Source organism: Sphingobium salicis subsp. salicis, assembly GCF_049472635.1.
Lineage (GTDB): Bacteria > Pseudomonadota > Alphaproteobacteria > Sphingomonadales > Sphingomonadaceae > Sphingobium > Sphingobium yanoikuyae_A.
Genome location: NZ_JAYRCS010000001.1, coordinates 4,624,368 through 5,061,924 on the forward strand (window position 1 = coordinate 4,624,368; position 437,557 = coordinate 5,061,924).

The 437,557-nt window shown below is 65.2% G+C and carries 428 protein-coding genes, 6 tRNA genes, 2 pseudogenes and 3 riboswitches (1 of these 439 running past the window's edge); of the genes and pseudogenes, 213 read left to right on the forward strand and 223 right to left on the reverse strand.

Annotated features, from left to right (window positions below; genetic code table 11):
• The 4 genes from VHN57_RS22275 to VHN57_RS22290 all read left to right on the forward strand — a co-directional run.
• A protein-coding gene (locus VHN57_RS22275) for a GMC oxidoreductase (protein ID WP_423285552.1) crosses the window boundary here: on the forward strand, positions 1-884 show its 3' portion. 799 nt of this gene lie to the left of the window's left edge; 884 of the gene's 1,683 nt are visible here — the last part of the coding sequence; its start codon lies off the left edge, out of view; it ends in the stop codon at positions 882-884.
• A gap of 73 nt (positions 885-957) precedes the next feature.
• On the forward strand, positions 958-1,992 hold the full coding sequence (locus VHN57_RS22280) for a LacI family DNA-binding transcriptional regulator (RefSeq protein WP_097385118.1): 1,035 nt from the start codon (positions 958-960) through the stop codon (positions 1,990-1,992).
• A gap of 55 nt (positions 1,993-2,047) precedes the next feature.
• A complete protein-coding gene (locus VHN57_RS22285; protein ID WP_423285554.1) occupies positions 2,048-2,470 on the forward strand; it encodes a Dabb family protein in 423 nt (140 codons plus the stop codon).
• Between the two features lie 209 nt (positions 2,471-2,679).
• On the forward strand, positions 2,680-3,246 hold the full coding sequence (locus tag VHN57_RS22290) for a DUF1993 domain-containing protein (RefSeq protein ID WP_423285556.1): 567 nt from the start codon (positions 2,680-2,682) through the stop codon (positions 3,244-3,246).
• A 100-nt stretch (positions 3,247-3,346) separates the two neighbouring features.
• On the opposite strand, the gene VHN57_RS22295 is transcribed toward VHN57_RS22290, so the two are convergent.
• Positions 3,347-4,459 carry an ROK family transcriptional regulator gene (locus VHN57_RS22295; protein WP_004209531.1) on the reverse strand — a complete coding sequence of 371 codons (1,113 nt, stop codon included), beginning with the start codon at positions 4,457-4,459 and terminating at the stop codon, positions 3,347-3,349.
• 125 nt (positions 4,460-4,584) lie between these two features.
• Between VHN57_RS22295 and VHN57_RS22300 the strand changes: the two genes are divergently transcribed.
• The 3 genes from VHN57_RS22300 to VHN57_RS22310 are packed head-to-tail and all read left to right on the forward strand — an operon-like array spanning position 4,585 to position 9,259.
• Positions 4,585-7,080, forward strand: coding sequence for a TonB-dependent receptor (locus tag VHN57_RS22300; RefSeq protein ID WP_423285558.1), 2,496 nt, complete (start codon positions 4,585-4,587; stop codon positions 7,078-7,080).
• On the forward strand, positions 7,080-8,258 hold the full coding sequence (locus VHN57_RS22305) for a YdcF family protein (protein WP_313393918.1): 1,179 nt from the start codon (positions 7,080-7,082) through the stop codon (positions 8,256-8,258). Before VHN57_RS22300 ends, VHN57_RS22305 begins: the two co-directional genes overlap by 1 nt.
• Positions 8,259-8,266: 8 nt before the next feature.
• The gene (locus tag VHN57_RS22310; protein WP_343546418.1) at positions 8,267-9,259 is read left to right on the forward strand and encodes a phospholipase C/P1 nuclease family protein; all 993 of its coding nucleotides are present in this window, start codon (positions 8,267-8,269) and stop codon (positions 9,257-9,259) included.
• 68 nt (positions 9,260-9,327) lie between these two features.
• On the opposite strand, the pseudogene VHN57_RS22315 reads toward VHN57_RS22310, so the two are convergent.
• Positions 9,328-10,575: pseudogene (locus VHN57_RS22315) on the reverse strand (MFS transporter); the annotation flags it as partial.
• 279 nt (positions 10,576-10,854) lie between these two features.
• Positions 10,855-10,929, reverse strand: a tRNA-Gly gene (locus VHN57_RS22320).
• Between the two features lie 351 nt (positions 10,930-11,280).
• On the opposite strand from VHN57_RS22320, the gene VHN57_RS22325 reads away from it, so the two are divergent.
• Together VHN57_RS22325 and VHN57_RS22330 are read left to right on the forward strand one after the other, a co-directional pair.
• Positions 11,281-13,299 (forward strand): TonB-dependent receptor, encoded by a 2,019-nt coding sequence (locus VHN57_RS22325; RefSeq protein ID WP_423285561.1) that lies wholly within the window; start codon positions 11,281-11,283, stop codon positions 13,297-13,299.
• A 55-nt stretch (positions 13,300-13,354) separates the two neighbouring features.
• Positions 13,355-13,579 carry a DUF1294 domain-containing protein gene (locus VHN57_RS22330; protein WP_169862570.1) on the forward strand — a complete coding sequence of 75 codons (225 nt, stop codon included), beginning with the start codon at positions 13,355-13,357 and terminating at the stop codon, positions 13,577-13,579.
• A 23-nt stretch (positions 13,580-13,602) separates the two neighbouring features.
• On the opposite strand, the gene VHN57_RS22335 is transcribed toward VHN57_RS22330, so the two are convergent.
• Positions 13,603-13,677: transfer RNA gene (locus tag VHN57_RS22335), tRNA-Thr, on the reverse strand.
• Positions 13,678-13,792: 115 nt separating this feature from the next.
• Here VHN57_RS22335 and VHN57_RS22340 point away from each other — a divergent pair.
• The gene (locus VHN57_RS22340) at positions 13,793-13,933 is read left to right on the forward strand and encodes a hypothetical protein (RefSeq protein ID WP_164522487.1); all 141 of its coding nucleotides are present in this window, start codon (positions 13,793-13,795) and stop codon (positions 13,931-13,933) included.
• Between the two features lie 6 nt (positions 13,934-13,939).
• Here the strand turns inward: VHN57_RS22340 and VHN57_RS22345 are convergent, their stop codons facing one another.
• Entirely contained in the window at positions 13,940-15,721 is a 1,782-nt protein-coding gene (locus tag VHN57_RS22345) for an aminopeptidase P family protein (RefSeq protein WP_423285564.1), read from the reverse strand.
• 110 nt (positions 15,722-15,831) lie between these two features.
• On the opposite strand from VHN57_RS22345, the gene VHN57_RS22350 reads away from it, so the two are divergent.
• Together VHN57_RS22350 and VHN57_RS22355 are read left to right on the forward strand one after the other, a co-directional pair.
• Entirely contained in the window at positions 15,832-17,904 is a 2,073-nt protein-coding gene (locus VHN57_RS22350) for a S9 family peptidase (protein ID WP_314715635.1), read from the forward strand.
• Positions 17,904-18,302: an acyl-CoA thioesterase gene (locus VHN57_RS22355; protein ID WP_069336575.1), complete on the forward strand. Its 399-nt coding sequence runs from the start codon at positions 17,904-17,906 to the stop codon at positions 18,300-18,302. The genes VHN57_RS22350 and VHN57_RS22355 overlap by 1 nt, the downstream gene beginning before the upstream one ends.
• A gap of 12 nt (positions 18,303-18,314) precedes the next feature.
• On the opposite strand, the gene VHN57_RS22360 is transcribed toward VHN57_RS22355, so the two are convergent.
• Positions 18,315-19,175 carry an ABC transporter substrate-binding protein gene (locus tag VHN57_RS22360; RefSeq protein ID WP_423285566.1) on the reverse strand — a complete coding sequence of 287 codons (861 nt, stop codon included), beginning with the start codon at positions 19,173-19,175 and terminating at the stop codon, positions 18,315-18,317.
• Between the two features lie 66 nt (positions 19,176-19,241).
• A riboswitch (cobalamin riboswitch) is annotated at positions 19,242-19,434 on the forward strand.
• Between the two features lie 137 nt (positions 19,435-19,571).
• Here VHN57_RS22360 and VHN57_RS22365 point away from each other — a divergent pair.
• The 8 genes from VHN57_RS22365 to cobU are packed head-to-tail and all read left to right on the forward strand — an operon-like array spanning position 19,572 to position 26,655.
• Complete coding sequence (locus VHN57_RS22365) at positions 19,572-21,527, forward strand: TonB-dependent receptor plug domain-containing protein (protein ID WP_423285568.1); 1,956 nt, start codon at positions 19,572-19,574, stop codon at positions 21,525-21,527.
• On the forward strand, positions 21,527-21,934 hold the full coding sequence (locus VHN57_RS22370; RefSeq protein WP_037507181.1) for a DUF1636 domain-containing protein: 408 nt from the start codon (positions 21,527-21,529) through the stop codon (positions 21,932-21,934). The genes VHN57_RS22365 and VHN57_RS22370 overlap by 1 nt, the downstream gene beginning before the upstream one ends.
• Positions 21,931-22,944 (forward strand): nicotinate-nucleotide--dimethylbenzimidazole phosphoribosyltransferase, encoded by a 1,014-nt coding sequence (gene cobT / locus VHN57_RS22375; protein WP_423285571.1) that lies wholly within the window; start codon positions 21,931-21,933, stop codon positions 22,942-22,944. Before VHN57_RS22370 ends, cobT begins: the two co-directional genes overlap by 4 nt.
• The gene (locus VHN57_RS22380; protein ID WP_004209730.1) at positions 22,941-23,510 is read left to right on the forward strand and encodes a histidine phosphatase family protein; all 570 of its coding nucleotides are present in this window, start codon (positions 22,941-22,943) and stop codon (positions 23,508-23,510) included. Before cobT ends, VHN57_RS22380 begins: the two co-directional genes overlap by 4 nt.
• Positions 23,507-24,226, forward strand: a complete 720-nt coding sequence (locus VHN57_RS22385; RefSeq protein ID WP_423285573.1) for an adenosylcobinamide-GDP ribazoletransferase — start codon at positions 23,507-23,509, stop codon at positions 24,224-24,226. Before VHN57_RS22380 ends, VHN57_RS22385 begins: the two co-directional genes overlap by 4 nt.
• Complete coding sequence (locus VHN57_RS22390; RefSeq protein WP_423285575.1) at positions 24,223-25,206, forward strand: aminotransferase class I/II-fold pyridoxal phosphate-dependent enzyme; 984 nt, start codon at positions 24,223-24,225, stop codon at positions 25,204-25,206. The genes VHN57_RS22385 and VHN57_RS22390 overlap by 4 nt, the downstream gene beginning before the upstream one ends.
• Positions 25,199-26,152: an adenosylcobinamide-phosphate synthase CbiB gene (cbiB, locus tag VHN57_RS22395; protein WP_423285577.1), complete on the forward strand. Its 954-nt coding sequence runs from the start codon at positions 25,199-25,201 to the stop codon at positions 26,150-26,152. The genes VHN57_RS22390 and cbiB overlap by 8 nt, the downstream gene beginning before the upstream one ends.
• Positions 26,149-26,655, forward strand: coding sequence for a bifunctional adenosylcobinamide kinase/adenosylcobinamide-phosphate guanylyltransferase (cobU, locus tag VHN57_RS22400; RefSeq protein WP_010335568.1), 507 nt, complete (start codon positions 26,149-26,151; stop codon positions 26,653-26,655). Before cbiB ends, cobU begins: the two co-directional genes overlap by 4 nt.
• Before the next feature lie 28 nt (positions 26,656-26,683).
• Here the strand turns inward: cobU and dapD are convergent, their stop codons facing one another.
• The 4 genes from dapD to VHN57_RS22420 form a co-directional block, all read right to left on the reverse strand.
• Positions 26,684-27,523 (reverse strand): 2,3,4,5-tetrahydropyridine-2,6-dicarboxylate N-succinyltransferase, encoded by an 840-nt coding sequence (dapD, locus tag VHN57_RS22405; RefSeq protein WP_048936178.1) that lies wholly within the window; start codon positions 27,521-27,523, stop codon positions 26,684-26,686.
• Complete coding sequence (locus VHN57_RS22410; RefSeq protein ID WP_423285580.1) at positions 27,520-28,191, reverse strand: pyrimidine 5'-nucleotidase; 672 nt, start codon at positions 28,189-28,191, stop codon at positions 27,520-27,522. Before VHN57_RS22410 ends, dapD begins: the two co-directional genes overlap by 4 nt.
• Before the next feature lie 64 nt (positions 28,192-28,255).
• The gene (locus tag VHN57_RS22415; RefSeq protein WP_004209740.1) at positions 28,256-29,134 is read right to left on the reverse strand and encodes an LOG family protein; all 879 of its coding nucleotides are present in this window, start codon (positions 29,132-29,134) and stop codon (positions 28,256-28,258) included.
• Between the two features lie 76 nt (positions 29,135-29,210).
• Positions 29,211-29,909 (reverse strand): extensin-like domain-containing protein, encoded by a 699-nt coding sequence (locus VHN57_RS22420; protein WP_423285582.1) that lies wholly within the window; start codon positions 29,907-29,909, stop codon positions 29,211-29,213.
• On the opposite strand from VHN57_RS22420, the gene VHN57_RS22425 reads away from it, so the two are divergent.
• The 4 genes from VHN57_RS22425 (at position 29,842) to VHN57_RS22440 (ending at position 34,244) form a co-directional block, all read left to right on the forward strand.
• Positions 29,842-30,072 (forward strand): hypothetical protein, encoded by a 231-nt coding sequence (locus tag VHN57_RS22425; protein ID WP_284114325.1) that lies wholly within the window; start codon positions 29,842-29,844, stop codon positions 30,070-30,072. The two genes, VHN57_RS22420 and VHN57_RS22425, sit on opposite strands and share 68 nt — an antisense overlap.
• Positions 30,069-31,229, forward strand: a complete 1,161-nt coding sequence (locus VHN57_RS22430; protein WP_423285584.1) for a phosphoserine transaminase — start codon at positions 30,069-30,071, stop codon at positions 31,227-31,229. The genes VHN57_RS22425 and VHN57_RS22430 overlap by 4 nt, the downstream gene beginning before the upstream one ends.
• A gap of 126 nt (positions 31,230-31,355) precedes the next feature.
• Positions 31,356-32,936, forward strand: a complete 1,581-nt coding sequence (gene serA / locus VHN57_RS22435; protein ID WP_037521949.1) for a phosphoglycerate dehydrogenase — start codon at positions 31,356-31,358, stop codon at positions 32,934-32,936.
• A gap of 177 nt (positions 32,937-33,113) precedes the next feature.
• The gene (locus tag VHN57_RS22440; protein WP_423285586.1) at positions 33,114-34,244 is read left to right on the forward strand and encodes an ATP phosphoribosyltransferase regulatory subunit; all 1,131 of its coding nucleotides are present in this window, start codon (positions 33,114-33,116) and stop codon (positions 34,242-34,244) included.
• Here the strand turns inward: VHN57_RS22440 and VHN57_RS22445 are convergent.
• Positions 34,238-35,098, reverse strand: a complete 861-nt coding sequence (locus VHN57_RS22445) for an alpha/beta hydrolase (protein WP_423285588.1) — start codon at positions 35,096-35,098, stop codon at positions 34,238-34,240. The two genes, VHN57_RS22440 and VHN57_RS22445, sit on opposite strands and share 7 nt — an antisense overlap.
• A 228-nt stretch (positions 35,099-35,326) precedes the next feature.
• On the opposite strand from VHN57_RS22445, the gene VHN57_RS22450 reads away from it, so the two are divergent.
• Together VHN57_RS22450 and VHN57_RS22455 are read left to right on the forward strand one after the other, a co-directional pair.
• Positions 35,327-36,616, forward strand: coding sequence for an adenylosuccinate synthase (locus VHN57_RS22450; RefSeq protein WP_423285590.1), 1,290 nt, complete (start codon positions 35,327-35,329; stop codon positions 36,614-36,616).
• A 5-nt stretch (positions 36,617-36,621) separates the two neighbouring features.
• Positions 36,622-36,804 carry a hypothetical protein gene (locus VHN57_RS22455; RefSeq protein ID WP_007706693.1) on the forward strand — a complete coding sequence of 61 codons (183 nt, stop codon included), beginning with the start codon at positions 36,622-36,624 and terminating at the stop codon, positions 36,802-36,804.
• A 37-nt stretch (positions 36,805-36,841) separates the two neighbouring features.
• On the opposite strand, the gene VHN57_RS22460 is transcribed toward VHN57_RS22455, so the two are convergent.
• Positions 36,842-37,771 carry a family 43 glycosylhydrolase gene (locus tag VHN57_RS22460; protein ID WP_423285593.1) on the reverse strand — a complete coding sequence of 310 codons (930 nt, stop codon included), beginning with the start codon at positions 37,769-37,771 and terminating at the stop codon, positions 36,842-36,844.
• Between the two features lie 155 nt (positions 37,772-37,926).
• On the opposite strand from VHN57_RS22460, the gene VHN57_RS22465 reads away from it, so the two are divergent.
• A complete protein-coding gene (locus VHN57_RS22465; protein WP_423285595.1) occupies positions 37,927-38,496 on the forward strand; it encodes an NADPH-dependent FMN reductase in 570 nt (189 codons plus the stop codon).
• On the opposite strand, the gene VHN57_RS22470 is transcribed toward VHN57_RS22465, so the two are convergent.
• Positions 38,459-39,787, reverse strand: coding sequence for a dicarboxylate/amino acid:cation symporter (locus VHN57_RS22470; protein WP_423285597.1), 1,329 nt, complete (start codon positions 39,785-39,787; stop codon positions 38,459-38,461). The genes VHN57_RS22465 and VHN57_RS22470 overlap by 38 nt on opposite strands.
• A gap of 137 nt (positions 39,788-39,924) precedes the next feature.
• Between VHN57_RS22470 and VHN57_RS22475 the strand changes: the two genes are divergently transcribed.
• Positions 39,925-40,809: a bestrophin family protein gene (locus VHN57_RS22475; RefSeq protein WP_099232821.1), complete on the forward strand. Its 885-nt coding sequence runs from the start codon at positions 39,925-39,927 to the stop codon at positions 40,807-40,809.
• A gap of 65 nt (positions 40,810-40,874) precedes the next feature.
• Here VHN57_RS22475 and VHN57_RS22480 read toward each other — a convergent pair whose 3' ends face one another.
• On the reverse strand, positions 40,875-42,206 hold the full coding sequence (locus VHN57_RS22480; protein ID WP_423285599.1) for a dicarboxylate/amino acid:cation symporter: 1,332 nt from the start codon (positions 42,204-42,206) through the stop codon (positions 40,875-40,877).
• Between the two features lie 179 nt (positions 42,207-42,385).
• Positions 42,386-42,961: a pyridoxamine 5'-phosphate oxidase gene (pdxH, locus tag VHN57_RS22485; RefSeq protein WP_423285601.1), complete on the reverse strand. Its 576-nt coding sequence runs from the start codon at positions 42,959-42,961 to the stop codon at positions 42,386-42,388.
• Between the two features lie 135 nt (positions 42,962-43,096).
• Here pdxH and VHN57_RS22490 point away from each other — a divergent pair, with 135 nt between their 5' ends.
• From VHN57_RS22490 to VHN57_RS22515, 6 genes are all read left to right on the forward strand, one after another.
• Positions 43,097-44,017 (forward strand): DnaJ C-terminal domain-containing protein, encoded by a 921-nt coding sequence (locus tag VHN57_RS22490; protein ID WP_010335582.1) that lies wholly within the window; start codon positions 43,097-43,099, stop codon positions 44,015-44,017.
• A gap of 56 nt (positions 44,018-44,073) precedes the next feature.
• Positions 44,074-44,997, forward strand: coding sequence for a YihY/virulence factor BrkB family protein (locus tag VHN57_RS22495; protein ID WP_004209756.1), 924 nt, complete (start codon positions 44,074-44,076; stop codon positions 44,995-44,997).
• Positions 44,994-45,800: an enoyl-ACP reductase FabI gene (gene fabI / locus VHN57_RS22500; protein ID WP_004209757.1), complete on the forward strand. Its 807-nt coding sequence runs from the start codon at positions 44,994-44,996 to the stop codon at positions 45,798-45,800. Before VHN57_RS22495 ends, fabI begins: the two co-directional genes overlap by 4 nt.
• A 27-nt stretch (positions 45,801-45,827) precedes the next feature.
• On the forward strand, positions 45,828-46,901 hold the full coding sequence (gene aroC / locus VHN57_RS22505; RefSeq protein ID WP_097385215.1) for a chorismate synthase: 1,074 nt from the start codon (positions 45,828-45,830) through the stop codon (positions 46,899-46,901).
• A gap of 262 nt (positions 46,902-47,163) precedes the next feature.
• Positions 47,164-48,945 carry an SLC13 family permease gene (locus VHN57_RS22510; protein ID WP_423285604.1) on the forward strand — a complete coding sequence of 594 codons (1,782 nt, stop codon included), beginning with the start codon at positions 47,164-47,166 and terminating at the stop codon, positions 48,943-48,945.
• A gap of 79 nt (positions 48,946-49,024) precedes the next feature.
• A complete protein-coding gene (locus VHN57_RS22515) occupies positions 49,025-49,810 on the forward strand; it encodes a PhzF family phenazine biosynthesis protein (protein WP_423285606.1) in 786 nt (261 codons plus the stop codon).
• On the opposite strand, the gene VHN57_RS22520 is transcribed toward VHN57_RS22515, so the two are convergent.
• Positions 49,807-50,931: a serine hydrolase domain-containing protein gene (locus tag VHN57_RS22520; RefSeq protein WP_423285608.1), complete on the reverse strand. Its 1,125-nt coding sequence runs from the start codon at positions 50,929-50,931 to the stop codon at positions 49,807-49,809. The two genes, VHN57_RS22515 and VHN57_RS22520, sit on opposite strands and share 4 nt — an antisense overlap.
• 38 nt (positions 50,932-50,969) lie before the next feature.
• On the opposite strand from VHN57_RS22520, the gene VHN57_RS22525 reads away from it, so the two are divergent.
• The 3 genes from VHN57_RS22525 to VHN57_RS22535 all read left to right on the forward strand — a co-directional run bounded on the left by VHN57_RS22525 (position 50,970) and on the right by VHN57_RS22535 (position 53,822).
• Entirely contained in the window at positions 50,970-51,290 is a 321-nt protein-coding gene (locus tag VHN57_RS22525; RefSeq protein ID WP_004209764.1) for a hypothetical protein, read from the forward strand.
• Positions 51,291-51,487: 197 nt separating this feature from the next.
• The gene (recQ, locus tag VHN57_RS22530; protein ID WP_423285610.1) at positions 51,488-53,260 is read left to right on the forward strand and encodes a DNA helicase RecQ; all 1,773 of its coding nucleotides are present in this window, start codon (positions 51,488-51,490) and stop codon (positions 53,258-53,260) included.
• A 133-nt stretch (positions 53,261-53,393) separates the two neighbouring features.
• Positions 53,394-53,822 (forward strand): protein tyrosine phosphatase family protein, encoded by a 429-nt coding sequence (locus VHN57_RS22535; protein WP_010335591.1) that lies wholly within the window; start codon positions 53,394-53,396, stop codon positions 53,820-53,822.
• A 194-nt stretch (positions 53,823-54,016) separates the two neighbouring features.
• On the opposite strand, the gene dmeF is transcribed toward VHN57_RS22535, so the two are convergent.
• Both dmeF and VHN57_RS22545 read right to left on the reverse strand, forming a co-directional pair.
• Positions 54,017-55,045, reverse strand: coding sequence for a CDF family Co(II)/Ni(II) efflux transporter DmeF (dmeF, locus tag VHN57_RS22540; RefSeq protein ID WP_423285613.1), 1,029 nt, complete (start codon positions 55,043-55,045; stop codon positions 54,017-54,019).
• The gene (locus VHN57_RS22545; RefSeq protein WP_010335593.1) at positions 55,042-55,314 is read right to left on the reverse strand and encodes a metal/formaldehyde-sensitive transcriptional repressor; all 273 of its coding nucleotides are present in this window, start codon (positions 55,312-55,314) and stop codon (positions 55,042-55,044) included. The genes dmeF and VHN57_RS22545 overlap by 4 nt, the downstream gene beginning before the upstream one ends.
• 622 nt (positions 55,315-55,936) lie before the next feature.
• On the opposite strand from VHN57_RS22545, the gene crtY reads away from it, so the two are divergent.
• Genes crtY through VHN57_RS22565 form a run of 4 tightly spaced genes read left to right on the forward strand, consistent with a single transcriptional unit; the run spans position 55,937 to position 60,223 of the window.
• On the forward strand, positions 55,937-57,085 hold the full coding sequence (gene crtY, locus VHN57_RS22550) for a lycopene beta-cyclase CrtY (protein ID WP_423285615.1): 1,149 nt from the start codon (positions 55,937-55,939) through the stop codon (positions 57,083-57,085).
• The gene (locus VHN57_RS22555; protein ID WP_375187045.1) at positions 57,085-58,566 is read left to right on the forward strand and encodes a phytoene desaturase; all 1,482 of its coding nucleotides are present in this window, start codon (positions 57,085-57,087) and stop codon (positions 58,564-58,566) included. Before crtY ends, VHN57_RS22555 begins: the two co-directional genes overlap by 1 nt.
• Before the next feature lie 31 nt (positions 58,567-58,597).
• Positions 58,598-59,179: an LOG family protein gene (locus tag VHN57_RS22560; RefSeq protein WP_037507379.1), complete on the forward strand. Its 582-nt coding sequence runs from the start codon at positions 58,598-58,600 to the stop codon at positions 59,177-59,179.
• 54 nt (positions 59,180-59,233) lie between these two features.
• Positions 59,234-60,223 carry a phytoene/squalene synthase family protein gene (locus VHN57_RS22565; protein ID WP_423285618.1) on the forward strand — a complete coding sequence of 330 codons (990 nt, stop codon included), beginning with the start codon at positions 59,234-59,236 and terminating at the stop codon, positions 60,221-60,223.
• Between the two features lie 303 nt (positions 60,224-60,526).
• Here VHN57_RS22565 and VHN57_RS22570 read toward each other — a convergent pair whose 3' ends face one another.
• The 19 genes from VHN57_RS22570 to VHN57_RS22660 all read right to left on the reverse strand — a co-directional run bounded on the left by VHN57_RS22570 (position 60,527) and on the right by VHN57_RS22660 (position 80,437).
• Positions 60,527-61,873 (reverse strand): ammonium transporter, encoded by a 1,347-nt coding sequence (locus tag VHN57_RS22570; RefSeq protein ID WP_017501519.1) that lies wholly within the window; start codon positions 61,871-61,873, stop codon positions 60,527-60,529.
• Between the two features lie 13 nt (positions 61,874-61,886).
• On the reverse strand, positions 61,887-62,225 hold the full coding sequence (locus tag VHN57_RS22575; protein ID WP_004209785.1) for a P-II family nitrogen regulator: 339 nt from the start codon (positions 62,223-62,225) through the stop codon (positions 61,887-61,889).
• A 156-nt stretch (positions 62,226-62,381) separates the two neighbouring features.
• Positions 62,382-62,957 (reverse strand): DUF924 family protein, encoded by a 576-nt coding sequence (locus VHN57_RS22580; protein ID WP_270093740.1) that lies wholly within the window; start codon positions 62,955-62,957, stop codon positions 62,382-62,384.
• An 87-nt stretch (positions 62,958-63,044) separates the two neighbouring features.
• Complete coding sequence (tldD, locus tag VHN57_RS22585) at positions 63,045-64,487, reverse strand: metalloprotease TldD (protein WP_125988739.1); 1,443 nt, start codon at positions 64,485-64,487, stop codon at positions 63,045-63,047.
• 56 nt (positions 64,488-64,543) lie between these two features.
• On the reverse strand, positions 64,544-64,771 hold the full coding sequence (locus VHN57_RS22590) for a zinc-finger domain-containing protein (protein WP_010336946.1): 228 nt from the start codon (positions 64,769-64,771) through the stop codon (positions 64,544-64,546).
• 54 nt (positions 64,772-64,825) lie between these two features.
• Positions 64,826-65,005: a hypothetical protein gene (locus VHN57_RS22595; RefSeq protein ID WP_069337532.1), complete on the reverse strand. Its 180-nt coding sequence runs from the start codon at positions 65,003-65,005 to the stop codon at positions 64,826-64,828.
• Between the two features lie 149 nt (positions 65,006-65,154).
• Positions 65,155-65,230 (reverse strand) — tRNA-Val (locus VHN57_RS22600).
• A gap of 68 nt (positions 65,231-65,298) precedes the next feature.
• Positions 65,299-66,288: a MarR family transcriptional regulator gene (locus VHN57_RS22605; protein ID WP_423286104.1), complete on the reverse strand. Its 990-nt coding sequence runs from the start codon at positions 66,286-66,288 to the stop codon at positions 65,299-65,301.
• Between the two features lie 220 nt (positions 66,289-66,508).
• The gene (locus tag VHN57_RS22610) at positions 66,509-67,360 is read right to left on the reverse strand and encodes a D-amino-acid transaminase (protein ID WP_423285622.1); all 852 of its coding nucleotides are present in this window, start codon (positions 67,358-67,360) and stop codon (positions 66,509-66,511) included.
• Positions 67,361-67,567: 207 nt separating this feature from the next.
• Positions 67,568-69,085, reverse strand: coding sequence for an RNA polymerase factor sigma-54 (gene rpoN, locus VHN57_RS22615; protein WP_423285624.1), 1,518 nt, complete (start codon positions 69,083-69,085; stop codon positions 67,568-67,570).
• A 45-nt stretch (positions 69,086-69,130) separates the two neighbouring features.
• Positions 69,131-69,916 carry an LPS export ABC transporter ATP-binding protein gene (gene lptB / locus VHN57_RS22620; RefSeq protein WP_010336951.1) on the reverse strand — a complete coding sequence of 262 codons (786 nt, stop codon included), beginning with the start codon at positions 69,914-69,916 and terminating at the stop codon, positions 69,131-69,133.
• Between the two features lie 151 nt (positions 69,917-70,067).
• The gene (locus VHN57_RS22625) at positions 70,068-71,702 is read right to left on the reverse strand and encodes an arylsulfatase (RefSeq protein WP_423285626.1); all 1,635 of its coding nucleotides are present in this window, start codon (positions 71,700-71,702) and stop codon (positions 70,068-70,070) included.
• A gap of 104 nt (positions 71,703-71,806) precedes the next feature.
• Positions 71,807-72,745 carry a TauD/TfdA dioxygenase family protein gene (locus VHN57_RS22630; protein ID WP_010336953.1) on the reverse strand — a complete coding sequence of 313 codons (939 nt, stop codon included), beginning with the start codon at positions 72,743-72,745 and terminating at the stop codon, positions 71,807-71,809.
• Between the two features lie 31 nt (positions 72,746-72,776).
• Entirely contained in the window at positions 72,777-74,186 is a 1,410-nt protein-coding gene (locus VHN57_RS22635) for an MFS transporter (protein ID WP_423285628.1), read from the reverse strand.
• A 22-nt stretch (positions 74,187-74,208) separates the two neighbouring features.
• Positions 74,209-76,644 (reverse strand): TonB-dependent receptor, encoded by a 2,436-nt coding sequence (locus VHN57_RS22640; protein WP_423285630.1) that lies wholly within the window; start codon positions 76,642-76,644, stop codon positions 74,209-74,211.
• 8 nt (positions 76,645-76,652) lie between these two features.
• Positions 76,653-76,811: a hypothetical protein gene (locus VHN57_RS22645; protein ID WP_004209804.1), complete on the reverse strand. Its 159-nt coding sequence runs from the start codon at positions 76,809-76,811 to the stop codon at positions 76,653-76,655.
• A 287-nt stretch (positions 76,812-77,098) separates the two neighbouring features.
• Complete coding sequence (gene fdhD / locus VHN57_RS22650; protein WP_423285632.1) at positions 77,099-77,950, reverse strand: formate dehydrogenase accessory sulfurtransferase FdhD; 852 nt, start codon at positions 77,948-77,950, stop codon at positions 77,099-77,101.
• Positions 77,947-80,214 (reverse strand): FdhF/YdeP family oxidoreductase, encoded by a 2,268-nt coding sequence (locus tag VHN57_RS22655; protein ID WP_423285634.1) that lies wholly within the window; start codon positions 80,212-80,214, stop codon positions 77,947-77,949. Before VHN57_RS22655 ends, fdhD begins: the two co-directional genes overlap by 4 nt.
• A gap of 136 nt (positions 80,215-80,350) precedes the next feature.
• Positions 80,351-80,437: transfer RNA gene (locus VHN57_RS22660), tRNA-Leu, on the reverse strand.
• Positions 80,438-80,577: 140 nt separating this feature from the next.
• On the opposite strand from VHN57_RS22660, the gene VHN57_RS22665 reads away from it, so the two are divergent.
• On the forward strand, positions 80,578-81,093 hold the full coding sequence (locus tag VHN57_RS22665) for a hypothetical protein (protein WP_423285636.1): 516 nt from the start codon (positions 80,578-80,580) through the stop codon (positions 81,091-81,093).
• Here VHN57_RS22665 and gltB read toward each other — a convergent pair whose 3' ends face one another.
• The 6 genes from gltB to VHN57_RS22695 form a co-directional block, all read right to left on the reverse strand.
• Positions 81,094-85,629, reverse strand: a complete 4,536-nt coding sequence (gltB, locus tag VHN57_RS22670; protein WP_004209810.1) for a glutamate synthase large subunit — start codon at positions 85,627-85,629, stop codon at positions 81,094-81,096. It lies immediately after the preceding gene.
• Positions 85,630-85,714: 85 nt separating this feature from the next.
• Positions 85,715-86,434, reverse strand: a complete 720-nt coding sequence (locus VHN57_RS22675; protein ID WP_423286106.1) for a DUF2059 domain-containing protein — start codon at positions 86,432-86,434, stop codon at positions 85,715-85,717.
• Positions 86,434-87,885: an NAD(P)-dependent oxidoreductase gene (locus VHN57_RS22680; protein WP_004209812.1), complete on the reverse strand. Its 1,452-nt coding sequence runs from the start codon at positions 87,883-87,885 to the stop codon at positions 86,434-86,436. Before VHN57_RS22680 ends, VHN57_RS22675 begins: the two co-directional genes overlap by 1 nt.
• 165 nt (positions 87,886-88,050) lie before the next feature.
• Positions 88,051-88,860, reverse strand: a complete 810-nt coding sequence (locus VHN57_RS22685) for an undecaprenyl-diphosphate phosphatase (protein WP_423285639.1) — start codon at positions 88,858-88,860, stop codon at positions 88,051-88,053.
• A 183-nt stretch (positions 88,861-89,043) separates the two neighbouring features.
• Entirely contained in the window at positions 89,044-89,973 is a 930-nt protein-coding gene (locus VHN57_RS22690; RefSeq protein WP_423285641.1) for a complex I NDUFA9 subunit family protein, read from the reverse strand.
• A gap of 102 nt (positions 89,974-90,075) precedes the next feature.
• Positions 90,076-90,654, reverse strand: a complete 579-nt coding sequence (locus tag VHN57_RS22695; protein WP_010336962.1) for a TMEM165/GDT1 family protein — start codon at positions 90,652-90,654, stop codon at positions 90,076-90,078.
• A 93-nt stretch (positions 90,655-90,747) separates the two neighbouring features.
• Positions 90,748-90,855: riboswitch (yybP-ykoY riboswitch) on the reverse strand.
• A gap of 34 nt (positions 90,856-90,889) precedes the next feature.
• Between VHN57_RS22695 and VHN57_RS22700 the strand changes: the two genes are divergently transcribed.
• Entirely contained in the window at positions 90,890-91,306 is a 417-nt protein-coding gene (locus tag VHN57_RS22700; protein ID WP_423285644.1) for a DUF1801 domain-containing protein, read from the forward strand.
• A 10-nt stretch (positions 91,307-91,316) separates the two neighbouring features.
• Here the strand turns inward: VHN57_RS22700 and VHN57_RS22705 are convergent, their stop codons facing one another.
• The 11 genes from VHN57_RS22705 to VHN57_RS22755 all read right to left on the reverse strand — a co-directional run bounded on the left by VHN57_RS22705 (position 91,317) and on the right by VHN57_RS22755 (position 98,409).
• Positions 91,317-91,715 carry a hypothetical protein gene (locus VHN57_RS22705; RefSeq protein WP_029547618.1) on the reverse strand — a complete coding sequence of 133 codons (399 nt, stop codon included), beginning with the start codon at positions 91,713-91,715 and terminating at the stop codon, positions 91,317-91,319.
• 97 nt (positions 91,716-91,812) lie between these two features.
• Complete coding sequence (locus VHN57_RS22710; protein WP_010336965.1) at positions 91,813-92,373, reverse strand: hypothetical protein; 561 nt, start codon at positions 92,371-92,373, stop codon at positions 91,813-91,815.
• A 15-nt stretch (positions 92,374-92,388) separates the two neighbouring features.
• A complete protein-coding gene (locus VHN57_RS22715) occupies positions 92,389-92,943 on the reverse strand; it encodes a demethoxyubiquinone hydroxylase family protein (protein ID WP_423285646.1) in 555 nt (184 codons plus the stop codon).
• Positions 92,940-93,434, reverse strand: a complete 495-nt coding sequence (locus tag VHN57_RS22720; protein ID WP_010336967.1) for a disulfide bond formation protein B — start codon at positions 93,432-93,434, stop codon at positions 92,940-92,942. The genes VHN57_RS22715 and VHN57_RS22720 overlap by 4 nt, the downstream gene beginning before the upstream one ends.
• 73 nt (positions 93,435-93,507) lie before the next feature.
• A complete protein-coding gene (locus VHN57_RS22725) occupies positions 93,508-94,863 on the reverse strand; it encodes a S41 family peptidase (protein WP_004209836.1) in 1,356 nt (451 codons plus the stop codon).
• A 103-nt stretch (positions 94,864-94,966) separates the two neighbouring features.
• A complete protein-coding gene (locus VHN57_RS22730; protein WP_423285649.1) occupies positions 94,967-95,344 on the reverse strand; it encodes a type II toxin-antitoxin system VapC family toxin in 378 nt (125 codons plus the stop codon).
• Entirely contained in the window at positions 95,341-95,538 is a 198-nt protein-coding gene (locus tag VHN57_RS22735; RefSeq protein WP_017501494.1) for a type II toxin-antitoxin system VapB family antitoxin, read from the reverse strand. Before VHN57_RS22735 ends, VHN57_RS22730 begins: the two co-directional genes overlap by 4 nt.
• Positions 95,539-95,593: 55 nt before the next feature.
• Positions 95,594-96,844 carry a murein hydrolase activator EnvC family protein gene (locus VHN57_RS22740; RefSeq protein WP_423285652.1) on the reverse strand — a complete coding sequence of 417 codons (1,251 nt, stop codon included), beginning with the start codon at positions 96,842-96,844 and terminating at the stop codon, positions 95,594-95,596.
• Positions 96,845-96,901: 57 nt separating this feature from the next.
• A complete protein-coding gene (locus tag VHN57_RS22745) occupies positions 96,902-97,324 on the reverse strand; it encodes a 23S rRNA (pseudouridine(1915)-N(3))-methyltransferase RlmH (protein ID WP_287430788.1) in 423 nt (140 codons plus the stop codon).
• A gap of 53 nt (positions 97,325-97,377) precedes the next feature.
• Complete coding sequence (gene rsfS, locus VHN57_RS22750) at positions 97,378-97,767, reverse strand: ribosome silencing factor (RefSeq protein ID WP_004209841.1); 390 nt, start codon at positions 97,765-97,767, stop codon at positions 97,378-97,380.
• 12 nt (positions 97,768-97,779) lie between these two features.
• A complete protein-coding gene (locus VHN57_RS22755; RefSeq protein WP_423285655.1) occupies positions 97,780-98,409 on the reverse strand; it encodes a nicotinate-nucleotide adenylyltransferase in 630 nt (209 codons plus the stop codon).
• A 35-nt stretch (positions 98,410-98,444) separates the two neighbouring features.
• Here VHN57_RS22755 and VHN57_RS22760 point away from each other — a divergent pair, with 35 nt between their 5' ends.
• Positions 98,445-99,461: an acyltransferase family protein gene (locus VHN57_RS22760; RefSeq protein WP_423285657.1), complete on the forward strand. Its 1,017-nt coding sequence runs from the start codon at positions 98,445-98,447 to the stop codon at positions 99,459-99,461.
• A 12-nt stretch (positions 99,462-99,473) separates the two neighbouring features.
• Here VHN57_RS22760 and VHN57_RS22765 read toward each other — a convergent pair whose 3' ends face one another.
• A complete protein-coding gene (locus VHN57_RS22765; protein ID WP_423285659.1) occupies positions 99,474-100,955 on the reverse strand; it encodes a DNA recombination protein RmuC in 1,482 nt (493 codons plus the stop codon).
• A 169-nt stretch (positions 100,956-101,124) separates the two neighbouring features.
• On the reverse strand, positions 101,125-102,108 hold the full coding sequence (locus tag VHN57_RS22770) for a GlxA family transcriptional regulator (protein ID WP_423285661.1): 984 nt from the start codon (positions 102,106-102,108) through the stop codon (positions 101,125-101,127).
• 131 nt (positions 102,109-102,239) lie between these two features.
• On the opposite strand from VHN57_RS22770, the gene VHN57_RS22775 reads away from it, so the two are divergent.
• The 3 genes from VHN57_RS22775 to VHN57_RS22785 all read left to right on the forward strand — a co-directional run bounded on the left by VHN57_RS22775 (position 102,240) and on the right by VHN57_RS22785 (position 104,622).
• Positions 102,240-103,070, forward strand: coding sequence for an alpha/beta fold hydrolase (locus VHN57_RS22775; protein ID WP_423285663.1), 831 nt, complete (start codon positions 102,240-102,242; stop codon positions 103,068-103,070).
• A gap of 133 nt (positions 103,071-103,203) precedes the next feature.
• Positions 103,204-103,989 carry an SDR family NAD(P)-dependent oxidoreductase gene (locus VHN57_RS22780; protein ID WP_423285665.1) on the forward strand — a complete coding sequence of 262 codons (786 nt, stop codon included), beginning with the start codon at positions 103,204-103,206 and terminating at the stop codon, positions 103,987-103,989.
• Between the two features lie 120 nt (positions 103,990-104,109).
• A complete protein-coding gene (locus VHN57_RS22785; RefSeq protein WP_423285667.1) occupies positions 104,110-104,622 on the forward strand; it encodes a hypothetical protein in 513 nt (170 codons plus the stop codon).
• Here VHN57_RS22785 and VHN57_RS22790 read toward each other — a convergent pair.
• On the reverse strand, positions 104,577-105,761 hold the full coding sequence (locus tag VHN57_RS22790) for an aminotransferase (protein WP_423285669.1): 1,185 nt from the start codon (positions 105,759-105,761) through the stop codon (positions 104,577-104,579). The genes VHN57_RS22785 and VHN57_RS22790 overlap by 46 nt on opposite strands.
• Positions 105,762-105,857: 96 nt before the next feature.
• On the opposite strand from VHN57_RS22790, the gene VHN57_RS22795 reads away from it, so the two are divergent.
• On the forward strand, positions 105,858-106,634 hold the full coding sequence (locus VHN57_RS22795; RefSeq protein ID WP_004209850.1) for a carbonic anhydrase: 777 nt from the start codon (positions 105,858-105,860) through the stop codon (positions 106,632-106,634).
• Between the two features lie 4 nt (positions 106,635-106,638).
• Here the strand turns inward: VHN57_RS22795 and VHN57_RS22800 are convergent, their stop codons facing one another.
• Positions 106,639-108,099: an amidohydrolase family protein gene (locus VHN57_RS22800; protein WP_423285671.1), complete on the reverse strand. Its 1,461-nt coding sequence runs from the start codon at positions 108,097-108,099 to the stop codon at positions 106,639-106,641.
• Positions 108,100-108,200: 101 nt separating this feature from the next.
• Between VHN57_RS22800 and VHN57_RS22805 the strand changes: the two genes are divergently transcribed.
• The 3 genes and pseudogenes from VHN57_RS22805 to VHN57_RS22815 form a co-directional block, all read left to right on the forward strand.
• The gene (locus VHN57_RS22805; RefSeq protein WP_423285673.1) at positions 108,201-109,037 is read left to right on the forward strand and encodes a LysR family transcriptional regulator; all 837 of its coding nucleotides are present in this window, start codon (positions 108,201-108,203) and stop codon (positions 109,035-109,037) included.
• Positions 109,038-109,521: 484 nt separating this feature from the next.
• On the forward strand, positions 109,522-110,337 hold the full coding sequence (gene sul2 / locus VHN57_RS22810) for a sulfonamide-resistant dihydropteroate synthase Sul2 (RefSeq protein ID WP_001043260.1): 816 nt from the start codon (positions 109,522-109,524) through the stop codon (positions 110,335-110,337).
• A gap of 86 nt (positions 110,338-110,423) precedes the next feature.
• Positions 110,424-110,666: pseudogene (locus VHN57_RS22815) on the forward strand (phosphoglucosamine mutase); the annotation flags it as partial.
• 235 nt (positions 110,667-110,901) lie between these two features.
• On the opposite strand, the gene VHN57_RS22820 reads toward VHN57_RS22815, so the two are convergent.
• The 3 genes from VHN57_RS22820 to VHN57_RS22830 all read right to left on the reverse strand — a co-directional run bounded on the left by VHN57_RS22820 (position 110,902) and on the right by VHN57_RS22830 (position 113,564).
• The gene (locus tag VHN57_RS22820) at positions 110,902-112,395 is read right to left on the reverse strand and encodes an IS91-like element ISCR2 family transposase (protein WP_423285675.1); all 1,494 of its coding nucleotides are present in this window, start codon (positions 112,393-112,395) and stop codon (positions 110,902-110,904) included.
• Between the two features lie 210 nt (positions 112,396-112,605).
• Positions 112,606-112,830, reverse strand: a complete 225-nt coding sequence (locus VHN57_RS22825) for a hypothetical protein (RefSeq protein WP_000743213.1) — start codon at positions 112,828-112,830, stop codon at positions 112,606-112,608.
• Complete coding sequence (locus VHN57_RS22830) at positions 112,827-113,564, reverse strand: recombinase family protein (RefSeq protein ID WP_001366550.1); 738 nt, start codon at positions 113,562-113,564, stop codon at positions 112,827-112,829. The genes VHN57_RS22825 and VHN57_RS22830 overlap by 4 nt, the downstream gene beginning before the upstream one ends.
• A 147-nt stretch (positions 113,565-113,711) precedes the next feature.
• Between VHN57_RS22830 and VHN57_RS22835 the strand changes: the two genes are divergently transcribed.
• The 5 genes from VHN57_RS22835 (at position 113,712) to VHN57_RS22855 (ending at position 116,693) form a co-directional block, all read left to right on the forward strand.
• Entirely contained in the window at positions 113,712-114,044 is a 333-nt protein-coding gene (locus VHN57_RS22835; protein WP_000447876.1) for an ArsR/SmtB family transcription factor, read from the forward strand.
• Positions 114,041-114,808, forward strand: coding sequence for an arsenical resistance protein ArsH (gene arsH / locus VHN57_RS22840; protein ID WP_001239389.1), 768 nt, complete (start codon positions 114,041-114,043; stop codon positions 114,806-114,808). Before VHN57_RS22835 ends, arsH begins: the two co-directional genes overlap by 4 nt.
• On the forward strand, positions 114,805-115,311 hold the full coding sequence (locus tag VHN57_RS22845; RefSeq protein WP_000140066.1) for an arsenate reductase ArsC: 507 nt from the start codon (positions 114,805-114,807) through the stop codon (positions 115,309-115,311). Before arsH ends, VHN57_RS22845 begins: the two co-directional genes overlap by 4 nt.
• Positions 115,308-116,375 (forward strand): ACR3 family arsenite efflux transporter, encoded by a 1,068-nt coding sequence (arsB, locus tag VHN57_RS22850; RefSeq protein WP_001272375.1) that lies wholly within the window; start codon positions 115,308-115,310, stop codon positions 116,373-116,375. The genes VHN57_RS22845 and arsB overlap by 4 nt, the downstream gene beginning before the upstream one ends.
• Positions 116,376-116,489: 114 nt before the next feature.
• Positions 116,490-116,693 (forward strand): hypothetical protein, encoded by a 204-nt coding sequence (locus VHN57_RS22855; RefSeq protein ID WP_000131871.1) that lies wholly within the window; start codon positions 116,490-116,492, stop codon positions 116,691-116,693.
• Positions 116,694-116,729: 36 nt separating this feature from the next.
• On the opposite strand, the gene VHN57_RS22860 is transcribed toward VHN57_RS22855, so the two are convergent.
• From VHN57_RS22860 to VHN57_RS22915, 12 genes are all read right to left on the reverse strand, one after another.
• Positions 116,730-116,954, reverse strand: a complete 225-nt coding sequence (locus tag VHN57_RS22860; protein WP_000211355.1) for a type I toxin-antitoxin system ptaRNA1 family toxin — start codon at positions 116,952-116,954, stop codon at positions 116,730-116,732.
• Positions 116,955-117,017: 63 nt separating this feature from the next.
• Complete coding sequence (locus VHN57_RS22865; RefSeq protein WP_000213809.1) at positions 117,018-117,266, reverse strand: hypothetical protein; 249 nt, start codon at positions 117,264-117,266, stop codon at positions 117,018-117,020.
• Between the two features lie 4 nt (positions 117,267-117,270).
• Positions 117,271-118,698 carry a P-type conjugative transfer protein TrbL gene (gene trbL / locus VHN57_RS22870; RefSeq protein WP_423285680.1) on the reverse strand — a complete coding sequence of 476 codons (1,428 nt, stop codon included), beginning with the start codon at positions 118,696-118,698 and terminating at the stop codon, positions 117,271-117,273.
• Between the two features lie 10 nt (positions 118,699-118,708).
• Entirely contained in the window at positions 118,709-118,945 is a 237-nt protein-coding gene (gene trbK / locus VHN57_RS22875; RefSeq protein ID WP_000718002.1) for an entry exclusion lipoprotein TrbK, read from the reverse strand.
• A gap of 12 nt (positions 118,946-118,957) precedes the next feature.
• Complete coding sequence (gene trbJ / locus VHN57_RS22880; protein WP_000836966.1) at positions 118,958-119,737, reverse strand: P-type conjugative transfer protein TrbJ; 780 nt, start codon at positions 119,735-119,737, stop codon at positions 118,958-118,960.
• A 140-nt stretch (positions 119,738-119,877) separates the two neighbouring features.
• Positions 119,878-120,066: a FitA-like ribbon-helix-helix domain-containing protein gene (locus VHN57_RS22885; RefSeq protein ID WP_000024442.1), complete on the reverse strand. Its 189-nt coding sequence runs from the start codon at positions 120,064-120,066 to the stop codon at positions 119,878-119,880.
• Between the two features lie 1,032 nt (positions 120,067-121,098).
• A complete protein-coding gene (gene repC, locus VHN57_RS22890; protein ID WP_000743064.1) occupies positions 121,099-121,980 on the reverse strand; it encodes a replication protein C, IncQ-type in 882 nt (293 codons plus the stop codon).
• Positions 121,967-122,794, reverse strand: a complete 828-nt coding sequence (locus VHN57_RS22895; RefSeq protein WP_001162384.1) for a helicase RepA family protein — start codon at positions 122,792-122,794, stop codon at positions 121,967-121,969. Before VHN57_RS22895 ends, repC begins: the two co-directional genes overlap by 14 nt.
• A 4-nt stretch (positions 122,795-122,798) precedes the next feature.
• Entirely contained in the window at positions 122,799-123,020 is a 222-nt protein-coding gene (locus tag VHN57_RS22900) for a helix-turn-helix transcriptional regulator (RefSeq protein WP_001179606.1), read from the reverse strand.
• Positions 123,021-123,167: 147 nt separating this feature from the next.
• The gene (locus VHN57_RS22905; protein WP_000954590.1) at positions 123,168-124,370 is read right to left on the reverse strand and encodes a tyrosine-type recombinase/integrase; all 1,203 of its coding nucleotides are present in this window, start codon (positions 124,368-124,370) and stop codon (positions 123,168-123,170) included.
• Between the two features lie 303 nt (positions 124,371-124,673).
• Positions 124,674-126,245, reverse strand: coding sequence for a glutamine-hydrolyzing GMP synthase (gene guaA, locus VHN57_RS22910; protein WP_017499169.1), 1,572 nt, complete (start codon positions 126,243-126,245; stop codon positions 124,674-124,676).
• A gap of 182 nt (positions 126,246-126,427) precedes the next feature.
• Positions 126,428-127,663: a TCR/Tet family MFS transporter gene (locus VHN57_RS22915; RefSeq protein WP_423285686.1), complete on the reverse strand. Its 1,236-nt coding sequence runs from the start codon at positions 127,661-127,663 to the stop codon at positions 126,428-126,430.
• 142 nt (positions 127,664-127,805) lie between these two features.
• Here VHN57_RS22915 and VHN57_RS22920 point away from each other — a divergent pair, with 142 nt between their 5' ends.
• Together VHN57_RS22920 and VHN57_RS22925 are read left to right on the forward strand one after the other, a co-directional pair.
• The gene (locus tag VHN57_RS22920) at positions 127,806-127,973 is read left to right on the forward strand and encodes a hypothetical protein (RefSeq protein ID WP_010336493.1); all 168 of its coding nucleotides are present in this window, start codon (positions 127,806-127,808) and stop codon (positions 127,971-127,973) included.
• A gap of 239 nt (positions 127,974-128,212) precedes the next feature.
• A complete protein-coding gene (locus tag VHN57_RS22925; protein WP_423285688.1) occupies positions 128,213-129,124 on the forward strand; it encodes a dienelactone hydrolase family protein in 912 nt (303 codons plus the stop codon).
• Between the two features lie 24 nt (positions 129,125-129,148).
• On the opposite strand, the gene VHN57_RS22930 is transcribed toward VHN57_RS22925, so the two are convergent.
• Together VHN57_RS22930 and VHN57_RS22935 are read right to left on the reverse strand one after the other, a co-directional pair.
• Positions 129,149-129,682, reverse strand: coding sequence for a peroxiredoxin (locus VHN57_RS22930; protein WP_423285690.1), 534 nt, complete (start codon positions 129,680-129,682; stop codon positions 129,149-129,151).
• A 21-nt stretch (positions 129,683-129,703) separates the two neighbouring features.
• Positions 129,704-130,096 carry a VOC family protein gene (locus tag VHN57_RS22935; protein ID WP_037507261.1) on the reverse strand — a complete coding sequence of 131 codons (393 nt, stop codon included), beginning with the start codon at positions 130,094-130,096 and terminating at the stop codon, positions 129,704-129,706.
• Between the two features lie 101 nt (positions 130,097-130,197).
• On the opposite strand from VHN57_RS22935, the gene VHN57_RS22940 reads away from it, so the two are divergent.
• The 4 genes from VHN57_RS22940 to VHN57_RS22955 all read left to right on the forward strand — a co-directional run bounded on the left by VHN57_RS22940 (position 130,198) and on the right by VHN57_RS22955 (position 133,295).
• Positions 130,198-130,704 carry a hypothetical protein gene (locus VHN57_RS22940; RefSeq protein ID WP_423285692.1) on the forward strand — a complete coding sequence of 169 codons (507 nt, stop codon included), beginning with the start codon at positions 130,198-130,200 and terminating at the stop codon, positions 130,702-130,704.
• 40 nt (positions 130,705-130,744) lie between these two features.
• Positions 130,745-131,818 carry a DNA replication/repair protein RecF gene (recF, locus tag VHN57_RS22945; protein ID WP_278983517.1) on the forward strand — a complete coding sequence of 358 codons (1,074 nt, stop codon included), beginning with the start codon at positions 130,745-130,747 and terminating at the stop codon, positions 131,816-131,818.
• Positions 131,819-131,925: 107 nt separating this feature from the next.
• Positions 131,926-132,459 (forward strand): CHAP domain-containing protein, encoded by a 534-nt coding sequence (locus VHN57_RS22950; protein WP_287430770.1) that lies wholly within the window; start codon positions 131,926-131,928, stop codon positions 132,457-132,459.
• A gap of 80 nt (positions 132,460-132,539) precedes the next feature.
• The gene (locus VHN57_RS22955; RefSeq protein WP_423285695.1) at positions 132,540-133,295 is read left to right on the forward strand and encodes a CHAP domain-containing protein; all 756 of its coding nucleotides are present in this window, start codon (positions 132,540-132,542) and stop codon (positions 133,293-133,295) included.
• Between the two features lie 38 nt (positions 133,296-133,333).
• On the opposite strand, the gene VHN57_RS22960 is transcribed toward VHN57_RS22955, so the two are convergent.
• From VHN57_RS22960 to VHN57_RS22990, 7 genes are all read right to left on the reverse strand, one after another.
• Positions 133,334-133,612 (reverse strand): DUF3297 family protein, encoded by a 279-nt coding sequence (locus VHN57_RS22960; protein WP_017499161.1) that lies wholly within the window; start codon positions 133,610-133,612, stop codon positions 133,334-133,336.
• Positions 133,613-133,668: 56 nt separating this feature from the next.
• Complete coding sequence (locus tag VHN57_RS22965) at positions 133,669-134,499, reverse strand: S1 family peptidase (protein ID WP_423285698.1); 831 nt, start codon at positions 134,497-134,499, stop codon at positions 133,669-133,671.
• 4 nt (positions 134,500-134,503) lie between these two features.
• Positions 134,504-134,926, reverse strand: coding sequence for a DUF350 domain-containing protein (locus VHN57_RS22970; protein ID WP_004209870.1), 423 nt, complete (start codon positions 134,924-134,926; stop codon positions 134,504-134,506).
• A 73-nt stretch (positions 134,927-134,999) separates the two neighbouring features.
• Positions 135,000-135,308, reverse strand: coding sequence for a hypothetical protein (locus tag VHN57_RS22975; protein WP_037518720.1), 309 nt, complete (start codon positions 135,306-135,308; stop codon positions 135,000-135,002).
• A gap of 163 nt (positions 135,309-135,471) precedes the next feature.
• Positions 135,472-136,713 carry an SAM-dependent methyltransferase gene (locus tag VHN57_RS22980; protein ID WP_004209872.1) on the reverse strand — a complete coding sequence of 414 codons (1,242 nt, stop codon included), beginning with the start codon at positions 136,711-136,713 and terminating at the stop codon, positions 135,472-135,474.
• Positions 136,714-136,745: 32 nt separating this feature from the next.
• On the reverse strand, positions 136,746-137,492 hold the full coding sequence (locus tag VHN57_RS22985; RefSeq protein WP_423285701.1) for a molybdopterin-dependent oxidoreductase: 747 nt from the start codon (positions 137,490-137,492) through the stop codon (positions 136,746-136,748).
• Complete coding sequence (locus tag VHN57_RS22990; protein ID WP_423285703.1) at positions 137,489-138,178, reverse strand: cytochrome b/b6 domain-containing protein; 690 nt, start codon at positions 138,176-138,178, stop codon at positions 137,489-137,491. Before VHN57_RS22990 ends, VHN57_RS22985 begins: the two co-directional genes overlap by 4 nt.
• Positions 138,179-138,468: 290 nt before the next feature.
• Between VHN57_RS22990 and VHN57_RS22995 the strand changes: the two genes are divergently transcribed.
• Together VHN57_RS22995 and VHN57_RS23000 are read left to right on the forward strand one after the other, a co-directional pair.
• Positions 138,469-139,029: an outer membrane protein gene (locus tag VHN57_RS22995; protein ID WP_423285705.1), complete on the forward strand. Its 561-nt coding sequence runs from the start codon at positions 138,469-138,471 to the stop codon at positions 139,027-139,029.
• 326 nt (positions 139,030-139,355) lie between these two features.
• Positions 139,356-139,865, forward strand: a complete 510-nt coding sequence (locus tag VHN57_RS23000; RefSeq protein WP_004209879.1) for an outer membrane protein — start codon at positions 139,356-139,358, stop codon at positions 139,863-139,865.
• A 51-nt stretch (positions 139,866-139,916) separates the two neighbouring features.
• On the opposite strand, the gene VHN57_RS23005 is transcribed toward VHN57_RS23000, so the two are convergent.
• From VHN57_RS23005 to VHN57_RS23015, 3 genes are all read right to left on the reverse strand, one after another.
• Positions 139,917-140,339: a hypothetical protein gene (locus VHN57_RS23005; RefSeq protein WP_423285708.1), complete on the reverse strand. Its 423-nt coding sequence runs from the start codon at positions 140,337-140,339 to the stop codon at positions 139,917-139,919.
• Between the two features lie 82 nt (positions 140,340-140,421).
• Positions 140,422-141,681 (reverse strand): dual-specificity RNA methyltransferase RlmN, encoded by a 1,260-nt coding sequence (gene rlmN / locus VHN57_RS23010; RefSeq protein WP_004209881.1) that lies wholly within the window; start codon positions 141,679-141,681, stop codon positions 140,422-140,424.
• A 48-nt stretch (positions 141,682-141,729) separates the two neighbouring features.
• Positions 141,730-142,233, reverse strand: a complete 504-nt coding sequence (locus tag VHN57_RS23015) for a hypothetical protein (RefSeq protein ID WP_423286108.1) — start codon at positions 142,231-142,233, stop codon at positions 141,730-141,732.
• Between the two features lie 171 nt (positions 142,234-142,404).
• Here VHN57_RS23015 and dnaN point away from each other — a divergent pair, with 171 nt between their 5' ends.
• A complete protein-coding gene (dnaN, locus tag VHN57_RS23020) occupies positions 142,405-143,517 on the forward strand; it encodes a DNA polymerase III subunit beta (RefSeq protein WP_004209883.1) in 1,113 nt (370 codons plus the stop codon).
• Positions 143,518-143,607: 90 nt separating this feature from the next.
• Positions 143,608-146,205: an EAL domain-containing protein gene (locus VHN57_RS23025; protein WP_004209884.1), complete on the forward strand. Its 2,598-nt coding sequence runs from the start codon at positions 143,608-143,610 to the stop codon at positions 146,203-146,205.
• A 43-nt stretch (positions 146,206-146,248) separates the two neighbouring features.
• On the opposite strand, the gene VHN57_RS23030 is transcribed toward VHN57_RS23025, so the two are convergent.
• The gene (locus VHN57_RS23030; RefSeq protein WP_423285711.1) at positions 146,249-149,116 is read right to left on the reverse strand and encodes a TonB-dependent receptor; all 2,868 of its coding nucleotides are present in this window, start codon (positions 149,114-149,116) and stop codon (positions 146,249-146,251) included.
• 224 nt (positions 149,117-149,340) lie between these two features.
• Between VHN57_RS23030 and VHN57_RS23035 the strand changes: the two genes are divergently transcribed.
• Entirely contained in the window at positions 149,341-150,945 is a 1,605-nt protein-coding gene (locus VHN57_RS23035) for a M20/M25/M40 family metallo-hydrolase (protein WP_423285713.1), read from the forward strand.
• A gap of 39 nt (positions 150,946-150,984) precedes the next feature.
• Here VHN57_RS23035 and VHN57_RS23040 read toward each other — a convergent pair whose 3' ends face one another.
• On the reverse strand, positions 150,985-151,692 hold the full coding sequence (locus VHN57_RS23040) for a 2OG-Fe(II) oxygenase (RefSeq protein ID WP_423285715.1): 708 nt from the start codon (positions 151,690-151,692) through the stop codon (positions 150,985-150,987).
• 28 nt (positions 151,693-151,720) lie between these two features.
• Positions 151,721-152,476: a class I SAM-dependent methyltransferase gene (locus VHN57_RS23045; protein WP_423285717.1), complete on the reverse strand. Its 756-nt coding sequence runs from the start codon at positions 152,474-152,476 to the stop codon at positions 151,721-151,723.
• A 222-nt stretch (positions 152,477-152,698) separates the two neighbouring features.
• On the opposite strand from VHN57_RS23045, the gene VHN57_RS23050 reads away from it, so the two are divergent.
• The 3 genes from VHN57_RS23050 (at position 152,699) to VHN57_RS23060 (ending at position 154,216) form a co-directional block, all read left to right on the forward strand.
• On the forward strand, positions 152,699-152,998 hold the full coding sequence (locus VHN57_RS23050) for a hypothetical protein (protein WP_004209889.1): 300 nt from the start codon (positions 152,699-152,701) through the stop codon (positions 152,996-152,998).
• Between the two features lie 116 nt (positions 152,999-153,114).
• Positions 153,115-153,789: a hypothetical protein gene (locus tag VHN57_RS23055; RefSeq protein WP_423285719.1), complete on the forward strand. Its 675-nt coding sequence runs from the start codon at positions 153,115-153,117 to the stop codon at positions 153,787-153,789.
• A 10-nt stretch (positions 153,790-153,799) separates the two neighbouring features.
• Positions 153,800-154,216, forward strand: a complete 417-nt coding sequence (locus VHN57_RS23060; protein ID WP_423285721.1) for a Rap1a/Tai family immunity protein — start codon at positions 153,800-153,802, stop codon at positions 154,214-154,216.
• A gap of 3 nt (positions 154,217-154,219) precedes the next feature.
• Here the strand turns inward: VHN57_RS23060 and VHN57_RS23065 are convergent, their stop codons facing one another.
• Complete coding sequence (locus VHN57_RS23065) at positions 154,220-155,356, reverse strand: nucleoside hydrolase (RefSeq protein WP_423285723.1); 1,137 nt, start codon at positions 155,354-155,356, stop codon at positions 154,220-154,222.
• Between the two features lie 50 nt (positions 155,357-155,406).
• Here VHN57_RS23065 and pip point away from each other — a divergent pair, with 50 nt between their 5' ends.
• On the forward strand, positions 155,407-156,348 hold the full coding sequence (gene pip, locus VHN57_RS23070) for a prolyl aminopeptidase (protein WP_423285725.1): 942 nt from the start codon (positions 155,407-155,409) through the stop codon (positions 156,346-156,348).
• 23 nt (positions 156,349-156,371) lie between these two features.
• The gene (locus tag VHN57_RS23075; RefSeq protein WP_037490849.1) at positions 156,372-156,686 is read left to right on the forward strand and encodes a hypothetical protein; all 315 of its coding nucleotides are present in this window, start codon (positions 156,372-156,374) and stop codon (positions 156,684-156,686) included.
• 12 nt (positions 156,687-156,698) lie between these two features.
• Here VHN57_RS23075 and VHN57_RS23080 read toward each other — a convergent pair whose 3' ends face one another.
• From VHN57_RS23080 to VHN57_RS23095, 4 genes are all read right to left on the reverse strand, one after another.
• The gene (locus tag VHN57_RS23080; protein ID WP_423285727.1) at positions 156,699-157,019 is read right to left on the reverse strand and encodes a HigA family addiction module antitoxin; all 321 of its coding nucleotides are present in this window, start codon (positions 157,017-157,019) and stop codon (positions 156,699-156,701) included.
• A complete protein-coding gene (locus VHN57_RS23085; protein ID WP_214863737.1) occupies positions 156,991-157,275 on the reverse strand; it encodes a type II toxin-antitoxin system RelE/ParE family toxin in 285 nt (94 codons plus the stop codon). The genes VHN57_RS23080 and VHN57_RS23085 overlap by 29 nt, the downstream gene beginning before the upstream one ends.
• 205 nt (positions 157,276-157,480) lie before the next feature.
• Positions 157,481-159,658, reverse strand: a complete 2,178-nt coding sequence (uvrB, locus tag VHN57_RS23090) for an excinuclease ABC subunit UvrB (protein WP_423285729.1) — start codon at positions 159,656-159,658, stop codon at positions 157,481-157,483.
• Between the two features lie 50 nt (positions 159,659-159,708).
• Positions 159,709-160,134, reverse strand: a complete 426-nt coding sequence (locus VHN57_RS23095; protein ID WP_423285731.1) for a hypothetical protein — start codon at positions 160,132-160,134, stop codon at positions 159,709-159,711.
• 213 nt (positions 160,135-160,347) lie between these two features.
• On the opposite strand from VHN57_RS23095, the gene VHN57_RS23100 reads away from it, so the two are divergent.
• The 4 genes from VHN57_RS23100 to VHN57_RS23115 all read left to right on the forward strand — a co-directional run bounded on the left by VHN57_RS23100 (position 160,348) and on the right by VHN57_RS23115 (position 162,738).
• Positions 160,348-160,914, forward strand: a complete 567-nt coding sequence (locus tag VHN57_RS23100) for a DUF3617 domain-containing protein (protein ID WP_423285733.1) — start codon at positions 160,348-160,350, stop codon at positions 160,912-160,914.
• The gene (locus VHN57_RS23105; RefSeq protein WP_423285735.1) at positions 160,911-161,861 is read left to right on the forward strand and encodes a hypothetical protein; all 951 of its coding nucleotides are present in this window, start codon (positions 160,911-160,913) and stop codon (positions 161,859-161,861) included. The genes VHN57_RS23100 and VHN57_RS23105 overlap by 4 nt, the downstream gene beginning before the upstream one ends.
• Positions 161,861-162,151 (forward strand): HNH endonuclease, encoded by a 291-nt coding sequence (locus tag VHN57_RS23110; RefSeq protein ID WP_423286111.1) that lies wholly within the window; start codon positions 161,861-161,863, stop codon positions 162,149-162,151. The genes VHN57_RS23105 and VHN57_RS23110 overlap by 1 nt, the downstream gene beginning before the upstream one ends.
• An 80-nt stretch (positions 162,152-162,231) precedes the next feature.
• Entirely contained in the window at positions 162,232-162,738 is a 507-nt protein-coding gene (locus tag VHN57_RS23115) for a DUF3617 domain-containing protein (protein ID WP_004209910.1), read from the forward strand.
• Between the two features lie 25 nt (positions 162,739-162,763).
• Here VHN57_RS23115 and VHN57_RS23120 read toward each other — a convergent pair whose 3' ends face one another.
• Positions 162,764-163,444 (reverse strand): HPP family protein, encoded by a 681-nt coding sequence (locus VHN57_RS23120; RefSeq protein ID WP_423285737.1) that lies wholly within the window; start codon positions 163,442-163,444, stop codon positions 162,764-162,766.
• Between the two features lie 101 nt (positions 163,445-163,545).
• Complete coding sequence (locus VHN57_RS23125) at positions 163,546-164,763, reverse strand: MBL fold metallo-hydrolase (protein WP_423286113.1); 1,218 nt, start codon at positions 164,761-164,763, stop codon at positions 163,546-163,548.
• A gap of 198 nt (positions 164,764-164,961) precedes the next feature.
• Here VHN57_RS23125 and VHN57_RS23130 point away from each other — a divergent pair, with 198 nt between their 5' ends.
• Both VHN57_RS23130 and VHN57_RS23135 read left to right on the forward strand, forming a co-directional pair.
• On the forward strand, positions 164,962-166,422 hold the full coding sequence (locus VHN57_RS23130; protein ID WP_037507297.1) for an arylsulfatase: 1,461 nt from the start codon (positions 164,962-164,964) through the stop codon (positions 166,420-166,422).
• A 78-nt stretch (positions 166,423-166,500) separates the two neighbouring features.
• Positions 166,501-167,133, forward strand: a complete 633-nt coding sequence (locus VHN57_RS23135; RefSeq protein ID WP_004209916.1) for a MarC family protein — start codon at positions 166,501-166,503, stop codon at positions 167,131-167,133.
• A gap of 56 nt (positions 167,134-167,189) precedes the next feature.
• Here VHN57_RS23135 and VHN57_RS23140 read toward each other — a convergent pair whose 3' ends face one another.
• The 4 genes from VHN57_RS23140 to VHN57_RS23155 all read right to left on the reverse strand — a co-directional run bounded on the left by VHN57_RS23140 (position 167,190) and on the right by VHN57_RS23155 (position 171,934).
• Entirely contained in the window at positions 167,190-168,278 is a 1,089-nt protein-coding gene (locus VHN57_RS23140; RefSeq protein WP_333702704.1) for a DUF2235 domain-containing protein, read from the reverse strand.
• A gap of 114 nt (positions 168,279-168,392) precedes the next feature.
• Positions 168,393-169,754 (reverse strand): methyl-accepting chemotaxis protein, encoded by a 1,362-nt coding sequence (locus VHN57_RS23145; RefSeq protein ID WP_423285740.1) that lies wholly within the window; start codon positions 169,752-169,754, stop codon positions 168,393-168,395.
• A 137-nt stretch (positions 169,755-169,891) separates the two neighbouring features.
• Positions 169,892-170,809, reverse strand: a complete 918-nt coding sequence (locus VHN57_RS23150; protein WP_423285742.1) for a DMT family transporter — start codon at positions 170,807-170,809, stop codon at positions 169,892-169,894.
• A 30-nt stretch (positions 170,810-170,839) separates the two neighbouring features.
• Positions 170,840-171,934, reverse strand: a complete 1,095-nt coding sequence (locus VHN57_RS23155) for a DUF3667 domain-containing protein (RefSeq protein WP_423285744.1) — start codon at positions 171,932-171,934, stop codon at positions 170,840-170,842.
• A gap of 230 nt (positions 171,935-172,164) precedes the next feature.
• Between VHN57_RS23155 and VHN57_RS23160 the strand changes: the two genes are divergently transcribed.
• Entirely contained in the window at positions 172,165-174,456 is a 2,292-nt protein-coding gene (locus tag VHN57_RS23160; RefSeq protein ID WP_423285746.1) for a TonB-dependent receptor, read from the forward strand.
• Between the two features lie 87 nt (positions 174,457-174,543).
• On the opposite strand, the gene VHN57_RS23165 is transcribed toward VHN57_RS23160, so the two are convergent.
• The 3 genes from VHN57_RS23165 to VHN57_RS23175 form a co-directional block, all read right to left on the reverse strand.
• Complete coding sequence (locus VHN57_RS23165; RefSeq protein ID WP_017499126.1) at positions 174,544-174,795, reverse strand: hypothetical protein; 252 nt, start codon at positions 174,793-174,795, stop codon at positions 174,544-174,546.
• A 109-nt stretch (positions 174,796-174,904) separates the two neighbouring features.
• Positions 174,905-176,425 carry a fumarate hydratase gene (locus VHN57_RS23170; protein WP_278983456.1) on the reverse strand — a complete coding sequence of 507 codons (1,521 nt, stop codon included), beginning with the start codon at positions 176,423-176,425 and terminating at the stop codon, positions 174,905-174,907.
• 101 nt (positions 176,426-176,526) lie between these two features.
• Positions 176,527-177,183: a glutathione S-transferase family protein gene (locus tag VHN57_RS23175; protein WP_423285749.1), complete on the reverse strand. Its 657-nt coding sequence runs from the start codon at positions 177,181-177,183 to the stop codon at positions 176,527-176,529.
• A gap of 614 nt (positions 177,184-177,797) precedes the next feature.
• Here VHN57_RS23175 and VHN57_RS23180 point away from each other — a divergent pair.
• The 6 genes from VHN57_RS23180 (at position 177,798) to VHN57_RS23205 (ending at position 182,937) form a co-directional block, all read left to right on the forward strand.
• A complete protein-coding gene (locus tag VHN57_RS23180) occupies positions 177,798-179,684 on the forward strand; it encodes a ribonucleoside-diphosphate reductase subunit alpha (protein WP_010336832.1) in 1,887 nt (628 codons plus the stop codon).
• A 64-nt stretch (positions 179,685-179,748) separates the two neighbouring features.
• Positions 179,749-180,165, forward strand: a complete 417-nt coding sequence (locus VHN57_RS23185; RefSeq protein WP_423285751.1) for an endonuclease domain-containing protein — start codon at positions 179,749-179,751, stop codon at positions 180,163-180,165.
• A 5-nt stretch (positions 180,166-180,170) separates the two neighbouring features.
• Positions 180,171-181,223, forward strand: a complete 1,053-nt coding sequence (locus VHN57_RS23190) for a ribonucleotide-diphosphate reductase subunit beta (RefSeq protein WP_004209931.1) — start codon at positions 180,171-180,173, stop codon at positions 181,221-181,223.
• Between the two features lie 241 nt (positions 181,224-181,464).
• Entirely contained in the window at positions 181,465-181,737 is a 273-nt protein-coding gene (locus VHN57_RS23195) for a hypothetical protein (RefSeq protein ID WP_423285754.1), read from the forward strand.
• Between the two features lie 54 nt (positions 181,738-181,791).
• Complete coding sequence (locus tag VHN57_RS23200; RefSeq protein ID WP_125988069.1) at positions 181,792-181,986, forward strand: hypothetical protein; 195 nt, start codon at positions 181,792-181,794, stop codon at positions 181,984-181,986.
• 288 nt (positions 181,987-182,274) lie between these two features.
• A complete protein-coding gene (locus VHN57_RS23205) occupies positions 182,275-182,937 on the forward strand; it encodes a glycine zipper 2TM domain-containing protein (protein WP_423285756.1) in 663 nt (220 codons plus the stop codon).
• A 31-nt stretch (positions 182,938-182,968) separates the two neighbouring features.
• Here VHN57_RS23205 and VHN57_RS23210 read toward each other — a convergent pair whose 3' ends face one another.
• Positions 182,969-183,577 carry a thermonuclease family protein gene (locus VHN57_RS23210; protein ID WP_423285758.1) on the reverse strand — a complete coding sequence of 203 codons (609 nt, stop codon included), beginning with the start codon at positions 183,575-183,577 and terminating at the stop codon, positions 182,969-182,971.
• 151 nt (positions 183,578-183,728) lie between these two features.
• Between VHN57_RS23210 and VHN57_RS23215 the strand changes: the two genes are divergently transcribed.
• Positions 183,729-184,145 (forward strand): globin domain-containing protein, encoded by a 417-nt coding sequence (locus tag VHN57_RS23215; RefSeq protein WP_423285760.1) that lies wholly within the window; start codon positions 183,729-183,731, stop codon positions 184,143-184,145.
• A 3-nt stretch (positions 184,146-184,148) separates the two neighbouring features.
• On the opposite strand, the gene VHN57_RS23220 is transcribed toward VHN57_RS23215, so the two are convergent.
• Positions 184,149-184,463 carry a hypothetical protein gene (locus VHN57_RS23220; protein WP_017499116.1) on the reverse strand — a complete coding sequence of 105 codons (315 nt, stop codon included), beginning with the start codon at positions 184,461-184,463 and terminating at the stop codon, positions 184,149-184,151.
• A 165-nt stretch (positions 184,464-184,628) separates the two neighbouring features.
• On the opposite strand from VHN57_RS23220, the gene VHN57_RS23225 reads away from it, so the two are divergent.
• The 5 genes from VHN57_RS23225 (at position 184,629) to VHN57_RS23245 (ending at position 187,666) form a co-directional block, all read left to right on the forward strand.
• On the forward strand, positions 184,629-185,009 hold the full coding sequence (locus tag VHN57_RS23225) for a RidA family protein (RefSeq protein ID WP_004209940.1): 381 nt from the start codon (positions 184,629-184,631) through the stop codon (positions 185,007-185,009).
• A 15-nt stretch (positions 185,010-185,024) separates the two neighbouring features.
• Positions 185,025-185,381, forward strand: a complete 357-nt coding sequence (locus VHN57_RS23230; protein ID WP_004209945.1) for an ArsC family reductase — start codon at positions 185,025-185,027, stop codon at positions 185,379-185,381.
• Complete coding sequence (locus VHN57_RS23235; protein ID WP_423285763.1) at positions 185,378-186,424, forward strand: glycerophosphodiester phosphodiesterase; 1,047 nt, start codon at positions 185,378-185,380, stop codon at positions 186,422-186,424. The genes VHN57_RS23230 and VHN57_RS23235 overlap by 4 nt, the downstream gene beginning before the upstream one ends.
• 94 nt (positions 186,425-186,518) lie before the next feature.
• Positions 186,519-186,944 (forward strand): RrF2 family transcriptional regulator, encoded by a 426-nt coding sequence (locus VHN57_RS23240; protein WP_004209947.1) that lies wholly within the window; start codon positions 186,519-186,521, stop codon positions 186,942-186,944.
• 65 nt (positions 186,945-187,009) lie between these two features.
• Positions 187,010-187,666 (forward strand): MBL fold metallo-hydrolase, encoded by a 657-nt coding sequence (locus tag VHN57_RS23245; RefSeq protein ID WP_287430697.1) that lies wholly within the window; start codon positions 187,010-187,012, stop codon positions 187,664-187,666.
• Here VHN57_RS23245 and VHN57_RS23250 read toward each other — a convergent pair.
• Positions 187,663-188,091, reverse strand: a complete 429-nt coding sequence (locus VHN57_RS23250) for an MAPEG family protein (RefSeq protein WP_026108754.1) — start codon at positions 188,089-188,091, stop codon at positions 187,663-187,665. The two genes, VHN57_RS23245 and VHN57_RS23250, sit on opposite strands and share 4 nt — an antisense overlap.
• 206 nt (positions 188,092-188,297) lie before the next feature.
• On the opposite strand from VHN57_RS23250, the gene rpmF reads away from it, so the two are divergent.
• The 5 genes from rpmF to VHN57_RS23275 all read left to right on the forward strand — a co-directional run bounded on the left by rpmF (position 188,298) and on the right by VHN57_RS23275 (position 191,383).
• Positions 188,298-188,477, forward strand: a complete 180-nt coding sequence (gene rpmF, locus VHN57_RS23255; RefSeq protein WP_004209950.1) for a 50S ribosomal protein L32 — start codon at positions 188,298-188,300, stop codon at positions 188,475-188,477.
• Between the two features lie 66 nt (positions 188,478-188,543).
• Entirely contained in the window at positions 188,544-189,569 is a 1,026-nt protein-coding gene (plsX, locus tag VHN57_RS23260; protein WP_010336845.1) for a phosphate acyltransferase PlsX, read from the forward strand.
• Positions 189,566-190,534 carry a beta-ketoacyl-ACP synthase III gene (locus VHN57_RS23265; protein WP_026108753.1) on the forward strand — a complete coding sequence of 323 codons (969 nt, stop codon included), beginning with the start codon at positions 189,566-189,568 and terminating at the stop codon, positions 190,532-190,534. Before plsX ends, VHN57_RS23265 begins: the two co-directional genes overlap by 4 nt.
• Before the next feature lie 125 nt (positions 190,535-190,659).
• Positions 190,660-190,956, forward strand: coding sequence for an integration host factor subunit alpha (gene ihfA, locus VHN57_RS23270; protein WP_004209953.1), 297 nt, complete (start codon positions 190,660-190,662; stop codon positions 190,954-190,956).
• 82 nt (positions 190,957-191,038) lie between these two features.
• Entirely contained in the window at positions 191,039-191,383 is a 345-nt protein-coding gene (locus tag VHN57_RS23275; protein ID WP_423285768.1) for a MerR family transcriptional regulator, read from the forward strand.
• Between the two features lie 6 nt (positions 191,384-191,389).
• Here the strand turns inward: VHN57_RS23275 and VHN57_RS23280 are convergent, their stop codons facing one another.
• The 4 genes from VHN57_RS23280 to VHN57_RS23295 all read right to left on the reverse strand — a co-directional run bounded on the left by VHN57_RS23280 (position 191,390) and on the right by VHN57_RS23295 (position 195,725).
• Positions 191,390-191,914, reverse strand: a complete 525-nt coding sequence (locus VHN57_RS23280) for a GNAT family N-acetyltransferase (protein ID WP_125998394.1) — start codon at positions 191,912-191,914, stop codon at positions 191,390-191,392.
• Positions 191,915-191,916: 2 nt separating this feature from the next.
• Complete coding sequence (locus VHN57_RS23285) at positions 191,917-192,459, reverse strand: SixA phosphatase family protein (protein ID WP_010336850.1); 543 nt, start codon at positions 192,457-192,459, stop codon at positions 191,917-191,919.
• Between the two features lie 91 nt (positions 192,460-192,550).
• Entirely contained in the window at positions 192,551-195,304 is a 2,754-nt protein-coding gene (locus VHN57_RS23290) for an ATP-dependent DNA helicase (protein WP_423285771.1), read from the reverse strand.
• A 49-nt stretch (positions 195,305-195,353) separates the two neighbouring features.
• Entirely contained in the window at positions 195,354-195,725 is a 372-nt protein-coding gene (locus tag VHN57_RS23295) for a PilZ domain-containing protein (RefSeq protein ID WP_333884488.1), read from the reverse strand.
• A 131-nt stretch (positions 195,726-195,856) separates the two neighbouring features.
• Between VHN57_RS23295 and VHN57_RS23300 the strand changes: the two genes are divergently transcribed.
• The gene (locus VHN57_RS23300; RefSeq protein ID WP_423285773.1) at positions 195,857-197,437 is read left to right on the forward strand and encodes a lysine--tRNA ligase; all 1,581 of its coding nucleotides are present in this window, start codon (positions 195,857-195,859) and stop codon (positions 197,435-197,437) included.
• Between the two features lie 187 nt (positions 197,438-197,624).
• Here the strand turns inward: VHN57_RS23300 and VHN57_RS23305 are convergent, their stop codons facing one another.
• On the reverse strand, positions 197,625-198,026 hold the full coding sequence (locus VHN57_RS23305; protein ID WP_423286115.1) for an RcnB family protein: 402 nt from the start codon (positions 198,024-198,026) through the stop codon (positions 197,625-197,627).
• A gap of 46 nt (positions 198,027-198,072) precedes the next feature.
• On the opposite strand from VHN57_RS23305, the gene VHN57_RS23310 reads away from it, so the two are divergent.
• Positions 198,073-199,205 (forward strand): IS3 family transposase gene (locus tag VHN57_RS23310; protein ID WP_148564904.1). Its coding sequence is split into 2 segments (ribosomal slippage): positions 198,073-198,334 and positions 198,334-199,205, totalling 1,134 coding nucleotides; the frame shifts between segments, so codons are not numbered across the junction.
• A 22-nt stretch (positions 199,206-199,227) separates the two neighbouring features.
• Here the strand turns inward: VHN57_RS23310 and VHN57_RS23315 are convergent.
• From VHN57_RS23315 to VHN57_RS23325, 3 genes are all read right to left on the reverse strand, one after another.
• A complete protein-coding gene (locus tag VHN57_RS23315) occupies positions 199,228-199,461 on the reverse strand; it encodes a hypothetical protein (protein ID WP_423285775.1) in 234 nt (77 codons plus the stop codon).
• Between the two features lie 173 nt (positions 199,462-199,634).
• Complete coding sequence (locus VHN57_RS23320; protein WP_423285777.1) at positions 199,635-200,312, reverse strand: 2OG-Fe(II) oxygenase; 678 nt, start codon at positions 200,310-200,312, stop codon at positions 199,635-199,637.
• Positions 200,313-200,412: 100 nt separating this feature from the next.
• On the reverse strand, positions 200,413-201,363 hold the full coding sequence (locus VHN57_RS23325; RefSeq protein ID WP_423285779.1) for an RcnB family protein: 951 nt from the start codon (positions 201,361-201,363) through the stop codon (positions 200,413-200,415).
• A gap of 298 nt (positions 201,364-201,661) precedes the next feature.
• On the opposite strand from VHN57_RS23325, the gene VHN57_RS23330 reads away from it, so the two are divergent.
• From VHN57_RS23330 to VHN57_RS23340, 3 genes are all read left to right on the forward strand, one after another.
• Positions 201,662-202,147 carry a biliverdin-producing heme oxygenase gene (locus VHN57_RS23330; protein ID WP_010336858.1) on the forward strand — a complete coding sequence of 162 codons (486 nt, stop codon included), beginning with the start codon at positions 201,662-201,664 and terminating at the stop codon, positions 202,145-202,147.
• Entirely contained in the window at positions 202,140-204,704 is a 2,565-nt protein-coding gene (locus tag VHN57_RS23335) for an HWE histidine kinase domain-containing protein (protein WP_423285781.1), read from the forward strand. Before VHN57_RS23330 ends, VHN57_RS23335 begins: the two co-directional genes overlap by 8 nt.
• A 65-nt stretch (positions 204,705-204,769) precedes the next feature.
• Positions 204,770-205,579, forward strand: a complete 810-nt coding sequence (locus tag VHN57_RS23340) for a DODA-type extradiol aromatic ring-opening family dioxygenase (RefSeq protein ID WP_423285783.1) — start codon at positions 204,770-204,772, stop codon at positions 205,577-205,579.
• Positions 205,580-205,588: 9 nt separating this feature from the next.
• Here VHN57_RS23340 and VHN57_RS23345 read toward each other — a convergent pair whose 3' ends face one another.
• The 3 genes from VHN57_RS23345 to VHN57_RS23355 form a co-directional block, all read right to left on the reverse strand.
• Entirely contained in the window at positions 205,589-206,140 is a 552-nt protein-coding gene (locus tag VHN57_RS23345; protein WP_017499095.1) for a (2Fe-2S)-binding protein, read from the reverse strand.
• Positions 206,137-206,613, reverse strand: coding sequence for a DUF2721 domain-containing protein (locus VHN57_RS23350; protein WP_037507334.1), 477 nt, complete (start codon positions 206,611-206,613; stop codon positions 206,137-206,139). The genes VHN57_RS23345 and VHN57_RS23350 overlap by 4 nt, the downstream gene beginning before the upstream one ends.
• Before the next feature lie 138 nt (positions 206,614-206,751).
• Positions 206,752-207,963 carry an LL-diaminopimelate aminotransferase gene (locus VHN57_RS23355; protein ID WP_423285786.1) on the reverse strand — a complete coding sequence of 404 codons (1,212 nt, stop codon included), beginning with the start codon at positions 207,961-207,963 and terminating at the stop codon, positions 206,752-206,754.
• Between the two features lie 143 nt (positions 207,964-208,106).
• On the opposite strand from VHN57_RS23355, the gene VHN57_RS23360 reads away from it, so the two are divergent.
• From VHN57_RS23360 to VHN57_RS23400, 9 genes are all read left to right on the forward strand, one after another.
• The gene (locus tag VHN57_RS23360) at positions 208,107-209,846 is read left to right on the forward strand and encodes a PHA/PHB synthase family protein (RefSeq protein WP_423285788.1); all 1,740 of its coding nucleotides are present in this window, start codon (positions 208,107-208,109) and stop codon (positions 209,844-209,846) included.
• 141 nt (positions 209,847-209,987) lie between these two features.
• Positions 209,988-210,854, forward strand: coding sequence for a phasin family protein (locus VHN57_RS23365; protein WP_423285790.1), 867 nt, complete (start codon positions 209,988-209,990; stop codon positions 210,852-210,854).
• A gap of 177 nt (positions 210,855-211,031) precedes the next feature.
• Positions 211,032-211,403, forward strand: a complete 372-nt coding sequence (gene clpS / locus VHN57_RS23370; protein WP_423286117.1) for an ATP-dependent Clp protease adapter ClpS — start codon at positions 211,032-211,034, stop codon at positions 211,401-211,403.
• A 143-nt stretch (positions 211,404-211,546) separates the two neighbouring features.
• Positions 211,547-212,152 (forward strand): hypothetical protein, encoded by a 606-nt coding sequence (locus VHN57_RS23375; RefSeq protein WP_423285792.1) that lies wholly within the window; start codon positions 211,547-211,549, stop codon positions 212,150-212,152.
• A 143-nt stretch (positions 212,153-212,295) separates the two neighbouring features.
• Positions 212,296-213,804 (forward strand): glycerol-3-phosphate dehydrogenase, encoded by a 1,509-nt coding sequence (locus VHN57_RS23380; RefSeq protein ID WP_423285794.1) that lies wholly within the window; start codon positions 212,296-212,298, stop codon positions 213,802-213,804.
• A complete protein-coding gene (locus VHN57_RS23385; RefSeq protein ID WP_423285796.1) occupies positions 213,801-215,273 on the forward strand; it encodes an FGGY family carbohydrate kinase in 1,473 nt (490 codons plus the stop codon). The genes VHN57_RS23380 and VHN57_RS23385 overlap by 4 nt, the downstream gene beginning before the upstream one ends.
• Before the next feature lie 114 nt (positions 215,274-215,387).
• The gene (locus tag VHN57_RS23390; protein ID WP_423285798.1) at positions 215,388-216,887 is read left to right on the forward strand and encodes a catalase; all 1,500 of its coding nucleotides are present in this window, start codon (positions 215,388-215,390) and stop codon (positions 216,885-216,887) included.
• Between the two features lie 129 nt (positions 216,888-217,016).
• Positions 217,017-218,798: a sensor domain-containing diguanylate cyclase gene (locus tag VHN57_RS23395; RefSeq protein ID WP_423285800.1), complete on the forward strand. Its 1,782-nt coding sequence runs from the start codon at positions 217,017-217,019 to the stop codon at positions 218,796-218,798.
• A gap of 91 nt (positions 218,799-218,889) precedes the next feature.
• Entirely contained in the window at positions 218,890-219,267 is a 378-nt protein-coding gene (locus VHN57_RS23400) for a MerC domain-containing protein (protein ID WP_004209982.1), read from the forward strand.
• A 95-nt stretch (positions 219,268-219,362) separates the two neighbouring features.
• Here VHN57_RS23400 and glpX read toward each other — a convergent pair whose 3' ends face one another.
• Positions 219,363-220,346, reverse strand: a complete 984-nt coding sequence (gene glpX / locus VHN57_RS23405) for a class II fructose-bisphosphatase (RefSeq protein ID WP_004209983.1) — start codon at positions 220,344-220,346, stop codon at positions 219,363-219,365.
• Positions 220,347-220,515: 169 nt separating this feature from the next.
• Here glpX and VHN57_RS23410 point away from each other — a divergent pair, with 169 nt between their 5' ends.
• Positions 220,516-221,004, forward strand: a complete 489-nt coding sequence (locus VHN57_RS23410) for a hypothetical protein (protein WP_423285803.1) — start codon at positions 220,516-220,518, stop codon at positions 221,002-221,004.
• A 20-nt stretch (positions 221,005-221,024) separates the two neighbouring features.
• Here the strand turns inward: VHN57_RS23410 and VHN57_RS23415 are convergent, their stop codons facing one another.
• Both VHN57_RS23415 and VHN57_RS23420 read right to left on the reverse strand, forming a co-directional pair.
• A complete protein-coding gene (locus tag VHN57_RS23415; protein WP_010336871.1) occupies positions 221,025-222,329 on the reverse strand; it encodes a homoserine dehydrogenase in 1,305 nt (434 codons plus the stop codon).
• A gap of 109 nt (positions 222,330-222,438) precedes the next feature.
• Entirely contained in the window at positions 222,439-223,317 is an 879-nt protein-coding gene (locus VHN57_RS23420; RefSeq protein WP_279729425.1) for a hypothetical protein, read from the reverse strand.
• 249 nt (positions 223,318-223,566) lie between these two features.
• Here VHN57_RS23420 and VHN57_RS23425 point away from each other — a divergent pair, with 249 nt between their 5' ends.
• The 5 genes from VHN57_RS23425 to VHN57_RS23445 all read left to right on the forward strand — a co-directional run bounded on the left by VHN57_RS23425 (position 223,567) and on the right by VHN57_RS23445 (position 226,608).
• Positions 223,567-224,229, forward strand: coding sequence for an energy transducer TonB (locus tag VHN57_RS23425; RefSeq protein ID WP_004209989.1), 663 nt, complete (start codon positions 223,567-223,569; stop codon positions 224,227-224,229).
• 71 nt (positions 224,230-224,300) lie between these two features.
• Positions 224,301-225,056, forward strand: a complete 756-nt coding sequence (locus VHN57_RS23430; protein ID WP_004209990.1) for a MotA/TolQ/ExbB proton channel family protein — start codon at positions 224,301-224,303, stop codon at positions 225,054-225,056.
• Positions 225,057-225,169: 113 nt separating this feature from the next.
• Positions 225,170-225,658 (forward strand): ExbD/TolR family protein, encoded by a 489-nt coding sequence (locus tag VHN57_RS23435; RefSeq protein ID WP_004209992.1) that lies wholly within the window; start codon positions 225,170-225,172, stop codon positions 225,656-225,658.
• A 24-nt stretch (positions 225,659-225,682) separates the two neighbouring features.
• Positions 225,683-226,105, forward strand: coding sequence for an ExbD/TolR family protein (locus tag VHN57_RS23440; RefSeq protein ID WP_004209993.1), 423 nt, complete (start codon positions 225,683-225,685; stop codon positions 226,103-226,105).
• Between the two features lie 179 nt (positions 226,106-226,284).
• Positions 226,285-226,608: a PilZ domain-containing protein gene (locus VHN57_RS23445; protein ID WP_026108744.1), complete on the forward strand. Its 324-nt coding sequence runs from the start codon at positions 226,285-226,287 to the stop codon at positions 226,606-226,608.
• A gap of 24 nt (positions 226,609-226,632) precedes the next feature.
• Here VHN57_RS23445 and VHN57_RS23450 read toward each other — a convergent pair whose 3' ends face one another.
• Together VHN57_RS23450 and VHN57_RS23455 are read right to left on the reverse strand one after the other, a co-directional pair.
• On the reverse strand, positions 226,633-228,420 hold the full coding sequence (locus VHN57_RS23450) for an ABC transporter transmembrane domain-containing protein (RefSeq protein ID WP_423285807.1): 1,788 nt from the start codon (positions 228,418-228,420) through the stop codon (positions 226,633-226,635).
• A gap of 57 nt (positions 228,421-228,477) precedes the next feature.
• Positions 228,478-229,770 carry a class I SAM-dependent methyltransferase gene (locus tag VHN57_RS23455; protein WP_423285809.1) on the reverse strand — a complete coding sequence of 431 codons (1,293 nt, stop codon included), beginning with the start codon at positions 229,768-229,770 and terminating at the stop codon, positions 228,478-228,480.
• 103 nt (positions 229,771-229,873) lie between these two features.
• On the opposite strand from VHN57_RS23455, the gene dgcA reads away from it, so the two are divergent.
• Entirely contained in the window at positions 229,874-230,848 is a 975-nt protein-coding gene (dgcA, locus tag VHN57_RS23460) for an N-acetyl-D-Glu racemase DgcA (protein ID WP_423285811.1), read from the forward strand.
• Between the two features lie 399 nt (positions 230,849-231,247).
• Here dgcA and VHN57_RS23465 read toward each other — a convergent pair whose 3' ends face one another.
• The 6 genes from VHN57_RS23465 to VHN57_RS23490 all read right to left on the reverse strand — a co-directional run bounded on the left by VHN57_RS23465 (position 231,248) and on the right by VHN57_RS23490 (position 236,241).
• The gene (locus VHN57_RS23465) at positions 231,248-231,646 is read right to left on the reverse strand and encodes a hypothetical protein (RefSeq protein ID WP_010336879.1); all 399 of its coding nucleotides are present in this window, start codon (positions 231,644-231,646) and stop codon (positions 231,248-231,250) included.
• 114 nt (positions 231,647-231,760) lie between these two features.
• The gene (locus VHN57_RS23470; RefSeq protein ID WP_333702728.1) at positions 231,761-232,918 is read right to left on the reverse strand and encodes a mechanosensitive ion channel family protein; all 1,158 of its coding nucleotides are present in this window, start codon (positions 232,916-232,918) and stop codon (positions 231,761-231,763) included.
• Positions 232,919-232,950: 32 nt separating this feature from the next.
• On the reverse strand, positions 232,951-233,958 hold the full coding sequence (locus tag VHN57_RS23475; RefSeq protein WP_423285813.1) for a DNA topoisomerase IB: 1,008 nt from the start codon (positions 233,956-233,958) through the stop codon (positions 232,951-232,953).
• Between the two features lie 78 nt (positions 233,959-234,036).
• Positions 234,037-234,750: a hypothetical protein gene (locus tag VHN57_RS23480; RefSeq protein WP_423285815.1), complete on the reverse strand. Its 714-nt coding sequence runs from the start codon at positions 234,748-234,750 to the stop codon at positions 234,037-234,039.
• Positions 234,747-236,111, reverse strand: coding sequence for a putative O-glycosylation ligase, exosortase A system-associated (locus tag VHN57_RS23485; protein WP_423285817.1), 1,365 nt, complete (start codon positions 236,109-236,111; stop codon positions 234,747-234,749). The genes VHN57_RS23480 and VHN57_RS23485 overlap by 4 nt, the downstream gene beginning before the upstream one ends.
• Complete coding sequence (locus VHN57_RS23490; RefSeq protein ID WP_423285819.1) at positions 236,104-236,241, reverse strand: hypothetical protein; 138 nt, start codon at positions 236,239-236,241, stop codon at positions 236,104-236,106. The genes VHN57_RS23485 and VHN57_RS23490 overlap by 8 nt, the downstream gene beginning before the upstream one ends.
• Positions 236,242-236,342: 101 nt before the next feature.
• Between VHN57_RS23490 and VHN57_RS23495 the strand changes: the two genes are divergently transcribed.
• Positions 236,343-237,566 (forward strand): TIGR04063 family PEP-CTERM/XrtA system glycosyltransferase, encoded by a 1,224-nt coding sequence (locus VHN57_RS23495; protein WP_423285821.1) that lies wholly within the window; start codon positions 236,343-236,345, stop codon positions 237,564-237,566.
• A gap of 12 nt (positions 237,567-237,578) precedes the next feature.
• Positions 237,579-238,721 carry a hypothetical protein gene (locus VHN57_RS23500; RefSeq protein WP_423285823.1) on the forward strand — a complete coding sequence of 381 codons (1,143 nt, stop codon included), beginning with the start codon at positions 237,579-237,581 and terminating at the stop codon, positions 238,719-238,721.
• A gap of 9 nt (positions 238,722-238,730) precedes the next feature.
• Here VHN57_RS23500 and VHN57_RS23505 read toward each other — a convergent pair whose 3' ends face one another.
• Both VHN57_RS23505 and VHN57_RS23510 read right to left on the reverse strand, forming a co-directional pair.
• Positions 238,731-239,102 carry a hypothetical protein gene (locus tag VHN57_RS23505; RefSeq protein WP_303758833.1) on the reverse strand — a complete coding sequence of 124 codons (372 nt, stop codon included), beginning with the start codon at positions 239,100-239,102 and terminating at the stop codon, positions 238,731-238,733.
• A complete protein-coding gene (locus VHN57_RS23510) occupies positions 239,099-239,284 on the reverse strand; it encodes a hypothetical protein (protein WP_423285825.1) in 186 nt (61 codons plus the stop codon). Before VHN57_RS23510 ends, VHN57_RS23505 begins: the two co-directional genes overlap by 4 nt.
• Positions 239,285-239,399: 115 nt before the next feature.
• On the opposite strand from VHN57_RS23510, the gene VHN57_RS23515 reads away from it, so the two are divergent.
• Both VHN57_RS23515 and VHN57_RS23520 read left to right on the forward strand, forming a co-directional pair.
• Complete coding sequence (locus VHN57_RS23515; RefSeq protein WP_423285827.1) at positions 239,400-240,068, forward strand: S24 family peptidase; 669 nt, start codon at positions 239,400-239,402, stop codon at positions 240,066-240,068.
• A 69-nt stretch (positions 240,069-240,137) separates the two neighbouring features.
• Complete coding sequence (locus tag VHN57_RS23520) at positions 240,138-241,055, forward strand: XdhC family protein (RefSeq protein WP_423285829.1); 918 nt, start codon at positions 240,138-240,140, stop codon at positions 241,053-241,055.
• Positions 241,056-241,069: 14 nt separating this feature from the next.
• Here VHN57_RS23520 and VHN57_RS23525 read toward each other — a convergent pair whose 3' ends face one another.
• Positions 241,070-241,255: a YbdD/YjiX family protein gene (locus VHN57_RS23525; protein ID WP_010336890.1), complete on the reverse strand. Its 186-nt coding sequence runs from the start codon at positions 241,253-241,255 to the stop codon at positions 241,070-241,072.
• Positions 241,252-243,300 (reverse strand): carbon starvation CstA family protein, encoded by a 2,049-nt coding sequence (locus VHN57_RS23530; RefSeq protein WP_423285832.1) that lies wholly within the window; start codon positions 243,298-243,300, stop codon positions 241,252-241,254. Before VHN57_RS23530 ends, VHN57_RS23525 begins: the two co-directional genes overlap by 4 nt.
• A 135-nt stretch (positions 243,301-243,435) precedes the next feature.
• Here VHN57_RS23530 and VHN57_RS23535 point away from each other — a divergent pair, with 135 nt between their 5' ends.
• A complete protein-coding gene (locus VHN57_RS23535; protein WP_423285834.1) occupies positions 243,436-244,674 on the forward strand; it encodes an aminotransferase class V-fold PLP-dependent enzyme in 1,239 nt (412 codons plus the stop codon).
• A 3-nt stretch (positions 244,675-244,677) separates the two neighbouring features.
• Here the strand turns inward: VHN57_RS23535 and VHN57_RS23540 are convergent, their stop codons facing one another.
• Entirely contained in the window at positions 244,678-245,055 is a 378-nt protein-coding gene (locus VHN57_RS23540; RefSeq protein ID WP_080726968.1) for a DoxX family protein, read from the reverse strand.
• Between the two features lie 17 nt (positions 245,056-245,072).
• Positions 245,073-245,507, reverse strand: coding sequence for a pyridoxamine 5'-phosphate oxidase family protein (locus tag VHN57_RS23545; protein ID WP_423285836.1), 435 nt, complete (start codon positions 245,505-245,507; stop codon positions 245,073-245,075).
• Between the two features lie 119 nt (positions 245,508-245,626).
• On the opposite strand from VHN57_RS23545, the gene VHN57_RS23550 reads away from it, so the two are divergent.
• Positions 245,627-246,178 carry a 2'-5' RNA ligase family protein gene (locus VHN57_RS23550; RefSeq protein ID WP_026108738.1) on the forward strand — a complete coding sequence of 184 codons (552 nt, stop codon included), beginning with the start codon at positions 245,627-245,629 and terminating at the stop codon, positions 246,176-246,178.
• Between the two features lie 6 nt (positions 246,179-246,184).
• Here the strand turns inward: VHN57_RS23550 and VHN57_RS23555 are convergent, their stop codons facing one another.
• The 9 genes from VHN57_RS23555 to VHN57_RS23595 all read right to left on the reverse strand — a co-directional run bounded on the left by VHN57_RS23555 (position 246,185) and on the right by VHN57_RS23595 (position 254,857).
• Entirely contained in the window at positions 246,185-246,487 is a 303-nt protein-coding gene (locus VHN57_RS23555; protein ID WP_037507361.1) for an alkylphosphonate utilization protein, read from the reverse strand.
• 4 nt (positions 246,488-246,491) lie between these two features.
• Positions 246,492-247,139 carry a ribosome biogenesis GTP-binding protein YihA/YsxC gene (gene yihA, locus VHN57_RS23560; RefSeq protein ID WP_010336896.1) on the reverse strand — a complete coding sequence of 216 codons (648 nt, stop codon included), beginning with the start codon at positions 247,137-247,139 and terminating at the stop codon, positions 246,492-246,494.
• 41 nt (positions 247,140-247,180) lie between these two features.
• Complete coding sequence (yidC, locus tag VHN57_RS23565) at positions 247,181-248,887, reverse strand: membrane protein insertase YidC (RefSeq protein ID WP_423285839.1); 1,707 nt, start codon at positions 248,885-248,887, stop codon at positions 247,181-247,183.
• A gap of 35 nt (positions 248,888-248,922) precedes the next feature.
• A complete protein-coding gene (gene yidD / locus VHN57_RS23570) occupies positions 248,923-249,135 on the reverse strand; it encodes a membrane protein insertion efficiency factor YidD (protein WP_423285841.1) in 213 nt (70 codons plus the stop codon).
• Positions 249,132-249,533 carry a ribonuclease P protein component gene (rnpA, locus tag VHN57_RS23575; RefSeq protein ID WP_026108737.1) on the reverse strand — a complete coding sequence of 134 codons (402 nt, stop codon included), beginning with the start codon at positions 249,531-249,533 and terminating at the stop codon, positions 249,132-249,134. The genes yidD and rnpA overlap by 4 nt, the downstream gene beginning before the upstream one ends.
• A gap of 32 nt (positions 249,534-249,565) precedes the next feature.
• Positions 249,566-249,700: a 50S ribosomal protein L34 gene (gene rpmH / locus VHN57_RS23580; protein ID WP_004210039.1), complete on the reverse strand. Its 135-nt coding sequence runs from the start codon at positions 249,698-249,700 to the stop codon at positions 249,566-249,568.
• Positions 249,701-249,870: 170 nt separating this feature from the next.
• A complete protein-coding gene (locus VHN57_RS23585; protein WP_423285844.1) occupies positions 249,871-250,638 on the reverse strand; it encodes a DsbA family protein in 768 nt (255 codons plus the stop codon).
• Entirely contained in the window at positions 250,635-251,981 is a 1,347-nt protein-coding gene (locus VHN57_RS23590; protein WP_423286120.1) for a M48 family metalloprotease, read from the reverse strand. Before VHN57_RS23590 ends, VHN57_RS23585 begins: the two co-directional genes overlap by 4 nt.
• 149 nt (positions 251,982-252,130) lie before the next feature.
• Complete coding sequence (locus VHN57_RS23595; RefSeq protein WP_423285846.1) at positions 252,131-254,857, reverse strand: Rne/Rng family ribonuclease; 2,727 nt, start codon at positions 254,855-254,857, stop codon at positions 252,131-252,133.
• A gap of 519 nt (positions 254,858-255,376) precedes the next feature.
• Between VHN57_RS23595 and VHN57_RS23600 the strand changes: the two genes are divergently transcribed.
• Positions 255,377-256,657: an N-acetylmuramoyl-L-alanine amidase gene (locus VHN57_RS23600; RefSeq protein WP_169862884.1), complete on the forward strand. Its 1,281-nt coding sequence runs from the start codon at positions 255,377-255,379 to the stop codon at positions 256,655-256,657.
• 136 nt (positions 256,658-256,793) lie between these two features.
• Positions 256,794-259,328 carry a penicillin-binding protein 1A gene (locus VHN57_RS23605; RefSeq protein WP_374549699.1) on the forward strand — a complete coding sequence of 845 codons (2,535 nt, stop codon included), beginning with the start codon at positions 256,794-256,796 and terminating at the stop codon, positions 259,326-259,328.
• A 33-nt stretch (positions 259,329-259,361) separates the two neighbouring features.
• Here the strand turns inward: VHN57_RS23605 and VHN57_RS23610 are convergent, their stop codons facing one another.
• Positions 259,362-259,796 (reverse strand): hypothetical protein, encoded by a 435-nt coding sequence (locus VHN57_RS23610; RefSeq protein WP_423285849.1) that lies wholly within the window; start codon positions 259,794-259,796, stop codon positions 259,362-259,364.
• 228 nt (positions 259,797-260,024) lie between these two features.
• Here VHN57_RS23610 and prfB point away from each other — a divergent pair, with 228 nt between their 5' ends.
• Complete coding sequence (gene prfB, locus VHN57_RS23615; protein ID WP_004210053.1) at positions 260,025-261,152, forward strand: peptide chain release factor 2; 1,128 nt, start codon at positions 260,025-260,027, stop codon at positions 261,150-261,152.
• Positions 261,152-261,871: a class I SAM-dependent methyltransferase gene (locus VHN57_RS23620; protein ID WP_010336906.1), complete on the forward strand. Its 720-nt coding sequence runs from the start codon at positions 261,152-261,154 to the stop codon at positions 261,869-261,871. The genes prfB and VHN57_RS23620 overlap by 1 nt, the downstream gene beginning before the upstream one ends.
• Before the next feature lie 601 nt (positions 261,872-262,472).
• Here VHN57_RS23620 and VHN57_RS23625 read toward each other — a convergent pair.
• The 6 genes from VHN57_RS23625 to VHN57_RS23650 all read right to left on the reverse strand — a co-directional run bounded on the left by VHN57_RS23625 (position 262,473) and on the right by VHN57_RS23650 (position 268,832).
• Positions 262,473-262,991 carry a sterol desaturase family protein gene (locus tag VHN57_RS23625; RefSeq protein WP_037491955.1) on the reverse strand — a complete coding sequence of 173 codons (519 nt, stop codon included), beginning with the start codon at positions 262,989-262,991 and terminating at the stop codon, positions 262,473-262,475.
• A gap of 115 nt (positions 262,992-263,106) precedes the next feature.
• A complete protein-coding gene (locus tag VHN57_RS23630; RefSeq protein ID WP_004210057.1) occupies positions 263,107-263,847 on the reverse strand; it encodes a TorF family putative porin in 741 nt (246 codons plus the stop codon).
• 271 nt (positions 263,848-264,118) lie between these two features.
• The gene (locus VHN57_RS23635) at positions 264,119-265,414 is read right to left on the reverse strand and encodes a mechanosensitive ion channel family protein (RefSeq protein WP_278985552.1); all 1,296 of its coding nucleotides are present in this window, start codon (positions 265,412-265,414) and stop codon (positions 264,119-264,121) included.
• The gene (metC, locus tag VHN57_RS23640) at positions 265,411-266,619 is read right to left on the reverse strand and encodes a cystathionine beta-lyase (protein ID WP_278985551.1); all 1,209 of its coding nucleotides are present in this window, start codon (positions 266,617-266,619) and stop codon (positions 265,411-265,413) included. Before metC ends, VHN57_RS23635 begins: the two co-directional genes overlap by 4 nt.
• Entirely contained in the window at positions 266,616-267,464 is an 849-nt protein-coding gene (gene sseA / locus VHN57_RS23645; protein WP_278985550.1) for a 3-mercaptopyruvate sulfurtransferase, read from the reverse strand. Before sseA ends, metC begins: the two co-directional genes overlap by 4 nt.
• 66 nt (positions 267,465-267,530) lie before the next feature.
• A complete protein-coding gene (locus VHN57_RS23650) occupies positions 267,531-268,832 on the reverse strand; it encodes a hypothetical protein (RefSeq protein ID WP_278985556.1) in 1,302 nt (433 codons plus the stop codon).
• A 109-nt stretch (positions 268,833-268,941) separates the two neighbouring features.
• Here VHN57_RS23650 and queF point away from each other — a divergent pair, with 109 nt between their 5' ends.
• The 3 genes from queF (at position 268,942) to VHN57_RS23665 (ending at position 272,828) form a co-directional block, all read left to right on the forward strand.
• On the forward strand, positions 268,942-269,394 hold the full coding sequence (gene queF / locus VHN57_RS23655; RefSeq protein ID WP_004210067.1) for a preQ(1) synthase: 453 nt from the start codon (positions 268,942-268,944) through the stop codon (positions 269,392-269,394).
• Positions 269,395-269,725: 331 nt separating this feature from the next.
• The gene (locus tag VHN57_RS23660; RefSeq protein ID WP_278985549.1) at positions 269,726-272,374 is read left to right on the forward strand and encodes a M1 family metallopeptidase; all 2,649 of its coding nucleotides are present in this window, start codon (positions 269,726-269,728) and stop codon (positions 272,372-272,374) included.
• A gap of 49 nt (positions 272,375-272,423) precedes the next feature.
• Positions 272,424-272,828, forward strand: a complete 405-nt coding sequence (locus tag VHN57_RS23665; protein WP_278985548.1) for an NUDIX hydrolase — start codon at positions 272,424-272,426, stop codon at positions 272,826-272,828.
• A 42-nt stretch (positions 272,829-272,870) separates the two neighbouring features.
• On the opposite strand, the gene VHN57_RS23670 is transcribed toward VHN57_RS23665, so the two are convergent.
• The 7 genes from VHN57_RS23670 to hspQ form a co-directional block, all read right to left on the reverse strand.
• On the reverse strand, positions 272,871-273,944 hold the full coding sequence (locus VHN57_RS23670) for a phytase (protein WP_423285854.1): 1,074 nt from the start codon (positions 273,942-273,944) through the stop codon (positions 272,871-272,873).
• 8 nt (positions 273,945-273,952) lie between these two features.
• Positions 273,953-275,353, reverse strand: a complete 1,401-nt coding sequence (locus VHN57_RS23675) for a purple acid phosphatase family protein (RefSeq protein ID WP_278985547.1) — start codon at positions 275,351-275,353, stop codon at positions 273,953-273,955.
• 76 nt (positions 275,354-275,429) lie between these two features.
• Entirely contained in the window at positions 275,430-278,231 is a 2,802-nt protein-coding gene (locus VHN57_RS23680; RefSeq protein WP_278985546.1) for a TonB-dependent receptor, read from the reverse strand.
• A 132-nt stretch (positions 278,232-278,363) separates the two neighbouring features.
• Complete coding sequence (locus VHN57_RS23685; RefSeq protein ID WP_017499045.1) at positions 278,364-278,504, reverse strand: hypothetical protein; 141 nt, start codon at positions 278,502-278,504, stop codon at positions 278,364-278,366.
• A 146-nt stretch (positions 278,505-278,650) separates the two neighbouring features.
• The gene (locus tag VHN57_RS23690; RefSeq protein WP_278985545.1) at positions 278,651-280,615 is read right to left on the reverse strand and encodes an OPT family oligopeptide transporter; all 1,965 of its coding nucleotides are present in this window, start codon (positions 280,613-280,615) and stop codon (positions 278,651-278,653) included.
• A gap of 90 nt (positions 280,616-280,705) precedes the next feature.
• A complete protein-coding gene (locus VHN57_RS23695) occupies positions 280,706-281,494 on the reverse strand; it encodes a GDSL-type esterase/lipase family protein (protein WP_423285857.1) in 789 nt (262 codons plus the stop codon).
• Positions 281,451-281,822: a heat shock protein HspQ gene (hspQ, locus tag VHN57_RS23700; RefSeq protein WP_004210078.1), complete on the reverse strand. Its 372-nt coding sequence runs from the start codon at positions 281,820-281,822 to the stop codon at positions 281,451-281,453. The genes VHN57_RS23695 and hspQ overlap by 44 nt, the downstream gene beginning before the upstream one ends.
• 146 nt (positions 281,823-281,968) lie before the next feature.
• Between hspQ and VHN57_RS23705 the strand changes: the two genes are divergently transcribed.
• Positions 281,969-282,058 (forward strand) — tRNA-Ser (locus tag VHN57_RS23705).
• Positions 282,059-282,153: 95 nt separating this feature from the next.
• The gene (locus tag VHN57_RS23710) at positions 282,154-283,371 is read left to right on the forward strand and encodes a site-specific integrase (protein ID WP_278985543.1); all 1,218 of its coding nucleotides are present in this window, start codon (positions 282,154-282,156) and stop codon (positions 283,369-283,371) included.
• A gap of 62 nt (positions 283,372-283,433) precedes the next feature.
• On the opposite strand, the gene VHN57_RS23715 is transcribed toward VHN57_RS23710, so the two are convergent.
• The 3 genes from VHN57_RS23715 to VHN57_RS23725 are packed head-to-tail and all read right to left on the reverse strand — an operon-like array spanning position 283,434 to position 286,786.
• Positions 283,434-284,327, reverse strand: a complete 894-nt coding sequence (locus VHN57_RS23715) for a plasmid partitioning protein RepB C-terminal domain-containing protein (RefSeq protein WP_423285860.1) — start codon at positions 284,325-284,327, stop codon at positions 283,434-283,436.
• Complete coding sequence (locus tag VHN57_RS23720) at positions 284,324-285,211, reverse strand: plasmid partitioning protein RepB C-terminal domain-containing protein (RefSeq protein WP_278988075.1); 888 nt, start codon at positions 285,209-285,211, stop codon at positions 284,324-284,326. Before VHN57_RS23720 ends, VHN57_RS23715 begins: the two co-directional genes overlap by 4 nt.
• A gap of 3 nt (positions 285,212-285,214) precedes the next feature.
• Complete coding sequence (locus tag VHN57_RS23725; protein ID WP_278988078.1) at positions 285,215-286,786, reverse strand: recombinase family protein; 1,572 nt, start codon at positions 286,784-286,786, stop codon at positions 285,215-285,217.
• 58 nt (positions 286,787-286,844) lie between these two features.
• On the opposite strand from VHN57_RS23725, the gene VHN57_RS23730 reads away from it, so the two are divergent.
• The 5 genes from VHN57_RS23730 to cobJ all read left to right on the forward strand — a co-directional run bounded on the left by VHN57_RS23730 (position 286,845) and on the right by cobJ (position 291,959).
• Positions 286,845-287,939: a DUF6538 domain-containing protein gene (locus VHN57_RS23730; RefSeq protein WP_278988076.1), complete on the forward strand. Its 1,095-nt coding sequence runs from the start codon at positions 286,845-286,847 to the stop codon at positions 287,937-287,939.
• A gap of 348 nt (positions 287,940-288,287) precedes the next feature.
• A riboswitch (cobalamin riboswitch) is annotated at positions 288,288-288,499 on the forward strand.
• Between the two features lie 280 nt (positions 288,500-288,779).
• Entirely contained in the window at positions 288,780-289,832 is a 1,053-nt protein-coding gene (locus VHN57_RS23735; protein WP_423286122.1) for a cobalamin biosynthesis protein CobG, read from the forward strand.
• Positions 289,832-290,461 (forward strand): precorrin-8X methylmutase, encoded by a 630-nt coding sequence (locus tag VHN57_RS23740; RefSeq protein WP_278987498.1) that lies wholly within the window; start codon positions 289,832-289,834, stop codon positions 290,459-290,461. Before VHN57_RS23735 ends, VHN57_RS23740 begins: the two co-directional genes overlap by 1 nt.
• The gene (cobI, locus tag VHN57_RS23745; RefSeq protein ID WP_125987629.1) at positions 290,458-291,180 is read left to right on the forward strand and encodes a precorrin-2 C(20)-methyltransferase; all 723 of its coding nucleotides are present in this window, start codon (positions 290,458-290,460) and stop codon (positions 291,178-291,180) included. Before VHN57_RS23740 ends, cobI begins: the two co-directional genes overlap by 4 nt.
• Positions 291,177-291,959: a precorrin-3B C(17)-methyltransferase gene (gene cobJ, locus VHN57_RS23750; RefSeq protein ID WP_278987500.1), complete on the forward strand. Its 783-nt coding sequence runs from the start codon at positions 291,177-291,179 to the stop codon at positions 291,957-291,959. Before cobI ends, cobJ begins: the two co-directional genes overlap by 4 nt.
• Here cobJ and VHN57_RS23755 read toward each other — a convergent pair.
• Positions 291,920-292,684, reverse strand: coding sequence for a cobalt-precorrin-6A reductase (locus tag VHN57_RS23755; protein ID WP_125987676.1), 765 nt, complete (start codon positions 292,682-292,684; stop codon positions 291,920-291,922). The genes cobJ and VHN57_RS23755 overlap by 40 nt on opposite strands.
• On the opposite strand from VHN57_RS23755, the gene cbiE reads away from it, so the two are divergent.
• Genes cbiE through cobF form a run of 5 tightly spaced genes read left to right on the forward strand, consistent with a single transcriptional unit; the run spans position 292,683 to position 297,085 of the window.
• Entirely contained in the window at positions 292,683-293,891 is a 1,209-nt protein-coding gene (cbiE, locus tag VHN57_RS23760; protein ID WP_278987501.1) for a precorrin-6y C5,15-methyltransferase (decarboxylating) subunit CbiE, read from the forward strand. The two genes, VHN57_RS23755 and cbiE, sit on opposite strands and share 2 nt — an antisense overlap.
• Positions 293,888-294,250 (forward strand): cobalamin biosynthesis protein, encoded by a 363-nt coding sequence (locus tag VHN57_RS23765; protein WP_278987503.1) that lies wholly within the window; start codon positions 293,888-293,890, stop codon positions 294,248-294,250. Before cbiE ends, VHN57_RS23765 begins: the two co-directional genes overlap by 4 nt.
• The gene (gene cobM, locus VHN57_RS23770; protein WP_278987505.1) at positions 294,247-295,032 is read left to right on the forward strand and encodes a precorrin-4 C(11)-methyltransferase; all 786 of its coding nucleotides are present in this window, start codon (positions 294,247-294,249) and stop codon (positions 295,030-295,032) included. The genes VHN57_RS23765 and cobM overlap by 4 nt, the downstream gene beginning before the upstream one ends.
• A complete protein-coding gene (locus VHN57_RS23775) occupies positions 295,029-296,333 on the forward strand; it encodes a cobyrinate a,c-diamide synthase (RefSeq protein WP_278987507.1) in 1,305 nt (434 codons plus the stop codon). The genes cobM and VHN57_RS23775 overlap by 4 nt, the downstream gene beginning before the upstream one ends.
• On the forward strand, positions 296,333-297,085 hold the full coding sequence (cobF, locus tag VHN57_RS23780) for a precorrin-6A synthase (deacetylating) (RefSeq protein ID WP_423286124.1): 753 nt from the start codon (positions 296,333-296,335) through the stop codon (positions 297,083-297,085). Before VHN57_RS23775 ends, cobF begins: the two co-directional genes overlap by 1 nt.
• A 181-nt stretch (positions 297,086-297,266) precedes the next feature.
• Here the strand turns inward: cobF and VHN57_RS23785 are convergent, their stop codons facing one another.
• Genes VHN57_RS23785 through VHN57_RS23795 form a run of 3 tightly spaced genes read right to left on the reverse strand, consistent with a single transcriptional unit; the run spans position 297,267 to position 299,403 of the window.
• A complete protein-coding gene (locus tag VHN57_RS23785; protein WP_004210133.1) occupies positions 297,267-297,422 on the reverse strand; it encodes a hypothetical protein in 156 nt (51 codons plus the stop codon).
• 18 nt (positions 297,423-297,440) lie between these two features.
• Complete coding sequence (locus tag VHN57_RS23790; protein ID WP_037506305.1) at positions 297,441-298,151, reverse strand: hypothetical protein; 711 nt, start codon at positions 298,149-298,151, stop codon at positions 297,441-297,443.
• Between the two features lie 40 nt (positions 298,152-298,191).
• Positions 298,192-299,403, reverse strand: coding sequence for a toxic anion resistance protein (locus VHN57_RS23795; RefSeq protein ID WP_278988754.1), 1,212 nt, complete (start codon positions 299,401-299,403; stop codon positions 298,192-298,194).
• Positions 299,404-299,556: 153 nt separating this feature from the next.
• Here VHN57_RS23795 and VHN57_RS23800 point away from each other — a divergent pair, with 153 nt between their 5' ends.
• From VHN57_RS23800 to VHN57_RS23810, 3 genes are read left to right on the forward strand one after another with little or no spacing between them, the layout of a single operon-like run.
• Positions 299,557-299,898, forward strand: coding sequence for a DUF485 domain-containing protein (locus VHN57_RS23800; RefSeq protein WP_423285866.1), 342 nt, complete (start codon positions 299,557-299,559; stop codon positions 299,896-299,898).
• Entirely contained in the window at positions 299,895-301,595 is a 1,701-nt protein-coding gene (locus tag VHN57_RS23805; RefSeq protein WP_423285868.1) for a cation acetate symporter, read from the forward strand. Before VHN57_RS23800 ends, VHN57_RS23805 begins: the two co-directional genes overlap by 4 nt.
• Before the next feature lie 44 nt (positions 301,596-301,639).
• Positions 301,640-302,338 carry a DUF899 family protein gene (locus VHN57_RS23810; protein WP_270092143.1) on the forward strand — a complete coding sequence of 233 codons (699 nt, stop codon included), beginning with the start codon at positions 301,640-301,642 and terminating at the stop codon, positions 302,336-302,338.
• 110 nt (positions 302,339-302,448) lie between these two features.
• Here the strand turns inward: VHN57_RS23810 and VHN57_RS23815 are convergent, their stop codons facing one another.
• On the reverse strand, positions 302,449-304,008 hold the full coding sequence (locus tag VHN57_RS23815; RefSeq protein WP_278987186.1) for a S10 family peptidase: 1,560 nt from the start codon (positions 304,006-304,008) through the stop codon (positions 302,449-302,451).
• 221 nt (positions 304,009-304,229) lie between these two features.
• On the opposite strand from VHN57_RS23815, the gene typA reads away from it, so the two are divergent.
• The 3 genes from typA to VHN57_RS23830 all read left to right on the forward strand — a co-directional run bounded on the left by typA (position 304,230) and on the right by VHN57_RS23830 (position 307,608).
• Positions 304,230-306,047, forward strand: a complete 1,818-nt coding sequence (gene typA / locus VHN57_RS23820) for a translational GTPase TypA (protein ID WP_069336852.1) — start codon at positions 304,230-304,232, stop codon at positions 306,045-306,047.
• 107 nt (positions 306,048-306,154) lie between these two features.
• A complete protein-coding gene (locus tag VHN57_RS23825) occupies positions 306,155-306,325 on the forward strand; it encodes a hypothetical protein (protein ID WP_278987182.1) in 171 nt (56 codons plus the stop codon).
• Positions 306,326-306,432: 107 nt separating this feature from the next.
• On the forward strand, positions 306,433-307,608 hold the full coding sequence (locus tag VHN57_RS23830; protein WP_423285871.1) for a hypothetical protein: 1,176 nt from the start codon (positions 306,433-306,435) through the stop codon (positions 307,606-307,608).
• On the opposite strand, the gene VHN57_RS23835 is transcribed toward VHN57_RS23830, so the two are convergent.
• From VHN57_RS23835 to VHN57_RS23850, 4 genes are all read right to left on the reverse strand, one after another.
• Entirely contained in the window at positions 307,605-308,957 is a 1,353-nt protein-coding gene (locus VHN57_RS23835; protein ID WP_423285873.1) for a sensor histidine kinase, read from the reverse strand. The genes VHN57_RS23830 and VHN57_RS23835 overlap by 4 nt on opposite strands.
• Positions 308,958-308,965: 8 nt before the next feature.
• A complete protein-coding gene (locus VHN57_RS23840) occupies positions 308,966-309,727 on the reverse strand; it encodes a response regulator (protein ID WP_423285875.1) in 762 nt (253 codons plus the stop codon).
• A gap of 14 nt (positions 309,728-309,741) precedes the next feature.
• Complete coding sequence (locus tag VHN57_RS23845; RefSeq protein WP_278984836.1) at positions 309,742-310,644, reverse strand: dioxygenase family protein; 903 nt, start codon at positions 310,642-310,644, stop codon at positions 309,742-309,744.
• 114 nt (positions 310,645-310,758) lie between these two features.
• Positions 310,759-312,006 (reverse strand): MFS transporter, encoded by a 1,248-nt coding sequence (locus VHN57_RS23850; RefSeq protein WP_423285877.1) that lies wholly within the window; start codon positions 312,004-312,006, stop codon positions 310,759-310,761.
• Between the two features lie 161 nt (positions 312,007-312,167).
• Between VHN57_RS23850 and VHN57_RS23855 the strand changes: the two genes are divergently transcribed.
• The 3 genes from VHN57_RS23855 (at position 312,168) to VHN57_RS23865 (ending at position 315,397) form a co-directional block, all read left to right on the forward strand.
• Positions 312,168-313,481 carry a NupC/NupG family nucleoside CNT transporter gene (locus tag VHN57_RS23855; RefSeq protein ID WP_004210148.1) on the forward strand — a complete coding sequence of 438 codons (1,314 nt, stop codon included), beginning with the start codon at positions 312,168-312,170 and terminating at the stop codon, positions 313,479-313,481.
• Between the two features lie 66 nt (positions 313,482-313,547).
• The gene (locus VHN57_RS23860; protein ID WP_423285879.1) at positions 313,548-314,603 is read left to right on the forward strand and encodes a DUF1176 domain-containing protein; all 1,056 of its coding nucleotides are present in this window, start codon (positions 313,548-313,550) and stop codon (positions 314,601-314,603) included.
• A gap of 32 nt (positions 314,604-314,635) precedes the next feature.
• The gene (locus VHN57_RS23865; RefSeq protein WP_278984842.1) at positions 314,636-315,397 is read left to right on the forward strand and encodes an HAD family hydrolase; all 762 of its coding nucleotides are present in this window, start codon (positions 314,636-314,638) and stop codon (positions 315,395-315,397) included.
• A 17-nt stretch (positions 315,398-315,414) separates the two neighbouring features.
• Here VHN57_RS23865 and VHN57_RS23870 read toward each other — a convergent pair whose 3' ends face one another.
• From VHN57_RS23870 to gluQRS, 8 genes are all read right to left on the reverse strand, one after another.
• Positions 315,415-315,720 (reverse strand): type II toxin-antitoxin system RelE/ParE family toxin, encoded by a 306-nt coding sequence (locus VHN57_RS23870; protein ID WP_278984843.1) that lies wholly within the window; start codon positions 315,718-315,720, stop codon positions 315,415-315,417.
• Complete coding sequence (locus VHN57_RS23875) at positions 315,717-315,965, reverse strand: ribbon-helix-helix domain-containing protein (protein ID WP_278984846.1); 249 nt, start codon at positions 315,963-315,965, stop codon at positions 315,717-315,719. The genes VHN57_RS23870 and VHN57_RS23875 overlap by 4 nt, the downstream gene beginning before the upstream one ends.
• Positions 315,966-316,323: 358 nt before the next feature.
• Complete coding sequence (egtD, locus tag VHN57_RS23880; RefSeq protein WP_278984848.1) at positions 316,324-317,280, reverse strand: L-histidine N(alpha)-methyltransferase; 957 nt, start codon at positions 317,278-317,280, stop codon at positions 316,324-316,326.
• A gap of 5 nt (positions 317,281-317,285) precedes the next feature.
• Entirely contained in the window at positions 317,286-318,554 is a 1,269-nt protein-coding gene (egtB, locus tag VHN57_RS23885; protein WP_423285883.1) for an ergothioneine biosynthesis protein EgtB, read from the reverse strand.
• Between the two features lie 93 nt (positions 318,555-318,647).
• On the reverse strand, positions 318,648-319,502 hold the full coding sequence (locus VHN57_RS23890; protein ID WP_278984850.1) for a GGDEF domain-containing protein: 855 nt from the start codon (positions 319,500-319,502) through the stop codon (positions 318,648-318,650).
• A gap of 126 nt (positions 319,503-319,628) precedes the next feature.
• Entirely contained in the window at positions 319,629-320,204 is a 576-nt protein-coding gene (locus VHN57_RS23895; RefSeq protein WP_278984852.1) for a cob(I)yrinic acid a,c-diamide adenosyltransferase, read from the reverse strand.
• A 6-nt stretch (positions 320,205-320,210) separates the two neighbouring features.
• A complete protein-coding gene (locus VHN57_RS23900) occupies positions 320,211-320,444 on the reverse strand; it encodes a twin transmembrane helix small protein (protein ID WP_004210155.1) in 234 nt (77 codons plus the stop codon).
• A 9-nt stretch (positions 320,445-320,453) separates the two neighbouring features.
• Positions 320,454-321,359 (reverse strand): tRNA glutamyl-Q(34) synthetase GluQRS, encoded by a 906-nt coding sequence (gluQRS, locus tag VHN57_RS23905; protein ID WP_278984854.1) that lies wholly within the window; start codon positions 321,357-321,359, stop codon positions 320,454-320,456.
• A 93-nt stretch (positions 321,360-321,452) separates the two neighbouring features.
• Between gluQRS and VHN57_RS23910 the strand changes: the two genes are divergently transcribed.
• Entirely contained in the window at positions 321,453-322,019 is a 567-nt protein-coding gene (locus VHN57_RS23910; RefSeq protein WP_037506283.1) for an HNH endonuclease, read from the forward strand.
• An 11-nt stretch (positions 322,020-322,030) separates the two neighbouring features.
• Here the strand turns inward: VHN57_RS23910 and VHN57_RS23915 are convergent, their stop codons facing one another.
• On the reverse strand, positions 322,031-322,768 hold the full coding sequence (locus tag VHN57_RS23915; RefSeq protein ID WP_278984856.1) for a Crp/Fnr family transcriptional regulator: 738 nt from the start codon (positions 322,766-322,768) through the stop codon (positions 322,031-322,033).
• 208 nt (positions 322,769-322,976) lie between these two features.
• Between VHN57_RS23915 and murA the strand changes: the two genes are divergently transcribed.
• Positions 322,977-324,260 carry a UDP-N-acetylglucosamine 1-carboxyvinyltransferase gene (gene murA / locus VHN57_RS23920; protein WP_278984857.1) on the forward strand — a complete coding sequence of 428 codons (1,284 nt, stop codon included), beginning with the start codon at positions 322,977-322,979 and terminating at the stop codon, positions 324,258-324,260.
• Positions 324,253-325,770 (forward strand): PAS domain-containing protein, encoded by a 1,518-nt coding sequence (locus VHN57_RS23925; protein ID WP_017499321.1) that lies wholly within the window; start codon positions 324,253-324,255, stop codon positions 325,768-325,770. The genes murA and VHN57_RS23925 overlap by 8 nt, the downstream gene beginning before the upstream one ends.
• On the opposite strand, the gene VHN57_RS23930 is transcribed toward VHN57_RS23925, so the two are convergent.
• The 7 genes from VHN57_RS23930 to VHN57_RS23960 all read right to left on the reverse strand — a co-directional run bounded on the left by VHN57_RS23930 (position 325,715) and on the right by VHN57_RS23960 (position 329,063).
• A complete protein-coding gene (locus VHN57_RS23930; protein WP_037515798.1) occupies positions 325,715-326,152 on the reverse strand; it encodes a response regulator in 438 nt (145 codons plus the stop codon). The two genes, VHN57_RS23925 and VHN57_RS23930, sit on opposite strands and share 56 nt — an antisense overlap.
• Before the next feature lie 69 nt (positions 326,153-326,221).
• Positions 326,222-326,452: a DUF2188 domain-containing protein gene (locus VHN57_RS23935; protein ID WP_097385819.1), complete on the reverse strand. Its 231-nt coding sequence runs from the start codon at positions 326,450-326,452 to the stop codon at positions 326,222-326,224.
• 25 nt (positions 326,453-326,477) lie between these two features.
• Positions 326,478-326,969, reverse strand: a complete 492-nt coding sequence (gene ruvC, locus VHN57_RS23940; RefSeq protein WP_004210168.1) for a crossover junction endodeoxyribonuclease RuvC — start codon at positions 326,967-326,969, stop codon at positions 326,478-326,480.
• 84 nt (positions 326,970-327,053) lie between these two features.
• Positions 327,054-327,797, reverse strand: coding sequence for a YebC/PmpR family DNA-binding transcriptional regulator (locus tag VHN57_RS23945; protein ID WP_004210169.1), 744 nt, complete (start codon positions 327,795-327,797; stop codon positions 327,054-327,056).
• A 94-nt stretch (positions 327,798-327,891) separates the two neighbouring features.
• Positions 327,892-328,218 carry a heavy metal-binding domain-containing protein gene (locus VHN57_RS23950; protein ID WP_004210170.1) on the reverse strand — a complete coding sequence of 109 codons (327 nt, stop codon included), beginning with the start codon at positions 328,216-328,218 and terminating at the stop codon, positions 327,892-327,894.
• Positions 328,219-328,342: 124 nt separating this feature from the next.
• Positions 328,343-328,585, reverse strand: a complete 243-nt coding sequence (locus tag VHN57_RS23955; protein ID WP_004210171.1) for a DUF2312 domain-containing protein — start codon at positions 328,583-328,585, stop codon at positions 328,343-328,345.
• 178 nt (positions 328,586-328,763) lie between these two features.
• The gene (locus VHN57_RS23960) at positions 328,764-329,063 is read right to left on the reverse strand and encodes a DUF1244 domain-containing protein (protein WP_278984861.1); all 300 of its coding nucleotides are present in this window, start codon (positions 329,061-329,063) and stop codon (positions 328,764-328,766) included.
• Between the two features lie 104 nt (positions 329,064-329,167).
• Here VHN57_RS23960 and pyk point away from each other — a divergent pair, with 104 nt between their 5' ends.
• The gene (gene pyk, locus VHN57_RS23965) at positions 329,168-330,640 is read left to right on the forward strand and encodes a pyruvate kinase (protein ID WP_010339297.1); all 1,473 of its coding nucleotides are present in this window, start codon (positions 329,168-329,170) and stop codon (positions 330,638-330,640) included.
• 184 nt (positions 330,641-330,824) lie between these two features.
• Here pyk and ykgO read toward each other — a convergent pair whose 3' ends face one another.
• A complete protein-coding gene (gene ykgO, locus VHN57_RS23970) occupies positions 330,825-330,950 on the reverse strand; it encodes a type B 50S ribosomal protein L36 (protein ID WP_004210176.1) in 126 nt (41 codons plus the stop codon).
• A 196-nt stretch (positions 330,951-331,146) separates the two neighbouring features.
• Here ykgO and VHN57_RS23975 point away from each other — a divergent pair, with 196 nt between their 5' ends.
• Genes VHN57_RS23975 through VHN57_RS23985 form a run of 3 tightly spaced genes read left to right on the forward strand, consistent with a single transcriptional unit; the run spans position 331,147 to position 334,268 of the window.
• The gene (locus VHN57_RS23975; protein WP_004210178.1) at positions 331,147-331,737 is read left to right on the forward strand and encodes a DUF4136 domain-containing protein; all 591 of its coding nucleotides are present in this window, start codon (positions 331,147-331,149) and stop codon (positions 331,735-331,737) included.
• Complete coding sequence (locus tag VHN57_RS23980; protein WP_278984864.1) at positions 331,734-332,864, forward strand: M14 family metallopeptidase; 1,131 nt, start codon at positions 331,734-331,736, stop codon at positions 332,862-332,864. The genes VHN57_RS23975 and VHN57_RS23980 overlap by 4 nt, the downstream gene beginning before the upstream one ends.
• A gap of 39 nt (positions 332,865-332,903) precedes the next feature.
• Positions 332,904-334,268 (forward strand): amidase, encoded by a 1,365-nt coding sequence (locus VHN57_RS23985; protein ID WP_278984866.1) that lies wholly within the window; start codon positions 332,904-332,906, stop codon positions 334,266-334,268.
• On the opposite strand, the gene VHN57_RS23990 is transcribed toward VHN57_RS23985, so the two are convergent.
• Genes VHN57_RS23990 through VHN57_RS24000 form a run of 3 tightly spaced genes read right to left on the reverse strand, consistent with a single transcriptional unit; the run spans position 334,265 to position 337,345 of the window.
• Positions 334,265-334,984, reverse strand: a complete 720-nt coding sequence (locus VHN57_RS23990; protein ID WP_278984867.1) for a dienelactone hydrolase family protein — start codon at positions 334,982-334,984, stop codon at positions 334,265-334,267. The genes VHN57_RS23985 and VHN57_RS23990 overlap by 4 nt on opposite strands.
• A gap of 30 nt (positions 334,985-335,014) precedes the next feature.
• Positions 335,015-336,013 carry a 50S ribosomal protein L11 methyltransferase gene (locus VHN57_RS23995; protein WP_278984869.1) on the reverse strand — a complete coding sequence of 333 codons (999 nt, stop codon included), beginning with the start codon at positions 336,011-336,013 and terminating at the stop codon, positions 335,015-335,017.
• Between the two features lie 39 nt (positions 336,014-336,052).
• Complete coding sequence (locus tag VHN57_RS24000; protein ID WP_004210187.1) at positions 336,053-337,345, reverse strand: methyl-accepting chemotaxis protein; 1,293 nt, start codon at positions 337,343-337,345, stop codon at positions 336,053-336,055.
• 274 nt (positions 337,346-337,619) lie between these two features.
• Between VHN57_RS24000 and sdhC the strand changes: the two genes are divergently transcribed.
• The 4 genes from sdhC (at position 337,620) to VHN57_RS24020 (ending at position 340,906) form a co-directional block, all read left to right on the forward strand.
• Complete coding sequence (sdhC, locus tag VHN57_RS24005) at positions 337,620-337,952, forward strand: succinate dehydrogenase, cytochrome b556 subunit (protein WP_004210189.1); 333 nt, start codon at positions 337,620-337,622, stop codon at positions 337,950-337,952.
• Positions 337,952-338,341, forward strand: coding sequence for a succinate dehydrogenase, hydrophobic membrane anchor protein (gene sdhD, locus VHN57_RS24010; RefSeq protein WP_004210192.1), 390 nt, complete (start codon positions 337,952-337,954; stop codon positions 338,339-338,341). Before sdhC ends, sdhD begins: the two co-directional genes overlap by 1 nt.
• Positions 338,341-340,155 carry a succinate dehydrogenase flavoprotein subunit gene (sdhA, locus tag VHN57_RS24015; protein ID WP_010339302.1) on the forward strand — a complete coding sequence of 605 codons (1,815 nt, stop codon included), beginning with the start codon at positions 338,341-338,343 and terminating at the stop codon, positions 340,153-340,155. Before sdhD ends, sdhA begins: the two co-directional genes overlap by 1 nt.
• Positions 340,156-340,279: 124 nt before the next feature.
• Positions 340,280-340,906 (forward strand): hypothetical protein, encoded by a 627-nt coding sequence (locus VHN57_RS24020; RefSeq protein WP_423285896.1) that lies wholly within the window; start codon positions 340,280-340,282, stop codon positions 340,904-340,906.
• 9 nt (positions 340,907-340,915) lie between these two features.
• On the opposite strand, the gene VHN57_RS24025 is transcribed toward VHN57_RS24020, so the two are convergent.
• Together VHN57_RS24025 and VHN57_RS24030 are read right to left on the reverse strand one after the other, a co-directional pair.
• On the reverse strand, positions 340,916-341,380 hold the full coding sequence (locus VHN57_RS24025; RefSeq protein WP_278988497.1) for a vgr related protein: 465 nt from the start codon (positions 341,378-341,380) through the stop codon (positions 340,916-340,918).
• Positions 341,377-341,862: a copper chaperone PCu(A)C gene (locus tag VHN57_RS24030; protein WP_278988495.1), complete on the reverse strand. Its 486-nt coding sequence runs from the start codon at positions 341,860-341,862 to the stop codon at positions 341,377-341,379. Before VHN57_RS24030 ends, VHN57_RS24025 begins: the two co-directional genes overlap by 4 nt.
• A 177-nt stretch (positions 341,863-342,039) precedes the next feature.
• Between VHN57_RS24030 and dnaK the strand changes: the two genes are divergently transcribed.
• Both dnaK and dnaJ read left to right on the forward strand, forming a co-directional pair.
• Positions 342,040-343,938, forward strand: coding sequence for a molecular chaperone DnaK (gene dnaK / locus VHN57_RS24035; protein ID WP_004210200.1), 1,899 nt, complete (start codon positions 342,040-342,042; stop codon positions 343,936-343,938).
• Positions 343,939-344,041: 103 nt separating this feature from the next.
• Positions 344,042-345,181 carry a molecular chaperone DnaJ gene (gene dnaJ / locus VHN57_RS24040; protein ID WP_169863027.1) on the forward strand — a complete coding sequence of 380 codons (1,140 nt, stop codon included), beginning with the start codon at positions 344,042-344,044 and terminating at the stop codon, positions 345,179-345,181.
• An 18-nt stretch (positions 345,182-345,199) separates the two neighbouring features.
• Here dnaJ and VHN57_RS24045 read toward each other — a convergent pair whose 3' ends face one another.
• Complete coding sequence (locus VHN57_RS24045) at positions 345,200-346,498, reverse strand: amino acid permease (protein WP_278985389.1); 1,299 nt, start codon at positions 346,496-346,498, stop codon at positions 345,200-345,202.
• A 122-nt stretch (positions 346,499-346,620) separates the two neighbouring features.
• Between VHN57_RS24045 and VHN57_RS24050 the strand changes: the two genes are divergently transcribed.
• Positions 346,621-347,511 carry a DUF3617 domain-containing protein gene (locus VHN57_RS24050; protein WP_278985388.1) on the forward strand — a complete coding sequence of 297 codons (891 nt, stop codon included), beginning with the start codon at positions 346,621-346,623 and terminating at the stop codon, positions 347,509-347,511.
• 6 nt (positions 347,512-347,517) lie between these two features.
• On the opposite strand, the gene VHN57_RS24055 is transcribed toward VHN57_RS24050, so the two are convergent.
• Both VHN57_RS24055 and VHN57_RS24060 read right to left on the reverse strand, forming a co-directional pair.
• A complete protein-coding gene (locus tag VHN57_RS24055) occupies positions 347,518-349,320 on the reverse strand; it encodes an acyl-CoA dehydrogenase C-terminal domain-containing protein (RefSeq protein ID WP_278985386.1) in 1,803 nt (600 codons plus the stop codon).
• 57 nt (positions 349,321-349,377) lie between these two features.
• Positions 349,378-349,785, reverse strand: coding sequence for a MerR family transcriptional regulator (locus VHN57_RS24060; protein WP_004210206.1), 408 nt, complete (start codon positions 349,783-349,785; stop codon positions 349,378-349,380).
• Positions 349,786-349,903: 118 nt separating this feature from the next.
• Here VHN57_RS24060 and VHN57_RS24065 point away from each other — a divergent pair, with 118 nt between their 5' ends.
• From VHN57_RS24065 to VHN57_RS24090, 6 genes are all read left to right on the forward strand, one after another.
• On the forward strand, positions 349,904-351,526 hold the full coding sequence (locus VHN57_RS24065) for an NAD(P)/FAD-dependent oxidoreductase (protein WP_278985384.1): 1,623 nt from the start codon (positions 349,904-349,906) through the stop codon (positions 351,524-351,526).
• Positions 351,523-352,095: an NUDIX domain-containing protein gene (locus VHN57_RS24070; protein ID WP_278985382.1), complete on the forward strand. Its 573-nt coding sequence runs from the start codon at positions 351,523-351,525 to the stop codon at positions 352,093-352,095. Before VHN57_RS24065 ends, VHN57_RS24070 begins: the two co-directional genes overlap by 4 nt.
• A 91-nt stretch (positions 352,096-352,186) precedes the next feature.
• Positions 352,187-353,218 carry a D-alanine--D-alanine ligase family protein gene (locus VHN57_RS24075; protein WP_278985356.1) on the forward strand — a complete coding sequence of 344 codons (1,032 nt, stop codon included), beginning with the start codon at positions 352,187-352,189 and terminating at the stop codon, positions 353,216-353,218.
• The gene (locus tag VHN57_RS24080) at positions 353,218-354,024 is read left to right on the forward strand and encodes an NTP transferase domain-containing protein (RefSeq protein WP_278985354.1); all 807 of its coding nucleotides are present in this window, start codon (positions 353,218-353,220) and stop codon (positions 354,022-354,024) included. The genes VHN57_RS24075 and VHN57_RS24080 overlap by 1 nt, the downstream gene beginning before the upstream one ends.
• Positions 354,025-354,027: 3 nt before the next feature.
• Positions 354,028-355,119: a sugar-transfer associated ATP-grasp domain-containing protein gene (locus tag VHN57_RS24085; RefSeq protein ID WP_278985352.1), complete on the forward strand. Its 1,092-nt coding sequence runs from the start codon at positions 354,028-354,030 to the stop codon at positions 355,117-355,119.
• Positions 355,116-356,213 (forward strand): glycosyltransferase, encoded by a 1,098-nt coding sequence (locus tag VHN57_RS24090; RefSeq protein ID WP_278985350.1) that lies wholly within the window; start codon positions 355,116-355,118, stop codon positions 356,211-356,213. The genes VHN57_RS24085 and VHN57_RS24090 overlap by 4 nt, the downstream gene beginning before the upstream one ends.
• On the opposite strand, the gene VHN57_RS24095 is transcribed toward VHN57_RS24090, so the two are convergent.
• Positions 356,210-357,259, reverse strand: a complete 1,050-nt coding sequence (locus VHN57_RS24095) for an AraC family transcriptional regulator (protein ID WP_278985348.1) — start codon at positions 357,257-357,259, stop codon at positions 356,210-356,212. The two genes, VHN57_RS24090 and VHN57_RS24095, sit on opposite strands and share 4 nt — an antisense overlap.
• 125 nt (positions 357,260-357,384) lie before the next feature.
• Between VHN57_RS24095 and VHN57_RS24100 the strand changes: the two genes are divergently transcribed.
• From VHN57_RS24100 to VHN57_RS24125, 6 genes are all read left to right on the forward strand, one after another.
• Entirely contained in the window at positions 357,385-358,362 is a 978-nt protein-coding gene (locus tag VHN57_RS24100; protein ID WP_037515860.1) for an enoyl-CoA hydratase/isomerase family protein, read from the forward strand.
• A gap of 14 nt (positions 358,363-358,376) precedes the next feature.
• Complete coding sequence (locus VHN57_RS24105; protein WP_423285901.1) at positions 358,377-359,363, forward strand: AraC family transcriptional regulator; 987 nt, start codon at positions 358,377-358,379, stop codon at positions 359,361-359,363.
• Between the two features lie 13 nt (positions 359,364-359,376).
• The gene (locus VHN57_RS24110; protein WP_278985342.1) at positions 359,377-360,702 is read left to right on the forward strand and encodes an aromatic ring-hydroxylating oxygenase subunit alpha; all 1,326 of its coding nucleotides are present in this window, start codon (positions 359,377-359,379) and stop codon (positions 360,700-360,702) included.
• A 9-nt stretch (positions 360,703-360,711) separates the two neighbouring features.
• Entirely contained in the window at positions 360,712-361,905 is a 1,194-nt protein-coding gene (locus VHN57_RS24115; RefSeq protein ID WP_278985340.1) for an FAS1-like dehydratase domain-containing protein, read from the forward strand.
• Entirely contained in the window at positions 361,902-363,548 is a 1,647-nt protein-coding gene (locus tag VHN57_RS24120) for a class I adenylate-forming enzyme family protein (RefSeq protein ID WP_278985338.1), read from the forward strand. The genes VHN57_RS24115 and VHN57_RS24120 overlap by 4 nt, the downstream gene beginning before the upstream one ends.
• Positions 363,549-363,631: 83 nt before the next feature.
• Positions 363,632-364,600 (forward strand): nucleoside hydrolase, encoded by a 969-nt coding sequence (locus VHN57_RS24125; protein ID WP_278985336.1) that lies wholly within the window; start codon positions 363,632-363,634, stop codon positions 364,598-364,600.
• Here the strand turns inward: VHN57_RS24125 and VHN57_RS24130 are convergent.
• Positions 364,597-364,911, reverse strand: coding sequence for a Rieske (2Fe-2S) protein (locus VHN57_RS24130; RefSeq protein WP_234831794.1), 315 nt, complete (start codon positions 364,909-364,911; stop codon positions 364,597-364,599). The genes VHN57_RS24125 and VHN57_RS24130 overlap by 4 nt on opposite strands.
• Positions 364,912-365,062: 151 nt before the next feature.
• On the opposite strand from VHN57_RS24130, the gene VHN57_RS24135 reads away from it, so the two are divergent.
• Genes VHN57_RS24135 through VHN57_RS24145 form a run of 3 tightly spaced genes read left to right on the forward strand, consistent with a single transcriptional unit; the run spans position 365,063 to position 368,006 of the window.
• A complete protein-coding gene (locus VHN57_RS24135) occupies positions 365,063-365,527 on the forward strand; it encodes a hypothetical protein (protein WP_278985333.1) in 465 nt (154 codons plus the stop codon).
• Positions 365,527-367,245 (forward strand): FAD-dependent oxidoreductase, encoded by a 1,719-nt coding sequence (locus VHN57_RS24140; RefSeq protein WP_278985331.1) that lies wholly within the window; start codon positions 365,527-365,529, stop codon positions 367,243-367,245. The genes VHN57_RS24135 and VHN57_RS24140 overlap by 1 nt, the downstream gene beginning before the upstream one ends.
• Positions 367,242-368,006: an SDR family NAD(P)-dependent oxidoreductase gene (locus tag VHN57_RS24145; RefSeq protein WP_278985329.1), complete on the forward strand. Its 765-nt coding sequence runs from the start codon at positions 367,242-367,244 to the stop codon at positions 368,004-368,006. The genes VHN57_RS24140 and VHN57_RS24145 overlap by 4 nt, the downstream gene beginning before the upstream one ends.
• An 82-nt stretch (positions 368,007-368,088) precedes the next feature.
• Here the strand turns inward: VHN57_RS24145 and VHN57_RS24150 are convergent, their stop codons facing one another.
• The 8 genes from VHN57_RS24150 to VHN57_RS24185 all read right to left on the reverse strand — a co-directional run bounded on the left by VHN57_RS24150 (position 368,089) and on the right by VHN57_RS24185 (position 378,816).
• On the reverse strand, positions 368,089-368,952 hold the full coding sequence (locus VHN57_RS24150; protein ID WP_278985327.1) for a Rossmann-like and DUF2520 domain-containing protein: 864 nt from the start codon (positions 368,950-368,952) through the stop codon (positions 368,089-368,091).
• A 32-nt stretch (positions 368,953-368,984) separates the two neighbouring features.
• A complete protein-coding gene (locus VHN57_RS24155) occupies positions 368,985-369,845 on the reverse strand; it encodes a class I SAM-dependent methyltransferase (protein ID WP_423285906.1) in 861 nt (286 codons plus the stop codon).
• Positions 369,846-369,913: 68 nt separating this feature from the next.
• Positions 369,914-371,113 (reverse strand): CaiB/BaiF CoA transferase family protein, encoded by a 1,200-nt coding sequence (locus tag VHN57_RS24160; protein WP_278988391.1) that lies wholly within the window; start codon positions 371,111-371,113, stop codon positions 369,914-369,916.
• On the reverse strand, positions 371,110-372,222 hold the full coding sequence (locus VHN57_RS24165) for a CaiB/BaiF CoA transferase family protein (RefSeq protein WP_278988390.1): 1,113 nt from the start codon (positions 372,220-372,222) through the stop codon (positions 371,110-371,112). The genes VHN57_RS24160 and VHN57_RS24165 overlap by 4 nt, the downstream gene beginning before the upstream one ends.
• The gene (locus tag VHN57_RS24170; protein WP_423285909.1) at positions 372,219-374,306 is read right to left on the reverse strand and encodes a hydantoinase/oxoprolinase family protein; all 2,088 of its coding nucleotides are present in this window, start codon (positions 374,304-374,306) and stop codon (positions 372,219-372,221) included. The genes VHN57_RS24165 and VHN57_RS24170 overlap by 4 nt, the downstream gene beginning before the upstream one ends.
• The gene (locus VHN57_RS24175; RefSeq protein ID WP_423285911.1) at positions 374,303-376,108 is read right to left on the reverse strand and encodes a hydantoinase B/oxoprolinase family protein; all 1,806 of its coding nucleotides are present in this window, start codon (positions 376,106-376,108) and stop codon (positions 374,303-374,305) included. Before VHN57_RS24175 ends, VHN57_RS24170 begins: the two co-directional genes overlap by 4 nt.
• A gap of 9 nt (positions 376,109-376,117) precedes the next feature.
• The gene (locus tag VHN57_RS24180) at positions 376,118-377,527 is read right to left on the reverse strand and encodes an aromatic ring-hydroxylating oxygenase subunit alpha (RefSeq protein ID WP_278988286.1); all 1,410 of its coding nucleotides are present in this window, start codon (positions 377,525-377,527) and stop codon (positions 376,118-376,120) included.
• Positions 377,524-378,816 carry an amidohydrolase family protein gene (locus VHN57_RS24185; protein WP_278988288.1) on the reverse strand — a complete coding sequence of 431 codons (1,293 nt, stop codon included), beginning with the start codon at positions 378,814-378,816 and terminating at the stop codon, positions 377,524-377,526. Before VHN57_RS24185 ends, VHN57_RS24180 begins: the two co-directional genes overlap by 4 nt.
• A gap of 179 nt (positions 378,817-378,995) precedes the next feature.
• On the opposite strand from VHN57_RS24185, the gene VHN57_RS24190 reads away from it, so the two are divergent.
• Genes VHN57_RS24190 through VHN57_RS24200 form a run of 3 tightly spaced genes read left to right on the forward strand, consistent with a single transcriptional unit; the run spans position 378,996 to position 381,435 of the window.
• Positions 378,996-379,313 (forward strand): 2Fe-2S iron-sulfur cluster-binding protein, encoded by a 318-nt coding sequence (locus tag VHN57_RS24190; protein WP_278988290.1) that lies wholly within the window; start codon positions 378,996-378,998, stop codon positions 379,311-379,313.
• Positions 379,310-380,590, forward strand: a complete 1,281-nt coding sequence (locus VHN57_RS24195; RefSeq protein ID WP_423285914.1) for a cytochrome P450 — start codon at positions 379,310-379,312, stop codon at positions 380,588-380,590. The genes VHN57_RS24190 and VHN57_RS24195 overlap by 4 nt, the downstream gene beginning before the upstream one ends.
• A gap of 5 nt (positions 380,591-380,595) precedes the next feature.
• Positions 380,596-381,435 (forward strand): SDR family NAD(P)-dependent oxidoreductase, encoded by an 840-nt coding sequence (locus VHN57_RS24200; protein WP_278988600.1) that lies wholly within the window; start codon positions 380,596-380,598, stop codon positions 381,433-381,435.
• Here the strand turns inward: VHN57_RS24200 and VHN57_RS24205 are convergent.
• Complete coding sequence (locus tag VHN57_RS24205; RefSeq protein WP_423285917.1) at positions 381,417-382,622, reverse strand: TetR/AcrR family transcriptional regulator; 1,206 nt, start codon at positions 382,620-382,622, stop codon at positions 381,417-381,419. The genes VHN57_RS24200 and VHN57_RS24205 overlap by 19 nt on opposite strands.
• 226 nt (positions 382,623-382,848) lie before the next feature.
• Here VHN57_RS24205 and VHN57_RS24210 point away from each other — a divergent pair, with 226 nt between their 5' ends.
• The 8 genes from VHN57_RS24210 (at position 382,849) to VHN57_RS24245 (ending at position 396,590) form a co-directional block, all read left to right on the forward strand.
• Complete coding sequence (locus VHN57_RS24210) at positions 382,849-385,128, forward strand: TonB-dependent receptor (RefSeq protein WP_423285919.1); 2,280 nt, start codon at positions 382,849-382,851, stop codon at positions 385,126-385,128.
• 23 nt (positions 385,129-385,151) lie between these two features.
• Complete coding sequence (locus VHN57_RS24215) at positions 385,152-386,243, forward strand: tyrosine-protein phosphatase (RefSeq protein ID WP_278987108.1); 1,092 nt, start codon at positions 385,152-385,154, stop codon at positions 386,241-386,243.
• Positions 386,244-386,363: 120 nt separating this feature from the next.
• Positions 386,364-387,776 carry a succinylglutamate-semialdehyde dehydrogenase gene (gene astD / locus VHN57_RS24220; protein WP_278987107.1) on the forward strand — a complete coding sequence of 471 codons (1,413 nt, stop codon included), beginning with the start codon at positions 386,364-386,366 and terminating at the stop codon, positions 387,774-387,776.
• A 100-nt stretch (positions 387,777-387,876) separates the two neighbouring features.
• Entirely contained in the window at positions 387,877-388,689 is an 813-nt protein-coding gene (locus VHN57_RS24225) for a class I mannose-6-phosphate isomerase (RefSeq protein WP_278987105.1), read from the forward strand.
• A 320-nt stretch (positions 388,690-389,009) separates the two neighbouring features.
• A complete protein-coding gene (locus VHN57_RS24230; RefSeq protein ID WP_161732287.1) occupies positions 389,010-391,724 on the forward strand; it encodes a TonB-dependent receptor in 2,715 nt (904 codons plus the stop codon).
• Between the two features lie 105 nt (positions 391,725-391,829).
• On the forward strand, positions 391,830-392,522 hold the full coding sequence (locus VHN57_RS24235) for a DUF6250 domain-containing protein (protein ID WP_423285922.1): 693 nt from the start codon (positions 391,830-391,832) through the stop codon (positions 392,520-392,522).
• Between the two features lie 22 nt (positions 392,523-392,544).
• Positions 392,545-395,253 carry an exo-rhamnogalacturonan lyase family protein gene (locus VHN57_RS24240; RefSeq protein ID WP_423285924.1) on the forward strand — a complete coding sequence of 903 codons (2,709 nt, stop codon included), beginning with the start codon at positions 392,545-392,547 and terminating at the stop codon, positions 395,251-395,253.
• A 14-nt stretch (positions 395,254-395,267) separates the two neighbouring features.
• Positions 395,268-396,590: an oligogalacturonate lyase family protein gene (locus VHN57_RS24245; RefSeq protein ID WP_423285926.1), complete on the forward strand. Its 1,323-nt coding sequence runs from the start codon at positions 395,268-395,270 to the stop codon at positions 396,588-396,590.
• A 20-nt stretch (positions 396,591-396,610) separates the two neighbouring features.
• Here VHN57_RS24245 and VHN57_RS24250 read toward each other — a convergent pair whose 3' ends face one another.
• Positions 396,611-397,180, reverse strand: a complete 570-nt coding sequence (locus tag VHN57_RS24250; RefSeq protein ID WP_004210258.1) for a helix-turn-helix domain-containing protein — start codon at positions 397,178-397,180, stop codon at positions 396,611-396,613.
• A gap of 133 nt (positions 397,181-397,313) precedes the next feature.
• On the opposite strand from VHN57_RS24250, the gene VHN57_RS24255 reads away from it, so the two are divergent.
• The 3 genes from VHN57_RS24255 to VHN57_RS24265 all read left to right on the forward strand — a co-directional run bounded on the left by VHN57_RS24255 (position 397,314) and on the right by VHN57_RS24265 (position 399,646).
• Positions 397,314-397,985, forward strand: coding sequence for a murein L,D-transpeptidase catalytic domain family protein (locus tag VHN57_RS24255; RefSeq protein WP_278988181.1), 672 nt, complete (start codon positions 397,314-397,316; stop codon positions 397,983-397,985).
• 239 nt (positions 397,986-398,224) lie between these two features.
• Positions 398,225-398,956, forward strand: coding sequence for a hypothetical protein (locus VHN57_RS24260; RefSeq protein ID WP_278988184.1), 732 nt, complete (start codon positions 398,225-398,227; stop codon positions 398,954-398,956).
• A gap of 15 nt (positions 398,957-398,971) precedes the next feature.
• Positions 398,972-399,646 carry a hypothetical protein gene (locus VHN57_RS24265; protein WP_423285929.1) on the forward strand — a complete coding sequence of 225 codons (675 nt, stop codon included), beginning with the start codon at positions 398,972-398,974 and terminating at the stop codon, positions 399,644-399,646.
• 5 nt (positions 399,647-399,651) lie between these two features.
• On the opposite strand, the gene VHN57_RS24270 is transcribed toward VHN57_RS24265, so the two are convergent.
• The gene (locus VHN57_RS24270; protein ID WP_099234052.1) at positions 399,652-400,326 is read right to left on the reverse strand and encodes a hypothetical protein; all 675 of its coding nucleotides are present in this window, start codon (positions 400,324-400,326) and stop codon (positions 399,652-399,654) included.
• A 192-nt stretch (positions 400,327-400,518) separates the two neighbouring features.
• Positions 400,519-400,716: a hypothetical protein gene (locus VHN57_RS24275; protein ID WP_037506240.1), complete on the reverse strand. Its 198-nt coding sequence runs from the start codon at positions 400,714-400,716 to the stop codon at positions 400,519-400,521.
• A 293-nt stretch (positions 400,717-401,009) separates the two neighbouring features.
• Here VHN57_RS24275 and VHN57_RS24280 point away from each other — a divergent pair, with 293 nt between their 5' ends.
• Both VHN57_RS24280 and VHN57_RS24285 read left to right on the forward strand, forming a co-directional pair.
• On the forward strand, positions 401,010-401,546 hold the full coding sequence (locus VHN57_RS24280) for a DUF4136 domain-containing protein (protein WP_037515925.1): 537 nt from the start codon (positions 401,010-401,012) through the stop codon (positions 401,544-401,546).
• 13 nt (positions 401,547-401,559) lie between these two features.
• On the forward strand, positions 401,560-402,192 hold the full coding sequence (locus VHN57_RS24285) for a YidH family protein (protein WP_278987662.1): 633 nt from the start codon (positions 401,560-401,562) through the stop codon (positions 402,190-402,192).
• A gap of 39 nt (positions 402,193-402,231) precedes the next feature.
• On the opposite strand, the gene VHN57_RS24290 is transcribed toward VHN57_RS24285, so the two are convergent.
• Complete coding sequence (locus tag VHN57_RS24290; protein WP_278987661.1) at positions 402,232-402,861, reverse strand: DNA-3-methyladenine glycosylase family protein; 630 nt, start codon at positions 402,859-402,861, stop codon at positions 402,232-402,234.
• 76 nt (positions 402,862-402,937) lie between these two features.
• Here VHN57_RS24290 and VHN57_RS24295 point away from each other — a divergent pair, with 76 nt between their 5' ends.
• Positions 402,938-403,255 (forward strand): 2Fe-2S iron-sulfur cluster-binding protein, encoded by a 318-nt coding sequence (locus VHN57_RS24295; RefSeq protein WP_004210272.1) that lies wholly within the window; start codon positions 402,938-402,940, stop codon positions 403,253-403,255.
• 9 nt (positions 403,256-403,264) lie between these two features.
• Here the strand turns inward: VHN57_RS24295 and VHN57_RS24300 are convergent, their stop codons facing one another.
• Positions 403,265-404,032, reverse strand: a complete 768-nt coding sequence (locus VHN57_RS24300; RefSeq protein WP_125985657.1) for a hypothetical protein — start codon at positions 404,030-404,032, stop codon at positions 403,265-403,267.
• Positions 404,033-404,112: 80 nt separating this feature from the next.
• On the reverse strand, positions 404,113-404,853 hold the full coding sequence (rlmB, locus tag VHN57_RS24305; protein ID WP_004210274.1) for a 23S rRNA (guanosine(2251)-2'-O)-methyltransferase RlmB: 741 nt from the start codon (positions 404,851-404,853) through the stop codon (positions 404,113-404,115).
• Between the two features lie 103 nt (positions 404,854-404,956).
• On the opposite strand from rlmB, the gene VHN57_RS24310 reads away from it, so the two are divergent.
• The 4 genes from VHN57_RS24310 to katG all read left to right on the forward strand — a co-directional run bounded on the left by VHN57_RS24310 (position 404,957) and on the right by katG (position 410,291).
• Positions 404,957-405,042: transfer RNA gene (locus tag VHN57_RS24310), tRNA-Tyr, on the forward strand.
• A gap of 85 nt (positions 405,043-405,127) precedes the next feature.
• The gene (locus VHN57_RS24315) at positions 405,128-405,448 is read left to right on the forward strand and encodes a DMT family transporter (RefSeq protein WP_017499387.1); all 321 of its coding nucleotides are present in this window, start codon (positions 405,128-405,130) and stop codon (positions 405,446-405,448) included.
• 161 nt (positions 405,449-405,609) lie between these two features.
• Positions 405,610-407,895, forward strand: coding sequence for a glycoside hydrolase family 3 N-terminal domain-containing protein (locus tag VHN57_RS24320; protein WP_423285933.1), 2,286 nt, complete (start codon positions 405,610-405,612; stop codon positions 407,893-407,895).
• Positions 407,896-408,026: 131 nt separating this feature from the next.
• Positions 408,027-410,291 (forward strand): catalase/peroxidase HPI, encoded by a 2,265-nt coding sequence (gene katG / locus VHN57_RS24325; protein WP_423285935.1) that lies wholly within the window; start codon positions 408,027-408,029, stop codon positions 410,289-410,291.
• Between the two features lie 316 nt (positions 410,292-410,607).
• Here katG and VHN57_RS24330 read toward each other — a convergent pair whose 3' ends face one another.
• Positions 410,608-412,758, reverse strand: a complete 2,151-nt coding sequence (locus VHN57_RS24330) for a TonB-dependent siderophore receptor (protein ID WP_313227931.1) — start codon at positions 412,756-412,758, stop codon at positions 410,608-410,610.
• A 656-nt stretch (positions 412,759-413,414) separates the two neighbouring features.
• Here VHN57_RS24330 and VHN57_RS24335 point away from each other — a divergent pair.
• Positions 413,415-414,290, forward strand: a complete 876-nt coding sequence (locus VHN57_RS24335; RefSeq protein ID WP_037515939.1) for an OmpA family protein — start codon at positions 413,415-413,417, stop codon at positions 414,288-414,290.
• A 199-nt stretch (positions 414,291-414,489) separates the two neighbouring features.
• Positions 414,490-416,358 (forward strand): ABC-F family ATP-binding cassette domain-containing protein, encoded by a 1,869-nt coding sequence (locus VHN57_RS24340; protein ID WP_313227930.1) that lies wholly within the window; start codon positions 414,490-414,492, stop codon positions 416,356-416,358.
• A 72-nt stretch (positions 416,359-416,430) separates the two neighbouring features.
• Here the strand turns inward: VHN57_RS24340 and VHN57_RS24345 are convergent, their stop codons facing one another.
• The 4 genes from VHN57_RS24345 to VHN57_RS24360 form a co-directional block, all read right to left on the reverse strand.
• Positions 416,431-417,525: an AI-2E family transporter gene (locus VHN57_RS24345; protein WP_125985652.1), complete on the reverse strand. Its 1,095-nt coding sequence runs from the start codon at positions 417,523-417,525 to the stop codon at positions 416,431-416,433.
• 49 nt (positions 417,526-417,574) lie between these two features.
• Complete coding sequence (locus VHN57_RS24350) at positions 417,575-418,819, reverse strand: YceI family protein (protein ID WP_278986177.1); 1,245 nt, start codon at positions 418,817-418,819, stop codon at positions 417,575-417,577.
• A gap of 103 nt (positions 418,820-418,922) precedes the next feature.
• The gene (locus VHN57_RS24355) at positions 418,923-420,263 is read right to left on the reverse strand and encodes an alkaline phosphatase family protein (protein WP_278986175.1); all 1,341 of its coding nucleotides are present in this window, start codon (positions 420,261-420,263) and stop codon (positions 418,923-418,925) included.
• Between the two features lies 1 nt (position 420,264).
• Positions 420,265-422,535 (reverse strand): TonB-dependent receptor, encoded by a 2,271-nt coding sequence (locus VHN57_RS24360; protein WP_278986174.1) that lies wholly within the window; start codon positions 422,533-422,535, stop codon positions 420,265-420,267.
• 219 nt (positions 422,536-422,754) lie between these two features.
• On the opposite strand from VHN57_RS24360, the gene VHN57_RS24365 reads away from it, so the two are divergent.
• A complete protein-coding gene (locus tag VHN57_RS24365) occupies positions 422,755-423,195 on the forward strand; it encodes an acyl-CoA thioesterase (protein ID WP_004210293.1) in 441 nt (146 codons plus the stop codon).
• A gap of 22 nt (positions 423,196-423,217) precedes the next feature.
• Here the strand turns inward: VHN57_RS24365 and VHN57_RS24370 are convergent, their stop codons facing one another.
• Entirely contained in the window at positions 423,218-423,604 is a 387-nt protein-coding gene (locus VHN57_RS24370) for a DUF983 domain-containing protein (RefSeq protein ID WP_037515965.1), read from the reverse strand.
• A gap of 93 nt (positions 423,605-423,697) precedes the next feature.
• Between VHN57_RS24370 and pabB the strand changes: the two genes are divergently transcribed.
• The 7 genes from pabB (at position 423,698) to VHN57_RS24405 (ending at position 429,822) form a co-directional block, all read left to right on the forward strand.
• A complete protein-coding gene (pabB, locus tag VHN57_RS24375) occupies positions 423,698-424,876 on the forward strand; it encodes an aminodeoxychorismate synthase component I (RefSeq protein ID WP_278986172.1) in 1,179 nt (392 codons plus the stop codon).
• 32 nt (positions 424,877-424,908) lie between these two features.
• Positions 424,909-425,532, forward strand: coding sequence for an aminotransferase class IV (locus tag VHN57_RS24380; RefSeq protein ID WP_278986171.1), 624 nt, complete (start codon positions 424,909-424,911; stop codon positions 425,530-425,532).
• 185 nt (positions 425,533-425,717) lie between these two features.
• Complete coding sequence (locus VHN57_RS24385; protein ID WP_037515969.1) at positions 425,718-426,920, forward strand: pyridoxal phosphate-dependent aminotransferase; 1,203 nt, start codon at positions 425,718-425,720, stop codon at positions 426,918-426,920.
• A gap of 310 nt (positions 426,921-427,230) precedes the next feature.
• The gene (locus tag VHN57_RS24390; RefSeq protein WP_170319005.1) at positions 427,231-427,392 is read left to right on the forward strand and encodes a hypothetical protein; all 162 of its coding nucleotides are present in this window, start codon (positions 427,231-427,233) and stop codon (positions 427,390-427,392) included.
• On the forward strand, positions 427,379-428,053 hold the full coding sequence (gene msrA, locus VHN57_RS24395; RefSeq protein ID WP_423285942.1) for a peptide-methionine (S)-S-oxide reductase MsrA: 675 nt from the start codon (positions 427,379-427,381) through the stop codon (positions 428,051-428,053). Before VHN57_RS24390 ends, msrA begins: the two co-directional genes overlap by 14 nt.
• Before the next feature lie 85 nt (positions 428,054-428,138).
• Positions 428,139-429,257, forward strand: coding sequence for a zinc-binding dehydrogenase (locus VHN57_RS24400; RefSeq protein ID WP_423285944.1), 1,119 nt, complete (start codon positions 428,139-428,141; stop codon positions 429,255-429,257).
• A 37-nt stretch (positions 429,258-429,294) separates the two neighbouring features.
• A complete protein-coding gene (locus tag VHN57_RS24405; RefSeq protein WP_278988757.1) occupies positions 429,295-429,822 on the forward strand; it encodes a GNAT family N-acetyltransferase in 528 nt (175 codons plus the stop codon).
• A 399-nt stretch (positions 429,823-430,221) separates the two neighbouring features.
• On the opposite strand, the gene VHN57_RS24410 is transcribed toward VHN57_RS24405, so the two are convergent.
• Genes VHN57_RS24410 through VHN57_RS24440 form a run of 7 tightly spaced genes read right to left on the reverse strand, consistent with a single transcriptional unit; the run spans position 430,222 to position 435,752 of the window.
• Complete coding sequence (locus VHN57_RS24410; protein WP_423285946.1) at positions 430,222-430,563, reverse strand: DsrE family protein; 342 nt, start codon at positions 430,561-430,563, stop codon at positions 430,222-430,224.
• An 11-nt stretch (positions 430,564-430,574) separates the two neighbouring features.
• Positions 430,575-431,342, reverse strand: coding sequence for a HesA/MoeB/ThiF family protein (locus VHN57_RS24415; RefSeq protein ID WP_278987053.1), 768 nt, complete (start codon positions 431,340-431,342; stop codon positions 430,575-430,577).
• Positions 431,339-431,743 (reverse strand): hypothetical protein, encoded by a 405-nt coding sequence (locus tag VHN57_RS24420; protein ID WP_037515996.1) that lies wholly within the window; start codon positions 431,741-431,743, stop codon positions 431,339-431,341. The genes VHN57_RS24415 and VHN57_RS24420 overlap by 4 nt, the downstream gene beginning before the upstream one ends.
• Positions 431,744-431,747: 4 nt before the next feature.
• The gene (dut, locus tag VHN57_RS24425; RefSeq protein WP_278987050.1) at positions 431,748-432,203 is read right to left on the reverse strand and encodes a dUTP diphosphatase; all 456 of its coding nucleotides are present in this window, start codon (positions 432,201-432,203) and stop codon (positions 431,748-431,750) included.
• The gene (gene coaBC, locus VHN57_RS24430) at positions 432,178-433,422 is read right to left on the reverse strand and encodes a bifunctional phosphopantothenoylcysteine decarboxylase/phosphopantothenate--cysteine ligase CoaBC (RefSeq protein ID WP_278987049.1); all 1,245 of its coding nucleotides are present in this window, start codon (positions 433,420-433,422) and stop codon (positions 432,178-432,180) included. Before coaBC ends, dut begins: the two co-directional genes overlap by 26 nt.
• Before the next feature lie 49 nt (positions 433,423-433,471).
• A complete protein-coding gene (ubiB, locus tag VHN57_RS24435) occupies positions 433,472-435,013 on the reverse strand; it encodes a 2-polyprenylphenol 6-hydroxylase (RefSeq protein WP_278987047.1) in 1,542 nt (513 codons plus the stop codon).
• 7 nt (positions 435,014-435,020) lie between these two features.
• Positions 435,021-435,752 (reverse strand): class I SAM-dependent methyltransferase, encoded by a 732-nt coding sequence (locus VHN57_RS24440; RefSeq protein WP_010335632.1) that lies wholly within the window; start codon positions 435,750-435,752, stop codon positions 435,021-435,023.
• A 180-nt stretch (positions 435,753-435,932) separates the two neighbouring features.
• Here VHN57_RS24440 and mutM point away from each other — a divergent pair, with 180 nt between their 5' ends.
• Both mutM and rpsT read left to right on the forward strand, forming a co-directional pair.
• The gene (gene mutM, locus VHN57_RS24445; RefSeq protein WP_278987045.1) at positions 435,933-436,745 is read left to right on the forward strand and encodes a bifunctional DNA-formamidopyrimidine glycosylase/DNA-(apurinic or apyrimidinic site) lyase; all 813 of its coding nucleotides are present in this window, start codon (positions 435,933-435,935) and stop codon (positions 436,743-436,745) included.
• A gap of 117 nt (positions 436,746-436,862) precedes the next feature.
• Complete coding sequence (gene rpsT, locus VHN57_RS24450; RefSeq protein WP_010335635.1) at positions 436,863-437,126, forward strand: 30S ribosomal protein S20; 264 nt, start codon at positions 436,863-436,865, stop codon at positions 437,124-437,126.
• The last annotated feature ends 431 nt before the right edge of the window (positions 437,127-437,557 follow it).

Here is a 437,557-nt window from a genome sequence, read left to right on the forward strand (position 1 = left end):
TCGATTATGATCCGGCGACCAAGAAGGTCAGCGGCGTGCGCTTCGTCGATGCCAAGACCGGGCAGGCCGAAACCGTGTCCGCGCGGCTGGTGTTCCTGTGCGCATCGGCGCTGGCCTCGACCCAGATCCTGATGAACTCGCGCCCGGCGGGCAGCGGCAAGAGCCATTTCGACAGCAGCGGGACGCTGGGCCGCTATGTCATGGACCATATCTTCCGCGTCGGCGTGAAGGGCGACATTCCCGGCATGGAGGAGTTCATCGAATATGGCCGCCGTCCCGGCGCCATCTATGTCCCGCGCTTCCGCAACAATGGCGACAGCGAAGATGTCGGCTTCAAGCGTGGCTATGGCTATCAGGGCGGCGCCTATCGCGAACCGTCCAAGCCGGTCGGCTTCGGCGCTTCGATGAAGCAGGGCATGCGCAAATATGGCGGCTGGAAATTCCAGATGGGCGCCTTTGGCGAATGCCTGCCCTATGAGGATAATTATGTCGCGCTGAGCCCCGACAAGACCGACCGGTTCGGCATGCCGCTGATGCAGTTCAACGTCACCTTCCGCGACAATGAGATGCGGATGATGGCGGACGCGCGCGAACAGGGCGAAAAGATGCTGCGTGCGGCAGGCCTGACCAACGTCACCAGTTCGGTCCGCGAACATGTGCCGGGCGACGCCATCCACGAAATGGGCGGCGCACGCATGGGTGCCGATCCGCGCGCATCGGTGCTCAACCAGTGGAGCCAGGCGCATGATGCCAGCAATCTGTTCGTGACCGACGGCGCGCAGATGGCGTCCATCTCCTGCGTCAATCCGTCGCTGACCTTCATGGCGCTGACCGCCCGCGCGGTCGACCATGCGGTCAAGGAAATGAAGGCAGGCCGGGTCTGACAGGGGCGGCCCACTCCCGACGCTGTGCTGCGCCGCAAAACCGGCTATCAGGGGCCATGAGGATGAGCTTCTGATGGCCCGACGGCGGGAAAATGGCGTGACGATCCGCGCCGTGGCGGAACGGGCCGGCGTGTCGGCGATGACGGTATCCAACGTCATCAACGGCGCCGGCCGCGCCAGCGCGACCACGGTCGCGACGGTGCAGGCGGCGATCGCGGAACTGGGCTATGTGCCCAATCTGGCCGCCCGTCGCCTGGCCAAGGCGCGGGCGACGACGGTGGGCCTCATCTACAGCAACCGGCGCACGCCCTTTCTCGACGCGGTACTGGTCGGATCGCTGCGGGCGACCAACGCCAATGGGCTGCAACTGATCCTGCGCGACGGCGATGGCGTGACGCTGGACGAGGCCGAACGCATCGCCCAGGAACTGGTGCGCAGTGGCGCCGACGCACTGCTGCTGATCCCGCCCTTTGCCGAGCAGTTGAGCGGATCGGCGATATTGCCGGCGCTCGGCGTGCCTTTCGCCGCGATCGCCACCGGCACGCCGCTGTCGGGCATATCGACGGTGCGGATCGACAATCAGGCGGCAATGGAGGCGCTGACCCGGCGCGTCATCGCCGATGGCCATCGCCGCATCGCCTATGTCGCCGGCCCCGATCATTACAGCGTGGTCGCGGCCCGGCTCGACGGCTTCTACGGCGCCCTCCAGGACGCTGGCTTGCGCGTGGACGACAGTTTGATCGTCGAGCACAGCGCGTTCGACCATGCGTCCGGCATGGCGGCGGCGCAGGCGCTGCTCGCCCGGCCCGACCGGCCGACCGCGATCCTGTGCAGCAGCGACGATCTGGCGGCGGGCGTCATCGCCCAGGCCGGACAGATGGGGCTGACCCTGCCCCATGATCTGAGCGTCACCGGGTTCGACGACACCATCCTCGCCTCGCGCGTCTGGCCGCCGCTGACCGTGATCCGCCAGCCGGTCGAGGACATGGCGTTTCGCGCCACCCAATGCCTGATCGGCGCGCTCGGCAAGGGCGGGATGCGCGTCAGCGACGAGATATTCGACCATCAACTGGTGCAGCGCGCGTCGATCGCGCCGGCCAGCACTTAGAGCTTCACCGGGTGGCGCGGATCGCCACCCTTTCAGCGACAGGGGACAGAGCATCATGGAAACGAGCAGAAGGGAATTGGCGGCGATGATGGCATTGGGCGGCGCAGGCATGGCCCTGACCTCGACACAGTCCTCCGCACAGGCCGCGACCCCGGTTCAGGCGAAGCTGGTCCATCATGTCTTCTTCTGGCTGAAGCGGCCGGGCAACCAGGCCGATCGCGACCAGTTGATCGCCGGCCTGCGCACGTTGCGCGCGATCCCCGTGATCCGCGACCTGCAGATCGGCGTGCCCGCCAGCACCGAAAAGCGCGACGTGGTCGATTCCTCCTTCGACGTGTCGGAACTGATGCTCTTCGACAATGCGGTCGACCAGAAAGTCTATCAGGACCACGAAATCCATCAGGCCTTCGTCAAATCCTGCGAGCATCTGTGGCAGAAGGTCGTGGTCTACGACATGCAGGTCGTGCCGGATCGCTGAGCCAGGCATCGCAAGGCGGCCCGACCCGCGCTAGGGTCAATCGACATTCAGCCCTGACGGCCTGCAAATGGCGGCCTTCCGCGCTTCCGGTGCTCACGTACTTTAAGTACGCTGCGCTCCGGATCGCGGAAAACCACCATTTTCGTCACGTCATCATCTGAATGTCGATCGCCCCTAGGGTCGCTCATCAGCCTGAACGAGAGAAGATCATGATTCTGCCGGATATTCTTGCCCCCACCTATATCCAGATGCTGGGCGCCCTGTCGGCCTGGCTGGCCAAGGCCGAGGCCGGGAAACAGGATGGCATGGCGCAAACATTGCCGGGCGCGCGGCTGGCGCCGGACATGTTCCCGCTGTCGACCCAGATCCGCTTCGCCTGCGTCCAGGCGCAGGAGGGCATGTACCGGTTGCGCGGCGAAGCCTTCCCGCCGCTGGTCGGGCAATTGCTCGATGAAGGTCGCAACGCAGGCGAGCATCCCGGATCGATCGCCGACGCGCAGGCAAGAATAGCCGAGACGATTGCGATCGTGGAAAGCCTTGCCGCGGATGCGCCGCCCATCGATCCGGCTGCGCCGATCGCCCATGCACTGCCGCAGGGCATGATCTTCGACCTCACCGCCGGTCAATTTGTCCGCGACTGGGCGTTGCCGCAATTCTACTTCCACATCATGACCGCCTACGCGATCCTGCGGGCGCAGGGCGTGGACCTGGGCAAGGTCGATTATGTGGCCCACATGTTCCCCTATTTGCGGCCCGGCACCCTGCCTGCGCAATGAGGTGAAATAGCGGCGGCGGCGCACGCTGTGGTTCATGGCCATGGAGCCGCGTCGTGGCCCGTTTTCGGCATTGCCGTTCATCACCGGCGCGACGCCGATCCTATGTCTCGGCAGACAGGGCATGGATCGGCAGCAGGGCCGCGCCGAAGGTGATCGGCGATCCATGCAGGTTCGATATTCTGACCGGCGGGCGGCGATGATGGACCGTGGTGACGAGGTCCGCCTGATGCAGGCGATCGGCCAGCCCCTGCAGGATGGTCGATGGCAAGGTGCCGGCCAGCACGATCGCCCCTGGATCGAGCCAGGCGAAGGCGGTGTTGCTGACCATCTGCAATTGCTCGGCCGCCCGGTCCAGCCAGATGTCGATCGTCGGTGCCTGGTCGGCAGCATGGAAATCAATGTCCGCGACCGAGGATAGGTCGCAACCATTGCTGCGTAGCATCGCCAGCAGATCCAGCGGGCTGGGACGCGGCAGATGGCCGGGAAACAGGCAGCCAATCTCGCCCGCGACGCCATATTGACCGCGCATCAGGCGCCCGTCGACAATGACGCCGGCGCCAATGCCGAAGCCCAGCAGCAGCACGACGATCGTGCCGAAATCGCGCAGCAGGCCACCCAGATAATATTCGGCGATCGCTGCGGCATTGGCGTCATTCTCGATCCACAGCGGCCAGCCCATTTCGGCGGACAATATGTCGCGCAGGGGCGCGTCCCTCCAGTTGGGCAGGACGTCGACGACGCTCCACCGATCGCCGGCCGGCGACAGGGATGGTCCCGGCACCGCGACGCCCAAGCCCAGCATGCGGCGTCCCAGCAGGCCGTGCCGGTCCACCAGTTCATGCGTCATGCGCCGCACCTTGCGTGCAAAACCCTGGGGATCGATCGGCGCAACGGCCTCATGATGGGTGGCGATGGTGGCGCCGGTGAAATCGACCAGGGCGATGTCGATGAAGCCCTTGTGCGCCGTCGCGCCGACCGCATAGCCGCCATGGCCGGCCAGCCGCAGGGGAATGGCCGGGCGCCCGCGGCCCTGTGCTTCCGCGCCCGGCACTTCTTCCACCAGATTGAGCCCGATCAGGTCGCGCGACAGGCGGGTGAGGGCGGTCCCGCTGATTTCCAGCGCGGATGCCAGCGCGGAACGGGACAGTGGCCCGGACTTGCGCAGCATCTGCAGGATGCGCCGCTGGTCCTTGTCCAGGGTGGGAAATAGCATGATCGATCCCGCTATCGGTGAAAAGCGACGACCGGTTATGGCGATTTATTTATTTTCACAACAATAATTAAAAATGTCATATCGCACGGCCAGAGGCGCCCCGACCAATTCAGAGGGGACGCATCATGCTCAAGACTTTCCTTGCCTCCGGCACGGCGCTTGCCGCGCTTTGCACCATCACCACGCCCGCCCTGGCGCAGGCCGCCACCGACGCTGCGCCCGCCGCCGAAGCGGCTGCCGATGCCGGCAACGGCCCCAACGACATCATCGTCACCGGCTCCACCCGCGCCCAGCGCCGCTTCGACGTATCCTATGCGATCAACACCATCTCGGCCGAGGATGTGGAGAAGATCGCGCCTGTCAATTTCGCCGACCTGATCGGCCAGCTGCCCGGTTTCCAGACCGAAATCACCGGCGGCGAAGTGCAGAATATCTACCGCATCCGCGGCCTGCCCAATGATGGCGGCTTCGTCAGCTTCCAGCAGGACGGCCTGCCGCTGTTCCATGAAAATGACGGCGTCTTCTTCCGCGGCGACGCGATCCTGAAGCAGGATCTGATGACCGACCATGTGGAGGTCGTGCGCGGCGGCCCGGCTCCGGTCTATGCCAGCTATTCCGGCGCGATCATCAATGCCATCACCGTCACCGGCAGCGACGAAGCGCGCGGCAAGGCCCAGGTCACGCTGGGCGACACCGGCCTCTATCGCCTCGACGCCTATCAGGCCGGCCCGCTCGGCAACGACACCTATTATGCGATCGGCGGCTTCATCCGCTATCATGACGGCTATCGCGACAATGGCTTCGCCAATGACAAGGGCGGCCAGGTGCGCGCCAATATCAAGCATGATTTCGACAATGGCTCGATCAAGCTGAACCTCAACTATGTGAACGACCACAACGTCTTCTATCTGCCGATCCCGATCTCCGACCCGCGCGATCCCAGCATCTCGCTCGACAAATATATCGACTATTTCGACGGCACGATGAATTCGCCGGCGCTGCGCCACGTGAACCTCAAATATCGCGACGGCACCGGCCAGATCCAGAGCCGCACCGGCGACCTGTCGGATGGCCGCCATATGCAGATGGTCAATTTCGGCGCCCAATATGATGGCGATTTCGACGGCTGGCTGGTCTCGGCCAAGGCCGGCTATACCCAGGGCAAGCTCGATTTCAGCGCCTTCTACTCGACCACCAACCCGGCCGATGGCAACGCCTTTGCCGCAGGCTATCTCGCCCGTGCCACGACGGCTTTCGGTGCGGTCGACCATTTCGGCTATACGCTGGCCGGCACCAACACCGTCTATGATCCCTATGCGGCGTCGGGCCTGGTGATGCAGGGCCAGTATCGCGACATCCACTCGAAATTCTATTCGGCCCAGGCCAATCTGTCGGTCGCCAAGAAGTTCGAGACCGGCTTTGGCACCCATGACCTCAAGCTCGGCCTCTATGGCAGCTTCTATGGCGAGGACAGCCGCACCCTCTATCAGAATTACCTGATCGAAGTGGCCGGCAAGCCGCGCACGCTGGACCTGGTCGCCTATAATGCCGCCGGCGCGGAAATCGGCCGCGTCACCGACAATGGCGTGCTCAACTATGCCGCCACCCTCAATCAGGGCGACAGCGACGCCAAGATGTTCGCCGTCTTCGCCAACGACACCTGGGAAATCGTGCCGGGCCTGCGCATCGACGCCGGCATCCGTCACGAACGCTACAGCTACAAGGGCTGGGCCGCGCTGACCGAGGCGGCCAATCTGGGCGACACCAGCACCCTGGCGGACGACAGCACCCGCGCCTTCACCGGCGTGATCCTCAACCAGAAACTGAAGCCCAACGTCACCAACTGGACGGTCGGCGCCAATTACGACTTCTCCAGCCATGTCGGCATCTATGGCCGCGCCTCGCACCTCGAAACGCCGCCCAACGTCCAGACGGTGATGAGCATCAACCCGACCATCATCACCACCAAGGCCGATCAGTTCGAGGCCGGGCTGAAGCTCGCCTTCGGCCGCTCCTATCTCTACGTCACCGGCTTCTACACCAATTTCGATCCGTTGAACGCCAGCTTCCTGGCCTATGATCCGACCACGGGCCGCAACGATGTCAACGTGCCCTTCATCGGCGAGGCCCAGGTGAAGGGCGTCGAATTCGACGGCAAGCTGGCGCTGACCAACTGGTTCTCGCTCAATGGTGCGCTCACCATCAGCGATCCCAAATACAAGAATTTCGAAAGCTCGACCGGCGCCGATCCGGAACAGGCCGAAGGCAACCAGATCGTCCGCCAGCCCAAGGTCTACGGCAATATCCGCCCCAGCTTCGACTTCCAGACGGGCGACACCGACGTGTCGGTCTATGGGCGCTACACCTATATGGGCAAGCGCTATGTCGACCTCTACAACAACACTGCGCTGCCGGCCTATGGCACTATCGGCGCCGGCATCACGGCGCGCCATGGCAGCTGGCAGGCTCAGATCGTGGGCGACAATCTGTTCAACGCCCATGGCCTGACCGAAGGCAATACCCGCACCGACTCGCTGAGCGGGCAGGGCAGTGCCGAGGCGATCTATGGTCGCCCGATCTTCGGCCGCAACTTCCGCCTCGTCATCAGCAAGTCCTGGTGATGGCCCGTCGCCTCGGCCGCGTTGCGGCGTCGTTGATGACGATGGCGGCGGTGGCGATCACGCCCGTCCCGGCTCTGGCCGGGGCGGCGCGCGACGCCGTGACGGAGGCGCTGTCGCGGCGCCTCTTTCCTGTGCTTGATGCCCTTGGACACGATCCGGCCGCCCTTGCCGCCTTCCGCGCCCGGCCGGACATGGATGCGCTGCTCCATGCCCGCGAAGATCGCCGCACGGCATGTGCCGGCGATGTCGATTGCGTGGCACAGGCCCATATCTGGACCCCGACCGAAATCGCCCTGATGGTGCAGGCTGCGCTGTCGCTGCGTGACGTGCCGGTCGCGGACGATGGTGCCGGTGCGCAGATCCGCCGCGAGGTGGAAGGGATCAACGCCATCCTGCGCAGCTATGCGCTGGGGCAGGTGCCGGCCTATCCCGATATCGACGGCGCTGGCACGATCGACCCACGCGAGCGCCAGGCCCGGCTGCGCGCTGCTGCCTGGATGGCGCAGACGCCGCGCAAGGGATCGGCCCAGGCGCTGGATTCCAGTATCGACTATGCCCTTGCGCTGCTCGACGTCAGCGACCGCACCGACGCGATCGGCTTCGAACCGCTGACCGGCGGCCTCAACGCCCCCGCTATGGCGCGGGCCAAAAATATCGACTGGAAACGCTATCGCTACAGCGCGCTGATCGTCACCGGCGTCGGCCCGGAAGTCGACGGCATGGCGCTGAGCCCATTCGGCAAATATCATCTGCGTCTTGCCGCCAACCGCTTTGCCGATGGCGACGCGCCCTTCCTCATCCTGACCGGCGGCCGCGCCCATCCGCGCGCGACCCGCTTTGCCGAGGCGCAGGAGATGCGCCAGGCGCTGATCGAGCGCTATGGCGTGCCCGCCGATGCCATCATCATCGAACCCTATGCCCGGCACACCACCACCAATTTGCGCAACGCCACCCGCCTGCTGATGGCGATGGCGGCGCCGTTGGACAAGGATACGCTGATCGTCTGCAATCCGGGGCAGAGCGCAATGATCGAAAATCCGCTGTTCGTGCAGCGCAATGACAAGGAACTGGGCTATCAGCCCGGTGCCATCGGCGCGCGCCTGACCCCCACCGAATTGCTGTTTCGCCCGTCGCGGCTGTCCGCGCGGGTCGATCCGCGCGATCCGCTCGACCCCTGAAGGGAGGCATGATGACACGTAAACTGACCTTGGCCCTGGCGCTCGGTGCGCTGGCGTTCAGCCCCGGCGCCGCCATGGCCTGGGGCGGCACCGCCCATGAAGTGATCGATCGCGCCGCGCTCGATGCCATCCCGCAGGACGGTCCCGTGTTCCTCAAGGCCTATACCGACTATATCGCCGCCTCCGCCTCGCTGCCCGACAGCTGGCGCGGGGATTCGGAGAATTTCTCCAAGATGGAGGAAGACCCCAATCATGGCTGGTTCCGCGAGCAGTTCCGCTTCGTGAAGCCGATCCCGCGCTCGCGCTACGAATTCATCCTGGCGCTCTACAAGCGCTATGAGACGATCAAGGACAGCGATCCGGCAACCGCCGCGCGCACCAATGTCCGCTGGACCGGCACTTTGCCCTATGCCGCGATCGAGGCCTATGACCGGCTCGTCGTCTGCATGCGCCATGTCCGCAAGGCGCAGGCCGAAGGGGGCGACATATCCGTCCCGGCCCAGCATTGCGCCTTCCAGACGATCCGCCTTGGCCATTATATCGGCGACGGCGCCCAGCCGCTGCATGACTCGATCCATTCGGATGGCTGGCGCGGCGACAATCCCAGCGGCTACACCCGCGATCGCAGTATCCATGGCCGCTTCGAAAGCCAGTTCGTCGATGGCATGAAGCTGACCGTGGCGGATATCGCGCCGCGCATCGGCGCGCCCGGTCATCGCGACGGCGACATGTTCGACGCGATCCTCGCCTTCCTGGATCAGGCCGGCGATCGGATGGAATATGTCTATCAGCTGGAAAAGCGGGACGGCTTTGCCGATTTCGCCGACAAGGATGTGCGCGCCCTCGTCTATGAACGGACCGCTGCCGGCGCTGCCATGCTGCGCGACATGCTCTGCCGCGCCTGGGCGGAAAGCGCCAGCCCGCCGGCCAGGGTCGTGCCCGCGCCGCTCGATTTCTCCAACCCGCGCTTCAATCCGGAAACCGGATCGGCGCCCGACTGATCGCGTGCCTCCCGCCGTGCCAGCGCTGCGAGCAGCCGGGCATGGCGGGCATGGCCAAGGTCGAAGCGCCGCATCAGCAGGATCGCGCAAAGGCTGCCAAGGACAGGAACGCCCAGTCCCAGGCCGAGCATGCCGGCCTGGACTGCCGCAGTCTGTGCCTGCCCCGGCACATAGCCCAGCAGGCCAAGTGTCCAGCCGGTCAGACTTGAGAAGGCGGCACCGCTTGCCTTGACTACGACGAGGTAGAAGGCGAACAGGCCTGTCTCGAAGCGCCTGCCATGGCGCCATTCCACCACATCGACGGCATCGGCCAGCAGCCCCCATGGCAGCATGAACATGCTGGCGAGGCCGACGCCGATCACCGCCCCACAGATGGCCAGGGCAGGTGGCCAGGACAGGCAGGCGGCGAAACCCGCCAGCCCGATGATGCTGACTCCATGACCCATGGCGAGCAGGGCGCTCTTGCTGAAACGTCTGGTCATCGCGGTCCACAGGATCACGCCGGCGAATTGGCCGATCGTCACGGCCAGCAGCAAGGTCGCGACAAGATCGGGGCGGCGGACGACATAGCTGCCGATATAGAGCAGGGAGCGTCCGAATGCCGGTGCGGCAAATCCGGTGAGCAGGGCCAGAAGAGCCAGTGCCACGACCATCGGGTCGCGAAACGGGATGTCGATGCCGTCCTGCCTTGCGCTTTGCCGGGCGGTGCGGGCGGCACCACCGCTTGTATCGCCGCCGCAGGTCCATGCACACAGGATCATCGTCAGGGCAAAGACGGCGCCCGTCGCCGCGCCGGTGAGCGCCAGCCGATCGAAGGACCGGGTATTGCCCGCATCTTGCACCAGCGGCGTCAACAAGGTCGCGACAATCAGCGCGCTCGCCGTACTGAACAGCAGTCGATAGCCCGAAACACGGCCCCGCGCGCTGCTGTCGCTGGTCACCTGCGCCATCAGCGCATTGTGCGGCACGTCGATGATGGCATAGGCGCCCCGGAATATCAGCAAGGCCATGGCCAGCATCCATAGCTGTCGGGCGCCAAGCAAGGGCATGGCATAGAGCAGGGCGAAGGCGATCGCGCAGGGCGTCGCTGCCACCGCCACCATCCAGCGATAGCCCTTGCCGACATGCCGCAGGCGGATCGTCAGCCGCGCCGCCAGCAGATCGAAGATCAGGTCGCCGCACAGCGCGGCGAGCATCAGCCATCCCGCCGTCGTCGCGCCAAGGTTCAGCACGTCGCTCAGCAGGAACAATATCGTCAGATCCGCGCCGCTGAAAACCAGTGCCTTGCCGAAATTGCCGGAGGCATAGGCCAGCATGCGGCCATCGTCCCGTGTCCAGATCACCTCGATCGCCCCTGATGGTCGTGACCGCACGGGGAATTGCGGAATGCGTCGCGCCTAGAAGCGCATTCTTTCATTTGTGCGACAAGGGCGGTGGGAATGGGGCCGGTGACTTATCGCCATTGGCAGCCCTGGACCACGCGACAGGGCGGGCCACAGGCGGATCAGGGCCGCGTGGCCGCAGAAGGAAGCGCATGTGACAACGCGGCCTTGCTGCCCCCGAAGGGTGATTATCGCATCGATTTCTAGGAAAACTGGAGCGGGCGAAGGGATTCGAACCCTCGACCCCAACCTTGGCAAGGTTGTGCTCTACCCCTGAGCTACGCCCGCTCTTGGCGGCCGGGAGAGTGTGTCCCTCTCGGCGGGTGGCGGCGAACTAGCAGTGGTTTCCAAAGTCGGCAAGGGCTGAATTGCAGAAAAATGAAAAACTTTTTGAAAAAGGAAAAAATCCCCCGTTTTCCGGGGGTTTTGGCAGTGCGATTAAATTGGCGGGTGGCACCGGGGCGAACGCGGCTGTGGATCGGCCCATGGCGAATCGTCGAATCATGCCGCCTTTGGCCATGGCGTGCATGTATCTGCGTGATATTGGTCATGGCAGGGCATGCCGGTGGTCGCGGCTTGACAGTGGCGGGCACGACTTCCTAGTCCCCGATGCAAAATCGGACCAAGGGGACGCGCTTCATGAAAATCCTGCCGCTGCCGTTGATGCTGTGCGCGCTGCCCGGCGTAGCCGTTGCCCAGGCGCCCGATGTGACGGCGGATGAGGCCGCGTCAATCGTGGTGACGGGCACGGGCCTAAGCCTGCCGCCGGGGACACCGGCCTACGGCTCCGTGACGATCGACCGGGATCGGCTGGAGGATGCGGCGTCGGGTCGGATCGAGAGCGTGCTGGCCGATGTCGCGGGTTTCCAGCAGTTCCGCCGATCTGACAGTCGCGCGTCCAATCCGTCGAACCAGGGCGCCACGCTGCGCGCGCTGGGCGGCAATGCGTCGAGCCGGACCTTGGTGCTGCTCGACGGCGTGCCGGTGGCCGATCCCTTTTTCGGCTATATCCCCTTTTCGGCTTTGGTGCCCGACCGGCTGGCACTGGTCCGGGTGACGCGCGGCGGGGGCAGTGGCGCGTTCGGCGCGGGCGCGGTCGCCGGCACGATCGAACTGGCCAGCGCCACCCGCGACCAGATGCCGGTCTTCGGCGCCAGCGCCTATTATGGCAGCAGGGACGCGACCGAGCTGTCGGCCAGCATCGCGCCGGATCTCGGCAGCGGTTACGTGTCGCTGTCCGGTCGCTGGGACCGGGGCGACGGTTTCCAGACCACGCCCCGCGACCAGCGCGTCGCCGCCACCGTGCCGGCCGCCTATGACAGCTGGTCGACCAATTTGCGCGCGGTCGCGCCGATCGACGCGACCTCGGAAATCCAGTTTCGCGGCACCCTGTTCCAGGACAATCGCACGCTGCGCTTTGCCGGCGCCGACAGTGTGAGCCAGGGCCAGGATGCCAGCATCCGCTATATCAGTCGCGGCCGTTGGCAGGTTGATGCGCTCGCCTATCTCCAGGCGCGCAATTTCTCGAACATCGTCATCTCCTCCACCAGCTTCCGCAAGTCGCTCGACCAGCGCAACACCCCCTCGACCGGGATCGGCGGCAAGATCGAGCTGCGCCCGCCGGTGGGCGCGGATCATGTGCTGCGCATCGGCGTGGATACCCGCTTTGCCACCGGCGACATGTTTGAAGATGCCTATAATGCCGGCATCGCCAGCAACCCGCTGACAGCGCGCCGCCATGCCGGTGGCGACCAGATCAGCAGCGGCATCTTTGCCGAGGATGACTGGACGATCGGCAAGCTGGTGCTGACCGGGGGTATTCGGGCCGATCGCTGGTCGATCCGCAACGGCTTCTATAAGGCGGAGAGTGCGGCGGGCGTGGTGACGCAGGACAGCAGCTATGCCAATCGCTCCGACTGGGCATTTTCCGGCCGGGCCGGCGCGCTCTACCATATCAGCGATGCGGTGGCGCTGCGCGGCGCGGCCTATAGCGGCTTCCGGCTGCCGACGCTTAACGAGCTGTATCGACCCTTCGTCGTCTTCCCGATCACCACCCAGGCCAATGCGGCACTCAAGCCCGAGAAGCTCAAGGGCGTGGAGGGGGGCATCGACCTGACCCCGGCGTCGGGCGTGCAGCTCTCCGCCACGCTCTTCTACAACCGGCTCGACGATGCGATCGCCAATGTCACCATCGACAGTGTCACCCGCAAGCGGCAGAATGTGAACGCGATCGTGGCCAAGGGCGTGGAACTGACCGCCAGCGCGCAACTGCCGGCCGATTTCTCGCTGCTCGCTTCCTATGCCTATAGCCACAGCAAGGTCGATGCGCCGGGCATGGCGTTCGATGGCTTCGCGCCGGCGCAGGTGCCGCGTCACTCGGCCAGCGCGACGCTGGCCTGGGCGCCCAAGGCCGGGCCTGAACTGTCGGCCACGCTGCGCTACACGGCCAAGCAATATGAGGATGACCTGCAGGGCGACGTGCTGCCCGATGCGCTGACGCTCGACGCCATCGCCCGGCTGCCGATCGGCCATGGCATCAGCCTAGTTGCGCGCGGCGAGAACCTGTTCGACGAGGATGTCGTCACCCGCAATGCCGGTGGATCGATCGACCTGGGTACGCCCAGGACGCTCTGGATCGGCGTCACCGTGCGCGGTTGAGCCGATTCCCGTCGCGCAGTTTCTTGCCCTCGCCTGGCTGCTGCTGGCGAACCTGATGGCCTTCATGCTGTTCGGGTTCGACAAGCGCCGGGCCGTGCGGGGGATGGCGCGAATCCGCGAGCGGACCTTGCTGCTCTGGGCGCTCGCAGGGGGGACGCCGGGTGCATTTGCCGCCCGCCACCTTTTTCGTCACAAGACGCGCAAACAGCCTTTCACCCGGTGGCTATGGCTGATCGCCGCGGCGCAGGGGCTGGTTCTCGCCGGATGGGCGATGATCTGATTTTTCATCTGTCGGGGGAGAAATGGTGCTGCCGGCGAGGATTGAACTCGCGACCTCAGCCTTACCAAGGATGCGCTCTACCACTGAGCTACGGCAGCACTCTATTTCGTCTCCGTCGCGCCGTGCGCTTCGGAGGTCGCGCCTATGGCCGCCCCATTGCCTCCTGTCAAGGCGGGTTGCGGCAGATAATGCATTTTGCTTATGCGCTTTGTCATGAGCGAGACCCAGGACGAAAAGAAAGCAAGGCTGGCGCAGGCGCTGCGCGACAATCTGCGGCGGCGCAAGGCCCAGAGCCGCGATGTGGCGCGGGAAGGGGCTGAGCCCACCCCCGCGCCGGAATCGTCCAAGGACTGATTCGGATTAGAGCGGCGCGCAGGCCGACTGGAGCCAGGCCAGCGCCTCGCCTTCGAGCTGCGGGCCGACCACGGCCAGCACCTGCGCATGATAGGCGTCGACCCAGGCGCGCTCACCGGCATCCAGCAGGTCGGTGGCGATGGCGTTGCGGTCGATCGGCGCGAAGGTCAGGGTCTCGAAACTCAGCATCGGCTTTTCGCCGCCGGCGATCGCCCGCTCTTCGACCAGCACCAGATTCTCGATGCGGATCCCATATTCGCCGGTCTTGTAATAGCCCGGCTCGTTCGAGAGGATCATGCCCGCCACCAGCGGCTCGTCGCCGCCGCCGAAGGTCGCGATCCGCTGCGGCCCTTCATGCACCGACAGGAAGCTGCCGACGCCATGCCCGGTGCCATGGGCATAATCCAGCCCCTGAGCCCAGAGATATTGGCGCGCCAGCACGTCGAGCTGGCCGCCGCGCGTGCCGACCGGGAAGACCGCGCGGGCCAGCGCGATATGGCCCTTCAGCACCAGGGTGAAGCGCTGCTTCATCTCTTCGCTAGGGCTGCCGATGGCGATGGTGCGGGTGACGTCGGTGGTGCCGTCACGATATTGGCCGCCCGAATCGACCAGATAGAAGCTGCCGGTCTCGATCGGGCGGTTGGTCTTTTCCTCGACGCGATAATGGACGACCGCGCCATTGGGGCCGGCGCCGCTGATCGTGTCGAAGGACAGATCCTCCAGCAGGCCGGTATCCTTGCGGAACGCTTCCAGCCGGTCCGAGGCGGAAAGTTCGGTCAGGCCGCCCTTGGGCGCTTCCACCGCGATCCAGTGGAGGAAGCGGCTCAGGGCCGCGCCATCGCGCGCCTGCGCCGCCTTGTGGCCGGCAATTTCGGTGTCGTTCTTGATTGCCTTGGGCAGCACGGCGGGGTCGCGCAGGCTGAGTATCTGGGCGCCGCCGGCGTCGAGCGCCTCGAAGATGGCGGCAACGGCGCGCTCGGGGTCGGCGACGACGGTCTTGCCCTTGAGGTCGGCGAGCGCATCGGCAAAGGCGGCGCGGTCATGGATGCGCACCGCATTGCCCAGATGCTTGGCAACCGCCTCGTCCATCTTCTCCGGCGCGACATAGAGGTCGGCGGTCGCATCTGCATGGACGATGGCATAGGCGAGCGCGACCGGGGTACGTTCGACATCCTTGCCGCGGATGTTGAAGGCCCAGGCGATCGAATCGAGCGCGGAGAGGACGGCAGCATCCGCCTTCTTCGACACCAGCCAGTCGGCGATGTCGGCGCGCTTCTCGGCCGCATTCTTGCCGGCATAGCGATCCTCATGGACCACCAGCTTGGCGTCGCTGGGCGCCGGGCGATCGGGCCAGACGGCATCGACGGGGTTGGTGTCGACCGCGACCAGCTCGGCACCCTTCTGGGCCAGCGCTTCGGTGGCCTGCTTCACCCAGGCGCGGGTGTGCAGCCAGGAATCATAGCCGATGTGCGCGCCCTCGATCGCATGGTCCTTCAACCAGGCGGCGATCGAGGTCTGCGGCACGCTTTCATATTGCCAATGGGCGCCATCCACCTGCTCGCGCACCTGCAGCGTGTAGCGGCCGTCGACGAAGATCGCGGCCTCCTCCGGCAGGACCACGGCGCTGCCGGCCGAACCCTGAAAACCGGTCAGCCAGGCGAGCCGCTGGGCATAGGCGCCGACATATTCGCTCATATGCTCGTCGGTCAGGGGGACCACGAAACCATCGAGCTTCTGGCGTACCAGCTGGGCGCGCAGGGCCTTCAGGCGATCTTCATAACTGGACATCGAACTTCCCTTGGATCATTCCGGCCTCTTGCGTTGGCCATAATGCCGACAACATAGAGGGGCCGGCGCGCTTATTCCAGCGCAGCCCCCGTCTGGACCATGGATAGTTAATGACCGATCAAATGCAGCCGCCCCTGTCCCCGCCGATCGCCGAACGCCGCCCGCACAGTTTCGCGCATCATGGCATCACGGTGGACGATCCTTACGCATGGCTGCGCGACCCCGGCTATCCCGACGTCAAGGACAAGGATGTGCTGGCCTATCTGGAGGCCGAAAACGCCTGGTTCGAGGGCGCGATGGCGCCGCACAAGCCCCTGCTCGACACGCTGTTCCACGAGATGAAGGGGCGCATCAAGGAAGATGACCAGTCGGTTCCGCAGAAGGATGGCGACTATATCTACTGGCGCGCCTTCGAGACCGGGGCGCAATATCGCAAATGGTATCGCAAGCCCGCAGCAGGCGGTGACGACCAGCTGATCCTGGACGAACCGGCGCTGGCGCAGGGCCATGACTATTTTCGTCTCGGCGCCATGTCGGTCAGCCCGGACGGCCGCTATCTGGCCTATGCCATCGACACCAATGGCTCCGAACGGTTCGAGGCGCGGATCAAGGATCTGTTTTCGGGTGAAATCCTGCCCGAAGTCATTCCCGACACATTGTCGTCGCTGGTGTGGACCAGCGATTCAAAGGGGCTGCTCTATGGCCTGGCCAATGAAAATTGGCGGACCGACAATGCGCGGCTGCACTGGCTGGGCCAGGATGTGGCGAGCGACGTCGAGCTGTTCCATGAGGATGATGAGGGCTTCCGCGTCTCGATCGGCCTCACCTCATCGGAAAAATGGATCGTCATCGCGACCGGCGACCATGTCACCAGCGAAGCCTGGCTGATCCCGGCCGACAATCCGACCGCGACGCCGCTGCTCGTCTCCGCGCGCAAGGCCGGCCGCGAATATGATGTCGATGAGCATGAGGGCACGCTCTACATCAAGACCAACGACACCCATCCCAATTTCCGGCTGGTGAAGGCATCGCTCGACGCGCCCGACCAGTGGGACGAAGTGATCGGCGCCGACGCCCATTTCTACCTGACCGACTTCACCCTGTTCAAGACCTTCTACGTCACTGAAGGACGGCAGGACGGGCTCGACCAGATCGAGCTGCGCGATTATGCGACCCATGCGGCAAAGCGCATTCCGTTCCCGGAAGCCAGCTATTCGGCGAGTCTCGACGACAATCCCGAATATGAGGTGACGAAGCTGCGCATCGGCTATGAATCGATGGTCACGCCCGACACCATCTATGATTATCATCTGGCAACGGGTGAGTTGGAGATACTCAAGGTCCAGGAAATTCCCTCGGGCTATGACGCCAGCCGCTACGCCACCGAGAGGCTGATGATCCCGGCGCGCGACGGCACGCAGATTCCGGTGTCGATCGTCTATCCCGCCGACTTCCCCCGCGATGGCAGCGCGCCGCTGCACCTTTATGGCTATGGCGCCTACGGTCTGGCGATGGAGCCGGGCTTTTCGACCAGCCGCCTGTCGCTGCTGGATCGCGGCTTTGCCTTTGCCATCGCCCATATTCGCGGCGGCGACGATATGGGCCAGCAATGGTATCTGGACGGCAAGCTCGACAAGCGCACCAACACCTTCACCGATTTCGTCGATGTCGCGAAGGGGCTGATCGATCTTGGCTATTCGGCCAAGGGCAGGATCAGCATTTCGGGCGGATCGGCCGGCGGCGAGCTGATGGGCGCGGTCATCAACTCCGATCCCGACCTGTGGGGCGCGGTGGTGGCGCATGTGCCGTTCGTCGATGTGCTCAACACCATGCTGGATGAGACGCTGCCACTGACGCCGGGCGAATGGCCCGAATGGGGCAATCCGATCGAGGATGAGGCCGCATTCCGCACCATCCAGTCCTATGATCCCTACACCCATGTCCGCGCGCAACATTATCCGCCGCTGATGGTGACCGCTGGCCTCAACGACCCGCGCGTCACCTATTGGGAGCCGGCGAAGTGGGTGGCGAAGCTGCGCGCCACCAAGACCGACAGCAATATCCTGCTGCTCAAGACCAATATGGGCGCGGGACATGGTGGCAAGTCCGGGCGGTTCGAGAGCCTGCACGAGACCGCCGAGGAATTTGCGTTCATCCTGTGGCAGCTGGGAGTGGAAGGCTGATGGCGTCGAGCTTCACCAAGCAATTCACCGCGCGGCCCGAGGATATCGATGTGCTGGGCCATGTGAACAATGCGGTGTGGGTGCAGTGGATGGAGCAATTGTCGGTCGAACATTGGATGACCGATGCCGACCCGGCCCATGTCGATGCCTATATCTGGGTCGTGACCCGGCATGAGGTCGATTATCGCGGCAACGTGACCGAGGGCGATGTCGTGTCGGGCCGCACCTGGATTCCGGAAGGACCGCGCGGCGCGCGGTTCGACCGGCTGATCGAGTTCACCGGACCGGACGGCAAGGTGAAGGTGTCTGCCAAATCCACCTGGGCGATGATCGACAAGGAAAGCGGCCGGCTGATGCGGGTGCCGGCCGAGGTAGCCGCCAACTTCATCGAGGGCTGAGCCGGCCCAGCTTCAGCGGGCGCTGACGGCCTGGGAGAGGGCGCGTGCCGCCTGTACATAGGCCGGTCCGCCGCACACGGTCCAGGCCTGGGGCAGGCTGATGCGCGCTATGTCGCGTAGCACGGGATGATGGAGCATTTCGGTGCCCTGGTCGGTGACGCGGTCGGTGGCGCTCTCGACGATCAGATAGTCTGGCCGTGCCGCGACCATCTCCTCCAGGCTGACCTGCGCGATCGCCGGCTTGCCCAAGTCGGCGGCCAGGTTGCGCAGGCCCGCCCGCGTCATCAGGCCGTCGACCAGCGTGCCGGTGCCGGTCATGTAGCCGCGCCGCTGATAATAGGCCGCGACTTTGGGCTTCGGCGCGCGGGGCAGGGCGGCAAGCTCCCGGTCCATCCGCGCGATCATCGCTTCGCCGCGGTCGGCATGGCCAGTCGCCTGCGCCACGGTGCGGATCGACGCGATGATATCGGCATAGCTGTCCGCGCTCTTGAGATCGACGGCGGGATAATGCTGGGCCTTGAGGATCGCGATCGCCGGATTGCGCCGTGCCGGCATGCCGATCACCAAGTCTGGATTGGTCGCCAAAATCTGCTCGGCCGATCCGTCGAGGATGGGCAGGCCCTTCGTTACGGCCGCCACCGCCGACATCTGCCGATCGCCGGCATTATGGGTCAGGCCGGCAATCTGGTCGCGATCGGCCAGCGCGACCAGCAATTGGTCGGCGCACAGGTTGAGCGACACGATCCGTTGCGGACGTTTGCTGGCACTGGCAGGCTGGCGCGCGGTAGCCGCCCATAATGTGGCGCCACCGACCAGGGCGATCATCAGGGCGATCATCCCCTTGCCGGGGCCGATGGGCGCAAAAATCCGCATGGCCATCTCCCTTAGCCCGCGCGCTCCGCCAGGCAAGGAAGATTGACGCTCCAGTCGGGCTCGCCTATCGCCCGGACTGCGACAGGTTCCCCGGCAGCGGGGATGAAAAGGGAATGGGGTTCAAGACCCCGGCTGCCCCTGCAACTGTGAGCGGCGAGCTTTTGTGCCACATGCCATTGGGACCGCAAGGTTCTGAGAAGGCGGCATGAATCAGCGATGACCCGCGAGCCAGGAGACCTGCCCATCGCGGTCGTCCTTCGCGCGGACAGGGTGTGCCGAGCGGACGGGGGTGAACCCGCGTGGCGACAGGTGGACCGCATAGGTGCGGGGACCATGTCGCGCCCGGCCGGGCACCGATATCGTCCCTGGGATGCGGTCCCTCGTCCGGGGGCTTATGTGTTCAAGTATCTGACTTTCTGTACTTTCCTTCTCTCCACCACCGCTTTCGCCGAAGAGGCGCAGCAGGCGCCGCCGCCCGATGCCGCGGCCGATGCCGGGGCATCCTCTATCCTCGTCACCGCGACCCGCCTCGCCACGCCGGTGGATCAGGTGCCGGCCTCCGTCACCGTGCTCGACAAGGCAGCGATCGACCGGGCCCAGGATCTGGGCGTCACCGAATTGCTGCTGCGCACGCCCGGCGTCAGCATCTCGCGCAATGGCGGCTATGGCACGGCGACGTCGCTGCGCATCCGCGGCGCGGAATCCGACCAGACCGTGGTGGTGATCGACGGGGTGAAGCTCAATGATCCCTCGTCGGCCGGCGGCGGCTATAATTTCGCCAATCTGCTGGTCGGCGATGCCTCGCGGATCGAAGTGCTGCGCGGCCCCCAGTCGACCCTGTGGGGCAGCCAGGCGATCGGCGGCGTCGTCAATGTCGTCACCGCCATGCCCGAAAAGGCGCTGGAGGGGAGTTTCGATGTCGAGGCGGGATCGCGCGACACCGTCAGTGCCCGCGCGGCGCTGGGCGGCAAGACCGGCCCGGTCAGCTGGCGGATCGGCGGCCAGAGTTTCACCACCGAGGGTATTTCCGCGATCAGCCCGGCCTTTGGCGGCAAGGAGAAGGACGGCTATACCAACCGCAGCGTCACCGGCCGGGTCGAGGTTGCGCTGGCGGACGGGATCAGCGCGGACCTGCGCGGCTATTATTCCGATGGCCATGTCGATTTCGACGCGACCAGCGCGGAAAGCCCCGCCTATGGCACCAATCGCGAATTTGTCGGCTATGCCGGCCTTAACGTCGCACTGCTCGACGGCCGCTTCCGCAACCGTTTCGGCTATGGCTATACCGACACCGATCGCGACAATTATGATCCGCGCAACCAGCGCAAGCAGACGTTCGACGCGGCGGGGCGCAACCAGCGGCTGGAATATCAGGGCAGCTTCGCGATCGCCGATGGCTGGACCGCGCTGTTCGGGGTGGAGAATGAGAATAGCCGCTTCCGCAGCGTGTCACCTTCGGCGTCGCTTTCGGTGCCGATTCCCGATCCGGCCCGCGGCAAGGCGGAGATCACCAGCGTCTATGGCCAGCTCAATGCCCAGCCGATTACGGGCCTGACCCTGACCGGCGGGCTGCGCTATGACGATCATAACCGCTATGGCGGTCGGACCCTTTTTTCCGCTGGTGGCGTCTGGGCGCTGCCGACCGGGACGGTGCTGCGCGCCAGCTATGGCGAGGGGTTCAAGGCGCCGACCCTCTATCAGCTCTTTTCCGAATATGGGAATCAGGCGCTCGATCCCGAACGCGCCCATGGCTGGGAAGCGGGCGCGGAGCAGCGTTTCTTTGGCGAGAAACTGCGACTGGGTGCGACCTGGTTTGATCGGACCACGACCGACCAGATCATCTATAATAGCTGTTCCTCCAGTTCGACCGATCCGCTCTGCTTCACGCCCGGCACCACCACCCGCCGTTATGGCTATTATCTCAATGTCGCGCGCGCCAAGGCGCATGGCATAGAGGCGCAGGCAGCGGTCGAGCCGGTCAAGGGGCTGACGATCGACGGCAATTATAGCTGGACCGTGGCGGAGGATCGTTCGGACGGCACCGCGAACGAAGGCAATTGGCTGCCGCGTCGGCCGCGGAACAGCGCCAATGGTTCGATCAGCTATGCCTGGCCCTTCGGCCTCACCACCGGCGCGGCGGTGCGCTGGTCCGGCCACAGCTATGACAATGCGGCCAACACCACCCGGCTGGACGATTATACACTGGTCGACCTGCGCGCCGAATATGCGTTCACCCCGGCGTTGCGCCTGTTCGCCCGCGTCGAGAATCTCTTCGACGAGAACTACATGACGGCCTATCGCTATGGCACGCTCGGCCGCAGCATCTATGCCGGCTTCCGGGGGCGCTTCTGATGCTGCGTCCCGTCGAACCCGGCCCCGCCATCGTCGCCTGCAATACCTGCCGTCATTCGGCCGAAGCGCGGGAGGATGAGGAGGGCGTGCGTGGCGGGGCACGGCTGGCGGAGGCGCTGCGCAGCGTGCAGGCCTCCGACCCGCGCTATGCCACCGTCGCGGTGCAGGACATGCCCTGCCTGTTCGCCTGCCAGGATCATTGCACCGTCCATCTGCGCGCGCCGGGCAAGGTCGGCTATGTCATGGGGCGGTTCACCCCGGATGCCGATGCGGCACGCGCGATCCTCGATTACGCCATTGCCTATGCCGCCAGCGAGCATGGCCGCGTCGCCTTTCGCGAATGGCCCGAAGGCGTGAAGGGCCATTTCATCACCCGTACCCCGCCGGAAGGATTTGTCGTCGAATGAGCTTCGCCTCGATCACCGATTTCGAAAATGCCCTGGCCAACCTGCCGCCGGCCGAGGAACTGGCGAGCGCGGCAGCACGCGCGCGGCAGGCCGAACTGACCAAGCCATTGGGGGCGCTCGGCCGGCTGGAGGATGTCGCGATCTTCATGGCAAGCTGGCAGGGGCGCGCGGTGCCGCGCCTGAAGCGGGCGCGTGCCGCGATCTTTGCCGGCAATCATGGCTTCACCGTCCACGGCGTCAGCGCCTATCCCGCCGCCGTGACCGCGCAGATGGTCGCCAATTTCGCCGCCGGCGGCGCGGCGATCAATGCCCTGGCCGGTGTCGCCGGGCTGGAACTGGCGGTGCGATCGATCGATCTGGACCGGCCAACGGCGGACTTCACCGTCGCGCCCGCCATGACCGACGAGGAGTGCCTGACCGCGCTGTCGATCGGCGCGGCGGCGGCCGAAGAGGATCTGGACCTGCTGGTCGTGGGCGAGATGGGGATCGGTAATTCGACCGCCGCCGCAGCCCTGAGCGCCCGCAGCTTCGGCGGAAAGGTCAGTGACTGGGTTGGTCCCGGTACGGGCGTCGATGGCGAGGGGATTGCGCGCAAGATCGCGACGATCGATCGCGCGCTCGCCTTCCATGCCGATGCGCCGGACAGCGCTTTTGAAACACTGCGCCGGCTGGGCGGGCGCGAACTGGCGGCGATTGCCGGCGCGGTGCTGCGCGCCCGCCAGCTGGGCGTGCCGGTGCTGCTCGACGGTTTCATCAGTTGCGCCGCGATCGCGCCGCTGGTGGCGCAGGTGCCGGCCTTTGCCGACCATTGCCTGGCCGGTCATTGCTCGGCCGAGCCGGGCCACGGCCTGCTGCTGGAGCGGATGGGCCTTGAACCGCTGCTGCGCCTCGACATGCGATTGGGCGAAGGCAGCGGCGCGGCGGTGGCGGCCAATATCGTCCGTGCGGCCGTAGCCGCGCATAGCGGCATGGCGACCTTTGCCGAGGCGGCGGTGTCGACCGCGACATGATGGGCATGCCGCTCCATCTGCTGCGGCATGGCGCGCCCGAGACGCCGGGCCTGTTGCTGGGGCGGACCGACAGCGTGCCGACGCGCGCGGGCATCGACGCCTGCCTGGCGCAGGCGGAGGGGCTGGAGATCGAGATGATCGTAACGTCCGACCTGCAGCGCGCCCGGCAGGCGGCGACGGCGATCGGCGAGCGCGCCGGCTTGCCGGTATGGGTCGATCCGCGCTGGCGGGAACTGGATTTCGGCATCTGGGATGGTCTGGCCCCGGCCGATGTCGATCCCGAGGCGCTCGCCCGTTTCTGGCAGGATCCGGATGGCTTCGCGCCGCCGGGCAGCGAGGGATGGACGGCATTGCTGGGGCGGATCGCCGATGCGGTCGAGGATCTGCCGCGCGTGCCCACATTGGTGCTGACCCATGGCGGGGCGATGCGCGCGGCGCTGGCCCATCTGTGCGGGTTCAGCGTGCAGCAGAGCTGGAGCTTCGGCCTGCCCTATGCCGCCTTGCTGTCGCTGGAACGCTGGACCGGGGAGCCGCCGCTCGCCCGCATCACGGGCCTGCGCCCATGAAGGGGCTGGTCCTTGCCATCCAGTTTCTGACCCGCCTGCCGATGCCGAAGGTGACAGCGAACGAGACAGACTTCGCACGGTCCATTCGATGGTTTCCGGCGGTCGGCGCGATTGTCGGTCTATCTGTCATGTTCGCTGTCAATCTTGCTGTTCGCGTCGATCCCTGGATCGGGGCGCTGGCCGGGCTGCTCTGCTGGGTCGGCGTGACCGGGGCGCTGCATCTCGACGGGCTCGGCGACATCGCTGATGCCTGCGGCGCGGTGCATAAAGGGCGCGACCGGTTGCTGGCGGTGCTGGCCGACCCGCATGTCGGCAGTTTCGGCGTGGTGGCGATCGGCCTGCAACTGATCGCCAAGCTGCTGTTGCTCCATGCGCTGGTCGAGCGGGGCATGATGTTGCCGCTGCTGCTCATTCCCTTTGCCGCGCGGATCGGGCCGCTGCTGTGGGCGCGCATGCTGTTGCCCCTGCATGCCGGGCTGGGCGCGCGCTTTGCCGATGCCGTCAAAACGATCCACATCGCCCTGTGGATAAGTCTATTGATAATCGCTGCCTGGTGGCTGCCGGCCCTGCTCGCAGCGCCGCTGCTGATGCTGGTCTGGGGCCTGTGGCTGAAGCGCCGGCTGGGCGGCATTTCCGGCGATGGCCATGGCGCGGGCATTGAACTGGTTGAAAGCGGGCTGCTTTTCGTCGTCCTGATCGCGGGCGGCACGACATGACGACACGCTGGACATGGCATGGCGGCGGCGTCGCGGCGGCGAGCGCGCATTTCGGCGGCGCGCCCGAAAGCTGGCTCGACTTATCCACAGGCATTAATCCCCATGCCTGGCCCGGCGCTGCCGAGCAGGCGATCGACTGGCGCGCCTTGCCCGACGAGCAGGGACTGCGCGCGCTTGAACAGGCGGCGGCCGATCATTTCGGCGCCGCTGCCGATCATGTCTGCGCGCTGCCGGGGACAGAGGTGGGCCTGCGCCTCGTTGGCACATTGCTCGACGGTTCGGTCCGCCATGCCAGCCCGGCCTATCGCACCCATGGCGCGATGGTGCCCGGCGCCGCGCCGGTCGATCTCGACCGTCTGGACGAGGCCGACGGGCAGACGCTGATCCTCGCCAATCCCAATAATCCCGACGGGCGTATCCATGGCGTGGCCGACCTGCTGACCCTGCTCGACCGGCGCGGGCCGGACGGCTGGCTGGTGGTGGATGAGGCCTTTGCCGATGGCCATCCCGGCATCAGCCTGGCGCCCTTTGTGGCGGACGATCGCCGCCTCATGCTGTTGCGCTCCTTCGGCAAGTTTTTCGGGCTTGCCGGCCTGCGCCTCGGCTTTCTGGTGGCGCCGCGCGCGATCGTTGCGCGGGTGCGGGAGCGGCTGGGTGCCTGGCCGGTGTCGGCCGCCGCCATTGCCATCGGCACGGCGGCCTATCGCGATAGAGCTTGGATAGAAGCGATGCGCGACCAGCTCCAGCGGGAGGCGCAGGCGCTCGACACGCTGCTGTTGCGCTGCGGCTATCAGCCGATCGGCCAAAGCCCGCTCTTTCGCCTGATCGAAACGCCCCATGCCACGGCCCTGTTCGAGCGGCTGGCAGGGCAGGCGATTTTGACCCGGCCCTTCGATAGTCAGCCGCATTGGCTGCGCATCGGCCTGCCGGCAGACGCGATGGGTCTGGCCCGACTGAAACGGGCGCTGCGCCATGGCTGATCCGGTTGCGTTGCTGGCGCTCGCGCTCGACGCAGCGGTCGGCTGGCCGGCGGCACTCTATCGCCGGATTGGCCATCCGGTCGGTGGATTTGCGCGGCTTATCGACCATTGTGCTGCGCGCTGGAATGATCCGAGGCGTAGCCATCGTGCCCGGCAAATGGGCGGGATTGCAACGTTGTTGCTTTTGCTGTCGGTGGCGGGCGGTGGCGGATGGCTGGTCCAATATCTGCTCCGCCTCTGGTTGCCGCAGCCGTGGAGCTGGATGCTGATCGGCCTGCTGGCCTATCCGGCGCTGGCGCTGCGCAGCCTCTATAGCCATGTCCGCGCGGTCCATCGCGCGCTGGCGGCCGATGATCTGCCGGCGGCGCGGGAGGCGGTCGGCATGATCGTCGGTCGCGATACGCAATCGCTCGATGAAAGCGGCGTCACCCGCGCCGCGATCGAGAGTCTGGCGGAAAGCTTCTGCGACGGCGTGGTCGCGCCCTTCTTCTGGCTGCTGTTGCTGGGCCTGCCGGGTGTGTGGGCCTATAAGGCGGTGAATACCGCCGACAGCATGATCGGCCATCGCGAAGCGCCCTGGGGGCCGTTCGGCTGGGCGGCGGCACGCACCGATGACCTGATGAACCTGATCCCGGCGCGGCTGGCCGGTTGCCTGCTCTGCCTGGCGGGCGGGGGCGGCTGGCGGGTGATGTGGCGCGACGCGCGCAACCATGCCTCGCCCAATGCCGGCTGGCCGGAGGCCGCGATGGCCGGCGCGCTCGACCTGCGGCTGGCTGGGCCGATCCGCTATGATGGCGTGCGCCATGACAAGTCCTGGATTGGCAGCGGGCGGATCGAGGCTGATCCGCTCGACCTGCGCTGGGCGCTGGCCATCTATGTTCAGGCCTGCCTGCTGCTCTGGCTGGTGGCCGGGCTGCAGGCACTGTTTGCGGGAGACATGATATGACAAGCAGCCTGCTGGTGCTGGGCGGTGCGCGATCGGGCAAGAGCCGCCATGCCCAGGCAGCGGCCGAAGCGCTGCCCGGCGCGCACGTCTTCATCGCCACGGCTGAGATTTGGGACGCGGAAATGGCCGACCGGATCGCCCGGCACCGGGCCGATCGCGGGCCGGAATGGGAAACAGTGGAGGCGCCGATCGAGCTGCCGGGCGCGATCGCTGCGGCGCGGGGCAAGATCGTGCTGGTCGACTGCCTGACCTTGTGGGCCAGCAATCTGCTGCTGGCGGATCGGGATGGCGAGGCGGCGGCCGACGCGCTCTGTGCCGCGATCCTGGCCCATGACGGGGCGATCATCCTGGTCGCCAATGAAGTGGGATTGGGCATCGTGCCCGACAATGCGCTGGCGCGGCGCTTTCGCGATCTGGCCGGCACCTTGAACCAGCGGGTCGCGGCGGTAGCGGATCGGGTGGTGTTCGTCGCGGCGGGCCTGCCGCTCGCGCTCAAGGGGTGAAGGGGCGGCGGACCGCCCCTTCGCTCGATTAGTCGCGCAGCAGTTCGTTGATGCCGGTCTTCGACCGGGTCTGCGCGTCGACGCGCTTGACGATCACGGCGCAATAGAGGCTGGGGCCGGGCGTGCCGTCGGGCAGCGGCTTGCCGGGCAGCGAGCCGGGGACGACGACCGAATAAGGCGGCACTTCGCCGATGAAGACTTCGCCGGTGGCGCGGTCGACGATCTTGGTCGACATGCCGATGAAGACGCCCATCGACAGCACAGACCCCTTGCCGATGCGCACGCCCTCGACCACTTCCGAACGGGCGCCGATGAAGCAGTCATCCTCGATGATGACCGGATCGGCCTGCAGCGGTTCCAGCACGCCGCCAATGCCGACGCCGCCCGACAGATGGACATTCTTGCCGATCTGGGCGCAGCTGCCGACCGTCACCCAGGTGTCGACCATCGTGCCTTCATCGACGAAGGCGCCGATGTTCACGAAGCTGGGCATCAGGATGACATTCTTGGCGATGTGCGATCCGGCGCGGGCGAAGCTGCCCGGCACGGCGCGGAACCCGGCGGCGCGGAAGGCGGCCTCGTCCCAGCCGGCGAACTTGCTCGGCACCTTGTCCCACCAGTGGCCGGCGCCCGGACCATTGTCGATCATGACATTGTCGTTGAGGCGGAAGGAGAGCAGCACGGCCTTCTTCGCCCACTGGTTGACCTGCCAGCCGGCTTCGGTCGGCTCGGCGACGCGCAGTTCGCCCTTGTCGAGCAGGGCCAGTGCCTTGTCGACCGCCTGGCGGACGTCGCCCTGGGTCGACAGGTTGATGTTGGCCCGGTCCTCCCAGGCGGCGTCGATGATCGCGATCAGGTCTTGGCTCATGGTCTTTCCCCAAAAATATCCGCCAGGAACGGCGTCAGATGGTCGGTTTCATAATCGATGAAATCGGGATGATGGTCGTGATTGCCCGCTTCCGACCCATTATTGACCCAGATGGTGGTCATGCCGATCGCCTTGGCGGGTTTGAGGTTGCGGGCCATGTCCTCGAAAAAGGCGGCGCGGGTCGGGTCGACGGCGTGGACGCTGCACAGTTCCGCATAGCCCGACGGATCGGGCTTGGGCACATAGCGGCAGGCGTGGATGTCGTGGATCAGCTCGAACGCGCCGACGAGGCCCAGCCGGTCGAGCACGCGGCCGGCATAGGTGGCATCACCATTGGTGAAGATCAGCCGGCGGCCGGGCAGGGCGGCGATATGGGCGTTGAGGGCGGCATCGACCGCCAGCCGCTCCATCGAGATGTCATGGACATAGTCGAGAAATTCGCGCGGCTCGATGCCATGATGGTGCATCAGCCCCGACAGGGTCGTGCCATGTTCCATGAAATAGCGTTTCTGGACGATCCGCGCCTCGGCCGGGTCGCAGCCCAGCAGGCCCTGGATATATTCGCCCATCTTCACGTCGATCAGGGCGAACAGGTCCGCCTTCGCCGGATAGAGCGTATTGTCCAGATCGAAGATCCAGGTGTCGACATGGGCCAGGTCCGCGCGCATGGCCGGGCCCTAATCCCCGGCGGGGATTAGGGCAAGGGCGCAAAGGCCCCATGGATCGGACGCATCAGCCGCAGCCGGGCGCTTCGCTGTCGTGATAGAAGTCCTGCACCGCGGCCCAGGCATCCTCGGCCGTCTCGACCCAGGTCAGCAGGTTGAGGTCATTGTGCGAAATCACGCCCTCATCGGCCAGCGCCTCGAAATCGACGACCTTGTTCCAGAAATCCTTGCCGAACAGCAGGATCGGGATCGGCTTCATCTTGCCGGTCTGGATCAGGGTCAGCAGCTCGAACATCTCGTCGAACGTGCCGAAGCCGCCGGGGAAGACCGCGAGCGCGCGGGCGCGCAGCAGGAAATGCATCTTGCGCAGCGCGAAATAGTGGAACTGGAAGCTCAGTTCCGGCGTGACGAACAGGTTGGGCGCCTGTTCATGCGGCAGCACGATGTTCATGCCGATCGTGGTCTGGCCGACATCGACCGCGCCGCGATTGGCCGCTTCCATGATCGAGGGACCGCCGCCCGAGCAGACGACGAAATGACGGCAGCCGGCGGCATTCACCGGATATTGCGCCGCGATCCGCGCCAGCTTGCGCGCTTCCTCATAATAGCGGGCCTTCTTGCCCAGATTTTCGGCAATCTTCTTCTGTTCGGGCGTGGTGGCCGCGTCGATCCGCGCCTGGACCTGATCGGGTTCGGGAATGCGGGCGGAGCCGTAGAAGACGAAGGTGGATTCGATCCGCGCCTCGTCCATCAGCAACTGGGGCTTGAGCAATTCGAGCTGGAAGCGCACCGGCCGCAGATCCTCGCGCAGCAGGAACTCATTGTCCTGGAAGGCGAGCTTGTAGGCGGCGCTGCTGGTCTGGGGGGTTTCGATCGCCTTCCTGGCGTCGTCCGCTTCCTGGCGTGCGGGGCGGAATTTGCGTTCTTCAATTTCTTTCTTGGTCATTCCCAACAAGCTAGGCGCGGCAGGTGACAATGCCAAGACCGTTAGCGGGAAAATCCGCCAAGTTGGCTATTTCCGCTTAGCGGCAAAAGCCGCCGCGGCCGCCCATGTCGAAGTGGAAATGGTCATGATGGGCGGCGTTATAGTCGGGCGACAGCACCGTGTTGAACCGTTTGCAGGCGCTGGCATGGACCACTTCCAGGAACTGGCGGGTGCGCTTGTCACCATTCCAGTCCTTCTCGACGCTGATCCGGCGTCCATCGCTCAGGACGAAGGCGGATACGTCGATCGCATTGCTATGGGCATGTTCGCTGAGCTTGCCGCTGCCCGCGATCGGCCGGCAATTATAGGTGCCGAATGTCTCGATCTTCTCGATCTCCGCGCCCAGGATCAGCCGGGCGGCGGGCTGCACGGCATAGCGCGACCAGGCCGCGAAATTGGCGGCAAGGTTGCAGGTCATGGCCCCCAGGCCCGAGGTCGGCACACCGATGTCGAGCAGTTTGACGCTGCCGATCGCGCTGCATCCACCCCCGAAATTCTGATCGGGCAGGGGGGTGAAAGCGACCGACTGGGACTGCAGCTTGGCGAAACATTGCCGGGTTTCGAGCGGCGGCGGCGCGGGCGGTGTGGCCGAGCGCGCGCTCTTCACCGGTTTGGATGCACGGGCGACTCGACCCTTGGGCACCAGGTCGCCGCTGCAGGCGGCCAGCATGCTCGCCATCGTCGCGGCCAGGGCCGCGCTGCGCCATACCGAATTTTTCGTCGCCCGCTCTACCATCAATCCCGCATTTACCACGGCTTTCCGGGCTGATGGGTTAACGGCGCTGTCATTTCGTCGCATTTTGCTGCGGCTTGACTCTTTTTCGGAAATCTTTAGGGCGGCCGACGGGCCACGCGGTCCCAACGCCGCGCGTGCTCTCTGTAAGGAGACGCATACATGACTGATCTGACTGCCGTTGACGCCACCATTGCGCCTGCCGCAAAGCCCGCAACCCGTCCGGCTCGCCCCTTTTTCTCTTCCGGTCCCTGCGCCAAGCCTCCGGGCTGGGATGCCGCCAAGCTGGCCACCGAGTCGCTCGGCCGTTCGCACCGCGCCAAGATCGGCAAGACCCGCCTCGCCTACAGCATCGACCTGATGCGCGAGCTGCTGAACCTGCCCGACACCCACCGCATCGGCATCGTGCCGGGTAGCGACACCGGCGCCTTCGAAATGGCGATGTGGACGATGCTGGGCGCCCGCCCGGTGACGACGCTGGCCTGGGAAAGCTTCGGCGAAGGCTGGGTGACGGACGCCGCCAAGCAGCTGAAGCTCGATCCGACCGTCATCCGTGCCGACTATGGTCAGCTGCCTGACCTTGGCACCGTCGACTTCTCGAACGATGTGCTCTTCACCTGGAACGGCACCACATCGGGCGTGCGCGTGCCGAACGCCGACTGGATTCCGGCCGACCGCGAGGGCCTGACCTTCGCCGACGCCACCAGCGCGGTCTTCGCCTATGAGATCGACTGGACCAAGATCGACGTCGCCACCTTCTCCTGGCAGAAGGTGCTGGGCGGCGAGGGCGGCCATGGCGTGCTGATCCTCGGCCCCCGCGCCGTCGAGCGTCTGGAAAATCACACCCCCGCCTGGCCGCTGCCCAAGGTGTTCCGCCTGATGGCCAAGGGCAAGCTGGCTGAAGGCGTGTTCAAGGGCGAAACCATCAACACCCCGTCGATGCTGGCCGTGGAAGACGCGATCTTCGCGCTGGAATGGGGCAAGTCGCTGGGCGGCCTCAATGGCCTGATCGCGCGCAGCAACGCCAATGCGGCGGCGCTGGGCAAGATCGTCGCCGAACGCGACTGGCTCGGCCATCTCGCCGTCGACGAAGCCTCGCGCTCGACCACCAGCGTTTGCCTGACCGTCGAGGGCGCCGACGAAGCCTTCATCAAGGCCTTCGCTGGCCTGCTCGAGAAGGAAGGCGCCGCCTATGACGTGGCGGGCTATCGCGACGCCCCGGCAGGCCTGCGCATCTGGTGCGGCGCGACCGTCGAGACCGCCGATATCGAGGCGCTCGGCCCGTGGCTCGACTGGGCCTATGCGACCGTGAAGGCTGCTTAACTAACCTCTCCCTTTATATTCCCGTCATCCCAGCGAAGGCTGGGATCTCAGGCCTCTAGGTACGAGTTCGCCGCCTGAGATCCTGACCTTCGTCAGGATGACGAATTGCAAGAAAGGCAATTCGCCATGCCCAAGGTTCTCATTTCCGACAAGATGGACCCCCGCGCCGCCGCGATCTTCCGCGAGCGTGGTGTCGAGGTTGACGTCATCACCGGGCAGACCCCGGAAGAACTGGCCGCGATGATCGGCGCCTATGACGGCCTCGCCATCCGCAGCTCGACCAAGGTCACCAAGGCGATTCTCGACGCCGCGACCAACCTCAAGGTCATCGGCCGCGCCGGCATCGGCGTCGACAATGTCGACATCCCGGCCGCTTCGGCCCAGGGCGTGATCGTGATGAACACGCCGTTCGGCAACTCGATCACCACCGCCGAACATGCCATCGCGCTGATGTTCGCGCTGGCCCGCCAGATCCCCGAAGCCAATGCCCAGACGCAGCAGGGCCTGTGGCCCAAGAACGGCTTCATGGGCGTGGAAGTGACCGGCAAGACGCTGGGCCTGATCGGCGCCGGCAATATCGGCTCGATCGTCGCCAGCCGTGCGCTCGGCCTCAAGATGAAGGTCGTTGCCTTCGATCCCTTCCTGACGCCCGAGCGCGCCGTGGAAATGGGTGTGGAAAAGGCGGACCTCGACACGCTGCTGGCCAAGGCCGACTTCATCACGCTGCACACGCCGCTGACCGACCAGACCCGCAACATCCTGTCGAAGGACAATCTGGCCAAGACCAAGAAGGGCGTGCGTATCGTCAACTGTGCCCGTGGTGGCCTGATCGACGAAGCGGCGCTGAAGGAGGCGCTGGATTCGGGCCATGTCGCGGGTGCCGCGCTCGACGTGTTCCAGACCGAACCGGCCAAGGAATCGCCGCTGTTCGGCACGCCGAACTTCATCTGCACCCCGCATCTGGGCGCATCGACCGACGAAGCGCAGGTCAATGTCGCGCTGCAGGTGGCCGAACAGCTCAGCGACTATCTGCTCGACGGCGGCATCACCAATGCGCTGAACGTGCCCAGCCTGTCGGCCGAGGAAGCGCCCAAGCTCAAGCCCTATATGGCGCTGGCTGAAAAGCTGGGCAGCCTGATCGGCCAGCTGGAAGGCGATGCCATCACCGGCGTTGCTGTCGAGGTCGAGGGCCATGCCGCCGAGCTGAACCAGAAGCCGATCACCGCCGCGGTGCTGGCCGGCCTGATGCGCGTCTATTCGGACACGGTGAACATGGTCAACGCGCCCTTCCTGGCGAAGGAACGCGGCCTGGACGTGCGTGAGGTCCGTCATGACCGCGAGGGCGACTATCAGACGCTGGTGCGCGTCACCGTTTCGACCGAAGCGGGCGACAAGTCGGTGGCCGGCACGCTGTTCGGCCATGCCCAGCCCCGCCTGGTCGAGCTGTTCGGCATCAAGGTCGAAGCCGATCTCGACGGCCACATGCTCTACATCGTCAACCAGGACGCGCCGGGCTTCATCGGTCGCCTCGGTTCGAAGCTGGGCGAGTCGGACGTCAATATCGGCACCTTCCACCTGGGCCGTCGCAACCAGGGCGGCGAAGCCGTGCTGCTGCTGTCGGTGGACGGTACCGTCACCGAACCGCTGCGCTGGGCGATCTGCAACCTCGCCGGCGTGAAGCAGGTGAAGCTGCTGCGCTTCGCGTAAGCTGACCTAAATATCTGCCGTTCGGTTCGAGCAGCCCTTCGACTGCCTGCAAGGCAGGCGCTCAGGACAGGCTTCGAGCTTGTCGAGAAGCGTTGTCGAGAACAGTTCTCGACAAGCTCGAACCGAACGGGGGTAGGGGATGGCCTAACCCCAAAATTCCGCTAAAGGGCCTGTCCCATGACCATGATCCCGCCAAGCCTGCTCCCGGAGGGGCTATCCGATCGCCTGCCGCCGCAGGCCGAAGCTTCCGCGCGCCTGGCGCGCCGCGTGCTCGATACGGTTGCGACCCATGGCTATGAGCGGGTCATGCCGCCGCTGGCGGAGTTCGAGGATACGCTGACTCAGCGGCTCAAGTCGATGCGCGCGCAGGATCTGGTTCGCGCTGTCGATCCGGTGTCGCAGCGTACCCTGGCCTTCCGTCCCGACATGACCGCACAGGTCGGTCGCATCGCCGCCACCCGCCTGCGCAGCGCGCCGCGTCCGCTGCGCCTGTCCTATGCCGGGCCGGTGATCCGCCAGAAGGCGAGCCAACTGCGCCCCGAGCGCGAGAAGATGCAGCTGGGCGCCGAGCTGATTGGCAGCGACAGCGCCGCCGCCGCGGTCGAGATCGTCAACATCGCGATCGAGGCGCTGAGCGCCGCCGGCGTCACCGGCATCACCATCGATTTCACCTTGCCCGACCTGATCGACGCGCTGGCCGCCGGTCCGTTGCCGCTGGGCGCCGAAGAATTGGAAGCCGTGCGCGCCGAACTGGACGCCAAGGATGCCGGCGCGCTGGTGGCGATCAGCCCGGCCGCCGCCGCCTATCTGCCGCTGATCGAGGCGACCGGCCCCTTCCATGCCGCGATGGAACGGCTGGAGGCGTTCAGTGCGCAGCTGAGCGGCGCCATCGACAGCCGCATCGCGGGCCTGCGCGCCATTGCCAAGCCGATCGGCTGGGACATCACCCTGACCCTCGACCCGACCGAACGGCACGGTTTCGAATTCCAGAACTGGTTCGGCTTCTCCATCTTTGCCGAGGGCTTCATCGGCGAGATCGGCCGTGGCGGCAGCTATGCCATCGCCCGCGCCGGCGAGGCGGACGAACCGGCCATGGGCTTTTCGCTCTATCCCGACCCGCTGATCGACGCGGGCTTTGGCGACGAACGGCCCAAGCGCCTGTTCCTGCCGGTCGGCCATGATGCCGTGCGCGCGGCCGCGCTGCGGGCCGAGGGCTGGCACACGGTTGCCGCGCTGGCGGACGGCGAAGATGGCGCTGCCCAGCGCTGTTCGCACTGGCTGGATGGCAGCGAGCCCCGCGCCTACTGACCGAACAGTCGACGCAGCCAGGCGTCCACGATGCCGGTGCCGGCATAGTCGGCATCGCCCATCTCGCGGTTGATCTGCATATGGCCGCGCAGCCCGCGTCCGGGCAGCGCATGGATCTCTACCGGGGTTCCCGCTTTGCGCAGCGCGGCGGCGAGCGCATTGGACTGGGCGGTGCCGTCGACCCGATCAACATGGAGCAGCAGGAAATCGGGGGCGTTGGGCTTTGCCGCCTGCAAGGTGGGCGATAGCGCCTTCTGCCGCGCCGGATCGGTGCCGAACGCCTGTTCATAGGTTTTCGCCATGAAGCGGCCGCCCTGCGCCATCTGCGTTGGCACGTCATAAGCCGCGCCATCCAGTGCGATGATGCCGCGCACGGCATCGGGCTTCAGCCCGGCCTTGGCGAAATAGCGCATGTCGGTGCCGACCAGCGCGACGAGGTGCGCGCCGGCGCTGTGGCCCATCAGGATGATGCGGTTGGGGTCGACCCCCAGCGTTGCCGCCCGGCTGCGCAGACGGGCGACGGCATCGGCGACATCCTGCGCTTGGCTCTCGACCGTCGCATCGGGCACCAGCCGGTAATCGATCGATGCGAAGGCATAGCCAAGGCCGGTATAATGGGGCGCCTTGGCCGCGCCGGTGGCATTGTCCTTGCTGCCGCGTTTCCAGCCGCCGCCATGGACGAAGATAACCAGCGGTGCCTTCGTGCCCTTGCCCGGCCAGAAGTCGATCGCCTGCAATGGATCATGGCCATAGGTCATGGCCTGCGGCGCGGGGGCGGCCGTCTGGGCCTGGGCGGCCATCGGCGTGCCCGCGAGCAGGGAGAGAATCAGGATCGGAATCAGCCGTCTGCGCATATGGATCGTCCTTCGCTGCCCCTGTGCCGGCATGATCGCGAGGGCGCATCGCGCCGTAAAGCGGGCACCTGGTATCAAAGTGTAATCGCGCTCCAACCTTGACGCATCGGCCATGCCCGGCTAACGCGCGCCCCGCACAGGGCGTACCCCGCCCATCCTATTCCACCGGCATGCCGAGTCCCGTCGAAGGGCATGGCCGGTCCGCGCGGCGGGCGGAGGAGTGTATCCATGGCAAATGTTACCGTGATCGGCGCCCAATGGGGTGACGAAGGCAAGGGCAAGATCGTCGACTGGCTGTCGGAGCGCGCGGATGTCGTCGCCCGTTTCCAGGGCGGCCATAACGCCGGCCACACGCTGGTCGTCGGCGAGAAGGTCTACAAGCTCTCTCTGCTCCCCTCGGGCATCGTCCGCGGCACGCTGTCGGTGATCGGCAATGGCGTGGTGCTGGACCCGTGGCACTTCCGTGACGAAGTGGCGAAGCTGAAGGGCCAGGGCGTCGAGATCACGCCGGAAAACCTGCAGATCGCCGAAACCTGCCCGCTGATCCTGCCCTTCCACCGCGACCTCGATGGCCTGCGCGAGGACGCATCGGGCGCCGGCAAGATCGGCACCACCCGTCGCGGCATCGGCCCGGCCTATGAGGACAAGGTCGGCCGCCGCGCCATCCGCGTCTGTGACCTCGCCCATCTCGACGATCTCGACCTGCAGATCGATCGCCTGACCGCGCATCATGATGCGCTGCGTGCTGGCTTTGGTGAAGCGCCGATCGACCGCGCCCAGCTGATGGCCGACCTGACCGAGATCGCCGCCTTCATCCTGCCTTTCGTGAAGCCGGTCTGGCTGACGCTCAACAAGGCGAAGTCGGAAGGCAAGCGCATCCTGTTCGAGGGCGCGCAGGGCACTTTGCTCGACATCGACCATGGCACCTATCCCTTCGTAACCTCGTCCAACACGGTGGCGGGCACGGCGGCGAGCGGCACCGGCCTTGGCCCCAATGGCGCCGGGTTCGTGCTGGGCATCGTCAAGGCCTATACCACTCGCGTCGGTTCCGGCCCGTTCCCGACCGAGCAGGAAAATGACGTCGGCCAGCGCCTGGGCGAGCGCGGCCATGAATTCGGCACCGTCACTGGCCGCAAGCGCCGCTGTGGCTGGTTCGACGCGGTGCTGGTGCGCCAGTCGGTCGCCGTTTCGGGCGTGACCGGCATTGCGCTGACCAAGCTGGACGTGCTCGACGGTTTCGAGGAGCTGAAGATCTGCGTAGGCTACAAGATCAGCGACCAGAGCTTCGACTATCTGCCCGCCCATGCGCAGGACCAGGCCAAGGCCGAGCCGATCTATGAAAGCATCGCCGGCTGGAGCGAAACCACCGCCGGCGCGCGCAGCTGGGCGGAGCTTCCGGCACAGGCGATCAAATATATCCGCCGCATCGAGGAACTGATCGGCTGCCCGGTCACGCTCGTGTCGACCAGCCCGGAACGCGACGACACCATCCTCGTCCGCGATCCCTTCGCGGATTAAGGGGCATGGGAGAGCAGCGCTTCGAGCGGCACAAGCAGCCCTGGACCCAGGATGAGGTCCAGAAACTGCACACGCTCGCCAAGAAGGGTATGGCGCTCAAGGCGATCGCCAAGGCGCTGACCCGCAGCGAGGAATCGGTGAAGACCCGCGCCAAGCAGGACGGGCTGTCGATCGCCAAGCTGCGCTGAGAGATGAGAAGGCCGGGCGGAAACGTCCGGCCTTTCCTTATTCCGGGGCGTGGCGCTCGACCGGCTGGATGCTGCCGTCCTTGGCATAGGTCAGCGGCGCGATGGTGATCGAGCGCCGATGATCGCCGCCACCGGGCAAGAGCCTGTCATGATAGAAGAGCCAGCTCTTGCCGCCCCGCTCGACGATCGCCTGATGATTGGTCGAGATCGGCAGATAGTCGAGGATCACTCCGCCATAGGCGAAGGGGCCGAGCGGCGAGGCGGCGGTGCCATAGATGATCTGGCCGGGCCAGCCGGTCGAGAAGCTAAAATAATAGCGGCCCTTGTGGGCGTGGAGATAGGGTGCCTCGCCATATTTCTTCTTCGGATCGCTGGCCGGCAGTCCGGTGACGGCGACGTCCATGATCGGACCGTCGACATGGATCATGTCGGGCTTCAGCCGCACCACCTTGGGCACGCGGGTACCGAAATAGAGATAGGCCTGTCCGTCCGTGTCGATGAAGACGGCGGGGTCGATCGGCTCGGCGCCGGCATTGGCGTCGCGCGCCTTGTCGATCAACGCGTCGCCGCGCGCGTCGCGATAAGGCCCCTGGGGGCGGTCGGCCACCGCAACGCCGATCCGGTCGCCGCCGATCGGCGCATAGAAATAATAGCGTCCGTTGCGCCGGGCGACTTCAGGGGCCCAGGCTTTGGCATCGGGGCGTGCCCATTGGAAGGTGGTGACGTCGAGGAAGGCGCCGTCATCCTGCCAGCTTTTCATGTCGGTCGAACTGTAGAGGCGCCAGCTTGTGCTGTCCCAGTAGCGGCCGGAATTGGATGCGTCGTCGGTGGCATAGAGATACCAGCGATCGTCGAACCAGTGCGGCGACGGATCACCGGCAAAGCGCGGGCTGATCGGCTTGCCCGGCGCGACATCGCCATTGGCCATCAGCAGGCCCATGCAGGCCAGCAGCGCCATCCTCTTCATCCGCATCCTCCCATGTCGATCATTGATGCGATGATGGCGTTCCGCCATGTGAAATGCAATTTCGCATCATGAAATATTGAAAGATTAGAAGGCCGGCTGGACCCGATCGGGGCAGGATGCGACAAGTCTGTCGACATCCAGACAGGAGGCTCCGCATGGCACTCGACATCCTCGTCCTCTACGGTTCCTATCGGCGCAGCCGGCTCGGTATCCGGCTGGCCGACTATTTAATCCGCAGCTTTGAGGGGCTGGGGCACAAGGCGGAACTGGTCGATGCCAAGGCGGTCGACCTGCCGATGCTCGACCTGCGCTATAGCGACTATCCCGCCGGCGAGGCGCCCGCCGCCATGGCGCATCTTGCCGAGCGTCTGTCCGCTGCCGATGCCTTCGTCTTCGTCGCGGGCGAATATAATCGCGGCATGCAGCCGGGTCTCAAGAATCTGGTCGACCATTATCTCAAGGAGTTCGACCGCCGGCCGGCCGCGATCGCCAGTTACTCGATGGGGCGTTTTGCCGGGGTGAACAGCCATGCCGACTGGACGGTGACACTGTCCGCCATGGGCATGGCGGTGATGCCGGAGCGGCTGAGCGTCGGCCAGATCGGGCAGACGCTGGATGAAAATGCCCAGCCTAACGGTGACGGCGGTGCTGCACTGGACCGCGGCTTTGCCGGTTTCGCCGACACGCTCATCTGGTGGGCGCAGGCGGCGAAGGCGCAGCGCTGATCTCCTCGCGCGCCGATATCACCGTCGCGGCCACAAGGTCGCCGATGACGTTGAGCGCGGTGCGGCACATGTCGAGCAGCCGGTCGACGCCCAGCACCAGCCCGATTCCCTCGGGGGGAATGCCGACCATCGCCAGGATCATCGCGACCACCGGCAGCGACCCGGCGGGCACGCCTGCCGTGCCGACTCCGCCCAATATGCAGACCAGCATCACCATCAGCTGCTGGCCAAGGCTGAGGTCGACATGGAAGAATTGGGCGAGGAACAGGACGGTGATCCCCTCGAACATCGCCGTGCCATTCTGATTGGCGGTGGCGCCGATGGTGAGGACGAAGCGGGCGATGCGGCGCGGCAGGTGCAGATTTTCCTCCGCAACGCGGATGGCGGTCGGCAGGGTGGCGTTGGAGGAGGCGGTGGCGAAGGCCATGACGCTTGCTTCCTGCACGGCGGCGAAGAAGCGTAGCGGCGACCGGTGCGCCAGCAAGGCGATCAGCAGCGAATAGATGCCGAACATCTGAATCGCGAGCGCCAGCAGCACGACCCCGACATAGGCGGACAGGCGCAGCAGCAAGTCCCAGCCGAACTGGGCGGCGAGGTTGAACATGAAGCAGGCGATGGCGATCGGCGCCAGGCGGATGACGATCGAGATGAGGCGCATCGTCACCGCGAACAGACCCTCCATCGCGTCGAGCAGCAGCTTCGTTTCCTTCGTCTGCACCAGCACCAGCCCGATGCCGAAGAAGAGGGCGAAGACCATCACCGCCAATATGTCATTGTCGGCCATCGCCGCGATCACATTGTCGGGGACGATCGCGATCACCGCCTGCATGCCGGTGGGCGTGTCGGCGCCGCGATCAAGGATCGCCTTGGCCCCCTGGCCCGCATCGGCCAGCAGTGCGCGCGCCTGCGCCGGATCGACGCCGCTGCCCGGTTGCAGCAGGTTGACCAGCGCCAGGCTGATGACGACGGCAATGCCCGACACGATCAGCGTGTAGATGAGGGTGCGCAGCCCCACCCGGCGCAGCGAGCGCATCTCGCCCATTTCGGCGATGCCGACGATCAGCGCGGAGACCAGCAGCGGGATCACCAGCATGAACAGCAGGCGGAGGAAGACCTGACCGATCGGGCCGGTCAGATAGCGGGTGACCGCATCGATCCAGGGCGCGCCGGGGGTTACGGCATAGGCGACCAGCCCGGCGGCGAGGCCGATCAGGAAGCCGGCCAGCATCTGCCATTGCAGCGAGAAGGCCGCGCGTCGCCCCGCCTGTTCCTCTGTGCCCGAACCACTCATGGCTTCTCCTCTTCCTCCCGACCAACGAGCCATGCGGAAGCGGGTTGCGCGGCCGGCAATATTTCGTTTCGTTAGGGCATCGACGGAGCATAGCCGCATGCTCGGGCGTTGGGCCGGTTCACCAGAAGGAGTCTTGCATGATCGTTGATGCCGTCCCCAGCATGCGCCGGATCGCATCGGAAGTGTGGAAACCGCTGACCGCGCTGTTCGTGTGGGACTGTGCGGTCACGGCCGCTTATTATCTGTTGCCGTTCAAGGCCCCTTCGCTGCCGCTCACCATCTTTGGTTCGGCCCTCGCCCTGTTCCTGGGCTTTCGGTCGAACAGCAGTTACCAGCGCTGGTGGGAAGGGCGCACATTGTGGGGGGCGATGATCAACGCCTCGCGCAGCCTGGCGCGTTCGGCGCGCAATTTCCTGCCCGACCCGGAGGCCCGCGACCTCAAGCGCGAGATCGTCAAGCGCCAGATCGCCTATGTGAATGCGCTGCGCTGCCAGTTGCGGCGCCAGACGATCGGGGAGGATGTGACCAAATTCCTGCGCGAGGAGGATCAGGGCAAGGCGCTGGCGCGGGCCAATCCGGCCAATGGCCTGCTCGACAGCACCGGCCGGCGGATCGACATGGCGCGGCGGGAAGGCTGGATCGACACCATCCAGCAGACCCAGATGGAGAAGGTGCTGGTCGACATCGCCAATGCCCAGGGCGGGATGGAGCGGCTGAAGAACACGCCGCTTCCCTTCCAGTATCGACTGCTGCCGGTCGTGTTCACCCATCTCTTCTGCATCCTGCTGCCGATCGGGCTGGTCGAGACGCTGGGTTTCGCCACGCCACTGGGATCGACGGTGGCGGGGCTGATGTTCATGGCGGTGCTGCGGATCGGCGATGATCTGACCGATCCCTTCGCCGACAGCGTGCATGACGTGCCGTTGACGGCGATGTGCCGGACGATCGAGATCGACCTGCTCCAGTCGATCGGCGATCCGGCGCCAGATCCTGTCACGCCGGTGCGTGGTGTCCTGTGGTAAGGTAATAAAAAGCCCCGCCGGCATGATGCAGGCGGGGCTTTTTCTTTGGCATTGAAGTGCGGGCTTTAGCCCTTGCGGTCTTCGTCGACCATGTCGGAGGCCAGTTCCAGCCCGGCCCGGCCATGGGACGGGGTATGGGCCGGCGCCTTGGGATGGGGCACGTCGACCAGCTCCTCCACCTCCAGCATGCCTTCCCACTTGGTGATGACCGAGGTGGCAATGGCATTGCCCAGCACGTTGGTCGCGGTGCGGCCCATGTCCATGAAATGGTCGACCGCCAGGATGAAGGCGACGCCCTCGACCGGCAGGTCGAACTGGCCGAGCGTGGCGGCGACCACGACCAGCGAGGCGCGCGGCACGGCAGCGATGCCCTTGCTGGTGACCATCAGGACGAGCAGGATCGTGATCTGGGTCGCGATCGGCAGGTCGATGCCATAGGCCTGGGCGATGAAGATGGTCGCGAAGGTCGCATACATCATCGAGCCGTCGAGGTTGAAGCTGTAGCCCAGCGGCAGCACGAAGCTGTAGATGCGGCGCGGCACGCCGAACCGGTCGAGCTGTTCCAGCATCTTGGGATAGGCGGCTTCCGACGAGGCGGTCGAGAAGGCGATCAGGATCGGTTCGCGGACATAGCGGATCAGCTTGAACATCCGCTTGCCGAGGAAAATCGCACCCGCGCCGAACAGCAGCACCCACAGGCAGATGAGGGCGATGTAGAATTCGCCGACCAGCGCGCCGTAGGTTTTGAGCACGCCCAGGCCCTGCACCGTCACCGACGAGGCGAGGGCGCCGAACACGGCGAGCGGCGCGACGCGCATGACATAGCCGGTGACCTGCAGCATCAGCTCGACCAGCGCCTCGATCACGGTGATGATCGGCTTGCCCTTTTCGCCGATGGCGGTCAGCGCCACGCCGACGAATAGCGAGAAGACGACGATCTGCAGGATCTGGTTGTCCGCCATCGCGCCGATCATCGACGTCGGGAAGACGTGCAGGATGAAGTCGCGGAAATTGAGCGCTTCGGTGTTGACGCCCGCATCCGCGCCCGACCGGACGAGGTTGAGGCCGGCGCCGGGTTCGAAGAAATTGACGAAGATCAGGCCCAAGGTCAGCGAGATCAGGCTGGCGATGATGAACCAGGCGAGCGCGCGCCCGCCGATCCGCCCCAGCGCCGCGCTGTCGCCCATATGGGCGATGCCCGCGACCAGCGTGGAAAAGACCAGCGGTGCGATGATCATCTTGATCAGATGAAGGAAGATGTCGGCCAGAAGGTGAAAATAGCCCGCCACATCCTTGGCCAGCGCTTCATCCCCGCCGACCCAGAGATTGGCCACGAAGCCCACGATCACGCCCAGGACCATGCCTGTCAGGATGTAGGCCGTCAGTCGATTTCGCATTATATTCCTCTAGCCAGCGAGCGGTCCGCCCGCGCATTCATTCTGTTCTGCTGGGTGGTGACACCTAACAGGCGCCCGGCCAGCCCGCAATCGGGCAGGCTTGGACTGTGCGGGGATAGACGAATGAGCCACCATATTCCGCGCCCTGTTTTACGGCAGGACAATGGCATGATGCTCGGTTAGGGGTAGAGAAGCCCTTCGTTCCAGCCATTTTCCTGGCGGGTGAAGACGCGTCGTTCATGCAGGCGATGCTCGCGGTCCTGCCAGAACTCGATCCGTTCCGGGGTCAGGCGGAAGCCCGACCAGTGGGGTGGGCGCGGCACCGGGCCACCTTCGAACCGGGCGCGCACCTCTTCATAGCGATCCATGAAGACGGCGCGCGACGGCAGTGGGCGGGACTGGTCGGAAGCCCAGGCGCCCAGCTGGCTGTCGCGGCTGCGGGTGGCGAAATAGGCGTTGGCGGTCGCGTCGTCGACCGGGCCGACGCTGCCCTCGATCCGGATCTGGCGGCGCACCGACTTCCAGTGGAACAGCAGGGCGGCATGCGGATTGGCGAGCAGGTCGCCGGCCTTGCGCCCCTCGAAATTGGTGTAGAAGATGAAGCCGTCGGGGCCATGGCCCTTGAGCAGCACCATGCGGACCGACGGGCGGCCCTGTGCATCGGCCGTGGCCAGCGCCATGGCGTTGCTGTCATTGAGTTCGGTCTCGCGCGCCTGCGCATACCACTCGTCGAAAAGGGCGAAGGGATCGGTCATGCCCCTGCCTTAGATTCCCGGCACCGCACTGTCGATACGGATGCGCCGCAGCTTGAACGATGCCCGGCCTTCGGCCACATAGGGGCGATATGGCCGTGATGCGGCAAATACCGGTTCAGCATAACAGGATGATAGATGGCGGATCCCTATTCCACTCTGGGTGTGGCGCGCAGCGCGAGTGAAGCGGAGATCAAGTCCGCCTATCGCAAGCTGGCCAAGCAATATCACCCCGACAAGAATCAGGACAATCCAAAGGCGGCGGAGAAATTCTCGGCCGTGACCAACGCCTATGACCTGCTGTCGGACAAGGACAAGCGGGCCCGTTTCGACCGGGGCGAGATCGATGCCGACGGCAATCCGACCGCGCCCTTCGGCTTTGGCGGTGGTGGCGGCGGGCGTGGCCGTCCCGGCGGGTTCGAGTTCAACGAGGGCGGCGCCGATTTCGGTGATATTTTCGAAGGCCTGTTCGGCGGTGCGGGCCGTCGCGCCGGTGGTGGCGGCGGTTTTGGCGGCTTTGGTCGCGGCGCGCCGCCGGCCAAGGGGGCCAATGTCGCCTATCGACTGGCGGTGCAGTTCGTCGACGCTGCTACGCTGGCGCCGCAGCGCATCACCCTGCAGGATGGCAAGACGATCGACCTGAAGCTGCCCGCCGGGGTCGAAACCGGCACGCAGATGCGCCTGACCGGCAAGGGGCAGCCGGGCGCCGGCGGCGCGGGCGACGCAATCGTCACCATCGAGGTGAAGTCGCACCCCTTCTTCAAGCGCGACGGCGACAATGTGCTGCTCGATTTGCCGATCACCATCAACGAGGCGGTGAAGGGCGGCAAGGTGAAGGTGCCGACCGTCGATGGCCCGGTGATGCTGGGCGTGCCGGCCGGCACCACATCGGGCAAGACGCTGCGCCTGCGCGGCAAGGGCTTTACCGGCAAGGATGGCCAGCGCGGCGACCAGCTTGTGACCTTGCTGATCGACGTGCCTGCCGATGATCCGGTGATCCTCCAGCTGGTCGAGGATTGGCAGGATGGTCGCGCGGTGCGGACCCATCTGGGCGTCTAGGACGTTCGGCAAGGGTGCCGCTGCCTTCCCCCTATAGTCCGGAGTCGCGCCGCCACATGGCGGCGCAGGCGCAGGAAAAATTCCATCGCCAGATCGATCGGGTCCGGCCGGGATCGCGCAGCTTCGAGATCGCCAAGCGGGTAATGGTGGGCGTCTATAGCGACGGGTTCATCCATGCGGGGAACCTGGCCTATCTCTCGCTGATGACGCTGTTTCCCTTCTTCATCGTTGCCGCCGCCGTCGCCAGCGTCTTTGGCCGCACGTCGGACGGGCTGTCGGCGGTGAACGCCTTTCTCTACACCGTGCCGCGCGGCGTCGCCGATGTCGTGCGCCAGCCGATCAGCGATGTGTTGCAGGCGCGTTCCGGCAATCTGCTCTGGTTCGGCGGTCTGGTGGGGCTCTGGACCGTGGGCAGCCTGATCGAGACGATCCGCGACATATTGCGCCGCGCCTATGGGACGAAGAGCACCAAGCCCTTCTGGCGTTATCGGCTGGCGTCGGTCGGGATCACGCTGGTCAGCGTGCTGGCAGTGATGTTCGCCTTTTCGATGCAGGTGATGATAACGGCGGTGGACCAGCTGCTCCACCGGCTGCTGCCCTTCGCGGATGAGGCGATCGCCTGGGTTTCCTCGGCCAAGCTGGTGCCGATGGCGATATTATGCGTGGCGCTCCACTCGCTCTATGTCTCGCTGACCCCGTCACTCTACCGTGACAAGCGCTTTCCCAAATGGCCCGGCGCCGTCGCCACCGCGCTGTGGTGGTATGCCGTCACTCTGCTATTGCCGGTCACATTGTCGATGCTGGGCGGCTATGACCGGACCTATGGCAGTCTGGCCGGTGTCATGATCACCCTCATTTTTTTCTTTCTCGTGGGGCTCGGCGTGGTAATTGGCGCCGAATTGAATGCGGCACTGGCGGAATTTCCGGAAGACGAAGCAGCCGGCACCGTGCAGGACAAAGGGAACGGAACGACGATATGACAGGCTTGATGGCGGGAAAGCGCGGGCTCATCATGGGGCTGGCGAACGACAAGTCGCTGGCTTGGGGTATTTCGCAGCAACTGCATGCGCAGGGCGCGGAACTGGCCTTCTCCTACCAGGGCGAGGCGCTGGCCAAGCGCGTGAAGCCGCTGGCGGAACAGCTGGGCTCGGACTTCCTGATCGACTGCGACGTATCCGACATGGCGAAGCTGGACGAGGCCTTTGCCGAGATCGAGGCGCGCTGGGGCAAGCTGGACTTCGTCGTCCATGCGATCGGCTTTTCCGACAAGAATGAGCTGCGCGGCCTCTATGCCGACACCAGCCTCGACAATTTCCTGATGACCATGAACATCTCGGTCTACAGCTTCGTCGCCGTCGCGGCCCGCGCGCGCAAGCTGATGAAGGAAGGCGGCAGCCTGCTGACGCTGAGCTATTATGGCGCGGAAAAGGTCATCCCCCATTATAACGTCATGGGCGTGGCCAAGGCGGCGCTGGAAACCAGCGTCAAATATCTGGCGATGGACCTGGGCCCGGAAAATATCCGCGTCAACGCGATCTCGGCCGGCCCGATCAAGACGCTGGCGGCCAGCGGCATCGGCGATTTCCGCTACATCATGAAGTGGAACGAGCTGAACTCGCCGCTGCGTCGCAACGTGACGATCGACGATGTCGGCGGTGCCGGCCTTTACCTGCTGTCGGACCTCGCTTCGGGCGTGACGGGTGAGATCCACCATGTCGACGCGGGCTATAATGTCATCGGCATGAAGGCCGAAGACGCGCCCGACATCGCGCTGGACAAGTAAGAACGACGCGACCGGATTGGAACGGATATGAGCTTCAACACATTCGGTCGCGTCTTCCGCTTCTCGACCTGGGGCGAGAGCCATGGTCCGGCGATTGGCGCGATGGTCGATGGCTGCCCTCCGGGCCTGGCATTGAGCGAGGCGGACATCCAGCCCTGGCTCGACCTGCGCAAGCCGGGCACGTCCAAGTTCACGACCCAGCGGCGCGAACCCGATGAGGTGCGCATCCTGTCGGGCGTGTTCGAGGGCAAGACAACCGGCACGCCGATCAGCCTGATGATCGAGAATACCGACCAGCGATCGAAGGATTATTCGGAGGTCGCCAAGGCCTATCGCCCCGGCCATGCCGACTATGCCTATGACGCCAAATATGGCTTTCGCGACTATCGTGGCGGCGGGCGGTCCTCGGCGCGCGAAACCGCCAGCCGGGTTGCGGCCGGTGCGGTGGCGCGGCTCGTCATCCCCGAAGTCGATATCTTCGCCTATGTGAGCGAGATCGGCGGCGACGCGATCGACTATGGCAATTTCGACGCGGCGCAGATCGGCCAGAATCCCTTCTTCTGTCCTGACGCCGAAGCCGCGGTGCGCTGGGAAGCGCTGGTCGATGGCGCGCGCAAGGATGGTTCCTCGCTCGGCGCAGTGGTCGAATGCGTGGCCAGTGGCGTGCCGGCCGGCTGGGGCGCGCCGCTCTATGCCAAGCTCGACAGCGAACTGGCGAGTGCGATGATGAGCATCAACGCGGTCAAGGGCGTTGAGATTGGCGACGGCTTCGCAGCCGCCCGGCTGCGCGGCGAGCAGAATGCCGATCCGATGCGGCCCGGCGCCGATGGTCCGGTCTTCCTCGCCAATCATGCCGGCGGCATTGCGGGCGGCATTTCGACCGGCCAGCCGGTCAAGGTGCGGATCGCCTTCAAGCCGACCAGTTCGATCCTGATTCCGGTCGAGACGGTGACGCGCGAAGGCGATGCGTCGGACATCATCACCAAGGGCCGTCACGACCCATGCGTCGGCATTCGCGGCGTGCCGGTGGTCGAAGCCATGATGGCGCTGGTGCTGGCCGACCAGAAGCTGCTGCACCGCGCCCAATGCGGGGCCGACTGACGCGCCGAACTGCGCCAATCGCGCGTCGAATGTGCAAAAGATGCGAGACGACTCACCCATGTTACGCTAGGATGACATGGTCACCCGCGGGAGGGTGAGCGGCAGAGCGTAAGCCTGGGGAGCGTCAGCACGCTATGCGTGGATTGACGGTCAAAACGTCCCCTGACGCCGCGACACGGGCCAGCCATGCAACCATGGCTGGCCCATTTCGTTTCACCTCCGTTAGAGACGCGATCACGCGATCAAACGGGGGCAAGACGAGATGCATTTCATCACCGCGCTATTGGGCATTTACCGCGCGGAAATCGGCCTGATCATTCTCGCCTGCATGTTCGTCGCCTTCGTGCGCGAACGCTATTCCCCGACCGTCGTCTCGGTGCTGGGTGCCTGTGCCTTCGCGCTGCTCGGCCTGCTCGACGAGAAATCGCTCTTCTCCGTCTTTTCGAACAGCGCGCCGCTGACCGTGGGCGCGATGTTCGTGCTGTCGGGGGCGCTCATCCGCACCGGCACGATCAACCGCATCGCCGATCTGGTCATGGTCCGGGCGCAGAAGCATCCGCGGCTGGCGCTGGTCGAAGTTGCGGTGGGCACGGTGCTGCTGTCGGCCTTCCTCAACAACACGCCGGTCGTGGTGCTGCTGATCCCGATCATGTTCCGTCTGGCGCAGGCGACCGCCTATCCGGTCAAGAAGCTGCTGATCCCGATGAATGCGGTGGCGGTGATGGGCGGCTGCGTTACCCTTATCGGCACGTCGACCAACCTGATCGTCGCGGGCATCGCGGCCGAACAGGGCATGCAGCCCTTCGGCATTTTCGATATCACTCCCTATGGCCTGGCCGGCACCATTGCCGGCGTCATCGGCCTGGCCTGCCTCAGCTTCCTACTGCCCAGCGACCCACCCTCGATCGCGGGCGAGAATGGCGGCAATGTGCAGGAATATCTGACCGAACTGGTCGTGACGCCGGACAGCGAGGTGGTCGGGCGGGAGATTGGCGAGTTGTCCGTGCTCGGCCGCTCGGTCACCTTGATCGGGCTCAAGCGGGCCGGCGAGATACGACGCCACGACCTGGAGCAGGAGGAACTGCATGTCGGCGACCGGCTGATCGTCCGCGCCGATGGCACGGCGATCATGACGCTGCGCGAATCGGGCGATTTCGAACTGGGCATTGCCGCCGATTCCGAAACCTCCGCGCGCGAGGGCACGGTGATCGAGGCGATGGTCGCGCCCAGCCATCCCTCGATCGGCGAGCGGCTGATCGACATTCCCTTCCTTCATGCCCTGCGCGTCCGGTTGATCGGCATTCATCGCGCCCGCCATCTGCCGGGGCCGGACTTGGCCGATACGCGGGTGCGCGGCGCCGACCGGCTGCTGGTGGCGGGCAGCGACGACGCGATGCGGTCGCTGAAAGACAATCCCAACCTGATCGGCGTCGACATCAGCCGGACGCGCGCCTTCCGCCCGCGCAAGGCATGGATCGCGATCCTGGCGATGGCGGCGGTGGTGATCTTGTCGGCGCTCGACGTGATCGGCATCGGCCTGGCCGCCTTCATCGCGGTGGGCGTGATCCTGGTCACCCGTTGCATCGATGCGGAGGAAGCCTGGGCGGCGATCGACGGCGATGTGCTGATCCTGATCTTTGCCATGTTGGCGGTCGGCCTGGCGCTGGAACAGGCGGGCAGCGTCGCGCTGATGGTGGGCTGGATCACGCCGCTGATGCAGGTCGCGCCGCAATGGAGCCTGGTCTTCATCGTCTATTTCGCGGCGCTGATCCTGTCCGAACTGCTCAGCAACAATGCGGTCGCGGCGCTGTTGACGCCGCTCACCATCGCGCTGGCGCATCAGCTAGGCACCGATCCGCGTCCGCTGGTGATAGCGTTGATGATCGGCGCATCGGCCTGTTTCGCGACGCCGATCGGCTATCAGACCAACGCGCTGGTCTATGCCGCGGGCGATTATCGCTTCGCCGATTTCGTGCGCATCGGCGTGCCGCTCAACCTGATCGTCGGCACCGCGGTGTGCGCGGCACTCGTGATTCTGGGCTAGGGACCAATTGCCCGCATCCGGCCCTGTCGGCACGGATGCGGGGCCGGCATGAAGGCGGCGATCCATCAGGAGTATCGCCATGACCCGCCTTCGCTTCACCCAGGTCGACGCCTTTGCCGATGCGCCCTTCACCGGCAATCCGGCGGCGGTGATGCCGCTCGACGCCTGGCTCGATGATGCGGTGCTGCAGGCGATCGCCGCGGAAAACAACCTGTCGGAAACCGCCTTCACCGTGCCGACGCCGGACGATGCGGAGGCCGATTATGCGCTGCGCTGGTTCACCCCGGCGGTCGAGGTGAAGCTGTGCGGCCATGCCACGCTGGCGAGCGGTCATGTGCTGATTGAGGGCGAGACCATCCGCTTTCGCACCCGCCATGCCGGGGTGCTGACCGTGACCCGTGCGGGCGAGGGCTATGAACTGTCGCTGCCGGCCTGGACCAGCGCGCCCAGGCCGTTGCCGGAGCTGGCGGCAGGGATGGGCGGCGACATCGTCGAAACGCGCTGGCGCGAGGGCGGCTATGCGATCTTCGTCTATCGCGACGCCGATGCGATCCGCGCGCTGGAGCCTGATTTCGCGACCCTGCGCAAGCTGGGCGACAATCTGCTGATGGCGACCGCGCCGGGCGACGACAGCGATATCATCAGCCGCGTCTTCGTGCCCGGCGGCGGGATTGACGAGGATCCGGTGACCGGATCGGCCCATGGCCTGCTGACGCCCTATTGGGCGGAGCGGCTCGGCAAGACTGCGATCAGCGCCTATCAGGCGTCGGCGCGGGGCGGGCGGCTCGGTTGCCGGCTGGAGGGCGACCGGGTGGTGATGACCGGCGCCTGCCGCACGGTGATCGAGGGCATATTCACCCTTTAACCGGGGAAGAGGCCGATCAGCCGGGCCAGCTGCGCCTTCACGGCTGCGCGCTGCTCCTTCTTGGGCGACATGCCGATCCGCACGATCGTCAGCCGCTGGCCGGGCGCGACCAATATATATTGGCCATTATGGCCGACGCAGCCGAACAGGCTGGCCGAGGCGAGGCCGGGCATCAGCGCGCTTTCGCTGCTGTCCCGGTTGAGCCAGAGATGGGCGCCATAGGCCGCATTCCGGGGCGAGGGCGCGCGCATATAGTCGACCCATTTTTCCGGCACGATCTGATGGCCGTTGGGGGAGCGGCCATGGTTGCGCAGCAATTCGCCGAAGCGGCCATAGTCGCGCGCGGTCATGTGCATGATCGACCCGCCGATCAGCGTGCCGTTGGCGTCATATTCCGGGGTCAGGCTGGACAGCTTGCCCGGCGCCTTCAGCCGGCCGTCGATGAACATCTGCATCGCCCGGCGACGCACGTCGGGATGGGGGCTGTTGGTCAGCATCCGGGTCATCAGGTCCGACAGGATCATGGTGCTGCCGGTGGAGTAGGAGAAGACCTCGCCGGGATTGTGCGCGAGCGGCTTGGATCCGGCATAGGCCGCCATGTCCTGCGCGCCGTCCATGAACAGCATGCGCACGGTGTCGCCGTCGGTGATCGGCTCGCCATCCTCGGCATGGTCGAGGCCCGAGGTCATCGACAGCAACTGGCGCAGGGTGATGCGGCCGCGCGGATCGCCCGGCTGACTCCAGGCCGCGACCGGCACCGGCGAATCGAGCGCCAGCCGCCCGTCCGACACCATCAGGCCGACCAGCACGGCGGTGACGCTCTTGGCCATCGACCAGGACAGCAATTTCGTGTCGGGGGTGATGCCGGGGGCATAGCGTTCGGCAATCACCTTGCCGTCGCGCATGACCAGCAGGGCGCGGGTATCGCCCATCGCCTTGTCGTCGAACAGCGGATCGATCGCGCCGCGCAGCGCGCTCGCGCTGACCACGGCGTCGGTGTCGACGCTATAGACGGGCTCGGGCGAATGGGCCGCGCGCCCCGCCAGCGTGCCGGCCAGGACGAGCGCCACCAGTCCGGCACCCATGGCAAGGCGCTTTACGATTCGCTTCTCGATCTGCATAAGCCGGCGCCCTTAGCATGGAGGCGGGAAGAAGGACCATGGCGGTTCGTGGTAAATGGTGGATCGTCGCCGGACTGATCCTCTTCGCGCTGCTGGCGGCGCTGGCGTGGAACTGGTCGACCCTGCGTGCCCGCGCGCAGCTCGGCTCGGCCTATGGCGCGCGGCTGACCTGTTCCTGCCGCTATGTCGAGGGTCGTGCCATGGGCAGCTGCCAGGGCGACAAGGAGCCGGGCATGGCGATGGTGCGGCTGACCGACAAGCCGGAGGAGCGGGCGGTCGAGGCGCATGTCCCGCTGCTGGCGTCGCGCACCGCGCGCTTCAAGCCGGGCTGGGGCTGTCTGCTCGACCCAGCAGGCTAAGCGAGAGTTTGAGAAATCGCGAAAGAGCGATTTCTGATACGGCACCAGCCCGCTCCCCCACCCGGCCACCCATAGAATACTGCCGTTGGGTGGCCGGGTGGGGGAGCGGGCTGGTGCCGGAATGTGCCGGAGGGCACATCTCAAACAGACACTCCGCGCTACTGGCACCTGTGGCCCTGACTCGCTAAGGCCGGTCCATGCCCCGCGACATTCCCACGCTGCTCCACGATATTTTCGGCTTCACGACGTTCCGCGGGGTGCAGGAGCAGGTGGTCGGGCGGGTCATGGCGGGGCAGCCGACCCTGGCGATCATGCCGACCGGCGCGGGCAAGTCGCTCTGCTACCAGTTGCCGGCCGTGGCGCTCGATGGCTGTTGCGTGGTGGTATCGCCGCTGATCGCGTTGATGCACGACCAGCTGCGCGCGGCGACCGCGGTGGGCATCCGGGCCGCCAGCCTGACCAGCGTCGATGCCGACTGGCGCGAGACGCAGGACCGGCTGCGCAATGGCGAACTGGACCTGCTCTATGTCGCGCCGGAACGGGCGAGCGGCGAGGGGTTCCGCAATCTGCTGCGGTCGGCGAAGGTTGCGCTGTTCGCGATCGACGAAGCGCATTGCGTGTCCGAATGGGGGCATGATTTCCGCCCCGACTATCGGTTGCTGCGGCCGCTGCTCGATGAGTTTCCCGATGTCCCGCGGCTGGCGCTGACGGCGACGGCGGACGCGCATACGCGCAAGGACATATTGGTCCAGCTCGGCATTCCTGAGGATGGCCTCATCATCTCGGGCTTCGATCGGCCCAATATCCGCTATGCCGTCCATCCGCGCGATGGACTGACCCGGCAGCTGGCCGATCTGCTCGCCGCCAATCCGGGGCCGGGCGTGGTCTATGCGCCGACCCGCGCCGCGACCGAGAAGCTGGCCGAGACGCTGGGGCGCGGCGGCCGGGCGGTGCGCGCCTATCATGCCGGCATGGACCCGCAGCAGCGCGCCGCCAACCAGGCTGCCTTCATCGCCAGCGAGGATATGGTGATGGTCGCCACCGTCGCCTTCGGCATGGGGATCGACAAGCCCGATGTGCGCTTCGTCGCCCATGCCGGCCTGCCCAAGTCGATTGAGGGCTATTATCAGGAATCGGGCCGCGCCGGCCGTGACGGCGAACCGGCGGTCGCGCATCTCTTCTGGGGGGCGGAGGATTTCGCCCGTGCTCGCCAGCGCATCATGGAGCTGGAGCCCGCGCGCCAGCAGGGCGAGCGGGCGCGGATCGCGGCGCTGGGGGCGCTGGTGGAAACGGCGACCTGCCGCCGGGCGATCCTGCTGCGGCACTTTGGCGAGAATCCGCCGGCGACCTGCGGCAATTGCGACAATTGCCTGACCCCGCCGGCCAGTGTCGACGCGACCGAGACCGCGCGCAAATATCTGTCGGCGGTCTATCGCACCGGCCAGAGCTTTGGCGCGGGCCATATCGAGGCGGTATTGAGTGGCGCCGTCACCGACAAGATTCGCGAGCGCGGCCATGACAAGATTTCCGTCTATGCGATCGTCGATGGCGATGAGACGACGCTGCTGCGGCCGGTGTCGCGGGCGCTGCTGGTGCGGGACGCGCTGGAGACGACCGAGCATGGCGGGCTGATGCTCGGCCCCAATGCCCGGCCGATCCTGCGCGGCGAGGAGGAAGTGCGCATCCTGGTGCCGCCGCGGCGCGAGCGGAAGAAGCGCAACGCCCGCAATGGCAGCGACGCCAATCCGGTTGGCGATCCGCTGTTCGACGCGCTGCGCACCTGTCGCCGCGAACTGGCGCAGGATGCCGGGGTCCCGCCCTATGTCATCTTCCATGATTCGACGCTGCGCGAGATGGCGGAGCAACGGCCGGCGACCATCCATGAGCTGGGCATGGTGAGCGGCGTCGGGCAGAAGAAGCTGGACGCCTATGGCGATGCCTTCCTGGCGGCGATCCGGCCCTATCTGTAGCGGATGAGCGTGTGGCCCCGTTTCTCGACAGGCTCGAAACGAACGGATGGCGGGGCATCGATGCCGGTTGGGCGTGCAGACGCTTGAATCCTGTGGCGGGCGGGCGCATGGCGGGGGCGAAGGAGATTTGCCCATGTTCCGCCAGCTGACCGACCGCCTCTATGTCTCGCCCCAGATCAGCGTCGATCAGGTGGAGACCGCCAAGGCGCTGGGCGTGACTATGATCATCAACAACCGTCCCGATGACGAGGAACCGGGCCAGACCAACGGTGCCGCGGTCGAGGCAGCGGCGATCGACGCCGGCGTCGCCTATGCCGCCGTGCCGGTCGCCCATGGCGGCTTCGCCCCCTGGCAGCTCGACGGCATGGCTGCCGCGATGGAGCAGGCGGGCGAGGGCAAGATCCTGGCCTATTGCCGGTCGGGCACGCGCAGCACCCTGCTGTGGGCGCTGACCCGCGCGCGGGCCGGCGACGATGCCGATGCGCTGTCGGCACAGGCGACGGCTGCGGGCTATGATCTTGGCCCGGTGCGCCAGATCATGGATGCGCTGAAGCCCGCCTGAAAATAGGATTTCGTCCGCTTAACTTCGCATATTTCCCGCACATTTCGACATTTCCTTGCTCAAGTAGGAAATCATGTTGCGAGAAGGATGGGGACGCCGGACGATGGGAAAGAGCCGGGCGCAGCCTAACATGGGCCCGGCTCTGTAGGACAGGGCGGGGGAGCGGGTCGGGACCGGCTTTCTCAAGCGGACGCTCAGCTGCACTCTACCGTGACATGCTCCATGCGCGGCAGGCTGCGCACCCGTTCACGGACACGGGCGCCGTCGGCGCCGGGCGCCAGGCTGATGATCGCGGCATGGGCGTGCGGGCCGATGCGCCAGACATGGAGGTCGCGGATGGTGGCGCCTTCGGCTTCGACCAGGCCGCGCACCCTGGCCATCAGCGCGGGTTCGGCGGTGTCGAGCAGGATGGCGGCGGTGTCCTTCATCAGGCCCCAGGCCCAGCGGGCGATGACCACCGCGCCGAGCAGGCCGACCGCCGGATCGAGCCACCACCAGCCGAGATAGCGGCCAGCCAGCAGCGCGGCGATCGCCAGCACCGACGTCAGCGCGTCGGTCAGCACATGGACATAGGCGGCGCGCAGGTTGTTGTCGGCATGGCCGCTCTTGTGGTCGTGATCATGGTCATGATCGTCATGCGCGTGGCCGTGCCCATGATCATGGCTATGGTCGTGGCCGAGCAGCAGGGCGCTGACCAGATTGATGACCAGGCCGACGATCGCAACCAGGGTCGCCTCGCCAAAGGCGACCTTCACTGGCTCGAACAGGCGCATGCCGGATTCGATCGCGATGAACAGCGCGGTCAGCAGCAGCAGCAGCGCCGAGGCAAAGCCGGACAGGTCGCCGACCTTGCCGGTGCCGAAGGTGTAGCGCGGGTTGCGGGCATGGCGTTTGGCATAGCTGTAGGCGGCGGCCGCCACGGCCAGCGCGCCGGCATGGGTGGCCATGTGGAAACCGTCGGCCAGCAGCGCCATCGACCCGGTGATCCAGCCAAAGGCGATTTCCACCACCATCGTCGCGGCGGTCAGCCAGACGACCCACAGAGTGCGCCTGGCATTCTTGTCATGCCCGGCGCTCAGATAGATATGGTCGAAATAATGGCGTTCCGCGCCATCCTTGTCGGTCGGCGGCGGGACGGCCGGGGCGGGATGATGTGCATGGTCATGGTCGCATCCGGCGCCATGATGATGGTGCCCATGGGCGTGATCGTCGTGCATCGTCATTTCCCGTAGCGGCGGATCAGCGCCAGCATTTCTTCGGTGGCGGCCGTACGCGCTTCGTCGGTCAGGCCGGGGCGGGCGACATGTTCGCGCATATGCTGTTCGATCAGCTCCTCCATCAGGCTGCCGACCGCGCCGCGCACCGAGGCGACCAGCTGCAGCGTTTCCGAGCAGCCCGCATCGCCCGCCAGCTGGCGCTCGACGGCATTGACCTGCCCCGCGATGCGGCGCACCCGCGCCAGCAATTTGTCCCGATCCGCGATGATATGCATAGGATACCCCCCTATACTATGTGGATAAGTTGAGCAAGGCGTGGGGGATGGAGCGGGGGCGCCAGTTGGAGCCGAGAATCGACGCGACAGTCGAAGTTCACAGTGTCGTGCGGGTAAATTCGGGCCAATGCGCCGGCCAAGCGCCTGCCGCGCGCCGGTGAAGCGACAGGCGCGCGACAACCGGGTCAGGATGACGCGCCTTCGACGCGACAGGGAGAGGACAACGAGACGACAGGAAAACGACACTTGCGCGCCGGTCGGGCGACAGCGGCTTGGCGGCGAGGGCTGGAAAGTGGAGCGGGTGTCCATCGCCCAGGGTAGATCAGAGAAAGGCCGGGTAGGAAAGCGGGATGCCGGGTCGAGCGCGGCATGACGGACGGGAGGATGGCAACTGATGACCAGAAGCTGTCATGATCCCCCTCCCGCAAGCAGGAGGGGGTTAGGGGGTGGGGGCGCCGCGTAGCGGCGGTCTACGGTCGATAGGGCAGAAGCTCGCTACGCTCGCAACCCACCCCAGCCCCTCCCTGGAAGGGAGGGGCTATGTCTTGTCCCCACCCATCCCGGACACCCCAGCCTGCCCGTCCCGCTTTGCCTTTGGCGTCGGCGTCGCTAACAGGGGAGGGTGGCTGATCTGGAATGCGATCTTGCGATTATCGGCGGGGGCCTTGCCGGGGGGCTGATCGCGCTTGCCTTTGCCGAGCGGCGGCCGGGCACGCGCATCCTGTTGATCGAGCAGGCCGATCATGTCGGCGGCAACCATATCTGGTCCTTCTTCGGCGGTGATGTCGATGCGCGCGACCGCTGGCTGGTCGATCCGCTGGTCAGCAGCCGCTGGTCACAGGGGCATGAAGTGCGCTTTCCCGGCTATCGGCGGCAGCTCGACACCCCCTATAACAGCATCGCCTCCCCCCGTTTCGACGCGCATGTGCGGGCGGCGCTGGGCAATCGCCTGCTGACCGGTGCTCGGGTGGCGACGATCGGCCGGCAATTTCTGGTGCTGGAGGATGGGCGGCGGATCAGCGCGCCTGCGATGATCGATGCGCGCGGCGCGGGCGACCTGTCGGCGCTGCGCTGTGGCTGGCAGAAATTCGTCGGGCAGACGCTGCGACTGGCGCAGCCGCACGGGATTGCGCGGCCGGTGATCATGGACGCGACCGTGGCGCAGATCGACGGCTATCGCTTCGTCTATCTGCTGCCGCGCGACGCCCGGACGATCTTTGTCGAGGATACCTATTATAGCGACGGACCGGCGCTGGACGAGGCAGGGCTCGCGGAGCGGATCGCCGCCTATGCGCAGGCGCAGGGGTGGCAGGTGGAGGAAGTTATCCACAGCGAGAGCGGCGTTCTGCCGGTGGTGCATGGCGGCGATTTCGACCGCTACTGGCCAGCCGATGACCCGGTCGCGCGGGCCGGGGTGAAGGCCGGCCTGTTCCAGCCGATGACCGGCTATTCGCTGCCCGATGCGGTGCGATTCGCGACCTGGCTGGTGGAGCAGCCGCTGAAGGGCCTGCCGGCGGCAACGCGGACCTATGCTGCGGCGCACTGGAAGAAGGGACTTTATTATCGGTTGCTTGGCCGGATGCTCTTCGGCGCTGCGGTGCCGGACCAGCGCTGGCGCATCTTTGCCCGCTTCTATCGGCTGCGGCCGGGGCTGATCCAGCGCTTCTATGCCGGGCGATCGACCATCGCCGATCGCATCCGCATCTTGTGCGGGCGTCCCCCGGTGCGCATAAGGGATGCCATGCACGCATTGCTGAACCCACCCGCCTGATGGAGCGGAAAGCGATTGTCATTGGCGCGGGCTTTGGCGGCCTGGCGCTGGCCATCCGTCTGCAGTCGGCCGGGGTGGCAACCACCCTGATCGAGGCGCGCGACCGCCCCGGTGGCCGCGCCTATATGTGGGAGAAGGACGGCTTCACCTTCGACGCTGGTCCCACGGTCATCACCGATCCGGCCTGCCTCGCCGAATTGTGGCGCCTGTCGGGGAACGACATGGCGCAGGATGTCAGCCTGGTGCCGGTGTCGCCCTTCTACCGGCTCAACTGGCGCGACGGCACGAATTTCGACTATTCCAACGACGAGGTGGCGCTGCGCGCGCAGATCGCCAAGCTCAATCCCGAGGATGTCGCGGGCTATGAGCGGTTCCTGGATTATGCCGCTGGCGTCTATGAGGAAGGCTATCGCAAGCTCGGCTCGGTCGCCTTTCTCGACTTCGCCTCGATGGTGCGGGCGGGGCCGAGCCTTGCCAAATATCAGGCCTGGCGATCGGTCTATTCGATCGTGTCGAGCCATGTGAAGGACGAGAAGCTGCGCCAGGCGCTGTCCTTCCACAGCCTTCTGGTCGGCGGCAATCCGATGACGACCAGCGGCATCTATGCCCTGATCCACAAGCTGGAGAAGGATGGCGGCGTGTGGTTCGCCAAGGGCGGGACCAACCGGCTGGTGCAGGGCATGGCAACCCATTTCGAACGGCTGGGCGGCGTGCTGCGGCTGGGCGACGCGGTGGTCGAGATCGAGACCCATGGCGACCGGGCGGTGGCGGTGCGCACGGCGTCGGGCTGGCGCGGGGAGGCGGACGCGATCGCCAGCAATGGCGATTTGATGCACAGCTATCGCGACCTGCTGGGCCATCATCCGCGCGGCCAGAAGCAGGCGGAAAAGCTGCAGCACAAGAAATGGTCGCCCAGCCTGTTCGTGCTGCATTTCGGCATCAAGGGCAGCTGGCCGGGCATTCCCCACCATATGATCCTGTTCGGCCCCCGCTATGAGGGGCTGCTGACCGATATCTACAGCCATGGCGTGCTGCCGGCGGATTTCTCGCTCTATCTGCATCACCCGACCGTCACCGATCCGTCGATGGCGCCGGAAGGCTATTCGACCTTCTATGCGCTCGCCCCGGTGCCACACATGGGCAAGCTGCCGATCGACTGGGATCGCTTCGCGCCGGCCTATGCCGAGCGCATCCTGGACGAGATCCAGCATCGGCTGATCCCCGACATCCGGTCGCGCATCGTGACCCAGTTCCATTATGCGCCGAGCGATTTCGGCCGCGACCTCAATGCCCATCTGGGCAGCGGTTTCAGCCTGGAGCCGCTGTTGACCCAGAGCGCCTGGTTCCGCGCGCATAATCGCGACGATGTCATTCCCAACCTTTATCTGGTAGGGGCCGGCACCCATCCCGGCGCGGGCATCCCCGGCGTGGTGGGCAGCGCCAAGGCGACCGCGGCGCTGATGCTGCAGGACATGGCTTGAGGAGCGCGCGGCGCTTCGGGACTGGAAGATGATGAAAAGACTGGCTGTTTATTGTGGTTCGGCGACGCCGGCCGACCTCACCTATATCGACGCGGCGCGCCATGTCGGCCGCACCTTGGCACAGCGCGGAATCGGCGTCGTCTATGGCGGCGGGCGGCTGGGCCTGATGGGCGCGGTGGCGGATGCGGCGCTGGAGGCGGGCGGCGAGGTGATCGGCGTGATCCCCGAGGCGCTGGTCGGCGCCGAAGTCGCGCATCGCGGCTGCACCGAACTGCACGTGGTGGAGACCATGCACCAGCGCAAGCAGCTCTTCACCGACCTGTCGGACGGCTTCGTCACGATTCCGGGCGGCGTCGGCACGATGGACGAGCTGTGGGAAGCGATCAGCTGGGCGCAGCTGGGCTATCACAACAAGCCGGTCGGCCTGCTCAATGTCGCGGGCTTCTATGACCAGTTGATCGGCTTCAACCGGCAGATGGTGGAAGCCGGCTTCATCCGGCCGCAGCATGCCGGCATCATGATCCATGACGACAGCATCGAGGGGCTGCTGGACCAGATGGCCGCCTATCAGCCGCATGAGACGATCTTTGCGATGAAGGCCGCACGGCTCTGAAATAATATTCCCCTCCCGCTTGCGGGAGGGGTTAGGGGAGGGCATGTCCGCTTCATGGACTTAACAGGCCCTCCCCCGGCCCCTCCCGCAGGCGGGAGGGGAGAATGGAATCGCCCCGCCCTGGTCGCCCATGCCCGCGACAGCATTGCGCGGGGCTCCAGGAGCTTTGCCATGGCGTCGAAGCTGTTCGACCGGGTGACGCGCGAGCGGGCCTGGCTGCTCTATGCCTGGTGCCGCAAATGCGACGATATTGCCGATGGACAGGACCATGGCGGGACGATGCGCGGCGTTGCCGACGGGCAGGCGCGGCTGTCGACGCTGCGGGTGCTGACCGATGCGGCGCTGCGCGGCGAGCCGACCGGAGACCCGGCCTTTGACGGCTTTGGCGTCGTCATGCACGAATGCGCGATCCCGCACCGCTATGCCCATGACCTGCTGGAGGGGTTTGCACTCGATGCGCGCGACTGGCGGCCGCGCAGCGAGGCCGACATGCTGCGCTATTGCTATCATGTCGCGGGCGCCGTGGGCTGCATGATGGCGGTGCTGATGGGGGTCGACCCGGAGGATGAGGCGACGCTGGACCGCGCCTGCGACCTGGGCATCGCGTTCCAGCTCGCCAATATCGCCCGCGACATCAGCGAGGATGAACTGGCCGACCGCTGCTACCTGCCGGTCGAATGGCTGGTGGAAATGGACATGCCACCCGGCGAGCATATGAAGCCCTGGCTGCGGCCGCAGCTGGCGATATTGGGCCGGCGGCTGGCCGACATGGCGGCCGCCTATGAGGATAGTGCGCGCCATGGCACCGGCGCGCTGCCGGCGCGGGCGGCCTGGGCAGTGCTGGCGGCGGCGGGCATCTATGGCGACATCGCGCGCGAAGTGGCGCGGCGGGGCGAGCATGCCTGGGACCATCGCGTGGTGACGCCGGGGCGCGAGAAGCTGGGCTGGGTGATCCGCGCGGGACGGCAGGTGCCGGGACGGGCACGGCGCTGGCCGGCAAGGGCGGCGCGGGCTGTGGGGTTGTGGACACGACCGGCTGTCTGAATTTGGGTGGGTTTCCTGCCATTCCCCTCCCGCACGCGGGAGGGGTAGCGAGACTTGCGCGCGCAGCGCGTTAGTCGCAGCGGGGTGGGCTTTCGCGATGCCCAGCCCACCCCCTAACCCCCTCCCGCCTGCGGGAGGGGGAACATGTCCGCTTCTGGTCGCTGCCAGCCCCCCCAATTCCGATTGCCTGCCCTGTGGATAAAAATAGGGCCGGTACTTTCGTACCGACCCCAAGGCATGTTCGCAGGAGGAACAAGGTGAGGCGGGCGGCCCTGGCCCGTGGGATGGGCCGCCCTGCCAATCTCAGTAATTGTAGGCGCGCTCGCCATGCTCGCCGAGGTCGAGGCCTTCATATTCGACCTCCTGGCTGACCCGCAGGCCGGTGATGGCCTTGGCGATGAAGATGGCGATGGCGGTGCCGATCGAGGCCCAGATGATGGTCACGACGACCGCTTCGATCTGGACGAGCAGCTTGGCGCCGATTTCATAGTCCGCCGCTCCGGGGCCGCCGAGGGCCGGCGAGTAGACGATGGCGGTGCCGATGGCGCCGATCATGCCGCCGATGCCGTGGATACCGAAGGCGTCGAGGCTGTCGTCATAGCCAAGCTTGGGCTTGAGCACGGTGACGGCATAGAAGCAGATGATCGAGGCAACGGCGCCCAGCACGATCGCACCGAACGGGCCCGAGTTGCCGGCCGCCGGGGTGACCGCGACGAGGCCGGCGATGACGCCCGAGCAGAAACCCAGGGCCGACGCCTTGTGGCCGTTGACGCGTTCAGCCAGCATCCAGAACAGGGCGCCCGATGCGGTGGCGACGAAGGTGTTGATCATCGCGAGGGCCGCCGAACCATTGGCTTCGAGCGCCGAGCCGGCGTTGAAGCCGAACCAGCCGACCCACAGCAGGCCGGTGCCGACGGCGGTCAGCGTCAGGCTGTGCGGCGCCATCGGTTCCTTGGGGAAGCCGATGCGCTTGCCCAGGATGAGGCAGGCCACCAGTGCCGAGACGCCGGCGTTGATGTGAACGACGGTGCCGCCCGCGAAATCGAGCGCGCCGGCCTTGAAGAAATAGCCCGAAGCAGCCCAGACCATGTGCGCGATCGGGAAATAGACGATCGTCAGCCAGATGGCGGCGAACACCATCACGGCCGAGAATTTGATGCGTTCGACCACCGAACCCAGCACCAGCGCGACGGTGATCGCGGCGAAGGTCATCTGGAAGCAGACGAAGACATATTCCGGAATCTCGACGCCGGCGGTGAAGGTCGCGGCCTGCGAAGCGGGCGTGATGCCCTTCAGGAACGCCTTGTCGAAGGTCGAGACGAAGTTGGAGAGGCCGCTGGTATAATCGGGACCGAAGGCCATCGAATAGCCGTACATGACCCAGATCAGCATGGCGAGGCAGGCGGCGGCGCCGATCTGCGTCATCACCGACAGCATGTTCTTGCTGCGGGCAAGACCGCCGTAGAACAGGGCGAGGCCGGGCAGGATCATCAGGAAGACGAGGATGGTGGAGGTCATCATCCAGGCGGTATCGCCCTTGTCCACGGTCGCGGCCGGCGCGGCCGCGTCCTGTGCCCAGGCGGGCAGCGCGGCGAACAGCGAAAGGCCGGTGGCCCCCAGCGCGCCGCAGAGTTTCTTCGAAAAGGTCATTATTCCCCCCTTCTTACAGCGCGGTTTCGCCGGTTTCGCCGGTGCGGATGCGCACGGCCTGGCCGACATCGAGGACGAAGATCTTGCCATCGCCGATCGCGCCCGAATTGGCGGCGGCCTGCGTCGCTTCCACCACGCGCGGCGCGAGGTCGTCGTCGCAGACCACCTCGATCTTGATCTTGGGAACCATGTTGGTGGAATATTCGGCGCCGCGATAGATTTCGGTCTGGCCCTTCTGGCGACCAAAGCCCTTCACTTCGCTGACCGTCATACCGGCGATGCCAAGCGAGGAAAGAGCCTCGCGGACATCGTCAAGCTTGAACGGCTTGATGATAGCCATGACAAGTTTCATGTCGCCCCCTTATTTGGTGTGCGGCGACATACCAGCAAGAGGCGTGCCAATTTGCTAATGACGCATTAACGCGGGATTTCCACTAGGGGAGATTGTTGCGCCGCCGAAAAAATGTGCAGATGCACAGCCATGCCTAAAAAATAGGCATGTTCCCGCCTACCATTGCGATCCTTCGGCGACCGCTGCCGCTTCGGCGGGCAGGGTGGTGCGACCAAGGGCAGCGTTGCGATGGGGGAAACGGCCGAAGCGCGCGATGGTTGCATGATGCTGGCGGGCGAAATCGAGCGACCGGGCGTCGCCGGTCCCTTCGAACAGGGAGAGCGACAGCTCCTGATCGGCCAGATCCTCGCTGTGCTGGAAGGGCATGTAGAAGAAGAGCCGGCCCGCCCCGCCAATCTGGATGTCATAGCCCAGCGCGATGGCGCCGCGCGCTACCTCACGGGCGATCGGGTCGGTGGCAAAGGCCTGGGCCTGGCCGCGGAACATGTTGCGGGGCAGCTGGTCGAACAGCAGCACCGCGGCCAGCGCATCGTCGGCGCGGTCGAGGAAACTTTCGGCCGGAAGCGTCCGCTTCTCGCTCCACAGGACGGCGAAGCGGTCGATGCAATGCTGATCGAGCGCCGGATCATGGCTGTACCAGCCTTTCTCGCCCACCTGGTTGAACCAGAAGTCGAGCAGAGCCGCCGCCCAGTCGGCGGTCACGGCGTCATGGCTGTCGGTCAGCATGTTCATACGCAAAATACGTATCGATCGTCGCCCGGTTCCTCGGCCCATGGCGGCGGCGGGTCGGGTGACCGCGCCGCCATGGCAGGAAGGGGGTCAGGCGGCGGTGCCGCCGACGGTCAGCCCGTCCATCAGCAGCGTCGGCTGGCCGACGCCGGCCGGCACGCTCTGTCCACCCTTGCCGCACATGCCGATGCCTTCGTCGAGCGCCCAATCGTTGCCGATGCCGATCACCTTGGTCAGCGCGGTCGGGCCGTCGCCGATCAGGGTCGCGCCCTTGATCGGATCGCCGATCTTGCCATTTTCGACCTTGTAGGCTTCGGTGCAGGAGAAGACGAACTTGCCCGAGACGATGTCGACCTGGCCGCCGCCGAAGCTCTTGGCGAAGATTCCCGACTTGACGCGCGACAGCAGCTCTTCCGGATTGTCCTGGCCACCCTTGATGAAGGTGTTGGTCATGCGCGGCATCGGCGCATGGGCATAGGATTCGCGGCGGCCATTGCCGGTCGGCGCGACGCCCATCAGCCGGGCGTTGAGGCGGTCCTGCATATAGCCCTTGAGGATGCCGTCCTCGATCAGGATATTTTCCTGCGTCGGCGTGCCTTCATCATCGATCGAGAGCGAACCGCGGCGGTCGAGGATGCTGCCATCGTCGACCACGGTGACGCCGGGCGCGGCGACGCGCTGGCCGATGCGGCCGGAAAAGGCGCTGGTGCCCTTGCGGTTGAAATCGCCTTCCAGGCCATGGCCGATCGCTTCATGAACCAATACGCCCGGCCAGCCGGGGCCGAGCAGCACGGTCATTTCGCCGGCGGGGGCGGCGACCGAGCGGAGATTGACCTGGGCCTGGGCCAGCGCCTCGTCAATCGCGCGGTTCCAGATCTTGGGGTCCATCACCTGATCGTAGAGATAGCGGCCGCCAATGCCGAACACGCCGGTTTCGCGCCGGCCATTTTCCTCCAGGATGACCGAGACGTTGAGCCGGACGAGCGGGCGGATGTCGCTGGCGGTGAAGCCGTCGGCGCGAACAATCTCGATCACCGACCAGCTGCCGGCGAGGCTGACCGAAACCTGGGCGACGCGCGGGTCGCGGGCACGGGCGGCGGCGTCGATCGCGGCGCACAGGGTCACCTTCTCGGCGAAGGGCACCAGCTCCAGCGGATTGGCATCGGTATAGAGGTGGCGATTGGTGCGCTGGGGCGGCGGGGCGGGCTGGCCCTTGGCCGGATCGAGCAGGGTCAGCGTCTGCGCCGCCTTGGCGATGGCCGCTTCGCTGAGGTCGTTGGCATGGGCAAAGCCGGTCATCTCGCCCGAGACGCCGCGCAGGCCGAAGCCCGCATCGGTTGAATAATCGGCGGTCTTGAGGCGGCCGTCGTCAAAGCCGAAGCTCTCGCTGGCGCGATATTGGAGGTAGAGCTCGCCATCGTCGCAGGCCGAAAGCGCCTGCGCGGTCAGGCGGCGCGCGCCATCGGGATCGAGCAGGCCCGGACGATAGAGCAGGCCGCGGGCATCAGTGAATTGCGAAGCGAGATCGGTCATGCCGCCCGATATAGGCGCGGCATGACGGATGCCCAATGGAAATTTTAGAGGGTGCCTTAGAGACTGGCGCCCGAGGCGATGTCCGGCTTGCTGCCGATCTCGGCATTGTCGGCGACGCCGCCGGCCAGCACGAAGCGGCGATCACAATAGCCGCAATCGACATAGCCATGCTCGTCGATTTCCAGGAAGACGCGCGGATGGCCAAGGGCGGCGGGAATGTCACCCGAACCGTCGCAGGAGACGCGGGACTTGGTGACTCGGATGATTTCGGGCGGCTGGATCATGGGAGGCTGAATTAGCAGCGGTAACGCGCCGCCGCAATATCTGGCAGCGCGCGATTACATCAGCGGATAGCGGGGCTGGGTGCAGCCGGCGTCGGCGGGGGGCTTTGCCGCGATCCTTGCGCTTGGGGTCTTGGGTTGCCAGTCGGCGCAATTGCCGACCGCCATCACCGCGAAGGGCGACAGCATCAGCAATATCGGCGCGACGGAGCCGCCAAGGAAGAAGCTGATCGGCATGGGCGGCAAGATGCCGGAACCATGCTTGCTGCAGGATGAATGTTACGGGTGCGGATTGGGGCGGGTTTTGCCTGGATGGCTAAGCCCTCGCTGTCGCTCGGGAGTTTCGCCGGAAGCCGTCCCCCGGACGGCTTCTCATTCGGCGAAACTGGTGGGCGATGACGGGCTCGAACCGCCGACATTCTCGGTGTAAACGAGACGCTCTACCAACTGAGCTAATCGCCCCCATGGGGTGCGGGCGCTTCTAGATTTTTTTGGGCGCGGGTCAAGCGGCCTTTATCCGATGGGGCAGATCAGTGCGCGCGATAGCGATGGCTGGCGCCGAACCAGCGGATCAACTGGTCAGCCGCGTCGTCGGCGAGCGCGATGAAGATGCGGCGGCCGTCATGCGGATCGGCGCGGCGTTCGACCAGGGCCTTGTCCGTCAATGTGCGAATCCAGCGCAGCGCCGTGGTCGGCGGCACGGCGGACGCGATGCACGGGCTGGAGACAGAGACATGGGCCTGTTCCAGCCGGGCGGCGAGCAGGTCGAGCATCATGTCCCAGGCCGGATCGGCAAACAGGTCGCCGGGCAGGAAATCGGCACGCAGCCGGCGGGCGCGCAGCAGGTCGCGGGCCTGGGCGGCGGTGACGGAGGCGGTTTCCGCCATGGTGGCCGCACCGATCGTGGCCATGGCCGGCATGGCGGTATAGCCGCCCTGGCGGTCGGCGATGCGCGCGGGCATGTCGAACGCGGGGAGCGTAGGGCGCGGCCGATCGGTCAGGGCCTCGATCGTGCGAGCAAGACGGCTGACTTCCTCGCTCAGCCGCTGCAGCCGGTTGCCGTCGCTTTCATGGGTGGCGTCATGCAGATTATGGGGGATAGCATCGCCGTGCGCGGCGGCGAGCAGGGCGGCGGCGATGTCGCCATTGTCGGGACTGCACAGCAACTGGGTCTGCGGGCTGCGCATGCAGGCATAGGCCATGTCGAGCGTCTCGATCCCGGCGAGCAGGACCACCGCCATGCGATTCTGAATCGCGATCGTCTCGACCTGGACGATCAGCCGTTCGAGCAATGGATCGGGCTGGTGGCAGAGCAGCAGCACGACGTCGCAGCCCACCTGCATGTCGAGCCGGGCGGCGGCCTGATCGAGCGGCACGGTGCCGAGTAGGCGCAGGCCGGCGGCATGGGCCAGCATGGCGGCATCGTCGAACCATTCGTCATCGGCAACGATCAGCAGCCCACGCCGGTCATCCGGCGCGGCATAGGGGCTATCATGATCGGTCGAGAAGGGATCGGCCATCACCACGCAATCTCCCGTGCCTGTTATGTTCCGCAGCTTAGCCGCTTGCCCACCGGGCGCAGCCGGCGCTGACTCCATAATGGCGCAAATGCACGGGGCTGTCGTGATGGCCGTCACGCGCCCGCGATATCGGTGGGGATGCGGAAACGAAAAGGGCGCCGGCTGATGCGGGCGCCCTGTTCTGCCTATTCGATCCGAAATGGACTCATTTCGTCGCAGGTCAGACCGCGGTGCGGCGGGCGAAGTCGATATAGAGTTCGCGCAGCCGGGTCGCGATCGGGCCGGGGGTGCCGTCACCGATCAGCTGGCCGTCGATTTTGACGATCGAGAGGCAGAAGGTCGAGGCACTGGTCATGAAGGCTTCCCTGGCGGCGAGCGCTTCGGCGAGAGTGAAGGGGCGGCGGATGACGGCGATGCCGCTTTCTTCCGCAAGGGCGGTGAGCGCCGCGCCGGTGCAGCCGGCCAGCACCGACTGGCTGTAGGGGCGGGTGACGATGCCTTCGTCGGTGACGATGAAGGCGGTGGAGGAGGCGCCTTCGGTGATGAAACCATCCTCGATCATCCAGGCTTCCTGCGCGCCGGCTTCCTTGGCCGCCATCTTGGCCATGGCCTGTGCGAGCAGGCCGACGCTCTTGATGTCGCGCCGCGCCCAGCGCAGGTCGGCCATGGTGGCGACCGCGACGCCGGTCTTGGCGGCGGGCACATCGAGGAAAGTCTTGTTCTGGACGAACATGAACAGGGTCGGCTGCAGCCCGGCCGGCGGGATGAAGTCGCGGGTGACATCGGCGCCGCGGGTGATCTGGAGATAGACCAGTCCTTCGCCAAGGCCGTTATGGGTGACCAGCGCCTTCTGCGCTGCCTCGATCTCGTCCAGGGTCAGCGGCAGGGCGATGCCGATTTCGGTGCAGGAACGTTCCAGCCGGGCGAGATGGCTGGCGCTGTCGACCAGCCGGCCATCGATTACGGCCGCCACTTCATAAATGCCGTCGGCGAACAGGAAGCCGCGATCGAGCGGGGAGATGCGGACGTCTTCGAGCGGCAGAAACTGGCCGTTGAGATAGGCGACGGACATGGCGGCGGGCGATCCTTGGTCTGGTGATTTACGCCGCCGCTTTTGCCGCCGCGGCGGCCGGGGTCAAGGCAGCGAAATAGGATTTGCGGCGCTTAACTTCGCATATTTCCCGCACATTGTGACATTATCTTGCGCTGGCCTGATCCTATCGGAAAGTCAGGGGATGGCAGTGCCGATGATAGGGGAAAAGGCCGCTGTAGGACAGGCTCAGGCGGCCTTGCCCTTGAGCGCCTTTTGCCGGCGGCGCTGGACCGAGGAGCCGATGCCCATGGATTCGCGATATTTGGCGACGGTGCGGCGGGCGATGTCCATGCCCTTGGCGCGCAGCAGGTCGACCAATGTGTCGTCGGAGAGGATGGCATGGGCCTCCTCCGCGCCGATCAGCGCCTTGATATGGCTCTTCACCGCCTCGGCCGAGACGGCGCCGTCGCCATCCGCCGCCGCGACGCCGCTGGTGAAGAAATATTTGAGTTCGTAGAGGCCGCGCGGGCAGGAGAGATACTTGTTCGAGGTGACCCGGCTGACGGTCGATTCATGCATCTCGATCGCGTCGGCGACCGCGCGCAGGGTCAGGGGCTTCAAATAGGCGACGCCGTTGCGGAAGAAATCCTCCTGCTGGCGGACGATCTCGCTCGCGACCTTGATGATCGTCTTCTGCCGCTGGTCGAGCGCCTTCACCAGCCAGTTGGCGCTGGCGAGGCAGTCGGCCAGCCAGGCCTTGCTCGCCTTGTCCTGCGGGCCGCCGGCCAGTTCGACATAATAGCTGCGGTTGACCAGCACGCGCGGCAGGGTGGCGCTGTTGACCTCTATGCCCCAGCCTTCGCGGGTGCGGCTGACGAACAGGTCGGGCGTGACCGGCGTGGCGCTGTCGCTGGCGAAGCGCAGGCCGGGCTTGGGATCATAGCCGCGCAGTTCGCGGATCATGTCGGCGAGATCCTCCTCATCCACGCCGCAGATGCGGCGCAGCTGGGGCAGGGCGCCCTTGGCCAGCAGGTCGAGATTGGCGAGCAGCCGCTGGATGCAGGGATCGTAGCGGTTCGCCTCCTTTGCCTGAAGGGCGAGGCATTCGGCGAGCGAGCGGGCGCCCACGCCGGTGGGATCGAAGCTGTGGATAACTTCGAGCACGGCCTCGACCGTGAAGAGCGGCACGCCCAGGCCATGGGCGGTCTGGAGCAGATTGGCCTCCAGATAGCCCGCTTCGCTGATCTGGCCGATCAGCTGGGTGGCGATCAGCAGGTCCATGCCCGACAGCGTGCTGCGGGCCTGGTCCATCAGATGTTCCTGCAGGCTGGGCGCGGCATTGGCGAAACTGTCGAAATCGACCGCTTCGCCCGAACCGCCGCCGCCGCCGAGCATGTCGAGCGAGCCTGAGCCGCTGCCCGCGGCCATGCGGTCGGCCGGGCCATCGTCGATGAAGGTTTCCGCGCCATGATCGACGTCGAGCGGACTGTCGGCGCCGCCCAGGCCCTGGGCGATCAGATCGTCGCTGGCGCCGGTTTCGGCGGCCAGGGTCGGCGCCTCCACCTCGCGGTCGACGCCGCTGCCTTCCCGGCCGCCGTCATCGGCGGCACCCTGTTCGAGCAGCGGGTTCTTTTCCAGTTCGCCCGCGACGAACGCCTCGATCTCCAGATTGGACAGCGCCAGCAGCTTGATCGCCTGCTGGAGCTGCGGCGTCATCACCAGAGACTGGCTCTGGCGGATGTCGAGGCGTGGCCCGAGCGCCATCAGCCGGGCCGTCCTGCATCAGCGAGGGGGCGCCGGCCGATCATGTCAGAGCTGGAAATTCTCGCCCAGATAGAGGCGGCGAACATCGGGATGGGCGACCAGTTCGGTCGGGCTGCCGGCGAACAGCACCTGGCCGCTGTAGATGATGCAGGCGCGGTCGACGATTTCCAGCGTCTCGCGCACATTATGGTCGGTGATGAGGACGCCGATGCCGCGCGTCTTGAGCTGCTTCACCAGATCGCGAATGTCCGCGATCGACAGCGGATCGATGCCGGCAAAAGGTTCGTCGAGCAACACGATCGAGGGATCGGCGGCCAGCGCGCGGGCGATTTCGCAGCGACGCCGTTCACCACCCGACAGCGCCATGGCGGCGGAATCGCGCAAACGGGTCAGGCCGAATTCGTCGAGCAGCTGTTCCAGCTTCTCGGCACGGGCGGCCTTGTTGGGTTCGGCCATTTCCAGCACGGCGCCGATATTCTGTTCGACCGTCAGGCCGCGGAAGATCGAGGTTTCCTGCGGCAGATAGCCCAGGCCCAGGATCGCGCGGCGATACATGGGCAGGCCGGTAATATCCTGGCCGTCGAGGATGATCCGGCCCTGATCGGGACGGACGAGGCCCATGACCGAATAGAAGCAGGTCGTCTTGCCCGCGCCATTGGGGCCGAGCAGGCCGACGACCTCGCCCTTGCCCACGGTCAGCGACACGTCGGACAGGACGACGCGCTTGTCATAGCTTTTCGCGATCGAGATGACGGACAGGCCCTCGCCCACTTCCTGCGGGGCGAGCGGTCGCGCCGAAGCGGCCCTGTCCTGGATCGTCACATCGTCCATCACTTCAATCCTTGTGCCGCCAAATCGGGGTGCGGCGGACATGGGTCCGCCTGCGGCAATTGGCAAGCTTTGTGCATGGGATCGCCGCCGGGGCAAGGGGAAAATGCGATGGAGAAGAGGGGGATGGCGCGCCATCCCCCTGATGCGCGGGTCATTCCACCATGATGCGCGGGTTGGGCAGGACGACGCCGACATCGCTGGCATAGGCGTCCCACGCCTTTTCCAGCGCTGCCCGGCGCGCCGGTTCGCGGGCGGACAGGTCCGTGGTTTCGCCCGGATCGGCGGCGATGTTGAACAGATGCCATTGGCCATCGCCGGCATCGGTGATCTTCCAGTCGCCCTGACGCAATGCGCGCGAGCCGAACAATTCGGTGCCGATCGCCTCGCTGGCGGGATGGACCGTCGGCGCCGTGCCGGCGAGCCAGGGCGCCCAGCTGGTGCCGCGGATCGGCTGGACGGTGCGGCCCTGGAACGTCCCCTTGGGCGGGGCGATGCCGGCAAGGTCGATCAGCGTGGGGGCGACATCCATGACATTGAGATAGTCATGGGCGATGCTGCCGGGCTTCTTGACCGCTGGTCCGGAGAGGAAGGCGGTGGTGCGGGTGCCACCCTCGGTCGCGAACGCCTTGTAGAGCCAGGAGGGGGTGGTCGCCGCCTGCGCCCAGCCGGGGCCATAGCTGATATAGCTGCTGTCCTTGCCGAGATTGTCATAGCTGTTGTCGGCGGCCTCGGCACGGGCGCGGAAGCGGGGATTCTTGGCATGGACCAGATCCATCCCCTCGGCGCCATTGTCGGCGAGGAAGAGGATGACGGTATTGTCATACTCGCCGCTGGCCTTGAGCGCATCGATCACCCGGCCGACATTCTGGTCGAGCCGGTCGACCATCGCGGCATAGATTTCCATCGTCCGCGACGCGGTCTTCTTCTCGTCCGGGGTCAGCTCTGCCCAGGGCTTGCTGTTTTCAAGGGGGTGCTGCGCGGCACTGGCGGGGACCAGGCCGAGGGCGATTTGCTTCTTGAGCCGTTCGGCGCGCAGCGCTTCATAGCCCGCCTCATAGCGGCCCTTATATTTGGCGATGGTTTCGGCCGGGGCCTGCAGCGGCCAGTGCGGCGCGGTGAAGGCGAGATAGGCAAAGAAGGGCTTGTCGTCCTTGGTCGCCTTGATCTGGTCGATCAGCTTGGTGGCGAAGGCGTCGGAGGAATAATAGTCGCTGGGCAGGCTTTCGAGCGTGCGGCCATCCTCGCGATAGGTGGTGAAGCCGGGCTTGGGCGTGGCCGAAATGTCGGTGCCATAATGATTGCCCGCCCCCTGCAGCAGCGCGAAGCTGTGCTGGAACCCGCGGGCATGGGGATCCTGCTCGGGGGTGAGGCCCAGATGCCATTTGCCCGAAAAGAGGGTGCGATAGCCGCCGGCGGTCAGGACTTCGGGCAGGGCGGCGATGTCGGTGCGCAGATAGCCTTCATGGCCGGGCTTGCCGACCTGATTGGGGGCCTGCATTTCCGCCATGGTGCCAAGGCCGGCGCGATGATTGTCGGTGCCCGACAGCAGCATCGACCGGGTTGGCGAGCAGGTGGGCGCGGTGTGGAAGCCGGTCAGGCGCACGCCCGACAGAGCGAGCCGGTCGAGATTGGGTGTGGATATCTCGCTGCCAAAGGCGCCGAGATCGGAATAGCCCAGGTCGTCGGCGACGATCACCAGGAAATTGGGACGCTTTTCCTGCGCCGCCGCGGGCGTGGTGAGGGCGGTGGCCAGCGCCAGGCTGGCAAGGACAGTGCGGAGCTTCATGGGGTCTTCCGTGAAAAGGGGCCGCGTCCGGAAGGAACGCGGCCCAGTGTGCCGAAGGGATTTACCTGAGTTCGGGGACAGGTTGGGGGGTGAGCAAGCCCTGCTCAGGCGGCTTCGGCAATCTTGCCATCTTCCTTCTTGATGATGCGGCTGTTGCGGCCGTCGATCGAGACGGGGACGGTGCCGGCGATGGTGGCGCGGCGCAGCTGGCGATGCTGGGTGCCGAAATCGGCGATGGCGCGATGCTGGGTGGCGCGATTGTCCCAGATGGCGACGTCGCCCGGCTGCCAGCGCCAGCGCACGGTGTTTTCTGGCCGGGTTACGGCATCCTGGAAGGTGGCGAACAGGCGCTGGCTGTCGGCCTGGCTGAGGCCGACGAACTGCTTGAAGAAATGGCCCAGGATCAGCGAGCGCTCGCCGCTTTCGGGATGGACATGAACCAGCGGATGTTCGGTTTCATAGACGGTCGAGGCGAAGACTTCGCGATAGCGCTTCACCGCTTCCTCGTTCGCATTGGTGACGACCGAGGCATAGTCATAGAGGTTGGAATGGACCGCCCACAGGCTGTTGGCGAGTTGGCGCAGCGGTTCGGGCAGTTCCTCATAGGCGGCTGCCGTATTGGCCCAGAGCGTGTCACCGCCGGCCTGCGGGATGACGATGGCACGCAGGATCGAGGATTCGGGATAGGCGGGGACGAAGGTGACGTCGGTGTGCCAGCTCGACGCGGCGCGGCCCTCCTTCGAATCCAGTTCCAGCAGATATTTGGAGCCGGGCACGACCGGGACGGTCGGGTGGGCGACGGGCTTGCCGAACCGTTCGGCAAAGGCTTCCTGGCCGGCATCGTCGAGATGATGCTGGGCGCGGAAGAAGATCACCTTGTGGCGGACGAGGGCGGCGCGGATCGCGGCGATGGTGGCGTCGTCAAGGTCGCCGCCCAGCGCGACGCCGCGAATCTCCGCGCCGATGCGGCCGGCGACGGGAACGACATCGAGCGGACCGTCGGCATCGGCGGCGTTGAGGAAGCTCTGGGTCAGGATGGTCATGGCAGGTCTCCTTGAAATTATGCGTGGACGGTCAGGCGGGGATCGCGTCGCGCTGGTCGAGGGCGCGGCGGATTTCGGCATGGGCGGCTTCGTCGAGCGGGAAGCGCCAGATGATGAGGGTGGCGATGATGTGGGCCAGGGCCGGGCCGAGGGCGAAGACGGTCTTCAATCCTTCGAGCGCGGTGGGATCGTTGTGCGGGCCGGCGGCAAAGCCGAGCCAGGCGATGAGCGGCAGGGCGATGCCGATGCCGATCGCCGGGCCGAGCTTGGCCGAGAGGGCAAAGACCGAGAAGAAGAGGCCGGTGCGGTCATGGCCGGTGCGCAGCCGGTGGGCGTCGGCCACATCGGCGACCATGGCGCGCAGCATCAGGTTGCCCGAGCCCTGGGTCAGCCCCTGGGCGATGGTGAGGGCGAGCAGCAGCGGCAGGCCGCCGGGGAAGACGAAGAGCAGGCCGATATTGATCGCCGCCTGGGCGATTTCGCCGCTGATCGCTGCCTGGCGCTTGCCGATGCGGGTGCCGATGCGCAGCCAGATCGGCGCGGCGGCGACGCCGAAGATGAACTGGAGCAGATAGAGGCCGCTCGCCCAGGCGGGCAGGCCCATATACCAGACGGCGAAGAAGACGATCAGGCTGGCGCGGATCGACTGGCCGGCGGTGACCACCGCGTCGGAGGCGAGGACGCGCAGCAGCAGCCGATCGGAGAAGATGACGCTGGTGGCGCGCCAGAAGCTTTGGCGGACCGGCGGGGTGGCGGGCACCGGCGGTTCGGGCACGGAAAAGAGGGTGAGGGCGAGGCTGGGGATGAGGGTGGCGATGATGAAGCCGCCGACCAGTTGCAGCTTCAGCGTGCCATTGCCCGGTTCGACCTGGTCGAGGATGGTCGGCAGCACCAGCACGGCGAGCAGGCCGATGGCGCGCAGCAGCGTCTGATAGCTGACGACGCGGGTGCGGCCATGATAATGGCGCGACAGCTCGCCGGCCCAGGCCGAGGCCGGGATCTCGATCATCGACCAGCCGAGATAGAAGAAGAAGAGGGCGGCGCCGAGATAGGCGGGTGTCACCAGCGCGGCGGGCGGGAAGAAGAGCAGGGCGGAGGACAGGCCGAACAACAGGCCGCCGGCCGCGATCCAAGGGCGGCGCCGGCCAAAGCGGCTGCGGGTGCGGTCGCTGAGCGCGCCGACCAGCGGATCGGCGCTGACATCCCAGATGCGGCCCAAGAGGAAGATGAAGCCGATGGTGGCGAGCGAAAGGCCGAACTGGGTGGCGTAAAGCTGCGGCACGAACAAGGCGAGCGGCAGGCCGGCACCGGCGATCGGCACCGCGATCGAGGCGAAGCCGGTGAGGCGCAGGCGCGAGGGTTCCCCCTCCCCGACGCGGGCGGGTTCCGGCCGGGTGATGCTCCGGTCATCCAGATAGTCTGCGTAGGGAAGGGTAGCCATGATCTTGCCTCCGTATTGGGGGTCAGAATTTGCTGCGCAGGGTGACGCCGATGGTGCGGGGATCGCCGACGGTGGCGGTGACGAGGCCGGTGTTCGCGACCGAGAGCGTGTCGACATAATCCTTGTCGAACAGGTTCTTGGCCCAGAGCGACAGGTCGATCAGGCCATCGTCCAGCCGCACGCCGATGCGCGCATTGGCGACGCCGTAGCTGGGCACCAGCGAGTAGCGGCTGTCCGACACGGCGGTGTAGTAGGAGGAGCGCCAGCTATAGTCGGCGCGGCCGTAAAATTGGGCGTCGCCCCATTTGGTGGTGCCGAGCGGAATGGCGAAGTCGCCGCCCGCGCTCCACGACCATTCGGGCACGCCCGACAGCGGCTTGCCGCTCAGGTCGGTCACGGCCGAGCCGCCGGTGGTCGGGTTCAGTGCCTCGACCGGGGTAGGGCCGTTCTTGAAGTCGACATAATAGGCGTCGGTATAAGCGAGCGAGGCGTTGAGGTTGACATAGCGGCTGAGCGCCAGCGCACCGTCCAGTTCGAAGCCGCGCGCGCGCGCCTCGGGAATGTTGGTGATATAATTGCGGGTGCTGTTGGTGCCGACAATCTGTTCGGTGATCGCGGTCTGATAGTCGAAGATATTGGTCCAGAAGGCGGCGGCGTTGAGCGTCGCCTTGCCGCCCCAGAACTGGCTCTTCACGCCCGCTTCGTAATTGTCGACCTTCTCGCCGCCGACATCGGGGCTGACCCCGGCCGGGATGTTGGTGAGGTTGAGGCCGCCCGACTTGTTGCCGCGCGAATAGGTGGCATAGACCAACACGTCCGGCGCCACCTTGTAGGACAGGGTGGCCAGACCCGAGAGGCTGTTGTCGGTGAAGCCGGTCGAGTAACTGGTGATGGGGTTGAGGCTGTTGCGCAGTGCGATCGCGGCGGTGCGCTGGGCCGCGGTCAGGCTGGAAAGATCATTCCCCTCCGCCCACCACTGGCTGTAGCTGCCCTGCTTCTTCTCGTGCGTGTAGCGCAGGCCGAGCGTCAGCGAGAGGCTGTCGGGGATGATGGCGTAGCTGGCCTGGCCGAACAGCGCGGCGCTCTTGGTTTCCGGATTGGAGCTGGAGCGGGCGACGAAGCCGTTGACAGCCGCATTGCTGACCACCGGATCGGCATTGGGGAAGAGCCAGAGCGGCGCGTCCACGCCATAGCCGGCGGCGCCCGACCCGTTGATGATCTGCCAGAAATAATAGGCGCCCAGCACATAGGAGAGGCGGGTGTCGCCATTGGAGGCGACGCGAAATTCCTGGCTGAACTGGCGCTGGTTATTTTCCTGGTGGTTGAGCGTGTTGACCGAGAGCGAGGTGGCGTCGCTGTCGTTGCGCGGATACCAGTTCCAGGCGCGATAGGCGGTGATCGAGCTGAGCGTGACCGGGCCGACATCCCAGTCGGCCTTGCCCGAAATGCCCCACTGATTCATGTTCGCCTGAAACCGGCCGTCGACATCGACCTTGCGGGCGAAGGGATCGGTGGCGAGCGGCGTGTAACCGGCGCGGGCGGCGCGGATCGCGAAATTGTTCGCGATCGTGTTGCCGTCATCATAGGTGGTGAAGACGGTGCTGGGCAGGCGGACGCAGCAATTGAGCGTCTGCTTGGCATAGTCACCGATCAGGCGCAGGCTGAAGCCCTCACCCTGGGTCAGCAGCAGCTGGCCGCGCGCGGTGAAATTGTCGTAATCGTGAATTTTCTTGCCGTTATGGACATTGGTCAGGAAGCCATCGCGATGGGTGTCGGCAATGCTGACGCGCACCGCCGCCCAGTCGGTCAGGCCACCGGTGACCGAGCCGCGCATCTGATGGAAACCATAGTCGCCCAGCGTCGCTTCCACCTGGCCGCCGAAATCGAAGCTCGGCTGGCGGGTGGTGATGTTGATCGCGCCGGCGGTGGTGTTCTTGCCGAACAGCGTGCCTTGTGGCCCGCGCAGCACCTCGATCCGTTCAAGGTCGACCAGGTCGAACTGGCTGGCGCCGACCCGGCCATAATAGACATCGTCGATATAGACGCCGACGCCATTTTCGAGGCCGTCATTGGTCAGCGCGACGTTGGAGCCGAGGCCGCGAATGTTGATGTTGGTGTTACGGGGGTTGAAGCTGAACAGCTGGAGGCTGGGCGCGACCTGCTGCACGGCGGCGAGCGTATAGTCGCCGCGCTGTTCGACCAGATCGCCGCCGACGACGGAGAGGGCGACCGGCACGTCCTGCGCCTTTTCGGCGCGGCGGCGGGCGGTGACCAGGATGGGGGCGCCATAATCGCCTTCATCGACGGCGGCTTCGGGGGCCGGGGCAGGCGCCGCGGCGGCGGGGTCGTCGGCAGCATAAGCGGCACTCGGCAACAGGCCGAGGACGACGCCGGCGAGCAGCAGGCGACGGAGGGACTGGCCGTGCCGGGGTCGGCTGGGCGCGAGGACTTGGGACATGAAGAGGCTTACTCCCTGAATTTCTTGTCTGTTCTGCTTGTGGGCTGCGGACGCAGGGCATCGTCGCGCACGGCATTCAGGCCGTAGAGCGCGGCGGCCGCCTGGAGCAGCGACACGGAATAGGCTGGGTGCGGCGACGCGCGTCGGCCGCGAGCTTCCACGGGCATGCGATCCCCCTTTCCCGCACGACGCATCGGCGGAGGACGGGCGGATGGAGGCGCGCTGACAGGCAGCGCGCTGCGTGGCGGGCGTCAGGCCCTAGATTTCAGATGGATGGCACATCGTTTCATTCCCCGTTCTGTTGGGGGGAACACGAAGCTGGCGTCGTCGCCCGAGCATCGTGCGCTTTAGCTGTTGGTGACGCGGAGCAAGCTGCATCCCGATCAAAAGCCGCGGGTCCGATGCCGATGTCGTCATCCGGGCGGGGACCAGTCCGCTCCGTTTCAGGCAATCTCTACTTATAAGATAGAGTGTCTGGCTCAACCAAGTTTTGCTTGGCCGTGCCCAAATTGCGCTGTGCCGGTCCATCCGCCCGTTCGAGCATGGCGTCACGCCGGGCGAGGGTGATGAGGCGCAGGTCCGATTCGGCGGCGCGATCGAGGGCGAGGCTGGTCGGGGCGGAAAGGGTGACGAGCAGCGGGCAGGCGGCGAGCGCGGCCTTTTCCACCAGTTCATAGGAACAGCGCGAGGAGAGGAGGGCGAAGCCGCCATCCCAGCCAAGGCCGGCGCGGGCCATGGCGCCGATCAGCTTGTCGAGGGCGTTGTGGCGGCCGACATCCTCGCGGGCGAGACGGAGCGTGCCGTCGGGCGCGGCGAGGGCGGCGGCGTGGAGCGCGCCGGTGCGCTGATTGCCCGGCTGGCGCGCGTCGAGCGCATCGAGGGCGCGGAACAGGGCATCGTCGCTGGCCTGGGTGACGGCGGTGACGCGTGGCAGCGGGCGCAGCGCCTGCTCCAGATTCTCTATGCCGCACAGGCCACAGGAGGATTCGGCGACGCGGTGGCGGACGCGGGCGAGGATGCGGTCATGGCGGTCGGCGATCAGGCGAATGCGCAGCAACAGGCCCTGGGGCGCTTCATGGACGTCGATGTCGATGATGTCGGCGGCTGTATCGATCAGCCGTTCGGACAAAGCGAAGCCGGTGGCGAGATCGTCGAGATCGGCCGGGGTCGCCATCAACACGGCATAGCCGATGCCATTATATTCGAGTGCGACCGGGCATTCGACCGCGACCGCGCGGGTGACGGGTGCGCGGCCGCCGTCCGGGGTGATCCGGGTGAAGCGGACGGGCCGGTCGGCGTCGCTCATCGGGCGGCGCGCACCATGACGGGAATCGACTTGTAGGCGGGGGTGCCGCTGGCCGGATCATAATCGTCGAGCGGGACGAGATTGTTCGCCTCGGGATAATAAGCCGCGAGCGATCCGCGCGCGATGGCGTGCATGACGATGGTGAAGCCGCGCAGTTCGCGCCCGGCCGGCGTCGTCACATCGACCTTGTCGCCATGGGCCAGGCCCATCTCCGCCAGATCGATCTCGTTCGCGAAGATGATGTCGCGCCGGCCATGGATGCCGCGATAGCGATCATCATAGCTATAGATGGTGGTATTATACTGGTCATGGCTGCGGATGGTGGTGAGCAGCAGCGGCAGCGCGCCCTCGTCCGGCGCGGCCGGGTGGGTGATGAACTGCGCCTTGCCGCTGGGCGTGTTCCAGATCCGGTCGCTGGGGCCGACGGTCAGGCGGAAGCCGCCGGGTTCGCGCACCCGGATGTTGAAGTCGCGGAAGTCGGGATAGACCGCCTCGATCCCGTCGCGGATGCGGTCATAATCGGCGACCATGCCGTCCCAGTCGGTGCGGCTGGCGGGCATGGCGGCTTTGGCCAGGCCGGCAACGATCGCCGGTTCGGAGCGGACATGGGGCGAGGGGGGCTTCAATTTGCCGCGCGAGGCGTGGACCATCGACATGCTGTCTTCCACCGTCACCCATTGCGGGCCGGCGGCCTGCATATCCAGTTCGGTGCGGCCAAGGCAGGGCAGGATCAGTGTCTCGCGCGCGGTCAGCAGGCAGGTGCGGTTGAACTTGGTGAGGATGTTGACCGACAGGTCGAGCCGGCGCACGGCGGCGAAGCAGGCGTCGGGATCGGGCATGGCGACGGCGAGATTGCCGCCAAGCGAAATCAGCGCTTTCGAGTCCCCGGCGTGCATGGCGGCCAGTGCCTCGACCGCATTATGGCCATGCTTGCGCGGCGACTGGATGGAAAAGGCGGTGTCGAGCCGTTGCAGCATCGCTTCGGTCGGCAGTTCGGTGATGCCGACGGTGCGATCGCCCTGCACATTGCTATGGCCGCGCAACGGGCAGATGCCGGCACCCGGCTTGCCGAAATTGCCGCGCAGCAGCAGCAGGTTGGCCAACGCCTGCACATTCTGCGTGCCGTGGCGATGCTGGGTGATGCCCATGCCATAGCAGATGATGACCCGGGCGGCCCTGGCATAGACATGGGTCATGCTCTCGATCGCTTCGCGGGTGAGGCCGGACAGGCGCTCGATCCACGGCCATTGGGTGGCCTCGATATCGGCGCGCAGGGCGTCGAAGCCCTCGGTATGCTGGGCGATGAACTCGTGGTCGAGCGTGCCGGGCTGCTGCGCCTCGATCGCCAGCAGCGCCTTCATCATCCCCTTGAGCATCGCCATGTCGCCGCCGATCTGCACCTGATGATAGGCGGACGCGAGCGGGGTGGCGCCAGGCGAGAGCATTTCGGTGGGATGCTGGGGCGACTTGAAGCGTTCCAGCCCGCGTTCGCGCATCGGGTTGGCGACGATGATCGGCACGCCGCGCTTGGAGGCGGCGGCGAGCGTGCTCAGCATGCGGGGATGGTTGGTGCCCGGATTATGGCCGATGCAGAAGATCGCGTCGGCATGGTCGAAATCCTCCAGTGTCACCGTGCCCTTGCCGATGCCGATCGACTTGGGGAGGCCGGTGCTGGTCGCCTCGTGACACATGTTCGAGCAGTCGGGGAAATTGTTGGTGCCGAACTCGCGGGCGAACAACTGATAGAGGAAGGCGGATTCGTTCGACGCGCGGCCCGAGCAGTAGAATTCGGCCTGGTCGGCATGGTCGAGCGCCTGGAGCGCGGCGCCGGCGCGGGCAAAGGCTTCGTCCCAGCTGATCGGCACGAAATGGTCGGTCGCGGCATCATAGCGCAGCGGCTCGGTCAGGCGGCCGGCATCCTCCAGCTTGTGGTCGGTCCAGTTCCACAATTCGCTGACGCTGTGGCGGGCGAAGAAATCGGGATCGACGCGCTTGACCGTCGCTTCCCAGGTGACGGCCTTGGCGCCATTCTCGCAGAATTCGAACGAAGAGGTGTGCTTGGGGTCGGGCCAGGCGCAGCCGGGGCAGTCGAAGCCGTCGGGCTGGTTCATCTGGAGCAGGGCGCGGGTGTCGGGGCTGGCGCGCATCTGTTCGGCGACCGTCTTGGCCACTGCACGCAGGGCGCCCCAGCCGCCGGCCGGGCCGTCATAGCTGGAGACGCCTTCCACCGTGTCGGGGATCAGGTCTTCGGCGGATTTGTCCATGGTCGTCTGTCCCACATCATCGCGGTGCCCCGCGTGGGATATAGGAAAATTCGGCTGGAGAACCAAGGCCGGGCAGGCAGGATGGGGCGTGCCCGCAGGGGGCTGTCATCATCATCTGCAGCTATCGGGAAAGTGATGGTGCGGTCGAGAAGACTCGAACTTCCACGGCCTTTCGGCCACAACGACCTCAACGTTGCGCGTCTACCAATTCCGCCACGACCGCACATCAACAGGGAAACCGGCGGGGCCGGTGCCTTGGTAGGAGGCGGCCCTTAGCAAAGGCTTTTGGGTCATGCAACCAGTGATCGGCATCAACGTTATCTTTGTTTGGCAGAAAGTCGGTTGCGAAAGGGGGCTGGCCCCATGTCGTTGCATTTCTGGGTGGGATCGGGCGGCGCGCTGGTGGCCGCCGCCGTGATGGGGCTGGGCCTGGGCGCCTATGTCACCAGCCCGCAAAAGCCGGTGCGGCCTGCGCTGGAGGCGGAACTGGATAGCGGCGACATGGCGACGGCGCAGACTCTGCCGGAGGCCGAGCGCGGACCGGCGTTCGTGACCTGCACCGGATGCGGACCGCCCCTGGAGGAACGGCGGATGCAGGCCGACATGGCGGGGCTGGATGCCGATGGCATGATCGGCGAATCGCGCGATCCGGCGGTGCGCGACTATCTGGCGGAAGAGGAACAGCCGGTCGAATCGGCGGCGCTGGGGTATCCGCCGCTGCCGCAGCCGACGGTGCGGGTCGATCGCCTGCCGCCGCGGATCGAGCGATTCGCGGCGGGCGAGGCGGAACCGGGACCGGCGCTGAGGCCGGTCGCGGCGACGACGGCGCCGTCCCCGCCGGTCCCCGCAGAACCGGCAGAGGCGGGCTTGCCGCAGTAATTATTCGGCAGCGACCGGGGTCGATGCGTCGCTCAGCGGATGGGCCAGGCGATTGACCATTTCCTTCGGGCAGACCTGCCAGATGTAGCGGCGCCAGCGATCCCAGTCCTCCAGGATGGTGTTCGACCATTTGCTGTCGGTCGCGACCGCATGTTCAGCGATCAGCGCCTTCAACTCGCCTTCCCAATGGGCACTGTCCAGACGCTGCCAGACGATGCTTTCCGGGTTGGCGCGGCTCGGGAAGCTGCCATCCTCGTCGAGGATGAAGGCCATGCCGCCGGTCATGCCCGCGCCGAAATTGGCGCCGGTCTTGCCCAGGATCACGGCGGTGCCGCCGGTCATATATTCGCAGCCATTGGCGCCGCAGCCTTCGACCACCACCTTCGCGCCCGAATTGCGGACCGCGAAGCGCTCGCCGGCCTGGCCCGCCGCGAACAGCTTGCCGCTGGTCGCGCCGTAGAGGACGGTGTTGCCAAGGATGGTGTTGTCCTTCGACGAGAGCGGCGAGGAGACGGTGGTGCGCACCTTGATGATGCCGCCCGAAAGCCCCTTGCCGACATAGTCGTTGGCGTCGCCGAACACTTCGAGGGTGATGCCCTTGCAGAGGAAGGCGCCGAGCGACTGGCCGGCCGAACCGCGCAGCCGCACGGTCAGATGGCCGTCCGCCAAGGTCGACATGCCGAACTTTTCGGTCACGGCCGAGGAGAGGCGGGTGCCGACGGCGCGGTGCGTGTTGCGCACCGTGTAGGTCAGCTGCATCTTCTCGCCGCGCTCGAATACGGCGCGGGCATCCTTCATCATCTGCGCGTCGAGGCTGTCGGGCACTTCATTGCGCCACTGGGGCAGGCTGAAGCGGCGATGCTCGTCGGGGGCGTCGACCTTGGCCAGGATCGGGTTGAGATCGAGATCGTCGAGATGCTCGGCGCCGCGATTGACCTGCTTCAGCAGTTCGGTGCGGCCGATCACTTCGTCGAGGCTGCGGAAGCCAAGGCGGGCCAGGATCTCGCGCACTTCCTCGGCGATGAAGGTCATCAGGTTGATGACCTTTTCCGGGGTGCCGGTGAACTTCTGGCGCAGCTTCTCATCCTGCACGCAGACGCCCACGGGGCAGGTGTTGCTGTGGCACTGGCGCACCATGATGCAGCCCATGGCGACCAGCGACAGCGTGCCGATGCCGAATTCCTCGGCGCCCAGGATCGCGGCAATGACGATGTCGCGCCCGGTCTTGAGGCCGCCATCGGTGCGCAGCTTCACGCGGTGGCGCAGGCCGTTGAGGGTCAGTACCTGATTGGCTTCCGACAGGCCCATTTCCCAGGGGGTGCCGGCATATTTGATCGAGGTCTGCGGGCTGGCGCCGGTGCCGCCGACATGGCCGGCGACCAGGATGACGTCGGCATGCGCCTTGGCAACGCCGGCCGCGACCGTGCCGATGCCGGCCTGGCTGACCAGCTTGACGCAGACGCGGGCGCGCGGGTTGATCATCTTGCAGTCATAGATGAGCTGCGCGAGATCCTCGATCGAGTAGATGTCATGGTGCGGCGGCGGCGAGATCAGCGTCACGCCGGGCGTCGAGTGACGCAGGCGGGCGATGAATTCGGTCACCTTGAAGCCGGGCAGCTGGCCGCCCTCGCCGGGCTTGGCGCCCTGTGCGACCTTGATTTCGATTTCCTCGGCGGAGCCCAGATATTCGGCATGGACGCCGAAGCGGCCCGACGCGATCTGCTTGATCACCGAATTGGCATTGTCGCCATTCTCATAGGGCTTGAAGCGCGCGGCATCCTCGCCACCCTCGCCCGACACCGCCTTGGCGCCGATGCGGTTCATCGCGATCGCCAGCGTCTCATGCGCTTCGGGGCTGAGCGCACCCAGCGACATGCCCGGCGTCACGAAGCGCTTGCGGATCTCGGTGGTGGCTTCGACCTCGTCGATCGGCACCGCCTCGCGGGCGAAGTTGAACTCCATCAGGTCGCGCAGATAGACCGGCGGCAGGTCGCGCACGCCGCGCGAGAATTGCAGATAGGTCGAATAGCTGTCGGTGCCGACGGCGGTCTGCAGCAGGTGCATCAGCTGGGCGGAATAGGCATGGGCCTCGCCGCCGTTGCGCTGGCGATAGAAGCCGCCGATCGGCAGGCGGACGACCGCACTGTCATAGGCCTTGTCGTGGCGCAGCATCGCCGAATAGTGGAGCGAGGCATAGCCTTCGCCCGAAATTTTCGCCGGCATGCCGGGGAAGAGATCGTTGACCAGGGCGCGCGACAGGCCGACCGCTTCGAAATTATAGCCGCCGCGATAGGAGCTGACGACCGCGATGCCCATCTTGGACATGATCTTGAGCAGACCCTCGTTGATCGCGGTGCGCTGACGCTCGAAACACTGGTCGAGGGTCAGGTCGCCGAACAGGCCACGGGCGTGGCGATCGGCGATGCTGGCTTCGGCCAGATAGGCGTTCACCGTGGTCGCGCCGACGCCGATCAGCACCGCGAAATAATGGGTGTCGAGCGCTTCGGCCGACCGCACGTTGATCGACGCATAGCTGCGCAGGCCCTTGCGGACGAGATGGGTGTGGACGGCCGCGGCGGCCAGCACGCCCTGGATCGCGACCCGGTCCTGCCCGGCGCGCTCGTCGGTCAGGAACAGTTCGCTGCGCCCTTCGCGCACCGCCTGCTCGGCCTCCTCACGGATGCGGGCGATCGCCGCGCGCAGCTGTTCCTGGCCGCCGGTCGAGGGGAAGGTGCAGTCGATTTCGGCCACGGCCGGGCCGAAATAGGCCTTGAGCCGCGCCCATTCGGCGCTGTTGAGCACCGGCGATTCCAGCACCAGCACATGGCTGTTCTGCGCATCTTCCTCCAGGATGTTGTGGAGGTTGGAGAAGCGCGTCTTGAGGCTCATCACATGCCGTTCGCGCAACGGGTCGATCGGCGGGTTGGTGACCTGGCTGAAATTCTGGCGGAAGAAATGGCTGATGGTGCGCGGCTTGTCGGAGATGACCGCCAGCGGCGTGTCGTCGCCCATCGAGCCGATCGCTTCCTTGGCATCCTCCACCATCGGCGCGAGGATCAGTTCCATATCCTCCAGCGTCATGTTGGCCGCGACCTGACGACGGGTCAATTCCGCCTTGTCCCATGCCGGCAGGGCGCTGGGGACGTCGGGCAGGTCGGTGATGTCGAGGAAGTCCTTGATCAGGTCGCCATAGGGGCGCTCGCCCGCGATGCGATCCTTGATCGCGCGGTCGTCATAGACTTCGCCTTCCTGCAGATCGATCGCGATCATCTGGCCCGGACCCATGCGGCCCTTCTGGACGATGGTGGTTTCGGGCACGACGACCATGCCGGTTTCCGAACCCACGATCAGCAGATTGTCGCCGGTCAGCGTGTAGCGCAGCGGGCGCAGCGCGTTGCGGTCGACGCCGGCCACGACCCAGCGGCCGTCGGTCATCGCGAGTGCGGCCGGGCCATCCCACGGCTCCATCACGGAGGCGAGATATTCATACATGTCGGCATGCGCCTTGGGCAGCTCGGCGCTTTCCGCCTGCCATGCCTCGGGCACCAGCATCAGCTTGGCCGTGGGCGCATCGCGGCCGGAGCGGCAGATCGCCTCGAACACGGCGTCCAGTGCGGCGGTATCCGACGCGCCGGCCGGGATCACCGGCTTGATGTCTTCCGACTGCTCGCCGAAGGCTAGTGAGGCCATCTTGATCTCGTGGCTCTTCATCCAGTTCTTGTTGCCGCGGATCGTGTTGATCTCGCCATTATGGGCGAGGGTGCGGAACGGCTGGGCCAGCCACCATTGCGGGAAGGTGTTGGTCGAATAGCGCTGGTGGAAGATGGCGACGCGGCTCTCGAACCGTTCGTCCTGCAGGTCCGGATAGAAGACCGACAGCGATTCGGCGAGGAACAGGCCCTTGTAGATGATCGAGCGGCACGACAGCGAGCAGACGTAGAAGTCGCTGATCTGCGCTTCGATCACCTTCTTCTCGATGCGGCGGCGGATCAGGTAGAGATCCTTCTCGAACTCGCCGACGTCGCGTTCCTCCGGCATCGGGCCGGCGATCATGATCTGCTCGATCTCGGGACGGGTGCGCTGCGCCTTCTCGCCGATGACGGAGACGTCGACCGGCACCTGGCGCCAGCCATAGATGGTGTAGCCCGCGTCGATGATCTCGGCTTCGACGATGGTGCGGCAGGTTTCCTGCGCGCTGAGGTCGGTGCGGGGCAGGAAGATCATGCCGACGGCCAGGCGGTTGGGCAGCGGCTTGTGGCCCGAATCGGCGATCGCATCGTCGAAGAAGCGGACCGGCAGGTCGACATGGATGCCGGCGCCATCGCCGGTCTTGCCATCGGCGTCGACCGCGCCGCGGTGCCACACGGCCTTGAGCGCATCGATCGCGGAGGAGACGACGCGGCGGCTGGGCCGGCCATCGGTGGCGGCGACCAGGCCGACGCCGCAGGCATCGCCCTCCATCTCGGGATGATACATGCCCTCGGCAGCGATGCGTGCGCGCTCTTCGGGGCTGGCCATGAAATTGGTGTCGGTCATGATGACTTACCCTTGCATCTGGCCGTCCCCTTCTTGGGGCACGGCCGCCTTCATTCTGTTGGTGCCGGCGTGCCGGCGTCGATCGTCAGTTTGCCTTTTGCGTGTCCGCCCCGAGCAATGCGGTGAGGCGGTCGCGTTCGGCCTTTGTCAGGTCTTTATAGGTGCGCGGCTTGGGCAGCTTGGCGAGTTCGGCCTGGGAGGATTGCATGATCTCCGGCATGGCCTTCATCATGTCGGGCATGATCTTCTGCATGCGGCCGATATAATGGGGGTCGGTTGCCAGCTGCATGAAGCCCTCGCCGAACTTGGCGCCGGTCGGCGTCTTCAGGAAGGCGGCGATCTGATCCAGCTCGGTGGCATTGTAGCGATAGGCAAATGCCTCCGCCATGCCGGCGCGCATGTCCGGTTCGTAACGGCCCATGAAGCGGCCCATGGCCGGCATCATGGTGTTGACGATCACGTCCATCCGCTTGCGGAAATTGGGATCGAGGATCGCCATCATTTCCTCCATCGTGCCTTCGCCCAGACCTTCGGCCCGTTCGGGGTCGATGCCGCCGACCTTCAGGAACTCGCGGATGGGCATCTTGGTCATGCTGTCCATCATCGGGCCCATCATCTTCTGCATCATCGGACCCATCATCTTTTCCATCGTGCCGTCGGGCAGGATGAGGGCCGCGATCGGCTGCGCCTTGGCGAGCAGCGCCGGATCGACCGGCTGCTCGGCGGCTACAGGCGCCACCGGCGTCTGCGCCTGCACGGCGACCGGGGCCGCCAGCAGCAACAGGGACAGGAAGGCGAGGCGTATCAGGCGGCAACCTTCTCGCTGGCGGCGGCGACGGCCTTGGCCTTGAGATATTTGTGCATATGGTCGGTCACGTCGCGGCCATCGCGAATGGCCCAGACCACCAGCGATGCGCCGCGCACGATGTCGCCGGCGGCGAAGACGCCGTCCATGCTGGTCATCATCGTCTTGTGATCGACGCGCAGCGTGCCCCAGCGGGTGACCGACAGGTCGTCGGCGCCGAACAGGCGGGGCAGGTCTTCGGGATCATAGCCCAGCGCCTTGATGACCAGATCGGCTTCCAGCGTATGTTCGCTGCCCGGATCGGGCTCGGGCGCGCGGCGACCCGATGCGTCGGGCGAACCCAGGCGCATCTTGGTGACCTTTACGCCGGTGACATGCTCCGTGCCCTCGAAGGCGATCGGCGCGGTCAGCCAGACGAACTCGACGCCTTCCTCCTCGGCATTGGCGACTTCGCGCTGCGAGCCGGGCATATTGTCGCGGTCGCGGCGATAGAGGCACTTCACCGACTTGGCGCCCTGGCGGATGGCGGTGCGGACGCAGTCCATCGCGGTGTCGCCGCCGCCGATCACGACGACATTTTTGCCGGTGGCGAGCAGGGTGCCATCCTCGTGGCCGGGCACGGCATCGCCAAAGCCCGCCTTGTTGGAGGCGGTGAGATAGTCGAGCGCCTTGACCACGCCCGGCGCGCCGACGCCCGGCGCCTTGATGTCGCGGGCCTTGTAGACGCCGGTGGCGATCAGGATCGCGTCATGCTTCGCACGCAGCTGTTCCATGCTGGCGTCGCGGCCGACCTCGAACCCTTCGTGGAAGATGATGCCGCCGTCCTTGAGGCGCTGGACGCGGCGCATGACGACATCCTTTTCCAGCTTGAAGCCGGGGATGCCATAGGTCAGCAGGCCGCCGGCGCGGTCATGCCGGTCATAGACATGGACTTCATAGCCCGCGACGCGCAGATATTCGGCGGTGGTGAGGCCGGCGGGGCCGGCACCGATGACGCCGACCGACTGGCCGCGCGCGGCGCCGGGGACCAGCGGTTCGACCCAGCCTTCCTTCCAGGCGGTGTCGGTGATGAACTTTTCCACCGAGCCGATGGTGACCGATCCGTGGCCGGAAAATTCGATCACGCAATTGCCCTCGCACAGACGGTCCTGCGGGCAGATGCGGCCGCAGATTTCCGGCATGGTGCTGGTCAGGTTCGACAGCTCATAGGCTTCGCGCAACCGGCCCTCGGCGGTCAGGCGCAGCCAGTCGGGGATATGATTGTGCAGCGGGCAGTGGGTCGAGCAATAGGGCACGCCGCATTGCGAGCAGCGCGACGCCTGTTCCTCGGCCTTGTCCAGGATGAAGGACTTGCTGATTTCCAGAAAGTCCTCGGCGCGCGCATCAGCGCCGCGCTTTTCCGGATAGGCCTGTTCCTTGCCCACGAACTTCAGCATCGGATTTTCAGCCATGGCATTTCCCTGCAACGATTGTTTGCAGTGCGCATAGCAGGAAAACCCGCGGAGTCACGCGGATTCTGGCATTTAAGACAGCTAGGCTGACCTATTATCTGGCGGTTTGGGAAAAGACTGTCGCGGCGCTGTAATTATCTTTCAAATATTAGGTCCGTATCGGCCTTATCTCAGGCTGAGCCAGACCAGCGCGCCGATGCCGGCAATGATTCGATACCAGGCAAAGGGTGCGAAGCCATGGCGCGACACCAGGCCGACAAACCATTTGATGACCAGCAGCGCGACGATGAAGGAGACGATGAAGCCGAGCGCGATGCTGTCCCAGCCGACCTGGGCGCTGGTCAGCTGGTCGCCCTTCTTGAGCAGTTCCAGCGTCGAGGCGCCGAGCATGGTCGGGATGGCGAGGAAGAAGCTGAACTCCGCGGCGGTGCGGCGCTCCACACCCAGGGTCAGCGCGCCCATGATGGTCGCGCCCGAACGGCTGACGCCCGGCACCATGGCGAGGCACTGGATGAAGCCGATGCCGATGACGCGGACCAGCGGAATGTCGGCGATGCCGTGGAAACGCTGTTCCCTGATCAGGCGCTCGATCACCAGGATGGCGATGCCGCCGACCACCAGCGCGACGGCGACGACGCGGGGCGAGCCGAGCAGCGTGTCGATATAATCGTGCAGGGCAAGGCCGATGACGACGGCGGGGATGAAGGCGACCAGCAGGTTGCGCACGAAGCGGATGCTGACCGGATCGAGGCGGAGCAGGCCCATGGCCACCGCCCAGAAGGTGCGCCAGTAGAGGACGACGACGGCGAGGATCGCGCCGAGCTGGATCATGACGTTGAACATCGCCCAGACCGACGCATCATAGCCGAGCAGCTCGCTCGCCAGGATGAGGTGGCCGGTCGAGGACACGGGGAGAAATTCGGTCAATCCCTCCACGATGCCGAGCAGGATGACCGTCAGATAATGCATGTCCATGGGGATGTCGGATCCTCAAGCAGGGGGCGCATAAGCCAAGCCCTCCCCCTGCGAAGGGAGAGGGCCGGGCAATGCCTATATGTCAGGGATGCACCATGCCGCAGTGCAGCGAAAAGGCAAAGCGGCATGGCCACGGCCGGTCGTGGCCGATCATCGGCCCGTCGAGCCGATGGCGGGAATGGATCAGGCCTTCACGCGGCCGGCGAAGCGGCCATGCTTGCGATAGGGGACCATCCAGCGTTCGGCGACGGCGGCCATCGGCGTGGGCGCGACGCCCAGCGCCTCAAGGCCCGGCGCGCCGGGCGCGGCGACATTGTCGTGGCCCAGCATGGCAAGCTGGTCGCGGGTGATCGGGCCGCCGGGCAGCATCGCCAGCAGCGAGGCGAAGGCGCCGGGCACTTCGACCAGCGGCTTGTCGCCCCGGCCGATCGCCTTGGCGACCCAGGCGTTGATTTCCTTCATGCTCATGACCTGCGGGCCGGCGAGTTCGAAGGTCTTGCCGCCAAAGACGCCGGGCTGCTGCGCCGCATTGGCGATCGCCTCGGCGACGTCGCCGACATAGACAGGCTGGAACTTGGTGGCGGCGCCGATCACCGGTACGACCGGGCCGCTGCTGGCGACGCCGGCGAAGCGGTTGAGGAACTGGTCCTCCTGGCCGAAGATGATCGACGGGCGCACGATGGTCGCGGTCGGGAAGGCAGCCAGCACGGCGCCTTCGCCCTCAGCCTTGGACCGGCCATAGGCCGAAGGGCTGTTGGTGTCGGCGCCGATCGCCGAGACATGGACCAGCGCGGTGACGCCGGCGGCGGCGGCCGCCTTGGCGACATTGGCGGCGCCGTCATGCTGAACCGCGTCGAAATCGCCGCTCAATATGCCGACCAGGTTGATGACGATGTCGCTGCCGTGCAGGGCGCGGGCGACGGTGTCGGGCTTGCGGATATTGGCCGCGACGAACTGGGTCTGGCCCAGATTGCCGAGCGCCTTCACCTTGACCGAATTGGCGAGGTCGCGCTGGGCGATGCGCACGCGCGCGCCGCGTGCCATCAGCGCCTGGGCGACCTGGCGCCCGAGAAAGCCGCCGCCGCCGAAGATGGTTACCAGATTGTCCTTCATCACGCGCGTCCCATGCTGTTCGAAAAGGGGAAAGTTCGTGCCGTTTCCCTTGCAACTTCCGCCGCCCGCTGACAACCGCCCGCCGGCGGCGGCGTTCCGATTTTACCCGATCCAGCCCTGCAGTCCGGCGATCATCCACAGGCCCAGCAGCAGGAAGAGCAGCGCCGCGCCGACCTGCAACGCGCGCATCGGCACGCGCTTCGCCAGCGCTTCGCCGAACAGCACGGCCGGGACATTGGCCAGCATCATGCCGCAGGTTGTGCCGGCGGTGACGGCGAGCAGATTGTCGAACTGGGCGCCCAGCGCCACGGTCGCGACCTGCGTTTTGTCGCCCATCTCGACCAGGAAGAAGGCGACCAGGGTGGTCACGAACACGCCGGCCTTGGACGGGGCCTTGAGCGGCGCATCCTCATCGATCTTGTCAGGCACCAGCGTCCAGAGCGCCATGGCGATGAAGCTGCCCGCCACGGCATAGCGGAACCAGGGCTGGGTCAGCACCCCGGCGATCGAATGGCCGACCAGCGCGGCGAGGAAATGATTGGCGATGGTCGCGACGAAGATGCCCAGGATGATCGGCACCGGCTTGCGAAAGCGGGTGGCGAGCAGCATGGCCAGCAACTGCGTCTTGTCGCCCATTTCGGCGAGCGCGACGAGGGCGGTGGAGGTGAGGAAGGCTTCCATGAAGAACGTCCGGGCCGGGCTCTGACAAAAGACACAATGCCACCGTCTTCCCCGCCCGGCCGGACTGGGAAGCCGATGCCATTGGTCTCGCCCGATGCGGCTGATACCGCATCCCATATGCCATGGCCTCTCGGCCAAATATGTTGACATATGGCCCGTCCCGTCAGCGGAACGGCTGGCTACTCCCCAGATGACGCGCTAGCCTGTAGTCGGACAGGCCGCGAAAGGCAAGCCGATGGCGACGGGCGAGAACAAGACCACGGAGACGATGGCGGATGTCGCCGCCTATCTCGACACGGTCGAACCGGCCGAGCGACAGGCGGATGGTCGGATGGTCGCGGCGTTGATGGCGCGGGTGTCGGGCGAGCCGCCACGGCTGTGGGGACCGAGCATCATCGGCTTTGGCCGCTATCATTATCGCTATGACAGCGGGCGCGAGGGCGACATGTGCCGGATCGGCTTTGCGCCGCGCAAGGCGGAGCTGGTCTTCTATCTCGCCGGTCTCGACGACGCCGATTTCAAGGCATTAGGCAGGCATCGGCGCGGCAAGGGCTGCCTCTATGTCAAGCGGCTGGCCGATATCGACATGGAGGTGCTGGAGGCGCTGATCGTGCAGAGCCTGGCGCATATGGACGGGCTGTATCCGCGCTAGGAAAAGCGGCTCAGGGCGTGCTGCTGCTCTGCTGCATCCGCCGTTCGGCGAACCATTGCTGCAGCATCTGGGCGGTGCAGCCGGTGAAGCCGTTGCTGCCGATGGCCGAGCAGCTGTTGGGCAGGATCTGGCGCTGGGTCTGTTCCATCGTCGCGACCTGGCTGCCCCAGCCGGGGCCACCCACTTCTTCGGGCTTTTCGCGCAGCTTCTTGGGGATGCGATAGCGTTCGGATTCGGGCTTGCGGGCGCAGACCACGATTTCCTCGCCCTCGCCCGTCGGGCAGGGATCATCGCCATAGACGATGAGGTTGAAGATCTTCTGCGGCGGATCATCCTGGGCGACGGCCGGCGCAGCGGGCAGGGCCAGCGCGGCCAGGCCGGCGATCAGCAGGGGGCGGGGGAGACGCATCATCAATTCCTTCATTCGCCCCGGTTGCACCCCGTTCGTCCCGCGCTGCACTGGCGCGGGATCGATATGAACAGACGCCGCAGGACGCCCCATGCCGTCACGGCCGGGGCGGGACTTCCTGTTCCTGCGCCTTCTTGGCATCGGCGTCGGCCTTTTCCTCGGCCAGAACGCGCTTTTCGATCGCTTCGCTGTCGGCGTCGATGGTCGACAGGCGCCTGGCGCGCTCGGCTTCGACCAGATCCTTCCAGCTGGCATTGTCGGCCTGCTGCCGTTCCGCCTTGGCCAGGCGCGACAGTTTGGCGAAGCAGCCGGTGGCGCCGCCGCCGCCGACCGGCGAGCAGCTTTCGGTGCCGTCGCGACCGACATATTCCATCGACTTCACCCGCTCGCCCCAGGCCTGGTTGCTGGGCTTGTTGGGGTCGCCGCGCAGCGGCTCGGGAATGCGATAGCGTTCCTCCTCGCCCTTGCGCGCGCACACGACGATGCCGTCGCCCTGGCTCTGGGGACAGGCATCATCGCCATAGACGATGACCAGATTGACCTTTTCGGAGCCGGTGCTGGTGGCGGCCGTGGGGGCGCTGTCCTGCTGCGCGAGCGCGGGGGCGGCGGTGCCCAGCATCAGGCCGGCGGCCAGAGCGATCAACGGGGTCTTCATCATCGGTCCGTCCCTTGTTCAGATGCGCTTCGACAGCGCGATGGCGGCGCGGCAACCCAGGCGGATCGCGCCGGACAGCAGCGGATAGGCCGGGGCCTGTTCCGCGCCATGGGCGATGGCGGCGTCGCGATGCTCGACCTCCTCCGCCTGGAAATCCTTGATCAGGGCAGAGAGTTCCGGATCATCCTCGCCCAGTTGCTGCAACTGTTCTTCATAATGAAGGTCGATCTCGGTCTCGATCGCGGCGGTGCAGGCCATGGCAGCCTTTGGCCCCATCGCGGCGGTCACGGCGCCCAGGGCGAACCCGGCGACATTCCAGATCGGATGGATCGCGGTCGGGCGCACGCCGCGTTCGGCGATCAGCGCGTCGAAGGCGGCGCGGTGGCGCTCCTCCTGCGCGGCCATGCCGGCGATCAGCCGGCCATAGGGATGACGATCGCCCATCACCGCAAGCTGCCCGGCATAGATGCGCACCGCGCCGAATTCGCCGGCCTGGTCGACGCGCACCATGGAGGCGCGATCGACCTTGTTCGTGCGACGGCCCGGCCGGGGGAAATTCTTGGTGGCGCTCATGCCTTCCTCGCTTTCAGCAGCAGGGCCAAGATGGCGAGCGCGGCCGCGCCCGACAAGAGGCCGTTATAGCCTGCCAGCGAAATGCCGAAGAGGCTCCAGGGCGCAACATCGCAGCGGGTGATCGGCGTTGCCATGATCTGGCTCAAAATATCGGCGCTGCTGCCGCCGGTCGGCGTGGTCGAGCAGGCGGTCAGCCCTTCCCACCAGCCATATTCGACCCCGGCATGGAACAGGCCGATGGCGCCGCTGATGCCGATGGCGATGCCGGCGAAACCGGCGAACAGGCCGCTCATGCAGGCGCGGCCGCGCAGCGCATAGGCGACCAGCGCCAGCGGGATCGCCGCCATATGGGGATAACGCTGCCACCAGCACATTTCGCACGGATGCAGCCCGCCCAGATATTGGGAGGCATAGGCCGTGCCCAGCGCGATCACGGGCACGAGCAGGGCAAGCAGGCGGGCGCGGCCCAGGGCGGGGGACAAGCTGTTCATATCGCCCGCTTAAACCCTTGTCCGCCTTTCGTCATGCTGAACTTGCCCGTCCGGTCATCCGAACGGGCACGACTCATTTTGCGCCGGGCTTGCGCGCAGCGGCCTGCTGCGCCTGGGCGATGGTGGCGCCCGGCGTGCCGGCGAGGCGGGAAATGGTCTTGAGCGCATAATCGAGCTGGAAGTCCTCGATCCCCTTCTTCTTCAGCTCCTCGGCGGTCTGGGCGAAGCGCGGATCTTCCTTGCTGTCCTCTTCCAGCGCGGCGTCGTCGGTCTTGATCTCGTTGATCAGGTGGCGGCGCAGGTCGCTTTCGCGGAACTTGGGGCGATCCTTGTAATCCGGGTCGCTGAGCTGCGGCACCTTGATGTCCGGCTGGATGCCGCCTTCCTGCACGCTGCGGCCCGAAGGCGTGAAGTAGCGCGCGGTGGTGAGCTTGAGCGCGGTGGTGTTCGACAGCGGCAACATGGTCTGGACCGAGCCCTTGCCGAAGCTGCGTTCGCCCATGATGAGCGCGCGATGCTGGTCCTGAAGCGCGCCGGCGACGATTTCGGAGGCCGAAGCGGAGCCCGCATCGACCAGCACGATCACCGGCAGGCCCTTCGCGTCATCGCCGGGCTTGGCATAATAGCGTTCGACATCGCCCTTGTTGCGGCCGCGCTGCGATACGATCTCGCCGCGCTCCAGGAAGACGTCGCTGGTCGACACCGCTTCGTCCAGCAGGCCGCCGGGGTTGGAACGCAGGTCGAGGATATAGCCGGTCGGCTTGTGGCCCAAGCTCTTGTCGATGCTGCGGATCGCCGAGCGGACATCGGCGCCGGTATTGGCCGAGAAGCTGACGATGTTGATGACGCCGATATTGTTCTTCACTTCCCACTTCACCGGCTTGATCTCGATGATCTCGCGGGTGAGGGTCAGGTCGATCGGCTTGTCGCGGCCGGTGCGCACGATGGTCAGCTTGATGCTGGTGCCCGGTGCGCCGCGCATCTTGTCCACCGCCTCGTCCAGCGTGCCGCCATAGATGAGCTGGCCGTCAATATGGGTGATATAGTCGCCAGCCTTGATCCCGGCGCGCCAGGCCGGCGTGTCCTGGGTCGGGGCGATCACCTTGACCGCGCCATCCTCCTGCGTGACCGACAGGCCAAGGCCGCCATAGCTGCCCTCGGTCTGGGTGCGCAGATTCTGGAAATCGCGCGCATCGAGGAAGCTGCTGTGCGGATCGAGGCTGGCGAGCATGCCGTCGATCGCGCCCTTGATCAGCTTTTCGTCGTCGACCTTCTCGACATAGTCGCTGCGGACCTTCTGGAAGACGTCCATGAATTCGTCGAGCGCCTTGTAGCTCGATGCCTCGCCATCGGCGAGCGCCGCGGTGGTGGCGGGGATGAGCGCAAGCGCGCCGAGCGCGACCGCGCCCTGCAGGAAGGTGGATTTCATGGCTGTCCTTGGAGTCCGCATCAAGGGATCGATATACGTCGATTCGCTATCCAACGCAAAAGCGCGCTTCGACCAATGTTGCCTGGCGTCGATGAGCGTGGGGTTAATGGGGCCGGTCGGATTGCCAGGCGATGCCCAATCGCATGGCATTTTCGTGCAGCCGCCGGTCGCGTGCCCATAGCCGCGAGCCGGCAGTCAGGCGTGCCGATGCAAGCAGATGGGCATCGACATAGCCGATGCCGCGCCCAAATAGATATTCAGCCTCGATCAGCAGTTGCACTTCATCATTGCTGGCTTCCGTCGCTTTAGGCAGGTCACGCAATAACGCGAGAAAGTCGTGCCGATCGGGCAGACTTCCCAAGGCCAATTCGCCAATCACAAAGGGGTGGCAAAGGACAGCCTCGGCATTGAGAAGATCGGTCAGCATCGGATTGCCGCTGCGCAGATGATCGATCCAGACGGAGCTGTCGACAAGGATCATTCAGGATCCGATCGGCGGCGTGGTGCCGGTTCCATATCGGGCGCGCTGCCACCCAACAATGCGAGGCGTCGCGCTGCTTCGCGCTGGACCAGAGCGGTCAGCGCTTCCCGCACCAGGGCGGATTTTTCCTTGATGCCGGTATATTCTTCCGCCTTGGAGACAAGCTCATCATCAAGGGCCAGTGTCGTGCGCATATATCATGCTCCTTAGGCACGATATTTATCATCATATGATGATGATTTCAATGCTTCAGCCGATTCCCACCAGCGGCACGATGTCCACCGGGCGGCCGTTGCGGCGCAGTTCGATCGTCACTGTCGGGCGGCCCTGGGCGGCGGTGAGGCCGACCGGGTCGCCCTGGCGCACACTCTCGCCCACCTGAGCGGTGACGCGGTGCAGGCCGGTGATGAGGGTGGTCCAGCCCTGGCCATGGTCGATGATGAGGATCTGGCCATAGCCGCGATAGGGGCCGGCAAAGGCGATGCGGCCGGCGGTCGGCGCGACTGCCTGGGCGCCGGCCTGGGTCACCAGCGTCAGGCCGCGCGAGCGTACGCCGCCGTCATTCACCTCACCCATGCCGGTGACGAGCTGGCCGACGACCGGCAGGCGATAGGGCGGCGGGCCGCTGTCCAGCGCCTCGCGGTCGGGGGCGGGGGCGCCGGCCCGGTCGGGGCGGGCGGGGCGCAGCACCGGGCCGGCCAGTTGCGCCAGGCGATCGCGCAGGTCGCTCGCCACCTCCAGCTGGTCCATCAGGTCGACAATGTCGCGCGCCTTCTCGCCCAGCGCCAGCGCGCGTTCGCTCTCCAGCCCGGCATTGGCGCGATAGTCGCGGGCGGCGACGCGCTTTTGCGTTTCGAGCTGGCGCAGGGCGGCCTGACGATCGGTGAGGTCGCGGCGGCTCTTGGTCAGGGCGTCGGCGGCCTGCTGGGCGGTGGCGCGGATCGCGCGGCTGCGGTCCAGCTCGGCGCGCAGGCCCGCGGTGCGCTGCTCGATCACCGGTAGCACCTGTCCCAGCACCGCGCGCATATGGACGGCGTCGCTGATCGATCCGGGCTGGACGAGGGCAAGGGCGAGCGGGCGGCGGCTCATCATCTGCAGCGCGGCGGTCAGGCGCACCACCGGTTCCTGCCTGGCGGCGAGGCGCGCGGCCTGGGCGCGCTGCATTCGGGCGATGATGGCGATGCGGGCCTGGGCGGCCTGCACATCGGCCTCGGCCTGCTGGATGCGGGCGGCCATGGCGGCGGCGCGGCGGCCGGCCTGTTCGGCCTCGTCACGGGCCATGCCGGCCTGGCGCTCCAGCCGGACAGATCGGTCGGCGGCCTCCACCGACTGGCGGCGGGCGTCGCGCAGCGCCTTCTGTTCCTGTGCCAGCGTGGTGCCGGCGGTGCCAGGCAGGATGATCGCGGCATCGTCCGCGGCGGGCAGGCGCGTGGCGATAAGGGCCAAGATGCCGGCCAGTGCGATGCCCGTGATGCTGTTGCTGATGATGCTGCGCTTCAACCGCTTGTCCCGCCCGATAGGGCTTTGACTAGGCGCAAGCCGTGGGCATGTCGAGCCTCAGCCTTCGCGGTGATAGGGGTGGTTGGCGAGGATCGAGCAGGCGCGCCACAGCTGTTCGGCGAGCATGGCGCGGGCGATCATGTGCGGCCAGGTCATGGCGCCAAAGGCGATCAGCAGGTCGGCATTGGTCCGTTCGGCATCGTCGAAGCCATCGGCCGCGCCGATCAGGAAGCGGATCTCGCGCGTGCCGGTGTCGCGCCAGCCCTCGATCCGCCGCGCAAAGTCCATCGAGGAAAGCTGCTTGCCCTTTTCGTCGAGCATGACCGTCACCGTGCCGGGACCGACGGGCGGCAGCTTGCCGCCCCGGTCGGGCATTTCGGTGATCTTGTACGGCATGGTCAGCCGCTTGACATAGCGGTCGACCAGATCGGCCTCGGGCGAGCGCCCGATCTTGCCGCGCGCGATGATATGGAGGAGCATGGCTCCTCCCTAGCCTGTCATCGCGCCCATGTCGAAGGGCGCGACGGCAAGGATCAGGCGTTGCCCGCGACCGGTGCGTCGACGAAGCCCCACATCCGTTCCAGATTGTAGAAGCTGCGCACTTCCGGCTTGAACAGATGGACGATCACGTCGCCGGCATCGATCAGCACCCAGTCGGCGACCGGCAGGCCTTCGACCCGTGCGGAGCGGCCGGTGGCCTTCTTGATCCGTTCGGCCAGATGCTGGGCGATCGCCGCGACCTGACGCGACGAACGGCCGCTCGCGATCACCATATGATCGGCGATGCTGCTCTTGCCTTCGAGGGGGATGGAGATGGTTTCCTGTGCCTGGTCGTCGTCGAGCGACTGCATGACAAGGGCGTGCAGGGCGGCCACGCTATCGGCGGCAGGCGCCGTATCGTTGGCAGGGGCGAGGTTAGTCAATTAAACTCCAATCTAGACGATCATCCGGCGCGTGAGCGGATCGCGCACACACGTTGCTTCATATTCGCGATGCCAGAGGGGGTCCGCCTGCCGTAGCAGGGTTGCCGATCTTGGATCAGGGCGAAAGCGCAATAGCACGAGCGCCGGTGGTCTCCAATTCGTCCAGTCTGCACTCTGGCGCGCGGACCGGACGAAGCGCCGCAGCCAGCTCATGGCCGTAGAGCCACGGGCAGCGTCATCATAGCCCGGACGGGCGATGACGGCAATGGTCATCTGTCGCGCTATGCCGCGCCAGTCGCGCCATTGGCTGAATTGCGCCAGATTGTCGGCGCCCATCAGCCAGACGAAGCGGTTGCGGGGGTAGCGCTGGCGAAGCGCGCGCAGCGTGTCGACGGTGTAGCGGGTGCCCAATTGGCGCTCGATCGCCGTGGCGCGAATCGGCGCGCGGCGGGCGATTTTCTGCGCATGGGCAAGGCGGACGGGCAGCGGCGCCATGCCCCTGGCGGGCTTCAACGGATTGCCGGGCGACACCAGCCACCAGACTTCGTCGAGGCCCAAGGCGTCCCTTGCGAACAGCGAAATGGCGCGATGCCCGCCATGCGCCGGATTGAAGGAGCCGCCAAGCAGGCCGATCTTTTTCATGGGGGCAGCCATGCCAGCGCCGGGGCGGGGCGGCAATGGGCAGATTCTTAAGGCTTGCCCGCTATAGCAGCGCCATGCAGGGGCGGTTGATCGGATTCGATGGATTGCGCGGGATCGCCGCGATCAGCGTCCTGCTGTTCCATGCGCTGACCTGGGCCACCGGGGCGGCGCGCGGCAACGGCTATCTCGCGGTCGACTTCTTCTTCATGCTAAGCGGCTATGTGATGGCGCGCACCTATGAGGCGCGGTTGGGGCAGGGGCTGTCCACCAGCGCGTTCGTCCGCGCGCGATATCGGCGTTTCCTGCCGGTCATGGCTATGGCGGGGCTGATCGCGCTGCCAGGGTTTATGGCCACCAGCGACATGAGGGCCTGGCCGGCGGCGCTGGCCAGTGTGCTGCTTGTTCCCAGTTTCTTCACCTGGCGTCTCTATCCGCTCAACGGGCCGGCCTGGTCGATCCTGGCGGAGCTGATCGCCAATATTGCCCATGGTCTGGTGCTGCGCCGTTTATCGACCAGGACATTAGGCCATGTCGTGCTGTTCAGCGCCGTGCTGTTTGCCGTCATCGCCAGCCGGGTCGGGGTGGATGTCGGCGCGCAGCCGGCCAGCTTCCTCTTCGGCCTGCCGCGGGTCATGCTGTCCTATGGCATGGGGATCATCCTGTGGCGCTGGTGGCGCGACCGGCCGACCATCATGGTTTCGCCGCTGGCGGCCTTTGCCATGATGCCGCTCTATTTCGGTATTGGCACGATGGTCGATGCGCATGGCTGGATAGACGGGATGGTCTTCATCCTGCTGGTCTGTCCGCTGATGCTGGCCGGCGCCTTGCGCTGGCGGGGCGGGTCGCGACTGCTGGTCGGGAGTGGAGCGCTCTCCTTCCCGCTCTATGCGGTGCATGCGCCTGTCTGCATGACGGGGCTGATGCTGGGCGTGCCCGTGGCCGGCGGGGTTGCCGCCAGCCTGGCGATTGCGGGGTTGATTGCCTGGGTGCAGGCCCGGCCGCGTCGTCCGGGGGCCACGACGCTTTCGTCCGCGCCGGTGGCGGCAAGCTAGGCCGAGACGATCCTATTTCGCTGCCGGCAGCGCGCGCGCTTCGTCGGCCTGGGCGTCGCGGGCAAGGACGTCGAGCGGTTCCATCGCCTCGATCTCCTTGCCGCCGGTCTCGATGTCGAGATCGCGGAACTTGCGACCGGTGGAGAGGACGCGCGTCTCGAAGCTGCCGATGAAGCTGTTATAGTTGGAGACCGCGCTGTTGAGGCCGGAGCCCAGCTTGCGCAAATGGGTCGCGGCGACGGACAGGCGCTCATAAAGTTCCTTGCCGAGCTGGCCGACCTGCTGCGCCTGTTCCTGCATCTTGGCCTGGCGCCAATGGCCCGCCAGCGTGCGGGCGAGCGGCAGGAAGGTGGCGGGACCGCAGATGATGACGCGATTCTTTGCCGCGCGTTCCCAAAGCTCCATGTCCGCTTCCAGCGCGGCGGTGACGAAATTGTCGCCGGGCACATACATGATGACGAAGTCGGGTGCCTTGTCGAACTGTTCCCAATAGGCCTTGCGCCCCAGGGCATCGGCATGGGTGCGCATCGCGCGGGCATGGTCGAGCATATGGGCGTCGCGCTGCGCCGGATCGACCTGATCGACCGCGTTCAGATAGGCGACCAGCGAGCATTTGACGTCGACCACCATCTGCTGGTCGCCGGGCAGGTTGATGACGAAATCGGGGCGCAGGCGGCCGTCCTCGACTGCGACCGACACTTCCTCCTTGAAGTCCACGAAGGGGGAAAGGCCGGCGGTTTCGATGAGATTCTTGAACTGCTGCTCGCCCCAGCGGCCGCGCGTCTTGGGCGCAGCGCGCAGGGCATTGACCAGCTTGGCCGTTTCCTCGCGCACCTGGCCCTGGCCGAGATGAACCTGCTGAACCGCCTCGCGCAGTTCGGCATAGCTGCCGACCCGATCCTTCTCGACGCGGGCGAGGCCTTCCTCATAGCGCTTGAGCGTGGTTTCGACCGGGTTGAGCAGCGTCTTCAACTGCGCCTCGCTCTTTTCGCTCGCTTGGGCGAAGCGTTGGTCGGCGCGAGTCAGGAACTGAGTCTGGGCGGATTCGAGCAATTTGCCGCCGATTTCGCTGAACTGGGCGGAAAGCTGTTCCTTCGCGTCCTTGAGCGCGGCGATCTGCTGCTCGAACGCCTGGGTGCGGGCATGGATGTCGGACTGGAGCGCGGCGAGGTCACGCAGCGCGGCCTCGCGCTCGGTCTGGATCGCTTCGATACGCTGGCTGGCGGCGGCCTGCAGTGCCTCGATCCGCTGCTCGGACGCGGCCTGCGCGGATTCGAGCCGGGCCACTTGGCTCATGCCCTGCGCGACCCGTTCCTTCTCCACCGCCAGTTCGGCGATCGCGCCATTGCGCTGGGCGGTCGCGATGTCGAGCTTGCCGGCCAGATCGGCCTTTTCGGAGGTCAGCGGCGCCAGCGCCTTGCCCTTGAGCAGCCAGCCGACGGCGAGGCCGATCAGCAGCGCGACGGGAATGAGAAGGGCGGCGAGGCTGTCCATAACTATCCTTTTTGGGAACGAAACGGGAACTTAGCGGGCGAAGGAGGCGGCCGCAAGCCGGAAGCGCCATCCTCCGTTCGTTTCGAGCCTGTCGAGAAACGGAGGCGGAACTGGGGGGGGGGCGTGCCCGGCTTCTCGACTTCGCTCGAAGCGAACGGAAGGGGATGGGCTACGCCGCCTGTGCGCTGGGCGCGGCGAAGCGGGCGCGATAGTCGCCTGGCGACAGGCCGACCAGGCGGTGAAACAGCTTGCGGAAGGCGGCGGCATCCTCATAGCCGACGCTCCAGGCGATCTGGTCGATCGTGCGCCGGGTAAATTCCAGATGCTCGCGCGCCCGCGCCACGCGCAGATGCTGGACATACTCGATCGGGGTCATGGCGGTCGCCGCCTTGAACCGGCGCTGGAAGGTGCGTTCCTCCAGCGCGGCCTGCGCCGCCATCTCGGTGACGCTGACAGCCTTCGCTTCCCGCGCGGCGAGCCAGTGCTGCACCTTCAGGATCGGCTCGTCGCCATGGGTCAGGCGCGGCAGGAAGCGGGCGAAATGCTTCTGCTCGCGCCCGGCCGTGTCGATCAGCAGGAATTTGGCGGTGTCTAGCATGACCGTCGGGCCGAGCAGCCGGTCGACCAGCCGCATGCCAAGGTCAGTCCAGGCCATCAGCCCGCCAGCGGTGATGATGTCGCCATCGTCGATGACGATCCGGTCGCAATCGAGCTTCACGGCCGGGAAGCGGGCGCGGAAGGCGTCGGCGAACCACCAATGGGTCGTGGCCGGGCGGCCGTCGAGCAGGCCGGTCGCCGCCAGCAGGAAGGCGCCGCCGCAATTGGAGGCAAGGGTGGCGCCGGCGGCATGGCGATCGAGCAGCCAGCGGGCATAGGGCGCGGCTTCCTCCGCCTCGGGCACGCCGGTCAGGCGGCCGGGGACCAGCCAGATGTCGGGCGTGCCGCTCAATGCTTCATGCGTGTCATGGCTGCGGGCAAAGCAGCCGTCATCGCCCATCTGCCAATGGCTGACGCGCACCACCGGGCCGCCATGCTGGACCGAAAACTGCCCGGCAATATCGATCAGGTCGGTCATGCCATGGACCATCGCCTGCTGGCAGCCCGGATAGAGCAATATGCCCACTTCGGCGCGCGGAAGGCGGGTGTCGGCCATGTCCTAATCCTTTGTCGGAATCGGCCCGCTTAATGTCGGAACCGCCAATCCCGATCCTCCGCCATCGCCCCTAATAGTGCAAGCACAGGGCGTGAAGGACGCCCTTCTGGAACAGAAGAAGGGAATTTCACATGAGCAACTATGTCACCACCAAGGACGGCACCCGCATCTTCTACAAGGATTGGGGACCGCGCGACGGCCAGCCGATTATCTTCTCCCATGGCTGGCCGCTCAGCGCCGACGCCTGGGACGCGCAGATGGTCTATTTCGCCAATCAGGGCTTCCGCACCATCGCCCATGACCGCCGCAGCCATGGCCGGTCGGACCAGGTGTGGGACAATAATAATATGGACCAATATGCCGACGATCTGGCTGACCTGATTGCGGCGCTGGATCTGTCCGACGTCATCCTAGTCGGCCATTCGACCGGCGGCGGCGAAGTCACCCGCTATATCGGCCGCCATGGCACCAGCCGGGTCGCCAAGCTGGCGCTGATCGGCGCGGTGCCGCCGCTGATGCTCAAGACCGAAGCCAATCCGGGCGGCCTGCCGATCGACGTGTTCGACGGCATCCGCAAGGGCACGTTCGACAATCGCAGCCAGTTCTTCAGGGATCTGACCATCCCCTTCTACGGCTATAACCGGGACGGCGCGGTCATCTCCGAGGGCATTCGCGAGGAGTTCTGGCGGCAGGGGATGATGGGTGGCCTCAAGGGGCAACTCGACTCGATCCGCGCCTTTTCCGAAAGCGATTTCCATGCCGACCTGGCGAAGGTCGATGTGCCTACCCTCGTCCTCCATGGCGATGACGACCAGATCGTGCCGATCGGCGCGGCTGCCCTGTCGACGGTGAAGATCGTTACGGATGCGGTGCTGATCGTGTATGAAGGCGCCGACCATGGGCTGACGCAGACTCACCAGGACCGGTTCAATTCCGACCTGCTCGCTTTCATCAACGGCTGACACAAATACCGTTCGCCCTGAGCGAAGTCGAAGGGTTCCACCGAGCGGAGCGAGGTGCCTTCGCTTCGCTCAGGCAAGGGCTTCGACTTCGCTCAGCCCGAACGGGAAAATAGTCTTTCAAAGGAGACATCCCATGACCAAAGACACCATCCTCATTACCGGCGCGTCGGACGGTATCGGCGCGGTTTATGCCGATCGCTTCGCCAAGCGCGGAGCCAATCTGATCCTGGTCGCCCGGCGCGCCGACAAGCTGGAGGCGCTGGCCGCTCGCCTGCGCGCCGACAGCGGCGTCAGCGTCGAAGTGATCGCCGCCGACTTGTCACAAGCTGACGATCTGGCGCGGGTCGAGGCGCGGCTGCGCGACGATGACGCGATCACCGGCCTCGTCAACAATGCCGGCATCGCCGGGGAACAGGCCTTTGTCGAGACCGACCCGGCCTATCTCACCGGCCTGATCGACCTCAACATCCTGGCGGTGACGCGGCTGTCCCGCGCCATTGCGCCGCGGCTGGCGGCGAAGGGCGGGGGCACGCTGATCAACATCACGTCGGTCACGGCGCTGATGCCGGACGGCTTCACCGCCGTCTATCCCGCGACCAAGGCCTATGTGCTGGCCTTTACCGAGGCGCTGCAGGTCGAACTTGGCGGCAAGGGCGTGAAGGTGCAGGCGGTGCTGCCCGGCATCACCCGCACCGCCATCTGGACGGCGGAGCAGATTGCCGGCCTGCCGCCGCACATGGTGATGGATGTCGAGGTGATGGTCGACGCGGCACTGGCTGGGCTCGACATGGGCGAGGCGATCACCATTCCGGCGCTGCCGGACAATGCCGATCTCGACGCCTATCTCGCCGCGCGGGCCGCGCTTCGGCCCAACCTGTCGCTCAAGGATGCGGCGCCCCGGTATCGGGTGACCGCCTGACCTCTTTCGTCATTCCCGCGAAGGCGGGAATCCATCTCCTGGCCTTGCGTCTGGATGCATCGTTGGGAGATGGACCCCCGCTTTCGCGGGGGTGACGGGAATTTCCCAGGGAGAAAAATCATGATCCTCGGTCTTTCCATTCCCGCCTTCATCGCCCTGCATGTCGCGATCAGTCTGGTCGGCATCGTCAGCGGCCTTGTCGCCCTGCCGGCCATGGCAAAGGGGCATGTCCTGCCAAAAGTGCAGGGCCTGTTCCTGGTGACGACCCTGCTCACCAGCCTGACCGGCTTCCTCTTTCCCTTTCGCGGCTTCACCCCGGCGATCGGCGTCGGCATCCTCTCGACGCTGGTACTGATTATCGCCTTCGCCGCCTTTTACGGCCTTGGCCTGCGGGGCCGGGCGCGGGGCGTCTATGCGGTGACCGCAATCATCGCCCTGTGGCTCAACCTGTTCGTGGCTGTCGTACAGAGCTTCCTCAAGGTGCCGGCGCTCAACCGGCTGGCACCGACCGGCACGGAGCCGCCCTTCCTGGCCGCACAAGGCCTTCTATTGGTCCTCATGCTGATCCTGGGCGCGGCGATCCTGCGTCAGCCAAGGCTCGCGCGGAAGGCGGCGAGCCGCTCGATCGCCTGATCCAGCGTCGCGTCCGACTTGGAGAAGCAGAGGCGGACCAGATGGGTGACCGGATCGTCGGGATAGAAGGCGGAGATCGGGATCGCCGCAACCCCCGCTTCGTCGATGATCCGGTTGCAGAAGGTCACATCGTCTATCGTAATGCCGGACGCGGGCAGGTCGATCGACAGGAACCAGGTGGCGCCGCTGGGCTGCACGACATAGCCCGCCTTGATGAGACCCGCCGCCAGCCGATCGCGCGACGCCTGATAGGCGGCGCGCTGGTCGCGGAGCCAATCATCGGGCCAGCCCAGCCCCTGCGCCACCGCCCATTGCAGGTTGGGCGGGGTGGTGAAGGTCAGGAACTGGTGCGCGCGGGCGAGCAGGGTGGCGATCGGCGGCGCGGCGCACATCCAGCCGACCTTCCAGCCGGTGACGGAAAAGATCTTGCCCGCCGACCCGATCTTGACCGTACGCTCGCGCATGCCGGGAAAGCCGATCAGCGGGCGATGCGGCAGCCCGTCATAGACGGTTTCCTCCCAGACTTCGTCGCACAGCGCGATCAGGTCATGGCTGACGCACAGATCCGCCAGCAGCGCCAGTTCCGCCTCGCGCAGCACGATGCCGGTCGGATTGACCGGATTGTTCATCAGCAGGATGCGGGTCTTGGGCGTGATCGCCGCCTCCAGCGCGTCGCGGGTGACGCGCCAGTCGGGCGGCGTCAGCTTCACCACCCTGGCCACGCCGCCAGCCCGCTCGACCAGCGGCAGATAGGCATCATAGAGCGGCGCCAGCATCAACACCTCGTCGCCCGGCCGCACCAGCGCCAGCAGGCTGGCGGCGATCGCTTCGGTCGCGCCCGATGTGACGATGATGTCCTGCGGGCTGAGGTCGAGGCCCTGACGTCCGGCATAATGATCGGCCAGCGCCGTGCGCAGTTCGATCAGGCCCGGCATCGGCGGATATTGGCTGGAGCGGGTCAGCAGCGCATCCGCCGCCGCCTGCAGCACTGCCTGCGGTCCCGGCCCCTCGGGAAAGCCTTGCCCCAGATTGATCGCACCGGTTTCCCGCGCGCGCGCCGACATATGCTCGAAAATGGTGGTCGGCATGTCGCGATAGACGGGATGGCCAAGTCGGGTGTCGGGCAAGCGGGGCTCCATCGGATCGTCGGCGATGCCAGCGGTCTAGGTCTTTCCATTGCCTCGCGCAAACCGGTCCGGCATCATGGCGCCTCCTCATCACAGGGAGACAGATCCATGTGTTCGGACGTCGATGGCATGCATGACCAGCCGCACGGGACGCAGGAGGAGGATGGCGCCGCGCCCTCCCGCCGCGCTTTTCTGACAGCGATGACGATGGCGGGCGGGGTGGCCATGGCCGCCTTGCCGGCCGCACCCGCAATGGCGGCGCCCCCCGCCGACGGCCCGGATGCGTCGATGACGCCGGACGCCGCCCTGGCCGAGATCATGGCCGGCAACGCCCGCTTCGTCGCCGGCAAGCCGACCGCCCATCTGCAGGACCTGTCGATCATCAAGGCGCGCGCGGCCGAGGGGCAGTGGCCCGTGGTCGGCGTCCTCTCCTGCGCCGACTCGCGCGTGCCGGTGGAGATGGTGTTCGACGAATATATCGGCCGGCTGTTCGTCACCCGCATCGCCGGCAACATCACCACGCCGGAAATCGTCGCCAGCCTGGAATATGGCGTGGCGGTGCTGGGGCTGAAGGCGCTGGTGGTCATGGGCCACAGCAATTGCGGCGCGGTAAAGGCGGCGATCGACAATCCCGAGGTGCCGGGCCAGATCAGTGCGCTCTTCCCCGCGATCCTGCCCGCCCTCTATCTCGCCCGCAGCAAGGATGCGGCCATCGTCACCCGCACCAATGCGCTGGTGCAGGCGGCGACTCTGGTCAACGCCTCGCCGGTGATCGAGGAGAAGGTGAAAGCGGGCACGCTGAAGGTGGTCGCCGCCGTTTATGACGTGGCAACCGGCAAGGTCGACATGCTGCCGGTGCCGGCCGACATGCTGATGCGCGGCTGATCCGTCAGGGCCGGGTCGCCGCCGCATTCCAGGCGGCGACCTTCGCCTTCGTCTCTGCCAGCAGCGCGTCGAGCCGGGCGCGGTCCTGCAATGTGCCGCGCAGGATCACCGCGTCGATCGCCTTGGTGGCGTGGATATCCTCCAGCGGATTGGCGGTCAGCAGCACCATATCCGCCTGCTTGCCTTCCTCCACCGCGCCATAGCGGTCTAGCAGGCCGAACCAGGCCGGGCCGGCGCGGGTGGCGCTGGCCAGCGCCTGGGCCGGGGTCAGGCCGCGATCGACATAGAGCGCCAGTTCTTGGTGCAGGGCAAAGCCGGGATAGTCGAAGCTGTTGAGGAAGCCGGCATCGGTGCCGGCCATGATGGTGACGCCGGCCTGCTGCAACAGCGGCAGGATCGCGGCATTATGCTCGTAAATGGCGTGGCGCTGGGCGATCTGATCGGGTGTCGCCTTGGCCGCGCGCTCGATCCGCCAGTCATAGGTCTTGCGCAGGCGCGGGCCGATATAGGCCAGTTCTGGGTCAGCGCTGTGATCCTCCTTGTCGAGATAGGCGACGGTGCGCGAGATGCTGAGCGTCGGCGTCACGAACACGCCGCGTGCAGCCATGTCGCGATAGGCCGCCATGGCGGTAGCCTCGTCAAAGCCGGCATCCAGTTGCGCGCTCGCCTGTGCCCGGTCGATCCTGCCGGCGGCGAAATCGGCGGTGATCCGCGCCTCGTTCTTCACGCCCGCCTTGTGGGCATAGTCGATATGCTCGATCGAGCTGATCCCGGCCTCGATCGCCTGACCGACGGTCAGTGCCATCGGGATATGGCCCGAGGCACGCAGCCCGGCACCGCGCGCCTGACGCACGGCATAGAGGAACAGTTCGGGTTTCAGGGTGCTGTCGGTGATCTTGACGAAATTGACGTTCAGTTCTTTCAGCTTAGCGATCGCCTGGTCGACATCGGCCTGCGACCCGGTTTCCAGCGTGCCCTTCCACACCGGCTTGATCCCCTCGATCTTGGGGCCGGAACTCAGCAGGGTCGGGCCGAACAGCCGCCCGTCGGCAATCTCGCCGCGCCAGCGCAGCACATCATAGGGCAGGTCGCCCGACGCATCGCGCACGGTGGTGATGCCATTGGCGATATAGAGCGGCAGCAGCGCCTTATTCTCTTCGATCAGATCCGGCCCGCCGCCGAAATGGACATGCATGTCCCACAGGCCGGGGATCAGGTAGCGGCCCTTCGCCTCGACATTCTTGCCCGCGCGCCAGGCGGCGGCGATCGCGGCGTCGTCGCCGACCGCGACGATCCGGTCGCCCTGGGTCGCGACGGTCTGGTCGGGGATCAGACGACCATGCTCGACATCGACCAGCGTCGCATGGCGGATCAGCAGGTCTGCGCGGGCCGGCGCGGTCTTTGCCGCGGCGGGCAGGGGCAACAGGGCAGTGGCGGCCAGCAGCGCGGCAAGAAGCGTCTTCATGAAAATCCCCGGTTCTTTTGCGGGCGCAGGATAGGCGGGGGCTGCATTATCGACAAACAACATATATGAATGGCAATCATTCATAATCCAAATGGAATGCCATGCTCGATCCGCGCCTGCTCCGTGCCTTTGTCGCGATCGCCGACAGCGGCAGCTTCACCATCGCGGCGCAGCGGCTGCACATGACCCAGTCGACCATCAGCCAGCAGCTCGGCCGGCTGGAACAGGCGGTGGGGCATGTCTTGGTCGATCGGGCGGCGCGGCCGGTGCGGCCGACGGCGGCGGGCGAGCGGCTGCTGGGCCATGCAAGGCGCATCCTGTCGCTGCAGCAGGAGGCGGAAAGCCTGCTTGCCGATCCGGCCGGCAGCGCGTCGATCCGCATCGGCCTGCCCGACGACATTGCCAGTCGCGCCATGATGCGGGTGTTCGCCCGTTTTTCCGAGCAATATCGGGCGGTGCGGCTGGACGTCACCACCGGCCTGAGCCGCGATCTCACGCGCCGATACCGCGCGGGCGAGTTTGACATCATTGCTGTCAAGGAACCGACGCCGAGCGCCGATTGTCGCGCGAGTTTCGCCGAACCGATCGGCTGGCATGAAAGCGCGGACCGGCAGGGCGACTGGCCCGATCCGTTGCCGCTGGTCGCCTTTCCCGCGGGCGGCCTCTATCGCGATGCGATGTTCGACCGGATCGGGCGGGAGAGGCGGCGCTGCCATGTCGCCTTCACGGGCAGCGACCTCACCAGCGTGCTGACCGCGGTGGAGGCGGGCATGGGCCTGTCGCTGGTGCCGATGCGCGCGGCGGCCGGGCGGGCGGTGCGACCCTATGCGCCGTTCGGGGAAGAGGCCGCCATGCGGGTGTCGCTCTATGCCTGGGACGATGCCGGGCCGACCGCCGAACTGGTTGCGCAGATGGCGGCGGTGCTGGCGGAGCGGTAAGCGGCAAGGGCTGCGGCTGTTTGCGCGGCCGCAACTAGGTCTAAGTGGTGCTGCACCTTGCGGTGCCGAATAAACCGGATCGCCGTCCCCCGGACGGCGATTGAGTTCGATACCCACGGCCGCTCGCGCGGCCGAGTAAAGCCGGCGAATGTCCCCCGGACATTCGCTATTTCGGCTTTACTCCCACTCTATTGTAAACAAGACATTTTTATCTTTTATATTCAATGGCTTATTTTCCTGCTAATTGGTAATACCATGAAAAATACCATGCTCAGAAAAGGCTTAACAATATTTTGAAAAATTGCCTACTGAGCGCTGCCGCACAGCTCCATAGGCCGCTTTCCTGGCTTTGCTTCCAGATGTATGCTCTTCTGCTCCTGCAGCTAATGGATCACCGCAAACAGGTTACTCGCCTGGGGATTCCCTTTCGACCCGAGCATCCGTATGAGACTCATGCTCGATTATTATTATTATAGAAGCCCCCATGAATAAATCGCTCATCATTTTCGGCATCGTCAACATAACCTCGGACAGTTTCTCCGATGGAGGCCGGTATCTGGCGCCAGACGCAGCCATTGCGCAGGCGCGTAAGCTGATGGCCGAGGGGGCAGATGTGATCGACCTCGGTCCGGCATCCAGCAATCCCGACGCCGCGCCTGTTTCGTCCGACACAGAAATCGCGCGTATCGCGCCGGTGCTGGACGCGCTCAAGGCAGATGGCATTCCCGTCTCGCTCGACAGTTATCAACCCGCGACGCAAGCCTATGCCTTGTCGCGTGGTGTGGCCTATCTCAATGATATTCGCGGTTTTCCAGACGCTGCGTTCTATCCGCAATTGGCGAAATCATCTGCCAAACTCGTCGTTATGCATTCGGTGCAAGACGGGCAGGCAGATCGGCGCGAGGCACCCGCTGGCGACATCATGGATCACATTGCGGCGTTCTTTGACGCGCGCATCGCGGCGCTGACGGGTGCCGGTATCAAACGCAACCGCCTTGTCCTTGATCCCGGCATGGGGTTTTTTCTGGGGGCTGCTCCCGAAACCTCGCTCTCGGTGCTGGCGCGGTTCGATGAATTGCGGCTGCGCTTCGATTTGCCGGTGCTTCTGTCTGTTTCGCGCAAATCCTTTCTGCGCGCGCTCACAGGCCGTGGTCCGGGGGATGTCGGGGCCGCGACACTCGCTGCAGAGCTTGCCGCCGCCGCAGGTGGAGCTGACTTCATCCGCACACACGAGCCGCGCCCCTTGCGCGACGGGCTGGCGGTATTGGCGGCGCTGAAAGAAACCGCAAGAATTCGTTAACTGCACATTCGGGATATTTCTCTATATTCGCGGTTCAGCAGGCATGTCCCCTTTGAGGGCGACCCGACGACAGGATAATCGACCTTATGGTGCGCAAATATTTCGGCACAGACGGTATTCGTGGCAAAGCCAACGAAGGCGCGATGACGGCGGAAACCGCCTTGCGCGTCGGCATGGCGGCTGGCCGTGTCTTTCGTCGCGGTGACCACCGCCATCGTGTCGTGATCGGCAAGGATACGCGCCTGTCGGGCTATATGCTTGAACCCGCGCTCACAGCCGGTTTCACCTCGATGGGCATGGACGTATTCCTTTTTGGCCCGCTGCCGACAACGTATAGGAAGAATAAACGCCCTTTTCACCCAAGTCCAACAGCTTTGGACCGCAGTTGACTCTTTCGACACCCCTGCGATGCAACCCAATCCGGCTGACGGGGAGCCAGCAACGCTGAAAATTTACCCTCCTCTTTCCCACTAGCGGCTCCTTTTCCGACAACCAGCACGGCGGATCCCTGCCGCGGCGCTGTGAACGCAGCATTTTGATTGGTATCGTTGGCCTTCAGGCTCGTCAGTCAAACAGACCCAGGAGCAGCTCAGCCGGTGGCGCCCGGCTTTCGGGTAACGCCCTGGTCCCGCTGGTTTCGGCTTTGTGCTTCAGGTGATCAAGGATCTGCTTGATCACTATAGGGTCTTCAATGCAGGCGATGACTTTCATGGCGCCGCCGCAGCCGCTGCAGGTCTCGATGTCGATATTGAAAACACGCTTGAGCCGTTGCGCCCATGTCATCGACGCTCGCCGTTGTGCTGGTGTTGCCGGTTCATCAGCCACCCTGACCTTGTTGCCCCTGCCCCGTTTTGCCGGCGTGACCAACGCCCGGTGCCGACTGTTGGGTGCGAACACCCCGTGGAAGCGGGTTAGGTTGACTCTGGGCTTCGGTACCAGGGCGGCCAGCCTTGCAATGAAATCCAATGGTTCGAAAATGACGTGCGTGGTGCCGTCCCGGTACGGCGTCTTGAGCTGGTAGCGCACGTTGCCGCCTCGTGTTAACGACAGCCGCTTCTCGGATACCGCCGGGCGGCTGATGTACCGGCACAGCCGTTCGAGCTTCTTGCGTTCATCGGCCCTGGCCGCCACGCCGGCGTGCAGGCTGGACCCGGCTACCTTGCCAATCCCGTCACCGAACGGATCACCACTGGTCGGCAGAGTGTGCAAAGTGAACACCTTTCGCCCCGCCTGTGAACCGACAGCGATACGGTAAGTGATCGAGTGCCCCAGCAGGGGTGTCATCGGGTCGTCATCCACCGCATCCGAGGCCAGATAGCTGTTTTCGACATCCCGTTCCAGCAGGCCTTGCCGTTCCAGATAGCGACCCACCCGGTGGGCGATGGTGTGCGTCAGCTGGGTGAGCTCTGGGCTGGTCGGCGCCTTGACCCAGCGGAAACGCGCTGAGCCGTGGGATTGCTCGACATACACACCGTCGAGAAACAGCATGTGGAAGTGAACATTCAGATTGAGCGCCGATCCAAAACGCTGGATCAGGGTGACCGCGCCCGTCTTGGCCACTTGGTGGGTATGGCCCGCTTTCTTGACCAGGTGCGTGGCAATGACGCGGTAAACGATGCCCAGCACCCACCCCATGATCTCGGGCCGGCTGGCAAACAGGAAACGCAGCTGAAACGGGAAGCTCAACACCCACTGACGCATGGGTTGTTCAGGCAGTACTTCATCAACCAGCAAGGCGGCACTTTCGGCCATCCGCCGCGCCCCACAGCTCGGGCAGAAACCGCGACGCTTACAGCTGAAAGCGACCAGGTGCTCGGCGTGGCAAGACTCGCAGCGAACCCGTAGAAAGCCATGCTCCAGCCGCCCGCATTGGAGAAATTCTTCAAATTCCCGTTGCACATAGCCCGGCAATTCCTTTCCCTGCTCTGCCATAAGCGCAGCGAATGCCGGGTAATACTCGTCAACGATCTGATAGAGAAGGGTTTGCTCGGGTCGGTGGCTCTGGTAACGACCAGTATCCCGATCCCGGCTGGCCGTCCTGGCCGCCACATGAGGCATGTTCCGCGTCCTTGCAATACTGTGTTTACATACAGTCTATCGCTTAGCGGAAAGTTCTTTTACCCTCAGCCGAAATGCCTGCCGTTGCTAGACATTGCCAGCCAGTGCCCGTCACTCCCACTCGATTGTAAACAAGCACACAAAACCCTTTAGTGACAACAATTTGCAAGAACTATCAGGCTCAGTGCCATGAAAAATACCATGACCAGATCATGAGGTTGAACACGGCTTGCGCCGGCAGCGTTCACGCTCCTGGTCGGCGATCTCGCCCGGCTGCAATGCTAGCTCAGCATCGGTCATGCGCTCCAGCACGTCGCGTAGGCGGATGGTGCAAGGAATGGGCGGCAGCTCGAACTCATAGCCGCCGGCGATCATTTCGGCCGCAATCTCCTCGGTGATGAAAAACGGCTCGTCGTCTTGGTTCGGCTTCTTCATGCCCTTTCCTCCTGGCGCTCATCCTGGCCGACAGCGGCCAGGGCATCGGCTTCCGTCAATGCGTCCTCCACGAACGCGCCGTGCTGCTTCGCTTCGGCCTGGCTGACCTCGGCCCATATCCGTTTCACCTGGGCCGCACTGTACCCGGCCAGCTCGGCGGTCTTGTTGATGCTGTAGCCGGACTTGCGCAGCGCGACAACTTGGGCGCGGCGCTTCGGATCAGCACGGCGGCCCTTGTACCGCCCGGCCTGGCGGGCCAACTCAATGCCTTGGCGCTGGCGTTCGCGCCTGTCCTCGTAGTCGTCGCGGGCCATCTGCAAGGCCAGGCGAAAAAGCATGATCTGCACGGCTTCCAGCACGATCTTGGCGACGCCCTGGGCCTCGGCCGCCAGGTCGGATAGATCGACCACGCCAGGGACGGCCAGGCGTGCGCCTTTGGCCTGTATCGAGGCCACCAGGCGCTCGGCCTCGGGCAAAGGTAGGCGGCTGATGCGGTCGATCTTCTCGGCAATGACCACCTCGCCGGGCTGTAGGTCGCCGATCATGCGCAGCAGCTCAGGCCGGTCGGCGCGTGCGCCGGATGCCTTCTCACGGTAGATGCCGGCGACGTAGTAGCCGGCGGCCTTCGCGGCCGTAGTGATCGCCTCTTGGCGTTCCAAGTCCTGCGCGTCGGTGCTGACGCGCAGATAGACCCGCGCCACCATCGGCGCGGCTACTGGCTTCGTCCTGCGCATACTTGCGGGCTCCTTTGGGCATACTCAAATGCACCCATCTTAAACTGGCAGGCCAATTTATCACATATCGATCTAAATGCGCCTAGCTCATTTTTACAGCTTAAATGAGCTATTGAGCACACTCCATATTTCGACTATTATTGAAACATGGAAACGATAAATGCTGTAGCCGCCCTGGCGGCCATCGCTCAAGAATCGCGCCTCGCGGTGTTCCGGCTTCTCGTCCAGGCCGGCCCCGCCGGCATGGCCGCCGGAAAAATCAGCGAAGCGGCCGGCATCCCGCCGTCTTCGCTATCCTTCCACCTGAAAGAGCTGGCACACGCCGGCATGGTCACGTCGCGGCAAGAAGGCCGATTTGTGATCTACGAGGCGAACTTTTCGACGGCCACTAACCTGGTGGCCTTTCTCACGGAAAACTGCTGCGGCGGCCAGGTGTGCAACCTGTCTTGCACCACGGAAGCCGGGAAGGTGTTGGCATGAGACTTCGCCATCTTTCCGACCCCGATTCTTTGCCCGCTTTGGACAAATCCTTTGCCATCGAGCGCCCGGCGCTCGGGCTGGCACCCGACGCCCCGCCGGTGCGTATCCTGCTGCTGTATGGCTCGCTGCGCGCCCGCTCGTTCTCACGGCTGGCCGTCGAGGAAGCGGCCCGGCTGCTGCAATTCTTTGGCGCAGAAACACGCATCTTCGACCCGTCCGATTTGCCGTTGCCCGATCAAGTGCAAAGCGACGATCACCCGGCCGTCAAGGAGCTGCGCGCCCTGTCCGAGTGGTCAGAGGGACAAGTCTGGTGCAGCCCGGAACGCCACGGTCAGATTACCAGTGTCATGAAGGCGCAGATTGACCATCTGCCGCTTGAAATGGCCGGCATCCGGCCGACCCAAGGCCGCACCCTGGCCGTGATGCAGGTATCCGGCGGCTCGCAGAGCTTCAACGCCGTGAACACCTTGCGTCTGCTCGGCCGCTGGATGCGAATGTTCACCATTCCGAACCAGTCGAGTATCGCCAAAGCGTTCCAAGAGTTCGACGCGGCGGGCCGCATGAAGCCCTCGCCGTACTACGACCGAATAGCCGATGTGATGGAAGAACTGGTGCGCTTCACGGCGCTGGTACGGCCGCACCGTGAAGCACTGACAGACCGCTATTCCGAACGGAAAGCGGCCGGCCACGTCATCGACGAGGCCACCGATCTTTCATCCATCGCCATTGCTCCCCAGCCACTACCAGAAAGCGAAACATCATGACCGAAAGAATCTATAACGTCCTCATCCTCTGCACCGGCAATTCGGCGCGCAGCATCATGGCCGAAGCTCTCATCAACACGATGGGGCAAGGGCGCTTCCGCGCCTACAGCGCCGGCAGTCACCCAACCGGCAAGGTCAATCCCTTCGCCGTCGAAAAGGTGGAGTCGGTGAATTACCCGACCGAGAATCTGCGCAGCAAGAGCTGGGACGAGTACGCCACGCCCGACGCACCGAAGATGGACTTCATCATCACCGTCTGCGACAACGCCGCCGGCGAAATGTGTCCGGTGTGGCCTGGTCAGCCGATCTCGGCGCATTGGGGATTTGAAGACCCGGCCGCCGTCGAAGGCACTGACGCCGAGAAGCGCCGGGCCTTCGAACAAACCTTCCGGCACATGATGAACCGCGTCCGCCTGTTCGTGAATCTGCCTCTCAAAATGCTTGACCAGACGGCCATCAAGCGCGAGCTGGCGAACATCGGCAAGACCGAGCAGGAAGCATGAGCGCCGGCGCACAGGCCATCGCCGCGAAGCCGCGCCAGGCCCCGATGAGCGGCTTCGAGCGTTACCTGACGCTGTGGGTGGCCCTGTGCATCGTCGCCGGTGTTGCGCTCGGCCAGGGCCTTCCTGACGTGTTCCAGGCCATAGGCCGCATGGAAGTGGCCCAGGTCAATTTGCCGGTGGGCCTGCTGATTTGGGTAATGATCGTCCCGATGCTGGTCAAGATCGACTTCGGGGCGCTGCACCAGGTCAAAGAGCATTGGCGCGGCATCGGCGTCACGCTGTTCGTGAATTGGGCCGTCAAGCCATTCTCGATGGCCCTGCTGGGGTGGCTGTTCATCCGACAAGTGTTCGCTCCGTTCCTGCCGGCCGATCAACTGGACAGCTACATCGCGGGCTTGATCTTGCTGGCCGCCGCGCCCTGCACGGCAATGGTGTTCGTGTGGAGCCGCCTTACCAACGGCGACCCGCTTTTCACGCTCTCGCAAGTGGCTCTGAACGACGCCATCATGATCGTGGCCTTCGCGCCCATCGTCGGCCTGCTGCTGGGCATGTCCTCGATCTCGGTGCCTTGGGACACGCTGCTGATTTCGGTCGTGCTCTACATCATCGTGCCGGTGATCCTGGCGCAGCTCTTGCGGCGGCATCTGCTCAAGCAAGGACAGGCCGCCTTTGAACGGGCCATGCAGAAGATCGGGCCGTGGTCGATGGCCGCGCTGCTGCTGACGTTGGTTCTACTGTTCGCCTTCCAGGGCGAGGCCATCATCCGGCAGCCGTTAGTGATCGCCATGCTAGCCGTGCCGATCTTGATTCAAGTGTTCTTCAATTCCGGGTTAGCCTACTGGCTGAACAAGCGGGCGGGGGAAAAGCACTCTGTCGCCTGTCCTTCGGCCCTGATCGGTGCCAGCAACTTCTTCGAGCTGGCCGTGGCGGCCGCCATCAGCTTGTTCGGTCTGCACTCCGGCGCTGCATTGGCAACCGTGGTCGGCGTCCTGGTCGAAGTGCCGGTGATGCTGCTGGTCGTGCGCGTGGTGAATCGCTCGAAGAGCTGGTACGAACGAGGTTGAACATGAGTAGGAAAAAACTGAGGAAATGATTGCAGATTGCCGCGCCGGCCGCTTCCTGGCGCATTCGATCACTGACCTGGAACACCTAGTATCCATGCTTGCTGAGGTCGCCCGATGACAGACCCAAAGAACCTAGAGAACAGGCTGCATGAGAAGGCCGACCCGGCCCGCGCCGTTTCCACTGGTCGGGTGCGCTACACACTGGCCGAACTACTGGCCGACGCGGAAGCATCCGGGGCTTACCCGCTGCCGCCGGAGGAACGCGAATGGATGGATGCGCCGTCTGTGGGTCGGGAATGGCCAAACAGTGAAGATTGAAAAAGGCGGCCAGTTCGAGTGGCCGCCCTTTCGTCATTAGCTGCACGCTTGGCGCAAGGCGTTCATTGCTTCTTGAAAATCAGCCTGTGTCGCCCGGCCCGTTTCAGCTTGGTAGTACACCACCATAAAAGCATTAGCGACGGCTTCGGCCAATGGCCCAAGGCTCCGCGCTTCCGCTTGGTTGATGTACTCCAAAGAAGAAAGAATAGCCGCTGCTTGATGCACTGCTTGCCCTGGTTCGATAATATGTTGTGTTGTCATAATTCACCTCTCCAGTAGGTGTTGATTGAAAGTGCCGGGCTGGTTGTGGCCAGCCCGGTGCGCCTACAGGTACAGCCCCGCCGCCTCCGCGAATGCTGACCGCTCATTCCTGCCGCCATTAACCTCAATACTTATCGGCTTAGTTTCGCTCTCTCTCATAGGGTCTGGCCGTGATACAAAAGCGGCTGTTTCTGTCTCTGCATCGACCTCGGTCGATTGATCACCCAGCGGCGAAATAAATACCTGGCTGACTTCTTCCCTTGGCGCTTCATCCAGGGCCGCCAATGCGGCCATGTATGTTGATGTCGTCATCGTGCTAACTCCTGACTTCGTTACTATCTGGGCCAGAATCGGCGCCCAAGCTATTGCCCTCGAACTGGCCAGATTGGCTTGCTTCTTTCGGCTCCATGCTTTCGCGTATCGAAGCAGCCAGTTTTCCGCCTGTGGTTTCGCTCACTCGCTCCTGGAATCCCTGCTTCACTTGAGAGCCGACACCCTTGGCTAACTCGGAGGCCGTGCCTGTGGCCAGCTTCGCGGCCTTGGCAAAGCCGCCACCGCTTGAGCTACTGCCGCTGTCACCAAAGCCAGCCGCTTGGGCGAATCGGCTACTGCCAGCAGTACCCGCTTCACCACCACCGTTTCCGCCACTGCTGACAACTGACCCCATGCTGGACATGTCACCGCCGGTTTCCATACTCGCTGATGCTTTCTGAAAAGCCGCTTGGAGTGCACTTGCACCTCCGGCTGCACCGGCTGCGGCACCCATAACCGCTTTACCTGCCAGGGCAGCGCCGCCAGTTGCCATACTGGCCGCCGTCACCGCCGCCCCAACTGCCGCACCCGCACCGAAGTTTCCAATTCCACCGGCTGCGCCAATACCACCACCAGACACAAGACCAGAAATCATCGGCGGAACTTTGTTGACCAAGAAAAGCAAGATGACCGATATAACCAACATCACGGCCAGTTCCTGGGATGCCATGTTCTCGCTGATTTGCGTGTAGTAGTGATTGATGAACTCTTTGCCAATCGCAACCAGAAGCACCATTGCCATAAGCTGTGCGGCCAGGCCCAGCACGGTCTTGTAGTAATTGATCGCCATGTCGGAAGTCCAACGACTTCCACCAAAGCCAAGGAAGAACACACCGGCATACAACAGAATCCAGGCTGATGCGAGCAACAGCAACAGGTTGACCGCAATCAACGCCAGGACAAACAAAACAGCCAGGGCCATTAGCTCCATGACCAGAGCAGTTGCCATCTGCCGCCATCCCAGCTCCGAGGTGGCCTGTACTGTGCGGTTGTATAACTCGAAACCAAGATCAAGGATGCTGGAGGGCCCAAGATTGCTATTGGAAAGTCCCCCCGCCTGCGCGCCCAGAGTTTGCAATGACTGAACAATCGTACCGGCGATATTCATGCCCTGGTTCGCATTCGTCAGCAACCACCAGAAAAAGCCGGTGAAGATCGTGAAGCGAACGAACTCCGCGAAGAACTCGCCAATGTCGGCCTTGCGCAAAGCCATCATGCCGAATGTCCAGACCATCGAAATCACAACCAGCGTCCAGAACAAACGCGATGCAGCGGACTCAATAGCTGGCCCCCATGTTGCGGCAGCATCATGAAAACGCTTGAGCACATCATTCATAACACCGCTGCTACTTAGCTCCTGCGCCATTGCAGGTTCAGCCAGCACCATTGTGGCGACCATCATCAAGCCACCTAGAGCAATTTTCTTTCTCATGGCGACCACCTCAATAATCATCTTTAGGGCTGGGCTTGAACTCCCACTGACGCATCTGCTTGGCCTTCTGGAATGCTCTGCATTCCTCGGTAAAGGCCTCTCGGTTCGCTTCGCTGCGCATTTCATTCAGTGCTGCCTGGAACGCATCGGGGGCACACGTCGCCGCATTTGGTTCGGGCATCCTTTCCTGTTCACATCCAGCCAACAACAGCAACGTAGCCGCGGTAGTAAAAAAGATTTTTTTCATCTCACCGCCTCCCTAGTAGTTGTCTGCCGGACTCGGGCGAAACGTCCAGGTACGCATTTGCTCGGCCCTGGCATCACCTCGCGCCTCGGCATCGAGTTCTGCTGCAATCCGGGCTGCCTCCGCGTTGTGTTGGGCGGTCAACATGGTGCGAATCTGCAAGAGCTGATTGGCCTGCTGGCTGGCGAGCTGGTTGGCGTAGCCGATGGCCTGTAGCTGGCCAGTTGCACCCTGGGCCGCGCCTTGCAGCCGCTCCAGGGTACGGGCGTCATCCTTCAAAGCCTTTTGCTGGTCGGCAACGGTCTGGAACAGGGCATCGTTGGCCTTCTTTTGCGACTCTGACGCCAGGCGGCGGTTCTCTTCCATCGCTGCCTTTTCGGCCGGCGTGCATCCGCCGCTGCCGTTGAAGCATGGCGAGCTGCGGTAATAGGCCACGTCCTGAAACTTGGCCAGGTAACGATCCAGGCTGCCTAGCTGGTTCTCGTAATAGGCCAGCGTGTTTTGCGCGGCAATCAGCCGGTTGATCGTAGTCTGCGCCTGATCCCAGATATACGCGGCTGGGGCCATCGTGTTCTGGAGCTGATTTTCGTACTGCTGCAACTGGGTCTGGTACTGCTCAATCTGCTTGAGCGTCTGCGCCACCGACTCGATGGCCGTCATGATGTTCTGGGCCAGGTTGCCGCCGTCGATGACGGGGATACCAGCTTGCACAGGGGCGGTGGTAGTGGTGATAAAGCCGGTTGCGAGTGCAACGGCTAGAGCGGTTTTTTTAGCCGCTAAAATTTTGGACTTCATGGTCGTACTCCGTCGATGAAAAGAAGGCATTGCCTTGACCAAGCGTTGTGCTTGTTCTCGGCAACGTTTCATCGAAGAGCTACGCCACTAGCTGATCGGTATTGCCCTTGGCGCTGAGGCCCGGACTTACAAACGTAAAACTACTCTGTTTTTTTATCGCTTTCGGACAAGCCAACTTCCCGGCCAATCTCTTCAAGCTCTAGCGGCTGTACTGCCGCCGTCAGTATTTCGCGTATTTCCGCGTCGGTGCTCCTATCGTTGAGCGCTGCTCGAACTTTCAACGCACGGTGCACCTCGGCGGGTAAATTCCTGATAAGCACATTTGCCATATCAATACCCTTTTGGTGTACCCGACAACCATGCTATCAAAGATATTAAAAATAGCAAGACCTATACTCTTGCAACCGGCGGTAGCCGATCAGCCCCGCAGGGCAGGATTCCCGTTGAGTGCCCCCGGCGCGAATAAGGGACAGTGAAGATAGATAACCGGCTTGCCGGTTAGCTAACTTCACCCATCCTGCCCGCATTTCACCCACTATTGAAAATCTAGCGCATATCGAACGTAAAGCGTTTTATCGTCAAACAAACACCGATTCTTGGCAACATAACCGTAATCGTCACCAAATCGGCCTGCAATCGACATAGTCGCTTCAAAATCGCTGCTCAATCGGCTTTAAATCGGAACCTAAAATGCCAACAATCGACACAAACCATTCGCCCCGATGGGGCGAGTTGGACGCCAAAAAAGAAGGGCATAACCCGCCCCTCAAGTGTCAATGAACACAAGAAATTTGCCTCCCCTCCCGTCATACCACTAAGGCGACGTATTGATACTTGAGGGGCAACCTTTCCTGATGTTGACACCTTCACGCAGGTTACTGGTTATGGGCGTCCAACACACACGGCTCATTCCTGCTTGGTAATAATAAGAATAATAATCTTCTTATTATTCTTACCGAACGAATGGGCACTGCTTAGCCATTTCACGTTTCGAGCCAAGGTTTCAGTACAGATAACTACAAGTGCACACAGCGGCCCTCCAGCACCGTTAGACGCAGATTCTGCTTCAGCTCATGGAATAAGGGACTCCGGGTTGTTTTCCCCTCTCACAAGGCGTTTCAGCGGCCACTGAAGCCGCCTTCTCTTCTTGGCGTTAAACCATCGGCCTATGGCCGATTAATAAAGCCCGCCAGGGCTTTATTGGCAAGGTCAGAACGCGCCCTCAAGGCGCGAGCTGCACCGCGCATGATGGATTATCTTTAGATAATCTTGGATGGATTTCCCAAACTGCCCGCAAAGCAGCGCACCGTCTGGGTTTTCCAAATTGGGACGGGGAACGTTACGACGGCAGAAGGGGAGCGTTACGACGGTAACAAGGGAACGTTACGACGGTAAACGGGTGCAGTTGCCGTGGGGCCAGGCCTCTTGATCTCCCATTTTCCCTTGGCGTATTCGTTCACTACCCAACCCACGGCGGCAAGTTCGGCCAGTGCCTTCCGGGCAGTCTGACGGCGTTTTTTCATAGCTTCGGCATTGGCTTCATCTGGCCAGACATAGCCGCAAAGCGTGTCCAGTTCCACGCGCCCGGATTTGCCGGGGTCGATCCAGCCGCATAGCCGTTGGTGCATCAGCCGTGCCGGATCAGTCTGTAGCACCCGCACTTCCGCCATGTCGATACGGGCATATGGACGATGCCCCAGGATCGCTTCGGCAATACGCGGATTCAGGGCAACCCATAGCCTGCCGTCCGTCTCGTCAAAAGCATGACTCATCAGGTGGAACGCGGCTTGCCGCCGTCCCTTCGTCACAAGGATGGTGACGTTCGACATGCGCAGCAGGCTGGCTTTGAGCGCCTTGATGTTGTCGCCGCTATCCGTCATGCCCGTTTCTGAGAGCAGTTTGGTCAGGCTCTCACGAACCACCAAGCCGTCTTGCTCAATGGCTTCGAAACGGGGTTCAAGGAATAGCCGTAGCTGTCGCCCCGTCTCACTGGTCGGTTCCGGGGTTAGCAAGATGCCGTTCGGGCCGCCAAGGGCCACGATGCCTTGCAAAAGACGCATATCATCGGCCCCGAGAGGTTCGAATCCGACGAAACGCATGGATTCGTCCTCGCCAAAGGTGTAGGTCACGTCCAGCTTGCAGCGTTTGCGATCGCCACGCTTGAGGCTGCGGAACAGGCCAGGTGCCAAACAGTGCGCGGGATCATGTCGGACGTGGGTCAGGTCATGCTTAGGCTTCTTCACGCTGTCTCCTTTTCACCTTGCACTGCCGCTCCAGTACAGCAGGCTTCAACACGCCGCCGTCGTGCCGTCTAAACCAGAGTTCTTGAAAAGGTGCGCCATAGTTGGCCTTGCTGACGCCAAAGCGGACAAAATACCCACGCTGACAATCATCGACCCCCAGTATCTCGGCCTCGCCTTGCGTCATGCCGGATAGGTACGATTGCCAACGGATGTTATCAACCAGTACGGACGATCCACGACTGGCCTGCTGTTGATCGCCCGACCCCATCATGGCTGCGCTTTTACTCGCGTGGTGCAGAAACACAATGGAGCAGCCTGTATCAGCGGCTATGGCCTCCATGTGCCCAACAACCTGCGCCATCGGCCCGCTAGCGTTCTCCTCCTCAATGTGGAAGCGCCGCAAAGTGTCCAAGATCATCAAGCGACGACCTTCAGCGGCTCGTTTGAGAGCATCGAACCAGCTAGCAGCCATGATGTTTGGGCATTTACCGATCAAGGGTTCAATGAGCAAACCATCAGCCACGGCTTGCCGTTCCGCTGCGCTGAGGTGTGCCCCAAGGGCGTGCAGACGATGGTGAATAGCGGCCGGTGGATCTTCAGCAGGCAGATAGACCACTTGCCCGGTGGGAAACTCGCCTATTTCAAGTAAATCAGGCCCGCCTGCAATCTGTGCAGCCAATTGAAGGGCCAACATGGATTTACCAGCCCCACCAGGCGACACAAGAGCACCAACAGTGCCAGCAACCATATTAGGCAGAACATAATCAATGGGTGGCGGCAATTCCGTGAAAGCCGCCATAAGATCAAGAGCCATATAACTAGCCCTCTATAGGGCCAGGTCGCGCAGCTTGATCACCCGATGATTTACGTGCCTCAATCCACTCTTCGACCTCTGACAAATCCCAGGCGACATTTCTACTGGTTAACGCGATACGGCGTGGAAAATCCCCTCGCTGCTCCAGGTTATAAATTGTTCGTGTCGAAAGCGGGATCATCTCCAGGAGCTTCTTCCTGTTGATGAGGGTCTTTATATTTTGCATGGGTCAATACCTCTCAAATGAATAGTTGCTATTCATCGAGTAGCTGCGCGAAGCAGCTAATCGGTAATTGACCTGCCCGATGCCAATGGCGGCCTTATTTATAAATTCACGGCATCAACTTCAATGCTATCAAAGATAGCAAAAACATCAACCCTTACTGCCTCCCGAAGTCCACTCATCAATCATATCGGCCCAATCCTGCAACATCGCCGCCCGCTGCTCGCGGTACTCAGCCTTGTTGTAGACAGCCCTCACGCCCTTCTGCTCGTGCGCCAGGCACTTCTCGATCCAGTCGGTGTTGTAGCCGGCCTCATGCAACAGCGTGCTGGCTGTGCGCCGCAAATCATGCGGTCCGAACTTGGTAAGTGACTTCCCATCTTTCTGCGCCGCCTTGTAAGTCAGCGTCAGCACCTGGTTAAGTGTGGCAGCGCTCATCGGCGCATCCGAGTCGTACCGTGATGGCAAAACGAAGTCGGAACCACCGGCAAAGGTTTTCATGGCAATGAAAATATCCAGAGCCTGCTGGGACAGAAATACCAGGTGCGGGTTACGGCGTTTCATCCGCTCCTTTGGAATCGTCCACAACGCTTCGCTGAAATTGATCTCGCTCCAGGTCGCATTGGTCAGCTCGCTCTTGCGCACCATCGTCAGCAATAACAGCTTGGCCGCCGCACGGTTTGTTGGGCTTGTGCCCACTCGCTCCATGTACTGGTACATCAGCCCAATTTCTTCTGGCGTCAACGCTCGGTCACGTGGCTCGAATCGAGCGATGCTTGTTGGGCGCACCAGTTCTGCCGGGTTTTCGACCTTCTGCCCACGCTCGATGGCCCAGCGAAATACCTGCAACACGATTTCACGCACATGAACGGCGGTGGCCGGTGCGCCTCGCTCAACAATGGCATCAGCCAGCGCCCGCAAGTCTTCGTGGGTGATCTCCACCAGCTTCTGATTGCTGAATTTCGGCTTCAGCTCACGCTCATAAACCGAGCGGCGCATATCGCGGGTGGAGTCGGCCATCTGGTAGCCACGCAGCCACTTCTCCGCCCAGGCACCGAACGTCTCTGCATCTTTCACCCGCGCCTTGTCTCGGGCTTTCTCCTTGGCCGGCGACTTGCCCGCCGCAACCATCTTCTTGGCGTCACCCAACAGCTCGCGGGCTTCGGCCAGGGTGATGCCACCGACACCATAACGCCCAAAGGTGATGGTCTCCTGCCGACCGTTGATTGAGTAGTTGTAACGGAACGAGATGGAGCCGGCTGGAGTCACTGCCACATAGAGACCTTCCCGGTCATTCACTTTGTAGAGTTTGTCCCTGGGCTTGAGATTGCGCAGCTTGGTATCGGTCAGCATGTACCTTGTCCTTCTTCGTCTCCGATACCATGCTGAAAAAATCTCGAATTTATCGTATTTTTTCTTACGAAACAGTAACTTATAGAATATTAATACCATGAACACACAAAAGAACGCAGCATGGTATCGGCATCAATCATGGCATCGCCAAACCATAATACCAGCTTTAATGCCATGCTCAAACGGTGCTTGGCGCTTCCTCCCGTTGCCAGATCGTGCCAAACACAAACAAAAAAAGCCCGCAATTACGCGGGCTTAGCGGCATTTCATGCCATCAGGTGCCTGGCTGTGCCAGACGCGGAATCATTCCCACTCGATCGTGCCGGGGGGCTTCGAGGTGTAGTCGTAGACCACGCGGTTGATGCCCTTGACCTCGTTGATGATGCGGGTCGCGACGCGGCTCAGGAAAGCGGCGTCGAAGGGATAGATGTCAGCGGTCATGCCGTCGGTCGAGGTGACCGCGCGCACCGCACAGACGCTGTCATAGGTCCGGTAATCGCCCATCACGCCGACGGTGCGGACCGGCAGCAGCACGGCAAAGGCCTGCCAGATCGCGTCGTAGAGGCCCGCGTTGCGGATTTCCTCCAGATAGATGAAGTCCGCCTTGCGCAATATGTCGCAGCGTTCCTTGGTCACTTCGCCGGGGATGCGGATGGCAAGGCCGGGGCCAGGGAAGGGATGGCGGCCGACGAAGATGTCGGGCAGGCCCAGTTCCTTGCCCAGCACGCGCACTTCGTCCTTGAACAGTTCACGCAGCGGCTCGACCAGCTTCATGTTCATGCGTTCGGGCAGGCCGCCGACATTATGGTGCGACTTGATCGTCACCGAAGGCCCGCCGGTAAAGGACACCGACTCGATCACGTCGGGATAGAGGGTGCCCTGCGCCAAGAAGTCGGCGCCGCCGATCTTGGCGGCTTCCTCCTCGAACACGGCGATGAATTCGCCGCCGATGAACTTGCGCTTCTTTTCCGGGTCGGTGAGGCCGGCGAGACCGCCCAGGAAGCGCTCCTCGGCGTTCACATGGACCAGCTTGATGCCATAATGTTCGCGGAACAGGCTGACCACCTGCTCGGCTTCGCCCAGGCGCATCAGGCCATGATCGACGAACACGCAGGTCAGCTGGTCGCCGATCGCTTCATGGATGAGCACGGCGGCCACGGCGGAATCGACGCCGCCCGACAGGCCGCAGATGACCCGGCCGGTGCCGACCTGCTCGCGAATCTCGGCAATCTTGACCTGGCGGAATTCGGCCATGGTCCAGTCGCCGGCGAGGCCGCAGACATGGCGGACGAAATTGGCGATCAGCTTGCCGCCGTCGGGCGTATGCACGACTTCGGGGTGGAACTGCGTACCGTAGAATTTCCGTTCCTCGTCGGCGATCACCGCGAAGGGGGCGCCGTCCGACACCGCCACGATCTTGAAGCCGGGCGCGAATTTCGTGACCTTGTCGCCATGGCTCATCCACACCTGATGCCGTTCGCCGACTTCCCACAGCCCGTCGAACAGGGCGCAGGGTTCGGTCACGGTCAGGAAGGCGCGGCCAAATTCGCCGCCTTCGCCGGTCTCGTGGCCGGGGCGCACTTCGCCGCCCAGCTGATGGCTCATCACCTGCTGGCCGTAGCAGATGCCCAGGATCGGCACGCCGGCGTCGAACAGGGCCTGCGGCGCACGCGGGCTGCCTTCCTCCGGCACGCCGGCGGGCGAACCGGACAGGATGATGCCCTTGGGCTTCATGCGGTCGAACGCGGCCTGGGCCTGGGTGAAGGGGGCGATCTCGGAATAGACGCCGGCTTCGCGCACGCGCCGGGCGATGAGCTGAGTCACCTGGCTGCCGAAGTCCACGATAAGGATGGAATCCTGAAGGGGCAGCGTCATCGAATCGCCTTTATGTCGAGCGGTGGAAGGGATTCGCGCCCGGTTAGTCGCACCGCCCCGATATGTCCAGTTTTCCCGGTTCAGAGCATCATCCGATTAGGGTAAATCGGATGATGCTGTGATTTCCTTTTGTTTGCCGCATTCTGCGAGTCGTCGGCTGTTCCAGCCGACTTCAGAATGCTCTAGGCCGGCGCAGGACCATCCTGTTTGCGTCCCGCTGCGCGGCCGAGCAGGGCGGCGCCGGCGAGCACCAGCGCCGCGATCAGGAAGGCGCTGCCGATGAAGAGCAGGATCGGACGGGTGCCGACCGAGGCGGAATAGACCGCGCCGAAGAAGAGCGGGGAGACGATGCCGGCGATGGCGCCGACACTGTTGTTGGCGCCCTGCAACTGGCCCTGTTCGCTTTCGGAGACGCGCTGCGTCATCAGCGACTGGATGGTCGGCATGGCGAGGCCCCAGAGCGCATTGGGGAACATGGCGGCGACGAACAGCCAGCCGGTGGGCGCCAGGCCCATGGCGGCGATGCCGACCGCGCCGAAGCCGAGGCCCACGACCATCGTCGTGCGATCGCCGAGCCGTTTCACCACCGGGCCGACCAGCAGACCCTGCACCGCCATGTCGAGCAGGCCGACCATCGCCAGTAGGGTGCCGACCTGCCAGGCGCCCCAGCCATAGCGGTCGCCGGCATAGAGGACGAACACGGCCGAGAAGAGATGATGAGCGAAATAGAGGAGGAAATTGACGATCGCGAGGCTCGACAGCTCGGGGTGCGAGCGCAGCAATTGCAGCGCGCCGAAGGGATTGGCGCGGCGCCAGCTGAAGGCCATGCGTTTTTCCGGGGCGAGCGATTCGGGCAGCACGATGAGGCCATAGAGGAAGGCGAGGCCGGACAGGCCCGCCGCCGCCCAGAAGGGCGCACGGTGCGAAATCTCGCCCAGCACACCGCCCAGCAGCGGCCCGGCAACGAAGCCGGCGCTGAACGCCGCTCCGATCAGGCCATAGCCCCGCGCCCGGCCCTCGGGCGGGGTGATGTCGGCCATATAGGCGAAGGTGGAGGTGAAGCTGGACGAGGTGATGCCGGCGAGGATGCGGCCCAGCGCCAGCCACCAGAGATTGGGCGCCAGCGCCATCAGCACATAGTCCAGCGCCAGTCCCGCGACCGAGATCAGGATGACCGGCCGGCGCCCGAAGCGATCGGACAGCGAACCGATCACCGGCGAGCAGAGAAACTGCATGGCCGCCCAAAGCGCGACGAACAGGCCATTCCACAGGCCCGCGCTGCTGCTGGAGCCGGACAAGGTTTCGATCAGTTGCGGCAGCACCGGGATGACGATGCCCATCGACATGACGTCGAGCAGCGCCGTCACCAGGATGAAGGCGATGGCGGCGGTGCGGCGCGGATGGGCGGGGGCAATCATGGCGGAGGCGCTATCCTGCCGGGATGGCGATGCCAAGCGCGATGGCGCGATGTTCAGGCATGGGGCGCCGTTTCAGCATGTCTGACGCCCCAAAAAAAAGGGCCGCCCCGGCGGGACGGCCCCAGCTCATGCTATGGGATGCATGAAGGGATCAGCGCTGCTCGCGATCCTGATTGTCGCGGCGTTCCTGCTGGCCGCCGCCTTGCTGGCGACGCTGTTCATCCTGTTGGTTCTGCTGGTCGGGCTTGCCGGGCTGACCGCCCTGCTGACCGGGATTCTGGTTCTGGTTTGCCATCTCACACTCTCCTAACGGGCATTGTAACCCGCCTGCGCTCAACTTGGGCCGGCGCAGCGATGTTCCGAAAAATCATGCTGATCGAAATCAAGTCCGCCACAAGCTGCGGACAAGCTGCCATATTTCCTGCGTCTCGCCCAAAATTGGATCGATCGGAACGCCTGATGCGGCGATGGCGTCATGAGACTGTCCTGGCTGCTTGCGCGACCGTGGGCTTGGGCTAGTCTGCGCCCGTCCACAGCAGGAGAGCGCCGATGACCACCGATCGCGATGATGTGCCGTCCCCCGTCGAGCGGCTGGCGGAGGATCGCAACTGGATCGCCTCGACCGGGCTCAGCCGGCGTCACATCCTGGCCGGGGGCGCCTTCGCCGCCGGTTTTGCCGCCGCCTGCCAGCCGGTCGCGGCCAGCACCATCCAGACCCCGGCCGCCGGGCTGGTGGAGGAAGCCGTCTCGATCCCGACCAGCGACGGTTTCGCCATGCCCGGCTTCGTCGCCCGGCCGGCGGGCAAGAAGAAGGCGCCGGTGATCGTCGTCGTGCATGAGATTTTCGGCGTCCATGAATGGGTGCGCGACATGTGCCGGCGCTTCGCAAAAGCCGGCTATCATGCCGTCGCGCCGGATCTGTTCGCCCGCCATGGCGACGCGACCAAGGTCAGCGACTTCAAGCAGTTGGTGGCCGAAATCGTCAGCAAGGCACCGGACGCGCAGGTGCTGTCCGACATCGATGCCACCTATGCCTTTGCCGGCACCCATGGCGGCGACGCGTCGCGGCGCGGCATTACCGGCTTCTGCTGGGGTGGCCGGGTGGTCTGGCTCTATGCCGCGCACAGCGCCGCGCTCGACGCCGGCGTCGCCTTCTACGGCCGAATCGTGACCCAGAAGAACGACCTCCAGACCCTGTCTGTGATCGAGGAGGTGGGGCAGCTCAAGGCGCCGGTGCTCGGCCAATATGGCGAGCTGGACAAGGGCATACCGCAGGCCGATGTCGAAGCGATGCGCGCCGCGCTCAAGACGGCAGGCAAGTCGCCACCCGATGCGATCACCGTCCATGCCGGCGCTGACCATGGTTTCATGGCCGATTACCGGCCCAGCTATAATGCGGCCGCAGCAAAGGCCGCCTGGACCGAAACGATCGGCTGGTTCGACAAATATGTGAAGGGGTGACCGGCACCCCTTCGCCGTTGCGCCTTATTTCTGCTTCATCGCCTCGACCGCAGCCAGCGTGCTCTTCACATGGCCGGCATAGCTCATCTCGCTATGGACGAAGGCGATGCGGCCGCTCGGCGCAATCACATAGGAGGTGCGGTCGGTCATGCCCGGCCGCATCTTGAGCGCGACATCATAGCCCGACACGATGTTCGGCCCGGCCGAGGCGACCGCGAACTTGCCGGCGCATTCCTTGGTGGAGAAGGCGACCAGATCGTCGACCGGATCGGCCGACATGCCGATCACGGTGGCGCCGGCCGCCTTGAACTTGTCGATATTCTCGGCGAACTCGCGCGCTTCGGCCGAACAGCCCGGCGTGAAGGCCTTGGGGAAGAAATAGAGGACCACCGGCCCGCGCCGCAACTGGTGCGACAGGGTGACGGTGAAGGTCTTGCCGGCCAGCGCGCCGCGGGTGGTGAATTCCGGCGCCTTGGCGCCGACCGCCAGTGCCGCCATGCTGCCCTGCGTGCCCAGGGCTGCGGCCGCCAGGGCCAGGATGATCTTCGCGCTCTTCATAATCTAGCTCCCATGGGTCGGTCAGGCGGCGGGGGTGGGCGGTTCCCACAATTCGATGGCATTGCCCTCGGGATCATGGATGCGGGCAAAGCGCCCGACATCGGGATGATCCCATTCGGGCTTGGTGATGGCCTCAACGTCCGCCGCGCGCAAGTCCGCCAGCAGCCCGTCGAGATCGGATACGCGCAGATTGATCATGAAGCTCTTGTCGGCGGCGAAATAGTCGCTGTCCTGCTTGAACGGGGAAAAGACCATTGGCCCGCCCAGCGTCTGCCAGACATATTCGTTGACCGCCGGAATGTCGGGATCGGCGCTGCATCCGCCGCCGACGCCAAGATGGGTGCGATACCAGGCGGACAGCGCAGCCGGATCGCGTGCGCGAAAGAAAAGTCCGCCCATTCCCAGGACCGGCATGGCATCCCTCCTCGATTGTCTCTGTGGTGATAGCATGGCCGCGATGGGCGGTCACGCGAGGGTTGGCGGAACCCGATGCCGCCCTGCCGGGTTGGCATCGCATGCGTAACCATTTCCTCCTCGCCCTTCCGCTGCTGCTGCTCGCCGGTTGCGGCAGCAAGGAACAGAATCAGTCCGGCATGGTCACCAACATCCTGGACCAGGCCTTGCCCAGCACGCGCGATGTCCCGCCCGGCGCCAATGCCATTACCCCGGTCGAGCCTGCGCCCGACCTGCCGGTGGCCAAGGGGGAGGCGCTCCACGCCAATGCGATCCCCATCGCGCTGCAGGGGCGCTGGACCGGCACCAATGAGCGCTGCGGCGACCGGGCGGCGGCACAGGCGCTGGAACTGACGGCGGCCAGCCTGATCTTCCACGAAAGCGTCGGCACGGTTCAGCGTGTCACGCGCGAGGGGGAGGGGCGGCTGGCGGTCGTCGCCAATTTCACGGGGGAGGGCGAAAGCTGGACCCGGACCCTGATGCTGCGTCCCTCGACCGATGGGCAGCAGCTTACCATTGCCAATGACGGCACGGCGATCGTGCGCAAGCGCTGCACCCCGGCCGCCTGAACCGCTTCCCCCGGCGCGCAGTCCTCGCTACAGCGGCGCGATGATCGGCCGCCTCACCCTGAGTGATTTCCGCAACCATGCGGACGCGCTGATCGTGCCCGACCAGCCATTCGTCCTGCTGACCGGCGATAATGGCGCGGGCAAGACCAACATATTGGAAGCGGTATCGATGCTGGCGCCCGGCCGGGGGCTGCGCGGCGCGGCGCTGCGGGCGATGGCGCGGCAGGATGGAGGCGGCAGCTTCGGCATCGCGGCGGAGGTGGATGGCGTGGTGCTCGGCACCGGCGTCAGTGCGGATGCGCCCGACCGGCGGCAGGTGCGGATTGGCGGTGTCGCCTCGTCCGCCAATGCGCTGGCCGATCATCTCTCGATCGTCTGGCTGACGCCGGCGATGGACCGGCTGTTCCTCGACAGCCCCGGCGGTCGCCGTCGCTTCCTCGATCGCCTCACCCTGGCGCTCCATCCCGGCCATGCCGCGCACAGCGCCCGCTATGAAGCGGCGATGCGGGCGCGCAACCGGCTGCTGACCGATCTGCGCCGGGCGGACCCGGCGTGGATCGGTGCGCTGGAGGCGCAGATGGACGAGCATGGCATGGCGCTCGCCGCTGCCCGCGCCGATCTGGTCGCGCGCCTCAACCGGCAATTGGTCGATCAGCCCGACGAGCCCTTCGCCCGGCCGCTCATCCGAATCGCGCAGGAGGACGGCGCCAGCGACGAACCGCTCGGCCAGCGGCTTGCCCGCGAGCGGCGACGCGATGCCGCGGCCGGCCGCACCCTGTCGGGGCCGCATCGTCATGATCTGGATGTCATCCACATCGCCAAGAATCAGGCGGCGGCGCTCTGTTCGACCGGCGAGCAGAAGGCGCTCCTGCTTTCGATCCTGCTGGCGCATGCGGCTCTGGTGTCGGCTGATCGCGGCCAGCCGCCGGTGCTTCTGCTCGACGAAGTGGCGGCGCATCTCGACCCGTCGCGACGAGCTGCGCTGTTCGACCGATTGCGCGAAACCGGCGGCCAGGTCTGGATGACTGGCACGGAAGATAGTCTTTTCAACGAGTTGAACGGTGCAACCCGGCTTCATGTAACGGCCGGGCATGTTTTTCGTTCCGCAGCATGACGCATCGCAGCAACGACTCATCGCTCGGCGGTTTTCAAGACGAACGGCGTCTGCCCTAAGGAGGTCATCGGGGATTATACCTACCTACAAGTCGGGGGTCGCAAGGAATGATCGGTGGTTTTCGCGCGCTGTTCGCAGCCGCCATGCTTGCGCTCGGTGCCTTCTCTGCCGTTCCCGCCACCGCCGGTGTCCTGCAATGCGCGCCCTTCGCCCGCGAAGTCTCCGGCATCGAAATTTTCGGCAATGCCAACACCTGGTGGAACCAGGCCGCCGGTCGCTACGACCGTGGTCATGAGCCCCGCGTCGGTGCCGTCCTTTCCTTCGCGTCCAGCCGTTCGATGCCGGTCGGCCATGTCGCCATGGTCAGCAAGATCGTCAATGATCGCGAAGTGCTGCTGACCCACGCCAACTGGTCCTATCGTGGCGGTGTCGAGCGCAATGTCCGCGCCATCGACGTGTCGCCCAACAATGACTGGACCGACGTGCGCGTATGGTATGGCCCGATCGGCGACGTTGGCCTGCGTTCGAACCCGACCAACGGCTTCATCTATGCCGACAAGCCGGAAATCGATCAGCCGGTCCAGATCGCCCTGGCCGATCGCGCCACCGCCGGCAGCGACAGCGCCAAGGGTGCTTTCTGAGCCGTTAACCCAATCCTTACGGATGGGGCTCTAGGGTCGATCGCGGTGGGGCGATACTCGACGCTTAGAGGTCGCATTAAATGTTTCGATATGTCCGCTGGATGGCTTTGCTGTCCGGCCTGACGGCGGCGCCCGTGCTGGGCGCCACGGCGCTGCAGTGCGTTCCTTATGCGCGCATCGTGTCGGGCGTGGAAATCTATGGTGATGCGCTGACCTGGTGGGACCAGGCACAGGATCATTACAAGCGCGGCAGCATCCCCAAAAAGGGTGCGGTGCTCGCCTTCCGGCCCGTCGGGCCGATGACCCTGGGCCATGTCGCCGTGGTCAGCCGGATATTGGATGATCGCCGCGTGCTGATCCGCCACGCCAACTGGTCGTCGCCCGGCGCAATCGAGGAGGATGTGCTGGCGATCGACGTGTCGGACGCGGGCGACTGGAGCCAGGTGCGCGTCTGGCACAGCCCGACCGGGCAGATGGGCGCCCGCATCAACCCGACCTTCGGCTTCATCTATCCGGCCAAGGCGAAACTGCATCCCTTCACGCCCGATTCGGCGCTGGGCAGCAGCCTTCGCTATGCCAGTGCCGCGGCCGACACAGGCGATGGTGAGGACGGTGCGGAGCTTGCGCCGCTGCCCAGGGCGGCGACACGGGTGGCGTCGGTTCAGACGCATGCGATGGTGGCGGCGGTTTCGCCCAAGCCTGCTGCGCCCCGGCGCAAGGCGGCGCCCCGTATCGAGGCGGACCCGTTCATCATCGAATATGCGGACAACAGCCCGTCGGATCGCTCGCTGGGCGACGTCATCGCCGACGTGAAGCGCGAATCCCTGATGAACTGACCGGCCCCCACGATCGAGCGGGGACCGGCCTTATCTGCTTATTCCGCGTCGGCGGCCTTGTCGCTCTCGGCGCCTTCGGCCGGGTTTTCGAACCAGGCCTCGACCTCACCCGACAGCTTGATGGTCAGCGGGTTGCCGTGACGGTCGCGGGTCTTGCCGGCGGCAACGCGAATCCAGCCCTCGGAAATCGAATATTCTTCCACATCCTTGCGCTCGCGGCCCTTGAAACGGATGCCGATGCCGCGCTGCAGCACCTCCATGTCGAAATGGGGGCTGCGCGGGTTGGTGGACAGATGGTCGGGGGGCGTGTCGCTCATGATCTCAATTTCCCTGAAAATGCTGCGCAGCGCCTACTCTTTCCTGCCCGCAGGCGTCAACCGCCGCGCCCGTCATCGACATCGCAGAAGATGCGGCGGATGACGCCTTCCTCCAGCCAGTTGGCGAAACGTTCCTGCGCGTCGGTAAGGCCGGCAAAGGGGTAGGCGACCGGCTGGTCGCCAACAGCACGGCTGGCAGCGGTCAGGCGCATCATCGCGTCGGGCGCGACGGTCAGGATGCGGCCGCGCCGGTCGGTCGATGCGCTGTTGATGCCGACGACCCGGCCATCGGTGGAGAAGACCGGGCCGCCGCTGATCCCCGACAGGGTGCCGTCGCCCTCGGGCAGGCGGCCACGCTCGGCCCAGACCAGCACCGGCTGGTCGATGCCGCTGCTGCCGCGCCGGGCTTCGGCCCGGCCGATCAGTTCGGACAGGACCAATGTCGGTTCGCCGGCGGGGAAGCCCATATGATAGCCGGTGGAGCCGGGCGAGGGCGCACCACTGCGCAGTGGCAGGGCGGCGGGGCTGCGGGGACCGCGCGGGATGATCGCGGCATCCGATTCCCGGCTTTCGATGACGCGCGGCACCTCCAGCGCGCGGCCGCGCTGTTCCAGCCCGACGCGCGAACAGCCATGGGTGACATGTTCGGCGGTCATCCACACGCCGCTGCGATCGACGGCAAAGGCCGTGCCCATGGCGTCGGCCGGGCCGCCGGGCCGATCCTCGATAATATATTGTTCCTCGCTACCGCGCGGCAGCGGGCGGCGGGGCGAACGGGGATCATATTGTTCGACCTGCAAGGACGGTGCCTGCATCTCGCCCAGCCAGGCGAGCAGCAGGATCAGGCCCAGCAGCCAGGGCAGGCAGCCACAGCCCCCACGCCCCATCGCGTCAGCCCGCCACGGCCGCAGCCGTCAGGCAGGCGACCGCGGCCTTCATCATCGCCAGGAAGATCGCGGCGGAACGCTCATTCGCCTCGATCCGGCCCGACAGCGATCCCAGCAACAGGTCTACCAGGCGAAAGGCGATGAGTTGCAGCACCAGCGTGACGCTGCCCCAGATGACGACGTCCCAGACATTGACCGATCCGGCGAGGCAGAAGGCCAGCGGCACGGCGAGGCCGACGGAGGCGCCGCCCAGCGAAATGGCGGCCGCCTCATTGCCGGCGCGGATCAGCTTGAACTCGTCGTGCGGGGTTATCCACATATAGACCGCCATGGCGGCCGCCCAGACCAGGGTGGCGCAGGCGAGGTGGAGAAGCAGGATCGGCAGGCCCGACAACAGGCTCTGGATGACGGGTGTAGGATCGCTCATGGGCACAGAAATGCCGCAACCCGCCCTCGGGTTCAATCGGGGCGGGCCGCGATATGGATTTGGTCAGGCGGGATCAGCGACAGATGCGGACCCGGACCCGACGGTCGCGATAGGAATTATAGCGCCATTCGTCCCAGCAGCGCTGGCGATAGGCGGAGCGATGATAGCCGCGTCGTCCGTCATAATAGCGCCGGTCGCCGCGCCAGCGACGGCGGTCGTCCCAGCGGCGATTGTCCCAATGGCGCCGGCCATCCCAGCGGCCGTCACGATCGCCGCGCCAGCCGTCGCTGCGATAATGCTGCGCCTGGGCAGGCGCGCTCGTGGCGGCGATGCCGGCCATGGCCAGGCCCAGCATCGCGGCGCTTTTCCATAGGAATTTCATCTTGCTTCTCCTCTGTCCGGCCCGGCTGCCGGGGCAGCGCGGGGACGTGGGGAGGAGAATGGGGGCCGGTCACTGAACCGTCCGGGAACAGGGCTGACAGGCTTTGTTCAGCCCGCCCGGACGGTCGCAATTCTGCCTCGCATCATCGGTGCGCGATGGTGTTTCAGCGCCCGCGCAGCGCGGTCTCTGCCTCGATCATATAGTCGCGGGTGATAGGTAGCGCGCGGCGATCGCGCACATATTGGACCTGGAAATTGACCATCGACCCATGTTCGAACACGGTCGCCGCGCCCGCCAGATAGAAGGTCCACAGGCGGAAGAAGCGCTCGTCATAGAGGGCGACGATATCCGCCTTGTGCGCCATGGTCCGTTTGTACCAGTCGCGGATGGTCAGGCCATAATGGATGCGCAGCACTTCCACGTCGGTGATCATCAGCCGCGTGCCTTCGCTGCCCGCCACCATTTCCGACAAAGCGGGGATATAGCCGCCGGGGAAGATATATTTGGTGGTGAAGGTGTCGGTGATGCCGGGGCCATCGACCCGGCCGATGGTGTGGATCAGCATCACGCCGTCGGGCGTCAGCAGGTCGCGGCATTTGTTGTAGAAGACGCGATAGTCGGCGGTGCCGACATGTTCGAACATGCCGACCGACACGATCCGGTCGAACGGCCCTTCAATGTCGCGATAGTCGATCAGCTCGAACCGGACATGGTCGGCCACGCCCGCATCGATCGCCCGCTGGCGTGCGACCTTCAACTGCTCTTCCGACAGGGTGATGCCGGTGACGTCGACACCGAAATGCTTGTGCAGGTACAGCGCCATGCCGCCCCAGCCGCAGCCAATGTCCAGCACCTTCATGCCCGGCTTCAGGTAGAGCTTGGCGGCGATATGCGCCTTCTTGTCTTCCTGCGCCTGTTCCAGGCTGATCCCCGCCTCATTCTCCGCATCGGGGAAATAGGCGCAGCTATATTGCCGGTCACGGTCGAGGAAGAGGGCGTAGAGCGCGCCCGACAGGTCATAATGATGGGCGACATTGGCCTTGGACCGGCTGCGATGATTGGCCTTCCATAACTTGCGGCGCACCGTCTTCAGCGCGCGCTGCACCGGCCCCTTGGCATCGATCGACTTGCCATTTTCCCAGGCGTTGTTCTGGCGGATCATGGACACGAACTCCATGATGCCGCCGCCCTCGATCGCCACCCGGCCATCGATATAGGCCTCGGCCATGCCCAGGCGCGGATCCTTGACGATGTCGAGGGGCACGCGCTTGTCGAGGAAGCGCAGCGCCAGCGGGGGCAGGTCGGGATCGGGCGAACCGACGGTAACGCTACGGCCGTCGGCATAGAAAACGGTCAACTGACCCTTGGTGACAAGACGTCTCAGAACGCGGTCGAAAATCTTCATGGAGCAGGCTGGTCCTTCTCGTTACGCGGCCGTCAAATACCTGCATACCAATCATAATTGGCGCGGTCTTCCCAAAAACCGCCCTTGCCCCGACCGATGGACAATAGGCTCTCGACCGCCTCGATCCGCATCAGATATTTGGCCTGCTTATAGCCCAGTTGTCGCTCCACCCGCAGCCGCAACGGCGCGCCATTGGCGACGCTTAGTGGCCGGTCGTTGAGCGCGAAGGCCAGGATGGTCTGGGGATGGAAGGCATCGATCAGGTCGATGCTCTCATAATAAGCGGTGCCACCGCCCATGTCGTCGGCGCAGTGGAACACGATATAGCGCGCGCGATCGCGCAGCCCCGCGCCGTCGAGCAGCAGCTTCAATGGCACGCCGCGCCATTTGCCGATCGCGCTCCATCCCTCGACACAATCATGGCGGGTGATCTGCTCGCGATGGGGCAGGCGATGCAATTGCGACAGCGAAAGTGACAGGGGGCGGGCGACATGACCGTCAATCCGCAGGCGCCAGTCGGCAAAACCGCTGCGCCACAGTGCCTTGTAGGCCGGGGTGTTGGGATTGGCGGTGCCGTTCGCGCGGAAGAAGGGCGAAATCTGCTCGGGCCGGAATTCCTGCGCCAGTGCGTCGCGCGCCATGATCTTGCGCTGCGCCCATTGATGAAAATTGTCGGCGGAAAAGAGGATGTCGCGGGCCAGCGGCTGGCGCGCGATCCGGTCGCATCCTGCCAGCGTCGCGGTTGCGCCCAGTAGTAGGGTGCGGCGGGTCAGGATCATGGCCGGTCCTTAGGGAGGCGATAGCGGCCGGTGATCATCGATCCGATCTCGTTCACCGGGCCGGCCAGCAGCACCATCAGCATATGGACCAGGAAGAAGGCGACCAGCGCGAAGGCGGTCAGGAAATGGATCGACCGGGCCGACTGGCGTCCGCCGAACAGGTCGACCAGCCAGGGCCAGGCAGCGTTCATGCCCGGCGACATGGTAAGGCCGGTCAGGATCAGCAGCGGCAGGGCGATGAAGAGGACGGCGATATAGCTCGCCTTCTGCAGCACATTGTAGCGCAGCGCCGCGGCGCCGGTGGGGAAGCGCAGCCGGGCATGGTCCCTTATGTCCTGCCAGACATGGCGCGGCGCCAGTTCGCCCCGACGAAAGGCGAGGTCGCGGGCGATATGGCCGCCCGCCAGACCCCAGAGCATGTAGAAGAGCAGCGCGAAGGCGAAGATCGGCGCGGCGGTCAGATGCCAGTGGCGCGACAGCGCCAGATTATAGAGGGCGGGCAGGGTGATCCAGCCGGGGAACCGGTCCAGCTCCAGCCAGGCATGATCGAAATTGGCGCCATAGTGCCCCCAATAAAGGCGGGGATGGGCGTTGAAGATGCCAAGGCCGGAGGTGAAGAGGATATAGAGCAGCAGCGCGTTCAGCCAGTGCCACAGCCGGGTGGTCAGGCGGTGGCGGCGGACCATGTCCCCTGGGGCGTAAGGCGGCTCCATGGGCATGACCCTATTGTCTTTCGTCGAAATATCCAGCCGCATCGCGGTCGTTCGCATGTCCAGGCCCGTCGTTGGTCGAATGGCCATGGTGCGCGCCGTGCGATTGCGATCAACGGCTGGCCCTGCAAGGGACTGATGAAGTCGACTTCAAAGAATTTTCGTACAGAAATTTGAATTGATAAAATTCCTCCTCGAAACGGGAGTATAAACAAGGTCGCCTGTCACGATTTTCGGCGCTTCGACGCAGATATTGGATGGGTAATATGAAGTGTATCACGTTTTTTATCGCTTCGGCTGTTCTGTGTTTTGTTTCGGCGCCTGCCTTTGCGCAGGATTATGCCCCTTTCACGGGTGCCCATGCCGAAATCATCACCGGCTATGATGTGGTCGATGCCAAGGGCGTCAAATCGGCCGACGGCCTGCTCTATGGCCTCAATGCCGGCTATGATTTTGCCTTGGGCGGCCTGATCCTGGGCATTGAGGGCGAAATTTCCGATTCCACCACCCGCCTGCATGTCGCCGGCGGCAAGAGCGAGACCGATCGTGACCTGTATGTCGGCGGGCGGATCGGTGTGCCGCTCGGCAGCAAGGCGCTCGCCTATGTGAAGGCAGGCTACAGCAATGCCCGGATGGAATATGAAGCCAGTGACGGCGAAGGCGGCCTGATCCGCGGCGGCGACAATGGCGATGGGCTGCGGCTGGGCGCGGGTCTGGAATATCGGATCGCCGAAAAGCTCTTTCTCAAGGGCGAATATCGCTATTCCGATTATGAGGCGGGCGTGTCGCGCCACCAGTTAGTGACGGGCATCGGCCTGCGCTTCTGATCGCCCGGAAACCGGGGCTTTCGCGAAGGGGGCGGCTGTCGGGCCGTCCCCTTTTTGCGGCCGGTCGTGCTGCAGGCGCGTTGTCACACTTTTGCAACACAAGCCCTGAAATTGATTGAAATAAAGGCCTTGCCCCTTTGCAAGTGAGTTTGGCGATCCTAGATGGCCACTGCGCTCTCATGATGCAGAGGGGGCAGTTCCTCTCCGAAGTGTCGGAGAGGAATAAGCAGGAGGAAGTGTGACTCTATTTCATATTTTCCTAGCATCAAACCTGAACGCTAGATGAACAATTAAGTCGTAGCGTCATAATAAATATCGAGGACTTTATGAAGACTGTGATTTTCGCAGCGATTGCTGCTGCCGCCGCTGTTTCGGCCCCCGCTTTCGCTCAGGATGCTGCGCCGTTCACCGGTCCGCGCGCTGGCGTCACCATGGGCTTTGACAAGGCGCAGGGCGAAGACGGTTTCAGCTACGGCGTGACCGCCGGCTACGACCTCGCCGTTGCCAACCGCGTGACCTTCGGTCCGGAAGTGTCGTTCGGTGACTCGACCGTCGACGGCCAGGGCTTCGACGCCAGCCGCGACCTCGCCGCTTCGGTCCGTCTCGGCTATGTCGTGACCCCGCAGATCCTGGCGTTCGGCAAGGTCGGCTACGCTTCGAGCCGCATCGAAGCCGCTGGCGCCCACACCTCGCTGGAAGGCGTGCGTTACGGCGGTGGCCTGGAATATTCGGTGACCCCGAACACCTACATCTCGGCCGAATATCAGCGCACCGAGTATGAAGACAATTTCGGTGGCCGTGACGCTGGCGTCGTCGGCATCGGCTTCCGTTTCTGATCCCTCTCGATCGGAATATGGGGAAGGGCGGTCCGTTTGGGCCGCCCTTTTTTATGTCGGCAGCGGCGCCCGATCGGGCGCGACCCATGCCCGGCGCGCGGCCGGGCTCATCAGCGTCTCGCGCGTCCAGTAGGCGAAGGGCCAGTCCTTGTCGCCCAGCGGCGACGCCATCAGCGCGGCATAGGCTGCGGCCGGCGTCACATCGGCGGGCAGGCCGGCCAGCAACTGCCGGGCCATGTGCAGCGAGGCCTGGGTGATGGTCTCATGATAGCCGCTCGTGTCGCTGTTCACCCCGCCGACGCTTTCATTGTAGCGGCGGATCATGCCGGGCATGTCAATTTCGGCGTCAATATCGGGCCGGCGCAGGATCAGCCACAGCGCGGTCGCGAAATGGGCGCCGTGGGTCCAGTGCGCCTTGGGCAAAGTGCAGGCGCAAAAGCCGCGGCCCAGCATATCGATCTCGTCATCGGTCATCCTCATTCCCCCAAAAGAAAAGCCCCGCCGGTATGGGCGGGGCTTGTCGTCGCGCGTCTGGGCGCAGCCAGTCGTCCCCGGATTATCCGAGTGCGGCTTGCTTCTCTTCGGCCAGGCGCTTGAGTTCCGCCTTGCTCTTCTTCTCGCTCGCCGACTTGAGCTGGCCACAGGCGGCCATGATGTCGCGGCCGCGCGGCGTGCGCACCGGCGCGGAAATACCGCCCTCGAACACGATCGTGCTGAACGCGCGGATCCTTTCGGGGCTCGAACATTCATAGTCGGTGCCCGGCCAGGGGTTGAACGGGATCAGGTTGACCTTGGCCGGCAGCTTGTACTTGCGGATCAGGCGGACCAGCTCATGCGCGTCGGCATCGCTGTCATTCTTGTCCTTGATCATCACATATTCGAACGTGATGCGCCGGGCATTGTTCGCCTTGGGATAATCGGCACAGGCCTGGAGCAATTCCTCGATGCCATATTTGCGGTTGAGCGGCACCAGCTCGTCGCGCACTTCCTTGGTCACGGCATGGAGCGAGACCGCCAGGTTCACGCCGATTTCCTCGGCCGCGCGCGCCATCATCGGCACGACGCCGCTGGTCGACAGGGTGATGCGCCGCTTCGACAGGGCCAGGCCATCGCCGTCCATCACCAGCTTGAGCGCGTCGCGGACATGATCGAAATTATAGAGCGGCTCGCCCATGCCCATCATCACGATGTTGGTGAGCATGCGGCCGTCCGCCGTATATTGCGAATCCTCGTCCGTCTCATCGTCATTGGCGCTGGCCATGCTGCCCTTGGGCCATTCGCCCAGCGCGTCGCGCGCCAGCATGACCTGGCCGACAATCTCGCCGGGCGTCAGGTTGCGCACCAGTCGCATCGTGCCGGTGTGGCAGAAGCTGCAATTGAGCGTGCAGCCGACCTGGCTCGACACGCACAAGGTGCCGCGGTCCGCATCGGGGATGAAGACCATCTCATAATCCTGGCCATCGTCCGAACGGAGCAGCCATTTGCGGGTGCCGTCGTTCGACACCTGCGCCTCCACCACCTGCGGCCGGCCGACGATGAAGCGTTCCGCCATCCACAGCCGCATCGGCTTGGCGAGGTCAGTCATCTTCTCGAAATCGGTTTCGCCGCGATGATAGAGCCAATGGAACAGCTGCTTGGACCGCAGCTTGGCGGCCTTCTGGTCGAGTCCGGCTTCTTCCAGCACGCCCTTCATCTGGGCGCGGGTCAGGCCCAGCATGTCGACGCGTCCGTCCTCACGGGGCGTCACCGCGCGGGGCACGGGCACAGGGTCGATAAGGCCGGGAATCGGCATGATGGGATTGGCGGCGGAATGCATGGTCGCGCACATAGTCGATTTTGCCGGATTTTTAAAGTGGCGTTGCGATCAGCGTAAACGGGCGCACCCCAGCGCTGCCGCGTCGATCGCCGTGGCCGCGCCGCGCAGCGCATAGCTGTCGGCAAAGGCGCCGCCCTTGGCCGATGTCGATTGCACGCTCATGCTGCTGGCGGAGCGCATCGCGGCGATGATTGCGGCATCGTCCTGCGGATTGGCGGCCCAGGCATCGGCCTGGCCCGCGACCAGCGGGAAACGGCGGTCGCCGACGCTGAGCGAGACCCGCGCATTGGCGGAGCGCGGCCGGCTGAGGCGGAAATGGACCTGGCCGCGGACATGCTGGCGCGGCCAGGTGCCGACGGCAGCAAAACCCTTGGGCGCATCGCCCGCGCGGCGCGGCACCGGCATGGCGATGGCGTAGCAGCGCGGGCCGTTCTGGCCGGCGCCGGGATCGCGAAACGCCCCCCAGCTTTCGAAAATGCCGAGCGAATCGCGCGCCATGGCCGGGCTGGCGAGGGTGACGAGCGGGATCAGCAGGGCGGGCAGGCGGCGCATGGTCCGGGCAAAGCGCAAGCCATCGTCATTTGCAAGCCCGGCTTCGTTTCGAAAGCGCGTCGAGGTGCTTGCCGCCGCTGACATAGCGGTTATGAAGGACCATCCATCATTGCCGCCGGGATTCGACCGAATCCTCGCCATCGACGCAAAAAGAACGGACAGAACAGGGACATGAAGGCCACCATCGAACGCGCAACGCTCCTCAAGAGCCTCAGCCACGTCCAGTCGGTGGTCGAGCGGCGCAACACGATTCCGATCCTGTCCAACGTGCTGATCGAGGCATCGGCGGATGGCGCGATCAAGCTGATGGCGACCGATCTCGACCTGCAGGTCGTGGAAAGCGTGTCGGCCCAGGTCGAACAGGCCGGCGCCACCACCATTTCCGCCCACACGCTGTTCGACATCGCCCGCAAGCTGCCCGAAGGCAGCCAGGTGTCGCTGCAGGCGGCCGACGGCAAGATGCTGATCCAGGCCGGCCGCGCCCGCTTCAACCTGTCGACCCTGCCGCGTGACGACTTCCCGGTGATTGCCGAGGGCGACCTGCCGACCAGCTTCGAACTGCCGGCCGAAACGCTCAAGCAGATCATCGACAAGACGCGCTTCGCCATCTCGACCGAAGAGACGCGCTATTATCTGAACGGCATCTATTTCCACGTCTCGGACGAAGGTTCGCCGGTGCTCAAGGCCGCCGCGACCGACGGTCACCGTCTGGCCCGCGTCACCGTGCCGCGTCCCGACGGCGCCGACGGCATGCCGGGCATCATCATCCCCCGCAAGTGCATCGCCGAACTGCGCAAGCTGCTCGACGAGGTCGAGGGTTCGGTGCAGGTCAGCCTGTCGGCCAGCAAGATCCGCTTTGGCCTCGGCAGCGCGATCCTGACCAGCAAGCTGATCGACGGCACCTTCCCCGATTATAGCCGCGTCATTCCGACTGCGAACGACAAGCTGCTCAAGATCGATCCGCGCAGCTTCGAGGAAGGCGTGGACCGCGTTGCGACCATCGCCACCGAAAAGACCCGCGCGGTCAAGATGAGCCTCGACAAGGACAAGATCACCCTGTCGGTCACCAGCCCGGAAAATGGCACGGCGGCCGAAGAAGTGCCCGGCGCGTTCCAGGGCGAAGGCTTCGATATCGGCTTCAACGCCCGTTATCTGCTCGACATCCTTGGCCAGATCGACACCGACATCGTCGAACTGCATCTGGCCGATGCGGCCGCGCCGACGCTGATCCGCGAAAATGATCGCAGCCCGGCGCTTTACGTTCTGATGCCGATGCGCGTCTGACCGGTCTTGCCGGGAGATCGCTGAATATCAGGGAATCTCCCGGACCCGGCGGGTAATCGCTTCTCAAGCTTTGTCGGTTAGACGATCGGCATGGCTATTGTCCGCAAAACAGATACTGATGCGCCGGCTAGGACCGCGAGCCTGCTGGTTTCGCTGGGTCTGGCCGAAAGCGGCACGGAAGTCGCCGCCAACTGGCTGTCGCGCAGCTTCACCCATGTTGCCGCCCTGTGGCCGCTGATGCTGCTGGCCAAGCTGTGCGTTGCGGCGCTGCTCGGCATGCTTTCCTTCACCCGGCCGGAACATGGCGCCCTGCTGTGCGGCGTGGTGCTGATCGACGGCTTGCTGATGCTGGTGCCGCGCTGGGCGCTGTTCCGCAATCTGCGCCCCCATGTCCAGAACTGGCTGATGCTGCCCGCACTCTTCTGCTCGGGACTGATCTTCAGCCTGTGGCTGGCGCAGGGCAATGGCGTGGCGATGCCGTCCGCCGTGCCGGAAATGGCGATCGCGCTGCTGGCGGTCTGCATCGTCGGCGACCGGCGCCTGCTGGGGCTGAGCTATTTCATGGGGGCGCTGCTGGTGGCCGGCATCGCCCATGCGGGCATGGTGCATCTGGGGCTGCTGGCCAGCTGCCTGGCGGTGATGGCGATCGCGACCCTGCGTCAGGCGGCGGCAGATCGTGAACGGGCGATCGAACAGCATCGGCAGGATCTCAAGGCGCAGCGCTCCGACCGGCTGCTGGAGGAATATGAACAGTCCGGCCGCGGCTGGTTCTGGGAAACCGATCGCCACGGCCACATCACCTATATCTCCGCCACCCTGGCCGAACCGCTGGGCGTGGAAGCGGGCAGCCTGATCGGCCGGTCGCTGACCGACATCATCCAGCAGGGCGACCGGCAACAGGGCGATGGCGAGCGGACGCTGGGCTTCCACCTCTCGGCCCGGACCGGCTTTGCCGACATTGCGGTGCGGGCTGCGATCGCGCGCGAGGAACGCTGGTGGTCGATCTCGGGCGAACCGGTTTTCAACGAATATGGCCAGTTCCACGGTTTCCGTGGATCGGGCACCGACCTGACCGAAATGCGCCGCAGTCAGGCGGAAGTGACGCGCCTTGCCCAATATGATTCGCTGACCGGCCTCGCCAACCGCGTGCAGATGCTGCAGGCGCTGGAGCAGGCGGTGCTGGGTTCGCGCGGCAAGCAGGGCGAATGCGCGCTGATGATGCTCGATCTCGACCGGTTCAAGAGTGTCAACGACACGCTCGGCCATCCGGCCGGCGACGCGCTGCTACGTCAGGTCAGCCAGCGCCTCCAGCGCGTGGTCGGCAATCAGGGGCTGGTCGGGCGCCAGGGCGGCGACGAGTTCAAGGTGCTGGTGCATGGCCGCCATGACCGCAACCGGCTCGGCCTGCTGGCTCAGGCGATCATCAGCGCCCTGTCGCAACCTTATTCGATCGAGGGCACGGGCGTGGTGATCGGCGTGTCGATCGGCATTTCCTTCTGCCCCGAAGATGGCGTCACCGCCGATGCCCTGATCCGCAATGCCGACCTCGCCCTCTACAAGGCAAAGGGCGATGGGCGCGGCGTCTATCGCTTCTATTCGGCCGACATGCACGCCGATGCGGAAGATCGCCGCCAGCTCGAACAGGATCTGCGCCATGCGCTGACGGCGGACGGTCTGCACCTTGTTTATCAGCCGATCGTCAGTTCGACGACCGAGCGTATCACCGGCTATGAGGCGCTGCTGCGCTGGGATCATCCGGTGCGCGGCGCCATCTCGCCGGCATTGTTCGTCCCCATTGCGGAGGATAGCGGCCTGATCGCGCCGATCGGCGAATGGGTGATGCGCACCGCCTGTCGTGACGCGGCGCAGTGGGACGCGGGTATCCGGGTTGCGGTCAATGTCTCGGCGATGCAATTCGCCAATCCCGGTTTCCCGACCACCGTGATGCAGGCCCTGGCGAGCGCGCAACTGGCGCCCGAACGACTGGAGCTGGAAATCACCGAAAGCGTGTTCCTGAACGACAATGACGGCACCGACGCCATGTTCACCCGGCTCAAGGGGCTGGGCGTGCGGCTGGCGCTCGACGATTTCGGCACCGGCTATTCGTCGCTCGGCTATCTGAAGAAGGCGCCGTTCGACAAGATCAAGATCGACCAGAGCTTCGTGCGCGGCGCCGCGATCCGGGGTAGCCGCAACAGCGCGATCATCAAGGCGATCGTCAGCCTGGCCGAGGCGCTGGGCATGGATACCACGGCCGAAGGCGCCGAGACCCGCGACGAGCTGGACCTGATCCGGCAACTGGGGTGCAGCCATATCCAGGGCTATATCTATGGCCGGCCGATGCCCGCGGCGCAGGTGCTGGAAGGGCAGCGCGCCAATGGCGTCTCCGCCCGGTCCGAAGGCTTCCAGTCGAGCCGGCCGGAGCGCAAGGCGATGCTGCGCACGGTCGCTGTCCATCATGACGGCCATGTCTATAATGGCCGCATCCGCAACATCTCCGCTACCGGCGCGATGATCGAGGGGCTGTGGAATGTGCCGGAAGGCACGCAGTTTGCGATCGACCTGTCGGAGGGGCAGAGCGTCGACGCGACCACCCGCTGGTCACGCGAAGACCGCATGGGGGTGGAATTTGCCGCCCCGATCGATCTGGCCCTGCTTCGCCCGCAGGCGCGCGCACTGGCCGGATAGCGATACAGGCGACCGGCCGGACATCGCCCGGCCGGGCGACCTTTCAGAAGAACAGCTTGCGGAAGCTGACCGACACCGTCCGGCCGAGCGGGTCGAGATAGCCCGGCTGATAGCGGACCGGGGTTGCTCCGGTCGCGTCGGTGACGTCGCGGCGGGTGTTGAAGATATTGTCGATGCCGATCGACACGCGCGCGCCGCGCAGGAAGGGATGGGCCTTCACCAGGCTGGGCATCTGGCCGAAATTGGCGAACAGCCGCAGATTGGCGGAAGCCAGGCTGGCAAAGTCCAGCCGCGAACTGCCGCCCAAGGCGCCATCGACATGGGTGCCGCTTTCCCAGTCGACGCCCAGCCGGCCGCCAATGCCATTGTTCACATAGCCGACCCGCGCCTTCAGCTCGTGGCGGGGCTGCCCGCCCGACGAGCCGACCGCATCGCCGTCGAGCAGGTTGAGTTCGGGCACGCCCGGCGCGATCAGGATGCTCTCGGTCAGGTGCCAGGTATGATAGAGGCTGAAGGTCAGCCGTCCGCCGGCCTGGCCGGCGCCGGGGCCACGGAAACCACCCGGCCCACCAAAGCCGCCGCCGGGGCCGCCCGGCCCGCGCGGACCATCGCCACCGCCCTGCGCATTGTCGCCGCCACCCTGGCCGCCATTCTGGCCACCGGGGCCGTCATTGCCGCGCTGGTTGTTGTCGCCGTCGCCGCGGGGCGCGCCGTCATTCCCCTCGCCGCGCGGCGGACCGCCCTCGCGATTGCCCTCCGCGCCGTCGCGCGGGCCACGATTGCCGAAGGCGGCGCGCATGTCCTGCAATTCCTTGGGCCGATCCTCGGGCTTGGCGCCGGCCGCACGCCACGCCTCGATCACCTTCTGGATGTGCGACTTCAATGAGATGGACAGGTCGAAGCCCCAGCGCAGCTGCTCGCTTTGCGAACGCAGATAGTTGATCGGCCGCCCGTCGATGCTCAGCAACTCACCATCCTCGTCGCGCATGAAACGCTGCGGGAAGGCATTCTCGATCGCCGGCGTCGGCGTCGGGAAGGCGGAAATGGGGTTGCTGGTCCGGCTGTTGAGATAGGTCGCCGTCAGCGTCAGGTTCGGTTTTTCGAACGGCTTGATCCGCGCGTTGATGCGGAACTGGTCGCGCGTGCTGGATCGCAGGTCCGGGTTGCCGCCGGAAAATTGCGTGACGAACACGGTCTGGCCGGTGGCATAGTCGAACACCGACACGTTGGGCGTCGAAATCACCGGATCGTTGATCTGCGTGCCGGTGGGCGCCGACTTGTCCTGATTGGCCGACACCAGCAACTGCACCGCCGGCACCGGCCGCCAGCGCAGGCCATAGCCCAGCGTCGACAGCGTGCCGAAATCCGACAGATGCTGCGCCCCGGCGTTCATGTTGACGCCGACATCGCCGATTGCGCCCAGGAACCCCTTGGACCGGCTGGTCAGCGGTATGTCGAAACTGACCTGTCCGCTCGCAATCTCGCGATTATAGTCGAGGCCGCGTTCGACGCCTGACCGCACCGAATGGCTTTCAAAGCCATTGGTCGATCCACCGACCCGCACCGACGTCATGACATTGCCGGCCGGCAGGGTCAGCAGTGATCCGCTGACCAGCAGGTCGCCGCCGATCGCGCGCGATTGCGACCGGGCGCGGTCGGTCAGGCGCGATTGCAGCAGGTCGGCGGTGAAGGCGCCATAGGGATTGACGCTGGCCGATCCGGCATCGAGCGCGGCCTGGATGCCGCCCGTGTCGACGCCGCGATCGGTGCGGGTGCGGGTGTCGGAAATGTCGCCATTGCCGGTGAAGGACCATTGCCAGGTGCCGCCCAGCCGGCCGTTCAGCGTGACGCCGATGTGCCCGGTGGTGCCGCGGATCTTCTGCCCCAGCGCGCCGGCCTGTTCCAGATAGCGATAGAGGCGGACATCGTCGCCAAAGGCGGAGAAGGGATTGCCGCCGGGCAGGGTGAGGGCGGCGGCCGACAGGCCCTGCAGCGAATCATTGTCGGACAGTTCCAGCCGGCCGTTGATCGTCGCCGATATGCCGCCCAGCGCGCGCGCCAGCGTCGCGTTGGCGGAAAAATTCTCGGTCGCGGGGCTGAGCGTGCGATATTTGCTGAGATTGCTGACGCTGGTCTGGTTCGCGCCGGCGACGAAATCATTGAGGCCGGGGGCGCCATTGGCGGCGCTGCCGGGCACGCTGGCGACCGTCACACTCTGGCCGGCGGCGGCCGACAGGGCCGGGTCGATTTCCGCCCCCCGCTCGATCGCGGTGATATTGCCGGCCAGCGAATAGGGCATGCTGGGCGCTGCGGCATTGATGCCGCGCTCGCTCTCCAGCAGATTGTCGGCCCGGCTATATTTGACGTTCAGCGTCAGCCGATTGTCGCCCCGGATACGCAGCACGCCCACTTCGCCCTGGCCATTTTCGCGTCCGCCATCGGTGGTCGTGCCACCGCGCAGGTCGACCGTGGTCGCGCGGAAACGCTGACGCAGGACGATGTTCACCACCTTCTGCGTCGGCGCATAGCCATAGGACAGGGCCACTTCCTCGGGCAGGATGTCGACCCGCGACACCGCTTCGGATGGCAGGTCGGAAATTTCCGAGAAGCTGGAAATGCGCTTGCCGTTCAGCAGGATGACCGGCGTGCCATTGGTCTGTGGCGACAATTCGGTGATGATTTCGGAAATCGACGTGACGCCCAGCGCCCGGACATCGGCGGGCGACAATTGCTGTTCGGGCTTGATGTCGCCGGGCACCGCGCCGCGCTGGACCGCGCCGGTGACGACGATCTCGTCGCCCTCGTCCATCTGGGCCGGCGGCCCTTTCTGCTCGGCCTCCTGCGCCATCAGCGCGCCGGGTGCCGCGCCCAGCATCAGTGAAAACAGCAGCAGCGACGTCGTCTGGCGCACGGAAATTTACCCCTAATCTGGACCCTGACAGGATCTCGTTTAGGCCGCACTTGTCGCAAAAATCTGGCAAGGCAAAGACAGTTTTGTCGCAAAGTGTAACGGCGCGTCACATGGTGCAACAAATGCGTGTTCGGGGCGTGATCGGCCTCACTTGCGATCCCGCGTCAGTCGGGCATAGACGGGCTTTCGCGGCCGCGCCTGACGGCCGGACGAAGGGGGATTATATGCGCCATTCCATCATCCTGCTGCCCTTGCTGTGCCTGGCCGCACCGGTCGCCGCGCAGCAGGCCGACGATCTCAACCGCGTCATCGACGAAGGGCTGAACCACAGCCAGGTGATGCAGATCGCCCAGCATCTGACCGACGATATTGGCGGGCGCATGACCAACTCGCCGCAGATGCGGCAGGCGGAGGCCTGGACCGCCGACCAGTTTCGCCAATGGGGCCTGTCCAATGTCCGCAAGCAGGGCTTCCGCTTCGGTCGCGGCTGGTGGATTGCCGGCTCCTCGGTGAAGATGATCAGCCCACGCCCGATCCAGCTCACCGCTATCCCGATCGCCTGGACGCCGCCGACCAATGGCGTGCTGAGTGCGCCGATCATCGTCGCGCCGATGAAGAAGGAGCGCGATTTCGACGCCTGGCGCGGCAAGCTCGCCGGCAAGGTCGTGCTGGTGTCGCTGCCGGGCACCGGCGACGAGCCGAACGAGGCCGCCTTCCATCGGCTCAAGGGCGAGGATATCGAGAAGCTCGACAGGTTCGAGCAGCCGCAAAATGATCCCGCGTCGCTGGAGCGGCTGATGAAGCGCCTCAGCTTCACCCGCAAGCTGGAGGCCTTCCTGAAGGCCGAGGGGGCGGTCGGATGGGCGCGGCAATCCTATCGCGACGGCAAGCTGCTCCATGGCGAGGGCTATGATTTCGGCGTCAGCGACACGCCCGCGCTGCCCGGCGTCGAGATCGCGGCGGAGGATTATCGCCGTCTCGCCCGCCTCGCCAAGACCGGCCCGGCGCCGGTGCTGGAAATCAACAGCGACGTCCGTTTCGACGACAGCGACGTCAACGCCTACAACATCCTGGCCGATATTCCCGGCAGCGATCCCAAAACCGGCTATGTCATGGCCGGTGCGCATCTCGACAGCTGGGTCGCAGGCGACGGCGCGGCGGACAATGGCGCGGGCAGCGCCATGATCATGGAGGCTGCGCGCATCCTGAAATCACTCGGCATCAAGCCCAAGCGCACGATCCGCTTTGCCCTCTGGTCGGGCGAGGAACAGGGGCTGTTCGGCTCGATGGCCTATGTCGACGAATATCTCGCCACCCGCGCACCGGGGCCGAAGGAGGAACAGGGGCGGGAGGAAATGTATTTCCGCTACAAGACCCGTTTCCCGATCACGCCCAAGCCCGGCTATGCGGACCTGAAAGCCTATTTCAACATCGACAATGGCTCGGGCAAGCTGCGCGGTCTCTATGCCGAACGCAATGTCGCCGCCGTCTCGCTGCTGCGCGAATGGCTCAGTCCCTTTGCCAGCATGGGCGCCGGCAATGTCGTGTCGCAGCCGACCGGCGGCACCGACCACGAATATATGCAGGCGATCGGCGTGCCGGGCTATCAGTTCATCCAGGATCCACTCGACTATGAAAGCCGCGTCCACCACAGTGGCATCGACACCTTCGATCATCTGAAGGCGGAGGATATGCGCCAGGGCGCGGTCGTCCTCGCCGGCATGCTGCTGCAGGCCGCGAACAGCGACAAGACGCTGCCGCGCATGCCGCTGCCGACGCAGCCGGCGGTTAGCGATCCGTTCAAATATGAGGATCCGGCGCTGGATTGATTCAAGAGGTGCGGGGCGGCGACGGCGTCGCCGCTCCGCCTAGCTCTGGGCGTCGTGGAAGATGATGCCCAGCGTGTGGCGCATGCCGGACAGGAGCCGGCTGACGCCATGACGCATCTGCACCCGGTGGATGCCGCGCGTGCCCATCACCGGCCGCTCGCGCACCGGGAAGACCACGGCATCGCCCTTGCGCAGCGGCACCATTTCGGGCCGCGACTGCATGCGCGGGCGCTGTTCGGTCAGGATGAAGGCGCCGCCGGTGAAGTTCGCTTCCGGCTCCGACAGCAATATCGCGGCCTGCAACGGGAAGATGGTCGCGCCATAGACATCCTGATGCAGCGCATTCCAGTCGCCCGCCTCATAGCGCAGCAGCAAGGGCGTCGCCTTGTCCTGGCCGCCAAGCGCGCACTGGTTCAGGAAATCGGCGTGACGGGCGGGGTAGAGCGCATCGCTCCCCAGCATCGCCGCCCAGCGATTGGCGACCTGCGCCAGCGGCGGATAAAGTGCCTCGCGTACCGCGGCGACCGGCTCGGGCAGCGGGTAAGTGAAATAGCGATAGCGCCCCCGGCCATAGCCATGGCGCGCCATCACCACCTCCTTGCGGAAGACATGGGGCTGGTCCCATAGCGCGACGATCGCGTCGCACTGGCCCGGGGAAAGCAGGGCAGGCAGGCGCGCGGCGCCATGAAGGTCGAGGTCAGTGAGGTCCATGGCGCGCAGCATGGGCGGCGCGCGGCGCGGCGTCATCCCGCGCCTTGCGCTCAAATCCGGCGGATCATTTCGGCTTGCGGAAACGGTAGAGGAAACGGTCCGTCTTGCCGCGAATGGCGGGATCGAACACCAGCTTTCTATGATCGTCGGCGGGGTTGGCGAGCAGCGGGCTTTGCGCCTCCAGCACGAAGCCGGCGCGCAGGAAGTCGGCCTTGACCACGGCCGGATCGATCCGGTGGAGCTTGTCCACGACGGCGCGGGTGTCGCCGGTCGGGCCGACATGGTCGATGATGCCGACGATCCCGCCCGGTTTGGTCGCGGCATAGAGCGTCTTCACGAACGCATCGGGGTCGGTGCGCGGAATGCCGAACTTGTCCGACTGCCAGTAGAGATCATGGTAGCTCAGATTGATGATGGTGAAGTCGAAACTGTCGGGCGCTGCGGCAAAGGCCTCGAACGGATAGCGCACCCAGTCGACCTCCGGCCGGCGCGCGACCAGTGCCGCCCATTTGGGCTTCTCTTCCTCGCTGGCATAGAATTGGCTGGGCTCGAACCCGGTCACCTTGCCCTTGGGGCCGACCGCATCGGCCATGATCTCCGCCCAATAGCCCGATCCGGTCATGATGTCGGCCGCCTTCATGCCGGGCTTGAGGCCCAGGAACGCCAGCGTCTCCGCCGGCTTGCGGCTTTCATCCAGCGCGCGCGCGTCGGCGGGCCGCTTGGGGTCGGCCACGGCCGCGGCAAGATCGGTCTTGGCAAGGGCGATGATCGGCGTGGACAGGGCAAGGCCGCTCAGGGCCAGGGCAAGCATCAGGCGCATGGATTGTCCCCTCATGGAAGGCGGGCCAGCATGCGCCCGATCGCGCATCCGTTCAACGATCCGCGCCGATGCCGGTCGATCGATTCCGGTCGTTGGTCGAAGGGCGGGGCAGGTCCGCCGCGTCCACTCGGCTCTCCACATGCACGTTCAGGCCCAATCATATTGTCATGGTTAACGGGCTCGGCTTGGGACGGCGCGGGGGCAGATGATAAGGAGAAAATGATGTCGCACCCGATGAAATTAGCCCCCATTGCCATGGTGTTGGTGGGCTCGCTGGGGCTGGGTGGCTGTGCCACGAAATCCTTCGTGCGCGAACAGGTGGCGACCGTGAACCAGCGCGTCGATGCGCTCGACGCCAAGCTGCAGACCACCGACGGCACGGCACAGCAGGCTCTGGCCCAGGCCCAGTCGGCCGCCGGTCAGGCCCAGAATAACGGTCAGCGCCTCGATCAGCTGAACGCCCGCGTCGACGGTGTCGAGCAGCAGATGCGCGAAGCCAAGACCAAGCGCGCCAGAAACTGATCGCGCAACTGATCACGTAGCCGATCAAGCTACCGATCCGGTCGGGCTGGTCCCGATCCTGTGCCGGCGCCCCCGCTTCATGGGGGCGCCGGCCCCATTCCCGGATATGCTCATCCATGCACAAATTCCCATGGGCGCTGGCGATGCTGGCGCTGTTCGGTGTCTCTCCCGCGCTGGCGGCCGCGCCAGAAGCGGCCGCGTCCGAGAAGCCAGCGCCTGAAACCCCACGATCGCCCGATGCGCGCCGGGTGATCGACTGGATTGCCGCGACCGGCGACAATCATGGCCTGCCTTATGCCATTGTCGACAAGCAGGCGGCCCATGTCTTCCTGTTCGATGCCAGGGGCAAGGCGCTGGCCGATGCGCCGGTGCTGATCGGCATCGCGCCCGGAGATGATGCCACGCCGGGCGTCGGCAAGAAGAGCCTGGCGGAGATCGGTCCGGCGGAAAAGACCACCCCGGCCGGGCGTTTTCTCGCCAAATTCGGCCTCGCGGCGGGCAAGCAACGCGTGCTGTGGGTCGATTATGCGACCTCGGTCGCGATGCACACCATCCCCAAGGGCAATCCCAAGGAAAAGCGGCGCGAGCGCATGTTGTCGCCGACCATCGACGATAATCGCATCACCTTTGGCTGCATCAACGTGCCGATCGCCTTCTATAATCGCGGCCTTCGCCCGCAATTTCTGAAAAAGGGCGGCTACGTCTATGTGCTGCCGGACACAAAATCGCTCGAAGCGGTTTTCCCTCCCCTGCATGTCCAGTCTTATCGGAAGGCGGACGCATCCTCATAAGGCGGGAGCCATGCGCATGATGATCCGGAGGGCAAGCGGCCTGATACTGGTTGCGGCGGCGGGCCTGTCGCCGGGCAGCGCGCAGGCCGGCTTCTATTCGGGCGAGGCGCTGCTGGAAAGCTGCACCGCCGACCGCACCGACAAGGCTTTTTTCGAGAAAAGCTATGAATGCGTCGGTTATGTCGCCGGCGCGGTCGATGCGTTCAACACCACCCGCGAAGTGAACGGCCTCAAAAGCTGCATCCCCGCCGATGTGACGCTCAACCAGTTGAAGGGCGCCACCGTCGACTATCTGCGCGCCAATCCGGACAAGCGCGCCCAGTCCGCCTCCGCCATGGTCTTCACCGCCACGCGCCAGGCTTGGCCCTGCCCCAAGGCAAAGGCCAAGCCCGGCATCAGGCCCAGCACGAAGAAGAAACGGAAATAGCGCTTATTTCGCGGCCTTGCCGACGGGGCGCATATAGAGGCGCGCCATCGCCGCCTCCATCTTCGCCCGGTCGACCGACAGGATCACGCGCTGCGCCTGTTCGCCCAGATGCGGGCGATAGGATTCCGTCCAGGACAGGGTGTCACCATAGGCCGCGGTCTGGCTGGTCTCGAAATCGACCCACAGCGTCTCGTCCTTCGTCACGATCTCCGGATTGAGCCAGGCCATGGCGACGATCTCGTCCCACATCGGATAGCCCGGCTCCAGCCCGGTCTGGAACAGATCGGTCAGCGGCGTGTGGGCGGGCTTCAGCCCGTCGAGGAAGGCGCGGGTCCATTGCGTGCCGGTGGACGGATCGACCGGGATCATCGTGATCTTCTTCCACGGCGCATGGGCAAAGATCTTGGCCGCTTCGGGATCCCAGCGGATGTTGAACTCGCGGCGCGGCGAATTGACGAATTCGCGGGCGAACTGCTCGGCCGACGACCCTTCCAGCACCTGATGCGGTGCCAGGCTGCCGCCCATATAGAGGATTTCCTTCACATTGGCGGCAAAGCTGGGGTCCAGGCTCTGGGCGATCGCGATATTGGTCATCGGCCCGGTCGCGAACAGGGTGATCTCGCCCGGATGCGCCTTCACCATCCGCACTAGGAAGGCGGCGGCAATCTCTGCGCTCGGCTTCGTCCTGGGGTTGCCGATCGGCAGGTCGGGCACCTTGGTCGGATCGGTCGATCCGGGATGCTCCTGGATCGTGTCGCCCGGCCAGTAATCGGTCCATGGTCCCTTGAACACCAGCCGGCCATATTGGCCTTCCCAGCGCTTGGTGGCCTCGGCGCTGTTGAGCAGCGGGAAGGTCGCGCCCGGCACCACCGGCACGTCGGTCCGGCCCAATATCTCCAGCGTGCGCAGCGCATAGGCGGTCGCCGTGTCGCGCCACACCGATCCGCTGGTGGTGGTGATGCCCAGCACCTCGACATCGGGGCTCTGCAGCAACAGCAGCGGCACGCCGTTGAGGCCGATCATGTCGTCGTCGACGATCACCAGCCGCTTGGGCGTTGCCGGCGCGGCGGGCTTGGCATTCGCGCCCTGCACGCCCAGCATCAGCGCCAGCGCGCCCAGCATGATCTTCATCGTCCGCATTGCGTCAAACCCCCATTTCGCTTCGTCCCGCCGCCTGTTAGGACGGTGTCATGCGCAGCCTCTATCCGCCGATCGAACCCTACGCCATTGGTCATCTTGACGTAGGCGATGGCCACAGCCTCTATTGGGAACGGTCCGGCACGCCCGGCGCCAAGCCCGCGGTCTTCCTGCATGGCGGGCCGGGCGGCGGCATATCGCCCGATCATCGCCGCCTGTTCGATCCCGCCCGCTATGACGTGCTGCTGTTCGACCAGCGCGGCTGCGGCCGATCGACCCCGCACGCCCATCTCGATGCCAACACCACCTGGCATCTGGTCGCCGATATCGAGCGCTTGCGCGAGATGATGGGCGTCGACCAGTGGCTGGTCTTCGGCGGTAGCTGGGGCTCGACCCTGGCACTGGCCTATGCGCAGGCGCATGTCGCGCGCGTCACTGAACTGGTGCTGCGCGGCATCTTCACCATCCGCCAGTCAGAGATCGACTGGTATTATCAACAGGGCGCCAGCCGCATCTATCCCGACAAGTGGGAACGCTTTGTCGCGCCGATTCCGGAAGGCGAGCGCGGCGACATGGTCGGCGCCTATCGCCGCATTCTGACCGGTGACGATCGCGCGGCGCAGGTCGCCGCCGCCAAGGCCTGGAGCGTCTGGGAAGGCGAGACCATCCGCCTGCTGCCCGACGACGCGCTGTCCGCCACCCATGAGGGCGATGATTTCGCACTCGCCTTTGCCCGGATCGAAAATCATTATTTCGTCCATCGCGGCTGGCTGGAAGATGGCCAGCTGATCCGCGAGGCAGGCAAGCTGGCGGGCATTCCCGGCGTCATCGTCCAGGGCCGCTATGACATGGCCTGCCCGGCCGAAACCGCCTGGGCACTGCACCGCGCCTGGCCGCAGGCGCGCTTCGAAATGATCGAAGGCGCCGGCCATGCGTTCAACGAACCGGGCATATTGGACGCGCTGATCCGCGCGACCGACGGATTTGTGGCATGATGGAAGGAAAAGACGTGCGGACTATGATGTTGCTGGCGACGGCGCTGTTTCTCGCCTCCTGTGGCGGCGGCGATGAGGTGACGGCGGTCGAGAACCGGAACATGCCCGAAACGGGCGCGGCGGCTGAAGTCGCCAAGCTCGACCCCGACCTGCGCAACGGCGTGCTGGAAAAGGCGATCAAGGCATCGGGCGTCGCCTGCCCCTCGGTCACCGGCTCGGAACGCGCCGAAATCCGGCCGGGCGTCAAGGGCTGGAAGGCCCAGTGCGACAACCAGACCGCGCATCTGATCGAAATCCTGCCCGACGGCACCGCGAAGGTGACCAGCCGGACGCATTGAGGGGGCAAGGCGTCAGGCGGCGCGCGGGACGATGCGATCCAGTTCGCCGTTAAGCGCCCGCTTGGCTTCCAGCAGTTCATAGTCGATCTGGAGGCCCAGGAAAAAACCTTCCGACATACGGAAATAGCGGGCCAATCGAAGGTCGAGTTCACCGTCCATTGGATGGTCGCCGTCAATCACGGCCTGCACGCGATCCACCGGCAGAGCGATCGCGGTGGCCAGTTCCACCGTGGTCATATCCAGCGGTTCCATGAACTCCAGCCACAGCATTTCGCCGACATGCGCATTATGCAGCCAGTCAGGGTTATCGGTAGTGGTTGGTGATTTCGACATTATGCGCGTGTCCGTCTTTCCAGACGAAGCATATACGCCATTGCATGTTGATGGAAATTGAATGTTGCCCGGCTCGATCGTCGCTCATCGCGTGCAGGCGGTTGCTGGGTGGGTTGCGCAGGTCGTCCAGGGTGCGGGCGCGGTTGAGCAGCTTCAGCTTAGAAAGCGCGCGGTCTTGCATATCCGAAGGCAGCTTGCGGCTGCGTTCACCATTCCAGATTTTCTCGGTCTCGGGATTGGCGAAGGAGCGGATCATCGGCTTGTCCTGAATTCAGAGCAAGCCTTTTCATAGTCCAAAATAATGATGTGTCTACAAGAGGGTTTTGCCGCATCGGCCGACTTTTTACCACCTGCAAGCATCTGTAAAATATAGAAAAAAGCCTGCGATTCCTCTAATTTCAGTTAACCATAAAGCTAATAATTTCAGTATCTTAGGTGGAAAATTTTGTCGAATTGAGCGCCTAAAATTTTCTTTGCGTCTTCCCGAACCGGCCTTTCCGTGTGCCCGGCTTGCCTTCGGTCGCGCGGCCGCGCGGTGCGGCCACCTGCTGGTCCGCCGGCAGGCCCAGTTCTTCCGCCTCCAGCTTGCGGATCTCGTCGCGGATGCGGCCGGCTTCCTCGAACTCCAGGTCGGCCGCTGCCGCGCGCATCTTCTTCTCCAGATCCTCGATATAGGCGCGCAGATTATGGCCGACGAGATGCGGGCGATCCTCCAGCCCCGTCTCGACCGTGACCTGATCCTTGGACGCGACATGGGCGATGATGTCGCCGATATTCTTCTTCACCGTGAAGGGCGTGATGCCATGCGCATCATTATAGGCCTGCTGCTTTTCGCGACGGCGGGACGTTTCGTTGAGCGCGCGTTCCATGCTGCCCGTCACCCGGTCGGCATAGAGGATGACGCGGCCGTCGACATTGCGGGCGGCGCGGCCGATCGTCTGGATCAGCGATGTCTCGCTACGCAAAAAGCCTTCCTTGTCCGCGTCGAGGATCGCCACCAGCCCGCATTCGGGAATGTCCAGCCCCTCGCGCAGCAGGTTGATGCCGATCAGCACGTCATAGACGCCCAGGCGAAGATCGCGGATCAGCTCGATACGCTCCAGCGTCTCGACGTCGCTATGCATATAGCGGACCTTGATCCCCGCTTCATGCATGAACTCGGTCAGATCCTCGGCCATCCGCTTGGTGAGCGTGGTGACGAGCGTGCGGTATCCCTGCGCCGTGACCTTGCGGCATTCGTTGATCAGGTCGTCGACCTGATCCTCCACCGGCTTGATCTCGACCGGCGGGTCGATGAGGCCGGTGGGGCGGATCACCTGTTCGCTGAACACGCCGCCGGTCTGCTCCATCTCCCACGGGCCGGGCGTCGCCGAGACGCTGACCGTCTGCGGCCGCATCGCGTCCCATTCGTTGAAGCGCAGCGGCCGGTTGTCGATGCAGCTCGGCAAGCGGAAGCCATATTCGGCGAGCGTGATCTTGCGCCGGTGGTCGCCGCGCGCCATCGCGCCGATCTGCGGCACGGTCTGGTGGCTTTCGTCCACGAACAGCACGGCATTTTCGGGCAGATATTCAAACAAAGTCGGCGGCGGCTCGCCCGGCAAACGCCCGGTCAGGAAGCGGCTATAATTCTCGATCCCCGCGCAACTGCCGGTCGCCGCGATCATCTCCAGGTCGAAATTGGTGCGCTGCTCCAGCCGCTGCGCCTCCAGCAGCTTGCCTTCGGCCTCCAGTTCCTTCAGCCGCTCGGTCAGCTCGAAGCGGATCGCCTCCATCGCCTGCTTCAAGGTCGGGCCGGGGGTCACATGGTGGCTGTTGGGAAAGACCTTCACATAATCGAGGCTGGCGACCTTCCTGCCGGACAGCGGATCGAACTCGACAATCTCCTCGATCTCGTCGCCGAAGAAGCTGATCCGCCAGGCCGTATCCTCATAATGGGACGGGAAGATTTCCAGATTGTCGCCCTTCACGCGGAAATTGCCGCGCGCAAAACCGGCATCGTTGCGCTTATACTGCAGCGCCACCAGCTTGCGGATGATCTCGCGCTGGTCCTCGATCCCGCCCTTCTTCATGGAGAAGGTCATGGCCGAATAGGTTTCGACCGACCCGATGCCATAGAGGCAGGAGACGGACGCGACGATGATGACATCGTCCCGCTCCAGCAGCGCGCGGGTGGCCGAATGGCGCATCCGGTCGATGCTTTCGTTTACCGAGCTTTCCTTCTCGATATAGGTGTCCGACCGCGCGACATAGGCTTCGGGCTGATAATAGTCGTAATAGCTGACGAAATATTCGACCGCATTGTCGGGGAAGAAGCTCTTGAACTCGCCATAGAGCTGAGCCGCCAATATCTTGTTGGGCGCCAGGATCAGCGCTGGCCGTTGCAACGCCTCGATCGTCTTGGCCATGGTGAAGGTCTTGCCGGACCCGGTGACGCCCAGCAGCACCTGGTCCTTCTCGCCCTGCTCCGCCGCGGCGACCAGTTCGGCGATGGCGGTCGGCTGGTCGCCCGACGGTTCATAGTCGCTGACCAGGGTGAAGGGGCGTCCACCCTCGCTCTTCTCCGGGCGCGCGGGCCGGTGCGGCACGAAGTCCTGGCCGGTTTCGGGTTCGTCAAGGCTGGTGCGGATCTGAATCGACATGGGCGTAATATGGGGCCTTTGGGCAAGGGCGCAATCCGCGCCCTGGCAAGTCAGGGCTGCAATTCGAACGCGCTCTTGGGCGGCGGCGGATAGATCACCGGCTTGTCACCGAACCGCGCGCGCAGGACAGTCTCGCGGCGCTCGTCATCGACAATCTCGACATTCACTTCTTCAGGATATTTCAGGCTGACATGAAATTTCTTCCCAGTGATCATATATTCCAACACCGACCAGCGCATGTTGGGGCCGTCGGGTTCTAGATACCAGGCTTCCCAAAGCATATCGCTGAGATTTGTGTCGCGCGGATTATAATAACGAACGACGTCGCCTTCACCTTTGAAAACGCTGGGGCTTACCCAACCGTCTCCGATTTCCACATACAGAAACACGCCATCTGGATCGCCTCCGACCAAGCTGGCCAATTCTTGACCGATCTCGTTCATGAGCGGTCCCAGGGTATCGAGTTTATCGCTCATGAAGCCGGCCCTTTCTTTGGTCATCGGCACGCCGCGCAGTCATGAACGTAACATCTAGCATCAATTTGAGAACAAAAAAAGAACGCATGGACGTTCATCAACGCCCCGCCACCCCGGATCGCAATAATCCCGATATCCAGACCCGCCGACGCTTGCTAAGTCTGGGCCAGATAAAGGGTCGCTTCTGCCAAGATATGCCAGGGGAAGCCGGTGATGACCAAAGCCTTGACCAACGGCCTGCTGGCCTGCGCGCTCGCGGCGCTGGCCGGATGCAACAAGCCGCCCGCCAGCCAGGACACACAGATCGCCGCGACCGACGCGATGAGCCATGACGCCGCCGTCTCGCAGATCGAGAAGGTGCAGCTCAAGCCCGGCCAGTGGGAAGGGCGCTTCGTGATGGAGCGGATCGACATGAGCGGCGGGGAGGCGATGCCCGCGGCAGCGCGCCAGCAGATGCAGCAGGCGATGAACCGCACCCTGCGTTATTGCGTCACGCCCGAGCAGGCCGCCCATCCCGACGGCCGCGTCTTCTCCGGCGATCCGGGCAAGGATTGCCGCTACAGCGACTTCGCCGTGCGCGGCGGCACGGTGAAGGGGAATGTCACCTGCCGGCGCGATAGCGGCACTAGCAGCATGACGATGGCCGGCATCTATGCGCCCGACAGCTATGCGGTGCAGATGGATATGCGGCAGACGGGCTTGCCCAATGGCGTCGAGATGGCGATGAAGGCAAGGTCGGAGGGCCGCTGGATCGGCCCGAACTGTTCGGAGGGTCAATGACGATGCGAACAATGCGAGTCTTGTCGGCTTTGCTGGCGCTGCTTCCGCTCCCACTTCAGGCACAACAGCCGGCTGATGACGGCGGCGGCGACACGATCGTGGTCGATGGTCAGCGCCTGACCCGCCAGGAGGTGCGAGAGAGGGCATCCGGCTTCGTTCGCACCCTGGGCGTGGTTCAGGGTGATCGGGGCATCGCCCGCTGGATGGAGCCGGTCTGCCCCCAGGTCCGGGGGGTCGCATCGGATATCGCCGGCCTGGTCGAAACCAAGGTCCGCAAGATCGCGACCAGCATCGGCGCGCCCCTGGCCAAGGGAGAATGTGAAACCAATTTTCTGATCGTCTTCGTCGATGACGGACGGGAAATGGCCAGACAGGTCGCTGCGCGCAAATCCAACAGCATGTCCCAATTACATGGGGCCGAACGGCGCGACGTCGAAAATAGCGATGCGCCGATCCGCTGGTGGTACACGATCGCTACGGGCGGCAGCACCGGTGGCAAGGCGGATTCCGTCGCTTCCGCAGCCAGCTATGGCAATAGCGAGGGCGGCAGCTCCGCCCTCATCGACGGTGTCCCTACCGTCAACGGCTTTTCCTCCAGCCTGATCCGGCCAATAGGAATCCGCTCGATCGATACCGCGACGATCCTGATCGACGTCAATCGCGCCGAAGGCATTTCGCTGTCGGCCGCCGCCGCCTATGCAGCCTTTGTCGGCCTTGCCGAGGTGAAGGGGCGGGCGGCACCGCCGGTGTCGTCGATACTCAACATCTTTGGCGACGGGGCGCAGGCTGGCGACCTGACCTTCTGGGACAACCAGTTTCTCGACCAGCTTTATGACCTGCCGCTCAACCGGTGGGGGCGAGTGCATCGGGGCTATCTGGTCCGGGCGATCGGTGAGGCTGAGGGCGAGGATGTCGAGGAAGGCGCAACCGGGCCGGTCGAGCCCTGATCCTGGCTGAAGCGCAGTCCTGCTGGCTCTGCACCCGGCCGCTCGGCGCGCGGATCGAATGGCATCATCCCGTGCCCAAGAGCAGGGGCGGGCGACAGATGGTGCCGGTCCATCCGATCTGCCACCGCACCATCCATGCCACCCTATCCAACGCGGAACTGGCGCGTGCCTATGCCGATGCCATGGCCTTGCGCAGCCATCCCGCCATCGCCCGCTTCCTCGCCTGGATCGCCGACAAGCCGGCCGATTTCCATGCGCCCACCCTGTCGGCCGGGCGCCGGCGGCGATGAATCCGCACGCGCAACATTTCTACTTGCGCCCGCGCGCGCATCGGTAGAGCGTGCCGCCGTGGAACGAACGGGGAGAGGATATGCGTGACATTCTGACGCTGGGCGGCTTGCTGGCCACCAGCCTGACCCTTGCCGCCTGTGGCAGCGAACCGGCCGCTCCGCCCGCGCAGGAGGAGGAGGCCGCGCCGGCGATGATGAAGAGCGGGCAATGGACGCTCAGCCGCAAGACCACCGGCTACAACACCCCCACCGTCACGGCGGAGGAATATCAGGCCGCGCTCAAGCAGGTGAGCGAGGACAAGATCTGCATCAAGGTCGATGCCGCCGGCGTGCCCGACGCTGATGCGCTGGCCGGAGCGGAAGGCAGCGATTGCAGCTACAAGGACAAGATGGTGCGCAAGGGCCGGCTGATCGCGACCCTCGCCTGCAAGGCCGGCGCCGGCACCTCCGAAATCGTGGTCGAGGGCAATTTTACCGAGGATACACTGACCTTCGGCACCACCATGACCAAGACGCAGGGCGGCAAGCCGGTGCTGCGCACCACCCACGACCTGTCCGGCAAGCGCGACGGCGACTGCCCGGCCTGATCGGCGGCACCGATCCGGGTGGGCCTCAGTCCGCCCGGCGGGCCTGGGCGTGGATTTCCGCCCGCGACAGCAGCAGGTCGAGGTCGGCGCGGCTGATGTCGAAATTGTCGGGCAGTTCGGCCAGCGCCCTGTCGATGTCCTCCAGATGAAAGCCCGCCTCCGCGCGCATCTTGTCGGCGATCACCGGCGGCGCGACCGGCTGGTGCGGATAGCTGTGTCCCGACAGGCGGTGGAAGAACAGGCCGAGGGACACCAGGGCGATCGAATTGATCCCGACCGGCGCAAAGGCGAAGGCATAGCCGGCATCATGAATGCCCTGGCTGCCGATCACCGCGGTCAGCGCCGCCGCGCCGCCGGGCGGATGCAGGCAGCGCAGCAGGCTCATCAATATGATCGCCACGCCCACCGCCACGCCGGCCGCGACCATCATGTCGGGGATCATTTGACAGGCGGCGACGCCGATCAGGCTGGACAGGATATTGCCGCCCACCACCGACCAGGGCTGGGCCAGCGGGCTCGCCGGCACGGCGAAGATCAGTACCGCCGACGCGCCCAGCGGCGCGACGATGATCGGCAGGTCGCCGGCATGCAGCGGCAGCTGGCTGCATACCAATATGGTCAGGCTGATGCCGATCGCCGCGCCCAGGCCCGCGATCATCCGGTCGATCGGGCGGGCACCGGCCAGCAGAGGCTTGAAAAGATTCATTGCGGATATTCCTTTGGCGCAGCCCCATGCGCCGCCGGGGACGAAAAGGCCACCCCAGTTTTTCTTGACCCCGATATTGCCCGGAATCGCCCGAGGCGCGCTTATTGCAGCGCGTCGATCGCCCGCTGGTCGCAATGCCTGGGGCCGCGCGGCACCGGGCTGACATTGGGCACCAGCAGCGACCGGCCGATCCGCACCGGCGCGAAGCGCTTTCGCTCTATCCCCGCGCAGCGCAGATATTGCTCCAGCATCCGCGGCGGCGTGTCGCGCTTCTCGTAGGAGAGGCGGAAGGTGCCCCAGTGGATCGGGATCGCCGTCGATGCGCCTAGCCGCTCGAACAGTTCGACCGCGCGGCGCGGGCCGATATGCGCGTCCGATTCCATCTGCCCCGGCCAGAAGCGGAAGGCGCCGATTGGGATCAGCGCCAGCCGGATCGGCCCGAACCGCGTCGCATCGCCGGTCCAGCCCATGTCGCCCGCGCCGGTGTCGCCGGCAAAATAGATATTGCCCGCCCGCGTCTCGATCAGGAAGCTCGACCAGAGCGCCCGGTTGCGGTCTGTGAACCAGCGGCTGCTCCAATGATGGTTGCGCGTCGCATGGATCCGATAGTCCGGGCAATGCTCGTAATTCTCGCACTGGATCACCGCTTCGGGCACCAGTCCGTTCAACTGCGCGCCGGTCACCGACTGGCCCCAGTCGAGCGCTACCGACGGTATGCCGTTCGCCTTCAATATCGTGTCATTGCCCAGCGCCGTGACGATCCTGGACCGGTCGCGCTGCCACAGCATCTTGAGCGTCGGGATATCCAGATGGTCATAATGATTATGGCTGATGACGATCAGGTCGATCCTGGGCAGATCCTTCATCCTGATGCCCGGTTCCGCGACCCGCTTGGGGCCCAGCGGCGGAAAGGGGCTGGCATGGTCGGACCAGATCGGGTCGGTCAATATGTTGATGCCCGCCGCCTGCACCAGCACGGTCGCATGGCCGACCCAGGTGGCGACCATGCCGCGCGGCGCGGCAAAGGGGGCGGGGCGCGCCGGCTTGACCGCCACCGCATCGGGCCATGCTGGCCGGTCGTCATTGCCCAGCAGCCAGCGGGCGATGAAGCCCTGCCGGCTGGTGCCGGGCGGGGCGGGCATGTCGATCGCGCCATCGGGGTTGAAGAAGCGGGCACCGTCATAATGGCGGCTCGCCGGCCCCTCATAATAGATACGGTCGAGGAAGGGGGGCACGATCACCGTCGCCAGACAGGCGGCGATCAGCAGGAACAGCAGCGCGACACCGACAGCCTTCATCATTGCAACCGCGCGCGCCATGCCAGCTCCCATGCCCGTCATCGCGCCGCCATAGCGGACCGACGGGGCAGGGCAAGACCTCCCTATTGACCCTGACCCATGTTGGCGAGTGCGCCATTCCCGGCCTCGGGATCAAGGATAACCCCGATACCAACCGGCCCATCGCCGACCTAGCCTTGCGCCGTTCGTCTTCCCAAGTCTGACTCGCAGGAGCATCACATGAGCAAAAAGCCGAATATTCTCATCATCTGGGGCGATGACGTCGGGATGTGGAATCTCAGCTGTTATCATCGCGGCATGATGGGCGGCTCGACCCCCAATATCGATCGCATCGCCAAGAAGGGCATGATCTTCATGGATCATTATGCCCAGGCCTCCTGCACCGCCGGCCGTGCCGCCTTCATCACCGGCCAATATCCGATCCGCGTCGGCCTCAGCACCGTCGGCCTCGCCGGCGCGCCGCAGGGCATGCAGAAGGAAGATCCCACGATCGCCGAACTGCTCAAGCCCCATGGCTATGCCACCGGCCAGTTCGGCAAGAATCATCTGGGCGACCGGGACGAGCATCTGCCGACCGCGCATGGCTTCGACGAATTTTTCGGCATCCTCTATCACCTCAATGCCGGCCAATATTCGGAAGAATATGATTATCCCAAGGATCCCGAAGTGGCCAAGGCCTTCGCCTGGCGCGGCGTGATCCACAGCAAGGCCGACGGCAAGGGGGGCCAGTCGATCGAGGACAAGGGGCCTTTCGGTTCCGAGCGACAGAAGACGCTCGACAATGAATTCATGGTCGAATCCAAGCGCTTCATCACCGACGCGGTGAAGGCCGACAAGCCCTTCTTCGTCTGGCACAACACCACCCGGATGCATTACCAGACCCACCTGCCGCCCGAATATGACGGCGTCACCGGCTATGGTCTCTATGCCGACGGCGTGAAGCAGATGGACGATCATGTCGGCGAACTGCTCGACCTGCTCGAAGAACTGGGCGTGGCCGACGACACGTTCGTCATGTTCTCGACCGACAATGGCGCGGCCTCCAATTCATGGCCCGATGGCGGCAACCAGCCCTTCCGCGGCGAAAAGGGCGTCGGCGGCTATGAAGGCGGCTTCCGCGTGCCCTGCGTCGTCAGCTGGCCCGGCCATGTGCAGGAAAATGTCGCCACTGGCGAGTTCATGGCGATGGAGGACTGGATGCCCACCATCCTGTCCGCGCTGGGCGAGCCGGAGCTCAAGGATGAACTGCTCAAGGGGAAGACCATCGGCAGCATGACCTACAAGGTCCATCTCGACGGCTATGACCAGACCGAACTGCTCAGCGGCAAGGGCAAGTCGAAGCGCAAGGATTTCTACTATTTCACGGAAACCACGCTGCACGGCCTGCGCTATGGCGACTGGAAGTTCCTGTTCAAGACGCAGGACAAATGGTTCAACGGCATTCAGGAAAATCTGAACACGCCGCTCATCACCAATTTAAAGCTCGATCCGTTCGAGCGTTTCCATGAAGCGCGCGGCTTCGACGAGTGGCAGGAAAACCGATCCTGGACGCTGGCGCCGGCGACCGCGCAGATCGCAAAGTTCATGAAGTCGCTTCAGGAATATCCGCCGCGCATCAAGAGCCTGGATTTCGATCTGGATGCGATGGTGGCGGACGCATCGGCCTCGCAAGCGCGCTGATCGCGACAGGCATGAAGCGGATGCCGCAGGGGCCCGACCTGCGGCATCCGATGGTTCGGCAGGGCAGGGGTGCGTGCCATGAATGATCTGAGTTTCGTCCTGGTCATCTTCTTCGTCACATTGGGACCGATCAAGGTGATCGCCGCCTTTGCCCAGTTGACCAGCCAGTTGCCCGATGGGGAGCGGCGCGCGCTGGCGCTCCGGTCGACCCTGATTGCTACGGCCGTCGGCTTCCTCATCCTGTTCATCGGCGACAATCTGCGCCAGAATTGGCAGATCGCATCGCCCGACCTGTTGCTGACCGGCGGCGTGCTGCTGCTGATCGGCGCGCTGGAGGCGGTCAAGAATGCGCAGCACGCCCCTGCGCCCGATGCGCCGCCGACCTCGGCCAAGGGGCTGGCCATGTCGCCGGTGACCTTCCCGATCATCATCACGCCCTATGGTATCGTGGCGCTGCTGCTGTTCGCGGCCGTGGCTGGCGATACCCGGACCTTCCTGACCGGCGTGTTCGGGATTTTCCTGGGCATGATGGTGGCCGATTTTCTGGCGATGATCTTTGCCCGCCAGTTGCTGGGCTTCATCCACGCCGGAACGCTGATGGCGTTCGGCTGGATGATCGCGGTGCTGCAGGCGGCGCTGGCGATCCACGCGATCATGTCGGGCCTGCAGCAATATGGCGTCGTGCCCGGACCGCTTCCCGTCGTCCCTTGATGCGACGGGGTGGCGGATCAGGCGCCGGCCGGCCCTGATCCGCCCCTTTTTGCGTGTTATGGCTGCAACATGTCGGGCTTGCGCTTCGCCAGGTCGACCAGCGCCGCCGGCCGCCATTCGGGCAGCTTGTGCCAGCGTTCGATCGCCGCATCGGACAGGGCTTCATTGGTCCGCCCGGCGTCATGCGGCACGTCGATCGCACGCTCGCCCGATCCGAACAGGCGATAGAAGAAGGTCTGGGATTCGCTGACCGGCCCAAGCGGATCGGGATGGTGCGGCGGAAATCCGGGCGGCACCAGCCCGAACGGATCATCCACAGCCAGTCCCGCGAACCGCGCGCGCGCCACCATCCATTCCAGCGCGATATCCGACAGGGCGGAATCGGGATTGCCGCCGCCGACATCGGCATGGCAGCCGGGGAACCAGCATTGCTCGACATGCTGGCCTGCGCCCTGCCCCTCGGGGATCGTCCACAATGTCGGCAGGAACGGCTTGCGATGCTCGTCGATCGCCACCGCATGAAAGGCGAAGGCGACGCTCGATGACAGGTCGGTGTCGTGAAATTCCCGGTTCACCCGGAACAGATGCTTCAATATCCCCTGGAACAAGGTGTTGGGCACGCCCAGCGACCCGACCGTATCCCACACGCCGACGCACCGGATCGGCGTGCCGTCGGACCAGGCATAGCTTTGCCGGAACAGGCGCGACGCCTCCGATCGTGGCGCGCGGGTTCCGTCGCGCGAACGATAGAGCGCGAAGGCATCGGGGATCAGGCTTTCATGCTCGGGCCGCAATATGCCGGAATTGCGCACGAAACCGGCCAGCGACCGGGCGGTATAGGCGCCCCGGCTGAAGCCGAAGAAATAGAGTTGGTCGCCCGGCTGATAGGTGCGCACCAGCCAGGCATAGCAGGACAGGAGGATGCGGCTGATGCCATAGCCGGTGGCCCCGTCGATCAGCCGCTTGGTCCGCGACGCCATCGACCCGATGCCATTATGATAGAAGACGCGCTGCGCCGTGCCGTCCTCCGCCATTGCGGGGATCAGGCTCGCCAGCTTCACCACATTGGTCGGGCAGGGCTTGCCCTGCTCATTATGGTCGGGCTCGTTCCAGGTGCCGTCGCAACAGACCACGATGCGCTTCATCCCTACCTCCCCATCGGCATGAAAATGGCCGCCCTCCTCTATCGGGCGGGCGGCCATGGTCGCTGTCGTGCAGCCTGATTTATAGGAGGAAACGGACGCGCCGGGCGGCGCGGATCAGCCCTGATCCTTATAGGCCATCTGCAAGATGCCCCAATGACGCCCGCGCACATGGATGGAGGCGATCACCTGCTTCAGCAGGATGACCTCGCCCTCGGCGGTCAGGCGGCGATAGGCCTTGATGCAGAAGGGTTCGGTGATCTTGCACTGCTCGCGCGTGTCGGGGAAATCGAACACCACGCCCTGGCGTGAAAATTCCGCATTCCATTTCTCGTCGCCCGGCCGCTGGGGCAGCGCGCGTTCCGGCATGGCGATCGCGCCGAAGCTGTTGCGATCGGTGAAGGTCATGCCGAACAAGCCCTTGTAGCCGCGCGCCACTTCCTGCTGCGCGCGCGCCTCGGCCTGCATGATCGGCTGGATCGGATGGGTGAATTGCGGCGGATTGGTGCCGCGGATCGGCGCATAATATTCGCTGAACACATCGGCTTCGCTGATACGGCCGTCATCCAGCGCCTGCTCGATTGCATGGCCCACCGCCTGCGCGGCGGTCAGGCTGAACCGGATATAGGGCGAATCGGGAATGTCGACGCCGCTTTCCGCTAGATATTGCAGCAGCATGTTGGTGTCGTCGCTGGCGATCGACACCCGGCCCGACAGCCGCTGCAGGCCGTCGGCATTGTCGCCCGACGTGCTCGACAGCGCCGACAGGCCGGTGCGAATTTCGCTGGCGGAACCGACCATCGACGCGATCCGCTCGGCCACCGCCTCGCTGTTGCTCGACAGGCCCTGCATCAGCGACCCTAGCCGGTCGACCAGCGCCTCGATATTCTTGGTGTCGGACAGCGCCGTGCGCGCGGTCTGCGCGCCATGGGTGATGCTGTCCAGCATGCCGCCGGCCTCGCTGGTCAGCGCGCCGATCGACCGCTCGATCGTCTGGGTCGCGCTCGCCGTTTCCTGCGCCAGCTTCTTCACTTCGGCCGCGACCACGGCAAAGCCGCGCCCCGCGTCGCCGGCCCGTGCCGCCTCGATCGTCGCGTTGAGCGCGAGCAAATTGGTTTGGCTGGCGATGCCGCTGATCACGCTGGTGACATGGGCGACGGTCTTGAGCGCCTCGCCAAAGCCGTCGAGGCGGGAATGGATACGGCTCACCTGTTCGATCAGGTCGACGAAATTGCCGTTCGCGGTCGACAATTGCCGTCCCGAATCATCGATGATGGCGCGGGCGGCGACTGCTTTCTCGCGCGCGTCCTGGCCGACCAGCGACACGCTTTCGCCGTCGCGCGACAATTGCGACGCGGCGCCGCTGATCGCCTCGATCGTGCGCGCCTGCTGCGTCACCCGGTCCGCGAGTTCGCTGATGTCTGCCTGAAGGTCGAGCGTACGGATACCCAGGTCGCCGGATAATTTGGCGACCTTCATTACCGCTCGTGCGACGGTTCCCGATTGCGTTTCTGTGCCCACGGCAACTGGCTAGCCATGGATGGTAAAATATCGGTTATCATACTGACACGGATGTCAGCTTCGTCAGAATGATGCCTCCGCACCGGCCCACACCCCTAAAGCGCGCCCAGCAGCGCCAGCACCACACCACAGGCCACCAGCATCAGCCCTATTGCCTCGCTGCGCGCCATGCGTTCGCCCAGATAGAAATGGCCGAACGCCATGGTGAAGGCGACCTCGATCTGGCCGACGATCCGCACCAGTGCGACCGGCGCGGTGGCAAAGCCGGTGAACCAGCAGGCCGAACCCATGGCCGACAGGAAGCCGACCTGGCCCGACACGCGCCAGCTGGTGAAGACCTTGCGCATCTCGCCCGGCTCGCGGAGCAGCAGATAGCCACCCTGCAGCACTGTCTGCAGCAATACCGTGACGCTCAGCACGATCAGCGCGGCATGGATCGGATCGCCCCCGCCCACCTCCTGCGTCGCGCGGCGGATGCCGATCGCGGTCAGCGCGAAGAAGAAACCCGATGCGATGCCGGTGATCGCCGCCGGCTGGCCCAGCGCGCGCAGGAAATCCATCGGCCCCATCCGCTTGCCCCCGGTCGACAGCAGCATCACGCCGGCGACGCCGCAGCCGATGCCGGCGCAGGTCAGCGCGCTCAGTCGCTCGCCCATCAGCAGGAAGGACAGGATTGCCCCCTGCACCGCCTCGGTCTTGGAATAAGCGGTGCCGACGACGAAATTGCGATGGCCAAAGGCCATGATCAGCAAATTGGTAGCGATGATCTGGGCCAGTCCGCCGGCCAGGCAGAAGGGCAGGAACAGCCGGCCCAGTACGGGGAAGGGCGCGGGGAAGAGCAGCTGATAGCCGCCAAGCAGGATCAGCGCGAAGGGAATGCCGTAAAGATAGCGGACCAGGCCCGCCGCATTGATCGACAGCGTCTTGCCCACGCGCCGCTGCACCGCGGTGCGCCAGGCCTGCGTGGCCCCGGCCATCAACGTGGCGGGCAACCAGATCGGGGAGGTAATCATGCGCGCCCTATACAATAGGGACGCGACCCGTCACCCCATCATCATCAGGAACGCGAAGAACAGCGAGAGCGACGCACAGGCAAAGCCGTACAGCAGCGGCAGCCGCAGCAAGGTGCCGCTGCGCGAAAGCTGATAGGCATCCTTGAACTGGCGATACATGTGCCAGGCCGCGAACAGCAGCAGCACCAGCGTCACCAGCCCATGGGTGATGCCGACCGCCGTCAGGATCATCGACAGCGAGAAGAGCAGCGACATGAAGGCGATCGAGTAGGTCACATAGATCGCATGGTCATACATCTTGAACCGGCGGCTGAACGGGAACAGCAGCCACAGGAAGGGCAGCGATATGACGATCAGCAACCAGGAGAATTTATAGGCATTGGCCTTGAGCTTGTAATAGGCGAATTCGGGATCCTTGGCGGCCGCGCTCATCGCCTTGCCGACCGTTTTGGCGATGCCCTTGTTGAGGCCCTTGTCGACGGTCTTGTCGACCGCCTTGTCGACGTTATCGCCGGCCAGCGCATCGGTCAGGCCGCTCGCCAGCGACAGGCCCTTCCGCTCGTCCTGTGCGTCCTTCAGCTTTTCCTGCAATGTCTCGCGCCGGCTCGCGCTGATCCCCGGCTCGGCCAGTTGCGCCTGCACCTTGGCGATGCGGGCATCGGCTTTTTCCTCTTCCTTCTTCAGCTCGGCGATCGCCTCGCTGTTCATCTTCACCTGGTTGCGGGTGCCTTCCGGCCCATGATGGCTGGTCAGCGAGAAGATCGCGTACATCAGGAAGGCGCTGAACAGGAACAGGGCAAAGGGCGATACGAACTTGGCCCGCTCGCCATGGATATAGCGGCGCGTCAATTGTCCGGGGCGCAGCGCCAGCTCGGGCAGGGTGGTGAAGATCTTGCCCTCGAAATGCAGCACGCCATGGGCCAGGTCATGGCCGATCGCGGCAAAGCTGCGATGCAGATGCGCGGCCTGGCCGCATTCGGGGCAATAATTGCCCGTCACCGCCGCGCCGCAATTCAGGCAGGCGCCATGGCCGGCCTCATGGGCTTCCCCATGGCCTGGCTCGACCGCCCGTGCCAGCATGCCCCCGGTGATCGCGTCACCCGCTGCTTCGATTTCCCCTGTCATGGGCGGGGACGATAACAAGCGTGTATGACGCTTGCCAGGCACCTTGGCGCGTGGATCGCATTGTGTTGCATTGTTACAACGCTCGGCAATATTTCGACATGTTCCCATGTTGGGCAGGGCGAGCGTCACCGTCCCGCCACAAATCGCGCCTAGCGGCGATGGCATCCCGGACGGCAGGCGCAGGGGCGCCGCTTTCCCGGACGCAAAAGCAATATTATCGGGGAATAACCTTGTCGAAATTCACTTTCGCACGGTCGGCGCTGCTGCTGACCTCGGCCTTCGGTGCGCTCGCCCTTGGTGGCGCCGCCCATGCGCAGGAAGCGGGCGCTAACGCCGGCCAGCTCGACGAGATCGTCGTGACCGCCGAGCGCCGCTCGGAAAATCTGCAGAAGGTGCCCGTCTCGGTCGGCGTGGTGCAGGGCGATGCGCTGCGCAACCTGACCGCCGGCGGCGGCGACATTCTCGAACTCGCCGCCCGCGTGCCCGGCCTCTATGCCGAAACCACCACCGGCCGCATCTTCCCGCGCTTCTACATCCGGGGCCTGGGCAATATCGACTTCTATCTCGGCGCATCGCAGCCGGTGTCGATCATCCAGGACGATGTCGTGCTGGAACATGTCGTGCTGAAGTCGAACCCGGTGTTCGACGTCAACCAGGTGGAAGTGCTGCGCGGCCCGCAGGGTTCGCTGTTCGGCCGCAACACCACGGCGGGCATCATCAAGTTCGACACCATCCGTCCGTCGATGGATTGGGAAGGTCGCGCCCAGGCCAGCTATGGCAGCTATAACACCGTCACCTTCGACGGCGGCATCGGCGGCCCGATCGTCGCGGACAAGCTCGCCTTCCGCGTCTCGGCCCTCTACCAGCATCGCGACGACTGGGTCGACAATGCCTATGAAGGCCCCAGCGCCGACGGCACCGTCAGCCCCAAGAAGGACGCGATGGGCGGCTATAATGAGAAGGACGTGCGCCTTCAGCTGCTGATGACGCCGACCGAAAATGTCTCGATGCTGACCAGCGTCCATGCCCGCGACTATGACGGCACCTCGACCATCTTCCACCGCGCTGGCCTCACCAAGGGCAGCAACAGCGTGTCGGGCGAACCCCGCTCGAAGATCGCGCTCGACGAGGCGATGAACAACCCGCAGGCCTACAAGACCTATGGCGCGTCGGAAAATATCGCGATCGACATGGGCCCGGTCACCCTGACCTCGATCACCGCCTATGAAACTACCTCGGGCTACAGCCGTGGCGACACCGATGGCGGCGCGGGCGCGGACTATCCGGTGAACGGCGTGGCCAACGGCTTCGGCCAGAGCCAGGGCAATGTCCGCGATCTCGACCAGCTGACCCAGGAAGTCCGCCTCGCCAGCAATGGCGACAGCGCCTTCAAGTGGCAGGTTGGCGGCATGTATTTCGACAGCCGCGACACCACCGATTTCTACCAGCGCGCCTATTTCCTGACCGGCACCGCCAACAATCCCAACAACTGGGTGCGTCTGCGCAACAAGAATGAAAGCTGGGGCCTGTTCGGCCAGGCGAGCTACGAAGTGGTGCCGGGCCTGACCATCACGGCCGGCGGCCGCTACACCAAGGACACGAAGGAAACCCGTCTGGTCCGCGCCACCGCCAATGCGGCGGGCGTCTCGACCTATGCCGGCCGTCGCTATGTGAAGCTGACCGGCAAGGAGCCGAGCTGGGACGTCAGCGCGCTGTATGAAGTCAGCCCCGAGGTCAGCCTCTATGCCCGCGTCGCGCGCGGCTTCCGTGGCCCGACCATCCAGGGCCGCTCGGCGGTGTTCAACAGCGACTTCACCACGGCGGATTCGGAAACGATCATGTCGTACGAAGGCGGCATCAAGACGAATCTGCTGGGCAACCGCCTGCGCTTCAACCTGTCGGGCTTCGCCTGGAAGGTGAAGGACATCCAGCTCAACGGCAATGACGTGAACGGCAATGGCGTGTTGTTCAACGCCGACGCGGCCAAGGCCTATGGCCTGGAAGCCGATCTGGAAGCGCGTCCGTTCGACAATCTCACTTTGTCGGCCGGCCTCAGCCTGCTGCACAGCGAGATCAACGACAAGAATGTCTATGCCCAGGTCTGCACGCTGAACAGCGTCGTCGTCTGCACCGTGGAAGACCCGACCGTCACCAACGCGCGCGGCGTCTTTGCCCAGATCGACGGCAACCCGCTGCCCAACGCGCCGAAATACACCGCCAACATCGCGGCTCGTTACGACGTGCCGCTGGGCAATGGCGGCAAGATCTTCGCGGCGACCGACTGGAACATCCAGGGCTATACCAACTTCGTCCTCTACAAGACGAAGGAGTTCTATTCGAAGGGCGACTTCGAAGGCGGCCTGAAGATCGGCTACACCGCGCCGGACGGCAAGTACGAGATCGCAGCCTTCGCCCGCAACATCACCGGCGAGAAGAATATGAAGGGCGTGATCGAAAATTACATGGCCCCGGTGTTCAACGAACCCCGCATCATCGGCGTGTCGCTCAGCGGCAAGCTGTAAGACTAAGGTTATTCCTCCCCATGCTGTGCATGGGGAGGGGCCAAAGAAAAAGGCGCGTCATCCGATGGAATGGCGCGCCTTTTTTCGTCAGCTCGGCTTGATCGGCGCGAGCGTGACATTCTTCCAGTCGGGCTCATGATGCGGCTCGCGCCCCATTGTCCAGTTGCTCTGCAGTCGCACCAGCGGGTTGGGCGCACACCAGATTTCTCCGCTGTCGCTGAGGCCCGTCACCCAGATCAGATTATGCTCCTGCCCATAGTCGATGACCGCGAAGGCATAGCCTTTGCCCTTGCCTTCGATCATGACGGGCAAGGGCGGTTCGAGCTGCGTGAAGGACATGGATGAACTCCGGCTTTGGGTGCCGGACATAATGCGGCGCGCGAAACGGGGTTCCCGTCTCGCGCGCCGCCTTGATCCGTATCAATTAGATAGTTGCTGACGGGCGGCCTTACGCCCCTTCGAGCAGCTTTTCTTGTCTGATCTTCTCCTGCCACACCAGCGGGGCGAGGCGGTGGACATTCTGGCCTTCGCTATCGACGGCGACGGTGACGGGCATGTCCTCCACCGTGAACTCGTAGATCGCTTCCATGCCCAGATCCTCGAAGCCCACGACCTTGGCTTCCTTGATCGCGCGGGCGACCAGATAGGCCGCGCCGCCGACCGCCATCAGATAGGCGCTCTTGTGCTTGGCGATGCTGTCGGTCGCGGCCGGGCCGCGCTCGGCCTTGCCGACGCAGGCAGCCAGCCCCTGTTCCAGCATCATGTCCATGAACTTGTCCATGCGCGTCGCGGTCGTCGGGCCAGCCGGGCCGACCACTTCGTCGCGCACCGGATCGACCGGGCCGACATAGTAAATCACGCGGCCCTTGAAATCGACCGGCAGGGTCTCGCCCTTCTCCAGCATGTCGGCGATCCGCTTGTGCGCGGCGTCGCGGCCGGTCAGCATCTTGCCGTTCAAGAGCAGGCGGTCGCCATGCTTCCAGCCCTGCACCTGTTCCGGCGTCAGCGTGTCGAGGTCGACGCGGATGGCTTCCTTGCTTGGCTTCCAGTCGACCTGCGGCCATTCGCTGAGCTTGGGCGCTTCCAGATAGGCCGGGCCGGACCCGTCGAGGGTGAAATGCGCGTGGCGGGTCGCGGCGCAGTTCGGGATCATCGCCACCGGCTTGCCCGCCGCATGGCAGGGATAGTCGTGGATCTTGATGTCGAGCACGGTGGCAAGGCCGCCCAGGCCCTGCGCGCCGATGCCCAACGCATTGACCTTGTCGAACAGCTCGATGCGCAGTTCCTCGATCTTGTTCTGCGGGCCGCGCGCCTTGAGCTCGCCCATGTCGATCGGGTCCATCAGGCTTTCCTTGGCCAGCGCCACGGCCTTTTCCGCCGTGCCGCCGATGCCGATGCCCAGCATGCCCGGCGGGCACCAGCCGGCGCCCATCTGCGGCACCATTTCCAGCACCCAGTCGACGATCGAATCGCTGGGGTTCATCATCTTGAACTTGGTCTTGTTCTCGCTGCCGCCGCCCTTGGCCGCGACGTCGATGATCACCTTGTTGCCCGGCACCATCTCGACATTCAGCACGCAGGGCGTGTTGTCCTTGGTGTTCTGGCGGCTGAAAGCGGGATCCTTCAGGATCGACGCGCGCAAGCGGTTTTCGGGGTTGAGGTACGCCTTGCGCACACCCTCGTCGATCACCTCCTGCATGGAGCGGCTATTATCGTCCAGCCGGCACTCCATGCCCCACTTCACGAACACATTGACGATGCCGGTGTCCTGGCAGATCGGGCGGTGCCCTTCGGCGCACATGCGGCTGTTGGTCAGGATCTGGGCGATGGCGTCCTTCGCCGCCGGATTGGCTTCGGCCTCATAGGCCTTACCCAGTGCCCGGATATAATCCATCGGGTGATAGTAGGAAATGAACTGGAGTGCGTCGGCGACGCTCTCGATGAGGTCGGCGGTCTTGATGACGGTCATCTACCCTGGTCCCTATTCTTGCGGCCCGCCTCTGCACGGCAGGTCCCTGCAAGGCGGGGCTATAGGCCTTTGAGACGATGAGTCCAGAAGAGGGTTGCGGTTCAGGACGCAAGCGGCCCGTCGGCAAAGGGAAAATTCTGCCACCAGGGCTGCATCTCGCGCAGCACGCGGGCAAAGCTGGGCCGCGCCTCCAGCCGGTCGAGATAGGCGCCCAGCACGGGGTGGCCGGCGCGCAACGGCACGATCCTGTCGGCATAATGAAGCGATGGCGCCGCCGCGCAGTCGGCCAGCGACAGATGATCGCCCGCCGCCCAGCTCCGCCCCGCCAGCCGATCCTCCAGCACCGCATAAATGCTGCGCAGCGCCGCCACATTGGCCGCCATGCCATGGGGATCGCGCGCCTCCTCGGGACGCAGCCGGTCGGCCACCAGCGCCTGCATCGGCCCCATCACATAATTGTCGAACAACCGGTCCATCAGCCGCACCTCGATCGCCGCGTCGCCATCGACCGGGATCGGGCGGAAGGTGCCGGGTTCGTGCCGGCCCAGATATTCGACGATGATGCTCGCCTCCGCGATCGTCGCGCCGCGCACCGGGTCATGCAGCACGGGGAATTTGCCGAGCGGCCAGAGCGCCTGCCATTCGGCCAGTGCCGCCGCGTCCTCCAGCATGCGCGGGGTGAAGGGCGTGCCATTTTCATGGAAGGCGATCAGCACCTTCCAGCAATAGGAGGAGAGGGGATGGTAATAGAGGATCATGCCTGCCTCCCGATCGCTGCGGATGGATTCGCCAGCCTCCCCATCATCATAGCGTATCGCGCGACGATATGCAGGGGGACGATAAAGGCAGCGATTCAACAGATTGTGGTCGCGTCCGTGCCTCTGCCCCCATGTCATGATTTTGTCGCCAATCGCGCGACGCGCGCATTTGCGTGGCAAGGCAAATTTATTTTTTAATTTCATAGGCCCCCCTTGTCTTTTCCAAGGCCCTTGGAAGTCCGCGCGTCGCTGCGCTATGGGGTGGCGTGTCAGCGACGAAACGAATCCAGGCGTCGATGAACCGAGTCCCCGAACTGTCATTTACCCTCTTGCGTGTCGGCGGGGCTGTGGCACTATCTGTGGTATCGGGACCAAGGGGGTCACCCAATAGATTGTGATTGCATTGTCGGACCTGCTTCCGGCGATACGGGGCTTTTGTCCTTGCGATCGGATCGGTTGACCCCATTTCTGTCCCGGCCCGATCGGGTTCATGCTATGATGCCTGGGTGCGCCCCGGCATCGCTGGACCGAATCGAACGGAACAGGAACAATCGGGGGCTCGCATGGACTTTCGAGATAGTGAACAAGGTGGAAACGGCGACGTGGCGACGGTAATGGACGAGCGTATCGAGGATCTGGTGGACAAGGCCGAGCCCAAGGCTGCCAAGGGCAAGGCGACCGAGTCCGCGTCGTCCAAGATTCATGAGCGTCGCTTTCATGTCGTGACGGATTCGTCGCGCGATGCGCTGCTGACCGAATTCGGCAAGGACACGCTGAACGATCGCTATCTGCTGCCCGGCGAGAGCTATCAGGATCTGTTCGCCCGCGTCGCCGCCGCCTATTCGGACGATGCCGACCATGCGCAGCGCGTCTATGACTATATCTCCAAGCTCTGGTTCATGCCGGCAACGCCCGTGCTGTCAAATGGCGGCACCGGCCGAGGCCTGCCGATCAGCTGCTATCTGAACTCGGTCGACGACAGCCTGGAAGGCATCGTCAACACCTGGAACGAGAATGTCTGGCTCGCCTCGCGCGGTGGCGGCATCGGCACCTATTGGGGCAGCGTGCGCGGCATCGGTGAGCCGGTCGGCCTCAATGGCAAGACCAGCGGCATCATCCCCTTCGTCCGCGTGATGGATTCGCTGACCTTGGCGATCAGCCAGGGCTCGCTGCGTCGCGGCTCGGCCGCCTGCTATCTCGACGTCTCCCACCCGGAGATCGAGGAGTTCCTGGAAATCCGCAAGACGAGCGGTGACTTCAACCGCAAGGCGCTCAACCTGCACCATGGCGTGCTGCTGACCGACGAGTTCATGGAAGCGGTGCGCGACGGCAGTGATTTCAACCTGCGCAGCCCCAAGGACCAGTCGGTGCGCGGCACCGTCAATGCCCGCGCCCTGTTCCAGAAGCTGGTCGAGGTCCGCCTCGCCACCGGCGAGCCCTATATCGTCTTCTCCGACACAGTGAACCGGATGATGCCCAAGCATCACCGCGACCTGGGGCTCAAGGTCTCGACGTCGAACCTCTGTTCGGAAATCACCCTGCCGACGGGTCGCGACCATCTCGGCCAGGATCGCACGGCGGTCTGCTGCCTCTCCTCGATGAACCTGGAAACCTGGGATCAGTGGAAGGATCACCCGACCTTCGCGGAAGACATCATGCGCTTCCTCGACAATGTGCTGCAGGACTATATCGACCGCGCCCCGCCGGAAATGGCCCGCGCCAAATATAGCGCCAGCCGTGAACGCTCGGTGGGCCTGGGCGTCATGGGCTTCCACAGCTTCCTGCAGGCACGCGGCATTCCGTTCGAAGGCGCCATGGCCAAGTCGTGGAACCTGCGCATCTTCAAGCATATCAATGCCAAGGTGAACGAGGCGTCGATGATGCTGGCGCAGGAGCGCGGGCCGTGCCCCGACGCGGCCGACCAGGGCGTGATGGAGCGCTTCTCCTGCAAGATGGCGATCGCGCCGACCGCGTCGATCTCGATCATCTGCGGCGGCACCTCGGCCTGTATCGAGCCGATCCCGGCGAACATCTACACCCACAAGACGCTCTCGGGCAGCTTCGCGGTGAAGAATCCCTATCTGGAAAAGCTGCTGGTCGAAAAGGCCAAGGATTCGAGCGCTGTATGGAACTCGATCCTGGAACGCGGCGGTTCGGTCCAGCATCTCGACTTCCTCACCCAGGAAGAAAAGGATGTGTACAAGACCAGCTTCGAGATCGACCAGCGCTGGCTGCTCGAACTGGCGGCCGATCGCACCCCCTATATCGATCAGGCCCAGTCGCTGAACCTGTTCATCCCGGCCGATGTCGAGAAGTGGGATCTGCTGATGCTTCACTTCCGCGCCTGGGAACTGGGCATCAAGTCGCTCTATTATCTGCGCTCCAAGTCGGTGCAGCGCGCCGGCTTCGCCGGTGGCGTGGAAGCGGACAACACGATCGACGCCCCCAAGTTCGAGATCGGCGAGACCACCGACTATGACGAGTGCCTCGCCTGCCAGTGATGTGACGTCCTCCTCTCCCCTTGTGGGAGAGGAAGGGGCCCGCGCCGCGCAGCGGCGTGGGAAGGTGAGGGGGAAGGCCCCGAACCCGACGATTGCCCGCGCCCGTGAATTGCGCCGTAACGCAACCGACGCTGAAAAGCGCCTCTGGGCGCAGCTCCGCGACGGTTGGCCCGCCGCGAAATTCCGTCGCCAGGTGCCGATCGGCCCCTATTTTGCTGATTTCGCGTCGCATGCCGGCCGCCTGATCGTGGAGATTGATGGCGGCCAGCATGAGGAGGCAACGGATGCGGCCCGCACGGCCTTCCTCCAGGGGGAAGGCTATCAGGTGATCCGCTTCTGGAACCATGATGTGATGCAGAATGTCGAAGGCGTGCTGGCGGCGATCGCGGCGGCCTTCACCCCTCACCCTCCCGTCGCTGGCGCGACGGGCCCCTCCCTCTCCCACAAGGGGAGAGGGGCAGGTACAGATTTCGCGGAGTAACCCATATGCCCCTTCTTCAAGCCTCCAAGGTCTACAAGCCCTTCGAATATCCCTGGGCCTATGAATTTTGGAAGCGCCAGCAGCAGCTCCACTGGCTGCCCGAGGAAGTGCCTCTGGGCGAGGATTGCCGTGACTGGGCGCAGAAGCTCAGCGACCATGAGCGCAACCTGCTGACCCAGATTTTCCGCTTCTTCACCCAGGCCGACGTGGAAGTGCAGGATTGCTACCACGAGAAATATGGCCGCGTGTTCAAGCCGACCGAGATCAAGATGATGCTGACCGCGTTCAGCAACATGGAAACGGTCCATATCGCCGCCTACTCGCATCTGCTCGACACGATCGGCATGCCCGAAAGCGAATATTCGGCCTTCCTCCAATATAAGGAGATGAAGGACAAGCACGACTATCTCGCCCAGTTCGGCGTCGATACGGACGAGGATATCGCCAAGACGCTGGCGATGTTCGGCGGCTTCACCGAAGGCCTCCAGCTCTTCGCCTCCTTCGCGATGCTGATGAACTTCCCGCGCTTCAACAAGATGAAGGGCATGGGCCAGATCGTCACCTGGTCGGTCCGCGACGAGACCCTGCATTGCGAGGGCATCATCAAGCTGTTCCACAGCTTCGTGAAGGAACGCGACTGCCTGACCGCGTCGGTCAAGGACGACATCATGGACATGTGCCAGAAGACCGTCCGGATCGAGGACGCGTTCGTCGACCTCGTCTTCGAAATGGGTCCGGTGCCCGGCATGACGCCCAAGGACATCAAGAAATATGTCCGCTACATCGCCGACTGGCGCCTGGGCCAGCTGGGGCTGAAGCCGATCTACATGATCGACGAGCATCCGCTGCCCTGGCTGACCCCGCTGCTCAACGGCGTGGAGCATGCCAATTTCTTCGAAACCCGCGCGACCGAATATTCCAAGGGCGCGACCCGCGGCCAGTGGAACGACGTCTGGGACGCGTTCGACCGCCGCAAGAAGCTCAAGGGCGCCGAAGCGGCCAATGTCGACGAAAGCGATCCGGACATGTTCAAGGCCGCCGGCATCGCGGCGGAATAAGATCACAGCGCGACGCGCCATGCGCGTCGCGCTGTGATCAAGCCCGCGCGGCGCTGACGCGTTTAAGGCTGCTGATCAGCCAGCATCACGGCAGCTTGCAAAGGGCTTTCGACCTGTTCGAGGGGAGGGGAGGCGCGGGGAGCGCCTCCCCTTTTTTGTGCGCTGCTGGAGCGCCCCGCATCGCGTCCATAACGGACCAGTCTCGCGCCGGAATGGCGATGCCCTGGGCTATGGTCCGGTCATGACCAGCCCCGTCGATCCCCCATCTCCGCCATTCTACGTCTTCGTCTGCAATGTCTGCGGCAGCGATCAGATCACGCGCGAAGCCTGGGCGGCCTGGGATGTCGCGACCCAGGCCTGGATTCTCAACACGGCCTTCGACTTTGCCTATTGCCATCGCTGCCTGGGCTATGCGCAGCTCGACCGGCTGCTGCTGACCAGCCCGCCATCCGGCTTGCCGTCCCGCGCCCCGGCCTTCCCGCCCGCCCCGGCCTTCCCGCCCGCGCCGGGCTGATCGACGTGGCGGGCGTGACGCTTCCTTAACCGCCGCCATGCCAGACCGGCCGCCATGTTCGGCGTCCGACTCCGCTCCCTCTTCACCAGCCGCTGGATGGCCCTGCTCTGGGCGATATTGGTGCTGCTGAGCGCGATCCAGTTCGTGGGCAGCGATGGCGGTGATCAGGCCGGCGCGGATCAGGCCGCGACCGCGGCGCTGGACGGCCTCGACAACAGCCAGCGCGCCATCATCGCCAACGCGCTCTGAAAGGCACGGGGCGGGCGTCGCGGGCGCGCTGTCCTATTCCTTCCCGCCGGCCTATATTGCCGTCCGGCGTCGGGCCTGCCTTTGACGCTCACTTGTTCCAAAATGACAAGGGTTGGAAATTAAATGTCGGAATGTGCGGGAAATATGCGAAGTTAAGCGCAGCATTTCCTATTTCGAGGGAGGGGTGCTGCGCTTGGTCTCGTCATTCTGTTTCGATCATGCAACATTGTTCCCGGCAAACTGTTCTGACCCGCATCCCGTCGATGCGGAAAGTGGAGGACCGATGCGATGCCCAATGCCCTGAAGGCCATGATCGCCACGCTCGCCCTTGGGGCGATGGCCATTTCCACCCTGCCTGCTGCTGCCCAGCATCGGCCGAACGATCATCGCCCCGGTGGCAGCCAGCATGGCCGTCCCGGCGGTTCCAACGCGCATCGGCCGCCCAGCCATGGCGGCAATCATGCCCAGCGACCGCCGTCGCGCCCTGGTGTCGGTCGGCCGCCCCAGCCCGGCCGGCCGGGGGCAGGCCGCCCGCCCCAGCCGGGCCGGCCCGGCAATGGTCGTCCGCCCCAATATGGCCGTCCCGGCAACCATCGCCCGCCGCCGCCCCGTGGCAACTATCGCCGGCCCGGACCGCCGGTCTATGCCTATGACTGGAACCGGCCCGATCCGCGCTATGGCGGCCGCTATCGCCCCGACCGCTATTATCGCGGCGGCTATGCGCCGATCCGGGTCGACCGCAGCATGCGCATCTATCGCGGCTATGACGACCGCTATTATTGCCGCCGTTCGGATGGGACCACCGGCCTCATCATCGGCGGCGCGATCGGCGCGCTGATCGGTGGCCAACTCGATCGCGGCTATTCCAACACGGCGGGCATATTGATCGGCGGCGGCGCCGGCGCCCTGCTCGGCCGCGAGATCGACCGCGGCAGCCTCAGCTGCCGCTGATCGGAAAAGGGGGCGAAGACACCCCCTTTTTTCAGCACCAGGGGTGGCGGCGTCCGTCCCAGGTCCGGGCCAGCCCTTCGTCCACCAGCTGCTGGCCGATCGACTGGCCATCACGCGTCACGATCCGCAGCGCTCGGCCATATTTGTCGGTCGCCCGCCCGTCGATCTCCAGCGAGAAGGGGCCGGCGTTCATCAATTGCTGCAACCGGCTGGTCGCCCGCGCGCCCAGCGCGCCTTCCTCCGGGCAGCGCGGCCCATGGGTTTCGGGCGTATCGATGTCGGCGATCCGATATTTTTCGCCCCGGAACCAGAAAGTGTCGCCATCGACGACGCAATTGGTCCCGCCGCCGCTATGGCAATAGCCGAAATCGGCCGACAGCTGGTCAGCGCTGGCACTCGACGGCGCGGTGCCGGTCGACGCCGTCGGCATCGCGATCTCGGGCGCCAGCCGCGCCCACCAGTCGGGCGCCTGCCAGCCGATCATCATCCCCAGCGCCAGCACCAATCCAAGCGTCTTGCCGCTGAAACCGCTGCGCTGGGTCGCGGGGCGACGAAAGCGCGCCTGTCCGGCACGCGCGGCCTCCCGGCGCCAGAGTGTGTCGATGCGGTCGGGGGTGAATCGGTCGGGGCGTCTGGACATGGCGCGCCCCTAGCAGGTTCAGGAAAAACAGAGGGTTAAATCTGATCCGGCTTGTCGCCATTTCGGGGCGAACCGGCGTTTGATCGGGATCAATGTGGGAAGCGCAGGGGATGCGCAGGGTGCGCCGGCCTCAGCCCATGGAGATTGCCGCATGAACGCCGCCGCGCCGCCCAGCCCCTATGTCCGCATCGGCGGCGAACCGGTCGTCCGCGCCATCGCAGATCGTTTCTATGACCTGCTGGAAAGCGACCCGGCCTATGTCGAGCTGCGCGCCGTTCATGCCGCCGACCTCTCCGTGGTGCGCCACGGCCTCACCCGCTTCCTGTGCGGCTGGTTGGGCGGCCCACGCGACTGGTTTCAGCGCGGCACCTGCATCATGTCGCTGCACCGCGCCTTTCCGATCACGCCGCAACTGGCCGATCAATGGGCGACCGCAGCCGCCTGCGCGATCGCCCTGCAGGAGGATGTCGACACCGACATCGCCGACGCCATGGCGGAAGCGCTCGGCCATATGGCCCGCGGCATGATCAATTTCGGCCTCGCGCCAGCACAGGCGCACCCGGCCTAGCGGCTAGTCGTCATCCTCGTTGAGGATTTCGTCCTCCTCGCCATCATCCTCGTCGTCCATGCGCGGCTCGCCGTCGAACGCGCCTTCATCGATCCAGCCGGATCGGTCCATCTCGTTCATCTTGTCGACCAGGTCGGGGACATCGTCGGGGATGATCTGCGCCGGGTTGCTCCGCCCGCCATGCTCGCTCTCTTCGCTCAGGTCGCTGGTCCGGCCCAGCGCATCGTCGGCGACGTCGTTCGCCTGGGTGCCGGCGTCGGCCTGTTCGCTATTCTCCTCACTCTCGTCGGGGAAGGGGCGATTGTCGGACATCGTCATGGCGCGTCTCCTTGCAGGGGCATGTCCCCCTCCAACGATCACCCCATTTTCCCGTTCCGCGCAAGCGCATCCGGAAACGCACTGGACAGCGCGGAACCAAGGGGGCAAAGGCCGTCGCGATCCTTTTCGCCCCGATCCTTTTCGCATCGCAACAGGAATCCCTCCATGTCCCGCCAGCTCATTTCCTCCGGCTCGCCCTTCGAGGCGCAGGTCGGCTATTCGCGCGCCGTCGTCCAGGGCGACTGGTGCTTCGTCGCCGGCACCACCGGCACCGATCCCGAAACCAAGATCATGCCCGAAAGCGTGGTCGATCAGGGCGTCAACGCGCTCAAGGTGATCGGCAAGGCGCTCGAAGACGCCGGCTTCTCCTTTGCCGATGTCGTTCGCGTCACCTATTATATCACCGACCCTGCCTATTGGGACGATCTGGGCAAGGCCACCGCGCCCATCTTTGGCGAGATCCGCCCGGCCGCCAGCTGCGTCGTCGCTGGCCTCATCAAGCCGGAGATGAAGATCGAAATCGAAGTCACCGCCTTCAAAGGGTAACAGGGACACAGCATCATGATTACCATGTACGGCATCAAGAATTGCGACACGATCAAGAAGGCCCGCAACTGGCTGGACAATGAGCGCGTCGCCTATAATTTCCACGACTATAAGGTCGCCGGCGTCGACAAGGAAAAGCTGGAGGAATGGGTGATGGAACATGGTTGGGAAACCATCCTCAACCGTTCCGGCACCACCTTCAAGGCGCTCGACGCGGGGGACAAGGCGCATATCGACGCGGACAAGGCGATCCTGTTGATGATCACCAACCCCTCGATGATCAAGCGCCCGATCCTCGACACCGGCAAGGGTACGGTCGTCGGTTTCAAGGCGACGACCTATGAAAACGCGCTGAAAGGCGTGATGGCGTGATCGGACGGGGGCTGCTGGGCATCGGGGCATTGCTGATGATGGGCCTGCTCCCCCTTTCCGCCGTCAGGGCCGCCGACCCGCTGATCATCGCGCATCGCGGTGCCAGCGGAGAGCGGCCCGAACATACGCTCGCCAGCTATGAGCGGGCGATCGATCAGGGTGCCGACTATATCGAGCCTGATCTGGTCCTGACCAGGGACGGCGTGCTGGTCGCCCGGCACGAGAACGAGATTGGCGGCACCACCGACGTCGCCGACCATCCCGAATTTGCCGATCGAAAGACGACGAAGACGATCGACGGCGTCGAAATGACCGGCTGGTTCACCGAGGATTTCACCCTCGCCGAACTGCGCACCCTGCGGGCGCGGGAACGGCTGCCTGATCTGCGCCCGGCCAATGTCCGCTTCAACGACCTTTATCTCATCCCGACCTTCGAGGAGATATTGAAGCTGGTCCGCGCCAAGGAGGCGGAGCAGCATCGGCGCATCGGCCTCTATCCCGAAACCAAGCATCCCAGCTATTTCGCCGGCATCGGCCTGCCGCACCAGCAGGCGCTGCTCGATCTGCTCGGTAAATATGGCTACACCAATGCCGACGATCCGGTCTTCATCCAGTCGTTCGAGGTCGGCAATCTGAAGGCCCTGCATGAAGCGACCCGCCTGCGCCTCATCCAGTTGGTCGATGCCGAAGGCGGCCCCGCCGATGAACCCGGCACCAGCTATGCCGACATGATGAGCGTCTCCGGGTTGGAGGCGATTGCCGGCTATGCCACCGGCCTCGGTCCGTCCGCCGCCATGGTGCTGGCGCCCGAAGGGGCGACCGCGCTGGTCGGTCGCGCCCATGATGCCGGGCTTCAGGTTCATATCTGGACGCTGCGGATGGAAAACAGCTTCCTGCCCGACCAGTATAAGCGACCGGATGATCCGCAGGGGCGGGGCGACTTTGCCGGCTATGTCCAGGCGATCGCCGCGACGGGCGTCGACGGCATTTTCAGCGATTTCCCCAGGCAGGCGCGCGACGCTCTGAGCAACGCGCAGCCCTGATCGGCAACATCGCATAAATTAAAGCGGATTTTCCCTTCTCTACCCTGCGGCTCGACTTGCCAAAGCCGGGCCGCAGGCGAATAACGAACAGACCATGCTGTCCCAGAAGACCCGTTACGCCATCCGCGCGCTCCAGCATCTTGCCGACCGCTATCGCCAGGGGCCCGTGCCCCTCAACGAGATTGCGACGCGCCAGAACATCCCGGCGAAATTCCTGACGGTGATCCTGTCCGAATTGTCGCGCGAAGGGCTGGTGGCGACCCAGCGCGGCCGTGACGGCGGCTATTGGCTGGCGCTGGCGCCGGTAGACATCAGCTATGGCGACATCGTCCGCCTGACCCGCGGATCGCTCGCGCTCACCCCCTGCGCCAGCCGTTTCGCCCATGAAAGCTGCACCAACTGCCTGCCCGAAAGCGAATGCCGCCTGCACCGGGTGATGCTGCGCGTCCGCGACGAAACCGCCAAGGTGCTCGACAGCATCAGCCTCGCCGAACCCTTCGCGGCCGAAGGGTTAGGGTAGGGCGCCGCAGGAGCAGGTGTGCGGGCGCCCTTGCGCTCGCCCCGCCGCTTCGCCACATCGACAGCATGACCACGCCGCCGCTCAAAGCCGCCCTGATCCCCGTCACCCCGCTGCAGCAGAACTGCACCCTCTTCTGGTGTACGGAAACGATGCGCGGCGCCTTTGTCGATCCGGGCGGCGACCTGCCGGTGCTGAAGAAGGCGGCGGCGCAGCATGGCGTCACGATCGAGAAGATCCTCGTCACCCATGGCCATATCGACCATTGCGGCCAGGCCGGCGTGCTGGCCCGCGACCTCGATGTCCCGATCGAAGGGCCGCATGAGGAGGATCGCTTCTGGATCGACCGCCTGCCGCAGGATGGCGAACGCTGGGGCATTCCCGGCGAGAGTTTCGAGCCGAGCCGCTGGCTGGTCGATGGCGACCAGGTGACGGTCGGCCATCTGACCTTCGACGTCTATCATTGCCCCGGCCACACGCCGGGCCATGTCGTCTTCCACCATGCGCCGAGCCAGCTCGCGATCGTGGGCGACGTGCTGTTCAAGGGCTCGATCGGCCGCACCGACTTCCCGCGCGGAAACCATCAGGACTTGATCGACGCGATCACCGGCAAGCTCTGGCCGCTCGGCGGCCAGACCGCCTTCGTCCCCGGCCATGGTGAGATGAGCAATTTCGCCTATGAACGGCGCACCAATCCCTATGTGGCCGATTCCGTTCTCGGTTAAACGCGCGCCATCGCCGGCGGGGCGGGCACGGCGCGAGTCGCGCCATAGGCGACATAGAGCGCCGCGACCGCCAGGCCGAGCATCACGATCCAGGTGAGCAGCGCGCCGCCCGCGCGCCAGACCGTCGGCTTGTCCGCGTCCATGCCAAAGCCATGGGCGATTCGCGCCAGCGCATAGATCATCGCCCCGATCCACAGCCACAGCGGCGCGCCGATCGCCATTTCGATCAGGCCGAAGAGAATCAGCACGATCGGCGTATATTCGATGAAATTGGCGTGCGCCCGCATCCGCCGGGCCAGCAGCATGTTCCCCGAGTCGCCGTGCAAAAGCTTCGCGCCCACGCGGATTCGCGCGCAGCGCACCGCCAGCCAGAAATTGATGAGCGCACAGGCCGCAGCCAGTGTAAGCGTGATCGGCAGCAACATGGGCATCCCCCTATTCGACGGGCCGCCACCATAGGCGCGGCGGGCCGGCGGGCAAGGAAGGACTTGCACCATCTGCAAAAACGGCTATAGGCGCAGGGCTTCGCGATCAACCGGGCCGCATGGTCTGCGGCACCCGTGCCGTCGGCGTCTCATTTGGAAACCGGCCAGTCGCATAACCAGATTTAATTACGGAAACAGGTGCCGACATGGCTGTCCCCAAAAGGAAAACTTCCCCGTCCAAGCGTGGCATGCGTCGCAGCCACGATTCGCTGCGCGTCGAAGCATTCCAGGAATGCTCGAACTGCGGTGAACTGAAGCGTCCCCACAATCTGTGCGACGCGTGCGGCCATTATAACGGCCGCGAAGTCATCGCCGTCGGGGCGTAAGACTTTTTCGATCTCCGCAAAGGGGTGATCTCAGTGTCCAGCCAACCGCGAATCGCAATTGACGCGATGGGCGGGGATGAAGGCGTGCGGGTGATGATGGCAGGCGTTGCGCTTGCCCGTCGCCGGCACGAAGGACTCCGCTTCACCCTTTTCGGCGACGAGACCCGGATCAAGGCGGCTCTCGACAACCACCCCAATTTGCGGGCGGCGTCGGAAGTCGTGCATTCCGACACGATCGTCGAGGGCACGGACAAGCCCAGCGTCGCGATTCGCAAGAAGAGCAGCTCGATGAGCATGGCGATCAACGCCGTGAAGTCGGGTGATGCCGGTGCGGCGGTTTCCGCCGGCAATACCGGTGCGCTCATGGCGATGGCGAAGCTGGCGCTGCGTACCATGCCCGGCGTCGATCGGCCTGCGCTGGCAGCGATGCTGCCCACCCTTGGCGATAATGATGTCGTCATGCTCGACCTTGGTGCCAATACCGAGTGCGATGCGCGCAATCTCGTCCAGTTCGCGGTGATGGGTGCGGCCTATGCCCGCATCGCCCTCGATCTGGAGCGGCCGCGCGTGCGCCTGCTCAACATCGGCACCGAAGAGCTCAAGGGCACGGACGAGATCCGTGACGCCGCCGCCGTGCTGCGCGCGGCCGATACCCTGCCATTCTCGTTCGACGGCTTTACCGAAGGCGACAAGATCGGCCGCGGCGAAACCGACGTGATCGTGTGCGACGGCTTCTCGGGCAATGTCGCGCTCAAGACGGCCGAGGGCACTGCCCGCTTCGTCGCCGACCTGCTGCGCCGCGCCTTCTCCAGCTCGCTGCGGTCCAAGATCGGCTTCCTGATCTCGAAGCCGGCGATGCACCTGCTCAAGCATCATCTCGATCCCAACAATCATAATGGCGCCGTCTTCCTCGGCCTCAACGGGGTCGTGGTGAAGAGCCATGGCAGCGCCGATGCCAAGGGCGTGGCCAATGCGGTGCATGTCGCCGCCCGCCTGCTGGAAGAGGATATCACGCGACGCATCGCCGCCGACATGGCCGGGGTGCAGGATCTGTCCGCCGTCGCGTCCAAATTGGAGCTGCCCGTCAAGTGATGCGTCGATCCGTTCTCCTGGGCACGGGCTCGGCCCTGCCCGCACGCGTCGTCACCAATGCGGAGCTGGCGCAGACCGTCGACACCAGCGACGAATGGATCGTCGAGCGGACCGGCATTCGCACCCGCTACATCGCCGGCGAGGGTGAGACCACGACCACGCTGGCGACCGATGCCGCCAAGCGCGCGCTGGAGGCCGCCGGTCTCGCCGCGCAGGATATCGACCTCATCATCCTGGCGACCGCCACCCCGGACCAGACTTTCCCCGCCAGCGCCACGCTGGTGCAGGCCGCGCTCGGCATCGATGACTGCGTCGCCTTCGACGTCGCCGCCGTCTGCTCGGGCTTCCTCTATGCGATGACCGTCGCCGATTCGATGATCCGCTCGGGCGCGGCCCAGCGCGCGCTGGTGATCGGCGCGGAGACTTTCAGCCGCATCCTCGATTGGGAAGATCGTGCGACCTGCGTGCTGTTCGGCGACGGCGCCGGCGCCGTCGTGCTCGGCGCGGAGGAAAGCGCGGACGGCCAGCGTGGCATCCTCGCCGCCAAGCTGCATGCCGATGGCCGCCACAACCAGCTTCTCTATGTCGATGGCGGTCCTTCGACCACCCAGACCGTGGGCAAGGTCCGCATGAAGGGGCAGGAAGTCTTCCGCCATGCGGTGGTGAATCTCGCCACCGTGCTCAAGGAAGTGATGGCGATGGCGGAAATGACGCCCGCCGACATCGACTGGCTGGTGCCGCACCAGGCCAATGCCCGGATTCTCGACGCGACCGCGCGCAAGCTCAAGCTGTCCCCGGACAAGGTCGTCGTCACCGTCGACCAGCATGCCAACACCTCGGCCGCCTCGGTGCCGCTGGCGCTGGATGCGGCGACCCGCGATGGTCGGATCAAGGCCGGCGACCTGATCGTGCTGGAAGCGATGGGTGGCGGCTTCACCTGGGGCGCCTGCGTCCTGCGGGTCTGATACGACGGCGAAACGATCGCCCCTACGTATCTGACCTGCTTGCCGAATCACCCAACATGCATCACATTTGTGTCGCATTCATTTGCCTTGGCAGATGATGCAGGGGGGCACATTGGGGATTTGCGATGACCGGCACTGGCACACTGACCCGCGCTGATCTGGCGGAGAGCGTCAATCGTCACATTGGCTTGTCCCGCGCGGAAGCGGCGGCACTGGTCGAATCGATCCTGGAACATATGTCGACTGCGCTGGAGCGCGGCGAAAATGTGAAAATTTCGAGTTTCGGTACCTTCGTCCTGCGCGACAAGAATGAGCGCATGGGGCGCAACCCGAAGACCGGGATCGAGGTGCCGATCGAGCCGCGCCGGGTGCTCACATTCCGCGCGAGCCAGACGATGCGGGACCGGGTTGCCTCGACCTGAGGCAATTCGGTCAGCTTTTGTAATATTGGCGTATATTTACCGTAGTTGACCTTTACGGGACTATGGGTGCAACATTGCGCCCATGGAAAAGGCCGAGGGCGCATTTCTGACCATCAGCGAACTGGCGACAGAGCTGGGTCTTGCCCAACATATTTTGCGCTATTGGGAAACCCGCTTTCCGCAATTGCGTCCGCTCCAGCGATCGGGCAACCGGCGCTACTATCGTCCTGCCGATGTGGCGCTGGCACGGCGCATCAACCAGTTGCTCAATGTCGAGGGCTTCACGGTCAAGGGCGCGCAGAAGGCGCTGGCCGATGGCACGGAGGATATAGCGGTGGATCCGCTGCCCGCCGCGACGCCGGAGCCGGACCTGATCGCGCGGCTCGAAGCCATCCGGGCCGATCTGGCGCGCGCCTTGGGTCGCTGATCGCGATCAGAGCGTCCGGGCATAGACAAGGTCGCGGAACGGCACGTCCCCGACCATGAAGGTCAGTTCGCCGATCTCGACAAAATCATGCCGGGCATAGAAGCGCCGCGCCCGATCATTCTGTGGATAGACGGCCAGCAGCAGCCGGCGTGCGCCGCGTCGCCGGGCCTCCGCCAGCACCAGCGCCATCAGCGCGTCGCCATTGCCACCGCCCTGCCATCCGCTCAGCAGATAGATGCGCTTGAGTTCGACATCCGCCCGATCGTCGGTCGGCACCGGCAGGTCGGGCGGGGTGATCAGCGCATAGCCGACCGGCGCGCCCAATGGCGTCTCGCCGATCAGGATCGTCTGGGCCGGATCGGCGAGGGCTGCACGATAATAATCCTCGCCATGCGCCTTGCGAATATGGGTGACCAGCGCTTCGCCGGGATGGTCATGGGCAAAGCTGGCCAGGAAAGTGGCGCCGCCCAATATCGCCAATGCGGCGGCATCGGAAGCGACAGCCGGCCGCCAGTGAATCGGCGTGGTCAAGCTCAGCGCGATCCCGGACCCAGCGCCGGGTCCAGGTCGCGGGGGCGGGTGAAGCTCAGCAATGTGCCGCACTTGTCCGTCGTCGCGTCCCACTGGTCGATCGCAAGTTCCATCACCGCGATGCTGGCGGTGGGGAATTTGATCTCCACATCCTCGCGCAGCGGATTGGCGCCATCGTCGGGGACCAGGCTCAGGATCAGTTCCTCGAAACCGGGATTATGCCCCGCCATCAGCACGCTGTCCGCCTCGTCCGGCAAATCGCGCAGCACGTCGATCAGGGTCGGGGCAGAGGCCAGATAGATGCGCCGGTCCCAGCGGGCGTCCAGCGTTTCGCCATAGCCGGTGAAGAAGGTGTCGAGCGTCTGGACGACGCGGGCAGCGGGGGAGGCGACCAGCAGGTCGAACCGCATATCCTTGCGCGCGGCGAACTGGCCCATCAGCAGCGCGGCCTTTTCCCCCCGGCGATTGAGCGGCCGATCGAAATCCCGCGCGACCGGATCGTCCCAATCGGACTTGGCATGGCGCAACAGGGTCAACCGCTTCATTCTCGCTCCAGCTCCTCGCGCCTTGTCGCGGCGGAATATTTCCTGCCGACTCGCAAAAACGCAGAAAACAAAGGCGCCGTGCCCTGTCGGGTCACCGCATGCCGGGTTCGCTCCCCTGATGCCCTAACGTTGTTCGGTCGCCAAGACCAGCGTCCTGCATGTCCCGCGCCTGCATCTTTGCGCTGACGGCGATGATCGCCTCGTCCAGCGTCAGCCGGCGGATCGGCGTGCCGGGCGGGAACGCGCTCAGCAGCCGGCTCGGCATGGCGGCGGACAGGATCACGAAACTGCCCTTGTCCTCGGCGCGTCGGATCAGCCGGCCGAACGCCTGCGCCAGACGCGCGCGGATCAGCCGGTCGTCATAGGCGCTGCCACCCCCCGCCAGGCGCCGGGCGGCATGCAGCACGGTCGGCTTGGACCAGGGCACGCCCTCCATCACCACCAGCCGCAGCGAATGGCCGGGCACGTCGACGCCGTCGCGCAGCGCATCTGTGCCCAGCAGCGATGCGCGCGGATCGTCGCGGAAGATATCGACCAATGTGCCGGTATCCATCGGATCGACATGCTGGGCATAGAGCGGCAGGCCGGCGCGGGCGAGCCGGTCGGCGATGCGCGCATGCACGGCCCGCAGCCGCCGGATCGCGGTGAACAGGCCCAGCGTGCCGCCGCCCGATGCCTCGATCAGCCGGGCATAGGCGCCCGACATGGCGGCGATGTCGCCGCGCTTGATGTCGGTGACGATCAGCACCTCGGCCCGGCCGGGATAGTCGAACGGACTGGCCGCCTCGAACCGTTCGGCGCTGTGGGGCAGGTGGGTGACGCCGCTGCGGGCTTCGGCATTGGACCAGTCGCCGCCGCCCTTCAACGTAGCGGATGTGACGATCACGCCCTGCGCGGGTTGCAGCACCGCCTCGGCCAGCGGCCGGGTCGGGTCGAGCCAGTGGCGGTGCAGGCCGATATCATATTCGCGCCCCTCGACCCGGTCGACGGTCATCCAGTCGACGAAATCGGGGTCGGCCGGGCCGCCGATCCGCGCCAGCAGCGCCAGCCAGGCGCTGATCAGGTCGCGGCGCCAGCCGAGCGATCCGATCGCCCCTTCGATCCGCGCCCGCGCCGCGCCGTCGAGCCAGTCGGGCGCATCCTCCAGCACGGCCTCCAGCCGCTTCGACAGCCGGACAAGCGGCTTCAGCAGCGCATCGAGCGCGATCGCCGCTTCCTGCGCCGCCTCGACCAGCGGGCCATCGGGTTCGGCCAGTTCGGTTTCCAGCCCATAGCCGGCATCTGCCTCGCCGCTGTCGGCGGCGCGTGCGAAGACGGTGCCGCGCACCGTGGCGAGCAATTCCTCCAGCGGACCGAAAGGCTCACCTGCCACGATTCGCTTCAGCCAGTCGTCGGCCGGCAAAGCGCGCGCCGCTTCGACTGCCGTGCGGATCGCCTCGCCGCCTTCCTCGTCATAGCTGGCAAGGTCGGACAGGCGCGCCGCCAGGCCCCGGCGGCGGCCGCGCGATCCGCCTTCCGGCCCCATCACCCAGCGCCGCAGTTCGATCGCCTCCTGCCCCGACAGCGCGACCGAGAAGGTCGAATCGGCGGCGTCGAACAGATGATGACCCTCGTCGAAGACGATGCGTTGCGGGCGCTGCCCGGTCTCGCGGCCGCGCGCGGCGTTGATCATCACCAGCGCATGATTGGCGATGACGATATCCGCCTCGGCCGATGCCCGCGCCGACCGTTCGATGAAGCATTTCCGATAATGCGGGCAACCGGCATAGATGCACTCACCGCGCCGGTCGGTCAGCGCGGTGGAGCCGTTGCGCCGGAACAGGATGGGCAGCCAGCCGGGCAGGTCGCCGCCCACCATGTCGCCATCCTTGGAGAAAGCGGCCCAGCGGGCGACCAGTTGCGCCAATATGGCAGCGCGGCCGGCAAAGCCGCCCTGCAACGCATCTTCCAGATTGAGCAGGCAGAGATAATTTTCTCGCCCCTTGCGCACCACCACACGTCGCGCGGCGGTCGCGGGATCGGGGAAGAGGCGCAGCGATTCCCGGTCGAGCTGGCGTTGCAGCGCCTTGGTATAGGTGGATATCCACACCGTGCCCTGCGCCTGCGCGGCCCAGAGCGAGGCGGGGGCGAGATAGCCCAGCGTCTTGCCGATGCCGGTGCCGGCTTCCGCCAGCAGCATGTTGGGCTGGTCGCGATGCGTGCGCGGGCGAAAAGCCTCCATCGCGGCGGCGGCATAGGCGCGCTGGCCGGGACGGGGTTCGGCGCCCGGTCCGGTCAGGCTGTCGAGCCGCGCCAGCACTTCATCCTCCTCCATCGCCACGGTGCGTGGGGCAGGGCGGGGTGCAGCCTCCTCCCATTCGGGCAGCTTGGAAAAGAGCCAGCGTTCCGCCTCGGCCGGGCGGCTGATGCGCGGCGCGACCAGCGGCGACCAGGGCCAGCGCAGCCGGTGCAGCGCCTGCGCCGCGGTCCAGCCGCCTTCTCTTTCTTTCCATTCCGGGGAATCGAGCCGGTCGAGCAGGGCGCGCGCCGCCATCTGCAGCAGGGCCGGGATATCGCCTTCCTGAGCCGGTTGCGGCAGGTCCAGCGCCTCGGCCAGCCCCTTGGGCGTGGGCACCAGGAAGCGCGCGGGATGGACGAAGGCCCAGAGTTCCAGCAGGTCGAGGCCATTGAGATCGGGATAGCCCAGCCGCTGGCCGGTCAGCGGTGCATTGAGCAGTAGCGTCGGCGTCTCGGCGGTGCGGGCAATAGCCTGGCCCTTGGCGACGCCCATGGTGCGGCTGCCTTCGCGCAGCCAGATGCCGCCATGGCTGGCATGGAGAGCGGGCAGGGCAGCAGGATCGATCACCCGCCCGGCTTAGGGCAAGGCGAACAAAAGGGAAACCGAAATGCGCCGATCAACTGGTCCGGCGGCCAAAACCCATGGGACCGGAATAGGTGAAGGCGGGCGCAGCCGGTCGGGGCTGGAACGCCACCGGCGCGCGGCGGGCCAGGCGCGCCATTTCCAGCTGCTCGAACAACGGCCCTTCGGTCAGGATATAGGGAAAACGGATGCCCATCCGGTCCTCTTCCGACCAGCGCACCGTGCCGAACACGCTATAGCCATCAATATCCAGCTGACACTGGCTTCCGGTCGGCAGCGAACAGCCGACGACCTGCGCGCCCCCCGCGCTCAGATCGACGATCGTCCCTTCCAGGCTGTCGAGCACGGTCGTGATGGTGATCGCGATGTCGACGGGAATCCGTTCGCGGCTGCGGGGTGTCTGCATGGGAGCCTCCATATGACCAGACCATGGAGGAACAGGGTGAACAAAATCTAAATATGAAGCCCGGTTTAACGCGTTTTTGCCTCCAAAAGCCGTTCCCTTTCGCCCTTCGCGGCGGTAGGGGCTTTGGCATCATGACCATATCCGACATTCTCCGCACCGCCGCGAACGCGTCTAAGGCCTGGCCCTATGAGGAGGCGCGCAAGCTTCTCAAGCGTTACCCCAATGGCGCGCCGGAGAAAGGCCATATCCTGTTCGAGACCGGCTATGGCCCGTCGGGCCTGCCGCATATCGGCACCTTCAACGAAGTGCTGCGCACCACCATGGTCCGCAACGCCTTCCACGCGCTGTCGGACATTCCGACCCGGCTGGTGGCGTTCAGCGACGATCTGGACGGTTTCCGCAAGGTGCCGGACAATGTGCCGAACCAGGCGATGCTGGCGGACTATCTGGGCAAGCCGCTGACGCAGGTGCCCGATCCGTTCGAGAAATATGAAAGCTTCGCGCATCACAATAATGCGATGCTGCGCGAGTTTCTCGACAGCTTCGGCTTTGAGTATGAATTTGTCTCGGCTACTGAACAGTATCAGGCCGGTGCCTTCGACGAAGCGCTGCGCCAGGTGCTGCGCCGTTATCAGGCGATCATGGACATCATGCTGCCGACCCTGCGCAAGGAACGGCAGGCGACCTATTCGCCGGTGCTGCCGATCAGCCCGAAGAGCGGCATCGTGCTGCAGGTGCCGGTCGAGGTGGTCGATGCCGAGGCCGGTATCGTTCGCTTCGTGGATGAAGGCGAGACGATCGAGCAGTCGATCCTGGGCGGCGGCGCGAAGCTGCAATGGAAGGTCGACTGGGCGATGCGCTGGTATGCGCTGGGCGTCGACTATGAAATGGCGGGCAAGGATCTGATCGATTCGGTCACCCAGTCGTCGAAGATCTGTCGCGCGCTCGGTGGCCGCCCGCCCGAGGGCTTCAACTACGAGATGTTCCTCGACGAAAAGGGCGAGAAGATCTCCAAGTCCAAGGGCAATGGCCTCAGCCTCGAACAATGGCTGACCTATGGCCCGCAGGAAAGCCTGGCCTTCTACGCCTATCGCGAGCCCAAGAAGGCCAAGCAGCTGCATATGGGCGTGATCCCGCGCGCGGTCGACGAATATTGGCAGTTCCGCGGCAATTATCCCAAGCAGGCGATCGAGCAGCAGCTCGGCAACCCGGTCCATCATATCCATGATGGCAAGCTGCCGCAGGGCGAGTTGCCGGTGACCTTCGGCCTGCTGCTCAATCTGGTCGGCGTGATGGGCGATGCCAGCCGTGAGCAGGTGTGGAGCTATCTCCAGAATTATGTGCCCGGCGCCAGCGCGGAAACCTATCCGGAACTCGACGCGCTGATCGGCCATGCGCTCGCCTATCATCGCGATTTCGTCGCGCCGACGCTCCAGCGCCGGGCGCCGCACGCCAACGAAGCGGCGGCGCTTGCCAAACTGGACGAAGAACTGGCCGCCTTGCCGGCCGATGCCAGCGCGGAGGATATCCAGAATATCGTCTATGCCATTGGCAAGGATGAAGCCTTTGGCTTCGCCGAACTGCGCGACTGGTTCAAGGCGCTCTACCAGACGCTGCTGGGCGCTGATCAGGGGCCGCGCATGGGCAGCTTCATCGCGCTCTATGGCATCGACAACAGCCGCAAGCTGATTGCGCAGGCGCTCGCCGCCTGATCGGAACGAAGCGGGGGAACCATCGCGCGCGAGGGGCGTTTCGCGAACGGTCCACCCCCCTTTCGGACTGATGGCGTGCCTGGCACGGCATCGGCCGCGCCCGCCCGGAAACGGGGGGCGCGGCCAAGGGGGTAAAGAAAGGCCCCGAACATCGCTGTCCGGGGTCTTTTCTGTTTCGTCGTCCGGCTTACCAGAAGAAGCCGCGATGGACGGTCATGACCCGGCCGGTGCGCACATTCACCAGCATCACGTCATTATAGTGGCGGACCCAACGCTGATTGGCGGCCGGACGGGGCAGGCGATAGCGATAGGGATCGGCGATATAATAGCGCGAGCTATAATAGGCCGGGCGAAGCTGGGCGCCGGCATTCCAGCGCGAATAGCGGAAGGGCGCATTCCAGTTGCCGGCGCGATAGACGTCGCGGTGGCTGCGGCGATAATCCTGCCAGTCTTCGCGCGCTTCCTGGCGGGAGTCGCGAACATCGCGACGGGCTTCGCGGACATCGCGGCGATCGCCATAGCGCTGGGCCGCGCGCAGGTCGCGCTGGTAGAGGTGGCCTGGAGAATCTGCACACTGAGATAATTGGATTTTCTGCCTCGGAGCAGCCAGGAAGGCTGCGAGACAGGAGCAGAGAATGAGCAGACGACCCCGGCGCAACCACAGCCCGGCATTTAAGGCGAAGGTGGCGCTTGCCGCGATCAAGGGCGAGAAGACGCTGGCAGAGCTGGCGCACGACTATGATCTGCATCCCAACCAGATCACGACGTGGCGCACGCAGTTGCTCGAAGGGGCGGCGGGCGTGTTCGGCTCGGAGAAGGCGTCGGACGAACCGGCCGTCGACGTGAAGACGCTTCACGCCAAGATCGGCGAACTGACGCTGGCCAATGATTTTTTGGAAGGCGCGCTCGGCAAGGCAGGTCTGTTGCCGAGCGCAAAGCGATGATCGATCGAACGCACACCTTGCCGGTGAAGCGGCAGGCGAAGGAACTGGGGATCAGCCGGGGCAGTGTCTATTATCTGCCGCGGCCGGTTTCATCCGAAGACCTCGCAATCATGCGTCGCATCGACGCGTTGCATCTGGAGTTCCCGTTCGCAGGAAGCCGGATGATGCGCGACTTTCTTCGTCAGGAGGGCATCACGATCGGCCGCTGCCATGTCGCGAGCCTGATGAAGAAGATGGCGATCGAGGCGGTCTATCGCCGTCCCAGCACTTCCAAGCCGGCACCAGGACACAAGATCTACCCCTATCTCCTGCGCAAGCTTCCGATCGTGAGGCCCAATCAGGTTTGGGCGACAGACATCAGCTACATCCCCATGGCCAAGGGGTTCGTCTATCTCGTCGCCATCGTCGACTGGTTCAGCCGCAAGGTTCTCAGCCACCGGATCTCGATCACGCTGGAGGCCGACTTTTGCGTGGAAGCGCTCGAGGAAGCCCTGGCGCGCTATGGCAAACCGGAGATTTTCAATACGGACCAAGGCAGCCAATTCACGAGCCAGGCCTTCACCAGTGTGCTGATGCGAGAAAAGATTGCCATCAGCATGGACGGCCGCGGCGCCTGGCGCGACAATGTCGTGGTCGAGCGGCTGTGGCGCTCAGTGAAGTACGAGGAAGTCTACCTGCACGCCTACGCATGCGTCAGCGAAGCGCGCAGTTCGATCGGCCGATACCTGGGCTTCTACAACGCCCGGAGACCTCACTCGAGCCTCGGCGGACGTACGCCCGATCAAACCTACTTTGACAATCTGCCACAGGCCGTGGCAGCGTGAATTGGCCGCGACTTGCGGGGCGTCACTCCGGCCGGGCTACGCCCGACCTCCATGACGCCCCGCAGGCAGCAGCTTGAACAACCAAACCGCAGACGATCCACTTATCAAACGTCAAAGGCTGTTCAGACAAACCGAGCCACTTCTGGTCTTCGCGCAGTCGCTGTTCGCTGCGGCGGGCCTCGCCATAGGACTGGGCGGAAGCGACGCTGGGGACGACGGTGGCCGCAAGAAGGCCAAGGATGATGATCTTGCGCATGTTTCTACTCCCATCAATCTGGAGGCTCGGGGACGCTTCCAACCGCTTCAAGCGGGGCAGGTTCCCTTACCAACATGTTGAATATGGAGTGGATTCGCTGAACCGTCCGGTAACGACGCTGTCAGGAACCAGTCATTTATGTCGCAAAGTGTAATGGCGCGCGACGTTCTGGGTCAGCGAACCCAGGGGCGTTCGCGAAACCATTTGGTCACGACATATTTTGTGCCCTGAGCCACCGGCCGGGCGGCGTGCAGGCTATAGGGGTTTGGCGCACCGTCGGGCTTCAGATTGTTCCAGATCAGGATCATCCCCTCGATCGGCGGCACCATGAATTCGCAGCGCGGAAAATGGGTCTCGCCCCCGCCCTCGACCGGCGAGAGATAGATCATCGCCGTCCAGTTACGCTGGCCACCAGTCTTGCGCATCTCGGGCCAATAGCTGGCATTGACCGGGAAATAGTCGCAATGGACCTTATATTCCTGGCCCTGGGTGTAACGCTGCCCCTGCAATGTCTCGCCATGGTCCGGCTCCAGCCCGGTCATCGCACAGATGCGGGCGCTGATCGCATGGACCAGCGGGTCTTCCCGGTCGAGATTGCAGCTGTGGCTGGTGCGATAATCGGCATTTTCCCGTCCGGTGAACAGGGTGGAGGGCTGGGCGCCGGCGTCGATGATCGCGCGCATCATCGCGCATTCTTCGGCGCCCAGGAAATCCTGCCGCCCATAGATTTCCAGATGGGGGCTGTCGATGCGGCTGACCAGCGGGTTGCGGTTCAGTTTCTCGCGCACCCGATCGCCGATCGCGGCGCGGGCGGGCGACGCGGTGCCGCCATCATCCACTATCTCGTTCATGCCGCCTCCCTGCCATTTCCGGCCGGCGCCGCGCAATGAAAAAGGGCCCGGTGCGGTGTCGCACCGGGCCCAGTGTCCTGAAGGCCAGTTCAGGAGGCTGTCACCAGAAGAAGTTGCGGATCACATCGACGACATAGCCGTCGCGGATATCGACCAGCAGCGCATCGTCATAATAGCGGATCCAGCGCATCGTGCCGTAGGCCGGCGGCAGGCGGTAATAATAGGGATCGTTCAGCCAGTAGTTGCTGCCATAGAGCGGACCCGACAGGAACACACCGATCGAGAAGCTGCGATAGCCATAATTCCAGCCCGACGGCGCATAATAGCGGCCCATGCGATAGCGGTCGCCATAGCGGCTGCGATAGCCATACCAGTCATAGCGCCGGTCCTGGCGCCAGCCATTGTCCCAGCGGCGCTGGTCGGCCCAACGGGTGCGATCGTCATAGCGGCGGCCACCATTGTTCCAGTTGCCGGGATAGCCGGGGCGATCGCCGCGCCGATCATTGTCGCTCCAGCGCCGATCGTCGGGGCGGCCGTCACGATTGCGGTCGTTCCAGTCACGGCCGTTGCGATCCCGGTCGTTCCCGTTGCGATTGCGGTCCCAGACCTGCCGATTCCAGTCGGAGCGACTATCCGGCCGCGCGTCTACCCGGCGCCCATCACCGCGTCCGTCCGGGCGGTCAGGTCGGGCGACCGGCTGCATGCCGGGGGTCGGATTGCCGGGACGCTGCCAATTGCCACTGGGGCGATCGGCGCGTTGATCGGGCCGCTGGTCCGGCCGGCTTACCCGCTCGGGGCCACCCTGCCAGCGCTGTGCAGGCGCCGCCATTTGCGGACGTCCGCCAGCATTGCCATTGCCGCGATCACCGCCACCCTGCCAGCGGGTGCCGCCCTGGGAACCGCGCATGTCGCCGCCCCGGTTTCCGGGATTGCCGGCGCCACGCTCGCCGCGCGGACCGCCGCCATTGTCGCCACGCTGGGCATAGGCCGGTGCCACGCCGCCCAGCAGCGTCGCACCCATCAGGCCGGCCAGCATCCATTTCCTCAGCATCGTTCCGATTCCTCGTGCAGGAACCATCTGTTCCCTTCATGCCGCATCTCTACGCGGATGGCGATGTCGCGATGCTGAACTCTTCTGTCAGCGATTTGAAAGATTCTGTCCCGGAACAATGGACAATCTCGATCATTCCATCCATCCCACCATCTTGCATCGGCAAAGCCCGGTAAATGGGCTGTTCGGCGCAAAGCTGATCCAGATCAGTGCAGTGCCGACAAACAACCATTAGGACCAACGGGTGATAAGAACCGCCGATGCCGGCCGCACAAGACAGGCCCTGCGCGCCGCGACGATGGAGAGCCATCAACGGGTCGATGACCTGTTTTCCCATTTTTCGCTTGCTTCCGCGCCCGATTACTGCGCGTTCCTGCGTGCCCATGCCCGCGCGATCGCCGCATTGGAGCCGGTCGCCCAGCCCGATTCGCCGCGCCTTGCGCTGATGGCGCAGGATCTGGCGGCCTTGGGGGAGGCTATGCCTGCGCCGCTGTCGATGCCGTCCACGGGCGGCGGCGGCTTCCGCTGGGGCCTGCTCTATGCGCTCGAAGGATCGCGTCTGGGCGGCGCGATGCTTGCGCGCCAGGTCGCGCAGGATCTGCCCCGCGCCTATCTGTCCGCCGTGCATGGCAAGGGCGGCTGGGTCGCCTTCCAGCAGCAACTCGATGACGCAGCGGCTGAGGGCGATGCGGACTGGCTGGACGATGCGATCGCCGGCGCCCGGACGGCCTTCATCCTGTTCGAAGCCGGCGCGCGCGCCGAGCGGGAGGTCGCCTGTGACTGATGTGACCAGCCCGGAAGCCCAGGGCTTTACCGTCGACATCAATAATTGCGATCGCGAGCCGATCCATGTGCTCGGCACGGTCCAGCCCTTCGGCTTTCTCGTCGCCCTGACCGCCGACTGGCTGGTGTCGCGCGTATCGACCAACAGTGCCGACCATATCGGCCTGGCGCCCGACCAGATGCTGGGCCAGCCGATCAGCGCGCTCTTCACCGCCGATGCGATTCACACGCTGCGCAACCGCATCACCCTGCTGCGTGGCCCTGATTCGGTGGAGCGGGTCTTCTCGCTGCCGCTGGTGGAGGGCGGCGCGCCCTTCGACGTTGCCGTCCATTTCTCCGGCCAACTTGTGGTGATCGAGGCGGAGCCTGCCGTGCCCGACGAGATGGAGGCCAGTTCCATGGTCCGCTCGATGGTTGCGCGGCTGGCGCAGGCGGACAGCATGACCGCCTTCCTGCGCGATGGCGCGCGCCAGGTGCGGGCGCTCACCGGCTTCGATCGGGTGATGGTCTATCGCTTTGCCGACAATGGCGATGGCGAGGTGGTGGCGGAGGCGCTGCGTCCCGGCATCGACAGCTTCCTAGGCCTGCATTATCCGGCTTCCGACATCCCGGCGCAGGCGCGCGCGCTCTACATGCGCAACATCTTCCGGGTGATCGCCGACATCAACGCGCCGCCGGTGCCGGTCATCCCGGCGCTCGATCCCGCCGGCGCCGCGCTCGACATGTCGCTCTGCGTCACCCGCGCGGTGTCGCCGATCCATATCGAATATCTGCGCAACATGGGGGTGGGGGCCTCGCTCTCCATCTCGATCATCGTCGATGGCAAGCTGTGGGGCCTGTTCGCCTGCCACCATTATGCGCCGCGCCTGCCCAGCTTCGCACAGCGCAGCGCCGCCGAACTGTTCGGCCAGATCTTCTCGATGATGCTGGAAGGGCGCGAGCGGGCGGAAACGGCGAGCTATGAGGGCAAGGCCCGCCAGGTCGCCGACCGGTTGCTCTCCGCCGTCGCGCAGGATCATGACCTGATGTCCAACGCCCGCTGGCTGGGCGACATCATCTTCGACACGATTCCCGCCGATGGCGTGGGCATCTATATCGACGGGCAGATGACCCTGTCGGGCCTGACACCGGACGAGCCGTCCTTCGCCGCGATCGTGTCGATGCTCAACCGCACCGCCGCCAGCCAGGTCTACACCACCGACAGCATTGCCCGCATCATGCCGGAAGCGCTGGCCCATGCCGATCGGGCCGCCGGCCTGCTCGCCATTCCGATCTCGCGCCGGCCGCGCGACTATGTCGTGCTGTTCCGCGCCGAACAGCTGCGCTCGGTCCGCTGGGCCGGCAAGCAGGACAAGCATATCGAATATGGCCCCAACGGCCCGCGCCTGACCCCGCGCAAGAGTTTCGAGGAATGGTCGGAACTGGTGAAGGGCACGGCCGTGGCCTTCATGCCAGCCGAACTGCGCGTCGCCGAAGCGCTGCGCACGGCGCTGCTGGAAGTCATCCTGCGCCTGTCCGATTCCGCCGACGAGGAACGGCAGCGCGCGCATGAGAAGCAGGAATTGCTGATCGCGGAACTCAACCACCGTGTCCGCAACATCCTCGCGCTGATCCGTGGCCTGATTTCCCAGACTCGCGACAGCGCCATGTCGGTCGACCAGTTCATCGGCACGCTGGAAAGCCGCGTCCATGCGCTGGCCCGCGCGCATGACCAGATCACCGCCGATCGCTGGGCGCCCGCGCGCCTCTATGACCTGATCGAGGTGGAGGCTGGCGCCTATCTCGGCGACCGGCGCGACCGGGTGAAGCTCACCGGTCCCAATGTGCTGCTGACCCCCGCCGCCTTCACCGTACTGGCGCTCGTCATCCACGAACTGCTGACCAATGCGGCCAAATATGGCGCGCTGTCCGACAATGGATCGGTCGCGATCGACTGGCATGTCGATGCCGAGGGCAGCCTGCTGCTCCACTGGCTGGAAAGCGGCGGCCCGGCGGTCGTCGCGCCCTCGCGCCGGGGCTTCGGCTCGACCGTGATCGAGCGCTCCATCCCCTATGACCTGGATGGCCGGGCGGAGGTCAATTATCGGCTGGCGGGGCTGGAAGCGCGCTTCTGCATTCCCTCCGCCCATGTCGCCTCGATCCTGCCCGACGTGGCCGGCACCGATCGCGCCAAGCCGGCGCCCGCTCCCTCGCCGCATCTGCTCAAGGGGCGGCAGATTTTGCTGGTCGAGGATAATATGATCATCGCCATGGATGGCGAGGATGCGCTGCGCGACCTCGGCGCGCAGGTGGTCACCGCCGCCAGCATCGGCCGCGCGCATGAGGCGATCACGCTCCATCCGGTCGACCTCGCCGTGCTGGACTTCAATCTGGGCAATGAAACCAGCCTGCCGATAGCCGACATGCTGGCGGAACGCGGCGTGCCCTTCCTCTTCGCCACCGGCTATGGCGACGGGCTCGACCTGCCGGATCGCTTCAGCGACGTCATCCTGCTCAAGAAACCCTATTCTGGCGCGACCCTGGCCCAGGCGATCGCCCCGATGCTGGCCAGGGGCTGACAGGAAACAGTCGGTTTCCGCCTGGCGCGTTGCGCGGGCGGCGCCGACATCCGATCTAGGCGGGCATGAAACAGCCTGCCTTGTTCATCCCCCATGGCGGTGGTCCCTGCTTCTTCATGGACCCCGCCGATCCCCAGCACCCGCACAGTGACGCCATGTGGCAGCCGATGCAGGATTATCTTGCCGGCCTGATCGCCGACCTGCCGGAACGGCCGCGCGCAATCCTGCTGGTGTCGGGCCATTGGGAAACGCCCGGTTTCACCGTCCATGACGGTAGCCAGCCGCCCTTGTTGTTCGACTATTTCGGCTTCCCGCCGCATACCTATCAGTTGCGCTGGGACGCGCCGGGCGCACCCGCGCTTGCCGATCGCGCGGCCGAATTGCTGGAACAGGCCGGCTTTCCCACAGCGCGGGAATCCGAACGGGGCTGGGACCATGGCGTCTTCATTCCGATGAAGGTCGCGCTGCCCGATGCCGACATTCCGGTCGCCCAGCTATCCTTGCGCCGCGATCTCGATCCCGCCGCCCATATCGCCGCCGGTCGCGCGCTGGCGCCCTTGCGTGACGAAGGCGTGCTGATCGTCGGATCGGGCATGAGTTTCCACAATCTGCGCGTGCGCGGCGCGATGGCCACGGCGCCCTCGCGCGAATGGGACGATGCGCTGCGCGATGCCGTGATCGACCCCGATCCGGCTCGGCGGGCGGCGCGCGTCGCCGCCTGGGATCATCTGCCCCATGCCCGCTTCGCCCATCCGCGCGAGGAGCATCTGCTGCCGCTGATGGTGGCGCTGGGGGCAGGCGGCGAGGATGCCGTCATCAGCGCTCATCGCAGCACGGTGCTGGGCTGGACGGTTTCGGGCTATCGTTTCGGTTAAGGCCGATATTTACGGCTTGCGCAGCGCCGGCACGGTGCGCACCGCCTCGTCCGGCGCGATGCCGGGCGGGGGCGCGGCCTGGATCGGGCCATCGCCGGCCTGGTCCTCGCCGCGCATGATCCGGCCGGCGCGCTTGATCGCGCCGCGCAGGCGGGGATAGACGCCGCATCGACAGATATTGGTGATCGCCGCATCGATCTCCGCATCGGTCGGGTCGTTGGTCCGCCGCAGCAATACCGACGCCGCCATGATGATGCCGGACATGCAATAACCGCATTGCGAGACATTTTCGGCCGCGAACGCCTGTTGCAGCGGATGGCCGCGATCGGGCGACAGCGCCTCGATCGTCGTCACGAACCGGCCCTCGGTCTTGCCGATCGTCACCTGGCAGGACCGCACCGCCTCGCCGTCGATATCCACGGTGCAGGCGCCGCAATCGCCCGTACCGCAGCCATATTTGGTCCCCGTCAGGTTCGACGCGTCGCGCAGCGCCCAGAGCAGGGGCGTTTCGGGATCCATCCGATATTGCACCGGCCGGTCGTTGACGGTGAAGCGCGTCATGCCGCCTCTTCCTCCTCCACCTTGTGGTAGAGCACCTCGTTGCGGATATGGATGGTGCGTGACGCCAGGCGGATTTCCTGGATGAAGGTGCCGAAGGCGGCCGCCTGCAGCACCATCGCCAGGCTGAACAGGATCGCCACCGGCGTGCCGAGATGGGCGTTGAACAGATTGCCCGCGAACAGCAGGATGACGACCAGACAGACCGCGCAGGCCGACGCCACCGACAGGAAGATCGCGCCATTGACCACGCTCATGCGCCGGTCGAGCACGCGAATCTCGCTCACCATCCGGTCATGCTCCTTGCCGCGCGTGCTCAACACCCATTCCTCGACCGCGCGGGCGCGATCGATGATGCGGGCCAGCCGGCTGACGCACACATTCAGGAACGCGCCGATACCGGCGAGCAGGAAGACGGGGGCAAGCGCCAGCTGGATCGTCTGGGCGACCTGGCTGACCTGCGGAAGGGGGATCATCGACTTGGTCCTCTCATCCCTCGCTTCTATCCTTGATCGCGGGCCAAGGGGCAAGGGGGCCTAAAGCAAACGCCGCCGGACAAACCAATGTCCGACGGCGATCATGGCCATGTTTCGGGCGCGCAACGCGGGTGAAGGTCAGGCAGCGCCCTTGGACGAGGGCGTGTTGACGCCCATCGACTTGAGATATTGCTTGATGTTGCGCGCCGCCTGGCGGAGCCGCTGCTCATTCTCGACCATGGCGATGCGGACATAGCCTTCGCCATCCTCGCCATAGCCCACGCCCGGCGCGACCGCGACCTTGGCATGGGTCAGCAGCTGCTTGGAAAATTCCAGGCTCCCCATGTCCTTGAGCGCCGGCGGCAGCGGTGCCCAGGCGAACATCGACGCGCGCGGCGCGGGAATATCCCATCCTGCGCGCGAGAAGCTCTCGACCATCACGTCGCGGCGCTTGTGATAGAGTTCGCGATTCTTTGCGACGATGTCCTGCGGGCCGTTCAGCGCGGCGCAGGCAGCCGCCTGGATCGGCGTGAAGGCGCCATAGTCGAGATAGGATTTCACCCGGCTCATCGCCGCGATCAACTGCTTGTTGCCGACCGCAAAACCGATGCGCCAGCCGGCCATCGAATAGGTCTTGGACAGGGACGTGAACTCGATCGCGACATCCTTGGCGCCCGGCACCTGCAGGATGGAGGGCGTCGGGTTGCCGTCATAATAAAGCTCGGAATAAGCGAGGTCGCTCAGCACCCAGACCTTATTCTCCTTCGCCCAGGCGACGAGCCGTTCGTAGAAGGCGAGGTCCACCGTCTCCGCCGTCGGGTTGGACGGATAATTGACCACCAGGATCGACGGGCGCGGCACGGTGAAGGCCATGGCGCGGTCGAGCGCGCGGAAATAATTCTCGTCCGGCGTCGTCGGCACCGACCGGATGGTGGCTCCGGCGATGATGAAGCCGAACATGTGGATCGGGTAGCTGGGGTTAGGCGCCAGCACCACGTCGCCCGGCGCAGTGATCGCGGTGGCGAGGCTGGCAAGCCCTTCCTTCGACCCCATGGTCACGACGACTTCGGTTTCCGGGTCGACATCGACGGCGAAACGGCGGCCATAATAATTGGCCTGCGCCTTGCGGAGGCCCGGAATCCCCTTGGACTGGGAATAGCCATGGGCGTCCGGCTTGCTGGCGACTTCGACCAGCTTGGCGATGACATGATCGGGCGGCGGCAGGTCGGGATTGCCCATGCCCAGGTCGATAATGTCCTCTCCCGCGGCGCGGGCTGCGGCTCGCATCGCGTTCACTTCGGCGATGACATAGGGCGGCAGGCGCTTCATGCGGTAGAATTCTTCGGACATTATAGGGGCTTTCCTGAAAGCTCTCGGTAAGGAATAGTGCGCGGCACGCATTCGGCGTGTCACAATCTGGCTATAACCCGCCAGGCTGCGGCGCGCCAGTGAAAGCGGCTGATATCGGCAATGCCAGGAGGAGGAAGGTGGCCATGGAAATGCAGGATGTCCTGGAGCCCCATCTCCCGACCCTGGCGGAGATGCAGAAATGGACCCAGGTGCTGGGCCGCGCGCAGCAGTTGATGCTGGAACAGGCGGCGGGCGCGACCGGCCGGGTGCTGCCCTTCGATCCCGAAACCGTCGCCCGCATCCAGACCAGCTTTGCCGATGAAGGGCTGGCGCTGTGGCAGCGCTTTCTCGATTCCGGCGGCCTGCTGCGCGACCAGCCCGATCCACCGCCGGCCGACAGCCCGGCCGCGCGCAAGGACCGGCGCTTTGCCGATCCCGCCTGGACGACCCATCCCTTCTACGACCTGATCCGGCAAAGCTATCTGCTGATTTCCGACTATCTGATGAACCTGGCCAATGCGGTCGACGGCGTCGATCCCAAGGCGAAGGCCAAGTTGCGCTTTGCTACCACCGGCATGCTCGATGCGATGGCGCCGTCCAACTTTCCGCTGATGAATCCGACGGTCGTGGAAAAGACGATCCAGAGCGGCGGCGAGAATCTGGTGAAGGGCCTCCAGCACATGCTGGCCGACATGGAGAAGGGCCAGCTTACCCATACCGACGGCACCCAGTTCGAACTGGGGCGCAACATTGCCGCGACGCCGGGCAAGGTGGTTCACGAAACCCCGCTCTATCAGCTCATCCATTATGCGCCCTCGACGCCCAGGGTGCTGGCGACGCCGCTCATCATCTTCCCGCCCTGGATCAACCGCTTCTACATTCTCGATCTCTCGCCGGAGAAGAGCTTCGTCAAATGGGCGGTGGACCAGGGGATCAGCGTCTTCCTCGTCTCGTGGAAATCGGCCGACGCCTCGATGAAGGACATGGTCTGGGACGATTATATCCTGAATGGCCAGGTCGACGCGATCGATACGGTGCGCGACTTGCTGAACGTGCCCAGCGTCCACACCATCGGTTATTGCGTGGCCGGCACGACGCTGGCCGCCACGCTGGCTCTGCTGGCGGCGCGGGGCGAGGCCGACAAGGTGGCGAGCGCGACCTTCTTTACCGCCCAAGTGGATTTCAGTGCGGCCGGCGATCTTACCCTGTTCGTCGATGACGAGCAGATGAAGCTGGTCGACCGTCTCTCCTCCAGCGGCTTTCTCGACGGGCGCTACATGGCGGCGACCTTCAACCTGCTGCGCGGGCGCGACCTCATCTGGAACTATGTCGTCAACAACTATCTGCTCGGCATGGACTATCCGCCCTTCGACCTGCTCTACTGGAATGGCGACACCACCAACCTGCCGGCGCGCTGGCATCGTGACTATCTGACCCAGCTCTATCGCGACAATATGCTGGTGGTCCCCGGTGCGATCAGCGTCGCGGGCACGCCGCTCGATCTGACGCAGATCCACACCCCCGCCTATGTCCAGGCCGGCAAGGAGGATCATATCGCCCCGCTCGAAAGCGTGTGGAAACTGACCGAGCATCTCGCCGGGCCGGTGCGCTTCCTGCTGGCAGGCTCGGGCCATATCGCCGGCGTCATCAACCCGCCGGTCGCGCAGAAATATCAATATTGGACCGCCGATGCACCGCAGCCAACACTCGACGCCTTTGTTGCGGCTGCGCGCGAGACCAAGGGCAGCTGGTGGCCGGACTGGGCCGAATGGCTGCGCGGCATCGATTCGCGCGAGGTGGCTGTCCGCGGCGCGCGCAAGCCGGGCGGCGGCAAGCTTCGGGCAATAGAAGATGCGCCCGGACGCTACGTAAAAGCCCGGTAGAGGCGCGGATTTCAGCCATTCCCCATTGGCCGCCGATTGGTGCCAAGCCATCAATATGTCTGATTTGTTGCACTGCACAATGGGCCTTGTAATCCTTTGGGATAAGGCTTATTGTGCAGTGCAACAAACGGAGGATGGTCGATGGCCGTTACCCCTAAGTCTGCGCGTGCCAAGCCGGTCGCGAAAAGCGGTTCTGCAACCTTGTCTGCCAGTGAGGCACTCAAGGCCGCTGAGTCCGCCCTGGGTGAGAAGCCCGCGCCCAAAAAGCCTGCCCCGCGCAAACCCGTCGCCAAGGCTGCTCCTGTGAAGGCGTCCGCGCCCAAGCCGGTAGCAAAGAAGCCGGCGCCGGTCGCTGCTGCTGCTAAAGCCCCTGCTGCGGAACCGGCACCCTTTGCCGATCCGGTGGCGGTGGTCGCGGCGACGACGGCGGTGGATGCCGCACCCGAACCGATTGTTGAAGATGTTGAGGCGGTAGTGGCTCCGGAGCCTGTGTCCGCCCCGAAGACCAAAGCGAAGACGCTGCCTGCCACGGAAGGAACATTGATCATGAACGATATCCTCGAAACCGGTAAGAAGTTCGCCGAAGATACCAAGGCCAAGATGGAAACGGCCTATGCCGACCTGAACGAGAAGGCGAAGGCCGGTGTCGAAAAGTCGACCAAGGCGATGGAAGAGCTGAGCGACATCGCCAAGGGCAATGTCGAAGCGCTGGTGGAATCGGGCAAGATCGCGGCCAAGGGCTTCGAGACGCTGGGCCAGGAAGCCGTCGACTACAGCCGCAAGAGCTTCGAGAAGGCGACCGCCTCGATCAAGAGCTTCTCGACCGCCAAGACCCCGACCGAATTCTTCCAGCTGCAGAGCCAGTTCCTGTCGAGCAGCTTCGACGAGTTCACCAAGGAAGCGGCCAAGAGCAGCGAAGCCTTCATGAAGCTGGCCGGCGACATCAGCCAGCCGCTGACCGCGCGCGTGACCCTGGTCACCGACAAGGTGAAGTCGCTCGCCGCCTGAGGCGGGCTGATTTCACAGCCGAATTTCCAGGCCGATATCCGGCCGGGATGATGAACAAGGGCGGTGCTCCGGTCGGAGCATCGCCTTTTTTCTCGCCGGGGAAACGTGGTTACGCAGCGATGGCATGCGGTCGGCCCCCTTGCCTTGGCAGGACAAATCGCCATATTCTTCTGCATCATGAACCATCTCTTCAACGCATTGGCAGGCGCGCCCTTCAGGGCCGGTCCGGATCAGGACGATACGGGCGACAATGACCCGAACATCGGCGTCGCCACGCGTACCCGCACCCGCACCAAGAAGCCGTCGCTCTACAAGGTGCTGATGCTGAATGACGATTACACCCCGATGGAGTTCGTCGTGCATGTCCTTCAGCATTTCTTCCGCATGGACATGGAGGAAGCGACGCGGGTGATGCTGCACGTCCATCAGCGCGGCGTCGGCGTGTGCGGCATCTTCAGCTATGAAGTGGCCGAGACCAAGGTGAACCAGGTGATGGACTTCGCCCGGCAGAACCAGCATCCGCTGCAATGCACGCTGGAAAAGGCCTGATATCATCGGGTAAGGGCGCGCGCTTAACCTTTTCTTGGTCAGTGTAGCGCCTCTATTTCAATCAATTACATGATTGAAATACAATGTTTTTTCAGACTTATTCGGCATGAATGGTCCCGCTAAACGAAGTGGGGACTTCCAGCATGACGACTATCAGCAGTTACAACAGCATGACCATGCCGCCATCGCCGCGCATGTCGATGACCAATCGCATCGACGCCGCGGTGGAGGCCGGCTCCATCTCGGAAACGGATGGCGACGCGCTCGAAACCGCGCTCGATTCCATCGATTCCGCGCTCAGCACTTCCGCCAGTTCGGGCAGTTCACGGCTCGATCCGTCTTCGATGAAGGATCGGATCGATTCCCTGATCGATGATCAGGTGTCGGCCGGCACCCTGACCGAGGATCAGGCGGCGCAGTTGCAGAGCCTCTTTGCCCAGGGACCGGGCGGCGCGGGGGCGTCGTCCGATGGCGAAGACAGTATGAGCATCGACGGCTTGGCCGCCATGGACGGGATGCAGGGGCCGCAGGGCATGCGCGGCCCGCCGCCGCCGCGCCCGGCCGAGGACGGCAGCGATGACGACAGCAGCACCAGCGAGACGAGCGCGACCAGCGCCACCGATCAGCTGGATTCGATCATCGCCTTCCTTGAAAATCTCCGCTCCAGCCTCAGCCAGTCGCTCTACGGATCGACCAGCAGCGCCACGAGCAGCAGCAATAGCGGCCTGGTGGTCGACAGCCTCGCCTGACGGCACGCCCTTCTGACGAGCGTGGGGGCTCGCAGACATCCGGCCGGCACCATGGGCTATCGTGCGTGGCGCTGGCCGGATGATTTTTCACGATCTTGCCTTCGTTAATATCGGGGGCAGCATTTTGCCGCTAGAACGGCGGCGTGACGCAGGAGACGGCCCCTTTTATCCACGACCTTGCCGTGATCGGCGGCGGGGTGAACGGGTGCGGCATTGCGCGCGATGCGGCGGGGCGGGAGGCAAGCGTGTTGCTGCTTGAACGGGGCGACCTGGCACAGGGCACCTCCTCGGCCTCGACCAAGCTCATCCATGGCGGGCTGCGCTATCTGGAGCATCGCGCCTTCGGTCTGGTCCGCGAATCCCTCGCCGAACGGGAAAGGCTGTGGCGCATCGCGCCGCATATCATCCAGCCGATGCGTTTCGTCCTGCCCTGGGTCCAGGGCCTGCGCCCGCGCTGGCTGCTGCGCTTCGGCCTCTTCCTCTACGATCACATCGGTGGCCGCCGCGCCCTGCCGGCGACGGAGGCGATCGACCTGCACGAGCATGTCGCCGGCGCGCCGCTGCGGGCCGGTTTTGGCCCCGCCTATGTCTATTCGGACGGCTGGGTCGACGACGCGCGGCTGGTCATCCTCAACGCCCGCGACGCCGCCGATCATGGCGCCGATATCCGCCCCCGCACGCAGGTGCTGCGGCTGGAGCAGGCCGGCGATCATTGGCGCATCCATGCGCGCGATGCGGCGGGGCAGGCGCAGACCTTCCATGCGCGGGTCGTAGTCAATGCCACTGGTCCTGCCGTGCTCGACCTGCTGGACCGCGCCGATCGCCGCGCCGACCGGCTCATCCGGCTGGTGCGCGGATCGCATATCGTCGTGCCGCGCCTGTTCGACCATGGCATGGCCTATTTCTTCCAGCTGCCCGACGGCCGCATCTTCTTCGCCATTCCTTATCAGCATCTCTATACGCTGATCGGCACCACCGACCGCGATCATCAGGATGGCGTCGATCCGATCGAGGCCAGTGCCGAGGAAATCGCCTATCTGTGCGAGGGCGCGAACCGCTATTTCGCCCGCTCGATCAGCCCCGCCGATGTCGTCTGGTCCTTTGCCGGCGTCCGGCCGCTGATCGACGATGGATCGGCCCGGCCGGAATCGGCGACGCGCGGCTATCATCTCGACCTCGACCGGGAGGATGGCGCGCCGCCATTGCTCAGCATCTATGGTGGCAAGATCACCACCTATCGTCATCTCGCGGCCGATGCGATCGCCCTGCTGAAGCCGCTCCTACCTGCGCTCGCGGGTGATGACTGGACGGCGGACGCGCCGCTCCCCGGTGGCGATTTCCCGATGACCGGCCTGGCCGATCTGGTCGCCGCTTTGGCCGGTGACTATCCTTTCCTCGATCTCGACACGGCCGAACGGATCGGCTGCGCCTATGGCACTTGCGCCCGCGACTGGCTGGGCGCGGCGCGCGACTGGGCAGACCTGGGCCGGGATTTCGGTCATGGCCTGACCGAAGCGGAACTCTGCTACCTGCTTGCGCGCGAATGGGCACAGAGCAGCGAGGATATTCTCTGGCGCCGGACCAAATTGGGCCTGCGCTTCGATACTGCGCAACTGGCCGCGCTCGATGCCTGGCTTGAGGAGAGGGCATGACCGACCGCTATCTGCTGGTGCTGGACGAGGGGACCACCTCGACGCGCGCGATGCTCTATGCCCCTGACGGCCGCCGCGTCGCGATGGCGCAGGCGGAACTGACCCAATATTATCCGCAGCCCGGCTGGGTCGAGCATGACGCCGCCGAAATCTGGACCCGCACGCGCGATTGCGCCCGCCAGATGGTGGAACGGGCGGGCGGCGCCGACCGGATCGCCGCCATCGGCATCACCAACCAGCGCGAGACGGTCGTTGCCTGGGACCGGCGCACCGGCGAACCGCTGGCGCCCGCCATCGTCTGGCAGGATCGGCGCACGGCGGCGCAATGCACGGCGCTGGGCGAAGCCGGCCATGAAGCGATGCTGCAACAGCGCACCGGCCTTGTCGTCGATCCCTATTTTTCCGCCAGCAAGATGCGCTGGCTGATCGACCATGTCCCGGCCGTGGCACAGGCGGGGGATGCGCTTGCGCTCGGCACGATCGAAAGCTGGCTGGTGTGGAAACTGACCGGCGGCCTGCATGTCAGCGACGCCAGCAATGCCAGCCGCACCCAGCTGGTCGCGCTCGATGGCACCGATTGGGATCCGGCCTTGTGCGACCTGTTCGGCGTGCCCCGCGCCGCGCTGCCCGAAATCGTCGATAATGCCGGCGCCTTTGGCGAGACGCTGGGGGAATTGTTCGGCGGCGCCATCCCGATCCGCGGACTGGCCGGCGATCAGCAGGCGGCCAGCATCGGTCAGGCCTGCCTGACGCCCGGCGATGCCAAGGCGACCCTGGGCACCGGCGCCTTCATCCTCGCCAATATGGGCGCGCAGATGCCGGCCTCGCGCCATCGCCTGCTCGGCACCCTGCTCTACCGGATCGGCGACCAGCGCATCTATGCGCTCGAAGGATCGATCTTCATTGCCGGCAATCTCATCAAATGGCTGCGCGATCAGCTTGGCCTGATCGGATCGGCGGCGGAGACGGAGGCACTGGCCCGTTCCGTGCCCGACAGCGGCGGCGTGCTGATGCTGCCGGCGCTGGCGGGGCTGGGCGCGCCGCACTGGCGGCCGGACGTGAACGGCGTCGTCGCCGGCCTCACCCAGGGATCGACCCGTGCGCATATCGTCCGCGCCGCGCTCGAATCCCTCTCGCATCAATTGTCCGACCTCGCCACCGCCTTCGCCGCGGACGGCGCGCCCTGGCGCCAGCTGCGGATCGATGGCGGCATGAGCGCCAATGACTGGATCGCCCAGGACATCGCTGATATGCTCGATGTCAGTGTGGATCGTCCGGCGGATGTGGAAACCACGGCGCTGGGTGCGGCCATGCTGGCAGGGCTGGGGGCTGGATTGTTCCGCTCCCTGGACGAGGCCGCGACGATGGCAGGGAAGACGACTCGATTTGATCCGGCGATGCTGCCGCAGCCGCGTGATGCGCGACTGTCGGCATGGCACTGCCTGCGCGATCGGGCGCTGACCTCCTGACTCGGGCGATCTTCAGATTGACCGTAAAAATCGATCACCCAATCCGATTTAATCAGTTTTTCTGAAACTTCGCGGGGCCTTAGCCTGTTCTCATCCAAAGCTGAGGAGGACGATATGGTCGATAAGCCAGTGATGACGACGAGCGCGGGTGCGCCGATTGCCGATAACCAGAACAGCCTGAGCGCAGGCCCGCGCGGTCCGCTGCTGCTCCAGGATTATCAACTGCTCGAAAAGCTGGCACACCAGAATCGCGAACGCATCCCCGAACGTGTCGTCCATGCCAAGGGCTGGGGTGCCTATGGCACGCTGACCATCACCGGCGACATCTCCCAATATACCAAGGCGAAGGCGCTGCAGCCGGGCGCGCAGACGCCGATGATCCTGCGCTTCTCGACCGTGGCCGGCGAGTTGGGCGCGGCCGATGCCGAGCGCGACGTGCGCGGCTTCGCGATGAAATTCTATACGCCCGAGGGCAATTGGGATCTGGTCGGCAACAACACGCCGGTTTTCTTCGTGCGTGATCCGCTGAAATTCCCCGATTTCATCCACACGCAGAAGCGTCATCCGCGCACCAATCTGCGGTCGCCCACGGCGATGTGGGACTTCTGGTCCTTGAGCCCCGAATCGCTGCACCAGGTGACGATCCTGATGTCGGATCGCGGCCTGCCGACCGATGTGCGCCACATCAACGGCTATGGCAGCCACACCTTCAGCTTCATCAACGACGCCGGAGAGCGTTTCTGGGTGAAGTTCCACTTCAAGACGATGCAGGGCCATCGCCACTGGACCAATGAGGAAGCGGCGGATGTCGTCGGTCGCACCCGCGAATCCACGCAGGAGGATCTGTTCGAAGCGATCGAGAAGGGCGACTTCCCCAAATGGAAGATGCAGGTCCAGATCATGCCGGAACTGGATGCGGACAAGACGCCCTATAATCCGTTCGACCTCACAAAGGTCTGGCCGCATGCCGATTATCCGCCGATCGACGTCGGCGTGCTGGAGCTGAACCGCAACGCCGACAATTATTTCGCGGAGATCGAGCAGGCCGCCTTCTCGCCGTCCAACATCGTGCCGGGCATCGGCTTCTCGCCCGACAAGATGCTCCAGGCGCGCATCTTCTCCTATGCCGACGCGCACCGCCACCGGATTGGCACCCATTATGAGGCGCTGCCGGTCAATGCCCCCAAATGCCCGGTGCATCATTATCACAAGGATGGGGCGATGCGCTTCTTCCCGAACAACCCCAACCCGGCCGCCTATTATGAGCCCAACAGCTTTGGCGGGCCGATCGAGGATCAGCGCTTCCTGGAGCCGCCGCTGAAGATTTCGGGCGATGCCGACCGCTATAATCATCGCGAAGGCAATGATGATTTCGGCCAGCCGCGCGCGCTGTTCAACCTGTTCGACGATGCGCACAAGGCGCGGCTCTTCGCCAATATCGCCGCCGCCATGGGCGATATCCCGGACGAGATCGAGGAGCGCCAGTGCAGGCTCTTCGACCAGGTCCATCCCGACTATGGCGCCGGCGTGCGCCAGGCGCGGGCCACGATCAAGGATCGCAATCCATCGATTTCGGCCCCGACCGATGCGCTGTTGGCTGACGCATCCAGTTGAATAGACTTGTAATATTGTAAAAACAGGCCCCGGTGATGATAACCGGGGCCTGTTTTTATCTATTCGCTGTGAAATAGTCGGCGGCATAGGAATATATATTAACATTGTCCGCTTAACCCGGATGGGAACATGACGCGGCCCGCCCTTCGCCATATTTCCCTGAAAATGTCGGTATTTACCGGCCTGCTTTACTTTGCGGTCGCGTCGCTTGCTCTACTGACCTCGCGATTCGAAGGCGGTTTGGCCTTCATCTGGGGCGCCAATGCCCTGCTGATGGCGGAAATGATGACCGCGCGCATGCGCGCCTGGCCGCGTCTCATCCTCTCCTGCATGGTTGCCAGCACGATCGCGACCGCGCTGTTCGGCATCGGCGCAATGGCGGCGGTGCCGATGGCGATCCTCAATGTCGGGGAGGCGCTGGCGGTCGCCTATATCTGCCGCCGGCTGGGCGTCGGGCGACAGATCGCCGCATCGATGCGCGAACTGTGCATCTTCATCTTCGCACTGGCGGGCGTCGCCAATGTGCTTGCCGGTATCGGTGCCGGGCTGGTGGTCTCCATTTTGCTGGGTGGTGATTTTCCCCATATCTGGCTGCAATGGTATAGCGGCCATGTGCTGGGCGGCCTCATCTGCACGCCGCTGCTGCTGATCCTGCTGCAGGGCGAGGTGAGCCGCTGGGCGCGCCAGGCCCGGCCGATCGAGCGGCTGGAGGCGTTCGGCCTGCTGTCCGCCTTTGCTCTGTGCGCCTGGTGGATCTTCTATCGCGTCGATTATCCGATGCTGTTCGCCTCGCTGCTGCCGCTGGTACTGATCGCCTTCCGCACCGGCTATGCGGGGTCGGCGGCGGCGATCGTCATCCTCGCCCTGATCGGCGGCACGGCGACCATGACCGGCCATGGACCGCTCCGGCTGGTCGCCGCTAGCATTCCCGAACGCATCCAGTTCTTCCAATTCTATCTGGTGCTCAGCTTCCTTTTGTCGGTCCCCGTGGCGGCCGAACTCAACAGCCGTCGCCGCCTGATCCGCATGTTGCGCGATAGCGAGGCGCGCTATCGGGCCTTCGCCGAACATAGCGGCGACGGCGTGGTCAATCTCAGCATCGACGGCATCATCCAATATGTCTCGCCCTCGGCCGTCGACCAGATCGGCATTGATGCAGACAAACTGCTGGGCCAGTCCGCCGTCGACCTGATCGATCCGGAATATCGCCCCTTCGCAATCGTCACCCATCGCCGCGCGCTCGCCCATCCGGGGGAGGCGCATGCGGTCGAATTTCGCCCCAACCGGCCGGACAATGATTTCGACTGGTATGAGATGCTGGTCCGCGCCGTGCTGGACGAGCAGGGGCGGGCGATCGGCGTCATCAGCACGGTGCGCGACATTTCCCGCCACAAGGCGCGCCAGCGGGCGCTGCACCAGGCCGCGGCGCAGGATGCCCTGACCGGCGCCGACAGCCGTCGCGCGTTGCAGGAAAAGCTGGACGACCAGATCGCCCGCGTCGCCGCCGGCGGGCAGGCCTGCCTGCTGCTGATCGACATCGATCATTTCAAGTCGGTCAATGACCGCCATGGCCATGCCGCTGGCGACCGGGTGCTGGTCGGCTTTGTCGAGCGGCTGCGCCAGGCGCTGCGTGGCACCGGCAGCATCGGGCGCCTGGGCGGCGAGGAATTTGCCGTGCTGCTGCCCGATGTCGATCTGGAACGGGCGGAACGCATCTGCGAGCATCTGCGCACCCGCGTCGGGGTGCGGCCTTTCCCGCTCGGCAATGGCGAGGATATCGCCATCACCTTCAGCGCGGGCCTTGTCGAACTGGACGGCTCGGCCAGCGCCGCGACCCTGATGGAGGCGGCGGACAAGGCGCTCTATGCCGCCAAGGGCAGCGGCCGCAACTGCCTGCGCTTCGCCGCCTGACGGTCCGGCGGAACGGGAACGTCTTTCCCGCCGGAAAAATCGGTGATGTTATGTTGTAACTTATGCCGGTCTCGACTATGTAGCACGCACCATGCTGCTCAGCTTCCGTCACGCCCTGGAATCCGGACGCCTCGATCGCCTCGCGATGGCGCTTTCGGGCCTGTGCGTCGCGCATTGTTTCCTGACCGCAGTGGTGCTGGGCCTGCTGGCATCGGCCGGCGGCATTTTCGACAGTCCGATCTTCCATGAAGCGGGGCTGGCGCTCGCCATCCTGATGGGCGCGATCGCGCTCGGCCATGGCGCGCTCGTCCATCGTTTCATGATGCCCGCCGCGATCGGTTCGCTGGGCCTTGGCATCATGGCCGGCGCGCTGACCATGGATCATGGCTGGCAGGAAAGCGCCTATACGCTGCTTGGCGTCGCCATCCTCGCGCTCGGCCACGATCTCAACCACCGCGCCAGCCACTGACCGCCGGCGATTAGCGGGGGCCGATCTTCCCGCATCGATGACCACGAAAAAGGGGGCCTTTCGGCCCCCTTCGTCTTTCCGTCCTGTCCGCCCGATCAGGCGTCCTTGCGCTCGACGCGATGCTCGCCCTTGACCCAGCGCACGGTGCCGGTGCTGGCGCGCATCACCACGCTCTCGGTGGTCAGCTTGTCGCCCGGCAGATGCTTCACGCCCGCCAGCAGCGATCCGTCGGTCACGCCGGTCGCGGCAAAGATGCAGTCGCCCTTGGCCAGTTCCTTGAGGTCATAGACCTTGTCCAGGTCGGTGATGCCCCACTTGTAGGCGCGCTGCTTCTCGTCATCGTTGCGGAACAGCAGGCGGCCCTTGAACTGGCCCCCCACGCAGCGCAGTGCGGCACAGGCCAGCACGCCCTCGGGCGCGCCGCCCGAACCCATATAGATGTCGATCGTGGTTTCCGGATTGGTGGTCGCGATCACGCCGGCAACGTCGCCGTCCGGGATCAGCATGATGCCGCAACCGATCGCGCGCAGTTCGGCGATCAGCTTCTCGTGGCGCGGGCGATCCAGCACGCAGACGATGATTTCATGCGGATCGACGCCCTTGGCCTTGGCCACCGCCTCGACATTTTCCTTCACCGACTTGTTGAGGTCGATGATATTGTCGGGATAGCCCGGACCGACGGCGATCTTGTCCATATAGACGTCGGGCGCGTTGAGCAGGCCGCCTTCTTCCGAAATGGCGAGCACGGCCAGCGCGTTCGGGCCGGCCTTGGCGGTGATGGTGGTGCCTTCCAGCGGATCGAGCGCGATGTCGATCTTGGGGCCCTTGCCGATCGCATTGCCGACCTTCTCGCCGATATAGAGCATCGGCGCCTCGTCGCGTTCGCCCTCGCCGATCACGACGGTGCCGTCCATGTAGAGGTCGTTGAAGGCCAGGCGCATCGCCTCGACCGCAGCGGCGTCGGCGGCCTTCTCGTCGCCCCGACCGACCAGCTTGGATGCGGCGATTGCAGCCGCTTCGGTGACGCGCACCATTTCGAGTACCAAGACGCGATCGAGAATCGAACTAGCCTGCACCATAGCCACTCCTCTGCTGTAACTGATAGAGCAGGGCGATAGGATGTCCGCCTCTGCTTGTCGACCCAACTTGCCGGGCTCGCAAAGCTTTTCATAGTCGTGATGGCACGGATGGACGCGCCTTTGCCTTATATGGCATTCCGCAGCGTCCAGCCGCTGCCATCATCCCGCCATGTTCGACTGTTCAGATGCCGTCATGCGCCGGGTCTTGTCTTTCCCTCTTTTACTGATCGGCCTGCCGCTGGCGGCCGCGCAGGAGATTGTGCCGGTGGATGAAGCGCCGCTCGCCCAGCGCACCGCGATGGAGCAATATCAGGCGCGCACCGCCGTTGTCCGCCCCTGCGATCGCAGCGGCGGCGGCATCGTCGTCTGCGGCAGCCGGGCGGAGCGCAATGCGAAGGAAAGACTGCCGCTGCCGCGCGAGCCGGTCGAGGGGCGCCCGCTTGTGGGCGATACGCCGCGCGCGTCCGCTGCCGCACCCAGGCAGGGTGCGTGCGGCGTCGTCGGCGGGCAGGGGACGGGCTGCGTCGGTGGTGGCGTGCCGATCCTGGGCGCGGCGATGCTGGCCGGCAAGGCCATCGCCCATTTGCTCGACCCCGATGCCGACATGGCGCCGCCGCCGCCCCTGCCGGATTCGGTCAAGGGCGCTGGCCAGCACTGATCCCGCCGGTCCCGGCGCGATCAATCCAGAATATGCATGACCATCGGCGTGTCGAGCAGGCTGTCGGAGCCGGCCAGCCGCTCCAGCGTCTCGCGCACGCAGCGTTCCTCGCCGGCATGGGTGACGATCGCCACCAGTACGCCATCGGCCTGATTGGCGCCGCGCTGGATCATGCTCTCGATCGAAACGCCGGCATCGCGGGTCGCGGCCGCAATCTCGGCCAGCACGCCGGGGCGATCCTGCACCTTGAAGCGCAGATAGGCGCGGCCGATCCGCTGGCCGGCGTCGGCCGGCTGTTGCGGGGTCAGGGCGGCGACCGGCATCGCTAGCGCATCGCCATATTCGTCGCGCGCCACGTCGATCAGGTCGGCGACCACGGCCGAAGCGGTCGGGCCGTCGCCCGCGCCACGCCCCTGGAAGAAGAGACGACCGACGAAATTGCCCTCGGCCACCACGGCATTGAGCGAACCGTCGACATGGGCCAGCGGATGATCGAGCGGCACCAGCATCGGATGGACGCGCTGGAACAGGCCTTCCGGGCCGTTCTCCGCCATGCCGACCAGGCGGATGCGGAAGCCCAGCGCCGCTGCCTCGGCGATGTCGGCGGCGATCACATGGCGGATGCCGGTGGTCGCGACATGGTCGAAGTCCAGTTCGGTGCCAAAGGCGAGGCTGGCGAGGATGGTCAGCTTGTGCGCGGCATCGACGCCGTCAATGTCGAAGCTCGGATCGGCCTCGGCATAGCCCAGCTCCTGGGCTTCCTTCAGCACCTCGTCAAAGCCTCGGCCTTCCTTCTCCATGGTGGTCAGGATGTAATTGCAGGTGCCGTTGAGGATGCCATAGACGCGGCTGATCTCGTTGGCGGCCGCGCCTTCGCGCATGCCCTTGATCACCGGGATGCCGCCGGCGACCGCCGCTTCATATTTGAGCGCCACGCCGGCCTTCTCGGCGCGGCTGGCAAGGTCCAGGCCATGATGGGCCAGCATCGCCTTGTTCGCGGTGACGAACGGCTTGCCGGCGGCCAGGCACTGGCGGGCGAGGGTGAGAGCCGGGCCATCGGCGCCGCCGATCAGTTCGACCACCACGTCGATATCGTCGCGGGTCGCCAGCGTCGTCATGTCGTCGACCCATTCATAGGGCGACAGGTCGACGCCGCGATCCTTGTTGCGGTCACGCGCGGAGATGGCGACGACCTGCACCGGACAACCGGCACGGCGGGCAATCAGGTCGCCATTGGTGTTGAGCAGGCGAATGACGCCGCCACCCACCGTTCCGAGGCCAACGAGCGCGACGCGCAGCGGGGCATGGCGGTGGAGATTGGTCATGGTGTTTCCTGGTCCTTCGCACTGTAAGAGCCGCGCTGATAGCGGCCCGAGCGCCGCTGTCCAAGGAAAAGCACAGCGGCGCCCGATTGAAAGATAAGTGCGTAGGGGGTCAGCTCGGCTTTCGATTGCGTGCGCAGCGACCGAGTGCGTTCAGGACGAACTGGTAATCGGCGCGGGCGGCTTCGGCGTCCTGCACTGCCAGGGTGCGGACCGACCGGGCCGGCAAAGTGGCCGGCAGGCTGCAGCTCAACCGATACCAGAGCAGGCTGCCGGGGGCAGGGGCGCGGGCGGCTTCGTCGACGATTTCGCCCAGCGCCACGGCCCAGCTGGGCTGTTGTCCGGGGCGGCGGATGATCGACAGCGACACCGGGTCGCCATTTTCGGTGCGCAGGAAAATCTGGGTCTCGCCTTCGCCTGCAATCGTGCCGGCAACATGGAAGGCGTCGCCCAGGCCGATGATTCGCGGTGCGGCATCGGGTGCGACCAGGGCGGATAGCACCGCCTTCACCCGTTCTACCTCGGCGGGGGTGGCGGCGATCTGCGCATCGCGCGCGATCAGCTGAATCTGGCCCGGCCGCCCGCCCGGACGGGCGAACAGCAGCACCTGTGCCTTTTTCAGCTTGGGCATCTTGCCCTTCGAATCGAGGCGGGCGTCATACAAGTAGCCGACGGTCGGGCTTATGCCCCCTTCGCCGCGAATCAGTGCGGTCACTTCGGCCTCGACATAGACCCTGCGATAGCCTGCCGGGACGTCCGGAGCCTGTTCGGGCTTCAACGGGACGATGTTGCTAATGCGCACGTTGGCAACCAGCGGTGCCGCATCGGAAAGGTCGGCAATGTCGGCATAGGTCAATCCGGCGGCAACCGTCGATGATTGCGCTGTCATCGAATTTGTCTGAGAAAATGCCGGAAAAACGGCGGTATATGAGGCCGAAATGAGGCACAGCGAGGCGAGTGTCTTCATGGCGATGGTGGATTTCTTCTGCATCTTCGTCCTATGCTGTCAGCCCGTGGCAGGGATGTCACAGGCAAGTCATTCCGGTGTGTGATGGTAAACGCAAGCCGGTAGTTCGATAAAGCGTTTGCGTGCCACGATGCGCCGCGATAGGAGTTCGCACGGTAGCAAATGGACGGATAAGGGCCAAAGGTGGTCGGGGATAGCCCCGGGCAGCTCGGGCCGTTTTTGGCTGATTTGTACAACCCACTGGTAAGATGAGTTAAGGAGTGTCGTTGCCGAATGGCCTATGCTGACCACTCGCAAGGATCGAGTCGCACGATATCGATCGTCATCGTCGCCCTGATTCACGCTGTTCTCGGCTATGCCTTCGTCACCGGTCTTGGCATGAAATATGTCAAAAAGGCGGCGGAACAGCTGAACGTGATCGACGTGAAGGAGGAGCCCCCGCCACCTGACGAGGAGCCGCCGCCGCCGCCGCCGGACAAGCCGATTGAGCCTCCGCCGGTCGTCGCGCCGCCGCCGATCGTCCAGACCCCGGCCCCCGCGCCGCCGATCCAGACGGTTCGGACGCCGCCGCCGGTGTTCAATGAGGTTCCGGTGCCCGCACCGCCGCCGGCCCCGCCGCCGCCGCCCGCTGCAAAGCAGGCTGCAAAGGGCGTGTCGCCGCGTGGCAATCCGGGTTCCTGGGCAACCACGGAAGACTATCCTTCGCGCGCTCTGCGTGAAGAAAAGCAGGGGACCACTGGTTTCCGTCTTGAAGTGGGCGCCGATGGCCGTGTCACGAGCTGCACCGTTACGCAGTCGAGTGGCTCGCCTGAACTGGACGACGCAACTTGTAAGCTGGTTTCCCGCCGCGCGCGCTTTAGCCCCGCGGAAGATGACCAGGGTAACAAGATCCCGTCGACCTACGCGAACCGCATTCAGTGGCGGATCCCGCAGTAATTTAAACGGGAGGGCAGGCGCCCGGCGCCGCTCTCCCCTTTCACGATCCTTTTGAGAGGGAAGTCTTGAACATGTTGATGTATCTCGCAGCCGCGGCGCCCAAGCCGGAAAACCCGTACGGCCTGATGGAAGCCCTGGAGCAGGGCGGCACCATTGCCTGGACCGTCTTCATCATCCTCTGCGCCATGTCGGTCGGCACTTTCTACATCCTGTTCACCAAGCTGATCGAACAGCAGAAGGTGATCAGCCAGGGCAAGAAGATCCGTGCGACCTTCTGGCGCGCCGCTTCGCTGAAGGAAGCTTCGGCCAAGCTCGAAAAGAACTCGGCCTACAAGCAGATCGTCGATGACGGCATCAAGGCTCAGGAAGAGCATGGTAAGCTGAAGGATCCGGTCGAAGCACATGACTGGCTGCACGGCTCGCTGGCTCGCTCGGAAGCCGCGATCAACTCGTCGCTCGGTGGCGGCCTGGCGTTCCTCGCCACCGTCGGTTCGACCTCGCCGTTCATCGGTCTGTTCGGTACCGTTATCGGCATCTACCGCGCTCTGATCAAGATCGGTGCTGCCGGTCAGGCCTCGATCGACGCCGTTGCCGGCCCGGTCGGTGAAGCTCTGATCATGACCGCGCTGGGTCTGGCCGTGGCCGTTCCCGCCGTTCTGGCCTACAACTTCCTGCAGCGCCGCAACAAGGCGATCTCGGAACAGCTGAACGGCTTCACCGTCGACCTGCTGGCCTACCTGGTTTCGGACGGCGCCGTGAAGCCGACCGTTGCTGCCGCTCCGGCCGCTGCTGCTGCCAAGCCGGCTGCTGCGCCGACCAAGGCCTAATCGCCTTAAGACGCCGGTTCGGGCGCCGGGTGGCGGCTGCGACCACCCGGCCCCTGCCGGACAGGGGCCCCGGTTAACGGGGCACCTACGACACCAAGGTTAGGATTGTATCAATGGCAATGAGTGTTGGCTCCGACGGCGGTGACGACAAGCCGATGTCCGACATCAACACGACGCCGCTCGTCGACGTCATGCTGGTGTTGCTCATCATCTTTCTCATCGCGGTCCCGGTCGTCGTCCAGACGGTCGATCTGCAACTTCCCAAGGTGGCGTTCGAGCCGACCACGACGAAACCCGAAAATGTTTCCTTGTCGGTCACCTCGGCGCCCGACGGCAGCTGTGCGGTTTACTGGAACCTGACCAAGGTCAGCTCCGACGAACTGCTCGATCGCGCCGTCGCCAAGCTGGAAGCGGACATCAAGAAGGCTGGTGGTGTTGAAAATCTGACGCCCGAGGATCTGCCCGAAGTGCATATCCGCGGCGACATCAATACCCCCTATCGTTGCATCGGCGGCACCATCTACACGATGCAGCGCGCCGGTTTCCCGAAGGTGGGCTTCATCTCCGAACCGGAACCCGGTTCGACGACGACCCGCCTCTGATCGGCCGCATAAGGAGAATTCGTTATGGCCATGAGCATGGGCTCCGATGATGGTGAGCCGATGGTGGAAATGAACACGACGCCGTTGATCGACGTCATGCTCGTTCTCCTCATCATGTTCATCATCACCATTCCGATCCAGACCCACGCGGTTAAGATCGATCTGCCGCAGAGCGCGCCTCCGAGCGACAATGTGGTCGACCCTGTCAAGAACAAGGTCGCGATCGATGCCGGCGGCGTGATCAGCTGGAACGGTGCGCCGATCGACCTGCTGACCCTGCGTCAGTATCTGCAGCAGTCGCTGCGTCTGCCCGTCGAGCCGGAACTGCAGTTCCAGCCGAACGCGCAGACCCGCTACGTCGTCGTTGACGAGGTGCTGGCGGAGATCAAGCGCGCGGGCGTGACCAAGCTGGGTTTCGTCGGCAACGAGCAGTATAGCTCGTTCTGATCCCTGATCGTCCGGGGCCCGTCGGTCTCAGACTTCCCGTCTCCGACCCGTCGGACGATCAATCGGACCACAGACCAGGGGCTGCTTCGGCAGCCCCTTTTTTGTGCCCGTCCGTCTCCCGCTTAACATTTCCCTTACCTTCCTGCGCGATGCTGAACGGGAATGGGTGGATGTGGACCATGGGCGCTGAACGACTGACCGAATTGGAACGCAGGGGCCGGCTTGCCGAACGGCGCGACGTTGTGATCAGCGTCAAGGTGCGGCGTCCGGGCGAAACCTGGTTCACCAGCAATATCGCCGATATGTCGCTCACCGGCTTTCGCCTGCACAGTTTCATGAAGCTCACCGTCGGCAGCGAATTGTGGATCATGCTGCCGGGCTTCGAGGGCCGCCGTGCCCGCGTTCAATGGGTGCGCGCGCATGAATCAGGCTGCACCTTCGAGCGCCCGCTCCATCCCGCCATCTTCGACTATATCGTCCAGCGCTGCCTCGCCGGTCGCTGACCGCGCGTCCGGCGGGACGGCGGTTCAGCCGTCCAGCTGGTCCTGGAATTGCAGGCTGGCCAGCCGCGCATAAAGGCCGCCCAGCGCCACCAGCGTCGCATGGTTGCCCTGTTCGACGATCCGTCCCTGATCCAGCACGATGATCCGGTCGGCGGCCCGCACGGTCGCCAGCCGATGGGCGATGACGATCGTCGTGCGCCCCTGCATCAACCGGTCGAGCGCATCCTTGACCAACTGCTCGGATTCCGCGTCGAGCGCCGACGTCGCCTCGTCCAGCAGCAGGATCGGCGCATCGCGCAGCAGCGCGCGGGCGATCGACACGCGCTGGCGCTGCCCACCCGACAGCCGTGCGCCGCCTTCGCCCAGATGGCTGTCCAGCCCCTGGGGCAGGGCGCGCAGAAAGGCTTCGGCATTGGCCGCCCGCGCCGCGGCCCATATCTCCTCGTCGCTCGCGTCCCATTTGCCATAGCGAAGATTGTCGCGGGCGGAGGCGGCGAAGATCACGCTGTCCTGCGGCACCATCGCCATTGCGGCGCGTAGCGCGGCCGGATCGGCGGCCGGCAGTGGCACATCGTTCAGCCGCACTTCGCCCTGATCGGGGTCATAGAAGCGCAGCGCGAGCTGGATCAGCGTCGACTTGCCGGCACCCGAAGGCCCGACCACCGCCACCGTCTCGCCCGGCGCAATGTCGATCGTGACGCCGTTCAACGCGGCCTGGTCGGGGCGGGTGGGATAATGGAAATGGACATTGTCGAAGCGCAGCCGCGCGCCCTGCGCCAGCGTCGGGATCGCGACCGGCGCCGCTGGCGCGGCGATCGCCGGCTCGGCCACCATCAGCTCGTCAAGCCGGCTCGCCGCCCCGGCGCCACGTAGCAGGTCGCCCCAGCTTTCCGACAAGGATCCGAACGCGCCGGCCACCAGCCCGCCGGTCAGCACGAAGGCGGCGATGCTGCCGCCTGACAGGCGCCCAGCGGCGACATCGATCGCGCCCAGCCACAACACGCCGGTGATCGATCCGAACACCAGCGCAAAGGCGATCGCGGTCATCACCGCGCGCAGCAATATGCGCTGCCGCGCGGTGGCAAAGCCGCTCGCGACGGTCGCGTCGAACCGGGCCGCCTCGCGCCCTTCCTGGCCAAAGCCCTGGACGATCTTCATCGCGCCCAGCACTTCGGTGGTGACGCTGCCGACTTCCGCCAGCCGATCCTGGCTGGCGCGCGACAATTTGCGCACCCGCCGGCCCAGCGTCACCAATGTCAGGACGATCACGGGTATGCCCAGGATCAGCAGCCCCGCCAGCTTGGGCGCCAATATGAACAGATAGATGAGGCCACCAATGCCGGTGACCAGGTTGCGCAGTGCGACCGACACGGTCGATCCCACCACCTGATCGATGATCGCGGTGTCCGCCGTCATGCGCGAGGCGATCTCCGACGGCCTGCTTTCCTCGAAGAAGGCCGGCGCCTGGCGCAGCAAATTGGCCTGGGTCGCGCTGCGAATATCGGCGACCACCCGCTCGCCCAGCCAGGACACGAAATAGAAGCGCAGCGCGCTCGCCAGCGCCAGGATCACCACCAGCAGGAACAGATATTCGAACCAGCGGCTGATATCGCCACCGCCGGTAAAGCCCTTGTCGATCACCAGGCGAAAGCCGCTCGGGATCGCCAGCGTCGCGGCCGAAGAGACGATCAGCGCGGTCAGCGCCCCGGCGATCCGCGCCGGATAGCGCGTCGCAAAGCGCCACAGCATGGCCAGACTCGACAGGGCAGGGCGATCGGCGCGGCGCGGCGCGGGTGCGGTGGCATCCTCCATGTCGGGGCGTTAGCAGCGCGGCGCGCCCGCCTCAATGGGCGCGCGTCATCCCGCCGCTCAGGCCGCCGGCGCGATCCGTTCGGCCAGCGCCATCAGGCGCGGCGTATCCGCCTTGCCGGTCAGCGCATAGGCCATGTCGCCGGCCTCCCAATAGGCGACCGTGCCGTCGCGCCGCTCCGCGATCAACGGCTGCCCTTCCGCCGGCGTTTCCGCCCGGTCGGCGAACAGCGACAATTGCTCGCCCTTCTCGGTGATCAGCGCGATCGCGATCGCCGGGCTGTCGGCAGTCGGGAACAGTTGCACGTCCCGCACCTGCCAATTGGCCGGCAGGCGCGGCAGCACGATGCCGGTCGACCGCCGGATTTCGGCATCGTCCAGCTTGGCGCTCTCGACCTGCGACGCCATCTGCTGGCGCAGCAGGCCGGCGCGGCGCGATGCGGCCGCCTCGTCCAGGAAGGTGCTGGCCTGTGCCGCCTGGGGAAATTCGCCCAGCGCCCCCCGGCCGATCCATCCCGTCGCCAGCAGCGCCGCGATCGCCGCCGCCCGCCCGACATGGCGCCAGCCGCGCCCGGCCTCATTGTCATTGGCCACCGGCTGCGACATGTCGCGGCGCCGGCCGACCAGCGTCCCCTTGGTGCCGTCATGCATCAGGCGGAAATCGATATGCGGCCAGCGCTTGCGCCAGCGGCGCGCGACCAGCCGTTCGCCCGGCCGCGCGGCATCGTCCAGCAGCACCACGCCATTGGGCGAGAGGCGCGCGAACAGGCAGTCGGCCGCGCCCCGCACCAGCGGATGCACGCTCCAGGGCGGGCCATCGATGATGATCAGGTCGATCTGCTCGGGCAGCCGGTCGATCGCATACCAGCGGCCCGGCCAGTCGGCGCTTTCGTGCGTCAGCGGCGCATGGCGGATATCCACGTCCAGCGCATGGTCGGCCAGCCATTGCCGGGTCGCGTCGACAAAGCCGCCATGCTGGTCGAAACTGTGCAACTGGCCGCCGCCATGCAATTGCAGCGCCCGCGCCGCGATCAGCGAGGATGCGCCCGCGCCCAGTTCGACGACATGCGCCGGCCGCAGCCGCGCAATCTCGCGCACGATGTGGCGCAGGAAACCGACATCGGCCTTCCAGCTTCCCAGATGGGGCAGCGCATCATGGGGCAGCTGCAATTCGTCCAGCAGCGCGCGCTTGTCCGCCTTGCGCCCGCCCGACAGGCTGGCGAGCAGCCAGGGCCAGCCGATCGCGCCAAAGGCCAGGCGCCATGCCATGTCGGAGGTGCGGCGGGACAGGTCATCGGTCACGGGTTCGGATTCATTCAGCGAGAGGAAGCCGGTCAATTCACGGGAAGTCACGGGGAAATACGCTCCTGTCGCAAAGGCGGGGACTATGCCGGCCGTCCTGTTTCACGCATATGACGCCCATCCAATTGGTCAAATCATGACGCAGGAAACGCCGATGACCCGTATAATTTCCGCGACGGTCGAACGCTGGCCGGTGGCGGGCGCCTTCATCATCAGCCGCGGCGCCAAGACGGAGGTGGACGTCGTCGTCTGCACCGTGGGTGACGGCGATCATGTCGGACGGGGCGAGGGCACGGCTATCTATTATGAGGGGGAGACCGCACAGGGCTGCGCGGCGGCGATCAACGCCTATGCCGGGCCGCTCGATCGCGAGGCGCTGTTGCAGGCGATGCCGCGCGGTGCCGCGCGCAACGCGCTCGACTGCGCGCTGTGGGATCTGGAGGCGAAACGGGCCGGCGTCCCGGTCTGGCAACTGGCCGGCCTTGCCGCACCGACGCCGCTGCCCACCGCCTTCACCATCAGCCTGGGTGCGCCGGAGCCGATGGAGGCCGATGCCCGCGCGGCCGTCGCGCGCGGCTTTGGCCTGCTCAAATGCAAGCTGACGGGGGAGGGCGATCATGCCCGCATCGCCGCCGTGCGTGCCGGCGCACCCGGCGTCCGGCTGATCGTCGACGCCAATGAAAGCTGGCATGACCGCGACATCGTGGCGGAGGCCGCCGCGCTTGCCGAACTGGGCGTGGAAATGGTGGAGCAGCCGATCCTGCACGGGCGGGAGGATAGGCTGGCCGGCCTACACGCGCCGCTGCCGCTCTGCGCCGACGAAAGCTGCCACACCCGCGCCGATCTCGACCGGCTGGGCGATTTCGACGGGGTGAATATCAAGCTCGACAAGGCCGGTGGCCTGACCGAAGCGCTGGCATTGGCGCAGGCAGCACGCGCGCGCGGCTTTCGCATCATGGTCGGCTGCATGCTCGGCACCTCGCTCGGCATCGCGCCTGCCGCCTTGGTGGCACAGGGCGCCGACTGGATCGATCTCGACGGCGCGCTGCTGCTGGCGAAGGATCGCGACGGCGCCTTGCCGCTGCGCGATGGCCTGCTCCACCCCGGCACCCTCTGGGGCCAGGGCTGAAACCATTCCTCCCCGCAGGCGGGGAGGGGGACCATCCGCAGGATGGTGGAGGGGGCAGCCGTCTGAAGCCAGCCCCCAACCGGCCACCGCTTTCCTACTCGCCCATTCTCTGGTCTATCCTCGGCGATGCAAGTCCGATCATCGCCACCCATTGGGCGCCCGATCGCCTGTAGGCGGCGTGACCCAAATGTCGCCTCGATGGCGCGTCACCGTCGCCTGGTTGTGGCCCGATCGGCAGGCAACTGTGACCCAGGTGTCGCGCCGCTGTCGCGCGACAGGGGCGTGGGTGGTGCATATCCGGGGCAAACGGCCCGATTTGCCCGACGACACTGTGAACTTCGGGGCTGTCGCGTCGGCGTGACCCTGCCGGGCCCGCCGATCGCGACAGATTGTCTTGGCTCAGTAACCCAGCGTCAGGCCGACGCTATAATATTTCGGGCCGACATTGGCCTTGGCACGCAGCTTGGGGATCAGCGGCATCGCCAGCGTCGCATAGGGTCGGGTATTGTCGCCGCTGAAGCGCACGCCGGCACCGATCGAGACCGACATGGGAATCGTATAGGCCGCCTCGACCCTGCCATAGAGCTTGGTGTCGCCATCGCGCAGATAGACGCCGCCGCCCGGCGTCAGGCTGAAACCCGCCATGTCGAGCGCATAGCCGGCGCCGATCTCGGTGCCCCAATGGCCGTCGGCGCGACCATAATTGACTTCGGCGCCCAGTCCCTCGGCATGGGCGGCAGGCGCCATAAGGGGGGCAGCGATCAGCAGGCCAAGGGCCGCCATCCGGTTCATTTTCATGGCAAATCCATATCAGTCATTGGTGATGGGTGGGTAAGGGCGCGGCTGGTCCCCGCCGGCAAGCGGAAAGGGGACCAGCCGAATCGGTCCTGCGGTAAAGCGAGGCGTTTCATTCTATCCGTCGACGCGGCGCACTGGCTGCACCTCGGCATAGGGCATGATCGCCTTGCCGTCGGGGGCCGCGGTGAAGCTGGTCTGGGTTGGATAGGCGAACTCGATACCCTCGGCATTGAACCGCTTCCAGATGGCCAGGCCGATGCGATGGCGCATCTGGAAATAGTCATGATGGTCGGGATCGGGCACATCGAAATTGAGCTGATAGTCCAGGCTGCTGGCGCCAAAGGCGATGATACCGGCATTGACGAAGATCATGCCTTCCGCCTCGACGATCTCCTTCAATATGGTGGGGATCGCCTCGGCCTGTTCCTCCGACGTCTGGTAGATGATGCCGATGGCATAGGTGACGCGGCGCTGGATCAGCGTCTGCAGGCTGGTAATTTCCTTCTGCAGCAGGTTCGCGTTGGAAATCACCTTCTTCTCGCCGCTCATCGCCCGCAGCCGGGTGGATTTCAGGCCGATCTTCTCGACCCGCGCCGTGGTCTGGTCATAGGTGATGATCTCGCCCTGGCGGAACGGCTTGTCGAAGATGATCGACAGCGCCGCGAACAGATCGGAGAAGATGCCCTGCGCGGCAAGGCCGATCGCGATGCCGCCGATACCCAGACCCGCGACCAGGCCGGTCACGTTGACGCCCAGATTGTCGAGGACTACGATTGCGGCGATCGCGAACAGGGCAAAGGTCACCAGGATGCGGATCAGGCCCATCGCATTGGCCAGCGTCTCGCCCTGGCCATCGTCGGCCAGCGTCTTGCGCTCGATCAGGCCCAGGATGATTTCCCGTGCCCAGATCGCGGCCTGCACCACCACGGCGATGGTGAAGAAGAAGGTGACGGTCTTGTCCAGCGACGCGGGCGCGTCGGCGAACACCACCACCAACCGGGCCGCGACCATGATCATGAAATATTGCGTCGTGCGCGCCGCCGCGCGGCTCAGCACATTGCCCAGGCCCAGCGGGTCGCCACGCCGGCCGCGATGCTTGGTGCCGATCCGGCGCAACGTGGCGAGCGCCAGATAGATGATCGTGGCCGCGCCGATGGCGATCAGGATCTGGATATAATGAAGCTGGAACCAGGCGATGGTCGAATGCCACATTTCCGTGAGGTTGGGCGCACGCACACTGATGTCGATGCCGGGGTCGTTCTTGTTGGCCATGCTGATCCTTGATTGATGGTCCGTGGGCTCGATCAGGCCGCCGCTGCCAGCGGGGGCGCGTTGGCCAGATCGTCGAGGAACGCGATCAGCCCGCGTTCGTGACGCGACAGATAGCGCGTCCGGCGCGGCAGGCGAAGCCCCTGCCGCCATTCATCCTGTCCGTCCTTGCACAGGTCGATCAGGGCGGGGTGGATATAGGATTTGCGGCTGATCGCCGGTGTGTTGCCCAGCGCCGCGGCGACCGGGGCGATCATCTCCTTGAGCGAGACATGGTCCGCCGCCAGCATCTCGAAGGCGATGGTCGATGCGCCCCAGGTGCGGAAATGCTTGGCGGTGAAGTCGCCGCCCATAGCCTGCGCGATATAGGCGTTGACGTCGCTCGAACTGATCGGATGCGCCTCGCCATCCTCGTCCAGATATTGGAACAGATGCTGGCCCGGCAGATCCTGCACCGCCCGCACGAATCGCAGCAGGCGGCTGTCGGTGATGCTCAGTTGCTGCTCCTTGCCGGACTTGGCGCGGTAGCGCAGGGTCAGGCTGCGGCCATTCAGGTCGACATGCCGCCGCCGCAGCGTGGTCGCGCCGAAGCTCTTGTTGGTGGTGGCATAATGTTCGTTGCCGACCCGCAGCTTGGCGAGGTCCAGCAGCCGTACCACCGCCGCGATCGTCCGCGTCTTGCGCAGGCCGCGCCGCGACAGATCCTCTTCCATCTGCGCCCGCAGTTGCGGCAGGGCGCGGCCGAAGGCGGGGCAGCCGGCATATTTCTCCGCCTCGCGCGCAGCCCGGAAATCGGGGTGATAGCGATATTGCTTGCGCCCCCGTTCGTCATAGCCGGTGGCCTGGATATGGCCGTGGGGGGAGGGGCAGAACCAGCAGTCGCGATAGGCGGGCGGCATGGCGATCGCGTTCAGCCGGTCGATCTCGTCCCGGTCGGTGATGCGGCTGCCGTCCGCCGCGCGATAGGCCCATCCCTGCTTCAGCGCGCGCCGGCTGATGCCGGGCATGCCGTCATGGCTGTGGATGATGGCGGGGGACGACATGGGGACCGGGCGACCTTCTTTCTCCCGGTCCAACCCGTGATGATCGGCTTCGTTCCGCGAGCTGCCTGCCCGACGCTGTCAGGATGGGCGCGATCGCAGCCGCTGCAGCCAGCCGGTGCCCGCGCCATAATGGCCGGTCCAGGGCAGCAATTGGCGGCGCACCGTCGTCGCCTGGGCGCAGCCGACGATCAGGCTGATAACCGCCAGCGGGAAGGCCAGCATCATGGTGGCGGGCATGGCAAAGGCGAGGGTGATCGCGGAAAGCCCGCCGCCAAAGGCCGCCAGCGTCGCCCGCAGGTCGCCGTCGGGTCCGCGCAGCCAGAACAGGCAGCCCGTGACGCCCAGCGCGAACATGGCGATATTCTGCATCGCGCCGGCCGGCACGATCGCGCAGGCGGCGATCAGCCCGATCATCGCCAGCGATGCGCGGCGCCACTGCCAGCCGCCGATCAGGCGGGTGAGCAGCGGATAGAGCAGCAATTCGCAGGTCAGTGCCGCCAGCAGGATCGCGCCGGGGGCCGCCGCGCCCGCGCCGTCCGCGATGAAGGCGACGACCGCGCTCGCCGCCCAGGGCAGCATCCGCGACGGCGCCATGCGGATATGGCTGATCCAGCCGGTCATGCCCGGCCGCAATGCCCAGCGCCGGTCGGCCTGCCGCAACTGGAAGGCCGACAGGGCAAACAGCATCTGCACGCCCCATGGCATATAGGCGGGGGACAGCAACGGGGCGGCCAGGATCAATCCCAGCATCAGTCCCTGAAGCCAGCCCAAAATCCGCAATTCCATGGTCATGCCGTCACTCCCGCCTGCGCGCCAGGCTGTTCGAAGAACGGCACGCGTCCGGCGTCCTTGCGCTTGCGGGTCAAATAAGTGTCGAGGCCGATCTGGAGCGAGAGCATCATGAAGATGAAGGGCTGATAGGCGATGCCCACGAACAGCGATCCGATCATGTAGACGACATGGCCCTGCTGTAGCGCCACGGCGAAGGGCGCGATCCAGGCCTCATCCGGTCCGTCGCGCTTGCGATACATGCGCCGGATCGATTCGGTGCGGATGAAGCAGCTCAGGTGCAGCAGCGCCCACAGGAAGAAGCCGAAATAGCCCTGTTCGCCCAGCATCTCGAAATAGGCGCTGTGATAGGCACGGCCCTTGTCGGTGACCAGGCGGCGCTCGATCCGCTTCTCGTCGCCGTCACCGACCTCGCTCTGGGCGAAATAGGTGAAGCTGTTCTGGAGATAATTGTCGAAGCCGCCGCCGCCCGGATGGGTCTTCACATAGTCGAGCGTCCACATCCACACCGCGACGCGGGTGGAGGCGCTCTCGTCGCCCTGGTGATTCTCGATCGTCTGCATCCGCTTGGTGAAGCTGGCGGGCAGGAAGGGGATGGCGGCCAGCGCGGCAAAGGCCAGCAGCGGGCCATAGACGAATTTGCGCTTCGACCGCATCAGCATCATGCCGGCCAGGATGACCAGACAGACAAGGCCCGTGCGTGCTTCGGTGCCGACCGGCATCAGCATGCAGGCCAGGCACAAGGCATAGGCAAAGGCCTTCACCTTCCAGTCGGGCGGAAAGATCGTGCCATGCTGGGTCAGCCACAGGATGATCGGGATCAGCGCGATCGCCACGCAGGAAATGATGCTGCCCTCATACAGGCCGCTATTATTGTCGACCATCAGATTGAGCACGCCATAGCCGCCGCCCGACAGCGCGGTCTTCATGCCGCCATTGATGATGATCGTGCTCGCGCACAGCACCATGAACAGCGCCAGCGCCTCGATCCGCAGCCGCGTGCGCAGCACCAGCGGCAGGAACACGGCAAAGACGATCGCCTTCCACACCCAGGCCCATTTGGTCGCGGCGTTGATCGGGAAATCGGCGGTCGCGGTGGTATAGCCGCACCAGGCCAGCAGGACGAGCAGCAGCACCTGCCGCGCGGAAAAACGGCAATCCTTCTTGTCGTCCACCAAGGCCCAGGCACCGACCGCACAGACGAAGGCGATCAGCGAGATCGGGATCGAATTGAGCAGATAATAGCAGAGCCGCTGGGGCGAAACGATGTCGATATAGGCGTAGATGATGACCAGCAGGAACGGCCGCTTGAATCCCATCAGGAAGAAGGCGCCCAGGAAGGCGATGAAGAACAGGTCACGCATCGGCGGCGTCTCCATCCGGCGATGCTGGCGGGGTGTCGATGTCGCGATCCACGTCCGGGCGCGACAGCAGCCGCCAGGCGGCCAGCAGGATGACGCCATGGCTGATCAGCAGGGATAGGGTATCAATCATTGCGTGTTTTGATCTGCCGGTTCTGGACTCTTGCCCCGGAAAATCCCTAGCGTGACAGAGTTGACGGGGCGTTAAACCTTTTTCGGCAAAAAGTTACCGCTATGACTCGTATCCTTCACGTTCTCGATCACAGCCTGCCGATGCACAGCGGCTACACGTTCCGCACGCGGGCGATCCTGCGGGCGCAACTGGCCAAGGGCTGGGATGTGCGCGGGCTGACCGGCCGGCGCCATGTCGCGGCGGGGCCGCAGGAGGAACTGGTCGATGGCCTGCATTTCCACCGCACGCCGGGTGAAGCGGCCAGCGGTAACGCGCTGCTGCGCGAATGGCGCGACATATCCGCCCATGCCGATGCGATCGAGTCGCTGGTGCGTCAGTGGCGGCCGGATATCATCCATGCCCATTCGCCGGTGCTCAATGCCATGGCCGCGCAGCGAGTCGCGCGCCGGCACGGCATTCCGCTGATCTACGAGATTCGGGCCTTTTGGGAGGATGCGGCGGTCGGCAACGGCACCGGCACCGAAGGCGGCCCGCGCTACTGGCTGACCCGCCAGCTCGAAACCCATGCCGTCCGTGCCGCCGACGCGGTTGCCGTCATCTGCGAAGGGCTGCGGTCCGATCTGATCGCGCGGGGAATCGACTCGGCCAAGATCACCGTCTCGCCCAATGGCGTCGATCTCGATCAGTTCGGCGCGCCGGTGCCGCGTGATCCGGCCCTGACCGCGAAGCTGGGGCTCGAAGGGGCGGATGTCGTCGGCTTCATCGGCAGCTTCTATGATTATGAAGGGCTGGATGATCTGATCGCCGCCATGCCGCGACTCGTGCGGGCGCGGCCCAGGGCGAAGCTGCTGCTGGTCGGCGGTGGGCCGATGGAACAGGCGCTGCGCGATCAGGCGCTGGCCTCGCCCTTCACTGACCATATCGTCTTTGTGGGCCGTGTGCCGCACGATCAGGTCGAACATTATTATGCCCAGGTCGATGTCCTCGCCTATCCGCGCAAGGCGATGCGCCTTACCGATCTGGTGACGCCATTGAAGCCGCTGGAGGCGATGGCGCAGGGCCGACTCGTTGCCGCGTCGAGCGTCGGCGGCCATCGCGAACTGATCGAGGATGGCGTGACGGGCACCCTGTTCGCGCCGGACGACCCGGCCGCGATTGCGCAGGCGCTGGCAGGCATGTTCGCGGATCGCGGCTTCTGGGATGAACGCCGCATCGTTGCGCGTGATTTCGTCGAGAGGGAGCGTAACTGGTCGTCAAACATTTTGCGTTATGAGCCTGTTTACCAGCGACTTCTGGGACGGGACTCGACCGCAAAGGCGGCCTGAGGAACGGCGGCGATGCCGACGTTCACTCCGTCCATGCGGGGACTGGCCATCATGGCATTGGCCGCGGCAGGCTGCGGCGCCCTGGTGGTGCTGACCCTGCCGGTCGGCTGGATGGAAATGCTGGTCGCGTCGAGCGGCCTGAGCGAGACGATCCCGGCGGCCGGTCCGCCGCTGGGCATGAAGGCAAGATTGCTGCTGGCCGGTTTTGCCGCGTTTATGAGTGTAGGAATTGTGGCCGCGGTGCGGCGAAATGGATCGGATGCGCCGCACAGGCGCTTGAGAATAAGCGGAAGGCGTCATCCAGACGCCCAAGGAGCAAGAAAAATGGGTTTCGCATTTGCCAAGCTGACCGCGCTTGCCCGCGGACGCAATGTGCCCGCTGCCGAAGAGGCCGCGCCCGCGCAGCGCCGTGCCGACGCACATCCTGATGCGCCGCCCCGTCCTCCGATCTTTGCCAGCCGCGATTTTGGCGGCGCCGATATCTTCGCGCGCCCGGAATCGGGGCGTCGCCGTCTGGTGGTCGATAGCGATCCGGTAGAGCCGGTGACGGCATCGGTGGTGCGCATGGAGGTGCCGGCCGCCTTTGCCATGCCGCCCGCGCACGAAGAAACGCTGACCGAGGATATGGCGATCGCGCCCGCGCCCGCCTTCTCGCGTCCGTTCGACGCCATGCCGGCGCTGTCGGCCAATCCGATCCCGCTCGGCCGCGCGCCGTTCGCGCCGCCGGAAGACGCTATATTCGAGCCCTGGGAAGAAGAGGCAGTGGCGGAATTTGCCGCCTTCGATGAAGAGCCGACCGATATGGCACCGGAGCCGATCGTTGAGCAGGCCCCTGCCTTCGTCCCGGAACCGGTGATCGAAGAACCGATCCAGGCGTTCGATCCTGCGCCCGAGCCTGCACCTTTCGTTCCGAGGGCGGAGGCGTCGCCCGCCCCGAGCGCGCGCAGCATCGACAGCCTGTCGATCACCGAACTGACCGAGCGGCTGGAGCGGGCGCTGGTCCAGCGTGGCCGGCCGGCGACCGCGCCGCGCGTCATCGCCGACATGCCGATCGCCTCGGCGGTGCCGGTGCGTGAAGCGGTGTCGGAAGATGTCGAGGATGCGCTGCGTGCCGCACTCGGCACGCTGCGCACCATGACCGGCCGCCCGCGCTAAACGATCAGGCTACCAGTCGCGGATGGTGAGGGCGGACAGCTCGATCCATTCGCCCTCCGCATCGCCGCGCAGGTCGTCGATCACCATGTCGGCGACGAAATGGCCCGGCAAAGTCCATTCCGCATCCTGCAATTCGCGCGCCAGAGCCTCGCGCCGCGCGCGCAGGCTGCCGCCGGCTACCCGCAACAGGATGACATGGCGGCGCCCTTCGAACAGGGCGCTGGCCCAGGGGCGGCTGACCGCGCGCTCGACCGTCGCCGGCTCGCCAATTCGGGCGATCAGTTGGACCAGTAACTGGGCCAGTGGATCGGCCTCGCGCCGCTCTCCTGCTCGATTACGGACCAGATTTGCGCTTGTGCGCAGCATGTCGGCGCTTGTCATTGGCCCAAGCTCCTGCGATATTCGTTCATGAAATGTTCTACGCGCCTCTTTACTCGATCGCCCGGATCGCGCCCCATGCGCAGGTCGAAGACCAGGCGCGGATCGCGCACGGCGTCGCGTCCGAATCGGGTCGGCGCTATCTGATGATCCCGCAGGAATTTCTCGATCGTGCGCAACAGCATGAAAAGAACTCTCCTCTTTCGAGCCGATTCGCCCCCTGCGAATCGATAGGCAATTTCCTATTTCAGATTCATTTTCCTACTTGTCTAGGAAAATTCCTATCATTATGGATGCAACATGGATGAAGCGCAGGACGCCCGGACTGCCCTCGATCGGCTGATCGTCGAACGCGGGGAAAATTATGCCGATTTGTCGCGGCTGATCGGGCGCAATCCCGCCTATATTCAGCAGTTCATCAAGCGCGGCACGCCGCGCAAGCTGGACGAGGCGGATCGCCGTATCCTGGCGCGCTATTTCGGCGTGGCGGAAACGATGCTGGGCAGTCCGCTTCCAGCCGGCGCACCGATCCCGCGCGTGCGCGGCCTGCCTGCAGTGGTTGCCGTGCCACGCCTGTCGCTCGGCGCTTCGGCCGGCGCGGGCTCGCTGGATGAGGATGAGCGCGCGGCGGGTGTGATGGCGTTCGACGCGCAATGGCTGCGCCATCTGGGCGTGCGGCCGCAGCGCGTGTCGATCATCCGGGTCGATGGCGAATCGATGGCGCCTACGCTCAACGATGGCGATGACATCATGGTCGATCATGAGGATGACGCCGATCGCCTGCGTGACGGCGTCTATGTGCTGCGGCTCGACGGCGTGCTGATGGTCAAGCGGGTGGCGATGGGGCCATTGCGCGGCCGGTTCAGCGTATTGAGCGACAATCCCCATTATCCCGACTGGACCGATATCGATCCGGCGATGGTGGCGATCGTCGGCCGGGTCGTCTGGACAGGCAGGCGGCTGGTCTGAGAAGCCAGGTCCGTCTTTGAAAGGCGCCATGCCTTTCCTATGTCTAGGAAAACAGGGGAAGGCTGGATCATGAACGATAATGGCGCGGTGATCCGCAAGGCGATCGAGTGGCGCGGTGCGCCGATGGCGCTGGCAACCGTCGTGTCGACCTGGGGATCGGCGCCGCGTCCGCGCGGTAGCCACATGATCGTGCATCAGGATGGCCGGCTGGAGGGCAGCATATCGGGCGGCTGTGTCGAGACCGATGTGTTGCAGCGCGCCGCCGAGGTGATCGCCGGCCGGCCCGGCCATGTCGCGCATTATGGCGTGGCTGATGGCGATGCCTGGGAGGTCGGCCTGCCCTGCGGCGGCGAGATCAGCGTGCTGGTGCAGCCGGTGGGGGAGGATGGCTTTGCCGCCGACCTGTTCGATCGGATCGCGGCGGAAAGCGCACGCGGCCGGGCACTCACGCTGTCGACCGATCTGGACAGCGGCCTCACCCGCGAAAGTACGGTAGAAGGCCAGTTCCTTAACCGCTATGACCCGCCCCGTCGCCTGCTGATCGTCGGCGCGGTGCAGATCGCCCAGTCGCTTGCCGCGCTGGCGCAGGCGATCGACGTCACCCCGGTGGTGATCGACCCGCGCGGCCGCTTCCTGACGGCGGAGCGCTTTCCCGGCATCGAACTGGACGATCGCTGGCCCGACGCGGCGATCGCCGCGCGCCATCCCGGCGAATCCACCGCGGTCGTGACCTTGAGCCATGACATCAAGATCGACGATCCCGCGCTGGTCGCGGCGCTCGCTGCACCGACCGGCTATGTCGCGGCGCTGGGATCGCGGCGCAGCCATGCCGCGCGGCTGGAGCGGCTCGCGGCGCAGGGTTTCGGCGGGGACGATCTCGCCCGGATCGAAGGACCGGCGGGTCTCGACATCGGCGCGATCGGCGCCGCGGAAATCGCCCTGTCGATCACCGCCGGCATGGTCGCCGGCTTCAACGCCAGGCGCTGATCAGGCGCAATCGTTCAGCAGCATTTTCCGCCATTCTTGCCGCCATAGCGCGCCTCCTGCCGGTTCCGGAAAAAGGCGGTCCGGTCCATCGGCGCATGGCCGGGATGATGGTCGCGCATATGGCGCAGATAGGCGTCATAGTCGGGCTGGCCGACCATCAGATGCGCCATGCGCCGCAGCGTCTGGAGAAATTGGCTCATGGCGTCGTGACCAGTTGCGCCGGAATCTCGCGCGCGGTCGGCGCGGCGAAACCGCGTGCGGCCAGGCAGGTGCGGATGGTGAAGACCAGCAATGACAGCACCACCGCCAGGAAGATCGCCACCAGCCCGGCATCGACATAATCGTTGAACAGGATCTGGCGCATTTCCGCCATCGACTTGGCCGGCGCCAGAACCTCGCCCTTGTCCAGCGCCGCGCTATATTTGGCGGCATGGGCCAGGAAGCCGACCTTCGCATCGGTCGAAAACAGCTTCAGGAAGCCGGCCGACAATGTGCAGATCAACAGCCAGGCCGCCGGCACCATCGTCACCCAGGCGAAGCGGTCGCGCTTCATCCGGAACAGCACGGCGGTGCCCAGCATCAGCGCGATCGCGGCCAGCATCTGGTTGGAAATGCCGAATACCGGCCACAGCGTGTTCACCCCGCCCAGTGGATCGGTGACGCCCTGATAGAGAAAGAAGCCCCAGGCCGCGACACACAGGCCGGTGGCGATGAAGCCGGGCAACTGGCTCTTGCTGTCCTTGAAGCTCGGCACCGCCAGCGCGATCAGATCCTGCAGCATGAAGCGACCGGCGCGAGTGCCAGCATCGACGGCGGTCAGGATGAACAGCGCCTCGAACAGGATGGCGAAATGATACCAGAAGGCCTTCATCGCCGGGCCGCCGAACACATGGCTGAAGATTTCCGCCATCGCCACGGCCAGCGTCGGCGCGCCGCCGGCCCGGCTGATGATCGTATGTTCGCCGACATCTTTCGCCGTCTGGACGATGACGTCGGGGCTGATCGGGAAGCCCATGGCGGTGACGGCGGCGGACACGCTGGCAGGATCGGTGCCGATCACGGCAGCCGGGCTATTCATCGTGAAATAGATGCCGGGGTCCAGGATCGACGCGCCGACCAGCGCCATGATCGCCACGAACGCCTCCATCAGCATCGCGCCATAGCCGATCAGCGGCGCGTCGCTTTCGGTCGCGATCAGCTTGGGCGTGGTGCCGCTGGCGATCAGCGCATGAAAGCCGGACACCGCACCGCAGGCAATCGTGATGAACAGGAAGGGGAAGAGGCCACCCGACCAGACCGGGCCGCCGCCGGCAGCGAACTGGGTGACGGCGTGCATCTTGAGCGGCGGCGCCATGATGACGATGCCGATCGCCAGCGCGGCGATCGCGCCGATCTTGAGGAAGGTCGAGAGGTAATCGCGCGGCGCCAGCAGCAGCCAGACCGGCAGCACCGACGCCACCGCGCCATAGCCGATCAATATCCAGCAGAGCTGCACCGGTGTGAAGGTAAAGATCGGACCCCAGACCGGCGACTCCGCAATCGCCTGACCATAGACGATCGCCGCGAGCAGGCCGATCAGGCCCAGGATCGACACTTCGCCGATGCGGCCGGGGCGGATCCAACGGGTATAGGCGCCCATCGCCATGGCCAGCGGCACGGTGGCGGCGACGGTGAACATGCCCCAGGGGCTTTCCGCCAGCGCCTTGACCACGATTAGCGCCAGCACGGCCAGGATGATCACCATGATCATGAAGGCGCCGAACAGCGCGATCGTGCCCGCCACCTGGCCCATTTCCATGCGGATGAGTTCGCCCAGCGACTTGCCGTCGCGGCGCATGGAGATGAACAGGACCATGAAGTCCTGCACCGCGCCGGCCAGCACGACGCCGGCAATGATCCACAGCGTGCCGGGCAGATAGCCCATCTGCGCCGCCAGCACCGGCCCCACCAGCGGCCCCGCGCCGGCAATCGCCGCGAAATGATGGCCGAACAAAACCGTGCGGTCGGTCGCGACATAGTCGAGGCCGTCGGTGCGGCGGATCGCTGGGGTGGGGCGCGCCGGATCGAGCCGCATCACCTCGCGCGCGATGAACAGCGCATAGTAACGATAGGCGACCAGGAAACAGCTGACCGATGCGACTACGATCCACAGCGCATTGACCGTTTCGCCGCGCGAGACCGCGACGACCGCCAGCGACACCGCGCCCACCAGCGCGGTCAGTATCCATGGAATATGCCGGGTCATCGCTCTCTCAACGGTTCGGGATAGGGATTGGGCGCCACACTAGGCCGCTCCCCCCGAAAGACAACCGCCTGTCGGGATTAGGGGATTTGCTGCCGGTTATTCGTCAACGGGTTGGAACAGGGCAGGAGGCATCGCATGACCGACCGGAGCAAGGACGTTTCGCGCAGGGGCCTGTTGCAGGCAGCGGCGGTGGTGGGGGCGGCGCTGCCGCTGGCGGCGCGGGGCGCGACAACGGGCAATGCGACGCGCGACCAGTTGCTGCTGGCGCCTGACATTCATTATTTCAACGCTGCCAATATCGGCCCGGCCTTCCGCAGCGCGATCGCCGCGCATGAGCGCGAGACGCAGGCCTTCCAAGCCAATCCCTCACCCCAATATCGCACCAGATATCCGGTCGCGGCCGATGCCCTGCGCGCGCGCCTGGGCAAGCGGATGAACGTCAGTGCGCAGGAGATCGCGCTGGTCCGCAACAGCAGCGAGGCGAACACGGTCGCCGTGCGCGGCCTCGCGCTCAAGGCCGGGGATGAGGTGATCCTGACCGACCATAATCATCCCTCGACCCTGGAGACATGGAAGCTGCGCGCCGCGCGCGAGGGGCTGCTACTCAAGATCTTGCCGGTGCCGGTCTATGCGACCTCGGCCCAGGCGGTGGTCGACCTGTTCGCCGCCGCGATCACGCCGCGCACCCGCGCCATCTTCCTGTCGCACATGTCGAACGTTACCGGCATGATCTTCCCGCTGGCGCAGATTGCTGCGCTGACCCGACCAAAGGGCATCTGGCTGCACGGCGACGGTGCGCAGACCTTCGGTTGGCTGCGACTCGACCTGCCGGCGCTCGGCGTCGATTCCTATTCGGGCAGCACCCATAAATGGATGATGGGGCCGCTGGAGGGCGGCATCCTCTATGTCCGGCGCGAAGGCCAGGCGCAGCTCCAGCCGATCATGCTCAGCCATGGCTATTGGCTGACCGATGAGAAGAATCTGGATACCGCGCAAAAATATGAGATTCTTGGCCAGCGCGACGATCCCAAGCTGATCGCGATCGACGCGACGCTCGATGCGCTGGATGCGATCGGCGAGGCGGAAGTCGAGCGGCGCGCCTTCGCCATCGGCGACCAGATGCGCGACATGGTGCTGCGCCTGCCCGGCGCGAAGCTGGTCGGCACGACCACCAAGGGGCTGACCGGCCCGGTCATCACCCCGACCTTCGCCGGCAAGGATGTGCTGGCGATCCGCGACCATCTGTGGACCCAGGGCAAGGTGGTGGTCGCGCCGTCGAAGGCCGACGGCAAGCCGACCATCCGCTTCTCGCCCCATATCTACAACAGCGCCGACGAGATCGCCCTGATCGCGGACCTGCTGGCGAAGGCCTGACCGCTATCGTCGGCGAAACGGCCAGTCGATTACCGCGCCGGCCCAGAGTGCCCACCAGATGATCACCGGCTGCAGCGCCAGCCGGGGGCCATGATACCACCAGCTCAGATGCACCCCGCCCAGCGGGATGTCATGCAGGGCATGGTTGAAATTGGCTGGCCAGACGCACAGCGCATAGAGGGCCAGGGCTATCGCGGCGGCACGGCGCGTGGCCGGGATCATCAGCCCGACGGCTCCGGCCAGTTCGGCGATACCGGTCAGCGCGACGACGGTTTGCGGCTCCGGCACCCAACGCGGCGTGATCGCCACGAAACCGTCCGGCCGCATCAGATGCGCGGCGCCCGCAACCGCATAGGCAAGCGCCAGGACGGTACGGGCAATGGCGCGGGCGGTAACGGCTACAGCTCCAGCTCGCCTTCATCCTCGCCGTCCCAATAATGGGCGCGTTCGGCATGAACCTTGATCATCACCAGGCCGGGCGTGTCCGCACCTTGCGCGAACCAGCGCTCCAGATCCGGATTCCAATGCGCTTCAAAGGCGCTGCGATCGCGGATCAGATCGGCGCGGCCCTCGACCGCGATGAACAGCGGGCGCTGCCCCAGCAGGCCGCCCTTGCCATGGAAGGACAGGCCGACCCGCGGATCGCGCTCGATATCCTTCACCATCAGCGTGTCGTCGGTGGTGAAATAATAGCTGTCGCCGCCATAGGCGACGTCCTGGTTGTTGCTCATCGGCCGGGCGCCGATCTGGCCATCCTCGGTATGGGTGGACAGCATCGCGAAATCGATCTGCTGCATCTTGTCTGCCAGGGTGGCGATGGTCTGCTGGGCCATGGTCGCTCTCCTCTTCTGCCCGGTTCAACGCTGACAGAGCGGATTCGGATGCGTCGGATTCGTCAGGACGATGAAAAGAACATATAGTGAACATAAATCCGATTCGGAGGATGTTCGCCATGCTTGCCCGCACGCCGTCGCTCTATCGCCTGATCGTGGCGCTAAAGCCGCCGACCCGCATCACGCGGCAGATTGACCATTTTGCCGAGACGCTGGCGCCCGATGCCCATCGTATCCTGCCGGCGCACCAGCATATCACGCTGGGGATTACCGACGACTGGCCGGATTATCCCTATGCACTGGTGAAGGCGATGCACCGCAGCTTCACCGGCATCCTGGCCGATCCTTTCGATCTGTCGCTGGATCAGTTGAGCGAGGGTGGCCGATCGGCCGCGCTGCGGCCGGCGCATGCGCTGCCGCCGCTCCGGGAATTGCAGCGCAAGGTGGCGCTGGCGATGAAGCGGGCAGGGGTGGGCGCCCGTCCGGGCTGGAGCTTCAACCCGCACCAGACGCTCTATTATCGCGACAGTGCCCCGGCCACCCAGCGGATCAGCGGCTTCCACTGGCGGGTGGAGGATTTCGTGCTGCTATGCAGCCATGTCGGCCGCACCCATCATGAGCTGCTGGGGCGATGGCCGCTGCGCGGCAGCGGCCAATATAGCCTGTTCTGACGGCGCTCAGCGCTTGCGCACGAATTCCGCGCGCAGCACCAGCCCCTTGATGCCGTCATAGCGGCAGTCGATTTCCTGCGCGTCGCCGGTCAGGCGGATCGACTTGATGAGCGTGCCGCGCTTCAGCGTCTGGCCGGCACCCTTGACCACCAGATCCTTGATCAACGTCACCTGGTCGCCATCGGCCAGCAGATTGCCGACCGAATCGCGCACTTCCACGGCATCGCCGGCGTCGGCCCTGGCGGCGGCATCAGCCGCGCTGATCCATTCGCCGCTCGCTTCGTCATAGACATAATCATCGTCGGCCATCGGCTTATCCCTGGCTTACGGATTCGAGCACGGCGGCGCGCAGCTCGGGAATACCCATGCCCTTTTCGCTCGACGTGGCGATGATCTCGGGATGGGCGGCCGGGCGCTTGCGGATCGCATCGGCGGTGCGCTGCGTCACGGCGACCAGTTCGCTCGCCTTGATCTTGTCGCTCTTGGTCAGGACGATGCGATAGCTGACCGCCGCGCCGTCCAGCATGTCCAGCATGTCGGTGTCGACATCCTTGATGCCATGGCGGCTGTCGATCAGCACCAGCGCACGCTTGAGCGCCGCGCGACCGCGCAGATAGTCGTTCACCAGGAACCGCCACTTCTTGACCAGATCCTTGGGCGCCTTGGCATAGCCATAGCCGGGCATGTCGACCAGGCGGAAGCGCAGCGGATCGCCGACGTCGAAGAAGTTGAGTTCCTGCGTCCGGCCCGGCGTGTTCGACGTGCGAGCCAGGCCATTGCGGTTGGTCAGCGCGTTCAGCAGCGACGATTTGCCGACATTGGAACGGCCGGCAAAGGCGACCTCGTTCACCGCCATGTCGGGCAGATAGTCGAGCGTCGGCGCGGATTTCAGGAAGCTGATCGGCCCGGAAAACAGCTTGCGGGCTTCCTCGATCAGGGCGGTGTTGTCGTCTTCTGTCATATCGAAAAAATCCCCCCCTTTCGGGGAGGATTTCCTTTTCCTTACTTGGTGGCCGTCGCGGTGTTCAGCACGGGGTGGCGCTTGTACAGCCACCATTGCTGCGCCATCGACAGGCAGTTGTTGGTGATCCAGTAGACCAGCAGGCCGGCGGCGAACGGCGCCATGATGAACATCATCATCCACGGCATGATCGCGAACACCTGCTGCTGCATCGGGTCCATCTGGGCCGGGTTCAGCTTGAACTGCAGCCACATCGAAATGCCCAGCAGCAGCGCCAGCACACCGATCGCCAGGAAGGAGGGCGGGGTGAAGGGCAGCAGGCCGAACAGGTTCAGGATATGCAGCGGGTCGGGCGCGGACAGATCCTTGATCCACAGCACGAAGGGCTGGTGGCGCATTTCGATCGTCAGCTGCAGCACCTTGTACAGCGCGAAGAAGATCGGGATCTGGATGAAGATGGGCAGACAGCCGGCCAGCGGATTGACCTTCTCCTGCTTGTACAGCTCCATCATCTTCTGCTGCAGTTGCTGCTTGTCGTCCTTATATTTCTCCTGCAGCGCCTTCATCTTGGGCTGCACCGCGCGCATCGCCGCCATGCTGGCGAACTGGCGCTGGGCGACCGGGAACATCAGGGCGCGGACGCAGAAGGTCAGGCAGATGATGGCGACGCCGAAATTGCCGAGCGTCTCGAACAGCCAGTGCAGCAGCGCGAAGATCGGCTGCTCGAACCAGTAGAACCAGCCCCAGTCGATCGCGCGGTCGAACAGCGGTACGCCGGCACGCTCATAGGCCTGCAGCGTCTTCACTTCCTTCGCGCCGACAAACAGCCGATTGGTCTGGGTCATCGCCTTGCCCGGCGCCAGCATGACCGGCGCCAGCGCGATGTCGGTCTGGAACTGGGTGCCTGCACCCTTGCGCATCTGGCCGGTGAAGGCGTCCTTCTGGTCGGGGATCAGCGCCGACAGCCAATATTTGTCGGTGAAGCCGATCCAGCCGCCGGTCGACTGGAAGCTCTGGCTGGCCGGACCCTTTTCCAGATCCTTGTAGTTCACGTCATAATTGGCGGCGCCGTTGAACACGCCCATCGGGCCGACATGGATGGTCCAGGTGTCGGGATCGGCCGAGGGAGCGGCACGGCTGACATAGCCATAGGATTTGACCGCGATCGCGCCGGTGCCGCTGTTCGACACCTTCTGCGCGGCGGAAATCATGTAATTTTCGTCGATCGAATAGCGGATCTCGAAATTCTGGCCCGCGCCATTGTTCCAGCTCAGCGTAACCGGGCTGGCGGGGGTCAGTTCGGTGCCGCTGGCGGTCCAGACGGTGTTGGCGTCGGGGGTCTTGATGCCCTCGCCCTGCCAGCCGAAGCCGGCGAAATAGGCATCCTTGGTGCCGCTCGGGCTATAGAGACGGATCGCCGGCGAATCCTTGGCGATCGTTTCCTTGTAGGTCGGCAGCACGACGTCGTCGATGCGCGCACCCTTCAGGTTGATCGAGCCTATGATCTTGGGCGTGCGGATGGCAACGCGCGGCGTTTCCTTCAGCACAAGCGCGCGATCGCGGATTGCGGTCGACGCGTCCTGCGCCGGGGCCTCGCCCGCTGGCGTCAGCGGGGTGGTCTTGCCGCCCTCGATCTTCGTCGCGGGCGGATTGGCCGCCGGGAAGAAATGTTCGGAGATATAGGGCCAGCCGAACAGGATCGCGGCGGTCAGTAGCACCGCCAGAATGATATTCTTCTTGTCGTCCACGCTATTCGGCTCCGCCGTCTATACTCGTCAATGTCTCAGGGGACCGGGTCATAGCCCGAACCACCCCATGGGTGGCAACGCATTAGCCGCTTGAACCCCAGCCAGCTACCCTTGATCGCACCATATTTGCCGACCGCCTGGATCGCATATTCCGAACAGGAGGGGGCATAGCGACAGGTGGGGGGGAGGATGCGGGACGGGCCCAGCTGCCAGGCGCGCGCGATCAGGATCAGCAGCTGGGCAATCATGCCGGCTGGCCGGTCTTCGCGGCTTTGGGCGCGGGACGGGTATCACCCTTGCGGCGGGGCGGGCGGCCCTGGCCTTCGGGCCGGGTCAATATCTTGCCCAGCGCCTTTTCCAGTTCGCCGCGCAGCAGCGCGAAATCGCGCTCCACGCCTTCGGCACGGCCGATCAGCACATGGTCGGCACCAGCCACACCATGCACAGGCAGCAGTTCGCGTGCCAGGACGCGAAAACGGCGCTTCATCCGATTGCGGATGACAGCGCCGCCTATCTTCTTGGTCACCGTGATGCCGATACGCATCGCCGGATCGCCGTCGCCGCGCTCACGCACCAGCAGGACGAATCCCGGCATGGGCGCGCGTCGGCCCCGATTCGCCGCCAGGAAATCCGCGCGCTTGCCCATGATGGCAGGCGCGGCCGGCGGCGTCAGGTCGCTCAGGCGCTCAGGCTCTTGCGGCCGCGGGCACGACGGGCGCGCATGATGTTGCGGCCACCGGGGGTCGCCATGCGAGCGCGAAAACCGTGACGGCGCTTCCGAACCAGATTGCTCGGCTGAAAAGTGCGCTTCATCGTTCATTCCTCAAACAAACTAGAGAATCAGGTATGACAAAAAAGGGCCGCCACACGGGGCGACCGCAAGTCAGGGGCCGTCCGATAGGGAAATGGGGCGGGGAAGTCAATGGCGCTGCGCCGCGCTTCCCCGCAAACTCCTGCTTGTCCCGCCCGAACCGCCGTCGGGCTTATTTGCCGCGGGCGCTCGTCACCGCGTCCTTGAGCGAATCATAGCCGACCGCGCCGTTCAGCACCTGATTGCCGATGACGAAGGTCGGGGTGCCGCTCGCCTGCAGCTTCTGGGCGAGGGCGATGTTCGACTGCAGCTCGGCATCATATTTGCTCGACGCCATCGCCGCTTCGGCATCGGCCTTGGTGATTCCGGCCTGGGTGGCGGCGCCGATGATCGATTCGCGGGTCACCTTGCCAGCGCCATAGAGCGCCTTGTGATAGACCATGTAGCGATTGCGTTCGGCCGCCAGCAGCGACACCTTGGCCGCGTCGGAGCTTTCCTCCGACAGGATCGGCAGTTCGCGATAGACGATCTTCACCTTGGCATCGGCGCCGACCAGCTTGGCAAGGTCAGGCAGCGAGGCGCGGCAATAGCCGCAGGCATAGTCGAAAAACTCGACCACGGTGACATCGGCATTGGCCGCGCCTTCCCATGCATCGGCATAGGGCGTCTCGATCGTCTGGCGATTCGCGTCGATCGTGCCTTCCATCCGCTTGGCCTGCAGCTTCTCGATCGCCTGCGGGATGATCTCGGGATGCTCCAATATATAATCGTGGACGATCTTTTCGATCGCGGCCTTGTCTCCGGTGGAGACGCTGCCGGGTGCCTGCACGGCAAGGGCGGTGCCGGCGGCGCCAGCGATCAAGGCGAGGGCGCCCAGGGTCATCTGCATTTTCCTGTTGGATAGGGCCGCACGAAAGCTGGGCCGGGTCTGATCTGTCATCTTTTCTTCCGCTTCTGCTCGACGGCAGCCCGCGAGACCATCGCGATATCCTGCGCCCGCAGATAGTCAACCGTTCCGGGCTTCAAACCCTGCATTGCCGCGTCCGCGCTGCGCAGTGCCATACTGTCCTGCCCGATCATCGAAAAGCGCTCGGCACTGGCTAGCGCGGCGCGCGGCGTGTCGCCGCGATGCTCGTAGACGACGCCCAGTTGATACCAGGCGAAGGGATTTTCGCGGTCCCGCGCGATCGCATTGCGCAGCACGGTCTCGGCCTCGGCGTAATTTGTCTCATCCTCGGTCGCGATCAGGGCATGGCCCAGCAATACCGCGATCAGCGGCTGCTGCGTCTTGTCGACGGCCTCGCGCAGCGGTGGGATCGCCTCGCCCGGTCGCCCGCTCTCCAGCAGGATCTGGCCCTTCAGCTCCAGGAAATAGGGATCATGCGGCGCCGCTGTCAGCAGGGCGTCCGCCTCGCTCAGCGCTTTCTCGGGATAGGCGCTTTTATGCCAGGCATAGGCGCGCGCATAATGGGCCGGGATCGACCGGTCGCTCTCGGGATATTTGAGCAGCGTCTGCTGCGGTTCCGACACGAAGCCGATCAGCTTCGCCTTGATCCGCTCGAACCGCGCTTCCAGCTGCGGATTGGGGGGCGTGTCCCAGGCCGGATCGACCGTATAGACCTCGCGCAGCACATTGATGCGCTCGCCCGACAGCGGGTGGGTGCGGCCATAGCTGTTGTCCTGCGGAATCGCGAGGCGATATTCCTGGTTCTGCAGCTTCTTGAAGAATTCCAGGCTGCCCTTGCCGCTCAGATGCGCGCCGCTCAGATAGCGCGCGCCGGCAAGGTCGGCGGAGCTTTCCTGCGCGCGCGAGAAAGCGAGATATTTGGACATGCCGACCTGCTGGCCCAGGCCCATGATGCCCATGCCGGCCTCCGCGCCGCCTGCCGCGATCGCCGCCGCACCCAGCACCAGGCTCAGCAAGGTGATGCTGGTCGCCTCCTTGATGCCGTCGGTGCGGATGACATGGCCGCCCTCGATATGGCCCAGTTCATGCGCGACCACGCCCTGCAACTGGTTCACATTGTCGGCCTGCGCGATCAGCCCGCTATGCACCCAGACATATTGGCCGCCCGCGACGAAGGCGTTGATCTCCGGATCATTGATCACCATCACCTGGACATTGCGCGGCTGCATGCCCGCCGCCTTGACCAGATCGCCCGACATGTCTGCCATGAACGCTTCGGTCTCGGCATCGCGCAAGATGCTCTGGGCCAGCGCCGGCCGCGCCATCAGCATCAGCGACCCCAGCAGGAGCGCGACAAGGCGCAGCCACCGCGTCATCATGCAAAGCCTTGATGGGGAAGGGGAGCAGGCATTGGCCCGATTTATGCCCTTCTCGCCCTGAACATCAAGTGAAGCCACGAAAAACGCCGCCATCCGACCCCTGGGGCTGGATGACGGCGTGTTTCATTCAGGTCTGAACTTCTGCCTTATTGGCCGAAGGTGCGCTGCCACCAGCCACGGCGCGGCTCGCCATTCTCGTCGCTCTCGACCTCGGCAGCGGGGTCGGCCGTGACGGCTTCGCTGGCCGGCGCAGCCTCGGCCGGCGCTGCAGCGACTTCGGTCACGGCCGGCGCAGCCTCGACGGCGGCTTCCTCGGCGACCGGTTCGACCTTCTTCTTGCGGGTGCGCTTGGGCTTGGGCTTTTCGGCCGCTTCCTCGGCAACCGCTTCGACGGCGGGCGCTTCGGCGGCGGCAGCGGCTTCGGCCTCGACATCCGCCTTCTTCTTGCGGGTGCGCTTGGGCTTGGGCTTTTCGGCCGCTTCCTCGGCAACCGGCTCGGCGGCGGGCGCTTCGGCAACGACTTCGGCCGGGGCCTCGGTCGCTTCGACAACAGCCGGTTCGGCCGCCGCGTCCTTCGCCTTGCGGGCGCGGGGACGACGGCGCGTCTTGGGCGCTTCCTCTGCCGGGGCTTCTTCCGGGGCCGCTTCGACAACCGGTGCGTCCTCGACAGGCGCGGCCGCTTCGGCTTCGATCACCGTCTCGGCGCCGTCCTCGCCAGCGGTCTCACCGGCTTCGGCACCCGCTTCGCCACCTTCGCGACGGCGGCGACCGCCACGGCGACCGCGGCGACCACGACGGCGGCTGCCGCCTTCGTCCTCGCCCTCGGCGGCCGGCTCGGCGGCAACAGCCTCGGCATCGGTCTCGACGTCGCCCGATTCCTCGCCTTCTTCACCGTCTTCCGCGCCATTGTCTTCGCCGGTCTCGCCCTGCGCATCATCGCGCTGGCCACCACGGCGACGGCGACGGCGGCGACGGCGGCGACCGCCTTCGCGTTCCTCGCCCCGGTCACCGCGCTCGCCACGCTCCTGACGTTCGGGGGCGGCTTCTTCCTCGATCTCTTCCTCTTCTTCCTCTTCCTCGATCACGTCGAGGTCATCCTCTTCCTCCGCGAGCGGGGCATAGGTGACGACGCGTTCGGGGCGCGGACCGCTGGGCTCGACCGACATGCGGGCGCCCTCGATTTCGCCATCGGGCAGGACGACGATGCGCACGCCATAGCGCTGTTCGATCTCGTCCAGTTCGCGGCGCTTGTTGTTGAGGACGTAGAAGGCGGCTTCCTGGCTGGCGCGCAGGGTGATGACGCTGCCGCGACCACGGGCGGCCTCTTCCTCCAGCATGCGCAGCGCGCCCAGGCCCGCCGACGATGCGGTGCGGACCAGGCCCGTGCCTTCGCAATGCGGGCACTGGCGGGTCGATGCTTCCAGCACGCCGGTGCGCAGGCGCTGGCGGCTCATTTCCATCAGGCCAAAGCCCGAAATGCGGCCGACCTGAATACGGGCGCGATCGTCCTTCAGCGCCTCCTTCATCGCCTTCTCGACCTTGCGGATGTTGGAGTTCATCTCCATGTCGATGAAGTCGATGACGACCAGGCCTGCCATGTCGCGCAGGCGCAGCTGGCGGGCGATTTCACGCGCCGCTTCCAGGTTGGTGGCGACGGCAGTCTGCTCGATGCCATGCTCGCGCGTCGACCGGCCCGAGTTGATGTCGATCGACACCAGCGCCTCGGTCGGGTTGATGACCAGATAGCCACCGGACTTCAGCTGCACGACGGGATTGTACATCGCCGCCAGCTGGTCCTCGACGCTGGCGCGCTGGAACAGCGACACCGCGTCGGCATATTGCTTCACGCGCCGGGCATGGCTCGGCATCAGCAGCTTCATGAAGTCCTTGGCGGCCTTGTAGCCATGCTCGCCCTCGACGATCACTTCCTCGATATCCTTGTTATAGATATCGCGGATCGCCCGCTTGATGAGGTCGCTGTCGTTATGGATCAGCTCGGGCGCGGCGGCGCGCAGCGTCTTCTCGCGAATCTCGTCCCACAGCCGGGCGAGATAGTCGAAGTCGCGCTTGATCTCGGGCTTGGTGCGCTGCAGGCCGGCGGTGCGCACGATGCAGCCCATCGACGAAGGCAGCGCCATTTCGGCGATGATCGACTTCAGTCGCTTGCGATCGGCTGCATTGCTGATCTTGCGCGAAATGCCGCCACCGTGGCTGGTATTGGGCATCAGCACGCAATAGCGGCCCGCCAGCGACAAATAGGTGGTCAGCGCCGCGCCCTTGTTGCCGCGCTCTTCCTTGACGACCTGCACCAGCAGCACCTGGCGGCGCTTGATGACGTCCTGGATCTTGTAGCGGCGGCGCAGCGCCATGCGCTTGCGGCGCAGCTCGTCGGCCGCGTCGTCGCCCTTTTCGCGCTTGCGCCGGTTCGGGCGGCCGCCTTCGTTGCTTTCGCCTTCGCTGGCTTCGGCTTCGTGGGCGCCTTCCTCATCGTCATGATGGGTCGCTTCCACGACCTCGACGCCATCGTCGCCGGCGGCGTCCTCGTCCTCGTCATAATCGGCGCGCAGCGCGGCCTCTTCCTCGGCATGCGCGCGTTCTTCGCGCAGCAGCGCCTCGCGGTCTTCGCGCGGGATCTGATAATAGTCGGGATGGATTTCGCTGAAAGCGAGGAAGCCGTGGCGATTGCCACCATAATCGACGAAGGCCGCCTGGAGCGAAGGCTCTACGCGGGTGACCTTGGCGAGATAGATATTGCCCTTGAGCTGCTTGTGCTCAGCGGATTCGAAGTCAAATTCCTCGATCCGGTTTCCCTTGACGACCGCGACCCGGGTTTCTTCCCGGTGGCGCGCATCGATCAGCATACGCATTGTCATTTATGTGTCTCCGGCGATGGCGGCCGCAGGCACTGGGCCGGGCCGCCACGCGATAGTGATGGGACGGCCGTGCGCGCGCCGGGTTCGGCGCGCGAGGCGGCATCGTCCAGGTTTGAAGGAAAAATTGCGTGTCTGCTGCGTCGGCAGGGCCGGACAGTGCGCCGGGCCGGACCATCCACGCCACAGCACCCGGTATCGGGGCCAGCGTGAAAGGAAAGTCATGCCTCATGCAGCGTCAACCTGTTGCGCATCGGCTCGAGCGACAGGCGCGCGCCGATGCAAATAATCAAGATCCGCAAAGGACCTTATTGATATGGTCGGTCCTCCCGGAATGTGAAGGGGTAGCAGTCATGGGCGCGGGGGGCAACGGTCCCTGAAAAGATTATGTCTTTATGATGACCTTGATCGGCCGGTCGGCGATTCATGCTGAAACCGATATTAACCGTCTCATTTTACCCCGTCACAACAGCCGATGCTTAATCCGAAATTCAGCGTGGGGACGCTGGACGGATAGACGTCATGAAAATTGGCTGGACGGCCGATGGGCGCGCGTTGCACAAGCGGCGCATGCTCAACATAATTGCGCTGGCAACGACGATGCTGGCAGCGACCCCCGGTGATGCCGGCGGCATCGCGGCCGTGGATGTGCAGGGCGACCGCGTCACCGTTCGGTTCGACGATCGGGTGGAGGGCGCGTCCGCCTTCCTGCTCGACGGGCCGCGCCGCATCGCGCTGGATGTCGCCGGTGCGCAGGCCGGTGCCAGCCGCTATGCCGGTTCCAATGCTGCGGTCAGTGGCATTCGCCAGGGCCAGCTCAGCGACACCATGGCGCGCATCGTGCTTGACCTGACGACGCCGGCGACGCTGGGCGATCCGCAGATCGCGGCCGACGGCAAGTCGCTCAGCTTTTCGCTTCAGAATGTGACCGACGGCCGGTTCCGCACGGCCGTGGGGCAGGGGCGGCTGCGCTTCGACGCGCCCGCCAATATGAGCGCCCGGCCGCAAAAGCGCATTCATTCGATCACCGTGCCGATCCCGCCGGTCGCGCGCGGCGTCGATCTGCCCGCGATCGAGGGCGTGCGCGACGGATCGCGCCCGCTGGTGGTAATTGATGCCGGCCATGGCGGTCATGATCCGGGCGCCATCAACAAGGATAATGGCAAGCGTGAAAAGGATGTGACGCTGGCGATCGCGCAGGCGATCCGGGACCAGTTGGTCAAGTCCGGCCGGGTGCGCGTGGCCCTGACCCGCGACGATGACCGCTTCCTCGTGCTGCAGGAACGCTATGGCATCGCCCGCAAGCTGGGTGCCGATCTCTTCATCTCGGTCCATGCCGATTCGGCGGAAAATGCCGACGCCCATGGCGCCACCGTCTACACCCTCTCCGAAACCGCGTCGGACCGGGAGGCGGCCCGGCTCGCCGCGCGCGAGAACAAGGCCGATGTGCTGAACGGCGTCAACCTCGGCAACCAGTCGGGCGACGTCTCCTCGATCCTCATCGATCTGACGCAGCGGGAATCGATGAACATCTCGGCCAATTTCGCGCGGCTGCTGCAGCGCGAGGCTGCGCCCTATGTGCCGTTCCGCAGCGCCTATCACCGCTTCGCCTCGCTGATGGTGCTGAAGGCCCCTGACACGCCCTCGGTGCTGTTCGAGACCGGCTATATCAGCAATGCGGATGATGCCCTTTTCCTCTCCTCGCACGAGGGGCAGCAGGCGATCGCGCGCGGTGTTGCCCGCGCCATCGACGTCCATTTCGCCCGCAAGCTCGCCATGGGCAGCGGCCGGTCGGGCGGCTGACGCGCCTATCCGCGCATCGGTGCTGGTATTGAAGGACTTTTGACCGGGAGTCAGGATGTAGAGCCTGATTCACGCCATCGATGGAAACGCAAAGCGCTTCCATCTCAGGCGATCAGGCTCTAGAGCCTCTTCCACCATGGAAGAGGCCCGTTCCAATCCGCCCGCATCGTCCTTCGCCTATCGCCTGCGCCGTGGCGCCGGGGGCATTGCCGACCGGTTGAAGCCCTTGTGGCAGCGCCGCCTGTTCCGCTGGGCCGCGATCCTGCTGGGCGGCTTCCTGCTCGCCATCTTCCTCTTCTGGCTGATCTTCGCGCGCGGCCTGCCCGACGCCACCTCGCTGCTCGAATATGAGCCGCCGCTGCCGACCATGGTGCGCGACATCAATGGCCAGCCGGTCCACAGCTATGCGCGCGAACGCCGGGTCCAGCTGCAATATAGCGATTATCCCCAACTGCTCATCCACGCCTATCTCGCGGCCGAGGACAAGACCTTCTTCGAGCATCATGGCGTCGACATTCCCGGTTTTGCCGGCGCCGTGTTCGATTATGCCAGCAAGCTCGGCTCGGGCCAGCGCGCGCGTGGCGGCTCCACCATCACCCAGCAGGTGGCGAAGAATCTGCTGATCGGCGATGAATATTCGCCCACGCGCAAGGTGAAGGAGATGATCCTCGCCTGGCGCATGGAAAATGTTCTCACCAAGCAGCAGATCCTCGAACTCTATCTCAACCAGATTTTCCTCGGCCGGAACGCCTATGGCGTGCAGGCGGCGGCGCGCGCCTATTTCGACAAGGACGTGGCCGATCTCCAGCTGCACGAAATGGCCTATCTGGCGATCCTGCCCAAGGGGCCGGCCAATTATCGCCCGGAAAGCACCACCGGCCATGCCCGCGCGATCGACCGACGCAACTGGGCGCTGGGCGAGATGGAGAAGAATGGCTGGATCAGCGCGGCCCAGCGCGACGCCGCCATCGCCCTGCCGCTCGGCACCGTTGCCGCCCATGGCTCAAGCTTCGACGCCAATGCCGGCGGCTATTATATGGAGGAGGTGCGCCGTCGCCTGATCCAGCAGTTCGGCGAAAAGGCGGAGGATGGCCCCAACAGCGTCTATGCCGGCGGCCTGTGGGTGCGCAGCCCCTATGATCCCGTCGCGCAGGACCATACCCAGACCGCGCTGCGCAACGGCCTGCTGCGCTTCGGCGCCGGGCGCGGCTGGTCTGGTCCGGTCGGTCATATCGACCCCGACAAGGGCTGGGAACGCGAACTTGCGGCCAGCTTCATCAGCGTCGATTATGCCGGCTGGCGCGTCGCCGCCGTCATCAGCCGCGACCGCAGTGGCGCGCAGATCGGCTTTGCCGACGGCACCACCGGCACGCTGCCCGCCAGCCTGGCGCAGTTGCCCTATCGCCGCACCGGCGGCCCTGCCATCTCGGCGATGAAGCCGGGCGACCTGATCATCGTCGCCCGCGACGGTGCCAGCTGGGCGCTGCGCAACATTCCCGAAGTGTCGGGCGGCATGGTGGTGGAGGAAGTGCATTCGGGCCGCATCCGCGCGATGCAGGGCGGCTTCGACTATCGCCTTTCCTCCTACAACCGCGCGACCCAGGCGCAGCGTCAGCCCGGCTCGACGATCAAGCCGTTCGTCTATGCCGCCGCGCTCGACAATGGCATGACGCCGGCCTCGATCATCGTCGACGGCCCGTTGTGCGTCTATCAGGGCGCCGGCCTTGGCCAGAAATGCTTCCGCAACTTCTCGGGCGGCAGCGCCGGGCCGCAGACGATGCGCTGGGGCGTCGAGCAGTCGCGCAACCTGATGACCGTGCGCGCCGCCAGCCAGACCGGCATGGACCGGGTCGTGCGCACCATCAAGAATATGGGCATCGGCGACTATCAGCCCTATCTCTCCTTCGCGCTCGGTGCGGGCGAGACGACGGTGGAGCGGATGGTCAACGCTTATGCCACGCTCGCCAATCAGGGGCGGCAATTCGCGCCCAAGCTGATGGACTATGTCCAGGATCGGCGCGGCAAGGTGATCTGGCCCGAACGCTGGCATCCCTGCGACAATTGCAACATGGCCAATTGGGACGGCAAGCCGATGCCGCGCTTCGGTTTCGAGGGGCGTCAGGTGATGAACCCGATGACCGCCTATCAGGTCGTCCACATCACCGAAGGCGTGATCCAGCGCGGCACCGCGACCGTGCTCGCCGACCTCAAGCGCCCGCTGTTCGGCAAGACCGGCACCACCAACGGTCCGACCAATGTCTGGTTCGTCGGCGGCTCGCCCGATCTCGTTGCCGGCGTCTATATCGGCTATGACCAGCCGCGCAGCCTGGGCGGCTGGGCACAGGGCGGCCGCATCGCCGCGCCGATCTGGAAGGAGGCGATGGCCCCGATCCTGGAGACCATGCCCAAGACGCCGTTCATCGCCCCGGCCGGTATCCGCATGGTCGCGATCGACCGCCGCTCGGGCAAGCGCGTCTATGGCGCCTGGCCGACCGATGAGCCCAAGCCCGCGGTCATCTGGGAAGCGTTCAAGCCCGAATCCGAACCGCGCCGCACCATCCGCAAGGAAGAGGCGGAGGCCCAGGCCAAGGTCGCGGCCAAGGCGGATGCCGTCCGCACCCGCCAGCGCAACGACGCCGACTTCCTGCAGGATCAGGGCGGCATCTATTGAGAGGCGGGCGCGTCGGCGCCCGCCCTCTTATCCTCAGCAGTGGCGCGGATTGGCGTCGCGGACCGACAGGCTGGCGGCGCTGCGCCGGCCCTCCAGCGCCTGCGCCAGCAATATCTGGGTCGATCGCACAGCATAGCAGAAGGCGCAGGCGATCGCGTCGCTGCAGGCATAGGGAACGGGGCCACTCCAGCGCGCCTGCAACAGGTCGATCAGCAGATTCTCGTCTTCGCTCAGCCGCGGTCCCCGGCCGGTGCGCAAGCCATGGCCGGTCACCTGCTCGCCCAGCCGCAACAGGCTGTCGAGCGCTGGGGATAGCTGTTCGCAGCCATAGCGTCGCAGCCGCAGATGCAACTGGGCCATCGCCGGCCGGCGTCGGCGTCGCGCCGCTGCCCAGCAGCGCACGGCGTCGAGCAGGATATAGAGGGTGGCCGGGCTGTGCGTCGCCGGCATGGGCGTGGTCGGGTTCATGGGATCGCCTTTCATGGTAAAAGGTTTTCCCCCTTGATGCGCCACCCTCGCGCGGGGCGGTCTGCGCCATCGGGCTAAGATGCGATTATGTCCGGCAGATTTCGGACCGTTGCCGCCCCCACCCTTCGGCGGATTGATCTTCCCAAAAAGCCCGGCCTGGGATAGGGGCAGGCGTTTGATGCGTTCGGGTAGCTGACGCTGGACGCCACGAGATTCTGGAGACCTCCCATGCGCGCCGAAGCGCAGCAATATATCGACCGTATCGACGCCGCGCTGGACCTGCTGCGCCGCTTCCTCGACTGGGACCGTGCGCTGCGCCGGCTGGACGAGCTGAACGCCCGCGTCGAGGATCCGACCCTGTGGGACAATGCCAAGCTGGCGCAGGAGGTGATGCGCGAGCGCACCCGTCTCGACAGCGCGATCGGTGCCACCCGCGCGATCGAGGCCGAAAAGACCGACAATGCCGAACTCATTGAAATGGCCGAGGCCGAAGGCGATGAGGACATGGTGTCCGAAGCCATCGCCGCGCTGAAGGCGCTGGCCGAGCGCGCCGACGAGGACAAGATCAAGGCGCTGCTGGCGGGCGAAGCCGATGCCAGCGACACCTATCTGGAAATCCACGCGGGCGCCGGCGGCACCGAAAGCCAGGACTGGGCCGAAATCCTCAGCCGCATGTATCGCCGCTGGGCCGAACGGCGCGGCTATAAGGTGGAACTGGTCGACTATCAGGCGGGCGAAACCGCCGGTATCAAGTCGGCCACTTTCCTCATCAAGGGCGAGAATGCCTATGGCTATGCCAAGACCGAAAGCGGCGTCCACCGCCTGGTCCGCATCAGCCCCTATGACAGCGCCGCGCGCCGCCACACCAGCTTCTCGTCGGTCTGGGTCTATCCGGTGATCGACGACAATATCGATATCGAGGTCAAGGAGAGCGACCTCAAGATCGATACCTATCGCGCATCGGGTGCGGGTGGTCAGCACGTCAACACCACCGACTCCGCGGTCCGCATCACCCACGTCCCCTCGGGCATCATCGTGGCGTCGCAGAATGACCGCTCGCAGCACAAGAACCGTGCCACCGCGATGAACATGCTGAAGGCGCGTCTGTACGAGGCGGAACTGCGCAAGCGCGAGGAAGCCGCGTCGACCGACTATGCCGCAAAGACCGAGATCGGCTGGGGCCACCAGATCCGCTCCTATGTACTCCAGCCCTATCAGCTGGTGAAGGATCTGCGCACCGGCGTCACCTCGACCGCCCCCGACGATGTGCTCGATGGCGCGCTCGATCCGTTCATGGCCGCTGCCCTGTCGCAGAAGGTCACGGGCGAGAAGGTCGACGTGGAGGATGTCGACTGATGATCCGCATGGTGCTGGCGGGGCCGTTGCTCCTGCTGGCAGCCTGCGGGCCGCTGGCAGGCGGCAATCAATCGGAACGCGCGGCCGGTGCCGCGTCCTTCCCCCGCGCCGATCGGCCGGTGGCGCCGATCGTGTCGACCCGCTGGTCGAGCGAGGAAGCGCGCGACCGGGTCAATGAGGCGGAAGATATCATGGACCGGGCCGGCATCCGGCCGGGCATGACCATTGCCGACATTGGTGCGGGCGAGGGCTATTATACCGTCCGCCTGGCCAAGCGCGTCGGCGCCAGGGGCCGGGTGCTGGCCGAGGATATATTGCCCGAGGTGATCGATGCGCTCAGCCGTCGCATCACCCGCGAAAACTGGACCAATGTCAGCGTGAAGCTGGGCGCGCCGGAAGATCCCAAGCTGCCCGAAAACAGCTTCGACCGCATCTTCATGGTCCATATGTATCATGAGATCGCCGAACCCTATGCGTTCCTGTGGCACCTCAGCCCCGCGCTGAAGGCCGATGGCGAACTGATCGTGGTCGATGCGGATCGGCCGACTGACCAGCATGGCACGCCCCGGCGCCTGCTCACCTGCGAACTGGCGGCGATGGGCTTCCGGCTGGAGGAGATGATCGCCAAGCCCACCGCCGGTGGCTATATGGCCCGCTTCCGCCGCAGCACTGCCCGCCCCGATCCGTCCAGCATCGTCCCCTGCGCGCTGCGCGGATAGGGGCCTGCCCAGTCCGGTTCGCGACGCGACAGTTTCATATCCGCCGAAGTTCACACCGTTATCGGGGTGATTCACCCTATTTGCGCCAGATATGCGCCTGCCGCGCGCCTGTAACGCGACAGTCGAGCAGAACGCGACGCGTCGCTGATGCGCGCCCGAAGCGACAGTGACGCGACAAGGGCGCGCCAGTCAGGCGTCGGCCAGCCATTGGCGGGATGTCGCGCATGGATTGGCAGGCACTTTCGTCCATGGACAAGGGTGGAGCAGAGAATGGCTGAATAGGAAAGGGCGGCTGACGACTGTCTCCCGTCATTGCGAGCGTAGCAAAGCAATCCACCAGCGCGAGATGGATTGCTTTGCTATGCTCGCAATGACGATCTTGCTTTGACAACTGACGACTAAAGTCGGTCGCAAATTCCTCCTTGCAGGGGAGGATGGTCTAGAAGCGACCAGAAGCGGCCCATCCCATCATCGTCACCCTGAACTTGTTTCAGGGTCCATTTCTCCCAATGGACCAATGGTTTGTTAGGCTTGATAGATGCTGAAACAAGTTCAGCATGACGTAGGTGGGATGGCCGCTCCCCACCGATGTCGCGCGGATCTAGTCCCGCGTGCCGGGCTGCCAATCCCTTGCGGCGCGCACGCCGGCCCGGCCGCGTCGCGCCAGTTCGCGTTTGAGGTCCGCAGGGTGGGGCGCGATCAGGAAGCCGAAGCTGACCGTCCCGTCCTTGGTTTCGACCGCATGGTGCAGCCGATGCGCCTGGACGATCCGCTTCATGTAGCGCGAGCGGGCGACATAGCGGTGGCGCACCCGCTGGTGGACGATGATGTCGTGGAAGCCGAGATAGATGGCGCCATAGGCGGCGACGCCGGCGCCCACGGCCGTCGCCCAATTGCCCCAGCCCCATTGCACCCCACCCAGCAATAGCAGGATGGAGGGCATGGCGAAGATCACGAAATAGAGGTCGTTGGCCTCGAAGAAGCCGGTCCGGGGGCGGTGGTGGCTGGCGTGGAGGAACCAGCCCGGCCCATGCATCACCCAGCGGTGCATCACATAGGCAAAACCCTCCATCAGCGCGATCGTGACGACGAAGAGCAGCAGGAGGGCGATCGGAGGCATCGGCGCCTTATAGGCAGCGGCGCGGGCCAAGGCGACCCGTAAACACCGCATATAGGAAAGGGCCGCGATCCCCCCTGGAGAGCGCGGCCCTGTTCATCCCCGAAGGGAAGGCGGATCAGAAGGAGGCGGTGAGCGAACCGAGCACGCCGGCCTTGCTGATATTGTGGCCTGCCGACGAATAGAGCGACTTGTCGGTGTCGACATAGGATACGCCGAAGGTTAGGTGACCCCAGGTGTAGGTCGCGCCGATATTCCAGTCGGTATATTCCTTGCCGATGGTCAGGTAGCTGGGGCCGAAGCTGTGGCCCAGATGCGCCGACACGCCCAGCGGGGTGTTGGGGATCGAGGCCGAGACGTCGCCGGCGAGGTAGAGATTGTCTTCCTTGCCATTGCCGACGGTCAGCGCCTTCGCCTTGGGGGCGTAGTTGGCGGTCAGCTTGGCGGTGGCGGGGCCGAACGTGCCCTTGATCGAGGCATAGGGCTCGACGAAGTCGGTGTTCGCACCGGCATTGCCCGGATAGTAATAATAGAGAACGCCGACGTCGATTGTCGCGCCGCCGACCGTGGTCGAATAGCCGCCGATCAGGTCGAGTTCCTGGTCCGAGCCGTTGGCGACATATTCGTCGATCGAGCTGCCCCAGGTCGAGACATAGAAGCCCGATTCATGGGTGACGGTGATGCCGCCCTGCAGCGCGAACTTCTTGTTGGTCTGTGAAATGCCGCGGAAGCGATAGTCGCTGACGACGGCCGCATTGCCGGTGACGGTGACCGCGGGAGCGGGCTCATCCTGGGCCATGGCGGGTGCCGACAGCGCAACAAGAGCGAAGGCCGAGAGGCCGAGAATGGACTTACGCATGATAATCCCCTTGATGGTTCTGCGATCGTCCCGCCTGCGTCCTGGCGCCTGCCTCTATGCTTCCCCCAGGGGAAGTGGGCCAGCTTGCCTCAACAAGTTTGGCCATGCCTGCGCGCGCTGCGGCGCACAAGATATTATTGCTATTTCATGTCTTTTGCGTCTTTTATTGTTGCTACGACGCAACAAGGTGCGCGGCTGCGATCGCCGGATGTCCGGCGTATCTGCATGATAAGGCATGATTTATTGGATATTCGAACGCTGTCGCGGTCGCTCAGGACGGGGAATGGTCAGAAATGTCGGGCTCATTCATTGCTGGATCATGTCTGTCCTGCGGCTGCCGCAATTCGATGATCTGGCGCGGATAGGGGACGATGATGCCCTGTGCCTTGAACTTGTCCAGCACCCGCATCAGCACGTCGGAGGTTACCCCGCCCACGCCATTTTCCGGATCGTTGATCCAGACGCGAATCTCATGCTCCAGCCGATATTGGCCGAGCGCGGTCAGCCATACCTTGGGCTCGGGATGCTTGAGCGCGCGCGGGCTTTCCTTCGCGGCTTCCAGCATCAGTTGCTGGGCCAGCGCGATGTCGCTGTCGTTGCTGATCCCCACCGGGATGCGGACGCGGATATTGCGGTCGGAATAGGACCAGTTCTCCACCTCCTGCGTCATCAGATTTTCGTTGGGGATGAGATGTTTCTTGCCGTCGCGGGTGATGATCGACACGGCGCGCACGCCGATCTTGCTGACCCAGCCGAAACTGTCGCCGACCGCGATCACGTCGCCCGGCTTGATCGATCGGTCCATCAGCAGGATGATGCCGGCGATCAGATTGCCGACCGTCTTCTGCAGGCCGAAGCCGACTGCCAGGCCCAGCGCCCCGGAAAAGACGGTGAAGGCGGTGAGGTCGATGCCCAATATGTCGATGCCGATGAAGAAGGCGGCGATGATGACGGCGATGCCGGCCAGCTTCTGGCCCAGCAACTTCTGGGTCGGGTCGAGATCGGGCGCCTTCTGGATGCTGCGCCGGATCAGCCGGTTGGCAAGGCGGATGCCGGCAAGCAGCGCGACCAATGTCGCCGCAACCGACAATAGGTCGAGCAGGCTGATCCGCCGCTTGCCGAGCGTCAGCGCGACATCGTCGAGCATCGAGCCTACCGGCGCGATGCCGCCGCTGCTGCCCGATATCACCATGACGAACAGCAGCAGGGCGAGCGGGGTGATCGCCCAGCGCGGGAAGCTGAGCGCCTGCAGCAGATGCAGCGCGAACAGGGCGACGGCGAGGGCGAGCGCGGCGCCCAGGATCAGATGGGCGATGCTGTCCGCCGGCCACAGCGCCAGTGCCGTCGCGAACAGTGGCGCGCTGATCGCATGGCGCAGCATCGGGCGGACATGGGTGGATGCCAGTTCGCTGAGGGCAGGCAGGCGCTCGCGGATGCGCGGGGCCAGCAGCCGCGCCAGGCCATAGGCCATGGCATGGAGCAGCAGCGCGATGCCGACCGCGATCAGCGGCTGGGTGATGTCCGCATTGCCCGGCAGTCGGGCCAGCCATGCGGACAACTGCGTCATCCGCGGGCGGCCCGGAAGCGGGCGAGACCGGCGTCAAGGTCGGCGATCAGGTCGGCGGGATCCTCCAACCCGATCTGCAGCCGGATGACCGGCCCTTCGGCCTGCCATACGGTCGCGGTGCGATAGCGGGCGGGATCGACCGGCAGGGCCAGGCTCTCGAACCCGCCCCAGCTATAGCCGATGCCGAAATGAGCGAGCCCGTCGATCAGCGCGGCGCGGGCCGCCTCGTCGCCGCCCTGCAGCACGAAGCTGAACAGGCCGGTCGAGCCGCTGAAGTCGCGCGCCCACAATTCATGGCCGGGGCAGTCGGGTAGCGCCGGGTGCAGCACGCGGGCGACATCGGGCTGCGCGGTCAGCCACTGCGCGATCTCAAGCGCGCTCGCCTGATGCTGGGCCAGGCGGACGCCGAGCGTGCGCAGGCCGCGGCTGGCGAGCCAGGCATCGTCGGGGCTGGTCATCTGGCCGAACAGATAGGCAGACTGGCGGACCTTGGGGAACAGCGCCGGCGTGGCGGTGACCGACCCCATCATCACGTCGCTATGGCCGACAATATATTTGGTGCAGGCGAGGATCGCGAGGTCCACGCCATGGGCCAGAGCCGGGAAGAAGAGCGGCGTTGCCCAGGTATTGTCGAGCAGGGTGGTGATGCCGCGATCGCGTGCGATAGCGGTGATCGCCGGCACGTCCTGCACCTCGAAGGTCAGGCTGCCGGGGCATTCCAGGAAGATGGCGCGGGTGCGATCGGTCAACAGGTCGGCGATACCGGCGCCGATGGTCGGATCATAATAGAGCGTCTCGACGCCGAAGGGTTTCAGCACCTGTTCGCAGAAATTGCGGGTCGGGTCATAGGCGCTGTCGACCATCAGCAACTGGTCGCCCGGCCGCAGCACAGCCATCAGCGCGCAGGCGATCGCCGCCACGCCCGAGGGGAAGAGCATCGTGCCCTCCGCGCCCGGCTCCATTTCGGTCAGCGCGTCGGCCAGGCTCCAACTGGTCGGCGTGCCCTTGCGCCCGTAGAACAGCCGCTCATGGGTGCTGCTGCCGGCCGCCTTCCGCAGATGGGCGACATCGTCATAAAGGATGGTCGAGGCGCGCCAGACGCCCGGACTGACGATCGCGCCGGGTTGCCCCGGCATGCCGGTCCAGTCGGCGCGTCGGCCGGCCTGCGCCAGCTTGGTCAGCGGCCTTCTGCTGTCCTCGCTCATGCGGCCGGCCCGGTCGCCTTGGGCGTGGCCGGATCGAACCCCCATTCCGACCAACTGCCGTCATAGAGGCTGACGTCGCGCTTCCCGAGCGTTTCGAGCGCGGCAAGGATGATCGCGGCGGTCACGCCACTGCCGCAGGTGGTGATGATCGGCCGGTCGAGATCGGTGCCGGCGTCCAGCAGCAGGCGGCGCAGTTCCTCGCCCTGCTTCAGACTGTTGTCGGCGGCAAAGAAGGCGGAGGAGGGGATGTTGCGGCTGCCGGGGATATGGCCCGACGCCATGCCGGGGCGCGGTTCGGCCTCGGCGCCGGTGAAGCGCCCCGCGCCGCGCGCGTCGAGCAACTGCGCCGTGCCGCTGTCGAGATTGGCGAGGATGTCCGCCTTGCTGCGCACCTGCGTCCGGTCGAGCCGGGCGACGGCATTGCCGGGCGCGATGGCGGGCGTGCCGCTGTCGACCGGCCGGCCTTCGGCGACCCATTTGGGCAGGCCGCCGTCGAGGATTGCTGCGGATGCGCCGAGGCCATAGACGCGCATCATCCACCAGCCGCGCGCCGCGCTGTGGGTCGGGCTGTTGTCATAGACGACGATGCGGCTGTCGGCGTTGACGCCCAGCGCCTGCATGCGCTGCGTCATCAGCGCGTCGGGCGGCAATTGGCCCGGCACCGGATCGGCGGGGTCGCTGAGGCTCGGCAGGTCCATGAAGGCGGCGCCGGGAATATGGGCCGCGTCGAACTCGGCGCGCGGGTCGCGCGGCGTGCCGGGCAGGAACAGGCTGGCGTCGAGAATGACGAGATCGGGCTTGCCGATTTCGCCGGCCAGCCAGTCGGTGGAAACGAGAATGTCCATGCGGCCCCTTTTGCCTTGTCCGGCAGGCACTTTAGGAGCGCCTGACCGGACAGGAAAGGGAAATGCTCAGGCCGGCGGCACTTCGGCGGCGGCGCGGGCGGCCGGCCGGCGAAATTGGCGCGGCCCCTGGTCGAGGCGGAAGGGCGACAGGCGTTCGGCGGGCGGCTCCTGTTCCTGGCCGACGATGAAGGCGCGGCCGGTGCGGCCGGTGCCTTCGGGCGCTTCCTCATCCTCGCCCCAGCGATAATGGGCGTCGAAGGCGGCGATCGGCACCAGCAGTGCCCGCTCGCCCATCGTCACCGGCACGATCTCGTCCTGGGCCAGGCGCAGCTCGTTGGTCATGCGCACGGTTTCGCCCGGCGCGATCGAGACGATCGAATGCAGCGGCATGCCGGTCTCGCCACCGAAGAAATGGCGCAGCAACGCATCCTGTTGCGCGCCCGCATTGCCCAATATGCCGCGCACCATGATGTCGCGGGCCGGGCGATCGCCGCGATTGTGGAGCAGCAGCGTATAGCCGATGGTCACGCCGATCAGCGAGGAGCGGGCGAGGCTGATGTCGAGGCCGAGGTCGATCCAGGGGCGATCGCCGGCGTCGCTGGCCGGCGCCGATGCTACGGGTTCGGGGGCGGGTGCTGGCGTGGGCGCGGGAGCAGGCGCCGGAGCAGGCGGGGGCGGCGCGACGGGGGCCGGGGCTGGCCGGGGCGCTGCCGGGGGTGGCGCGCTCGCCGGCGCGGCGTCGACCTCCTCCGCCGCACGACGGCGCCGCATCAGCAGAAAGCCGGCGATCACCGCCAGCGCGGCGATGGCGGCGGCGATCCAGGGCCAGCTCAGCCCCTGCGCTTCGGCGTCCGGTGCGGGTTCGGCAGTGGTGACACTTTTGTCGGCCGTGACCGGCTCGGGCGCGGGCAGGGCGGCTGGCGGCGGCGTTTCCACCGCATTGGCGGCATTGTCCGGTTCCGCCACAGCGGGCGCCGGGCTGGGCTGCGCTGGCATGGTGTCGCGCGCGGCCGGGCGTTCGGCCGGGGTGGGGGCGGGCGTCGTGCGCGCGTTGCGCGGTGTTTCGGTTCGCGTCGGCGCTGGCGTCGGTGTCGGGCGCTGCGATGCGGGGGCAGGCGTGGGCGCGCGCTGGGTCGGCGCCGGCGTCACCGTGGGGGCGACGATCGGCGGCAGCGACGGCGTGGGTGTCGGGGTCGGCGTTGCCGTGCCCCGGAACACGTCGAGTTCCGGGCCTTGACGGCGCGGATCATCGGCCGGCGGCGGCGGCGCGGCGCGCTGCAGATTGACGACCGGATCGCTGCCGGTGGCTTGCTGTGCCAGCGCGGGCGTGACTGCCAGCAGCGGCAGGGCGGAAAGGAACAGACGCATAGACCCCATGGCCCTGCCAAGGCAGAAATTTTGCTGAACGCCAGATGAACGGACGGCCTTGCGCGCCGGACCGATGACAAATTGCGTGTAATCGACTACATGCGCCCTCATGACCGATACCCCGCTCCATCTCGGCCGCGCCAGTACCCTGCCGCAGCGGCCCGAGGACGCCGTCCTCGACTATGTCCCCAATCCCCGTCCGGGCAAGCCCTATCTGGTGCGCTTCACGGCGCCGGAATTCACCTCGCTGTGCCCGGTGACCGGCCAGCCCGACTTTGCGCATCTGGTGATCGACTATGCGCCCGGCGCGACCATCGTCGAATCCAAGGCGCTCAAGCTGTTCCTGGGCAGCTTCCGCAACCATGCCGGCTTCCACGAGGATTGCACCGTCGGCATCGGTGAGCGGCTGTTCACCGAAATGCAGCCGATCTGGCTGCGCATCGGCGGCTATTGGTATCCGCGCGGCGGCATCCCGATCGACGTCTTCTGGCAGTCGGGCGAACCGCCCGCTGGCCTGTGGCTGCCGCCGCAGGACGTGCCGGGCTATCGCGGCCGGGGATAAGTTTCCATTTCATCCTCCCCTGTAAGGGGAGGTGGCTGGCCGAAGGCCAGACGGAGGGGTGTCGCCCTCTCGATAGAAGTGACACCCCTCCACCATTTGCTGCGCAAATGGTCCCCCTCCCCTTGCAGGGGAGGATGAACGAGACCTTGTCCGCTGATTAGAGACGAGGAAGCTCTTTCTTGTTGGACGAACGCGCAACAGGCTTCGACCAACGACATTCTCTTGCGGATAGTTCACTTGACCCCCCGCGGGAAAGGGCCGATCCGGTTTGCATGTTGCGCGTGACTATGTCTCATTGCGCCATCCAAGCCGTATCGGAGTTGCTTCCCCCATGCCCTTGTCGAAAATCCTGCCGTTCCTGATGGCGGCCGCGCCGCTGGCGATCGCCGCGCCCGCGTTGGCCCAGACCGCGCCTGCCGGCCCCGCCGCCGGCGTCACCACCCAGCTGCCCCGTGGCGCTGCGCCCAGCCATTATGCGATCGAAGTGACGCCCGATGCGGCGAACCTCAAATTCACCGGCAAGGTGACGATCGACGTTACTGTCGCCGCCGCCATGCCGGCGCTGGTGCTGAATGCGGCCGACCTGACCGTTTCCAGCGTCACGCTGACCCCGGCCAAGGGCAAGGCGATCACTGGCACGGCCAAGGTGGATGCCGATGCCCAGACTGTCAGCCTCGACTTCGGCAAGCCGGTTCAGCCGGGCAGCTACAAGCTGACCATGGTCTATGCCGGCATCATCAATCAGCAGGCTAATGGCCTGTTCGCGCTCGACTATACCGACAATGAAGGCGCCGCGAAGCGCGCGCTCTTCACCCAGTTCGAGGCGCCCGACGCCCGCCGTTTCGTGCCGAGCTTCGACGAGCCGAGCTACAAGGCGACGTTCGATCTCTCCGCCGTGGTGCCGGCGGACCAGCTGGCGGTCGGCAATATGCCGGTCAAGGCGACCAAGGACATCGGTGGCGGGAAAAAGCTGGTGACCTTCGGCACCAGCCCGAAAATGTCGTCCTACCTGCTCTTCTTTGGCCTGGGCGAACTGGATCGCGCGACCAAGATGGCGGGCAATACCGAAGTCGGCGTCATCACCGGCCGGGGCAATACCGGCAAGGCGCAGCTGGCGCTCGACGCGTCGGCAGCGATCCTGCCTTATTATAACGACTATTTCGGCGTGCCCTTCCCGCTGCCCAAGCTCGACAATGTCGCGGGTCCGGGCCAGAGCCAGTTCTTCAGCGCGATGGAGAATTGGGGCGCGATCTTCACCTTCGAACGCACCCTGCTGGTCGATCCGCGCTTCACCTCCGAAGAGACCAAGCGCGCCATTTATGAAGTGGCCGCGCATGAAATGGCGCACCAGTGGTTCGGCGATCTCGTCACCATGGCCTGGTGGGACGATCTCTGGCTGAACGAGGGTTTTGCGAGCTGGATGGCGACCAAGGTCACCGACAAGCTGAACCCGGAATGGGAAGCCCTGCTGTCGCGCGTCGATGGCCGCGAGCGGGCGATGAGCCTCGACGCGCTCAAGACCACCCACCCGGTCGTGCAGAAGATCACCACCGTCGATCAGGTGAACCAGGCGTTCGACGCCATCACCTATCAGAAGGGTGAGGCGGTCATCACCATGCTCGAAGGCTATGCCGGCGAGGATGCGTGGAAGGCGGGCATCCAATCCTACATGAAGAGCCACGCTTACGGGAACACCGTCACCGACGATCTGTGGAAGGCGGTCGAGGGCGCGGGCGCCAAGGGGCTGGTCAGCATCGCGCATGATTTCACCAGCCAGCCGGGTATCCCGCTGGTCAAGGTGGAGAGCGCCCAGTGCCAGGGTGGCAACACCATCCTGACGCTGAGCCAGGGGGAATATAGCCGCGACGCCAAGGACAAGGCGCCGCTCAAGTGGAATGTGCCGGTCAAGGCGCAGGTGCAGGGCGGCGAGGCGCAGCGCCTGATCCTGCAGGGTAATGGCCAGATCACGCTGCCGGGCTGCGGCGCTTATGTGATCAATGCGGGCCAGACCGGCTATTATCGCTCGCTCTATCCCGCCGCCAATATCCAGGCACTGGCCAAGGGCTTCAGCCAGCTGTCCAGCATGGACCAGACCGGCCTGATGGCGGACAATTTCCAGCTGGCGCTGGGCGGATACCAGCCGATCGGTCTGGCGCTCGATCTGGTCGACGCGGTGCCGGTCAATGGCAGCCCGGCGGTGCTGGCCGAAGTGCCCGGCTATTTGAAGAGCAGCTATGACATGCTGGAGGGTGATGCCGCTGCCCAGGCGAAGGTCGCGGCCTATGCCTCGGCCAAGCTGACCCCGGCGCTGACGGCGATCGGCTATGATGCCAAGGCCGGCGAAGGGCCGCAGGTGCCGGTGCTGCGCACCAGCCTGGTCGCGACGCTGGGCAGCATGGGTGACAAGGGCGTGGTGGCCGAGGCCAACCGCCGCTTCGCCGCGCTGGCGACCAACCCGGCCGCGCTCGACGGGCCGCTGCGCAATGTCTGGCTGGGCATCATCGCCCAGAATGCCGACCAGGCGACCTGGGACAAGCTGCGCGTGATGGCTAAGGGCGCGCAGAGCGACCTCGAAAAGAGCACGCTCTACGCGCTGCTCGGCAAGGCGAAGGACGAGAAGCTGGGCCAGCAGGCCCTGGATCTCGCCTTGACCGACGAGCCGGGCAAGACCACCAGCGCCGCGATCATCGGCCAGGTGGGCGTCGCCCATCCGATGCTGGCGGTCGACTATGTGCTGGCGCACAAGGCGCAATATGAGGCGCTGATCGACGTGTCGGCGCGCAGCCAGGCGCTGGCCCGTCTGGGCGGCGGATCGGCCGACCTGGCGATGGTGACCAAGCTGGACGCCTATGCGACCCAGTATCTGACGCCGGAATCGCGCAAGGTGGTCGATCGCTCGATCGCCGCGATCAAGACCCGGATCGAGACGCGTAGCCGCCTGACGGCGCCGACCGCGGCCTGGTTCGCGGCGAAGAAGTAACGGCATGGGGCGGCGGAGCGATCCGCCGCCCTTTCCAAATGGGAAAAGCATGAATCAGACGGAACCACGGGTCGGATGCGGCGCGGCGATCCTGCGCGACGGCAAGTTGCTGCTGGTGCAGCGACGGCGGGAGCCGGAAGCGGGGCATTGGGGCCTGCCGGGCGGCAAGGTCGACCTGCTGGAAACCATGGCCGCCGCCACCGAGCGCGAGATTTTCGAGGAGCTGGGCCTGACGATCAGGGCGCGTGAATTGCTGTGCCTGACGGACCAGATCGATGAAGCGCGCGGCACCCATTGGGTCGCGCCAGTCTATCTGGTCGAGGACGCGCAGGGCGATCCGGTGGTGATGGAGCCGGAGGCGCTGGCGGCATGCGGCTGGTTTGCGCTGGATGCGCTGCCGCAGCCGCTGACCCTGTCGACACGGGCGGCGCTGGCCGCCTTGCGGGCGCGATAGAATGAGGAAGGGCGGCATCGCGGCCGCCCTTTCCGGTTTCGGTCAGTTCGGCAGGTTCAATGCCCTGGCGATGTCGTCCCAGGCGAGCAGCTTGAAATTCTGCGCCGCCGCCGCGTTATGGCCATCCTGTGCGATGAACAGCCCGCCGGGATAGGCCGGGCCGAAATCGCCCAGCATCAGCTCGATGCCGTCGGTTTCCTCCGACCCGCCAATGGCGCCATCGACGACGCGGAAGCGACCGACATAGGCGTCGTCGGACAGGCGATAGGCGACATAGGCATTGTCACCCTGGCTGGAGACGAGGACATAGCCGTCCTTCGCGCCGATTTGGGCGATGGCGACGCCTTCGGCATCCATCACCAGATTCTTGCCGTCGGCCGCTGCGATCTTCGTGGGCGTGGTGGCGCCGGTTGCGTGCGCGTCGAAGCGCCAAAGGCCGACATCTTCCTCCGCGACATAGAGGATGCCGGTGCGGTCATCCACGGCGCAGCCTTCCGACTGGGTGCCAAGCTTCATGCTGCGGACGATCCGGCCGGTCGGCGTCGCGCCGGAGGCATCGAGCGCGACCTGGTTGATCGTCCCGTCCTTCAGCACGATGAAGGCGTAGGTCGCCTCCGGTGCCTTGTACAGGCAGATGCCATAGGCCTCGCCCTTGCCGGCATCGACCTTGCCCAGGGCTGTCAACTTCGCTGTCACGCTGTCGAGGCGGAACAGGGCGAGCTTGGCGTTCGCCACATCATTGCGGTCCGACGCCACGACCAGGATCCCGGTCTGGCCATTGACGCTGACGCCATCGCGCAGGTCGACATTATTGACCCGGCCGGCGTCCAGGAAATCGCGCGTCTTGCCGTCCAGGCCATAGACATAGAGGCCGGCCTTCTTGTCGGTGCCGACGATCAGGCTGGCGGCCGGATTGGCGGCATTGCGCCAGATCGCCGGATCATCCGCCGCGTCGGCATTGGGCGTGCCGACCGGGGTGGTCTCGCCGCGTGCCGCGACCGTCACGGCCGGCGTGGCGTTGGCGATGCGCACTTCGACCGGCACTTCCGTTTCGGTGGTGGTGCAGGCGGCCAGCGTGAGAAGGCTGGTGAGCGACAGGGCTAAGGGCTTCATCATGATATTCCTCACTTGCCGCGCGCGACGCATTTGCCGCCATCGGGGCCGATATTGCCGGTACAGGTGCGCACCGCGATGGTGGGTTCGCTGGTATCGCTCAGGTGATTGCCGTCCGCGCCCTTTGTGAGGTCGAAACCGTCATAGAGCTTGCCCGACGCGGTATAGGTGCGGAATTTCAGGCGATCGCCATCCACGTCCACGACCTGATAGAGTTCGGTCGCTTCCGCCGTCTTGTCCGGCTGGGTGCGGGCCCGGTCGTTAAGGCCGTACATCTTGGAGCCGGTGACCGAGACGAGATAGACCGGCCCCTGGATCGCGCCATTCTTGCGTGCCTGTGCCGACGCCTCGCGCCCCGCTTCGGAGGTCAGGCGGCTGTAGCAATGGTCATGGCCCTGCAGCACCAGATCGACCTTGCGCTTGTCGAACACCGGCTTCCACGCGGCCTTCACCTCGGACGTGTCCTGCGGTCGGGCGCAGGTGAAGACGGGCTGGTGGAACAGCACGACATTCCATTTCGCCTTGCTGGACGCCAGGGTGGCGTCGAGCCATGCGGTCTGCTGCGCCATGGTGCCGAGATCGATCGCCGACGTGCCGTCGAGGATGATGAAGCGCACCCCCTGATAATCGACAAAATAGGTGGTCCTGAGGCCCGGCACGCCATTGTCGGGGAGCGCAAACTGCAGCGGGAAATAGGGCCCGAGCTTGCGGCTCTCGCTGCCGTCGGGCTTCACCACATCGACATATTCATGATTGCCGGTGGCGGGCAGTTGCGGAACGATCGACCAGTTATAGCTGCCGGCCTGGTTGAACTCGCCCCATTCGTCGTCATGGTCCAGATCGTCGCGTTGCGCGGCGAGGTCGCCGGCATGGGCGACCAGCTCGATCCCGCCATTGGCGTGGAAAGCCTGGCGGATGACGCGGCTGGCATAGGTCAGGATGCCGTTCTGGATGTCGCCCAGATAGAGGAAGCGGAAGGGTTTTGCCTCAGCCGCCGCGGTGCGGAATTGCAGCCACTCGCTCCAGCCCGCGCTGCCCTTCAGCCGATAGGCATAGACGGTATCGGGCGTCAGATTGTCGAAGCGGATCTGGTGATAGAGGGCGGGGCCATTGGCGCTGTCCTTGGCCGTGCCGGCTGGACCGGTCATGGTCCTTGCCTTCTCCTCCAGCGTCGGGCCGTCGACGGAGATGGCGATCTGCGCTTCGCTGGCGGTCTGGGCGGCATCGGTGCGCCAGGCGACCGCCATGCCGCGCGACGGATCGGCAGCAGGCGTCAGCATGATCCGATCGGGCAGGGTGCGCGCCGCATAGGGTGTGCCGGCGGAGCGGGGCACGGGCGGGCTGGCGGTCGGCTGGGCGGAGAGCGGCGCGGCGCTCGCCATCAGCAGCATGGTCAGGAACAGTCGGGACATGGGCGTCCTTTCCGGGAAAACGGGACTTGCCGGCCGCGCAAAGGCGCGACCGGCAAGCAGGGGACATCGAACGGGATCAGAAGCTGGCGGTGACGCCGAACTTCGCGGTCCAGTTATATTCCTCATATTGCAGCAGGCGCTTGCTGCCCTCGAAATTCTGATAGGCGAAATATTTGGCGTTGTTGACGTTGACCCAGTCGGCGAACAGGCGGACGCCGGGCAGGATCTTGTACTTCGCGCTCAGATCGAGCTGGAAGTGGTTGTCGACAATACGGTCGGTGTCCGGACCGTCGCCGATCTCGTCCAGATATTTGCTGCGATAGGTGCCGGCTGCGCGCAGCGAGATCGGGCCCTTTTCATAGCCCAGCACCGCATTGAAGGTGTGGCGCGAAGCATTGGGCAGGCCGATCTTGCGGGTATAGGCGTTGTCGTCCCCGTCGTAGCTGGTGATCTTTCCGTCGGCGTCGGTGAAGGTGTAGTTGAGGTTCACCAGGAAGCCATCGAGCGGCGCCGGCAGGAAGTTCAGCACCTGGCTGAACGAGAGTTCGACGCCCTTCACCTTGGCGGTGTCGCCATTCACATAATAGGATGCCTCGCTATAGGCGACGCCATTATAGACGCCGTCGTCAAAGTCGCGGACCTGCGCGCTATAGTCCTTGATCGACTTATAAAAGAGGCCGGCGCTCAATGCGCCATTGTTCGAGAAATACCATTCGGCCGAGGCGTCGAAGTTCCAGGCGCGATAGGGCTTCAGGTTCGGATTGCCGAACTCGGCAGCATAATCCTCGTCGAGGATGAAGCGCGGTGCGAGCTGCGACAGCTTGGGACGGACCAGGCTCTTGTAGGCGGCGGCGCGGAACACCAGGCCCTGACTCGGCTCGAATCGGGCGGTCAGGCTGGGCAGCCAGTCGGTATAATGTTTGGTGAAGACATTAGGCGTCGAGATGACGCCAGTGGTTTCGCCTTCGTCATCCAGTTCATATTCGGTGACATTGCCGCGCAGCACGTTACGGGTCTGCTCCATGCGGACGCCGCCGATGATGCGGACCTTCTCGCTGTCCCAACGGCCCAGCAGATAGGTGGCGAGGATATCTTCCTTCGCGCTGTAATCCTGCGCTGCCGATTCATAGGCGCTGGTGATCGGATCGAGTTCGAACTCACCGATATTGTTGTAGAAATAATCGGTAGCTTGGCCCTTGCCGGGCAGCGGGCCGAGGTCCGACAGACGATAGGTCTGGGCGCCCAGCACATCGGCCAGGTCCAGATCGGCATCGCCATAATAGTTCATGTTGAAATTATAGCTCTTCTTGCGCCAGCGGGCCTTCATGCCGGCTTGCACGGTGAAGGTGCCGCCGTCGGTGGCGAAGGCGCGCGATACATCGCCTTTCAGCGCATATTCGCGGTCGCGCGAGTCCGACAGGGCAGTCTGCTCGACGCGGTTGAAGCTATATTCCGACGGGTCGTTGAACAGGTCGGCGCCGCTGGTGACGTTGAAGGTCGGCACGCGCGGATCGGAATAGTTGAAGCCGACATCGACGCCATCGCCGTCGAACCGGGCGCGCCAGCGGATCGGGTCGATCGATCCCTTTTCCTTCTCGGTCGCTTCCGACCAGCTACCCGAATAGGTCAGCTTCCACGGGCCGGTTTCGGTGGTGCCGCCCAGCACCAGCGACTTGATGCGCTGACGCTCGAAACGGTCCTTGAGATCGCGGCGCACTTCGATGCGGCCATCCTCATCGGTGAAGTTGGCGCTGTCGGCATCACCCGAAGCGGGCTGCTCATCCAGGACGAAGGTCAGGCGGCGACGATATTCATGGTCTTCAAACTGGTTATAGATGCCGCGGGCGTAAAGCTTTGTCGTGTCGGACGGCTTCCAGTCCAGGTTCAGCGTGCCGCCAATGCGCTTACGCTGAACGTCATAGTCGCGATATTCCAGCGTTTCGGCATAGGCGATGCCGTCGTCGCTGGTGGTCCAGTCCGCAGCTTCGATATTGTCGGTCTCGAACTTGCGCTTGTAATAGCTGAAGCCGCCCGAGACGCCGAAATTGTCGCTGAGGCGGGTGGCGAAATCGACGCTGCCCTTGGGCGTCACGGCGTCGGCATAGTCGTTATAGCTGCCTTCCAGCTTGACCGAATAGAGATCCTTCTTGCGGTCGAAGGCGCTGGTGGTGTTGATCTCGATCGAGGCGCCGATCGTGTCGGCGTCCATGTCCGGGGTCAGCGACTTCTTCACTTCGATCGATTCGATCAGTTCTGAAGGCACGACGTCCAGCGCGACCGAGCGCACGTCGCTTTCCGGTGCGGGCAGGCGGGCGCCGTTGACCGACGCGGCGTTGAGTTCGGGGTCAAGGCCGCGAACCGACACGAAGCGGCCTTCGCCCTGGTCGTTCATGATGTTGACGCCGGGCAGGCGACGCAGCGATTCGGCGACATTCTGGTCGGGGAATTGGCCGATCGCGTCGCGGGTCAGAACGCTTTCGACGCCGTCGGCCGCGCGCTGGCGCGACAGGGCCGATGCCTGGTTGGCGACCTGGCCGACGACGATGATCGACGCGTCGACGTTCGAGCCGATGCGGATGTCGGCATCGACGTCACCAGTGGCGGGCACGACGACGGTGGTGCGCACCGGATCGGCACCGGTGTAGCGGGCTTCGATCGTGTAGGTGCCCGGCGCGACGTCGGGGAAGCGGTAGGAGCCGTCACGGCCGGCTTCGGCGATGCGGCCATTTTCGACGATGCGCAGTTGGGTCGACTGCAGCGCACGGGTGCCGGTGCCGTCGGACACGGTGCCGCTGATGGTGCCGGCCAGGGCGGCGACGGGCATGGTGGTAGCAAGGATGATCGCGGCGCGGCTCGCGCCACGGAACAAGGTCTTCATGGTGAATGCTCCCCTTCGGTTGGGGAGGCCATTGGCGATGAGTCCTTACGGCTTCATGGCAGTATGATTGCAATTAAAAGTCTGAAAAATGTAACTTATGTGACGTGATGCAGGGGCCACAATTTGGGGCGCTCAGTCGCGCCGCCGGCCGCTGCGCCGGGACAGGCCGCCACGATGGTGCAGCCGGCCGCCTTTTTCCAGCCGAGCCATATGGTCGATGAAAAAGACGGCGCCGATACACAAGATGATGGCAATCAGGAATTCGGGCGGCATGTGGGCTCTCCAGCCTTTGGGTGATGCTGAAGAATTAAACCGCCGGACATAGGGTTTCGAGCCGCAGGTCGGCCCATATCCATTCTATTGTCGTAGGATTTCGTGAGAATGGGGCGACCTGGCGTCGGTCGCCCCATCTCATCTCGTCAGGCGAGCGGCGCGGTCGCCCAGTGGCGCAGGCGCGCATAAAGGGCAGCGATCACGCCGGCGAAGATCAGCACCGACAGCGGCACCGCCCAATGGCTTTCAGCCACGAGCGCCAGCGGCGCGTCGCTGTCGGTCGAAGCGACGATGCCGGCAAAGGCGACGCCGAACAGGCTTTCGCCGACGATGAAGCCGGTCGCCATCAGCACGCCCATGCGCTCGGCAAATTCCGGGTTTGCCTGGCGCAGCGACCAGCGATTGTAGAAATGGCCGATCACCGCGCCGACCGGGATCAGCAGGGTCAGCGCCATCGGCAGATAGATGCCCATGCCGACCGCGAGCGGGGGCAGGCGCATCTTGCCGGTCTTGCCCAGCAGTTCGTCCAGCGCGACCACGATCACGCCGATGCCGGCGCCGAAGCCGATCAGGCCCCAGTCGAGGTCGCCGCCGAGCACGCCCTTGGCGAGCGCGGAAATGAGCGCGGCCTGCGGTGCGGGCAGGGCGGTCGCCTTGGCACCGGGGGCGCCGGCAAAGCCGAAGGCGCTGTTCAGCAGGTCGAGGACCGGCGGGATCACCAGCGCGCCGAACAGCACGCCCAGCACCAGCGCGATCTGCTGCTTCCACGGCGTCGCGCCGACCAGCTGGCCGGTCTTGAGGTCCTGGAGGTTATCGTTGGAAATGGTGGCGACGCCGAACACGATCGCGGTGGTGAACAGCGCATAGGCGATCAGCGCCTGGCTCTGTTCGGGATGGCCCGAACCATAGATGGCGGCGAGGATCAGCGACGCACCCAGCACCGCGAGGATGCCGACGCCCGAGATCGGGCTGTTCGACGCGCCGATAAGACCCGCCATATAGCCGCAGACCGACGCGATGACGATGCCGGCGACCAGGATATAGGCTAGCGTCAGGCCGATGATCGGCACCGGATTGGCGGCGATCGGCCCGCCCTGGGCAAAGATCCACAGCAAGACGGCGATCGGCACGAGCGAGGCGAGGATGGTGCCGAAGACGATGCCGATCGGCAGGTCGCGCTCGGTGATGTCCAGCGTGCCGGCGTCGCCCGACTTGCGGACCTTGGCGGCGTTGAGGGCGGAGCGGATGCCGCTGATGATCGGGCCGAGGATCTTGAGCAGGGTCCAGATCGCGGCGATGCCGATCGTGCCGGCGCCGATGAAGCGGGCCTTCATGCGGAAGGTGGTGCCGACCAGATCGGCCAGGTCCGCGCCGGCGGGCAGCGGGCTGGTGAGATAGGGGACGATGCCGACCCAGCTGATGAGCAGGCCGACGAACATGGCGGCGCCGACGGAAATGCCGACCAGATGGCCGACGCCGATCAGCGCCATCGAGAAGCTGGTCGAGACCGAGCTGGCGCCCGCGCCCAGCTTGAAGAAGGTGGCGGCTTCCTCGGCCAGGATCTTGGTCTTGGCGATGATCGAGAAGCCGGCGGCTGCGATCGAACTCATGACGATGGCGGCCAGGCCGCGTTTATTCTCCTCCAGGCCCTCGCGCGAACCGGCACCGACTTTCAGCACTTCGGCGGCGGCGACACCCTCGGGATAGGGCAGGTCCGATCCGGTGACGAGCGCGCGGCGCAGCGGCACTGAATACATGACGCCCAATATGCCGCCCAGCGCGATGGTGCAGGCCGACAGCCAATAGGGGAAGCCCTGCCACCAGCCGATGATGACCAGGCCCGGCAGCACGAAGATGATCGCCGACAGCGTGCCGGCGGCCGATGCGATGGTCTGGACGATGTTGTTTTCCAGGATCGTGCCGGTCGCGAACAGGCGCAGCACCGCCATGGAGATGACGGCGGCGGGGATCGAGGTGGCGAAGGTGAGGCCGATCTTGAGGCCCAGATAGACGTTCGCGGCGGTGAACAGCAGGGTGATGAGCGCGCCCAGGATGACGCCGCGTAGCGTCAGCTCCGCCATCGGCACGGCCTTGGCCGAATCGGTTGTCACTGCTCTTTTCCCTTCGCCAGTCGATCGATCAAGCGGCTGGTAATAATGTTGCTGGCGCTTGGATCAATCTTAAACTGGCCGGCAGGACGGTCAGGAATCGCGGCCGGCGCCCGCATCTGCCAGCACGGCATGGTCCAGATAGGCGTCGACCAGCCTGGTCCAGCGCTCGTAACCGCGCGGATTCATGTGCAAACCATCGGCACGGAACAGCGATGCATCGGGCAGGCCGTCGGTGGCGAGCAAGGGGCGACCGACATCGAGATAATCGAACTTCATCGCCTTGCTGCGCGCCGAAACGGTCATGTTGACCGCCGCCATCTGGGGCCAGAGCGTCCAGCGGATCGGGCTGGGCTTGAGCGAGAGATAGGCGATATGCGCCCTGGGATAGTCGGCGCGAAGCTGGCGCAGCAGGGTCAGCACGTCGGTAGCGACCTTGTCCGGCGTCGCGCCGGCGGCGAGGTCATTCTCGCCGACATAGATGATGATCGAGCGCGGCTTGGCCTTGGGCAGCAGCCGCTTGTAATAATGCAGCACGTCGGGCGTGGTCGCGCCGCCAAAGCCGCGATTGACCGTGCCGATATCGGTGAAGCTGCCCTTGATGTCCCACAGGCGGATGCTGGAACTGCCCAGGAACAGCGTGGCGTCGGCGACCGGCGGGCCGGCCGCTTCCGCTTTCGCAAAGGCGGCGATCTCGTTGGAGAAGGGGAAGGTCGGGTCGGCATTGGGAACCGCGACCTTGTCCGGCGCCGGGGCCTGCGTCGGCAGCGGGGCAGCCTGCAACGGCCCGGCCGCGGCGAGCAGCAGGGCAAGGCCCAGCGCCGCCCGCCAGCGCGGCTCAGTGCCGGTGGCGAGGGCGCAGCTGATATTTGCCATCCGCATAATCGCCGAACAGGCCGGTGATCGCGGGGTGATCGACCGGCTCCTCGCTGTCGTCGGCCACCAGATTCTGCTGGCTGACATAGGCGACATAGCTGTTCTCGCCATTTTCGGCGAGCAGGTGGTAGAAGGGCTGCTGCTTGTCGGGGCGGGCATGTTCGGGGATCGATTCATACCATTCCTCGCTGTTGGCGAAGACCGGGTCGATGTCGAACACCACGCCGCGAAAGCCGAAGCTGCGATGCTTAAGGACATCGCCGATGCTGAAGCGGGCATGGACGACCGGCGGGGCCGTGATGCCGGTACCGATATTCTGAATCGTGACTTTCATATGACCAATTTAGGGTGCCCGCGCAGGGAGACAAGAAAAATACCGAAAAGGGTGCTTGGCAAGGATGGAATCATTCGCTAATGGGCGCCCCTCGACCCGATCGGTGCGGCATTTTTCCTTGCGGTTCAATGCTTCCGGTCTTCTGCGGAGAGGTGGCAGAGTGGTCGAATGCACCGCACTCGAAATGCGGCGTGCCCGTGAGGGTACCGAGGGTTCGAATCCCTCCCTCTCCGCCAATCTTCCCGTAAGATTGTGGGATAAAACGATTTCTTCCTGATCCACGGCTGCCGAGCGTTCAACCGCTACACAACGGTGCTACAGAATGAGATCGATGACCTATCTCCGGGCGACCACAGATGGTGGTTTCGAGGTCCGCATGACCGTCCCGAAAACGCTTCAGTCGATCATCGGAAAATCCAATCTCACTCGACGACTGGGACGAGTGTCTCGATCAGAAGCTAATCGTCGGGCAGCTTCGGTGATCGTCAGGTTTCAGTCTCGGATCGAGGCTGCCCGCGCAGGGCAGGCCGAAGAGGATGTAGCGGAGCAGCTATCGCCGAAAACGGAACCGGAAACCGTGTCGCAAGTGCGCCCGATCGATCCTGCGCCTGGGCACAAGCCGGTGTCCTTCGAGACAATCATCAATGGCTATTTGCTCGAACGGAAGCCTGCGCCGTCCACCATCAAGCGGTGGCGGCCTGTATTTGCGCATTTTAAGCGATGGGTCGGCCATGACGACGCGGCGAGGGTGATGCCGGACGAGGTGGTTCGTTGGAAAGAGGAGCTTCTTCGATCTGGTATTTCCGGTCGCAGTGTGCGGGAGGTCTACCTTGCGGCCCTTAAGGTCGTGTTCGGATGGGCGGTCGAAAATCGGAAGGTATTGGTCAACCCAGTGACCGGTATCTCTGTGCGTTTGGCGAAGACTGCGCACCTGCGCGAACGCGGGTTCACAGCTATCGAGGCAAAAACGATCCTCCTTGCAGCGCTCGCTGGAAATAACGGCAACGTCTCTGAAGCGCACCGGAGTGCTCGACGTTGGGTGCCCTTTTTGTGCGCGTATACGGGGGCACGTGTGGGCGAGATTGCGCAGCTTCGGGGGTGTGATTTCATCCATCGGGACGGGGTGTGGGCAATTTGCATCACGCCAGAAGCGGGAACAACGAAATCGGGTTCCGCTACGCTCGTGCCTCTGCATCCTCATTTGCTTGAGCAGGGGGTGGTGGAAATGGCGCGTGTCCATGGCGACGGGCCGATTTTCTTCAACCGTTCGTTGGGTCGAGGCGGTGATCCTGCTCATCCGCATCACAAGAAGGTGGGGGAACGATTGGCGAAGTGGGTTCGTGAACTTGGCGTCGATGATCCACAAATTCAGCCAAATCATGCTTGGCGACATTTATTCAAAACCTCAGCCCGCCGAGTTGGCATCGATCCAGAAATCCGAGACGTGCTTCAAGGGCATGCCCCACGCTCGATTGGAGAGCAGTATGGAGATTGGCCGCTTGAAACGCTTGCTGCCGCGATCGATCGGATGCCTAGAATTGAGGTGTGATACTCGGCGATACTGCCTCGAAGCATCGTTCAATTGAGGGACACTGACCGTGCAGAAGACGGCTATGCTGCGTCACGAAGTTGCACGATTCGTTGGAACTCCGCCAACAATTCGGGATGGTAGCGGGCAAGATGATGGACGACGCGCACGCACCCAGTCAGGCGAGCGAGATAGCCAGTCGCTAACACCAGATCGAGGTGATCCATGCCGTAACTCTGTTCGATCATCCGAAATTCGCGATCGACGTTGGTTGCCTCCCGCTCCATATGCTCGATCTGCTCCTCATTAAGACCTCGCACGGCTTTCTGTTTTTCGCTGGTCAACAGGTGCCGTGGCGTGGCAGCGACGAGCGACTTGGCGTAAGGCCATGAAAATCTGTTCATGGCGATCATAGTTTCGGCAACTTCGATTTGCCGCATCGGGCGCAGCTTCTTCATTTCACGAAAGGTGTTGAGCGGCACCATCCGATCTTGCAGCAGCTTCGTCACTTCGTCGCAAATGCCATCCAGTAAGCTGCGCTTGCTGCGGATGCTCGATATGTTGACGTTGAGCGCGCGCGCAAGCCGCTCCTCTGATACGCCCTTTTCAAGGGCCTTCAGGATCATTTTGTGCTCCTGAACGATAGCCATGCGGCTAATGCGTTTGTTGTAAGTGATGGCCTCGTCGGCGGTCGCTACAATACAGACAACATCCTTGTCCCCGCGCGCTTTCAGAACGTCGATACGGATGTGACCATCAAGCAGCCGGTATCGCTCCTCTTTTCCAGGCACAAGAATGACGACAGGCGGTTCGATAATGCCGACCTCGCGGATTGAGGCGGCGATCTGGCCATATTTGGGGGACTTCCTCGTTGTCTCCGGCATCGCGCGCAGAACCTCGATCTCACCGAGCGGAATCCGCAAGCTGGTCGGCTCAAAGGCCAGCTTGATCTTGCGCGGCCGATCGCCATGGGTCATCGCACGCTGATCCTGACCTTCTGAATCCGATCCGCAAGGCTCGTTGGTATTGTGGATAACCCTTCATCTTCGAGAAGCGCGACGAACCCTTCGTCGTTCGACAGTTGGCTCAACGCCTCGACGATAAAGACAAGGCGATTACGGGTCGCCTCCGTCTTGCGGATCATCATGCGTTTGCGTTCGGTATCCTCCTGAAAGGCCTTCACCAACCCTTCGGGCGTCGTTGCCGCGCTCTTGCCAACCAGCCTGTTAAGCTTGGCCGCCTTTCCGGAGCGTTTGCGCACTTCCACCAAGCGGCGTGCCGCAATGAGCGCCCGCCCGCGCAGTAGGTTTTCTTCGTATGCCTTATGAAGTGCGGCCTGCACGCCCTGATCGTCGGCTTCGCAGATTTCCAGGGCCATGGGGAGATAGCCCGCTTCTACGGCGGCGACGAGCCGCCGCTCGCCGCGTTCCAACAGCCGTCCCACGATGTAGACATAGTTAGTGGACAGCCCGGTCATGGCGGCGATCTCGTTGTCGGAATGACCGCGCTCGCGCATCCCGAGTATGTCTTGCAGCAGGTCCACGGCCTGATGCTGGCGGCGCGCGCAGTTCTCGACGAGGCTTGCAACTAAGCAATCTTCCTGATCGGCAGGTACGATTAGCGCGGGCACCTCGGTCTGACCGAGTTGCCGGAAGGCTTCGAGGCGGCCTTGACCGCATACCAGATCGTAGAGCGGCCCGTCTTCGCCATGACGGCTAGTGACGGTGATCGGACGCTTGAGGCCCACTTCGGCGATGTTCTCCACAATCCCCTTGAATACCTTTTTGTTGCGGAGGCGCGGGTTGACGACGGTGACCCGGTCAATCGGGATCATCTCGACACGCTGGGCAGGGAGTGCCACGGTCTACGCTGCTTGCGGGAATGGCACACGTTCCGCCAAGGCGAAAAAGCCGTTCAGTGTGTCGAAGCGGAAAGCGTCGAGCGACAGGCCATTGTGATCGGCCATCCGTAGGATGCCTTCGGCGAGCGTCATGCGCGGCAGTATGTAGAAGTCGTGCGCTTTCATATTGTCCTCGTCCATCCTGACGCAGATTGTGAGGTCCGGGTGCAAGCTCTCGTCGAGCCGGATTTTCCAGCGGCGGAAGCCCCCACGTGTCAGCTTGCACCGCGCGATGACGATGGATGCGGTGATCTCATCGTTGATTAGCAGCGTGTCATCTTCAAGGTTCTGGATCGCGGTGCCGCCTGCGGCACGGACGCCATCGATCACTTCCCTGATAATCGACGGGTGCATCCGGCGCAGGGCGCGGTTGATCTCGATATAGCGGTAATCGTGGTCGGGGATGAAACCCACCAGCGAATAGGCGCGCAACAGGCTGCCAAAGCGGGCCTGAAAGGCGCTGCTGGACGGCCCATCCTCGAACTCGTCGATGATAATGCCGGACAGATAACCGTTCTTCTTCAGGATTTCGGACAACAGCGCGAGCATTTCATCGTCGGTCAAGCGCTTCGACCGTTCCTCAATGATAAGCTGGGCCTGGTCGAAAAGCGCCTGCGGCACGATGGCGGGAAAGGCTCGGTCGCGTCTGATCCAGTCTGATGGATCGTTGCGGACGTGGCGATTTTTTAGCTTGAAGGATGTGCGGCCCCAGACGTTGTGGCCAGCATATTTGTCGTTGATAAGGATTTGGTGGACAGCGCTGCGGGTCCATGCGCGTCCGAGGTCAGACAGGATACCTTGGGCATTGAGCCAATCGGCGATCTGCCGTTCGGTTCTGCCGCCCTCAACAAACTGGCGGTAGATGTCCTGGACGATGGCGACTTCTTGCTCCGGCCCCTGCACCAGCACGATCCGATCGGTCGCGATGCTCTTGTGCTTGCCTCGATCAAGCACGCCCTTGTGCTGGCCGCGCTCATCGACAAGCATCCGCCGCAACCCGAAGCCCGGTGCGCCACCTTGCCGATAGCCAAGACCGATAAGGCGGCATTGGCCCGCGAACACCTTGACAGACAATTCGCGGCTATACTCTCCGGCCATCGCCCGCTTGACGGTTTTGATGATCGAGGAACCGATGGTGCCGTCATTCTCGAATTGCTCGGCGATGTAGTGAACGGTGATCCCGGCGCGTTTGCAGCGTAGTTCGTAGTAGGCGGCTTCGTCCGGGTCTTGGAAACGGCCCCAGCGGCTCACGTCGTAAACAAGGATGGCCTCGAAATCGACGTTAACGCCGTCAATGTCGGAGAGAAGCTGTTGCAGGGAATCTCGCCCGCCAATTTGCAAGCCGCTTTTGCCCTCGTCGGCATAGGTGCGGACAATCTCGAAGCCGCGTTTCTCGGCATAGGCGCGAATTGCCGCCGCCTGATTGTCCGTCGAGTATTGTTGATGATCGGTGGACATGCGGACATATTCAGCGGCCCGTTTTGGCGGTTGGCCATCTGATCGGCTATCATTGGCTATCTTCCACTCAATGACCATCTGATCCACAGCTGCCGAGCGTTCAACCGCTATACAACGGCGCTACAGAATGAGATCGATGACATATCTCCGGGCGACCGCAGATGGTGGTTTCGAGGTCCGCATGGCCGTCCCGAAAACGCTTCAGTCGATCATCGGAAAATCCAATCTCACTCGACGACTGGGACGAGTGTCTCGATCAGAGGCTAATCGTCGGGCAGCTTCGGTGATCGTCAGGTTTCAGTCTCGGATCGAGGCTGCGCGTGAGGGGCGGCTTGACGAAGATGATGCGCCACCGTCGAAGCCGGTAATGATCTCTCAGGCGCGTCTGATCGATCCAGCGCCAGCACCCAAAAAGGTGCCATTCGAGGCGATCATCAACGGCTATCTGCGCGAACGGAAACCTGCTGCTTCGACGATCAAGCGCTGGAGGCCTGTATTCGCTCATTTCAAGAGATGGGTCGGCCATGATGATGCGGCGAAGGTGTCGGCGGATGATATCGTTCGTTGGAAGGAAGAGCTACTTCGATCTGGCATCTCCGGCCGCAGCGTGCGGGAGGTCTATCTCGCTGGCCTCAAGGTTGTGTTTGGGTGGGCTACGGAAAACCGGAAGATATCAACGAACCCCGTGACCGGCATTTCGGTGCGGGTGGCGAAGCCCGCACGTTTGCGTGAGCGAGGATTCACGGACGTTGAGGCAAGAACGATCCTGCGGGCAGCACTCGGCGGAGATCATGGGGGTGTCTCTGAAGCTCACCGGCGTGCGCGACGTTGGGTTCCGTTCCTATACGCTTATACAGGGGCGCGCGTGGGCGAAATTGCGCAGCTTCGAGGGTGTGACTTCATACAACGCGAGGGGGGGCTTATTCACATCACGCCAGAGGCGGGATCGACAAAGTCAGGATCGGCGGGATTGGTGCCGTTGCATGCCGATCTGATCGGCCAAGGTGTGGTGGAAATGGCGCGTGCCCATGGAGATGGACCGGTTTTTTATAATCGCTCGCTTGGAAGAGGAGGTTGTGCCGCAAATCCGTATCACAAGAAAGTTGGAGAACGGCTGGCGAGATGGGTGCGTGATCTTGGTGTTGATGATCCACATCTTCAGCCCAATCACGCTTGGAGTCATCTGTTCAAGACCTTGGCTCGACGTGCTGGTATCGATCTAGAAATTTGAGATGTTATTCAATGGCATGCGCCTCGATCGATTGGCGAGAAATATGGTTATTGGCCAATTGATGTTCTTGCGCAAGCGATTGAGAAAATGCCAAGATTTGGCATCCATTAGGCTTGATTGTATGGTCTATGACAAGCGATGTAGAGGAAGCGTCGAAATTTAAGATCGATCTGGAAAAAATTTCGAGAATTAAACGAATATTGGCGTACGGGCTTTCTATTCGGCGCTCTACTCGTCCTGAGCCGGGGCGGATATGCGTCCGGGCGGTCCTGCCGGTCCATATTCCGCGTCTTGGCTAAGCCTGATGTTTCGATTAGGGCATCATCGATGCGCCGGTTCATGTTGGTGCATTGCATAACTGACGCCGGTGTTCCGCAAGGAACTTAATCGGGAATGCGGTGCGGGGGCCTGGCCCCTTATTCCGTGGCTGTCCCTGCAACTGTAAGCGGATAGCGCGATGCACGAGCCCATGAGGGCAGCCACTGGACAGAGCGTCCGGGAAGGCGTGCATCCCGCAACGACCCGCGAGCCAGGAGACCTGCCGGCGTTTCGGTCGCTCTTGTCCTGACCCAGGGATTGGTCATGGCACGGTCTCTCTTCCGTCTGGGCGGCGAAGCGTGTGGCTGGGGCTGCACGGCCGCGTGGTGTCGGGCGCCTGTCGCGCCTGCCTGCCGCCTCGCGCCGACCGGCGATGCCGGCAAGCCCCGCCTGGTTGCGTCCCGGCGCGCGGAGGATGTGCCTGTGAGCCAGACCGGCGCGGGCAGGGATAGGGCGACCGCGAACCATGCGGGGGCCCACGGGCCGGCCGTTCGGGGCTGGTGTCCCGATGCCTGGCGCCCGATGGCGGCGGGCGACGGGCTGATCGTGCGCGTGAAGCCGCGCCTCGGCCGTCTTTCGGCCGACGATATGGCCGGGCTGGGCGAAGCGGCGATCGCCCATGGCAATGGCCTGATCGACATGACCCGGCGCGCGAACCTCCAGATCCGCGGTGTGCGCGACGAAAGCTGGCGCCCCTTGCTCGACCGGCTGCTCGACCTGGGCCTGGTGGACGGCGATGCCCGGCGCGAGGGCGCGCGGATGCTGATGATCGCGCCGGACTGGCGCGAAGGCGACGACAGCCATCGCATCGCCAGCCAGCTGCTCGATCGCCTGAACGAACTGCCGGATTTGCCGGGCAAGATGGGCTTCGTCATCGATGCCGGCGCCGCGCCGCTCATGTCCGGCGAAGCGGGGGATTTTCGCATCGAGCGGGCGCGCGATGGCGGCCTGATCTTACGTGCGGAGGGGCGGGCACAAGGCGTGCCGGTGGATAGCGGCGGCGAAGTGGATGCGCTGCTCGCGCTCGCCCGATGGTTCGTGGAGAGCGACGGCGCGCGCGCGGGGCGCATGGCCCGGCATGATGCGCCCCTGCCGGATTGGGCAACGGGCACGGCAGAGGCCGCGTCGCCACGCCCGCGACTGGTCCCCGGCGCATGGGATGGCGGCTTGGCCTATGGCCTTCCCTTCGGCCGGATCGACGCGCGGCATCTTCTCGACGCGCCGGCCATGCGGCTGACCCCATGGCGCATGCTGCTGGCCGAAGGACAACTGCCTGGCCTGTCCGCCGACGCTGCCGACCCGCTGATCCATGTGGAGGCCTGCCCCGGCGCACCTACCTGTCCGCAGGCGAGCGTGGAGACGCGCGACCTCGCCCGCCAGTTGGCCCCCCATGTGGCGGGCCGCCTTCATGTCTCCGGCTGCGCCAAGGGCTGTGCCTGTGCGATGCCGGCCGACATCGTGCTGACGGGGCGGGACGGGCGCTACGACCTTGCCTTCCATGCCCGCGCAGGATCGGCGCCCGTCCGTCCTGACCTCACCGCCACCGACCTTCTTGCCCATTTCGGAGCCTGTTGATGCCCCATGATTATGAGAGGGACGGCGCGGCGATCTATCGCCAGTCCTTCGCCACCATCCGCGCCGAAGCCGACCTCGGGCGCTTTGCTGCCGAGGAGGAGCCGGTCGCCGTGCGCATGATCCATGCCGCAGGCATGGTGGACCTTGCGGCCCATATCCGCTTTTCGCCGAGCTTTGCAGCGGCGGCGCGGCAGGCCCTGGCCGCAGGGGCGCCGGTGCTGTGCGATGCGCGCATGGTGTCGGAAGGGGTCACGCGTGCGCGCCTGCCCGCCGACAATGCCGTGCTCTGCACCCTGCACGACACCGCCGTGCCGGACATGGCGCGGGCGATGGGCAATACCCGGTCCGCCGCCGCGCTGGAACTGTGGCGGCCGCATCTTGCCGGGGCGCTGGTTGCCATCGGCAATGCGCCCACGGCGCTGTTCCACCTGCTCGACATGCTGGAGGATCCGGCCTGTCCGCGCCCCGCGGCGATCATCGGCTGCCCGGTCGGCTTCGTCGGTGCGGCGGAATCCAAGGCGGCACTGTGGGCGGCGCAGCCCGTGCCCTGCTGCGTCGTCGACGGCCGGCTGGGTGGCAGCGCAATCACGGTCGCGGCGATCAATGCGCTGGCGAGCCGCGCGGAATGAGCGGCACCGTCTATGGCGTGGGCCTCGGCCCCGGCGCGCAGGACTTGCTGAGCGTGCGCGCGGACCGGCTGGTGCGGGGGGGACGGCATGTCGCCTATTTCCGCAAGGCCGGTCGGCCGGGGCAGGCGCGCCGCATCGCGCAGGGCATGCTGCGGGACGATGCGATCGAACTGGCGATGGAATATCCGGTGACGACCGAAATTCCGCTCACCGATCCGCGCTACAATGACTGCCTTGCCGCCTTCTATGCCGATTGCACCGGCCGGCTGCTGGCGATCGCGGAGGCGGGCGAGGATGTGGTCGTCTTGTGCGAGGGCGATCCCTTTTTCTACGGCTCCTTCATGCATCTGCACAGCCGGCTGGCGGGTCTGGTCCCGGTTGAAGTGGTCCCCGGAATCATGGGCATGTCGGGTGCCTGGAATGCGACCGGCCTGCCGATCACCTGGGGTGACGATGTGCTGACCGTGGCGATGGCGACGCTGCCGGAAGAGGAACTGGTCCGCCGCATCCGCGATACCGACGCGCTGGTGGTGATGAAGATCGGCCGCCACCTCGCCAAGCTGCGCCGCGCGGTGGCGGCGGCCGGGCGCAGTGATGAAGCATGGCTGGTCGAACATGCCGCCATGCCGGAACAGCGCGTGACCCGGCTGGCCGATGTTGACAGGGTGACGCCCTATTTCTCGATCCTGCTGATCCACGGCCAGGGGCGCCGGCCATGAATTTCGCCGCGGGAGAGGGGGGCTGGATCGCGATCGCGGGGCTCGGGCCGGGGGACGAAGCGCTGGTGACGCCGGAGGTCGACGCCGCGCTGGCTGCCGCGACCGACGTGGTGGGCTATATCCCCTATGTCGCGCGGGTCGCGCCGCGTGCGGGGCTGATGTTGCATCCTTCGGACAATCGGGTGGAACTGGATCGGGCGGCCCATGCGCTGGAGCTGGCGGCGCAGGGGCGGCGGGTCGTCGTCGTCTCCTCGGGCGATCCGGGCGTCTTTGCCATGGCATCCGCCCTGTTCGAGGCGCTGGAGGCCGGACCCGCTCCCTGGCGCGACATCGACATTCGCGTGCTGCCCGGCATCACCGCGATGCTGGCCGCCGCGGCGCGTGCGGGCGCGCCGCTCGGCCATGATTTCTGTGCGATCAACCTGTCGGACAATCTCAAGCCCTGGGCCCTGATCGAAAAGCGGCTGCGGCTGGCGGTGGAGGCGGATTTCGCCATGGCCTTCTACAATCCCCGGTCGGCGTCGCGGCCGGAAGGGTTCGTGCGCACGCTGGCGCTGTTGCGGGAGCTTTGTGGCGACGCGCGCCCGATCCTCTTCGCCCGCGCCGTGACCACCGCGCAGGAGACATTGCATATCGTGCCGCTGGGGCAGGCACGCGCGGACATGGCGGACATGCGCACCATGGTGATCGTCGGGTCGAGCCGGACCCGCATCATCGAGCGGGCGCGCGGGCCGATCCTCTATACGCCGCGCGGCATCCCCGACGAGGCGGCGGGATGAGCGATCCAGTCGAGCACATCCTCGGGCCGGTGGAACTCCTGCCGCTCGGGCAGCGGCGGCCGGTCGATCATCAGCACGCGCAGGCCCAGTGCGCGCGCGGCGTTCAGCTTGGCGGCTGCGCCCGTGCCACCGGCATTCTTGGCGACGATCAGGTCGATGCGATGGTCCCGCAGCAAGCTGGTGTCGTTCGCCACCGTGAACGGGCCGCGATCCACGATCAGGGCATGATCGGGCAGGGGCGGCACTGCGTCCGGCGCATCCACGAAGCGCAGCAGATAATGATGCTGGGGCTGGGCGGCGAAGTCCTCCACATGCATGCGCCCCAGGGCCAGCATGATCCGCTGAGGCGGGCCGTCGAGCGCGGCCACAGCCGCTGCCATGTCCGGCACCGTGGTCCAGCGATCGCCGGCGACCGGCGTCCAGGGCGCACGGGTCAGTGCGGCATGGGCGATCCCCGCCCCATGCGCAGCCGCCACCGCATGGGCGCTCATCGTCGCGGCAAAGGGATGGGTGGCGTCGACCAGATGGGTGATGCCTTCCGCGCGCAGATGCGCGACCAGTCCCGCCACCCCGCCAAAGCCGCCGACCCGCACGGGCAGGGGTTGTGCCCGCGGGCTGGCCGTGCGTCCGGCATAGCTGAAGGTCGCGCGGATGCCGCGCGCCGCCAGCAAGGCCGCCAGCGCGCTTGCCTCCGTCGTGCCGCCCAGCAGCAGGATATTGGGCATGGATGACATGAATTCTCCCCCCTGGTTGACGATCGTCGGCATCGGCGAGGACGGGATGGACGGCCTGTCTGCGGCAAGCCGCGCGGCACTGGCGGCGGCGGACCTGGTCATGGGGCCGGCCCGGCACCTCGCGCTGCTGGGCGGGATTAGCGCGCCGATGGTCGAATGGCCAGTGCCCTTCGCGGACGGGATCGCGCGGCTGCTGGCGCATCGTCGGCGGCCGGTGGTGGTGCTGGCGTCGGGCGACCCCTTCTGGTTCGGCGCGGGCAGCAGCATCGCGCGCCATCTGGAGGCGCATGAATGGTGCGCGCATCCCGCGCCCTCCACCTTCGGGCTGGCGGCGGCGCGGCTGGGCTGGGCGATACAGGATGTCGCGTGCCTCGGCCTGCATGCCGCGCCGCTGGATCGGTTGCGTCCGCACCTCGCGTCGGGCGCGCGGGCGCTGCTGCTGCTGCGCGACGGGGCGGCGGTGGCGGGACTTGGCGCCTGGTTGTCGGCCAGGGGATTTGGCGCGTCGCGCCTGCATGTGCTGGAAAGCCTCGGCGGCCCGCGCGAACGGATCCGGTCGATCGAGGCGGGGGCGACGATACCGGCCGACATCGTTCATCCCGTGGCGGTCGGGCTGGAGGTCGCCGGTGACGGCCCCGTCCTGACCGTCGCCAGCGGTCGTCCCGACGCGCTGTTCGACCATGACGGACAGATCACCAAGGCGCCGGTGCGCGCCCTGACCCTGTCGGCGCTGGCGCCCCGGCCGGGGGACTATCTGTGGGACATTGGTGCGGGGTCGGGATCGATCGCGATCGAATGGCTGCTGGCCCATCCCGCCAATCGCGCCTGCGCGGTGGAGGCCGATCCGGCCCGTGCGGATCGCGCCCGCGCCAATGCCCGTGCGCTGGGCGTGGATCGGCTGGAGCTGATGATCGGTCGCGCGCCGGCCATGTTGCCCGATGGCTTGATGCCGCAGGCGGTCTTCATCGGTGGCGGTTTGTCGCAGGCGCTGCTGGAACGGCTGGAGGCGCTGCTGCCACCCGGCACAAGGCTGGTGGCCAATGCCGTGACATTGGAGTCGGAGGCGCTGCTGGCACTCTGGCACGGGCGGCGGGGCGGCAGCCTGCTGCGGATCGAACTGGCCGACGCCGCGCCGCTCGGCAATCGCCATGGCTGGCGGTCGCGCTATCCGGTGGTGCAGTGGAGCGTCACGCTATGATCGTTGCGGGCTTCGGTTTCCGTGCCGGCGCGACCACCGCGTCCCTGCGGGCGGCGCTGGTGGCGGCCGGCGGCGGACGGGATGTCACCCATCTCGCCACGCTGGCGGACAAGGCCGGGGGACTGGCGGAACTCGCCGCGCAACTGGCCCTGCCGCTCATCCCCATTGCCGCCGATCGCCTCGCCTCCCTGCCCATCATAACCCGGTCGCCGGTCTCTCTGGCCGCGCGCGGCACCGGCAGCGTCGCCGAGGCCTGCGCCCTGGCCGGCGCGGGGGAAGGCGCCCGCCTGCGCGCAGCCCGCAGCCTTTCCCCCGATCGCATGGCGACCTGCGCCATCGCTCAAGGAGCATCATCATGACCGTCCATTTCATCGGCGCCGGCCCCGGCGCGCCCGACCTTCTGACCCTGCGCGGCCGCGATCTGATCGCGGCCAGCCCGATATGCCTCTATGCCGGGTCGCTGGTCCCGGCGGAGGTGCTGGGTCATTGTCCGCCCGGCGCGCGCATCGTCAACACCGCGCCCATGGACCTGGACGCCATCATGGCGGAGATCACCGCCGCCCACGCCGCCGGGCAGGATGTGGCGCGGCTCCATTCCGGCGACCTTTCGGTCTGGTCGGCCATGGGCGAGCAGATCCGCCGCCTCCGGGCGCTGGATATCCCCTTCACCGTGACCCCCGGCGTGCCCGCCTTCGCTGCGGCGGCCGCGGCGCTGGAGGTGGAGCTGACGCTGCCTGAACTGGCCCAGTCGCTCGTCCTCACGCGCACGCCGGGGCGCGCCAGCACCATGCCGCCGGCCGAGAGCCTGACCAATTTCGCGGTGACGGGCGCGACCCTGGCCATCCATCTGTCGATCCACAATCTGGCGCAGGTGGTGGCCGATCTCACCCCTGCCTATGGCGTGGCCTGTCCGGTCGCGGTCGTGTGGCGGGCAAGCTGGCCCGACCAGCGGATCGTGCGGGCGACCCTCTCGTCGATCGAGGCGGCGGTCGCGGGCAGCATGGAGCGCACCGCCATCATCCTGGTCGGCCCGGCGCTGGATGCGGCGGATTTTGCCGAAAGCAGCCTCTACGCGCAGGGCTATGACCGGCGTTTCCGGCCCCAGCATGCCGGATCGCGCTACGCCGGGTCGTCCGAGTGACGGTGCCGGGCCTGCTCGTTTCGGCGCCCGCATCGGGCACCGGCAAGACGACCGTCACGCTCGGCCTGCTCCGTGCGCTGCGCGACGCGGGCGTGACGGTGCAGCCGTTCAAATGCGGGCCGGACTATATCGACCCGGCCTTCCATCGCGCCGCCTGTGGCCGGCCGTCCTTCAACCTGGACAGTTGGGCGATGGACGGCGCGCTGCTGGACCGGGTGGCGGCCGAGGCCGGCGATGCCGACATGACCGTGGCCGAAGGGGCGATGGGCCTGTTCGACGGGGTGGCGGGGCGGGGCGCGGCCGGCCATGGCACCGCCGCCGACGTGGCGCGCCGCATGGGCTGGCCGGTGCTGCTGGTGCTCGACATATCCGGACAGGCGCAATCCTGTGCGGCGACGGCGCTGGGCTTTGCCCGTTTCGATCCCGATGTGACGATTGCAGGCGTCATCCTCAATCGCGTGGCGAGCCCGCGCCATGAGCGGCTGGCGCGCGCGGGGCTGGCGGCGGCGGGCATTGCGGTGTTCGGCGCCTTGCCCCGGCACGCCGACCTCAGCCTGCCCGAACGGCATCTGGGGCTGGTGCAGGCCGGCGAGCAGGAGGGGCTTGATCAGGCGCTGGAGCGCTATGGCGCACTCATGCGGGAGCGGGTCGATCTCGCCGCGGTTCGGGGCGCGGCCCGCGCGCACGGCATCAGGGCCGGCGGGCGCCTGCCCGATCCCCCGGCGCAGCGGATCGCGGTGGCGCAGGACGTGGCTTTCTCCTTCCTCTACCCGCATCTTCTGGAGGGCTGGCGACAGGCCGGGGCGCAGATCATGCCTTTCTCCCCGCTGGCCGATGAGGCGCCAGCGGAGGATGCCGACCTGATCTGGCTGCCCGGCGGCTATCCCGAACTCCACGCCGGGACCATCGCTGGCGCGCAGCACTTCCTGACGGGGCTGCGCCGCCATGCCGAGGATCGGCCGGTCCATGGCGAATGCGGCGGCTATATGGTGCTGGGCGAGGCGCTGATCGACCGGGACGGCACCGCCCATCGCATGGCCGGGCTGCTCAGCCTTGTCACCAGCCATGCGGACTGCCGCCTGCATCTGGGCTATCGACAGGCGGAACTGCTGGCGTCTGTTGCGGGGCTGCGCGCCGGGACCATGTTGCGCGGCCATGAGTTCCATTATTCGACTATCATGGGCCAGGATGACGCGCCGCTGATGCGGGTGACCGATGCCGATGGCGCGGCGGTCGCGGAAACCGGCTCGCGGCGCGGCTGGGCCAGCGGTTCCTTCTTCCACATGATCGCGAGCGCATGATGATCGACCTGCACCTGATCGGCATCGGCACCGGCAACCCCGATCATCTGACGGCCCAGGCAGTGCGGGCAATGAACGGCGCCGACCTCATCCTGCTGCCGCGCAAGGGCAGCGCCAAGTCCGACCTTGTCGACCTGCGCCGCACCATCTGCGCGGCCGTGCTGACGCGGGCGGTGCGCGTGGTGGAGTTCGACCTGCCCGTGCGCGATGCGCGCGGCGACTATATGGGCGGCGTCCAGGACTGGCACGATGCCATCACGCTGGCCTGGGCCGGACAGATCGCACGCCACCTGCCCGATGGCGGTCGCCTTGCCCTGCTGGTCTGGGGCGATCCCTCCCTTTATGACAGCAGCCTGCGGATCGCCGACCGGCTGGCGGAGAGGGGGCTGGCGATCCGGGTAAGCATCGTGCCGGGCATCACCAGCCTGCAGGCGCTGACCGCGGCCCACGCCATCCCGCTCAACCGGCTCGGCGCGCCGGTCGTCATCACGACCGGGCGCCGGCTGCGCGACGATGGCTGGCCGGCGGACGGCGACAGCGTCGCGGTGATGCTGGATCAGGGCTGCGCCTTCGACGCGCTCGATCCCGCCGGCATCCATATCTGGTGGGGCGCCTATCTCGGCATGGAGCATCAGCTGCTGATCGAAGGGCCGCTGGCGGTCGTGCGGGACAGGATCGCGGGCCTCCGCGCGCAGGAACGGGCCCGGCATGGCTGGATCATGGACATTTATCTGATGCGCAGGGGAACATGACCTTGATGGCTGCTTGTTCAACATTACCCACCGCTACGTAAGCGCACCGTCTGGACTAAGAAACGCTGACCGCGGAAGTGGCTGTTGCGCATCCTGTTTGGACCGCTTCAAATGTGGTGATCGGTTCTACTGATTGAATGTCACGTCTTCGCTATCGTGACGTGCCGGCTCTGGCGCATCATCAGCCCCGCCGTCGCCACCGCCGGAACAGCGATAGACCCAGCACCCCGCCGCCCACCACGGCCGCGATCGCGCCGCCGGCCGAAGCCAGCGCCCAGGCCCCGGCGGCCAGCAGGCCCGTCAGGAAATCGACGATGATGAGGGTGAGGTGGATCATGCAGGAAGGAAGACGGCGCTAAGCGCCAAGTTCCTTCGCCTCCTGATATTTCAGCTCCAGAAAACGATTCTGCGTCGCCAGCTTGTCGAGGTCGCCGCTTGCCAGCTGCTCGCTCATCCGCCCGATCTCCGCATCGATCACCGACAGTCCCTCGATCAGCTGCGTCTCGGGCACGCGGCCATTGCGTTCCTCGCGGCGCAGCGGCGCGGGGATCGACTGATAGCCGGTGACCAGTTCGGGCAGGTGGTCGGCCAGCAGCTTGCGAATCTCGTGCGCGGCCGGGTCTTGCTCGCCCAGCCGTTCGAGCTGCGGCGCCAGCGTCTCCAGCTTGACGCCGATGCTGTCGACCAGGGTGACCGCCGGCGCGGGCAGCGCCTTGCGCTGGTTCTCCAGCCAGATTTCGGTCTTCAGCGGCAGGGCGGTCAGCGCCGTGTCTGCCAGCTTGTCCGGGCTGACCGCCCGCTCGCCCGGCAACAACGCGAAGAACAATGTGGTGATCAGCAGCAGGCCGAGCACGATCATCACGCCACTGGTGCCCAGCGGCATGAACCAGCCCGCGACCATGGCCGCGATGATGATCGCGAAGGCGGCGCCAGCGATCCGGCCCAGCCGCCGCATGATCGACGCGTTGCGCCGTTCGCGCGCGCGGCTGGTCAGGCTCTTGCCGCGTTCGCTATGGCGGCGCAGCACCGCCTCGGCATCGGCCAGCACGCGGTCGGACCGGCTCATGCCATCAACTCCGGGGAAAGGGGCAGGGTGGGGCGCATCCTTATCCCTCGATCGCGCTCAGCAGCGGGTTTTCCGCGCGCGCTTCCTTGGCGGCCTGAGCCTGGCCCTCGGACCGGGCGATATAGCCCTTGGACTTTTCCACCTCGTTCGACAGCACAGTGACCGTCGTCTTCATGTTTTCGAGCGCCTTGAGCTTGAACGTGTCGATATTGTCCATCGTGTCGTAGATATTCTGGAAGGCGCGCTGCAGCGTCTCGATCGGGATGGTGCTGCTGGCGGCCTGCTCGTGGATCTGCGCGGTCTGGCTCTTGAGCAGTTCGCCGGTCGAATCAATGATATTGGCCGTCGTGGTGTTGAGCGCGGTGATCTGTTCCAGCACCAGCCGCTGGCCGACCAGCGCCTGCGCCACGGTCACGGCGGTGCGTAGCGCGGCGACGGTGGTGGTGCTGGCACGATCCACGCCCTTCACCAGCTCGACATTATTCTTCTTCACCAGGTCCAGTGCCAGATAGCCCTGCACCGTGACCGCCATCTGGGTCAGCAGATCCTGGGTGCGCTGGCGGATGTAGAAGAGTGCGCTCTCGCGGATCGCCTTGGCCTTGGTCGGATCAGTCGAATCCAGCTCCAGCGCTTTGGTCTCGAGGCGCGCGTCCATGGTCTTGCTGATGTGGATCATCTGCTCCAGCTTGCCCATGGTCTGCCACATATTCTGGCGTTCCACGTCGATCGCGGCATTATCCTTGATCAGCACATCCTTGCCGCTGGCGAGCGATCCCAGGATCGAATTGATATGCGTCTGGCTCGATTTGTAGCTGTCGAAATAGTCGCGCATCTTGTTGCCGAACGGGATGATGCCGAACAGCTTCTTGGGCGCGGTCAGGCTGCCGCGCTTGCCGGGGTCCAGATCCTCGACCGTGCGGCGCAGTTCAGCGAGGTCCGCCCCGACCTTGTTGTCGCTGTCCATCGCGCGCACCGGGCGGTCGAGAAAACGGTTGCTGTGCCCGGCGGCCTCGGCGATTTCCTTGCGGCCCATATTGGTCAGCTGGTCGACGCGCTGGCCGAAGGCGGGCGAATTGGCGTCCTGCGCCACCAGATCGTCGATGAAGGCGTCGACCTTCTCGTCCAGCTTGGATCGCTTGTCGTCGTCGATCGGCACCAGTCCCGCCGCCTTTTCGGGCGCGACCACCGGCACCGGATCGGGCGGCGTCAGGTTCAGCGTATCAGCGGTCGCGGTCGGCGCGGTCGAAGCCATGTCATCTCCCAGGGGCCAGATCGGCCTGACTGTCATATGTGCATAAAACAGTAAGGCCGCAAGTCTCTCTCCGTCCAGATATAGGCGCTCGGGCCATGCCATTGCAATCGGGGGGCGTCTGGTTAGCATGGCGCAAAGACCAGAGGAGAGTGAATGACGCAGCAGGAAGGGCATGCCCCGGCTGATGCACAGGCCGCGATGATCGCGGCGGTGGCGGCCGATCCCCGTTATGGTGAACTGGTGGCGCGGCGGGCGCGGCTGGGCTGGTGGCTGTCGGCGATCATTTTCACCGCCTTCGTCGGCTATCTCGCGCTGATCGCCTTCGACAAGGCGCTGCTGGGCATGCCGATCGGCGACGGCGTCACCTCGATCGGCATTCCGATCGGTCTTGGCCTCATCCTGCTCGCGATCGCGCTGACCGGCCTCTATGTCGCCTATGCCAACCGCCATCATGATGCCCAGATGGCCGCGATCCTGAAGGATCATGGCGCATGAGGGCGCGGCTTGCCGGCGCGCTCGCCATTATGCTGCTGCCCGCTCCTGCCTTCGCCGCCGCGCTGGAGGGGGAGGCGCAGCGTCAGCCGATCAACTGGGTGGCGATCGCGATGTTCGTCGCCTTTGTCGGCCTCACCCTGTGGATAACCAAGGCGGCCGCCGCGCGCACCCGCACCGCGTCGGACTTCTACACCGCGGGCGGCGGCATCAGCGGTTTCCAGAACGGCCTTGCCATGGCGGGCGACTATATGTCCGCCGCCTCCTTCCTCGGCATATCGGCGCAGATCTTCACCGACGGCTATGACGGCCTCATCTACTCCACCGGCTTCCTCGTCGGCTGGCCCATCCTGCTGTTCCTGATGGCGGAGCGGCTACGCAACCTTGGGCGCTTCACCTTTGCCGATGTCGCCTCCTACCGTTTTGCCCAGCCGCCGGTGCGCAGCTTCGCGGCCATCTCCACCCTGCTGGTGGTCAGCTTCTACCTTATCGCGCAGATGGTGGGCGCGGGGCAGCTCATCAAATTGTTGTTCGGCCTGCCCTATGCGGTGGCGGTGGTGATCGTCGGCGCGCTGATGATGTTCTATGTGCTGTTCGGCGGCATGCGCGCGACCACCTGGGTGCAGATCATCAAGGCGGTGCTGTTGCTCGGCGGCGCCAGCTTCATGGCGCTGATGGTGCTGGCCCAGTTCGGCTTCTCACTCGAAGCCCTGTTCGCCCGCGCGGTCGAGGTGAAGAGCGCGGCTGCACAGGCCGCCGGTGCCACCCCGGCCGAAGCCGCGGCGAAGGGCCGGGCGATCATGGCGCCGGGTGGTTTCATCAAGGATCCGGTCTCGGCCATCTCCTTCGGCCTCGCGCTGATGCTGGGCACGGCCGGCCTGCCGCACATCTTGATGCGCTTCTTCACCGTCCCGGATGCCAAGGAAGCCCGCAAGTCGGTGCTGTGGGCCACCGGCTGGATCGGCTATTTCTATATCCTCACCTTCATCATCGGCTTCGGCGCGATCATCCTGGTCGGCACGGATGCCGGCTACAAGATGGCCGACGGCACGCTGCGCGGCGGCGGCAACATGGCGGCGATCCATCTCGCCCATGCGGTCGGCGGCAATGCGTTCCTCGGCTTCATCTCGGCGGTCGCCTTCGCGACCATCCTGGCGGTGGTGGCGGGGCTCACCTTGTCGGCCGCCTCGGCGGTCAGCCATGACCTTTATGCCACGGTGCTGAAACAGGGACGGGCCAACTCCGCCGACGAACTGCGCGTCTCGCGGATCACGACCCTGGCGCTCGGCGCGCTGGCGGTGCTGCTGGGGCTGGTGTTCGAGAAGCAGAATGTCGCCTTCATGGTCAGCCTCGCCTTCGCGCTCGCCGCGTCGGGCAATTTCCCGGTGCTGATCCTGTCGCTGCTGTGGAGCGGCTGCACCACGCGCGGGGCGGCCTGGGGCGGCACGATCGGACTGCTGACGGCCTTCGTACTGACGCTCCTGTCGCCGGCTGTGTGGACCACCACCTTCGGCCTTGGCCCGGCACCTTTCCCCTACAGCTCGGCGGCGATCTTCTCGGTCCCGGCCGGCTTCATCGCCATCTGGCTGATCTCCCGGCTTGACCGATCGCCCCGCGCGGCGGTGGACAAGGCGGGCTATCCGGCCCAGCGGGTGCGGGCGGAAACCGGCATCGGCGCCTTCGCCGCCAGCGACCATTGAACCTTCTCCTCCCGCGCCGCGTTCGGCGCGGGAGGAGAGAGGCCATGGACGAACAATTGACAGCGGCCGCCGACATGGCGGCGCATCGCCAACCGGCATTTCCGGGCGAAAGCGCGGACTATGCCAAGGCGCGGCAGGATCTGCTGGCGGCGGAGATCGAATTTCGCCGCCACATGACCCGCCTGACCGCCCAACGCCAGGCGCTGCCGCCCGGCCCGCTGATCACGAAGGATTATCGCTTCAAGGACGAACAGGGCTTCGAGGTCGGCCTGATCGACCTGTTCGGCGACAAGGATGTGCTGGTCAGCTATTATTGGATGTACGGGCCGGAACGCGAGCGACCCTGCCCGATGTGTACCAACTGGATCGGCGCGGTCGATGGCAATGCCGCCGACATCAAGCAGCGCGTCGCCTACAAGATATTGAGCCGCAGCCCGGTCGAACGGCAATTCGCCTTCGCGCAGGAGCGGGGCTGGCGCAACACCGACTTCATCCAGACGATCGGCGACGATTATGCCCGCGATCTCGACCTGCTCCAGCCGGACGGCGAATATCCCGCGCTGATCGTCTATCGCCGCGACGGCGATCAGGTGCGGCTCTTCTGGATGAGCGAGATGGGTCGGGAGATGGCCGATCCGGGCCAGGATCCCCGCGACGCGCCCGACATCGCCGCGCTCTGGTCGATCCTCGACCTGACGCCGCAGGGCCGGCCGGCCGACTGGTATCCGAAGCTGCGCTATTGACCTTCGCCGTCATCCCCGCGGAAGCGGGGATCCATCTCCCGACGATGCAACTATGCGCCAAGTCAGGAGATGGGTTCCCGCCTTCGCGGGAATGACGACGGGAAATCAGGTCAGCGCGCGCCTTCGGCGTAGTAGCGCTCCATGTCGAGGCGCATCTGGTGCAGCGCTTCCGGGTTCAGATAGACCATGTGGCCCGCCGGATAATATTTGAACTGCAGGTTCGGCCGCAGCGCCGGCTCCAGCATCATGTGCTTCAAGTCCCGCTCGGTCGAGAAGAAGGGCGTCGCCATGTCATAATAGCCATTGAGCGACAGCACGCGCAGATGCGGGTTGATGCGCATCGCGGTGCTGAGGTCGGCGGTGACGTCGGCGACATTCTGCTTGCGGCCCGACGGCGGCTCATGGCTCCAGTCCCAGTTGAAGGCGCCGCCTTCCCGCGCGCTCAGCCGATAGCTGAGGTCGGTCTGATAGCCGAGCTTGTTGGTCAGCTGATCCAGGAAGCTGCCGACATAAAGGCCGCTGATCGCGGTATCGGACGGATCATATTCGGGATCCTCGCCCGCCGCATCCTCGTCGATCCCCTTGTAGCGGCTGTCGAACCGCCCCAGCGTTTCGCGCCCGTCGCGCAGCAATTCCTTGCGGAAGCGGCTGAGGCTGACGCGCAGATTGGCGCGCTTCAAATAATCGACTGACAGGCCGGTGAAGCGGCTCATCTGCTGGGCGACGGCGTCCTCTTCCTGGGCGCTGATGTCCTGGCCCTTCAGCAGCGCGGCGGCATAGGGGCCGTTGGCAAACTGGCGCGCTTCCTCGACAAAGGCTTCCAGGCTGGCCGGGCGGCCGCCGGGAACGCGATTATGATACCAGGCGGTCGCGGCATAGCTTGGCAGATAGCCGATATGGATGGTGTCGAAGCCCGACTGGCGCACGCCATAATTCATGATCGACGAGAGCAGGATGACGCCGTTCAGCGCCATGCCGCGATCTTCCAGTTGATAGGCCAGCGCGCCCGATCGGGTGGTGCCATAGCTTTCGCCGAAAATATATTTGGGGTCGCCCCAGCGGCCATTCTTGGTGGTGTAGCGCAGGATCGCCTTGGCAAACGCATCGACATCCTGGTCGACACCATAGAAGTCGGCGCCCTTGGCATCGCCCAGCGGCCGCGAATAGCCCGATCCCACCGCATCCAGGAACACCATGTCGGTGCTGCCGATCAGGCTGTCAGGATTGGGGCCGACATCGAAGGGTGCGGGCGCGACCGCTTCGGGATTGCCGGTGCGGACATGGTCGGGCGCAAAGCTGCCCATGCGTAGCCACAGCGAGGCCGAACCGGGACCGCCATTGTAGAAGAAGGTCAGAGGTCGATGCTTACCGGGCGCGGTATAGGCGGTGTAGAAGACGCTGGCGGTCGGCTTGCCCTGCGCGTCGCGGATGGTCAGCGTGCCGGCGGTCGCGGTGTAGGCGATCGACTTGCCGTCGACGCTGGCCGTGCCCTTGCTGGTCTTGGTCACTTCCTCGACCGGGGCACTGGCCCAGTTCTTGGCGATCTCGTCCGCCGTCTGCTCGGCATGCTGCTTGGCGGCGTCGGGCGCGCCATCCTTCTGGGCGAGGGCAGGGTGGGACAGGGAAAGGGCGAGGAGGGAAGCAAAGCCAAGGGTGGCGGTCAGCCGCATGGGGTGTCCTTTTCTTTTCAGGGTGCGAACCTGACGCGGTGTCATAGGCGGCTGCCACAGCGGGGCAAGGGAAACATCATAACATGACAGGATATTCATCTGCGCTTCGGCCGATGCTTCCGCTGCCCTTGCCGCATCGCGTCATTTCCTGTAGGGGCGCGCCCGAAGCCTCTGCGCGGCCTTGTGTCGGCCAGGGGAGCCCCATATCCCAAAGGCAAGACATGTCCCTGCGTAATATCGCGATCATCGCGCACGTCGACCATGGCAAGACCACGCTCGTCGACCAGCTTTTCCGCCAGTCCGGCACCTTCCGCGACAACCAGCGCGTCGAAGAGCGCGCCATGGACTCGAACGACCTGGAAAAGGAACGCGGCATCACCATTCTGGCGAAGCCCACCTCGGTCGAATGGAACGGCACCCGCATCAACATCGTCGATACGCCCGGCCACGCCGACTTCGGCGGCGAAGTGGAGCGCATCCTCTCGATGGTCGACGGCGTGATCCTGCTGGTCGATTCGTCGGAAGGCGCGATGCCGCAGACCAAGTTCGTGACCGGCAAGGCGCTGGCGCTCGGCCTGAAGCCCATCGTCGTCGTCAACAAGGTCGACCGACCCGACGAGCGCATCCAGGAAGTGCTGGACGAAGTGTTCGACCTGTTCGTGACGCTTGACGCCACCGACGAACAGCTCGACTTCCCCGTCCTCTACGCCTCGGGCCGCAACGGCTATGCCAGCGAGGATTCGCAGCGCCGTGAAGGCACGCTGGAGCCGCTGTTCCAGAAGATCGTCGACCATGTCCCGCCGCCGTCGCTGGACCAGGACGCGCCGTTCAGCTTCCTCGTGACGCTGCTCGATCGCGACAACTTCCTGGGTCGTATCCTGACCGGCCGCGTCCAGTCGGGCACGGTCAAGGTCAACCAGCCGATCCACGCGCTCGACGCCGACGGCAATGTGATCGAAACCGGCCGTGCGTCGAAGATCATGTCGTTCCAGGGCCTGGACCGCGTGCCGGTCGAGGAAGCCAAGGCAGGCGACATCATCTCGCTCGCCGGCCTCACCGTCGCGACCGTGGCCAACACCATTTCCGATCCGCAGGTCAGCACCCCGATCAAGGCCCAGCCGATCGATCCGCCGACCCTGTCGATGCGCTTTGCCGTGAACGACTCGCCGATGGCCGGCCGTGAAGGCAGCAAGGTGACGAGCCGCATGATCCGCGATCGTCTGGCCCGCGAAGCCGAATCCAACGTCGCCATCAAGGTGACGGAATCGGACGACAAGGACAGCTTCGAAGTCGCCGGTCGTGGCGAGCTTCAGCTGGGCGTTCTGATCGAAACCATGCGCCGCGAAGGCTTTGAACTCGGCATCTCGCGTCCGCGCGTGCTGTTCGGCGAAGACGAGAATGGCGGCAAGACCGAGCCGTACGAAACCGTCGTCATCGACGTGGACGATGAGTTCTCGGGCACGGTCGTCGACAAGATGAACATCCGCAAGGCCGAGATGACCGACATGCGTCCCTCGGGCGGCGGCAAGACCCGCATCACCTTCTCGGCGCCCTCGCGCGGCCTGATCGGCTATCATGGCGAATTCCTGTCCGACACGCGCGGCACCGGCATCATGAACCGCCTGTTCGAGAAGTACGGCCCCCACAAGGGCAAGATCGAAGGCCGCAAGAATGGCGTCCTGATCTCGAACGGCGCCGGCGAAGCCAATGCCTACGCCCTGGGTCCGCTCGAAGATCGCGGCATCCTGTTCGTCGGCGTGGGTGAAGCCCTCTATGAAGGCATGATCATCGGCGAAAACGCCAAGCCGGAAGATCTCGAAGTCAACCCGATGAAGTCGAAGGCGCTGACCAACTTCCGCGCCAGCGGCAAGGACGACGCCGTCCGCCTGACCCCGCCGAAGAAGATGACGCTGGAACAGGCGATCGCTTACATCGACGACGATGAAATGGTCGAAGTCACGCCCAAGACCATCCGTCTGCGCAAGCGCTACCTCGACCCGAACGAGCGCAAGCGCATGAGCCGCTCGAAGGCCGCTTGATTTATCAGGGCGGCCCATATGCAGGCCGCCTGATTTTCAGGTAAGTAGGTTTCGAAAGGGCCGGTGTCGCGAGGCGCCGGCCCTTTTCCTTTATCCAGGAGGCTGCAATGGCCGATCTCTATCTCAAGGCGCTGGAATCCGAGCGGCGCAAATTATGGGCCGAATGCCGCCTCAAGGGCCTGCCCAAGGGCACGCCGGAACGCGAGCGGATCGTCGAGATCGATGCTCTGCTCAAGGCGCACAAGGCCAAGAAGGACGGCAAGTCCGCCGGCCAGTGAAGGCCGCCATTTTCCGGTCGGCTCAGCATAAATCCCGATAGGCGGGAAGGGCATGCTTCCTATCGTCGCGGTTCTCATGAGCCGAGGCGAAGCGGAAGGGCGTGCAAGTGACCAACGAAGCGGATGCGGAGGGGCACGACCTGTTCGAATGGGGGCCGCCGCGCGGGCTGCCCGGCCTTGTCCGCCTGTCGGTGCCGGCCCTGCCCACGGTCCGCGCCCGCGCCCTGCTTGCGTTGGCGCTCGGCTGGTTGCCGCTCCTGCTGCTCATCCTCGTCCTGCCGGGCCATGACCGGGCCGGCGATCTGCGCCATTTCCTGCGCGACATCGGGGCGCATGCCCGCTTCGCCTTTGCCGTGCCGCTCCTGCTGGTCGCCCATGTCGAAACCGCGCGACGACTGGGCGCGGTGGTGCGCCATTTCGCCATTTCCGGGCTGATCCCGCCCGAAGCCGGGGATGGACTGAAGGCTGAACTGGCCAGGGCGCGCGCGGCGGTGCGTGCGCCGGTCGCCGAACTGCTGGTGCTGCTCGCCGCCTATGCGGTCATCCTGTGGTTGTTCGCGACCGGCATTTCGAATCATGGCCTGCCGGCCTGGACCATCGCCGGGCCGGGGCGGCTATCGGCGGCCGGCTGGTGGCATATGCTGGTCAGCCTGCCGCTGTTGCTGACGCTGCTCATGGGCTGGCTCTGGCGCATCCTCGTGTGGACGCGGCTGCTGCACAAGGTCGCGGCCATGGACCTGCGGCTGGTCGTCGCCCATCCCGACAATGCCGGCGGCCTGGGCTTTCTGGCCCAGTCGGTCCGGGCCTTCGGCACTTTTGCGCTGGGGATCGGCTGCATCACCGCGGGACGCTTCGCCAATGTCCATCTCCAGGGTGCAGCGACGCCGATGACCGGCGGCTTCCTGATCGGTGGCACGGTGGCGCTGGTGCTGCTGCTGTGCGTGGCGCCGCTGGGCGTGTTCCGCCCGGTCATGGCGCGGGCCTGGCGGCGCAACGCGATGCATTATGGCGCGCTGGCGGTGACGCTTGGCCGGTCGTTCGAGGATCGCTGGTTCGATGGCAGCGCGAACGAACAGCCCGATCTTCTCTCCGCGCCCGATTTTTCGGCGGCGGCCGACCTCTATGGCGTGGTCTCCAACGTCTATGCGATGCGCTTCCTGCCGGTCGACCTGCGCAGCCTGCTGATCCTGATCGCGGCGACGCTGGCGCCCTTTCTTGTGGCGATGTTCCTGTCGATGCCGACTGCGATGGTGCTGCAGGAACTGAAGGGGATGATGCTTTAGCGGTCGAGCGGCAGGATCACCGTGGCGCGCAATCCGCCCTCGGCCCGGTTGGCAAAGCCGATGCTGCCCTCATGTCCCTCGGCAATGGTGCGGGCGATCGACAGGCCCAGGCCCACGCCGCCGGTCTCGCGATTGCGCGACGCTTCGCCGCGATAGAAAGGCTCGCACAGCCGGTCGAGAATCTCGGGCGGAACGCCGGGGCCGGAATCCTCGACATCGACGATCGCCCGGCTACCCTCGACGCGCAGGCTGACCCGCGCCGATCCGCCATAGCGCACCGCATTCTCGACCATGTTGCCGATGCAGCGGCGCAGCGCGAGCGCGTCGCCCTCTATCACCGCGCGCTGGCTGGCGGTGACGACGACATCATGGCCCATGTCGGCCAGGTCGTCGGCCAGCGTCTCGACAATGGCCGACAGGTCGATGCGCGCGCGCTGGCGCCCTTCGGTCCCTTCGCGCATGAAGTCGAGCAGGTCGGTGACCATCGCCCGCATTTCCTGCACATCCGCCTGCGCCTTGGCGCGCGGGCCATCGGGCAATTGTTCCAGGCGGAAGGACAGGCGCGTCATCGGCGTGCGCAGGTCATGGGCGATCGCCACCAGCATGGCGGTGCGTTCCGACACATAATCGGCGATCCGCGCGCGCATGTGATTATAGGCGATGCCCATGGCGCGCACTTCGGGCGGGCCGCCGATCGGCAGCGGCTCGGCGCGTTCCGGCCGCTCGCGCGCGGCGCCTTCGGCCAGCAGGCGGATCGGCTGGGTGATGCGCCGCGCCACCCAATAGGCCGGCAGCAGCAGCAGGATGAAGATGCCCGCCATCAGCGACAGGGTGATCGCATACCAGCGCCAGTTCGGCCCCTGCCGCCCCAGCAGCACCGACCAGTTCTTGCCATCCTCGCGCACGGCCAGGGCAAAGCTGCCGCGCAGCATCATCCGGCCGGGGTCGAACTCCATCCCCATGTCGGGCCGGGGCTCGCCTTCCGGTCCGGGACGCGGCATGCCGATCGGCGGTCGTTCCTGGATCAGCGCCACCGCATTGGCCGGCACGCCCAGCAGGCCGGCAATGCGCTCGGCCCCCGCATGGTTGCTTTCCTGCCCCGCGTCGGCCGTAGGCGCGCGATCGGATTGATAGCGGCTGATCTGCCAGCTTCCGGGTGGCTGGGTGCCGCCGCGCAGCAGGCCGGTCGCCTCCACCAGCATCATCGGCCGGGCATGGGGCGGCGGGCCGCGAAAGGCGACCAGCATCATCGCGCCCAGCGCCAGCAACAGGGTGGCGGCGACCAGAAAGACGATCCGCGTCAGGATCGAGGGGTTGTAGCGCCCCCGCTCGCCGGCGCCCGGCAGCATCGCCGGGCTCACGCCGGGCGGACCTCGGCGGTGAACATATAGCCTTCGTTGCGGATTGTGCGGACCAGTTCGTCGCCCATCTCGCCACGTTCCAGCTTGCGGCGCAGACGGCTGACCTGGACATCGATCGCCCGGTCATAGCTTTCCGCGTCGCTGCCGGCCGAATAGTCGAGCAACTGGTCGCGGCTCAGCACCCGGCGCGGATGCTCGATGAAGGCGCGCAGCAGGCGGAACTCGCCATCGGTCAAGGTGACGACGACATTGTCAGGGTCGGTCAGCAGGCGCACGCCCATGTCGACCTGCCAGCCGGCAAAGCGCAGCCGCTGCCCGGCGGGCACCTGCGGTTCCGATGTCTGGCGGCGATTTCGGCGCAGCACGGTGCGGACGCGGGCGAGCAGTTCGCGCGGATTGCACGGCTTGGGCAGATAATCCTCCGCCCCCATTTCCAGCCCGACGATCCGGTCGATATCGCCGCCGATCGCCGACAGCATGATGATCGGCAGGTCGCCGTCCGCGGCCAGCCGGCGCAGGATCGACAGCCCGTCCTCGCCCGGCATCATCACGTCCAGCACGGCGATGTCGAATGTCTGCGCCGCCAGCGCCTGATCCATCGCCACGCCGTCCGCGACCGCGGTCACGGCAAAGCCATGCTGCTCCAGAAAATCCGACAACAGGATGCGGATGTCCGCATCATCGTCGACCACCAATATGCGCGATCCGTCCATATTGGCGGTCAGCATATCGATTGAAGGCGATCCCTGCAAAGTCATCCGCATAATTCCTGTCAGATGGCGATGCCGACCGTCACCGTGCCGGTGAGGCCATTGGTCGTATCGCCGGTCATGGTGGGCGTCATCGCCGCGACCTGGGCCGACGTGTTGTCGCCGAACACATTGTCGCTGCTGGTGGTGATCTTGGCGAAATTGGTCTTGCTGCTGGAATAGCCGCTGGTCGCATAGACCGTGTTGCAGGCATCCGTCGGCATCGCGAACTGCGACGTCAGCACGCGATTGGCATAGCTGGTCGCCTTGGCCAGGCTGGGATAGACCTCGAAATGGATATGCGGGAAGCGCCCGTCATAGCAGCCGGGGAAGATGCTGGTGAAGGTCACCTGGCCATTGGCGTCGGTCACGCCCACGCCGCGCAGGTAATTTTCGCCCGGCACGGTATAGAGCGAATAGAGGCCGTCGCGGGTGCAATGCCAGATATAGACGGCATAGCCCTCCAGCGGCGCGCAACTGCCATTGACGTTCACCACCGTGATGGTGAGCTGCATATAGATGCCCTCGGCGGTGCCGCTCGACGATCCGAAGCTCGAACGGATGTCGGTGCGCACGATGCCGGTGTCGTCCAGCACATTGACGACGCTGCCATTGCTGCTGTTGGATCCGTCGGCCGGATAGGGGCCGTTGGTTTCCTCCGGATCGGCGATGCAGCTGCTCGACGTCGGGGTCGGCGTGGGTGTGGGCGTCGGGGTAGGGGTGGGCGTCGGCGTGGCGGTCGATGTGTCAGTGTCGCTGTCACTGCCGCCACCACCGCAGGCGGTGATCAGCGCGGCGCTGCCGGCCGAAAAGAGCAGGCGCAACGTGCGGCGGCGGCCCATCGCCTCGCCGGCCAGCTTGCGCATCTGCGCCAGGTCATCGGCCAGGCCATGGCCATGGTCGTCATGCGCGCCATCCTGCATCATCTCGCTCTACCCTTCTGTCGTCTGTGGACTGTCAGAAGGGCAGGATTAGGCGCGCCATATATCCCCGCGATGTCTCGACGTGGCGGCTTTGTAGCGCTTTATGTCAATGCCCCCTCAATGGCCGCGCGGCCGGGCAAAGGCCGGGCGCGGCAGGCTGGCAAGCGCCAGGCTGCTGCCGACCATCAGGACAAGCGTTATCCACAGGAAGGGCGCATAATTGCCGAAGCGGTCGAAAATCGCCGACGCGCCCAATGGCCCGGTGGCGGTGCCGACCGATAGTGCCATCAGCAGCCCGCCATAAAGGCCGCCAAAGGTCTTGAGCCCGAAATGCTGGGTGGTGAGATAGACGATCACGTCGACTTCCGCGCCCAATGTCAGGCCGATCAGCGCGGCCGCCGCGATCAGCAGTGCGACATTGTTTCCGGCGCCCAGCAATAGCAGGCTGGCGGCCGCCGGCAGCAGGAAGACGCCGGCACCGACCAGCGATCCGCGGAACCGGTCGAGCAGCAGCCCAGTCGCCAGCCGGCCGATGATCGAGCAGAGGCCCACGACCGAGGCTATGCCTGCCGCCCGCATCGGGTCCGCGCCGCGATCGGTCAGGATCGGCACGAAATGCACGACCAGCGCGATGATAGTGAAGGTGAAGAGCAGGCTGGCGAGCAGCAGCCGATGATAGATGGAGGAGCGCACCCCTTCGGCCAGCGTGGCGCCGGCTGCGGGTGCGGCAGCGGTGGCCGTAACGGCCTCGCCGCGCCGCCGATCGCGCGCGCCGCGGAAGAAGAGGAAGATCAGCGGAAAGCTGCACGCCGCCCAGATTGCCGCCTGGATCGGCGCGGCGCGCTGCCAGCCATATTGGCCGATCAGCCAGCTGCCCATCAGCGGAAAGATGGCGACCGCGATCGATGCGCCGCACAGGGTGATGGCAAAGGCCAGGCCGCGTGACGCCTCGAACCGGGTGGCGACGGCGCTGGTCCAGATCGTCGCCTGCACCGGCAGGGTGGCGAGCGCCAGCAGCGCCCAGAGCAGATACCATTGGCCGGGGCTGCCGGTCGCCGTGCCCAGCAGGGCAAAGGCGCCACAGGTCAGCAGCACGCCGACCAGCCCGAAGATGCGCGGGCCCAGCCGGTCGACCATCAGGCCGATCGGCACGGAAAAGACCGCCTGGACCAGGGTGGACAGGGTCAGGCCCACCGTCACCTGCGTCCGCGTCCAGCCAAACTGGTCGCTGATCGGCTGGATATAGGGGCCAAGCCCATAGATATGGATAACGCTGGTGGCATAGCCGAGCGCGGCCGCGATCGGCAGCATATAATGACGCCGCCATTCCGTAGCGGCACCGGGCTTGTCGGTTTCCATCAGCATCGCCTCTCCCCATCGCATATTCTGTGTCGCCATGGTTCTGATCGATTTGCCGACAAAAAGCGAGGCTATCTCATTTATATCGCGGGGCGGGATTCCCTGCTGGTTTCCGCGCGCTGGCCCTGTATAGTCGCGCGGTTTGCCCATTCCCGCGAAAGCGCTTCATGCATCTTCTTATCGGCCTCGCCGGCATATTGCTGATTCTTGCCATTGCCTTTGCCCTCTCTTCCAACCGCCGCGCGATCCGGCTGCGCGTGGTCGGAGCCGCCTTCCTGCTGCAGGCGGGGATCGCACTGCTGGTGCTCTATGTGCCGGCCGGACGCGCCATCATCGCGGGCATGTCGCACGGCGTCGCCAATCTGCTGGGCTATGCGCAGGCGGGGACCAATTTCATCTTCGGCCCGCTGGCCAAGCCCGAAATCGGCGGCGCCAGCTTCGCCATCGCCGCGCTGCCGGTGATCATCTTCTTCGCCAGCCTGGTGTCGATCCTCTATTATCTGGGGATCATGCAGTTCATCGTCCGCTGGGTCGGCGGCGCGATCGAGAAGGTGACGGGCGTGTCGAAGGTGGAAAGCCTGTGCGCCGCCGCCAACATCTTCGTCGGCCAGAGCGAAAGCCCGCTGGTGATCCGTCCCTATCTCGCCGGCCTCAACGGGCCGCAGCTGTTCGCGGTGATGACCAGCGGCATGGCGGGCGTCGCCGGCACGATCCTGGCCGCTTATGCCTCGATGGGGATCAAGATCGACTATCTGCTCGCGGCCAGCTTCATGGCGGCGCCCGGCGGCCTGCTGATGGCCAAGATCATGATGCCCGACGAGCCGGAATGCGAACCGGAACTGCCGCTGGAGGATGATATCCACCTGCCCGAAACGCGCCGCGCGGCTGCGGTCGCGGCGGTGCTGAACGCGGAAACCACGCCGGGCGAACCCATGCCCGTCGCTACCCATGACGAGGAAAAGCCCGCCAACATCATCATGGCGGCGGCACAGGGCGCCCAGACCGGCGTCAAGCTGGCCGTCGCCGTCGGCGCCATGGTGCTGGCCTTCGTCGCGCTGGTGGCGCTCGCCAACGGCATCCTCGGCGGTATCGGCGGCATCTTCGGCTATCCCGAACTCAGCTTCCAGCAACTGCTCGGCTATGTCTTCTCGCCGGTCATGTATCTGCTCAACATCCCCTGGAACGAGGCGCAGGTAGCCGGCGGCCTGTTCGGCACCAAGGTCGTGCTCAACGAATTCGTCGCTTATATCAACCTTGGCCAGGTGCAGGACGGCCTGTCGCCCTCGACCATCGCCATCATCACCTTCGCGCTGTGTGGTTTCGCCAATTTCAGCTCGATCGCGATCCAGATGGCGGTGACCGGCAACCTTGCCCCCAATCAGCGGCCGATGATCGCCAAGCTGGGGTTGAAGGCGCTGGTCGCCGGCAGCCTGGCCAATCTGATGAGCGCAGCGCTGGCCGGGTTGATGTTAAGCCTTTAACCAGATCATTTCGATTACTTAACAGAGGCTCTACCCCCGGCTTAACAAATCGGTTATGGTTAACCGATGGGGGAACTTAGATTTTTCGCGGCCGTCTTAACGGCCATCGGCACCATTGGCATGGCAACGGCGCAGACCAACGCGCCCGCGCCCAAGCCTGGCACGCTCGAAACCTACAAGGACTGGACCATCGGTTGCGACAATCGCAACCGGTGCGAGGCGGTGTCGCTGCTGCCCGGCAGCGACTGGCCCGACAATCCGGTGATGGTCGGCGTCGCCCGTTCGGCTGGTCCCGATGCCGCGGCCGAAGTCTGGGTCAGCCGCGATGCCAAGGGTTCCTCCGACGTCAGCTTCCTGGTCGACGGCCGCAAGGTCGCGACGGTGACCGCGCGCGATGGCGATGCCACCCTGCGCGGGCCGCAGGCGTCGGCGCTGGCGATCGCGATGGCGCGCGGCAGCACGATGGAAGTGCGCACCGGCAACCGGTCGCTCGGTCGTCCCTCGCTTGCGGGCGCGGGCGCGGCAATCCGCTACATGGATGCGCGCCAGGGCCGGGCCGGCACCACAACCGCGCTGGTCGCGACCGGGCCGCTCGGGCCGCTGGCGGTGCGGGTCGCGCCGCCGACGCCGGCGATCCATCGCGCGGTCATCGCGGCGGGCGATGCCCCGGCCGCGCTGTGGCGCGAGGAGCGGACCGCGCTCGGCAAGTTCACCGGCTGCACCGACGAGATGGCCAATGGCCAGTCCGAACTGCATCGCCTGTCGAAGAATGAGACGCTGATCCTGGTTCCCTGCGGCGCTGGCGCCTATAATTTCACCACCGTGCCGGTGATCGCCAGCGGCATTCCGGGTCGCCGCAGCTTCCGCTTCGCGCCGTTCGACTATGCCCCCGGTTGGGGCACGGAGGAGATCGGCCATCCCGCCCTGGTCAATGCCGGCTGGGCGCCTGAAAAGTCGCTGCTGCAAAGCTTCGCCAAGGGGCGCGGCATCGGCGATTGCGGCACCAGCCAGACCTATGTCTGGGATGGCAGCCGCTTCCGCCTGACCGAAGCGACCAGCATGGGCGAATGCCGTGGCGCCTGGCGCTGGATTCCCGTCTGGACCGCGCAGGTCGTCGAATAGCACGCAGCTGCAATAGGAAAATTGCAGCCCCGATGGCGCGCTTTGCAATGGAAATATTGCAGCGCACCCACCATATGAAGGGCATGGCAAGCACCGCATCCCTTTCCGACGCGCCGCCGCAAGCCGCCGCTGCGCTGCCCAACCCGATCCGCGCCGTCATCTTCGACATGGACGGCACGCTGCTGGATACGGAGGCCGCGCATCGCGACGCCTTCGCCCGCACCGGCGCGGCGATGGGCTGGCCGATGTCGGACGAGATGCTGCTGTCGATGGTCGGCATCCATCGCGACGAAAATCTGCGGATGCTGGCCGACCGCATGGGGCCGGACTTCCCGGTCGATCAATTCTATGCCGACAGCGATGCGTTGTTCGTCGCCGCGCTGGAGGCGGGCATTCCACTGCGGCCGGGCGCGGAGGTCATATTGGATCATCTGGCCAGGGCCGGCATCCCGATGGCGATCGCGACTTCGACCATGGCCCCCTATGCTCAGCAGCGGCTGGAGAAGGCCGGGCTGCTTCCTTATTTCCAGACCGTCGTGACCCGCAACGACGTCGACCGCCCCAAGCCCGACCCGCAGCCCTATCTGCTGGCGGCCGAGCGGCTGGGCGTCGATCCGGCCGATTGCGTCGCGGTGGAGGACAGCCATGCCGGCGTCCGCGCCGGCGTGGCGGCGGGCATGGCGACGGTGATGATCCCCGACCTCCTGCCGCCGACCGAGGAACTGGTCCTGGCGGCCAGCGCCGTCCTGCCCAGCCTGCACGACCTGCGCGACCTGCTGCTCGCGACGGAATAAGCGGATTGGCGCCGGCTTCAGGGTGTCTGAAGCATCGGTTCCAGATCGCGCACCGCATGGATGACGCGCTGGACGGTGACCATCTCTCCGTCCACATGATAGGCGATCAATAGCCGGCGCTCGAAGGTCAATGTCCTCAGGCCCGCGATCAGATCATCGCGCGGAGATCCGCGATCGGGGAAGTCGGACAGTGCGGCAACGCGCTCCTCGATCCGGGCCAGATAGCGGTCGGCCGTGGCGAGGTCGGCTTCCGCACGCACCCAATGGTGAATCGCAATCAGATCCTCGATCGCCAATGCCGACAATTGGACATGATGGCTCATGCCTTGTCGATCGCGGCCCTGACCTGCGCAAATGCCTTGTCGATCGGCACCGGGGGACGCGGATCGGCCAGCGCTTCTGCCACGCGGACGCGCACCAGTTCGTCCAGCACAGCCTCTTCGCGATCCAGCGCGCGCAGACCGGCGCGCATGACTTCACTCATGGATGCATAGCGGCCGGACGCCAGATGGCGCTCGGCATGGGATGTCATTTCGCCCAGCGTCACGGTGATTGCTTTCGCGGCCATGCCTGTCTCCATTCCGATATGATTTTATCATATCGCATCTTCGGTTTCGATGCCAGTTGCCGGGCCGCGGCAAGAGCGCCGCCCTCGCTTTCCTACTCGGCCTTTCTCTGATCTATCCTGGGCGATGGAAGCCGTACTTCATTCCAACCCCGGACCATGGCGTTTCAGCCGCCCAGTGTCGCTTCACTGTCGCCTCGTTGTTGCGTCCGTGTCGCGTCTAAGGCGCGTCGCCCTGACCCGATTGTCGCACCAGTGTCGCTTCACCGGCGCGTTGCAGGCGCATAGCCGGCGCATTTGGCCGGAATCGGCCTCACGACACTGTGAACTTCGACTGTCGCGTGAAATTCCCCGGCCGTTTCTACCCCGCCTTCGCCAGCACCAGCGCGAACAGACCGTCCGGGTCCATCCATTCGGTCGTGGGTTCCCATCCGCCCGCGCGCAGCAGCAGCCGTTCGTCGCGTGCGCCATATTTATGGCTGCTCTCGGTATGGATGGTCTCGCCTGCCTTCATGTGGAAACATTGGCCCGCGACATGGAAATGCAGCGGCTCGGTCGCTTCCAGATGCATCTCGATCCGCGCCTTCTCGTCATTCCAGATGGCGCGATGGGCAAAGGCCTCGACCGGCAGGTCGCCCTCCAGTTCGCGGTTGATCCGTACCAGCAGGTTGCGGTTGAAGGCGGCGGTGACACCGGCTTCATCGTCATAGGCGGCGATCAGCCGGTCGCGATCCTTGATCCGGTCCATGCCGATCAGCAGCATCGCATCGTTGCCCAGCAACCGGCGCATCGCGCGCAGCAGGTCTACGGCGGTGTCCGGTTCGCTGTTGCCGATGGTGGAGCCGGGGAAGAAACCAAGCCGCGGCAGGCCATCGATCGCATCGGGCAGGGCCAATGTGCCGGTGAAGTCGCCGACCAGCGGCAGCACCGGCAGGCCGGGAAAGGCGCTCGCCAGTTCGGCGCTGCTGGTGCGCAGGAAATCGCCACTGATGTCGATCGGCACATAGGCGGCGGGATCGATTGCGCGCAGCAGGTGCGGCGTCTTGCGCGCGCTGCCGGCGCCGAATTCCACCACCGCCCGACCGGCGCCGATGGTGGTGGCGAAATCATCGCCATGGCCGGCCAGCAGCGCGGTTTCGGTGCGGGTCGGATAATATTCGGGCAGGTCGGTAATATCCTCGAACAATTCCGATCCGCGCCGGTCATAGAACCAGATGGGCGGGGTCGCCTTGGGCGATCGGGCAAGGCCGGCCAAGATATCGCGACGAAAGGCCGGGTCGATGGTGCGGGCGGCGGGCATGTCATGTGTCAGCAGCATGGGGCTTACAGATCCTTGGCCAGCCGCAGTCCCGTGAACTGCCAGCGTTGATGGGGGTGGAAGAAATTGCGGTAACTGGCGCGGACATGGCCGCGCGGGGTGGCGCAGCTGCCGCCCTTCAGCACGAACTGCCCGGACATGAACTTGCCATTATATTCGCCGACCGCGCCGGGGGCGGTGCGAAAGCCGGGATAGGGGCGATAGGCGCTGCCGGTCCATTCCCACACATCGCCGAACATCTGGGTCAGGCTGGTGCCGTCTTCGGCGGCGCGGGGGCGGGGGCAGGCGGCGCCGTCCAGTTGTTCGCCACTGGTGGGCGCGATGTTGAGCGCCGCGCTTTCCCATTCCGCCTCGGTCGGCAGGCGCGCGCCCGCCCAACTGGCATAGGCATCTGCCTCATACAGGCTGATATGGCAGGCCGGGGCGGCGGGATTGACCGGCTGGCGTCCGTCCAGGCTGAAACGGGTCCAGCCCTTCTCGCCGCGCTGCCAGTAGAGCGGCGCCTCGATCCCTTCCGCCTGGACCCAAGCCCAGCCATCCGACAGCCACAGAGACGGATCACGATAGCCGCCATCCTCGATGAAGCTGATCCAATCGCCATTGGTGATCGGCCTATGGGCCAGGGCGTGGGGGCGCAGGAAGACCTTGTGGCGCGGCCCCTCGCAATCGAAGGCGAAACCGGTCTTGCCGTCGTCGCCGATCTCGACCAGCCCCTCGCGTCCCTCGATCCAGTGCAGCGGTCCGGGCACCGGCGCGGGCATCGCCCTGGGCGCATCGAACAGGGCGGGCGCGATGGGATTGAGCGAAAAAAGATGCTGCAGGTCGGTCAGCAGCAATTCCTGATGCTGCTGCTCATGCTGCAGGCCCAGCGTCACCAGCGTGCAGGCGGCCTCCGGCAGATGCGGCATGGCGGCCAGCAGCGCGGCATCGACATGGGCGCGATAGGCGCGCACCTCGTTCAGGCTCGGCCGGGTCAGCATGCCCCGCATCGGCCGGGCATGGCGCGGCCCTTCGGCCTCATAATAGCTGTTGAACAGATAGGCGAAGCGGTCGTCGAACGGGCGATAGCCCTCGACATGATCGCGCAGGACGAAGGTTTCGAAGAACCAGCTGACATGGGCCAGATGCCATTTGGCGGGCGATGCGTCGGGCATCGACTGCACCGTGGCATCAGCGTCCGACAGGGGCGTCGCCAGCGCCTGCGTAAGGGCGCGGACGGCGCGATAGCGCTCCGCCAGCGCATCCTGTCCGGGCTGGATCCAGATTTTGGCCATGCACGCCCCTTTCGATACGGTTGCACCGCTCTCGCAAGGGGTAAGCGCATGACCGGGCAGGTCGGTTCCTTGCCGGCCCGCTGCGGCGCAGAATCAGGCGGCGGTGCGCTCCGGCCGGGCACGGCGCAGCTGGTTGCGACCATTGGCCTTGGCTTCGTACAGCGCCTGGTCGGCAAGGCGCAGCACCTCGTCCATCTCCTCGCCCTTCCAGCGACAGATGCCGGCGGAAAAGGTGATCGGTCGGCCATCGACATCGCCCAGCGGATGCTCGCGAATCTGTTCGGCCAGGCGGGCCAGCGACCAGCTCGCTTCATCCTCGATGCAATGCTGGAAGAAGACGGCGAATTCCTCGCCACCCCAGCGCGCAACCATGTCGATGCGCCGGATCTGGGCCGACAGGCGGGTCGCGAAATCGCGCAGCACCCGATCGCCCTCGTCATGGCCCAGCCGGTCATTGACCTGCTTGAAATGGTCGATGTCGATGATCGCGATGCAGCCCTGGCGCTTCTCGACCGGCAGCTCTTCGATCTGCGCCAGCAGGCCGCGCCGGTTGGCGATGCCGGTCAGCGGATCCTCATGCGCCGCCACCTGCAATTCGTCCATCTGCGCGCGGGTCGACGTCGCGGCGCGGTGAACGCCGGCATAGAGGGTGCGGATCACGTCGCCGACTTCGGGCAGGACCGGCGCTTCCGGACTGTCGGGGCGCAGCGTATCGGCCAGCGCATGGATCGGGCTCAGCAGCGCGCCGATCCCCATCAGCGCCATGATCGTGCCGACCAGCGTGGCGCCAAGCAGCAGCAGGAACTCGGCCAGTGCGATCCGGCCGGTGGCCATGCCCCAGCTGATATAGCCGATCAGCGGCAGATGGGTCGCGACGAAACAGAGTGCGAACAGGCGCAGGCGCAGGCTGCGCGGAAAGATGAAGGATGTTGCCAGATAGAATTGCATCTTGGCCCTCTCACTAATTGCGAATAACCCGCAAATTTGGAGAATTGGCTAAACGCGCTCTGAATGAATAGGGTTAATGTTGCGGTGCAAGGCAAAGCGTGGCCGATGGTAGCCAGGCCGTTGAAATCAGACCTGTCTTGACGCGCCCGGCACCCATTTAACATCGCCCGCGCCATTGTCGTTCAGCCGGCGGGCGAGCACGAACAGCAGGTCGGACAGGCGGTTGAGATAGGCCAGCGCCTGCGGATTGAGCGCGACATCGGTGGCGGCGGCCGTGGCGCTGCGCTCGGCCCGGCGGGTGATCGCACGGGCGAGGTGGACCGCGGCGGAGGTCGGACTGCCGCCCGGCAGGATGAAGCTGTCGAGCGGGGCCAGATCGGCATTCATGTCGTCGATCTGCTGCTCCAGTCGCGCGACCTGCCCGGCAATGATGCGCAGCGCCCAGGGTTCGTCCGCGCCATCCGGGATCGGGGTGGCAAGGTCCGCGCCCAGATCGAACAAATCATTCTGGATGGTGGTCAGCCAGGCTGCTTCGGGCCTGTCGCCGATCGCCAGGATGGCGAGGCCGATCGCGCTGTTCGCCTCGTCCACGTCGCCCACCGCCTGCATGCGCGGCGCATGTTTGGGCAGGCGCGACCCATCGACCAGACCGGTCGTGCCCGCGTCCCCGGTGCGGGTGTAGATCTTGTTGAGCTTGACCATCAGCCCTCAGCCATTGCCCTTCATCATCAGCAGCAAGGCGATGATGATGACGGCGCCGGCCTGGAACAGGATGCGGTTCATCATCATCCGGTTCTGCTTCAGGCTGGACGGGCGCGGCGCCCCCTCCGGCAGGTTCAGTTCCTCCTTCGTCGCCTGGAGGAAGGCGATGATGCCGCGGACAAGCGCGAACAGGGTCGCGGCCATGGCAAGGATCAGGGCGATGACGAGCACGGTGGTCATAAGGCGATGCTAGGCCGCTCCGGCGGTGATGCCAACCGGAAAGCGCCCGGCGCGCAGATCATCGGCCAGGCGCTGCGGGTCCATGCCGGCGCCGCGCAGTTCGGCGAGCGCGATCGCGCCGTCCCGCTTCGCCAGCCGCTTGCCATCGGCGCCCAGCAGCAGCGGGTGGTGGATATAGGCGGGGCTTGGCAGGTCGAGCAGCGCCTGCAGCAGGCGATGGATGTCGGTCGCGGCGCGCAGGTCATTGCCGCGCAGCACATGGGTGACGCCCATCGCCGCATCGTCCAGCGTGCAGGACAGATGATAGCTGGCCGGCGCATCCTTGCGCGCCAGCACGACATCACCGGCCGCCGCCGGATCGGCAGGGCTGTCGATGGCGTGCGCATCAAGGTCGATGGGATAGGGCAGGGCGGCCCAGCGGAGTGGCCCCGCCCGTGCGACCGCCGCCTGCATGTCGATCCGCCAGGCATGGGGCATGCCCGCCGCGATGCGCTCCGCGCGCACGGCGATCGGTAGGGCGCGACAGGTGCCGGGATAGACCGGGCCTTCCGGGCCATGCGGCGCGGTCAGGCTCGCCTGGATATCGGCGCGCGTGCAGAAGCAGGGATAGAGCAGGTCCATCGCGCGCAGTCGGTCGAGCGCTGCGTCATAGTCGGCCAGGCGCTGCGACTGGAAGATGATCTCCCCATCCCATGCCACGCCCAGCCAGCGCAGATCCTCGACAATCCCGTCGACATGTTCGGGCCGGCTGCGGGTGCCGTCGATATCCTCGATCCGCAGGCGAAAGGCGCCACCCGCGGCCCGTGCCAGGTCCATCGCCATCAGCGCCGACCAGCCATGGCCGACATGCAATCGACCGGTGGGGCTTGGCGCGAAACGACTCACAAGATGCTGTGGTGCGGTGGATTGAGTCATACAGGCTCTTGACGGCGGATATTCGTTAATGCTGTCATGCTCTTGTCACGTTGTTGGTCGATCAGCGGCGTCGGCAAGGGGGTAGAGGCGACTATGTACCATCCCGACCTGATACGGCATCCGGAAAACTGCCCGGCGCTGGTTTTGAATGCGGACTATACCCCGCTCAGCTATTATCCCCTGAGCCTGTGGCCCTGGCAGACCGCCATCAAGGCGATTTTTCTGGAGCGGGTGGATATCGTCTCTTCCTATGAGCGGGAAGTCCACAGCCCCAGCCTGCAGATGCGCATCCCCTCGGTCATCGCGCTCAAGCAATATGTGCGGCCCTCGGAGCATCCGGCCTTCACCCGGTTCAACCTGTTCCTGCGCGATCGTTTCAGCTGCCAATATTGCGGCACGACGCATGATCTGACCTTCGACCATGTCGTGCCGCGCCGCGCGGGTGGCCGCACCACCTGGGAGAATGTCGCGACCGCCTGTTCGCCCTGCAATCTCAAGAAGGGCGGGCGCACCCCGCGCGAAGCGGGCATGCAACTCCATGTCCAGCCGATCCGGCCGACCAGCTGGCAGCTGCAGGAACATGGCCGCGCCTTTCCGCCCGGCTATCTTCACGAAAGCTGGCACGACTGGCTCTATTGGGATGTCGAACTGCTGGCCTGACGCGCGGCGCGTCAGTTCATCGCGGGCAGCCAGTCCAGGTCCATATGCTTGTGCCGGTTGGTATAATGGCCGATCTCTTCCAGCCGGGCCATGTCGACCAGCGTGATCCGGCCATTGGCGCGGCTGATCAGCTTTTCCTGCTCCATCTGTCGGATCATCCGGTTCACATGAACCGACGTCAGGCCGATCGCGTCGCCAATCTCTTCCTGCGTCAGCTTGAGGTCGAAACTGTCGGTGATGCTGTCGTCCGTGACGCGCAGCCGGTCGAACATGTCGAGCAGGAAGGAGGCGACCCGCGCCCTGGCCGATGTGCGGCCGAGCGAGGCAAGCCGGTCGGTCATCGCCACCCGCTCCGCATTGGACAACAGGAACAGCAGGGCAGCGACGCGGGGATATTCCTCCAGCAGCCGGCGCAGCGCATGCTTGTCGAACGGGCAGACGATGGCGTCCGACAGGGCGACCAGTGATTCCGGTGCCTTGCTGTAGATGGTGCTGGCCGAACCGATGAAATCGCCGGGGAAGTAGACGCGCAATATCTGGCGGCTGCCATCGGGCAGGATGACATAGCTCATGACCCGACCTTCGCGCAGCACGAACAACTCAGTGATCGTCTCATTGACGCGCTGGATCATTGCCCCACGCTTGATCTTGCGGGGATTTTCTTCCAGCCGAGCCAATGCTGCTTTTTCTGCGTCGGACAGGGGAACCGTCTTGGCCAGTCTTTCCGCGAAACAGCTCGTCGCCACCAATACACCTTCTTCTTGAAATTGTTGTTACGATGGCAGAACGCCCCAACCTCCTTTTGGCTGCATTTCGGCAAGGCGCACTAAACTCGATCAAGGTTGCGGCGATCCGCGAAAATAGTCTTCCGCCGCGCCCGTCCCTGCCCGTTTTTCACGCCGAACGACCGCGCGCGCGCCTTGCACGGCGCGCAATAGACGCTATGAAACCTAGCCAATGGACCGCATTCACATTCGCGGCGGCAAGCAACTCAATGGCCGCCTTCCCATCTCCGGCGCTAAGAACGCTGCCCTGACGCTGCTGCCCTGCGCGTTGCTGACCGACGAGCCCGTCGCGCTGCGCAATCTGCCGCGCCTGGCCGACGTCGACAGCTTCGGCCATCTGCTCAACCAGCTTGGCGTGTCGACCATGATCGAGGGCGCCCGTCCGGAGGATTTCGGCCGCGTCATGACGATGCGCGCCGGTCGCGTGACCTCGACCGAGGCGCCCTATGACATCGTGCGCAAGATGCGCGCGTCGATCCTGGTGCTCGGCCCGCTGCTCGCCCGCGCCGGCGAGGCACGGGTGTCGCTGCCCGGCGGCTGCGCGATCGGCAACCGGCCGATCGACCTGCACCTCAAGGCACTGGAAGCCTTCGGCGCGATCATCGAGATCGCGGCCGGCTATGTCCGCGCCAGCCTGCCCGATGGCGGCCTGCCCGGCGGCATCTATACCTTCCCGGTGGTGTCGGTCGGTGCGACCGAAAATGCGCTGATGGCGGCCTCGCTTGCCAAGGGCACCTGCATCCTGGAAAATGCCGCGCGCGAGCCGGAGATTGTTGATCTCTGCAAGCTGCTGATCGCGATGGGCGCCGATATCGAGGGCGTGGGCACCGACAAGCTGGTGATCCATGGCCGCGATCGTCTCCACGGCGCGACCTACAGCGTCATGCCCGATCGTATCGAGGCGGGCAGCTATGCCTGCGCCGCGGCGATCACCGGCGGTTCGCTCGACCTGATCGGCGCCAATGCCGACGACATGCACGCAATCCTGGCCGCGCTGCGCGACGCTGGCGTGCAGGTCGACGAGCATCGCGACGGCATCCGCGTTTCGTCCGACGGCAAGCTCAAGCCGCTGACCCTGTCGACTGCGCCTTTCCCGGCCTTCCCGACTGACATGCAGGCGCAGTTCATGGCGATGCTGACCAAGGCGGAGGGGGCGTCGGTCCTGACCGAGACGATCTTTGAAAATCGCTACATGCATGTGCCTGAACTGGCGCGCATGGGTGCCGACATCAACGTCAACGGCCGCACCGCCGTGGTGCGTGGCGTCGACAAACTGGTCGGTGCGCCGGTGATGGCGACCGATCTGCGCGCCTCGATGAGCCTGATCCTCGCCGGCCTTGCTGCCGAAGGCGAGACCATCGTCAGCCGCGTCTATCATCTCGATCGCGGTTATGAGCGGCTGGAGGAAAAGCTCTCGGCCGTCGGCGCCGACATCGAGCGGGTCAGCGATGGCTGACGGACGCGGCCTGGCAACGGATCGGGCGGCGCTGCTGGCGCTTTATGATCTCGACGCCGGCGGTTTCCGTACCCTTGACGATATCACCAGCTTCGCCGCGCAACTATGCGGGGCGCCGATCGCGCTCGTCAGCATTGTCGAGGATGTAAGGCAGCGCTTTCTGGCGCGGGTCGGGCTGGATGCGGAGGAGACGCCGCGTGACGTCTCCTTCTGTGCGCTGGCCATGCTGGGCGACAATATCTTCGTCGTGCCCGACGCGACCCAGGATGCGCGTTTCATCGACAATGCGCTGGTCACCGGTGCGCCGCATATCCGCTTCTATGCCGGGGCGCCGCTGGTCGGTGGCGATGGCGAGCCGCTGGGCGCGCTCTGCGTCATCGACACGGTGCCGCGCGATGATCTGACCCCGCTGCAGCGCCAGGGGCTATCGCTTCTGGCGCGGCAGGTGATGGTGGAATTGGAAGGACGCCGCCGCGATCGCGATGTCATCGCCCAGCAGCGGCTCGACGCGGCAGCGGTGGCGGACAGCGATCGCATGTTCCGCACCCTGGCCGACACCATGCCGCAAATGGTCTGGTCGACCCTGCCGGACGGCTATCATGATTATTATAATGCGCGCTGGTATGAATATACCGGCGTGCCGGCCGGATCGACCGATGGCGATGCCTGGAACGGCATGTTCCATGTCGATGACCAGCCCAAGGCCTGGGAGAAATGGCGCCATTCGCTGGCGAGCGGCGATCCCTATGAAATCGAATATCGGCTGCGGCACCGCGACGGCCTCTATCGCTGGACGCTGGGGCGCGCCCTGCCAATCCGTGACGCGCAGGGGCAGATCATCCGCTGGATCGGCACCTGCACCGAGATTCACGAACAGAAGCTGATGCTCGAAGAGCGCGAGATGATCGCGCATGAGTTGTCGCATCGGATCAAGAATATCTTTTCCGTCATTGCCGGCCTCATTGGCCTGTCAGCGCGCGAGCGTCCGGGCATGCAGGAAGGGGCGGACGACCTGCGCGACCGTATCCTGGCGCTGGGGCGGGCGCATGACTTCGTCCGCACCCATGGCGGCGGCGTCAGCATGGCGGAGGAGCAGGCGTCGCTTCATGGCGTGCTGGAGGAGATTTTTGCGCCCTATGGCGGCCGGGAACGACTGCAATTGTCGGGCGACAATCCGCCGATCGATGATCGCTCGGCGACGCCGCTGGCGCTGCTGTTTCATGAACTGGCGACCAATGCCGCCAAATATGGCGCGCTATCGACGCCCGATGGCTTTATCGCGCTGCATGTGGTGACGCAGGATGAGGATATCCGGCTCGACTGGCGCGAAGAGGGCGGACCGAGTGTGGCGCCGATCGCCAGCGAAGGCTTTGGCAGTCGCCTGATCGCGCTCAGCGTCGAGCGTCAGCTGGGTGGTCAACTCGAACGGCAATGGTGCCCCGAAGGGCTTCGGCTCAGCCTGCGGATACCGCGACGCTCGATGCACCGCGCTGCGGCGGGAAGGGCGTAAAGCCGGCAATTTCCGCCGTGGCGAGGTCGGCTGCTTCGGTGGCTGCCAGGCGCACGGTCTGGGCAATGCTCTGCGCGCGGAAGGGCTTGGTGACGACGCCCAGCGCCGCAACGGACGCCGTGCCAATCTGCGCCGGATTGGCGGTCACATAGATGACCTTGATGCCGAAGCGGCTGGCCAATTCCATGCCGATGGCAGGACCAGTGGGGCCATCACGCAGATTGAGGTCGACCAGGGCGATGTCGCAGGATTCGGCGGCGGCCATCGCCGCCTCGCGGTCGGCCGCGATGCCGCCGACATCGAAGCCGGCATCCTGCACAATCTGTTCGATTTCCAACGCGACGAAAATCTCGTCCTCGACGATCAGAATCTTCTTGCTCATCCCTGCGCCCGCTTATGCTGGTGTCGATAAATGCGGAAAGGGACGAAGAGTTCCCGAAATATGTAAAAATCAGGTGTCGTCGTTTTCGATGCTGCTCCAGGCCGTGTCGAACGCGGTGCCGTTCATCAGCAGGACCGATGCGGGATAGCCGCCTGCCGCTGCCTTCTTCGCCGTTTCGGTGGCGCTGTCGATCGCGGCCTGCTGCGTCGCGAAGGGGCCGTAATAGCTGTTGTTGAGGTTGATCTTCCACGCGCCGTCATGCGGGACGATGATGTAGCGGGCGTGGGGCAGGTCGGTCATGGTCGCGATGGTCTCCGATGGCAGGTCAGCGCGCGGGCATCCGCCGGGCGCTCGCCAGATGATGGGCATGGGTGATCGCCACCGCAAGGGCATCGGCCGCGTCGGAGCCGACGATCTTGGCGCCGGGCAGCAGCCGCTGGACCATGGCATGGACCTGGTCCTTCGACGCGTTGCCGACGCCGACGACCGATTTCTTGACGAGGCGGGCGGCATATTCGCCCACTTCCATGCCGGACCGCGCGGCATTCAGCAGGATGACGCCGCGTGCCTGGCCCAGCTTCAGCGTCGATTGCGGATTGACGTTGACGAACACCTCCTCGACCGCGGCGCCATCGGGCCGATGTTCGAGGATCAGGTCGGTCAGCGCCAGATCGAGCGCCATCAGTCGCGTCGCCAGCGACATCGCGCTGTCGGTCTTGATCTGGCCGTTGCCGACATGGGTCAGGCGATTGCCATCGGCGGCAATCAGGCCCCAGCCGGTGGTGCCGAGGCCGGGGTCGAGGCCAAGTATGATCATGGGTGCAGGATCGTCCGCATCGGGCAAGGCCGGCGCGCATCGGCGCTGCGCGATCTCGCCCGAAGCGAACGGGAGCCGGGCATCTTAGCCCAGCTTCTCCATCACCGCGTCGGAGACTTCATAATTGCCCCAGACGGTCTGGACGTCATCATCATCTTCCAGCGTGTCGACCAGCTTCAATAGCGTTGCGGCATTGGCTTCGTCGACTTCCAGCGTGGTCTGCGGCTTCCAGGCGAGCTTGGCGCCCTCTGCCGGACCCAGCTTGGCTTCCAGCGCCTTGGCGACTTCGTGCAACGCGTCCATCGCGGTCCAGATCTCATGCTCGTCTTCGTTCGACGAAACATCGTCCGCACCCGCTTCCAGCGCGGCTTCGAACACTGCGTCGGCATCGCCGGCGCTGGCGGGATAGGTGATGAGGCCCAGGCGGTCGAAGCCATGGCTCACCGCGCCCGATGCGCCCAGATTGCCGCCATTCTTGGCAAAGGCGGTGCGGACATTGGTCGCGGTGCGGTTGCGATTGTCGGTCAGTGCCTCGACGATGATGGCGACGCCGCCGGGGCCATAGCCCTCATAGCGGATTTCCTCGTAATTCTCCATGTCGCCGCCGATCGCCTTGTCGATCGCGCGCTGGATATTGTCCTTGGGCATCGACTGGGCCTTGGCGGCGTTGACCGCCAGGCGCAGGCGCGGGTTCATGTCCGGATCGGGCATGCCCATCTTGGCCGCGACGGTGATTTCGCGCGACAGCTTGGAGAACATCGACGAGCGCTTCTTGTCCTGCGCACCCTTGCGATGCATGATGTTCTTGAATTTGGAATGGCCGGCCACGGCCTTCTCCTGACATTTTCTGTGAAACCGAAGCGCGCTCTCTAGCGAGCGCGTCGCCATCCTGCAACGCTAGAGGATGGCGCAGGCGCGGCGATCAGTAGCGGATCGCGGTTCCCGAGGCGGAGACCATTAGCATGGAGCCATTGGCGCCGATCACCTCATAGTCGAGGTCGACGCCGACCACGGCATTGGCGCCGAGCTTGCGGGCATTGCCCTGCATCTCCTCGATCGCTTCGCTGCGGGCGCGTTGCAGCACATCCTCATAGGCGCCCGATCGGCCGCCGACGATGTCGCGCACACTGGCGAACAGGTCGCGGAAGAGGTTGGCGCCGACAATCACTTCGCCGGTGACGATGCCCAGATAATCCTGGGCGGGACGGCCTTCGAGGCGGCTGGTGGTGCTGACGATGATGTCGGTCATAAAGGGCGTCCTCTCATTTTGGTGGCGCCCCTGGCGCGAGGGGGGCTGGACCAGATGTAGGTCGACAGCACCCCTCGGCAAGGTCCGGTGGCTTGCACCGGTCGGGAATAAGGCGTGGACCGCCTTATTCCATGCCCAGCGCGGACAGATAGGTCTGCAGGATCGCTTCCATTTCCTGGCGGTCATGCGGTTGCATCTTACGCAGGCGGATGATCTGGCGCATGATCTTGGGGTCGTAACCGGTCGCCTTGGCTTCCAGATAGACGTCCTTGATGTCGTCGCCGATGCCCTTCTTTTCTTCTTCCAGGCGCTCGATGCGCTCGATCAGAAGGCGCAGCTGGTCGGCTGCGATATTGCCCTCGCTCATGGGAATCTCCGTGTCAGTGTGAATCGGTTGGCGGATGCTCCTAGAGCCTGATCGGTTGAGGTGGAAGCGCTTTGCGTGTCCGCCGATACCGTGAATCAGGCTCTAATTGAGAAATGCCGGGTTGCGAAATGCACTCCAAGCTGATCCGGCAGGGTCGCCCGAAGCCTAATGCCAAAGCTTAGTGGTTGTCCGCGTTCTTCGCCACACTCTCCTGCATCTTTGCGATCTGCTCGGGCGTCGCCTCGCTCTGATGGCGGATCTTCCATTCGGCAAAGGGCATGCCGTGGACGATTGCGCGGGCTTCGTCACGGTTCAGATTGCCGTCCGCCTCGGCAATCCAGTCGGCCAAGCAGTTGCGGCAGAAGCCGGCCGTGCCCATCAGGTCGATATTCTGCACGTCGGTCCGATGCTGCAAATGCGCGATCAGCCGACGGAAGGCGGTTGCAGCGACGGCGTCACTGAGTATGGTAGCGGACACAGGCGGAACCTTTCGCTTAATCTACATCATCCTGTCGTGCAGCACGGATAATCGATAACGACGCCCTGGCAAGCCAGAGGCGATCAATACGGCCAGGAGAAGACATGACACGACTATCGCCCCGCTCGCGCAAGGTTCGCATTCTCGCGACCCTCGGTCCCGCCAGCGAGAGCGCAGAGATGATCCGCGCATTGTTTGTCGCGGGTGCCGACGCCTTTCGAGTCAATATGAGCCATGGCGCGCATGAGGATCATGCCGCCCGCATCGCCACGATCCGCGAGCTGGAAAAGGAATTTTCCCGGCCGACCACGATCCTGGCCGACCTTCAGGGCCCCAAGCTGCGCGTGGGCACGTTCGAGAAGGGGCTGGTGGTGCTGGAGACCGGCGCGCCCTTCGTCCTCGATCGGGACGACACGCCGGGCACCGTTGAGCGCGTGAACCTGCCGCACCCCGAAATCTATGCCGCGCTGGTCCCCGAGACCCGGCTGCTGCTGGATGACGGCAAGCTGGTGCTGCGGGTGAAGGCCGTCACGGACACGCGAATCGACACCATCGTCGAAATCGGCGGCACCCTGTCCAACCGCAAGGGCGTGAATGTGCCTGACGTGGTCGTGCCGGTGCCGGCGCTGACCGACAAGGATCGCCGAGACCTCAGCTTCGCGGTCGATCAGGGCTGCGACTGGATCGCCTTGAGCTTCGTGCAGCGGCCCGAGGATCTGGCCGAGGCGCGCAAGCTGATGGGCGGCCATGGCGCGCTGATGGCGAAGATCGAGAAGCCCTCGGCCGTGCAGCGGCTGGAGGAGATTATCGAGATGGCCGACGGCGTGATGGTCGCGCGTGGCGATCTGGGCGTGGAATTGCCGCCGCAGGCGGTGCCGCCGCTGCAGAAGCAGATCGTTGCCACCGCGCGCCGCATGGGCCGTCCGGTGGTGGTTGCGACCCAGATGCTCGAATCGATGATCAAGGCGCCGACCCCGACCCGCGCCGAAGTGTCGGACGTGGCGACCGCGGTCTATGACGGCGCCGATGCGATCATGTTGTCGGCCGAAACGGCGGCGGGCGACTGGCCGGTTGAGGCGGTGTCGATGATGGACAGCATCGCCCATAGCGTGGAGCGCGATCCGGGCTATTTCGCCCGTCTGCACTTCACCGAAACGCGGCCCGACCCGACCACCGCCGACGCCCTGGCGGAGGCTGCCGCCGGCATCGTGCCGGTCGTCGGCGCCAGCGTCATCACCTGCTTCACCTCATCGGGCAGCACCGTGCGCCGCGTGGCGCGCGAGCGGCCGTCTGCACCGATCCTGGCGCTGACGCCGCGATCCGATACCGCGCGCAAGCTGGGCCTGACCTGGGGCGTCCATGCGATCCGCACCAAGGATATCGGCAATTTCGAGGAAATGATCGGCAAGGCGCGCCGCATGGCGTTGCGCCACGACATGAGCGCCAAGGGCGGCAAGATCGTGGTGCTGGCCGGCGTGCCCTTCGGGACGCCCGGTTCGACCAATGTGCTGCATGTGGCGACCGTGCGCGGCGACGAGCTGAAGGGGCGCGACGAGACACCCAGCCTGCCGGCCTGACGGCTTTGGCATGATCGATTCGGCGCGGCCGCCCCATTCGGGCGGCCGCGCTTTTTTTCATGGCCGCGAATCGATTCGCGTGAAAATGCCGCGCCAACACGTTGAGCGCCCGATCCATGGGATCGGGCGCTCAATAAGACCTTTGGAAGGTCCGGAGGATCGGCGAGCCGATCCGTCCGCGCTTTTAGCCCTGGCGGGCCTTGAAGCGACGGTTGGTCTTGTTGATGACGTAGGTCCGGCCACGACGACGGATCACGCGGTTGTCCCGGTGGCGGCCCTTGAGCGACTTGAGCGAGTTGCGGATCTTCATTGTCAGCCTTCTGGAATCATGTCTGATTGGAAAAATCGAAGCGCAGCCCCTATGGGGGAGGCGGCCGAAAGTCAAGCGCAGGCCACCGCCTTTTGCCACCGTTCATCCTGCATGCAGCCAAGTCATGGCTTCACCCGTTGGAAGGGAATGCTATGTCGGCGGCGTGTTGGACATAGTCCCGTTGGAGTGCAATCGCATGTTGAAACAGATCATCCTCTCCTCCTGCCTTGCCCTGTCGCTCGCCGCCTGCGCGACGGTGCCGTCGGTGGAGGTGACGCGATTCCACAATGGCAGCCCGGCACAGACCGGATCGATCGCGGTACAGGAAATCCCCGGCAATCCGGACGTTGGCCTCGAATTCCGCACCTATGCCGGGGCGGTGAGCCAGGAGTTGCAGCGGGTCGGCTTCACCAATGCGGGCGATGCAGGCAGCGACTATGTCGCGCTAGTCGGCTTCCGCCGCAGCTTCCGCCCGACCGGCACCGCGCGCAATGACAAGCCGGTCAGCGTCGGCGTTGGCGGGGCGCTGGGCAGTGGCGGCTATTCCGGCCTGGGGCTGGGCGTCGGCATCAACCTGTCGGGCAAGCCCAAGGATATCGTCTCCACCGAATTGCAGATCCAGATTCGCCGTCGCAGCGATCAGGCCGCCATCTGGGAAGGCCGCGCCTCGACCGAATCGCGTGAAGGCACGCCCGAGTCGCAGCCGCGCGCCGTCGCGCAAAAGCTCGCTGCCGCCCTCCTCGGGGGCTATCCGGGCGAATCCGGGCGCACTATAACGGTCAAATGACCATCTCCATTTCGAGCGCCTTCGACAGCGGCAACATCCGCGTTCTTTCCATCACCGACACTCCCGACGGCGTCCGCGCCGAGCTGGAAATCGTCAAGGACAAGGACAGCGACTTCTATCAATGGTTCCATTTCCGTCTGGCGGGCGCCGCCGGACGCGAAGTGGAACTGGCGATCGTGAACTGCGCGGGCTCGGCCTATCCCGACGGCTGGCCGGGCTACAAGGCGCGGATGAGCGAGGATCGCGAGAATTGGCTTCAGGCCGATACCGACTATGCAGACGGCACGCTGACGATCCGCCTCTCGCCCGACAGCAATGCCGTCTGGCTTGCCTATTTCGCGCCCTATTCGATGGAGCGCCATCATGATCTGGTCGCCTGGGCCGCGTGCCAGCCGGGCGTCGAGCATCGCGAACTCGGCCTGACGCTGGACGGCCAGCCGCTCGACATGCTGAGCGTCGGCGAAGGCCCCAAGAATGTCTGGCTCTATGCCCGCCAGCATCCCGGCGAAAGCATGGCCGAGTGGTGGATGGAAGGCGCGCTGGAGCGGCTGACCGACGACGAGGACGCGGTGGCGCGCTATCTGCGTCAGAAGGCGACCTTCCACATCGTCCCCAACATGAATCCCGACGGCAGCCGGCGCGGTCATCTGCGCACCAATGCGGCGGGCATCAATCTCAACCGCGAATGGCATGAGCCGTCGATGGACAAGAGCCCGGAAGTCTATCTGGTCCGCGCCGCGATGGACGAGACCGGCGTTGATTTCGCCATGGACGTGCATGGCGACGAGGCGATTCCGGCGGTGTTCCTGGCCGGCTTCGAGGGCATTCCCTCGATCACCGACCGGCAGCTCTCGCTCTATCATCGCTATCGCGACACGCTGGCGGCCCGCACGCCCGATTTCCAGACGCGCCTCGGTTATCCGGTGGCGAGCGGCGGCAAGGCCAATCTCGCCATGTCGACCAATCAGCTGGCCGAACGCTTCGGCGCGGTCGCGATGACGCTGGAAATGCCATTCAAGGATAATGACGATCTGCCCGACGCCGATTTCGGCTGGTCGCCGGCCCGTTCGGCGCAGCTCGGCAAGGATTGCCTGGCGGTGCTGGCGGAGATGATCGAGGATATCTGACCGGGCTGATCGGGGGGGCAATAGATGGAGCATGGCGGCGTGACGCGACGGACGATCCTGCACGGCGCCGGTGGCGCCATGGCGCTCGGCACCGTCGGCGCGCCGGCCATTGCCAAATCCCGCCCGTCGCGCGAGCGTCTGGAAGCAGCGCTTGCGCGCATTGCCGACCCGGCGGGAGAGGGCAGACGCACCTACCTCACCCTCTATGTGGACAGCGCGCGGGCGGCGGCGGACGCGGCCGATGCCCGCGCCGGTTCGCCGCTTTCGCCGATCGACGGCGCGATCGTCAGCATCAAGGATCTGTTCGATGTCGCGGGTGAACCGACCCGCGCCGGTTCGCTGATCCTGGCCGATGCCCCGCCCGCCACCGTCGATGCGCCGGTCGTTGCCCGGCTCAAGCAGACCGGCGCGGTGATCGTCGGCAAGACCAACATGGTCGAATTCGCCTTTTCCGGCGTCGGCGCCAATCCCCATTATGGCACGCCGGGCAATCCGGCCGACCGGGCCCGCGTGCCGGGCGGATCGACCAGCGGCGGCGGCGTCGCGGTGGCCGATCAGATGTGCGAGATCGCGATCGGCACCGATACCGGCGGTTCCTGCCGCATTCCCGCCGCGCTGTGCGGCGTCGTCGGCTACAAGCCGACCAAGGCGCGGGTGCCGACCGACGGCGCCTTTCCGCTCTCGCCCACGCTCGATTCGATCGGGCCGATCGCGACCAGTGTCGACGCCTGTTTCCGCACCGATGCGATCTTGGCGGGCGAGGCGCCCCGCCGGCTTGACCTCGCGCCGCTCAAGGGGCTGCGCGCCGGCATTCCCCAGGGCTTGCCGCTGGCCGATCTGGACGCGACCGTTGCGGCGCGTTTCGCCGATGCGCTGGCCCGGCTGGGCAAGGCGGGCGTGACGCTCAGCGACGAAGTCTTCCCGCAATTCGACGCGATGCAGGCGCTCCAGTCGCCGGTGCCGATCGCCTCGGTCGAGGCCTATGCCATTCATCGCGATCGAATCGCGACCCGTGCGCAGGATTTCGATCCGATCGTGCTGGCACGGATGCAGGCAGGCCGTGACGTGACGCCCGAACGCCACCGGCAGATGCTGGTGGAGCGCGCCGCGCTGGTGCGATCGATGGACGCGCGCCTGACCGGACTGGACATATTGGTGCTGCCGACCACGCCGATCGTCGCCCCGACCAAGGCCGAGGTGGCGAATGCCGACGCCTTCGTCGCCCGCAACCGGCTGCTGCTGCGCAATACTGGCCTCGGCAACAGCTTCGACCTGTGCGCCATTTCCCTGCCGCTGCCGCGCGAGGGCGGCCTGCCGGTCGGCCTGATGCTGATGGCGCGGGCCGGGCAGGACCGGCGCCTGTTCGCGATCGCGGCAGCGGTGGAAAAGCTGCTGGCGGTTTAGCCGAACAGTTCGTCGAGGAAATTCACCATCGCGCGGAAGCTGCGGCGGTCGGCATCGGCGCTATAGGCCAGCCCCTTTTCGGGCATATGGACGCTTTCGTCGGTGAAGGCGTGGCCGGTATGGCCATAGGCATGGATCTGCCAGTCGCAGCCCGCCTCGGTCAGTTCCTTCGCCAGGCCGACGGTCGCCTCGGGCGGCGCGATCGGGTCTTCCCAGCCATGGCAGACCAGCAGCTTGGCGGTGATCGTGGCGTTGGGGAAGGGCGGTGCCTCATAGACGCCGTGGAAGCTGACGCCGCCGGCAATGCCGGCGCCCGCGCGGGCCAGGTCGAGCACGCATTTGCCGCCGAAGCAGAAGCCGATCGCGGCCGTGCGGGCGGCATCGACCGCCGGCATATCCTTGAGCAGCGCGTGGGCGCCCAGCATCCGGTTGCGCAGCAGCGCGCGGTCGGCGTTGAGTTCGTTCATGTAGCGCCCGGCATCGGGATCCTCGCGGGTGGTCCGCTTGCCCTGCCCGAAAACATCGGCGACCAGCACGGCATAGCCCAGCGCCGCGACCTTCTCCGCATAGAGGAAGTCGGCTTCCTTGGTGCCCAGGACATTGGGAACCAGCAGGATGCCCGGCACCGGGCCGGCGGCGGCATCGTCGACCACGGCGACGCTTTCGAACGGGCCGCCCGGACCGTCATGGATGATCGTCTGACGGGTGAGGGCCATGAAAACGTCTCCTGTGGATAAGTCGAAAAGTCAGATGCTGCCGAAGCCGGGGGCTTCGCCACGTGCGGCGGCATTGATGCGGCGGGGGCGCTTCCAGCCGATCTGCGGGCGCTTGCGCAGGCGCAAAGTCGGCCAATGGCCGCGATCGCTGCGTTCGGCGAGGCGCATGCCCTGCGCGCGATAGGCGGCGATCACCGCATCGGCCTGTTCGTTGAGCAGGCCGGCGAGCACGATCGTGCCACCATCCTCCACCAATGCGCAAAGCGAGGGCGCCAGCTCGATCAGCGGCCCGGCCAATATGTTGGCGATCAGCAGGTCATAGGGCGCGCGCCCGACCAGCGCGGGATGATCCACGCCGGCGGCGGTGCAAAGCGCCAACTGGCCGGCGCCCCCGCCCAGGGCAATGCCGTTCGCCACGGCATTCTCGCGGCTGATGTCGACCGCCACCGGATCAATGTCCGATGCGATCGCATGCGCGCGCGGCCACAATGTCATCGCGGCAAAGGCGAGCAGGCCGGTGCCGGTGCCGATATCGGCGACATTGCGAAAGCGCATGCCGACGCTGCGCATCCGGTCGATCATCGCCAGGCAGCCGGCGGTGGTCTCATGCTGGCCGGTGCCAAAGGCGCGACTCGCCTCGATCAGGAAATTGACATGACCGGGCTGTTCGGGGGCGCTGGCGACATTGCGCACATGGAATCGGCCGGCGGTGACGGGCTCCAGCCCCTGCTGGCTCATCGTCACCCAATCCTCATCGGGCAGCGCCTCGACCTGCGGCTTGATGCCCGATGCGCTGGGCACCAGGGTCTTGAGCAGCTTGATCGCCGCCGGGCTCGGCTTGCCTTCGAAATAGGCGTCGAGCTGCCACTTATTCTCGTCGTCCGGCTCCGCCTCGCTGGTCATCAGCACCGGTGGATGCTCCATCAGGGCGAAGGCGGCGATGTCCCCGTCCAGCGCCTCCGCTTCGGCGCGGGTGCAGGGCAGGGTGACTTTCCAGCTCTGGGCGGCTGGCGCAGCGACATCATTCATGCCGCCGCCTTTAGACCAGCGGCAGCGGCAGGAAAAGGGTCAGGCGACCTGGCGGCCGAAGTCGCTGGAGGCATGCCGCAGGCTGGACAGCTTGCCCTCGACGCTCATGAAGCCGCGTTCCAGCTGGTCGATTTCCGATGCGACCACTTCGGTGTCCTGGCGGATCGCCGAAATGGTGGTCGACATCGAGTCGGCGGCCAGCGCGGTCTCGTCGACGGCGGCGGTGATCATCGTCACGGTCTGGGCCTGGGCGTCCATGGCGTGGCGGATGCGCTGGGCACTGGCCTGCACTTCGCCGACGGTGTCGCGGATGCGCTCGTTGGTCTCCACCGACTGGCGGGTCGATGCCTGGATGGCGGCGATCTTGCCGGCAATCTCGTCGGTGGCACGGGCGGTCTGGTTGGCCAGGCTCTTCACTTCCTGCGCCACCACGGCAAAGCCGCGACCGGCGTCACCGGCACGGGCGGCTTCGATCGTCGCGTTGAGCGCCAGCAGGTTGGTCTGGCCGGCAATGTCGCGGATCAGGCCCAGGATCGATTCGATCGACTTGGCATGGTCCGACAGGGTGGCCGACATGGAAACGGCGTCGCCCGATTGCGACGCGGCGCGCTGTGCCACTTCGGCGGCGCTTTCCACTTCGGTGCGCGCGTCCTCGATGGCGCGGATCAGGCCGGCCGAGGTGCGGGCGGCCTCGCGCATCGCAAGGGCGGATTGTTCGGCGGCGGCGGCGACTTCCGACGCCTTGCCCAGCATGCCGCGGGTCGCGGCGGAGGCATCCTTGGCCTGTTCGCGCAGCGATTCGCCCAGCTGCGACGCGCCGTCGATCTCGCCCATGATGCGCTGTTCGAACAGGACGCCGAACTGCTGGCGCGCATTGCGCTGGCTTTCGGCATCATCGATCGCGATCACATTGGCCATCAGACCGGCATCGACCATGCCGACCTGCGCCATGATGTCGACCAGGCGGCGCCGGGTGGCGTCGTCGGCTGCGCGTTCCCAGATGATATCGGTCAGTTTCTCGTTGGCCGCGGCGACGGGCAGCAGCACGCCGCGCACGGAAATGCCGTGCTTGCGGGCGTGGCGGACGCAGGCGGTGGAGGACAGCGCCCAATCGCCGGCGCTGTAATGGCGCAGCTTCTGGCGGACATATTCATGCGCGGCGGTCTCGATCTTCGCCAGCGTCGTGGGCTGCAACCGGTTTCGCAGGCCCGAACTGTCCATATAGGTGGAGAAGAAGGTGCGCGCCGCGACAACCGCATCGTCGGCAACCAGCTGCTCGATTTCGGCCATGCCACGGGCCAGATCACCGCGGGGGTCCACTTCGGCCAGCATCTGGGCGATGGCGTTCCTGGGCGTGGTGGCGGAAGTCATGGATTGCAGAACCCCAAATAGGTGTCAGGACGAACCAGGCGGTGATAGCGCCATTTGGTTAATCACTTCTTATTTGGGCGCGCGCATCGACATGGTCCGCGCGGCTTGCCCTTCGGCGTCTTCGCTCCTAAGGGGAGCGGACTCAAAGGACATAGCAGGGACCTGGGTAGACATGGCGCGAACCACAAGCCGGCCGCTCTCGCCGCATTTGACGATCTGGAAATGGGGGCCGGCAATGGCCGTCTCCATCATTCACCGCGTGACGGGCAATGGCCTGGCCACCGCTGGTGCTCTTGGCCTCATCTGGTGGCTGATGGCCGCCGCGACCGGCCCGGAAGCCTATGCCACCTTCGTCACCTGCGCGACCTCGCCGATCGGCTATCTGGTCATGGCGGGCCTGTCCTGGTTCTTCTTCCAGCACCTCTTCTCGGGTCTGCGTCACTTCGTGCTCGACATGGGCGCGGGTTATGACCTGAAGACCAGCAAGACCTGGTCGATCCTGACCTTCGTGCTGTCCACCATCGCCACCGCCGCCTTCTGGGCCGCGATCTGCCTGGGGAAATTCTGATGGGTACCGGAACCGGAATTGGCCGCGTCCGCGGTCTTGGCTCGGCTAAGCATGGCGCGCACCACTGGCTGGCACAGCGCTACACCGCCATCGGCAATCTGCTGCTGGTGCTGTGGCTGCTCTTCAGCCTGATCGCGCTGCCCGGCCTCGATTATGAGAGCGTGGTCAACTGGATCCACAATCCGCTGGTCGCCGTGCCGCTGATGCTGATGGTCGTCAGCATCTTCATGCATCTGCGTCTGGGCATGCAGGTCATGCTGGAGGACTATGTCCACGACAAGGGCCTGGCCTTCTTCTCGATGCTGCTGCTGAACTTCTATGCCTATGCCGGCGCTGCCGCGGGCGTCTTCGCGATCGCCAAGATCGCCTTCATCGGGGTCGTCAAGTAATGAGCGAAGCCTACAAGATCATCGACCATACCTACGACACCGTCGTCGTGGGTGCCGGCGGCTCGGGCCTGCGCGCCACCATGGGCAGCGCCGAAGCGGGTCTCAAGACCGCCTGCATCACCAAGCTGTTCCCGACCCGCAGCCACACCGTGGCGGCGCAGGGCGGCATCGCCGCCTCGCTCGGCAACAACAGCCCCGACCACTGGACCTGGCATATGTATGACACCGTCAAGGGGTCGGACTGGCTGGGCGACCAGGACGCGATCGAATATATGGTGCGTGAAGCACCGGCGGCGGTGATCGAGCTGGAACATGCCGGCGTGCCGTTCAGCCGCAACCAGGACGGCACCATCTATCAGCGTCCCTTCGGCGGCCACATGCAGAATATGGGCGCCGGCCCGCCGGTGCAGCGCACCTGCGCCGCCGCCGACCGTACCGGTCACGCCATGCTGCACGCGCTCTATCAGCAGAGCCTGAAGTATGACGCCGACTTCTACATCGAATATTTCGCCATCGACCTGATCATGGAAGATGGCCCGAACGGCAAGGAATGCCGCGGCGTCATCGCCATCTGCATGGAAGATGGCAGCATCCACCGCTTCCGCAGCCACGCCGTTGTGCTGGCGACGGGTGGCTATGGCCGCGCCTATTTCTCGGCCACCTCGGCCCATAGCTGCACCGGCGACGGCGGCGGCATGGTGCTGCGCGCCGGCCTGCCGCTGCAGGATCTGGAATTCGTCCAGTTCCACCCGACCGGCATCTATGGCGCGGGCGTGCTGATCACCGAAGGCGCGCGCGGCGAAGGCGGCTACCTCACCAATTCCGAAGGCGAGCGTTTCATGGAACGCTATGCCCCGTCGGCGAAGGATCTGGCGTCGCGTGACGTCGTGTCGCGTTCGATGGCGATGGAAATGCGCGAGGGCCGCGGCGTCGGCGAGCACAAGGATCATATCTTCCTGCACCTCGACCATATCGACCCCAAGGTTCTGGCCGAGCGCCTGCCGGGCATCACCGAAAGCGGCAAGATCTTTGCCGGTGTCGATCTGACCCGCCAGCCGCTGCCCGTGACCCCGACGGTCCATTACAATATGGGCGGCATCCCCTGTAACTATCATGGCCAGGTGGTGACGAAGGTCGGCGACGATCCGGAAGTCGTGGTGCCGGGCCTGTTCGCGGTCGGCGAAGCGGCCTGCGTGTCGGTCCATGGCGCGAACCGCCTTGGCTCCAACTCGCTGATCGACCTTGTCGTGTTCGGCCGCGCAACCGGCCTGTTCCTCAAGGACAATCTCAAGCCCAACACCCCGCACAAGCCGCTGCCGGCCAATGCGGCCGATCTGGCGCTGTCGCGCCTCGATCACTACCGCAACGCCAACGGCACCACCTCGACGGCGGACATCCGCATGGACATGCAGCGCACCATGCAGAAGCATGCCGCCGTGTTCCGCGACAGCGAATTGCTGGCCGACGGCGTCGTCAAGATGCAGGCGGTCAACAAGCGCCTGCAGGACGTCAAGATCGCCGACCGTTCGCTGATCTGGAACACCGACCTGATCGAGACGCTGGAACTGGACAATCTCATGAGCCAGGCCATCTGCACGATGGAAGGCGCCGAGGCCCGCAAGGAATCGCGCGGCGCCCATGCGCATGAGGATTTCCCGAACCGCGACGACGAAAACTGGATGAAGCACACCATCAGCTGGTTCGAAGGCTGGGGTGGTTCGGGCGGCAAGGTGACGCTCGATTATCGTCCGGTCCACGACTACACGATGACCGACGAGGCCGAGTATATCAAGCCGAAGGCGCGCGTATATTAAGCCTCTGGCATCATGCCGGGAATCCGAAGAGGGCGGGCCATCTGGTCCGCCCTTTTTCTTTGCCCATTGCGCGCGCGCGATCAGGCTCTAGCTTGGGTGCCGATCGATCAAGGAGGTGCCGGCGATGCGGAAACCTGTTGGACGTCAGGGGATGATCCTGCTGCCCTTGCTGCTGACGGCGGCGGCTCCCCCTAAAGATGTGGACGCGGTGCTCGCGCTGACGCGGACAACGAAAGCGACATATGCGGTCTGCACCTGGAATGTGGTGACGCCCAGCGAGGAAGTGCAGCTCAAGGAATGGGCGGCCGAATATCATCAGGGCGACCGTCACCGGGTCGAAACCCCGCGCGACCGGATTATCGCCAATTGCGCGACCGGGGAGGCCCAGCATCTCGACGTGCGCACTGGTGAGGTGTCAACTTCGCCGTCGCTCGCGGCGGCCGCCTGTGGCGTCAACGCCAATCGCAAGCTGGTCGCCAAGGAATTTCTGGGGCGGGAGACCGGCGGTCGCTATGGCCCCGTATCCCGCATCGCGGTGGCCGATGACGGCAATCTGCGCACCTATGATGTGCTCGACGACGGCGCGATCATCGCGGCGACGATCCATGACGCCAATGACGACGCGACGGAGCGGCTGACCAGCGCGGTCCTCACCTACAGCCACAACCTGCCCGAAGCCGATATCTTCTCCACCGCCTCGCTCAGCCGCAGCGTCGTCCCCGACGGTTGCCGCAGCGGCCATGGGGGATGAGGGGAGCGATCAGGTCATGGCAAAAGGCAACAGCGCCCGATAAACCGCGATCCCTGGCTTGCCTTCCACCCGGCCACCCTGGCGCAGGATGAAGGCATGGCGGACGATCTCGGCCTGCTGCTCGATGCCATATCGGGCGAAGGGCTTGCCCGGCTCGATCGCATAGTCATAACGGCAGAAGGGGTGACGCATCAGCGGCAGCCAATATTTGCCCGACCGCTGCGCCTGCCAGACATGAGTCATCTCATGGATGAACAGGCCCTGCAGGCTGAGCGGGCTGGCGCAGAAATCGTCGCAGAAGAGGCCGCCTTCGGGATGAAACCAAAGGTCGCCGTCGGGCGCCATGGTCACGGCGCGCGGCTGGAAGGGCCACCATTTCCGGTTGTGGACGCGCACCCGGTCATAGGCGATCGCGTCACCGAACATCGTCCGGGCGAGCGCGGCCTCCTCAAGTGTCAGCGGGCGGCTGGTCAATGCGCCTTATGCTCGTCCGTCGCATTGCCCGCAGCAGGCGCCGCTGGTGCGCTGCCGTCGGGCTTGCGGATCACCGCATCGACCAGCAACCGGTCGCCGTTCGACATCAGGAAGGTAAGCTGCATCTTGCCCCGGCTGATCGCGGTATCGTTGACGCCCCAGATCATCAGATGCTTGCCGCCCGGCGCGAACGCGACCGTGCCCTTGGCCGGCACATCGACGCTTTCGATCGGCTGCATCGACATCATGCCGTCCTTGCCGACGCTCTCATGCATCTCGACCTTGAGCGCATAGTCGGTCATCACCCCGCGCAACTGCACCCCGGCATCGCCGCCATGCGCCACGAAATAGCCGGCCGAGGGCGTATCCTTGTTGGGTGACAGCCGGACCCAGGCCTGGTCGACATAGCTCGGCGCAGGGTCGCCACAGCCGGCAAGGGCCAGCGGCGCGGCGAGGGCGATAAGGGCAAGGGGCGCACGCATGGATCAGGGCTCCGTGACTGTCTCGTTTCCGGTCAATGCCTGACTAATCGCGCCTGATCCTTGTGCCAAGCGAAAGCGCGCCTATATCCCTTGCGCAAACCGGCCTTGCCTTGGCGCTTACGTGAGGTATTGGGCCGTCAACCGCTGAATTTATTTTGGGGTTCAAAGAGGACACAAATGGCAAAAGTTATCGGTATCGACCTTGGCACGACCAACAGCTGTATCGCTGTGATGGACGGCGGCAAGCCCAAGGTGATCGAGAATGCGGAAGGTGCGCGCACCACGCCGTCGATCGTCGCCTTCGCCAAGGATGGCGAGCGCCTGATCGGCCAGCCGGCCAAGCGCCAGGCTGTCACCAATCCGGACAACACGATTTTCGCGGTGAAGCGCCTGATCGGCCGCCGCTTCGACGATCCCATGACCAAGAAGGACATGGAACTCGTCCCCTACGACATCGCGAAGGGCCCGAACGGCGACGCCTGGGTCAAGGCCGGTGGCGAGGAATATAGCCCGTCGCAGATCAGCGCCTTCATCCTGCAGAAGATGAAGGAAACCGCCGAGAGCTATCTGGGCGAAACCGTGACGCAGGCGGTCATCACCGTTCCCGCCTACTTCAACGACGCCCAGCGCCAGGCGACCAAGGACGCCGGCCAGATCGCGGGCCTGGAAGTGCTGCGCATCATCAATGAGCCGACCGCGGCCGCGCTCGCCTATGGCCTCGACAAGCAGGACGGCAAGACCATCGCCGTCTATGACCTTGGCGGCGGCACCTTCGACATCTCGATCCTGGAAATCGGCGATGGCGTGTTCGAAGTGAAGTCGACCAACGGCGACACCTTCCTGGGCGGCGAGGATTTCGACGCCAAGCTGGTCGAATATCTGGCCGCCGACTTCAAGAAGGCCGAGAGCATCGACCTTACCAAGGACAAGCTGGCCCTCCAGCGTCTGAAGGAAGCCGCTGAAAAGGCGAAGATCGAGCTGTCCTCGGCCCAGTCGACCGAAGTCAACCTGCCCTTCATCACCGCGGACCAGAATGGTCCCAAGCATCTGGTGAAGACGATCACCCGCGCCGATCTGGAGCGTCTGGTCGCCGACCTCATCAAGCGCACGATGGAGCCCTGCAAGAAGGCTCTGGCCGACGCCGGCGTGACCGCCAGCGAAATCAGCGAAGTCGTTCTGGTCGGCGGCATGACCCGCATGCCCAAGGTGCGCGAAGCCGTGAAGGAATTCTTCGGCAAGGAACCGCACACCGGCGTGAACCCGGACGAAGTCGTCGCCATGGGCGCCGCCATTCAGGCCGGCGTGCTGCAGGGCGACGTCAAGGACGTGCTGCTGCTCGACGTGACTCCGCTGTCGCTGGGCATCGAGACGCTGGGTGGCGTGTTCACCCGCATGATCGATCGCAACACCACCATCCCTGCCAAGAAGTCGCAGGTCTATTCGACCGCCGACGACAATCAGCAGGCGGTGACCATCCGCGTGTTCCAGGGCGAGCGTGAAATGGCGGCGGACAACAAGCTGCTCGGCCAGTTCGACCTGGTCGGCATCCCGCCGGCACCGCGCGGCGTGCCGCAGATCGAAGTCACCTTCGACATCGACGCCAACGGCCTGGTCAACGTGTCCGCCAAGGACAAGGGCACCGGCAAGGAACAGCAGATCCGCATCCAGGCCTCGGGCGGCCTCAGCGACTCCGACATCGACCAGATGGTCAAGGATGCCGAGCGCTTCGCCGAAGAGGACAAGAAGCGTCGTGAAGCGGCCGAAGCCAAGAACAACGCCGAAAGCCTGGTCCACACGACCGAGGCACAGCTGGCCGAACATGGCGACAAGGTCGACGCTTCGCTGAAGGGCGAGATCGAAGCCGCGATCGCCGAAACCAAGTCGGCGATCGAAGGCGGCGACGCCGAAGCCATGAAGGCCAAGGCGCAGGAACTCGCGACCGTCGCGATGAAGCTGGGCCAGGCGATCTACGAGAAGGAGCAGGCTGCTGCAGCCTCGCCGGAGGCCGAAGCGCCGAAGGCCGATGACGGCGTCGTCGACGCCGAATTCTCCGAAGTGGACGACAACAAGGCGTAAGCCCCATGAAACGCTCCTCGACTTCGCTTCGGGCGGACAGGCTGGTTTCTGACCAGTGCATCCGTTCGGAGCGAGGCCGGGGACCGTGCGCGCCGAGGGCGAGATGACGACCGAAATCGACTATTACGAACTGCTCGAAGTAGAACGCACAGCCGACGGGGCCGCGATCAAGAGCGCCTATCGCAAGCTGGCGATGAAATATCACCCGGACAAGACCGGGGGCTGCACCGACAGCGAGGCCAAGTTCAAGGCTGTTTCTGAAGCCTATGACTGCCTGAAGGATCCGCAGAAGCGGGCGGCCTATGACCGGTTCGGTCATGCCGCGTTCAAGCAGCAGCAACAGGGCGGCGGCGGCGGCGGATTCCACGGCGGTGCCGGTGGTTTCTCCGACCTTGGCGATATTTTCGAGACGATCTTTGGCCAGGCCGGCTTTGGCGGCGGTGGTGGCGGACGCCAGCAGCAGCGCCGCGGCGCGGACCTGCGCTATGATCTCGAAATCTCGCTGGACGAAGCCTATCATGGCAAGAAGACCGAGATCCAGATCGAGGTGTCGGCCGCCTGCGATAGCTGCGAAGGGTCGGGCGCCCAGCCGGGCACCGGGGTCAAGACTTGCGGCACCTGCCATGGCCATGGCCAGGTGCGGGCACAGCAGGGCTTCTTCGTGGTCGAGCGGACTTGCCCCAGCTGTCATGGCGCGGGCCAGGTGATCGAAAGCCCCTGCAAATCCTGTCGCGGCGAAGGCCGGGTCGATCGGCCCAAGACGCTGTCGGTCAATATCCCGGCGGGCGTCGACGAAGGCACCCGCATTCGCCTGTCGGGCGAAGGCGAGGCCGGCGCGCGTGGCGCGCCGGCGGGCGACCTCTACATCTTCCTGCATGTGAAGCGGCACAGCATCTTCGAACGGGATGGCACCACGCTATTCTGTCGCGTGCCGGTCAGCATCACGACGGCGGCGCTGGGCGGGATGATCGAAGTGCCGGGCCTCGATGGCCAGCGGCATGAGATCAAGATTCCGAGCGGCATCCAGTCGGGCAAGCAGATCAAGCAGCGCGGCGCCGGCATGCCGGTGCTGAACGGCCGCGGTCAGGGCGACCTGGTCGTCCAGGTCGATGTCGAGACGCCGACCAAGCTGACGGCCAAGCAGCGCGAACTGCTCGAAGCCTTCCGCGAGACCGAGACCGGCGAGGAATGCCCGCAATCGAGCGGCTTCTTCGGCAAGCTCAAGGAATTGTGGGGGGATTGATCCTCCCCACTTGGCTGGTCAGGGCGTGGCGCTGGTGCGCCGCGCCCACCAGTAGAAGGGCAGGCCGCCCGCCATCAGCAGGAAGCTGGCGCCGCTGGGAATGAGGCCCGCGCCCCATAAAGTCCAGCAGGCATAGGCGAGGCCGACCGCTGCGGCCGGAACTGCAATCCGCAATCGCAGCGCGGCCAGCGCACAACCCACATAAAGCCACAGGGTCGCCGATGTCGCGAGCAGCGCCATGGCGGTGAACAAAGCGACCAGCCCCTGCAGGCTGTTGGCGACCAGCAGCAGGCTGGCAAGGATGCTGGACAGTATCAGTCCGCGCACCGGCGTGCCGCGTGCATCCGTCCCCGCCAGCCAGGCCGGCAATTCGCCCGCGCGCGCCATCGCCAGCGGCACCTCGCCCTGCAACAGGGTCCAGCCATTGAGCGCGCCGAGGCAACTGATGACGACGAAGGTCGCGATCAGGCTGGCGGGGCCGGCCGACCAATAATGGGTGACATAGGCGCCGAAGGGCGATCCGGTCTGGCTTTCGGCGCCGGGCAGGGTGAGGGCGATGCCGGAACAGACGAACAGGTAGAGAAGGCCGGTGACCGCCGTGCCGATCATCGTCGCGCGCGGCACGGTGCGGGCGGGATCCTTGACCTTGTCGGCCGCGACCGAGGCGGATTCGAAACCGAGCAGGGCCCACAGCGTCAGTGCCGCCGCTGCCGTGATGCCGCTGCCGGTAAAACCCTGGGCCGGGAAGGGCACGATTTCCGCCGTGCCGCGCCCGATCGTCAGCGCCAGCAGCACCAGCACGACCAGGATCGGAATAACCTTGATGATCGTCGTCACCAGTTGCGCCGTGCCGGCGGCATGGGCGCCGCGCAGGTTGATCGCGGTGGTGAGCCAGATGAAGCCGATCGAGCAGAGCGCGCCCATGCCCGGCCGGTTCAGCGCCGGCAACAGGCTGGACAGGTTGGCGGTGGCCGCGACCGCGATCGTCACATTGGTGATGATGATCGACAGCCAGTAGATCCAGCCGATCGCGAAGCCGGCCAGCGGGCCATAGGCGCGGGCGCTCATCTGCGCGGCGTTGGCGTCGGGCATGGCGACGGTCAGCCGGGCGATCACGAAGGCCAGGATCAAGGAGCCGGCGATGGTGAAGACCCAGGCGGCGACCGCATCCCAGCCGAAGGGCGCGAGTGCGGCCGGCAGCAGGAACACGCCCGATCCGATCATATTGCCCATGACGAGCGCGATGCAGGCGGCCAGCCCCAGCGTCCGCACCGGGCGGTGGGGGATCACATCCTGTGCCGGCGGCGGGCTGTTCATCGCCCCTGTCTATCGGTGAAAAGGGTGCAGGGCCAGAGCGGATCGTTGCGCCTTCGTTCGGACTTGCATGGCGGCGCGCTTCGGGTGATCCTTGGCCAAGGACAGAGCAGGAGAGGCGGGACATGCGACCGATCGCAACAGGCGCGTTGATGCTTCTCTCCCTGTCATCGCTGCTGAATGCGGTCGATGCCGACGATCCGATCGTGGTCACTGCCGCCAAGCTGCGCAAGGTCGGTATCGACTATGATGTGCGCGGCCGCGACCTCGTCCGCTGCACGATCACGCGCAGCAGCGGCGAGGATCGGGTCGATCAGGCGATGTGTGAATTCGTGCGCCAGTGCGTCGCCGATGGTCATGGCCGACGGCGCGAGGCACAGGCCTGCGTCAGCGACCGGATCGCGGCGCTGGTCGATGCGGATATGGAGGCGGAGGATGTGGTCCTCGTTCGTCCCGCTGCGCTGGAGCAGGCGCGACAACCGGTCGCTTCGGTCGCGCTGCCCGGTCCGCAGATCAACCTGCCGCCGGCCGAGCGGGATGCGGACATCCTCGTGACCGGATCGCGCTACCGGATCAGGCCGGGTCTGTGGGAGATAGAGAAGGGACGGATGTTCAGCCAGATGGTGGGGTGGAAGGTCATCGGTGCCCGACGGCCAGGTGGTGTGCCGCCGGCACCGCCGGGCTATCGCTATCAGCTATGCCTTAGCCGCAGCGATGCGGAGATGCTGCAGCAATTTGTCGATGATCATTTCGAGCGTGAGGGGCTCAAGGGCTGCATGATGGCGCGCATGGAGGTGGAGGAGGGGCGGCTGAGTGTCACCCGCTCCTGTCCGTCGCGCTATGGCAGCACCGACATGCGCCTGAGTGCGATATTGTCCGCCGAGACAATCGAGGGAGTGATGCTCGCGACGACCGAAATGGAGCGCTTTCGCGACGAAACGCGCTATCTGCTCAACGGCCGTCGCATCGGCGAATGCCCGCCCTCCCGGCCCGAGGGCGCGGCAGGGCGGGATTAAGCCTGTTTAGGCCGCCAGGAACATGTCCGGGTCGAGCGCCATCAGCGTGTCGGCGCCGCCCTCGATCTTGCGACGGAGCGAACCGGCGTCGGGCATGATGCGCTCGGCATAGAAGCGCGCGGTGACCAGCTTGGCTTCCAGGAAGCCGGCATCGCCTTCGCCCGCATCGAGCAGGCCGGTGGCGGCCTTCGCCATGCGCAGCCACATCAGGCCGGTGGCGACGATGCCCAGAATGTGCATGTAATGATGCGCGCCGGCCCCGGCATTGTCGGGGTTCTTCATCGCGTTCTGCATCAGCCACATGGTCGCCGCTTCAAGCTGGCCCTTGGCCTTTTCGAGGGCATCGGCGAAGCTCGCTAGCTTCTCGTTGGTCTTGGCCTCGGCGATTTCGTTGGCCAGGATCTTGAGGAAGGCCTGGAGCGCACGGCCGCCATTCATCGGCAGCTTGCGGCCGACCAGGTCCATCGCCTGCACGCCATTGGTGCCTTCGTAGATCTGGGCGATGCGGGCGTCGCGAACATACTGCTCGACGCCATTTTCCCAGATATAGCCATGACCGCCGAACACCTGCTGGCTCGACACCGCAACGTCGAACCCCTTGTCGGTGCCATAGCCCTTGATCACCGGGGTCAGCAGTTGCAGCAGATCGTCGGCCGCCTGGCGCTCTTCCTCGGTCGCGGCGCTGTGCGACAGGTCATGCTGCAATGCGCCCCACAGGATCAGCGCGCGCAGGCCCTCGGTCAGCGCCTTGCCTTCCATCAGCATGCGGCGGACATCGGGATGGACGAACAGCGTGTCGGCCTTTTCCTCCGGCTCCTTGGGGCCGGTGAGCGCGCGGCCCTGGCGACGGTCCTTGGCGTAATGGACGGCGTTCTGGAACGCGATTTCGCCCTGGCCCAGACCCTGCAGGCCGACGCCCAGCCGGGCGGCGTTCATCATGATGAACATGGCGGCCAGGCCCTTATTCTCCTCGCCGACCAGCCAGCCCTTGGCGCCGTCATAGTTCATGACACAGGTGGCGTTGCCGTGGATGCCCATCTTATGTTCGAGCGAGCCGCAGGACACGGCATTGCGGTCGCCCAGCGAGCCGTCTTCGTTGACGATGAACTTGGGCACGACGAACAGCGAGATGCCCTTGCTGCTGTCGGGCGCACCCGGCGTCTTGGCGAGGACGAGGTGGATGATATTCTCCGCCAGGTCATGTTCGCCGGCCGAGATGAAGATCTTGGTGCCGCTGATCGCGAAGCTGCCATCGCCGTTCGGCACGGCCTTGGTCTTGATGAGGCCGAGGTCAGTGCCGGAATGCGGCTCGGTCAGGTTCATCGTGCCGGTCCAGACGCCCGACACCATGTTGGGCAGATAGGTGGCCTTCTGCTCGTCGCTGCCCTTGGCGATCAGCGCGGCGATCGCGCCGGCGGTCAGGCCATGATACATTTCGAACGCCTGGTTGGCCGACAGCACATATTCGGTGACGGCGGTGGCGACGACATTGGGCAGGCCCTGGCCGCCAAATTCGGTCGGCGCGTGCAGCGTGGTCCAGCCGCCCTCGACAAACTGGTCATAGGCCGCCTTGAAACCGGTCGGCGTGGTGACGCTGCCGTCGGCATGACGGGTACAGCCTTCCTTGTCGCCCACGGCGTTGATCGGGAACAGCACTTCCGACGCGATCTTGCCGCCTTCGGTCAGGATCGCCTCGACCAGGTCGGGGGTCGCATTCTCGAAACCGGGCAGATTGGCGTAGCGCTCCAGCCCGACGACATGGTCGAGCACGAAACGGGTGTCGCGGACAGGGGCGTTATAGCTGGGCATGAATCTTCTCCAGGCGTTTTTGTTCTGCTGCGGGAGAGCCGACGATGCGGCTCCGGCTTATTTCTCGATCGTTCCGATGAAGCTCGCCAGTTCGGCGATGGCGGCATCGATATCGTCCTTCTGGCGGGTCAGAAGGTCGATGCGCGCGCGGCACTTGTCGATCGTCACGCGGCGCTGTTCCTCATGCCCCTCGTCGGCGTCATAGAGGTCGATCATCTCGCGAATATCGTTGAGGCTGAAGCCCACGCGCTTGCCGCGCAGGATCCAGGCAAGGCGGGCGCGGTCGCGGCGCGAATAGACGCGGGCCAGGCCCTGGCGCTCCGGTGCGATCAGCCCTTCATCCTCATAGAAGCGCAGGGCACGGGCGGTGACGCCGAACTCCTCGCTGAGGTCGGTGATGCTGTAGCTCTGCTGGTCACGGTCATCGGGAAGCTCGATGCCGGCAATGCTGGTGCGCGTGTTCATGAGCAAAGACTATGACGGCTTTACGTTTACGTCAAGGTTAGAAGATGCGCAGGACGATCGGCCGTGCCACGGCCTCGGGGAATAGCATTTCGGGCGATTTGCGACTATGGGCGGCGCCATGATCCGTCTTTCCGGTTTGAAACTGCCCCTCGACCATTCGGCCGAGGCGATGCCCGTCGCCATCTGCGAACGCCTGGGGCTGGAGCCGCAGCAACTGCTTGGCCACAGCGTCGTGCGGCGCGGCAATGATGCGCGCCGCCGCAGCGCGATCCAGCTGGTCTATACGCTCGACATCGACGTGGCCGACGAGGCAGCGGTGCTGGAGCGCTTTGCCAAGGACCATGATGTCCGGCCGACGCCCGACACCAGCTACAAGTTCGTCGCCCATGTGCCCGACGGCTGGCAGGGCAAGCGCCCGGTGGTGATCGGGGCGGGGCCGTGCGGCCTGTTCGCCGGCCTGATCCTGGCGCAGATGGGGTTCAAGCCGATCATCCTGGATCGCGGCAAGGTGGTGCGCGAGCGGACCAAGGACACCTGGGGCCTGTGGCGCCGGGCCGAACTCAACCCCGATTCCAATGTCCAGTTCGGCGAGGGGGGCGCCGGTACCTTCTCCGACGGCAAGCTCTATTGCCGGGTGAAGGATCCCCGCTTCCTGGGCCGCAAGGTGCTGGAGGAGTTCGTCGCCGCCGGCGCACCCGACGATATCTTGTGGGAAGCGCACCCCCATATCGGCACTTTCCGCCTGGTCTCGATGGTCGAAGCCATGCGCAAGCAGATCGAGTCGCTCGGCGGCGAATATCGCTGGCAGCACCGCGTCGACGATCTGGTGCTGGAACGGCAGGGCGACGGCACGCAGAAATTGCGCGGGCTGGTGCTGCATGACGGCAGCGTGATCGAGGCGGATCATGTGGTGATGGCGGTGGGCCACAGCGCCCGCCCGACCTTCGAGATGCTGCACGGCAAGGGCGTGCATATCGAACCCAAGCCCTTCTCGATCGGCGTGCGGATCGAGCATCCGCAAAGCTGGGTCGACAAGGCGCGCTATGGCAATTGCGCCGGCCATCCCGATTTGGGTGCGGCGGCCTATAGCCTCGCCCATCATTGCGCCAATGGGCGGACCGTCTACAGCTTCTGCATGTGTCCGGGTGGCCGGGTGGTCGCCGCCACTTCGGAGGAAGGGCGCGTCGTCACCAATGGCATGAGCCAGTATAGCCGCGCCGAATTCAACGCCAATTCGGGGTTGGTCGTCGGCATCGATCCGGCGCGCGATTTCCCGGAGGGGCCATTGGCCGGGATCGAACTGCAGCGCCATTGGGAAAGCCTGGCCTATGTCGCGGGCGGTTCTTCCTACTGGGCGCCGGGGCAGACGGTCGGCGACTTCCTCGCGCGTCGGCCTTCGACCCAGCTGGGATCGGTCGTGCCCTCCTACAAACCGGGGGTCACGCCGACCGACCTGTCGCTGTGCCTGCCTGACTATGTGATCGAGGCGTTCCATGAGGCGCTGCCCGCCTTTGGTCGCCAGATCGCCCGCTATGACGATCCCGATGCGGTGATGACCGGCGTGGAAACCCGCACCTCCTCGCCGATCCGCATCACGCGCGGCAAGGATTTTCAGAGCCTCAACGTTGCCGGCCTCTACCCGGCGGGTGAGGGCGCGGGCTATGCCGGCGGCATCCTTTCGGCGGCGATCGACGGCATCAAGGTGGCCGAGGCGGTGGCGGTGCAGATGGTCGCGGGGTGACCGAAATCCTGTCGAGCCGCGCCCTTTATGAAGGCTGGCTCAACCTGCGGTTGGTGCGGCTGCGGATGGACGACGGCGTGGAATGCGACCGCCATGTGGTGGAGATGCGTCGTGCCGTTGCGGTGCTGCCCTATGATCCGGACCGCCGGGTTGCTTTGGTCGTCTCCATGCCGCGCACGCCGGTGATGTTGGCGGGCCTGCCCGACATGCTGGAGGCGATCGCCGGCATATTGGAAGATGAACCGGCCGATTGCGCCCGGCGCGAAGCGCTGGAGGAAGCGGGCGTGGCGCTCGGCGTAGTGGAGCCGGTCGGCCAGATCTGGAGCATCCCCAGCGTCGTCACCGAGAAGATCGACTATTTCCTGGCGCCCTATCGCGCAGCGGATCGTGTCGCGGATGGCGGCGGCCTGGTCGAGGAGCAGGAGAATATCCTGGTCCATGAACTGCCGCTGGCCGACCTGTGGCGGCGGTTCGAGGCGCAGCAATTGCAGGATGGCAAGCTGGTGATCCTGCTGCTGACGCTGCGCGCGCGTCGTCCTGCCCTGTTCGAGACGCTGTCCGAAAACTGAAGCCGTTTCGTAACCGCCCTGTCGCCGGATCGACCAAGCGGCGTAACCTCATCGTCAATCCAGCGTAACGGGCGCGCGCTATTGCGGCGCCATGCTGAACCCGATCGACCGTTGCATGCGCATCTCCCCGGCCGACAAGGCCCGGTTGCGCCTCCTGTTCCTGGCCAAGCATGCCTGCAAGGGCGGCGGGGCCGACAGCGTGGATGGCAATCATGCCGTCTATCATCATGAGATGCGATCGACGCTGGAGGCGATCGGCCTCCATGTCGCGGTCGCCGACAGCTATGATGCGCTGTTCGACAAGCCGGATGTCGACTTCGTCGTCACCCTGCTCAATCGCGGCGGCTTCCAGAATAGCGAGATGTTGGCGCCGCTCCTGCTGTCTTGGCGCGGCGTGCCCTTCCTGGGCGCAAGCCCGATCGTCCGTGGCGTGTCCGACGACAAATATCTCTCCAAGCTGATCGCTCGCGCCCATGGCGTGTCGACCATGCCGGCGCGCATCCTGCGCCGGGGCGCGATGCCGGCCGGCCCGGAATTTCAGGCCGAGCGGCTGGTGGTGAAACCCAACGCCTCCTCGGCATCCTGGGGCCTCGCCATGGTCGACAGCTGGGCGGAGGCTCATGCCCATGCCGATCATCTCCATGGCCTGGGCCATGACGTGCTGGTCGAGGCTTGGGCGCCCTTGCTCGACGTGGCCGTGCCGGTCGTCGGCGGCAGCGGTGGCCAGCCCTGGATTCTCCCGGCGATGATGTATGTACCGGCCGATCCGCATCGCGAACGCAGCTATGAGGAAAAGCGCGGCCTGATCGATGCCGGAGACGATCCGCTGATCCTGGTCGAGGATCGCGACCTGCGCGCGCGGCTGGAGGACATGACCCGCCGCCTGCTGCCCGAACTCTGGCCGTTCGACTATGGCCGGTTCGAGTATCGCTATGATCCGGCGTCGGGTGAGTTGCTGTTCATGGAAGTGAACCTGTCCTGCAATCTCTGGTCGAAGAAGACGATCTCGCGCTCGGCCGCGTCGATCGGCGTCGATCATCAGAGCCTGGTCGAAACCATCGTCGCGCACAGTCTGGCCCGCCATGGCCTGCTGACCGAAATGCCGGTGCTGGAGGCGGCCTGATGCCCGGCACGGCAACGGCGCTGGTGCTCGCCGGCAAGCGCGACGGCGCGACCGATCGGCTCGCGCAGGCGGCGGGCGTCACCCATAAATGCCTGGTCCCGGTGGTCGGCCAGCCGATGCTGGTCCATGTGATCGAGGCGCTGGCGGCCAGCCCGCGCATTGGAGAAATCCGGGTGGCGATCGAGGATGTGGCGGTGCTCGACGCGCTGCCGCAACTGCGCGGACTACGGAACACCGGGCGGCTGGTCGCGATTCCGGCCCGGCCCAATCTGGTCGATTCCGTGCTGGCGGCGGCCGATGGCGCCCGTTTCCCGTTGCTCATCACCACCGCCGACAATGTGCTGCTGACGCCCGATGCGCTGGCCGAGATGCTGGACGGTTGCGCGGCGCAAGGGGCTAATGCCGCCGTCGCCTTCACCCGCCGCGCGTCGGTGCTGGCGGCGCATCCGCAGGGGCAGCGCAAATTCTATCGCTTTGCCGACGACGAATTTTCCAACTGCAACACCTATTGGCTGAAGGATGCAAAGGCGCTGGCGGCGGCCGAGACCTTCCGCTCGGGCGGGCAGTTCGTGAAGCATCCGATGCGGATCATCGGCGCCTTCGGCCTGATCAACCTGATCCGTTTTCGCTTCGGCATCGGCACGCTGGGCCAGGCCTTTGCGCGCTTCTCCCGCCGCTTCCGCATGGTGATCGCGCCGGTGATCCTGAGCGACGGCGCGGTCGCGATCGACGTCGACAATGCGCGCAGCCATGGCGTGGCAAGCGAATTGCTGGAGCGGCGGCTGGCGCGTGTCGAGGCGGCCTGACCCTTGTTCACGTTGCGCGCGTTACCCCCGGCTGACGGCAATGTCCTGCTGGCAGCCTATCATGACGGGTTGCGTCGCCATTGGCCGCTGGGCCGGCGAACGGTTGCGCGGCTGATCGCGGCGAGCGGGCGCAGTGGCTGGGCCGCATCGGAGCGGCGCCTGCTGTGCGAAACGGTGCGGGCGCAGGGGCTCAGCATGCGCGATCGCAAGGGGCTGCATCGGCTGCTCAACCCCGGTGCCTTCCCGGCCGAAGCCAATCCGCTCAAGAACAAGCAGCTTTTCGCCCGCCATGCCGCTGCCGCCGGCTTGCCGCTGCCCGACAGCTTCGCGCTGGAGACGAGTGATATCGCCAGTTGGCTGAATCGCCAGAGCGTCATCATCGCCAAGCCCAGTTACTGCTCCAAGGGGCAGGGCGTCGTGCGTTTCGCAAAGAAGGGCGGGCGCTGGGAAGGCGCGGAAGGGCCGATCACCGACGACGCGCTGCGTGCGTGCCTGCTGGCGCTGTGGGCGGCCGGCGGGGTGATTCAGCGCTGCCTGACGACCCATGATGCGCTGGCGGATATGTCGCCCGGCGCGCTGCCGACCTTGCGGGTCGTCACCTGCCTGGACGAGGTTGGCACGCCCGAGGCCTGCGCGCTGGCGTTGCGCCTGTCTGCGGGCGGCGGGAGCCCTGTGGATAACTTCAACGCCGGCAATCTGGTGCTGTCGGTCGATGCCGACGGGCTCTGTGGGCCGGTGTGGCAGGCGGGACCCGACGGCGCGCCGATCCGCTGCGACCGGCATCCGCTGACCGGTGCGCCCATCAGCGGCCGGCCGGTGCCCGATCTCAATGCCGCCGTGGCGCTCGCGCTGCGCGCGCATCTCGCTTTCCGATCGGGCTTTACCGTGATCGGCTGGGATATTGGCCTGACGCCGGACGGCCCGGTGCTGGTCGAGGGCAACTGGAACCCCGGCACCGATATCATGCAACTGGTGAGCGGCCGGGGGCTGGCCGACAGCCGGCTGGGCGCGCTTTACTGCCATCATCTGCGCCATCTGCCGCCGCAGCGCTGGCAGGCGGCCGGCGCGATCGAGCGCGACCCGCGCCGGGCGTGATCATCCTCTATGTCCATGCGCTGGCCGCGACCGGCGTGGTGCGCAATGTCCGTATCCTGGCCGCCGAACTGGCGGCGCGCGGTCTGGCGGTCGAACTGGTGACGGCGCTGCCGGGCGGCGAGGGCGTGACCGGCGTGCCGCATCATGCGCTGCTGGCCGGGCCAAACCCGTCGCGCCCGCGCGAAAAGCTGCAGGCGATCGCGGCGCTGCGGCGGCATCTGCGATCGCGGGGGCGGGCGACGCTGATTTCGGCGGGCAATCATGGCCATGGCACCGCCTGGGCGGCGAGCCAGGGGCTGCGCGACGTGCGGCGCATCTATCGCATCAGCAACGACATCATGCGCAATGCGGCGGGGGCGCCATCAGGTGGGCTCGGGCGCCTCAGCCGCACCGCGATGGCGCGGCTGCTGGCGCGCGATGCCGATCATCTGGCGCTGGTGTCGCCGACCCTGGCGGATACGCCTGCCTTTGCCGGCGCGGCGCGGGCAGGCAAGGTGGCGGTGATCCCCAATGGCATCGACGCCGATGCCGCCCGCTTCCTGGCCGACGGGCCGGTGCCGCATCGCTGGATGGGCCGCCAGCCACCGGTGATCCTGGCGATCGGCCGGCTGGCGCCGCAGAAGAATTTCGCCACCTTGCTCGCGGCCTTTGCGCTGCTGCGGCGGCAGCGACCCGCGCGGCTCATCATTCTGGGCGAAAGCCGCGACCGCGCCTGCGACAGCCTGCGCGCGCAGGCGAAGGCGCTCGGTATAGCTGATGATCTCGACCTGCCCGGCACGGTCGAGAATGTCTTTCCCTGGCTGGCCCATGCCGATGCCTTTGTCCTGCCCAGCTGGTGGGAAGGATCACCCAATGTCCTGCTGGAGGCGATGGCCGTGGACGTGCCGATCATCGCGTCGCGTAGCGCGGGTAATGCGGCCGACCTGCTGGACCATGGGCGCTGCGGCCTGCTGATCGACCCGGCCGATGCGACGGCGATGGCCGATACGTTGGGGCGTCAGCTCGATCTCGCCACCGCGATCCGCCCCGGCGACCGGATCGACCATTTCGGCCTGGACGCGCTGTCGGATGCCTGGGTGCGGCTGCTGCGCTAGCCTTGTCGGAATTGCCGTGGCGTCTGCCCGGTCCAGCGCTTGAACGCACGGCCGAAGCTGGTCTGTTCGGCATAGCCCAGCCGCTCCGCCACCTCGTCGATCGGCATCGGCGTCTGGCGCAGATAGATGCGGGCGAGCTGTTCGCGCTGTTCTTCGACCAGATCGCTGAAATGCAGGCCATGGGCGGCCAGCCGGCTTTGCAGCGTCCGCACCGACAGGCCCATCCGGTCGGCGCAGCGCTCGATCGCACATGTCCCCGCCGGCAGCGCGCCGCGCACATAGGATCGCGCCCGTTCCGCCATGTCGGCATGGTTGAACAGGCGCAGCCGGCCCAGATAGCCGCCGACCAGCCTATAGGTCAGCCGATTGGCCGTCGCGATCGGCAGGTCGAGCAAGGCGGCGGAAAAGCCGATCGCGCTGCCCGGAGCGCGCGGGCGGACGGTCGTGCCCAGCAACGCCTCTATCTCGATCAGTTCGCGCGGGCTGGGATCGGCGGAAAATTGCACCCAGGCGGCGCGGAAACGCTGGCCGCTGACGGTCCGCAACAGCAGCAGGATCAGCATCATCGCCTGATAATTGGCCTGGTCGTTGAAGCCGAGATCGGCGCCGACCACCCAGCGCAGTTCGGCCATGCCGCCATCTTCCACCAGTTCCAGCTGCGCCTCGGGCGAATGGGCGACCGGCAGATAGCGGATCAGGCTGGCGGTCGCGGCGCGCAGGTCCGGCGCGGCGCGGCAGACGGCGGTGACGCTACCGAAAATGTCGGCATCCTGGGTGGCGGCAAGGTGCAGGCCGAACAGCGGATCGTCGAACAGCAGGCTGCAATATTCGAACATCGCCGCCACCTGCTGGCAGGCGATATGGCTGTCGGGATCGGCCAGCACCATCGGGTCTAGGCCATGCTGGGCGAGAATGCGGCGCGGCGCCCCACCGCGCGCGCGGACATAGTCGGAAAAGCCGCGCAGATTGGCCGCGCGCATCTGGCCGGCGGCCGGCACCGCCTCCAGCGGGCCTTCCAGCCCGAAGAAAAAATCCTGCTCCTCCATCGCGCGCCTGTCTGCCTCGTCGTCGCTTTGCTGCGTATCATATCGATAAAGCTGCGCCTAATGCCAATACGCCATCGCCGCCCCATGCCAGCCTGCCGGGCATAAGAGAGATGGGAGAGTGCGGCATGGCCAGGGCAAGCGCAGCAGCGCTCAAGCGCGAGGCGGCGCAGTTCGTGCATTATGAGAAGGACCGGGCGCGCAAGATAGCGACCGTCACTTTCGACCGGCCGGGCAAGGCCAACACGACGACGATCGGCATGCGCCTGCTGTTCGGCGAGATCGTCCACAAGGCGAATATCGACGATGATGTGAAGGTGCTGGTGATCCGCGGCGCCGGCCAGGATCTGGGATCGGGCGGCGACATCAACGAACATGGCGACATGTATCTGCATCCGGGAGAGGATGATGATTTCCTGCCCGACCTGGAGATTGACGATCCCGACGTGCGCTATCCGCCGCCCGGCTCCTATCGCTTTCTCCATGGCCTGACCGACCATTATGCCAAGGGCTATGCCGGCAATCGCCCGCTGCAGGAATTCAAGAAGATCAGCATCGTCGAGGCCAAGGGCTATTGCTATGGCTGGCATTTCTACCAGTGCGCCGATGCCGACCTGATCGTCTCGTCCGACGACGCGCTCTTTGGCCATCCCTCCTTCCGCTATGCCGGCTGGGGGCCGCGCATGTGGCAATGGCTGGAAATGGTCGGCATTCGCCGCTTTTCCGAAATGCTGTTCACCGGCCGCCCTTTCACCGCCGCCGAGATGATGGATTGCAACTTCGTCAACGCCGTCGTGCCACGCGACGCGCTGGAGGCGGAGACGGACAAATATGCCGATGCCTGCGCCCGCACCCGGCCGCTCGACGTGGTGGTCGCGCAGAAGACCTTTATCGAGGCCTATAAGCAATATCGCGGCGAATATATGGGCAGCCTGCTCACCGGCTGGCTGGAAGGCATGCTGCCGCTGATGAAGAGCGACCGGCCGACCGACATCGATCTGGGTGCTGGCGGCTTCGACCAGGGCATCGCCCACACCGTCAAGAATAACGACCTCAACTATCCCCCGGAATGGCGGCTGAGCCGCGCCGGTCGGGCTCAGCGCTGAAAGGAGCGGATGCGATGATCGAAACGCTCTTCGCCCTCGACCGGGGCAATTATCGCGAATGCCAGCACCTGTTTCGCGGCGAGCGCGAGCAGGAATATTATCGCGGCGATTACTGGATGGAGGAAGGCTCCGTCATCGACGTGGAGGCGCGGCGCAAGCCCGCCGGCCCCAGCGCGGCGATCCTGCTGCGATCGGCCACCCGCCTCTTCTTCCGCCGCACCCGCCAGCATATCCGCGAGGATGGCACCGACCTCACCGTCCTGTGGTTCGTCAAGCGTGGCCGACTGGTCTTTTCCAACCAGCTTGGCAGCCGCGCCGCCCAATATGGCGATTTCCTGATGACGCGCTCGACCGCGCCCTTCCTGATCGAATGCCAGCCCGATGCGCAGGGCGTGCATGAGGTGCTGCATGTGACGGTGCCGACCCATGTGCTGCGCGGCTTCGTCGATTGCGATGCTGGGGCGGGCATATTGCTGCCGATGCAGCGGGCGGAACTGGGGATCGCCGATGGCATCCTGGCCGGCCTGTTCCAGCGCGACGCGGATGTGGCGGAGGAAACCACGCAGACGTTGGTGGAAGCGGCGCTCGCGGTGATCGGCCAGGGGCTGCGCCACGATGTGCGCGCGGTGCCGCCGCGCCCCTCCGTCGCGGAAAAACGCTTTGCCGATGTGCGCCGCTTTGTCGAGGTCCATCTGTCCGATCCGGGCCTGTCCGCCGCGATGACGGCCAAGGGTTGCGGTATTTCGCCGCGCTATCTCACCACCCTGCTCAAGCAGAATGGCACCAGCTTTTCCGACCTGATCTGGCAGCGCCGGCTGGAACAGGCGCGGGCCTGGATGGCGCGGTCGGACGCGGCCAGCATCTCGATCAGCGAGATCGCCTACGCCGTGGGTTTCAAGAGCCCGGCCCATTTCAGCCGCATGTTCAAGCGCGTCTATGCCCGCAACCCCAGCGACTATCGCGCGGAGGCTGCGCCGCCGCCGCCGGTTGCGCTGCATTGAGCGGCAGGGGCGCATGACCATGCAAGGGAGCATCACTGAGCCACCGGTGCTGATCGGCAATGACGCCTATGTCTCGCAATCCTATGCCGATGCCGAAGCCACGAAACTATGGCCCAAGGTCTGGCAGGTCGCCTGTCGCGAAGAGGAAATTCCGGAGGTCGGCGACTATGTCACCTACGACATTGTCGATGACTCGATCATCGTCGTGCGCGCCGCGCCCGATCGGATCGCTGCCTATTTCAACGTCTGCCGCCATCGCGGCCGACAACTGACCGAAGGGTGCGGCCATGCGAAACGGCTGGTCTGCCCCTTCCATGCCTGGAGCTGGGATCTGGACGGCAACAATGTCGGCGTGGTCCGCAAGGATGCCTGGGGCGACTGCCTGAAGGCCGATGACCTGCGCCTGCGCGACGTGCGCGTCGACACATGGGGCGGCTGGGTGTTCGTCTGCATGGACCCGGACGCGCCGCCGCTGCGTGACTATCTGGAGCCGGCGGCATCGATGCTCGACCCGTTCGAGCTGGAGCAGATGCGCTATCGCTGGCGCCAATGGCTGCATTTCCCCTGCAACTGGAAGGTCGCGATCGAGGCGTTCAACGAGGGCTATCATGTTGCCGGCACCCATCCGCAGCTGACCAAATATTCGCCCAAGCCGACCTGGAGCGATGGGCGCGGCATCCATGGCGTGTTCGGGTCGCAGGCGCGCGAGGGCACGGGCGGCGCGACTGCTGGGGCGGCCGGCGCGGCGGACATGCGCCAGGGGCTGGCGGATTCACTCAACCAGCTCTGGGAGGAAGTGAACGGCACCACCACCGAAACGATGGTGCGGGTCGCCAATCTGCTGGTCGAGGAACTGCCCGAAGGGACGCCGCCGGGCGAGGTGCAGATGCACCTGATGCGCCGCACGGTGGAGGAGGACGCCAAGCGCGGGGTCAACTGGCCGCGCATCGACCCGGCCCATTTCGCGGCGGCGGGCAATGTCTGGCACATCTTCCCCAACACGGTCGTGATCCACGGACCGACCTTCGCGCTCTGCTATCGCGCACGGCCCGACGGCCATGATCCCAATCGCTGCATCTTCGAGGTCTATACGCTCGAACGCTTCCCCGAGGGCACCGAGCCGCGCCCCGCCAATCTCCACAAGCCCGACATGGACGAGGCAAGCTGGCGCAAGGTGCTGTGCCAGGATTTCTCGAACATGGGGGCGGTGCAGCGCGGCCTGCGCTCGCGCGGCTGCGACGGGCTGCGGCCCAGCCCGGTCGAGGAACGGGCGATCATCAATTTCCACCGCGTGCTGGCCGACTACCTCGGCACCGGCGCGCCGCAACCGATCGAATAGGGACGTTCAATGGCCGACATGGAACATCATAATGCCAGCGCCGTGCTGGATACCAGCGACGTCGACCAATGGATCGGCAAGCCGGTCATCTTCGCCGAGATGTGGGACGCCTGCAACGCGACCGACATTCGCCGTTGGGTTCAGGCGATGGACTATCCCAATCCGATCCACTGGGATGAGGAATTTGCCCGCGCCTCGCGCTTTGGCGGCATCGTCGCGCCGCAAAGCTTCACCGTGGCGATGGACTATGGCCATGGTTGCCACCCGGCCTGCGTCGGCAAGGTGCCGGGCTCCCACCTGATCTTCGCCGGCGAGGAATGGTGGTTTTACGGCACCCCCGTCCGCCCCGGCGACAAGCTGGTGCAGAGCCGCCGCTTCGACGGCTATTCGATTGCCGAGACCGGCTTTGCCGGCCCGACCATGTTCGCGCGCGGCGACACGATTCACCGCAACCAGCATGGCGCATTGGTGGCCAAGGAACAGGCGACCGCGATCCGCTATCTGGTCGAGGAAGCGAACAGGCGCGGCATCTATGCCAAGGAGAAGCGGAGCCCCCGGCGCTGGACCAAGGCGGAGCTGGCGGACGTCCACAAGGCGCGCCACGACTGGATCCTGTCCAACCGGGACGGCCATTCGCCCGCTTATGGCGATGTAAAGGTCGGCGACCGGCTGCCGCGCCGGGTGATCGGGCCGCATTCCGTGGTCAGCTTCGCCAATGAATGCCGCGCCCATCGCCAGAATATCTGGGGGACTTGGGCGTGGAACGTGCCCGAGGGCGTCCATGATCCCGCGACCGAGGATGCCGGCTTCGGCGCCGACATGTCCTATGACCATGAGGCGCGCAAGATCGACCCGCGCATGGGTGATGGTCTGTATCACGGCCCGTCATCGGGCCATATCAATGCCGAAAAGGCGGAGAATGTCGGCATGGGCGGCGCCTATGGCTATGGCGCGTCGATGAATGCCTGGCATCTCGACACGGTCGCCTATTGGGCCGGCCATGGCGGCTATGTCTGGCACAGCAAGACCCAGTTCCGCTCCCCCGCGTTTGAGGGCGACGTCACCTGGGTCGATGGCGAAGTGGTGGAGAAGATCGACCGATCCCCCTTCGGCATGCCGGTGGTCAAGGTCCGCACGGTGATGACCACCCAGGATGGCGAGGAGATATTGAAGGGCACCGCGCAGGTGGAGTTGCCCTATTGAGCGCGCCGCTTTCGCTGGTTCATGGCCCTCCGCTGGCGCAGGAGCCGGGGCAGGGCGCGCAGACCATCCCAGCCTATCTCGACATGGTGCGGGCGCGGCACGGCGCGCGCGATGCGGTCGTGATGCGCACGGCGGATCGGCGCATCTGCTGGAGCTATGACGAACTCCATGCCCGCTCCGTCGCGGTGGCGAGGGCGCTGATTGCGGCCGGCCTTGGCAAGGATGGCCGGGTCGGTGTGCTGATGGCGAACCGGCCGGAATATCTGGCCAGCGTCTTCGGCATCGCGATGGCGGGGGGCGTCACCGTGGCGCTCAGCAGCTTTTCGAGCGCGGAGGAATTGAGCCATCTGGTCCAGGCTTCGGCGATCGGCATCCTCCTCTTCGACACGCGGGTGATGAAGAAGGATTTTGCCGCCATGCTGGCCGGCATCGACAAGGGGCCGTTTCTCCATCGGTTGGTCCAGCTCGACAGCGTGACCGATGCCAATCCGGCAGCGCCGGGCTATGAAGGCTGGGATGCTTTCCTCGCCAGCGGCGCGGCGGTGCCTGATGCACAGGTGGCGCAGCGCGCCGCCACCGTCACCCCGTCCGACCATGGCGGCATCTTCTTCTCGTCCGGCACCACCAGCTTGCCCAAGGGCATCGTCCATGCCCAGCGCGCCTTCTGCATCCAGTGGTGGCGCTGGCCGCGGGTCTTCGCGATGCGTGAGCCGGTGGTGAGCTGGACCGGCAATGGCCTGTTCTGGTCAGGCAATATCAGCCTGGTGATCGGCACCGCGCTGTCGACCGGCGGGACGGCGGTGCTGCAACCGGTGTTCGATGCCGCCGCAGCACTCGACGTGATCGAGCAGGAGCGCGTCACCTTCCTCACCGGGCGGCCGCACCAATGGGCGCGGGTCCAGGCGGCGGAGAATTGGGTCAGCGCGGACCTCTCCAGCCTCAAATATGTGACCAAGGGTGAATTGATCGGCGAACATCCCACGGTCGACACCGACTGGACCACGCCCATGGCCTTCGGCACGACCGAGACGATGACAATCTGCACGGCGTTCGATGCGGATACGTCCGACGCCGATTATGGCGGCAGCGCCGGCGCGCCGCTGCCCGGCAACAGCCTGAAGATCGTCGATCCGCTGACCCGCGCGATCCTGCCGGTCGGCCAGCATGGCGAAATGTGCATCAAGGGGCCGACCCTGATGACCGCCTATCTGGGCAAGGCGCCGGAAGAATGTTTCGACGCGGAAGGCTATTACCGCACCGGCGACGGTGGACGGGTGGACGAACAGGGGCGCTTCTTCTGGGAAGGGCGCCTGAGCGACATGATCAAGACTGGCGGCGCCAATGTCGCGCCGGAGGAAGTGGACGCGGCGATCGCGACCTTCCCCGGCGTCAAGCGCAGCCAGACCGTCGGCGTACCCGATGAGCTGCTGGGCGAGATGGTGGTCGCCTGCATCGTCCCGGTCGATGGCGCGCGGGTGACGGAAAGCGACCTGATCGCTCATCTCAAGGCGCGCATGGCCAGCTTCAAGGTTCCGCGCCGGGTGCTGCTGCTGGACGAGGCGGATTTCGCCCTGACCGGCAATGAAAAGGCCAAGGCCACCGACATTCGCGCGGTTGCGGTGGCGCGGCTCAGTCATCCATAGCTCTGGCCTATGGGCTACCCGAAATTCGCTATTTGACCCTTTGGCCGCGCCATGCCAGCCCTCGGCCCAGACAGGGGAGAGGCATGCGGACAACGATCGATCGGCGCAGGTTCATCGCAGCGGGTGCCAGCCTGATGATCGGCACGGCCGCCCGATCCACGCTGCCGGCGATCCGGCAGGCGCCCAAGGCGCGCATCATCATCGACAATGATTTCGCTGGCGATCCCGACGGCCTGATCGCGCTCGCGCATCAACTGGCGACGAAGGCGGCGCGGCCGGTGCTGGTCACGACATCGGCGCTCGACGCGAAGCTGGCGGCGCTGGGCGGACAGCCGGCCGGCGCAACCGCCGCGGCGGGCAAACAGGCGGCGATCGACCTGATGAAGATCATGGGTCTGACGAATCTCTGCCCGGTGATTGCCGGCAGCGAGCGCTTCGGCGTCGCCGGGGCACAGGCGTCGGCGGCGGCACGGGCGATCGTGGCGGAGGCGATGCGGGACGATCCGCTGCCGCTCTTCTTCACCTGCGGCGGGCCGCTCACCAATCTCGCCCAGGCGCTGCAGCTGGAGCCGGCGATTGCTGATCGTATGACCCTGGTGTGGATCGGTGGCGCCGATTATCCGCAGGGCGGCAGCGAATATAATATGTCCACCGATCTGGAAGCGGCGCGCACCCTGATCGAGCGGAGCCGCATGCCGATCTGGCAAATTCCCGCCAGCGCCTATCGCCAGTTGCAGATGTCGGTGGCGGAAATGTCGGCGACCTTGCGGCCGATGTCGGCGACGACCGCATGGCTCTATGGCCGCTATGCCGACCTTCCGCCCTTCGTTCAGCTGGGCGGTGCCATCACGCTGGGCGACAGTCCGATGGTGTTGCTGACGTCCGTGTCTGCGGAGAGCAGTGCCTCCTCGATCATCGCCGGCCGGCGCCTGCTGGACGATTCCCGCTATGGCGCGGAAATCCCCGGCCGCTCGATCCGCCTCTTCACCCAGCTCGATGCGCGGCTGGCGCTGGCGGATTTCCTGGCCCTGATGCAGCCGCGCAGGGACTAGCGCGCGATCTCGATCCGGTCGTCCACAATCCGCAATTCATAGACCCTGATGGGTGCCTTCGCCGGCGGGTTCATCGCGCGGCCGGTTTCCAGATCGAAGCGTGCGCCATGGACCGGGCAGGCGATCCAGCCCGCCCGCACCCGGCCGCAGGCGAGCGGCTCGTCGGCATGGGAGCAGCGATTGGCGACCGCGAACAGCCGCCCATTGCTGTGGCACAGGAGGATGCTCTCGCCGTCGACATCGACGGCCTTGGCAGTGCCTGGCGGCACATCGTCGACATGGGCGACGGCGGTGAAGGTCAGCATGGTCATGGCCCCATTCATCATGGGCCGGCGGGCACGGCAATTGCCCGTGACCCTATGCGCGTGCCGGTGCAAGCGGCGCTGCCGCACGGGTCATTCCGCTTCGCTGCCCCGCCTTCGATAGTGGCTGGCAGCAGAACAGAGCGGGAGAGGGCGATCCGTGCGCCGGGACTATTATCAGCATGCCTATGTGACCACCGACTGGCGCCGGGCGATGGACGAGATCGGCGGGCTGCACGGCATCGGCCATTATATGGAAATGCCCGATGCGCTTTTCGACACCGGGCAGGACCGGCAGGCGATCGCCCATTTCGCGCTGGCGACCAAGGATGAACTGCAGTTCGAGATCATCCAGCCCCTGTCGGGCGACATCAGCGTCTATCAATGGGGCCTGCCGGCGGAGGGCTTTGGCCTTCATTATCATCATCAGGGCCGGCATTTCGGCGATCGCGGCGCCTTTGACGCGGCGGTCGCGGCGGCCAAAGCCCGCTGGGCGATGCCGATCGCCTGGGACACGATGGGCGGCACCTATGCCTATTTCGATGCGCGCGCCAATCTGGGGCATTTCGTAGAATATTTCTGCTTCCCGCCCGGATCGCATCTCGAAGCGGTGCCGAGCTTCTGATGATGGAAAGCTTCGACCTCATCATCGTGGGATCGGGTGCGGCCGGCGCCATGTCAGCCTTGCGGGGCGCGGATCTCGGCCTCTCCGTCCTGATCGTGGAGAAGGCGCATCAATTTGGCGGCACGTCCGCCACCTCGGGCGGGGTGATGTGGGTGCCGGGCCATGGGCTGGATGGCGACCAGGGCGACAGCGCGGCCGCGGCGTTGCGCTATCTGCGCAGCGTCATCGGCGTATCGGTCGATGCGGAACGGCTGGCCGCCTATGTCGACCGCGCGCCGGAAATGCTGCGCTTCCTGAAGGACAGCGGTGTTCCGGTGATGGCGGCGGCCTGGCCCGATTATTTTCCCGACGCGCCGGGCGCGCGGGCCGATCGCTCCATCATCTGCCCGACCTTCGACGGGCGGCAATTGGGTGATGATCGCTATCCGCTGATGCGGGCGCAATATAGCCGGTTCACGCTGTTCCGCCGCTATGCGATGGACCTTGGCCAGACCTTCGCCCTGATGATGCAGCAGCGCGGCTGGCGCTGGACCGCGGCGAAGATGATCGCGCGCTACTGGCTCGACATCGGCACGCGGCGGCTGTCGGCGCGGGACCGGCGCTTCACCCAGGGGGCGGGGCTGATGGGCGCGCTCTACCAGCAATTGTTCGCGCGCGGTGTCGAACTGCGGCTGGAAACCGCGCTGGAGGAACTGACGCTCGGCGCCGACGGCCGCGTGTCGGGCATCACCGTCCGCCGCTTCGGGCAGGTGCAGCAGATCGGCGCGCGCCATGGCGTGGTGCTGGCGGCGGGCGGCTTTGAATGGAATCAGGCGCTGCGCGATCGTTTCTACCCGGTGCCGGGCCTCGCCCGCCACAGTTCGACCCCGGAGGAAGGCAATCGCGGCGAGGCGCTGATCGCGGCGGAGGCGATCGGCGCGTCGGTCGCCCATACCGATCAGGGCTGGTGGATACCGACCATGACCCTGCCGGCGCCGGGTGCCGCCAATTTCCACGAAATCCACCAGGCCGCTTTCGATGTCGGCCGGCCGTGGAGCGTCTGCGTCAACCGGCTGGGCCTGCGCTTCGTCAATGAAGCGACCGGCTATGACCGGTTCGGTCAGGCGATGGTGGCGGATCAGCTGAAGACCGGCGCCAACATGCCCTGCTGGCTGATCTTCGACGCCAAGTTCCGGGCGAAGTTTAGCGCCGGCGGGCTGATGCCCACGGTCCATACGCCCGACCATCGCATCCCCGGCCATTGGTGGGACCATTATGTCTTCCGCGCCGGATCGATCGAGGAATTGGCGCGCAAGATCGGCATCGCGCCGCAGGCGCTCAGCGAAACCGTGCAGGTGATGAACGGCTATGCGCAGACCGGCGTCGATCCCGAATTTGGCCGGGGCGGCAATATTTATGATCGCTTCTTCGGCGATCCCGGCGTCACCCCCAACCCCAATCTGGGACCGATCGATACCGCGCCCTTCTATGCCGTGCCGATCGACAATGGCGATCTGGGCACCAAGGGCGGGCTGCGCTGCGACGCACAGGCGCGGGTGCTGGATGGCGGCGGTCGGCCGATCCCGCATCTCTATGCCGCCGGCAATTGCGCCGCGAGTCCCTTTGGGGACTGCTATCCCGGCGCCGGCGCGACGATCGGTCCGGCACTGACCTTCGGCTATGTCGCGGCGGGGGACATTGCGGCGCGGGCGCACGAGCAGCAGAGGATGACGGCATGACGGAACAGAAGGTCGCGATCGTCACCGGCGCGGCGGGCGGCATTGGCGCGGCGATCGTGCGCGCCCTGTGCGCCGATGGCGTGGCCGTGCTGGGCACCGGCCGCAGCGCGGACAAGCTGGCGGCGCTCGCAGCCGCGCTGCCGCAGGACGCCGCCTTTGCCTTCGTCGCGGCGGACATTGGCGATGATGATGCGCCGGACAGGATCGTGGCGGAGGCAACGGTCCGGTTCGGGCGGGTCGATCATCTGGTCAACAATGCCGGCGCGGGGGTGTGGGCGTCGGTGCATGACACCAGCGACGCCATGCTGGACGAAGTGATCGGCCTGTCGCTGCGCGCCCCCTTCCGCCTGTGCCGGGCCGTGTTGCCGCATATGGGCATGGGGTCGGCGATCGTCACCATCGGGTCGACCTTCGGCATCATGGGCGGAATGGATGGCGGCATCTATTGCGCGGTGAAGGCGGGGCTGACCGGCCTCACCCAGACGATGGCGGCGCAATATGGCGAACAAGGCATCCGCTCCAACATCGTCGCGCCGACCGTGGTGCGCACGCCGATGACCGATGCCGCCTGGGACTATCCCGCCTTCCAGCGGATCAACCAGGGGCTGACCCCCTTCTACCGCGATTGCGCGCCGGAGGATGTCGCCCATGTCGTCGCCTTCCTCTGTTCCCACAAAGGCGAATATATCAATGGCCAGGTGATCGCGGTGGATGGAGGCTGGTCAACCACCCGGATGATCAACAGCCGCTTTGCCGGCTAGAGCGTTCTGAAATCGGCTGGAACAGCCGATGGCTCGCAGAATGCGAAAAACAAAAGACAATTGGAGCGCTGGCCGATTCAATCTAATCGGCCAGCGCTCCAAGATCGTCGCGCAGCGCGGCCTGGTCCCGGTCCAGCGCGTCGAGCGTCGCCAGCGCCATGGCGCGATAGGCTGGCAGCAACTCGGGTGCGTGCGCGTTCAGCGCCGTCAGATGATTGCCGATCGTCTGTCGGTCGCCGCGCAGCAGCGGGCCGGACAGGGCATCGATCCCGCGATCCAGGCTGTTGTTAAGCGCGGCCCGGACCAGCGGCGCCAGCAGCGCACCGGGCTCCGCCACGCCGGCCGTGACCAGTGCGTCGGAGGCCCCGGCGATCAGCGTCACCAGATGATTGGCCGCATGGCAGAGCGCGGCATGATAGAGGGCGCGATGCGCCTCCCCGACTTCGACCGCCACGCCGCCCAGCAGAGCGACAAGCTTGCGTGCCGCCGCGATGGCCGGCGCATCGGCGCCGGTGATGGCGAAGCGGGCACCCTGCATCCGCGCGACTTCGGCGGCCGGATCGCCGGTGAAGGTCATGGCGGGATGGACGGCGGCGGTGGTCGCGCCCTGTGCCCGGAGCGGATCGAGCAGCGCCGCGCCGCTGCGCCCGCTGACATGGCAGATGGTGGCAGACAAGGGCATGGTGGCCAGATCCGCGATCACCGCCGGCAGGGCGTCGTCCGCCACCGCCAGCAGGATCAGGTCGCAATGGGATGACAGCGAAGATGACAGGGCAACGGCCTGCGCACGGCCGATCGCTGCAACCGCTGCGGCGGCATGGTCGGGGTTGCGACCCTGCACCAGGATCGGCGCGGCGCTGCGCGGGGCCAGGGCCAGACCCAGCGCGCGCGCGACCCGGCCGGTGCCGATGAGGCCGATCTGGCGATAGGCGGGATGCTCGGTCATGGCGCGCCTATATCCCGGCCGGTGCGGCTACTCTAGCCCGGATTGGTGGCGGTGACGATCCAGGCGGCACCGTCGATCAGGATCGCGGTCTCGCCCGGCCGCGCGGCGAAGGCGCTGCGCACGGCCTGGGCTGCGCGATCCCGCACATCGGCAGGCTGATCGGCGAGCGCGCGGGAGAGCGGGCCGACCTCGAACGCCATGGCGAGGGCATCGTCCAGCGCTGCCTCGCGATCGGCGCCCTGGCCGAAGGGGATCACGCCATCGATCGGGGCAAGGTCGATTGCGGCAAAGCCGGCGTCGCTCAGGATGCGCGTTACCCGTACCGGATCGCCAAAGGAGAAGGGGCCGGGTGCTTCGGGATCGGGCGGCGCCAGCGGCGGCACGATGTCGCGGATCGCGCCCATCGGCAGGCGCACCCAGTCATTGTCTGCCGCCGCCCGCCAGCAGACGAAGGCGATCCGGCCACCCGGACGAAGCCACCGACGCATATGCGCGAAACTGGCCACGGGATCGTCGAAGAACATCACGCCAAAGCGCGAGAAGAGCAGATTGAATCCGTGAGTGGTCAATGTCGCGCTGCCGGCATCGGCCAGCGCGTAGCGGATCGGCAGGTCGGCGGGTTGCTGCGATTGGGCGAGCGCGATCAGCGGCCCGGAAATGTCGAGGCCCAGCACCTCGCCGGTCGCGCCGACCTGGCGGGCAAGCGCGATGCTGCTGGTGCCCGCGCCGCATCCGACATCCAGCACGCGCTCGCCCGGCCGGGCGGCGGCAGCTGCCATCGCCGCATCGCCAAAGGGTGCGAGCATCGCGTCGAGCCGCTGGCGATGCGTGACCCAGCGCTCCCCGCTCGATCCGTTCCAGTCCGACACCTGATAGACATTGGGCTGCGCCATCTTCTTTCCTTTTTGCGAACCATTCGCAAAAATCTAATGGCTGCGGATCAACTTGCAAGAGCGGCTGATTACCAAATGATGCGACGGGCGATCAGGTCGTCAATTTCGCTGTCACTCAACCCCAATATCTCGCCATAGACCAGATGGTTATGCTCGCCGAGCAAGGGTGCGCCACGGGTGATGCTGGCCTCATCCGGTGTCATGCGCCAGCCCGGCCCGATGATCGGTCGCGGCTCGCCCTTGGCGTCGCTGACCATGCGATAGGCGCCCAGTGCCCAGAGCGCCTCGCTCCCGATCAGGTCAAGCGAGGACTGGCTGCGAAAGGCCGGCACACCGGCCAGAAGCAGTGCCTGCGCCATCGCCTCGGCATCCCATTCCGGACTGCGTTGGGCGATCGTCGCGTCGAGCGCGTCCCGGTTGGCGATGCGGGCGGCCGCATCGGCGAAGCGGGGATCGGCGGCCAGCGCCTGCGCGTCGATGGTGGCACAGAAAGCGCGCCATTCCCGGTCATCGGCGATGGCGAGGCTGATCCATTGCCCGTTAGCGCAAGGATAGCAGCCATGGGGCGCCATGTCGGCATGGGTGTTGCCGGTCGCCTGCGGCAACTCGCCGGTCAGGCCATAGGCGAACAGGCTGTCACCGACCATCATCGACAGCGTCTCGACCGCAGACAGGTCGATAAACTGTCCCTCGCCGCTCGTCTCGCGATGATGGAGCGCGGCGACAATCGCCAGCGCGGCGGCGATGCCGACGGTGGAGTCGCCATAGCGGATATTCATCCCCGCCGGTGTCTCGCCCACATGGCCGACGAGTGCATTGAGCCCGCCCAGCGCCGCGAAACAGGGGGCATAGCCGGTCTGGTAACCGAGCGGCCCGTCGCTGCCATACATTTTGATCGACAGCTGGATGATGTCGGCGCGGATCGCACGGACATCCTCATAGCCCAGGCCCGATCGCTCCATCGCGCCGGGCCGCAGATTGTCGATCAGCACGTCGGACGCGGCGATCATCGCGCGCAGATGGGCCATGCCCTCATCCGACTTCATGTCGAGCTGGACGCTCAGCACCTCCTGGTTGATGCTGCGGAAATAGGGCGCGCTGTCGATATCGACCCCGCCATAGGCGCGCATCTCGTCCAGATTGGCGCGGCTTTCGACCTTGATGACCTCCGCGCCGAGGAAGGCGAGCAGCTTGCCGGCATAGGGACCGGCCCAGACCTTGGCGATCTCCAGCACGCGGATGCCGGCGAGCGGACCGCCCCGGCTCATGCCAGCATCGCCTGATCGGCGCCCGCCGAGGGGGCCGGACTGTGCAGCTGCACCGGCGAGGCGCTCATGCGATAGGGTACGGTCGGGTGCAGCGCGCCGCCCAACGGCTGGAAGAAGCCGCGATGCCGATATTGAACATGGTCGATCAGGTCGGCGGCGCTGTTGACCTGGACCAGCGGCACGCCCGCTTGCTGCGCCGCCTGCGCCACCGCATCCTTGGCCTGGGTCGCGATCCAGCCGCGGAAATGGCCGCGGAAATCGGCGACCCGATCGCGCGTGCAATGATATTCCAGCCAGTCCTCCGGGAACGCACCGGCCCAGTCGGGATCGCCCATCAGCGCACACAGCCCGCGCCAGTGCGCGCGCGTCGTCATCAGCAGATAGACATGGCCATCGGCGCAGGCGAAGGCCGCACCGGGACCGCCCATATCATAGCGGGTCCGCTCCGGTCCCGGCTCTGCATCCCCGGCCAGCATCCGCCCCAGCACGCAGTCGGCGCGCGACAGCTGGACGGCGACCTCGCTGATGTCGATTGCCTGTCCCATGCCGGTCCGCCGCTTGCGCAGCAGCGACGCGGCAGTGCAGAGCGCGGCCTCCAGCCCCGCCTCATAATCGCTCATGAAGCGGCCGGCCCCCATCAACGGCGGCCGGTCAAGCACGCTCTCGCTGGGCGTGTGCCAGGCCCAGCCGCCGGCATTCATCACGTTGATCGGGCGGGCAATCTGCCAATGGGGCGGGGCGTCCTGGCCAAAGGGCGTGATCGCGCAATGGACGATATCGGGCTGGCTGCCGAGCGCCAGTCCGTGCTGCGTCGCCCAGTCCGGCCCATGATCGTCGATCAGCGCATCGGCGCGCGCCAGCAGCCGGTCGAGCAGGGCGCGGTCCTGCTGCGCATCCAGATCGAGCAGCACCGACTTCTTGTTGCTGTTGAGATAGCGGAACAGCGTACTCTGTCCTTCATGAAACGGCCCCATGGCGCGGGTCGGGGCGCCGCCGGGCGCTTCGACCTTGATCACTTCCGCACCGAAATCGGCGAACAGGCGGGCGGCAAATTCGCCCGCCACCCGCTCCGCCGTCTCCACGATCACCAGCCCGGCCAGCGCCGTCACGACTGGCGCACCAACAGATAGTCGCCGACATCATCGACCCGCGCCTGCCAGCCGGGATAGACGGCGATGGTGGTGAACACCTCCTCGATGATCGCCGGGCCGGTGACGCGGGCGCCGGGGATCAGGTCCGGCCCCTTGTGGATCGCGACATCGGCAAAGCCATCGCCCAGATTGGCGCGGCGATGGCCATGGGGCGCCGGCTCCACGACCGGCGCGGTAAAGCCGCCACCGGCGGGCGGCATCGGCGTCTCGGCCTGGGCAGTCAGGCGCACGCCGGTAATTTCCGGCACCTCGCCCTCGCGGACATGGCCATATTCGGCCAGATGCCGCGCGTTGAAGGCAGCGATGGCGCGGGCCGACAGCGTCTCGTCGACAAAGCCCAGATCATCCAGCCCCCGGCCTTCATGCAGGTCGAAGGTCAGCGCCCAATTCTGCCCGGCATAGCGCATCGCCACCCGCCAGCGCGCCTGCACTGCATCGGCGGCAAAGCCGGATTCGGCAAATTGCGCGGCGGCATCGGCGGCCAGGTCGGCCCACAGGCCGCGCAGCCGGTCGAGATCCAGCGCATCGGCGCGGGCACTGCACGATCGCTCCTCGTCGATCGCCGGATGGGCGACCAGCGTGCCGAGCGCCGAGAAAGTGGGGGAGGCGCGGGGCACCAGCACTTGGTCGATCCCCAGATCCTGCGCCTGGATCGCGGCGAAGGCCGGGCCATTGCCGCCATAGGCCAGCATCACCATGTCGGCCGGGTCCATGCCCTTGGCCGCCGTCGTGCGCCGCACCGCCTGGGTCATATTGGCGTTGACTAGCCGCCAGCAATCGAACGCCGCCTGCTGCGCATCATAGCCCAGCTCCGCGCCCAATGCCGCGAAGGCCTCCGCCACGCTCTCGTCGCGCAGGCGGAAGCTGCCGCCGGCAAAGCCTTCGCCGGTGGAGAGGATGCCCAGCATCAGCAGCGCGTCGGTCACGGTCGGCCGCAACCCGCCCCGGCCATAGCAGATCGGTCCCGGCGCCGCGCCGGCGGAGGCGGGGCCGACCTTCAGTTCCCCCTTGTCGACATGGCAGATCGATCCGCCACCCGCGCCCAGCGTTTCCACCTGCACCATCGGCACGCCGACCAGATAGCGGTGATGCATGTTCCATCCCGCCTCTGCCGGGGCAGCGCCGTCCCGCACCACCGACATGTCATAGCTGGTGCCGCCCATGTCGACGCACAGCAGGTTGCGATAGCCCTTGGCGCCGCCGGTCCGCGCCGATGCGATGACGCCGCCGGCCGGGCCGGAGGCGAGCAGGCGGATCGGCGCGGCTTCGATATAGGCGCGGGTCATGACGCCGCCGGACGCCTGCATCACCATCAGCTGCCGGGCATAGCCGGCCTGCGCCAGACGACTGACCAGCCGTTCGAGATAGGCGTTCACGCGCGGCGCGACATAGGCGTTCACCACCGTCGTGCTGATCCGGTCATATTCGGGCGCGCGTGACAGGATGCGGTGGCCGAGCGAGACGGGGATGCCGGGCATCTCCTCCGCCACGATCTGCGCTACCCGATCCTCATGATCGCCATTCACATGGGCGAAGATCAGGCCGATCGCGACGGATTCGACCCCCTGCTTGCGCAGCCTGGCACAGGCCTCGCGCACCGCCTCTTCGTCCAGTGCCTCATGCACGCTGCCATCGGCCAGCACCCGTTCGGGCACGGTCAGCCGGCGGCGGCGCGGTACGATCGGAATCGGCGGTTCCAGCCGAACGTCCCAGATACTTTCCTTGTAGCCGCGCCGATATTCCATCTCGTCGCGGAAACCCTGGGTGGTGATGAGGCCGGTGACGGCACCGTCCATCTCGATCAATATATTGTCGGCAACCGTGGTGCCGTGGACGATCGCCTCACAGCGGGCGAGGAAGGCGCCCAACGACAGCCCCTCCTTGCCGGCCAGCGTCTCCAGCCCCTCCATCACGCCGATCGAGCGATCCTGTGGGGTGCTCAGATTCTTGTGCAGGATGACTTGGTCATCTTTTGCCCCGGCCTTCAATAGCGCGAAGTCGGTGAAGGTGCCGCCAATGTCGATGCCGACGCGATAGCTCATGCCGCGATCCGCTCCCCGCGCAATGCTGCCGTGGCGGCATGGTCCACCGCCAGGCTATAATCCTCCAGGCAGCCGGTCAGCACCACGCCATAAAGGTCGCGGGCGGCGGCGATGCTCACCAGTTCGTCCAGCACATCCTCGCACACCGCCTGTGGATCGCGGCGCAGCGCTGGGCCGAAGCCCGCGCCGCCGCCATGCTGATAGGCGATGACAGCCCCCGCCGGCAGCTGCGCCCGCGCCGTCAGCTCGACCCGATATTCATCGGGTGTCCCGACCTGAAAATGATTGAGATAGGGGGTGCCGTCGGCACCACCGGCGAGGCCACTGATCGGATGATCGTGGCTGACCATCCAGGCCATCGCCATTGCCGGTTCCAACATCCGTTTCACATTGCGGCTGCCCGGCATGCCACGCCACTGGCCCGCGCCGCCGCTGTCGGTCACCAGTTCGCGGCTGATGTTGATGACGGGGAAGCGCGCCTCGCCATCCTCCGCCTGCGACAACAGCAAATTGCCGAGCGAGACCGGGCAGCTGCCCCAGCCGTCGATGCCCTGCACGGCGGATACGTCCATCGACCGGCAATCGACGCCCTGGTCCATCCACATCTGGCCCGCCGCGTCGAAGCCGATCACCGCATTGGGCATGCCGATCCTGTAGACCTGGGGCGCGGACCGGTCCGGCGCGACCTGCGACAAGGCAACGCACACCGCCTCGGTAATCTCGCAGGCGGGGTGGAAGGAGCCGAGCGCCGCCGGGCGGTTGGGCGCGGGGTGGGCGATGCAGCCTTCGGGCAGGATGATCTCGACCGCGTTGAACAGCCCTTCATTCTTGACGATGTCGGGGTCGATGCTGGCGGCGATCTGGGTCATGATATAGCCGCGCGAATTGGCGAAGGTGTTCCACACCCCGACCAGATCCTGGCGATCGTCGGTGCCGCTGAGGTCGACGGTCAGCTGGTCGCCGGCCACGGTGCAGCCGACCTGGACGCGGATATCCTTGCTCCCCATCGTGTCATGATCGATATGGACGGTCGCGTCATAGCGGCCGTCGCGCCAGGCGGAGACGGTGGCGCGCATCTGCCGTTCCGACTGGTCGATCGCATGATTGACCGCCGCCCGCACCGCGTCGGCACCCCATTTGTCGAGGATCGCGCGGATCGACAGGGTCGCCTTCTCGACCGCGCCGATCATCGCGGCGAGATCGCCGGCGAAGCTGGGGAAGCGGTTATTGCGTTCGAGCAGGTGGATGGCGTCGCGCCGTTTTTCGCCGCGATGGACCAGCTTCAGGCAGGGGATGGCCAGGCCTTCGGTGAAAATGTCGGTGGCGTCGAGGGTGAAGCCGCCCGGATCCTTGCCGCCGGTATCGCCCTGATGCGCCTGCAACGCCTGCACCAGCACCAGTTCGCCGGCCGCATCATAGACCGGCGCATAGACATTATAGTCGGGCAGGTGGCCGCCGCCATAATCGGGATCATTGCCGACGAACACGTCGCCCGGTCCCCAGTCATAATCCTGCTGCTGCATCAGGCCATAGCGGACCGTGAGTTGCGACACGAAGGTCAGGTGCGGCGTGCCGATCGACCCCATGGCCAGCCGGCCATGGGCGTCGACGATCGCCGCGTTGCGCTCGTTCGACTGGTTGATGATCGGCGAGGAGGCAGCGCGGCCGAGATGGGTCGTCGCCTCATAGCAGACGGTTTCCAGCGCGCCGCGAATGATGCTGGCGGTGACCGGATCGATCACCGTCGTGGTCGGCAGGGGCGGGCGCTTGGCGGCCAGTTGCGCGTTGAGGGCAAAGGACATGGGCCTGCCTCAGCGGCCAGGCCGCAGCGGCGGCATGGCGACATAGCGGTCGACCGCCTGCTCGAAATGGCGGATGCGGATTTCCTGATAATTGCCCAGCGTCAGGCCGCGCTTGGCGCTCGCCTCTATCCCTTCCTGTTGCAGGAACAGATTGTCGGTATCCTGATCGAGGATCCTGCCGAAACCGGCATCCATGCCCGGCGCCTCGCAGAAGCTTTGTTCGTCCGTCAGCAGGATCGGCTCGGCCGGTTCGGGGCGGGCGCCGCCGTCCGGCACCGGGCGCAGGAAGAACACCTCATAGATGCAGCGGCGATGATCCTTGGGGTCCGGGCGGAAGCGATAGACCATCGGCAGCGACACGCCGGGGAAGAGATAGGTGTTGGGGAAGAGGGTGTAGGAGAAGCAGTCGAGCATCTCGCTGTCGGATGTAGCGCTCAGGTCGCTGCCGGTGGCCGCGCCGAACATGGTGCGGAACAGGTCGGCCATCGCCTGGCGCGCGGTGCCGTCGCCTACTTGCGGGCGATCCTCGCTCAGCACGGACGCGTCGCCGACGGTGAACTGGTCGAGAATATCCTGCTCGGAAAAGCGCCCCTCCAGATGCGGCGAGGCGACGCCCAGGCAGGAGATGAAGCGGTTCACATGATCGCCATAGACATCATATTGGCTGTTCGCGTCGGCATTGGACGGGGCGACCTGCGGATGGGTCTCGATCACATGATAGGCCTCCATGAAGGCCTCGATCGTCAGCTTCCAATTGGCCGGAAAGCTCTTCTGGACATGGAGGTGGATATAGCGATCCTCCAGCTTCCAGGCCTGTATATGGGCCAGCGCCTCGGCACCCAGATACGCCTCCAGGCTGGGCGCGTCGGGGTCCATGTTGATCCACACGAACCCGCCCAGCGTCTGCACGCGGACCTGCGGCAAGCTGTTGTTGGCCGGGTCGACATGGGGGAAGTCCCAGGGGCAGGTGATGCTCTTGCTGGACCCATCTACGTTCCAGCTCCAGCCATGGAAGCTGCATTTGAACTCGCTGGCACAGCCGGCCGACCCCGACGCGCGCAGCTTGGTGCCGCGATGCAGGCAGGCGTTGTAATAGGCGCGGATCTCGTCCGCCGCGACGCGGGTGATGATGAAACTGTGGCGGCCGATCTCATAGACCTGATAGTCGCCGACTTCCGGTATATGCTCCTCGCGGCAGGCGAATTGCCAGCTGCGCGTCCACAGGCTTTCCATCTCGCGCCGGGCAAAATCGGGGTCGATATAGCGGGCGGTCGACACGTCCTCGCTGCCCAGAAACGCGTAGGATTCGCTGCGCACCCAGCCGGGCGCGGCGACCTTGTCGCGGGCGATGATGTCCTGCGTGCTGATCGCCGGGCAGCGGGCATCGCCCGCCGGCATCGGGCCGCTTTCCATGTTCATGCAACTCTCCGTTGGGCGGGCGTGGCACAGTCGATTAGGCCGGGCGCGATGCGGTGGATCGCGCCATCCTTCATCACCATGGCCAGCCGGTTCTTGTCTTCGAGGATGGTGACATCGGCCAGTGGATCGCCGTCCACCAGCAGCATGTCGGCCAGCGCGCCGGGCACCAAAGTGCCCAGATCGCCCTGGTCGCGCATCGCCTGCCCGCCATTGCGGGTGGCGCAGGCCAGCGCGCCGGCGGCGTCATAGCCATAATAGTCGATCATTAGCCGGATATCGCGGGCGTTGGTGCCCTGCGGGTTCCAGGCCAGGCCATAATCGCCGCCGATCAGGTGGCGGATGCCGCGCTTGCGCAATTCGGTGTGAGTCTCGACCGATGCCTCGATCAGTGCGGAGATGCCCATCGCGTCGCAGGCGGCGCGGCTGATCCAGGGTTCACCATGATGGATCATCGCATGAAACAGCCCGATCGAGGGCGCGATGACGATTCGGTCCTTCGCCGCCTCCAGCATGTCGAGCAATTCGCTGTCGGCATATTCGACATGGAACAGGCCATCGACCCCGGCGCGGACGCAATATTTGCTGCCCTCTATTGATCGGCTATGCGCATTGACCTTGCGACCGAAGGCATGGGCGGTGTCGACCGCCATCTGCACTTCCTCGAACGCCATCGGCGTCACATGGGCCGGGCTGCCGGGATAGAAGGGATCGCCCGAGACATCGAGCTTGATATTGTCGCAGCCCTCGCGGATCGCCAGCCGCACAGCGCGGCGCATCTCCTCCGGCCCGTCGACGACGCAGGAAATGCCGATGCGCGGATTGTGCAGCTTGCTCTCATCGCCCATGCCGCCGGTGACGGTGATCTCGGTCGATCCGGCGCGGATGCGGGGGCCGGGAATATGGCCGGCATCGACCGCGTCGCGCACCGCGACGTCCAGTTTGAGCTTCGCGGCCGATGCGCCATAGCAGCTGGTGAACCCCTGATCGATCAGGCGCCGGGCCATGCGTGCGGTGATGAGTGTATGCGCTTCGGGCGAAGGCGCGATCAGATCCTCGGTCGAGGCGGCGTCGCCGAAGGAGATATGGGCATGGCCTTCGGTGAGGCCCGGCATCAGCGTCTTGCCGCTGCCGTCGATGACCTGATCGGCCGGCGCGCGGCCGGCACTGGCATCCGGCCCGACCGCAAGGATGCGGTTGCCTTCAATCAGCAGGTCGCCGGCAAAGGCAGGGCTGTCGGTGGCGTCCCAGATGGTGGCGTTGGCGATGAGCGTCGTCGGCACGAATGGCATCCTCTTATGCTGTGAAGACTAGGCCGCGCCCTTTCCTGACCCAATGACTGCACGCGCACTTGGCGTGTCCTCTCGCCGCCGCGCGGCCTGCCGCACCAGTCAAGCGGCTGCGCGGCGCCATGCCTTTCCGCGTCCGGCACCATCGGCCATCCTGCCCCTTCATGAGGAGAAGGATGTCGATGGTGCGGGTCACCTTTGTGGATGTGCATGGCGTGGAGCAGGCGGTCGCCGGGGAGGGCGACCTGTCGCTGATGGAACTGGCCAAGGCGAACGGGATCGACGGCATTGCCGCCGACTGTGGTGGCGCCTGTTCCTGCGCGACCTGCCTGGTCCATGTCGATCCGGCCTGGGTCGATCGCACCGGCGCGCCCGACGATATCGAATATGCGATGCTCGACATGGTGTCCGACGTTGCCGGCGACACCAGCCGCCTCGCCTGTCAGATTCGCCTGACACCGGCGCTTGATGGCCTGCGCGTCGTGGTGGCGCAGCAATGACGCAAGACACCCTGGGGCCCGAAGCGCGCACCCTGCTCGACATGGCGTCGATGACCGACCCGATCATCTCGGCCCGGCCGCGTGCTTATTATGCGGCGATGCGGTCGCATGACCCGGTCCATTGGGACGAGAAGCTCGGCATGTATCTGGTGTCCCGCTATGAGGATATTGCCGCGATCCAGCAGGATCCGATCACCTATTCGGTGAACAAGGGCTATCACACGCAGCAGGCCAAGGGCTTCCAGCAGGAGTTCCAGCAGATATTGGAGCGAGACGGCGGCGGCTATTTCCCCGACGCGATCATGTCCGATCCGCCCTATCACACCCGCATCCGCAAGCTGATGGAAAAGGCGTTCAGCGCCCATCGGGTCAAGGAATTGGAGCCGCGGATCACCAAGGTCGTGATCGACCTGATCGACAGCGTCGCCGACCGGGGCGAGGCGGACGCAGTGCAGGATTTCGCCGTGCCGCTGACGGTGCGGATCATCTGCGAGCAGCTGGGTCTCGACTGGGCCATGAAGGACCGCATCGCGCGCTGGTCGATCGCGGTGACGGCGCAGATCGGCCGGATGCAGGATCGCGAGCAGATGCTGGGTCATGCGCGCGAGATTTGCGACCTGCAACAATATCTGATCGCCAAGATGCGCGAGCGCGAGGCCGATCCGCGCGAGGACATGATTTCCGATCTGGTCCATGCCCGCGATGCCGAAGGGCAGGCATTGACGTTCGCCGAAGCGGTGTCGCTGATCCGGGCGCTGCTCATCGCCGGCAATGAGACGACGGCGACGGCGCTCGGCAATCTCTTCTACATCCTTGCGACCCGGCCGGAGATTGCCACCTTGCTGCAAGCGTCGGTGGATGACGACCGGCTGATGAACCGTTTCGTCGAGGAATTGCTGCGGATCGAGCCGCCGGTGCGCGGCCTGTCGCGCATGACCACGCGCGAAGTGGAACTGGGCGGCAAGACGCTGCCCGCTGGCGCGCATCTGCTGCTCATGTATGCCTCGGCCAATGATCAGGAGGATGTGTTCCCCGATCCACGCCGCTTCGACCTCGACCGGCCCAATATCGGCCGGCACCTGTCCTTCGGCGGCGGGGGCCATCGCTGCATCGGCCTCGCGCTGGCGCGGATGGAGATCAAGGTCGCCGCGCGCGAGATCATCCGGCGGATCGGCGATATCGAACTGGCGATCGCGCCCGAGGAGATACGCTATCTGCCCACAGTCGCGACCCAGTCGATCGAGCGGCTGCCGATCCGCTTCACCCGGCGGGGTTGAGGCGCATGGCAGGGGAACTGGCGGGCAAGGTCGCCATCGTCACCGGCGGCGCGGGCGGCATCGGCCGGGCCACGGTGGAATTGTTCGTCGCCGAAGGGGCGAGGGTGCTGATCGCCGACCGCGATGGGACGGCCGGCACCGCGCTGGCGGCCGCGCTCGGGCCATCGGCGCTGTTCATGGCCGTCGATGTCGCCGACCGGGCGCAGGTGCAGGCGATGGTCGCGCGCGCGGTCGATGCCTTTGACGGGTTGCACATATTGTTCAACAATGCCGGGATCAGCTGCGCGCCCTTCCCGCATTTCCTGGATGACAGCCTGGCCGATTTCGACCGTGTGATGGCGGTCAATCTGCTGGGGGCGATGCTGGGAACGCAGGCGGCGGCCCGGCACATGAAGGATCATGGCGGCGGCGTCATCCTCAACAATGCCTCGATCGCCGGCCTGCTCGCCGGGCAGGCGATGATGAGCTATCGCGCGTCCAAGGCGGGACTGATCCAATTCTCCAAGTCGGTGGCGATCGACCTGGCGCAACATGGCATCCGCGTGAACTGCCTGGTGCCCGGCCATATCCGCACCAGCCTGTCCTCCTTCAGCGCGCAGGGGGCAGAGGCGGACCGGGCGGCGCGGGTCGATGCCGCGATCGACGCGGTCTACTTGTCCAACCAGCCCTTGAAGCGGCGCGGCGTGCCGGACGATGTGGCGCAGGCGGCGCTGTTCCTGGCCAGCGACCGCGCGCGGCAGATCACCGGCATCGCCATGCCGGTCGAGGGCGGGGTGGTTGCCGGCGATCCGGTCAACCATCTGGAGGATATATTGGCGGCGCGGGCTCAGGCGCTTTCCGACTGAGCCGCGTCCGCAGCGGTGCGCACCATCGTGCGCAGGTCCAGCATGGCCTGTGCGCCGGCTCTGGCGGCCTCGGCCGGCGTCAGGCCGAAACAGGTCTTGCGATGGCCCGATATGACGCCGGAAAAGAGCGCGGCTTCCAGCGGCGCGACATCCCGGCCCAGGATCGCGCGGAGCAGGCCGCCGCTGGTGCGGCCGCGCCGATAGCGCAACTGGGGCGCGAAATCGCGCAGGTCGCCGTTGCGCGCAGCGGCCAGCATCAGTTCGTCGATCGCCGGCAGGATGCGGTCGTTGCGGGGCGGGGGATTGGAATAGCGCGCAAGCAACTGCTCGTCGGTCAATGTCACTGCCTCCGGCACGGTGCCGCCGCCCGATTCCACCGCCTTGCGATAGATCATCTCGAACGCCGCGCGGACCAGCTCGGCGCTGGACCGGAAATTATAGGAGACGACGCCCAGCGTCAGGCCGGCCCGTGCGGCGACGGCGCGATGGGTCAGGGCCGCCATGCCCTCCTGCGCCAGCACATCGGCAGCCGCTTCGGCAATCTGTTCCATCGTGCCGCTGCTGATCGTCTGTTCGGGCAGGGCAAGATCGGCCTGTTCGCGGGCGAACTGACGCCAATGGCCGGCGCGCACCGGGCGACCGCACAGCCAGTCGCTCCAGCCGGCGCACATGTCGTCCAGCGCGGCGCGGTCGACCGGTCGGCGCCAGCGCATCAAATGCAGCGTGGCTTCACCGTCGAACAAATAGGCGGTGAAGGCGCCTCGGGCCGGATGGCCGCAGCGTGCGCAGACCTCTTCCCAGAAACTGCGCCACATGGTCGTCCAGCGTTGGGCGACCGGGCCATAGCGATCCTCCCGCGCAGCGATCAGCTGGCATTCGCGCCAGGCGAAGGCCAGCCGGCGCTGTTCCTCGCACCATTGGTCGATCAGGGCTGCGAGCAGGGGCGCGAAGGCGTCACGCGACAGGGGCGCAGCCCCCTCCAGTTCCGCCAGCCGCGCCGCGCACCAGCGTTCCGACTCGCGCTGGGCCTGCTCATGTGCGGAAAGAAACAACTGTTCCAGTGATCCGAAGTGATGATAGATTCCGGATACGGGGGTCTGGGCCAGGCGGCTGATCGCACGGGCCGATGTGCCGCTCGCGCCATCACGTTCCCATAGGTCGATAACCGCCTCGATAAGCCGCGCCATTGCGCCGATTTCCGATGTTTTTCCCGAATGTGCAGCCGTCGCCATAGCGTCCTTTATGCCATATCCCCCCGAACTGGCAAAGGCTGCGTCGGGGCGATATCCGTGTCTCGCCACTGTCATATTGCCGCTGATCCTGTCATCGAACTGAGATACATATGTAACTGCGGCTGCATACAGACGTTCTAACTGCCCCTCCGAATTCAACATCATTCGGGGGATACGCATCATGAAATGTTCGTCTGTCCTGCGCCGTCGCGCACTCATTCTGGCCGGCACCATGCTGATGGGGGCGGGGCTGATGGGGGCGGGCTTCGCGGCCCCGGCCCATGCGGAGGACGCGCCGCTTGACGAAGGAGATGCCGGCCTTGGTTCGATTGTCGTCACCGCGCAGAAGACCGAGACCAATCTGCAGAAGACGCCGATCGCCATTTCGGTGCTGGGCAGCGATGATCTCAAGGCGCGCAGCGTGGTGAGCCTGAAGGATCTGGGCGACGGCGCGGTGCCCTCGCTGCGCATCGCCCCCTTTGCGTCGCGCAATTCGGCGCTGACCGTCGGCATTCGCGGCATCGTGCCGTTCGACGCCAACCAGCCCAGCCGCGACGCGGGCGTCGGCATCTATATCGACGGCGTCTATCTCGGCCGCTCGCAGGGGCTGGGCACGGCTTTGTTCGACATCGAACGGATCGAGGTGCTGAAGGGGCCGCAGGGCACGTTGTTCGGCCGCAACTCGACCGGTGGCGCGCTCAGCATCGTCAGCAGGAAGCCGAGCGGCGAGTTTCACCTCAGCCAGACGATGGGCGTCATGAACTATGACGGCTATAAGGTCGAAACCCATCTCGACCTGCCCAGCTTCGCCAATTTCAGCGTCAAGCTGGACGCGCTCGTTACCAAGCGCGGCGGCACCACCGACAATCCGATGGCGGGCGAGGAGGATTATAACCAGCTCGACCAGCGCGGCATGCACGGCGCGATCCTGTGGGAGCCGAGCAGCCGCTTCTCCGCCCAGTATGATTTCGACACCTCCTATGACGCCAGCACGCCCTATTATTTCCAGATGCTGGGCAAGTCGGATCGTCTGCCGGTCGCGGACATGGTCGAGGTTCAGCCCGATCGCGCCAGGACCGCCGATATCGGCGTGCCGATCCAGAAGAGCATCGGCAAGACCCATGGCCATGCGCTGCATATGGACTGGCAGGTCGCCGATGGCATCAACCTGCGCTCCATCACCTCCTATCGTGAGCTGAGCCAGAGCCAATATGACAATGGCGGCGCGCATCAGGGCGCCTTTGCGCCCTATGCCAAGTTCGCGCGTTACAGTCTGGCGGGCCTCGACCAGAACCAGTTCAGTCAGGAAGTGCAGCTGGTCGGTTCGACCTCGCGCATCGATTTCGTCGCCGGCGCCTATTATTATCATGAAAAGGGCGAGGATTGGGCCTGGGCGCCCTACACCATGCAGTGGGGCGCTACCGCGGCCGATGCGCCGACCCGCCTGCCGACGCTGGAAGCCGGCCAGGTGACGCCCTATCCCGACCGTGCCAGCGACGCCAAGGCAGACAGCTTCGCCCTCTATGGCCAGGCGACCTGGACCCCGGCGATCCTGGACGATGCGCTGCACCTGACCGGCGGCGCGCGCTATACCCGCGACAAGAAGAGCGGCGACCTGTTCAAGGTCAATGGCGTCGACAAGGATTTCCGCTTCGACATTTCCAGCAGCCGGATCGACCCGACCGTCACGCTGGCGTTCGACGCGACCGACAATATCCATCTCTATGGCAAATGGGGGACGGCCTATCGCGCCGGCGGCGCCAATTCGCGCTCCGTTACCTATCGCGCCTATAAGCCCGAGGAGGTCGAAACCTCCGAAATCGGCTTCAAGGGCGAGTTCCTCGATCATCATGTCCGGCTGAACCTGGCCGCCTACAAGACGATCTACAAGAATCAGCAGATCGACTTCAACGCGGTGCTGTCCGAAGTGCCGGGCGGTCCGACCCGCACCACGATCGAGACCGTCAATGTCGATGGCCATGGCACGATCAAGGGCTTCGAGGCGGATCTGGTGGTGATGCCGGTCGAGGGGCTGACGCTGACCGCCGCCTATGCCTATACCAAGGGCGATCTGGCACAGGCGGCCAATCCCTTTGCCGGCAATGCGCTGCAAACCGTGTTCGTGGTCTATACGCCCAAGAACGCCTTCAGCGGCGCGATCGACTATAGCCTGCCGCTCGACTGGGCGACGCTGCGCGCCCATGTCGATGCCAATGGCGGCGATGGCTATCATTCCCAGTCCAGCGACGCGGCGCTGACCGACTCTTCCTTCCTGGTGAATGCCCGCCTGTCGCTCGCCGACATCACGCTCAAGGGCGACGCCAAGCTCCAGATTTCGGCCTGGTCACGCAACCTGTTCAACGAACAGCACACATTCTTCCAGACCGGCTCCTCGTCGCTGCAAATGGGCATTTTCAACGAACCGCGCACCTATGGCCTGGAAGCCACGGTGCGCTTCTAAAATAGAGGGAGAGAGAAAAGATCATGCGCAAGATGATGATCCGCGCCGCGCTGGCGGCGCTGCCCCTGACGATGCCGGCCGCAGCCTTCGCCGGCACCATCGCCGATCCGGTGGTGGAACGGGTGGCGCCCGACAAGCTGGCGATCCGCTGGAGCGATGCCGATCCGGTCGATCTGTTGCAGGCCGATCGCCCCGATGCCCCCATTGCCAGCGCCACGCTGGTGGCGGCCAGGGACAAGGACGGCGTGCAGGAGGTGCAGGTGGTGCCGGGCACGCGCCCCTATTTCCTGCTGCGAGACAGCAAGAGCGGCGCGGTGACCCGCGTGGCCGAGCGTGTGCTGGTGATGGAGCAATCCTCCAACTTCCGCGATCTGGGCGGCTATCCGGCGGCCGGCGGCAAGCATGTCCGTTGGGGCCAAATCTACCGTTCGGGTGGCCAGGCGATGCTGACCCCGGCCGACGTGGCGCAGGTGAAGGCGCTGGGCGTCGCCAATCTGATCGACCTGCGCTCGGACGAGGAGCGGCTGTTCGCGCCGACCAAGCTGGACGGCATCCCCTATAATGCGGTTGGCTATTCGATGGCCGCGATGATGAGCGGCATGAAGTTCGATCCCAAGAATATGGATATGGCCAAGCAGGCCGAAGCCTATGCCGGCACCTATCGCGGCATGGCGACCCAGTTGAAGCCGCAGCTGCGTATCGTCTTTGCCCGCCTGCTGTCGAAGGACGGGCCGCTGCTCTATAATTGCTCGGCCGGGCAGGACCGCACCGGCTTTGTCAGCGCGATGATCCTGTCGGCGCTGGGCGTGCCGCGCGACGTCATCTATCGCGACTATGTGCTGTCGACGCCGTCGCGCCGCCCGCAATATGAAGTGCCGCCGATGAGCGATGCCGTCGCGCAGAGCAGCCCGATCGCCGGCATGTTCGCACAGATGCAGAAGGGCGGAGCGATGGCCAAGGCCAATCCGCTGGTGCTGCCCGACGGCACGCCCTTCCTGACCTATGCCTTCGCCGAAATCGACAAGCGCTGGGGCTCGGTCGATGCCTATCTGGCTCAGGAAATCGGCCTGACGCCGGTGGACATTGCAGCGCTGCGCACCATCTATCTGGAATAAGCGCCGCTTATTCCGGATCGGCATGAAGGGCGCGGCGGGATTCATTATCCCGTCGCGCCCGCATGACGCTAGGAGGCTGGAAAAGGGTGCGCTATCCTTGTCCCGCTTTCTGGAGGCCATATGATTTTCCGTTCGATCGACCCGGCCAGCGACACGCTCCTGTGGGAAGGGGAGGCGGCCGATGCCGCGACCTGTGCAGCGGCCGTGACGCGCGCCCGCGCTGCCTTCCCGGCCTGGGCGGCACTGCCACAGGCCGAACGCGAGGATCATGTCCGGCGCTACAAGGCGCTGCTGTCGGACCGCAGCGATGCCTTTGCCAAGGCGATCGCGCGCGAGACCGGCAAGCCGCTATGGGAGGCGAAGACCGAAATCGCCTCGATGATCGGCAAGGTCGACATCTCGATCGCGGCGCAGGCCGAACGCGCCGGATCGCGCGAGCAGGCGACCCCGTTCGGCCGGGCGGTGCTGCGCCACAAGCCGCATGGCGTGATGGCGGTGCTCGGCCCCTATAATTTCCCCGGCCATCTGCCCAACGGCCATATCGTGCCGGCGCTGCTGGCGGGCGATGTCGTGCTGTTCAAGCCGTCGGAACTGACCCCGCTGGTGGGCGAGTTGATGGCGCAGGCATTTCGCGACGCGGGCCTGCCCGATGGCGTCTTCACCTTGTTGCAGGGGGGGCGGGACACCGGCGCGGCATTGATCGCGCAGGATATCGACGGCCTGTTGTTCACCGGATCGGCGGGCGCGGGCGCCCATTTCACCCGCGTGATGGCCGATCGGCCGGGCGTGATCCTGGCGCTGGAACTGGGCGGCAATAATCCGCTGGTCGCCTGGGACGGCGATGCGCAGGCGGTCGCCTCGATCATCGTCCAGTCGGCCTTCATCACCGCGGGCCAGCGCTGTTCCTGCGCGCGTCGGCTGATCCTGCCGCAGGGCGCGGCGGGCGACGCGATCCTAGACGCGACCGTGGCGCTGGCCCGGCGGCTGACGATCGGTGCCTGGGACAGCCAGCCTGAGCCTTATATGGGCGCGCTGATTTCCGCTGAGGCGGCGGCACATGCCAAAGCGCGCCATGCCGCGCTGCTGGCGCTGGGCGGGGTCGAGCTGTTGCCGCTCGAACAGCCTGCGGACCTCGGCGCGGCCTTCCTGACGCCGGGCATGATCGACATGACCGGGGTGGATGCCCCCGACGAGGAGATTTTCGCGCCGCTGTTGCAGGTGATCCGCGTCGCCGATTTCGACGCGGCGATCGCGGCGGCCAATGCGACCCACTACGGCCTAGCGGCCGGCCTCGTATCCGCCGACGATGCGCTGTGGGACCGGTTCCTGCTGGAAAGCCGCGCCGGCGTCGTCAACCGCAACCGGCCGACCACCGGCGCCAGCGGCGCGATGCCGTTCGGCGGCCTGGGTGCGTCGGGCAACCACCGCCCCAGCGCCTATTATGCCGCCGATTACTGCGCCTATCCTGTCGCCAGTTTCGAGGCGGCACAGGTGCTGGACCTGACCGCCGATATCAAGGGGCTGGCAGGCTGATACATGCGTCTGGTCGAGAATTACTAGTTGACGCAAGACAATATCGGCTTGGCACGGATGATGACATGACAGCGATTGCCATTCTGCTATGGCTTTGGATATGTCGTCCTATCGCCTGATTCCGAGCGCCGTCGAAAAGCCTTGGGGACGCAGGGATTTGCCTGCGCGCTTTGGGTTGAATGCCGATCGCCGCGTGGGCGAGATCTGGTTCACGGCGGACCCCGATATGCCTCAGCCGCTGCTCGTCAAATATCTCTTCACGAGCGAGAAATTGTCGGTCCAGGTCCATCCTGACGATGCCCAGGCGCAGGCCATGGGGCTGGCTGGCGGCAAGTCGGAATGCTGGTATGTGCTGGCAACCGAAGGGGACGCTCGGCTGGGCATCGGCCTGACCCGGACGGTCGATGCCGATGCGCTGAAGGCTGCCGCACTGGATGGATCGATTGAGGAATTGATCGACTGGAAGCCGGTAAAGCCGGGCGATTTCTATTATATTCCGGCAGGTACGATCCACGCCATCGGCGGCGGCATCACCCTCGTCGAGGTGCAGCAGAATAACGACGTGACCTATCGCCTTTTTGATTATGGGCGCCCCCGCGAACTGCATCTGGATGCCGGCATGGCTGTTAGTGAGCCCGTACCCTATGACCGGCTGGCACAGCATGTGACCAACGACAGCGCCGCTATGCTGGTGGAGGAAACCGGCGCCCCCTTCACGCTCGAAAATCTGGTGCATGAGGCTGGCGAACGGGTTCTGCAGGATCAGGGGCCGTTCTGGTTCATCCCGTTGCAGGGGAGTGGGCTGATCGACGGTCAGCCCTGGATGGCAGGCGAGTGCTGGCTGATCGAAGATCAGGCGGACATCGCGGTCGAACACCGGTTGCACGCCCTGCTGGCGCGACCCGTCGCCTGAACGGCGCACCCATTCCACAATCTGAAAAGCATTGGCGCTCGATCCGCCAGGCGGCTTAACGCGACCGGCGCGTCCGGATTCGCGGTGAAGCGTCTGGTGACGTCTAATGATCCACATGATGGAACCATGGTCCGTTATGGCAACGTTTCATCGATGATATGGCTCGTTTCGTCGCAAAGGCGGCGCCATCCTCGCGTGTCCATATATAGATATGAATACCCAATATATGGGATATCAAAGGGTTGTCGCGGCGGGGTCTGGTCGCGGTCGACCTCAAACCCGTGCCCAAACGGGGGGGCACGCATAGGGAGGATGTTTAAGTGAGGTTTTCCAATTATCGCGCCTTGTTGTCGACGTCGGCCGTCGCCGCCGTCCTGCTGGGCGCCATGCCGGCCGCGGCACAAGACCAGCAGCAGTCCGAACAGCCCCAGCAAGCGCCCGAAGCGAGCAGCGAGGATATCGTCGTCACCGGTATCCGTTCCAGCCTTCAGGGCGCGCTCAACGCCAAGCGCAATGCCGCCCAGGTTCTGGACGCGATTTCGGCCGAGGATATCGGCAAATTCCCGGACAAGAATGTCGGTGAAGCGCTGCAGCGCGTGACCGGCGTCCAGCTGACTCGTTCCGACGGCGAAGGCTCCGGCATCACCATCCGCGGCGCCGATCCGTCATTGAACCGCGTCGAGATCAACGGCGTCACCGCCCTGTCCACCACCGTGGGCGGCGGCCGCGATGTCGATTTCCGCGATCTGCCCTCCGAATTCGTCAACCGCCTGGAAGTGGTGAAGTCGGCGACCGCCGACATGACCGAAGGCGGCGTCGGCGGCACCGTGCGCGTCATCACCCGCCGGCCGTTCGACAATGGCGGCAAGCCCTATCTGGCCGGTTCCGCCCAGGCCATCTATGCCGATATCGGCGACCATATGGACCCGCGCCTGGCGCTGATCGGCAGCGACACCTTCGCCAATGGCACGATCGGCGTGCTGGTGTCGGGCACGTTCGAGAACCGCAATGTCGAAAGCCATCAGGCCCGCACCACCGGCTGGGTGCAGCTCAAGGACGCAAATGGCGCCGTCTATGACCTCAACAATGACGGCGTCGGCGATTTCTTCCCCGACATTCCGCGCTATGTCATCAACCGCCTGGAAACCCGCCGCTATGCGCTGAACGGCATCCTGGAATGGCGCCCGAGCGACGATTTCAAGGCCTATGTCGAAAGCAACTGGACCAAGTCGATCCAGTCGGTGACCTCGCAATATCTGCAGACCGGCACCAGCGGCGGCATCGTCGACACGGAAAACACCATCATCGGCCCGGACAATACGGTCGAATATCTGGTGATGACCAACAATACGTCGAAGGCGCAGACCAGCCAGCTGGGCGTGTCCTATCGCAACATTCTGGGCGACATCAAGCGTACCACCTATAATGTCGCGCTGGGCGCCGACTGGACGACCGGCAACCTGACGCTGACGCCGAAAATCTCGCTGTCCAAGGCCAAGGCCTATAATAACGAAATCAATGCGACCGCGGCCGTCACCGGCATGTCCAGCCTGATCGTCGACTATAGCAACGGCCAGAATGCGCCGAACATCATCCTGCCCAATGATCCGACCACCACGGCCGGCATCAACCAGCTGACCGTGCTGCGCCGTCCGCGCTATGACGACCAGACCGAGAAGATGGCCAAGCTGGACGCGGAATATAAGACCGACGGCGGCCTGTTCACCTCGTTCAAGATCGGTGGCCAGTATCGCGACCTGACGGTCAAGAGCCGCTTCTACACCCGCACCACGACGCTCAATGGCTTCAGCGATCCGGCGGTGCAGGCACAGATCGACAGCATCGTCAGCGGCAATGCGGCGCTCGGCACCTCGCCCTTCTTCCACACCGGCAATCTGGGCTTCACCGGCGATTATAGCGGCTGGCTCAACATGACCCAGGGCGTGGCCGATGCGGTCGGCATTCCCGATCCGTTCGCGGAAGGCGGCTGCCCGGCCAATGCCGATGGCACCTGCCAGGTCTATACCGACACCTGGAAGGTCGGCGAACGCAATCTGGCTGGCTATGGCCAGGCCAGCTTCGCCTTCGATGTCGGAGCCGTGCCTGTCAGCGGCGTGATCGGCGCCCGCGTCGTCAATACCAAGGTCAACACCTCGGGCTATCTCAGCACCGGCGGCGTGATCTCGCCCGTATCCTATGACAGCAACAGCACCGAATTCCTGCCCTCGATCAACATGAAGGCGGAACTCATCCCCAACAAGCTGATGGCGCGTGCGACCGCGACCGAAGTGATGGCCCGTCCGCTGCCGCAGCAACTGGCCCCGCGCTTCACCATCGACGTGGTTGGCCTGTCGGGTTCGCGCGGCAATCCGGATCTGCAGCCGTTCCGCGCTCGCCAATATGATGCGGGCCTGGAATATTATATCAACCGCACCAGCTTCGCGTCGGTCACCTATTTCCGCAAGGAAATCAGCTCGTTCATCCAGAACACGACCGAGCCCTATACCGATGCCAGCGGCGTGACCTACACCATCACCGTGCCGACCAACGGTACGCAGAAGGTGACGATCAACGGCGTGGAAGCCGGCGCGCAGATCGCGTTCGACTTCATCGACGTGCCGGTGCTCAAGCAGATGGGCGTGGTCGCCAACTATACCTATTCCAAGGATAGCGGCTACGAAGGGAAGGATTATTTCACCGGCGATTCCCTGCCCTTCCAGGGCCTGTCGCGCCATGCCTACAATATCTCGGCCTATTATGAAGACGACGTCGTCAGCCTGCGGGGCGCCTATAACTGGCGGTCCAAATATCTGATCACGGCGCAGGGCCGCGGTAACAATCCCGAGTTTGGCGAAGCCTATGGCCAGCTGGATGCGTCGCTCAACGTCACGCTGATGCCGGGCATCTCGATGTTCCTGGAAGGCGTCAACCTGCTCGACGCGACGCGCAAGGAAAATGCCAACAGCGTCGAACGTCGCACCATCATCGAGACGGTCGGCCGCCGCGTCTATGGCGGTATCCGCTTCAAGCTCTGATTGGCGCTCATGGCCTGGCCTCCCCCAGGTCATGAGACAGGCTGCGGGTCGGGACATGCCCGACCCGCAGCATCATGTTTTCAAGATCAAGCGGGACAGGTCGCCATGTTCTCTCGCCGCACCCTCCTTGCATCGCTGGTCCTCGCGCCGATCGCCGGCCCCTTGAACGCTGCGGCGCGGGGGCCGCTCTGGCGCGACGACTTCCGCCATGGCCTCAAGCAATGGCAGCTGGAGGCGGTGGGCAATGCGCGCGTGACCGCGCAGGATGGCCTACTCGACATCGTCGCGCCCAAGGGGCTAACGCTCTGGTTCCGCAAGCAACTAAGCGGCCCGGTCGCGATCCGCTACGACGTGCGCGCCGTGTCGGATGGCGGCCCCTATGACGAGGTCAGCGACGTCAACGCCTTCTGGATGGCACGCGACCCGGCGGCGCCCGGCGGATCGGCGCTCGGCCGCACGCGCAGCGGCACGTTCGAGGATTATGACAGCCTCCGCACCTATTATGTGGGCATTGGCGGTAACCGCAACAGCACCACGCGGATGCGCCGCTATGTGGGGGAGCCGGGCCATCGCCCGCTGCTGCCGGAACATGACCGCACCGACAAGGCGGCGATGCTGGTGCCCAATCAGTGGTTTTCGATCGGCCTGATCGCCAACGGATCTCATATCGTGGTGGAGCGGGACGGGGCGACCCTGTTCACGCTCGACGATCCCGATCCCTATCGCAGCGGCCATTTCGGCCTGCGCACGACGCAGAGCCATCTTCAGGTCCGCAATTTCACCATCACCAAGATCTGAACAACATAAAAGGGAGAGCAAAGTGGATATCAGGGCGGGGATCAGCCGGCGCGACAGCCTGAAGGCGGGATTGATGGCAAGCGCGACCGCGCTGCTGCCGGGCGCGGCGCAGGCGGCGACCAGTGCGCGCGGCGGCGCGATGCCGGAAACCCCGGTCCGCTGGATCGACGATGCCGCCCCGCCGCTCTCGCTCGGCCAGACCTTTGGCGTGCCATGGCCGCGCGGCGTGCTGCGCGCGGGCAAGCCGCTGTCGGTGCAGGGCGCCGATGGCACCGCTCTGCCCTCGCAGCACTGGACGCTGGCGACCTGGCCCGACGGGTCGATCAAATGGACCGCCCATGCACTGCCCGCCGGCACCGGCCAGCCCGGCGCGCTGCGGGTGGTGCCGGGCAAGCCGGCCGCGCCGCAGGCGCCGGTACTGGTGCGCGAACTCGCCGACCGGATCGAGATTCAGGTCGGCGCGCTCCGCTGGAGCATCGGCCGCTCGGGCAATGCGATCATCCAGTCGGCGCAGCAGGGCGGTCGCACCGTCGTCGGCCCCCTGACGCTAGTGGCCAGCGTCGACAGCGCGCCCGAAGGCGGCACCCGCACGCCCTTCACCGGCCGCATCACCAGCGCCACCGTCGAGCAGAAGGGGCCGGTCCGCGCCGTCGTCAAGCTGACGGGCGTGCATGAGGGGCAGGGGCGGCAGATCTTGCCCTTCACCCTGCGCCTCTATGCCCATGCCGGCGGCGACCATCTGCGCATCGTCCACAGCTTCATCTTCGATGGCGATCCGGCGAAGGATTTCATCAGCGGCATCGGCCTCACCGCCGCCGTGCCGATGGCGGGCGCCCCGCATGACCGTCATGTTCGCCTCGCCACCGCCGAAGATGGCCTGTTCAGCGAAGCGGTGCGGCCGCTCACCGGCCTGCGCCGCGATCCGGGCAAGGCGGTGCGTGCCGCGCAGATCGCCGGCAAGGCGGTGCCGATGGACGCGATGGCGCCCGGCGTCGCCAAACTGCTCGACCGCATCCCGACATGGGGCGATTTCGACCTGACCCAATTGTCCGCCGACGGTTTCGCCATCGCCAAGCGCACCCAGGATGGCCATGCCTGGGTCGATTCCGTCGCTGGCAGCCGGTCGCAGGGCCTCGGCTATATCGGCTCGCCCCAAGGCGGCGCGGCGATCGCCACCCGCTATTTCTGGCAGCGCCACCCGTCCCAGATCAGCATTCGGGACGCCGAAAGTGACATGGCGACGCTGACCGCCTGGCTCTGGTCGCCCGATGCCAAGCCGATGGACATGCGCTCCTATCGCGGCGTCCTGGGGATGGAGGGCTATGATGCCCAGAATGAAGGGCTCGACATCACCTATGAGGATTATGAGCCCGGCTGGGATGCCGCGACCGGCGTCGCCCGCACCAGCGAATTGACCCTCTGGGCCTGCGCCGCCACCCCGTCGGCCGATGCGCTCGCCGCCATGGCGCAGGCGAACGCCGTGCCGCCGCAGCTGATGGTGACGCCCGACCGCATCCATGAAGCCGGCGTCTTCGGCATCTGGAGCCTGCCGGACCGGTCCAGCCCCATGAAGGCGCGGATCGAGGACCAGAATAGCAACCTCGTCGACTTCTATGTGGGCGAAGTGGATCGCCGCCGCTGGTATGGTTTCTGGAACCATGGCGACATCATGCACACCTATGATTTCGACCGGCATGTGTGGCGCTACGACATTGGCGGCTTCGCCTGGGACAATAGCGAATTGTCGCCGGACCTGTGGTTCTGGACCAGCGTGCTGCGCACCGGCAATGCCGCCGCCTTCCGCTTTGCCGAAGCGCTGACCCGCCATACCGGCGAGGTCGACGTCTATCATCTCGGCAGGTTCAAGGGGCTGGGCACCCGCCATGGCGTCCAGCACTGGAGCGACAGCAGCAAGCAGCCGCGCGTCAGCAATGCCATGTATCGCCGCATTTTCTATTATCTGACCGCCGACGAACGCGCCGGCGACCTGATGCGCGATCTGGTCACGTCCGACCTGGCGCTGGAGCATGTCGAGATCGGCCGCAAGGTGCCGGGCGCGGAGCGCAATCCGCTGCCGGCCGGCGTCATTGACCTCAGCTTCGGCACCATGTGGTGCTCGGTCGCCTCGGCCTGGCTCACCGAATGGGAGCGGACCGGCGACAAGAAGTGGCGCGAGCGACTGCTGAACGGCATGGATAGCATCGGTCGCCTGAAATATGGCTGGCTGGCGGGCAGCGCCCCCTATGACCTCAAGACCGGGCGCTTCATGGGGGCGGGGGACAAGATTTCCATCTCGCACCTCAATGCCGTGTTCGGCGCGCTGGAGGTGAATGCCGAGCTTCTCGACCTGCTCGACGTGCCGCGCTATCGCACCGCCTGGCTCGATTATTGCCGCTGGTTCAATGCCTCGCCGCAGGAATGGAAGGCGAAGTTCGAGCAGCCCTTCGGCCGCCGCAACCTCAAGGAAGGCCATTCGCGCCTGACCGCCTATGTCGCGCGCGAAACCGGCGACAGGGAACTGGCGGTCCGCGCTTGGAAAGAATTCCTGGGCGGCGACGCGGGCCTCGGCCTGTCGACCGGCGATCCGCGCGTGTCGCTGAAGGGCCCGGCCTATGTCCGCCCGATCGTCGAATGGCCGGACGTCTCCACCAATGCGGCGTCGCAATGGGGCCTTGCCGCGATCGAGAATCTGGCGCTCATTCCCGACGCGCTCGCCGATGCTGCCAAATGATGAAGGGCCTTAAGATGAAGACGATGATGATTGGCCTGATGGCGGCGCTGACGGTGAGCGCGGCGACCCCGGCGCTGGCCAAGCCCGTGGCCGAATGGGTCGACCAGACTACCGGCCACCGCGTGCTGCGGCTGACCGACACGCCGGGCAGCGCCAGCCTCTATTTCCACCAGAACAGCTATACGCCGCAGGGCGACAAGATGGTGATTTCCACCCCCGACGGCATTTCGGTGCTGACGCTGGCCGACTGGAGCATCAGGCCGCTGGTCAAGGGCAAGGATATCCAGCTGCTCTTCACCGGGCGCAAGACGCGCACCGCCTATTATGCCAGCCACAGACGCGACGATGGCGCCGGCGCGACGACGCTCTATGCCGCCGACATCGACAGCGGCAAGGTGCGCAAGATCGCGACCGTCGATCGCGGTTCGATCGGCTCGATCAATGCGGACGAGACGCTGCTGCTCGGCCAATGGGCGGCCAGCGACAAGCCGCTCCAGCCCGACGGCACCCAGAAGCGCGCCGCGCCGGAGATCAAGCAGCAGTTCGGCCAGGCCAATTATGCCGCCAACGGCCCGGACGGAAAGCCGCTCAGCTTTGCCGAGGCGAAGGAAGTGCGCCTCAACGAGCGGCTGGAAGCGCGCATTCCGATGGAGATCTTCACCATCGACATCCGCACCGGCGAGCGCAAGGTGGTGGTCGCCTCGACCGACTGGCTCAACCATATCCAGTTTTCGCCGACCGACCCTAAGCTCATCATGTATTGCCATGAAGGCCCCTGGCACAAGGTCGACCGGATCTGGACGATCCGCACCGACGGCAGCGGTCAGCAGCTGGTCCACAAGCGCACGATGAACATGGAAATTGCCGGCCACGAGTTCTTCTCGCCCGACGGCAAGTGGATCTGGTATGATCTCCAGACGCCGCGTGGCGAGGTGTTCTGGCTCGCCGGCTATGAGCTGGCGACCGGGCATCGGCAGTGGTTCAAGGTCGATCGCAACCAATGGTCGGTCCACTACAACCAGGCGCCTGACCTCAAGCATTTCTCCGGCGACGGCGGCGACAGCGAAATGGTCGCCCATGCCCCCGACGGCAAATATCTCTATCTCTTCACGCCCCAGGCCATTCCCGATGTCGCCGGCATCCATGCCGACAATGCCGCCGACCTGATCGCGCCGGGTACCTTTGGCGTCGAGAAGATCGTCGACATGCGCAAGCATGACTATCGGCTGGAGCCCAACATCACCTTCACGCCCGACGGCAAATGGATGATCTTCCGCTCCAACATGGACGGCGCGCCGCAAATCTACGCGGCGGAGATTGCCAAGCCGGCGCACTGACGACGCGGGACGATGGCGGCTCAGCCGGCATCGTCCTCGCTGTGCATGATGTCGGCGCGGGTGATGGTGCCGCCCTGGCTGTGGACCACGGCCAGCCGCTTGCGGCCCTTGTCGCGGAAGCTGATCTCGCCGCTGTCGATCGCGGGATCGGCGATCATGATGAGGGCGTCGAACACGCCGCGCGCCTCGCGCAATTCGCTCAGGATCGTCAGCAGTTCGTGCGAGGTGATGCGGGTGCCGCCTTCGCTGTCGGGCATCTGCTTCTCGATGATCCGGTGCAGCGCCTCGACGATCGCCAGCGTCGGATGCAACCGCTCGACCGGCACCGGCGGGGTCAGCGGCACGGCGCGAACATCGGCCAGCGCCAGATAGGGGTCGATCGCGCCGGGGCCGAAAACCTGCTCGATATTGGCAAGGGTCACGGCGTCCAGGTTGCTCGCCTCGTTGCGGGCATTCTTGACCGTGCCGGCCGAACAGCCGATCCGCTCCGCCAGCTGGCTGTCGGACAGGCCATGGGCCTTCTGGATGCGCCGGACGATGGTGGCGACCGCTTCCCGATAGATGCCGTTCGATAGCCGCGTTCCGGCCATGTCCCGCTTCTCCCGCTTCGACGTGCCCCGCCCGACAAAAATGCCGGGCCGGACGGATGTGCGCAAGACTTTGTGCGCCGCGCCCGATTCCGGCAAAGACCTTGGCGGGGCCTGCACCCTAGTTGCACCATCCATGAACCCCGATCGTCGCCGTTTTCTCCTTTCCGCTTCCGTTCTGGTCGCGGGCGCTGTTGGCACCGCGCGTGCCTCCGCGCCGGGGCCGATGCGCGCGCTGCGGCCCATGCTGCCGGCAACACCCGTCGCGCCGGTACAGACGCCGACCCCGCCGGCGCTGGTGAAGCCCGCTTTGTTTGCGCAGGCGCGCGCGGCGCTGGAACGGCATCCGCAGATCGTCAACCGGCACCGCATGGCGCTGGTCGATTTTGCCGCGCCCTCGTCGGAGCCGCGGCTGCACATCGTCAACCTGCTGGATGGCACCACCACCTCCTATCTGGTGGCGCATGGCAGCGGATCGGACCCGGATCACAGCGGCTGGCTGGAGCGCTTTTCCAATGCGCCCGGCTCCAACGCCTCCTGTTCGGGCGCGTTTCTGACGGCCGATCCCTATGTCGGGAAACATGGCCCGTCGCAGCGCTTGCAGGGGCTCGATCCGACCAACGACAATGCGATGAGCCGGGCGATCGTGCTGCATGGTGCCTGGTATGCCGAACCCACGCTGGCCGGTGCGCGCGGCAAGCTGGGGCGCAGCCAGGGCTGTTTCGCGGTCGGCGACAGCGTCCGGTCGCAGGTCATGGCCCAGTTGGGCCGGGGCAGCCTGATCTACGCGGCCAAGCTGGTCGTCTGAATTCTGCCATAAGCGCGTCGCCCCAATCGGCGCGCGGGTCCGTGCCGCCGCTTAACCCCTTTCGCGGTGGGCACCATGGCCGTCCGGGAGCGGTGCTTGCATCGCTCCCGGACTTTATTTCTCGGTATTTTCCCTGATCCCTATCCACGGCTTTGCCGAATGCGCCGCGCCAGCGTTGCTGTAGCATGCGGCCGTCTGCGACTCCGCTTTCCGGCGTCGCAGGAACAGGGGAAATGAGGATGACGCGTTTTTCGACATTCTTGTCGGTGACCGCCTTGCTGGCGGCTGCCCTTCCGATCTCGCCGGCCCATGCGGCGCCGCCGCGCGATGTCGATGATCTGGTCGGCGCGCGAGGCTCTTCTGGGGAAAATGCGCTCCAGTCGCGCGGCTATCGCATCGCCAAGCAGAATGGCCTCACCAACTATTGGTGGAACAGCGCGAAGGACCAGTGCATCCGGGTCGTCACCTATAATGGCCGCTATGATGCGATCGACAGCGCATCGGATGGCGATTGCGGCCATGGCGGTGGCAATACGGCCGCAGCGGCAGTAGCCGGCGTTGCGGCGATCGGCCTGATCGCGGCGCTTGCCAGCCACAAGAAGAGCCATAATGACAGCTCGGCCCAGCATGACAGCGAATATGAGCGCGGCTATCATGACGGCCTTTATGGCGGTGACTATGATCGCAACGACAGCGAAGCCTATCATTCGGGCTTTTCGGCGGGCAATGCGGAGCGGAGCAATCGCCTTGCCGCCAACAGCCAGATCGTGCGGGGCGCGCCGGCGGCGGCGCAGCGGGCCTGTGCCCGGCGCGGCGACGAGTTCCAGAACGTGCCGGCGGGCAGTTCCGTGCCGGTCAGCGTCTATCCGCAAGGTGGGGATCGCTACGAGATTATCATTGCGTCCGGCCATTATCGCTCGCGTTGTAGCGTTACGGGTGATGGCAATGTGATGTCGATGGACCCCTATTGATCGAAAGGATGCATCATGAGGAATGCCATGATCGCGACCGTCGCGCTGTCGGCGTTGGCCATGCCGGCCATCGCTCAGGCCCCGGTGCGCAGCGAGCGGGTGCAATTCGCCAGGGGGACCGCCTCCAAGGTCATCAAGGCGTCGCTCAAGGGCTATGACATGGTCGATTATCTGGTCGGCGCGCGGGCCGGCCAGACCATGAATGTCCGGCTTCAGACCAGCAACGCCTCCAGCTATTTCAACGTGATCGCGCCCGGTGCCGGGGATAGCGCCATGTTCGTCGGTTCGTCCGCCGGCAACAGCTTTGCCGGCCGCCTGCCCGCCAATGGCGATTATCGCATCCGCGTCTATCTGATGCGCAATGCCGCCCGCCGCAACGAAGTCGCCAATTATACGCTGACCGTCAGCGTGCAGGCGCTGGCGGCGACCGCGGCGCAGGTGATGCCGGCGGCGACCGGCCCGGCGCTGACGCCGGGCAACATGCCCGCTTATTGCCGGGGGGAAGTGTCCGGCCAATATGGCACCCGCCCGGCCTATGTGAAGACCGGAGCGATCGCCAAGGCGCCCGGTGGCTTCTTCATCGATGGCACGGTCGACAAAGGCAGCGAGGGGATCAAGCGCTTCCGTTGCCGCTTCGACGCACAGCGTCGCTTCGTCGACGTGATGGCGATGACGCCGGACGGCGAATAGCCGGGTCAGCCGCCCAGGATCAGGAAGCTCGCTCCGCTGTTGATCAGCGAGGCGAGCAGCCAGGTGCCCAACGCTGATCGGAACGCCTTGCCGGTCGATTTCCGGGTGCGACTGCGCAGCCAGATCGTCTCGATCCGCAGATACCAGCTGATTGTCACCAGCATGATGACCAGCGCGGCGATCGCCCAGGCGACGTCGCCGAGGCGCGCCAGGATCGACGCGATGCCCAGCACCAGCGCGGCCGGCCCGGCAATATAGCATTGGGCGTAGAAAGGACGGCGCAGCGTGTCGCGGTTGAGCGCCAGGCCCTGCGCCTTCAGCCGCCGCACCGCGAACATCAGCGGATAGATGGCGAAAAGGAAGGCGCGCAGCACCAGCAGGTTCATTTCCGACGCGGTGATTTCCTTGCCGATGCCGGTGGTTGCGACCTCCGGCATCTTCTGGTGCGACGCCACCTCGATCAGGTGCGACAGCAATATGGTCAGCATCAGGAACAGGGGCGGGCTCAGCATGTCGGTGAATTGCTGGTCCGGCGCATCCTCCAGTTCCTTGTCGGAATAGCGCAGCATCTGGATCGGGTGGCGGATGGTCCGCCATAGGGTGCGGGGATAGAAGACCAGCCAGCTCATCGCTTCATAGAGAAATTCTTCCAGCGACTGGAACAGGCGTAGGAAATCCATCGATGCTCCCGATCATGAGGAAGGCTGGCATCCCGCCGCCGGGGCTGGATCGCGCCGCCCAGCCGTGCAGGCGTCGAAACCGTCACGGCCCAATGTTTCCCGGTTCAGTTGGACCGGTTGAGCGCAGGCCGGTTCAGCGTGAATCCGTCAGTCCGTTCAACACAGGCCTGTCCGGCTCGGATGATGGCCGCGCTAGCGGTTGCTGGCGAGCTGCTGCCCGGCGCGCACCGCCGGCTTGTCCGCGGTCAGATCGTCAAGCCAGGGCAGGGCCGGTGGCGCCAGCCTGACGGTGGGGGTTGCATCCTGCGGCGTGCCCATGCTGCTTGCCGTGGCCAATGCCACACAAATGCCGGCGCCCGCTGCGACCATTGCAGGCCAGTCTCTTACCATCGCACACAGCTCCCTCTGCTGGGCTGCGATCGGCAGGAAAAGTTTCGCGATTGGCGCCGCGACTCACCCGTCCGACCGCTGGAATAAGGGATGATCGCGCATTCGCGGGCATCGCGCCATAGCGGATTTTCCGGGGGTCGGGCGATCGTCCCGCTTTGGTCCGACCGCGGCTTTCGGGCGCCGCTTCACGCCATTGGCTAGGGATATCCGGGGCGGTCCCTAGGGGAGAATCCCGATGGCTGGCCCGGCGTCCGCTTGGCTATGCCCAGGGATGTTCAAAGGGAGGTCGCGATATGATCAGGCGCATATTCGTCACGGGTCTGCTGCTGGCGCTGGCAGGCTGTGCCACCACGCCACGGGTCAATTATGATGCCGATCCCGCGGCCAATTTCGCCAGCTATCGCAGCTATAGCTGGGCGTCGATCAATGTGCCGCAGGGCATGAACCCATTGCTGTTCCAGCGGGTGAAGGCGTCGATCGACACCGCCCTCGCGGCGCGCGGCTATAGCCAGGCTGAACCCGGCGAATTTGCCATCGGCTTTACCCTGGGCGCCCGCGACCGGGTCGAGGTGACCGATTTCGGTCCCTATGCCACTTATTATCGTCCCTGGGGCGGGTGGGCCGGCTGGGGCGGCTATCGCAATGTCGATGTGCGCAACGTGACCGACGGCACGCTGACGGTCGATATCTATGACACCGGGACGAAACAGCCGGTCTGGCACGGCACGGCCACGCAGGAGGTCAGCCGCAAGAGCCCCGACCAGGCGACAATCGACAAGGCGGTGACCGCCGTGCTCGCCAATTTCCCGCCGCCGATCAAGCCGAACTGACAGGAGGGGGCATATGGCCGAATCGCAGGAATCCAGGGGCGTGCCCATCCGCCCGGCCCGCAATGTGGGCGAGCCCGTGCCGCCCATTCCGCCGGTCGATGCGAGCGATCCCGAAGGGGCATCGACCGCCTATTCGCATTTCCGCACCGGCCTGTCGCGCCATCGCACGGGCCTGTCGGAACATCGCACCGACCTGTCCGAATATCGCACCGACCTGTCCGGGCATCGCACCGAAATGTCGATGCGCCGGACCGGCATGTCGTTCCAGCGTACCCGGATGAGCGCGGACCGGACCCTGATGTCGGAAATGCGCACAGCGCTGTCCCTCATCGGCTTCGGCTTCACCATCAACCAGGCATTCCAGAAGATGCAGGACGCGGGTAGCATCCAGAATGTCAACGCGCCGCGCAATTTCGGCGTGGCGCTGCTGGTGTTCGGCATCGTGCTGCTGGCCGGCGGCATCGTGCGCCATGTCCAGTTCGCGACCGAATTGCGGGATCGGCGCAAGATCATGACGGAGGATGGGCTGATTCACTCCGACAGCCGCTTCCCGATCTCGGTGACGCTGGTGATTGCGCTGTGTCTGCTGGCGCTGGCGCTGGCGGCGGTGCTGGGCATCGTCTTCAACATCGCGCTGCTGGGCTGAAGCGCGGGCAGGCGGGCGGGGCCTGTGCCCCGCCGCGTCTCAGCTTTGCAGCATGTCCTGCCCGCTATTATAATGGTGCCAGGCCATGATCGCGGCGGCGCCGCGATGCGGGCGCCAGGCTTCGGCGAGATCACGGGTCAGCTTCTCGCTCGGCCGCTCGCCCAGGCCCAATATCCGCCCGACCGCGATCTGCACCGCCAGGTCGCCGGCCGGCCAGATGTCGGGGCGGCCTTCGGCGAACAGCAGATAGATTTCCGCCGACCAGCGGCCGATCCCCTTGATCTGCACCAGTTGCGCGATCGCGACTTCATCGTCGGCGGGCAGGGCGTGGAGATCGAGCGTGCCGTCCACCACCAGTTCGGCCAGGCTGCGGGCATAGCCCTGTTTCTGCCGCGACAGGCCACAGGCGCGCAACGTATCGAAATCGCGCGCCAGCAGCGCTTCGGGTGTGCAGCCCACGCCCAGCTCCGCCTCCAGCTTGCGCCAGACCGCCGCGGCGGAGGCGACGCTGACCTGCTGGCCGACGATGGTGCGCAGCAACGTCTCATAGCCCGGTTCGCGCACGCGCGGCACCGGATAGCCGACGCTGGCGATTGCCGCGCCGAATGCCGGCTCCGCCGCAGCGATGAAGTCCAGGCTGACGCGCAATTCTTCCGCCGTGCTTACCATGTCCGCCCGTCCAGCCCTTGATTTCGCCGCCGCTGTCGGTCAGAGCGGCGGGGATAAGTCCAAAAGGAATGGGTAGATGCCGAAGCTGATCGTGGTCAACCGTGATGGTGCCGAACAGACTGTTGAGGGGGACAAGGGTCTCTCGGTGATGGAAGTCATTCGCGACCATGGCTTTGACGAGCTGCTCGCGCTGTGCGGCGGCTGCTGCTCCTGCGCGACCTGCCATGTCTATGTCGACCCGGCCTTTGCCGACGCCCTGCCGGCGATGAGCGAGGACGAGAATGACCTGCTCGACAGCAGCGATCATCGCAATGAGACCAGCCGCCTGTCCTGTCAGGTCGTGCTGAGCGATGCGCTTGACGGTCTGCGCGTCACCATCGCGCCGGAAGACTGATCCCTTATTTCAGGGCCTGACCCGCAACGTCGCGGCCGGCGCATCGCCGGTCAGCGGCGTGATGGTCCATGTGATGCGCTTGCCCTCTGGCACGGTGGTTGCGCCATCTTCCTGATTCTGGCTCACGATCTCTGCATCAGTGGTCAGCGTGAACGTGCCGTTCAGCGCCTTGGCCGCCGCGTCGCCCGATCCCCCGCCCATGCCGGCCGGCCCCTGGCTCTTGTCGAAACCGTTGGAAAAGCCCGGTGCCTTCACCCGCACCCGGTCCGCCCCGCGCATTTCCACCGCGACGAAGGGCAGGACGATCTGCGCGTCGATGTTGAAGGGGAAGAGGAAGGCATGGTCCAGCCTTCCGCTGATCGCATAGTCGATCGCGAATTTGTGATCGCCCAGATACTGGACCGACCGGAACCCTTTTTCCTTGGTGAGCGCGCTCGCCATCGCCTGCATCTGCGCATCGTCGCCGCTGGCCTTGTCGAACTGGGGCTCGGCGGGCGGGGCGGGTGTCTTGCTCTGGCTCTGCGCCACCTTCTGCAGCACGGCCTCCTCGCCCTCGGGCGGGGCGACGCCTTCCAGCGGATCCTCCTCTGCATCGCTGTTCAGGCCGCCCAGCGCCTTGTCCATGTCCGACGCCAATATCTCGCCCTTATAGGCAAAGGCGAAGCTGCGGTCGGCGCGGATGTCGAGCGTGGAGGTGAAGCTGCCGGGGGTCACCAGGCATCCGGGCAGCATCAGCAGCGCGGCCAGCGCGCCCGCCGCGCGGGACAATAGGACCATGGCGAACCCCCGTTCGTCTGCGCGACGATGTGGGCAGGGCGCCCCACCCACATCGTCGCAAGATGGTGCCCGGCGGCCGCTTACCGGCTGGTGGCGGCGTACAGGGCGATCGCTGCCGCATTGGAGACGTTCAGGCTCTCCATGCGCGGGCTGATCGGCAGCTTAGCGATAATGTCGCAATGCGCCATGGTGTTGTGGCGCAGCCCTTCGCCCTCGGCGCCCAGCACCAGCGCGACGCGCGATTCGCCGATCGCGTCGGCCAGCACGGTGTCGCAATCGCCGTCCAGGCCGATGCGCCAGTAACCGGCTTCGGCAATCTCTTCGAGCGCACGGGCCAGGTTCACCACCCGCACCCAGGGCACGGTTTCCAGCGCGCCCGACGCGGCGCGGGCCAGCACGCCCGATTCGGGCGGCGCATGCCGGTCCTGCGTGACGATGCACAGCGCGTCGAAGGCGGCGGCCGACCGCAGGATCGCGCCGACATTATGCGGGTCGGTCACCTGGTCGAGCACCAGGATCGGGCGCTGGTCGTCCCGCCCCTGTTCCAGCACGTCGCCCAGCCAGACATCGTCCAGCGGCTCGACTTCGGCGACGATGCCCTGATGCGGCGCATCCGACGGCACCATGCGGCCCATGTCGGCGACGTCGGAATAGACGATCGGCAGAACGGGCGGCAGGTCGAGCGCGCCGATCGCTTCGCGCGTGCCCCATATCTTGCGCACGACGCGGTTCGGATTGGCGAGCGCAGCCGTGATGGCGTGGCGTCCGTAGAAGCGGGGGAAGGCGCCTTTCGGCTTGCCGGTACGATGTCCTCTTTTCATGTTTTCGCTCTTTTCACATCACCCCATTGACAGGCAAGCCTCCATTCGCCATTGAGCCGCCTCCAGCGCGGCGGGACAGCAAATTTCCACCGCGTAGGGCACTGGACAGGTGGCCGAGTGGTTAAAGGCAGCAGACTGTAAATCTGCCCGGGTTTCCGTACGCTGGTTCGAATCCAGCCCTGTCCACCACTGCCCTCATCGGCGCGCCGCCTCTTTCGGGTTTCCGGTCCGCGCGCCGCTCCAGCCGAGCCCGTTACCGCAAGAGGAACGCCGCTTGGCCTGGGTCATTCTCGGCATTGCCGTATTCACCGAAATCATCTGGGCGTTGAGCCTGAAATGGGCCGCCACCGTCGGTAGCTGGCAGGCATCGGCCGTGCCGATCGGCCTCAGCTTCCTCAACATGGGCCTTCTGGCGCTGGCGATGCGCGATCTGCCGGCGGGCACCGCCTATGCGATCTGGACGGGCCTGGGCGCCGTGGGCGTCATCATCGGCGGCATGATTCTCTATGGCGATCGGGTCAACATGGCCCAGATCGGCTTCATGGCGATGATCGTGATCGGCGTGGTCGGCACCAAATTGTCGGCTCAGGCGTGATTGCTACTCCTGATTCGCGCGACATGATTCGGCGCATGGCCTGATCGCGGGATCGGGGCGCCGCGCCGCAGGCTTATTGCCGCAGCGCAACAAAATCGGCGGAAGTCCGTTTGTCTTCGGACAAGCCCCGTTCATTCTTCCCCGGTTACGCTCTCTCCCGCATGACTCTTGATCGCCGCGACCTCCTGATCCGCACCCTGGGCGGTGTCCTCGCCCTTGGCATTCCCCGCCGCGCACTGGCGCAGGCCGACGTCGCCCGCGTCGATGCGCTGATCGCGAAGATGACGCTGGAGGAAAAGGCCGGGCAGATGACCTGCCTGGCCGACAGCTTCCGTCCCTTCAACCCGCCCAACCCGGCGGCCGGCATCCAGGACGAGAAGCGCCTGGCCGACGAGATTCGCAAGGGCCGGGTCGGCTGCCTGTTCAACGGAATCGGCGTTGCCGGTGGGCGCCGCGCGCAGGAAATGGCGGTCAAGAACAGCCGGCTCGGCATTCCGCTGCTGCTGGCCGGCGACGTGATTCACGGGCTCAAGACCATCTTTCCCGTACCGCTGGGGGAGGCTTCCTGCTTCGATCCCATGCTGGTGGAAAAGACCGCGCGGGTCATGGCGGTGGAGGCGACGGCGGCGGGCCTGCACCTTACCTTCGCGCCGATGGTCGATGTCGCGCGCGACCAGCGCTGGGGCCGGGTGGTCGAGGGCGCGGGCGAGGATGTCTATCTGACCGGCCTGTTGTCGGCGGCGCGGATTCGCGGCTTTCAGGGGCGCGACCTGCGCCGCGACGATTCGCTGCTCGCCTGTCCCAAGCATTTCGCCGCCTATGGCGCGGTCGCGGCGGGGCTGGAATATGGCAGCGTCGACATCAGTGACGAGACGCTGCGCGAAACCCATTTGCCGCCCTTCGGCAAGGCCTTTGCCGCCGGCGCGCTCACCACCATGGCCGCCTTCAACGAGATTAACGGCGTGCCCGCCACCGCCGACCGCGAATTGCTGACCGACATATTGCGCGGCGAGATGCAGTTTCGCGGCTTCGTCTTTTCCGACTACACCGCCGACGAGGAACTGGTCGCCCATGGCTTTGCCGAGGATGAGCGCGACGCCGCCCGCCTCGCGGTGCTGGCCGGGGTCGACATGTCGATGCAGAGCGGCCTCTATATCCGCCACATCCCCGATCTGGTGAAGAGCGGCGCGGTGCCGATGGCGACGGTCGATGTCGCCGTGCGCCGCATCCTCTATGTGAAGACCGCGATGGGGCTGTTCGACAATCCTTATCGCTCGCTCGATGAGACGGTGGAGAAGGCGCGCATCGGCACGCCTGGCCATCATGCACTGGCGCGCGAGGCGGCGGCGCGATCGGTCGTGCTGCTCAAGAATGACGGGGTGCTGCCGCTCGATCCCGCTGCCGGGCAAAGGATCGCGCTGATCGGTCCGTTCGGCGAGGACAAGGCCAATCTCTACGGCCCCTGGGCCTTTTACGGCGATCCCGACAAGGGGGTCGACATTGCCACCGGCCTGCGCGCGGCGATGCCCGATCCCGCGAAGCTGACGGTCGAACTGGGCTGCGCAGTCAACGGCCCGATCAAGGACGGGATCGCCCGTGCCGTCGCGGCGGCGAAGACGGCGGACGTGGTGATCCTGGCGGTCGGCGAATCCCAGGCGATGTCGGGCGAGGCGCAGTCGCGCACGATGATCGAGCTGCCGTCCTCGCAACAGGCGCTGGCCGATGCGATCGCCGCCACCGGCAAGCCGGTGATCGTCCTGCTGCGCCATGGCCGCGCGCTCGCTTTGCATGACGGCGTCGCCAATGCCCAGGCCTTGCTGGCGACCTGGTTCCTGGGATCGGAAACCGGCCATGCGCTGGCCGACATCCTCTTCGGCAAGGTCGATCCCTCGGCCAAGCTGCCGGTCAGCTTCCCTTGGGAAAGCGGGCAGGAGCCTTTCTTCTACGATCGCAAGTCGACCGGCCGACCGACGGTGGACAATGGCAGCACCGAATATAAGGCGCGCTACGCCACCACCGACAACAGCGCCCGTTTCCCCTTCGGCCATGGCCTCAGCTACACCGATTTCGCCCTCAGCGACCTGAAGCTCTCCGACACCGCGCTGCGCTGGGACGGCGCGGTCGAAATCACCGCGCGCCTCACCAACAAGGGCAAGCGCAAGGGCAGCGAAGTGGTGCAGCTCTATATCCGCGACCGCGTCGCCAGCCGCACCCGCCCGATCCGCGAACTGAAGCGCATCCAGCGCGTGACCCTGTCGCCGGGCGATTCCACCCAGGTCCGCTTCACCCTGTCGCGCACCGACCTCGAATTTGTCGGTGCCGGCAACCACCGCATCGCCGAACCGGGCCTGTTCGACCTGTGGGTCGGCCAGTCCTCGACCGGCGGCCTGCACGGCCAGTTCACCCTCTACGCGGCGGCGCCGACTTCTCCGCCACCAAAAGGCTGACCGCTCCGATCCACCCTCTCTCATAGGAAAATCCGATCACTGTGACGGAATCGATTCGTTTCGATCCGCCGCCGCACAGGACTACCCCTTTTCGCGCCTTGAACAGGCAGAACAGGACAGGGGAGAGAAACATGTCCACGACCCGCATTTCCACATTCGCTTTGGCGTGCGCGCTGCTTGCCAGCCCGGTGCTCGCCGCCGATCCCAAGCCCAAGCCGTCGCCGCAGGCCGACACCGTGACCGAGGCGCCCAAGCCGCCCGTCAACGAGAAGCCCGGCGGCATGACCAATAAGGATTGGTGGCCCAACCGCCTCGACCTCACCGCGCTGCGCCAGCATGAGGCGACCCGCGCCAATCCCTATGGCGCCGACTATGACTATGTGAAGGAATTCAACAGCCTCGACCTCGAAGCGGTCAAGGCCGACATCCGCAAGGTATTGACCACGTCGCAGCCCTGGTGGCCGGCGGACTATGGCCATTATGGCCCCTTCTTCATCCGCATGGCCTGGCACAGCGCCGGCACCTATCGCGTCGGCGACGGTCGCGGTGGCTCGGACGGCGGCGAACAGCGGTTCGATCCGCTCAACAGCTGGCCCGACAATGTCAGCCTCGACAAGGCCCGCCGCCTGGTCTGGCCGATCAAGCAGAAATATGGCCGCAAATTGAGCTGGGGCGACCTGATGGTCCTGTCCGGCAATGTCGCGCTGGAGGATATGGGCTTCAAGACCGTGGGCTTTGCCGGCGGCCGCATCGACGCCTGGCAGCCGGACGTCGTCTATTGGGGGCCGGAAACCAAGATGATGGGGACCGAGCGCTCCAATCCGGACGGTTCGCTCAAGCGTTCGCTCGCCGCGACCACCATGGGCCTCATCTATGTGAACCCCGAAGGCCCCGGCGCCAATCATGATCCCAAGGGCGCCGCCGCAGACATCCGCCGCGCCTTCGGCAATATGGCGATGGATGACGAGGAAACGCTGGCGCTGATCGCGGGCGGCCACACCTTCGGCAAGGCGCATGGCGCCAAGAAGCCCGAGGAATGCCTGGGCGCGGAACCCGCCGCCGCCGGCATCGAGGATCAGGGCCTTGGCTGGAAGAACAAGTGCGGCAAGGGCAATGCGGAGGATACGCTGACCTCGGGCCTGGAAGGCGCCTGGTCGGCCACGCCGACCCAGTTCACCACCCAATATATCGACAATCTGCTGAACTTCGACTGGGTCAAGACCAAGAGCCCGGCCGGCGCGACCCAGTGGATCCCGACCGATCCCGCCACCGCGCAGATGGTTCCCGACGCGCATGTGAAGGACAAGCGGCACGCGCCGATCATGTTCACCACCGACATCGCGCTCAAGGAAGATCCCGGTTTCCGCAAGGTGCTGGAAAGCTGGCAGAAGGATCCCGAGCTGTTCAGCAAGGCCTTCGCCCGCGCCTGGTTCAAGCTGACCCATCGCGATCTGGGACCGCAGGCCCGCTATCTCGGCAAGGACATCCCGTCCGAAACCTATAGCTGGCAGGATCCGCTGCCCAAGGCGAGCTTCGCCCCCGTCAGCGCCGCCGATCAGGCCAAGCTGAAGGCCGCCGTGCTGGGGGCGGGCCTGACCGGGCCGGAACTGGTGCGCACTGCCTGGGCCTCGGCCGCGACCTTCCGCAGCACCGACATGCGCGGCGGCGCCAACGGCGCGCGCCTGCGGCTCGACCCGCAGCGAGGCTGGGCGGTCAACGACCCGGCGGAACTCAGCAAGGTGCTGACGAAGCTGACCGCGATTCAGAAGGATTTCGCGAAATCCGGCAATCAGGTGTCGATGGCCGACCTCATCGTGCTTGGCGGCAACGCCGCGGTCGAGCAGGCGGCGCAGAAGGGCGGCTACAGCATCACCGTGCCGTTCACGCCGGGGCGGGTCGACGCCGCGCAGGCGCAGACCGATGTCGCCTCCTTCGCCTATCTGGAGCCCAAGGCGGACGGCTTCCGCAACTGGTATGGCCCCAGGGCGGAGGTCAGCCCGGCCGACGCGCTGGTGGACAAGGCCGACGCCCTCGACCTCACCGTGCCGGAAATGACCGTGCTGGTCGGCGGCATGCGCGCGCTCGGCGCCAATAGCGGCGGATCGAAGAATGGCGTGCTGACGACCCGTCCGGGCACGCTCAGCAACGATTTCTTCGTCAACCTGCTGACGATGGACACGGTGTGGAGCAAGTCGGCGACGCCGGGCCTCTATGACGGCAAGGACCGGGCCAGCGGCGCGGCAAAGTGGACGGCGACCCCGGTCGACCTGATCTTCGGCTCCAACTCCGAACTGCGCGCCGTCGCCGAAGTCTATGCCGAGGACGATGCGAAGGAGAAGTTCGTCACCGACTTCGCCGCGGCCTGGACCAAGGTCATGAACGCGGACCGCTTCTGAAGAATGTGCAACCCGGCGGCGCACGGCGTCGTCGGGTTCTTGGTATCAGATTGACCGGAAGCGACCAAGTTCGGACCTGTTCCCCCTCCCGCAAGCGGGAGGGGGTTAGGGGGTGGGCTGGACATCGCGAAAGCCCACCCCGCTGCGACTAACGCGCTGCGCGCGCAAGTCTCGCTCCCCCTCCCGCCGGCGGGAGGGGAATGGCCGGGCGCCACCCCAAAACAACGTTGCGTCATTCCTGATGCTGGACCTGCGTCAGCATCCATCCACCCCCAACAAAAAGGGCGCCCTGGTCTCCCACGGCGCCCTTCCAGCATCAGAACTTGTAGTTCGCGCTGATCGTGAAATTGCGCGGGGCGCCGTAGCGATATTGGCTGAACGAACCGGCCTGGCTGTAATATTTCTTGTCGAACAGATTTTCGACATTGGCCTGGAGCTGCAGCTGTTCGGTCACGGCATAGCGCGCCATCAGGCTGACCAGCGTATAGCCGTCCTGCTGGAAGCGGAAGGGCACGGCCGGCGTGGTGCCGGGGATGGTGCCGTCCGAATAGGCCTTGCTGCGATAATTGACGCCGCCACCGACGGTCAGGCCGGTCAGCACGCCAGGCAGGTCATAGGTGGTGAAGATCTTGAGCAGCTTGCGCGGCTGGGCAGTGTTCACGTCATTGCCGTCCGGATCCTCGATCTTGAACTGGCTGTAGCTGGCATTGACGTTCCAGCCCGGCAGCGGCTGGCCGGTGGCTTCCAGTTCGAAGCCCTTGCTGGTGACACCCTCGACCGCGCGATAGGGCTGGAAGGTCTGGCCGTTCAGGATGATTTCCGGGCCGTCCATCTCGCCGACATTATCCTGCTCGATGCGGAACAGTGCGATCGAGGTCTGCAGCGCATCGCCGAAGAAGCTGCTCTTGAGGCCGATTTCATAGGCGGCGCCGTTCAGCGGATCGAGCAGGCGCTGTTCGCGGTCATACAGGTTCTGCGGCTGGAAGATCTTGGTATAGCTGGCATAGACGCGATGGTTTGCCGTGATGTCGTACAAGGCGCCGACATAGGGGATGAACACATTGTCGTCGCCATAGTCGCTCGGCCCGCTCCAGGCGAAGCCACGCTGGTTCCAGCTGGCGATGCGGCCGCCCAGGATGACCTTGAACGGATCGGCGACGTTCAGGCGGAACGCGCCATAATAGCCGGTCTGCTCGATCCGTTCCTGTTCGTTGCGCACCGCGTCGGTGCCCCAGACCGGCTCGGGATAGGGCACGCCTTCCTGGCCGATCACCGGCACGTCCGTCAGCCAGGGCGAGGGCGCGACATAATTGTCGGTGTGCCGCTTCAGCACGCTGTGCAGCGCGCCCAGCACGACCTCATGATCGCGGCCGAACAGCGCCACCTGGCCCTTCAGCTGGGCGTCGATGCTGTTCTGGATGCTTTCACCCTTGGACTTGTAGGGGTTGGTGCCGTCCATCGTGCCGGTCGCCTTGTCGACGCCGCCATAGAGATACAGGAGCTGCGTATCGCCAGTGGTCTTGAGTCGGTTGTAATTGGCGGTCAGGTTCCAGCGATCGCCAAATTCCTGGCGCACCGTGGCATAGATATTCTGGTTGGTGGTGTTCCAGTAGGTCCAGTCCGCCGCCGTGGTCTGCGACCGGGGCAGGTCGGTCAGCGTGCCGTCGGTGTAGAAGGTGGGCAGCGCGCCCCAGGTCGCGCCCTTGGGCTTGCTGTCCTGGTGGCTCATGCCGACGCGGACCAGCGTGCTATCGGTGACGTCGGCCTCGACCACGCCATAGAGGACCCACTTCTTGCGGTCCTGAATGTCGATGAAATAGTCGCCCTTTTCATAGCGACCGACCAGCCGGGCGCGGATGCGGCCATCGGCGGTCAGCGCGCCGCCAATGTCGGCCGACAGGCGCCAGGTGTTCCAGCTGCCGATGCTGGCATTGACATAGCCGGTCAGGTCGGTGGCGTCGGCATGCTTGCGCACCAGGTTGACCGATGCGGACGGATCGCCCGCGCCCGACAGCAGGCCGGTCGCGCCGCGCACGACCTCGATCCGTTCATAGATGGAGACGTCGATGCTGGTCTCGCCATTGCCACCGGCTAGCGTCCAGGCCGCGGGCACGCCGTCGACCTGGGTGTTGCGGATCTCGAAGCCGCGCGCGAAGAAGCTGTTGCGCACGTCATCGACTTCGTTGGCGGATACGCCCACCGCATTGGTGATGACGTCCTTCACGCTGATCAGATTCTGGTCGAGGATGCGCTGCGCGGTCATGATGCTGACCGACTGCGGGGTTTCCTGCACCGTCAGGCCCAGGCCCGTCGCGGTGTCGATCTTGTCGGGCAGCGTATAGGTGCCGGTGACGACGATCTGGTCGTCGCGATTCTCATCGGCCGGTGCGGCATTGGTCTGCGCGGCGGCGGGAAGGGCGACGACGCATAGTGCGACGCCGGCAAGCCAGTGATATTTGGACAGCATGAAGACCCCTGTTTTCTGGTAGGAAATTGGGCGTCGTCCTAAGCGGTATTGCGAGGCGATCGCAACAATAATGCGAATGCGTCGCAATGCTATTTTGCGCAAAATATGCGAATATTTCCGTCTGTGACCATATTGCCACAGATCCCGCCGTCGACCGCCGGTGATGCGCGTTGCGGCTGCGGCCGGTCGAGGCGTCCATCGGCCTGCTTCCGCACGCCCACGCAGACCGGATCGTCAAATAATGTTTCAAGTCAATGGCATGAAAGCGCAAAAATAGAAATTCGGAATTTGTTCCACGCGGACGCTGATTTTTGTTTCACAACAAGAGTGGTCTTCATCGCGAAGTGTGATGGAAATCTATAGCTGTTCTGACTCAAGTGGATCGCGTTAACACTTTCGGTCTTCGCCTTCGTTTCGTCGCATCATCCACTCATCTGGCCTGCGCAACACGGCCGGAACACGGGCTGTTCATGCAGCAGAAAGCCGGACACGAACAGGCAATGTGTCTGGCGCATCCCACGGCGCCAAGACGTCAAAATTTATGAAGGTCAGAAGAAGGGGGTTCTGACGGCCGGAAACGCCACCAGGCGGCCGCCGTCGGACGACAAGCTGCAATGCTGCAGGCCCGACCGATCGAGAAGTGAAGGAGCAGCGTGATGCCTATCATGTCCAAAAACCAAAAATATCTTGTGATGCTTGCCCTGCTGGCCGGGGCCGCCCCGGCCGCCGTCGTGGCGCAGGACCAGGCCCAGGACGCGCCGCCGGCCGATGTGTCGGCCAGCGTCGCCATGCCGGCCGCCGAACTGACGGAGGGGCCCGAGATCAAGGGCATCATCTCCGCGCGCAGCGGCGATCGGATGCAGGTGACCGCTGCTGACGGCAGCAAGAGCGTCATCACCATCAATGACGATACCAAGATCAGCGCCAGCAAGGGGCTGTTCGGCCTTGGCCGCGACCATCTGGCCGCGACATCGCTGCTGAACGGTCTGCCGGTGACGGTGAAGACCCTGCAGGCCGGCGAAGGGCTGCTCGCCAGCAAGATCGCCCTGCAGAACAAGGATCTCAAGACCGCGTCGATGATCAACAACGGCACGGCCCAGCGGTTCGACGAGCAGACCGCCGCGACCGAGGCGCTGCGCGGTCGCATGGGTGAGATCGACCAATATAATGTGAAGGGTACGACCAACGTCAATTTCGACACCGGTAAGGCGGTGCTGTCGGCCCAGGCGAAGAATGACCTCTGCGCCGCGGCGACCTCGGCCAATGGCATGAGCAATGCGCTGCTGCTGGTCGTGGGTTATACCGACTCCACCGGTGGCGAGGAGCTGAATCAGGAACTCAGCGAAAAGCGTGCCTCGCGCGTGGTCAATTATTTGCAGCAGGCGTGCGGCTGGAAGCCCTATCGCATGCTGACCCCCACCGGCATGGCCGAGGCCGATCCGGTGGCCAGCAACGACACGATCGAGGGCAAGGCGCAGAATCGCCGCGTCGCGGTCAATATCCTTGTCAGCAAGGCCGTCGACGGCCTCTGACACCTGCGGGGTGGGCCCTTGCTCACCCCCATTTTTTGCGTGTCGACCGCAAGACTTCGCAAAAATCTCCTATTGCGAAGTCGTCACTGCGGACCGGCAGCGGCGCAAATGCGTCCTCTGCAACACCATATACTTTGCAGCTTTCGCAAGCGCGCCAAGCCGCTTCACCCCCCGCCGCAGCTCTGCTACAGGCGCGGCCATGCTTAACTTGAACGGTATCACCGTGCGCCTGGGCGGCCGCACCATCCTCGACCGCGCCGGCGCCGCACTGCCGCCGCGCAGCCGCGTCGGCCTCATCGGCCGCAACGGCGCGGGCAAGTCGACCCTGATGAAGGTGATGATCGGCCAGCTCGACCCGGACGAGGGCAGCTGCGACATGCCGCGCGACACCCGCCTGGGCTATATCGCGCAGGAAGCCCCCTCGGGCACCGCGACCCCGTTCGACACCGTGCTTGCCGCCGACAAGGAACGCGCCGCACTGATGGCGGAGGCGGAGCATACCGAAGATCCCGATCGGCTCGGTCATATCTATGAGCGGCTGACCACGATCGATGCCTATACCGCGCCTGCACGCGCCGCCCGCATCCTCGTTGGCCTGGGCTTTGACGAGGAAATGCAGGGCCGTCCGCTCGACAGTTATTCGGGCGGCTGGAAGATGCGCGTTGCCTTGGCGGCGCTGCTCTTCTCCAACCCGGACCTGCTGCTGCTCGACGAACCGTCGAACCATCTCGATCTCGAAGCGACCTTGTGGCTGGAGAATTTCCTCAAGGCCTATCGCGGCACCGTGGTCATCATCAGCCATGAGCGCGACCTGCTCAACAATGTGGTCGACTATATCCTGCATCTCGAAGGCGGGAAGATCACCCTCTATCCCGGCGGCTATGATGCCTTCGAGCGGCAGCGTGCCGAACGCCTCGCCCAGCAGGAGGCTGCCCGTGCCAAGCAGGCGGCCGAGCGGGAGAAGCTGCAGGATTATGTCGCCCGCAATTCGGCCCGCGCCTCGACCGCGAAGCAGGCCCAGTCGCGCGCCAAGGCGCTGGCCAAGATGCAGCCCATTGCCGCCGCGATCGAAGACCCCAGCCTGCATTTCGGTTTCCCAAGCCCCGCCGAACTGCGCCCGCCGCTCATCACCATGGACATGGCCTCGGTCGGCTATGACGACACGCCGATCCTGCGCCGCGTCAATCTGCGCATCGATCCCGACGATCGCCTCGCGCTGCTCGGCCGCAACGGCAACGGCAAGACCACGCTGGCCCGCCTGATCGCGGCGCAGCTGGCGCCGATGGAAGGCGCGATCAACAGTTCGGCCAAGATGAATGTCGGTTATTTCACCCAATATCAGGTGGAGGAGCTGGACGTTACCGACACGCCGCTGGAGCATATGACCCGCGTCATGAAGGGGGCGACGCCCGGTGCGGTCCGTGCCCAGCTTGGCCGTTTCGGCTTTTCGGGCGAGCGCGCGACGCAGAAGGTCGGCTCCATGTCGGGTGGCGAGCGCGCGCGTCTGGCGCTGGCGCTCATCACCCGCGATGCGCCGCACCTGCTGATCCTCGACGAACCGACCAACCATCTGGACGTCGACAGCCGCGAGGCGCTGGTGCAGGCGCTCAACGAATATTCGGGCGCCGTCGTCATCGTCAGCCATGATCGCCACATGATCGAACTGGTCGCCGACCGGCTGGTGCTGGTCGACAATGGCACCGCCCAGCCGTTCGACGGATCGCTCGACGATTATACCGACATCATCCTGCGCAAGGCGGACGGCAACCCGTCGGGCGGCGATGCGCCCAAGGTCGACCGCAAGGCGGACAAGAAGGCTGCCGCCGAATGGCGCGAGAAGCAGAAGACGCTCAAGAATGCCGTCAACAAGGCCGAGCGCGAGATGTCCACGCTGATCGCCGAGCGCAAGCGCATCGACGCCATACTGTCCGATCCCAGGAGCGCAACCGGCGCCGAGGCGAAGATGACCACCAGCGAACTGATGGTGAAGCGCGCTGCGGTGGAGAAGAAGCTGGAAGCGGCCGAGGAAGTCTGGATGGAAGCCGGCGCGGCGCTGGAAGCCGGCTGATTCTCCGGCTTTAGACCCTGATTCACGCCATCGGTGAAAGCGCGGAGCGCTTCCACCTCAGACGATCAGGGTCTAGAATGTCAGCGGTGGCGCGCCCGCTTCGTTGGAGCGGGTGCGGATCACGATCTGCCAGGTGGCGATGAACAGGGCGGCGATCACCGGTCCGATGACGATGCCGTTGAAACCGAACAATTGCAGGCCGCCGAGCGTGGTGATCAGCACCACATAGTCGGGGATGCGGGTGTCGCGGCCGACCAGGATCGGGCGCAGCAGATTGTCGACCATGCCGATCACGAACATGCCGCAGAAGATCAGGATCAGCCCCTTCCAGATCGCGCCGGTCGCCAGCAGATAGATCGCCACCGGCGCCCAGATGAGGCCAGTGCCGACGGCCGGCAGCAGCGAGAAGAAGCCCATCATCACGCCCCACAGCAGCGCGCCGGAAATGCCCAGTGCGCCGAACACCAGCCCGCCGATCAGCCCCTGCAGGATGGCGACGACGATGCTGCCCTTGATGGTGGCGCGGATGACGATGACGAATTGCCGCATCAGCGCGCGGCGATGCAGCACCCGCAGCGGCGCGGCCCGGTCCAGCTTGCGCGTCAGGTCGAGCCCGTCGCGCAGCAGGAAGAAGGTGAGATAGAGCATCACCGTCAGCGCGATGAGGAAGCTGAAGGCGCTCTGGCCGATCAGGAAGGCTTGCGCCGCGACGGTGCGGAAACTGGCGGTCAGGCCATCGGTCAGCAGCCGCTGGACCGCCGCGAAATTGGATATGCCCAGCCGCCGCAGGCCGATCGACGCCCAATCCGGCAGCGCCGCCTGGAACTGCGCGAACATGTGGGGAATATTGATCTTCCCCACATTGATCTGGGCGTAGAGCGCGGTCGCTTCCTGCACCAGCGCGATCGACAGGATGATGGCCGGCACGATCACGATGGCGATGATCAGCAACAGCGTCAGCAGCGCGGCGCTGTTGCGATGGCCGGGGATCAGCTTGAGCAGCCCCTGGTTCACCGGGATGAACAGGATGGCGACGATCACGCCCCAGAGGATCGCCCCGAAGAAGGGCTCGACCACCAGCGCGAAGGCGATGGAAACCAGCACCACCAGGGCGACGAACACCCCATCCTCAATCTGCGTTCGGCGATGCCGGCTCTGTCGTTCCATGTCCGCTTCTTGGCAGAAAGATTGGCGTTAATCCATGCGTCGCATGGCCTTATTGCGCCTTGGCGTCAAAGCTGAAGGTCACCATCACTTTGGGATCAAGACCGGTGCTGCTGTCGCCATTGCCCACGCCAAAGGGCAGGCGGGCGACGCTGGCCGATCCGCTGACCTTGCGGCTTGTGCCGCTGCCCGACAGGGTGAAGCGGATCGCCTGCGGCTTGGCCACGCCCTTCAGCGTCAGCGTGCCATGGGCGCGATAGCCGTTGGCGCCGCTCTTCTCCGCCCCCTTGGCAACGAAGGTCGCGGTCGGGTGGGCGGCGCTGCCGAAGAATTCGTCGCCCGGCAGCATGCCGTCCTTATAGGCGTCGCCGACGCTGGCCGATGCCATGTCGATCGTTACCTTGATGTCGGCGCTTTCGGGATGGTCGGGGTCCATCACGATCTTCGCGGTCCATTTCGAGAAATTGCCGCTGATCGTCTCGCCGCTGTTGCCGACCGAAAAGCCGATCCGGCCGCCGGGTTGCACGGCCCATGCGGGGGGCGGGCCGGCGGGTTCCTCGGCAACGGCCGCGGTGTCGTTCGCAGCCGGAGCGGCGGCATTATCGCCCGCATTGCTGGCGGCTTCGACGGCATTGTCTTCGGCAGGCACGTCTTCCGCCTCGACCGCATTGGCAGCGGGCGCATCCGGCGCGACGGGCGCGGCACCCGGCAGGATCGCCCGGCCCAGCAGGAAGCCGGCGAGGATCAGCGCGGGCAGGCCGATCAGCAAGGCGGTCGAGCGACCCGGCACCATCCGCCAGATCAGCCCGTCGCGCATCAGCACATGATGGCGCAGAGCGCCGGCGACATGCAGCGCGACCAGCGCGATGCCGATCCAGGCGAGCAGGCTGTGGCCACCCTCGGCCAGGCCATGGCTTGCCATCGGCAGCGGCAAATGGGGCAGGGGAATGACGCCGAAGAACAGCGTCGGCACCTTGACCTTGGCGGTCGAGACCAGCGCCCAACCGGTCAGCGGCGCGCCCAGCATGAAGGCATAGAGGCCGACATGGACGCCGGACGCCAGCGCGCCCTGCCAGCCGCCCTCCAGCTTGGCCGGGCGCGGCTTCCACCAGCGCACGCCGATGCGCAGCAGCGTCAGCAGCAGCACGGTGATGCCGATCGACTTGTGCAACTGGAACAACGCAAAGCCGCGCGCGCCCAAACTGCCCAGCGCCCAGCCGACGGCAATCTGGAAGGCAAGCAGGGCGGCGATCGCCCAGTGCAAGATGATGGCGGCCAGGCTGTAACGCTGCGGCATATGGACTACCCCGAAAATGACCCTGTTGGATTGGGCGCAAAATTATGTCGCGGGGGTAATGAAGTCCATCGTCGCAGCCGGAAACGATCCGTTGCCGGGTGGATCAGCGCAGCTCGATCGGCGCCGCCTCCGCGTCGGGCAGGCTGGCGCCCATCGCCCTGGCCAGGGTCGGCGCGATCGCGCGCATGTCGATCAGGCCCAAATCCTTGCCCGGCTTCACCCCCGGTCCCATCGCCATGAAGGTGGCGCGCAGATTGGCCGGGCCGGGGAAATAGCCGTGCATGCCCTTGACCGGTGTCGGCGCGACCAGCGGCGCATTGGCGCCGCGGAAGATATCGGTGACGAAGCCGGGCTTGAGGTTGATCGTGAAGCTGGCCTGCGGATTGCCGCCGAGCTTCGCCACATCCGCCCGGTCGACGATGCGGTCGATGCCGTTGGCGGGGTTGGCGGCCAGCCTGTCGAGCAGGCCCTTCACCTTGTCGGCCAGCATCTTGTCGTCGGGCCGGGCGAGCATGATCGCGGCCGATCCGCCGCCGATCCAGGGCATGGCCTGCCACGACGCGACCTTGCCGTCCGCGCCGAGGGTGATGAGGCCCGCGTCGATGAAGGGGCGGAACAGGTTGAGGCCGCTATGCGTCGCCTCGAACCCATGGTCGCTGACCAGCGCGATCAGCGCGTCGGGATGGGCCTTGCGCTCGGCCGCGATCAGGTCGCCGACGATCGCGTCGATCTTTTTCAGCACCCCTTTGGCGGCCGGCGTATCCGGGCCGCTGCCATGCTGCTCATGGTCGAGCGCGGTGAGGTAGACGGTCAGGAAGTCGGGCTGATGTGCGGCGATCAGGGCGGTGGCGAACCGGCCCCTGTTCTGGTCACCGGACAGGCTTTCATCGATCCCCATGGCATAGGGCTGGCCGACCGCCCGTTCCAGCTCCGCCTTCAGCCCCGGCGTCGCCAGCGCGTCCAGCAGTTGCGCGTCATCGGCATGGCCGGTGCGCCAGATTTGCGGCAGGTTCCAGCTTATGCCCTTGGCGGCGACGCTGACCGGCCAGTGGATATTGCCGGTGGAAAGCCCAGCTTTCGCGGCCGCATCCCACAGCATCGGCACCTTCACATCCTGCGCATACCAGTACCAGCCGCCCTGGTTGATCTGCATCGGGTCGAAGCTGTTGTTGCTGACGATGCCATGTTTGGCCGGCGACACGCCGGTCATCAGCGTCGTGTGGCTGGGATAGGTCAGGGTCGGCAATACGCCGGTGACGCCCGAGGCATGGGCGCCATCGGTCAGGAACCGGCGCAGATTGGGCAAGGCAAGGCCGCGCTTGTCCGCCTCCAGCACGTCGCCGGGGCGCAGCCCGTCGATCGAGATAAGCAGCACCGGCTCGGCCAGCGCCGGGAGCGGCGTGATGGCGAGCAGGGCGGAGGCAAGCAGCGCGGCCTTGTTCATCTTAGAAGCCCGCCTTGAGGGTGACGAAGAATTGCTGCGGCGCACCGATCAGCAGCGTCTGCGCGTCGCCGCTATTGCCAAAGCCGCCCGATCCGATCGTGCTGATATATTTCTTGTCGAACAGGTTGCTGGCGTTGAGCTGCACTTCGATCTGGTCGGTGACGCGATAACCGATCGAGGCGTCCACGATCACCCGGCCATCGACCGACGCATCGTTGGTGTAGCTGTAATAGCGCTTCGACATATAGTTGGCGCCGATCCGGCCGAACAGCGGCCCCTGGTCATAATTGAGTTCGCCGCGCAGCATATGCTTGGGGCTGTCGACCACGGTCTTGCCCTTGATCGCGGCAACCAGCGTGCCGTCCGAGCTGTTGAGCACATCGTCGCGATAGGTGGCGTCGGTGTAGCTGTAGCTGGCATAGAGGCCGAAGCCCTGGCCCAGCTTCAGGTCGCCCGCCGCCTCGATGCCGACGGCGCGAACATTGCCGACATTCTGCAGCGCAGAGGCGAGGCCCAGGATCGGGCTGCCGACCTGCACCGCCAGCAGGCGGTTGCGGAAATTGACCAGATAGGCGCCCAGCGTGCCGTTGAAGCGCGACGTGTTGTAGCGCAGGCCCAGTTCGTAAGTGTCGGAACTTTCCGGCTTCAGATCGTCGCGGATCTGGTCGAAGCCAGCCTGGTTGGTGGAGAACGGGCCGGTGGTGGTGGCGCTGGCAAAGGCCTTGGTCACCTGGGTGAAGCCACCGAAGATTTCCGCCTCGGGGCTCAGTTCGACGGCGAAGCCAGCATGCGGCTGGAACCAGTCCTCGGCCTTGATCTTGCCCTCGGGGAAGCTGCTTGACACGACCGCCTCGGCCTCGTTGGTGACCTTGAAGCCCTTCCAGCCCAGGTTGATCGTCAGCATGCCGATGTCGATCTTGTCGCGGACATAATATTGGATCGTGTCGGTGGTGAAATCGAACTCCCACTGGGTCGCGAACGGGTTCTTGGGATAGTCGCGGAAGGACAGGCCGGCTTCGGTGCGGCTCTTGAACGCATAGAAGCGGCGGGCCTGGTTGAACTTGTTATTCTCGTACCAGGCGCCCGCTTCCAGCGTCTGGATGCCGATCGTCGCATCGACGCTGCCGAACGCGCCGATCCGGTCCATGTCATATTCGGTGGTGCGGATCGACAGCGGCGAGCCGCCGGTGGGGCTGGGGACCGACGGGGTCGCCCACAGGCCCATGCCGCTATTATTGTGGTAATAGCCCTTGATCTTGAAATTGGCATGATCGCCCAGCGGCGTGCTGTAGCCGATCGCGCCCAGCCAGTCCTCGCGCAGACCGGCGGCATCATAATAGGCTTCCCAGACCGACGTCACATTGTCGGGATAGACGGTGCCGGCGGCGGCGTTGCTGACCGGCGCGCCGGTTTCGCCGCGATTATTGCCGATGTCGGCATAGAGGACTGCCTTGGCATAGTCGGGCGAGGTATTGTCCCATTTCCAGCCCAGGCGGTTGATCATGTCCATCGACATGTCCTGATAATCCTGCTCGCGGCGGTCGGAATAGCTCAGCCAGCCATCCAGCTTGCCGTCGCCGACCGGGATCACGACCTTGGCATTGACCATATGCTGGTCCTGCGTGCCCTGGCCCTTCCACTTGTCGGTCGAGCCGTAAGCATAAGAGACGTAACCACGAATGCCGTCGGCGCTGCCCATGTTCAGCCGGGCAAAGGCGCGCCAGGTCTCGTCGCTGCCATAGGTGAGGTTGCCCTGTGCGCCCAGCGCATCGGCCGGGTCGATCGAGAAGGTCTCGATCGTGCCGCCCAGATTGCCGGTCGACTGGGTGCCGAGCGAACCCGAACCCTGCGACACGCGGACGGTGCCGATATTCTCGCTGCTGATGGCGCGGGTGATGTGCAGGCCATTATGATTGCCATAGCTCATGTCACCCAGCGGAATGCCGTCGAAGGTGAAGCCGAGCTGGTTCTGGTTGAAGCTGCGGATGCTGACGCGCTGCGACCATTCATAGCTGCCGAACGGATCGGACGACTGGAAATTGACGCTGGGCAGCTTCTCGATGGCTTTGAGCGCATTGGTGCCGGGCGTCAGGGTGACGAGGTCGCGGGTGGTGATTTCCTGGACCTGGCGGGTTTCGCCCCGGCCAAAGACGATGATGCCGGCGCCGTCCGCGTCGGCCGATGCATCGGCGGCGGGCGCCATGTCCTGGGCAAAGGCGGGCGCGGCGATGCAGGCGGTCGAAGCGAGCAGCAGGTTGAGTGCGTGGCGCATGGTGAAATCCCCCAATCGGATGTGATTGGCGGGCGCTCTAGGCTGGGCATGTTGCACTGCAATGTGACTATCGCGACGCTGCGGCGTCAGTTTCGTGACAATATCGTTATGATTTTGTCTGTGTCATAAAGGTCGCAGTCGCGGCATTTTCGCCGCGAACATTGCATCGCAAGATCGCTGGGCTAAGAGCGAAAAAAACAATTTCAAGGAAAGCAGGACATGGCCAAACCCGAATCCTGGCGGTTCAGTCCCGACGCATATCGCTTCATCACGAGCATCGATACGCGTTTCCAGGATCTCGATACCATGGGGCACATCAACAATGTGGCCATTTCCGGTATCTTCGAAACGGCCCGTATCCGCTTTCATCACCATATGGGCCGCCACCCGCAGGAACAGGGCGTGCGCTGGCTGGTGGCCAATGTGAACCTCAACTTCATCGAGGAATCGCATTTCCCCTATCCGTTCGAGGTCCATTGCGCGATCGGCCATATCGGCCGCACCAGCTGGACGATCAGCTCGGCCGGCTTCCAGAAGGGCGTGTGCGTCGCCACCTGCGACACCACCGTCGTCACCCATGGCGCGGAGGGTCGTCGCTCGATCGATGATACGCTGCGCGAAGCGATGGAACTCAATTTCATCCGCAAGCCGGCAGAATAAGGCTCGGCGTGCCGGCGCGCCGTCAGGCGAAGCCGTGCATCCGGCGCGACCATTGGAAGGCCAGCACCGCCCCCTTGGCGGGCTGGATCATCGCCAGCCCCAATATCGCCGCCAGCGTCGGCCATAGCACCGCCTGCCAGCCGATCGGGATGGCCAGCGCGGCATTGACCTCGATCATCAGCGGCACCAGCAGATGGCCGAGCAGCAGGATGACGATATAGGCCGGGAAATCATCGGCCTGATGCCCGTCCCAGCGCTGGCCGCAATGGCTGCACGCGGCGACCGGTTTCAGGAAGCGCGCGAACAGCTTGCCCTCGCCACAGGCCGGGCAGCGGCTGCGCAGGCCCAGCAGCAAGGCCGGTTTGAACGGACGCGGTTCGCTGGTCGAGGCAGGGGGCTGGTCGGACATGGCTCCTGTCTAAGCCAGCTTTGCCCCGCCGGGCAATCATGCTGCTGCCTGCATCGCTCTTTCGTGCGCGCCAAAGCCTGTTAAGAGGACGCCATGCGCCTGCCTGGTCCCACCGAAGCCTTTGCCCTGTTCGACGATGCGCGCGTCCAGGGGGCAGCGCCCGCACGGCTGTATCGCGATCCGGTGTCGGTCATCGCCGCCTGGCGGATGGAGGAGGTACAGCCCGCGCTCGACCGCATCGCCGAAGCGCGCGAGGCGGGCCTGCATGCCGCCGGCTATATCAGCTATGAAGCCGGGCTGGCGCTTGAGGATCGGCTGGCGCCGATCGCGCACCGCCCGCCCAAGGGCGGCCCGCAGGCCATGCCCCTGCTCTGGTTCGGCCTGTTCGAGGGCTGCCGCTTCATCCCGGCCGATGGCGTCGCGGACCTGATGCCCGATCCTGCGGCGGTCAGCGTCGATGCGCCCTGGCCTTTGGTCAGCGAGGCCGACTATCGCGCGCAGTTCGACCAGGTGCAGGAACTGATCCGTGCCGGCGACATCTATCAGGTCAATCTGACCTTCCCGTGCGAATTGCGCTTCGCCGGCGATCCGATGGCGCTCTACGCGGCGCTGCGTCCGCGCGCGCAGGCCGGCTATGGCGGCGTCGTCAACATTGGCGGGCATCAGATATTGTCCTTCTCGCCCGAACTCTTCTTCACCCAGGTGCGCGGGCAACTGACGGCGCGGCCGATGAAGGGCACCGCCGTGCGCGATCATGATCCGGAACGGGATGCCGCCCTGGCGACCGAGTTGGCGCGCGATGCCAAGCAGCGCGCCGAAAATCTGATGATCGTCGACCTGTTGCGCAATGATCTGTCGCGGGTGGCGCGGGCCGGATCGGTCACGGTCCCCGACCTGTTCAAGGTCGAAACCTATCCGACCGTCCATCAGATGGTCTCCACCATTCGCGGCCGGGTGCTGCCGGGGCTGGCGCCGGTCGACGTGCTGCGGGTGCTTTTCCCCTGCGGATCGATCACCGGCGCGCCCAAGGTGCGGGCGATGGAGATCATCAACATGGTCGAGCCTTTCGCCCGCGGCGTCTACACTGGCGCCATGGGCTGGATGGATCCTGCGGGGGACGCGGCTTTCAATGTTGCCATTCGCACCATTTGCGTCGAAGAAGGAAGCGGTATCGGTCGCCTGGGCCTGGGTTCCGGCATCGTTGCGGATTCGGATGCGTCGGCCGAATGGGCGGAATGCCTGGCCAAGGGGCGCTTCCTGTCGCTGGGATGAAAGATGATTGCAGTGGGGCGTGAATAGGTTCGATGTCGGTGGCTGACGGACGATATGATCTGCTCGAGACCATGGCCTTCGATCCGCATGAAGGCGTGCGTCTGCTGGAACTGCATCTTGGCCGGCTGAAGGACAGCGCGCAGGCGCTGGGCTTCGCCTTCGACCGCCACAGCGTGCGCAACGAGCTTCAGGCCGCCACTTTCCGCCTGCGCGAACTCAGCCGCGTGCGGCTGCTGGTGTCGCGCCGGGGCTCGGTGTCGATCGAGGTGCGCGAACATCGCACCTGGCCCAAGGCGATCATGCAGGTGAAGGTCGTGCCCCGGCTCGCCGCCGCCACGGATCCCCGGCTGGAGCACAAGACCACCGACCGCTCCCTCTATCGCGACGCGCTGCAACGGGGCGGCACCTATGAGGTGCTGATGACCGACGAACAGGGCTATCTGACCGAAGGCTGCTTCTCCTCCATCTTCGTCGAGCGGGGCGACAAGCTGGTGACCCCGCCGGCCTCGCGCGGGCTGCTGCGCGGAATCCTGCGCCAGAGCCTGCTCGATATGGGCGAGGCGGTGGAGGGCGATCTGCGCATCCATGATCTGGAACGCGGCTTCTTCATCGGCAATGCCTCGCGCGGGATGGTCGCGGCCTCGCTGGTCCGATAGTTTTCCTAGGACGCGCACAAGCCAATAACCGGCAACTGGCGGTTGCTCCGGCGTCCTTTGCGCACTAAGGACCGCCGCGTCTGCCTGCGCGGCGGACAAGGAGATAATATTATTTTTTGTCGCGATGCCGCCGAACGCGGACTCTTTTGTCCGTCTGGGCATCGCTCTGGAGAAAGATCATTGCCATGAGCCAGACTTCCGCAGCCCTCGGTCGCATCCAGCCCTCCGCCACCCTGGCGATGAGCGCGCGCGTGAATGCCCTTAAAGCCGAAGGCGTGGACGTCATTGGTCTTTCGGCCGGCGAACCCGATTTCGACACACCCGATTTCGTCAAAGAGGCGGGGATCGAGGCCATTCGCAAGAATCTGACCCGCTATACCGATGTCGACGGCACCGCCGACGTCAAGGAAGCGGTCGCCTTCAAGTTCAAGCGCGACAATGGCCTGATCTACAAGCGCAGCCAGATCAGCGTGAACTCGGGCGGCAAGCACACCCTGTTCAACGCGCTGGTCGCCACCGTCGACGTGGGCGATGAAGTCATCATCCCGGCGCCCTATTGGGTCAGCTATCCCGACATCGTGAACTTTGCCGGCGGCACGCCCGTGTTCATCGAAGGCCCGGCCAGCCAGGGCTACAAGATCACCCCGGCCCAGCTCGACGCCGCGATCACCCCGCGCACCAAGTGGGTGATGCTCAATTCGCCCTCCAACCCGTCGGGTGCCGCCTATTCGGCGACCGAACTCAAGGCGCTGGGCGAGGTGCTGTTGCGTCACCCGCATGTGCTGGTGATGACCGACGACATGTATGAGCATGTCTGGTACGCGCCGACCCCCTTCGCCACCATCGCCCAGGTGTGTCCGGACCTTTATGACCGCACCCTGACGGTCAATGGCTGCTCCAAGGCCTTCTCGATGACCGGCTGGCGCATCGGTTTCGCCGGTGGCCCCGAATGGATCATCAAGGCGATGGGCAAGCTGCAGTCGCAGTCGACCAGCAACCCCTGCTCGATCAGCCAGGCCGCTGCCGTGGCTGCGCTGACCGGCCCGCAGGATTTCCTCGAAGAGCGCAATGCCGCCTTCAAGAAGCGCCGCGACATGGTCGTCGCCATGCTGAACGACGCGCCGGGCCTCGACTGCCCGACGCCTGAAGGCGCCTTCTATGTCTATCCCGACGCCAGCGGCGTGATTGGCAAGGTGACGCCCAAGGGCCAACTGATCGACAGCGACGAAGCGCTGATCGGCTATTTCCTCGACGAAGCGAAGGTCGCGGCCGTCCATGGCGCCGCCTTCGGCCTCTCGCCGGCCTTCCGCATCAGCTATGCGACCTCGGAAGAGGTGCTTAAGACCGCCTGCGTGCGCATCCAGGAAGCTTGCGCAGCGCTGAAATAAGCGCCGGCCGATGATCGTCGGCCTGCAATAAGTTCTTGAAAATCCGGTCGCGATACTGTCTATCGCGGCCGGATTTTTCCATTGTCTCAAAAAATGAAACGGTCTTTTTCGCACTGCAGCGTCTTGTGATTGACGCCGCAGGCGCTATATGCCCGTTGCGTAAAGAAACTTATGTGCGGTGGCATTTCGTCGCTCCGCTCCTGTTCTTGGTCGAAAGCCGCTGTCCGGCGCGATCATGTTCAGACAGGGGCAAGGCGCAATGTCCTACCGGGCGACGATCGCGAAGATATCGCGACAGAAAGGCTTGGCCATGTTGGCGTTTTTGAAATCCGAACTGTTCTTCCGCTTCCTGGGTGGCTTTGCCATCGGGGCGGTCGCGATGTTCGCGCTTCAGCCCAATAATGAGCCGCCGGCGCTGACCTCGACCGCGATCGCGTCGACCGCGACCCCTGTCGGCAGTGCGGCGCTCTAAGGGCCTTTTCCTACTTCCCCTTGCGGCGCTCGCCGCCGCGTCTTCCCCATTGCATGCCGAACCTGCCGTCCCCGCACCGATTCCGGCGCTGGATGCGCAGCCGACCCGATCGCTGGAAACCGCGATCTTCGCGGGCGGCTGCTATTGGGGTGTCGAGGGCGTCTTTTCCCATGTGAAGGGCGTCAGGCTCGCCGTGGCGGGGTTCGCCGGCGGTCCGCGCGACCGCAAGGTCGATTATGACATGGTCAGCGGCGGCGATACCGGTTTCGCCGAGTCGGTCCGGGTCACCTATGATCCGAAGATCGTCAGCTATGGCACGCTGCTGCGCATCTTCTTCTCGGTCATCACCGATCCTACCACGCTCAATTATCAGCGGCCCGACAGCGGCACCCAATATCGCAGCGCGCTCTTCCCGCTCAATCCAGAGCAGGACAAGGCAGCGCGCGCCTATCTGGCGCAGTTGCAGAAGGCGGGGTTGTGGCGCGATCCGATCGTGACCAAGGTGGAGCCTTTCACCGGCTTCCAGGATGCCGGGGCCGATCATCAGGACTTCATGGCCCGCTATCCCTATCATCCCTATATCCAGCGTTGGGACATGCCCAAGCTCAAGGCATTCCGCGCCATGTATCCCACGCTCTACCGCGCGGTCCCCGCCGCCTGATCGCGCCGATGCTGGCCGATGGCGACGTGGCAGGCTAAGCCCCAATCATCGCCGCCAATGTCATCGCCGCCAAGGGAGCCTCCTCATGTCCGACATCACCGGTCTGCAAATTCTTTCGACCCTCGCGCCCGATGGCCGCCTGACCGTATCGCTGGCAGAGCAGACCCTGCCAGCGCCGACCGGATCTCAGGTCGTGCTGCGGGTCGAGGCGGCACCGATCAATCCATCCGATCTCGGGTTGCTGCTGGGGTCGGCCGATGTCGACCATGCCGAATATGGCGATGGCTATCTGGTGGCGCAGATGCCTGAGGCGTCAATGCGTGCCATGGCCTCGCGCCTGGGTGAAGCGATGTCGGTCGGCAATGAAGGGGCTGGCACGGTGATCGCAGCGGGCGAAGCGGCGGAGGCGCAGGCGCTGCTCGGCAAGCGCGTCACCTGCGTGCCGGGCGGCATGTATGCCCAATATCGGCTGGTCGACGCACGTGCCTGCATGGTCTTGCCGGATGATGCCACGGCGGAGCAGGGGGCATCGGCCTTCGTCAATCCGATGACTGCGCTCGGTTTTGTCGAAACCATGCGGGCGGAGGGGCACAAGGCGCTGGTCCATACCGCGGCGGCCTCCAACCTTGGCCAGATGCTTGTCAAAATCTGCCAGGCGGATGACATTCCGCTGGTCAATATCGTCCGTAGCCCGGCGCAGGTCGCGCTGCTGCGCAATCTGGGGGCGCAGCATGTGCTCGACAGCACGGCCGACGATTTTGCCGAACGGCTGGTCGCCGCCCTGACCGAAACGGGGGCGACCATTGCCTTCGATGCGATTGGCGGCGGATCGCTGGTCAGCCGGATATTGGGCGCGATGGAGCAGGTGGCGAGTGCGGGCGCCACCTATAGTCGCTATGGCTCCGCCACCATGAAGCAGGCCTATATCTATGGCGCGCTCGACCTGTCGCCGACCCTGCTCACGCGCAGCTTCGGCTTCAGCTGGCGGGTCGGTGGCTGGCTGCTGACGCCCTTCCTGGCGCAGGCGGGGGCGGAGACGGTGGAGCGGATGCGCGCCCGCGTGCGTGACAATCTCACCGGCCTCTTCGCCAGCCACTACAAGGCGCGCCTGTCGCTCAGGGATGCGCTGACGCGCGACGCGGTGCTGGCCTATAATGCCCGCCGCACCGGCGAGAAGTATCTGATCGTGCCGAACGCCGCCTGAGCCCTTATATGAACCCATCAAGGAGTGACCTGCGCCAATGACCATTCGGGATGCCGGCCCGGCCGATGCGCCGGCCATCGCGGCCATCTATAATGACGCGGTCGTCAACACGACGGCGATCTGGAACGATCATCAGGTCGACGCTGCCAATCGCCGCGCCTGGCTGGCGGAGCGGCAGGGGCAGGGCTATCCGGTGCTGGTCGCGGTCGATGCGCTGGGCGACGTGGTTGGCTATGCCTCCTTTGGCGACTGGCGCGCCTGGGATGGCTATCGCAACACGGTCGAACATTCGGTCTATGTCCGCGCCGATCAGCGCGGGGCGGGAATCGGCAAGGCGCTGATGCTCGCCCTGATCGATCGCGCCCGCACGATCGGCAAGCATGTCATGGTCGCCGGCATCGAGGCCGGCAATATCGGGTCGGTCCGGTTGCACGAGCGGCTGGGCTTCACCCAGGTCGGCCTGCTGTCGCAGGTCGGCATGAAATTCGGCCGATGGCTCGACCTGGCCTTCCTGCAACTGACGCTGGATCCACGCGCCACGCCCGACACGCGCCTGGCCGACTAGGGCGGCTGGACAATTGGGCCGGTCCGCAGGCGCCCAGTTGCAGACATGTTTCCCCTCCCGCAAGCGGTAGGGGAAACAGAAAGCAGGCCGTCCACTTCCCCCGTCCCGGTCGCTTTCGCGATGAAAGTCCTGTCCTACAGCGGCGTGTCCGGTGTAAAGTTCCGGCTGGCTCTTTTGATCGTCAACCCACTCAATTGTCGTCGATTTTTCGCGGGCCGCGAAAATCTTCCATGGCGCATACGCGCAAATTTTCGACCGTTTCCAGCTAAGGCACTGAAAAGCCTGACGCCACCCTGCGCGGCTCGCCGTCCAACAAGCGCTCCTGTCGGGGGAAGTCGCTAATTTAGGGCGTCAAACGACCCAGGCCGGCCGTTCTGTCGCTGAACGTGCCGACCGCGATCAGGCGATCAGCAGCCGGGCAGCGTCGTCGGTCTGTTGCAGGAAGGAAAGCGGGCCGCCAATCTCGACCCCGGCGGGCAGGGCGTCGGCGGACAGGCCCGACAGGGCAAGGCCGCTCTGGCAGGCAATCAGGGCCACCCCCATGTCCAGCGCCTCGGCCAGCAATTGGGCCAGCGTCGGCAGGCCCGCCGCCCGATGCGCGGCATCCTCCGGCGCGGCCAGCGGCGACGCCAGCAGCGCGACGGCATCCAGTTGCAGGAACAGGCTGGCCTCGCCACCCAAGGCTGCATGTGCTGTCGCCAACACCAATGCACCGCGCAACCGCTCCGCATCGGCCGTCATGACGACGATCCTCAGGGCGCGCACAGTTCCGCCGCACAACCGGGGCAGGCCGGATCCTTGGGCACGGCCAGCGTGCGGAAGCGCATCGCCAGCAAGTCCGCGATCAGCAACTGCCCCGCCATGTCGGTGCCGAACGGCACCAGCGCCCGGATCACCTCCAGCGCCGCCAGGCTGCCTATCGCTCCGGTCAGCGCACCGATCACGCCGGTTTCCGAACAATTGCGTTCGGGCGCATCGACCGGGCTGCCGACCAGGCAGCGATAGCAGGGCTTGTCCTTCTCCCAACCGCGATAGGTGGCGAGCTGCCCCTCGAACGGACCGACGGCGGCCGACACCAGCGGCATGCGCAGCGCCTGCGCCGCATCGGCCACCACCAGTCGGGTGGCGAAACTGTCGCACCCGTCCAGCACGACATCGGCCTCGCGCAGCAGCATGGCGGCATTGTCCGCATCGATCCGCGCGTTGATCGGGATCAGCTTGACGTCGGGATTGAGGCGCGCGACCGCCGCCATCGCCGCTTCCGCCTTGGGCGTGCCGATCTCGGCGGTGCCGAACAGCACCTGCCGCTGCAGATTGGACAGGGCGACGGCGTCATCGTCGATCACCCGGATCGTGCCGACGCCGGCGGCCGCGAGATAGAGGATGGCCGGGCTGCCGATGCCACCCGCGCCGATCACCGCCACATCGGCCGACAGCAGCCTAGCCTGGCCGGCGCCGCCAATTTCCTTCAGCACGATATGGCGCGCATAGCGCTCCAGTTGATCGTCGGTCAGCGTCACGAGGCGTCCGACCAGAGGAAGCGCACCTGCGAGCGCATCCACACCGGTTCGTCGGCACCGGTCTTGGGGAAGCTGCCCTTGAGCGTGCCGAGGATGCGCTTGCTCACGAATGTTTCGACTTCGGGGCAGCGGGCATTGACCGGCGCGATCTTCAGCGGCCGGCCCTGACCATCGAGCAGGAACAGCACATCCAGTTCCAGCAGTTGCGAACCTTCATAATTAACCGCGCCGCTGCACGATGCCTTGCGGTAGAGGGTGTGAACATTCTCCGACCATTTGGGCGACACCTTGCGACCCTGCCAGCCCTCGATCACCGGCACTTCACTCAGATCCTGGGGCATGGCGGGCAGCGCCTGTGGGGCGGCGGCGGCAAGCATCAGCGAAAGCAGCGGGGTCATCATGATGTCACACTCCCGTAGAACCGAAGCCGCCCTGTCCCCGGACGGTATCGTCGAGCATATCGACCTCGACGAAGCTCGCAAGCTGAACCGGCGCGACCACCAGTTGCGCGATGCGATCGCCCCGCTTGATCGGGAAGGGATCGGCGCCATGGTTGATCAGCAATATCTTCAATTCGCCGCGATAATCGGCGTCGATCGTGCCGGGGGCGTTGGGCACGCTGATGCCATGCTTGAGCGCCAGACCGGACCGCGGGCGGACCTGAATCTCATAGCCTTCGGGAATCGCCAGCGCGAAGCCGGTGGCAACTGGGTGGCGATCGCCGGGGTTGAGGATGATCTCCTCGGCCGACACCACGTCCATGCCGGCGGCATGCGCGGTGGCATAGGCAGGGACGGGCAGGTCCTCGCCATGGGGCAGGCGCTTGAGCTGGATATCAATCGGCGGCAGTGGAGAGGGCATTGGCAACCTTTTCGATGAGTTTTGTGGCGACATCGCTCTTGGCCATGGCGGCCCAGCTTTCGATGCCGGCGGATGTGACGATCTGGACGCTGTTGCTGTCGCCGCCCATGACGTCGCCGGACACATCATTGGCGACGATCCAGTCGGCGCCCTTGCGGGTCAGCTTGGCCTGCGCATGTTCGGCGATCTTCTGCGTCTCGGCGGCAAAGCCGATCAGCAGGCGGGGGCGGCAGGCATGGTGGCCCAATGTCGCCAATATGTCGGGATTCTCGACCAGGCTAAGCGGCGCGGGCTGGCCGGAGCCATCCTTCTTCAGCTTCTGCTCGGCCGCGTCGGCGGTGCGCCAGTCGGCAACGGCGGCGACCATGATCGCGACATCGGCGGGCAGCGCGCCCTCGACCGCCGCCAGCATCTCGCGCGCGGTTTCGACATCGATGCGGTCGACCCCTGCGGGCGTGGGCAGATGCACGGGGCCCGCCACTAGAGTCACCTTTGCCCCGGCACGCGCAGCGGCGGCGGCGATGGCAAAGCCCTGCTTGCCCGAGGAGCGATTGGCGATGTAGCGCACCGGATCGATCGGCTCATGGGTCGGCCCGGCTGTCACCAACACATGCCGCCCGGTCAGCGGCTCATCTGCGCCCGCGAAATCAGGCTGACCCGCCAGCGGATCGGGCAGGGGAGGGGCAGCCAACAGGCGCCCGATTTCCGCCGCAATCGCTTCCGGCTCGGGCAGGCGGCCCTTGCCATATTCGCCGCAGGCCATCTCGCCATCGTCGGGCGTCATGATGTGGATGCCATCGGCATGGAGCTGCGCCAGGTTCCGCTGCGTCGCCTTGTGGTGCCACATGCGCACATTCATGGCTGGCACGGCCAGCACCGGCTTGTCGGTGGCGAGCAGGATGGTGGTGGGGAGGTCATCGGCGATGCCCGCCGCCATCTTGGCGAGGATATTGGCGGTGGCCGGCGCGACGACGATCAGGTCCGCCTGGCGCGACAGCTGGATATGGCCGATCTCGCGTTCTTCCTTCAGGTCGAACATGTCGCCATAGACATGATCCTCGGTCAGCACGCCCAGGCTCAGCGGCGTGACGAACTGCTGCGCGCTTTCGGTCAGCACCGCGCGCACGGCGATGCCGCGCTTGCGCAACTGGCGCACCAGTTCCAGCGACTTATAGGCCGCAATGCCGCCGGAGACGATGAGAAGGACACGCTGGGTCATGGCCAACATTTGGTCGTGCGACCGGGACTTGTCCAGCCCGGTCGCCGACTTAGAAGAAGGTCGTGGCGGCGGCCATCGCCCCGGCGCCGATCGCCGCCGCCAGCAGCGCAACCAGCCCATAGCGCCAGCCGCCGCCCACCTGGATCAGCTTCACGTCGCCCAGCGGCAGCGGCGGCGGGGCACCGCCCTTTTCGGGGAAGGCGTCTTCGATGCGGCGGACCAGCGCCGGCAGCCGCTGAATCAGGCGCCAATTCTCGATCAGCGCATCAGCGGCCTTGGCTTCCGGCCCCAATTCGGTGCGCAGCCATTCCTTCACATAGGGGCCGCTCGTCTCCCACATGTTGATTTCGGGATCGAGCTGATGGGCGACGCCCTCGACCATCACCATCGTCTTCTGCAGCAGCAGCAGATGCGGCTGGGTCTGCATGTCGAAATCGCGGGTGATGGCGAACAGTCCGTCCAGCATACCGCCGACCGACAATTCGCTCGCCGGCTTGCCGCGCATCGGCTCGCCCACGGCGCGCAACGCGGTAGCGAACTCGTCGACATTATGATGGCCGGGCACATATTGCGCCTCGAAATGGATTTCGGCGACGCGCTTGTAGTTGCCGGTGATCAGGCCATAGAGAATCTCGGCCAGCCACATGCGGGCGCGCCGATCGATCCGGCCCATGATGCCGAAATCGATCGCGACGATGTCGCCATTGCCCTTCACGAACAAATTGCCCTGATGCATGTCCGCGTGGAAGAACCCCTCGGCGATCGCCTGGCGCAGGAAGGCGTTGACCAGCCGCGCGGCGATGTCTTTGAGGTCATGGCCGGCGGCGATCAGCGCATCGCGATCGGAGATCTTGATGCCGTCGATCCATTCCATCGTCATGACCTTGCCGGTCGTGCGATCCCAGTCGATGGCGGGAATGCGATAGCCGGGCATCGCTTCCATCGCTTCGGCCAGTTCCGATGCCGATGCCGCTTCGCGCCGCAGGTCCAGCTCGCGCGCGGTCCAGCGCTTCATATTGGCGATGACCAGGCGCGGGCGCAGGCGGGCGACTTCGCCGCCCAGCATCTCGACATGGGCGGCAGCCCATTCATAGGTCTGGATGTCGCGGTTGAACTGATCGATCACGCCGGGGCGGATCACCTTGACCGCAACCTCGCGGCCGTCGCTGGTAACGGCGCGATGCACCTGCGCGATCGATGCGGCGCCCACCGGCATCTCGTCGAAGCGGGCATAGACCTCTTCCAGCGGCCGGCCGAAGCTCTGCTCGATCTGGGCGCGGATCGTCTCGAACGGGACGGGGGGCAGGGCATCCTGTAAGCGCAGCAGGTCGTTCGCCGCCTCCTCACCGACCAGATCTGGGCGGGTCGCCAGCGTCTGGCCCAGCTTGATCGCGGCCGGGCCGATCGATTGAAACGCGTCGGCATAGCGTGGCTGCTCGGGCACGCGCGCGCCGAAACGGGCCAGTCGCACCAGCCGGCGCACCGGCGTCGGCGTCAGCGGATCGCGTTCTATGCCAGTGAGGGCGCCATGGCGTGCCAAAGTCCGGCCCCATTTCAGGAGCCGCCAGATATGAGTCGCGTGGGTGGTCATGTGGGCGTCAGATCTTCCAGCCCGAATGGATCGCCACCAGTCCGCCCAGGATCGGCTCGACCTTGGTATTCACGAAGCCGGCGTCGCGGATCATGCCCTCGAACTTGGGCATGGGCGGGAAGCGGCGGATCGATTCGATCAGGTAGCGATAGCTGTCCGCATCATTGGCGAACAGCTTGCCCAGCTGCGGCACCAGCTTGTGCGAATAGCTGTCATAGACGTCGGAAAAGCCCGGCCAGGTGGTGGTCGAAAATTCGAGGCAGAAGAAACGGCCGCCAAACTTCAGCACGCGGTGGGCCTCGCGCAGCGCCATGTCGATATGGGTGACGTTGCGGATGCCGAAGGCGATCGTATAGGCGTCGAACTCCCGGTCGCCAAAGGTCAGCGTCTCGGCATTTTGTTCCGACCAGATGAGGCCCTCATAGCCCTTCTTCTGCGCCCGCTCGACGCCAACGGCCAGCATCTCGGGATTGATGTCGGACACGGTGATGTGCGCGCCCAGCTTGTGCATGCGAAAGGCGATGTCGCCGGTGCCGCCGGCCATGTCCAATATCTGTTCGCCCGGCTGCGGCTTCACTCGCTTGACGAACTGGTCCTTCCACAGCCGATGGGCGCCGCCCGACATGGCGTCGTTCATCAGGTCATATTTGGCGGCGACATTGGAGAATACGGCGCGGACCATGCCGGCCTTCTCGGCGGCATCGACGTCGCGATAGCCGAAAGATGCTGTTTCGCTCATGCGGTTCGCTCTAGAGCCTGATCGTGCCAGATGGAAGCGCTATGCGCGCTCACGCGATGCGGCGAATCCCGCTCTTGTGTGATTACGCAGTTTCAGCGTCAGTCCGGCGCGAAGGCATGGGTTGGGAGTTGGGCGTAAACGCCCCTGTCGCTCCGCTATCCGGCATCCTACATAGGGACCATGCCAGAGCTTCCCGAAGTCGAAACCACCGTTTCCGGCCTGCGATCCGTCTTGCAGGGGGCGACCCTAACGCGGGTCGAGCCACGCCGCGCCGATCTGCGCTTCCCGATTCCGGTGGACCTGCGTCAGCGTATGACCGGCGCCACCGTCACGGGCCTCTCGCGCCGGGCCAAATATGGCCTTATCGAAACCGATCGCGGCGACATGATGATCTTCCATCTCGGCATGTCGGGGCGATGGCGAATCGATCCGACGGAAATCGGGGCGCATGACCATCTGTTGCTGGAGACGGGCAGCGGGCATCTTCTCTCGCTCAACGACCCGCGCCGTTTCGGTTCGCTGGATCTGGTGCGTAGTGACGCCTGGCAGGGCTATGCCCCCTTCACCCGCATGGGGCCGGAACCATTGGGGCCGGATTTCGACGCGGCCTATCTGGCGAAGGTGCTGGATGGCAAGGCGACGTCGATCAAGGCGGCGCTGCTCGACCAGCGCATCGTCGCGGGGCTGGGCAATATCTATGTATGCGAAGCGCTGAACATGGCGGGCATCGCCCCGACTCGAGCGGCAGGGCGCATATCGAAGCCCCGACTCACTTTGCTGGTAGAAGCGATTCGTACCGTTCTGTCCGCCGCCATCGTCGCCGGCGGTTCCACCCTGCGCGATTATGCGCGGCCGGATGGCGAATTGGGCTATTTCTCCAATCAATGGCGAGTCTATGGGCGCGAAGGGCAGATTTGTCCCTGTGGCGGCACCGTGCAACGCCGAGTCGATGGGGGGCGATCGACCTTCCATTGCCCCAAATGCCAGAAATAGCGGGGGGCTCGCTGGTTGACGACACCCCGGAACAGCTGTAAGGGGCGCACCTTCACGAGGCTGGTTGGCGAATCCGACGGGCCTCTTCCCGAGATTTGATGAGAACCGAGGAATAGAATGGCCAATACGCCGCAAGCCAAGAAGCGCATCCGTCGCAATGAGCGTCGCGCCGCGATCAATGGCGCCCGCATCAGCCGGATCCGCACCCTGGTGAAGAAGGTGGAAGCCGCCATCCTCGCCGGTGACAAGGATGCTGCTGCGACCGCGCTTCAGACTGTCCAGCCCGAACTGGCCCGCGGCGTTGCCCGTGGCGTTCTGCACAAGAACACCGCCGCTCGTAAGTTCGGTCGCCTGACCAAGGCCGTCGGCGCGATCGCCTAAGCCTTACGTTAAGCTACCCGCTTATCTGAAAAGCCCGCTCCGGATCGCCGGAGCGGGCTTTTTCTGCTGGAGTCACGGAATAGTCATTTCCCTGACCCGCGAATTTCTCACGATTCGAGCCGGATCGTCAGAATCGCTGCCAAGTAATTCACTGAAAAATAGCCATAATTTGTGAATCTGCAGTTTTCCGCGGGATTCCCGAGTCAACGTCTTTATTTCAGTTTTTTGAAGCGACGCGCCCTTGATCCGGCGAAGCGGCCCTGTCTATTTTGATCCTCCGGCCGCTGATCGAATCACTTCCTGGCGGTCGTCATAATGTCAGTCGATGTATCAGACTCGGAAGAGCGGGGGCGCTTTTCCGAACCATCTTGTTGCGTCCGATAGTCGTGCCCTCAGGGGCATTTTTGTTGGTATTTTGGGGGCAGCATTCA

Excerpts from the sequence above, each read along its gene's own strand:
- VHN57_RS22280 (WP_097385118.1), top strand. The coding sequence starts at position 958 with ATGGCCCGACGGCGGGAAAATGGCGTGACGATCCGCGCCGTGGCGGAA.
- VHN57_RS22285 (WP_423285554.1), top strand. The coding sequence starts at position 2,048 with ATGGAAACGAGCAGAAGGGAATTGGCGGCGATGATGGCATTGGGCGGC.
- VHN57_RS22290 (WP_423285556.1), top strand. The coding sequence starts at position 2,680 with ATGATTCTGCCGGATATTCTTGCCCCCACCTATATCCAGATGCTGGGC.
- VHN57_RS22295 (WP_004209531.1), bottom strand. The coding sequence starts at position 4,459 with ATGCTATTTCCCACCCTGGACAAGGACCAGCGGCGCATCCTGCAGATG.
- VHN57_RS22300 (WP_423285558.1), top strand. The coding sequence starts at position 4,585 with ATGCTCAAGACTTTCCTTGCCTCCGGCACGGCGCTTGCCGCGCTTTGC.
- VHN57_RS22305 (WP_313393918.1), top strand. The coding sequence starts at position 7,080 with ATGGCCCGTCGCCTCGGCCGCGTTGCGGCGTCGTTGATGACGATGGCG.
- VHN57_RS22310 (WP_343546418.1), top strand. The coding sequence starts at position 8,267 with ATGATGACACGTAAACTGACCTTGGCCCTGGCGCTCGGTGCGCTGGCG.
- VHN57_RS22325 (WP_423285561.1), top strand. The coding sequence starts at position 11,281 with ATGAAAATCCTGCCGCTGCCGTTGATGCTGTGCGCGCTGCCCGGCGTA.
- VHN57_RS22330 (WP_169862570.1), top strand. The coding sequence starts at position 13,355 with ATGGCCTTCATGCTGTTCGGGTTCGACAAGCGCCGGGCCGTGCGGGGG.
- VHN57_RS22340 (WP_164522487.1), top strand. The coding sequence starts at position 13,793 with ATGAGCGAGACCCAGGACGAAAAGAAAGCAAGGCTGGCGCAGGCGCTG.
- VHN57_RS22345 (WP_423285564.1), bottom strand. The coding sequence starts at position 15,721 with ATGTCCAGTTATGAAGATCGCCTGAAGGCCCTGCGCGCCCAGCTGGTA.
- VHN57_RS22350 (WP_314715635.1), top strand. The coding sequence starts at position 15,832 with ATGACCGATCAAATGCAGCCGCCCCTGTCCCCGCCGATCGCCGAACGC.
- VHN57_RS22355 (WP_069336575.1), top strand. The coding sequence starts at position 17,904 with ATGGCGTCGAGCTTCACCAAGCAATTCACCGCGCGGCCCGAGGATATC.
- VHN57_RS22360 (WP_423285566.1), bottom strand. The coding sequence starts at position 19,175 with ATGCGGATTTTTGCGCCCATCGGCCCCGGCAAGGGGATGATCGCCCTG.
- VHN57_RS22370 (WP_037507181.1), top strand. The coding sequence starts at position 21,527 with ATGCTGCGTCCCGTCGAACCCGGCCCCGCCATCGTCGCCTGCAATACC.
- cobT (WP_423285571.1), top strand. The coding sequence starts at position 21,931 with ATGAGCTTCGCCTCGATCACCGATTTCGAAAATGCCCTGGCCAACCTG.
- VHN57_RS22380 (WP_004209730.1), top strand. The coding sequence starts at position 22,941 with ATGATGGGCATGCCGCTCCATCTGCTGCGGCATGGCGCGCCCGAGACG.
- VHN57_RS22385 (WP_423285573.1), top strand. The coding sequence starts at position 23,507 with ATGAAGGGGCTGGTCCTTGCCATCCAGTTTCTGACCCGCCTGCCGATG.
- VHN57_RS22390 (WP_423285575.1), top strand. The coding sequence starts at position 24,223 with ATGACGACACGCTGGACATGGCATGGCGGCGGCGTCGCGGCGGCGAGC.
- cbiB (WP_423285577.1), top strand. The coding sequence starts at position 25,199 with ATGGCTGATCCGGTTGCGTTGCTGGCGCTCGCGCTCGACGCAGCGGTC.
- cobU (WP_010335568.1), top strand. The coding sequence starts at position 26,149 with ATGACAAGCAGCCTGCTGGTGCTGGGCGGTGCGCGATCGGGCAAGAGC.
- dapD (WP_048936178.1), bottom strand. The coding sequence starts at position 27,523 with ATGAGCCAAGACCTGATCGCGATCATCGACGCCGCCTGGGAGGACCGG.
- VHN57_RS22410 (WP_423285580.1), bottom strand. The coding sequence starts at position 28,191 with ATGCGCGCGGACCTGGCCCATGTCGACACCTGGATCTTCGATCTGGAC.
- VHN57_RS22415 (WP_004209740.1), bottom strand. The coding sequence starts at position 29,134 with ATGACCAAGAAAGAAATTGAAGAACGCAAATTCCGCCCCGCACGCCAG.
- VHN57_RS22425 (WP_284114325.1), top strand. The coding sequence starts at position 29,842 with ATGCTCGCCATCGTCGCGGCCAGGGCCGCGCTGCGCCATACCGAATTT.
- VHN57_RS22420 (WP_423285582.1), bottom strand. The coding sequence starts at position 29,909 with ATGGTAGAGCGGGCGACGAAAAATTCGGTATGGCGCAGCGCGGCCCTG.
- VHN57_RS22430 (WP_423285584.1), top strand. The coding sequence starts at position 30,069 with ATGACTGATCTGACTGCCGTTGACGCCACCATTGCGCCTGCCGCAAAG.
- serA (WP_037521949.1), top strand. The coding sequence starts at position 31,356 with ATGCCCAAGGTTCTCATTTCCGACAAGATGGACCCCCGCGCCGCCGCG.
- VHN57_RS22440 (WP_423285586.1), top strand. The coding sequence starts at position 33,114 with ATGACCATGATCCCGCCAAGCCTGCTCCCGGAGGGGCTATCCGATCGC.
- VHN57_RS22445 (WP_423285588.1), bottom strand. The coding sequence starts at position 35,098 with ATGCGCAGACGGCTGATTCCGATCCTGATTCTCTCCCTGCTCGCGGGC.
- VHN57_RS22450 (WP_423285590.1), top strand. The coding sequence starts at position 35,327 with ATGGCAAATGTTACCGTGATCGGCGCCCAATGGGGTGACGAAGGCAAG.
- VHN57_RS22455 (WP_007706693.1), top strand. The coding sequence starts at position 36,622 with ATGGGAGAGCAGCGCTTCGAGCGGCACAAGCAGCCCTGGACCCAGGAT.
- VHN57_RS22460 (WP_423285593.1), bottom strand. The coding sequence starts at position 37,771 with ATGAAGAGGATGGCGCTGCTGGCCTGCATGGGCCTGCTGATGGCCAAT.
- VHN57_RS22465 (WP_423285595.1), top strand. The coding sequence starts at position 37,927 with ATGGCACTCGACATCCTCGTCCTCTACGGTTCCTATCGGCGCAGCCGG.
- VHN57_RS22470 (WP_423285597.1), bottom strand. The coding sequence starts at position 39,787 with ATGAGTGGTTCGGGCACAGAGGAACAGGCGGGGCGACGCGCGGCCTTC.
- VHN57_RS22475 (WP_099232821.1), top strand. The coding sequence starts at position 39,925 with ATGATCGTTGATGCCGTCCCCAGCATGCGCCGGATCGCATCGGAAGTG.
- VHN57_RS22480 (WP_423285599.1), bottom strand. The coding sequence starts at position 42,206 with ATGCGAAATCGACTGACGGCCTACATCCTGACAGGCATGGTCCTGGGC.
- pdxH (WP_423285601.1), bottom strand. The coding sequence starts at position 42,961 with ATGACCGATCCCTTCGCCCTTTTCGACGAGTGGTATGCGCAGGCGCGC.
- VHN57_RS22490 (WP_010335582.1), top strand. The coding sequence starts at position 43,097 with ATGGCGGATCCCTATTCCACTCTGGGTGTGGCGCGCAGCGCGAGTGAA.
- VHN57_RS22495 (WP_004209756.1), top strand. The coding sequence starts at position 44,074 with ATGGCGGCGCAGGCGCAGGAAAAATTCCATCGCCAGATCGATCGGGTC.
- fabI (WP_004209757.1), top strand. The coding sequence starts at position 44,994 with ATGACAGGCTTGATGGCGGGAAAGCGCGGGCTCATCATGGGGCTGGCG.
- aroC (WP_097385215.1), top strand. The coding sequence starts at position 45,828 with ATGAGCTTCAACACATTCGGTCGCGTCTTCCGCTTCTCGACCTGGGGC.
- VHN57_RS22510 (WP_423285604.1), top strand. The coding sequence starts at position 47,164 with ATGCATTTCATCACCGCGCTATTGGGCATTTACCGCGCGGAAATCGGC.
- VHN57_RS22515 (WP_423285606.1), top strand. The coding sequence starts at position 49,025 with ATGACCCGCCTTCGCTTCACCCAGGTCGACGCCTTTGCCGATGCGCCC.
- VHN57_RS22520 (WP_423285608.1), bottom strand. The coding sequence starts at position 50,931 with ATGCAGATCGAGAAGCGAATCGTAAAGCGCCTTGCCATGGGTGCCGGA.
- VHN57_RS22525 (WP_004209764.1), top strand. The coding sequence starts at position 50,970 with ATGGCGGTTCGTGGTAAATGGTGGATCGTCGCCGGACTGATCCTCTTC.
- recQ (WP_423285610.1), top strand. The coding sequence starts at position 51,488 with ATGCCCCGCGACATTCCCACGCTGCTCCACGATATTTTCGGCTTCACG.
- VHN57_RS22535 (WP_010335591.1), top strand. The coding sequence starts at position 53,394 with ATGTTCCGCCAGCTGACCGACCGCCTCTATGTCTCGCCCCAGATCAGC.
- dmeF (WP_423285613.1), bottom strand. The coding sequence starts at position 55,045 with ATGACGATGCACGACGATCACGCCCATGGGCACCATCATCATGGCGCC.
- VHN57_RS22545 (WP_010335593.1), bottom strand. The coding sequence starts at position 55,314 with ATGCATATCATCGCGGATCGGGACAAATTGCTGGCGCGGGTGCGCCGC.
- VHN57_RS22555 (WP_375187045.1), top strand. The coding sequence starts at position 57,085 with ATGGAGCGGAAAGCGATTGTCATTGGCGCGGGCTTTGGCGGCCTGGCG.
- VHN57_RS22560 (WP_037507379.1), top strand. The coding sequence starts at position 58,598 with ATGAAAAGACTGGCTGTTTATTGTGGTTCGGCGACGCCGGCCGACCTC.
- VHN57_RS22565 (WP_423285618.1), top strand. The coding sequence starts at position 59,234 with ATGGACTTAACAGGCCCTCCCCCGGCCCCTCCCGCAGGCGGGAGGGGA.
- VHN57_RS22570 (WP_017501519.1), bottom strand. The coding sequence starts at position 61,873 with ATGACCTTTTCGAAGAAACTCTGCGGCGCGCTGGGGGCCACCGGCCTT.
- VHN57_RS22575 (WP_004209785.1), bottom strand. The coding sequence starts at position 62,225 with ATGAAACTTGTCATGGCTATCATCAAGCCGTTCAAGCTTGACGATGTC.
- VHN57_RS22580 (WP_270093740.1), bottom strand. The coding sequence starts at position 62,957 with ATGAACATGCTGACCGACAGCCATGACGCCGTGACCGCCGACTGGGCG.
- tldD (WP_125988739.1), bottom strand. The coding sequence starts at position 64,487 with ATGACCGATCTCGCTTCGCAATTCACTGATGCCCGCGGCCTGCTCTAT.
- VHN57_RS22590 (WP_010336946.1), bottom strand. The coding sequence starts at position 64,771 with ATGATCCAGCCGCCCGAAATCATCCGAGTCACCAAGTCCCGCGTCTCC.
- VHN57_RS22595 (WP_069337532.1), bottom strand. The coding sequence starts at position 65,005 with ATGCCGATCAGCTTCTTCCTTGGCGGCTCCGTCGCGCCGATATTGCTG.
- VHN57_RS22605 (WP_423286104.1), bottom strand. The coding sequence starts at position 66,288 with ATGGCCGATCCCTTCTCGACCGATCATGATAGCCCCTATGCCGCGCCG.
- VHN57_RS22610 (WP_423285622.1), bottom strand. The coding sequence starts at position 67,360 with ATGTCCGTCGCCTATCTCAACGGCCAGTTTCTGCCGCTCGAAGACGTC.
- rpoN (WP_423285624.1), bottom strand. The coding sequence starts at position 69,085 with ATGGCGCTCGGGCCACGCCTCGACATCCGCCAGAGCCAGTCTCTGGTG.
- lptB (WP_010336951.1), bottom strand. The coding sequence starts at position 69,916 with ATGGACGATGTGACGATCCAGGACAGGGCCGCTTCGGCGCGACCGCTC.
- VHN57_RS22625 (WP_423285626.1), bottom strand. The coding sequence starts at position 71,702 with ATGAAGCTCCGCACTGTCCTTGCCAGCCTGGCGCTGGCCACCGCCCTC.
- VHN57_RS22630 (WP_010336953.1), bottom strand. The coding sequence starts at position 72,745 with ATGACCATCCTGACCCAGAGCTTCCTCAACGCCGCCGATGCCGACGGT.
- VHN57_RS22635 (WP_423285628.1), bottom strand. The coding sequence starts at position 74,186 with ATGGCTACCCTTCCCTACGCAGACTATCTGGATGACCGGAGCATCACC.
- VHN57_RS22640 (WP_423285630.1), bottom strand. The coding sequence starts at position 76,644 with ATGTCCCAAGTCCTCGCGCCCAGCCGACCCCGGCACGGCCAGTCCCTC.
- VHN57_RS22645 (WP_004209804.1), bottom strand. The coding sequence starts at position 76,811 with ATGCCCGTGGAAGCTCGCGGCCGACGCGCGTCGCCGCACCCAGCCTAT.
- fdhD (WP_423285632.1), bottom strand. The coding sequence starts at position 77,950 with ATGAGCGACGCCGACCGGCCCGTCCGCTTCACCCGGATCACCCCGGAC.
- VHN57_RS22655 (WP_423285634.1), bottom strand. The coding sequence starts at position 80,214 with ATGGACAAATCCGCCGAAGACCTGATCCCCGACACGGTGGAAGGCGTC.
- VHN57_RS22665 (WP_423285636.1), top strand. The coding sequence starts at position 80,578 with ATGTCGTTGCATTTCTGGGTGGGATCGGGCGGCGCGCTGGTGGCCGCC.
- gltB (WP_004209810.1), bottom strand. The coding sequence starts at position 85,629 with ATGACCGACACCAATTTCATGGCCAGCCCCGAAGAGCGCGCACGCATC.
- VHN57_RS22680 (WP_004209812.1), bottom strand. The coding sequence starts at position 87,885 with ATGGCTGAAAATCCGATGCTGAAGTTCGTGGGCAAGGAACAGGCCTAT.
- VHN57_RS22685 (WP_423285639.1), bottom strand. The coding sequence starts at position 88,860 with ATGGACATGCATTATCTGACGGTCATCCTGCTCGGCATCGTGGAGGGA.
- VHN57_RS22690 (WP_423285641.1), bottom strand. The coding sequence starts at position 89,973 with ATGAAGGACAATCTGGTAACCATCTTCGGCGGCGGCGGCTTTCTCGGG.
- VHN57_RS22695 (WP_010336962.1), bottom strand. The coding sequence starts at position 90,654 with ATGGAAGCCTTCCTCACCTCCACCGCCCTCGTCGCGCTCGCCGAAATG.
- VHN57_RS22700 (WP_423285644.1), top strand. The coding sequence starts at position 90,890 with ATGGCGACGGGCGAGAACAAGACCACGGAGACGATGGCGGATGTCGCC.
- VHN57_RS22705 (WP_029547618.1), bottom strand. The coding sequence starts at position 91,715 with ATGCGTCTCCCCCGCCCCCTGCTGATCGCCGGCCTGGCCGCGCTGGCC.
- VHN57_RS22710 (WP_010336965.1), bottom strand. The coding sequence starts at position 92,373 with ATGATGAAGACCCCGTTGATCGCTCTGGCCGCCGGCCTGATGCTGGGC.
- VHN57_RS22715 (WP_423285646.1), bottom strand. The coding sequence starts at position 92,943 with ATGAGCGCCACCAAGAATTTCCCCCGGCCGGGCCGTCGCACGAACAAG.
- VHN57_RS22720 (WP_010336967.1), bottom strand. The coding sequence starts at position 93,434 with ATGAACAGCTTGTCCCCCGCCCTGGGCCGCGCCCGCCTGCTTGCCCTG.
- VHN57_RS22725 (WP_004209836.1), bottom strand. The coding sequence starts at position 94,863 with ATGAAATCCACCTTCCTGCAGGGCGCGGTCGCGCTCGGCGCGCTTGCG.
- VHN57_RS22730 (WP_423285649.1), bottom strand. The coding sequence starts at position 95,344 with ATGATCCTTGTCGACAGCTCCGTCTGGATCGATCATCTGCGCAGCGGC.
- VHN57_RS22735 (WP_017501494.1), bottom strand. The coding sequence starts at position 95,538 with ATGCGCACGACACTGGCCCTTGATGATGAGCTTGTCTCCAAGGCGGAA.
- VHN57_RS22745 (WP_287430788.1), bottom strand. The coding sequence starts at position 97,324 with ATGCTCCTCCATATCATCGCGCGCGGCAAGATCGGGCGCTCGCCCGAG.
- VHN57_RS22755 (WP_423285655.1), bottom strand. The coding sequence starts at position 98,409 with ATGAAAAAGATCGGCCTGCTTGGCGGCTCCTTCAATCCGGCGCATGGC.
- VHN57_RS22760 (WP_423285657.1), top strand. The coding sequence starts at position 98,445 with ATGGGCAGATTCTTAAGGCTTGCCCGCTATAGCAGCGCCATGCAGGGG.
- VHN57_RS22765 (WP_423285659.1), bottom strand. The coding sequence starts at position 100,955 with ATGGACAGCCTCGCCGCCCTTCTCATTCCCGTCGCGCTGCTGATCGGC.
- VHN57_RS22770 (WP_423285661.1), bottom strand. The coding sequence starts at position 102,108 with ATGGCCGACACCCGCCTTCCGCGCGCCGAAGTGGGCATATTGCTCTAT.
- VHN57_RS22775 (WP_423285663.1), top strand. The coding sequence starts at position 102,240 with ATGAGCAACTATGTCACCACCAAGGACGGCACCCGCATCTTCTACAAG.
- VHN57_RS22780 (WP_423285665.1), top strand. The coding sequence starts at position 103,204 with ATGACCAAAGACACCATCCTCATTACCGGCGCGTCGGACGGTATCGGC.
- VHN57_RS22785 (WP_423285667.1), top strand. The coding sequence starts at position 104,110 with ATGATCCTCGGTCTTTCCATTCCCGCCTTCATCGCCCTGCATGTCGCG.
- VHN57_RS22790 (WP_423285669.1), bottom strand. The coding sequence starts at position 105,761 with ATGGAGCCCCGCTTGCCCGACACCCGACTTGGCCATCCCGTCTATCGC.
- VHN57_RS22795 (WP_004209850.1), top strand. The coding sequence starts at position 105,858 with ATGTGTTCGGACGTCGATGGCATGCATGACCAGCCGCACGGGACGCAG.
- VHN57_RS22800 (WP_423285671.1), bottom strand. The coding sequence starts at position 108,099 with ATGAAGACGCTTCTTGCCGCGCTGCTGGCCGCCACTGCCCTGTTGCCC.
- VHN57_RS22805 (WP_423285673.1), top strand. The coding sequence starts at position 108,201 with ATGCTCGATCCGCGCCTGCTCCGTGCCTTTGTCGCGATCGCCGACAGC.
- sul2 (WP_001043260.1), top strand. The coding sequence starts at position 109,522 with ATGAATAAATCGCTCATCATTTTCGGCATCGTCAACATAACCTCGGAC.
- VHN57_RS22820 (WP_423285675.1), bottom strand. The coding sequence starts at position 112,395 with ATGCCTCATGTGGCGGCCAGGACGGCCAGCCGGGATCGGGATACTGGT.
- VHN57_RS22825 (WP_000743213.1), bottom strand. The coding sequence starts at position 112,830 with ATGAAGAAGCCGAACCAAGACGACGAGCCGTTTTTCATCACCGAGGAG.
- VHN57_RS22830 (WP_001366550.1), bottom strand. The coding sequence starts at position 113,564 with ATGCGCAGGACGAAGCCAGTAGCCGCGCCGATGGTGGCGCGGGTCTAT.
- VHN57_RS22835 (WP_000447876.1), top strand. The coding sequence starts at position 113,712 with ATGGAAACGATAAATGCTGTAGCCGCCCTGGCGGCCATCGCTCAAGAA.
- arsH (WP_001239389.1), top strand. The coding sequence starts at position 114,041 with ATGAGACTTCGCCATCTTTCCGACCCCGATTCTTTGCCCGCTTTGGAC.
- VHN57_RS22845 (WP_000140066.1), top strand. The coding sequence starts at position 114,805 with ATGACCGAAAGAATCTATAACGTCCTCATCCTCTGCACCGGCAATTCG.
- arsB (WP_001272375.1), top strand. The coding sequence starts at position 115,308 with ATGAGCGCCGGCGCACAGGCCATCGCCGCGAAGCCGCGCCAGGCCCCG.
- VHN57_RS22855 (WP_000131871.1), top strand. The coding sequence starts at position 116,490 with ATGACAGACCCAAAGAACCTAGAGAACAGGCTGCATGAGAAGGCCGAC.
- VHN57_RS22860 (WP_000211355.1), bottom strand. The coding sequence starts at position 116,954 with ATGACAACACAACATATTATCGAACCAGGGCAAGCAGTGCATCAAGCA.
- VHN57_RS22865 (WP_000213809.1), bottom strand. The coding sequence starts at position 117,266 with ATGACGACATCAACATACATGGCCGCATTGGCGGCCCTGGATGAAGCG.
- trbL (WP_423285680.1), bottom strand. The coding sequence starts at position 118,698 with ATGAGAAAGAAAATTGCTCTAGGTGGCTTGATGATGGTCGCCACAATG.
- trbK (WP_000718002.1), bottom strand. The coding sequence starts at position 118,945 with ATGAAAAAAATCTTTTTTACTACCGCGGCTACGTTGCTGTTGTTGGCT.
- trbJ (WP_000836966.1), bottom strand. The coding sequence starts at position 119,737 with ATGAAGTCCAAAATTTTAGCGGCTAAAAAAACCGCTCTAGCCGTTGCA.
- VHN57_RS22885 (WP_000024442.1), bottom strand. The coding sequence starts at position 120,066 with ATGGCAAATGTGCTTATCAGGAATTTACCCGCCGAGGTGCACCGTGCG.
- VHN57_RS22895 (WP_001162384.1), bottom strand. The coding sequence starts at position 122,794 with ATGGCTCTTGATCTTATGGCGGCTTTCACGGAATTGCCGCCACCCATT.
- VHN57_RS22900 (WP_001179606.1), bottom strand. The coding sequence starts at position 123,020 with ATGCAAAATATAAAGACCCTCATCAACAGGAAGAAGCTCCTGGAGATG.
- VHN57_RS22905 (WP_000954590.1), bottom strand. The coding sequence starts at position 124,370 with ATGCTGACCGATACCAAGCTGCGCAATCTCAAGCCCAGGGACAAACTC.
- guaA (WP_017499169.1), bottom strand. The coding sequence starts at position 126,245 with ATGACGCTGCCCCTTCAGGATTCCATCCTTATCGTGGACTTCGGCAGC.
- VHN57_RS22915 (WP_423285686.1), bottom strand. The coding sequence starts at position 127,663 with ATGATTGCCCCCGCCCATCCGCGCCGCACCGCCGCCATCGCCTTCATC.
- VHN57_RS22920 (WP_010336493.1), top strand. The coding sequence starts at position 127,806 with ATGAAGGGATCAGCGCTGCTCGCGATCCTGATTGTCGCGGCGTTCCTG.
- VHN57_RS22925 (WP_423285688.1), top strand. The coding sequence starts at position 128,213 with ATGACCACCGATCGCGATGATGTGCCGTCCCCCGTCGAGCGGCTGGCG.
- VHN57_RS22930 (WP_423285690.1), bottom strand. The coding sequence starts at position 129,682 with ATGAAGAGCGCGAAGATCATCCTGGCCCTGGCGGCCGCAGCCCTGGGC.
- VHN57_RS22935 (WP_037507261.1), bottom strand. The coding sequence starts at position 130,096 with ATGCCGGTCCTGGGAATGGGCGGACTTTTCTTTCGCGCACGCGATCCG.
- VHN57_RS22940 (WP_423285692.1), top strand. The coding sequence starts at position 130,198 with ATGCGTAACCATTTCCTCCTCGCCCTTCCGCTGCTGCTGCTCGCCGGT.
- recF (WP_278983517.1), top strand. The coding sequence starts at position 130,745 with ATGATCGGCCGCCTCACCCTGAGTGATTTCCGCAACCATGCGGACGCG.
- VHN57_RS22950 (WP_287430770.1), top strand. The coding sequence starts at position 131,926 with ATGATCGGTGGTTTTCGCGCGCTGTTCGCAGCCGCCATGCTTGCGCTC.
- VHN57_RS22955 (WP_423285695.1), top strand. The coding sequence starts at position 132,540 with ATGTTTCGATATGTCCGCTGGATGGCTTTGCTGTCCGGCCTGACGGCG.
- VHN57_RS22960 (WP_017499161.1), bottom strand. The coding sequence starts at position 133,612 with ATGAGCGACACGCCCCCCGACCATCTGTCCACCAACCCGCGCAGCCCC.
- VHN57_RS22965 (WP_423285698.1), bottom strand. The coding sequence starts at position 134,499 with ATGGGGCGTGGGGGCTGTGGCTGCCTGCCCTGGCTGCTGGGCCTGATC.
- VHN57_RS22970 (WP_004209870.1), bottom strand. The coding sequence starts at position 134,926 with ATGAGCGATCCTACACCCGTCATCCAGAGCCTGTTGTCGGGCCTGCCG.
- VHN57_RS22975 (WP_037518720.1), bottom strand. The coding sequence starts at position 135,308 with ATGAAATTCCTATGGAAAAGCGCCGCGATGCTGGGCCTGGCCATGGCC.
- VHN57_RS22980 (WP_004209872.1), bottom strand. The coding sequence starts at position 136,713 with ATGAAGATTTTCGACCGCGTTCTGAGACGTCTTGTCACCAAGGGTCAG.
- VHN57_RS22985 (WP_423285701.1), bottom strand. The coding sequence starts at position 137,492 with ATGATCCTGACCCGCCGCACCCTACTACTGGGCGCAACCGCGACGCTG.
- VHN57_RS22990 (WP_423285703.1), bottom strand. The coding sequence starts at position 138,178 with ATGGTCCGCCGCCACCGCCTGACCACCCGGCTGTGGCACTGGCTGAAC.
- VHN57_RS22995 (WP_423285705.1), top strand. The coding sequence starts at position 138,469 with ATGAAGTGTATCACGTTTTTTATCGCTTCGGCTGTTCTGTGTTTTGTT.
- VHN57_RS23000 (WP_004209879.1), top strand. The coding sequence starts at position 139,356 with ATGAAGACTGTGATTTTCGCAGCGATTGCTGCTGCCGCCGCTGTTTCG.
- VHN57_RS23005 (WP_423285708.1), bottom strand. The coding sequence starts at position 140,339 with ATGACCGATGACGAGATCGATATGCTGGGCCGCGGCTTTTGCGCCTGC.
- rlmN (WP_004209881.1), bottom strand. The coding sequence starts at position 141,681 with ATGCATTCCGCCGCCAATCCCATCATGCCGATTCCCGGCCTTATCGAC.
- VHN57_RS23015 (WP_423286108.1), bottom strand. The coding sequence starts at position 142,233 with ATGCGCCGCCTGCCCGCCCTGCTGATCCCGCTCGTCACCCTCGCCAGC.
- dnaN (WP_004209883.1), top strand. The coding sequence starts at position 142,405 with ATGAAGGCCACCATCGAACGCGCAACGCTCCTCAAGAGCCTCAGCCAC.
- VHN57_RS23025 (WP_004209884.1), top strand. The coding sequence starts at position 143,608 with ATGGCTATTGTCCGCAAAACAGATACTGATGCGCCGGCTAGGACCGCG.
- VHN57_RS23035 (WP_423285713.1), top strand. The coding sequence starts at position 149,341 with ATGCGCCATTCCATCATCCTGCTGCCCTTGCTGTGCCTGGCCGCACCG.
- VHN57_RS23040 (WP_423285715.1), bottom strand. The coding sequence starts at position 151,692 with ATGACGCCGCGCCGCGCGCCGCCCATGCTGCGCGCCATGGACCTCACT.
- VHN57_RS23045 (WP_423285717.1), bottom strand. The coding sequence starts at position 152,476 with ATGCGCCTGATGCTTGCCCTGGCCCTGAGCGGCCTTGCCCTGTCCACG.
- VHN57_RS23050 (WP_004209889.1), top strand. The coding sequence starts at position 152,699 with ATGTCGCACCCGATGAAATTAGCCCCCATTGCCATGGTGTTGGTGGGC.
- VHN57_RS23055 (WP_423285719.1), top strand. The coding sequence starts at position 153,115 with ATGCACAAATTCCCATGGGCGCTGGCGATGCTGGCGCTGTTCGGTGTC.
- VHN57_RS23060 (WP_423285721.1), top strand. The coding sequence starts at position 153,800 with ATGCGCATGATGATCCGGAGGGCAAGCGGCCTGATACTGGTTGCGGCG.
- VHN57_RS23065 (WP_423285723.1), bottom strand. The coding sequence starts at position 155,356 with ATGCGGACGATGAAGATCATGCTGGGCGCGCTGGCGCTGATGCTGGGC.
- pip (WP_423285725.1), top strand. The coding sequence starts at position 155,407 with ATGCGCAGCCTCTATCCGCCGATCGAACCCTACGCCATTGGTCATCTT.
- VHN57_RS23075 (WP_037490849.1), top strand. The coding sequence starts at position 156,372 with ATGATGTTGCTGGCGACGGCGCTGTTTCTCGCCTCCTGTGGCGGCGGC.
- VHN57_RS23080 (WP_423285727.1), bottom strand. The coding sequence starts at position 157,019 with ATGTCGAAATCACCAACCACTACCGATAACCCTGACTGGCTGCATAAT.
- VHN57_RS23085 (WP_214863737.1), bottom strand. The coding sequence starts at position 157,275 with ATGATCCGCTCCTTCGCCAATCCCGAGACCGAGAAAATCTGGAATGGT.
- uvrB (WP_423285729.1), bottom strand. The coding sequence starts at position 159,658 with ATGTCGATTCAGATCCGCACCAGCCTTGACGAACCCGAAACCGGCCAG.
- VHN57_RS23095 (WP_423285731.1), bottom strand. The coding sequence starts at position 160,134 with ATGAGCGATAAACTCGATACCCTGGGACCGCTCATGAACGAGATCGGT.
- VHN57_RS23100 (WP_423285733.1), top strand. The coding sequence starts at position 160,348 with ATGACCAAAGCCTTGACCAACGGCCTGCTGGCCTGCGCGCTCGCGGCG.
- VHN57_RS23105 (WP_423285735.1), top strand. The coding sequence starts at position 160,911 with ATGACGATGCGAACAATGCGAGTCTTGTCGGCTTTGCTGGCGCTGCTT.
- VHN57_RS23115 (WP_004209910.1), top strand. The coding sequence starts at position 162,232 with ATGCGTGACATTCTGACGCTGGGCGGCTTGCTGGCCACCAGCCTGACC.
- VHN57_RS23120 (WP_423285737.1), bottom strand. The coding sequence starts at position 163,444 with ATGAATCTTTTCAAGCCTCTGCTGGCCGGTGCCCGCCCGATCGACCGG.
- VHN57_RS23125 (WP_423286113.1), bottom strand. The coding sequence starts at position 164,763 with ATGGCGCGCGCGGTTGCAATGATGAAGGCTGTCGGTGTCGCGCTGCTG.
- VHN57_RS23130 (WP_037507297.1), top strand. The coding sequence starts at position 164,962 with ATGAGCAAAAAGCCGAATATTCTCATCATCTGGGGCGATGACGTCGGG.
- VHN57_RS23135 (WP_004209916.1), top strand. The coding sequence starts at position 166,501 with ATGAATGATCTGAGTTTCGTCCTGGTCATCTTCTTCGTCACATTGGGA.
- VHN57_RS23140 (WP_333702704.1), bottom strand. The coding sequence starts at position 168,278 with ATGAAGCGCATCGTGGTCTGTTGCGACGGCACCTGGAACGAGCCCGAC.
- VHN57_RS23145 (WP_423285740.1), bottom strand. The coding sequence starts at position 169,754 with ATGAAGGTCGCCAAATTATCCGGCGACCTGGGTATCCGTACGCTCGAC.
- VHN57_RS23150 (WP_423285742.1), bottom strand. The coding sequence starts at position 170,809 with ATGATTACCTCCCCGATCTGGTTGCCCGCCACGTTGATGGCCGGGGCC.
- VHN57_RS23155 (WP_423285744.1), bottom strand. The coding sequence starts at position 171,934 with ATGACAGGGGAAATCGAAGCAGCGGGTGACGCGATCACCGGGGGCATG.
- VHN57_RS23165 (WP_017499126.1), bottom strand. The coding sequence starts at position 174,795 with ATGTCCTTCACGCAGCTCGAACCGCCCTTGCCCGTCATGATCGAAGGC.
- VHN57_RS23170 (WP_278983456.1), bottom strand. The coding sequence starts at position 176,425 with ATGACCGTCATCAAGACCGCCGACCTCATCGAGAGCGTCGCCGACGCA.
- VHN57_RS23175 (WP_423285749.1), bottom strand. The coding sequence starts at position 177,183 with ATGATCCTCTATTACCATCCCCTCTCCTCCTATTGCTGGAAGGTGCTG.
- VHN57_RS23180 (WP_010336832.1), top strand. The coding sequence starts at position 177,798 with ATGGACGAGCGTATCGAGGATCTGGTGGACAAGGCCGAGCCCAAGGCT.
- VHN57_RS23190 (WP_004209931.1), top strand. The coding sequence starts at position 180,171 with ATGCCCCTTCTTCAAGCCTCCAAGGTCTACAAGCCCTTCGAATATCCC.
- VHN57_RS23195 (WP_423285754.1), top strand. The coding sequence starts at position 181,465 with ATGACCAGCCCCGTCGATCCCCCATCTCCGCCATTCTACGTCTTCGTC.
- VHN57_RS23200 (WP_125988069.1), top strand. The coding sequence starts at position 181,792 with ATGTTCGGCGTCCGACTCCGCTCCCTCTTCACCAGCCGCTGGATGGCC.
- VHN57_RS23205 (WP_423285756.1), top strand. The coding sequence starts at position 182,275 with ATGCCCAATGCCCTGAAGGCCATGATCGCCACGCTCGCCCTTGGGGCG.
- VHN57_RS23210 (WP_423285758.1), bottom strand. The coding sequence starts at position 183,577 with ATGTCCAGACGCCCCGACCGATTCACCCCCGACCGCATCGACACACTC.
- VHN57_RS23215 (WP_423285760.1), top strand. The coding sequence starts at position 183,729 with ATGAACGCCGCCGCGCCGCCCAGCCCCTATGTCCGCATCGGCGGCGAA.
- VHN57_RS23220 (WP_017499116.1), bottom strand. The coding sequence starts at position 184,463 with ATGACGATGTCCGACAATCGCCCCTTCCCCGACGAGAGTGAGGAGAAT.
- VHN57_RS23225 (WP_004209940.1), top strand. The coding sequence starts at position 184,629 with ATGTCCCGCCAGCTCATTTCCTCCGGCTCGCCCTTCGAGGCGCAGGTC.
- VHN57_RS23230 (WP_004209945.1), top strand. The coding sequence starts at position 185,025 with ATGATTACCATGTACGGCATCAAGAATTGCGACACGATCAAGAAGGCC.
- VHN57_RS23240 (WP_004209947.1), top strand. The coding sequence starts at position 186,519 with ATGCTGTCCCAGAAGACCCGTTACGCCATCCGCGCGCTCCAGCATCTT.
- VHN57_RS23245 (WP_287430697.1), top strand. The coding sequence starts at position 187,010 with ATGACCACGCCGCCGCTCAAAGCCGCCCTGATCCCCGTCACCCCGCTG.
- VHN57_RS23250 (WP_026108754.1), bottom strand. The coding sequence starts at position 188,091 with ATGTTGCTGCCGATCACGCTTACACTGGCTGCGGCCTGTGCGCTCATC.
- rpmF (WP_004209950.1), top strand. The coding sequence starts at position 188,298 with ATGGCTGTCCCCAAAAGGAAAACTTCCCCGTCCAAGCGTGGCATGCGT.
- plsX (WP_010336845.1), top strand. The coding sequence starts at position 188,544 with ATGGGCGGGGATGAAGGCGTGCGGGTGATGATGGCAGGCGTTGCGCTT.
- ihfA (WP_004209953.1), top strand. The coding sequence starts at position 190,660 with ATGACCGGCACTGGCACACTGACCCGCGCTGATCTGGCGGAGAGCGTC.
- VHN57_RS23275 (WP_423285768.1), top strand. The coding sequence starts at position 191,039 with ATGGAAAAGGCCGAGGGCGCATTTCTGACCATCAGCGAACTGGCGACA.
- VHN57_RS23285 (WP_010336850.1), bottom strand. The coding sequence starts at position 192,459 with ATGAAGCGGTTGACCCTGTTGCGCCATGCCAAGTCCGATTGGGACGAT.
- VHN57_RS23295 (WP_333884488.1), bottom strand. The coding sequence starts at position 195,725 with ATGCAGACACCCCGCAGCCGCGAACGGATTCCCGTCGACATCGCGATC.
- VHN57_RS23300 (WP_423285773.1), top strand. The coding sequence starts at position 195,857 with ATGACCATATCCGACATTCTCCGCACCGCCGCGAACGCGTCTAAGGCC.
- VHN57_RS23315 (WP_423285775.1), bottom strand. The coding sequence starts at position 199,461 with ATGCGCAAGATCATCATCCTTGGCCTTCTTGCGGCCACCGTCGTCCCC.
- VHN57_RS23320 (WP_423285777.1), bottom strand. The coding sequence starts at position 200,312 with ATGAACGAGATAGTGGATGATGGCGGCACCGCGTCGCCCGCCCGCGCC.
- VHN57_RS23325 (WP_423285779.1), bottom strand. The coding sequence starts at position 201,363 with ATGCTGAGGAAATGGATGCTGGCCGGCCTGATGGGTGCGACGCTGCTG.
- VHN57_RS23330 (WP_010336858.1), top strand. The coding sequence starts at position 201,662 with ATGGAGAGCCATCAACGGGTCGATGACCTGTTTTCCCATTTTTCGCTT.
- VHN57_RS23340 (WP_423285783.1), top strand. The coding sequence starts at position 204,770 with ATGAAACAGCCTGCCTTGTTCATCCCCCATGGCGGTGGTCCCTGCTTC.
- VHN57_RS23345 (WP_017499095.1), bottom strand. The coding sequence starts at position 206,140 with ATGACGCGCTTCACCGTCAACGACCGGCCGGTGCAATATCGGATGGAT.
- VHN57_RS23350 (WP_037507334.1), bottom strand. The coding sequence starts at position 206,613 with ATGATCCCCCTTCCGCAGGTCAGCCAGGTCGCCCAGACGATCCAGCTG.
- VHN57_RS23355 (WP_423285786.1), bottom strand. The coding sequence starts at position 207,963 with ATGTCCGAAGAATTCTACCGCATGAAGCGCCTGCCGCCCTATGTCATC.
- VHN57_RS23360 (WP_423285788.1), top strand. The coding sequence starts at position 208,107 with ATGGAAATGCAGGATGTCCTGGAGCCCCATCTCCCGACCCTGGCGGAG.
- VHN57_RS23365 (WP_423285790.1), top strand. The coding sequence starts at position 209,988 with ATGGCCGTTACCCCTAAGTCTGCGCGTGCCAAGCCGGTCGCGAAAAGC.
- clpS (WP_423286117.1), top strand. The coding sequence starts at position 211,032 with ATGAACCATCTCTTCAACGCATTGGCAGGCGCGCCCTTCAGGGCCGGT.
- VHN57_RS23375 (WP_423285792.1), top strand. The coding sequence starts at position 211,547 with ATGACGACTATCAGCAGTTACAACAGCATGACCATGCCGCCATCGCCG.
- VHN57_RS23385 (WP_423285796.1), top strand. The coding sequence starts at position 213,801 with ATGACCGACCGCTATCTGCTGGTGCTGGACGAGGGGACCACCTCGACG.
- VHN57_RS23390 (WP_423285798.1), top strand. The coding sequence starts at position 215,388 with ATGGTCGATAAGCCAGTGATGACGACGAGCGCGGGTGCGCCGATTGCC.
- VHN57_RS23395 (WP_423285800.1), top strand. The coding sequence starts at position 217,017 with ATGACGCGGCCCGCCCTTCGCCATATTTCCCTGAAAATGTCGGTATTT.
- VHN57_RS23400 (WP_004209982.1), top strand. The coding sequence starts at position 218,890 with ATGCTGCTCAGCTTCCGTCACGCCCTGGAATCCGGACGCCTCGATCGC.
- glpX (WP_004209983.1), bottom strand. The coding sequence starts at position 220,346 with ATGGTGCAGGCTAGTTCGATTCTCGATCGCGTCTTGGTACTCGAAATG.
- VHN57_RS23410 (WP_423285803.1), top strand. The coding sequence starts at position 220,516 with ATGTTCGACTGTTCAGATGCCGTCATGCGCCGGGTCTTGTCTTTCCCT.
- VHN57_RS23415 (WP_010336871.1), bottom strand. The coding sequence starts at position 222,329 with ATGACCAATCTCCACCGCCATGCCCCGCTGCGCGTCGCGCTCGTTGGC.
- VHN57_RS23420 (WP_279729425.1), bottom strand. The coding sequence starts at position 223,317 with ATGCAGAAGAAATCCACCATCGCCATGAAGACACTCGCCTCGCTGTGC.
- VHN57_RS23425 (WP_004209989.1), top strand. The coding sequence starts at position 223,567 with ATGGCCTATGCTGACCACTCGCAAGGATCGAGTCGCACGATATCGATC.
- VHN57_RS23430 (WP_004209990.1), top strand. The coding sequence starts at position 224,301 with ATGTTGATGTATCTCGCAGCCGCGGCGCCCAAGCCGGAAAACCCGTAC.
- VHN57_RS23435 (WP_004209992.1), top strand. The coding sequence starts at position 225,170 with ATGGCAATGAGTGTTGGCTCCGACGGCGGTGACGACAAGCCGATGTCC.
- VHN57_RS23440 (WP_004209993.1), top strand. The coding sequence starts at position 225,683 with ATGGCCATGAGCATGGGCTCCGATGATGGTGAGCCGATGGTGGAAATG.
- VHN57_RS23445 (WP_026108744.1), top strand. The coding sequence starts at position 226,285 with ATGGGCGCTGAACGACTGACCGAATTGGAACGCAGGGGCCGGCTTGCC.
- VHN57_RS23450 (WP_423285807.1), bottom strand. The coding sequence starts at position 228,420 with ATGGAGGATGCCACCGCACCCGCGCCGCGCCGCGCCGATCGCCCTGCC.
- dgcA (WP_423285811.1), top strand. The coding sequence starts at position 229,874 with ATGACCCGTATAATTTCCGCGACGGTCGAACGCTGGCCGGTGGCGGGC.
- VHN57_RS23465 (WP_010336879.1), bottom strand. The coding sequence starts at position 231,646 with ATGAAAATGAACCGGATGGCGGCCCTTGGCCTGCTGATCGCTGCCCCC.
- VHN57_RS23470 (WP_333702728.1), bottom strand. The coding sequence starts at position 232,918 with ATGGCCAACAAGAACGACCCCGGCATCGACATCAGTGTGCGTGCGCCC.
- VHN57_RS23475 (WP_423285813.1), bottom strand. The coding sequence starts at position 233,958 with ATGTCGTCCCCCGCCATCATCCACAGCCATGACGGCATGCCCGGCATC.
- VHN57_RS23480 (WP_423285815.1), bottom strand. The coding sequence starts at position 234,750 with ATGACCATGGAATTGCGGATTTTGGGCTGGCTTCAGGGACTGATGCTG.
- VHN57_RS23485 (WP_423285817.1), bottom strand. The coding sequence starts at position 236,111 with ATGCGTGACCTGTTCTTCATCGCCTTCCTGGGCGCCTTCTTCCTGATG.
- VHN57_RS23490 (WP_423285819.1), bottom strand. The coding sequence starts at position 236,241 with ATGATTGATACCCTATCCCTGCTGATCAGCCATGGCGTCATCCTGCTG.
- VHN57_RS23495 (WP_423285821.1), top strand. The coding sequence starts at position 236,343 with ATGACTCGTATCCTTCACGTTCTCGATCACAGCCTGCCGATGCACAGC.
- VHN57_RS23500 (WP_423285823.1), top strand. The coding sequence starts at position 237,579 with ATGCCGACGTTCACTCCGTCCATGCGGGGACTGGCCATCATGGCATTG.
- VHN57_RS23505 (WP_303758833.1), bottom strand. The coding sequence starts at position 239,102 with ATGACAAGCGCCGACATGCTGCGCACAAGCGCAAATCTGGTCCGTAAT.
- VHN57_RS23510 (WP_423285825.1), bottom strand. The coding sequence starts at position 239,284 with ATGCTGTTGCGCACGATCGAGAAATTCCTGCGGGATCATCAGATAGCG.
- VHN57_RS23515 (WP_423285827.1), top strand. The coding sequence starts at position 239,400 with ATGGATGAAGCGCAGGACGCCCGGACTGCCCTCGATCGGCTGATCGTC.
- VHN57_RS23520 (WP_423285829.1), top strand. The coding sequence starts at position 240,138 with ATGAACGATAATGGCGCGGTGATCCGCAAGGCGATCGAGTGGCGCGGT.
- VHN57_RS23525 (WP_010336890.1), bottom strand. The coding sequence starts at position 241,255 with ATGAGCCAATTTCTCCAGACGCTGCGGCGCATGGCGCATCTGATGGTC.
- VHN57_RS23530 (WP_423285832.1), bottom strand. The coding sequence starts at position 243,300 with ATGACCCGGCATATTCCATGGATACTGACCGCGCTGGTGGGCGCGGTG.
- VHN57_RS23535 (WP_423285834.1), top strand. The coding sequence starts at position 243,436 with ATGACCGACCGGAGCAAGGACGTTTCGCGCAGGGGCCTGTTGCAGGCA.
- VHN57_RS23545 (WP_423285836.1), bottom strand. The coding sequence starts at position 245,507 with ATGGCCCAGCAGACCATCGCCACCCTGGCAGACAAGATGCAGCAGATC.
- VHN57_RS23550 (WP_026108738.1), top strand. The coding sequence starts at position 245,627 with ATGCTTGCCCGCACGCCGTCGCTCTATCGCCTGATCGTGGCGCTAAAG.
- VHN57_RS23555 (WP_037507361.1), bottom strand. The coding sequence starts at position 246,487 with ATGGCCGACGATGATTATGTCTATGACGAAGCGAGCGGCGAATGGATC.
- yihA (WP_010336896.1), bottom strand. The coding sequence starts at position 247,139 with ATGACAGAAGACGACAACACCGCCCTGATCGAGGAAGCCCGCAAGCTG.
- yidD (WP_423285841.1), bottom strand. The coding sequence starts at position 249,135 with ATGATTGCCCAGCTGCTGATCCTGATCGCGCGCGCCTGGCAGCTGGGC.
- rnpA (WP_026108737.1), bottom strand. The coding sequence starts at position 249,533 with ATGGGCAAGCGCGCGGATTTCCTGGCGGCGAATCGGGGCCGACGCGCG.
- rpmH (WP_004210039.1), bottom strand. The coding sequence starts at position 249,700 with ATGAAGCGCACTTTTCAGCCGAGCAATCTGGTTCGGAAGCGCCGTCAC.
- VHN57_RS23585 (WP_423285844.1), bottom strand. The coding sequence starts at position 250,638 with ATGACAGATCAGACCCGGCCCAGCTTTCGTGCGGCCCTATCCAACAGG.
- VHN57_RS23590 (WP_423286120.1), bottom strand. The coding sequence starts at position 251,981 with ATGACGCGGTGGCTGCGCCTTGTCGCGCTCCTGCTGGGGTCGCTGATG.
- VHN57_RS23595 (WP_423285846.1), bottom strand. The coding sequence starts at position 254,857 with ATGACAATGCGTATGCTGATCGATGCGCGCCACCGGGAAGAAACCCGG.
- VHN57_RS23600 (WP_169862884.1), top strand. The coding sequence starts at position 255,377 with ATGAAAATTGGCTGGACGGCCGATGGGCGCGCGTTGCACAAGCGGCGC.
- VHN57_RS23605 (WP_374549699.1), top strand. The coding sequence starts at position 256,794 with ATGGAAGAGGCCCGTTCCAATCCGCCCGCATCGTCCTTCGCCTATCGC.
- VHN57_RS23610 (WP_423285849.1), bottom strand. The coding sequence starts at position 259,796 with ATGAACCCGACCACGCCCATGCCGGCGACGCACAGCCCGGCCACCCTC.
- prfB (WP_004210053.1), top strand. The coding sequence starts at position 260,025 with ATGCGCGCCGAAGCGCAGCAATATATCGACCGTATCGACGCCGCGCTG.
- VHN57_RS23620 (WP_010336906.1), top strand. The coding sequence starts at position 261,152 with ATGATCCGCATGGTGCTGGCGGGGCCGTTGCTCCTGCTGGCAGCCTGC.
- VHN57_RS23625 (WP_037491955.1), bottom strand. The coding sequence starts at position 262,991 with ATGCCTCCGATCGCCCTCCTGCTGCTCTTCGTCGTCACGATCGCGCTG.
- VHN57_RS23630 (WP_004210057.1), bottom strand. The coding sequence starts at position 263,847 with ATGCGTAAGTCCATTCTCGGCCTCTCGGCCTTCGCTCTTGTTGCGCTG.
- VHN57_RS23635 (WP_278985552.1), bottom strand. The coding sequence starts at position 265,414 with ATGACGCAGTTGTCCGCATGGCTGGCCCGACTGCCGGGCAATGCGGAC.
- metC (WP_278985551.1), bottom strand. The coding sequence starts at position 266,619 with ATGAGCGAGGACAGCAGAAGGCCGCTGACCAAGCTGGCGCAGGCCGGC.
- sseA (WP_278985550.1), bottom strand. The coding sequence starts at position 267,464 with ATGGACATTCTCGTTTCCACCGACTGGCTGGCCGGCGAAATCGGCAAG.
- VHN57_RS23650 (WP_278985556.1), bottom strand. The coding sequence starts at position 268,832 with ATGCGTCTGTTCCTTTCCGCCCTGCCGCTGCTGGCAGTCACGCCCGCG.
- queF (WP_004210067.1), top strand. The coding sequence starts at position 268,942 with ATGACCGATACCCCGCTCCATCTCGGCCGCGCCAGTACCCTGCCGCAG.
- VHN57_RS23660 (WP_278985549.1), top strand. The coding sequence starts at position 269,726 with ATGCCCTTGTCGAAAATCCTGCCGTTCCTGATGGCGGCCGCGCCGCTG.
- VHN57_RS23665 (WP_278985548.1), top strand. The coding sequence starts at position 272,424 with ATGAATCAGACGGAACCACGGGTCGGATGCGGCGCGGCGATCCTGCGC.
- VHN57_RS23670 (WP_423285854.1), bottom strand. The coding sequence starts at position 273,944 with ATGATGAAGCCCTTAGCCCTGTCGCTCACCAGCCTTCTCACGCTGGCC.
- VHN57_RS23675 (WP_278985547.1), bottom strand. The coding sequence starts at position 275,353 with ATGTCCCGACTGTTCCTGACCATGCTGCTGATGGCGAGCGCCGCGCCG.
- VHN57_RS23680 (WP_278985546.1), bottom strand. The coding sequence starts at position 278,231 with ATGAAGACCTTGTTCCGTGGCGCGAGCCGCGCCGCGATCATCCTTGCT.
- VHN57_RS23685 (WP_017499045.1), bottom strand. The coding sequence starts at position 278,504 with ATGCCGCCCGAATTCCTGATTGCCATCATCTTGTGTATCGGCGCCGTC.
- VHN57_RS23695 (WP_423285857.1), bottom strand. The coding sequence starts at position 281,494 with ATGCGGATGGCAAATATCAGCTGCGCCCTCGCCACCGGCACTGAGCCG.
- hspQ (WP_004210078.1), bottom strand. The coding sequence starts at position 281,822 with ATGAAAGTCACGATTCAGAATATCGGTACCGGCATCACGGCCCCGCCG.
- VHN57_RS23710 (WP_278985543.1), top strand. The coding sequence starts at position 282,154 with ATGACCTATCTCCGGGCGACCACAGATGGTGGTTTCGAGGTCCGCATG.
- VHN57_RS23715 (WP_423285860.1), bottom strand. The coding sequence starts at position 284,327 with ATGACCCATGGCGATCGGCCGCGCAAGATCAAGCTGGCCTTTGAGCCG.
- VHN57_RS23725 (WP_278988078.1), bottom strand. The coding sequence starts at position 286,786 with ATGGTCATTGAGTGGAAGATAGCCAATGATAGCCGATCAGATGGCCAA.
- VHN57_RS23730 (WP_278988076.1), top strand. The coding sequence starts at position 286,845 with ATGACATATCTCCGGGCGACCGCAGATGGTGGTTTCGAGGTCCGCATG.
- VHN57_RS23735 (WP_423286122.1), top strand. The coding sequence starts at position 288,780 with ATGGCGGCGGGCGACGGGCTGATCGTGCGCGTGAAGCCGCGCCTCGGC.
- VHN57_RS23740 (WP_278987498.1), top strand. The coding sequence starts at position 289,832 with ATGCCCCATGATTATGAGAGGGACGGCGCGGCGATCTATCGCCAGTCC.
- cobI (WP_125987629.1), top strand. The coding sequence starts at position 290,458 with ATGAGCGGCACCGTCTATGGCGTGGGCCTCGGCCCCGGCGCGCAGGAC.
- cobJ (WP_278987500.1), top strand. The coding sequence starts at position 291,177 with ATGAATTTCGCCGCGGGAGAGGGGGGCTGGATCGCGATCGCGGGGCTC.
- cbiE (WP_278987501.1), top strand. The coding sequence starts at position 292,683 with ATGGATGACATGAATTCTCCCCCCTGGTTGACGATCGTCGGCATCGGC.
- VHN57_RS23755 (WP_125987676.1), bottom strand. The coding sequence starts at position 292,684 with ATGCCCAATATCCTGCTGCTGGGCGGCACGACGGAGGCAAGCGCGCTG.
- VHN57_RS23765 (WP_278987503.1), top strand. The coding sequence starts at position 293,888 with ATGATCGTTGCGGGCTTCGGTTTCCGTGCCGGCGCGACCACCGCGTCC.
- cobM (WP_278987505.1), top strand. The coding sequence starts at position 294,247 with ATGACCGTCCATTTCATCGGCGCCGGCCCCGGCGCGCCCGACCTTCTG.
- cobF (WP_423286124.1), top strand. The coding sequence starts at position 296,333 with ATGATCGACCTGCACCTGATCGGCATCGGCACCGGCAACCCCGATCAT.
- VHN57_RS23785 (WP_004210133.1), bottom strand. The coding sequence starts at position 297,422 with ATGATCCACCTCACCCTCATCATCGTCGATTTCCTGACGGGCCTGCTG.
- VHN57_RS23790 (WP_037506305.1), bottom strand. The coding sequence starts at position 298,151 with ATGAGCCGGTCCGACCGCGTGCTGGCCGATGCCGAGGCGGTGCTGCGC.
- VHN57_RS23795 (WP_278988754.1), bottom strand. The coding sequence starts at position 299,403 with ATGGCTTCGACCGCGCCGACCGCGACCGCTGATACGCTGAACCTGACG.
- VHN57_RS23800 (WP_423285866.1), top strand. The coding sequence starts at position 299,557 with ATGACGCAGCAGGAAGGGCATGCCCCGGCTGATGCACAGGCCGCGATG.
- VHN57_RS23805 (WP_423285868.1), top strand. The coding sequence starts at position 299,895 with ATGAGGGCGCGGCTTGCCGGCGCGCTCGCCATTATGCTGCTGCCCGCT.
- VHN57_RS23810 (WP_270092143.1), top strand. The coding sequence starts at position 301,640 with ATGGACGAACAATTGACAGCGGCCGCCGACATGGCGGCGCATCGCCAA.
- VHN57_RS23815 (WP_278987186.1), bottom strand. The coding sequence starts at position 304,008 with ATGCGGCTGACCGCCACCCTTGGCTTTGCTTCCCTCCTCGCCCTTTCC.
- typA (WP_069336852.1), top strand. The coding sequence starts at position 304,230 with ATGTCCCTGCGTAATATCGCGATCATCGCGCACGTCGACCATGGCAAG.
- VHN57_RS23825 (WP_278987182.1), top strand. The coding sequence starts at position 306,155 with ATGGCCGATCTCTATCTCAAGGCGCTGGAATCCGAGCGGCGCAAATTA.
- VHN57_RS23835 (WP_423285873.1), bottom strand. The coding sequence starts at position 308,957 with ATGCTGCCGGGCGCCGGCGAGCGGGGGCGCTACAACCCCTCGATCCTG.
- VHN57_RS23840 (WP_423285875.1), bottom strand. The coding sequence starts at position 309,727 with ATGACTTTGCAGGGATCGCCTTCAATCGATATGCTGACCGCCAATATG.
- VHN57_RS23845 (WP_278984836.1), bottom strand. The coding sequence starts at position 310,644 with ATGATGCAGGATGGCGCGCATGACGACCATGGCCATGGCCTGGCCGAT.
- VHN57_RS23850 (WP_423285877.1), bottom strand. The coding sequence starts at position 312,006 with ATGCTGATGGAAACCGACAAGCCCGGTGCCGCTACGGAATGGCGGCGT.
- VHN57_RS23855 (WP_004210148.1), top strand. The coding sequence starts at position 312,168 with ATGCATCTTCTTATCGGCCTCGCCGGCATATTGCTGATTCTTGCCATT.
- VHN57_RS23860 (WP_423285879.1), top strand. The coding sequence starts at position 313,548 with ATGGGGGAACTTAGATTTTTCGCGGCCGTCTTAACGGCCATCGGCACC.
- VHN57_RS23865 (WP_278984842.1), top strand. The coding sequence starts at position 314,636 with ATGGCGCGCTTTGCAATGGAAATATTGCAGCGCACCCACCATATGAAG.
- VHN57_RS23870 (WP_278984843.1), bottom strand. The coding sequence starts at position 315,720 with ATGAGCCATCATGTCCAATTGTCGGCATTGGCGATCGAGGATCTGATT.
- VHN57_RS23875 (WP_278984846.1), bottom strand. The coding sequence starts at position 315,965 with ATGGCCGCGAAAGCAATCACCGTGACGCTGGGCGAAATGACATCCCAT.
- egtD (WP_278984848.1), bottom strand. The coding sequence starts at position 317,280 with ATGCTGCTGACACATGACATGCCCGCCGCCCGCACCATCGACCCGGCC.
- egtB (WP_423285883.1), bottom strand. The coding sequence starts at position 318,554 with ATGGCCAAAATCTGGATCCAGCCCGGACAGGATGCGCTGGCGGAGCGC.
- VHN57_RS23890 (WP_278984850.1), bottom strand. The coding sequence starts at position 319,502 with ATGCAATTCTATCTGGCAACATCCTTCATCTTTCCGCGCAGCCTGCGC.
- VHN57_RS23895 (WP_278984852.1), bottom strand. The coding sequence starts at position 320,204 with ATGGTCAAGCTCAACAAGATCTACACCCGCACCGGGGACGCGGGCACG.
- VHN57_RS23900 (WP_004210155.1), bottom strand. The coding sequence starts at position 320,444 with ATGACCACCGTGCTCGTCATCGCCCTGATCCTTGCCATGGCCGCGACC.
- gluQRS (WP_278984854.1), bottom strand. The coding sequence starts at position 321,359 with ATGACTCAATCCACCGCACCACAGCATCTTGTGAGTCGTTTCGCGCCA.
- VHN57_RS23910 (WP_037506283.1), top strand. The coding sequence starts at position 321,453 with ATGTACCATCCCGACCTGATACGGCATCCGGAAAACTGCCCGGCGCTG.
- murA (WP_278984857.1), top strand. The coding sequence starts at position 322,977 with ATGGACCGCATTCACATTCGCGGCGGCAAGCAACTCAATGGCCGCCTT.
- VHN57_RS23925 (WP_017499321.1), top strand. The coding sequence starts at position 324,253 with ATGGCTGACGGACGCGGCCTGGCAACGGATCGGGCGGCGCTGCTGGCG.
- VHN57_RS23930 (WP_037515798.1), bottom strand. The coding sequence starts at position 326,152 with ATGAGCAAGAAGATTCTGATCGTCGAGGACGAGATTTTCGTCGCGTTG.
- VHN57_RS23935 (WP_097385819.1), bottom strand. The coding sequence starts at position 326,452 with ATGACCGACCTGCCCCACGCCCGCTACATCATCGTCCCGCATGACGGC.
- ruvC (WP_004210168.1), bottom strand. The coding sequence starts at position 326,969 with ATGATCATACTTGGCCTCGACCCCGGCCTCGGCACCACCGGCTGGGGC.
- VHN57_RS23950 (WP_004210170.1), bottom strand. The coding sequence starts at position 328,218 with ATGACCGACATCATCGTCAGCACCACCAGCCGCCTCGAAGGCCGTCCC.
- VHN57_RS23955 (WP_004210171.1), bottom strand. The coding sequence starts at position 328,585 with ATGAGCGAGGGCAATATCGCAGCCGACCAGCTGCGCCTTCTGATCGAG.
- pyk (WP_010339297.1), top strand. The coding sequence starts at position 329,168 with ATGACACGACTATCGCCCCGCTCGCGCAAGGTTCGCATTCTCGCGACC.
- ykgO (WP_004210176.1), bottom strand. The coding sequence starts at position 330,950 with ATGAAGATCCGCAACTCGCTCAAGTCGCTCAAGGGCCGCCACCGGGAC.
- VHN57_RS23975 (WP_004210178.1), top strand. The coding sequence starts at position 331,147 with ATGTTGAAACAGATCATCCTCTCCTCCTGCCTTGCCCTGTCGCTCGCC.
- VHN57_RS23980 (WP_278984864.1), top strand. The coding sequence starts at position 331,734 with ATGACCATCTCCATTTCGAGCGCCTTCGACAGCGGCAACATCCGCGTT.
- VHN57_RS23990 (WP_278984867.1), bottom strand. The coding sequence starts at position 334,984 with ATGGCCCTCACCCGTCAGACGATCATCCATGACGGTCCGGGCGGCCCG.
- VHN57_RS23995 (WP_278984869.1), bottom strand. The coding sequence starts at position 336,013 with ATGAATGATGTCGCTGCGCCAGCCGCCCAGAGCTGGAAAGTCACCCTG.
- VHN57_RS24000 (WP_004210187.1), bottom strand. The coding sequence starts at position 337,345 with ATGCTGGCCGAAGTGGACCCCCGCGGTGATCTGGCCCGTGGCATGGCC.
- sdhC (WP_004210189.1), top strand. The coding sequence starts at position 337,620 with ATGGCCGTCTCCATCATTCACCGCGTGACGGGCAATGGCCTGGCCACC.
- sdhD (WP_004210192.1), top strand. The coding sequence starts at position 337,952 with ATGGGTACCGGAACCGGAATTGGCCGCGTCCGCGGTCTTGGCTCGGCT.
- sdhA (WP_010339302.1), top strand. The coding sequence starts at position 338,341 with ATGAGCGAAGCCTACAAGATCATCGACCATACCTACGACACCGTCGTC.
- VHN57_RS24020 (WP_423285896.1), top strand. The coding sequence starts at position 340,280 with ATGCGGAAACCTGTTGGACGTCAGGGGATGATCCTGCTGCCCTTGCTG.
- VHN57_RS24030 (WP_278988495.1), bottom strand. The coding sequence starts at position 341,862 with ATGCGTGCGCCCCTTGCCCTTATCGCCCTCGCCGCGCCGCTGGCCCTT.
- dnaK (WP_004210200.1), top strand. The coding sequence starts at position 342,040 with ATGGCAAAAGTTATCGGTATCGACCTTGGCACGACCAACAGCTGTATC.
- dnaJ (WP_169863027.1), top strand. The coding sequence starts at position 344,042 with ATGACGACCGAAATCGACTATTACGAACTGCTCGAAGTAGAACGCACA.
- VHN57_RS24045 (WP_278985389.1), bottom strand. The coding sequence starts at position 346,498 with ATGAACAGCCCGCCGCCGGCACAGGATGTGATCCCCCACCGCCCGGTG.
- VHN57_RS24050 (WP_278985388.1), top strand. The coding sequence starts at position 346,621 with ATGCGACCGATCGCAACAGGCGCGTTGATGCTTCTCTCCCTGTCATCG.
- VHN57_RS24055 (WP_278985386.1), bottom strand. The coding sequence starts at position 349,320 with ATGCCCAGCTATAACGCCCCTGTCCGCGACACCCGTTTCGTGCTCGAC.
- VHN57_RS24060 (WP_004210206.1), bottom strand. The coding sequence starts at position 349,785 with ATGAACACGCGCACCAGCATTGCCGGCATCGAGCTTCCCGATGACCGT.
- VHN57_RS24065 (WP_278985384.1), top strand. The coding sequence starts at position 349,904 with ATGATCCGTCTTTCCGGTTTGAAACTGCCCCTCGACCATTCGGCCGAG.
- VHN57_RS24075 (WP_278985356.1), top strand. The coding sequence starts at position 352,187 with ATGCTGAACCCGATCGACCGTTGCATGCGCATCTCCCCGGCCGACAAG.
- VHN57_RS24080 (WP_278985354.1), top strand. The coding sequence starts at position 353,218 with ATGCCCGGCACGGCAACGGCGCTGGTGCTCGCCGGCAAGCGCGACGGC.
- VHN57_RS24095 (WP_278985348.1), bottom strand. The coding sequence starts at position 357,259 with ATGGAGGAGCAGGATTTTTTCTTCGGGCTGGAAGGCCCGCTGGAGGCG.
- VHN57_RS24100 (WP_037515860.1), top strand. The coding sequence starts at position 357,385 with ATGGCCAGGGCAAGCGCAGCAGCGCTCAAGCGCGAGGCGGCGCAGTTC.
- VHN57_RS24105 (WP_423285901.1), top strand. The coding sequence starts at position 358,377 with ATGATCGAAACGCTCTTCGCCCTCGACCGGGGCAATTATCGCGAATGC.
- VHN57_RS24110 (WP_278985342.1), top strand. The coding sequence starts at position 359,377 with ATGACCATGCAAGGGAGCATCACTGAGCCACCGGTGCTGATCGGCAAT.
- VHN57_RS24115 (WP_278985340.1), top strand. The coding sequence starts at position 360,712 with ATGGCCGACATGGAACATCATAATGCCAGCGCCGTGCTGGATACCAGC.
- VHN57_RS24125 (WP_278985336.1), top strand. The coding sequence starts at position 363,632 with ATGCGGACAACGATCGATCGGCGCAGGTTCATCGCAGCGGGTGCCAGC.
- VHN57_RS24130 (WP_234831794.1), bottom strand. The coding sequence starts at position 364,911 with ATGACCATGCTGACCTTCACCGCCGTCGCCCATGTCGACGATGTGCCG.
- VHN57_RS24140 (WP_278985331.1), top strand. The coding sequence starts at position 365,527 with ATGATGGAAAGCTTCGACCTCATCATCGTGGGATCGGGTGCGGCCGGC.
- VHN57_RS24145 (WP_278985329.1), top strand. The coding sequence starts at position 367,242 with ATGACGGAACAGAAGGTCGCGATCGTCACCGGCGCGGCGGGCGGCATT.
- VHN57_RS24150 (WP_278985327.1), bottom strand. The coding sequence starts at position 368,952 with ATGACCGAGCATCCCGCCTATCGCCAGATCGGCCTCATCGGCACCGGC.
- VHN57_RS24155 (WP_423285906.1), bottom strand. The coding sequence starts at position 369,845 with ATGGCGCAGCCCAATGTCTATCAGGTGTCGGACTGGAACGGATCGAGC.
- VHN57_RS24160 (WP_278988391.1), bottom strand. The coding sequence starts at position 371,113 with ATGAGCCGGGGCGGTCCGCTCGCCGGCATCCGCGTGCTGGAGATCGCC.
- VHN57_RS24170 (WP_423285909.1), bottom strand. The coding sequence starts at position 374,306 with ATGAGCTATCGCGTCGGCATCGACATTGGCGGCACCTTCACCGACTTC.
- VHN57_RS24175 (WP_423285911.1), bottom strand. The coding sequence starts at position 376,108 with ATGTCCTTTGCCCTCAACGCGCAACTGGCCGCCAAGCGCCCGCCCCTG.
- VHN57_RS24180 (WP_278988286.1), bottom strand. The coding sequence starts at position 377,527 with ATGAACATGGAAAGCGGCCCGATGCCGGCGGGCGATGCCCGCTGCCCG.
- VHN57_RS24185 (WP_278988288.1), bottom strand. The coding sequence starts at position 378,816 with ATGCCATTCGTGCCGACGACGCTCATCGCCAACGCCACCATCTGGGAC.
- VHN57_RS24190 (WP_278988290.1), top strand. The coding sequence starts at position 378,996 with ATGGTGCGGGTCACCTTTGTGGATGTGCATGGCGTGGAGCAGGCGGTC.
- VHN57_RS24195 (WP_423285914.1), top strand. The coding sequence starts at position 379,310 with ATGACGCAAGACACCCTGGGGCCCGAAGCGCGCACCCTGCTCGACATG.
- VHN57_RS24200 (WP_278988600.1), top strand. The coding sequence starts at position 380,596 with ATGGCAGGGGAACTGGCGGGCAAGGTCGCCATCGTCACCGGCGGCGCG.
- VHN57_RS24205 (WP_423285917.1), bottom strand. The coding sequence starts at position 382,622 with ATGGCGCGGCTTATCGAGGCGGTTATCGACCTATGGGAACGTGATGGC.
- VHN57_RS24210 (WP_423285919.1), top strand. The coding sequence starts at position 382,849 with ATGAAATGTTCGTCTGTCCTGCGCCGTCGCGCACTCATTCTGGCCGGC.
- VHN57_RS24215 (WP_278987108.1), top strand. The coding sequence starts at position 385,152 with ATGCGCAAGATGATGATCCGCGCCGCGCTGGCGGCGCTGCCCCTGACG.
- astD (WP_278987107.1), top strand. The coding sequence starts at position 386,364 with ATGATTTTCCGTTCGATCGACCCGGCCAGCGACACGCTCCTGTGGGAA.
- VHN57_RS24225 (WP_278987105.1), top strand. The coding sequence starts at position 387,877 with ATGTCGTCCTATCGCCTGATTCCGAGCGCCGTCGAAAAGCCTTGGGGA.
- VHN57_RS24235 (WP_423285922.1), top strand. The coding sequence starts at position 391,830 with ATGTTCTCTCGCCGCACCCTCCTTGCATCGCTGGTCCTCGCGCCGATC.
- VHN57_RS24245 (WP_423285926.1), top strand. The coding sequence starts at position 395,268 with ATGAAGACGATGATGATTGGCCTGATGGCGGCGCTGACGGTGAGCGCG.
- VHN57_RS24250 (WP_004210258.1), bottom strand. The coding sequence starts at position 397,180 with ATGGCCGGAACGCGGCTATCGAACGGCATCTATCGGGAAGCGGTCGCC.
- VHN57_RS24255 (WP_278988181.1), top strand. The coding sequence starts at position 397,314 with ATGAACCCCGATCGTCGCCGTTTTCTCCTTTCCGCTTCCGTTCTGGTC.
- VHN57_RS24260 (WP_278988184.1), top strand. The coding sequence starts at position 398,225 with ATGACGCGTTTTTCGACATTCTTGTCGGTGACCGCCTTGCTGGCGGCT.
- VHN57_RS24265 (WP_423285929.1), top strand. The coding sequence starts at position 398,972 with ATGAGGAATGCCATGATCGCGACCGTCGCGCTGTCGGCGTTGGCCATG.
- VHN57_RS24270 (WP_099234052.1), bottom strand. The coding sequence starts at position 400,326 with ATGGATTTCCTACGCCTGTTCCAGTCGCTGGAAGAATTTCTCTATGAA.
- VHN57_RS24275 (WP_037506240.1), bottom strand. The coding sequence starts at position 400,716 with ATGGTAAGAGACTGGCCTGCAATGGTCGCAGCGGGCGCCGGCATTTGT.
- VHN57_RS24280 (WP_037515925.1), top strand. The coding sequence starts at position 401,010 with ATGATCAGGCGCATATTCGTCACGGGTCTGCTGCTGGCGCTGGCAGGC.
- VHN57_RS24285 (WP_278987662.1), top strand. The coding sequence starts at position 401,560 with ATGGCCGAATCGCAGGAATCCAGGGGCGTGCCCATCCGCCCGGCCCGC.
- VHN57_RS24290 (WP_278987661.1), bottom strand. The coding sequence starts at position 402,861 with ATGGTAAGCACGGCGGAAGAATTGCGCGTCAGCCTGGACTTCATCGCT.
- VHN57_RS24295 (WP_004210272.1), top strand. The coding sequence starts at position 402,938 with ATGCCGAAGCTGATCGTGGTCAACCGTGATGGTGCCGAACAGACTGTT.
- VHN57_RS24300 (WP_125985657.1), bottom strand. The coding sequence starts at position 404,032 with ATGGTCCTATTGTCCCGCGCGGCGGGCGCGCTGGCCGCGCTGCTGATG.
- rlmB (WP_004210274.1), bottom strand. The coding sequence starts at position 404,853 with ATGAAAAGAGGACATCGTACCGGCAAGCCGAAAGGCGCCTTCCCCCGC.
- VHN57_RS24320 (WP_423285933.1), top strand. The coding sequence starts at position 405,610 with ATGACTCTTGATCGCCGCGACCTCCTGATCCGCACCCTGGGCGGTGTC.
- katG (WP_423285935.1), top strand. The coding sequence starts at position 408,027 with ATGTCCACGACCCGCATTTCCACATTCGCTTTGGCGTGCGCGCTGCTT.
- VHN57_RS24330 (WP_313227931.1), bottom strand. The coding sequence starts at position 412,758 with ATGCTGTCCAAATATCACTGGCTTGCCGGCGTCGCACTATGCGTCGTC.
- VHN57_RS24335 (WP_037515939.1), top strand. The coding sequence starts at position 413,415 with ATGCCTATCATGTCCAAAAACCAAAAATATCTTGTGATGCTTGCCCTG.
- VHN57_RS24340 (WP_313227930.1), top strand. The coding sequence starts at position 414,490 with ATGCTTAACTTGAACGGTATCACCGTGCGCCTGGGCGGCCGCACCATC.
- VHN57_RS24345 (WP_125985652.1), bottom strand. The coding sequence starts at position 417,525 with ATGGAACGACAGAGCCGGCATCGCCGAACGCAGATTGAGGATGGGGTG.
- VHN57_RS24350 (WP_278986177.1), bottom strand. The coding sequence starts at position 418,819 with ATGCCGCAGCGTTACAGCCTGGCCGCCATCATCTTGCACTGGGCGATC.
- VHN57_RS24355 (WP_278986175.1), bottom strand. The coding sequence starts at position 420,263 with ATGAACAAGGCCGCGCTGCTTGCCTCCGCCCTGCTCGCCATCACGCCG.
- VHN57_RS24360 (WP_278986174.1), bottom strand. The coding sequence starts at position 422,535 with ATGCGCCACGCACTCAACCTGCTGCTCGCTTCGACCGCCTGCATCGCC.
- VHN57_RS24365 (WP_004210293.1), top strand. The coding sequence starts at position 422,755 with ATGGCCAAACCCGAATCCTGGCGGTTCAGTCCCGACGCATATCGCTTC.
- VHN57_RS24370 (WP_037515965.1), bottom strand. The coding sequence starts at position 423,604 with ATGTCCGACCAGCCCCCTGCCTCGACCAGCGAACCGCGTCCGTTCAAA.
- pabB (WP_278986172.1), top strand. The coding sequence starts at position 423,698 with ATGCGCCTGCCTGGTCCCACCGAAGCCTTTGCCCTGTTCGACGATGCG.
- VHN57_RS24380 (WP_278986171.1), top strand. The coding sequence starts at position 424,909 with ATGTCGGTGGCTGACGGACGATATGATCTGCTCGAGACCATGGCCTTC.
- VHN57_RS24385 (WP_037515969.1), top strand. The coding sequence starts at position 425,718 with ATGAGCCAGACTTCCGCAGCCCTCGGTCGCATCCAGCCCTCCGCCACC.
- VHN57_RS24390 (WP_170319005.1), top strand. The coding sequence starts at position 427,231 with ATGTTGGCGTTTTTGAAATCCGAACTGTTCTTCCGCTTCCTGGGTGGC.
- VHN57_RS24400 (WP_423285944.1), top strand. The coding sequence starts at position 428,139 with ATGTCCGACATCACCGGTCTGCAAATTCTTTCGACCCTCGCGCCCGAT.
- VHN57_RS24405 (WP_278988757.1), top strand. The coding sequence starts at position 429,295 with ATGACCATTCGGGATGCCGGCCCGGCCGATGCGCCGGCCATCGCGGCC.
- VHN57_RS24410 (WP_423285946.1), bottom strand. The coding sequence starts at position 430,563 with ATGACGGCCGATGCGGAGCGGTTGCGCGGTGCATTGGTGTTGGCGACA.
- VHN57_RS24420 (WP_037515996.1), bottom strand. The coding sequence starts at position 431,743 with ATGATGACCCCGCTGCTTTCGCTGATGCTTGCCGCCGCCGCCCCACAG.
- dut (WP_278987050.1), bottom strand. The coding sequence starts at position 432,203 with ATGCCCTCTCCACTGCCGCCGATTGATATCCAGCTCAAGCGCCTGCCC.
- coaBC (WP_278987049.1), bottom strand. The coding sequence starts at position 433,422 with ATGACCCAGCGTGTCCTTCTCATCGTCTCCGGCGGCATTGCGGCCTAT.
- ubiB (WP_278987047.1), bottom strand. The coding sequence starts at position 435,013 with ATGACCACCCACGCGACTCATATCTGGCGGCTCCTGAAATGGGGCCGG.
- VHN57_RS24440 (WP_010335632.1), bottom strand. The coding sequence starts at position 435,752 with ATGAGCGAAACAGCATCTTTCGGCTATCGCGACGTCGATGCCGCCGAG.
- mutM (WP_278987045.1), top strand. The coding sequence starts at position 435,933 with ATGCCAGAGCTTCCCGAAGTCGAAACCACCGTTTCCGGCCTGCGATCC.
- rpsT (WP_010335635.1), top strand. The coding sequence starts at position 436,863 with ATGGCCAATACGCCGCAAGCCAAGAAGCGCATCCGTCGCAATGAGCGT.